At 65.3% G+C, this 461373-nt stretch carries 398 protein-coding genes, 5 tRNA genes, 8 pseudogenes and 3 riboswitches (1 of these 414 only partly in view); of the genes and pseudogenes, 169 read left to right on the top strand and 242 right to left on the bottom strand.

The window, feature by feature from the left end:
- The 3 genes from pyrH to rpsB form a co-directional block, all read right to left on the bottom strand.
- On the bottom strand, nt 1-265 hold the start of the coding sequence (gene pyrH, locus FBY31_RS20750) for a UMP kinase (protein ID WP_142044741.1). It extends 473 nt beyond the left edge of the window; the window shows 265 of its 738 coding nt (coding positions 1-265); the start codon lies at nt 263-265; the stop codon falls past the left edge of the window.
- Nucleotides 266-382: 117 nt separating this feature from the next.
- The gene (gene tsf, locus FBY31_RS20745) at nt 383-1219 is read right to left on the bottom strand and encodes a translation elongation factor Ts (RefSeq protein ID WP_142044739.1); all 837 of its coding nucleotides are present in this window, start codon (nt 1217-1219) and stop codon (nt 383-385) included.
- 129 nt (nt 1220-1348) lie between these two features.
- Nucleotides 1349-2260 (bottom strand): 30S ribosomal protein S2, encoded by a 912-nt coding sequence (rpsB, locus tag FBY31_RS20740; protein ID WP_142044737.1) that lies wholly within the window; start codon nt 2258-2260, stop codon nt 1349-1351.
- Between the two features lie 489 nt (nt 2261-2749).
- Between rpsB and FBY31_RS20735 the strand changes: the two genes are divergently transcribed.
- Nucleotides 2750-3283 carry a murein hydrolase activator EnvC family protein gene (locus FBY31_RS20735; protein WP_142044735.1) on the top strand — a complete coding sequence of 178 codons (534 nt, stop codon included), beginning with the start codon at nt 2750-2752 and terminating at the stop codon, nt 3281-3283.
- 38 nt (nt 3284-3321) lie between these two features.
- Here the strand turns inward: FBY31_RS20735 and FBY31_RS20730 are convergent, their stop codons facing one another.
- The 6 genes from FBY31_RS20730 to FBY31_RS20705 all read right to left on the bottom strand — a co-directional run bounded on the left by FBY31_RS20730 (nt 3322) and on the right by FBY31_RS20705 (nt 9059).
- Complete coding sequence (locus FBY31_RS20730) at nt 3322-4509, bottom strand: acyl-CoA dehydrogenase family protein (RefSeq protein ID WP_142044733.1); 1188 nt, start codon at nt 4507-4509, stop codon at nt 3322-3324.
- Nucleotides 4510-5109: 600 nt separating this feature from the next.
- Nucleotides 5110-5183: transfer RNA gene (locus FBY31_RS20725), tRNA-Ile, on the bottom strand.
- Nucleotides 5184-5251: 68 nt separating this feature from the next.
- Nucleotides 5252-6448: a glycosyltransferase gene (locus FBY31_RS20720; protein WP_142044731.1), complete on the bottom strand. Its 1197-nt coding sequence runs from the start codon at nt 6446-6448 to the stop codon at nt 5252-5254.
- Nucleotides 6449-6576: 128 nt separating this feature from the next.
- Nucleotides 6577-7485 (bottom strand): DMT family transporter, encoded by a 909-nt coding sequence (locus tag FBY31_RS20715; RefSeq protein WP_142044729.1) that lies wholly within the window; start codon nt 7483-7485, stop codon nt 6577-6579.
- Complete coding sequence (locus tag FBY31_RS20710; protein WP_142044727.1) at nt 7485-8105, bottom strand: CDP-alcohol phosphatidyltransferase family protein; 621 nt, start codon at nt 8103-8105, stop codon at nt 7485-7487. Before FBY31_RS20710 ends, FBY31_RS20715 begins: the two co-directional genes overlap by 1 nt.
- 99 nt (nt 8106-8204) lie before the next feature.
- A complete protein-coding gene (locus tag FBY31_RS20705) occupies nt 8205-9059 on the bottom strand; it encodes a phage holin family protein (protein WP_142044725.1) in 855 nt (284 codons plus the stop codon).
- A 177-nt stretch (nt 9060-9236) separates the two neighbouring features.
- On the opposite strand from FBY31_RS20705, the gene FBY31_RS20700 reads away from it, so the two are divergent.
- From FBY31_RS20700 to FBY31_RS20690, 3 genes are all read left to right on the top strand, one after another.
- Nucleotides 9237-10460 (top strand): multidrug effflux MFS transporter, encoded by a 1224-nt coding sequence (locus FBY31_RS20700; protein WP_200833422.1) that lies wholly within the window; start codon nt 9237-9239, stop codon nt 10458-10460.
- 19 nt (nt 10461-10479) lie between these two features.
- Nucleotides 10480-10674 (top strand): hypothetical protein, encoded by a 195-nt coding sequence (locus FBY31_RS20695; RefSeq protein WP_142044722.1) that lies wholly within the window; start codon nt 10480-10482, stop codon nt 10672-10674.
- A gap of 74 nt (nt 10675-10748) precedes the next feature.
- The gene (locus FBY31_RS20690; RefSeq protein WP_142044720.1) at nt 10749-11156 is read left to right on the top strand and encodes a hypothetical protein; all 408 of its coding nucleotides are present in this window, start codon (nt 10749-10751) and stop codon (nt 11154-11156) included.
- A 42-nt stretch (nt 11157-11198) separates the two neighbouring features.
- Here the strand turns inward: FBY31_RS20690 and FBY31_RS20685 are convergent, their stop codons facing one another.
- From FBY31_RS20685 to dusB, 6 genes are all read right to left on the bottom strand, one after another.
- Entirely contained in the window at nt 11199-12395 is a 1197-nt protein-coding gene (locus FBY31_RS20685) for an FAD-dependent monooxygenase (RefSeq protein WP_160142491.1), read from the bottom strand.
- A gap of 151 nt (nt 12396-12546) precedes the next feature.
- A tRNA-Asn gene (locus tag FBY31_RS20680) sits at nt 12547-12619 on the bottom strand.
- Between the two features lie 124 nt (nt 12620-12743).
- Nucleotides 12744-12816 (bottom strand) — tRNA-Asn (locus FBY31_RS20675).
- Between the two features lie 91 nt (nt 12817-12907).
- Complete coding sequence (gene dnaG / locus FBY31_RS20670; RefSeq protein ID WP_142044716.1) at nt 12908-14836, bottom strand: DNA primase; 1929 nt, start codon at nt 14834-14836, stop codon at nt 12908-12910.
- 73 nt (nt 14837-14909) lie between these two features.
- Nucleotides 14910-16199 (bottom strand): deoxyguanosinetriphosphate triphosphohydrolase, encoded by a 1290-nt coding sequence (locus FBY31_RS20665; RefSeq protein WP_142044714.1) that lies wholly within the window; start codon nt 16197-16199, stop codon nt 14910-14912.
- Entirely contained in the window at nt 16192-17370 is a 1179-nt protein-coding gene (dusB, locus tag FBY31_RS20660) for a tRNA dihydrouridine synthase DusB (RefSeq protein WP_142044712.1), read from the bottom strand. Before dusB ends, FBY31_RS20665 begins: the two co-directional genes overlap by 8 nt.
- Before the next feature lie 135 nt (nt 17371-17505).
- Here dusB and FBY31_RS20655 point away from each other — a divergent pair, with 135 nt between their 5' ends.
- Nucleotides 17506-18714, top strand: a complete 1209-nt coding sequence (locus FBY31_RS20655; RefSeq protein ID WP_142044710.1) for a globin domain-containing protein — start codon at nt 17506-17508, stop codon at nt 18712-18714.
- Between the two features lie 31 nt (nt 18715-18745).
- On the opposite strand, the gene FBY31_RS20650 is transcribed toward FBY31_RS20655, so the two are convergent.
- Nucleotides 18746-20206, bottom strand: coding sequence for a YibE/F family protein (locus tag FBY31_RS20650; protein WP_235013151.1), 1461 nt, complete (start codon nt 20204-20206; stop codon nt 18746-18748).
- An 84-nt stretch (nt 20207-20290) separates the two neighbouring features.
- Here FBY31_RS20650 and FBY31_RS20645 point away from each other — a divergent pair, with 84 nt between their 5' ends.
- Both FBY31_RS20645 and FBY31_RS20640 read left to right on the top strand, forming a co-directional pair.
- The gene (locus FBY31_RS20645; protein ID WP_142044708.1) at nt 20291-21049 is read left to right on the top strand and encodes an alpha/beta hydrolase; all 759 of its coding nucleotides are present in this window, start codon (nt 20291-20293) and stop codon (nt 21047-21049) included.
- Nucleotides 21046-21846, top strand: coding sequence for a DUF1295 domain-containing protein (locus FBY31_RS20640; RefSeq protein WP_142044706.1), 801 nt, complete (start codon nt 21046-21048; stop codon nt 21844-21846). Before FBY31_RS20645 ends, FBY31_RS20640 begins: the two co-directional genes overlap by 4 nt.
- A gap of 115 nt (nt 21847-21961) precedes the next feature.
- On the opposite strand, the gene FBY31_RS20635 is transcribed toward FBY31_RS20640, so the two are convergent.
- The 3 genes from FBY31_RS20635 to FBY31_RS20625 form a co-directional block, all read right to left on the bottom strand.
- A complete protein-coding gene (locus tag FBY31_RS20635; RefSeq protein ID WP_142044704.1) occupies nt 21962-22993 on the bottom strand; it encodes a GNAT family N-acetyltransferase in 1032 nt (343 codons plus the stop codon).
- A gap of 2 nt (nt 22994-22995) precedes the next feature.
- Nucleotides 22996-24381: a glycine--tRNA ligase gene (locus FBY31_RS20630; protein WP_142044702.1), complete on the bottom strand. Its 1386-nt coding sequence runs from the start codon at nt 24379-24381 to the stop codon at nt 22996-22998.
- A gap of 146 nt (nt 24382-24527) precedes the next feature.
- On the bottom strand, nt 24528-25532 hold the full coding sequence (locus FBY31_RS20625; RefSeq protein ID WP_142044700.1) for a DMT family transporter: 1005 nt from the start codon (nt 25530-25532) through the stop codon (nt 24528-24530).
- A 32-nt stretch (nt 25533-25564) separates the two neighbouring features.
- Here FBY31_RS20625 and FBY31_RS20620 point away from each other — a divergent pair, with 32 nt between their 5' ends.
- A complete protein-coding gene (locus FBY31_RS20620) occupies nt 25565-25792 on the top strand; it encodes an RNA-binding S4 domain-containing protein (RefSeq protein WP_142044698.1) in 228 nt (75 codons plus the stop codon).
- A 107-nt stretch (nt 25793-25899) separates the two neighbouring features.
- Here the strand turns inward: FBY31_RS20620 and FBY31_RS20615 are convergent, their stop codons facing one another.
- On the bottom strand, nt 25900-26550 hold the full coding sequence (locus FBY31_RS20615; RefSeq protein WP_142044696.1) for an alpha/beta hydrolase: 651 nt from the start codon (nt 26548-26550) through the stop codon (nt 25900-25902).
- Nucleotides 26551-26699: 149 nt separating this feature from the next.
- Between FBY31_RS20615 and FBY31_RS20610 the strand changes: the two genes are divergently transcribed.
- Genes FBY31_RS20610 through FBY31_RS20600 form a run of 3 tightly spaced genes read left to right on the top strand, consistent with a single transcriptional unit; the run spans nt 26700 to nt 29309 of the window.
- The gene (locus FBY31_RS20610) at nt 26700-27497 is read left to right on the top strand and encodes an SGNH/GDSL hydrolase family protein (protein WP_442858221.1); all 798 of its coding nucleotides are present in this window, start codon (nt 26700-26702) and stop codon (nt 27495-27497) included.
- Between the two features lie 4 nt (nt 27498-27501).
- Nucleotides 27502-28713, top strand: coding sequence for a winged helix DNA-binding domain-containing protein (locus FBY31_RS20605; RefSeq protein WP_142044692.1), 1212 nt, complete (start codon nt 27502-27504; stop codon nt 28711-28713).
- Between the two features lie 32 nt (nt 28714-28745).
- Complete coding sequence (locus FBY31_RS20600) at nt 28746-29309, top strand: hypothetical protein (protein ID WP_142044690.1); 564 nt, start codon at nt 28746-28748, stop codon at nt 29307-29309.
- Between the two features lie 39 nt (nt 29310-29348).
- Here the strand turns inward: FBY31_RS20600 and metX are convergent, their stop codons facing one another.
- On the bottom strand, nt 29349-30464 hold the full coding sequence (gene metX / locus FBY31_RS20595) for a homoserine O-acetyltransferase MetX (RefSeq protein WP_142044688.1): 1116 nt from the start codon (nt 30462-30464) through the stop codon (nt 29349-29351).
- 12 nt (nt 30465-30476) lie between these two features.
- Nucleotides 30477-30592, bottom strand: a riboswitch (SAM riboswitch).
- Nucleotides 30593-30701: 109 nt separating this feature from the next.
- A complete protein-coding gene (locus tag FBY31_RS20590; RefSeq protein WP_142044686.1) occupies nt 30702-32027 on the bottom strand; it encodes a bifunctional o-acetylhomoserine/o-acetylserine sulfhydrylase in 1326 nt (441 codons plus the stop codon).
- Between the two features lie 46 nt (nt 32028-32073).
- Nucleotides 32074-32189, bottom strand: a riboswitch (SAM riboswitch).
- 160 nt (nt 32190-32349) lie between these two features.
- Here FBY31_RS20590 and FBY31_RS20585 point away from each other — a divergent pair.
- Nucleotides 32350-32988, top strand: coding sequence for a VOC family protein (locus FBY31_RS20585; RefSeq protein ID WP_142044684.1), 639 nt, complete (start codon nt 32350-32352; stop codon nt 32986-32988).
- 563 nt (nt 32989-33551) lie between these two features.
- On the top strand, nt 33552-35387 hold the full coding sequence (locus FBY31_RS20580; RefSeq protein WP_142044682.1) for an HNH endonuclease signature motif containing protein: 1836 nt from the start codon (nt 33552-33554) through the stop codon (nt 35385-35387).
- A gap of 91 nt (nt 35388-35478) precedes the next feature.
- Here the strand turns inward: FBY31_RS20580 and FBY31_RS20575 are convergent, their stop codons facing one another.
- From FBY31_RS20575 to tdh, 6 genes are all read right to left on the bottom strand, one after another.
- Nucleotides 35479-36258, bottom strand: coding sequence for a CPBP family intramembrane glutamic endopeptidase (locus FBY31_RS20575; RefSeq protein WP_142044680.1), 780 nt, complete (start codon nt 36256-36258; stop codon nt 35479-35481).
- Nucleotides 36259-36329: 71 nt separating this feature from the next.
- Nucleotides 36330-37118 carry a DeoR/GlpR family DNA-binding transcription regulator gene (locus tag FBY31_RS20570; RefSeq protein WP_142044678.1) on the bottom strand — a complete coding sequence of 263 codons (789 nt, stop codon included), beginning with the start codon at nt 37116-37118 and terminating at the stop codon, nt 36330-36332.
- A gap of 97 nt (nt 37119-37215) precedes the next feature.
- Entirely contained in the window at nt 37216-38427 is a 1212-nt protein-coding gene (hutI, locus tag FBY31_RS20565) for an imidazolonepropionase (RefSeq protein WP_142044676.1), read from the bottom strand.
- Between the two features lie 11 nt (nt 38428-38438).
- Nucleotides 38439-39566 (bottom strand): NAD(P)/FAD-dependent oxidoreductase, encoded by a 1128-nt coding sequence (locus tag FBY31_RS20560; protein WP_142044674.1) that lies wholly within the window; start codon nt 39564-39566, stop codon nt 38439-38441.
- Nucleotides 39567-39606: 40 nt separating this feature from the next.
- Nucleotides 39607-40803, bottom strand: a complete 1197-nt coding sequence (locus FBY31_RS20555; protein WP_142044672.1) for a glycine C-acetyltransferase — start codon at nt 40801-40803, stop codon at nt 39607-39609.
- Nucleotides 40804-40811: 8 nt separating this feature from the next.
- Entirely contained in the window at nt 40812-41858 is a 1047-nt protein-coding gene (tdh, locus tag FBY31_RS20550; RefSeq protein WP_142044670.1) for an L-threonine 3-dehydrogenase, read from the bottom strand.
- A 144-nt stretch (nt 41859-42002) separates the two neighbouring features.
- On the opposite strand from tdh, the gene FBY31_RS20545 reads away from it, so the two are divergent.
- Nucleotides 42003-42914: a LysR family transcriptional regulator gene (locus FBY31_RS20545; RefSeq protein WP_142044668.1), complete on the top strand. Its 912-nt coding sequence runs from the start codon at nt 42003-42005 to the stop codon at nt 42912-42914.
- Nucleotides 42915-42928: 14 nt separating this feature from the next.
- Here FBY31_RS20545 and FBY31_RS20540 read toward each other — a convergent pair whose 3' ends face one another.
- The 5 genes from FBY31_RS20540 to FBY31_RS20520 form a co-directional block, all read right to left on the bottom strand.
- The gene (locus tag FBY31_RS20540) at nt 42929-43519 is read right to left on the bottom strand and encodes a DUF5666 domain-containing protein (protein ID WP_142044666.1); all 591 of its coding nucleotides are present in this window, start codon (nt 43517-43519) and stop codon (nt 42929-42931) included.
- 210 nt (nt 43520-43729) lie between these two features.
- Nucleotides 43730-45238 carry an Asp-tRNA(Asn)/Glu-tRNA(Gln) amidotransferase subunit GatB gene (gene gatB / locus FBY31_RS20535; RefSeq protein WP_142044664.1) on the bottom strand — a complete coding sequence of 503 codons (1509 nt, stop codon included), beginning with the start codon at nt 45236-45238 and terminating at the stop codon, nt 43730-43732.
- Nucleotides 45238-46818: an Asp-tRNA(Asn)/Glu-tRNA(Gln) amidotransferase subunit GatA gene (gatA, locus tag FBY31_RS20530; protein ID WP_142044662.1), complete on the bottom strand. Its 1581-nt coding sequence runs from the start codon at nt 46816-46818 to the stop codon at nt 45238-45240. The genes gatB and gatA overlap by 1 nt, the downstream gene beginning before the upstream one ends.
- Before the next feature lie 2 nt (nt 46819-46820).
- Entirely contained in the window at nt 46821-47117 is a 297-nt protein-coding gene (gatC, locus tag FBY31_RS20525) for an Asp-tRNA(Asn)/Glu-tRNA(Gln) amidotransferase subunit GatC (RefSeq protein ID WP_013600429.1), read from the bottom strand.
- A gap of 146 nt (nt 47118-47263) precedes the next feature.
- Nucleotides 47264-48724 (bottom strand): CitMHS family transporter, encoded by a 1461-nt coding sequence (locus tag FBY31_RS20520; RefSeq protein ID WP_142044660.1) that lies wholly within the window; start codon nt 48722-48724, stop codon nt 47264-47266.
- A gap of 183 nt (nt 48725-48907) precedes the next feature.
- On the opposite strand from FBY31_RS20520, the gene FBY31_RS20515 reads away from it, so the two are divergent.
- Together FBY31_RS20515 and FBY31_RS20510 are read left to right on the top strand one after the other, a co-directional pair.
- Entirely contained in the window at nt 48908-50656 is a 1749-nt protein-coding gene (locus FBY31_RS20515) for a sensor histidine kinase (RefSeq protein ID WP_200833421.1), read from the top strand.
- The gene (locus FBY31_RS20510; protein WP_142044658.1) at nt 50649-51311 is read left to right on the top strand and encodes a response regulator; all 663 of its coding nucleotides are present in this window, start codon (nt 50649-50651) and stop codon (nt 51309-51311) included. Before FBY31_RS20515 ends, FBY31_RS20510 begins: the two co-directional genes overlap by 8 nt.
- A 22-nt stretch (nt 51312-51333) precedes the next feature.
- On the opposite strand, the gene FBY31_RS20505 is transcribed toward FBY31_RS20510, so the two are convergent.
- The 20 genes from FBY31_RS20505 to FBY31_RS20410 form a co-directional block, all read right to left on the bottom strand.
- The gene (locus FBY31_RS20505) at nt 51334-51717 is read right to left on the bottom strand and encodes a RidA family protein (RefSeq protein WP_142044656.1); all 384 of its coding nucleotides are present in this window, start codon (nt 51715-51717) and stop codon (nt 51334-51336) included.
- A 46-nt stretch (nt 51718-51763) separates the two neighbouring features.
- A complete protein-coding gene (locus tag FBY31_RS20500) occupies nt 51764-52267 on the bottom strand; it encodes a GNAT family N-acetyltransferase (protein WP_142044654.1) in 504 nt (167 codons plus the stop codon).
- Between the two features lie 105 nt (nt 52268-52372).
- Entirely contained in the window at nt 52373-53182 is an 810-nt protein-coding gene (locus FBY31_RS20495) for an inositol monophosphatase family protein (protein ID WP_142044652.1), read from the bottom strand.
- Complete coding sequence (gene ligA, locus FBY31_RS20490) at nt 53179-55452, bottom strand: NAD-dependent DNA ligase LigA (protein ID WP_142044650.1); 2274 nt, start codon at nt 55450-55452, stop codon at nt 53179-53181. The genes FBY31_RS20495 and ligA overlap by 4 nt, the downstream gene beginning before the upstream one ends.
- A 25-nt stretch (nt 55453-55477) precedes the next feature.
- Entirely contained in the window at nt 55478-55780 is a 303-nt protein-coding gene (locus FBY31_RS20485) for a hypothetical protein (RefSeq protein ID WP_142044648.1), read from the bottom strand.
- A gap of 425 nt (nt 55781-56205) precedes the next feature.
- Entirely contained in the window at nt 56206-60654 is a 4449-nt protein-coding gene (locus tag FBY31_RS20480; protein WP_142044646.1) for an FtsK/SpoIIIE domain-containing protein, read from the bottom strand.
- Complete coding sequence (locus FBY31_RS20475; RefSeq protein WP_142044644.1) at nt 60651-61355, bottom strand: hypothetical protein; 705 nt, start codon at nt 61353-61355, stop codon at nt 60651-60653. Before FBY31_RS20475 ends, FBY31_RS20480 begins: the two co-directional genes overlap by 4 nt.
- Before the next feature lie 70 nt (nt 61356-61425).
- Nucleotides 61426-63117: a serine/threonine-protein kinase gene (locus FBY31_RS20470; protein ID WP_142044642.1), complete on the bottom strand. Its 1692-nt coding sequence runs from the start codon at nt 63115-63117 to the stop codon at nt 61426-61428.
- Nucleotides 63114-65129, bottom strand: a complete 2016-nt coding sequence (locus FBY31_RS20465) for an FHA domain-containing protein (RefSeq protein ID WP_142044640.1) — start codon at nt 65127-65129, stop codon at nt 63114-63116. Before FBY31_RS20465 ends, FBY31_RS20470 begins: the two co-directional genes overlap by 4 nt.
- Nucleotides 65116-66078: a PP2C family protein-serine/threonine phosphatase gene (locus FBY31_RS20460; protein ID WP_142044638.1), complete on the bottom strand. Its 963-nt coding sequence runs from the start codon at nt 66076-66078 to the stop codon at nt 65116-65118. Before FBY31_RS20460 ends, FBY31_RS20465 begins: the two co-directional genes overlap by 14 nt.
- A complete protein-coding gene (locus FBY31_RS20455) occupies nt 66075-67616 on the bottom strand; it encodes an RDD family protein (protein ID WP_235013150.1) in 1542 nt (513 codons plus the stop codon). The genes FBY31_RS20460 and FBY31_RS20455 overlap by 4 nt, the downstream gene beginning before the upstream one ends.
- Nucleotides 67613-70201, bottom strand: a complete 2589-nt coding sequence (locus FBY31_RS20450) for a transglutaminase family protein (RefSeq protein ID WP_142044635.1) — start codon at nt 70199-70201, stop codon at nt 67613-67615. The genes FBY31_RS20455 and FBY31_RS20450 overlap by 4 nt, the downstream gene beginning before the upstream one ends.
- Nucleotides 70198-71529 (bottom strand): DUF58 domain-containing protein, encoded by a 1332-nt coding sequence (locus FBY31_RS20445; RefSeq protein WP_142044633.1) that lies wholly within the window; start codon nt 71527-71529, stop codon nt 70198-70200. Before FBY31_RS20445 ends, FBY31_RS20450 begins: the two co-directional genes overlap by 4 nt.
- Before the next feature lie 54 nt (nt 71530-71583).
- Nucleotides 71584-72555: an AAA family ATPase gene (locus FBY31_RS20440; RefSeq protein ID WP_142044631.1), complete on the bottom strand. Its 972-nt coding sequence runs from the start codon at nt 72553-72555 to the stop codon at nt 71584-71586.
- Nucleotides 72556-72612: 57 nt separating this feature from the next.
- On the bottom strand, nt 72613-78732 hold the full coding sequence (locus tag FBY31_RS20435) for an Ig-like domain-containing protein (RefSeq protein WP_142044629.1): 6120 nt from the start codon (nt 78730-78732) through the stop codon (nt 72613-72615).
- A gap of 165 nt (nt 78733-78897) precedes the next feature.
- Entirely contained in the window at nt 78898-84561 is a 5664-nt protein-coding gene (locus tag FBY31_RS20430; RefSeq protein WP_142045607.1) for an Ig-like domain-containing protein, read from the bottom strand.
- 632 nt (nt 84562-85193) lie between these two features.
- Nucleotides 85194-86318, bottom strand: coding sequence for an adenylate/guanylate cyclase domain-containing protein (locus FBY31_RS20425; RefSeq protein WP_142044627.1), 1125 nt, complete (start codon nt 86316-86318; stop codon nt 85194-85196).
- Nucleotides 86308-86907, bottom strand: coding sequence for a PH domain-containing protein (locus tag FBY31_RS20420; protein ID WP_142044625.1), 600 nt, complete (start codon nt 86905-86907; stop codon nt 86308-86310). The genes FBY31_RS20425 and FBY31_RS20420 overlap by 11 nt, the downstream gene beginning before the upstream one ends.
- Nucleotides 86900-87808, bottom strand: a complete 909-nt coding sequence (locus FBY31_RS20415) for a biotin--[acetyl-CoA-carboxylase] ligase (protein ID WP_142044623.1) — start codon at nt 87806-87808, stop codon at nt 86900-86902. Before FBY31_RS20415 ends, FBY31_RS20420 begins: the two co-directional genes overlap by 8 nt.
- Nucleotides 87809-87881: 73 nt before the next feature.
- Nucleotides 87882-88769, bottom strand: a complete 888-nt coding sequence (locus tag FBY31_RS20410; protein WP_142044621.1) for an SDR family oxidoreductase — start codon at nt 88767-88769, stop codon at nt 87882-87884.
- A gap of 221 nt (nt 88770-88990) precedes the next feature.
- On the opposite strand from FBY31_RS20410, the gene FBY31_RS20405 reads away from it, so the two are divergent.
- The 4 genes from FBY31_RS20405 to FBY31_RS20390 all read left to right on the top strand — a co-directional run bounded on the left by FBY31_RS20405 (nt 88991) and on the right by FBY31_RS20390 (nt 94277).
- Nucleotides 88991-90574, top strand: coding sequence for an acyl-CoA carboxylase subunit beta (locus FBY31_RS20405; protein ID WP_142044619.1), 1584 nt, complete (start codon nt 88991-88993; stop codon nt 90572-90574).
- Entirely contained in the window at nt 90571-90840 is a 270-nt protein-coding gene (locus FBY31_RS20400; RefSeq protein WP_442858201.1) for an acyl-CoA carboxylase subunit epsilon, read from the top strand. Before FBY31_RS20405 ends, FBY31_RS20400 begins: the two co-directional genes overlap by 4 nt.
- 53 nt (nt 90841-90893) lie before the next feature.
- Nucleotides 90894-92576, top strand: coding sequence for a DUF885 domain-containing protein (locus FBY31_RS20395; protein WP_142044617.1), 1683 nt, complete (start codon nt 90894-90896; stop codon nt 92574-92576).
- Between the two features lie 252 nt (nt 92577-92828).
- Nucleotides 92829-94277, top strand: a complete 1449-nt coding sequence (locus FBY31_RS20390; protein ID WP_142044615.1) for a dicarboxylate/amino acid:cation symporter — start codon at nt 92829-92831, stop codon at nt 94275-94277.
- Between the two features lie 92 nt (nt 94278-94369).
- Here the strand turns inward: FBY31_RS20390 and FBY31_RS20385 are convergent, their stop codons facing one another.
- Nucleotides 94370-94930 carry a hypothetical protein gene (locus FBY31_RS20385; RefSeq protein ID WP_142044613.1) on the bottom strand — a complete coding sequence of 187 codons (561 nt, stop codon included), beginning with the start codon at nt 94928-94930 and terminating at the stop codon, nt 94370-94372.
- Between the two features lie 169 nt (nt 94931-95099).
- Between FBY31_RS20385 and FBY31_RS20380 the strand changes: the two genes are divergently transcribed.
- From FBY31_RS20380 to FBY31_RS20355, 6 genes are all read left to right on the top strand, one after another.
- The gene (locus tag FBY31_RS20380; protein WP_235013149.1) at nt 95100-95804 is read left to right on the top strand and encodes a TetR/AcrR family transcriptional regulator; all 705 of its coding nucleotides are present in this window, start codon (nt 95100-95102) and stop codon (nt 95802-95804) included.
- A 17-nt stretch (nt 95805-95821) separates the two neighbouring features.
- A complete protein-coding gene (locus tag FBY31_RS20375; protein WP_142044611.1) occupies nt 95822-98344 on the top strand; it encodes an MMPL family transporter in 2523 nt (840 codons plus the stop codon).
- 28 nt (nt 98345-98372) lie between these two features.
- A complete protein-coding gene (locus tag FBY31_RS20370; protein ID WP_142044609.1) occupies nt 98373-99017 on the top strand; it encodes a Maf family protein in 645 nt (214 codons plus the stop codon).
- Nucleotides 99018-99146: 129 nt separating this feature from the next.
- Nucleotides 99147-100961, top strand: coding sequence for an acetyl/propionyl/methylcrotonyl-CoA carboxylase subunit alpha (locus tag FBY31_RS20365; protein ID WP_142044607.1), 1815 nt, complete (start codon nt 99147-99149; stop codon nt 100959-100961).
- Between the two features lie 16 nt (nt 100962-100977).
- Entirely contained in the window at nt 100978-101418 is a 441-nt protein-coding gene (locus FBY31_RS20360) for a YybH family protein (RefSeq protein ID WP_142044605.1), read from the top strand.
- A gap of 79 nt (nt 101419-101497) precedes the next feature.
- Complete coding sequence (locus FBY31_RS20355) at nt 101498-102229, top strand: glutamine amidotransferase (protein ID WP_142044603.1); 732 nt, start codon at nt 101498-101500, stop codon at nt 102227-102229.
- A gap of 139 nt (nt 102230-102368) precedes the next feature.
- Here the strand turns inward: FBY31_RS20355 and FBY31_RS20350 are convergent, their stop codons facing one another.
- The gene (locus tag FBY31_RS20350) at nt 102369-103781 is read right to left on the bottom strand and encodes an MFS transporter (protein WP_142044601.1); all 1413 of its coding nucleotides are present in this window, start codon (nt 103779-103781) and stop codon (nt 102369-102371) included.
- Nucleotides 103782-104057: 276 nt separating this feature from the next.
- Here FBY31_RS20350 and FBY31_RS20345 point away from each other — a divergent pair, with 276 nt between their 5' ends.
- The 3 genes from FBY31_RS20345 to FBY31_RS20335 are packed head-to-tail and all read left to right on the top strand — an operon-like array spanning nt 104058 to nt 109301.
- Nucleotides 104058-105533 carry an MFS transporter gene (locus FBY31_RS20345; protein WP_142044599.1) on the top strand — a complete coding sequence of 492 codons (1476 nt, stop codon included), beginning with the start codon at nt 104058-104060 and terminating at the stop codon, nt 105531-105533.
- Nucleotide 105534: 1 nt separating this feature from the next.
- The gene (locus tag FBY31_RS20340) at nt 105535-107748 is read left to right on the top strand and encodes a molybdopterin oxidoreductase family protein (protein WP_142044597.1); all 2214 of its coding nucleotides are present in this window, start codon (nt 105535-105537) and stop codon (nt 107746-107748) included.
- Nucleotides 107745-109301, top strand: coding sequence for an FAD-dependent oxidoreductase (locus tag FBY31_RS20335; RefSeq protein ID WP_142044595.1), 1557 nt, complete (start codon nt 107745-107747; stop codon nt 109299-109301). The genes FBY31_RS20340 and FBY31_RS20335 overlap by 4 nt, the downstream gene beginning before the upstream one ends.
- A 194-nt stretch (nt 109302-109495) precedes the next feature.
- On the opposite strand, the gene FBY31_RS20330 is transcribed toward FBY31_RS20335, so the two are convergent.
- The gene (locus FBY31_RS20330) at nt 109496-110488 is read right to left on the bottom strand and encodes a hypothetical protein (protein WP_235013148.1); all 993 of its coding nucleotides are present in this window, start codon (nt 110486-110488) and stop codon (nt 109496-109498) included.
- Nucleotides 110489-110593: 105 nt separating this feature from the next.
- Between FBY31_RS20330 and FBY31_RS20325 the strand changes: the two genes are divergently transcribed.
- Nucleotides 110594-111289 carry a hypothetical protein gene (locus FBY31_RS20325; protein ID WP_142044593.1) on the top strand — a complete coding sequence of 232 codons (696 nt, stop codon included), beginning with the start codon at nt 110594-110596 and terminating at the stop codon, nt 111287-111289.
- Between the two features lie 90 nt (nt 111290-111379).
- Here the strand turns inward: FBY31_RS20325 and FBY31_RS20320 are convergent, their stop codons facing one another.
- The 3 genes from FBY31_RS20320 to FBY31_RS20310 all read right to left on the bottom strand — a co-directional run bounded on the left by FBY31_RS20320 (nt 111380) and on the right by FBY31_RS20310 (nt 113395).
- Nucleotides 111380-111565, bottom strand: a complete 186-nt coding sequence (locus FBY31_RS20320; RefSeq protein ID WP_200833419.1) for a PspC domain-containing protein — start codon at nt 111563-111565, stop codon at nt 111380-111382.
- Between the two features lie 9 nt (nt 111566-111574).
- Nucleotides 111575-111853: a hypothetical protein gene (locus tag FBY31_RS20315; protein WP_142044591.1), complete on the bottom strand. Its 279-nt coding sequence runs from the start codon at nt 111851-111853 to the stop codon at nt 111575-111577.
- Between the two features lie 126 nt (nt 111854-111979).
- The gene (locus FBY31_RS20310; protein ID WP_142044589.1) at nt 111980-113395 is read right to left on the bottom strand and encodes an NAD(P)H-quinone dehydrogenase; all 1416 of its coding nucleotides are present in this window, start codon (nt 113393-113395) and stop codon (nt 111980-111982) included.
- Between the two features lie 107 nt (nt 113396-113502).
- On the opposite strand from FBY31_RS20310, the gene FBY31_RS20305 reads away from it, so the two are divergent.
- Nucleotides 113503-114321 carry a purine-nucleoside phosphorylase gene (locus FBY31_RS20305; protein WP_142044587.1) on the top strand — a complete coding sequence of 273 codons (819 nt, stop codon included), beginning with the start codon at nt 113503-113505 and terminating at the stop codon, nt 114319-114321.
- A gap of 55 nt (nt 114322-114376) precedes the next feature.
- Nucleotides 114377-116143 carry a phospho-sugar mutase gene (locus FBY31_RS20300; protein WP_200833418.1) on the top strand — a complete coding sequence of 589 codons (1767 nt, stop codon included), beginning with the start codon at nt 114377-114379 and terminating at the stop codon, nt 116141-116143.
- Nucleotides 116144-116213: 70 nt separating this feature from the next.
- Here the strand turns inward: FBY31_RS20300 and nirD are convergent, their stop codons facing one another.
- Nucleotides 116214-116600, bottom strand: a complete 387-nt coding sequence (nirD, locus tag FBY31_RS20295; protein WP_142044583.1) for a nitrite reductase small subunit NirD — start codon at nt 116598-116600, stop codon at nt 116214-116216.
- Nucleotides 116601-116874: 274 nt separating this feature from the next.
- On the opposite strand from nirD, the gene nirB reads away from it, so the two are divergent.
- From nirB to FBY31_RS20265, 6 genes are all read left to right on the top strand, one after another.
- Nucleotides 116875-119517 (top strand): nitrite reductase large subunit NirB, encoded by a 2643-nt coding sequence (gene nirB / locus FBY31_RS20290; RefSeq protein ID WP_142044581.1) that lies wholly within the window; start codon nt 116875-116877, stop codon nt 119515-119517.
- 2 nt (nt 119518-119519) lie between these two features.
- Entirely contained in the window at nt 119520-120554 is a 1035-nt protein-coding gene (gene cobA / locus FBY31_RS20285) for a uroporphyrinogen-III C-methyltransferase (RefSeq protein WP_142044579.1), read from the top strand.
- 14 nt (nt 120555-120568) lie between these two features.
- Nucleotides 120569-121717 (top strand): uroporphyrinogen-III synthase, encoded by a 1149-nt coding sequence (locus FBY31_RS20280; RefSeq protein WP_142044577.1) that lies wholly within the window; start codon nt 120569-120571, stop codon nt 121715-121717.
- A 204-nt stretch (nt 121718-121921) separates the two neighbouring features.
- Nucleotides 121922-122791 (top strand): FAD-dependent oxidoreductase, encoded by an 870-nt coding sequence (locus tag FBY31_RS20275; RefSeq protein ID WP_142044575.1) that lies wholly within the window; start codon nt 121922-121924, stop codon nt 122789-122791.
- Between the two features lie 188 nt (nt 122792-122979).
- Nucleotides 122980-123705: a deoxyribose-phosphate aldolase gene (gene deoC, locus FBY31_RS20270; RefSeq protein ID WP_142044573.1), complete on the top strand. Its 726-nt coding sequence runs from the start codon at nt 122980-122982 to the stop codon at nt 123703-123705.
- Nucleotides 123706-123756: 51 nt separating this feature from the next.
- A complete protein-coding gene (locus tag FBY31_RS20265; RefSeq protein ID WP_142044571.1) occupies nt 123757-124020 on the top strand; it encodes a hypothetical protein in 264 nt (87 codons plus the stop codon).
- 162 nt (nt 124021-124182) lie between these two features.
- On the opposite strand, the gene FBY31_RS20260 is transcribed toward FBY31_RS20265, so the two are convergent.
- On the bottom strand, nt 124183-124995 hold the full coding sequence (locus FBY31_RS20260) for a metal-dependent hydrolase (RefSeq protein WP_142044569.1): 813 nt from the start codon (nt 124993-124995) through the stop codon (nt 124183-124185).
- A 6-nt stretch (nt 124996-125001) separates the two neighbouring features.
- On the bottom strand, nt 125002-128730 hold the full coding sequence (gene mfd, locus FBY31_RS20255; protein ID WP_235013147.1) for a transcription-repair coupling factor: 3729 nt from the start codon (nt 128728-128730) through the stop codon (nt 125002-125004).
- Nucleotides 128731-128941: 211 nt separating this feature from the next.
- Between mfd and FBY31_RS20250 the strand changes: the two genes are divergently transcribed.
- From FBY31_RS20250 to FBY31_RS20240, 3 genes are read left to right on the top strand one after another with little or no spacing between them, the layout of a single operon-like run.
- The gene (locus tag FBY31_RS20250; protein WP_142044567.1) at nt 128942-130450 is read left to right on the top strand and encodes an SDR family oxidoreductase; all 1509 of its coding nucleotides are present in this window, start codon (nt 128942-128944) and stop codon (nt 130448-130450) included.
- A 44-nt stretch (nt 130451-130494) separates the two neighbouring features.
- Complete coding sequence (locus FBY31_RS20245) at nt 130495-130992, top strand: DUF2505 domain-containing protein (protein ID WP_142044565.1); 498 nt, start codon at nt 130495-130497, stop codon at nt 130990-130992.
- A gap of 4 nt (nt 130993-130996) precedes the next feature.
- A complete protein-coding gene (locus FBY31_RS20240; RefSeq protein WP_142044563.1) occupies nt 130997-131218 on the top strand; it encodes an SCO4848 family membrane protein in 222 nt (73 codons plus the stop codon).
- 98 nt (nt 131219-131316) lie between these two features.
- Here the strand turns inward: FBY31_RS20240 and sufU are convergent, their stop codons facing one another.
- The 9 genes from sufU to FBY31_RS20195 form a co-directional block, all read right to left on the bottom strand.
- The gene (sufU, locus tag FBY31_RS20235; RefSeq protein ID WP_142044561.1) at nt 131317-131766 is read right to left on the bottom strand and encodes a Fe-S cluster assembly sulfur transfer protein SufU; all 450 of its coding nucleotides are present in this window, start codon (nt 131764-131766) and stop codon (nt 131317-131319) included.
- A gap of 27 nt (nt 131767-131793) precedes the next feature.
- Entirely contained in the window at nt 131794-133119 is a 1326-nt protein-coding gene (locus tag FBY31_RS20230) for a cysteine desulfurase (protein WP_142044559.1), read from the bottom strand.
- A gap of 476 nt (nt 133120-133595) precedes the next feature.
- Entirely contained in the window at nt 133596-136208 is a 2613-nt protein-coding gene (locus tag FBY31_RS20225; RefSeq protein ID WP_442858220.1) for a LuxR C-terminal-related transcriptional regulator, read from the bottom strand.
- A 52-nt stretch (nt 136209-136260) separates the two neighbouring features.
- Nucleotides 136261-138996, bottom strand: a complete 2736-nt coding sequence (locus tag FBY31_RS20220) for a helix-turn-helix transcriptional regulator (protein ID WP_142044555.1) — start codon at nt 138994-138996, stop codon at nt 136261-136263.
- Between the two features lie 122 nt (nt 138997-139118).
- The gene (gene pth, locus FBY31_RS20215) at nt 139119-139709 is read right to left on the bottom strand and encodes an aminoacyl-tRNA hydrolase (protein WP_142044552.1); all 591 of its coding nucleotides are present in this window, start codon (nt 139707-139709) and stop codon (nt 139119-139121) included.
- Nucleotides 139710-139819: 110 nt separating this feature from the next.
- Nucleotides 139820-140416 carry a 50S ribosomal protein L25/general stress protein Ctc gene (locus tag FBY31_RS20210; protein ID WP_142044551.1) on the bottom strand — a complete coding sequence of 199 codons (597 nt, stop codon included), beginning with the start codon at nt 140414-140416 and terminating at the stop codon, nt 139820-139822.
- A 282-nt stretch (nt 140417-140698) separates the two neighbouring features.
- A complete protein-coding gene (locus FBY31_RS20205; protein WP_050055844.1) occupies nt 140699-141679 on the bottom strand; it encodes a ribose-phosphate diphosphokinase in 981 nt (326 codons plus the stop codon).
- A 2-nt stretch (nt 141680-141681) separates the two neighbouring features.
- Nucleotides 141682-143160: a bifunctional UDP-N-acetylglucosamine diphosphorylase/glucosamine-1-phosphate N-acetyltransferase GlmU gene (gene glmU, locus FBY31_RS20200; RefSeq protein ID WP_142044549.1), complete on the bottom strand. Its 1479-nt coding sequence runs from the start codon at nt 143158-143160 to the stop codon at nt 141682-141684.
- A gap of 106 nt (nt 143161-143266) precedes the next feature.
- A tRNA-Gln gene (locus tag FBY31_RS20195) sits at nt 143267-143338 on the bottom strand.
- 162 nt (nt 143339-143500) lie between these two features.
- Between FBY31_RS20195 and FBY31_RS20190 the strand changes: the two genes are divergently transcribed.
- A complete protein-coding gene (locus FBY31_RS20190; protein WP_142044547.1) occupies nt 143501-144127 on the top strand; it encodes a TetR/AcrR family transcriptional regulator in 627 nt (208 codons plus the stop codon).
- Between the two features lie 384 nt (nt 144128-144511).
- On the opposite strand, the gene FBY31_RS20185 is transcribed toward FBY31_RS20190, so the two are convergent.
- The 5 genes from FBY31_RS20185 to FBY31_RS20165 all read right to left on the bottom strand — a co-directional run bounded on the left by FBY31_RS20185 (nt 144512) and on the right by FBY31_RS20165 (nt 150734).
- Nucleotides 144512-146341 (bottom strand): ABC-F family ATP-binding cassette domain-containing protein, encoded by a 1830-nt coding sequence (locus FBY31_RS20185; RefSeq protein ID WP_142044545.1) that lies wholly within the window; start codon nt 146339-146341, stop codon nt 144512-144514.
- Nucleotides 146342-146376: 35 nt separating this feature from the next.
- Nucleotides 146377-147339, bottom strand: coding sequence for a 4-(cytidine 5'-diphospho)-2-C-methyl-D-erythritol kinase (locus FBY31_RS20180; RefSeq protein ID WP_142044543.1), 963 nt, complete (start codon nt 147337-147339; stop codon nt 146377-146379).
- A complete protein-coding gene (gene rsmA, locus FBY31_RS20175) occupies nt 147336-148208 on the bottom strand; it encodes a 16S rRNA (adenine(1518)-N(6)/adenine(1519)-N(6))-dimethyltransferase RsmA (protein ID WP_142044541.1) in 873 nt (290 codons plus the stop codon). The genes FBY31_RS20180 and rsmA overlap by 4 nt, the downstream gene beginning before the upstream one ends.
- A gap of 168 nt (nt 148209-148376) precedes the next feature.
- Nucleotides 148377-149546 carry a resuscitation-promoting factor gene (locus FBY31_RS20170; protein ID WP_142045596.1) on the bottom strand — a complete coding sequence of 390 codons (1170 nt, stop codon included), beginning with the start codon at nt 149544-149546 and terminating at the stop codon, nt 148377-148379.
- Nucleotides 149547-149828: 282 nt separating this feature from the next.
- Entirely contained in the window at nt 149829-150734 is a 906-nt protein-coding gene (locus tag FBY31_RS20165; protein WP_142044539.1) for a TatD family hydrolase, read from the bottom strand.
- A gap of 164 nt (nt 150735-150898) precedes the next feature.
- On the opposite strand from FBY31_RS20165, the gene FBY31_RS20160 reads away from it, so the two are divergent.
- Genes FBY31_RS20160 through FBY31_RS20150 form a run of 3 tightly spaced genes read left to right on the top strand, consistent with a single transcriptional unit; the run spans nt 150899 to nt 155964 of the window.
- Entirely contained in the window at nt 150899-152023 is a 1125-nt protein-coding gene (locus FBY31_RS20160) for an AAA family ATPase (protein WP_142044537.1), read from the top strand.
- A gap of 9 nt (nt 152024-152032) precedes the next feature.
- On the top strand, nt 152033-153472 hold the full coding sequence (locus FBY31_RS20155; RefSeq protein WP_142044535.1) for a DUF58 domain-containing protein: 1440 nt from the start codon (nt 152033-152035) through the stop codon (nt 153470-153472).
- Nucleotides 153469-155964 (top strand): transglutaminase TgpA family protein, encoded by a 2496-nt coding sequence (locus FBY31_RS20150; protein ID WP_142044533.1) that lies wholly within the window; start codon nt 153469-153471, stop codon nt 155962-155964. Before FBY31_RS20155 ends, FBY31_RS20150 begins: the two co-directional genes overlap by 4 nt.
- A 64-nt stretch (nt 155965-156028) precedes the next feature.
- Here the strand turns inward: FBY31_RS20150 and FBY31_RS20145 are convergent, their stop codons facing one another.
- Both FBY31_RS20145 and rsmI read right to left on the bottom strand, forming a co-directional pair.
- Nucleotides 156029-157531, bottom strand: coding sequence for an NAD-dependent succinate-semialdehyde dehydrogenase (locus FBY31_RS20145; protein ID WP_142044531.1), 1503 nt, complete (start codon nt 157529-157531; stop codon nt 156029-156031).
- A 184-nt stretch (nt 157532-157715) separates the two neighbouring features.
- Nucleotides 157716-158654, bottom strand: a complete 939-nt coding sequence (gene rsmI / locus FBY31_RS20140; protein ID WP_142044529.1) for a 16S rRNA (cytidine(1402)-2'-O)-methyltransferase — start codon at nt 158652-158654, stop codon at nt 157716-157718.
- A 45-nt stretch (nt 158655-158699) separates the two neighbouring features.
- Between rsmI and FBY31_RS20135 the strand changes: the two genes are divergently transcribed.
- A complete protein-coding gene (locus FBY31_RS20135; protein WP_142044527.1) occupies nt 158700-160427 on the top strand; it encodes a dolichyl-phosphate-mannose--protein mannosyltransferase in 1728 nt (575 codons plus the stop codon).
- A 70-nt stretch (nt 160428-160497) separates the two neighbouring features.
- A complete protein-coding gene (locus tag FBY31_RS20130; RefSeq protein ID WP_142044525.1) occupies nt 160498-162327 on the top strand; it encodes an AMP-dependent synthetase/ligase in 1830 nt (609 codons plus the stop codon).
- Here FBY31_RS20130 and FBY31_RS20125 read toward each other — a convergent pair.
- Both FBY31_RS20125 and FBY31_RS20120 read right to left on the bottom strand, forming a co-directional pair.
- Entirely contained in the window at nt 162318-163616 is a 1299-nt protein-coding gene (locus FBY31_RS20125) for a TIGR01906 family membrane protein (RefSeq protein WP_142044524.1), read from the bottom strand. The two genes, FBY31_RS20130 and FBY31_RS20125, sit on opposite strands and share 10 nt — an antisense overlap.
- A gap of 127 nt (nt 163617-163743) precedes the next feature.
- On the bottom strand, nt 163744-164736 hold the full coding sequence (locus FBY31_RS20120; protein WP_200833417.1) for a stage II sporulation protein M: 993 nt from the start codon (nt 164734-164736) through the stop codon (nt 163744-163746).
- 67 nt (nt 164737-164803) lie between these two features.
- On the opposite strand from FBY31_RS20120, the gene FBY31_RS20115 reads away from it, so the two are divergent.
- Nucleotides 164804-165604 carry an RDD family protein gene (locus tag FBY31_RS20115; protein WP_142044522.1) on the top strand — a complete coding sequence of 267 codons (801 nt, stop codon included), beginning with the start codon at nt 164804-164806 and terminating at the stop codon, nt 165602-165604.
- 15 nt (nt 165605-165619) lie between these two features.
- Here FBY31_RS20115 and FBY31_RS20110 read toward each other — a convergent pair whose 3' ends face one another.
- From FBY31_RS20110 to FBY31_RS20095, 4 genes are all read right to left on the bottom strand, one after another.
- Nucleotides 165620-166858 (bottom strand): L,D-transpeptidase, encoded by a 1239-nt coding sequence (locus FBY31_RS20110; RefSeq protein ID WP_142044520.1) that lies wholly within the window; start codon nt 166856-166858, stop codon nt 165620-165622.
- A gap of 63 nt (nt 166859-166921) precedes the next feature.
- On the bottom strand, nt 166922-168400 hold the full coding sequence (gene ahcY, locus FBY31_RS20105; protein WP_142044518.1) for an adenosylhomocysteinase: 1479 nt from the start codon (nt 168398-168400) through the stop codon (nt 166922-166924).
- A 118-nt stretch (nt 168401-168518) separates the two neighbouring features.
- Nucleotides 168519-168755 carry a Trm112 family protein gene (locus FBY31_RS20100; RefSeq protein WP_142044516.1) on the bottom strand — a complete coding sequence of 79 codons (237 nt, stop codon included), beginning with the start codon at nt 168753-168755 and terminating at the stop codon, nt 168519-168521.
- Between the two features lie 77 nt (nt 168756-168832).
- Nucleotides 168833-169222, bottom strand: a complete 390-nt coding sequence (locus FBY31_RS20095) for a DUF3499 domain-containing protein (protein WP_142044514.1) — start codon at nt 169220-169222, stop codon at nt 168833-168835.
- Between the two features lie 119 nt (nt 169223-169341).
- On the opposite strand from FBY31_RS20095, the gene FBY31_RS20090 reads away from it, so the two are divergent.
- Entirely contained in the window at nt 169342-169854 is a 513-nt protein-coding gene (locus FBY31_RS20090) for a metallopeptidase family protein (protein WP_142044512.1), read from the top strand.
- A 6-nt stretch (nt 169855-169860) separates the two neighbouring features.
- Here FBY31_RS20090 and FBY31_RS20085 read toward each other — a convergent pair whose 3' ends face one another.
- The 3 genes from FBY31_RS20085 to FBY31_RS20075 are packed head-to-tail and all read right to left on the bottom strand — an operon-like array spanning nt 169861 to nt 175404.
- Nucleotides 169861-171519: a DUF5719 family protein gene (locus FBY31_RS20085; protein WP_142044510.1), complete on the bottom strand. Its 1659-nt coding sequence runs from the start codon at nt 171517-171519 to the stop codon at nt 169861-169863.
- A complete protein-coding gene (locus FBY31_RS20080; RefSeq protein WP_142044508.1) occupies nt 171512-174841 on the bottom strand; it encodes a glycosyltransferase family 2 protein in 3330 nt (1109 codons plus the stop codon). Before FBY31_RS20080 ends, FBY31_RS20085 begins: the two co-directional genes overlap by 8 nt.
- Before the next feature lie 29 nt (nt 174842-174870).
- On the bottom strand, nt 174871-175404 hold the full coding sequence (locus tag FBY31_RS20075) for a WhiB family transcriptional regulator (protein WP_142044506.1): 534 nt from the start codon (nt 175402-175404) through the stop codon (nt 174871-174873).
- A 390-nt stretch (nt 175405-175794) separates the two neighbouring features.
- Between FBY31_RS20075 and FBY31_RS20070 the strand changes: the two genes are divergently transcribed.
- Nucleotides 175795-176493 carry a TIGR03089 family protein gene (locus FBY31_RS20070; protein ID WP_142044504.1) on the top strand — a complete coding sequence of 233 codons (699 nt, stop codon included), beginning with the start codon at nt 175795-175797 and terminating at the stop codon, nt 176491-176493.
- 88 nt (nt 176494-176581) lie between these two features.
- On the opposite strand, the gene FBY31_RS20065 is transcribed toward FBY31_RS20070, so the two are convergent.
- Nucleotides 176582-177151, bottom strand: a complete 570-nt coding sequence (locus tag FBY31_RS20065) for a GtrA family protein (RefSeq protein ID WP_235013146.1) — start codon at nt 177149-177151, stop codon at nt 176582-176584.
- A 175-nt stretch (nt 177152-177326) separates the two neighbouring features.
- Between FBY31_RS20065 and FBY31_RS20060 the strand changes: the two genes are divergently transcribed.
- From FBY31_RS20060 to manA, 4 genes are read left to right on the top strand one after another with little or no spacing between them, the layout of a single operon-like run.
- Nucleotides 177327-178523 carry a 5-(carboxyamino)imidazole ribonucleotide synthase gene (locus tag FBY31_RS20060; RefSeq protein ID WP_142044502.1) on the top strand — a complete coding sequence of 399 codons (1197 nt, stop codon included), beginning with the start codon at nt 177327-177329 and terminating at the stop codon, nt 178521-178523.
- Nucleotides 178520-179104: a 5-(carboxyamino)imidazole ribonucleotide mutase gene (purE, locus tag FBY31_RS20055; RefSeq protein WP_142044500.1), complete on the top strand. Its 585-nt coding sequence runs from the start codon at nt 178520-178522 to the stop codon at nt 179102-179104. Before FBY31_RS20060 ends, purE begins: the two co-directional genes overlap by 4 nt.
- A gap of 10 nt (nt 179105-179114) precedes the next feature.
- On the top strand, nt 179115-180767 hold the full coding sequence (locus FBY31_RS20050) for an LCP family protein (RefSeq protein WP_142044498.1): 1653 nt from the start codon (nt 179115-179117) through the stop codon (nt 180765-180767).
- A 38-nt stretch (nt 180768-180805) separates the two neighbouring features.
- On the top strand, nt 180806-182077 hold the full coding sequence (gene manA / locus FBY31_RS20045) for a mannose-6-phosphate isomerase, class I (protein WP_142044496.1): 1272 nt from the start codon (nt 180806-180808) through the stop codon (nt 182075-182077).
- Between the two features lie 58 nt (nt 182078-182135).
- On the opposite strand, the gene FBY31_RS20040 is transcribed toward manA, so the two are convergent.
- Entirely contained in the window at nt 182136-183191 is a 1056-nt protein-coding gene (locus FBY31_RS20040; protein WP_142044494.1) for a lipid II:glycine glycyltransferase FemX, read from the bottom strand.
- Between the two features lie 86 nt (nt 183192-183277).
- Nucleotides 183278-184300: a class II fructose-bisphosphatase gene (gene glpX / locus FBY31_RS20035; RefSeq protein ID WP_200833416.1), complete on the bottom strand. Its 1023-nt coding sequence runs from the start codon at nt 184298-184300 to the stop codon at nt 183278-183280.
- Between the two features lie 225 nt (nt 184301-184525).
- On the opposite strand from glpX, the gene FBY31_RS20030 reads away from it, so the two are divergent.
- The 5 genes from FBY31_RS20030 to FBY31_RS20010 all read left to right on the top strand — a co-directional run bounded on the left by FBY31_RS20030 (nt 184526) and on the right by FBY31_RS20010 (nt 189822).
- On the top strand, nt 184526-185206 hold the full coding sequence (locus tag FBY31_RS20030) for a DUF4245 domain-containing protein (protein ID WP_142045592.1): 681 nt from the start codon (nt 184526-184528) through the stop codon (nt 185204-185206).
- Between the two features lie 10 nt (nt 185207-185216).
- On the top strand, nt 185217-185831 hold the full coding sequence (locus FBY31_RS20025; RefSeq protein WP_142044490.1) for a carbonic anhydrase: 615 nt from the start codon (nt 185217-185219) through the stop codon (nt 185829-185831).
- Nucleotides 185832-185907: 76 nt separating this feature from the next.
- Nucleotides 185908-187329, top strand: a complete 1422-nt coding sequence (locus FBY31_RS20020; RefSeq protein WP_142044488.1) for a class II fumarate hydratase — start codon at nt 185908-185910, stop codon at nt 187327-187329.
- 130 nt (nt 187330-187459) lie between these two features.
- The gene (locus FBY31_RS20015; RefSeq protein ID WP_142044486.1) at nt 187460-188131 is read left to right on the top strand and encodes a TetR/AcrR family transcriptional regulator; all 672 of its coding nucleotides are present in this window, start codon (nt 187460-187462) and stop codon (nt 188129-188131) included.
- Nucleotides 188128-189822, top strand: coding sequence for an MDR family MFS transporter (locus FBY31_RS20010; RefSeq protein ID WP_142044484.1), 1695 nt, complete (start codon nt 188128-188130; stop codon nt 189820-189822). The genes FBY31_RS20015 and FBY31_RS20010 overlap by 4 nt, the downstream gene beginning before the upstream one ends.
- 119 nt (nt 189823-189941) lie before the next feature.
- Here the strand turns inward: FBY31_RS20010 and FBY31_RS20005 are convergent, their stop codons facing one another.
- Both FBY31_RS20005 and FBY31_RS20000 read right to left on the bottom strand, forming a co-directional pair.
- The gene (locus tag FBY31_RS20005; protein ID WP_142044482.1) at nt 189942-190412 is read right to left on the bottom strand and encodes an NUDIX hydrolase; all 471 of its coding nucleotides are present in this window, start codon (nt 190410-190412) and stop codon (nt 189942-189944) included.
- Between the two features lie 46 nt (nt 190413-190458).
- A complete protein-coding gene (locus FBY31_RS20000; protein ID WP_142044480.1) occupies nt 190459-191013 on the bottom strand; it encodes a prepilin peptidase in 555 nt (184 codons plus the stop codon).
- A gap of 58 nt (nt 191014-191071) precedes the next feature.
- Between FBY31_RS20000 and FBY31_RS19995 the strand changes: the two genes are divergently transcribed.
- Entirely contained in the window at nt 191072-191863 is a 792-nt protein-coding gene (locus FBY31_RS19995) for a hypothetical protein (protein ID WP_200833415.1), read from the top strand.
- 56 nt (nt 191864-191919) lie between these two features.
- Nucleotides 191920-192567: a GNAT family N-acetyltransferase gene (locus FBY31_RS19990; RefSeq protein WP_142044478.1), complete on the top strand. Its 648-nt coding sequence runs from the start codon at nt 191920-191922 to the stop codon at nt 192565-192567.
- Between the two features lie 288 nt (nt 192568-192855).
- Here the strand turns inward: FBY31_RS19990 and FBY31_RS19985 are convergent, their stop codons facing one another.
- Both FBY31_RS19985 and FBY31_RS19980 read right to left on the bottom strand, forming a co-directional pair.
- Entirely contained in the window at nt 192856-194274 is a 1419-nt protein-coding gene (locus FBY31_RS19985; protein ID WP_142044476.1) for a PhoH family protein, read from the bottom strand.
- A gap of 239 nt (nt 194275-194513) precedes the next feature.
- Nucleotides 194514-195275, bottom strand: a complete 762-nt coding sequence (locus FBY31_RS19980) for an isoprenyl transferase (protein ID WP_142045588.1) — start codon at nt 195273-195275, stop codon at nt 194514-194516.
- A gap of 155 nt (nt 195276-195430) precedes the next feature.
- On the opposite strand from FBY31_RS19980, the gene trhA reads away from it, so the two are divergent.
- Entirely contained in the window at nt 195431-196177 is a 747-nt protein-coding gene (gene trhA / locus FBY31_RS19975; protein WP_235013145.1) for a PAQR family membrane homeostasis protein TrhA, read from the top strand.
- A gap of 4 nt (nt 196178-196181) precedes the next feature.
- Here the strand turns inward: trhA and FBY31_RS19970 are convergent, their stop codons facing one another.
- Nucleotides 196182-196559, bottom strand: coding sequence for a hypothetical protein (locus tag FBY31_RS19970; RefSeq protein ID WP_142044474.1), 378 nt, complete (start codon nt 196557-196559; stop codon nt 196182-196184).
- Nucleotides 196560-196657: 98 nt separating this feature from the next.
- Nucleotides 196658-197575, bottom strand: coding sequence for a mycothiol conjugate amidase Mca (gene mca, locus FBY31_RS19965; RefSeq protein ID WP_142044472.1), 918 nt, complete (start codon nt 197573-197575; stop codon nt 196658-196660).
- Nucleotides 197576-197702: 127 nt separating this feature from the next.
- Here mca and FBY31_RS19960 point away from each other — a divergent pair, with 127 nt between their 5' ends.
- Together FBY31_RS19960 and greA are read left to right on the top strand one after the other, a co-directional pair.
- Complete coding sequence (locus tag FBY31_RS19960; protein ID WP_142044470.1) at nt 197703-198161, top strand: DUF4307 domain-containing protein; 459 nt, start codon at nt 197703-197705, stop codon at nt 198159-198161.
- 151 nt (nt 198162-198312) lie between these two features.
- Entirely contained in the window at nt 198313-198807 is a 495-nt protein-coding gene (greA, locus tag FBY31_RS19955; protein ID WP_142044468.1) for a transcription elongation factor GreA, read from the top strand.
- An 86-nt stretch (nt 198808-198893) separates the two neighbouring features.
- On the opposite strand, the gene FBY31_RS19950 is transcribed toward greA, so the two are convergent.
- Genes FBY31_RS19950 through FBY31_RS19935 form a run of 4 tightly spaced genes read right to left on the bottom strand, consistent with a single transcriptional unit; the run spans nt 198894 to nt 203104 of the window.
- Entirely contained in the window at nt 198894-199514 is a 621-nt protein-coding gene (locus FBY31_RS19950; RefSeq protein ID WP_142044466.1) for a rhomboid family intramembrane serine protease, read from the bottom strand.
- Between the two features lie 8 nt (nt 199515-199522).
- The gene (gene ilvA / locus FBY31_RS19945; protein WP_142044464.1) at nt 199523-200761 is read right to left on the bottom strand and encodes a threonine ammonia-lyase; all 1239 of its coding nucleotides are present in this window, start codon (nt 200759-200761) and stop codon (nt 199523-199525) included.
- A 3-nt stretch (nt 200762-200764) separates the two neighbouring features.
- Nucleotides 200765-202105: an AI-2E family transporter gene (locus FBY31_RS19940; RefSeq protein WP_142044462.1), complete on the bottom strand. Its 1341-nt coding sequence runs from the start codon at nt 202103-202105 to the stop codon at nt 200765-200767.
- 39 nt (nt 202106-202144) lie between these two features.
- Nucleotides 202145-203104 (bottom strand): aldose 1-epimerase family protein, encoded by a 960-nt coding sequence (locus FBY31_RS19935; protein ID WP_200833414.1) that lies wholly within the window; start codon nt 203102-203104, stop codon nt 202145-202147.
- A gap of 128 nt (nt 203105-203232) precedes the next feature.
- On the opposite strand from FBY31_RS19935, the gene galT reads away from it, so the two are divergent.
- Together galT and galK are read left to right on the top strand one after the other, a co-directional pair.
- Nucleotides 203233-204393, top strand: a complete 1161-nt coding sequence (gene galT / locus FBY31_RS19930) for a galactose-1-phosphate uridylyltransferase (RefSeq protein WP_142044458.1) — start codon at nt 203233-203235, stop codon at nt 204391-204393.
- Nucleotides 204390-205577: a galactokinase gene (gene galK, locus FBY31_RS19925; protein ID WP_235013144.1), complete on the top strand. Its 1188-nt coding sequence runs from the start codon at nt 204390-204392 to the stop codon at nt 205575-205577. Before galT ends, galK begins: the two co-directional genes overlap by 4 nt.
- A 99-nt stretch (nt 205578-205676) precedes the next feature.
- Here the strand turns inward: galK and FBY31_RS19920 are convergent, their stop codons facing one another.
- The 29 genes from FBY31_RS19920 to FBY31_RS19780 all read right to left on the bottom strand — a co-directional run bounded on the left by FBY31_RS19920 (nt 205677) and on the right by FBY31_RS19780 (nt 235765).
- Complete coding sequence (locus tag FBY31_RS19920) at nt 205677-206600, bottom strand: Bax inhibitor-1/YccA family protein (RefSeq protein ID WP_142045581.1); 924 nt, start codon at nt 206598-206600, stop codon at nt 205677-205679.
- Between the two features lie 131 nt (nt 206601-206731).
- Nucleotides 206732-207445: an ABC transporter ATP-binding protein gene (locus FBY31_RS19915; protein WP_142044456.1), complete on the bottom strand. Its 714-nt coding sequence runs from the start codon at nt 207443-207445 to the stop codon at nt 206732-206734.
- Nucleotides 207432-208382, bottom strand: coding sequence for an ABC transporter ATP-binding protein (locus FBY31_RS19910; RefSeq protein WP_142044454.1), 951 nt, complete (start codon nt 208380-208382; stop codon nt 207432-207434). Before FBY31_RS19910 ends, FBY31_RS19915 begins: the two co-directional genes overlap by 14 nt.
- Complete coding sequence (locus FBY31_RS19905) at nt 208379-209629, bottom strand: branched-chain amino acid ABC transporter permease (RefSeq protein ID WP_235013143.1); 1251 nt, start codon at nt 209627-209629, stop codon at nt 208379-208381. The genes FBY31_RS19910 and FBY31_RS19905 overlap by 4 nt, the downstream gene beginning before the upstream one ends.
- The gene (locus tag FBY31_RS19900; protein ID WP_142044452.1) at nt 209626-210633 is read right to left on the bottom strand and encodes a branched-chain amino acid ABC transporter permease; all 1008 of its coding nucleotides are present in this window, start codon (nt 210631-210633) and stop codon (nt 209626-209628) included. Before FBY31_RS19900 ends, FBY31_RS19905 begins: the two co-directional genes overlap by 4 nt.
- Nucleotides 210634-210760: 127 nt before the next feature.
- Nucleotides 210761-211993, bottom strand: coding sequence for a branched-chain amino acid ABC transporter substrate-binding protein (locus FBY31_RS19895; protein WP_142044450.1), 1233 nt, complete (start codon nt 211991-211993; stop codon nt 210761-210763).
- Between the two features lie 235 nt (nt 211994-212228).
- Nucleotides 212229-212302, bottom strand: a tRNA-Leu gene (locus tag FBY31_RS19890).
- Between the two features lie 20 nt (nt 212303-212322).
- Nucleotides 212323-213321, bottom strand: a complete 999-nt coding sequence (locus tag FBY31_RS19885) for an N-acetyltransferase (protein WP_142044448.1) — start codon at nt 213319-213321, stop codon at nt 212323-212325.
- Nucleotides 213322-213487: 166 nt separating this feature from the next.
- Complete coding sequence (locus FBY31_RS19880; RefSeq protein ID WP_142044446.1) at nt 213488-214969, bottom strand: NAD(P)/FAD-dependent oxidoreductase; 1482 nt, start codon at nt 214967-214969, stop codon at nt 213488-213490.
- Between the two features lie 59 nt (nt 214970-215028).
- Nucleotides 215029-216414, bottom strand: coding sequence for a S8 family serine peptidase (locus tag FBY31_RS19875; protein ID WP_142044444.1), 1386 nt, complete (start codon nt 216412-216414; stop codon nt 215029-215031).
- A 6-nt stretch (nt 216415-216420) separates the two neighbouring features.
- Nucleotides 216421-217368, bottom strand: coding sequence for a Ppx/GppA phosphatase family protein (locus tag FBY31_RS19870; RefSeq protein WP_142044442.1), 948 nt, complete (start codon nt 217366-217368; stop codon nt 216421-216423).
- Nucleotides 217365-218036 carry a DUF501 domain-containing protein gene (locus tag FBY31_RS19865; RefSeq protein ID WP_142044440.1) on the bottom strand — a complete coding sequence of 224 codons (672 nt, stop codon included), beginning with the start codon at nt 218034-218036 and terminating at the stop codon, nt 217365-217367. The genes FBY31_RS19870 and FBY31_RS19865 overlap by 4 nt, the downstream gene beginning before the upstream one ends.
- A 28-nt stretch (nt 218037-218064) precedes the next feature.
- Nucleotides 218065-218793: an FtsB family cell division protein gene (locus FBY31_RS19860; protein ID WP_142044438.1), complete on the bottom strand. Its 729-nt coding sequence runs from the start codon at nt 218791-218793 to the stop codon at nt 218065-218067.
- Between the two features lie 121 nt (nt 218794-218914).
- On the bottom strand, nt 218915-220195 hold the full coding sequence (gene eno, locus FBY31_RS19855) for a phosphopyruvate hydratase (RefSeq protein WP_079595716.1): 1281 nt from the start codon (nt 220193-220195) through the stop codon (nt 218915-218917).
- A 132-nt stretch (nt 220196-220327) separates the two neighbouring features.
- Nucleotides 220328-221020, bottom strand: a complete 693-nt coding sequence (locus FBY31_RS19850; RefSeq protein ID WP_142045579.1) for a MazG nucleotide pyrophosphohydrolase domain-containing protein — start codon at nt 221018-221020, stop codon at nt 220328-220330.
- Between the two features lie 64 nt (nt 221021-221084).
- On the bottom strand, nt 221085-222221 hold the full coding sequence (locus FBY31_RS19845; RefSeq protein ID WP_142044436.1) for an adenosine deaminase: 1137 nt from the start codon (nt 222219-222221) through the stop codon (nt 221085-221087).
- A 40-nt stretch (nt 222222-222261) separates the two neighbouring features.
- Entirely contained in the window at nt 222262-222990 is a 729-nt protein-coding gene (locus FBY31_RS19840) for a DedA family protein (RefSeq protein ID WP_142044434.1), read from the bottom strand.
- 125 nt (nt 222991-223115) lie between these two features.
- Nucleotides 223116-223745, bottom strand: a complete 630-nt coding sequence (locus tag FBY31_RS19835; protein WP_142044432.1) for a DedA family protein — start codon at nt 223743-223745, stop codon at nt 223116-223118.
- A gap of 7 nt (nt 223746-223752) precedes the next feature.
- Nucleotides 223753-225084, bottom strand: a complete 1332-nt coding sequence (locus FBY31_RS19830; protein ID WP_142044430.1) for a thymidine phosphorylase — start codon at nt 225082-225084, stop codon at nt 223753-223755.
- The gene (locus tag FBY31_RS19825; RefSeq protein WP_442858200.1) at nt 225081-225488 is read right to left on the bottom strand and encodes a cytidine deaminase; all 408 of its coding nucleotides are present in this window, start codon (nt 225486-225488) and stop codon (nt 225081-225083) included. Before FBY31_RS19825 ends, FBY31_RS19830 begins: the two co-directional genes overlap by 4 nt.
- A 4-nt stretch (nt 225489-225492) precedes the next feature.
- Nucleotides 225493-226818, bottom strand: coding sequence for an ABC transporter permease (locus FBY31_RS19820; protein ID WP_142044426.1), 1326 nt, complete (start codon nt 226816-226818; stop codon nt 225493-225495).
- On the bottom strand, nt 226815-228188 hold the full coding sequence (locus tag FBY31_RS19815; RefSeq protein WP_142044424.1) for an ABC transporter permease: 1374 nt from the start codon (nt 228186-228188) through the stop codon (nt 226815-226817). The genes FBY31_RS19820 and FBY31_RS19815 overlap by 4 nt, the downstream gene beginning before the upstream one ends.
- Nucleotides 228181-229776 carry an ABC transporter ATP-binding protein gene (locus tag FBY31_RS19810; RefSeq protein WP_142044422.1) on the bottom strand — a complete coding sequence of 532 codons (1596 nt, stop codon included), beginning with the start codon at nt 229774-229776 and terminating at the stop codon, nt 228181-228183. The genes FBY31_RS19815 and FBY31_RS19810 overlap by 8 nt, the downstream gene beginning before the upstream one ends.
- 178 nt (nt 229777-229954) lie before the next feature.
- Complete coding sequence (locus FBY31_RS19805) at nt 229955-231064, bottom strand: BMP family lipoprotein (RefSeq protein WP_142044420.1); 1110 nt, start codon at nt 231062-231064, stop codon at nt 229955-229957.
- Between the two features lie 255 nt (nt 231065-231319).
- On the bottom strand, nt 231320-232339 hold the full coding sequence (locus FBY31_RS19800; protein ID WP_142044418.1) for an NADP-dependent oxidoreductase: 1020 nt from the start codon (nt 232337-232339) through the stop codon (nt 231320-231322).
- Complete coding sequence (locus FBY31_RS19795; RefSeq protein WP_142044416.1) at nt 232336-232764, bottom strand: organic hydroperoxide resistance protein; 429 nt, start codon at nt 232762-232764, stop codon at nt 232336-232338. The genes FBY31_RS19800 and FBY31_RS19795 overlap by 4 nt, the downstream gene beginning before the upstream one ends.
- Nucleotides 232765-232820: 56 nt before the next feature.
- A complete protein-coding gene (locus FBY31_RS19790) occupies nt 232821-233255 on the bottom strand; it encodes a MarR family winged helix-turn-helix transcriptional regulator (RefSeq protein WP_142044414.1) in 435 nt (144 codons plus the stop codon).
- Between the two features lie 102 nt (nt 233256-233357).
- On the bottom strand, nt 233358-234557 hold the full coding sequence (locus tag FBY31_RS19785) for an amidohydrolase (RefSeq protein ID WP_142044412.1): 1200 nt from the start codon (nt 234555-234557) through the stop codon (nt 233358-233360).
- Nucleotides 234558-234631: 74 nt separating this feature from the next.
- A complete protein-coding gene (locus tag FBY31_RS19780; RefSeq protein ID WP_142044410.1) occupies nt 234632-235765 on the bottom strand; it encodes a mannose-1-phosphate guanylyltransferase in 1134 nt (377 codons plus the stop codon).
- 264 nt (nt 235766-236029) lie between these two features.
- On the opposite strand from FBY31_RS19780, the gene sdhC reads away from it, so the two are divergent.
- The 5 genes from sdhC (at nt 236030) to FBY31_RS19755 (ending at nt 240497) form a co-directional block, all read left to right on the top strand.
- Nucleotides 236030-236410: a succinate dehydrogenase, cytochrome b556 subunit gene (sdhC, locus tag FBY31_RS19775; RefSeq protein WP_142044408.1), complete on the top strand. Its 381-nt coding sequence runs from the start codon at nt 236030-236032 to the stop codon at nt 236408-236410.
- Nucleotides 236411-236413: 3 nt separating this feature from the next.
- The gene (locus FBY31_RS19770; protein ID WP_142044406.1) at nt 236414-236875 is read left to right on the top strand and encodes a succinate dehydrogenase hydrophobic membrane anchor subunit; all 462 of its coding nucleotides are present in this window, start codon (nt 236414-236416) and stop codon (nt 236873-236875) included.
- Nucleotides 236876-236983: 108 nt separating this feature from the next.
- Nucleotides 236984-238783, top strand: a complete 1800-nt coding sequence (gene sdhA / locus FBY31_RS19765; protein WP_142044404.1) for a succinate dehydrogenase flavoprotein subunit — start codon at nt 236984-236986, stop codon at nt 238781-238783.
- Between the two features lies 1 nt (nt 238784).
- Complete coding sequence (locus FBY31_RS19760) at nt 238785-239567, top strand: succinate dehydrogenase iron-sulfur subunit (RefSeq protein WP_142044402.1); 783 nt, start codon at nt 238785-238787, stop codon at nt 239565-239567.
- 159 nt (nt 239568-239726) lie between these two features.
- Nucleotides 239727-240497 (top strand): alpha/beta hydrolase family protein, encoded by a 771-nt coding sequence (locus FBY31_RS19755; RefSeq protein WP_142044400.1) that lies wholly within the window; start codon nt 239727-239729, stop codon nt 240495-240497.
- 40 nt (nt 240498-240537) lie between these two features.
- Here the strand turns inward: FBY31_RS19755 and FBY31_RS19750 are convergent, their stop codons facing one another.
- Nucleotides 240538-241839, bottom strand: coding sequence for an ABC transporter substrate-binding protein (locus FBY31_RS19750; RefSeq protein ID WP_142044398.1), 1302 nt, complete (start codon nt 241837-241839; stop codon nt 240538-240540).
- A gap of 121 nt (nt 241840-241960) precedes the next feature.
- Here FBY31_RS19750 and FBY31_RS19745 point away from each other — a divergent pair, with 121 nt between their 5' ends.
- Nucleotides 241961-242902, top strand: a complete 942-nt coding sequence (locus FBY31_RS19745) for a glycoside hydrolase family 43 protein (protein WP_142044396.1) — start codon at nt 241961-241963, stop codon at nt 242900-242902.
- Nucleotides 242902-245178 carry a hypothetical protein gene (locus tag FBY31_RS19740; protein ID WP_442858199.1) on the top strand — a complete coding sequence of 759 codons (2277 nt, stop codon included), beginning with the start codon at nt 242902-242904 and terminating at the stop codon, nt 245176-245178. The genes FBY31_RS19745 and FBY31_RS19740 overlap by 1 nt, the downstream gene beginning before the upstream one ends.
- Nucleotides 245179-245204: 26 nt before the next feature.
- Here the strand turns inward: FBY31_RS19740 and FBY31_RS19735 are convergent, their stop codons facing one another.
- The 10 genes from FBY31_RS19735 to glyA all read right to left on the bottom strand — a co-directional run bounded on the left by FBY31_RS19735 (nt 245205) and on the right by glyA (nt 254581).
- Nucleotides 245205-246269: a YihY/virulence factor BrkB family protein gene (locus FBY31_RS19735; RefSeq protein ID WP_142044394.1), complete on the bottom strand. Its 1065-nt coding sequence runs from the start codon at nt 246267-246269 to the stop codon at nt 245205-245207.
- Nucleotides 246270-246327: 58 nt separating this feature from the next.
- Entirely contained in the window at nt 246328-247029 is a 702-nt protein-coding gene (locus tag FBY31_RS19730; protein ID WP_142044392.1) for a 2'-5' RNA ligase family protein, read from the bottom strand.
- A 4-nt stretch (nt 247030-247033) separates the two neighbouring features.
- Complete coding sequence (gene trpS / locus FBY31_RS19725) at nt 247034-248077, bottom strand: tryptophan--tRNA ligase (protein WP_142044390.1); 1044 nt, start codon at nt 248075-248077, stop codon at nt 247034-247036.
- 19 nt (nt 248078-248096) lie between these two features.
- Entirely contained in the window at nt 248097-248930 is an 834-nt protein-coding gene (locus FBY31_RS19720; protein WP_142044388.1) for an exodeoxyribonuclease III, read from the bottom strand.
- Nucleotides 248931-248940: 10 nt separating this feature from the next.
- A complete protein-coding gene (locus tag FBY31_RS19715) occupies nt 248941-249498 on the bottom strand; it encodes a hypothetical protein (RefSeq protein ID WP_142044386.1) in 558 nt (185 codons plus the stop codon).
- A 63-nt stretch (nt 249499-249561) separates the two neighbouring features.
- Entirely contained in the window at nt 249562-250395 is an 834-nt protein-coding gene (locus FBY31_RS19710) for an ABC transporter permease (protein ID WP_142044384.1), read from the bottom strand.
- Nucleotides 250392-251261, bottom strand: a complete 870-nt coding sequence (locus tag FBY31_RS19705) for an ABC transporter permease (protein ID WP_142045575.1) — start codon at nt 251259-251261, stop codon at nt 250392-250394. Before FBY31_RS19705 ends, FBY31_RS19710 begins: the two co-directional genes overlap by 4 nt.
- 10 nt (nt 251262-251271) lie before the next feature.
- Complete coding sequence (locus tag FBY31_RS19700; RefSeq protein WP_200833476.1) at nt 251272-252189, bottom strand: ABC transporter ATP-binding protein; 918 nt, start codon at nt 252187-252189, stop codon at nt 251272-251274.
- Between the two features lie 187 nt (nt 252190-252376).
- Entirely contained in the window at nt 252377-253279 is a 903-nt protein-coding gene (locus FBY31_RS19695; protein WP_142044380.1) for a bifunctional methylenetetrahydrofolate dehydrogenase/methenyltetrahydrofolate cyclohydrolase, read from the bottom strand.
- A 3-nt stretch (nt 253280-253282) separates the two neighbouring features.
- Nucleotides 253283-254581, bottom strand: a complete 1299-nt coding sequence (glyA, locus tag FBY31_RS19690) for a serine hydroxymethyltransferase (RefSeq protein ID WP_142044378.1) — start codon at nt 254579-254581, stop codon at nt 253283-253285.
- Nucleotides 254582-254728: 147 nt separating this feature from the next.
- Nucleotides 254729-254814, bottom strand: a riboswitch (ZMP/ZTP riboswitch).
- 43 nt (nt 254815-254857) lie between these two features.
- On the opposite strand from glyA, the gene purU reads away from it, so the two are divergent.
- From purU to FBY31_RS19675, 3 genes are all read left to right on the top strand, one after another.
- Nucleotides 254858-255718: a formyltetrahydrofolate deformylase gene (purU, locus tag FBY31_RS19685; protein WP_142044376.1), complete on the top strand. Its 861-nt coding sequence runs from the start codon at nt 254858-254860 to the stop codon at nt 255716-255718.
- A 32-nt stretch (nt 255719-255750) separates the two neighbouring features.
- Nucleotides 255751-256428 carry a class I SAM-dependent methyltransferase gene (locus tag FBY31_RS19680; RefSeq protein ID WP_142044374.1) on the top strand — a complete coding sequence of 226 codons (678 nt, stop codon included), beginning with the start codon at nt 255751-255753 and terminating at the stop codon, nt 256426-256428.
- Nucleotides 256429-256509: 81 nt separating this feature from the next.
- Nucleotides 256510-257028 carry a gamma carbonic anhydrase family protein gene (locus tag FBY31_RS19675; RefSeq protein ID WP_142044372.1) on the top strand — a complete coding sequence of 173 codons (519 nt, stop codon included), beginning with the start codon at nt 256510-256512 and terminating at the stop codon, nt 257026-257028.
- On the opposite strand, the gene FBY31_RS19670 is transcribed toward FBY31_RS19675, so the two are convergent.
- Both FBY31_RS19670 and FBY31_RS19665 read right to left on the bottom strand, forming a co-directional pair.
- The gene (locus tag FBY31_RS19670) at nt 257025-258758 is read right to left on the bottom strand and encodes a flavin monoamine oxidase family protein (RefSeq protein WP_200833413.1); all 1734 of its coding nucleotides are present in this window, start codon (nt 258756-258758) and stop codon (nt 257025-257027) included. The two genes, FBY31_RS19675 and FBY31_RS19670, sit on opposite strands and share 4 nt — an antisense overlap.
- Entirely contained in the window at nt 258755-260293 is a 1539-nt protein-coding gene (locus tag FBY31_RS19665; RefSeq protein WP_142044370.1) for an amino acid permease, read from the bottom strand. The genes FBY31_RS19670 and FBY31_RS19665 overlap by 4 nt, the downstream gene beginning before the upstream one ends.
- A gap of 108 nt (nt 260294-260401) precedes the next feature.
- On the opposite strand from FBY31_RS19665, the gene FBY31_RS19660 reads away from it, so the two are divergent.
- Nucleotides 260402-262057, top strand: coding sequence for a PucR family transcriptional regulator (locus tag FBY31_RS19660; protein WP_142044368.1), 1656 nt, complete (start codon nt 260402-260404; stop codon nt 262055-262057).
- On the opposite strand, the gene FBY31_RS19655 is transcribed toward FBY31_RS19660, so the two are convergent.
- Entirely contained in the window at nt 262036-262830 is a 795-nt protein-coding gene (locus tag FBY31_RS19655) for a nitrilase-related carbon-nitrogen hydrolase (RefSeq protein WP_142044366.1), read from the bottom strand. The two genes, FBY31_RS19660 and FBY31_RS19655, sit on opposite strands and share 22 nt — an antisense overlap.
- Before the next feature lie 205 nt (nt 262831-263035).
- On the opposite strand from FBY31_RS19655, the gene FBY31_RS19650 reads away from it, so the two are divergent.
- From FBY31_RS19650 to FBY31_RS19635, 4 genes are all read left to right on the top strand, one after another.
- On the top strand, nt 263036-264226 hold the full coding sequence (locus FBY31_RS19650) for an ROK family transcriptional regulator (RefSeq protein WP_142044364.1): 1191 nt from the start codon (nt 263036-263038) through the stop codon (nt 264224-264226).
- 132 nt (nt 264227-264358) lie between these two features.
- Nucleotides 264359-265918, top strand: a complete 1560-nt coding sequence (mmsA, locus tag FBY31_RS19645; RefSeq protein WP_142044359.1) for a multiple monosaccharide ABC transporter ATP-binding protein — start codon at nt 264359-264361, stop codon at nt 265916-265918.
- 47 nt (nt 265919-265965) lie between these two features.
- Nucleotides 265966-267249: a multiple monosaccharide ABC transporter permease gene (gene mmsB, locus FBY31_RS19640; RefSeq protein WP_142044357.1), complete on the top strand. Its 1284-nt coding sequence runs from the start codon at nt 265966-265968 to the stop codon at nt 267247-267249.
- Between the two features lie 46 nt (nt 267250-267295).
- Complete coding sequence (locus FBY31_RS19635) at nt 267296-268399, top strand: substrate-binding domain-containing protein (protein ID WP_142044354.1); 1104 nt, start codon at nt 267296-267298, stop codon at nt 268397-268399.
- Between the two features lie 258 nt (nt 268400-268657).
- Here the strand turns inward: FBY31_RS19635 and FBY31_RS19630 are convergent, their stop codons facing one another.
- Nucleotides 268658-269239, bottom strand: a complete 582-nt coding sequence (locus tag FBY31_RS19630; protein ID WP_142044352.1) for a TetR/AcrR family transcriptional regulator — start codon at nt 269237-269239, stop codon at nt 268658-268660.
- Nucleotides 269240-269326: 87 nt separating this feature from the next.
- Between FBY31_RS19630 and FBY31_RS19625 the strand changes: the two genes are divergently transcribed.
- A complete protein-coding gene (locus tag FBY31_RS19625; RefSeq protein ID WP_235013142.1) occupies nt 269327-270502 on the top strand; it encodes an MFS transporter in 1176 nt (391 codons plus the stop codon).
- A gap of 73 nt (nt 270503-270575) precedes the next feature.
- On the opposite strand, the gene FBY31_RS22885 is transcribed toward FBY31_RS19625, so the two are convergent.
- Nucleotides 270576-270749, bottom strand: a complete 174-nt coding sequence (locus FBY31_RS22885; protein ID WP_160142490.1) for a hypothetical protein — start codon at nt 270747-270749, stop codon at nt 270576-270578.
- A gap of 25 nt (nt 270750-270774) precedes the next feature.
- Nucleotides 270775-271809: an AAA family ATPase gene (locus FBY31_RS19620; RefSeq protein ID WP_142044351.1), complete on the bottom strand. Its 1035-nt coding sequence runs from the start codon at nt 271807-271809 to the stop codon at nt 270775-270777.
- A 375-nt stretch (nt 271810-272184) separates the two neighbouring features.
- Here FBY31_RS19620 and FBY31_RS19615 point away from each other — a divergent pair, with 375 nt between their 5' ends.
- From FBY31_RS19615 to FBY31_RS19585, 7 genes are all read left to right on the top strand, one after another.
- Nucleotides 272185-273654 carry an ABC transporter permease gene (locus tag FBY31_RS19615; protein ID WP_142044349.1) on the top strand — a complete coding sequence of 490 codons (1470 nt, stop codon included), beginning with the start codon at nt 272185-272187 and terminating at the stop codon, nt 273652-273654.
- Nucleotides 273655-273656: 2 nt separating this feature from the next.
- The gene (locus FBY31_RS19610) at nt 273657-274361 is read left to right on the top strand and encodes an ABC transporter ATP-binding protein (RefSeq protein ID WP_142044347.1); all 705 of its coding nucleotides are present in this window, start codon (nt 273657-273659) and stop codon (nt 274359-274361) included.
- A gap of 214 nt (nt 274362-274575) precedes the next feature.
- A complete protein-coding gene (locus FBY31_RS19605; RefSeq protein ID WP_142044345.1) occupies nt 274576-275646 on the top strand; it encodes a Gfo/Idh/MocA family protein in 1071 nt (356 codons plus the stop codon).
- A gap of 416 nt (nt 275647-276062) precedes the next feature.
- A complete protein-coding gene (locus FBY31_RS19600; protein WP_235013141.1) occupies nt 276063-276752 on the top strand; it encodes a hypothetical protein in 690 nt (229 codons plus the stop codon).
- A gap of 87 nt (nt 276753-276839) precedes the next feature.
- The gene (locus tag FBY31_RS19595; RefSeq protein WP_142044341.1) at nt 276840-278165 is read left to right on the top strand and encodes a hypothetical protein; all 1326 of its coding nucleotides are present in this window, start codon (nt 276840-276842) and stop codon (nt 278163-278165) included.
- Between the two features lie 290 nt (nt 278166-278455).
- Complete coding sequence (locus FBY31_RS19590) at nt 278456-279679, top strand: serine/threonine-protein kinase (RefSeq protein ID WP_142044339.1); 1224 nt, start codon at nt 278456-278458, stop codon at nt 279677-279679.
- Nucleotides 279676-280167 (top strand): hypothetical protein, encoded by a 492-nt coding sequence (locus FBY31_RS19585; RefSeq protein WP_142044337.1) that lies wholly within the window; start codon nt 279676-279678, stop codon nt 280165-280167. The genes FBY31_RS19590 and FBY31_RS19585 overlap by 4 nt, the downstream gene beginning before the upstream one ends.
- Nucleotides 280168-280315: 148 nt before the next feature.
- Here FBY31_RS19585 and FBY31_RS19580 read toward each other — a convergent pair whose 3' ends face one another.
- The gene (locus FBY31_RS19580) at nt 280316-282535 is read right to left on the bottom strand and encodes an NADP-dependent isocitrate dehydrogenase (protein WP_142044336.1); all 2220 of its coding nucleotides are present in this window, start codon (nt 282533-282535) and stop codon (nt 280316-280318) included.
- A gap of 332 nt (nt 282536-282867) precedes the next feature.
- On the opposite strand from FBY31_RS19580, the gene FBY31_RS19575 reads away from it, so the two are divergent.
- Nucleotides 282868-283827: a trypsin-like serine peptidase gene (locus tag FBY31_RS19575; protein ID WP_142044334.1), complete on the top strand. Its 960-nt coding sequence runs from the start codon at nt 282868-282870 to the stop codon at nt 283825-283827.
- The gene (locus FBY31_RS23125; RefSeq protein WP_200833412.1) at nt 283811-283984 is read left to right on the top strand and encodes a hypothetical protein; all 174 of its coding nucleotides are present in this window, start codon (nt 283811-283813) and stop codon (nt 283982-283984) included. The genes FBY31_RS19575 and FBY31_RS23125 overlap by 17 nt, the downstream gene beginning before the upstream one ends.
- 285 nt (nt 283985-284269) lie before the next feature.
- On the opposite strand, the gene purH is transcribed toward FBY31_RS23125, so the two are convergent.
- Nucleotides 284270-285955, bottom strand: a complete 1686-nt coding sequence (purH, locus tag FBY31_RS19570) for a bifunctional phosphoribosylaminoimidazolecarboxamide formyltransferase/IMP cyclohydrolase (RefSeq protein ID WP_142044332.1) — start codon at nt 285953-285955, stop codon at nt 284270-284272.
- Nucleotides 285956-286096: 141 nt separating this feature from the next.
- On the opposite strand from purH, the gene FBY31_RS19565 reads away from it, so the two are divergent.
- Nucleotides 286097-287449, top strand: a complete 1353-nt coding sequence (locus FBY31_RS19565; protein ID WP_142044330.1) for an MFS transporter — start codon at nt 286097-286099, stop codon at nt 287447-287449.
- A gap of 151 nt (nt 287450-287600) precedes the next feature.
- Here the strand turns inward: FBY31_RS19565 and purN are convergent, their stop codons facing one another.
- A complete protein-coding gene (purN, locus tag FBY31_RS19560; RefSeq protein ID WP_142044328.1) occupies nt 287601-288185 on the bottom strand; it encodes a phosphoribosylglycinamide formyltransferase in 585 nt (194 codons plus the stop codon).
- A 39-nt stretch (nt 288186-288224) separates the two neighbouring features.
- On the opposite strand from purN, the gene FBY31_RS19555 reads away from it, so the two are divergent.
- On the top strand, nt 288225-288656 hold the full coding sequence (locus tag FBY31_RS19555; RefSeq protein ID WP_142044326.1) for a hypothetical protein: 432 nt from the start codon (nt 288225-288227) through the stop codon (nt 288654-288656).
- 15 nt (nt 288657-288671) lie between these two features.
- Here FBY31_RS19555 and FBY31_RS19550 read toward each other — a convergent pair whose 3' ends face one another.
- Nucleotides 288672-289985: a cell division protein PerM gene (locus FBY31_RS19550; RefSeq protein WP_142044324.1), complete on the bottom strand. Its 1314-nt coding sequence runs from the start codon at nt 289983-289985 to the stop codon at nt 288672-288674.
- 149 nt (nt 289986-290134) lie between these two features.
- Between FBY31_RS19550 and FBY31_RS19545 the strand changes: the two genes are divergently transcribed.
- The gene (locus tag FBY31_RS19545) at nt 290135-290596 is read left to right on the top strand and encodes a DUF4383 domain-containing protein (protein WP_142044322.1); all 462 of its coding nucleotides are present in this window, start codon (nt 290135-290137) and stop codon (nt 290594-290596) included.
- 296 nt (nt 290597-290892) lie between these two features.
- Here FBY31_RS19545 and FBY31_RS19540 read toward each other — a convergent pair whose 3' ends face one another.
- From FBY31_RS19540 to FBY31_RS19515, 6 genes are all read right to left on the bottom strand, one after another.
- Nucleotides 290893-291726, bottom strand: coding sequence for a DUF2382 domain-containing protein (locus tag FBY31_RS19540; RefSeq protein WP_142044320.1), 834 nt, complete (start codon nt 291724-291726; stop codon nt 290893-290895).
- 238 nt (nt 291727-291964) lie between these two features.
- Entirely contained in the window at nt 291965-293416 is a 1452-nt protein-coding gene (locus FBY31_RS19535) for an L-fucose/L-arabinose isomerase family protein (protein WP_142044318.1), read from the bottom strand.
- Nucleotides 293417-293495: 79 nt separating this feature from the next.
- Nucleotides 293496-294554 carry a rhamnose ABC transporter substrate-binding protein gene (gene rhaS, locus FBY31_RS19530; protein WP_142044316.1) on the bottom strand — a complete coding sequence of 353 codons (1059 nt, stop codon included), beginning with the start codon at nt 294552-294554 and terminating at the stop codon, nt 293496-293498.
- Nucleotides 294555-294607: 53 nt separating this feature from the next.
- Nucleotides 294608-295720 carry an ABC transporter permease gene (locus FBY31_RS19525; protein WP_142044314.1) on the bottom strand — a complete coding sequence of 371 codons (1113 nt, stop codon included), beginning with the start codon at nt 295718-295720 and terminating at the stop codon, nt 294608-294610.
- Complete coding sequence (locus FBY31_RS19520) at nt 295713-296762, bottom strand: ABC transporter permease (protein WP_142044312.1); 1050 nt, start codon at nt 296760-296762, stop codon at nt 295713-295715. The genes FBY31_RS19525 and FBY31_RS19520 overlap by 8 nt, the downstream gene beginning before the upstream one ends.
- The gene (locus FBY31_RS19515; RefSeq protein ID WP_142044310.1) at nt 296759-298309 is read right to left on the bottom strand and encodes a sugar ABC transporter ATP-binding protein; all 1551 of its coding nucleotides are present in this window, start codon (nt 298307-298309) and stop codon (nt 296759-296761) included. Before FBY31_RS19515 ends, FBY31_RS19520 begins: the two co-directional genes overlap by 4 nt.
- 235 nt (nt 298310-298544) lie before the next feature.
- Between FBY31_RS19515 and FBY31_RS19510 the strand changes: the two are divergent.
- Nucleotides 298545-298874 (top strand): annotated as a pseudogene (locus FBY31_RS19510) (glycosyltransferase); the annotation flags it as partial.
- Between the two features lie 184 nt (nt 298875-299058).
- Here FBY31_RS19510 and FBY31_RS19500 read toward each other — a convergent pair.
- The gene (locus FBY31_RS19500; protein ID WP_142044308.1) at nt 299059-299925 is read right to left on the bottom strand and encodes an HAD family hydrolase; all 867 of its coding nucleotides are present in this window, start codon (nt 299923-299925) and stop codon (nt 299059-299061) included.
- A gap of 230 nt (nt 299926-300155) precedes the next feature.
- Here FBY31_RS19500 and FBY31_RS19495 point away from each other — a divergent pair, with 230 nt between their 5' ends.
- Nucleotides 300156-300425 carry a GlsB/YeaQ/YmgE family stress response membrane protein gene (locus FBY31_RS19495; RefSeq protein ID WP_142044306.1) on the top strand — a complete coding sequence of 90 codons (270 nt, stop codon included), beginning with the start codon at nt 300156-300158 and terminating at the stop codon, nt 300423-300425.
- A 175-nt stretch (nt 300426-300600) separates the two neighbouring features.
- Nucleotides 300601-302754, top strand: coding sequence for a putative bifunctional diguanylate cyclase/phosphodiesterase (locus FBY31_RS19490; RefSeq protein ID WP_142044304.1), 2154 nt, complete (start codon nt 300601-300603; stop codon nt 302752-302754).
- A 9-nt stretch (nt 302755-302763) separates the two neighbouring features.
- Here the strand turns inward: FBY31_RS19490 and FBY31_RS19485 are convergent, their stop codons facing one another.
- Nucleotides 302764-303210 (bottom strand): hypothetical protein, encoded by a 447-nt coding sequence (locus FBY31_RS19485; RefSeq protein ID WP_142044302.1) that lies wholly within the window; start codon nt 303208-303210, stop codon nt 302764-302766.
- 230 nt (nt 303211-303440) lie between these two features.
- Between FBY31_RS19485 and FBY31_RS19480 the strand changes: the two genes are divergently transcribed.
- Nucleotides 303441-303992, top strand: a complete 552-nt coding sequence (locus tag FBY31_RS19480; RefSeq protein WP_142044300.1) for a dihydrofolate reductase family protein — start codon at nt 303441-303443, stop codon at nt 303990-303992.
- A 56-nt stretch (nt 303993-304048) separates the two neighbouring features.
- Here FBY31_RS19480 and FBY31_RS19475 read toward each other — a convergent pair whose 3' ends face one another.
- A complete protein-coding gene (locus tag FBY31_RS19475; RefSeq protein ID WP_142044298.1) occupies nt 304049-305461 on the bottom strand; it encodes an aminotransferase-like domain-containing protein in 1413 nt (470 codons plus the stop codon).
- Between FBY31_RS19475 and FBY31_RS19470 the strand changes: the two genes are divergently transcribed.
- Together FBY31_RS19470 and FBY31_RS19465 are read left to right on the top strand one after the other, a co-directional pair.
- Nucleotides 305460-306437 (top strand): DMT family transporter, encoded by a 978-nt coding sequence (locus tag FBY31_RS19470; RefSeq protein ID WP_142044296.1) that lies wholly within the window; start codon nt 305460-305462, stop codon nt 306435-306437. The two genes, FBY31_RS19475 and FBY31_RS19470, sit on opposite strands and share 2 nt — an antisense overlap.
- A gap of 3 nt (nt 306438-306440) precedes the next feature.
- Nucleotides 306441-307073 carry an FMN-binding negative transcriptional regulator gene (locus FBY31_RS19465; protein WP_142044294.1) on the top strand — a complete coding sequence of 211 codons (633 nt, stop codon included), beginning with the start codon at nt 306441-306443 and terminating at the stop codon, nt 307071-307073.
- Here the strand turns inward: FBY31_RS19465 and FBY31_RS19460 are convergent.
- Nucleotides 307070-307894 (bottom strand): SDR family NAD(P)-dependent oxidoreductase, encoded by an 825-nt coding sequence (locus tag FBY31_RS19460; protein WP_142044292.1) that lies wholly within the window; start codon nt 307892-307894, stop codon nt 307070-307072. The two genes, FBY31_RS19465 and FBY31_RS19460, sit on opposite strands and share 4 nt — an antisense overlap.
- Nucleotides 307895-308040: 146 nt before the next feature.
- Between FBY31_RS19460 and FBY31_RS19455 the strand changes: the two genes are divergently transcribed.
- Nucleotides 308041-308427 (top strand): TfoX/Sxy family protein, encoded by a 387-nt coding sequence (locus tag FBY31_RS19455; RefSeq protein ID WP_142044290.1) that lies wholly within the window; start codon nt 308041-308043, stop codon nt 308425-308427.
- A 151-nt stretch (nt 308428-308578) separates the two neighbouring features.
- Here the strand turns inward: FBY31_RS19455 and FBY31_RS19450 are convergent, their stop codons facing one another.
- Together FBY31_RS19450 and FBY31_RS19445 are read right to left on the bottom strand one after the other, a co-directional pair.
- Nucleotides 308579-309982 carry a GntP family permease gene (locus tag FBY31_RS19450; protein WP_142044288.1) on the bottom strand — a complete coding sequence of 468 codons (1404 nt, stop codon included), beginning with the start codon at nt 309980-309982 and terminating at the stop codon, nt 308579-308581.
- A 44-nt stretch (nt 309983-310026) separates the two neighbouring features.
- The gene (locus FBY31_RS19445; protein ID WP_142044286.1) at nt 310027-310563 is read right to left on the bottom strand and encodes a gluconokinase; all 537 of its coding nucleotides are present in this window, start codon (nt 310561-310563) and stop codon (nt 310027-310029) included.
- 190 nt (nt 310564-310753) lie between these two features.
- Here FBY31_RS19445 and FBY31_RS19440 point away from each other — a divergent pair, with 190 nt between their 5' ends.
- On the top strand, nt 310754-311488 hold the full coding sequence (locus FBY31_RS19440; protein WP_142044284.1) for a FadR/GntR family transcriptional regulator: 735 nt from the start codon (nt 310754-310756) through the stop codon (nt 311486-311488).
- Nucleotides 311489-311730: 242 nt separating this feature from the next.
- Here FBY31_RS19440 and FBY31_RS19435 read toward each other — a convergent pair whose 3' ends face one another.
- A complete protein-coding gene (locus FBY31_RS19435) occupies nt 311731-311934 on the bottom strand; it encodes a cold-shock protein (protein ID WP_050056011.1) in 204 nt (67 codons plus the stop codon).
- Nucleotides 311935-312179: 245 nt separating this feature from the next.
- Here FBY31_RS19435 and FBY31_RS19430 point away from each other — a divergent pair, with 245 nt between their 5' ends.
- A complete protein-coding gene (locus FBY31_RS19430) occupies nt 312180-313478 on the top strand; it encodes a flavin-containing monooxygenase (protein WP_442858198.1) in 1299 nt (432 codons plus the stop codon).
- Nucleotides 313479-313558: 80 nt separating this feature from the next.
- Here the strand turns inward: FBY31_RS19430 and FBY31_RS19425 are convergent, their stop codons facing one another.
- Both FBY31_RS19425 and FBY31_RS19420 read right to left on the bottom strand, forming a co-directional pair.
- A complete protein-coding gene (locus FBY31_RS19425; RefSeq protein WP_142044282.1) occupies nt 313559-315004 on the bottom strand; it encodes an SLC13 family permease in 1446 nt (481 codons plus the stop codon).
- A gap of 12 nt (nt 315005-315016) precedes the next feature.
- Nucleotides 315017-316135, bottom strand: a complete 1119-nt coding sequence (locus FBY31_RS19420) for a PrpF domain-containing protein (RefSeq protein WP_142044280.1) — start codon at nt 316133-316135, stop codon at nt 315017-315019.
- A gap of 238 nt (nt 316136-316373) precedes the next feature.
- Between FBY31_RS19420 and FBY31_RS19415 the strand changes: the two genes are divergently transcribed.
- The 8 genes from FBY31_RS19415 (at nt 316374) to FBY31_RS19380 (ending at nt 326279) form a co-directional block, all read left to right on the top strand.
- On the top strand, nt 316374-317312 hold the full coding sequence (locus tag FBY31_RS19415) for a LysR family transcriptional regulator (RefSeq protein ID WP_142044278.1): 939 nt from the start codon (nt 316374-316376) through the stop codon (nt 317310-317312).
- A 57-nt stretch (nt 317313-317369) separates the two neighbouring features.
- Nucleotides 317370-317636 (top strand): type II toxin-antitoxin system Phd/YefM family antitoxin, encoded by a 267-nt coding sequence (locus tag FBY31_RS19410; protein ID WP_142044276.1) that lies wholly within the window; start codon nt 317370-317372, stop codon nt 317634-317636.
- Nucleotides 317633-318037, top strand: a complete 405-nt coding sequence (locus FBY31_RS19405; protein ID WP_142044275.1) for a type II toxin-antitoxin system VapC family toxin — start codon at nt 317633-317635, stop codon at nt 318035-318037. The genes FBY31_RS19410 and FBY31_RS19405 overlap by 4 nt, the downstream gene beginning before the upstream one ends.
- 102 nt (nt 318038-318139) lie before the next feature.
- Nucleotides 318140-319582, top strand: a complete 1443-nt coding sequence (locus tag FBY31_RS19400) for a DUF3375 domain-containing protein (RefSeq protein WP_142044273.1) — start codon at nt 318140-318142, stop codon at nt 319580-319582.
- Nucleotides 319579-320244, top strand: coding sequence for a DUF4194 domain-containing protein (locus FBY31_RS19395; RefSeq protein ID WP_142044271.1), 666 nt, complete (start codon nt 319579-319581; stop codon nt 320242-320244). The genes FBY31_RS19400 and FBY31_RS19395 overlap by 4 nt, the downstream gene beginning before the upstream one ends.
- Complete coding sequence (locus FBY31_RS19390) at nt 320241-323657, top strand: ATP-binding protein (protein WP_142044270.1); 3417 nt, start codon at nt 320241-320243, stop codon at nt 323655-323657. Before FBY31_RS19395 ends, FBY31_RS19390 begins: the two co-directional genes overlap by 4 nt.
- A complete protein-coding gene (locus tag FBY31_RS19385) occupies nt 323650-324945 on the top strand; it encodes a Wadjet anti-phage system protein JetD domain-containing protein (protein WP_142044268.1) in 1296 nt (431 codons plus the stop codon). Before FBY31_RS19390 ends, FBY31_RS19385 begins: the two co-directional genes overlap by 8 nt.
- 203 nt (nt 324946-325148) lie before the next feature.
- Nucleotides 325149-326279, top strand: a complete 1131-nt coding sequence (locus FBY31_RS19380) for a hypothetical protein (RefSeq protein WP_142044266.1) — start codon at nt 325149-325151, stop codon at nt 326277-326279.
- Nucleotides 326280-326294: 15 nt separating this feature from the next.
- On the opposite strand, the gene FBY31_RS19375 is transcribed toward FBY31_RS19380, so the two are convergent.
- The 4 genes from FBY31_RS19375 to FBY31_RS19360 are packed head-to-tail and all read right to left on the bottom strand — an operon-like array spanning nt 326295 to nt 328747.
- Nucleotides 326295-326642: a PRC-barrel domain-containing protein gene (locus FBY31_RS19375; protein ID WP_142044264.1), complete on the bottom strand. Its 348-nt coding sequence runs from the start codon at nt 326640-326642 to the stop codon at nt 326295-326297.
- Complete coding sequence (locus tag FBY31_RS19370; protein WP_142044262.1) at nt 326629-327036, bottom strand: hypothetical protein; 408 nt, start codon at nt 327034-327036, stop codon at nt 326629-326631. Before FBY31_RS19370 ends, FBY31_RS19375 begins: the two co-directional genes overlap by 14 nt.
- A complete protein-coding gene (locus FBY31_RS19365; RefSeq protein ID WP_142044260.1) occupies nt 327033-328262 on the bottom strand; it encodes an Nramp family divalent metal transporter in 1230 nt (409 codons plus the stop codon). The genes FBY31_RS19370 and FBY31_RS19365 overlap by 4 nt, the downstream gene beginning before the upstream one ends.
- Nucleotides 328259-328747: a hypothetical protein gene (locus tag FBY31_RS19360; RefSeq protein ID WP_142044258.1), complete on the bottom strand. Its 489-nt coding sequence runs from the start codon at nt 328745-328747 to the stop codon at nt 328259-328261. Before FBY31_RS19360 ends, FBY31_RS19365 begins: the two co-directional genes overlap by 4 nt.
- Before the next feature lie 175 nt (nt 328748-328922).
- Here FBY31_RS19360 and FBY31_RS19355 point away from each other — a divergent pair, with 175 nt between their 5' ends.
- On the top strand, nt 328923-329678 hold the full coding sequence (locus FBY31_RS19355; RefSeq protein WP_142044256.1) for an alpha/beta fold hydrolase: 756 nt from the start codon (nt 328923-328925) through the stop codon (nt 329676-329678).
- Between the two features lie 12 nt (nt 329679-329690).
- Here the strand turns inward: FBY31_RS19355 and FBY31_RS19350 are convergent, their stop codons facing one another.
- Nucleotides 329691-330968: a S8 family serine peptidase gene (locus tag FBY31_RS19350; protein WP_142044254.1), complete on the bottom strand. Its 1278-nt coding sequence runs from the start codon at nt 330966-330968 to the stop codon at nt 329691-329693.
- 147 nt (nt 330969-331115) lie between these two features.
- Between FBY31_RS19350 and FBY31_RS19345 the strand changes: the two genes are divergently transcribed.
- Both FBY31_RS19345 and FBY31_RS19340 read left to right on the top strand, forming a co-directional pair.
- The gene (locus FBY31_RS19345) at nt 331116-331529 is read left to right on the top strand and encodes a hypothetical protein (protein ID WP_235013140.1); all 414 of its coding nucleotides are present in this window, start codon (nt 331116-331118) and stop codon (nt 331527-331529) included.
- Nucleotides 331530-331572: 43 nt separating this feature from the next.
- Nucleotides 331573-332355, top strand: coding sequence for a GntR family transcriptional regulator (locus tag FBY31_RS19340; protein ID WP_142044252.1), 783 nt, complete (start codon nt 331573-331575; stop codon nt 332353-332355).
- Between the two features lie 16 nt (nt 332356-332371).
- Here the strand turns inward: FBY31_RS19340 and FBY31_RS19335 are convergent, their stop codons facing one another.
- The 3 genes from FBY31_RS19335 to FBY31_RS19325 all read right to left on the bottom strand — a co-directional run bounded on the left by FBY31_RS19335 (nt 332372) and on the right by FBY31_RS19325 (nt 336218).
- Nucleotides 332372-333640 (bottom strand): S8 family serine peptidase, encoded by a 1269-nt coding sequence (locus FBY31_RS19335; protein WP_142044250.1) that lies wholly within the window; start codon nt 333638-333640, stop codon nt 332372-332374.
- A gap of 125 nt (nt 333641-333765) precedes the next feature.
- The gene (locus FBY31_RS19330; protein ID WP_142044248.1) at nt 333766-334749 is read right to left on the bottom strand and encodes a nucleoside hydrolase; all 984 of its coding nucleotides are present in this window, start codon (nt 334747-334749) and stop codon (nt 333766-333768) included.
- Nucleotides 334750-334778: 29 nt separating this feature from the next.
- Nucleotides 334779-336218, bottom strand: coding sequence for an MFS transporter (locus FBY31_RS19325; RefSeq protein WP_142044246.1), 1440 nt, complete (start codon nt 336216-336218; stop codon nt 334779-334781).
- A 141-nt stretch (nt 336219-336359) separates the two neighbouring features.
- Between FBY31_RS19325 and FBY31_RS19320 the strand changes: the two genes are divergently transcribed.
- The 3 genes from FBY31_RS19320 (at nt 336360) to FBY31_RS19310 (ending at nt 338412) form a co-directional block, all read left to right on the top strand.
- Nucleotides 336360-337226 carry a ribokinase gene (locus FBY31_RS19320; protein ID WP_142044244.1) on the top strand — a complete coding sequence of 289 codons (867 nt, stop codon included), beginning with the start codon at nt 336360-336362 and terminating at the stop codon, nt 337224-337226.
- On the top strand, nt 337223-337723 hold the full coding sequence (locus tag FBY31_RS19315) for a GNAT family N-acetyltransferase (protein WP_142044242.1): 501 nt from the start codon (nt 337223-337225) through the stop codon (nt 337721-337723). Before FBY31_RS19320 ends, FBY31_RS19315 begins: the two co-directional genes overlap by 4 nt.
- 239 nt (nt 337724-337962) lie before the next feature.
- Nucleotides 337963-338412 carry a DUF4383 domain-containing protein gene (locus FBY31_RS19310; RefSeq protein WP_142044240.1) on the top strand — a complete coding sequence of 150 codons (450 nt, stop codon included), beginning with the start codon at nt 337963-337965 and terminating at the stop codon, nt 338410-338412.
- Nucleotides 338413-338576: 164 nt separating this feature from the next.
- Here FBY31_RS19310 and FBY31_RS19305 read toward each other — a convergent pair whose 3' ends face one another.
- The 6 genes from FBY31_RS19305 to FBY31_RS19280 all read right to left on the bottom strand — a co-directional run bounded on the left by FBY31_RS19305 (nt 338577) and on the right by FBY31_RS19280 (nt 343288).
- Nucleotides 338577-339287 carry a LiaF transmembrane domain-containing protein gene (locus FBY31_RS19305; protein ID WP_142044238.1) on the bottom strand — a complete coding sequence of 237 codons (711 nt, stop codon included), beginning with the start codon at nt 339285-339287 and terminating at the stop codon, nt 338577-338579.
- 163 nt (nt 339288-339450) lie between these two features.
- Nucleotides 339451-340116, bottom strand: coding sequence for a CPBP family intramembrane glutamic endopeptidase (locus FBY31_RS19300; RefSeq protein WP_142044236.1), 666 nt, complete (start codon nt 340114-340116; stop codon nt 339451-339453).
- A 64-nt stretch (nt 340117-340180) separates the two neighbouring features.
- Nucleotides 340181-340510, bottom strand: a complete 330-nt coding sequence (locus FBY31_RS19295) for a hypothetical protein (protein WP_142044234.1) — start codon at nt 340508-340510, stop codon at nt 340181-340183.
- A gap of 48 nt (nt 340511-340558) precedes the next feature.
- Nucleotides 340559-341263, bottom strand: coding sequence for a hypothetical protein (locus FBY31_RS23460; protein WP_235013139.1), 705 nt, complete (start codon nt 341261-341263; stop codon nt 340559-340561).
- A 123-nt stretch (nt 341264-341386) separates the two neighbouring features.
- On the bottom strand, nt 341387-342169 hold the full coding sequence (locus FBY31_RS19285; protein ID WP_142044232.1) for an SDR family oxidoreductase: 783 nt from the start codon (nt 342167-342169) through the stop codon (nt 341387-341389).
- 183 nt (nt 342170-342352) lie between these two features.
- Nucleotides 342353-343288 carry a hypothetical protein gene (locus tag FBY31_RS19280; RefSeq protein WP_235013138.1) on the bottom strand — a complete coding sequence of 312 codons (936 nt, stop codon included), beginning with the start codon at nt 343286-343288 and terminating at the stop codon, nt 342353-342355.
- Nucleotides 343289-343623: 335 nt separating this feature from the next.
- Here FBY31_RS19280 and FBY31_RS19275 point away from each other — a divergent pair, with 335 nt between their 5' ends.
- Nucleotides 343624-344031: a hypothetical protein gene (locus FBY31_RS19275; RefSeq protein WP_142044228.1), complete on the top strand. Its 408-nt coding sequence runs from the start codon at nt 343624-343626 to the stop codon at nt 344029-344031.
- Between the two features lie 120 nt (nt 344032-344151).
- Here the strand turns inward: FBY31_RS19275 and FBY31_RS19270 are convergent, their stop codons facing one another.
- The 7 genes from FBY31_RS19270 to FBY31_RS19240 all read right to left on the bottom strand — a co-directional run bounded on the left by FBY31_RS19270 (nt 344152) and on the right by FBY31_RS19240 (nt 351188).
- A complete protein-coding gene (locus tag FBY31_RS19270; RefSeq protein WP_142044226.1) occupies nt 344152-344916 on the bottom strand; it encodes an HpcH/HpaI aldolase family protein in 765 nt (254 codons plus the stop codon).
- Between the two features lie 72 nt (nt 344917-344988).
- A complete protein-coding gene (locus tag FBY31_RS19265) occupies nt 344989-345966 on the bottom strand; it encodes an aldo/keto reductase (protein ID WP_142044224.1) in 978 nt (325 codons plus the stop codon).
- On the bottom strand, nt 345966-346859 hold the full coding sequence (locus FBY31_RS19260; RefSeq protein WP_142044222.1) for an ATP-binding cassette domain-containing protein: 894 nt from the start codon (nt 346857-346859) through the stop codon (nt 345966-345968). Before FBY31_RS19260 ends, FBY31_RS19265 begins: the two co-directional genes overlap by 1 nt.
- A complete protein-coding gene (locus FBY31_RS19255) occupies nt 346856-347704 on the bottom strand; it encodes an ABC transporter ATP-binding protein (RefSeq protein ID WP_142044220.1) in 849 nt (282 codons plus the stop codon). Before FBY31_RS19255 ends, FBY31_RS19260 begins: the two co-directional genes overlap by 4 nt.
- A complete protein-coding gene (locus FBY31_RS19250) occupies nt 347701-348621 on the bottom strand; it encodes an ABC transporter permease (protein WP_142044219.1) in 921 nt (306 codons plus the stop codon). The genes FBY31_RS19255 and FBY31_RS19250 overlap by 4 nt, the downstream gene beginning before the upstream one ends.
- Nucleotides 348618-349553 carry an ABC transporter permease gene (locus tag FBY31_RS19245; protein WP_142044217.1) on the bottom strand — a complete coding sequence of 312 codons (936 nt, stop codon included), beginning with the start codon at nt 349551-349553 and terminating at the stop codon, nt 348618-348620. The genes FBY31_RS19250 and FBY31_RS19245 overlap by 4 nt, the downstream gene beginning before the upstream one ends.
- A gap of 3 nt (nt 349554-349556) precedes the next feature.
- The gene (locus tag FBY31_RS19240; protein WP_142044215.1) at nt 349557-351188 is read right to left on the bottom strand and encodes an ABC transporter substrate-binding protein; all 1632 of its coding nucleotides are present in this window, start codon (nt 351186-351188) and stop codon (nt 349557-349559) included.
- Between the two features lie 193 nt (nt 351189-351381).
- On the opposite strand from FBY31_RS19240, the gene pdxA reads away from it, so the two are divergent.
- The 3 genes from pdxA to FBY31_RS19225 all read left to right on the top strand — a co-directional run bounded on the left by pdxA (nt 351382) and on the right by FBY31_RS19225 (nt 355559).
- On the top strand, nt 351382-353781 hold the full coding sequence (pdxA, locus tag FBY31_RS19235) for a 4-hydroxythreonine-4-phosphate dehydrogenase PdxA (RefSeq protein ID WP_142044213.1): 2400 nt from the start codon (nt 351382-351384) through the stop codon (nt 353779-353781).
- A gap of 121 nt (nt 353782-353902) precedes the next feature.
- On the top strand, nt 353903-354676 hold the full coding sequence (locus FBY31_RS19230; RefSeq protein ID WP_142044211.1) for a DeoR/GlpR family DNA-binding transcription regulator: 774 nt from the start codon (nt 353903-353905) through the stop codon (nt 354674-354676).
- Nucleotides 354677-354869: 193 nt separating this feature from the next.
- Nucleotides 354870-355559, top strand: coding sequence for a response regulator transcription factor (locus FBY31_RS19225; protein WP_142044209.1), 690 nt, complete (start codon nt 354870-354872; stop codon nt 355557-355559).
- On the opposite strand, the gene FBY31_RS19220 is transcribed toward FBY31_RS19225, so the two are convergent.
- Nucleotides 355545-357029 (bottom strand): sensor histidine kinase, encoded by a 1485-nt coding sequence (locus tag FBY31_RS19220; protein ID WP_142044207.1) that lies wholly within the window; start codon nt 357027-357029, stop codon nt 355545-355547. The two genes, FBY31_RS19225 and FBY31_RS19220, sit on opposite strands and share 15 nt — an antisense overlap.
- 132 nt (nt 357030-357161) lie before the next feature.
- On the opposite strand from FBY31_RS19220, the gene FBY31_RS19215 reads away from it, so the two are divergent.
- From FBY31_RS19215 to FBY31_RS19180, 7 genes and pseudogenes are all read left to right on the top strand, one after another.
- Nucleotides 357162-357890, top strand: coding sequence for an ABC transporter ATP-binding protein (locus tag FBY31_RS19215; RefSeq protein WP_235013137.1), 729 nt, complete (start codon nt 357162-357164; stop codon nt 357888-357890).
- The gene (locus FBY31_RS19210) at nt 357887-358789 is read left to right on the top strand and encodes an ABC transporter permease subunit (protein ID WP_142044204.1); all 903 of its coding nucleotides are present in this window, start codon (nt 357887-357889) and stop codon (nt 358787-358789) included. The genes FBY31_RS19215 and FBY31_RS19210 overlap by 4 nt, the downstream gene beginning before the upstream one ends.
- A complete protein-coding gene (locus FBY31_RS19205) occupies nt 358782-359750 on the top strand; it encodes an ABC transporter permease (RefSeq protein WP_142044202.1) in 969 nt (322 codons plus the stop codon). The genes FBY31_RS19210 and FBY31_RS19205 overlap by 8 nt, the downstream gene beginning before the upstream one ends.
- A 1-nt stretch (nt 359751) precedes the next feature.
- Nucleotides 359752-360327 (top strand): hypothetical protein, encoded by a 576-nt coding sequence (locus FBY31_RS19200; protein WP_142044200.1) that lies wholly within the window; start codon nt 359752-359754, stop codon nt 360325-360327.
- A gap of 560 nt (nt 360328-360887) precedes the next feature.
- On the top strand, nt 360888-361709 hold the full coding sequence (locus tag FBY31_RS19190) for an EcsC family protein (RefSeq protein WP_142044198.1): 822 nt from the start codon (nt 360888-360890) through the stop codon (nt 361707-361709).
- 217 nt (nt 361710-361926) lie between these two features.
- Nucleotides 361927-362163 (top strand): annotated as a pseudogene (locus FBY31_RS19185) (DeoR/GlpR family DNA-binding transcription regulator); the annotation flags it as partial.
- A 91-nt stretch (nt 362164-362254) separates the two neighbouring features.
- The gene (locus FBY31_RS19180) at nt 362255-362605 is read left to right on the top strand and encodes a hypothetical protein (RefSeq protein ID WP_142044196.1); all 351 of its coding nucleotides are present in this window, start codon (nt 362255-362257) and stop codon (nt 362603-362605) included.
- A 67-nt stretch (nt 362606-362672) separates the two neighbouring features.
- On the opposite strand, the gene FBY31_RS19175 is transcribed toward FBY31_RS19180, so the two are convergent.
- Nucleotides 362673-363152, bottom strand: a complete 480-nt coding sequence (locus tag FBY31_RS19175; protein WP_142044194.1) for a nucleoside deaminase — start codon at nt 363150-363152, stop codon at nt 362673-362675.
- A gap of 188 nt (nt 363153-363340) precedes the next feature.
- Here FBY31_RS19175 and FBY31_RS19170 point away from each other — a divergent pair, with 188 nt between their 5' ends.
- Nucleotides 363341-363916, top strand: coding sequence for an HNH endonuclease (locus tag FBY31_RS19170; RefSeq protein WP_142044192.1), 576 nt, complete (start codon nt 363341-363343; stop codon nt 363914-363916).
- 81 nt (nt 363917-363997) lie between these two features.
- Here FBY31_RS19170 and FBY31_RS19165 read toward each other — a convergent pair whose 3' ends face one another.
- From FBY31_RS19165 to FBY31_RS19155, 3 genes are all read right to left on the bottom strand, one after another.
- Nucleotides 363998-364885, bottom strand: a complete 888-nt coding sequence (locus tag FBY31_RS19165) for a class I SAM-dependent methyltransferase (RefSeq protein WP_142044190.1) — start codon at nt 364883-364885, stop codon at nt 363998-364000.
- Nucleotides 364886-364894: 9 nt separating this feature from the next.
- Nucleotides 364895-365473: a hypothetical protein gene (locus FBY31_RS19160; RefSeq protein WP_200833411.1), complete on the bottom strand. Its 579-nt coding sequence runs from the start codon at nt 365471-365473 to the stop codon at nt 364895-364897.
- 301 nt (nt 365474-365774) lie between these two features.
- Nucleotides 365775-366830, bottom strand: coding sequence for a 2,3-butanediol dehydrogenase (locus tag FBY31_RS19155; protein ID WP_142044188.1), 1056 nt, complete (start codon nt 366828-366830; stop codon nt 365775-365777).
- Between the two features lie 226 nt (nt 366831-367056).
- Here FBY31_RS19155 and FBY31_RS19150 point away from each other — a divergent pair, with 226 nt between their 5' ends.
- Nucleotides 367057-367695 (top strand): hypothetical protein, encoded by a 639-nt coding sequence (locus FBY31_RS19150; RefSeq protein WP_142044186.1) that lies wholly within the window; start codon nt 367057-367059, stop codon nt 367693-367695.
- Between the two features lie 160 nt (nt 367696-367855).
- On the opposite strand, the gene FBY31_RS19145 is transcribed toward FBY31_RS19150, so the two are convergent.
- Nucleotides 367856-369655 (bottom strand): NAD(P)/FAD-dependent oxidoreductase, encoded by a 1800-nt coding sequence (locus FBY31_RS19145; RefSeq protein WP_142044184.1) that lies wholly within the window; start codon nt 369653-369655, stop codon nt 367856-367858.
- A 174-nt stretch (nt 369656-369829) separates the two neighbouring features.
- Here FBY31_RS19145 and FBY31_RS19140 point away from each other — a divergent pair, with 174 nt between their 5' ends.
- Nucleotides 369830-371116: a GAF domain-containing protein gene (locus tag FBY31_RS19140; protein WP_142044182.1), complete on the top strand. Its 1287-nt coding sequence runs from the start codon at nt 369830-369832 to the stop codon at nt 371114-371116.
- A 395-nt stretch (nt 371117-371511) separates the two neighbouring features.
- On the opposite strand, the pseudogene FBY31_RS19135 reads toward FBY31_RS19140, so the two are convergent.
- Nucleotides 371512-372080 (bottom strand): annotated as a pseudogene (locus FBY31_RS19135) (nucleoside hydrolase).
- A gap of 166 nt (nt 372081-372246) precedes the next feature.
- Nucleotides 372247-374292, bottom strand: coding sequence for a hypothetical protein (locus FBY31_RS19130; RefSeq protein WP_142044180.1), 2046 nt, complete (start codon nt 374290-374292; stop codon nt 372247-372249).
- A 591-nt stretch (nt 374293-374883) separates the two neighbouring features.
- On the opposite strand from FBY31_RS19130, the gene FBY31_RS19125 reads away from it, so the two are divergent.
- Nucleotides 374884-375303, top strand: a complete 420-nt coding sequence (locus tag FBY31_RS19125; RefSeq protein WP_142044178.1) for a very short patch repair endonuclease — start codon at nt 374884-374886, stop codon at nt 375301-375303.
- A 32-nt stretch (nt 375304-375335) separates the two neighbouring features.
- On the opposite strand, the gene FBY31_RS19120 is transcribed toward FBY31_RS19125, so the two are convergent.
- The 4 genes and pseudogenes from FBY31_RS19120 to FBY31_RS19105 all read right to left on the bottom strand — a co-directional run.
- Nucleotides 375336-376502 (bottom strand): MvaI/BcnI family restriction endonuclease, encoded by a 1167-nt coding sequence (locus tag FBY31_RS19120; protein WP_160142489.1) that lies wholly within the window; start codon nt 376500-376502, stop codon nt 375336-375338.
- The gene (locus FBY31_RS19115) at nt 376474-377922 is read right to left on the bottom strand and encodes a DNA cytosine methyltransferase (protein WP_235013135.1); all 1449 of its coding nucleotides are present in this window, start codon (nt 377920-377922) and stop codon (nt 376474-376476) included. Before FBY31_RS19115 ends, FBY31_RS19120 begins: the two co-directional genes overlap by 29 nt.
- Before the next feature lie 594 nt (nt 377923-378516).
- Nucleotides 378517-379554: pseudogene (locus FBY31_RS19110) on the bottom strand (amino acid permease); the annotation flags it as partial.
- Between the two features lie 43 nt (nt 379555-379597).
- Nucleotides 379598-380285 (bottom strand): annotated as a pseudogene (locus FBY31_RS19105) (aminotransferase class I/II-fold pyridoxal phosphate-dependent enzyme); the annotation flags it as partial.
- A 156-nt stretch (nt 380286-380441) separates the two neighbouring features.
- Between FBY31_RS19105 and FBY31_RS19100 the strand changes: the two are divergent.
- From FBY31_RS19100 to FBY31_RS19090, 4 genes are all read left to right on the top strand, one after another.
- On the top strand, nt 380442-382304 hold the full coding sequence (locus tag FBY31_RS19100; RefSeq protein ID WP_200833410.1) for a GmrSD restriction endonuclease domain-containing protein: 1863 nt from the start codon (nt 380442-380444) through the stop codon (nt 382302-382304).
- A 324-nt stretch (nt 382305-382628) separates the two neighbouring features.
- Nucleotides 382629-383036, top strand: a complete 408-nt coding sequence (locus FBY31_RS23860; protein WP_442858197.1) for a GIY-YIG nuclease family protein — start codon at nt 382629-382631, stop codon at nt 383034-383036.
- Nucleotides 383023-383361 (top strand): hypothetical protein, encoded by a 339-nt coding sequence (locus FBY31_RS19095; RefSeq protein WP_142044174.1) that lies wholly within the window; start codon nt 383023-383025, stop codon nt 383359-383361. Before FBY31_RS23860 ends, FBY31_RS19095 begins: the two co-directional genes overlap by 14 nt.
- A 252-nt stretch (nt 383362-383613) precedes the next feature.
- Nucleotides 383614-384249, top strand: a complete 636-nt coding sequence (locus tag FBY31_RS19090; RefSeq protein WP_200833409.1) for an SHOCT domain-containing protein — start codon at nt 383614-383616, stop codon at nt 384247-384249.
- 47 nt (nt 384250-384296) lie between these two features.
- Here the strand turns inward: FBY31_RS19090 and FBY31_RS19085 are convergent, their stop codons facing one another.
- From FBY31_RS19085 to FBY31_RS22880, 13 genes are all read right to left on the bottom strand, one after another.
- Complete coding sequence (locus FBY31_RS19085) at nt 384297-385121, bottom strand: carbon-nitrogen hydrolase family protein (RefSeq protein WP_235013134.1); 825 nt, start codon at nt 385119-385121, stop codon at nt 384297-384299.
- Nucleotides 385122-385171: 50 nt separating this feature from the next.
- Nucleotides 385172-385795 (bottom strand): APC family permease, encoded by a 624-nt coding sequence (locus FBY31_RS19080; RefSeq protein WP_235013133.1) that lies wholly within the window; start codon nt 385793-385795, stop codon nt 385172-385174.
- 361 nt (nt 385796-386156) lie between these two features.
- The gene (locus FBY31_RS19075; RefSeq protein WP_142044172.1) at nt 386157-386732 is read right to left on the bottom strand and encodes a hypothetical protein; all 576 of its coding nucleotides are present in this window, start codon (nt 386730-386732) and stop codon (nt 386157-386159) included.
- Nucleotides 386733-387247: 515 nt separating this feature from the next.
- Nucleotides 387248-387808 carry a heavy metal-binding domain-containing protein gene (locus tag FBY31_RS19070; RefSeq protein ID WP_142044170.1) on the bottom strand — a complete coding sequence of 187 codons (561 nt, stop codon included), beginning with the start codon at nt 387806-387808 and terminating at the stop codon, nt 387248-387250.
- 95 nt (nt 387809-387903) lie between these two features.
- On the bottom strand, nt 387904-388683 hold the full coding sequence (locus tag FBY31_RS19065) for a VWA domain-containing protein (RefSeq protein WP_142044168.1): 780 nt from the start codon (nt 388681-388683) through the stop codon (nt 387904-387906).
- An 88-nt stretch (nt 388684-388771) separates the two neighbouring features.
- Nucleotides 388772-389638, bottom strand: coding sequence for a hypothetical protein (locus FBY31_RS19060; protein ID WP_235013132.1), 867 nt, complete (start codon nt 389636-389638; stop codon nt 388772-388774).
- A 296-nt stretch (nt 389639-389934) separates the two neighbouring features.
- Entirely contained in the window at nt 389935-390984 is a 1050-nt protein-coding gene (locus FBY31_RS19055) for a hypothetical protein (RefSeq protein ID WP_142044166.1), read from the bottom strand.
- A complete protein-coding gene (locus tag FBY31_RS19050) occupies nt 390984-393761 on the bottom strand; it encodes a GAP1-N2 domain-containing protein (RefSeq protein WP_142044164.1) in 2778 nt (925 codons plus the stop codon). Before FBY31_RS19050 ends, FBY31_RS19055 begins: the two co-directional genes overlap by 1 nt.
- Entirely contained in the window at nt 393751-396201 is a 2451-nt protein-coding gene (locus FBY31_RS19045) for a hypothetical protein (RefSeq protein WP_142044152.1), read from the bottom strand. Before FBY31_RS19045 ends, FBY31_RS19050 begins: the two co-directional genes overlap by 11 nt.
- An 84-nt stretch (nt 396202-396285) precedes the next feature.
- Nucleotides 396286-398958: a hypothetical protein gene (locus tag FBY31_RS19040; protein ID WP_142044150.1), complete on the bottom strand. Its 2673-nt coding sequence runs from the start codon at nt 398956-398958 to the stop codon at nt 396286-396288.
- Between the two features lies 1 nt (nt 398959).
- Entirely contained in the window at nt 398960-402514 is a 3555-nt protein-coding gene (locus FBY31_RS19035; protein ID WP_160142488.1) for a tubulin-like doman-containing protein, read from the bottom strand.
- Between the two features lie 58 nt (nt 402515-402572).
- Nucleotides 402573-405329: a vWA domain-containing protein gene (locus FBY31_RS19030; RefSeq protein WP_160142487.1), complete on the bottom strand. Its 2757-nt coding sequence runs from the start codon at nt 405327-405329 to the stop codon at nt 402573-402575.
- Complete coding sequence (locus FBY31_RS22880) at nt 405329-405865, bottom strand: hypothetical protein (RefSeq protein WP_160142486.1); 537 nt, start codon at nt 405863-405865, stop codon at nt 405329-405331. The genes FBY31_RS19030 and FBY31_RS22880 overlap by 1 nt, the downstream gene beginning before the upstream one ends.
- 893 nt (nt 405866-406758) lie before the next feature.
- On the opposite strand from FBY31_RS22880, the gene FBY31_RS19025 reads away from it, so the two are divergent.
- The 11 genes from FBY31_RS19025 (at nt 406759) to FBY31_RS18975 (ending at nt 417474) form a co-directional block, all read left to right on the top strand.
- Nucleotides 406759-407874 carry a DUF475 domain-containing protein gene (locus FBY31_RS19025; protein WP_142044144.1) on the top strand — a complete coding sequence of 372 codons (1116 nt, stop codon included), beginning with the start codon at nt 406759-406761 and terminating at the stop codon, nt 407872-407874.
- 21 nt (nt 407875-407895) lie between these two features.
- A complete protein-coding gene (locus tag FBY31_RS19020; protein ID WP_142044142.1) occupies nt 407896-408486 on the top strand; it encodes a TerD family protein in 591 nt (196 codons plus the stop codon).
- Between the two features lie 22 nt (nt 408487-408508).
- Nucleotides 408509-409090, top strand: a complete 582-nt coding sequence (locus FBY31_RS19015; protein ID WP_142044140.1) for a TerD family protein — start codon at nt 408509-408511, stop codon at nt 409088-409090.
- Nucleotides 409091-409164: 74 nt separating this feature from the next.
- Complete coding sequence (locus FBY31_RS19010; protein ID WP_142044138.1) at nt 409165-409746, top strand: TerD family protein; 582 nt, start codon at nt 409165-409167, stop codon at nt 409744-409746.
- Nucleotides 409712-410965 (top strand): toxic anion resistance protein, encoded by a 1254-nt coding sequence (locus FBY31_RS19005; RefSeq protein WP_235013130.1) that lies wholly within the window; start codon nt 409712-409714, stop codon nt 410963-410965. The genes FBY31_RS19010 and FBY31_RS19005 overlap by 35 nt, the downstream gene beginning before the upstream one ends.
- Nucleotides 410966-410995: 30 nt before the next feature.
- Nucleotides 410996-411511: a hypothetical protein gene (locus FBY31_RS19000; RefSeq protein WP_142044137.1), complete on the top strand. Its 516-nt coding sequence runs from the start codon at nt 410996-410998 to the stop codon at nt 411509-411511.
- A gap of 8 nt (nt 411512-411519) precedes the next feature.
- Nucleotides 411520-412062 carry a TerD family protein gene (locus FBY31_RS18995; protein ID WP_142044135.1) on the top strand — a complete coding sequence of 181 codons (543 nt, stop codon included), beginning with the start codon at nt 411520-411522 and terminating at the stop codon, nt 412060-412062.
- A 310-nt stretch (nt 412063-412372) separates the two neighbouring features.
- On the top strand, nt 412373-412822 hold the full coding sequence (locus tag FBY31_RS18990; protein ID WP_142044133.1) for a hypothetical protein: 450 nt from the start codon (nt 412373-412375) through the stop codon (nt 412820-412822).
- Between the two features lie 46 nt (nt 412823-412868).
- The gene (locus tag FBY31_RS18985; RefSeq protein ID WP_235013129.1) at nt 412869-414038 is read left to right on the top strand and encodes an HpcH/HpaI aldolase/citrate lyase family protein; all 1170 of its coding nucleotides are present in this window, start codon (nt 412869-412871) and stop codon (nt 414036-414038) included.
- Nucleotides 414035-416599 (top strand): phosphoribosyltransferase domain-containing protein, encoded by a 2565-nt coding sequence (locus tag FBY31_RS18980; protein ID WP_142044129.1) that lies wholly within the window; start codon nt 414035-414037, stop codon nt 416597-416599. Before FBY31_RS18985 ends, FBY31_RS18980 begins: the two co-directional genes overlap by 4 nt.
- Nucleotides 416600-417084: 485 nt before the next feature.
- Entirely contained in the window at nt 417085-417474 is a 390-nt protein-coding gene (locus tag FBY31_RS18975) for a hypothetical protein (RefSeq protein WP_142044127.1), read from the top strand.
- A 240-nt stretch (nt 417475-417714) separates the two neighbouring features.
- Here the strand turns inward: FBY31_RS18975 and FBY31_RS18970 are convergent, their stop codons facing one another.
- The 8 genes from FBY31_RS18970 to FBY31_RS18930 form a co-directional block, all read right to left on the bottom strand.
- Nucleotides 417715-418002, bottom strand: a complete 288-nt coding sequence (locus FBY31_RS18970; RefSeq protein WP_142044125.1) for a hypothetical protein — start codon at nt 418000-418002, stop codon at nt 417715-417717.
- Between the two features lie 511 nt (nt 418003-418513).
- Nucleotides 418514-419617, bottom strand: a complete 1104-nt coding sequence (locus FBY31_RS18960; protein ID WP_142044123.1) for an oxidoreductase — start codon at nt 419615-419617, stop codon at nt 418514-418516.
- Complete coding sequence (locus tag FBY31_RS18955) at nt 419614-419988, bottom strand: hypothetical protein (RefSeq protein ID WP_142044121.1); 375 nt, start codon at nt 419986-419988, stop codon at nt 419614-419616. The genes FBY31_RS18960 and FBY31_RS18955 overlap by 4 nt, the downstream gene beginning before the upstream one ends.
- Before the next feature lie 13 nt (nt 419989-420001).
- Nucleotides 420002-420748 (bottom strand): SDR family NAD(P)-dependent oxidoreductase, encoded by a 747-nt coding sequence (locus FBY31_RS18950; RefSeq protein ID WP_142044119.1) that lies wholly within the window; start codon nt 420746-420748, stop codon nt 420002-420004.
- A 26-nt stretch (nt 420749-420774) separates the two neighbouring features.
- Entirely contained in the window at nt 420775-421542 is a 768-nt protein-coding gene (locus tag FBY31_RS18945; RefSeq protein ID WP_142044117.1) for an SDR family NAD(P)-dependent oxidoreductase, read from the bottom strand.
- Nucleotides 421529-422920 (bottom strand): MFS transporter, encoded by a 1392-nt coding sequence (locus tag FBY31_RS18940; RefSeq protein WP_142044115.1) that lies wholly within the window; start codon nt 422918-422920, stop codon nt 421529-421531. The genes FBY31_RS18945 and FBY31_RS18940 overlap by 14 nt, the downstream gene beginning before the upstream one ends.
- Entirely contained in the window at nt 422917-423807 is an 891-nt protein-coding gene (locus tag FBY31_RS18935; protein ID WP_142044113.1) for a polysaccharide deacetylase family protein, read from the bottom strand. Before FBY31_RS18935 ends, FBY31_RS18940 begins: the two co-directional genes overlap by 4 nt.
- Before the next feature lie 45 nt (nt 423808-423852).
- Nucleotides 423853-424872 carry an asparaginase gene (locus FBY31_RS18930; protein ID WP_142044111.1) on the bottom strand — a complete coding sequence of 340 codons (1020 nt, stop codon included), beginning with the start codon at nt 424870-424872 and terminating at the stop codon, nt 423853-423855.
- A gap of 267 nt (nt 424873-425139) precedes the next feature.
- Here FBY31_RS18930 and FBY31_RS18925 point away from each other — a divergent pair, with 267 nt between their 5' ends.
- A complete protein-coding gene (locus FBY31_RS18925) occupies nt 425140-426195 on the top strand; it encodes a LacI family DNA-binding transcriptional regulator (RefSeq protein ID WP_142044109.1) in 1056 nt (351 codons plus the stop codon).
- Here FBY31_RS18925 and FBY31_RS18920 read toward each other — a convergent pair.
- Nucleotides 426192-427637: a PucR family transcriptional regulator gene (locus FBY31_RS18920; RefSeq protein WP_142044107.1), complete on the bottom strand. Its 1446-nt coding sequence runs from the start codon at nt 427635-427637 to the stop codon at nt 426192-426194. The two genes, FBY31_RS18925 and FBY31_RS18920, sit on opposite strands and share 4 nt — an antisense overlap.
- Before the next feature lie 100 nt (nt 427638-427737).
- Between FBY31_RS18920 and pxpA the strand changes: the two genes are divergently transcribed.
- The 5 genes from pxpA to FBY31_RS18895 are packed head-to-tail and all read left to right on the top strand — an operon-like array spanning nt 427738 to nt 431992.
- Complete coding sequence (gene pxpA / locus FBY31_RS18915) at nt 427738-428502, top strand: 5-oxoprolinase subunit PxpA (protein ID WP_142044105.1); 765 nt, start codon at nt 427738-427740, stop codon at nt 428500-428502.
- A gap of 13 nt (nt 428503-428515) precedes the next feature.
- Nucleotides 428516-428755, top strand: coding sequence for an acetyl-CoA carboxylase (locus tag FBY31_RS18910; RefSeq protein WP_018770516.1), 240 nt, complete (start codon nt 428516-428518; stop codon nt 428753-428755).
- Nucleotides 428756-428764: 9 nt separating this feature from the next.
- Nucleotides 428765-430114, top strand: a complete 1350-nt coding sequence (locus FBY31_RS18905) for an acetyl-CoA carboxylase biotin carboxylase subunit (protein WP_142044103.1) — start codon at nt 428765-428767, stop codon at nt 430112-430114.
- The gene (locus FBY31_RS18900) at nt 430111-431016 is read left to right on the top strand and encodes a 5-oxoprolinase subunit B family protein (RefSeq protein WP_142044101.1); all 906 of its coding nucleotides are present in this window, start codon (nt 430111-430113) and stop codon (nt 431014-431016) included. Before FBY31_RS18905 ends, FBY31_RS18900 begins: the two co-directional genes overlap by 4 nt.
- A complete protein-coding gene (locus FBY31_RS18895; protein WP_142044099.1) occupies nt 431006-431992 on the top strand; it encodes a biotin-dependent carboxyltransferase family protein in 987 nt (328 codons plus the stop codon). The genes FBY31_RS18900 and FBY31_RS18895 overlap by 11 nt, the downstream gene beginning before the upstream one ends.
- A gap of 135 nt (nt 431993-432127) precedes the next feature.
- On the opposite strand, the pseudogene FBY31_RS23455 reads toward FBY31_RS18895, so the two are convergent.
- From FBY31_RS23455 to hisC, 3 genes and pseudogenes are all read right to left on the bottom strand, one after another.
- Nucleotides 432128-433207 (bottom strand): annotated as a pseudogene (locus tag FBY31_RS23455) (pyridoxal phosphate-dependent aminotransferase).
- A gap of 292 nt (nt 433208-433499) precedes the next feature.
- Entirely contained in the window at nt 433500-434912 is a 1413-nt protein-coding gene (locus FBY31_RS18885; RefSeq protein ID WP_142044097.1) for an amino acid permease, read from the bottom strand.
- Nucleotides 434913-434965: 53 nt separating this feature from the next.
- The gene (gene hisC, locus FBY31_RS18880) at nt 434966-436063 is read right to left on the bottom strand and encodes a histidinol-phosphate transaminase (protein ID WP_142044095.1); all 1098 of its coding nucleotides are present in this window, start codon (nt 436061-436063) and stop codon (nt 434966-434968) included.
- A 93-nt stretch (nt 436064-436156) separates the two neighbouring features.
- On the opposite strand from hisC, the gene FBY31_RS18875 reads away from it, so the two are divergent.
- Together FBY31_RS18875 and FBY31_RS18870 are read left to right on the top strand one after the other, a co-directional pair.
- The gene (locus FBY31_RS18875; RefSeq protein WP_142044093.1) at nt 436157-436687 is read left to right on the top strand and encodes an Lrp/AsnC family transcriptional regulator; all 531 of its coding nucleotides are present in this window, start codon (nt 436157-436159) and stop codon (nt 436685-436687) included.
- Nucleotides 436688-436781: 94 nt separating this feature from the next.
- Nucleotides 436782-438440 carry a thiamine pyrophosphate-binding protein gene (locus FBY31_RS18870; protein ID WP_142044091.1) on the top strand — a complete coding sequence of 553 codons (1659 nt, stop codon included), beginning with the start codon at nt 436782-436784 and terminating at the stop codon, nt 438438-438440.
- A gap of 313 nt (nt 438441-438753) precedes the next feature.
- On the opposite strand, the gene FBY31_RS18865 is transcribed toward FBY31_RS18870, so the two are convergent.
- Complete coding sequence (locus tag FBY31_RS18865) at nt 438754-440073, bottom strand: hypothetical protein (RefSeq protein ID WP_142044089.1); 1320 nt, start codon at nt 440071-440073, stop codon at nt 438754-438756.
- Between the two features lie 333 nt (nt 440074-440406).
- Here FBY31_RS18865 and FBY31_RS23855 point away from each other — a divergent pair, with 333 nt between their 5' ends.
- The gene (locus tag FBY31_RS23855; RefSeq protein ID WP_442858196.1) at nt 440407-440670 is read left to right on the top strand and encodes a DUF6994 family protein; all 264 of its coding nucleotides are present in this window, start codon (nt 440407-440409) and stop codon (nt 440668-440670) included.
- Here the strand turns inward: FBY31_RS23855 and FBY31_RS18860 are convergent.
- Nucleotides 440597-440938, bottom strand: coding sequence for a DUF1295 domain-containing protein (locus tag FBY31_RS18860; RefSeq protein WP_235013128.1), 342 nt, complete (start codon nt 440936-440938; stop codon nt 440597-440599). The genes FBY31_RS23855 and FBY31_RS18860 overlap by 74 nt on opposite strands.
- Before the next feature lie 287 nt (nt 440939-441225).
- On the opposite strand from FBY31_RS18860, the gene FBY31_RS18855 reads away from it, so the two are divergent.
- From FBY31_RS18855 to FBY31_RS18845, 3 genes are all read left to right on the top strand, one after another.
- Complete coding sequence (locus tag FBY31_RS18855; RefSeq protein ID WP_142044087.1) at nt 441226-441432, top strand: hypothetical protein; 207 nt, start codon at nt 441226-441228, stop codon at nt 441430-441432.
- A gap of 724 nt (nt 441433-442156) precedes the next feature.
- The gene (locus FBY31_RS18850) at nt 442157-443086 is read left to right on the top strand and encodes an NADP-dependent oxidoreductase (protein ID WP_200833406.1); all 930 of its coding nucleotides are present in this window, start codon (nt 442157-442159) and stop codon (nt 443084-443086) included.
- Nucleotides 443087-443265: 179 nt separating this feature from the next.
- Nucleotides 443266-443676 carry a glycerophosphodiester phosphodiesterase family protein gene (locus tag FBY31_RS18845; RefSeq protein ID WP_235013127.1) on the top strand — a complete coding sequence of 137 codons (411 nt, stop codon included), beginning with the start codon at nt 443266-443268 and terminating at the stop codon, nt 443674-443676.
- 140 nt (nt 443677-443816) lie between these two features.
- Here the strand turns inward: FBY31_RS18845 and FBY31_RS22875 are convergent, their stop codons facing one another.
- The 7 genes and pseudogenes from FBY31_RS22875 to FBY31_RS18815 form a co-directional block, all read right to left on the bottom strand.
- Entirely contained in the window at nt 443817-443963 is a 147-nt protein-coding gene (locus FBY31_RS22875) for a hypothetical protein (RefSeq protein ID WP_160142485.1), read from the bottom strand.
- 167 nt (nt 443964-444130) lie between these two features.
- Nucleotides 444131-444436 (bottom strand): hypothetical protein, encoded by a 306-nt coding sequence (locus tag FBY31_RS18835; protein ID WP_142044083.1) that lies wholly within the window; start codon nt 444434-444436, stop codon nt 444131-444133.
- 43 nt (nt 444437-444479) lie between these two features.
- A complete protein-coding gene (locus FBY31_RS18830; protein ID WP_142044081.1) occupies nt 444480-445445 on the bottom strand; it encodes a M12 family metallopeptidase in 966 nt (321 codons plus the stop codon).
- Nucleotides 445446-445683: 238 nt separating this feature from the next.
- Entirely contained in the window at nt 445684-446061 is a 378-nt protein-coding gene (locus tag FBY31_RS23450) for a tyrosinase family protein (RefSeq protein WP_442858219.1), read from the bottom strand.
- Nucleotides 445959-446531, bottom strand: a pseudogene (locus FBY31_RS23850) (tyrosinase family protein); the annotation flags it as partial. The gene FBY31_RS23450 and the pseudogene FBY31_RS23850, both read right to left, overlap by 103 nt.
- A 115-nt stretch (nt 446532-446646) precedes the next feature.
- Complete coding sequence (locus tag FBY31_RS18820) at nt 446647-447054, bottom strand: hypothetical protein (protein WP_142044079.1); 408 nt, start codon at nt 447052-447054, stop codon at nt 446647-446649.
- A gap of 23 nt (nt 447055-447077) precedes the next feature.
- The gene (locus FBY31_RS18815) at nt 447078-447848 is read right to left on the bottom strand and encodes a hypothetical protein (protein ID WP_142044077.1); all 771 of its coding nucleotides are present in this window, start codon (nt 447846-447848) and stop codon (nt 447078-447080) included.
- A gap of 356 nt (nt 447849-448204) precedes the next feature.
- Between FBY31_RS18815 and FBY31_RS23570 the strand changes: the two genes are divergently transcribed.
- Entirely contained in the window at nt 448205-448336 is a 132-nt protein-coding gene (locus FBY31_RS23570; RefSeq protein WP_268815651.1) for a hypothetical protein, read from the top strand.
- A gap of 196 nt (nt 448337-448532) precedes the next feature.
- Here FBY31_RS23570 and FBY31_RS23100 read toward each other — a convergent pair whose 3' ends face one another.
- The 6 genes from FBY31_RS23100 to FBY31_RS23845 are packed head-to-tail and all read right to left on the bottom strand — an operon-like array spanning nt 448533 to nt 450533.
- On the bottom strand, nt 448533-448961 hold the full coding sequence (locus tag FBY31_RS23100) for an aminotransferase class I/II-fold pyridoxal phosphate-dependent enzyme (protein WP_200833404.1): 429 nt from the start codon (nt 448959-448961) through the stop codon (nt 448533-448535).
- A complete protein-coding gene (locus tag FBY31_RS23565) occupies nt 448943-449197 on the bottom strand; it encodes an aminotransferase class I/II-fold pyridoxal phosphate-dependent enzyme (protein WP_200833403.1) in 255 nt (84 codons plus the stop codon). The genes FBY31_RS23100 and FBY31_RS23565 overlap by 19 nt, the downstream gene beginning before the upstream one ends.
- Nucleotides 449197-449706 carry an aminotransferase class I/II-fold pyridoxal phosphate-dependent enzyme gene (locus tag FBY31_RS23090; RefSeq protein WP_200833402.1) on the bottom strand — a complete coding sequence of 170 codons (510 nt, stop codon included), beginning with the start codon at nt 449704-449706 and terminating at the stop codon, nt 449197-449199. Before FBY31_RS23090 ends, FBY31_RS23565 begins: the two co-directional genes overlap by 1 nt.
- Before the next feature lie 54 nt (nt 449707-449760).
- Nucleotides 449761-449853 (bottom strand): excalibur calcium-binding domain-containing protein, encoded by a 93-nt coding sequence (locus FBY31_RS18800; protein ID WP_235013222.1) that lies wholly within the window; start codon nt 449851-449853, stop codon nt 449761-449763.
- Nucleotides 449854-449866: 13 nt separating this feature from the next.
- Entirely contained in the window at nt 449867-450322 is a 456-nt protein-coding gene (locus FBY31_RS18795) for an HNH endonuclease family protein (protein ID WP_235013125.1), read from the bottom strand.
- Nucleotides 450288-450533 carry a hypothetical protein gene (locus FBY31_RS23845; protein WP_235013124.1) on the bottom strand — a complete coding sequence of 82 codons (246 nt, stop codon included), beginning with the start codon at nt 450531-450533 and terminating at the stop codon, nt 450288-450290. Before FBY31_RS23845 ends, FBY31_RS18795 begins: the two co-directional genes overlap by 35 nt.
- Nucleotides 450534-450536: 3 nt before the next feature.
- Between FBY31_RS23845 and FBY31_RS18790 the strand changes: the two genes are divergently transcribed.
- Entirely contained in the window at nt 450537-451052 is a 516-nt protein-coding gene (locus tag FBY31_RS18790) for a thiamine pyrophosphate-dependent enzyme (RefSeq protein WP_235013123.1), read from the top strand.
- 370 nt (nt 451053-451422) lie between these two features.
- Here the strand turns inward: FBY31_RS18790 and FBY31_RS18785 are convergent, their stop codons facing one another.
- On the bottom strand, nt 451423-451908 hold the full coding sequence (locus FBY31_RS18785; protein WP_142045552.1) for a hypothetical protein: 486 nt from the start codon (nt 451906-451908) through the stop codon (nt 451423-451425).
- Between the two features lie 101 nt (nt 451909-452009).
- Here FBY31_RS18785 and FBY31_RS18780 point away from each other — a divergent pair, with 101 nt between their 5' ends.
- Entirely contained in the window at nt 452010-452678 is a 669-nt protein-coding gene (locus FBY31_RS18780) for an ArsR/SmtB family transcription factor (protein WP_142044073.1), read from the top strand.
- Nucleotides 452679-453144: 466 nt separating this feature from the next.
- Here FBY31_RS18780 and FBY31_RS18775 read toward each other — a convergent pair whose 3' ends face one another.
- Both FBY31_RS18775 and FBY31_RS18770 read right to left on the bottom strand, forming a co-directional pair.
- Nucleotides 453145-453687: a hypothetical protein gene (locus FBY31_RS18775; RefSeq protein WP_142044071.1), complete on the bottom strand. Its 543-nt coding sequence runs from the start codon at nt 453685-453687 to the stop codon at nt 453145-453147.
- Between the two features lie 10 nt (nt 453688-453697).
- Nucleotides 453698-454351, bottom strand: coding sequence for a hypothetical protein (locus FBY31_RS18770; RefSeq protein ID WP_142044069.1), 654 nt, complete (start codon nt 454349-454351; stop codon nt 453698-453700).
- A 668-nt stretch (nt 454352-455019) separates the two neighbouring features.
- Here FBY31_RS18770 and FBY31_RS18765 point away from each other — a divergent pair.
- The 5 genes and pseudogenes from FBY31_RS18765 to FBY31_RS23685 all read left to right on the top strand — a co-directional run.
- Nucleotides 455020-455769, top strand: a complete 750-nt coding sequence (locus FBY31_RS18765; RefSeq protein WP_142044067.1) for a response regulator transcription factor — start codon at nt 455020-455022, stop codon at nt 455767-455769.
- A gap of 174 nt (nt 455770-455943) precedes the next feature.
- Nucleotides 455944-457146, top strand: a complete 1203-nt coding sequence (locus FBY31_RS18760; RefSeq protein ID WP_142044065.1) for a sensor histidine kinase — start codon at nt 455944-455946, stop codon at nt 457144-457146.
- A gap of 39 nt (nt 457147-457185) precedes the next feature.
- Complete coding sequence (locus FBY31_RS18755; RefSeq protein WP_142044063.1) at nt 457186-457380, top strand: hypothetical protein; 195 nt, start codon at nt 457186-457188, stop codon at nt 457378-457380.
- Complete coding sequence (locus FBY31_RS23840; protein ID WP_442858195.1) at nt 457373-457597, top strand: hypothetical protein; 225 nt, start codon at nt 457373-457375, stop codon at nt 457595-457597. Before FBY31_RS18755 ends, FBY31_RS23840 begins: the two co-directional genes overlap by 8 nt.
- 9 nt (nt 457598-457606) lie before the next feature.
- A pseudogene (locus FBY31_RS23685) lies at nt 457607-458050 on the top strand (methyltransferase family protein); the annotation flags it as partial.
- Between the two features lie 112 nt (nt 458051-458162).
- On the opposite strand, the gene FBY31_RS18745 reads toward FBY31_RS23685, so the two are convergent.
- Complete coding sequence (locus tag FBY31_RS18745) at nt 458163-459677, bottom strand: MFS transporter (RefSeq protein ID WP_142044061.1); 1515 nt, start codon at nt 459675-459677, stop codon at nt 458163-458165.
- A gap of 546 nt (nt 459678-460223) precedes the next feature.
- Between FBY31_RS18745 and FBY31_RS18740 the strand changes: the two genes are divergently transcribed.
- Nucleotides 460224-460790: a hypothetical protein gene (locus FBY31_RS18740; RefSeq protein ID WP_142044059.1), complete on the top strand. Its 567-nt coding sequence runs from the start codon at nt 460224-460226 to the stop codon at nt 460788-460790.
- Between the two features lie 5 nt (nt 460791-460795).
- Nucleotides 460796-461353, top strand: coding sequence for a hypothetical protein (locus FBY31_RS18735; protein ID WP_142044057.1), 558 nt, complete (start codon nt 460796-460798; stop codon nt 461351-461353).
- Nucleotides 461354-461373: the final 20 nt, after the last annotated feature.

Below are 461373 nucleotides of genomic sequence, written 5' to 3'. Positions count from 1 at the left end.
TCACAGTTCCGAGCATGCCCATGTAGTCAGCCCGGGAGCGGTCCATGCCGCTCTGGGAGAGTTCGGCGCCGCGGAAGAAGTTTCCGCCGCCGACCACGATGGCCACTTCCACCGCAGGGACTGCTGCGGCGATCTGCTTGGCGACGTCGCGGACAGTCTCCGGGTCAACGCCCAGCTTCCCACCGCCGAAAACCTCGCCGGAAAGCTTCAGGAGGACCCGGCGTCGACTTTTCTCTGGCTGCATTACAGTGTTGACGGCTTCCATGATGCCTTCCGGTTGGGGGTCTGAAAAAAGATTATCCTGCTCGGGCGGATGCTCGGAACCGGCCCGTTGCATGCAAAAGGGGCGGCCACCGAAGTGGCCACCCCCTTGCAGTACCGGCTAGGAGCCGACGCGGAAACGCGTGAACGCGGTTCCCTTGACACCGGCCTCTTCGAGGACCTGCGCCACGGACTTCTTGGCGTCCTTGGCAAATGCCTGGTCAACCAGCACCTCACCCTTGTAGAAGCCGGTCACGCGGCCTTCCACAATCTTGGTGAGTGCGGCTTCGGGCTTGCCCTCGGCCTTTGCGGTCTCTTCGGCGATGCGGCGCTCGGACTCAACCAGCTCGGACGGAACGTCGTCGCGGGTCAGGTAGTTCGGGGCCATGGCAGCGATGTGGACTGCAACATCGTGGGCGGCGGTGGCAGCGGCTTCGCCTTCACCGTCAACAGCGAACAGCACGCCAACCTGGGCCGGAAGGTCCTTGGAAGTCTTGTGCAGGTAAGCGTCAACCGTTGCGCCCTCGACGCGGGAGATGCGGCGGACAACAACCTTTTCGCCCAGGACAGCGCCTTCTTCGACGACGACCTCGGAGAGCGGCTTGCCGTCAACTTCGGTGGCGAGCAGGGTCTCGAGGTCAGCTGCGCCGGACTCGACGGCAACTGCCAGGACCTTGTCGGCCAGCTGGATGAACTTGTCAGCCTTGGCCACGAAGTCGGTCTCGCAGTTGACTTCGATCATCACGCCGACGCCGTTGCTGACCTTTGCGGCCACCAGGCCCTCAGCGGTGGAGCGGCCCTCGCGCTTGGTAGCGCCCTTGAGGCCCTTGATGCGGATGATCTCGATGGCCTTCTCGGCGTCACCGTTGGCTTCGTCAAGAGCCTTCTTGACGTCCATCATGCCGGCGCCGGTGCGCTCGCGCAGGGCCTTGATGTCCGCGGCAGTGTAGTTCGCCATGTGAACCCCTCTGTCTAGAAATGTGTTGTGGTGTACGGACCGACAGGACGGCGCCCCACCTGGTGGGCCGCCATCCTGTCAGCAGCTCCGGCGCCGCGGGCGGCACCGGAGAATCCGGTTGTACTTGTGTTACTTGGCGTCTTCAGCCGGAGCTTCAGCGGCAGGAGCCTCGGCAGCTGCCGGTGCTTCCTCAGCGGCCGGAGCTGCAGCTTCTTCTGCCTGTGCGGCGGGAGCTGCAGCTTCTTCTGCCTGTGCGGCGGGAGCTGCTTCGGCCTTGCTGCCTTCGAGGAGTTCGCGCTCCCACTCGGCCAGCGGCTCTTCCGGAGCTTCGGTGGTGCCGGTGGCGCGGTTGTTGCGGGCGATGAGGCCCTCAGCAACGGCGTCGGCAACAACGCGGGTCAGGAGGTTCACGGAGCGGATGGCGTCGTCGTTGCCCGGGATCGGGAAGTCGACCTCGTCCGGATCGCAGTTGGTGTCCAGGATGGCCACAACCGGGATGTTCAGCTTCTTGGCCTCATCAACGGCGAGGTGTTCCTTCTTGGTGTCCACGATCCAGAGCACGGACGGTGCCTTGGTCAGGTTGCGGATACCGCCGAGGTTGGACTCGAGCTTGGTGAGTTCACGCTTGAGGAGCAGGAGCTCCTTCTTGGTGTAAGCGGAGCCGGCGACGTCGTCGAAGTCGATCTCTTCGAGTTCCTTCATGCGCTGGATGCGCTTGGCGACGGTCTGGAAGTTGGTCAGCATACCGCCGAGCCAACGCTGGTTCACGTACGGCTGGCCCACGCGGGTTGCCTGCTCGGCAATTGCTTCCTGGGCCTGCTTCTTGGTACCGACGAAGAGGACGGTGCCGCCGTGTGCAACGGTGGCCTTCACGAACTCGTAGGCGCGGTCGATGTAGGACAGCGACTGCTGAAGGTCGATGATGTAGATGCCGTTGCGCTCCGTGAAGATGAAGCGCTTCATCTTCGGGTTCCAACGGCGGGTCTGGTGTCCAAAGTGGACGCCGCTGTCAAGCAGCTGGCGCATGGTTACGACGGGCATGCCGACGCTCCTTCCGGCAGGTCATTCATGAGAAACCCCTGGGGCTTCTTACCCTGCCAATAGTTGACGGTTGATTAGCGTGGCCCGGGCGGGCCGTGCTCCTGGCGTCCATCGCGCTTCTCATCAGGACCGTGGTCCTGACCGCAAGAAGCCCGATCCTCCATGGAGGGCTGGACGCGCGTAGTCAGCCGCCGCTCCCCCACACTCCTGAATGAGATGTGCCGACGCAAGCCGGACAGGGGCATATACCGTTGGAAAAAACCTTTGGGATAGCCGCTGGGCGGAAAGCATTGAGGGCGCAGCAAACTGCTCCATCAAGTGTACTACAGGCACCTGCAGGCGGAGGACAGGGAGCGGGACAAGGAAGGGGGCAAGGACGACGGCGGCGCGGGGCTCTAGCTGCGTTCCCACCATCGAGAGCACCGCACCTTATCCACATAGGGGAACCTGCCCCTGCCGGCAGCTTTTCAACCGGCGCAGGCTGGACACATGAAACCACCCGCACTGCTGGCGGCCCTGCTCCTGCTGCCGGCATCTTTGGCCCCCACCGGGGAAGTACTGGCGCCCGGGACCATAACTTCCGCTGCAGCCCCTTCCACTGCAGCAGTGGCCGAACCCTCGTGGCGGTGGCCGCTCACCCCGCGCCCGGCCGTGCTGCGGGATTTTGATCCGCCGCCCAAGCCCTGGCTCAGCGGCCACCGGGGCGTGGACCTGGGAGCAGCGGCCGGCGCAAAGGTCACCTCGCCGGCCGCGGGCACCGTCAGCTTTGTGGGCGTGGTGGTGGACCGGCCGGTGATCACCATCGACCATGGCAATGGCCTCCGCAGCAGCTTCGAACCGGTGGAGAGTACTTTGGCCGCTGGAAGCGCAGTGGCCGCGGGGCAGCCGATCGGGACGCTCCTTGCGGGCCACTGCACTGCCACATCCTGCGTCCACTGGGGCGTCCGGCGCGGTGACGAATACGTCAATCCGCTGCAGTTTGTGATGGACCTGCGGCCATCCATCCTGCTGCCGCTGGGCTGACAGACAGCAATAAATCAGCCGGATGCCGGCGACCCGGCTCAGACGATTGCGGAGATACCGGTGATCGCCCGGCCGGTCACCAGGGTGTTGATCTCGTGGGTTCCCTCGTAGGAGTAGATGGCTTCGGCGTCGGCGAAGATCTTTGCCATTTCGAAGTCGGTCACGATGCCGTTGCCGCCCAAAAGGTTCCGGCCGATGGCCACGCTCTCGCGCATCCTGGCCGTAGTGAAGGCCTTGGCCAGCGCGGACTGCTCGTCCTTCGCCTCACCGGCGTCCTCCAGCTGCGACAGCCGCACCATCATCCCCATGGAGCTGACGGAGTTACCCAGCATCTGCACTAGCTGGCTCTGGACCAGCTGGAAGGAGGCCAGCGGCCGGCCGAACTGCCGGCGCTCCACGGCGTAGCGGCGTGCTACGTCGAAGGCGGCAAGCTGCTGGCCCACCGCCTGCCAGGCGACGCCGAGGCGGGTGACTTTAAGGACCTTGTTGACGTCGCGGAAGCTGTTGGCGTGGGCGAGCTTGTAGAAGTCAGGTACCACCACGTTCTCCAGGGTGATGTCGGCGTTCTGGACTGTCCGGAGGGCGATCTTGTTCTCGATCTTCGCCGCATTGAAGCCCTCAAGCGTGGTGTCCACCAGGAAGCCTTTGACCTGGTTGTCTTCGACGTCGCGTGCATAGACGACCACCCAGTCGGAGAAGGTGGCGTTTCCAATCCAGCGCTTGGCCCCGTTGAGGATCCACGAGTCACCCTCGCGCCGGGCAGTGGTGCGCGTCCCTCCGGCAACGTCCGATCCGCCGAGGGGTTCCGTCAGGCCGAACGCCCCGATTTTCTTTAGCGCGTAGATGTCCGGAAGCCAGGCGTCCTTTTGTTCCTGGGAGGCCAGCGCTTCAATGGAACCAGTGAAGAGTCCGTCGTGCACGCCCATGAAGGTGGAGATGGACGCGTCGGCGCGTGTCACCTCGGCGTGCATCAGGCCGGCGAAGAGGTTGGAGTGGCCTTGCCGCCGGACCGGGCTGATGAGGTCGATCTCCGCAAGCTTGGGAATCAGATCCATGGGGAATTCGCCCCGGTTCCACCAATCCACGGCGATGGGCTTCACCTCGCGGGCCAGGAACTCCCGGATCTCCGCCAGCCGGTCCTGCTCCTTGGAACTGAGCATCTGCTCGAAGGCATAGAAGTCGCCGTCGGGGTAGGGCAGGTCGAGGTCGGCAGCGGAAGTGGACATGGGTACCTCGCAAGTGATCAGCGGTGACGGGCTCGCGGAATGAGCACGGTAAGTTACTGCTGAGTAACATACCGCAAATCGGCACCTTAGGAAAGGAAGGGTTGAAGGACAAGAAGTGTGTATGGCAGGGCCTGCTTCCGACTCACGCCCCATCACCTCCTGCAGCATTCAGAACATCGCTCTATCAGCTCCTGCAGCTTTCAGAACATCGCTCTATCAGTTCGCGTGCGGTTTGACGGCGGCGCTGCCGCCGCGGGCAGCGTGCGGGAGAGCAACCCCGGGAGGCTGCCAAGAGGGATGGAGCGTTCCCCGGTATGCGGCGGGAAGTGATAGAGCGTCCCCGGTATGCGGCGGGAAGTGATAGAGCGTCCCCGGTATGCGGCGGGAGCTGATAGAGCGTCCCCGGTATGTTGCGGGAGCTGATAGAGCGTCCCCGGTATGTTGCGGGAGCTGATGGACCGTTCCCCGGTATGTTGCGGGAGCTGATGGAGCGTTCCCCGATTTGGTGCAGCAGGTGATGGAGCGTCCACATTTTGACTTATAACCAAAAGGAAACCGCGGCCGGCGATGCACACCGGCAGGGATGCCGGAAGCAGAAAGTAGGGCTACTCGGACTTGAACCGAGGACCTTAGGATTATGAGTCCCGCGCTCTAACCAGCTGAGCTATAGCCCCTTGATGCCCGAACCTCCCACGCGTGGCGGCGGCAGGGCAAAAACACTCTAGCAAACCCCGGAACCCGTTCAGACCACTTTGTCCTCGAAACGTGCGCCCCGGTACAGGTCCTCGAAGGTCTGCAGGGTGCCTTGGATGCTGTGCGGTTCCACCATCTGCCGGCTGGCCTGGCCCATGGCGGCGCGCTGGTCGGCGGGCAACTCCAGGATCAGCGTGATCTTTTTGGCCAGGTCATCGCTGTCGCCAGGGGTGAACAGGTACCCGTTCTCGCCGTCGCGCACCAGGTGCGGCAAGGCCATGGCGTCTGCGAGTACAACCGGGGTGGACGCCGACATCGCTTCCAGGGTCACCAGTGACTGGAGCTCCGCGGTGCCGGGCATGCAGAACAGATCAGCCCGGATGTAGGCCTTCCGCAGTTCCTCGTCGCTGGCCAGGCCCAGGAACTTCACCCTGTCCCCCAGCCCGAGCCGCTGGACGAGGTTTTCGAGGTTGGACCGGACCTCGCCGCCGCCCACGATCTCAAGCTGCACTTTCATTTCGGGGGGCGTCTTGCTGACGGCCTCGATCAGCACGTCCACGTGCTTTTCCTCTGCCAGGCGGCCCACGAACAACACTGTGGGGTGGGGGTGCGGCTCGATGTCTTCGCCGGGCTGCGGTTCGTAGGCGGCGGAGTCAATGCCGTTGGAGAGCGGAAGGACTTTGCGCAGGAAGGCATGCTGGTGCATGGCTTTGGCCGCCAGCGGGGTGGGCGTGGTGACCACGTCCGCCTGGCCCATGACCTTGCCCATGTCCTTCCAGGAGATGCGCCCGATGATGTTCTTGAACCACTGGGGAAACGGAAGGAAAGGGTTGAGGTTTTCCGGCATGAAGTGGTTGGTGGCAACAATGCGGATGCCGCGCCGGACAGCCTCGTACAGAACGTGCTCGCCGATCATGTAGTGGCTCTGGATGTGCACCACGTCGGGCTGGACGCGGTCGAAGAGGAGGCTGATTTCCTTCTTGATTTCCCAGGGTAAGCAGATCCGGAAGTATTCATGCGTGGGGACGCCGTGCGAGCGGAGCCGGTGGACGGTTGCTTCCGACCGGAACTCGGTAAAGCTCTTCCCGTTGTCTGCACGGCAGGCCAGCACGTGCACGTTGTGCCCGCGGCCGGTCATTCCCTTCGCCAGGCGGTAGCCGAACTGGGCTGCACCGTTGATGTGCGGCGGGTAGGTGTCGGCGGCTATCAGGATGGTCAGGGGTTGCTGGTCTGCGGGCGTGGTCACGTGGAGGGCTCCTGATGGTCACGGTGCGGACAGCGGGTACTGACAGCACGGCTGGCCGCGGCTGGGGCCGGGGCCTCGTGTATTTGCTTGCTGGAAGGGACGGGTTGGAAGGGACTGGCTGACAAGAACTAAAGGGACGGCTTGCCCGCGGCCCGTCGCGCGTCCTTCTTGCGCTTGGTGACCTCGGGGTGGTGCCGGGAAAGGGCGATTACCCCCACGATAGCAAGGGATGCGGCAGTTCCCATGGCAATGGCCATCACGGCGTGCACATCCGGTCGGAGTTCTCCAAGGATGACAATCCCGATGGCGATTCCCACCAAGGGATCAATCACCGTGAGTCCTGCAATGACCAGGTCGGGCGGCCCTGAGGAGTAGGCGTTTTGGACAAACCATGACCCCAGTCCTCCTGCAGCGATGAGCGCAACCACTGAATACCACTGCACGTTCAGCAGGAAGAGCCCGTTCGGATCGAGCAGGTGCTTGCCGATAATCCGGGTGAGTACGGCCACGAATCCAAAGAGCACCCCGGCCCCCAGAATGTAGACGAAGGCGTTTATCCGGTGCTTGAACATGACTGCCAAAGTGCCGAAGAGTCCGACGGCGAGGGCCAGCAGCAGCACGATCGTCAGTTCGTCCGCGACGCTTACGTGGTGGTTTTCCTGGGTGACGTTGACCGCGAGGATGACAAAGAGTGCCGACCCTGTCACGCAGGCTGAGATGGCAACCACCGTTGCCCGGTTGATCGTAAGGTCTTGGTCCTTAGCATTGATGATGGTGGTGATGACGAGCGCGATGGCGCCGATGGGCTGGACTACGGTAAGCGGGGCTGACACAAGGGCCACTGCGTTCATGGCCATTCCGGCACCCAGCAGGAGGAGGCCGAACACCCAGCGCGGGTTCCTCAGCAGGCGGAGGAACCCGTTCGAGCTCAGGGCCAATCCCCCGGTGTCGGCCTTGACGGCACTTCCCTGACGCTGGGCACCAAGGGCGAGGCAGAAAGCCCCAAAAAGCGCCAGCACAACGGCCACCCACACCATCAGGCGGTCCCGCCGTCGTGATGCAGCTTTCTGCCTTTGCGTAGGATGGCCCAGAAGTAGTTGTAGGCGGCGATCCAATGGCCGATCAGGCCAAGCCCCAGCACAATCCACGCTGCGACAAACAGCTCATCGGACAGTCCTGTGTCCAGGCGCGAGAGGACCAGCAACGGGGTGCCGAGAAGCAGCAGGCCGGTACGGACCTTGCCCACGACGCTGACCGGAAGATCCGGGTGGCCGCCGAAGAAGGACAGTGTCAGTACCAGCAGTATGGCGTCCGGGATGACCAGGGCGGCAAGGTACAGCCAGTGCACGACGCCGGCAATCACCAGTGTGACGGCGACGGCGATCAGCGCCAGGCGGTCAGCGATGGGATCCAGGACGCGGCCGAGCTTGGAGGCCTGGTCGAAGCGGCGGGCCACGTACCCGTCAATCCAGTCGGTGCCGGCCATCACCGCGAGGACCACCACGCCTGCGGCATACTGCTTCTGCCCGAGGACAAGCCAAATGAACAGCGGTACGCCCATGAACCGCACAACGGTGAGCAGGTTGGGGATGGTGAAGACGCGGTCATGGTCCACCTGGGGGCGGCCGGGACGGGAGCCGGCACCGATGAATTTCATCCCGTCCCCTTCCCTCCTGCTGCCCGCCGGCGCGGACTAACGATTCTATGCCTGTGCATTGCCTCTGGCTGCCGGGGGGCAGACCCGGTGTGGCAGGTGCTAGTACGTCCGAAGGAGCTTGCGGACCAGCACTACGAACATGGTGCCGGCGGCCGCGAAGGCAGCCAGCGGTTTCCACCGGTTGTCCAATCCGCCGGTGGACTCTGAGAGAGCGGCCAGCCGGCGTGCGGCAAGGTCTTTGCCCCGGCCGGCAAGAACCTGGCCCTCGCGCAGCTTGCCTTGCGCGGCAACCAACAGGAATCGGGCCTGGGTCTTGACGTCGAGCTCGTCACCGAGGTTGTCGCGGGCCTCGCTGATGTGGTGGCGGCGCTGGCTCAGCCGGTGGACGAGTTCCGGCTCGGAGGCCTGCGGGAATTCCTTGTTGTGTTCCGCGGCCTTGGCTTCTTTTTCTGCCTTGGCCTTGGCGGCCGCCTCCGCTTTGGCGGCCTTGGCAGCTTTTGCCTCGGGGCTCTGGGGATCCAGGACCGCAGGGTTGAAGGCCGATCCCTCCTTGGCAACGCCGACGTCGTACCTGATACCGCGGATGGTCTCCTCCGGCAGCAGTGGCATGGCCTTCTTGAACCTGTTGACACCGATCAGCCCGCCAATGAGTGCAATCAGCAGGAACGCCGCAGAAACGAGCAGCGCGGCCAGCCATGCGGGCATGATGGCGGCGAGGCCCATGATGGCGGCAACGATCAGACCCACCAAGAGGAAGAGGCCGAAGATCAGGGCAACAGCGAGGAAAGCGGCGGCAACTCCGACCTGGACGCCTTTGCGCTTAAGCTCGATCTTTGCGAAAGCGATCTCGTCGTTCAGCTGGCGGGGTGCCAGCCGGAAAAGGAGTTTAAGCGTCCCGGGCAGCGCAGCGATGCGCAGTCCCTGACTGGTCCGCCCGCTGTGACGTCCGCTCATCGGTCCCGCCTTACTGTTTCATGTGGATTCGGCTTCCATCTGCTGCGGGAGAGTGCAGCTGCACCGTCCCCGCCCCCAAAACTATCATTCAGGGTCAGGGCCAACTTCGGGGCTTGCCGGACGGCGTGGCCTACAACGCTGCAAAAATCCGTTGTCCCGGGCCTAGGATTGATTCCCGTGACCATTCCGAGCAATCCAGGCGATCTGTTGAGCCGCCGCCGCAAACTTCTGTACATCCTCCTTCTCGGCGCCCTGACTGCCCTGGGTCCGTTCACGATCGACCTTTACCTTCCTGCGTTCCCCGCCCTGGAAGCGAGCCTGGGCGTCACCGAAGCCCAGGTCCAGCTGACCCTGGCCGGGACCACGGTGGGTTTTGCCTTTGGCCAGCTGGTGGTGGGGCCGTTCAGCGACAAAGTGGGCCGGCGGATGCCGCTGATCCTGGCAACGGCGCTGCACATTGCAGCCTCGCTGGGCGCAGCCCTGTCCACCGACATCACCACCCTGGGCATTTTCCGTGTCCTGATGGGCGTGGGCGCGGCGGGCGGAGGCGTGGTGGCCATGGCCATGGTGCGGGACCTGTTCTCCGGTTACGCCATGGTCAAGATGTTTTCGCGGATGTCCCTGGTCAACGGGCTGGCACCCATTCTTGCCCCGGTAATCGGTTCACAGCTGCTCCTGGTGATGCCGTGGCCGGGGATCTTTGTGTTCCTTGCCAGCTACGGCACCGTGGTCATCGTCGCCGCCCTGTTCCTGGTGCGCGAAACGCTGCCGCCGGAAAAGCGCCGGCAGAGCGGCATGACTGCCAGCCAGCGCTACCGGATCCTTTTCAGTGACAGGATTTTTGTTGGCCTGTTGATGGTGGCCGGCCTGAACTTCGGCGGCCTGTTCACCTACCTTTCGGCCTCCCCTTTCCTGTTCCAGGATGTGTTCGGCTTTTCCGCCCAGGAATACGGCCTGCTCTTCGGCATCAATTCCCTGGGCATCGTTGCCGGGATCCAGACCAGTGCCCGCCTGATCCGGCGGGTGCCACCGCAGTGGATCCTTGCCGGAGCCACGGCCTGGACCTTCCTGATGGCAATGCTGATCGTGGTGTTCGACCAGCTGGGGTTCGAACTCTGGGGGGTGATGGTCCCCTTGTGGTTCTACATCATGGGCACGGGCTTCATGTTCCCCTGCGTGCAGGTGCTCGCCCTGGCCGGCCATGCAGGACAGGCGGGCACCGCAGCCTCCCTGCTGGGTTTCGCGACCTTCATGACGGCCGGGCTCATCTCCCCGGTGGTCGGGTGGCTGGGCATCACCAGCGCCACCCCGATGGGTGCCGTCCAGGCCGCCTGCATCCTGCTGGCCATCGCCGCCCTGTGGCTCGTGGTCCGGCCCCGGACTGTTCCCTCCATCCACTGACGCCGATCTGCTGACCCGGATGCCTCAGAACCCAGCCAGGCGCAAGCCGCACCGGAACCCCCGGGGACTCTTCCTCGGGGCGGTGCTGGGCGCCGTCGTGGGCTATTTCGCCGGACGGGCCCTGGGTAATCCGGCCATGGGCATTGTGCTGGGCATGCTGGCCGGCTCCGCGCTGCTGTACCGGGTCAACCCGGGCCCCTGGAACCGCCCGTAAACCTTCTTTGCCCCATGGTGCCGGCTGCCGCAGCGTCTGCCGCTGGACGCCCCTCCCGCGATAAAATGTTGTTCGTGCCCAGCTGGCAGGATCAACCCCAGCTCCCGGCCACGTGGCAACGGTGCGATACCCGGATCCTGCCACTGTGGTGGGAGCGGTTGTGTGCCCAAAGCGGCGAGCAGTCCGCGGCCCTCTACGCGGCAGGGCTGTTCACCGAGGACCGCCGCCGGCCGATCGCCCAGTGGTACAACCCCGCCTTCGAAGCAGCGCTCCTGGTGGCTCCTGAAACCTCTCCCGAGTGGCCCGTGCAGCGGTTCGGCATCTTCTATGCGCCGCCGGAAACAGGATTCGTCCGCATCCATTCGGCGCCGCACGAGTGGAACCCGCGCCAGCCGCGGAAGTCACCCACCGAAAAGGAGGCGTTCCTGGCCGCCATTGCGGAGGCAGAGCGCTTCCTGCAAGTGGAGATGGACTTCGTGTGATGCGCCGGCGATACCGGCGCCGGCCGTTGTTCCACACCCCTTTCAGCGATGGAGAGGAGCCGTCACAGCCGGATGGTCCCAGTGCATGACGAAATCCGCCTGGCGGAGTGCAGCCGAACTGCCGAGCAGTCCCATGGCCCGCAGCATGCCATTCCGCAGCACTTGCCCGGCCGGGTTCCGCATCGTGGCGAACCGGGCAACCTGCTCGGACCTGCGGACGATGAGCGTGGCCCTTGGCATGCGGGCCGCGGTGTAGCCCGCGAGGCCTTCCGGGATGCTGCTGGACTTGTCGAGGACGTACGCGAGGGTGACGGCATCCTCAATGGCCTGGCACGCCCCCTGGCCCAGGTTCGGAGCCATGGCGTGCGCCGCGTCTCCCAGAATTGCTGCCCTGCCACGGTGGAAGGCCGGCAGCGGGACCTGCATTGAGTGGATGTCGGCGCGCAGGACCGCCTCTTCGTCGATCCGCTCGATGACTTCGGGAATAGGGGGACGCAGTCCGCCAAACCGGCGCATCAGTTCGGCTTTCTCTTCCGCTCCGGACCGCCGCGGCATCGGCTGGTCCACGGCGGCCTCGGCAAAGACGTACAGCCGCCCGTCCTTCATTGGCAGCATGCCGAACTCCCCGCCGCGGCTCCACGTCGTGCCCACCTGGTAGTCAATGCCGTCCGACGGCACCAGTGCCTGCCAGGCGGTTAGCCCTGCGAACACAGGTCCAGGATGCCCCGGGAAGAGTGTTTCCCTGGCTGCCGACCGGATGCCGTCCGCGGCGACCAGGAGGTCGGCGCGCAGCATTTCGCCGCCGTCAAGAGTGACCCTGCCGGCTTCTTCATCCACCCGGGTAACCGTCGTGCCGACCCGCAACGAGCCGGGCGGAAGGTTTGCGGCAAGCATCTCGACGAGATCCGCACGTCGTAACACTACTGCGGGATGGCCGTACCGCGCTTCCGCCAAGGCGGCGTCGTTCCGGGACAACCACCCGCCCCGCGCGGTCCGGATGCCTCCCTCCCCCTGCAAGGTGGCGAGGGCATGGATCTGTTCTACGATGCCGCCAGGGATGGTGTCGAGGGCCCGCTGCGCGTTCGGGGCCATGATCAGGGCGTAACCCACCGGCCGCAGTGCCCGCGTACGCTCCAGGACATGAACGTCCCAGCCCCTGCCCGCAAGTGCAAGCCCGGCGGTGAGTCCGCCGATACCTGCCCCGATGATGATCGCCTGGCGCGTCGCTGTGCCCCTCATAGTCCGCTCCTGGTCGGCGGCGCGGCACCAGCATCCGCCCTCCCCCATCATGCACCCGGGCACGGGGCATGAAAAGAGCGTTGCCGGGCGTATGGCAGGAAAGAAAAATCCCCGTTCCTGCCCAAGGGAGGAACGGGGATTTTTTGTCTTGCTCCTCCTGCTGGACTTGAACCAGCAACCCTTCGATTAACAGTCGAATGCTCTGCCAATTGAGCTAAGGAGGAATGAAGCAGGTATGACATTAGCAAAGGATCAGGGCCAAAGTGAAATCGGCGGTTTTGCGGGCCGGATGACCACGAGAGGGCATAAAAAATCCCCGTTCCGGTGACCCGGAACGGGGATTGCGCGCTCCTCCTGCTGGACTTGAACCAGCAACCCTTCGATTAACAGTCGAATGCTCTGCCAATTGAGCTAAGGAGGAATGAAGCGGGTATTAGCCTAGCAAACACCTGGATGGGAAGTGAAATCGGGAACCGAAACCGGAGCCAGCAGGCGCAGTATGCGGGAACGGGTCAGGCATCCGCGCGCAGGGCGCGGCGTTCCATTTCGAGCATCATGAGCTCCCGATTGAGCCGCTGATAGGTTTCCGGGTCTGCCGCAGGGTCAAGCCGCTGCAGCTGGCCCATCTTGTCGGCCTTGACCCGGGTGATCTGCAGCTCAAACAGCCTCGCCAGGATGTCCCGGCAATACTTCTGCACCGCTTCCTCCGTGCTGGCAGGCAGCGGCACCACGGCCAGCTCGGAGACCAGTGGCCGCAGCGGTTCCGGAACTTCGTGCATCACGTGCTCCACCCAGCGGACGGGGTCGGCGGTGAGGGCCGGGCCGGTGGCACGCATCGCGTCGTGGACAGCCTGGAAGGCCGGGGTGGCGAAACGGGCGGCGGCGAAGCGGTCCCACACGCCGCCGGCCAGCAGTGCAGGTTCCTGCAGGGCCACTTCGAGCGCCTGCCGCTCCATGGAAGCCACCGGGTCCCGGGGGTCCGGCCGGTGGAAGGAGGGTACAGCGCCCGACGGCGGCCCGGCAGCTACGCCGGGTCCGCCCGGTTGGGCGGCGCGGGAGGGAGTCCCGGGACCGGATCCGGCTGGCCCGCCCTGGTCGCCGCGCTTCACCGCGGCAGTGACCAGGCGGAGCACCTCGTTGGGGTCCGGCATGCCCAGCCACCCCGTGAGGGCCTGGCAGTAGCCGGTACGGGTGGAGGCGTCGCGGATGGCCGCAACCACTGGCACGGACGCTTTCAGGCCCTGCACGCGGCCTTCCACGGTGTCCAGGTTGAACTGCTTCAGTGTGGTGCGGATGGCGAACTCAAACAGCGGCCGCCGGGACTGCACCAGGGCGTGCACTGCCTCGTCGCCCTTGCTTTGGCGCAGGTCGCAGGGGTCCGCTCCTGTTGGTTCCACAGCCACATACGTCTGGGCGGTAAACCTTTGGTCCTCCTCGAAGGCGCGCAGGGCCGCCTTCTGGCCTGCGGCGTCGCCGTCGAAGGTGAAGATGACCTCTCCCCCGGTGCCGTCGTCGGAGAGCAGCCTGCGGGCGATCTTGATGTGCTCGGTGCCGAACGCCGTTCCGCAGGTGGCCACCGCCGTCGGAATTCCCGCCAGGTGGCAGGCCATGACGTCCGTGTAGCCCTCCACCACTACAAGCTGCCGGTCCTTGGCGATGTGGCGCTTGGCGAGGTCGATCCCGTAGAGCACCTGGGATTTCTTGTACAAGGTGGTTTCGGGGGTGTTGAGGTACTTCGGGCCTTGGTCGTCCTCGTAGAGCTTCCTGGCGCCGAAGCCGATGGTGTCGCCCGCGATATCCCGGATGGGCCAGATCAGGCGGCCCCGGAAACGGTCGTAAATTCTCTGCTGGTTTCCGGGTCCCCCGGCAGAGAACATGCCCGTGAGTTTGAGCTCTGCGTCCGTAAAGCCTCGGTTGCGAAGGTGCTTGAGCAGCCCGTCCCAGCCCTGCGGCGCGTAGCCCACGCCGAACTGCTCGGCCGCGGCACGATCGAATCCGCGGCCGTGCAGGAACGTCCTCGCCTCCGCGGCGCCGGGCGTCAGCAGTTGAGACTGAAAGAACTCGTCGGCGATTTTGTGGGCGTCCAGCAGGCGCTGCCGGCGCCCCACTTCCTCACGGTTGGGGCCGCTGCCGCCGTCCTCGTACCGCAGCTCATATCCGATCCTGGCAGCCAGCTTCTCCACGGCTTCCTGGAAGGAGCTGTGGTCCTGCTTCTGCACGAACGCAATAACATCGCCGTCCTCGCCGCAGCCGAAGCAGTGGTAGCGGCCTACCTGCGGGCGGACGGTAAACGAAGGCGAGCGCTCGTCGTGGAAGGGGCACAGTCCCTTGAATGTCCCGAGCCCGGCGCCCTTGAGCGTGACGTAGCCGTCAACCACTTCCTTAATGTCCGTGCGCTGGCGTACTTCGTCGATATCTTCACGTTTGATCAGCCCTGGCACAGAGCAATCCTAGCCCGGGGTACTGACCTTCCGGCCCCGGCGTACGACGACGGCCGGCACCTTGTGCCGTTCCTCACCACAGCGACGGGAGGCTCCCCACCAGCCGTTCGTACATGGCCAGCGCCGAACCGTCGGTCAGTGACGCCACCTGGTCGATGACCACCCGAAGGCGCGCTCCGTCGTCGGGCGCGTCACGCCAGTCAGCGGCGAACATCGGCTCGAGGTGCCGGTCTCCGGTGGCACTCAGGGCCGTGACCAGGGCGTGGAGCACCTCGCGCTGGCGCTCATAGATGGGCTGGCGGTGCTCCGTGGTCATCACAAAGGTGGTGGCCAGGCCCTTCATGACGGCGATTTCCATGACCGTCTCGTCCGGCACCATGAGCTGGGCGTTATAGCGGGTCAGGTTCTCCGGGCCGTAGACGGAGCGGGTGGTTTCGAGGGCGCTCTGGCAGAACCGGCCGATCAGCTGGCTGGTCATGTTCTTGAGGGCGGCCATGGATTTGCGGCTGCCATCGGCTTCCCGCACCCAGACGTCGGTGGCCTCCAGCCGGGCCAGGGCGGCATCGATGGCGGCGGGGTCGTTGTGCGGCAGGTACCACTGCTTGGCATACCCCACCACGCGGGCCCGGTGGTCCGGGTTGTCCATCCAGCGGAGCTGGAAATGGCCGGCGACAATCGCGTCCTCGACGTCATGCACGGAATAGGAGATGTCATCCGCGAGGTCCATCACCTGGGCCTCGAGGCAGGACCGGCGCTCCGGGGCACCTTCCCGGAGCCAGGTGAAGATGGGGAGATCGTCCTCGTAGGCGCCGAACTTGCTGGTCCGCTGGCCATGGATCACCGGGGCCTCCAGCGCAGACCACGGGTATTTCGACGCCGCGTCCAGGCTGGCCCGGGTGAGGTTCAGTCCGGCCGGCTGGCCGTCCGCCGTCAGCACCTTGGGTTCGAGCCGGGTCAGGAGGCGCAGCGTCTGGGCGTTGCCTTCGAATCCGCCGATGGCGTGGGCGACTTCGTTCAGGGCCGACTCCCCGTTGTGCCCGAACGGCGGGTGGCCGAGGTCGTGGCTAAGGCAGGCAGTATCCACGACATCGGGGTCGCAACCCAGGGCCCGGCCCAGTTCGCGGCCCACCTGGGCCACCTCAAGGCTGTGGGTCAGGCGGGTCCGGACGAAATCGTCGGTGTCCGGCGCCACCACCTGGGTCTTGGCACCGAGCCTGCGCAGCGCGGAGGAATGCAGCACCCTGGCGCGGTCACGCTCAAAGTCCGAACGGTAGACGTTCTTGGTTGGCTCCTCCACCCAGCGGGTGGAATCGTGGCTGTCATAGCCCGGCAGTACGGGCGCAGCGGTCCGCGTCTCAGCCACCGGAGACGTCCAGCTCTGCAGCGGAGATGTCACGGGACTGGTCCGCGTTCAGGGCCCGGGATTCCAGCCAGTCCTTGGGCAGGGCCGGCTTCTTGGGAGAGCCGGCGCGGCCGCGGGGACCCTCGGCGTCGTTGCCCGGGTAGGGCGATTCGAGGTCCAGTCCCGCGAGCGTGTCGCGCAGGACCTGGAGGCTGGTCACCAGCGCCAGGCGGGTGCGAAGTTCACCGCCCACCACGTAGCCCTTGAAATACCAGGCCATGTGCTTACGGATCTCGCGCAGCGCCTTGCCCTCGTCGCCGAAGGTCTCCACCATGAGTTCCGCGTGCCGGTAGACGCCCTCGGCCACCTGGCGCAGGTTGGGCTTGTGCCTGGTATCGCTGCCCTCAAACGCCGCCTGCAGGTCACCGAACAGCCAGGGCCGGCCCTGGCAGCCGCGGCCCACCACCACACCGTCAACACCCGTTTCGCGGACCATCCGGACGGCGTCCTCGGCGGACCAGATGTCGCCGTTGCCCAGCACCGGGATGTCCGGCAGGGCCTCGCGCAGGCGCGCGATCGCGGACCAGTCGGCCTGTCCGGAGTAGAACTGGGCGGCGGTCCTGCCGTGAAGGGCGACGGCGGCGACGCCGGCATCGCGGGCAATGCGGCCGGCGTCGAGGTACGTGAGGTGGTCCTCGTCAATGCCCTTGCGCATCTTGATGGTCAGCGGGATGTTGCCTTTGGATGCCTCCTTGACGGCGGTCTGCACGATGGAGGTGAAGAGGTCGATCTTCCAGGGCAGGGCGGAGCCGCCGCCGCGCCGGGTCACCTTGGGTACCGGGCAGCCGAAGTTCAGGTCGATGTGGTCTGCCCGGTTTTCCTCCACGAGCATGCGCACGGCGGCGCCCACGGTCACCGGGTCCACGCCGTACAGCTGGACGGAGCGGACCTTTTCGTCGTCGTCGTGCGAGATGATCCGCAGGGATTCGGGGGTCCGCTCCACGAGGGCGCGGGAGGTAACCATTTCGGCCACATACATGCCCCCGCCGTATTCACGGCACAAACGGCGAAAAGCCGAGTTGGTGATACCCGCCATGGGCGCCAGGATCACCGGCGTGTCCACGGTAATGGGGCCCAGCTTCAGGGGCGGGAGTTCCAGCTTGGGGGCGGGAGGCGTTGCTGTAACAGTCACCTGTCCATTGTCGCAAAGCCGGGCAAATCGTGTACCGGGAGCGGAACTTGGGCCCCTTTTGCGGAGGCGGGACGGGTGTTAACGTAGCGGGCAGCGGACCCAGCCCGGGGCCTGGCTATCAAAGGAGATACCAGCATGCTGTCAGAAACCGCACTTCCAGTGATCAAAGCCACCCTGCCCGTGGTGGGCGAAAACATCCGGGAGATCGCTTCCCGCTTCTATGACCACATGTTCCAGGAGCACCCTGAGCTGCTCGATGGCCTGTTCAACCGCGGCAACCAGGCCGACGGCCGCCAGCAGCAGGCTCTTGCCGGTTCCATTGCGGCTTTTGCCGGCTTCCTGGTGAACGATCCAACCCACCTGCCCGACCACCTGCTGTCCCGTATCTCGCATAAACACGTCTCGCTGGGGCTGAGCCCCGGGCAGTACCAGGTGGTCCACGACAATCTGATGTGGGCCATCGTGGACGTACTGGGTGACGCCGTCACCCCGGACGTGGCAGCAGCCTGGGACGAGGTGTACTGGCTGATGGCCAACATGCTCATCAAGAAGGAGCGCGGACTGTACGACGCCGTCGGGCTAAATCCGGATACGATCTGGCGCACGTGGCGGGTAGCCGAAAAGATCCAGGAGACGGACGACGTGGTCACGTTCGTTGTGGAGCGGACCGACGAACGCGAGGTGAAGCCGTCCCTGCCGGGACAGTACGTGACCCTTCGGATGAAGATGCCGGACGGCGTGCTGCAGCCGCGCCAATACAGTCTGACGCGGGCCGACGACGGCCGGCACCGGCAGTTCGCGGTGAAGCGGGTCCGGACGGAAGGAGCGCCCGACGGCGAGATGTCCAACTTCCTGCATGACCACGTGGGCGTGGGCGACGAGCTGACCTTGTCTGCCCCCTTCGGGGACGTGGTGCTTGAGTACACGGACCGTCCACTCGTGCTCGCGAGCGCCGGGATCGGCATCACGCCCATGGCGGGCATGCTGTCCCACCTGGTGAAGACCGGCTCGCAGCGAAGGATCCGGTTCCTCCATGCCAACGATTCCTGGGGCTCCTTCGCCCTCCGCGACCAGGTCGCGGCGGACCTTGCCGCGTTGCCCGACGCCTCGATGGCCACGTGGCTCCTCGACCCGGAAGCTGCCGGCGGCGCGGAGGGGACGGTCCATACAGGCTTCATGGACGTCAGGTCCGTTGACCTGCCTTCCGACGCCGAGTACTACCTGTGCGGGCCCGTGGTCTTCATGCAGACGGTGCGGACTGCCCTCATTGCGGCCGGAGTACCGGCCAAGGACATCCAGTACGAAGTGTTTGGTCCGGATCTGTGGCTGGCTGACTACCAGTAACCTTCTCCATCCCCGTGGGGCTACGGGGCTGTCAGCTCCTGTCCGCGGCCCTGCGGCCCCGCCGGGTCTGGAGGGCTGCGGCTGCGAGCGCACCCGTGTCCGTCACATCGTCCGGATCGACCACGGCCTGGGCTGTTGCCCCGGTGGCAACGCGTCCTTTCGAAGGTGCCCCCTCGGCGTCGTCCGTTTCCTGGATGCCGGACCCCGGACCCTCTGCCGTCCCTGAACCCGTGGCCTTAACCACCAGCACGGCAATCAAGGTGGTGACCGGGATCGCCAGGACCAGGCCGACGGAACCGACCAGGGTGCGGATGACTTCTTCCGAGAGTTCCGCGCTGGTGAGGGTGTCCGCGAGCGGACGGTCGTAGAGCATCACGATGATGAGGATCGGCAGGGCGGCGCCGGCGTAGGCGAACGCAATGGTGTAGACGGTGGAGGCGATGTGGTCGCGGCCGATCCGCATGGCTGAGGTGAAGAGCTTCCGTGCACTGCTCTGCGGCGCGAGTTCATACAGCTCCCACACCGCGGAGGACTGCGTGATGGTCACGTCGTTGAGGACACCCAGCCCGGAGATGATGAGCCCGCACAGGATCACGCCGGAAATGGAGATGTTGGCCGAGGTGTTCATGAGGGTGGTGGCATCGTGGCTGCCCACCCCCGCGAGGTTGGCCGCGTCGGTGGCCCAGGCTGCCAGGAGGGCTGTGATTGCCAGGCCGAAGATGGTGCCCAGGAGGGCGGTGGAGGTCCTGGCCGAGAAGCCGTGGGCGAAGTACAGGACCCCGATCATGATCACCGTGGATCCCACCAGGGCCAGCAGCAGCGGCGGCTTCCCCTCCACCAGGCCCGGAAGCATAAAGCTGGCCAGCACGAAGTAGGCGCCAACGAGTCCGATCAGCGCACGGAAGCCTCGCCAGCGGGCGACGGCGATCACCACCGCCGCGTACAGCAACGCGAGCAGGACGATCGGCAGGGTCCGGACAAAATCCACAAAGATGTAGGCGGGCGAACCCTGTGAGGCCGAAGCCCCCTGCGCGTTGGACAGGTTCAGGTAACGGATCTGGTCGCCGGGTTTAACCCCGTGGGACTTGGCAACGTCCGGATTGATGACCACCTTCACCGGGTTTCCGCCCTTGTCCGGTTCGGTGAAGGCAAATGTGCAGTCGGACCCCTGGCCCTGCTGTGTTTGGCCCTGCTGTGTTTGGCCCTGTCCACCGGAGTTCTGCTGGCTGGCGCCCTGCATGCAGTTTTCCGTAACCACACTCTGGATGGTGCCCGTATCGAAGGTGACCCCGGGGGCCGCCGAGTACGGGTTGGCCAAGGAAATGCCTTCCTTGCTTCCCGAGGGCCAGAGCATCGCCATGCCGGCCAGCGTCAGCAGGGTGAGCGGGATCAGCACTGCGGCCAGGATGCGGTTTGCCCTCCGGCGGGCGGCAATCGCCTGCGGTGTCGGCTCCGAATGATCTGTAGACGCGTGGGAGTGACCGGACCCCATCAGCAGTAGAACCTCATAGGTTGAACTCTACGTCCGGCACCGTAGGGTTGATAAATGGATCGGCAGAACTGGGAGGAACCGGGCATGGCCAATCGCAGTACTGAGGAAAATGGCAGTCTGGACGCGGGCGGAGCAGCCGTGGAGGGGCGCCACCGGCCAGTACTCAGCGTGCTGCCGTCGTCGGGGCCCACCCTGGGCATTGCCCTGGTGCTGCACGGCGGGAAGTCCCGGAGCCGTGAGCCGGTGGAGGCCCGGCACCTGAGCCCGGCGCGGATGGTGCCTTTTGCCAGGCATCTCCACCATGCAGGCCGGCAGCACGGGCTCGCAGTGTGGTCCCTCCGAAACAGCGTACGGGGCTGGAACGGGGAGGACATGACGCCACTGCAGGACGCCCGCTGGGCCCTCCAGCAGATCAGCAGCAAGCACCCGGACGTCCCGGTCTTCCTGGTGGGCCATTCGATGGGCGGCCTGACCGCCGTCTGCGCCGCGGACCACCCGCAGGTGCAAGCGGTAGTGGCCCTGGCGCCGTGGCTCAGCCCGGGGACGCCGGAGTCAGGTGTGACGGGCAGCAAGGTGCTGATTGTCCACGGCACCTTGGACCGGTGGACCAGCCCGTCGGCGTCGCTCGCGTTTGCCCGGCGCGCGGCCGCCGGTGCCGCCTCGGTGCAATACGTGGCATTAAAGGGCGCCGGACACTTTATGCTCCGCAAGATCCGGCTGTGGCACACGCTCTCCACCGGCTTTGTCCTGAAGGCCTTCAATGAATCGGCGGGAGTGGTCGTGGCCCTGCCGCGGGGGTTTGACCAGCTGCTGCCGGAATCGTCCGTCCAGGTGACCCTGTGACCCGTTTCCCCTGGGCGGACTTTGCCGCCGCCCTGCCCTGGACCGCATTCACCGTCGTCGTGGTCCTGGCCGCCACCTTCGCCGTGGCCGTCCGGCAGGGGCGGCACTCGGTGATGGACGTGGCCTGGGGGCCGGGATTCGTGGCGGTTGCCGTAGTGTCCTGGTTCCTGTCCGCCGGGGAAGGCGATGGGACCCGGCGCCTGCTGCTCCTCCTGCTGACCGCGGTATGGGGCGTGCGGCTGGGCGCACATATTGGGTTGCGCGCCAGGGGCAGCCACGAGGATCCGCGGTACCAGGCCATGCTCGGCGACGCCCCCGGTAACCGGAATGCGTACGCACTCAAACGGGTCTACCTGCCGCAGGGTGTGGTGATGTTCTTCGTCTCACTGACCGTCCAGATGGGGATGTTCGCCACGCGTGGCCTTGGATGGCTGGCGCTGCTGGGCGTCCTGCTCTGGCTCATCGGGTTCTTATTCGAGACCGTGGGCGACTGGCAGCTGCAGCAGTTCAAACAGGACCCGGGCCGGCGTGGAACGGTCCTTGATACCGGCCTCTGGCGCTATACCCGCCACCCCAACTACTTCGGTGACGCCGCCGTCTGGACCGGATTATTCCTTATCGCCGCTGATTCGTGGCCCGGAATCCTGACGGTGCTCTCGCCGGCTTTGATGGTATGGACCCTTGTGGCCAAGACGGGCAAGCCCCTGGCCGAGAAGGCGATGTCCGGGCGCCCCGGATACCGCGACTATGCCCAGGCCACGAGCGGTTTCATCCCCTGGCCGCCCAAGCGAACCTGACCCAGTCCATCCACCCACCCAGCACGAACAAAAGGAACCGTATGGCGTGGCGCCCCCGGCCCAGTCCCGTTTCTACCGGTTGGTTGTCCGCCTTGGCCTTTCGCGCGGCGGCAGCTTAGTCCGAGACCACCAGGGTCTCGGGGCCGGCAAGGCGGGCCTTGCCGGTCTCCAGCAGTGGCTCGACGGCGGCGCGGAGGGCCGTCATCGAGTCGTCCAGTTCCAGCATGACCGGGTGCTGGTACGCAATGAGCGCCAGCATGTCGCGGACAGCCTCGGCGGCATCGTCCGCGTCAAGCGCCGGTTCGTGGCCGACGAAGACGTCAGTAGGCGCTTCGGCGCGGTCCGGCTCCGGGCCCTGGGCGGGATCCGGGGTGGCGGGCGCGGCGTAGCTGACGGCAAAGGCGCGGATCCGGCCCTTTTTGCTCGGCGCCACCCCGGCTCCGAAGGCCGACTCGGGTTGTGCGCGCAGCACGATGGCGCCGTGCGCTCCGGTGAGGTCGTCCAGGAACAGCTTCTGCACCTGGCCAACGGACAGCACGCCCGGAGAGTCCCAATCGTGGATGGCGGTGTAGTAGCGGCCCACCACGTCCGTCAGCTCCACCGAGCCGGTGGCCAGGTCCATCACCACGTCCGAACCGGCATTTTCATCGTTGGCCGGTCCGCCGCCGTCGTCCTTGGCCGGGAAGACGGGAAGCCGCAGGGCGCCCGGTTCAACCACCACCAGGCGGGAACGCTGGATGGGCGACAATCCGAAGTGTTCGGCGAAGGCGGCCCCCGGCGTGCCCGGCTCCACCTTTGCACGGAGCCTGGAAACGCCCGACGGCGACTGTTCAGTTTCGCGGCGCAGCATCGTCAGGAGCGTGGCACCGATGCCGGAGCGCCGGTGGTCCCGCGCCACTTCAATATAGGTCCAGAGCCGCTCCGGGTGCAGGGACGCCTCGTACACTACGCCGGCTGCAACGGGAATGCCTACGCCGTCGATGACGTCCTCGGCCACGATGCAGCGGCGCCACGGGGTGCCGCCCCCGTCGGAGGACACCGCCAGGGCGCCACGGAACTGCCCGGCCTGGTGGGTCTCGGGGCCGCCCCAGATTTCCAGGAGGGCGAGGTCGTCACCCTCGCGCCATTCGCGATATTCGATGGCCATGGCTAGGCGCCGACCAGGCGTGCGGCCAGGTAGCCCTCCACCTTGTCCAGGGAAACGCGTTCCTGGCTCATGGTGTCCCGCTCACGGATGGTCACGGCCTGGTCCTCGAGGGTGTCGAAGTCCACAGTGATGCAGAACGGGGTGCCGATTTCGTCCTGGCGGCGGTAGCGGCGGCCGATGGCGCCGGCGTCGTCGAAGTCGATGTTCCAGTTCTTCCGCAGCTGCGCGCCGAGGTCCTTGGCCTTCGGCGACAGGTCCTCGTTGCGGCTCAGCGGCAGGACGGCGGCCTTGACCGGGGCCAGGCGCGGGTCCAGCTTCAGGACAGTGCGGACGTCGACGCCGCCCTTGGCGTTGGGGGCCTGGTCTTCGGTGTACGCGTCCACCAGGAACGCCATAAAGGAACGGGTAAGGCCGGCGGCGGGCTCGATCACATACGGGGTGTAGCGCTCATTGGTGGCCTGGTTGAAGTAGCTCAGGTCCGTGCCGGAGGCCTTCGCATGGGTGGAGAGGTCAAAGTCTGTGCGGTTGGCGATGCCTTCCAGCTCGCCCCACTCGGAGCCCTGGAAGCCGAAGCGGTACTCGATGTCCGTGGTGCCCTTGGAGTAGTGGCTCAGCTTTTCCTGCGGGTGCTCGAAGAAGCGCAGGTTCTCCTCGCGGATGCCCAGGTTCGTGTACCAGGCCATGCGCTCCTTCATCCAGTACTGGTGCCATTCCTCATCGGTGCCGGGCTCGACGAAGAACTCCATTTCCATCTGCTCGAACTCCCGGGTGCGGAAGATGAAGTTGCCCGGGGTGATCTCGTTGCGGAAGGACTTGCCGATCTGGCCGATGCCGAACGGCGGCTTCTTGCGGGAGGTGGTGAGGACGTTGTTGAAGTTCACGAAGATGCCCTGGGCCGTTTCGGGGCGCAGGTAGTGCATGCCTTCCTCGCTGGCCACGGGCCCCAGGAAGGTCTTGAGCAGGCCGGAGAATTCCTGCGGCTCGGTCCATTCACCGCGGGTGCCGCAGTTGGCGCAGGCAATATCCTTCAGGCCGTTCTCGGCAGGGCGGCCCTTCTTTTCCTCATACTCTTCCTCAAGGTGGTCCGCCCGGTAGCGCTTGTGACAGGAGAGGCACTCCACCAGGGGGTCGGAGAAGACCTCAACGTGGCCGGAGGCTTCCCATACCTGGCGGGGCAGGATCACGGAGGAATCCAGGCCCACCACGTCCTCGCGGCCGCGGACCATGGACTGCCACCACTGGCGCTTGATGTTTTCCTTCAGCTCGGCGCCGAGGGGCCCGTAGTCCCAGGCAGAACGCGAACCTCCGTAGATCTCACCGGCCTGGAACACAAAGCCCCTCCGCTTGGAGAGGGAAATGACCTGGTCGAGAACGGATTTTGCTGCCATGGGGGTAACTCCAATTTCTACAGGGCCGCTGGGTGCGGTCCGCGGTTTTCAGGCCCCGGTTTTGCGTCAACGGTGTGCACCGCTGGCTGCCGGGAGGGGCGGATGAAGGAAAGATGCGAAAGCTGCGTGTCCTAGCCTACCGGTGCCTACCTTCGGAACGCTCCCCGCGGCCAGGGAAGGGTCGCCAGGACGATGGCGGCCAGTGTCAGGACGGTGCCAAGCACGGTGGCTGGCGCCACCACTGTTCCCGGCGCGGGCAGGATCACATCCAGTGCCAGCGAGCCCAGCAGTTGGCCGGCAATCATGCCCAGCCCGGTGACCAGCACACCCAGGGTGCGGACCAGCAGCGCGCCCAGGCCGATGAACACACACCCCATGGGGCCGCCCGCGTAGTACCACCACTCCCCCGGCAGCGGGTTGCCCGCCCCGGCCACGGCCAGCTTGATGCCGTAGGCGCTCCAGAGCACGAGGCAGCCGGCAACAAAATTGACCAGGGTGGCAGCGATGGGAGTGCCGTAGTGGACAGTGGCCGTTCCGTTCATGGCCTGCTGGAAGCTCATCAGGAAGCCTGCCAGCACGGGCAGCAGGAGCGGAAGCAGCAGAGCGGTGGCACCGCCGTCGGAAGGTGTACCGGGCCCGGCTCCAGTGCCGGCCGCTGCCGCGCTGAACCGCGGAGATACAGCCCAGGCGACGGCGGCGATGGTCAACACGCAGCCGATAATCCGGATCCCCGTGACTGATTTCTTGCCGGCCGGCCCGATTCCCAGCCGGTCAACCAGCAGTCCGCTGACGGTCTGGCCGGTGACGGTGGCCACGGTGAAGAGGGCCACGCCCAGGATGCCCACGGTGAAGGACTGGGCGAACACGAACAGTGCGCCGATGCCGCCGGCGAGGACGTAGACCCGGGGAAAGGCCCTGCTCCGGACAGCGGGGAGGATGCTGGCCAGCCCGGCGCGGCCGCGCGGCAGGACCAGCGAGATGAGGATCATCACCAGCAGGCCTGTGCTGAAACTCACCACGGAAGCGGCGATGCCGTCGTCCAGCCGCACGCCCAGCGCACCGTTGATCCGGCCTTGGACCGGAATGGCAAGGCCCGAGCCCACCGCCAGCGGCAGGCCTGCAAGCAGGGGCAGGCGGTGGGTGGAGGTCATTGAATCCACATTACGTCAGGCATTATTGCTTCATGAGCAACGTTGAAGAGGTCCCCATCCGCGACAGCATGATCCGCCTTGGCCAGCTCCTCAAGCTCGCCAACCTCGTGGAGGACGGTGTGGAGGCGGCGGACCTGATCAAGAACGGGCTCGTCAAGGTTAACGGGGAGATTGACGACCGCCGCGGCCGCCAGCTGCACAATGGGGACACCGTCACCGTGAACGGCCATACGGTGAAAGTGGTGGCGCCGGAGGCCTGACCGGCTGCCGCACCCCCCCGCCGTTGACCGGAGGGCTGACAGCGCACTGCCGGGCTGACAACGCACGGAAGGGCTGACAGCGCACGTCGCCGCCCGCCGTCGTACTCCTACTTCTTCAGCACCTCGTGCGTGAGGAACTCGGACACGTGCCCGATCTCCTGCTGGTTGATGCCGTGCCACATGCCCGTATACAGCACCTTGGTGAGCTTGACGTGCTTGCGCACCCAGCCCATGGTGTATTCGATCTTGTCCGGGGTGATCACGGGGTCCTGCTGGTCGCGGCCCCAGAACAGGGGGACGGTGCCGTCCAGTTCAGAGTCGCTGAAGCTGGGATCGTCCTTGGCGTCCACCACAAAACCTGACAGTCCGACGACGGCTGCGAAGTCGGTGGGCCGCTGCCGCAGGAGCGTGGTGGCCATGGCCATGCCCATCGAGAAGCCGAGCAGGGTGACCGACGGGTGCCCCACCCGGATTGCGTCGATCCAGTCGAGTACATAGGACGAAGCCGCCTTCACCCGATCCAGGGAGTAATCGATGGAGGCCGTAAGCGGGAACCACGTGAAGCCGGGGCCCATGGCGATCGGAGCCCGGACCGAAGCAACCGCGAAGTCATCCGGCAGCAGGTCGGCCAGGGTGTGCAGGTCCTGTTCGTTGGCGCCGTAGCCATGCAGGAGTACCAGCAGCGGCTTGCCGTCGCGCTGGTCCTCAGGATGGGACCAGAGAACAACAGGGGCAGGAAATACTTCGGCTTCAGTCATGGTTTCCATTCTTACAGTTACCCAAAGGTAACAACCTACGTTCGCGTAGCCCGCGAAACGGAAGGCAGGATAGGACCGTGACTGACGCGAGTACCTTTCAGACGTCCGCTGCCCTTGCCGGATCCCACCCCTGGACCCGGTATGTGGCAATGGGTGATTCCTTTACCGAGGGCATCGGCGATCCCGAGCCCTCAAGCCCCGGCGGCTACCGCGGCTGGGCCGACAGGGTGGCGGAGGAACTGAGCCGCACCAAGCCCGGTTTCGCCTATGCGAACCTTGCAGTGCGTGGCCGGTTGCTGCAACAAGTCGTGGACCAGCAACTCGCCCCGTGCCTGGCGCTGAAGCCGGACCTGGTGACCCTCTCCGCGGGAGGCAACGACCTGCTGCGCCCGGGCGGCGACCCCGACGCGCTGGCCGAGAAACTCGATTCCGTGGTCCAGCTCCTGGCACTGGGCGGCGCCACCGTGGTCCTCTTCAACGGCCCGGACACGGGTTCCTCGGTGCTGGGCAGGATCCGCAGCAAAGTGGCCATCTACAACGAGAACCTGCGGACGGTGGCTGCGCGGCACGACGCGGTCATTGCCGATATGTGGTCCCTGCGCCAGCTCAGCGACCCGCAAATGTGGGACCTGGACCGGCTTCATTTCTCGTCGCTGGGCCACCACACCATCGCGGCCATGGTCCTGGATGCACTGAACGTGGAGCACACGCTGAAGCCGCTGGAGCCCAAGCCGTTGCCGCTGCAGACCTGGCGCGAGGCACGCTCCGGTGATCTCGTGTGGGCACGTGAGTACTTTGTGCCCTGGGTGCTGCGCCGGCTGCGGCGCCAATCCTCCGGTGACGGGATCAGCGCAAAGCGTCCGACGGCGGGACCTGTCTTCGGCCCGGGTGTTCCGTTGGGTTCCGGCGAGGGTCCGCTCGGGACCACCGAGGCTGCCCGGCGCTAGCGGCATGGAAGCCGCTGAGGTGGTGCGGCGGCGGCTGCGGTCCCAGCTGCTCCGCGGGCCCGGCGCCGCCTCACCGGAGGCCGCCCTGCGGACGCTGCTGGCCGTGCAGGCGCAGGAGTTCGCCTATGCCAGGTGGAGTTTGGCCCAGCGCGTGTCAGCCACTGTTGCACCAGCTGTTGCCGCGGCGGACATCGGGCAGGCTGTGGCAGACGGCCGGATCCTGCGGACCCACATCCTCCGGCCCACCTGGCATTTTGTCCACCGGGACGATCTCCGCTGGCTTCTGGCGCTCTCCGCGCCGCGGCTCGAGCAAGCCAACGCCGCCACATACCGCCGCACAGGCATCGACGCAGCCGTCGCCGCCCGAAGCGCCGAGATCCTGGCCCGCGCCGTCGCGGGCGGGAACCACCTTCCCAGGGAAGGCCTCGCCGCAAGCCTTCACGACGCCGGGTTCCCGGCCACGGGCCTGCAGCTTGCCTACCTGATCATGCACGCCGAAATCAGTGGCGTCCTGGTGAGCGGCACGCCCGTGCGCAGCGCCAGTGGAGCGTTGAAGCAGACGCACGCGCTTTTTGACGAGCGGGTCCCCGCCGGACCGGAACCTGCGCCCCGCCGGTCTGAAGCGCTGGCCGAACTGACCCGCCGCTATTTCACCAGCCGCGGCCCGGCGGCGGTCAAGGACTGCGCCGACTGGTCCGGGCTGACCATGACCGACGTCCGGAAGGGCCTGCAGCTCACTTTCGAGGCACATCCCGAAGCCCTGGCCGAAGCGGTGATCGACGGCGTCGTACTCTATTTCGCCTCTGGAAGTCCCGAGACCGGAAGTCCCGACGCCGCCGGGGCAGGTGCCGGCGTTGGCGGTGCTGGCGTTGAGGGTGCCGGCGTTGGCGGTGCTTCGGAATCCCGGCCGCGGATAGACCTGATCCAGTGCTACGACGAGTACGTGATGGGCTATTCCGCCACGCGGCATTACCTGGGAGGCGGCGCGCCGGCTTTCCCGTTCCGGGGCGAGCCCATGCATGTGGTGCTGCTGGACGGGCGGATGGCCGGTTCGTGGCGGCACACGCTGGTTCCCGGCCGGTGTGAACTGGACATCCGTCTGACTCCCTCAGCTGAAACTCCCGGTTCTCCTTTGGCTGCGGCGGTTCAGGCGGCTGTGGACCGTTACGGCGCCTTTGTGGGGCTCCCCGCCGTCCGCGTGCAACCGGGGGCTTAAACTGGAAGGACACCAATGAGAGGCACGGCACCGTGAGCAACTTGTTTTTCTGGATCATCGTTTTGTCGTTCCTGATCCCGATGGCCATGCGGATGTACCGGAAGTCCGTGGCCCGCAGGAACCATGAGCAGAGCTTTTCGGGGCGCTACCCGGACCAGTTTCCGGGCGGCGGGATGTACCCCGGCTCCAACGGCCCGCAAAGCAAACAGCCCCGGGACGGTTTCACCCAGCAGGACTACTTCGGCGGCGGATTCCGGCAGCTTGACCGGCCCCAGCCCCTCCCGGGAGAGCCGCTGCCGCCCGTTCAGCCGGTCCCGCCCGTCCCGCCGATGGGCCAGCAGTTCCCGCCCTATGGGCAGCCGACGTTTGGACAACCGGGGTACGGACAGCCAGGGTACGGACAACCGGGGCAGCCGCAGCCAGGACAGCGCGAAGAAGCCCCGCAACAGCCCGCTGCCCCGGCAACTCCCCCGCCGCCGTCGGCCCCGCAGGGCTACCGCGCGCGCAAGCTTGCGGAACTGGATGCGCAGTACAGCAACGGTGAGCTCGCCATGGAGGAGTACATGACCCGCCGCAACGAGATCATGAACGGCTAGGAAGCCGCCTCATTAGGAAATATCCAGGCCGCGAAGCAGTCAGACCAGGAAACTTCTCCGAAGCTGGTGGCCCAGCTGGCCTATTTCGGTGAGGAATCCGTCGTGGCCGATGGGCGCCTCGATGAGGTGGACGTCCACGTCTCCGGGGAGGGCCCGGGCCAGTTCCCAGGACTGGGACGGGAAGTAGAGCCGGTCCGAATCCACGGCGGCCACGAAGAAGCGCGCCTCGGTACGGGACAGGGCCTGTTCGAGGACTCCGCGTCCACGGCAGATGTCGTGGCTCATCAGCGCCTCGGTGATGGCGATGTAGCTGTTGGCGTCGAACCGCTGGACCAGCTTCGTGCCCTGATGGTCCAGGTAGCTCTCCACCTGGTAGCGGCCGCGCGCCGCGAGCTGCCCGCCTTGGAGGGGCGATTCGGGGGCCTGCGGTGCCCGGCCGAAGCGTCCGTCCAGCTCCAGCGGCGAACGGTACGTGATATGGGCAATGCGCCGGGCCAGGGCAAGGCCATCCTCCGGGGACGGCCCGCCGTAGTAGTCACCGCCGTTGAAGTTGGCGTCCTGGCGGATGGCGAGCGTCTGTGCCTGCGCGAAGGCGATCTGCTCGGCGGTGCTCGCAGCCCCCACGGAAATCACGGCGCAGCGCTGCACCCGTTCCGGATACGTCACCGCCCATTCCAACGCCCGTGCGCCGCCCATGGACCCGCCCAGGACCGCAAACCAACTGCTGATGCCCAACTGGTCCGCCAGGCGGGCCTCCGCCTCGGTAGTGTCCCGGAGCGTCACCAAGGGGAAACGGGAGCCCCAGGGCTTGCCGTCGGGTGCGGGCGACGACGGCCCGGTGGAGCCGTAACAGCCGCCCACAATGTTGATTGATACGACGAAGAACCGGTTGGTGTCCACCGGTGCACCCGGTCCGGCGAGCTGTTCCCACCAACCGGGCTCATCACTGTCGCCCCTGGTCACGTGGGTACTGCCGGTGAGCGCGTGCTCGATCAGGACTGCGTTGCTGCCGTCCTCGTTGAGCGTGCCCCACGTCTCGTAGGCCAGGGTGACATCCGGCAGGAATCCGCCGGCCTCCAGCTTCAGCCCACCGATGGAGGCATAGCGGACAATCCCATGCTCGGGAACGGTGGTACGGGTGACGGTAACCGTCATGGCAAGACCTCTTCTACGCGCTTGCCCGCCGTCGTCTGACCGGCAGGCCAGGTCTTCACCCGGGGCACCCCACCGCGGTAGGAGGGTTGCCGGCCAGCAAGCCGGGGCTGTCACTGGCACTCATGACCTGCATCGAGTGTACGAAACAGCCCCCGCCTGCCGCCAAGAGTGTGACCGGTTGTGACATCGCGGCTTGCCACCGCGCTTGGGTGCCTTCGGTTCGTGCCTGGGTTTCGATCAGGCGCCGCTGGCCTCCTTGGCCGCCCTGAAACCGGCTTCGAGGTCAGCCAGGATGTCATCGATGTGCTCGATGCCCACGGAAAGGCGCACAAGCCCGGGGGTCACGCCGGCAACTTGCTGCTGGTCCGGCGAGAGCTGGCTGTGCGTGGTCGACGCCGGATGGATCACCAGGGAGCGGACGTCGCCGATGTTTGCCACGTGGGAGTGCAGCTCCAGGGCGTCAACGAAGCGCTTGCCCGCATCGGCCCCGCCGGCCAGGTTGAACGAGACAATGGCCCCCGTACCCTTCGGGCCGTACTTGCGGCCCCGCTCGTACCAGGGGCTCGAGGGCAGCCCGGCGTAGGCGACGGATTCGACGTCGCCACGGGCTTCCAGCCACTGGGCAACTTCCACGGCGTTGGCCACGTGCCGTTCCACCCTCAGGCTTAGCGTCTCCAGTCCCTGGGCGATCAGGAAGGCGTTGAAGGGCGACACGGCCGAACCGAGGTCGCGCAGCAACTGGACCCGGGCCTTGAGGATGTAGGACAGGTTGGCGCCCAGGGCGCCGTCGGCGCCGAGGTCACGGGCGTACACCAGCCCGTTGTAGGTGGGGTCCGGGGTGTTGAAACCGGGGAACTTCTGCGGGTCCTTGCCGAAATCGAACTTTCCGGAGTCCACTATCACGCCGGCGATGGCGGCACCGTGGCCGCCCAGGTACTTGGTGGCCGAGTGCAGCACAATGTCCGCTCCCCACTCCAGCGGCCGGATCAGGTACGGGGTGGACAGGGTGTTGTCCACGATCAGGGGCACCCCTGCGTCATGGGCAACCTGGGACACGCCTTCGATGTCCAGGACGTCCTGCCGCGGGTTGGAAACTACCTCGCCGAAGAAGAGTTTGGTGTTGGGCTGGACAGCGTCACGCCACTGGTCCAGGTTGTCCGGGTCCGCCACAAAGGTGACCGAGATACCGAACTTCTTCAGCGTGTGCGCGAAGAGGTTGTAGGTGCCGCCGTATAGGCTCGGGCTGGCGACGATGTGGTCCCCCGCCTCGGCAATGTTCAGGACGGCGAAAGTTTCGGCGGCCTGCCCGGAGCTGAGCAGCAGCGCGCCCAGGCCGCCTTCAAGGCTCGCGATCCGCTGCTCAACCGCCTCCTGCGTGGGGTTGCCGATCCTCGTGTAGATGGGCGCCAGCTCGGCCAGGGCGAAGCGGTTGGCAGCGCTTTCCGCGCTGGGGAACACAAAGGACGTGGACTGGTAGATGGGGAGGGCACGGGCGCCGGTGGCGCTGTCCGGCACTTGCCCGGCGTGGATCTGGCGGGTTTCGAAGGACCATCCGTTGGACAATTCAAGGCTCCTTTGACAGGGGCCCCCGGCATGCTCGAAGCACCGCGGGCCGCGCTTGCCATCCGGCCCTTGCCGGACAGCCAGGTCCTCACCCGGGGCACCCCACCGCGGTTGGAGGGTTGCCGGCCAGCGAGCCGGGGCTTGATGCTGGCACTCATGACCTGAGCTCAGTGTAGGAACACAAACACGGCGCCGGACAGGATTGTGACGAACATGGTCCTGAAGATTTCGGCAGACCCTGGTTTGTGGGGGTTCACCAGCCAAAATCCCAGTAAGGCTACCCTTAGCTGAGAGCCTGATCACAAAGTGCCAAGATGATGGCATGCGCATGGATCACGTCTCTTACGCCTGTGAACACGATGGCCTGGCGGCCACTACCGAACGAATTTCCTCTGCCCTCGGCGTTGAGGCAGTGAAGGGTGGGGTACACCCCCGGTTCGGCACCCGGAACATGATTATCCCGCTCGCCGGCCACAAGTACCTCGAAGTCGTGGAGGTCCTGGACCACCCCGCTTCAGACAAGGCCCCCTTCGGACAGGCTGTCCGTGCCCGCTCTGCTGCGGGCGGCGGCTGGATGGGCTGGTGCGTCGAAGTGGACGACCTGGTCCCCTTTGAAGAGCGGCTGGGACGTTCCGCAGTGAACGGCAACCGGAAATTTCCGGACGGCCGCGAACTCGTCTGGAAGCAGATCGGCATCCTCGGTTTGATCGCCGACCCCCAGGTTCCCTACATGCTTAAGTGGGAGGGCGATCCGTCCCTGCACCCGTCCAATGCCTACGACAGCAACGTCAAGATGAGCTGCCTGACCATTGCCGGATCGGCGGCGCGCGTCACCGAGTGGCTGGGCGAGCCGGTAGAGAAGCCGCTCGAAGACGTGGCCGTTGACTGGGTGGCACCGCACGGGACGCCCGGAATCCTGTCCGTCACCTTCGAAACCGCCACCGGAGCAGTCACAATCTGACTTTCCTTCCGATGCCCGGGCCGCCGCGCCCGGGCATCGCTGTGGTGCGCCCGGGTTACCGCTTGGGCACCCTGTCCCCCCAAACTTCGGCCGCCATCAGCCGGTGACAACGGCGTCACCAGCTGATGGCGGCCGAATCCATTTCCTGCCGAACCCGGCCCCCTTAGCTCAAACAAGCTTCTGCTGGAGCCCCTGCTCGCGGAGCCCGCCAAAGTGTCATACCCTCCGGCGATGATTTTGGTATGGAAACGAATCCGGCGGTGTTGCAGGTGGAGGAAGCCACTTGTGCTGCCGCTGCGCTCTCGGAGGCGCCCGGTTTTGTCAGACCCCCACACGATGATGGAGGTATGGAAACCAATCCGTTGGTGGTGCAGGCTGAGGAAGCCTCTTGTGCCTCGATCGCTGCCCGTTCGGAGGCGGCCGGTTTTGTCAGACCTCCACACGATGATGGAGCTATGGTGGCGAATCCGGTGGTGGTGCAGGCGGAGGAAGCGGTTGATGCTTCGGTCGCTGCCCGTTCGGAGGCGCCCGGTTTTGTCAGACCTCCACACGATGATGGAGGTATGGAATTGAACCCGGCAGTGGTGCAGGCGGAGGAAGCGGTTGAGGCTGCTGTCGCTGCGTTCATGGCTGCACTGGGCGGCGAAAGTTCTGCCGCTTCCGAGGGCGCTGTCCCTGGCGGGCCCGACGATGATCCGTTGCAGCGCTTGGTTGATGCGGCGTTGGATGTTTTAGCCGAGGTGGCGAGGTCGGAGGCGAAAATCGCGGCGGTGAAGGCGCTGGCGGTGGCGGTCCTGGCCGGGGCCACGAAGGCGTTGAACGGCCCTGCGTCGTCTCCGCAGGAAGCGACGGCGCAGGACCGGTCCCTGGTGGCCGAGGTCGGGTGCGCGCTGGCGATTGGTGACCGGGCCGCGGGGGCGTTGCTGGCTGAATCCCATGCTTTGACCACGTCCTTGCCCCGGTCGTTGGCGGCGTTGCAGTCCGGGACGATGTCCTGGGCCCATGCCCGGACCATGGTGGACCAGACCTCCTGCCTGGACCGCGCCGCGGCGGGCGCGCTGGAGGCGCACTTCCTGGACCCGGACGCGCCGGGCGCGGCCCGTGGGTGCCCGGCCGGGGAGATGCCGGCATACCGATTCAAGGCCAGGGCCCGGGGCTGGCGGGAACGCCACCACCCCGAAAGCCTGGAGAAACGGCACGCCAAGAGTGTGGCGGACCGGCGGGTCGAGTACTGGCCGGACAACGACGGGATGGCCTGGGTCGCCGCGATGCTGCCCGCGGACCAGGCTTCGGCGATCCGCAACAGGCTCACAGCTATCGCACGGGGGATGCAGGGCCCGAACGAGCCCCGCACCATGCCGGAGTTGTGCGCTGACATCTTCTCCGACGGACTCCTCAACACCGGGGCCGGGATCAGGGCTGGAAACAGTCCCCGGGGTACCGGTACCGGTACCCCCGGCGGCGATACTGGCGGCGAAAACAGTATCGGCAACCGCGAGGGCAACAGTTCCGAAAACGGCGAGGGCAGCAGTTCCGAAAACGGCGAGGGCAACAGTTCCGAAAGCGGCGAGGCACACAGTTCCGGCGGCGGGGAGGGAACAGCAGCCGACGGATCGTCGTCGTCGGGGATTCGTGCGCAGGTGCTGGTCACCGTGCCCGTGTTCTCGCTGATGGGCCTGACCGATGAACCGGCGGTGCTGGACGGGTACGGACCCATCCCGCCCTCCATGGCACGCAAGCTCGTCTCTGAAGGCGCCGGCTCGTTCTACCGGGTCCTGGTGGACCCGCGCGACGGGGCGCCGCTGGAAATCGGACGCGCCAGCTACCGGGTGGGCAAGGCGATGAGGAACTGGCTCAGGTTGCGGGACGGCAAATGCCCGTTCCCCGGCTGCAACAACCCTTCTTTGGACAACGAAGCCGACCACATCCTCGCCTGGCACAAAGGCGGCACCACCGGGGTATCGAACCTGGGACAGCCCTGCCCGAAGCACCACAGGATGCGGCACACCGGCGGCTGGAAACCCACCCCGGCCACCAAAACCGCACCACCGGGCTGGACCTCACCCAACGGCCGGCACTACAAAAGCGAACACCAGGACTGGGAACCACCCCACTGGCCAGAACAAGCCGTGCCGGAAAGCATCCGCGCCTTTGATGACCTCCTGGAACTATGGGAGCCACCCGACGACCCGTCACAACTGTGGCCCCCACCCGACGACGTTCCTGATGGCTGGGCTCCGCCGGACGACTCGTCTCTTCAGGATCTATTTCCCCACGACGACGTTCCCGAAGACACCTTTGCTGGCTGTTTCCTGCCCGGATACCGCCCGCCCAAGGACCCACTTCCAGAAGAGCTCTGGCGGGAGATACCGTTCGACGCAAACGCCGGCGTTACGTGAAGCATCTTAGGGAGCGTCCTGTACGGAATACGGCATTTTGGTGCGGATCGACTGTCCCAACCGGGGTCTGGGCGTCTTAGCCCTGCTCGCCTTAGCCCAGCCCCACTGCCTTGCCAAAGAGGCTGAAGCCAACGAACGCCACGATGTCCAGCAGGGCGTGGGCAATCACCAGGGGCATCACCCGCCTCGTCCGGGTGTACAGCCAGGCGAAGACGACTCCCATCGCCATGTTGCCAATGAACGGCCCAAAGCCCTGGTAGAGGTGGTAACTGCCACGCAGCAGCGAGCTCACCGCGATGGACAGCGGCACGCTCCAGCCGAACTTTCCGAACCGGTCCAGCAGGTAGCCCACCACAATGACTTCCTCCACCACGGCATGGCGCATCGCGGACAGGATCAGCACGGGCACCGTCCACCAGTAGGCGTCCAGCGCGCTGGGAATGATGGCGGTGGTGATTCCCAGCGCCCTGCCCGCCGCATAGAGACCCAGGGACGGGATACCGATCAGCGCAGCCAGCCCCAGCCCCTGGAGCAGGTCCCGGCCCGGGCGCGCGAAGTTGAACCCGAGTTTTCGGAAAGCGGAACCCGAATAGCCGCCGTCGCCCACCGCTGACTGCCGCTGGTCGGTGAGGAAGTAGATCACCAGCAGCACCGGCACCAACGCGAAGAGGATGTCCAGCAACTGGTAGGTCAGGTCAAAATACTCGCGGGTGCTCTGCGAGCGGTTAAGCGTGGACGTGCCTTCCGCCAGCGGAGCCCTGGTTATCTTGTCCAGGAGTTGCACCACGGAGTAGACGGCAGACTGCCCCAGGGACAGGCCTAAGACAATCCAGACTTCAATCCGCAGACGACGGCGCGATGGAACCAGCATGTACCCATCTTGCCTTCCGTTTCTGGATCCGGGCTGATTGGCCAAGCGGACTCCCGGTCCGGCTTCAGCCTTCAGCTGCCGGCGACGATCACTTCCGTGCCGTTGGCCTCGAACGCGGCCTTGTCCTGCGCCGAGATGCCTGAATCAGTGATCAGCCGGGTGAAGTTGTAACCGTCCATGGTGGCAAAGGCGCGCACCCCTACCTTGGAGGAGTCCGCCAGCACATACGAGACACGCGCCCTGCTGGCCAGCAGGGCGTTGACCGAGGCTTCGCCCTCCCCCGTGTTGGTCGGCCCCACCTCGGGATCAATGCCGTTGACTCCGATAAAAGCAATGTCCAGCACCACCTTCTGCATAATGATGTCCGTGTAAGGGCCTACCAGTTCGTAGGACCGCGGATTCAGGATGCCGCCGGTGACCATGACCTTGATGTTGGGCCGCACAGCCAACTGCCCGGCAATGTTGATGGCGTTGGTGACCACCGTAAGGGTGGGCTGGTTGGACGGCGCGTTCAGGTCTTCGCGGGTGGCCAGGATCTGTGCCAGCACGGTGCTGGTGGTGCCGCCGCAGAGTCCGATGACGGCGCCGGGGGCAATGAGGCCGGAAGCGGCCTGCGCGATCTGTTGCTTGGCCTCGGCGTGATCGTCCCTGTTGTACCGGCCGGGCAGATCATAGGCCAGTGCCCCTGTAGTCGCTCCGCCCCGGGTCCTGGTGAGCAGCCGGCGTTTGGCCAGGCTGTCCAGGTCCCGCCGTGCCGTGGCCGGCGAGACATGGAGGGTGCTGACGATCTCTTCGACCTCCACCTGGCCGGTTCTGGCGAGGAGGTCAAGGATGGCCGTCAATCGGTCGGTGCGGGTCATTCCAAGGCCTCCAAATACTCCCGCCACCAGCTCCGATGACGCTTTCTGATCATAACAGAACCCAAATGATCATCTAACGTCACTTTAGTGGAAGTGGCTAGCGCGCCCGCTCTCCGGCCCGCCATACAGCGTATGTCAGCGGCATGCCCGGACGGTAGGCAAGGTGCGTGGCCGAGGGAGCGTTAAGCAGGTGGAGATCCGCCCGGTGTCCGACGGCGATGGAACCCACCGCCCGTTCACCGTCGGCGTCGTTCCCCGTGTCCTTGTGCAGTGCAAGGGCGCCGCCGTACGTCGCTGCCCGGACCGCCTCATGGACGCTCAAGTGCATCTGCAGCACCGCGGTCGTCACACAGAAGGCCATGGAGCTCGTGTAGGACGTGCCCGGATTGCAGTTGGAGGCGAGCGCCACCTGGACGCCGGCATCCAGGAGCTCCCGTGCGGGGGCGAGCGGCTGGCGCGTTGAGAGGTCGCAGGCAGGCAGGCAGGTGGCCACCGTTCCCCGGGTACCGGTCCCGGTGGTGGCATCCCAGCCCGCCCAGGTCCCGGCCAGCGCTTCCATGTCCTTGTCCACGAGGTAGTTCACGTGGTCCACGCTGGCCGCTTCGAGTTCCACCGCCAGTTGGACGCCAGGACCCTCGCCGAGCTGGTTTCCATGGACGCGCAGTCCCAGTCCGGCGTCGCGGCACGCCACCAGGACGCGGCGGGACTGGTCAGCGTCGAAGGCCCCGTGCTCACAAAAGACGTCGGCCCACTGCACGTAAGGCCCAACAGCAGCGAGCATGGGGCCGCACACGAGGTTGGTGTAGGTTTCCGGGTCCTGCCCGGCGGGAACCAGGTGCGCTCCTAGGTACGTCACCTGGTCTGCGATGGTGGAGGCAATGCGGGCGCACCGGGCTTCGTGCTCCACGTCCAGGCCGTAGCCGGTTTTCGTCTCGAGGTAGGTGGTCCCCTGGGACACAGCTTCGGCCACCCGGCCAAGTGCCAGGCGCGTGAGGTCGAAGTCGGACGTTGCCCGGGTGGCATTCATGGTCACTGCAATACCGCCGGCGGAGTAGGACTCCCCCGCCATCCGCGCCTCGAATTCGGCCGTCCGGTCACCGGCAAACAGCAGGTGGGTGTGGGAGTCCACCCAACCGGGGAGCATGGCACGGCCACCGGCGTCGACGGCGTCATCCGCGGCGGGAGCATCCGCAGCAGCGCCGATCCACGAGATCCGTTCACCTTCGATCACCACCGCGGCATCCTTCAGGACCCGGTGTTCCAGGTCCTGGGTCATCAGCTCGGCGATATTGGTGATCAGGGTACTCATACAGCCATTCTTCAGCGCCGGACGGACCAGCGGGTGGCTGCGAGCGCCTGGGCTGTCCGGGATGCCGGACTCGTGCCTGTTTCACTGGCACGTTGCTGACCGGCACTTTGCTGGCCGGCCAGGATGTGGGCCGCCGCCAGTTCTGCCATCGCCGATGAGGTCTGGAAGCCATAGCCCCCCTGGCCCGCGAGCCAGTAGAAACCAGGCGCTTCGGCGTCAAAGCCGGCCACCGGAACGCCGTCGGCCGCTTCCGTCCGCAGTCCCGTCCACGCCCTGCGGACCTCCGTGATGCCCAGCGTGGTCACCTGGTTCAGCTTGGCCACCAGCCGCTCCACGTCCCCGGGCCGCGGCTTGGCGTCTTCGGGTCCGCTCGGCACCGTTTCGGACGGGGAGATCAGCACGTCGTCGCCTTCACGGCGGAAGTAGAACGTATTGTCCGCTGCCGCCACCATGGGGCTGTGTTCAGGAAGGGGGCGTTCGACGGCGGCAATCGCCGCAGTGCGCCGGTACGGCTGCAGCCCGAGCTTCTCCACCCCGCTGATGACTGCGAGTTCGTCCGCCCAGGCGCCGGCAGCGTTGACCAGGACGCCCGCTTCGAAGGCCTCCATTCCGGCGCCGACCTGCCAACCCGAGCCAAGGCGCTGCGCGGAGTGGACCCGCGCACCCGTAATGATGTCCACGCCGGAGGCCAGCGCCCGCTGGCGGTGGTCCGCCAGCAAAAGGGGCGCGTTGCAGCCAAAGGATCCAGTATCCAGTCCCGCGGCGGAGAACGATTCCGGGACCAGTGCCGGGCAGAGCTCCAGCGCCTCGGCGTGCGTGATGGTGCGCATGTGGCCGCTGGCTTCCGCGCGCACCGCTTCCTCAGTGCCGATCAGCATGAAGCTTCGCGGCGTCAGGACCGGTTCGGGCAGTTCGGCATCCCTGGCGGCCATGAGTTCCAGTGTCCGGACCGTCAGCTCCTGCACCACGGGCGGGCCGTAGCTGGGAATCAGGTTCCGGGCGGAGCGGGAGGACGTGTGGTACGCCAGTTCCTGCTCCGCCTCCACCAGAGCCACGGTACAGTGGCCCGCCAACGCGGAGGCCAGGGACAATCCGGCTATGCCGCCGCCGGCTATCAGGACGTCGTAATGTGCTGCCATGCCTTCATCCTTGCAGAGTTAAGCCGGGCTGGGACTGCCGTCAGCCTGCCACCTCGGCGCGGCTGGCGACGAAGGCACTGACGCACGCTTCGACGTCGTCCGTTGAGTGCGCGGCCGAAAGCTGCACCCGGATCCTTGCTGCCCCCCGCGGAACCACCGGGAAGCTGAAGGCGGTAACGAAGACGCCGTGCTGCAGCATCCGGTCAGCCACTTGGGCGGCCAGGACGGCGTCGCCGAACATCACCGGGACTATGGCGTGCTCACCGGGCAGCAGGTCAAAGCCCTCCTCGGCCATGCGGCGGCGGAACAACGCAGCGTTTTCGAAGAGCGTGCGCCGAAGGCCGCCCGAGTTCTCCACCAGGTCCAGGGCTTTGATGGTGGCGGCCACGATGGCCGGAGCCAGCGAGTTCGAGAAGAGGTAGGGACGCGCCTTCTGCCGGAGCATGGCCACCACTTCGCTGCGGCCGGAGACGTATCCGCCGGAGGCTCCGCCCAGCGCCTTGCCGAATGTTCCAGTGTAGATGTCCACGCGGTGCGAAACTCCTGCATGCTCCGGCGTACCGGCACCGGTTGCCCCCATGAAACCGACGGCGTGCGAATCGTCCACCATCACGAGGGCGTCGTGCTTCTCGGCGAGGTCGCAGATGGCCTCCAGCGGAGCCAGGAATCCATCCATGGAAAAGACGCCGTCGGTGACAACGATCTTGCGGCGGGCATCTTTTGCCTCCACCAGCTTTGACTCCAGGTCCGCCATGTCCTGGTTGGCGTACCGGTACCGCTGGGCCTTGCACAGTCGGATGCCGTCGATGATGGAGGCATGGTTGAGGGCGTCCGAGATGATGGCGTCCTCCGGGCCGAAGAGCGACTCGAAGACGCCGCCGTTGGCGTCGAAGCAGCTGGAGAACAGGATGGTGTCCTCTGTCCCGAGGAACCGGGAGACGCGGGCTTCGAGTTCCAGGTGCAGGTCCTGGGTGCCGCAAATGAACCGGACGCTGGCCATGCCAAAGCCGCGTTCGTCCATGGCCGCCTTGGCTGTCGTGATGATGTCCGGGTGGTCAGCCAGGCCCAGGTAGTTGTTGGCGCAGAAGTTCAGCACGTCCGCGCCGGGCTGGCCGATGATGCCGGCGTTGATGTGGCTTGACTGGGGCGAGTTGATGCTGCGTTCGGTCTTGAACAATCCCGCGCTGCGGATGTCCTCCAGCTCGGTGCTCAGCTGGTCCTTAATCGAGGTGTACATGGTGTTCCTTAGAGTCGGGTCCAGTCGAGGACAACTTTTCCGCCGGCGGCGCTGCGGGCAAGTTCGAAGCCCTTTTCCCAGTCGGTGGCTGGGAGCGTATCAGTGACGACGGCCGAGATGCCTGCGTGCAGCACGGGGTTGGAGGACAGCATGGCGCTCATGGCGTACCAGGTCTCGTACATCTCGCGGCCGTAGATGCCCTTGAGCGTGAGCATGTGGGTCACCACCTTGCCCCAGTCAATGGTGATGTCCTGGCTGGGCAGCCCCAGCATGGCAATCCGGCCGCCGTGGTTCATGTTGTCGATCATCTCCGGCAGGGCGGTGGGGTGCCCGGACATCTCCATGCCGATGTCAAAACCTTCCCGCATCCCCAGCTCGCGCTGGGCATCCCGCACCCTGGTGGTGGCGACGTTGATGGCGAGGTCTGCGCCGAGCCGGCGGGCGAGGTCCAGCCGGTGCGGTGACACATCAGTGATGGCGATCTTGCGGGCACCGGCGTGACGTGCGACTGCGATGGCCATCAGCCCGATGGGTCCGGCACCGGTGATGAGCACGTCTTCGCCTACCAGCGGAAAGCTCAGGGCAGTGTGCACAGCATTGCCGAAGGGGTCGAAGATGGCGCCCAGCGCCGGAGTGACAGAGGGATCGTGATGGACCCAGGCGTTGGTTTCCGGGATCACCACGTACTCTGCGAACGCGCCGTCCCGCTGCACGCCCACGCTCACCGAGTGGATGCACATTTGCCGCCGGCCTGCCCGGCAGTTCCGGCAAATGCCACAGACCACATGGCCTTCTCCGGATACCCGGTCACCGACCTTGACGTCGCGGACATCCTCGCCGACTTCCACCACCTCGCCATAGAACTCGTGGCCCGGGATGAGGGGGGCTTCTATGATCCCCTGCGCCCAGGAGTCCCACGACTGGATGTGGAGGTCGGTGCCGCAGATGCCCGTAGTCATAACCCGGATCTTCACGTCGGCAGGACCGGCCTCCGGTTCAGGGCGGTCCACGAACTCGAAACCGGCCTGCGGGCCGGCCTTGTACAAAGCCTTCATCGGCTTCCTTACTCTTTGTCTGCGTCACTTTGTCTACGTCGTCGGCAGGTGCTGACCCCCTCATTACAGCGAGGAAGAAGCTTTAGCACAACCGCTAATTTCTCAATCAACGATGTAGCAAAAGCTAACGCATAGACTGGGCTGGTGGAGATACACCAGCTCGAAATCCTGCGCGAACTCGGCGCCCTGGGCAGCGTCAAGGCTGTCGCGGAGACCCTGATGGTCACGCCGTCGGCCGTCTCCCAACAACTGGCCCTGCTGCAGCGCACCGTGGACGTGCCCCTGACCCGCAAAGAGGGCCGGAACCTGGTGCTCACCGAGGCAGGCCAGGTGCTGGCGGACGCCGGTGCCGCCGTCGTCAGCGCCATGGCCGAGGCCCGCGGTGCCATCGGGAATTATCACGGCACAGCGGCGGGCAGGGTCACACTGTCCGGTTTCCACAGCGTGGGGCAGGCCGTGTTTGCGCCCCTGGCAAGGATCCTCGACGCTCCGGACCAGCCGCGGATTGAGCTGTCCGATGAGGACGTGGCGCAGCAGGACTTCCCCGCCCTGACCGCGCGGTACGACCTGGTGCTGGCCCACCGGATGGACCACAGCCCCCGCTGGCCCGCCGACCGGGTCACGGTAATACCCCTCGCCCATGAACCGCTGGATGTTGCCTTGCCTGCCGCCCACCCTTTGGCGGGGAAGCCTGCCCTAACCGCGGACGACGTCGGCGGTGAGGCCTGGGTGACCAGCCACACCGGCTACTCCCCCGCCGATGTCCTGGCTGCCGTCGCGGCCGTTTCCAGCCGGGAACTCAACATCGTCCACCGGATCAACGACTACTCCACGGTGGCGGCCCTGGTGGCCGCCGGCGGGGTGGTGGGACTGCTGCCGAGGTACACCGCGGGCCCCGTGCTCAACCCCGACATTGTGCTGCGGCCGCTCGAGGGAATCAGCACGCGCCGCCGGATCGACCTGCTGGCCCGGCCCGAAAACCTGAAGCGCCGTTCGGTCATGATTGTCTCTGAGGCACTGCAGGGCATCATGGCCGGGCTGGTGGAACAGGGCTGACCCCTGGTTGGCCGCTACTTGAAGCGTCCCTTACTGTGACCGTGGCCGTTGCCGCGGCCCAATCCAAGCCCGGGGCCGTCGCCACCGCCCTCCGCGATCCGCTCAGCCGTGGCCTGGTCCCCGTTCTTCACCCCGGAGATCCGGACGGCGTCGCCGGTGGCGATATCCGCAATGGTTCCATCGGACGGCTTAACCCGCTTGCCGCCGTCGTCCGTTCCCGGGGAGCTTTCCGGCGCTGCGGCCGGAGCCTTGTGGATTTTTGTGTCCGCGTTAACGGCGTACGTCTGGGAGTAGCCGTCCTCGCTCTTGACCGTGATCGAGGTATCGCTGACGGCCTCCACGGTGCCGCGCTGCTCGAGGACGGCTTGGTAGGTGCCGTCCGCCTTCTTCACCACGCTCTCGCCGTGAAGGTGCTGCGGGCGCTGGGCCTTGTCCGGCTTGTTGTGTCCCGGGCCCTTCTCTGAATTCCCCGGCGCCGATGATGACGGGGACGGCGAGGGCGGGTCAGCGGCCCAGGCGATGGCCACGCCGGTGCCCGTCAGCGCGAGTGCCACCGCCCCGGCGAGCATGGTCTTGCGGATCTTGAACGGGTCCCTAACCAACATGAAACCTACCTCCCACAGCAACAGCAGGGCCTGCTTGTCCCTGTGACCGGCGCCCTGGAGCTTCAGTGTAGGGCCGGGATGCACGGCTGCACACGAGTAGTTCGCGCCATGTGGGAACCGAGTACTACTTAAACCGCAACCGGGTCGCAGCAGGTGCCGTTATGAACGCTCAGAACGACGCTAACTGCGACCCAGTCGCCGGTGGGAGGGCTAGACGGTGACGCCCAGTTTCTCCAGGATCAGCTCCCGGACCCGGCCGGCGTCGGCCTGGCCGCGGGTGGCCTTCATGACTCCGCCCACGATGGCACCGACGGCCTGGACCTTGCCGCCGCGGATCTTGTCCGCGACGCCCGGCTGCGCGGCCAGGGCGGCATCGATGGCTTCGAGCAGGGGCCCGTCGTCAGAGACCACAGCCAAGCCGCGCTTCTCCACGATCTCCGCGGGGCTGCCTTCGCCGGCGAGGACGCCGTCCAGCACCTCAGAGGCCATCTTGTTGTTGATCTTGCCTTCCTCCACCATGCGGGCGAGCTCCACGATGGTGGCCGGCTGGACACCGAGCTGGCCGGGATCCACATCGGCATTCTTGGCCCGGCCCACGATCTCACCCATCCACCACTTGCGCGCGACAGAAGCCGAAGCGCCGGCGGCGATGGTTTCCTCGATCTCATCCATAACGCCGGCGTTGACTACGTCGCGGAATTCGAGGTCCGAGTAGCCCCAGTCAGCCTGGAGGCGCTTGCGGCGGGCGGCCGGCGGTTCGGGCAGCGTGGCGCGGAGCTCCTCCACCCATTCGCGGGCCGGCACCACGGGGACCAGGTCCGGCTCGGGGAAGTAGCGGTAGTCGTCGGCGTCCGACTTGGCCCGGCCGGACGTGGTGGTGCGGGTGTCCTCATGCCAGTGGCGGGTTTCCTGGGTGACGGGCGCACCGGAGTCCAGCACGGCAGCATGCCGCTGGATTTCGTAACGGACCGCGTGTTCGACGGCGCGCAGCGAGTTCACGTTCTTGGTCTCGGACCGGATGCCGAACCGTTCCCGGCCGTGCGGGCGGAGCGAGACGTTGGCGTCGCAGCGGACGTTGCCTCGCTCCATCTTCGCGTCGGACACGCCTAAGTTCTTCACGATTTCCCTGACCGCCGCCACGTAGGCCTTGGCCAGTTCAGGCGCGCGGGAACCGGCACCCTCGATGGGCTTGGTGACGATCTCCACCAGCGGCACGCCTGCGCGGTTGTAGTCCACGAGCGAGAAGTCGGCGCCCTGGATGCGGCCGGTGGCACCGCCCATGTGGGTCAGCTTTCCGGCGTCCTCCTCCATGTGCGCGCGCTCGATCTCCACCCGGAACACGGTGCCGTCGGACAGTTCGATGTCCAGGTAGCCGTCGTAGGCAATGGGTTCGTCGTACTGGGACGTCTGGAAGTTCTTGGGGGTGTCCGGGTAGAAGTAGTTCTTCCGGGCGAAGCGGCAGGACTCGGCGATCTTGCAGTTAAGCGCAAGGCCGATCTTGATCGATGACTCGATCGCAGCCTTGTTCACCACGGGCAGGACGCCGGGCATCCCCAGGTCCACTTCGTTGACGTTGGTGTTCGGCTCATCACCGAAGACGTTCGGGGCGGAGGAGAACATCTTGGTCTTGGTGTTGAGCTCCACGTGGACCTCGAACCCCAGGACGGGATCGTACTTCTCCATGGCCTCTTCGAAGCTCAGGATTGCGTCAGTGTTCATTATTTTGCCTCCTGGCTTCCAACAAGGGTTTCGACAGGCTCAACCACCGAGGTGGCCAGCGCCGGGGCCTGGGCCAGCAGCGGCCCGCCCCACTTCGCCTCGAGCAGGGACTCCAGCACGGCGCCCACGCGGTACAGGCGGGCGTCCTCGCGGGCCGGGGCCAGCAGCTGGATGCCCACGGGGAGACCGTCCTCGTCGGCAAGGCCGCCCGGCAGGGACAGGCCCGGCACGCCGGCCAGGTTTGCCGGGATGGTGGCGACGTCGTTCAGGTACATCGCGAGAGGATCGTCCAGCTTCTCGCCGAGGCGGAAAGCGGTGGTGGGGGCCGTGGGCGAAATCAGGACGTCCGCCACGGTGAAGGCGGCCTCGAAGTCGCGCTGGACCAGGGTGCGGACCTTCTGGGCGGAGCCATAGTAAGCGTCGTAGTAACCGGCGGACAGTGCGTAGGTGCCCAGGATGATGCGCCGTTTGACCTCATCGCCGAAGCCGGCGGCACGGGTGGCACCCATAACGCGTTCGATGGTCATGGGGCCCTCTTCGGGGAGGACCCGCAGGCCGTACCGGACGCCGTCGAACTTGGCGAGGTTGGAGGAAGCCTCGGAGGGCATGATCAGGTAGTAGGCGCCCAGGGCGTACTGGAAGTTGGGGCAGGAGACCTCGACGATTTCCGCTCCGGCTTCCTTGAGGAGCTCCAGGGCATCGTTGAAGCGGTTTTCGACGCCGGCCTGGTAGCCCTCGCCGTGGAGTTCCCTGATGATGCCGATCCGCAGGCCTTCAACGTTGCCGGTTTTCGCCGCGGCGACGAGGTCGGCGAGCGGGTCCGGCAGCGAGGTGGAGTCGCGGGGATCGTGCCCGCCGATGACCTGGTGCAGGAGGGCCGAGTCCAGGACGGTCCGCGACACGGGACCGATCTGGTCCAGGGAGGACGCCATGGCAATCGCGCCGTAGCGGGAGACGCTGCCGTAGGTGGGTTTTACCCCCACGGTGCCGGTGACGGCGCCGGGCTGGCGGATGGACCCGCCGGTGTCGGTGCCGAGGGCGAGCGGGGCCTCAAACGCGGCGACGGCGGCAGCGGACCCGCCGCCCGAGCCGCCCGGAATCCGGTCCAGGTCCCAGGGGTTGCGGGTGGGCCCGTAGGCGGAGTGCTCGGTGGAGGAGCCCATGGCGAACTCGTCCAGGTTGGTCTTGCCCAGGATGGGCATTTTGGCGGCGCGCAGCCGCTCCACGACGGTGGCGTCGTAGGGGCTGTGCCAGCCCTCGAGGATCTTCGATCCCGCGGTGGTGGGCTGGCCCACCGTGACGATGAGGTCCTTCACCGCGATGGGCACCCCGGCCAGCACATGCAGGGCTTCAGCTTCGGCGCCGCCGGCGGCGCGGATGGCGTCCACCTCGGCGGCGACAGCGAGCGCTTCTTCGGCGTTAACGTGCAGGAAGGCGTTGACGCCGCGTTCGCCGCCGTCAACTGCGGCGATCCGGTCCAGGTACGCCTGCGTGACCTCGACGGAGGTCACCTCGCCCGCGGCCAGCTTTTCGGCCAGCTCAGCGGCGGAGAGGCGGATGAGTTCGTTATTGTCAGTCATGATTATGCCTCATCCAGGATTGCCGGGACCTTGAAACGGTTGTCATCGGAGTCCGGTGCACCGGAGAGTGCCTGTTCGGCCGTAAAGGTGTGCCCCACAACGTCCTCGCGGAAGACGTTGGTGAGCGGGATGGGGTGGGACGTGGCCGGGACGTCGTCGCCGGCGGCTTCACTGACTGATTTGACCGAATCAACGATGACGGCGAGTTCTCCGGCCATCCTGTCCAGCTCTTGGGCACTCATCTCGATGTGAGCGAGCCGCGCGAGGTGCGCAACGTCGTCACGGTTGATCGCAGCCATGGATCTCCCCTGCAAAGTTTGAATTGATTTCCGGTCCATTCTAGTGGGGAAACGGAGATGCCCGTCTGACGGCCCCCAGCGGGCGTCAGACGGGCACCTTCATGCCGTGGTACAGCCCATCAGGGGCAACACGCGGCAGGTACAGACTAACCGATTCCAATGGCTCCAGTCAGCATGCCAATTCCCAGCATGACCAGCGAAACCACTGCTGCGCGCCACAGCACTTTCTTGTGGTGGTCGCCGAGGTCGACCTTGGCCAGCGATACCAGGAGCAGGATGGCGGGAACCAGCGGGCTCTGCATGTGGAACGGCTGCCCGGTGATGGAAGCGCGCGCCATCTCGGCGCCGCTGATGCCGTAGTGCGCAGCAGTCTCGCTCAGGACGGGAAGCACCCCGAAGTAGAAGGCGTCGTTGCTCATGAAGAACGTCATGGGGATGCTCAGGAGGCCGGTGATGACCGCCATCAGCGGACCCATGTTGGACGGGATGATCTGCACCAGCCATGCCGACATCGCTTCCACCATGCCCGTGCCCTTCAGGACGCCCGTCAGGACTGCGGCAGCCATAACCATGCTGACCACCGCAACGATCGACGGCGCGTGGGCCACGATCTGTGTGGCCTGGTCCTTGACGTGGGGGAAGTTCACCAGCAGGGCGATGGCCGAACCGACCATAAAGACATACGGCAGGGGCACGAGGTCGGCGATGAGCATGCCCATCACGGCCACGGTGAGGGCCAGGTTGAACCACTGCAGCTTGGGGCGCAGGGTCTTGCGGTTGGGATCCAGCGCGGTGTCCGCCATGGCGGTGTCATTCTCATCCACCAGGGCTTCCGTGCGCTCCAGCACAGCTACGCCGGAACCTCCGACGGCGGGGGCTGCTCCGGCGGGGCCGGTCCCCTTGCGTCCGCGGCCGGTTCCGGAACCGCCGGCGGGAGTGCCGCCGTCGAACCCTTCGGCAGTATCGGGGACGCCCCAGATTTCAGGCTGTGTGGCACGGAGGCGGTTGCGCTCCTGCAGTCCGAGGACCCAGGCGAAGACCAGGACGACGGCCAGGCCGGCGGCCAGGGACGGGATCATGGGGACGAAGACCTCGTTGACGTCGATCTTCAGGGCACTGGCGGCGCGGGCGGTGGGGCCGCCCCAGGGGACGATGTTCATGGTGCCGTTGGCCAGGCCGGCCACGCAGGTGAGGACCACTGGGCTCATCTTCAGCCGGAGGTAGATCGGCAGCATGGCAGCAGTGGTGAGGATAAAGGTGGTGGAGCCGTCGCCGTCGAGGGAGACTGCTGCGGCCAGCAGGGCGGTGCCCAGGACCACCTTGGCGGGGTCATTGCCGAGCTTGCGCAGGATGAACCGGACCAGCGGGTCGAACAGTCCGACGTCGATCATCAGGCCGAAGTAGATGATGGCGAACATCAGCAGGGCGGCGGTGGAGGTCATCGACTTCATCGAGTCCATCACCATGTCGCCAATGCCCAGGCCGGCGCCGGCGAAAAGACCAAAAACTGTTGGGACGATGATCAACGCCAGCACTGGCGTCAACTTCTTCGTCATGATCAGCACCATGAATACCGCGATCATGGCGAATCCAAGTAATACCAGCACGGCTGGGCTCCTTCTTTGTGAACAGCGGCACAGCGGTGTGACGCGTGCTACAGACTTTAGGGTGGCCGGCGTCACGGCAGTGCCTTTGGCTCAATTGATTGGCATACTGCTTATTGCGAGCATTTAGCTCATTGTGCTCACGGGCTTAGCGGGCCCCGTTACCCATCTGGATCGAGGAGGATCATGCTGCGTTCCGATCCCCGCGCGCCGCTGCGGTTCTCCACCCAGACGCTGCTTCTGCAGCTGGCGGTGGTGCTTTTGGTGGTTCTGCTCAGCGCCGCAGTGCATGCCTGGCTGACCTATGACCGGGTGGGCCGCGAGGCGGAGAACCAGGCACTGACCCTGGCCCGGACGGTGGCCTCGGATCCGTCCGTGCGGGCCGACGTGCTGGCCATCAGTGAACAACCCGGCACTCCTCCGGCCTCCGAACTCGCTGCCGGGCCGCTGATGGCATCGGCGGAAGCAGTACGGGCCCGGACGGGTGCCCTGTTTGTGGTCATTACCGACGAAACCGGCCTGCGGCTGGCCCATCCGGATCCGCAGCGGCTCGGGGAAAGGGTGAGCACCGATCCGTCCGAGGCCCTTGCCGGCCAGGAGGTCACCACGCGGAACACGGGAACCCTTGGCCCGTCGGCAGGCGCGAAAGTGCCCATCTACGCCCCCGGCAGCAGCACCGTGGTGGGCGAGGTCAGCGTGGGCTATTCAATGGAGACCGTGGGCCAGAGCGTGGAACGGGACATCGGCCCGGTTGCCCTGACGGCCACCGGCGCGCTGCTTGCCGGCATCCTGGGGTCCTTCCTGCTGCGCCGCCGCCTGCAGCGCCTCACCTGGGGACTGGAGCCGGAAGAGATCAGCTCCCTGGTCCATGACCAGGTGGCGGTCCTGCAGGGTGTGGACGACGGCGTGATCGGCGTTTCCGCCGACGGCCGGATCACCGTCTTCAACGCCGCGGCGCAGCGCCTGCTGGGGCTGGGCGACCTCGCCGGAACACACTGGGAGGGCGCACCCGTACCGGACCTGCTGAAATCCCTGACCCGGCCCGGCTCCGGCGACGCTTCCGCCATTGAACTGGTGGCGGGCGGCCGGGTGCTGGTGGCCAATGCGCGCAAGGCCCTTCACCGGCGGGAGGACCTGGGCTGGGTGGTGATGCTCCGTGACCGCACAGAGCTGCAGCAGCTCACCCGGCAGCTGGACGCCGTGGGCACCATGTCCACGGCATTGCGGGCGCAGCGGCACGAGTTCGCCAACCAGCTGCACACCATCGCGGGGTTCATGAGCATGGGGCAGCACCAGCAGGCCCGCGAGTACCTGGCCCGGTTGGCCGCGACCGGGCCGCTGAAGTTTCCGGTGGACCAGGCCGAGCTGCTGCAGGACCCCTACCTGCAGGCCTTTGTTGGCGCCAAGGGCGTGGAGGCCGACGAGCGCGGGGTCGCCTTGCGGATCGGGCCCGAAACACTGGTCCACGGGCAGGTCACCGATGCCCAGGACGTCACCACCGTGCTGGGCAATTTGATCGACAATGCCGTCAACGCCGCGGTGGCCGGAACAGCTGCGGACCGGTGGGTTGAGGTGGAGGTGCTGGATGAGCCGGGTGACGACGGCGGTACCCTCCATGTGGTGGTGGCCGACTCCGGAGACGGGCTGGCGGAGGGAACGGCCGCGGAGGCGGTTTTTGCCGAAGGCTTCACCACGGCTTCCGGCGCGCTTTCCAGAAACAACCGTGCCGGCGGGGGCCAGGGGCTCGGGCTGGCGCTGGCCCGTCAGCTGGCCAGGCGCCGCGGCGGTGACGTCAAGGTGCTGGATGCCGGCACGCCTGGAGGTCCCGGGGCTGTTTTTATGGCAACGCTCCCCGGCACCACTGCGGGAGCCAAGGATTCCCAGCTCAATGATGCAGCGTCTCAAGATGCAGCTGGAAAGGACCACCATGGCTGATGATTTTCGGGTGCTGATCGTGGATGACGACTTCCACGTGGCCAAGCTGCACGCCGCCTATGTGGATTCCGTGGCGGGGTTCCTGGCGCTGGCCCCGGTGGGGACGGCGTCGCTCGCGCTGCAGGCCATCCACAGCCTGCGGCCGGACCTGGTACTGCTGGACGTCTACCTGCCTGATGCGTCCGGGCTGGACCTGCTCCAGCAGCTGGATGTGGACACCGTGATCCTCAGCGCCGCTTCCGACGCCGCCTCCCTCCGGGTGGCGTTCCGCCGCGGTGCGCTGGGCTACCTGCTGAAGCCGTTTACGGCCGATTCCCTGTCGCAGCAGCTTCGGTCGTACGCGCGGTACCGGCGCCTGCTGTCCCAAGCGGGCGCGCTGGACCAGGACGCGGTGGAGCGGGCCAAGCGGGCGCTGATACCCGGCGATGTCACGCCGTCGTCCAGGCCGCGCTCGGCCACGGAGGCGGCTGTCCTGGAGTCCCTGGTTCCCGGCGAGCAGTATTCGGCGGCGGAGGTGGCAAGCCGGGTGGGGGTATCCCGGGCGACGGCGCAACGGTACCTGTCCTCACTGGCTGACGACGGCGCAGTGGACATCCAGCTGCGGTACGGGACCACCGGCAGGCCGGAGCACCGCTACGGCCTGCCGGCTACCTGACCTCAGGAACCCGGAACGGAAACTAGCTGGCGCTCTTCTGGGCCACGAGCTCGATTTCAACGAGCATTTCCGGGTCCAGGAACGGCAGCACGTGCACCAGGGACAGGGTGGGCCGGATCTCGCCGAATACCTCACCGTGGGCACGTCCGGCTTCTTCCCACTGGCTGATGTCCGTCAGGTACAGCTTGGACTGGACCACATCCTCGAAGCTGAAGCCGGCGTCGGCGAGGACCTTCCCGAGCTTCTGCAGGATGAACTGGGTCTGGGAGTAGAAGTCGTTCCCCACGATGCCGTCCTCGCCGCTGGCCGCGGTGGCGGAAATGTACAGGGTGTTGTCCACCTGGACGGCCCGCGAGTAGCCGAGGGTCTGTTCCCAGACGGAGCCGGTTCCGAAGGTTTTGCGCATGGTGGGCCTTTCAAAGCTGGAATGAGTCGGCACCACTTTAGGGCGGCTACAGGTCGAGCCGGTAAACCAGCAGTTTTATGTCAGTTCCGGGGACGAACCAGTCCCTGTCCGGCACCCGCGCGAAGCCGGTTTTGTTGTACAGTCCGCGGGCGCTTTTCCAGGTGCTTCCGGTGGTCAGCGACACGGCATTGACCCCGGCCAGTGCCCTGGCGTGGTCCACGATGGCGGCCATCATGGCTTTGCCTGCGCCGCTGCGCTGCACGGCCGGGTCCACCACCAGCATGCGGAACTCCAGCTCGTCCCGCAGTGCGATGTCCGCGTAGGGCTCGCCGGCCAAAGCCAGGGTGACCGAACCCACCACGTTTCCGGCCCGCTCCGCCACCCAGACGGTGGCCTGGCCGGCGCGCTGCGCAACGTCCTGGACCTTGCGCATGTAGGGGTGGTCGGCGTCGTCGAAGTACCCGGCGGCCAGGTAGGAATCCCTGGTGATGCGGGCAACGGCGTCGAAATCGGATTCGACGGCGGGACGGACGGTTATCTGCTGATGCACCCATCAATGGTAGTGGTACCAGCCGGTAACACCGGCTGATTGTGCGCTTTTCGTGACTGAACTATCAGTCAGGGTGGGACGGGCAGTCACGGCGAAAACTTGCAGTCAGAGCGGAAATTTGCCGGACAGCTCCAGGCTGGCTGCGCAGGTCCAGGCGTCCAGGCGCTCCTGGTCGGTGGGTCCGCCATCCAGCGGGCTGGTCAGCCGGGGGCGGCGGACCCAGCAGCCGGCTTCCTCCGCGATCAGGGCACCGGCGGAGAAGTCATGCTCGTTGAGCCCGCGCTCCCCAAAGGCGTCGTGCGTCCCGTCCGCCACCATGCACAGGTCCAGCGCGGCGGACCCCAGCCGGCGGACGTCGGCGAATCCCTCCAGCAGCCCGGCGAACTGTGCGGCCTGCTCGGTGCGGACCAGCGGATCGTAGTTGAAGCCGGTGGCAAGGATCTGCCCCTTGCGGCCCGGCACAGGCCCTTCCAGCCGGGTCAGGGTGCCGGCTTCTTCCAGCCAGGCACCCTGGCCGCGGGCAGCATAGTAGATGCGGCCCAGCGCAGGGGCGTTAACGACGCCGGCCAGCCAGGCGCCGCTGGCGTCCGCCACCGCCACGGAGGTGCCGTAGTAGACGATGTTGCGGATGAAATTGGTGGTGCCGTCCAGCGGGTCAATGGACCAGCGGTAGCCGGTAGGGTCGGCCGGCCTGGTGGTGCCGTGCTCCTCGCCGGTGATGCTGTCCCCGGGCCGCGCGGCCGCGATGACATCCCGGACCGCGTTCTCCGCGGCCACGTCGAAGGCGGTGACCCAATCGCCGGCGTCGCCCTTGTTGCTGGCCTGGAGCGCGTCAGCGTTCCGGCCGGCGAGGACCCTGGCGCCGGCGGCCGCGGCCTGCCTGGCCACATCCAGCAATTCAGTCACGGCGGTCACCGGCTTGCCTCCGCTTCTGCCGGTTCTGTCGCAGAACCAGCGCCGTCTTCCAGTGCTGCGGGGCCGCCGGCCAGCAACTGCCGGAAGCCGTCCTCGTCCAGCACGGGTACGCCCAGCTGTTCGGCCTTGTCCAGCTTGGTTCCGGCGTTTTCGCCGGCCACCACGTAGCTGGTGTTTTTGGAGACGGAACCTGCTGCCTTGCCGCCGCGGAGCAGGATGGCTTCCTTCGCCTCGTCCCGGCTAAAGTTCGGCAGTGAGCCCGTCACCACCACAGTCAGTCCTTCGAGGGTCCGCGGCATGGACTCATCCCGCTCGTCTTCCATGCGGACCCCGGCCGCGGCCCAGCGGTTGACGATGTCGACGTGCCAGTCCTCGGCAAACCACTCCTTGAGGGCGGCTGCGATGGTGGGGCCCACCCCGTCCACGTGGGCGAGGTCATCCTCGGAAGCCTTGCGGATGGCGTCCATGCTGCCAAAGGCGGTGGCCAGGGCGCGGGAAGCCCGCGGGCCCACGTGCCGGATGGACAGCGCCACCAGCACCCGCCACAGCGGCTGGGTCTTCGCCTTCTCCAGCTCCCGGAACAGCTTCTCCGTGCTGGCCGTGGGTTTGGAAGGGGACTTCGCCGTGCCCTTGCTGTAGAAGTAAGGCACCAGTTCAAACTCCCCGGCGGGCACACCCTTGGTGCGCTTTTCACGCCTGATGCGGACATCGGCGAGCATTTCCGGGGTGAGGTCGAACAGGGCCGCTTCCGTGGTCAACGGCGGAACGTCAGGTTCTGCCGGCTGGGTCAGGGCGATGGCTGCTTCCCAGCCGAGGGCCTCGATGTCGAAGGCACCACGCCCGGCAAGGTGGAACACCCGCTCCCGCAACTGTGAAGGGCAGGATTTTGAGTTGGGGCAGCGGATATCCACGTCGCCCTCCTTGGCCGGGGCCAGGGGCGTGCCGCAGGAAGGGCAATCGGTGGGCATCACGAAGTCGCGGACCGGCGGATCCTGCTGGTCGCGCAGGGCCAGGACCGGCCCCACGATTTCCGGGATGACGTCGCCGGCCTTGCGCAGGATGACGATGTCGCCGATCTTCACGCCCTTGGCCTTCACCACGTCCTGGTTGTGCAGGGTAGCCATTTCCACAGTGGACCCGGCCACCTTGACGGGCTCCATCATCCCGAAGGGCGTGACACGTCCGGTGCGGCCCACGTTGACCTGGATGTCCAGGAGCTTGGTGTGGACCTCCTCGGGCGGGTATTTGTAGGCGACGGCCCACCGCGGCACTCGGGTGGTGTAGCCAAGGGCCCGCTGGGTGGCGAAGTCGTCCACCTTGACCACGATGCCGTCAATTTCGTGCAGCAGTTTGTGGCGTTTGTCCCCGTACCGCTTGATGAAGTCAAGGACATCGTCCAGGCTGTCCAGCACTTCGGAATAGGGGCTGACCGGCAGCCCCCAGTCCTTCAGCAAGGCGTAGGTTTCGGACTGGCTGCGCGCCTGGAGCCCCTCCCGGGCACCGATGCCGTGGACAAACATCTTCAAGGGCCGCTTGGCTGTTTCCGCCGGGTCCTTCTGGCGCAGTGAGCCCGCTGCCGCGTTGCGGGGGTTGGCCAGGGGCGCTTTTCCTGCTTCAATCAGCGCTTCGTTGAACTCGGCGAAGGCCTGCGAGGGGATGAACACCTCACCCCGGATCTCCATCTCCGCCGGAAACCCCTCCCCGCTCAGTTCCTGCGGGATTTCCTTGATCGTGAGGACGTTGTGCGTAATGTCCTCGCCCGTAGTGCCGTCACCGCGGGTGGCTGCCCGCACCAGTTTGCCATCCCGGTACAGCAGGTTGACGGCGAGTCCATCAATCTTCAGTTCAGTCAGCCAGCCCGGCTGATGCGTTCCGTCACCCAACTTCTCGATGCCGGCTGACGCTTTGGTGAGCCAGGCTTCGAGTTCCTCGAGGGAAAAAACATCCTCGAGGCTGTACATCCGCTGCAGGTGCTCCACGGCGGCGAAGGCGGCGGAGACTTCCCCGCCCACTTCCTGGGTTGGCGAATCGTTGGCCACCAGTTCCGGGTGGAGTGCCTCGATTTCCTCCAGCCGACGGAACAGTTCATCGAATTCGGCGTCGGAGACCAGGGGCGTGTCTTCCTGGTAATAGGCAAACCTGTATTTCCGGACGAGGTCCACGAGGTTCTCGTATTCCTCGCGCACTGATTCAGTGGGGGTTGCTTCCGGCTCGACGGATTCGGTGGTGCGGGTGGCGGCCTGTTCTGCGGGGCCTGGTCCTCTACTCACAGACCTATCTTGCCATCAAGGCAGGTCAGTGGGCTCCGGCCCGGAACCGGTTCCTGCCCCACCAGATGAAGGAAGCACCCGCGGCGCCCAGCAGCAGGACACCGCCGATGATGGGCAGGAGGCCAGAATTGCTGGAACCTGAATCACGGCCCGGGGTGACAGCGGCCACCCGGCTGGCTTGGGCGGACCTGGTGACGGGCGTGTTCCAGTCCTGTCCGCTTGAGGTGCCGGTGGGCGGCGGGGAACCAGCGTATCCGGTGGCCGAAGCGGTAGGACCGGCTGAATCTTCGGGTTCGGCGGACAGGGCGCCGGGTACGGGCTCCGTCATGGCAGGAGGCGCAACCGAAGGTGCGGACTGCTCCGGAGGCGCCGGCGCAGGGTCCGCGGGCGGAGTAGTCGGGCTTTCGATTTCCTTGGGCTTCCGGGTCCGTGAAGGCTCGGCAGATTGCGGGTCGTCTGCCGGGCCGGACCAACAAACCACAAGGCACCCGTCAGGAGATGTTGTGGACACGGGCGTGGGTTCCGAGGAATCCGCGGTTGCCGGGCCGCCCGGGAAGAGGCCCAAGGTGATGGCCAGGACTGCCGCTGATACCGTCGTCCAAGCAACGCGGAAGACCGGTGAAGACGGGGTCATTGCTACCTTTCGATGCGCGCAGTCCCCCACCGCGGCTTTCTGGTGTCCCCGGTAGTCTTCTACACAGCACAGCAGGGCCGCAAATCCCACCGGGCCCGCGGCCTGCCGTCATTCGCGTGTCAGTCCCTGTTTTCCGGCGGCAGCGCAACCTGGATTTTGCGCGCCTTTCCGCGCCCCACCACGTACCCGCGGCCGGGAATGAAGTCCGGGCTGATCCGGCCGAGCGATGTGTTCAGCAGGCTGTCACCTTCGATGTCTCCGGGGTTCAGCAGCAGGCCCCGCCGGCCGGACTTGAAAGGCTGGGCCAGGGACCAGGCCGAGGACCAGGTGGAAGTCTCGGATTCACCGATCACCCACTGATCCGCCTTGATGGACGCTGTCACCAGCTGGCCCACACCGGACTCCGCCAGGGTGTCGGTGAACTCGGTGAGCCCCTCGATGAAGATGGCCAGCGCGCCTGGGTTACCCGAAGAGTGCTCCACCAGGTCTTCCACTACCTCGGCCAGATCGTCCGCGCCCACCACCGAGCGGTTCCAGATGGGTAACGAGGCGACGGCGGACCGGCGGGCCCCGATATAGACGAGCTCAGTGGCCGGGTTGGAACGGCGAAGGGCGTAGGCCAGTGTCACGAGCGCCACGGTCCGGCCGGCGCCGGGCGGGCCGGCGAGCAGGAGCGGGCCCCGTGCCATGACCTCGGCCGGCTGGAGGGTTTCGTCGTCGACGCCGATCACGGGCAGGTCGGGTAGGCCGGCGGGCAGGACGTCCAGGTCCACCTGCTCCGGCAGCCTCTCGATGCCTGGGGCGGCCGCCAGGCCCTGGCGCAGCATTGCTTCGCTGAGCTTGTGCACCTCACGCGCCTGCAGGGCCAGGTTGGAGTTTCCGCCCAGAACGGCGAGCTGGACTTCGAGCCCGTCCAGCAGCCCGCGGCCCGGCGGGGAGCTTGCACCGAGCACGTCCCGCGGAACATCCATCGAGATGTAGTCGTCCTCCGAGGAGAGCCGGAGGACCAGGCGCCGCTGGATGGAAGCGAGCAGTGACGCGGGGACAGAGTTGGGGCGGTCCCCGGTGACCACCAGGTGGATGCCGAGGGTACGGCCGTCGGTGGCCAGCTGCAGGAAGATATCCCACAGCCCGGACAACCTGCTGTGTTCGTACGCCTCGCGGAATGCCGACATTCCGTCCACCAGGACAAAGATCCGTTTTTCGTGGGGCCGGTTGGCGAGCTTCCGGTACTCAACGATGGTGGAGGCACGCACCTCGGCGAACGCGGCGGAACGCTGCTCCGCGATGTCCCGCAGCAGGCGCAGCAGGCGCCCCACCCGTTCCACGTCGTCGCCGTTAATGATCTCACCCACATGCGGAAGCTCTTCCAGCATCCGCAGCCCCGAGGACCCGCAGTCGATCCCGTAGACATGGACGGGCCCGCCGCGGGGAGTCACGGCGGCAGCTATCGCAATGCCGCGCAAAGCAGCCGACTTTCCTGAACCGCCCGTGCCGTAGATGGCCATGTTGCCGTCTTTGTCCGGCTGGTAGAACACGGTTGGCTGGCCCTGGCGGACGGGGTCGTCGGCAACGCCGAGGAGGAGTTGCTCGTCAGTGCGGGGGTTGGGCAGCTTGGAGAAATCGTAGGTCTTGGCCAGTTCGTCCAGCCACGGTTTGCGCGGGGGCCGGATGGCGAGCGTGCCGGCGGCCCGGACAATGGTCGTGGTCATCCTCGCTATGTCGTTCGGGCCCGCCGGCGCCTCCAGGACGGGCTTTTCCGGGGCTGGAGCTTCCCAGCTGGGGCCGGAGCCGAAAGCCATTTCCACGACGTCGATCTGCGGCCGCTGGGGTTTGTCGGTGGTCCAGCCGCCGGCGTAGCCGGTTTGGAAGCCCTGGACCCGGCCGGGACCGGTCTTGGCCGCGCCCCGTCCCGGGATGGCGGGGTCGAAGTAGGCGGCGTCCGGGACGCCCAGGATATCGGTGGCGTCGTCCTCGTCGGCCATCCGCAGGGCGACCCTCAGGTTGGTGTTGGCCCGCAGGCTGTCCTTGATCACGCCGGCCGGGCGCTGGGTGGCCAGGATGAGGTGCAGGCCCAGGGACCGTCCGCGCGCCGCGACGTCCACCACGCCGTCCACGAACTCGGGAACTTCGTTGGCGAGCGCCGCGAATTCGTCCACGATGATGACCAGGTAGGGCGGCGCCTCCGGATCGGCCTCGCGCTGGAGCGCCAGCAGGTCCTTGGCCTTCTTCCGGTTCAGCAGCTGCTCGCGGTAGTGCAGTTCGGCGCGGAGCGAGGTCAGCGCACGCCGGACCAGGTGCGGCGAAAGGTCCGTCACCAGTCCTACCGTGTGCGGGAGGTTGATGCAGTCCGCGAACGCGGCCCCGCCCTTGTAATCGACGAACAGGAAGCTGACCCGGTCCGGGCTGTACGCCGCGGCCATGCCCATCACCCAGGACTGCAGGAACTCGGACTTGCCGGCACCGGTGGTTCCGCCCACCAGGGCGTGCGGGCCCTCGTTCTTCAGGTCCAGGTACAACGGTTCGATGCCTTTGGAACCCACCAGGGCACGCAGCGTGCCGTTGTCCTTGCGGTTGGCCACGGCGCTGCTGTGCACGGAGTTGTTTTCCGTCCACCGTTCAGCGACGGCCTGCGGGTTATCCAGGAAGTCCTTGCCGATCAGGGCGGCGTAGGAGACGGCGCGTGGGAGGTCGGAATCATCGGTGACCGGTTTGCCGACGTCCACCACCGGGGTGAGCATCCTGGCCAGCTGGGCGGCGAGCGCAGCGTCAACGCTTTCGCAGCTGACGGGGTAAGTGTGGCGGCCCAGCCGGACCTGTCCAGTGGTGGTGCCGTGGTCGCCGTCCACCACCATGAAGTCCCGGCAGGCAGCGGGCAGCGCCTGGACGTCCGTGGCGATCCAAAGTACGTGGACGCCTGCGTCCGGGCCGCGTTCGGCGAGCCGGGTGAGGCGTCCCCGGTCCACGGGGGCGTCGTCCTCCACGATCAGCACCACGGCCGGTACCACCGGTGCTTCCACTTCATGCCTGGCCGGATCCAGCAGCCCAGGGCGGAGGTCCGGGCCGGAACGCTTGGCGGCCGCTTCCCTGGCCTCCACCAGGTCTTCGAGGCGGGCTACCAGGGATGCGCCGCCTGCCGAACCGGCTGCCAGGTGGTCACCGGAAAGGGGGCTGTGCCCGGAACCGACGTGCGGCAGCCACTGGAGCCAGTTCCAGCGTTCCCGGGACTGGGCGGAGGTGATGGCCGTGAGGACCGCTTCGGCCGGCGAGTGCAGCCCTGCGAGCTGGAGCACCATGCCGCGCGCTACGTCATCCACCAGCCCGCGCGCGCCGGCGATGCCCAGCGAGCCCGCAGTCCGGAACTGGGATACCACCGGAACCCCTTCGATGTCCCGGAACTGCTTGATGCAGTCCTGGATTTCGCGGGCGTACGCCACCTCGGTGTCGTTGCTGGCCGGTTCCTCCAGGAGCACGCGCGAAGGCACGGTGCCCAGGCCGAACCGCAGGCCCAGGAAGCCGCCGTGCTCGGGGCGGTGGGTCCACAGCAGCGGGCCCAGTTTGTAGATGGCATCAACTGTGTCGCTGACGGAGGGCGCCTCCTGCAGCCGGACGGCACGCTCCACATGCTGGAGTTCGGTGATGTCCTCACGGAATGCGGCCATGGAAGCACGGAAATGCTTGAGCTGTTCCTTTTGCTGGCGCCGGGTCCGCATCTTCTGGTCCACATAGTGGCCCACGACGAACAGCGGCATCATCAGCATAAACAGCGCCGAGAGCGGGTTGTTGCTGACCGCAAAAATCACCGTACCCATCAGCAGCGGAACCATCAGCATGATGTACGGGAAGGGATGGTCCTCGGGGCGTTTGGGCCCGGCAGGCAGGACGCGTTTGGGTTCCTCAAACCGCGGAACCACCCGCGGTGACCGGTTGAATTCCACCAGGGGCGAGGTGGGCGCGGCCGCCTGGTTGTGTCCCAAGGGAACCACCGTGATGGTCGTGTCGCCCAAGGTGACGGTGTCCGAGGAGTTCAGCGTGGCCCGGGTGACCGGCAGGCCGTCCATCAGGAGCCCGTTGGCCGAATTGGTGTCCACGATTTCAACGCCCTCGCCCACGGTGATGCGGGCATGGCGTTTGGAAGTCAGCGGGTCGGAGAGCCTGATGTCCACGTCCCGGTCCCGGCCGATGTAGCTGGTGCCGGACGGCAGCGAAAATTCGCGGCCGACGTCGGGCCCTGACAGCACGCGGAGGGTGGCAGCCGCGGGACCCCGGCCGGCCCCGGCGTCACCGAACTGCGCGCTGACCTGGGCCAGCGACACCACGGAGCCGGGCCGGAGTCCGGATTCCAGGAGGTTGTCCTCGCGGGCCAGGACATTGCCGCGCATGCCCCCGCCCACAAAGGCCTCGTCGATCTTCAGCGAGAGGTTGTCCGGGGCGGGCGTGCCCTTGCGGGCAGCGTCTGCGGCCCACAGCGTTGTTGCCACATCGGCCACGGTGGCGAGGCCGTCCACGGTGATGGCGAGGTCCTTGGCCTCGGCAGGATCCCGGCGGAGTGTCAGCCGGATCCTCATCCTTCGTCCACGCCCCTCATCTTCTCGAGCAGGTACAGGTCATCGGCTGTGACAAGGTGCGATGTGACGGCGTGCTCCACCAGCCGGGCGCGGCGGTTGGTGGCGAGTTTACCGCCGCCTCCGCGAAGGCCCACAACACCCACCCGGTCCAGTTTGTCGCACACATTGTCCAGTTTCCGGTTGAAGCGGGTGAGTGCCCAGCCCAGCGTTTTGGCGGCCGCAGCGGAGGACGGGATGGCGCTGAATCCGGTCCCTTCACGCCGGAGCATCGGCTCGGCGAGCGCTACGATGAGTGCCTTCTGCGCGTCCGTGAACACCACCGGACCGATGGTGGTGTCCCCGTTGCTGTCCTCCTCCCGCGCTCCCTGCCGGAAGGCGGGCGTCTTCAGGTGGACAGCGAATTCGTAGGTGGTGGGTCCGGCCGTAAAGATGATGTTCGTGTGGCTGAACACCAGCGGGATCCGGGCCCCGGGCGAGAGCCAGGCCTGCATGCCGCCGGAGGCGTCTGCCACCGTGGCGGAGAGCATGCTGCCCACGTTGCTGAGCCACCAGATCCCGTCGTAGCGGGCCACCTGCAGGAACTGCCGGTGCAGGTACGGGTTGTCATCCACCTCAAGGTCGCCTTCGCGGCCGATGTTGAAGACGTCCTCGTCCAAAGGCTCGTACCATTCACCACAGAAATCTATTGCTAGATCCCCCATTTTCTGTGCCTCCTCGTCGGGCAAAGCTCTGTAAACCGTCGTTGTGCAAGTGCTTGGAATGCGGCGCCGCTCATGGGCCGGTGCAGCCGATGGAGGCTTCTTCCAGCGGAGAAAAGGCACCGTCCGAGCGGACGATCATCACCTGGAGGCAGGTCTGCCCGGACGGGTTCGGCGTCACCTGGACGGGGGGCTGCGCCACGGACTGGTATTCGCCGCCGCCCCCTATCGTGTAGACCCGCCATTTGTAGGTGTCTCCGGGCTTGGGCTGGGGGTTGTTCCAGGTGAAGGAGGCCTCGCCGCCGGGCGTCAGGGTTCCGGCGAGCCCTTCGACATCGGGCACGGTGCCGTTGTCGAGGGCATCGGCCGGCGGCTTGCTGGCTTGTTGGCTTTGGGGGGCCTTCGGTTCCTCCGCTGTGGCATTGGCGATCACGATGCCCACCACCGCGGCGAGGGCCAGCAGGGTACCGCCGGAGAGGGCGAGCCAGAGGTTGCGTTTCCCGTGGTCTGCGCCGGAAACAGGCGCCTGGGCAGGTTCCGCTACCCGGGCGGGCCGGTGGACGGTGGTGTCAGCGGCGTCGCCGCCGTCGGCAGGCCTGCTGTCCTGCAGGCTGCTGTCCTGGGGCAGGCCGGGGCTGAGCGCCGCACTGCCCCCGTTGCCGCGGAGGACCGTGGCCTGGGCCCAGTCCTGGGGCTGGGACGCCTGCACCGGCGGTGTTACTGCTGCCGCCGGGGTGAAGCGCGACGGCGGGGCCTCCGTTGTGGGGACCTGCGCCCGGGTGCGTGCCGGGAAAGTGGGTGCGCTGCCGGTCCGCTCCGGGTCGATGGCCGCGATGCTCCGTACGCGGGTTTCCTCGCCGCCGTCGTCCGGGTGGCCGTCCTCCTGGTGCGGCTCCTCCAGGACTTCGAAGGGCGTGACCGAGAGGTTCAGTTCTGCCTGGATGCGCTGCAGGGCAAGGGCGAAGGCGTGGGCGGAGGAGTACCGGGACTGCGGAGACTTGGCCATGGCCGTGGACAATGCCAGCTCCAGGGATTCCGGGACGTCGGCACGGCCGAGCCGCGGCAACGGCATGTTGCTGATGCGGTTGATCAGCTCGCGCTGGGAGTTGTCAACGCCCGGCATCACAAAGGGCGACCGGCCGGCCAGCAGCGTGTAGAGCGTTGCGCCGAGCGCCCACACGTCCACCATCACACCGTCCACGCTGCCGTCGGAGAACTGTTCCGGCGGGGACCACGGGATGGACATGCCGGAGTCCTCGTCGGTGTCGCCGGACAGGGTCCCGGAGATGCCGAAGTCCGTCAGGGCAGGGCGGTTGTAGTCGGTCACCAGGATGTTGGCGGGCTTGATGTCGCGGTGGGCGATGCCGGCGCGGTGGGCCGTCTCGACGGCGGATGCCACCTGGATTCCGACGGCCAGCACCTCGTCAACGCTGAACCGCTGCCGGCGGTACCGTACGTCGAGGCTGGGACGGGAACAGTACTCCATGGCCAGGTAGGAATGCCCGTCGTCGGTGACCTCTGCCTCGAAGATGGTGACGATGTACGGGTGGGAGGACAGCTGGGCCATCAGGTTGGCTTCGGACTCAAACCGGCGGCGGGCACCTTCGGTTTTCAGGTCCGAGAGCAGCACCTTGACGGCAACCTTCCGCCGCGGCCTGTCCTGTTCATAGAGGTAGACGTCGGAGAACCCGCCGGACCCGAGCAGGCTGACATAGGTGAACCCCGGGATGTGGGGTGGCGGCGCGGGCGGCCGTTTGGAACTCAAGGAATCTCCTCAAAACGCAGAGAGATGTTGTCGCCCAGTTCTGCGATGTCCCCGTCAAGCAGGATCGCCATCTCGTTCTGGGCCAGGCGGCGCGGCGGCTGGCCTTCGCGCACCAGGACGGTGCCGTTGGTGGCTTTGAGGTCGCAGAGCATCACGTGCCAGCCTTCCAGCCGGACCTCGACGTGCGAGCGGGAAATATCCCCGCCCGGACTGGCCACCTGGACCAGGCGGGGCATCACCCCGCTTTGGACCCGGGACACCGAAGGTTGCCTCCCGATCACCAGCGACTGGTCGAGGCCAACGAGTTCTCCGGTGGACATGCGCATCCGCCCCAGGCGCGGACGGGCCACCTGGACTGCGTCGGGCAGCAAACCGGCGCCGCAGGTGGCGCAGGCGGCACTGGTGGGCGGGTTGGCGTGGTCCTGGGGGCAGAGCCTTGCAAGCACCAACGGTCCGGCCTCCCCGGAACCGTTTTTCACCGTGTGGACTGGGCGGGCGGCCATCCCTGCCAGGCTGCCCTTCATGACTGTCTGGCCGTCGTGGTCGCCGTCATATTCCGCATGGCCCGTTTCCAGCGCGGGCGTAACCGGGGCGCCGGAAGCTGCGGATGGAAGCGCCGACAGCATGGGTGAGGGCATGGGTGAGGGCCTGACGGGAGGCGGTGCCGGCGCGCTGGCCGCGTCCGCCGTCCGCCAGGGTACGGAGTCGATAAGGCCGCCGGGTGCGGGCCGGACGCGTGCCGGGCCGGGTGCACCGGCGGAAGGCGCGTCCGGGACGACGGCGGGCCGTGCATCCGCCGTTGCCTGGGACGTTTCAGAATTGCCGGGCTTCGCGGGTGGGGCTGCTCCTTCCCGCTGGTCTGTTGTTTCCTGGCCTGTTGTTTCCTGCCCTGTTGTTTCCTGCCCTGTTGTTTCCTGGTTGGCGGCGTCCTGGTTGCCGGCCTCCGGGTTGCCGGCCTCCTGGTTGCCGGCCTCCTGGTTGCCGGCTTCCGGGCCGGCTGCTTCCGGGTCTTCGCGCATGGCCGCGTCTTCAATCCTGCGGACCACCGTCCGCTCCCACAGATGGTCGTAGGAGCTGGTCATCTCGCTGTCCGGCGCCAGTTCGGCAGCACTGGGGGCGGGGTCCTCCCGGGCTGCAGCGTCAGTCCCCGGGGCAGCGTCGGTTCCTGGGGCAGTGTCAGTACCTGGGGCAGCGTCAGTTTCTGGATCAGCATCAGTACTTGGGGCAGCGTCAGTTTCCGCGACTCCATCAACGCCGAAGTCCTCATCGATGACCGCGTAAACAGTCTCGGCAGACGCCCCATGCTCGGGGGCAACAGTGATCTCCGGGAGGTCTGTTGCCTGCTGCGACTCTTGGACGACCGGCGCTGGAGCCGGCACAGACAGGGCCGGGGCGGCTGGTGCCCCGGAAGAGGTTGCAAGGACCGGCGCGGCTGCGGCCGTTGCCGGATGTGGAGAAACGGCGGCCCGGTCTGCGGGGTCAGGCCCGGTATCGGCTTTGGTCCCGGCCTCAAGGGTGAGTACCAGGGTCTGCAGCAGCACCACGCCTTCCCCGAGCGGCAGTTCCGGCAGGTCAACATCCAGCTGCTCGGGCGATGGCAGGTCAACCTCCGGCTGGGGTGTCGCCTGGCGGTGCAGGCCGACGGCCGCCGTGGGGATGGTCAGCCGGCACAGCCCGGGATTATTGAGCCGCCGCTCCGTCCACGTAGTCACGTCCCGCCCGTTCAGCTCCCCCAGGCCGTCTGCCGACTGGACAGTTACGTCCAGGTCCCCCCGCAGGAACACACGGAGTGGGCCCTGGAAGTCGAGGATGCCGAAAGACGGGATGTTGGCCAGCGATCCGCCGGAGCTGCTGGTCACCGCGTGGAGGACCTCGTGCACTTCCGGCCGGCCTTCCAGCAGGTCCCAGAGTGCGGCTACGAGGGCGGGCTGGGTGCCCGGTCCCAGGAGGACGGCCGTGTGCGAGCGGACAATGCCCAGCCAGGTCCCGGGGATATAACTAACGGCCGTCATCGCCCGGTACCTCGCTCTCGTCCGCAGTGCCTGGTTCCGCACTGCCTGGTTCCGCACTGCCTGGTTCCGCAGTGCCTGGTTCCGGGGTGCCTGGTTCCGGGGAAACAGTGCGGGGCAGTGTTACTTCCTCTTCAGCCGGTTCCGGGCGTGGGGCGGTGGTGGCTGCACCGGCGTCATTCAGGACGTTCCGGGCGTCCACGACAATGACCGTGACGTTGTCCCGGCCGCCGCTGCGGAGCGCGGCCTGGATCAGGGCGTCCGCTGCGTCCTGGGGATGGCCCACGGTGCTGAGGATCCGGTAGATGTGTTCGTCCGTCAGCTCGCCGGTGAGCCCGTCGGAGCAAACGAGGACCCGGTCTCCCTCCTCTACCGGCAGCAACCAGTAGTCGGCCTCCGTCTCGTCGCCCGTGCCCAAGGCGCGCGTGACCACGTGCCGGCGCGGATGGATAGTGGCCTGTTCCGCCGTGATCTCCCCGGCGTCAACGAGTTCCTGGACCTCGGAGTGGTCCACGCTGATCTGCTCGAACCTGCCCTGGCTGAGTCGGTAGGTCCGGGAGTCGCCAATGTTCATGACCAGCCAGTAGGGCATGCCCATCTGTTCCACAATGACGGCGCCCGTCAGGGTAGTGCCGGCCCGCGCGCCGGTGGCCTCGCGGATGGAATCGTCGGCTTTCACCAGGTACTGCTGGAGGACGGCCGCCGTGACGCTCCGCTCCCCCGTGGTGAGCTGGGGTATCCCGGCCAGGGCCCGGACGCACATACCGCTGGCAATCTCGCCGGCTTCGTGGCCGCCCATCCCGTCCGCCACGGCGAAGACGGGATCGGAGGCAATGTACGAATCCTCATTCAACTCCCGGCGGAGTCCCCGGTCCGTCCCGTGGCCGACGCCCAGGCTGAGCCCTGCCCCCGGTTCAGTGCGGGAGGGAACGTTTGCGGGCTGTTGGTTCATGCCTGTCCTAGGTAAAAGGTGCGGTCTCCAAAATGGACACTGGATCCCGGAGTAACAAATGCGGGCACTCCCGGCTGAAGCGGCGTGCGGTTGCCGTCGGGGGTGGTCACGGCGCTGCCGTTGGTGGAGTTCCGGTCCGTCACCCAGATACCGGCCCCGTCAGTCAGCAGGTGCAGATGGGTCTTGGAAATGGACCGGCCGGGATCGTCGACGGCGAGCAGCTGGGCCTGCTGTTCGCCCGCCTGGCCCACCGGGTTCCTGCCAACCAGCACGCTGCGGTCCAGCTGGAAATCGCGGCCGTCGTCCAGCCTGATCCGCAGGACCGCGGCGGGTGCGGGTGCGGCTGATCCCGGGCGCACCTGGGTTCGGTCCACGTCGTCGTCCGGATGCCGGCTCTGCGCCGCGGCCGGTGCGGGGGCCCGAACTGCAGGTGCCTCGGATGCCGGGGCTTGGAATACAGGGGCTTGGAATACAGGGGCTTGAAATGCAGGGGCCTGCGGACCCGGCGCCTGGTACGGGGCAACCGGAGGCTCCGGCAGGGTGCGCTGGGTGGCTGCCGGCGCGGGCAGGAGGGGAGCGGCGCCAGCCACCGGCGACAACACCTGCTGCACCGGGGGCAGGTCCAGCGGGGCGAAGCTGTACGGCCCCTGGATGCCGCCGGTAGTGATGGGATTGCGGCCCGCCTTGACGTCGAAGGCGAGGGTCTTCGCGGCAGCATCGTGCCAGCCCCGAAGCCTGCCGTTCTTGTCCCAGCTGTTGGACACCACCACCAGCACGGCCCAGGCCGCGCCGGCCAGCACCAGCGGGGTGAGGACAAAAAGTGCGGCCCCGAACCACTGGAAAACCACCACAAGGACCGCAGCGAGCAGTGCCAGCAGGATGCCTGCGCCGGTGATCAGGCCGCGCAGGAAGACAGGCCCGGCACCAGGCGCGTAGCCGTCGTTGTCCGCACCGCGGATCCCCATCAGCAGGTTGCCGGGAGTCTTGCCCGTCCGGGCTTCCCACCCCATCACCACGGACAGGTAAACGAGGGTCAGTCCCAGCCCGATGCCGCCGAAGAGCACCAGGGAGGCGGTGTCGTAGATGATGAAGCCGCCGCTGCGGGTCCGCGTGACGCCGGCGAAACCGAGGGCAAACGCGACCACCAGTACTGCCAGGGGCGGAAGCCAGTCAATCACGGCAGCACCAAGGCGCTTGCCCGGCGCGGCCGGAACAAGCTGAAGATTCACTGCCATTCCCGTTCCTCCCCCTGGACCGGCACCCACCTGCAGGGTGGACCCGCCAGCGCTCCCCCGGCCCGTGCCCGCGTTCATGCCCGCGGCTGGAAGTGCCTGGGGCCTTTCTACTACCGGGATAGTACCGGGAATCCCGGACCGGCGCGCGCCGGAGGAACCCGCGTGGGGCTCAACAGCCGGGTAAGGCCGGCGGATGCTGCGCGCTGACCGGTTGGGCAATGGCGCCCCGCAGGCTGTACAAAAAGCAGCCCCGGTGCGGATCAGTTGCCGGCAGTGGGGGCAGCGCCCGGAGTCGTCTGTCACTGGATACTGGGTCCTTGCCTGGTTGTATCGGGCACTGTTGTATCCGGAGCTGTCGTGTCGGGCGTCGGTGGGCCGGCCGTCCCGGCGTCCGGCCTGGCCGGCGCTTGAGCCGCTTCCGGCGCAGGACGACGGCGGCCGGGCACCTTGAGGGACGGCAGCACGGGGAGTGCCGGCCTGGCGCCGCGGCGGCCGAGGAGGGTGCGCGCGTCCGCGAGCAGGGAACGGGGCGAGAACCTCGCCTGCTGCCGGCGCCAGAATCCCACGGTGGAGGTCATCTCTTTCAGCGAGCCGTCAACAATGCTCCAGTACTCCCGGACCTCGTCCTCACTGGGCTGGCCGGCGCCAAAGATGGATGCGTCCGCCCGCCTGGCCAGCATGGTGGTGGTACCGCCGCTGGCGGGGAACGCCTCGGCCAGTAACGCTGCGCTTTCGCGGCGCGTCGAACGGGTGTCGACGGCGGCCCCCATGTCGGTGGCAAGGCTCACCACCTCGCTCCAGCCCCCGCCGACCCGTTGTGCAGGGTCACCGTCGCGGAAACGGGACTTCCGCCGTCGTGATTTCAGCAAAGCAATCAGCAACAGCGGCAACGCGAGGATGGACAGCGGGACCAGCGCGACGCCCAGGGCGCCCAGCAGGGCTCCCCAGAACAGCCAGGGGTTGTTCTTTTTCTGGTCCGCGTCCAGGGCGTCCGGCGACGAGTCCGGCGGCAGGTCCGCGGGTTCCTGCGGCGGGGGCGGCGGCTGCAGGACCTGGGGCTTGGGCTTGGACTTGTTCTCCGGATCCGGCGGGATGGGGACGTTATCCTTGGGCGGGGTGGGGTCGAAGCTCACCCAGCCCACCCGCTCGAACGCAACCTCCACCCAGGCGTGGACATCCTTGCCGGTGATCTTCACTTCCCCTGCCCCGTTTTCCGGGCTCGTCGGCTCAGGGTAGAAACCCATCACCACGCGTGACGGGATGCCGAGGTGGCGCAGCATCAGGGACATCGCCACGGCGTACTGCTCGTCGTCACCGAGCATCTGCTTGGCCGTGAGCAGGTTCCTGATACGTGCGGACCCGTGGCCGGAGACGCTGGGCAGCTGCCCTTCACTGACCAGGCCGTTGCTGAAGGCCCCCGTTTTTTGGAAATGCGCTTCGATCTGGCGTACCCGGTCGATGGCCGTGGGGGCATCAGCCAGGCCGTTCGCCTGCGATCCCACCACCGGCGGCACCTCCATCGGGTCCGGCAGGGACACCTTGGCGAAGTCGTACTGCGTCAGCTGCCCGTGCTCCAGTTTCACGGGGTCCGATACCTGGACGCTGTAGGAGTCGCCTTTGGACAGCCCGTTGGTGGTGACTGCGGTATCCGTGCCCGAGTTGAAGTAAAGGCCCGACGCCGCGGCGGAGGCGCTTTGGCCAAAGCTGATGCCGGTGGTCTTGCGGCCGCCGGGAACAAAGAATCCCTGGTAGTCCTCGATGGTGATATCGATGGAGTAGTCATTGGTGGGGACCACACCCGATGTATCGGCCAAGGTGTTGATGGACTCGGTATCACCTACCTTGCTGAAGTTGCCCGAACCGTTGGGATCCATGGTGTAGTTGGTGCCGTTGAAGGCGTCGAGGGCGCCCAGCCGCACCCGGCCGTCGCGCGGCAGCCCCTGGACCACAAACAGGGTGTCGTCCTTTTTGTCCCTGACGAACGTGCGGAAACTCGCGAGCGGTGTGATGTAGTCCTTGGGATCGAACGGCGGGACCACAACGTTGCGGAGGACCTTCCGGTCTCCCCCGGCGGTCACCAGCGGGGCGGACAGCGCAGTAACGGCCACGCTGGCGGCGATAACTCCCGCTGCCATGCCCAGCCTGCGCAGCCTGGCCCGCTGCGCTGTGGCGGAGTCGATCTGCGGGTTGTTGACTGCCACCTTCCGGCTGCTGCTCCTGCGGAGGGCGTCCCGGCGGAACGTTGCCCAGGCAATGCCGAGCACCGTCAGGCCGATGCCGCGTTCGAGGGTGAGGAAAGCGGCGTTGGTGCTGAAGGCGATACCCGTGACGAAGAGGACCAGTACGGGGATCAGCGGCAGGTAAGGCGTCCTGGCCCGCCAGGTCAGGACTGCTGCCACCAGTGCCGTGATCATGGAGCTCAGGAACGGGACGATGAGCACGCCGCCGGCAGTTCCCACCGGGACCCCGACGGTCAGCATGTCCTTCCAGGCGAACACGATGCCCAGGAGGAGGATCCGGAGCGAGTCCAGGGTCGGCACGAAGCCGGCGACGGCCGAGTCAGGCACCGCCAGCAGCGTTCCGAACACGAGGTAGGCCCCCAGTGCCAGGGCCGAGGTAATGAGCAGCCCCAGGCGGAGGTGGGCGTTGAGGACGCCGAGGGCCAGGCCCAGCAGGATCCCGCCGAAGCCGGACAGGAGGTAATACGGATCTCCGCCGAAGCTGAGTCCGAAGCCGAGCAGGCCCAGTCCCAGGAGTACGGTCAGGGCGCCGGCGTCGAGCAGGAAATGCCAAAGCGGCTGGCCGTCTGCGAAGGCTGACCCGCCGGCGTTGCGGAATGGCTGGCGCGCTGACGGGGTGCGCGGGCGCAGGCCTGGTGCGGAGGTCATGCTGCCGCCTTTCGGAGAACGATGCCGAGGTCGGCGAGGTCGCCCAGGGTGAGCACTGTCAGGTCGGCGATGTTCGCCCTGCTGGAGGCGGCGCCGGCCTCCACGCGCACGGCGAGGCTGCGCACCCCTGGCGGAACGGAAGCGGCGGCGGACCTGAGCTGGGTGGCGGTGACGTTGCTGCCCACCACAAAGAACACGACGGAGGCGTTGGGCACGGTATCGGCCAGCGTCCTGGCGAGGTCGACGGCGGTGCGGCGCATGGGTGCCCCCACGATCCTGGTCATGTCATCGAGCATGTTCCGGCCGGTTTCGCACCTCAGCGGGCCTCTTTGCGTGAGGACGTCCAGCTCGCGCTGCTCGCGGATGGCCTGGCGGCCGATGGAGGCGGCAGCGGAAATGGCCATCTCGAATTCCTCTTCCGAGCCGTATTCGTCCGTGTTGATGGACAGGGACACGGCGAGGTGGGCGCGCCGGGTCTCTTCGAACTGGCGGACCATGAGCTTGTTGGTCCGCGCCGTTGTTTTCCAGTGGATGTGCCGCCGGTCATCGCCCGGGACATAGTCCCGGAGGGCGTGGAAGGACACGTCTGCGCTGGACAGCTCCGTGGTGGGCATGCCTTCCAGGTCACGGATGAACCCGGCAGCCGATCCGGCCAGAGCCACCGTGCGGGGATGCACGAAGAGATCCTGGGGCACGGTCCACTGGACCTGCCGGCGCAACAGGTGCAGGGGGTCGGCGCGGACCGAGCGTACCGGTCCGACCACGATCACGGCACGCCGTGCGGTGGGGATGGTGAAGAGGTCCTCGTGGACCTGCTGGGGTTTCATCCGGGGCAGGTGGAAGACCGCGGTGACACCGCCCACGGGCAGTTCGACGGCGGCGGGCAGCAGGGGCCGGCTGGAGGTGTTGGTGACGGCGATGCTGCCCACGGCGCTGTCCCCCACCGCGACGCGGGTCCGGGCAAGGTCCAGGACCACTCCGTACGTGGAGCGGCCGAGGATGAAGCCCACGGCGATCACGAACATCACAAAAGCGGCCACCGCGGCGGCCTTTGCCTCCTGCCAGCCGTAGGCTTGCCCCGCGGTCCAGAGCAGGATGGCGGCGGCCAGTACGGACCAGCCCAGCACGCTGACCACCGAGAGGACGGGCCAGGCGTGCCTGAGCCACGCCTCCCTGGCTGCACGCCAGGCAGGGGCCAGGACAAGCCCGGCAGTGCTGCTGGCCTCAGCCCAGACGGCGGACGGGTGCAGGCGCGTGGGCTGGCCGTTCCGGTGGAAAGGTTGCCTGAGGCGCGCGGCGATCCGGGTCAACGGGGTGCCGGTGGACATATGTGAACCTTCGTGGGTTGCGATGGGTGGAGTAGTTGCCGCCGGGTGCGGCGGTCAGGCGTTGGTGCGCTGCTGCGGCGCGGCCACGTCCGCCAGGATGCGGGCCAGGACGGCCTCGGGGGTAGCACCCGAGAACTCCGCTTCGGGATCCATCACGAAGCGGTGGGTCCACACCACGGGGGCGAGTTCCTTGACGTCGTCCGGAAGGACGAAGTTCCGGCCCTGGGAGGCGGCCCAGACCTTCGCCGCACGCACCATGGCCAAGGCACCGCGCACGGAGACCCCCAGCCGGGTTTCCGGTGCACTGCGGGTTTCCTCGCAGAGCCGGGAGATGTATTCCAGGACTGCAGTGTCCACATGGGCGGTGGCGGCGAGGTCGGCCATGTCCGCCACTGCCTGGGTGGTGATGACGGCGGAGAGTTCCAGCGAGCGGTCCTTCAGGTTCGAGCCGCCTAGGAGCCGGACTGTGGACGCGTGGTCCGGGTATCCGATGGACGTCTTGATCAGGAAGCGGTCGAGTTGTGCTTCCGGCAGCCGGTAGGTACCGGCCTGTTCGATGGGGTTCTGCGTTGCCATCACCATGAACGGCCGGCCGGCCTCGTAGGTGACGCCGTCCACCGTCACACGGGATTCCTCCATGACCTCCAGCAGAGCCGACTGGGTCTTCGGCGAGGCCCGGTTGATTTCGTCAGCCAGGACGATGTTGTTGAAGATCGGGCCCTTGTGGAACTCGAACTTCTGCGTCTTCTGGTCGTAGATGGTCACGCCGGTGACGTCTGAGGGCAGGAGGTCCGGGGTGAACTGGATGCGGTTGTTGGACCCCTGCACGGTGGCAGCCAGGGCACGCGCCAGCGAGGTCTTGCCGGTGCCGGGGGCGTCTTCAAACAGGACGTGCCCCTCGGCCAGCATGGCCGTGAAGGTCAGCCGGATAACGTGTTCTTTGCCCAGGACTGCCTGCCCCACGTTGGCGACGAGCTTGTCGAAGGTGTCTGCAAACCAGGCGGCCTGCTCGGTGGTCATGGTCATGGTTGGTCCTTTTCTTTGGAAACGGTACGGGTCAGCTGGTACGACGCCGGCGGGCGCCTATCGCTGTGGCATTCCCGCGGGCGGGTTGCCGGGGCGGTTGGTGGTGTCGCTGCGGACGTAGTTGCCGGCAGCCGCACCGCTGGTGAGGTGGTACCAGATCCCGGAGGGATTCTCGTTGGTCTTGTACCAGACCACATAGAAGTCAGAGTCAGCCGGCTGGTTTTCCGGCATCCACTTGCCTGGACTCTGGCAGCTGGAGGGGTTGCCGGCGCGGAAGCTGTCGACGCCGTAACCGGGCTCGGTGCAGCTGCGCACCGGCGTGGCGGTGATGCTCCATGCGGTGGGCTGCGGGGGCGGCGGCGCCGCGCCGCTCCGGGACGTGTCGCTGCCGATCCGGCCCGGCTGCCCTGCACTGATGGCCCGTACCCTCAAGGTGTGCGTCTCGCCGTAACCCGCGCCAGTGGAGAACGAGCGGGCGTCGGTGTTGGTCCAGGCGCCGCCGTCGAGGCTGTACTGGTAACCGGTGACGGGCCGGCCGTTTCCGTTGGGCTGGGTCCACGTCCAGGAAACCGACCTTTCTCCGACGGGCTTGTTGGCACCTGTCACCACCGGGGCATCTGCCAGGCCGTAGGGGTTGACCGAGTTGGAGGGGGCGCTGGCATCCCCTGCAGCGGTGCTGCGGGACGATACAGCCCACACCACCACAGCCGTGTTGGTCCCGTTCGATGCCGCAACAACGCCTCCGCCGGCAGGGATGCTTCCGCTTCCTCCTCCGGATGTGAGGCTGTACCGGTACGTGATTTCCCCGGGGGCGGAACCATTTCGCTGCGCGTCAGTCAGCACGGTGAAGCGCACGTCGATCTTGCCGCCGTTTCCGTCGGTCTCCACAAGGGATGCCGTGGGAGCGGCCACGGTTCCCGGCTTGCCCACTGCCCGGATGGCTGCCGACTGGGGGCTTGTCCCGCTGGTTCCTGCCTTGTTGGTGGCCGAGACCGTGAAGGTGTAGTTGGTTTCGGAGTTGTCCACCGTGACGTTCTGCGAAGTGCCGGCAACCTGCTGGCTGGATACCACTGCCCCACCCCGGAGGGTGGTCAGGGTGTAGGCGGATACGGCATCGCCGTTGTTGTTGGGCGCAGCCCAGCTGACCTTCAGCTGGCTTTGCGAACCGAGCGAACCCGCCTGGGCAGCAGTGGGCGCGGTGGGCGTCGCCGGGACGCCGGCGGGAACCTCGGCGGCCGAATAGGGGCTCCACTCCGACGGTTCCTTGGCGTCATTGCGCGCCAGGACCCGTATTTTGTAGGAGACGCCGTTCTGCAGGCCTTTCCAGACGTAGCTGACAGCGGTCAGGTTCTGGATCTGGGCGTTCTGTCCCGGCGGCGGCGGTGAAATCTCCAGGTCGTAGGACTTCACCGGCGAGCCCTTGCTGGCCGGTGCGGTCCAGTTGATGGACAGCTCCTTGTCGCCGAACTTCAGCGAGGGCGCCAGAGGGGTCTCGGGCTTGACGTCCGGGCGCACCTCCGCGGAAGCGGGCGACCGGTCCGACTCACCGAACTCGTTGGTGGCCGTCACCTGGAAGTGGTACGTGGTGTTGTTGACCAGCCCGTTGAGCGTGCACGTGTTGGCCGCGCAGTCCTGCTGGAACCCGCCCTCGCCGTACACGGTGTACTTGGTGATGGGCGAGCCGCGGTCCGCGGGCGCCGTCCAGTTCAGCAGCGCCGTCCTGTCCCCCACGCTCTGGGCCTGGGGGGTGGCGGGCGCCTGGGGCTTGTCCTTGACGGTCAGCCGGATGCGGGCTGTGGCCTGCCGGGTAGAATCCCCCGTCTTGTCGGCCACCATATAGGACACCACCATGGTTCCGGTGAAGCCAGGGGCGGGTGTCACGGTCACCGAGTCTCCGTTGACTTCCACGTTGCCGCTGCCGGTTTCGGTCCCGGCCGCGATGATCTTCAGCGCAGTTTCCGGGAAGGGGTTGGCATCGTTGGCCAGGACGTTGACGGTCACCGGCTTTCCCGCCGCGGCGTTGGGTTCGAGATCGTCATTCGCCACCGGCTTGGGCCGGTTCGAGGCCGTCACGGCCAACTGGTAGGTGGCAGTGGCTTCGAGTCCGCGGGGATCCCGGGCCTTGACCTGGACGGCCGCGGTGGTTCCGGTGCCGCTGGAGTCCGCCGCGGAAACCTTAAGATTCTTTCCGTCAATGCTGGCGTTGAAGCCTGCAGTTGAACCGCCCACCAGCTCGTACTTCATCTTGTCGACGTCATCCCGGTCCGGGTCCGAGGTGAGCTTGCCCAGGTCGGTGCTGGCGGAGTCACCCTTCGGGACGTCCACGGTGGCGCCCAGGAGCTCGGGCGGATTGTTCTTGTTCGGATCGGGCAGCACCTTGGTGCGGATGCTGAGCGTGGACTTCAGGCCCGCCGGATCATCCGGGCCGGTTCCGTCCGTCACTTCGAAGGTCAGCGACCCGGGGCCCACGTAATCCAGACCGGCCGCGTACTTCAGGCCGGTGCCGTCCCCGGTCACGGGATCGCCGCCGTCGGCGCCGATCAGTTTGATCCGGTCCGCCTGGGTCAGCCGCGGCGAGCGGCCCTCGCGGACCTTCACCCACTCGTCCAGGTCAACGTTCACGGCCTGGCCCGCGATGACCTCGATGACCTCATCCTTGGCCAGGGTAGGCACCTGCTGTCCCAGGCCGGGGACCCAGATCACCGCCGTCGACTGCTGGCCATCCACGTCCTCCACGGTGTACGGGATGAGCTGCGGCTGCCCGGTAAGGTCCACCACCATGTTGCCCTCCGCGCCGGGCCGTGCCGTGGTGGCCTCCGTGCTGATCTGGAGGTTTTCGCCCACGCCGTCGGGGTCCTCGTCGTTTTTCAGGACGGGGACATCTACAGCGGTCTTTCCCAGGGTCTGGGCGGACGTCACCCTGTCGTCCCGGGCGATGGGCGCCTTGAGGGGCACCTCGTTGTCCACCACCACACGGATGGCCGCCTGCGCCGAGGCGTCCCTGTCGTCGGCGATGGTGTAGCGCACGTTGACGGTTCCGGCTTCGCCCGGCGCCAGCAGGATGATCCTGCCGCTGGCCTTGCTCACCGTGGCCTGAAGTGCCGGATCAGCTTCGATGCCGTCCGTCAGGATGCGGATGAGGTCGCCGTCGGGGTCCGTATCATTTCCGGTGGCGTCGACGGCGATCTGCCGGCCGGGCCGGACCCTTACCTCGTCGTCGACAGGAGTCGGTTTCTGGTTGACCTCGCCGCGCGGGGCGACCCCAACAGTCACCGTGCCGGTGTTGGCTGCGCCCTGCCGGTCCACCACCTTATAGCGGAACGTGTCGGTGCCGGCGCCGTCCCCGGCCGCCGTGAAGTCGATGAAGTTGCTGCCGACGGTGGCGGTGCCCATGGCCGGGGTGCTGTCGATGCCGGTCAGCTGGACCGAATCGCCGTCCGGATCGATGCCGTCCAGCGGGACAGGAATCCTGACCCTACCGCCGGCAACCACCCGTGCGGTCAGGTTCCGCGGCTGCGGACGCGAGTTCGCTGCGCCTTCCAGCGGCAGGATATGGATGGTCACGGCGGCGGCCCTTTTTTGGCCCTGCGGGTCCACGGCGTTGTAGATGGCCCGGACCGTCTTGGGCTGGCTGCCGGCAATGAAACGGACGGCGTTCTCCGAGACGAAGCTTTTCCCGTCCGCCGGGTCCACCCCCTGCGGCAGGACTGGATCCACGGTCAGTTCCTGGCCCTGCGGGTGGGTGTCGTTGTCGAGCACAGGGATAGTGACGACGTCGCTCACCCGGACATTCACTTCGTCCGGCTTGGGCTGGGGTGCTTCCACGACGGCGGGGGCCGGGACCGGGACCACCGAGACGCTGCCGGTGGCCGACTTCTTCCCGTTGGACATGGTGTATTCGAAAAGGATGGGATCCTTGGTCCCCAGGATGTCCGTGATGCGCAGGACGCTGTGGTTGATCACACTGACCGAGGCAGTGGAACTCTCGGGGAGCTTCACGGACTGCAACACCAGGACGCCGCCGGACGGATCAGAATCGTTGGCGAGCGGGTCCAGCAGCACGCTTCCGCCCGTTGGCATCAGCGCGACGTCGTGGACGGCCACGGGGTTGCCGGTGTCGTCGCCGGATTCCACATCCACCCGGATGAGGCCCTGGCTGCTTTGCGGCCCGTTGCTGGCGATGTAGGTGAGGTAGACCGGACCTGGGGTGGTGCTGCGGAACGTGAACGTGCCGCCGTCGGTGACGGGGCCCAGCTCGACGGGGGCGTTGGCTTCCACCTGGGCCAGCCGGAGGGCACCTCCGTTGGGATCAACGTCGTTCTTCAGCGGGGCAATGACAAGGTCCTGGCCCAACACGGCCGTGACGTGGTCGGCGTTGACCACAGGGGCCAAGGCACCCGGGGGCTGGACGTTCACCACCACTTTTCCGGTGACCGTGGCGCGGCCGTCCCAGATGGTGACCTCCACGTTCTTTTTCCCGGCGGTCGCGCCGGAATCCTGGAACGTCAGCAGGCCGTCGCGCCGGACCTTGACTTGGTCCTGGTCATTGTCTGCCTTGGCGTCCAGGAGGACCAGGTCGTCGCCGTCGGGATCAATCCAGTCGGTGAGGATGTTCTGGCTGACGGTTTTGCCCTGTTCCACCAGCATGGTGGTGTTGTCGCCGCGCTTGAACTGGGGTGGTTTGTTCTCCTTCGGGCCAACCACGCTCAGGGTCACCTGGCCGGTGGCGGAGAGGCCGCGGCCGTCCGAGGCGTTGTAGCTGAACGCCTCCGTCCCCGGTTTCGCGTCCGCCGGAACCGAGACCTGGAAGGCGGTGCCGCCGTAAATGTTCTCCAGGGTGCCGGCCTTGGGGCCGGAGTCAGTCACGGCCGCGGTGAGAACGTCGCCGTCGGGATCGGAGTCATTGTCAAGGACGCTGAGGATGGTAGTCCGGCCCGGGCGGACGCCGACGGCGTCGGGCTTGGTTTCCGGCGGACGGTTGGGTTTGGTGCGGTCCGGCAGGACGTTGATGGTGTTGTTGTCCGCCGATTCCTGGTCCTGCTCGTCTGATTCATTTTTGGGCGGAACAACGTCGTCCCAGTTGTTGACCAGCTGCATGTTCTGGTTCACCAGCCACACATTGCCCGAGTTCACATCGTTCAGGACCACCAGGTCCCGGTTCACCCGGAAAACATACGACGGCGACGCACTCGCCTTCGGCACATCCACGTTCTTATCATCAGCATCGTTGACACAGTCCCGGACATACTTGTTCGCCCCCGACCACGCCGCGTGTACACACCCGCCCAACTGCACCGGGGCCGCCGGGACGCCCTCGCCGCCGAACCCCACCGTTTTCGCCGTACCGCCATCCAGCGGCTGCTTCAACAGCGCCTTCGGCGTGGAAACCGCCACAAAATCACTGGCAGGACCACCCTGCTGCAGCCTCGCCTCCCGCGCATTCTCCAACACCAGCCGCTTACCGCCCGGCAGGAACAACGCCCCCGCCGCCGCATCCAGCAACACCGGCTTATCCCCCACCACCGTGATCTGCAGATCCCCCGAACCCTTCAACCCACCCCAGGTCTCAGACTCCGACGACGTGTCCTCACCATTGGCGTCCACACTGGTCACCGTCACCACACCCGACTTCGGATCCGCCGAATAAATCCGGTCATCCGCCCCCACCGCCGACACAGTCCCCGCCGAACCCACCAGCACCGGCTCGGACGCCTCCTCATCAAAACCATTCACCGTGGACGGCGATACTGCCCACACCTTGCCCGAAGCCGCGTCAGTCACCGAAATCACCGAGGACCCAAAACTCACATCAGCAGCACCAGGCAACTGCTTATCCCCGCCCAGGCGCATGTTCGCCGGCGACACCTGGTTCAACGTTGAGCCGGACTCATCATCAACAAACACCTCCCCGGCATCCTGCAAAATATCAAACGTCGTCGACGCCGGAGTCACCGCACCATCCAAAACCCGCGAAGGATAATTCAACCGCCCCACCGCGTTCCTGGACTTCGACACCACCCACACGCCACCATCGTTCAACTCCACCTCAGTGGCCTTAAACCCCGGATACAACACAGCACCCGTCACCACCACAGCAACAACAGCACCAAACGCAGTACCACCCACGAGCTTCTTGTGTCGCCTTTTCAGCCCAAGCTTCCCCAGCAGACTTGTCACAGCGTTACTTTTCCCCCAGATTGTGTGGCCGTACGGCAGCCCGTTCGCGGGATTGGCACGAGACTCTTTTTTCCCCGGCGCAAGCCTACCCAACCCCTTCCAGCCCCGCGATGGGGAGCTCTGCCCAACGGCGGCGGCGTGCAGCACGTACCCCGCCCAGCCCGGCTATGGCGTGGCTCCTACCGGGAAGGTGCACAGCGGGACGCCGCTCTGAGCGGGCGCACCAATTGAGGTGTGCGTGGAATTGATCCAGCGTGTCTCGTTCGGTGATCCCCGCATGATGTAGTACCACTGGCCGTCGCCACCGTAGGTGGTGCCGTGCGGCTTCCAGCACATGACGGTGAAAGAGTCCATGTAAGACATCCACGGCCGGTTGTAGCCGCTCTGGCCGTCGCAGGTACGGGCCACCGGGTCGTAGGACGTGGGTCCGGGCAGATCGGTACAGCTGCGGTCCATACCGGCGTTCAGGCGCGTGGCCCAGCTGGTCTTCTGCGCGCCGGACTGCGCCGAGGCGGACGCCACTGGACCGCCGGTGCCGCGGGAGTTGACTGTCTGGACCTGAATCGAATGCGGTTCGCTGAAACCACCCGTGTTGACCGTCCGGCTGCCGGAGGCGGCCACCCGCTCCCAGCCCCCGCCGTCGATGTTGATCTGCGTGTAGGCCACATCGTTCGTCGAGGTGGAAGGCGAATTCCAACTGAAGCTGAGGCTTTTCTGGTTCTCCGCCCCGTTCTGCCCGGAGGCCGACGGTGTGCCGGGCGAGCCGTAGGGGTTTGCGGTTGCCGGGGCGCTGGCATCCGAGCTCGGGGCCACGGCGGAATTGGCTATCACCGTGATGGCGGTGGTATCGCCGTTGGTGAAGCCCCCGACGGTTTGCCCGGGCTTGATGGGCCCGGCCTGGCCGGTGCTGGCACGGTAGGTGTAGCTGACCTCGGCGTACGATGAGCCGTTGCGTTCCGCGTCGGTGAGCTCCCGGAAGTTGATGGTGACGGAACGGCCCGCACCTCCGGTGTTGGCCTCGGTTGCGGACACGCCAGTGGGCTGGGCGAGCTTTCCTGTGGCCCTTCGGGGAGCCGATGCCGCACTGACTGCACCTTTGCCGGCTTTGTTCTCGGCCTGGACGGTAAAGGTGTACGACGCCTCCGAGTTGTTGGCGGTGAAGTTGGCCGTCCGGACGGTGCCCGCCACCACCTGCGTCTGGTCCGCGCCGCCGCCGCCGCTCATGGTGACGTAGTAGTTCCTGATGGCGTCGCCGTTGGTGTTCGGCTCGTTCCAGTCAACCTTGAGCTGGTTTGAGGTTCCCACCGAGGATGCCACGGACGACGTCGGCGCAGCCGGAGCAGCCGGGATGCCGGCCGGGTTGTCCTCGGCAGAGTACTGGCCCCAGTCGGAAGGGCCGAGCTCGTTGACGGCCTGGGCGCGGACTTTGTAGCGGACGCCGTTGGTCAGTCCCGGCCAGGTATAGCTCAGGCCGGTGACGCCGTTCTTGACTGCTATCCCGTTGGCCGGCGGAGGGGAGATTTCCAGGTTGTAGTTCTTTACTGGGGAGCCTTCGGTTTTGGCTGCGGGCCAGGCGATCTCCATGTTTTTGTCGCCGGCCTTAACCGTCGGGGCGTCCGGAGGAGACGGTTTTTCGTCCGGCCGGATCTCATTGGAAACCGGCGACGGATCGGATTCGCCGACTTCGTTGGTTGCCGTGACGGTGAAGACGTACTTGACGTCATTGGCCAGCCCGGTCAACGTGCAGGTGGTGGTGGCGCAGTCCTGGCTGAAGCCGTTGCCGGAGCGCACGGTGTACTTGGTGATGGCCGCGCCGTTGTCCGACGGCGGGGTCCACTTGAGCACGGCGGTCCGGCTCCGGACATCCGTTGCCGTGGGGGCGGACGGCGCGTCGGGCCGGTCGCGGACGGTGATGCGGACCCGGCCGTCGGTCTGCCGGGAGATGTCCCCGGTCTTGTCCATCACGGTGTAGCGCACCACCATCACGCCCTTGAAACCGCTGGCGGGGGTAACGGTAATGGAATCGTCCGAGACGGCCGGCTGCCCGGCGGCGGACCCGGTTTCCACTGTCGCGGAAGTGATCCGCAACGGCGTCTCCGGGAACGGGTTGAAGTCGTTGCCGAGCACGTTGACGGTCTCGGAGGTGCCGGCGTTGGCTTTGTCCACCACGTCCTCGTTGGCCACGGGCAACGGCCGGTTCGAGGCAACAACGGTGGCGGCCACCGTGGCGCGGACGGGTTCGGAGCGGCCGTCGGTGACTTTGAGCGGGATGTTTCCCTTCCAGCCGGCGTCCTTGGCCGGTTCCGGGGTCACCTTCAGGGTTCCGTTGTCCACGCTGGCAGTGAAACCCTCGGGAAGGGCGCCGTCGAGTTCGAACTTGAGCTTTTCCTGGTCGCCGGAATCCACGTCCTTGGCAAGGTTTCCCAGCTCCAGGGTGGCGGATTCGCCCTTTGGCACGTCGAGGGTGGCACCGCTGAAGGTGGGCTGGTGGTTGGCGTTCGGGTCCGGGATGACCTTGGTGATGATGCTGAGGGTGGACTTGAAGCCCGCCGGATCGTCCGGTCCGGTCCCGTCAGTCACTTCGAAGGTGACCGAACCGGGACCCACGTAATCCTTGAGGGCGGCGTACCGCAGGGCGCCGCCGTTCCCGGCCACCACGTTGTCCGGCTCCGCGCCCTGGACGCGGACCTTGTCCACCTGGGTAATGAGGGGTGCGCGGCCGTCCCGGACCCGGACGTATTCCGCCAGGTCAAGGGTTACCTCCTTGCCGGACATCACCTCGACGACGTCGGTCCTTGCCAGGGTGGGGTGCTGTTCACCCTGGCCCGGGACCCAGATGACCGCCGTCGCGGCTTGGCCATCAACGTCGGTGACGCTGTAGGGCACGAGCTGGTCCTCCGGCGCGAGCGTGACCTGGACCGTGCCATCACTGGTGACGCGGGCGTTGGGGTTGCCGTCAGGCAGGCTGATCTTCAGTTCGGAGGCCACGCCGTCCGGATCGGCATCATTCTTCAGCACGGGAACGTCGACAGCGGACTTGCCCAGCGTCTCCGCCTGGTTGACCACGTCATCCTTGGCAAGCGGGATCTTGAGTGCAGCGTCAGGGCTCACCCGGATCCGGATCACGGCGCCGGCCTGGGCTTTCTTGTCGTCCTGGATCTTGTAGCTGACGCTTTCATTGCCGGCACCGGCGGGCGCCGTGAGCAGTACCTTGCCGCCGTCAGCCGCTTCGACGGCGAGCTCGGGGCGGGCTTCGAAGCCGTTGGATACCAGGCTGACCGGGTCACCGTCCGGGTCCGAATCGTTGGTGAGCGCGTCGACGGCGATCTTCCTGCCGGGGCGGACGTCCACGGCGTCGTCGATGGCGATCGGTTTCTGGTTGTTGGTCTCCTGCGGCGCGATGCCGACGATCACCGTGCCCGTGTTCTCGGCGCCGATTCGGTCCCGGACCCGGTAGGTGAAAGTGTCCGTGCCGGCGGCGTTGCCTGCAGCGGTGAATTCGAGGTACCCGTCCTTGACCACCGCCGTTCCCATCGCCGGGGCTTTGTCCACGCCGGTCAACTGGACGGAGTCACCGTCTGTGTCCACGCCGTCCAGCGGCACGGGGATGCGGACTGTCATGCCTGCCACAACGCGGGCTGTCAGGTTTCGAGGCTCGGGCCGGCTGTTGAGTTGGTCGTCCCGGGCCCGGATCCGGATGGTCACCTGCTGGGAGTCGGATTGCCCGGAGTCGTTGGTGACCTTGTAGATTGCGTACACCGTTTTGGGTACGCCGCCGGCGATGAAACGCACGGACTGGCCGGAGGTGAAGATTCGCCCGTCCGCGGCGTCCGGTGTTTGCGCCAACCCGGGTTCCAGGGTGAGCTTGCCGCCGTTGGGGTCGGTGTCATTGTCAAGCACCGGGATGGTGACCACGTCCCCGGCGCGGACGGTGGCCTCGTCCGGTTTGGCCTGGGGCGCCTGCAATTTCGCGGGGGCGGGGACAACCAGTACGGAAATTTCGCCGGTGGCGGAGGACTTGCCGTTGGAGATCGTGTACTTGACGGCCAGCTGGCCCTGGGCGCGGAGGTCGGTAATCCGCACAACGGAGTGGTCCAGGACAGCGACGCTGAGGGGCAGCCCGTCCGCGGCTGTCACGGACTGGACCACCAGCACGCCGCCGGAGGGGTCGGAGTCGTTGCCGAGGACGTCCACCAGCACGCTGCCGCCGCTGGGCAGCAGGGCGGTGTCGCGGACGGCCACGGGGGCGGCGTCCCCGCCACCGGGCACGACGTCGACGCGCACCAGCTGCTGGGCGCTGGCAGGTCCGTTGGTGGCGAGGTAGGTGACGTAGTGGGCGCCCGGGGCGGTGGAGTTGAACGTGAACGTTTGCTGGTCGGCGCCCATGACGGCTGTGGAGTTGCCGTCCGGCGTGACCTGGGCGAGCCGCAGCGCGCCGCCTTGCGGGTCCGAGTCGTTCTTCAGCGGGGCGATCACCGTGTCCACCCCGGCGACGGCCACCAGGTGGTCCGCGTTGGCAATCGGCGGGAGGGCCCCCGCCGGCCGCACGTCGACGGTGACTGTGCCCTCCGTGGTGGAGCGGCCGTCTGAAACTGTGACCGTGACGGTCTTGCGTCCGGGTTCTGACCCGGAGTCCTGGAAGCTGAGCAGCCCGTCGGGGCGGATCTTGACCTGGTCACGGGGGTCGCTGCCGGATGCGCCGACAACGAAGAGGTCGTCGCCGTCGGGATCGATCCAGTCGGGAAGGATGTTCTGGCTGACCACTTTGCCCGCCTGCACCACCAGCGTGGTGTTCCGGTTGGGTTTCTGCCGCGGGGCAGAGTTCTCCCCCGCGGGGATGATGTTGAGCGTGACGTCGGCGGAGCCGGAGAGGCCGCGGCCGTCGTCCACCGTGTACTTGAATCCCTCCGAGCCGGTCTTGTCAGCGCCGATGCTGACCTGGAAACCGGTGGCGCCGTAGATGGGTGAGAGCAGGCCGGACTGGAGCGGCTCAGGGGTTCGGACGGTAAGGATGTCGCCGTCCGGGTCGGAATCGTTATCCAGCACGGGGAGGATGGTGGTCTTGCCGGCGCGCACCCCGAAGGTGTCCGGTTTGGCCACGGGCGCGCTGTTGGGTTTGGTGCGGTCCGGCAGAACCGTCTGCTGCACTTCGTCAGCGGAGTCCTTGTCGGCGTCCTCAGAGGTCTGCTGCGGGGGGATGACGTCGTCCCAGTTGTTGACCAGCTGCATGTTCTGGTTCACCAGCCACACATTGCCCGAGTTCACATCGTTCAGGACCACCAGGTCCCGGTTCACCCGGAAAACATACGACGGCGACGCACTCGCCTTCGGCACATCCACGTTCTTATCATCAGCATCGTTGACACAGTCCCGGACATACTTGTTCGCCCCCGACCACGCCGCGTGTACACACCCGCCCAACTGCACCGGGGCCGCCGGGACGCCCTCGCCGCCGAACCCCACCGTTTTCGCCGTACCGCCATCCAGCGGCTGCTTCAGCAGCGCCTTCGGCGTGGAAACCGCCACAAAATCACTGGCAGGACCACCCTGCTGCAGCCTCGCCTCCCGCGCATTCTCCAACACCAGCCGCTTACCGCCCGGCAGGAACAACGCCCCCGCCGCCGCATCCAGCAACACCGGCTTATCCCCCACCACCGTGATCTGCAGATCCCCCGAACCCTTCAACCCACCCCAGGTCTCAGACTCCGACGACGTGTCCTCACCATTGGCGTCCACACTGGTCACCGTCACCACACCCGACTTCGGATCCGCCGAATAAATCCGGTCATCCGCCCCCACCGCCGACACAGTCCCCGCCGAACCCACCAGCACCGGCTCGGACGCCTCCTCATCAAAACCATTCACCGTGGACGGCGATACTGCCCACACCTTGCCCGAGGCCGCGTCAGTCACCGAAATCACCGAGGACCCAAAACTCACATCAGCAGCACCAGGCAACTGCTTATCCCCGCCCAGGCGCATGTTCGCCGGCGACACCTGGTTCAACGTTGAGCCGGACTCATCATCAACAAACACCTCCCCGGCATCCTGCAAAATATCAAACGTCGTCGACGCCGGAGTCACCGCACCATCCAAAACCCGCGAAGGATAATTCAACCGCCCCACCGCGTTCCTGGACTTCGACACCACCCACACGCCACCATCGTTCAACTCCACCTCAGTGGCCTTAAACCCCGGATACAACACAGCACCCGTCACCACCACAGCAACAACAGCACCAAACGCAGTACCACCCACGAGACGGCGCGAACGGAAGCGTCCGCCAGAGGTTCCGGGCGTGTTTGAGCGCGCAGGTCTGCGAAATTTCACGGTGCTATTCCCCCAGTAAGGCTCCGGCACGGCCGGTTCCCGGCATGCGGCGGCCAGGTGTATTCCGACTATATCGGTATTCACTATCAAATGGATAAATTCATTGACGGGCCTTTTGCAGCCGCCGCCGGTCAATCCAGGACAAGCCCCTTGCCCAGGCCGCGGGTGAGGCGCACGGGCAGGATCTCCCCGAAGCCGCGGACGTTCTCGGGAGGCTGGGGCACCATCACAAAACGCTCATCATGCTCCAGGGCCGAGGCCGTCATGGAGTCCACCAGCACGGTTCCCGGCTCCGCGAGCGACGTCAGCCGCGCCGCGAGGTTGACGGTGGGCCCGTAGATGTCCCCAAGCCGGGACAGGATCCTGCCCCACACCATGGCCACCCTGGCTTCCGGCAGGATCTCGTCCTCGGTGAAGGCCTGGGCCAGCGCCAACGAAATTTCCGCTCCAGCGGCGGGAGTTTCGGCGATGTAGAGGACTTCGTCGCCCACTGTCTTGACCAGCCGGCCGCCGCCTACGGAAATGATCTCCGCGCACTTGTTCTCGAACCGCTGCACCATCCGGGCCAGTGTTTTCTCGTTCATCCGGCGGGACAGGCTCGTGTAGGAGACCAGGTCCGCGAAGCCGACGGCGCGCGCCAACGGCAGCGGGGCGTCGTCCTCGTCACCGTCGCGGCCTTCTTCGCTTGCCTGCAGCCCGGCCTCGGCGCGGACCGCCAGCCGCTGGACGCCGGCGTTGAGCTGGCGCCGCCAGGAGTAGACAAGCACTTCCTCCAGGGCGTCCACCAAGGCGGGCAGTTCGTTGACCAGGCGCTTGCGGGCCACGGCGTCGGTGACGCCCTGCTCGTGCACCATGTCCTCCACCAATGCCTCGATCTGCCACACCACCATCCGGTCCGTCATCTGCCCAATGGAGCGCGTGACGGAGATGGCTGCTTCCTCGGTCAGTTTGCCGGAACGCACCAGGTCCACCACGGTGGAGAGGGCTGCCTGGTCGCGTTCGGTGAAGGCGACATCCTCGTCCCCGAAGTTGGGAAAGCCCAGGGCACGCCACAGCTTGCGCGCCGACAACAGGGACAGTCCTGCGCCGGCAGCGACTTCGCGGCGGCGGAGCTTGCGTTCCCCGCCCAGCAGCCGGGACTCCAGGGCTTTCATGGCGAGCCGCTCGGCGGACATGGTGCCGGTGGGTGGGTGGGCCTCTGCCGCCGGGGCGGGCGCGATGGATCCGACGCGTTCCTGCTGGTCCTCATCGTTCATCCCGTCCACCTTCTCTCATTTCCCCCGGCAAAGCTCCGGCGGGGCCATCCGTTGACCCACCTGGCTGGACATCCTGCTCATCCGGCAGGTCATCAATGGCGTCGAGGATGAAGTCCCGGAACCTGGCTGCCTCCGGCACGTCCGGGAACGTCACCACTGACTGATATCCGGTTTCCAAGGATATATTCCCGGAGCGGAAGAGGCGTTGCAGGACCGATTCATGGACAGTCAGGTTGCGGACCGACGCCAGGTTCACCTGCTGGTCGCGCCGCTTCCACATCCCGGACCTGGCCACCAGCCTCCTGCTGGTCAGCGTGTACCGGGTGCCGTGCCAGCGCAGCAGCCGGGGCAGGCAGAAGCCCAGCCATACGGCGGCAGCGGCAAGGACGCAACCGCCCACCAGCCATGGGGTCCAGCGGCCGGAGAGCGCGGGAACGGCCCGCGTAGCCCCGCCGCGGATCAGCCAGGCGGAACAAAAGGCAGCAACCGCCGGCGCGAGAATAAACGCAACTGCGGCGCCGGCAAGCTGCCTCGGCTGCGGGCGGGTGGTCACAATGACCTGCTCGCCCGGGAGGAGGTCTTTACGCATAACCGCCTTGGCCGGAAGCGTCCGGGGAAGTCCACGGGCGAAGATGCACAACATCCCCGGCGGTGACCACATGTTCGCGGGAGTCCCGGTCCACCACCAGCAGTGAACCGTATTCGTCAAGCCGCGAAGCGTGGCCGATGATCTCGTGGTCCCCCGGGAGCTGGGCCCGCACCTGCTTGCCCAAGGTGACCATCACTGCCTCCACCCGCTTATGCAGGGAGGGCCCGCCCGCCATCCCTGCCGCCGGGTCGCCGTCGGCGTTGCAGAAGCTGCGGTACAGCACGGAAAAGTTTGAAAGGTAGCTCTTCAGGAGCACTGTCCGGTCCACCATTCGGGCGCCCTCCAGCACCGCCGATGTGGCAGTGGGAACAGGCAGCTCATTGGCGGTGAGTGTGACATTGAGCCCGGTGCCCAGGATGACCGGCGGCACCGAGCCGTCCACCATGGGGCCCAGCTGCGCCAGGATGCCGGCGATCTTCTTCCCCCGGACCAGGACATCGTTGGGCCACTTCAGTTCGGCGGGGATGCCGGCTGTTTCGAGGAGGGTTTCGCGGAGCGCCAGTGCCGCGATCAGCGACAACCAGGAGTAGCTTTGCGTGGGCAGCGGCCGTCCCTCGGCGTTGGCAGGGCGCAGGACAACCGATACCGAGATGGAGCTCAGCGGCGGGGCTTCCCAGTGCCTGTCCAGCCGCCCCCGTGCTGCTGTCTGGTACTCGGCAGTGAGCACGGACAGATCCGGCCAGGCGGCGGGCTCCACGGTCACTGACCGGAGGAGGTCGGCGTTGGTGGATCCGGTGGACTCCACTACGTCAAGCCGCGGGATGCCGGTGGCGGACAGGAAGCGCTCGTCCGCCAGGTCCCTCCGGCTCAGGGGCGTACCGGGGGTCTGTGCGTCATCCATAGCTAAATCCTACCGAGCTAAATCTGCGCGTACGCGACTGTCCCCAGCGGAACTCGCCGGCAGGAAGATGTCCCTACAGGAAAATGTCCGGAACCAGCCGGTCCTCTGCAGCGGCCAGGCTGTAGGGACGGAAGTCCATCACTCCCGCCGCTGCCAGGACTTCTTCGTCTGTGTAGAAATTCCCGCTGGCCGCACCGCCGGCTGCAAGGTTGGCGCCGGTGAGGACGGCGTGGGCGGCATCAGCCATGATCTGCGGCCCGCGCGCCGCCTGGACCATCTGCTCTCCGTGCGGCATGTTCCGGATGGCTGCGGTGTCGATCAGGGTGCAGGGCCAGAGCGAGTTGACGCGGATCCCGTCCGCTTTCAACTCCTCCGCAAGCCCCAGCGTGGTCAGGCTCATCCCGTATTTGGCCATGGTGTAGGCCAGGTGCTTACCGGCCCAGCGCGGGTCAAGGTTCAGCGGCGGCGAGAGGGTCAGGATCTGCCCGGCCCCGGACGCGCGCAGGGCGGGCAGTGCCAGCTTCGACAGCAGGAACGTCCCCCGGACATTGATGTCCTGCATGAGGTCGTACTTTTTCATGTCCACAGCGTCGGTACGGGACAGGTCGATGGCGGAGGCGTTGTTGATAACGACGTCGATGCCTCCAAAACGGTCCACGGCCGCGGAGACAGCGCGCGCCACGTCGTCGTCATTCCGGACGTCACCCACCAGGGGAAGTGCCTGGCCGCCGGCCGCCACTAACTGCTCTGCCGCCGTGTAGACGGTGCCGGCAAGTTTGGGGTGCGGCTCGCCGGTTTTGGCCATCAGTACGATGTTGGCACCGTCCCGCGCCGCACGAGCCGCGATGGCCAGCCCGATTCCGCGGCTTCCACCGGAGATCAAAAGGGTGCGTCCCCGAAGGGAACCCGTTGCCTGGTAGGGGCTCGCGGGTGAGTCCCAAGCGTCGTTGCTCAAAGTCATGGAGCCACTCTAACCCAGTTATGTTACCGACGAGTAACTTGTTCCGCCGGGCTGCGGCACGGCAGAAAATTGTAGGTTTTCTACAGCAGCCGGCGCCAGAAGCGTCACTAGACTAGCCAGCAGGGGTCGGTTTTTGTGTGGATGCTACTTAACTCCCGCATCAGACCTGCCAGCAATAACAGCGCCACTGGACCAATCTGCTACAGAGCCGGAGATATTTGATGAGCCACGATCTGACAACGACAGCGGGAAAGATCGCCGATTTCCGCGACCGCCAGGCCCGTGCCGAACAGCCCTCCGGCCCCGAAGCGATCGAAAAGCAGCATGCCCGCGGCAAGAACACCGCCCGCGAGCGCATCAACCTCCTGCTCGATGTTGACTCCTTTGTTGAGTTCGACGCCCTGGCAGTTCACCGCTCCACCGCGTTCGGCATGGACAAGAAGAAGCCGCTGGGTGATGGCCTGGTCTCCGGTTACGGCACCGTGGACGGCCGCCCCGTAGCGGTCTACAGCCAGGACTTCTCCGTCTACGGCGGCTCTCTGAGCCAGGTCAACGGCGAGAAGATCGTCAAGGTGCAGGAGTTCGCACTCCGGACCGGCTGCCCGGTGGTGGGCATCCTGGACGGCGGCGGAGCGCGCATCCAGGAAGGTGTCGCTTCCCTGGCCATGTTTGCCGATATCTTCCGCAACAACGTCCACGCCTCAGGAGTGGTGCCGCAGATTTCCCTCATCATGGGACCCTCCGCGGGCGGCGCGGCCTACTCCCCCGCGCTCACCGACTATGTGGTGATGGTGGACAAGACCTCGCACATGTTCATCACCGGCCCGGACGTGATTAAAACGGTCACCGGCGAGGACGTGGACATGGAAACGCTTGGCGGTGCCCGCCAGCACAACGCCACTACCGGCACGTCCACGTACCTGGCCCAGGACGAAACCGATGCCATCGAGTTCGTCCGCGAGCTGCTGGACTTCCTGCCGTCGAACAATCTTTCCGAGGCACCTGTCCTCGAGCACCAGCAGGCGCTGGAGGTCGACGACGACGACCTCGCCCTGGACACGCTCATCCCGGACTCGGCCAACCAGCCCTACGACATGCGCACCGTGGTTGAGCAGATCGTGGACGACGGCCATTTCCTGGAAATGCAGGCCCTGTACGCCCCCAACGTGATGATCGGCTACGGCCGGGTGGAAGGCCACACGGTGGGCATCGTGGCCAACCAGCCCCTGCAGTTCGCCGGCACGCTGGACATCGCCGCGTCGGAAAAGGCTGCACGCTTTGTCCGCCACTGCGACGCCTTCAACATCCCCATCATCACCCTGGTGGACGTTCCCGGCTTCCTGCCGGGCAAGGACCAGGAATTCCAGGGCATCATCCGCCGTGGCGCCAAGCTCCTGTACGCCTACGCCGAGGCCACCGTTCCCAAGCTCACCGTGATCACCCGCAAGGCCTATGGCGGCGCCTACATCGTGATGGGCTCCAAGAAGCTGGGCGCCGACCTCAACCTCGCCTGGCCCACCGCGCAGATCGGCGTCATGGGTGCACAAGGGGCCGTCAACATCCTCTACCGCCGTGATCTTGCCGCAGTGGCCGAGGCCGGCGGAGACGTCGAAGCGCGCCGGGCCGAGGTCATCCGCCAGTACGAGGAAGAGTTGCTGAACCCGTACCAGGCAGCCCAGCTTGGCTACGTTGATGCCGTCATCGCCCCCGCCGAAACCAGGACCAAAATCATCAAGGGTCTGCGGGCGCTCCGCGATAAACGCGCCAGCCTGCCCACAAAGAAGCATGGGAACATCCCGCTGTGATCCCCACCCAGCCCGAACAGGCGGCGCTTGAGCCTGCCGAAACCCCGGTGGTTGAGCCCGTCGAAACCTCCGCACCGCTGCTGTCTGTTGTCAAAGGCCACCCCACGGCCGAGGAGCTGGCGGCACTGACCGCCGTCGTCCTTTCACTGGGCGGCGACGAACCGGCCGGTGCGGACAAGCCGTCGGTCCGGCACTGGGTCCGCCGCCAGCAGCTGCGGCTGGCGCCCACCCCGGGACCCGGCGCGTGGAAGCGAAGCGGCGGCTAGAAGGCGGGCCCCGCCTCCTTTCGGAACCTTCGGGGCACAGTTAGTGTCGTGGGGTGACTACAGACACTGCACCTGCCGCCCGCCCGAAAACCCGCATCGATGCCGTCGCGGACAACTACACGGACACGCTGATCAGGCTTAATCCGTCCTTCGCCACCACCCTTGGCGTTCCCGGACACGAGACCGGATACCAGGACTTCTCCCCCGCCGGCATCGCGGAATTCGCCGAGGCTGCGCGCAAAACCCTGGCAGAACTTGAGGGCCTCGAGCCGGAGGACGACGTGGACGCCGTCACCCTTGATGCCATGCGGGAGCGGCTGGGCCTGCAGCTGCTGATCCACGCGTCCGGCTGGGAGTACGCGGACCTGAACAACATCGCCTCACCCGCCCAGGACATCCGCGCCATCTTCGACCTGATGCCCACAGAGACGGAACAGCACTGGCAGCACATCGCCGGCCGGGCACGCAACGTCCCTGCAGCCATCGCCGGCTACAGCGAGTCACTCCGGCAGGCCCGGGACGCCGGCCGGGTGTCCGCCGCGCGCCAGGTCAAGATCGTTATTGAGCAGGTCACCAAGTACGCGGCGGAGGACGGCTTCTTCGCGAAACTGGCGGCGGGAGCGTCCACCGCCGCCGGCCGCCTGCCTGCCGCCATCCAGGAAGAGCTCGACGCCGGTGCTGCCGCCGCCCGCAGCGCCTACGCCGGGTTGGCCGATTTCCTCCGCCTGGAACTGCTGCCCGCCGCGCCCGAAAAGGACGCCGTGGGAAGGTCCCGCTACGCCCTGGCCTCGCGCTCATTCCTGGGTGCCACCGTGGACCTGGAGGAGACCTACGCCTGGGGCGTGGAAGAACTGGACCGGCTGATTGCCCAGCAGGAACAAGTGGCGAACAGCATCAAGGCCGGTGCCACCATCGACGAAGCCAAGGACATCCTCAACAACGATCCCGCCCGCCAGCTGAAGGGCAAGGAGGCCCTGCGGGAGTGGATGCAGGAACTCTCGGACAAGGCCGTGGCCGAGCTCGCCGGAGTCCACTTCGAGATCCCGGACGTCATGAAGAAACTCGAGTGCCTCATCGCCCCCACCGACGAAGGCGGCATCTACTACACCGGCCCCTCCGACGACTTCAGCCGCCCCGGCCGCATGTGGCGGTCCGTGCCCGCCGGCGAGGACACGTTTACCACCTGGGCGGAAACCACCACCGTTTTCCACGAAGGCGTCCCCGGCCACCACCTCCAGGTGGCCACTGCAACCTACCGCCGCGAACTGCTGAACAAATGGCGCCGGAATGTCTGCTGGACCTCGGGCCACGGCGAAGGCTGGGCCCTCTACGCCGAGAAACTGATGCAGGAACTCGGCTACCTCAACGATCCTGGCGACCAGATGGGCATGCTGGACATGCAGCGGATGCGGGCAGCCCGCGTAGTGTTCGACATCGGCGTCCACCTCGAACTGCAGGTCCCCGAACGCTGGGGCTCCGGCACCTGGACTGCGGAAAAAGGCTACGAATTCCTGAAAAAGAACCTGCCCATCAGCGAAGGCCAGCTCAACTTCGAGTTCACCCGCTACCTCGGCTGGCCGGGGCAGGCACCCTCCTACAAAGTGGGCCAGCGCCTCTGGGAACAGATCCGCGCAGAACTGGAAGCCCGGCCCGGTTTCGACCTGAAGGAGTTCCACACCCGGGCTTTGAACATCGGCTCCGTGGGACTGGATACCCTCAGGCGGGCACTCTTGTAGTCGCCCCTTCGGAGCGGGAGGGCAACATCCTCGGCGCGCTGCTCGTACCTCGCTTTGACGCGCGCTGCCGGATGCCGCCCACCCACCCCTTCCAGTACGAGACGTTTGCCACACTCCGGCCGGGAATAAGTAACATAACGCCTCGAGACCCTTGATTTCACGCGGATTTGTCCTAGGTGACGCAATCTTGCGCACGTAATATTTCTCAACATGCGTTCGTCGTGATATGGGACGCGGGCCTAACGTATTCGGGTGAGCACTCAAACCCGTTCCCCCGAATCCGCAAAGACCGGCTTCCAGCTCCCCAAGTGGGCTGGCTCGTTCGGTTTCCAGATCATCGCAGCCCTTATGGTCGGGCTGGGCCTCGGCCTGCTGGCCAAGTACACCGGCAGCACCAAAGCGAGCCCCAACGGGCTCGGCGCCACGCTGCAGACCATTGGCTCCAGCTACGTCTCCCTGCTGCAGACCGCAGTGGTGCCCCTGATTTTCACCGCCGTCGTCAGCTCCATCTCCAACCTGCGCCAGGTATCCAACGCCGCCAAGCTGGCCTGGAACACCCTGCTGTGGTTCGCGATCACCTCGCTGATCGCCGTGCTGATCGGCATCGGCCTGGGCGTCCTGTTGCAGCCGGGCGCCAACACCGGCATCACCGGCGAAGCCAAATACTCCGGCAAGTCCGGTGACTGGTGGTCCTTCCTCATCGGCCTGTTCCCCAAGAACTTCCTCGGCCTGGGCGCCAGCTCCACCGTTGCCGAATCGGGCGCCGTCACCACCTCCGTAAGCTTCAACGTGCTCCAGATCCTGGTGATCGCCATCGCCGTCGGCGTCGCCGCCCTCAAGGTGGGCAAGGCTGCCGAGCCGTTCCTGAACCTGAACGCCTCCGCGCTGGCCGTCATCCAGAAGGTGCTGTGGTGGATCATCCGCATCGCACCGCTGGGCACCGTGGGACTCATCGGCAATGCCGTTGCAGTCTACGGCTGGGACACCATCGGTTCCCTGGGCAAGTTCACCTTCGCCATCTACGTGGGCCTGGCCCTGGTTCTCTTCGCGGTCTACCCCATCCTGGTCCGCACCCACGGCCTGTCCGTCAAGCAGTACTTCTCCGGCGTGTGGCCGGCCGTCCAGCTGGCATTCGTCTCCCGCTCCTCGGTGGGTACCCTGCCGCTGACCCAGCGCGTCACCGAACGCAGCTTGGGTGTCCCCCGCGCCTACGCCTCCTTCGCCGTCCCGCTGGGCGCCACCACCAAGATGGACGGCTGCGCGGCCATCTACCCCGCCATCTCGGCAATCTTCGTGGCCCAGTTCTTCGGCATCCAGCTGGACTTCAGCCAGTACCTGCTGATCGCCCTGGTCTCCGTCCTGGGCTCCGCGGCAACCGCCGGAACCACCGGCGCCGTCGTCATGCTGACGCTGACGCTCTCCACGCTGGGACTGCCGCTGGCCGGCGTCGGCCTCCTGCTGGCGATCGATCCCATCCTGGACATGGGCCGCACCGCGGTGAACGTCGCCGGCCAGGCGCTGGTCCCCACCATCGTGGCCAAGCGCCAGGGCATCCTGGACGAGCGGCTGTACAACGCACCCCGCAACGGCACTCCTTTTGTTGACGATTCTGCTGACAGTGCGGAGACTGCCGCTGCCGCCCCGTCCGACGGAACCTCCACCGACACCGCGTCGCGTGAACTGGCGGACGCGAAGGCCTAACGGGTCTCTGCTCACCCCTGTCAGTAAGAACTGCCAGTAAGAAGAAGTCCCCGGGAAATTCCCGGGGACTTCTTCTGCTTTAATCCGCCGGCTCAGTGGCCGCCGCCGATGACACCGTTCTGCACGGCCTTGGTGACGGCGTCGGCTTCCGCCTGCGTCAGCTTTCCGTCCGTCACGGCCTGGTCGAGCCGCGTCTTCAGGGCCGAGGCCTTCTCCGCCTGCTTCTCGGTGCGGAGCTCCTCCAGCGCGGCCGTGACCTTGGACTCCTCGATCCCGAGGGACCCGGCCAGGGACTTCGCCAAAGCAGCATCGCGGGCGGCCTGGTCCGGCTTTTCACCCTCGGCGGGCGGGGCGGCGGGCTTGTTGGCCTCGCGGAAGGCCTGAAGCGCCTCCGTCACCCTGGCCTCCTCCACGCCAAGCTTCTCCGCAAGCGCCGAAGCGTGGGCCACGCCCCGCTCGCCACCTCGGCCGCCGTGCCTGCCCATGCCCCCGGGCGTGGTGGTGGTGTTTCCGTCGGCCGAGGCGCTGGAGCTCGCGCTGGGAGTGGGCGTTGGCACGTTGGTGGCGGAGGCCATGCCGGCAACGCCGATTCCGGCACCCAGGGCCAGCGCCGTGGCTGACAAGCCGAGGGTCATTTTCTTTGTGCGTGACATTTTTTGTCTCCTGGATCTGCCGTCAGTAACGGCTCCTGATGGTTCATCCCTCCCGGGACACTCCAAGCATCGGAGAACAGGATCTGCAACAGCTGTCGGGAACCTTTCATCTTCCTGTGAATGATGAAGGCGAAAAACTTGCCCATCGTGCAAACTTGCACATAGTGTAATGACTATGGGCACCGACAGCGGCAGCGGAGAAACACGGGCAACCACCCCTTCACGGCGCGAGCTGAACAAGGCCGCCACCCGCCAGGCCATCACGGACGCCGCGCTGGCCCTGCTGCGCAGCCGTGGCCCGGGCAGCTTTACGGTGGAGGACATCGCGGACGCCGCGGGAATTTCACGGCGAACCTTCTTCAACTACTTCAGCAGCACGGATGCTGCCCTCGCGTCCGTCACCCACGGCTTCCTGGACAACGCCATCCAGCAGTTCCGGCTGCGGCCGGCCGACGAACCGATCCTGCAGTCGGCACAGGCAGCCCTGATGGCCCTGGCAGACCCTATGACCGTGGCACCGCTGGCCGAACTGTTTACGCTCACCCAGCAAAGCGCGCTGATGTCGCATTCCGAGCTGGAGGCCTGGGAGCACTGCACCGAACAAATCATCGCCGTGGCCCGTGAACGGGTGGCGGGGGCTGAAACAGGCGTGGACGAGCTCTATGTCCGCGCGCTGGCCGGTGCCGTGATCTCCTGCGGCAAAGCCGCCCTGGAGGTCTGGTTCACGCGCCGCGGTGCCGACCTTTCCGCCGGTTCCCTTGCCGAACTGCGCCAACTGCTCATCGACGCCATGGCGCTGCTGGGCTCCGGTTTCACCGCAGGCAGCAGGCCTGCCCCCTCACGTTCCGCCTCTTCCGCCTCGGTTTCCTCCTGATCAGATCGGTTTCCTTCATGGCACTGTTCCTTTACCGCCTGGGCAAGTTCTCCTACCGCCGGCGCTGGCTGGTCATCTCCCTGTGGCTGGCTGTCCTGCTTGCTGTCGGCGGTTCAGCTGCCGCCTTCCACGGCACGCTGTCCAACAACTTCCAGATTCCCGGTACGGAAACCCAGCGGATCGCGGACAAACTGAAGGAAGAGCTTCCCGCTGCGTCCGGAGGAACGGCAACGATCGTTTTTGAAGCGCCCGACGGCGGCTTCACCGCCGGGAGCCGCGCCGCCGTCACGGATGCACTGAAAAAGCTTGAGACCGTGCCCAATGTCCGTGGCACCGTGGATCCCTTCGCCACCCAGGCGCAGGTGGACCAGGCCGGGCAGGCCATCATCGACGGCGAGCAGCAACTGGCCGCGGGCCAGGCACAGCTGGACGCCTCCCGCGCCCAGCTTGAGGCAGGGTCGGCACAGCTGGCCGCAGCAGAGCAGCAGCTCGCCGCGGCCGGAGCGCCCGCGGCCCTCATTGAGGCACAGCTTGGCCAGCAGAAGGCCGCCCTGGCAGAAGGACAGGAAAAGCTCGACGCCGGGACCCGGGAACTCGAAGCCGGCAAGGCCAAGCTGGAGCTGGGCAAGCGCCAGGCCGAAGCGTCCTCGGCCATCCGTTTTGTTTCCGAGGACGGGCGCGCCGCCGTGGCACAGGTGCGCTTCAACACCTCCATCAACGGCCTGGGCCCGGAGGTCCGCAAGCAGGTCCAGGACATTGCCCATGAAACGTCGGCGGCCGGCGTCTCCGCCTACGCCAGCAAGGAGATCACTGAGGACATTTCCGAGCTCTTCGGCGCCGCCGAGATCATCGGCATCGCCGTGGCTGCCCTGGTCCTGATCATCATGCTGGGCACCCTTGTTGCCGCCGGGCTGCCGCTGCTGATGGCCATCGTGGGCGTTGGGGTTGGCGTCGGAATTACCTTCGCCCTCTCCGGGCTGTTCGACATGAGCTCCATCTCCCCCATGCTGGCCCTGATGCTGGGCCTCGCCGTCGGAATCGACTACTCGCTGTTCATCGTCAACCGGCACCGGACGCAGCTGCTGGCCGGAATGGGCCTGGAGGAATCGGTGGCCCGCGCCACCGGCACCTCCGGCAACGCCGTGGTTTTCGCAGGCCTCACCGTCATTATCGCCCTCGCAGCCCTGGTGGTGCCGGGCCTGCCCTTCCTCGCCGTGATGGGCCTGGCCGCGGCCGGCACCGTGGCGGTAGCCGTGCTGGTGGCCATCACCCTGACCCCGGCCATGCTGTCCCTGATCGGCCGCCGCATCATCTCGAAGCGTGCCTGGGCCAAGGCCACGGCACACAATGCCGAACCAGGCCATGAAGCAGCCGATGAAGCCCAGGACCGCGAGCGGAGCACCCGCGGCTGGGGCGGCCTGGTCACCCGTCATCCGGTGCTGGCACTCCTGGCCGGCGTACTGCTGCTGGGCACCCTCGCGCTCCCCGCCACCCAGCTGCAGCTGGCACTCCCCGACGGCGGTTCCGAGCCAGTGGAGTCAGAGGCCTACCAGGCGTACGACCTCACCGCGCGAAGCTTCGGCGAAGGCGTCACGGGCCCCATCGTTGCCGTCGGCGAGTTCCCGGCAAACCTTGACGAGGCAGAGGCCCAGGCCCTGCAGTACGACGTCGCGGACAAGCTCCGCGCCGTGGACAACGTGGTGGCAGCCGTGCCCGTTGCCCTCAGTGAGGACCGCCGCACCGCCGTCTTCCAGGTCATTCCCAAGGAGGGCCCGGCCAGCGCCAGCACCGTCCAGGTGGTCGCCGAACTCCGCGGCCTCAACGACGACATCCAGTCCGAATACGGCGTGGCGATGGGCCTCACGGGGCAGACCGCCGGCAACGTGGACGTCTCCACGAAGCTGGGCGACGCCCTGCCTCCCTACCTGGCCATCGTCGTCGGACTTTCCCTGATCCTGCTGCTGCTGGTCTTCCGCTCCATCGTGGTGCCGCTGCTCGCCACCGGCGGCTTCCTGCTCTCCCTCGCCGCGGCGTTCGGCGCCGTGGTGGCGGTGTACCAGTGGGGCTGGCTGGGCGGCGTGTTCGACGTCGCCAACCCTGGCGCCGTCCTGAGCTTCCTGCCCATCATCCTCATCGGTGTGCTCTTCGGGCTGGCTATGGACTACCAGGTGTTCATCGCCTCCGGAATGCGCGAGGCGTACATGCACGGCTCCACCGCGAAGCAGGCCGTCCGGGTGGGCTTCCGCCACGCCGCCGCCGTCGTGACTGCCGCCGCGATCATCATGGTCAGCGTCTTCGCCGGCTTCATCTTCAGCCACCTCACCATGGTGCGGCCGCTGGGCTTCGCCATGGCGTTCGGTGTACTGCTTGATGCCTTTGTGGTCCGCATGACCATCGTTCCGGCCGTGATGTACCTGCTGGGCGAAAAGTCCTGGTGGCTGCCGCGCTGGCTGGACCGGATCCTGCCGGACGTCGACGTGGAAGGCGCCCAGCTGAACCGGCCCGAGACTGCACCGGCATCGGAGGTGCTGGTCCACTAGGCCGGAGCCGGTCAATTAGGCTGGAGCCGTGGTCCGCCTGATTCTTGCCTCCCAGTCCCCCGCCCGCACCAAGCTCCTCACCGAGGCCGGCATCCGCCATACCGTCCTTGTATCGGACGTTGACGAGGACGCCGTCCAGGCGCGGTACGGCGTCACCGACCCGCATGACACCGCCCTGCTGCTGGCACGCGCCAAGGCCGAGGCAGTCGCGGCCCTGCCGGAAGCCGAGGGTGCGCTGGTGCTCGGATGCGACTCCGTCTTCGAGTTCGACGGCGAGGCGCACGGGAAGCCGTACACTGCCGCCGTCGCCCGGGAACGCATGCTGCGGATGAGCGGCAACACCGGTGTGCTGCATACCGGCCACTGGCTGGTGGATTGCCGCGATACCGACCCCGACGGCGATGCGGCGCCGGGCACGGGCGCCACCCTGGGGACGGTGGCCTCGGCAGAGGTTTCCTTCCTGGAGATGGACGCGGCGGAGATCGACGCGTACATTGCCACGGGTGAGCCGCTGCACTGCGCCGGCTCCTTCACCATCGACGGCCTGGGCGGCGCCTTCATCCGCAAGATCGACGGCGACCCGCACACCGTCGTCGGACTTTCCGTGTCCGCGCTGCGGGGTCTGCTGGCCCACGCGCAGGTCCGGATCACCGAACTCTGGGGAGCCTCCTAAAGGACCCGATTTCGGTGGGTCTTGTAGCTTCCCTACAAAGCCTTGGCGCTTTACACGCGGAATCCGCAAGTAATATCGGCGGAACCCTCAAAACCGCGCTAGGCTCCCTGAAGGAAAGAAGGAGACGCCTTGTCAGCAAATTTGGAGCAGTCCGCACATCCCCCGCAGTCGACCCTCACAAAGGTGCTGATCGCCAACCGCGGTGAAATCGCCGTGCGCATCATCCGCGCCGCCCGTGACGAAGGCATCGCCTCGGTGGCCGTCTACGCTGACGCTGACCGGGATGCCCTCCACGTCCGCCTTGCTGACGAGGCCTTCGCGCTGGGCGGGAACACCGCCGCCGAGTCCTACCTGGTGATGGACAAGATCATCGACGCCGCCCGCCAGTCAGGCGCCGACGCCATCCACCCCGGTTACGGGTTCCTGGCCGAGAACGCCCAGTTCGCGGCCCGCGTGATTGAAGCCGGCATCACATGGATCGGCCCCTCACCCGAAGCCATCTCGGCCCTTGGCGACAAAGTCCAGGCCAGGCACATCGCCGAAAAAGTCGGCGCACCCCTCGTTCCCGGCACCGCCGACCCGGTTGAATCCGCCGAGGAAATCCTCGACTTCGTGGACCGGCACGGACTGCCCGTGGCCATCAAGGCCGCCTTCGGCGGCGGTGGCCGCGGCATCAAGGTCGCCCGCACCCGCGACGAAATTCCCGAACTCTTCGAATCCGCCGTCCGTGAAGCTACCGCTGCTTTTGGGCGCGGCGAATGCTTCATCGAGCGGTTCCTGGATGCGCCCCGCCACGTGGAGACCCAGTGCTTGGCGGATGCCCACGGCAACGTTGTGGTGGTCTCCACCCGGGACTGCTCACTGCAGCGCCGCAACCAGAAACTGGTGGAAGAAGCCCCCGCCCCCTTCCTCACGGAAGACCAGAACCGCCGCCTCTACGAGTCCTCCAAGGCCATCCTGAAAGAGGCCGGCTACCTCGGCGCCGGCACCTGCGAATTCCTCGTCGGCCAGGACGGCACTATCTCCTTCCTCGAGGTCAACACCCGCCTGCAGGTGGAGCACTGTGTCTCCGAGGAAGTCACCGGCATCGACCTGGTCCGCGAACAGTTCCGGCTGGCACGCGGCGAGGAACTCGGCTACGACGACCCCGAAGTACGCGGGCACTCCATCGAATTCCGCATCACCGGCGAAGACCCGGGCCGGAACTTCCTGCCCGCCCCCGGCACTCTCCGGGTGCTGAAAAACCCCACCGGCCCCGGCGTCCGCATCGACTCGGGCGTGGAGCAGGGTGACGTCATCAGCGGCAACTTCGATTCCATGCTCTCCAAACTCATCGTCACCGGAGCCAGCCGCCGGCAAGCCCTGCAGCGGGCCCGCCGCGCCCTCGAGGAAATGGTGGTCGAGGGCATACCCACCGTGATCCCGTTCGATCTCGCAGTGGTTTCGGATCCCGCATTCGCGCCGGCCGAAGGCCCGTTCCGGGTCCACACCCGCTGGATCGAGACCGAGTTCGTCAACAACCTCCCGGCCTGGACCCCCGACGGCGGTGCCGGCACCGACAGCTTTGCCGAGGACCGGCAGCGCGTAGTAGTTGAGGTGGGCGGCAAACGTCTCGAGGTGGTACTCCCCGCATCGCTCGGTTCCGTGGGAACCACCGGCGCGGGCGCTCCGGCCAAACCGGGCAAGTCGAAGAAGCGCTCCCGCTTGGGCGGGACGGCCGCGGCCACCGGCAACGCTCTGGCCTCACCCATGCAGGGCACCATCGTCAAGGTCGCCGTTACCGACGGCGACGTGGTGGCGGAGGGCGACCTCGTGGTGGTCCTCGAAGCGATGAAGATGGAGCAGCCGCTGACCGCTCACCGCTCCGGAACCATCACCGGCCTCACCGCAGCAGCCGGCGAAACGGTGTCCGCGGGCGCCGTCATCGCCACCATCGAAGACTAGCGCCCGGAGGCCCCTCGTGCTCGCACCGAGTTTTGAAGAAGAAGTGGACCGCTACCACCTTGCCGTCCCCGAAATCACCCGGGGCAACCCGGAACCCGTCAAGGAGCTGTACTCCCGGCTCGACGACGTGACCCTCGCCAATCCTTTTGGCGGCATCGCCCGCGGGTGGGCGCAGGTGGAAGCCCGGCTGGACCAGGCGGCACGGCAGTTCCAGGACGGCCAGATGCTGGGGTTTGACACGGTCACCTCCTACACGGCCCGTGACACCGCCTATCTGGTGGAAACGGAACATTTTCGCGCGCGCCTGGACGATGCCGCCGTCCCCGAGGAATTTGCCCTTCGGGTCACCAGCGTCTTCCGCCGCGAGGAAGGGTACTGGAAACTGGTGCACCGGCACGCAGACCCTGCTGCCCGTCCCCAGTCGCGCCGTTCGCTGAGCCAGCCCGCCGCTCCCTGAGCCAGCCCGCCAGCAGCTGACAGGCTGACAGGCTCAGCTGGAGGCTGACAGGCCGGGGCGGAAAAGGCACACTTAGCACATGCTGCCTTTCCTGCTCCTGGCGTCCAGGGCCGAAGACGCCGCAGCCGAGGACGAATATGCCGCCTACCTGAGGTACGGCGGCCTGGAACCTTCCGGACTGCGGCGCGTCAGGCTGGAAGCCGCTCCCCTGCCCGAACTCGATCTGTCCGGGTATTCGGGGGTCATCGTCGGCGGCAGCCCGTTCACGTCCAGCGACCCGCCGGAGCACAAGACTCCTGCACAGCACCGCGTGGAACGTGAGCTGTCCGGGCTCCTGGACGAGCTGGTGGCCCGGGACTTCCCGTTCCTGGGCGCCTGCTACGGGGTGGGGACGCTGGGCACGCATCAGGGCGCCGTGATCGACAGGACCTACGGCGAGCCGCTGGGCGCCGCGGAGATTGAGCTGACGGACGCCGGCCTGGAGGATCCGGTACTCGCCGGGATGCCACGGCGGTTCACCGCCTTCACGGGCCACAAGGAAGCCTGTACGGCGCTGCCGCGGCATGCCGTGCTGCTGGCCCGGTCAGCGGCCTGCCCCGTCCAGATGTTCCGCATCCGGCAAAACCTGTATGCCACCCAGTTCCACCCCGAGCTGGACGCCGAAGGCCTCTGCACCCGCATCGACATTTACCGGCACGCGGGCTACTTCCCACCCGAGTCCGCCGAAGAGCTGATGGCGAACGCCCGCCAGTTCGCGGTCACGGAACCGATGAACATCCTCAAGAACTTCGTGGCCCGCTACGCCACGTAGCCGCGGCAGCCCGCCGTCGAACGTTCCTGCCCGGTTGCTGCTGCCCGGACAACGAAATGCCCGGCACAGTCCCCGCAGGTACGGGGATCGTGCCGGGCACCGCAGCCACAAACCGGGCTGGAACGCGCAGGATGCAGTGTCAGGCCACGTTGTTCTCGTAGTCCAGGTCGCGGGTTTCCTTGCTGACGAACAGTGCGATGAGGGTCAGCACGGACATGGCGGTCAGGTACACACCCACCAGCACCGGACTGCCGTCAGCGAGCTCCCACAGCGCCACGGCAATGAATGGTGCCACCGCAGCACCCAGGATGCTGGAGAAGTTGTAGCTCACGGCAGACCCGGTGTAGCGGACGTTGGTGGGGAACAGCTCAGGCAGCAGCGCGCCCATGGGCCCGAACGTCAGGCCCATCAGGGAGAAGCCGATGACGAGCAGGGCCATGGTGCCGACGAATCCGCCGCTGAACAGCGGAACGAACAGCAGGCCGAAGACGAAGATGCCGGCGGTAACGGCGATGAGCATCTTGCGCCGGCCGTACTTCTCGGCCAGCGGTCCGGAGACCAGCGTGAAGATGCCGAAGAAGACGACGCCGGCAATCAACATCCAGAGGAAGTCGTTGCGGGTGTAGCCCAGGCCGGGAACAAAGCCTGCTGCGGCTGCCTCGGTCATCGGCTTCCCGGCCTTTTCGGCCGCGGCCTTCGCAGCGTCCAGGCTGGAGGCGCGGGTGCCGTAGGTCAGGGTGAAGGTGGTCATCAGGTAGAAGAGCACGTAGGTGGCGAGCATGATGAACGTGCCCAAGATCAGCTGGCGCCAGCTGGTCTTGAACACCCGGCCCAGGGGCAGCTTGGCCACTTCGTTGGACTCGAGCACCTTGGTGAACGCGGGGGTCTCAATCAGCTTGAGGCGGACGTAAAGGCCAATGATGACCATGACTGCACTGAGCAGGAACGGCACGCGCCAGCCCCAGGCCTGGAAGTCAGCCGGGGACAGGGTGTAGTTGGCCACCAGGAAGATCACGTTGGCGATGATGAAGCCGATCGGTGCACCCAGCTGCGGGAACGTGCCATAGATGGCGCGCTTGTTGGCCGGTGCGTTCTCGGTGGCCAGCAGGGCGGCACCGCTCCATTCACCACCCAGCGCCAGGCCCTGGGCAAAGCGCATCACCACGAGCAGGGCCGGAGCCCAGAACCCCCAGCCGGGCACCAGGGCGGTGGGCAGGCAGCCGATGAGGAAGGTGGCGATTCCCATGGTCAGCAGCGAAGCCACCAGGGTGCCCTTGCGGCCGAACTTGTCGCCGAAGTGGCCAAAAACGATGGACCCCAGCGGGCGGGCGATAAACGCTACGCCGAAGACGGCGAAGGAGCTCAGGAGCTGCGTGGTTTCGTTGGCGCTGGGGAAGAACAGCTGCGGGAATACCAGCACCGCCGCAGTGGCATAAACATAGAAGTCGTAGAACTCAACCGTGGTGCCGATCAGGCTGGCAACAATCACGCGGCCGCGCGAGTTCACCGGCCGCGGGGATCCGGGCACCGTGGAGGTATCGGTGGAAGACATAGGTAAACGCTTTCATGAGAACCTGGCGGACCGCGCACAGGGGGTCCGGCTCGAAATAGTTAGAGTTCAATCTTAGTTCCCGCAGTCCAGTCAATGGACGAAAGGTCCACTATCCGGACCTGTGCCATGCGTCTCATTTTTGACGGCTCCACCAAGCCTAACGGTCCCCAAGAGGCTCCGATAGGCAAATGTCACAGCCCGTTAACACACGGCGTCGGTCCGTGAAACGCGCCTTACCTACCTTGGAGGAACAACATCCCCCGAAGGAGGTACCCCGTGACTGTTGACCGCACCGCTGATGCCGGCCCCGGCAATTCCCTTGATCTTGACCCCACTGCAAGGCCCGGAACCGCCGCCGCATCCGCCAGCGCACAGCCCGGCTCTACCCGCACCACCGATGCCCCCGCCCTTGACTTCCGCCCCGGCCGCTGGATCGCCAATTGGGATGCCGAGAACAAGGAGCAGTGGGAATCCGGCGGCCGCACCATCGCCCGCCGCAACCTCAACTGGTCAATCTTCGCCGAATTCCTCGGTTTCGTTGTGTGGCAGCTCTGGTCCATTGTGGTGGTCCAGCTGCCCGCGGCAGGCTTCACCTTCTCCACCTCTGAAATCTTCTGGCTGATCTCCATGCCCAGCCTGGTGGGTGCCACCCTGCGCATCCCCTACACCTTTATGGTTCCCCGCTTCGGCGGCCGGAACTGGACCATCGTGTCCGCGCTGCTGCTCCTGATCCCCACCACCGGACTGGCGCTCTGCGTCTCCAACCCGGAAACGCCGTTCGGCGTCATGCTCCTCGTCGCTGCCCTCGCAGGCTTCGGCGGCGGCAACTTCGCCAGCTCCATGGCGAACATCACGTTCTTCTACCCTGCCCGTGAAAAGGGCTGGGCCCTGGGCCTGAACGCCGCCGGTGGAAACATGGGCGCCGCCGTCGCACAGCTCGCCGTGCCCATTGCCATCACCCTGCTCGCCGCGGGCACCGTCAACCTTCCGCTGGCGGGCTGGATGTGGGTCCCGTTCATCCTGCTGGCAGCCTTTGGCGCCTTCAAGTACATGGACAACCTCACCAGTGCCAAAGGTGACATCGCCGGTTCAGTGGCAGCGCTGAAGGAACCGCACCTGTGGATCATGGCCCTGCTGTACATCGGCACGTTCGGCTCCTTCATCGGCTTCGCCGGCGTGTTCCCGAAGCTGATCAAGGACTACTTCCCCGCCTTCTCCTCCATCGGAGTGGGCACCGTGGCGCTGTCCCTGGCCTTCCTCGGCCCGCTGGTGGGCTCCCTGGCCCGGCCCTACGGCGGACGCATGGCGGACCGCATGGGCGGCGCCCGGATGACCGTGACCGCTTTCGCTTCCATGGCCGTCATCACCCTCACCATGATCTGGACCCTGCCGCTGAAGAACTTCTGGCTCTTCCTGGTCCTCTTCCTGATGCTTTTCACTGCCAGCGGCTTCGGAAACGGCGCCACGTACCGCATGATCCCGGTCATCTTTGCCACCTCCAGCCGCGCGGCACGCAAGGGGGCAAACTCGGTGGCCACCCAGCGCCTGGCTTCCTCGGCGCTCGGCCTGATCTCGGCCATCGGCGCCTACGGCGGGTTCGTGATCCCGCAGGTACTGAACGCCTCCAACACTGCCAGCGGCTCCTACACCCCGGCCTTCTACGGCTTCGTCGGAGCGTACGTCCTGATGCTGGCCGTCTGCTGGTTCTGCTACATCCGCAACGCCAACCGAAACGCGATGGGACACGTCTAACATGACCAAAAGCGCCGACACGCACTGCCCTTACTGCGCTTTGCAGTGCGCCATGACGCTCACGTCTCCAGCGGAACTGACCCCGGCCGTCCAGCCGGGGTCAGTCCCCGTGTCCGCAGCGGCCGCCGGGGAACGGCCCGCCCTCAAGGCACCCCTCGAGGTCAGCGGACGGGACTTCCCCACCAACCGCGGCGGCCTGTGCCGCAAAGGCTGGACCTCCGCCACGCTGTTGAACCACCCGGGCAGGATCACCGAGCCCCTGCTGAAGGGCCCCGACGGCGTCCACCGCCCCATCGGGTGGGACCAGGCCCTGGACCTCGCTGCGCGTGCAGTGAAGGATGCCCGGGCCCGTTACGGACGCGATTCAGTGGGCGTTTTCGGCGGCGGCGGCCTCACCAACGAAAAGGCCTACATGCTGGGCAAATTCGCCCGGCTCGCCCTGGGAACCTCCCGCATCGACTACAACGGACGCTTCTGCATGTCCTCCGCTGCGGCGGCCGGAATGCGCGCCTTCGGGCTGGACCGCGGCCTGCCGTTCCCGCTCGAAGCCCTGGACACCGCCAGCACCATCCTGATGCTGGGCTCCAATGTTGCCGAAACCATGCCGCCCTTCGTCCAGCACCTGAAGGGAACGCGCGACGCCGGCGGGCTGGTTGTGGTGGACCCCCGCCGGTCAGCCACGGCGGCTTTTACCGCCGACGGCGGCGGCCTCCACCTCCAGCCCCTGCCGGGCACCGACCTCGCCCTCCTCCTGGGCATCTCCCACGTCGTCATCCACGAAAACCTGGCGGACACCGCCTACCTGCAGGAACGTACGTCGGGCTACAGCGCCGTGGTCCGCAGCGTGAACTCCTTCTGGCCGGAACGCGTCCAGTCCATCACCGGCGTGCCCGCCGACCTCATCCGGGAGACCGCCCACCGGCTCGCCGCCGGCGCCCGCAAAGGCGGCAGCTACATCCTCACCGGGCGCGGCGTGGAGCAGCACGTGGACGGCACCGACACCGCCACGGCAGCCATCAACCTCAGCCTCCTGCTGGGCCTGCCGGGTTCGGCCCGCAGCGGCTACGGCACGCTCACCGGGCAGGGCAACGGCCAGGGCGGCCGCGAGCACGGCCAGAAAGCCGACCAACTCCCCGGCTACCGCAAGATCACCGACCCCGCCGCGCGCGAGCACGTCGCCAGGGTGTGGGGCGTCCCGGAGGACCTGATTCCCGGCCCGGGACTGCCGGCCGTCCAGCTCCTTCAGTCGCTGGGAAAGCCCGACGGCGTGCGCTGCCTTTTCGTCCACGCCTCCAACATTGCCGTGGCCGCGCCCGACGCCAACGCCGTGATCAGCGGCCTGCGCAGCCTGGATTTCCTGGTGGTCTGCGATTTCTTTATGTCCGAGACCGCGGCTGAGGCAGACCTTATTCTTCCCGTGCTCCAGTGGGCCGAGGAGGAAGGCACGCTCACCAACCTCGAAGGCCGGGTACTGCGCCGCCGCCCCGCCCTGACGCCTCCGGCCGGAGCCCGGAGCGAACTGTGGATCATGGCACGGCTGGCCGAAGCCCTCGATGCCCCGTCCACCTACAGCGAGGACCCGGAAACGGTCTTCGAGGAACTCCGGCTGGCCTCGGCCGGTGGCCTGGCCGACTACTCCGGCATCGACTATGCCATGCTGGACCGCGGCGAGGCCGCCTACTGGCCCTACCCCCAAGGCGGCACGGGAACGCCGCGCCTGTTCCGGGACAGGTTCGCGCACGCAGACGGCAAGGCTGTGATGGTCCCGGTGGCGCCGCGCCGCCGTCGTACTCCGGCCGCTAACCCGGATGCGGCCGCGACGACCATGACGCTCATCACCGGCCGCCTCCTGGAGCACTACCAGTCCGGAGCCCAGACCCGCCGGGTGGCAGAGCTGCTCGAATCCCGGCGGGAGGCGAAGCTGCAAGTCCACCCCGCCGCCGCAGCGTCGATGGGCATCACCGAAGGAGCACTTGTCTCGGTGGCGAACGAGCGCGGCGAAGTGCTGTGCCGGGCCGAGCTCAGCACGGCAATCCGGCCGGACACGGTGTTCCTGCCCTTCCACTTTCCCGAACTCGAAAGCGCCAACCGCCTCACCGAGGCGGCCACGGACCCTACGTCCGGGATGCCCGAGTTCAAGTTCAACAAAGTGTGGGTGCGGCCGGCTGCCACCCCCGTTTCAACCCACGTGCTTCAAACGACGGAGGCCTCATGAGCGAGCAGATTGTCATTGTGGGATTCGGCCCGGTGGCCGCCCGGCTGGTTGATGAGCTCCTGCCTGCCGTCCGGAACGGCCATGTGAACCTGACGGTGGTGGGCGCGGAAGCGGAAGCGGCCTACAACCGGGTGCTTGTCGCCGATCTGGGCGTAGGGCGGACCACCGCCGATGCCCTGGCGCTCTCCGATGCTGACGCCCTGGCCGCGGAAAGCGTGGACGTCCGGCTGGGCGTCCGCGTCCGCCGCGTGGACCGGGCCAGGCAGCAGGTCCTCCTCTCCGACGGCTCCGTGGCCCGCTACGACCGCCTGGTGTTCGCCACCGGATCGCGTCCCGTGATTCCCAACCTGACCGGCATCAACCCGGACCCTACGTCGCCGGTCCTCCCGGCCGGCGTCACAGCCCTTCGGGACCTGCGTGACGCGGACGTGCTGCGCAGCGCTGTGGAGGGCGGCAAGCGGGTGGTGGTCCTGGGCGGCGGTGTCCTGGGCCTGGAGGCGGCCCTGGCCGCAGCGGAAGAAGGCGCAACCGTCACGGTGGTCCACAACGGGCCGCACCCCCTGGGCCGCAACATCGACCGCGGCGGCGGCGCCGTCCTCGCCGCCAGCCTGCGCCGCTGTGGCGTCCGGATGGCCGGCAACGCGCGCTCCACCGGGGTGGAGCACAACGCGGCCGACGGCGGGTTCTCGGCATTGCTGCTCGACGACGGATCAGCGATTGACGGCGACCTCCTGGTCATCTCGTGTGGTGTCCGCCCGCGCACCGAACTGGCCGAAGGCTGCGGGCTCTCCACGTCCAGCGGGATCCTGGTGGACCACCGGCTGCGGGCGCACCATGAACCGCATATCTTCGCCATCGGCGACTGCGCCGAAGTTCGCTGCCCCGAACCGGATTGCGCCCGGTGCCGGAACGCCAAGGGTCCGTCCGGGCTGGTGGGGCCGGGCTGGCGCCAGGCCGAATGGCTGGCCGAATACCTGACCCTGCTCGCGGCCGGCGCCGAGGAGGACGCCGGCCTGCTGCCTGAGCTGCCCGCCGAGCAGGCCGGCGTCATCGTCCTGAAGGCACGCGGCATGAACATGGCAGTGGCCGGAAACAACGCTGCCGAGCCATGGGACGAGGAGATCCTCACGGCCGGCGCAGTGAACGGGCGGCCACGCCTGCAGATTGCGCAGTGGGCGGATCCGGAGCACGGCCGCTATGTGAAGATGACAACCCGGGGCGGGGTCCTGGAAGGCCTGGTAGCCGTGGGTATGCCACGCACTGCCGCCGAACTGGTGGGCCTTTTCGAGCGCGGCGCCGAGCTGCCCGCGGACAGGTCGCTGCTGTTGAGGCTGGATGGGCCCGACCAACTTCCCGGCGTGGCGGCCGATCCGCAGGGCACCGTCTGCCGCTGCGCCGGAGTCAGCGGGGCAACAATCCGGGGCGCTGTGGAAGAAGGCTGCTCCACCGTGGGCGAAGTTTCCAAGGCCACCCGCGCCGGCACCGGCTGCGGCGGCTGCCACGAGGACATCAAAGGGCTCATCGAAAAACACTTCCAGGCGGCTGCTGCCTGACCGCTCCGTCCGTTTCCCCGGCACGTCCCCGCTGTGAGGTTGAGCCCAGTCAGAGCCACCGGCGCGGCATCAGAATTCGATGCCGCGCACCAGGGCGATGAGCTGCTCCTTCGTTTGCTCGGCCGTCGGCCCCGTCGGGGAGATCAGGACCTGGGCGGTGAAGGTCGCCAGGTCCTGGCCCCTCACGGCGGATATCAACACATGGTGATCGGCACGTCACCGGCCGGACGGAGGGACTTCGGGCCCGCGGGTTCAGTTGTCTCGGAGTAGGACGCCCTGTCCCCGATGCCGTCCAGCGGCTCGCCGCGAGCGCCAGGGCCGACAAGTGCTGACGCTGCGCCCCTCAGGACTTCGATCGAGAAAATCAGGGAGTCCGGACCCGGCGTGCCCAGCTCACCAAACGTGTAACGGCAACTGACCTCGTACGGGAGGATCTGCGGTGGGGCCTTGGCACCGAACGCCCGCTGCACCTCCTCGGGACTGACCAGGGCGCACACCGGGTTGTTGGTCGTGGCCGGAGCACCGACGGCCGGGGCCGCGGGGACGCTGAGTGGGCCGCCGTTGCCCCAGCCGGCATCCACTGCTGCCTGCGAGAGCGCCCGGGCCATCGCATCGCCGTCGGGGACTCCGCCGCCCGCCATCGGCGGTCCGGTCACGTAGGGCATCTCGAGGGTCTCGTTGCCCCGGACTGCCGTCAGCACGACATTCGCGGACGCGCCGCCGGCCTCACCGCGGAAGTAGCCCGTCCACTGCAGGCAGGCGAAGTCGCCGATGCCCGTAACGGGTGAACAGTCGGACGTCGACTTCGCTTTCGAGATGTCTGCGGCTGATGCCGGGGACGTGAGCGCCACCGACAGGGCCGTCATCCCTCCCTCCTTGGACTTGCTGGAATAGGTGCACTGGTAAGCCTTGCTTCCCGGCGGCCTGGCTGAACTGTTCTCGCCCACAGGCACGAGCCCGGGTTCGACCTTCGCGGCGATTTCCGGGGTGATGAGGCCGCAGGCCGGGCTGCCGGTGCTGGAGGAGGACCCGTCTGGCGATGCTGGCCCGTTTTGGCCCGCTGGCGGGGAGCATGCGGCGAGGAACAGTGCGAGCACTGCGGCCATAGCAGGCCGGGACGGATGCACCGGCCCGATCCAGGCAAGGCTGCGTTTGGCCCCGGGGATCAGAATCAGCAGGCTATTCATGGCATCAGTGTGGCGCCGCAACGGTGCCGGGCCCCAGAGTCTAAAGTACCGTTCGGCGCGTAACAGGAATCGGGCAGCCGGCCGCTGGCCGGTAGCATCGGGGCCATGAGCGCCGACGACGACGACATCACTGATGAACTGCTGGCCGACGCCGGGAAGCTGACCGGGCTGGGCCTGGAACTGCTGGGCCTTGATCCCCACCCGGACGACATGACCCCGGAGCAGCGGCTCCAGTTCGACCCGGAAGACCTGGAAGAAATGGCCGCGGTCCCGCGGGAAGAGCGGCAGAAGGCTGTTCGTCAGACGCATCTGCTGGCTGGCCTGCTGTGGAACTCCTCAAGCGTCCTCATCGACCAGCTTTTCCGCGATCTCGAGACGCTCAGCACGCTGGATGCCGCCACCCCCTCCGCCATAGCCAAGACGTCGGTGCTGTCCTCGCTGCCGCCCCGGTTCGCGTCCAGCTACGATGCCAGGTTCACCCAAAAGTTTATTGTGGTGGCCGCGGATGTCACCGCTTCCCTGGTCCGCGGCTGGATAGCCCCGGGCTGCCTCGCCGCCGAACTGGCGGTCCGGTGCCTGCTCGATCAGGCGGAAATCACCGAGGACATCTACGAACTGGACCTCCCGGAGGACTGGCGCGCACAGGTTGAGGAAGTCCTGTTGGAGGATGCCGACAGTGAGTCGCTGTACGCGGAAAGCCCGGACACTGCGGCCCACGATACCCCCGCCGAACCGGGCATCGGGCACTGGTTCAAGCCCTTCAGAGCCGGGGACGCCGTCCCGCCCTACGCCTGTTCCTAACCGGCCGGGGGCAGTCGGCCCCTGCAGGAACCGGGGCGCCGGCCCGGCTCCATGCATGCGGCGTTCGTGCCCGCATGTTGCCCGGCGGCGCTACGCCGGCGCCTTCGGGATCAGGATCCACAGCGCGATGTACACGAGCTCGCCAACTCCCACCAATCCGAAGATGACGAACCCAAGCCGTACCAGGAATTTCGGGAGCCCGAACCTGGCCGAGAGCGCGGCGCAGACTCCACCGATCATTTTTCCGCGGCGTGGCCGCACCAGGGCCATAGACATGGCCTGGCCCTAGCCTTCGGCCTCTGCCGCGGTGCTGCCCGGACCGGTGGCAGCGCCGTTGAACTCCCCGTTGGCCACGGCCTCGGCGTACTTGGTGAGATCCGGTCCGGGCTGGAAGTCGACGAACTGGTCCTTCAGCTTTTCAAACAGGAACTTGTACACCTCGTCCTTGTTTGCATTCGCCAGGGAGGAGGCTGCCTCACGGACTGCTTCCTGCAGGGCCCGGTCCGCGTCCAGGAGGATCTTCTCGCGCGCCTGCCCGTTCCATTTGACGTCCTGCAATTCCATGGGAGTCTCCTTGCGTTGGCGGCTGATGCAGGGACGGCCGGGAAATTCGCTGATGAAATTCCCGGCCGGTCCTTGAAGGAGTTTATGCAGTAGGCGCGGGAGGGGTCCAGACCTTCCGCACCGCGCCTAAAGGTGAACGTGCAGGCGCCGTGCGGCCTCCGAAATGGATCCGGTCAGCGACGGGTACACCGTGAAGGTGCTGGCGACGTCGTCCACGTGCAGTTTCTGCTTCACGGCGATGGAGATGGGGAAAATCAGTTCGGACGCGTTGGGACCCACTACCACCCCGCCGATCACCGTTCCGGAGCCCTTCCGCGCAAAGATCTTCACGAACCCGTCCTTGGCGTTCCGCATCTTGGCGCGGGCGTTGCTGCGCAGTGAAAGCTTCACCACGTCGCCCTGGTATTTGCCGGAATCGATCTCCGCCTCGGAAACCCCCACGTTGGCGATCTCCGGTGAGGTGAAGATGTTGGAGGCGACTTGGTGCAGCTTGAGCGGGGTGACCACGTCGCCCATGAAGTGGGCAACGGCGATGCGGCCCTGCATGGCCGCGACGGAAGCCAGCGGCAGCACCCCCGTGCAGTCGCCGGCGGCGTAGATGTTGGGGGCGGTGGTGCGGGAGACGCCGTCGACCTTAACGTGTCCGCTCTCGCTGACCGCCACACCCGCTTCTTCAAGCCCAATGCCCGCAGTGTTGGGGATGGAGCCCAGGCAGAGCAGGCAGTGGCTTCCGGTGACCTTGGACCCGTCGCTGAGGGTGACCACCACGCCGTCGTCCGTCCGCTCCACCGCCTCGGCGCGTGAACGGGACAGGACGCGGACACCGCGGCGCTCGAACACTTCCTCCAGCACCACAGCGGCGTCCACATCAGAGCCCGGAAGCACCCGGTCACGGCTGGAAATCAGGGTCACCTTGGAGCCAAGGCCGTTGTAGGCGGAGGCGAATTCGGCTCCGGTCACACCGGAGCCCACCACGATCAGGTCCTCGGGAAGTTCGTCCAGGTTGTAGATCTGGGTCCAGTTCAGGATCCGCTCGCCGTCAGGACGGGCGGTGGCCAGCTCACGCGGGTGGGCGCCCACGGCCAGCAAAATCGTGTCCGCTTCCACGGTCTCGGTGCCCTCCGCCGTCAGCACCTCGATGGTGTGGTTATCCGTTAGCCGGCCCGAACCGGTCAGGATCCGCACGCCCTGGGCGGCCAGGCCGTCGTGGATGTCCTTTGACTGGCTGCGGGCCAGGTTCAGGAGGCGGTCGTTGATGTGCTTGAGGTCCGCGCGCATCACCGGCACAAAGTCGCCGCCGTCGACGTCGAACTTAACTCCCAGCTCGCCCGCCTCAGCAACGCGGGTCATCAGGTCCGCGGTGGCGATCAGGGTCTTGGACGGGACGACGTCGGTCAGCACGGCGGATCCGCCGAGCCCGGCCCGCTCGATGATGGTGACCTGCGCTCCGAGCGAGGCGGCCACCATGGCGGCCTCATATCCGCCCGGACCACCTCCCAGGATTGCGATCCGGGGTGAACTGAAATCTGGATGCGTAGTCACAAAAACCCATTCTCCTGCATCCTCCCCGGACCACCAAAGAAAGCGTTCTCTGGGGCCAAACCCGCGAAAGGGTGGGCCCGACAGGAGCGGCGGGATACCTTGTACCAGTGAGTACAACAGACTTCCTGAACACGGATCCCTTCGCTGCCGCGCGTGCCGCCGCCGACTACATTGCCGAGGAAACCGGCGTTGACAGCCACGATGTTGCCCTGGTGCTCGGCTCCGGCTGGGCAGAAGCCGCCGACCTCATCGGTGAAACCACCGCTACCTTGTCTGCCGAGGAAGTCCCGGGTTTCCACGCCCCGGCAGTGCCAGGGCATGTGGGCACCATCCGCTCCGTTCTGACCAACGAGGGCAAGCGGGCGCTGGTCCTGGGCGCCCGGACCCACTACTACGAAGGCAAGGGCGTGCGCGCCGTAGTCCACGGCATCAGGACGGCGGCGGCGGCAGGCTGCAGCACCCTGGTCCTCACCAATGGCTGCGGCGGGCTGAATGAAAACTGGGCGCCGGGCACTCCGGTGCTGATCAGTGATCACATAAACCTCACCGCGGCCTCACCGCTGGAGGGCGCCACGTTCGTTGACCTGACAGATCTGTACTCTGCCCGGATCCGCGGAATCGCCCGCGAAGTGGATGCAACGCTGGACGAAGGCATCTACGTGCAGTTCCCCGGCCCGCACTACGAGACCCCCGCAGAGGTGCAGTACGCCAGGCGCATTGGCGCCGACCTGGTGGGAATGTCCACTGCCCTGGAGGCCATCGCGGGACGGCACGCAGGCATGGAAGTGTTCGGCATCTCGCTGGTCACCAACCTCGCCGCAGGCATCAGCCCGCAGCCGCTCAGCCACCAGGAAGTCCTCGAGTCAGGGCAGGCGGCGGGCCCGCGGATCTCCAAGCTGCTCGCCGAAATCATCGCCCGGCTCTAAGGCACACGCAGTAGACGGCGGGAGTTCGAGGGCCAATGACGATAGCGTTGTGCCCATGACGTCCTCCGATGCCGATTTCCGCCTGCTCAATGAAGCCCGTGCATGGGCTGCCCAAGACCCGGATCCCGAAACATCGGCATCCCTCCTTGAGCTGGTCCGGCTGGTGGAAGACGGCTCACCGGCAGCCCGCCAGGAACTCGAAGACAGCTTCCGCGGACCGCTGCAGTTCGGTACCGCAGGACTCCGCGCGGCATTGGGGCCCGGGCCGAACCGGATGAACCGTGTGGTGGTGAGGCGCGCCGCTGCCGGGCTGGCGGACTTTCTGCTCCGCGCGGTGGGCGAGGCGTCACCGGGAACGCGGGCACGCGCCGTCGTCGGCTATGATGCGCGGTATAACTCGGACATCTTCGCGGCGGAAACCGCGGCGATCTTCACGGCGGCGGGCATCGAGACTTTCCTGATGCCGTCGGCGCTGCCCACTCCCCTGCTGGCGTACGCCGTGCGGGCTTTGGAATGCGACGGCGGCGTGATGGTCACAGCCAGCCACAACCCCCCGCAGGACAACGGCTACAAGGTCTATCTGGGCCGCCATGCCGTGACGGACAGCGGCAACGGCGCCCAGATCGTGGCACCCTATGACGCCGGGATCGCGGCGAGGATCAACGCCGTAGGCCCGCTCGAATCCATTGCCCTTGCCCCCGGCGGCTGGACCGTGCTCGACGGGTCCGTGGCCTCCGCATACCAACAGGCAACTGCTGCGCTCGCCCTCCCCGAATACTTTCCTGCCCGGAATTTGCGCATCGTCCTCACCCCGATGCACGGCGTCGGCGGTGAAACCGCGCTGGCCGTGCTGGATGCGGCCGGTTTCACCGACGTCACCCTGGTGGCGGAACAGGCCAAGCCGGACCCGGACTTCCCCACCGTCAGTTTCCCGAATCCCGAGGAACCCGGGGCACTGGACCTGGCCCTGGAAACGGCTGAGCGGCTGGATGCCGACATCGTTATTGCCAATGATCCCGACGCCGACCGGGCGGCAGTTGCGGCGAAGGACCCGGATACGGGTGCTTGGCGCATGCTCCGGGGGGATGAAGTGGGCGCCCTGCTGGGCGCCCACATAGCGGCGCGGCTGTCCGCGGCCGGTGGAAGCACAGGCGGCGGAAGCACAGGCGGCGGAGGCAGGCAAGGCGTGTTCGCGAACTCGATCGTGTCCTCGCGGCTGCTGGCGCGGATCGCGGCCTCTGCAGGCTATGCGCATGAGGAAACGCTGACCGGGTTTAAGTGGATTTCCCGCGTGCCCGGGCTGCTGTACGGCTACGAGGAGGCGCTGGGCTACTGCGTCGCGCCGGAACTGGTAAAGGACAAGGACGGCATCTCGGCGGCGCTGCTGATCGCGGAACTCGCTGCCGCCGCGAAGGCTGACGGGAAGACCGTCTTTGACACCCTGGACGACCTTTACCTGCAGCATGGCCTGCACGCCAGCGACCAGCTCAGCATCAGGGTCGCGGACCTGGGACTGCTGGACGCGATGATGAACCGGCTCCGCGTCAGCCCGCCGGAATCCTTCGGGTCATCGGCAGTGGAGGTTTTCACGGACCTGGCAGAGGGGACTGCGCAGCTTCCGCCGACGGACGGGCTCCTGTACATTACCCGCGACCTCACCCGGGTGATCATTCGGCCCAGCGGCACAGAGCCCAAGCTCAAGTGCTACCTCGAGGTGATCCACCACGTGGGGTCCGCGGCCGAACTGCCGGAAGCCAGGCAGGCCGTGCGGGCCGCGCTGGACGAAGTACTGCGGGACGTCAGAGAGGCGCTGGGGCTTTAGCGGGGTTTCCAAAACCAGAAAAGGGCGCCCGTTCGGGCACCCTTTTTTCCTGGGTTTTGGCTGCGCGTTCCTACAGCTCGATTTCGACGAAGCCGTCCACCACGCGGGTGTTAAACGCTGCGATGCTCAGGCCCGGGGTGCTGAAGCATTCGCCGGTTTCGAGGTCGTAGACCTCTTTGTGCAGCGGCGAGGCAACGGTGGGACGCGTCCCGCGTGATCCCAGGATTCCCCGGGCCATAACGTGCGCTCCGGTCGCCGGGTCCTCGTGGGCCACCGCGAAAACCTCAGCGGGGCCGGTGCGGAAGAGGGCAATCTGGCGTCCTGCCACGAGGGCCGCTTCGCCCCAGGCGGGTTCCAGGTCGTCCACCAGGCAGACGCGGTGCCAACCGGTGGTGATGCCCGGTGCGGCCTCGTCGGTGGCTGCTGCGAGTGCCCCAAGTTCCAGTGTTGCCGTCATGTTGGCTCCTCATCCTGTGCGTGTTTTCTTTTGCCTTCGGCTGCCTCTGCGGCCGTGTTCCACGCTAGGCCGCGGGTGTTTCAGAGGGGTGCAGTGAATGTGTCCAGTGCGTAAAAGACACCTCACGCCGCCGGAAACGTGCCCGTGATGCAGAAGTTAAGTTGACGAAACAATTGGGAAACTGAAGCGAAACTGCGTCTCCCTAGTCTGGATGGACAGCTCGTCAGAGAAGGCTGCGGGAAAACTGCCTGCGGCCCATGCGAAAGGCCCATCAGTGACCGAACAGACTTCAAGCACAGAGACTCCGCGCCGCATCGTCGTCGCCGGCGGCGGCCCGGCGGCCCACCGTTTTGCGGACGCGATGCATGCCCGCGGCCTCGATGGCTGGCATGTCACGGTCCTCACCGAGGAAGCCCACCTCCCTTACGACCGCGTCGCGCTGTCCAAGGCCCTCACCGAGAAAGACGTGGACCTCACCTTGGGGACCGCTTCGATGTGGGACCACCCTTCCCTGGAGCTGAAGACCGGTGAGCGGGTTGCCAGGATCAATGCCGAAGCCAAGACGGTGGAAACCGCTGCCGGCAACGTCTTCGAATACGACGAACTGGTGGTGGCCACCGGCTCGAACGCGGCCCGCCTGCCCATCCCCGGCGCCGAGCACACCCATGTCTACCGCACGCTCGAAGACGTGTGGGCCATCAATGAGGCCATCACGGGCCTGACTGAGAAGCTGGGCCGCAAGGTTAACGCCGTCACCATCGGTGGTGGCCTTCTCGGGCTCGAATCGGCCGCCGGCACCGAGCAGCTGGGCGCCAACCCGATTGTTATTGACGGTTCGCAGTGGCTGATGGCCACGCAGCTCGACGAGGGCGCAGGCCAGGCAATGGGCAGGCTTATCAAGTCCAAGGGCTTCCAGGTCCACGGCGGCGTCTTCCCGTCGGAAGTATTGTCCGACGACGACGGCCAGGTCACCGGCGTCCTCATGGCCGACGGCCGGGTCATCGACGCCGACATCGTGATTGTCGCCATTGGCGTCCGGCCGCGCGATGAGCTCTTCCGTGCTGCCGAAGGCGAGGAGCAGGTGTTCAGCCTGGGCCAGCGCGGCGGTGTGGTCATCAACGACTACTGCGCCACGGAGGTAGCCGGAATCTGGGCCATCGGTGAAGTGGCCAACTATGGCGGCATGTGCCTGGGCCTGGTAGCCCCCGCAAACACCATGGCTGAAATCGTGGCCGACCGCCTCCACGGCGGGGATGCCACCTTCCCCGGCTTCGACACCGCCACCAAACTGAAGCTTTCCGGCGTCGACGTCGCCAGCTTCGGCGACGCCTTCGCCAAGACCGAGCACGCCCTCGAGATCGTCTACGCCGACCCCGCCCGCGGCGTCTACCAGAAGATCGTTACCACCGACGATGCCAAGACCCTGCTGGGCGGCATCTTCGTGGGCGACGCCTCACCGTACATGAGCCTGCGTCCGCTCCTGGGCCGGGAACTTCCCGCAGAGCCCGGCGCCTTCCTCAGCGCGGCAGGCGGCGGCGACGCCCCTGAAACCGAACTGCCGGACGACGCCACGCTGTGCTCCTGCAACAACGTCACCGCCGGAAGCATCCGCGATGCCATCAACGGCTGCGGCGCCTGCGAAGGCAATGCCCCCGTCCAGGAACTGGGTGAGCTGAAGGGCTGCACCCGCGCCGGCACCCAGTGCGGTTCCTGCGTGCCGATGCTGAAGAAACTGCTGGAAACCGAACTGACCAAGTCCGGCGTCGAGGTTTCCAAGGCCCTCTGCGAGCACATCGAACTGTCCCGCCAGGAACTGTTCGACGCCATCCGGGTCCTGGAGCTCTCCTCCTTCGAAGAGATCATGGCCAAGTACGGCACCGGCGCCGGCTGCGACATCTGCAAGCCCACCATCGCCAACATCCTGGCCAGCCAGAACAGCGCCTACGTCCTGGACGCCGGCCGCGGCACCCTGCAGGACACCAACGACCGCGCCCTGGCCAACATGCAGAAGGACGGCACCTACTCCGTGGTCCCCCGCATCGCCGGCGGCGAGATCACCCCGAAGAAGCTCGGCGTCATCGCGGCCGTGGCCGAAAAGTACAACCTGTACACGAAGATCACCGGCGGCCAGCGGATCGACATGTTCGGCGCCCGCCTGGAACAGCTCCCGGAGATCTGGAAGGAACTGGTGGACGCCGGCTTCGAGTCCGGCCAGGCCTACGGCAAGAGCCTGCGCACGGTGAAGTCCTGCGTCGGTTCCACCTGGTGCCGGTTCGGCGTCCAGGATTCGGTGGCCATGGCCATCCAGCTGGAACTGCGGTACCGCGGCCTGCGCAGCCCGCACAAGCTCAAGATGGGCGTTTCCGGTTGTGCCCGTGAATGCGCCGAAGCCCGCGGCAAGGACGTGGGCGTTATCGCCACCGCCGACGGCTGGAACCTGTACGTCGGCGGCAACGGCGGCGCCACCCCGGCCCACGCCCAGCTGCTGGCCAAGGACCTCGACGACGAAACGCTGATCAAGTACATCGACCGCTACTTCATGTACTACATCCGCACCGCCGACCGCCTCCAGCGCACCGCACGCTGGCAGGAAGAGCTCGACGGCGGCATCAAGCACGTTGAGGACGTGGTGGTCAAGGACACCCTGGGCATTGCCGAGGACCTCGAAGCCGCGATGGCCAAGCACGTTGACACCTACATCGACGAATGGGCAGACACCCTCAAGGACCCCGAGCGCCTGCGCCGGTTCCGCTCCTTCGTGAACGCCCCGGACCAGAAGGACGACTCCATCACCTTCGTCCCGGACGAGCGCGGCCAGATGCGCCCGGCCACCCCGGAAGAGAAGGGGAAGGTCCTGATCGGGGCTTCCATCCCGGTCCGGCCCGGCACGTCGGAACCCATCAGGAACGAGGCATAAGCATGCAGCTCACCATCGACCTCACCGGCCGCGACGTCCTGGTCGCCGGTTCGGACCACGCAGCCCGGCAGGCAGTACGCCGCTACGAGGCCGCCGGCGCCGTCGTCTACCGCCTCAGCACCCCCCAGGGTGCTGGCCACGACGGCCCCCTCCCCGAGCGCCCCTTCCTGGTCGCCGCGGTGGACGACGGCCAGGCCGGCTGGGAGGCGCTTCTGGACCGGTGCCGCGCAGCGGGCATCCCCGTGGCCGCGGAACCGGCCGCCGGGCCCGTCGGCCACGTCACGCTGGTAGGCGGCGGCCCCGGAACCACCGAACTGCTCACCGTCGGCGCCGTCAAGGCGCTGCGCGATGCCGACGTCGTCTTTTATGACCGCCTGGCCCCCTGCCAGGACCTGCCGTCCCTGACCTCCGCCGAACTCGTGGATGTGGGCAAGAAGCCCGGGCACCACAAGGTCAGCCAGGGCGACATCGAAAAGCTGATGGTGGAAAGCGCCCTCGCCGGCAACAACGTGGTCCGGCTCAAAGGCGGCGATCCCTACGTCTTTGGCCGCGGCGGGGAAGAAGTTGCCTCCTGCGTGGCGGCAGGCGTCCCGGTCCGCGTCATCTCCGGCGTCACGAGCGCCATCTCCGTCCCCGCAGCCGCCGGGATCCCGGTTACGCACCGTGAAGTGAGCCACATGTTCACCGTGGTCTCCGGGCACGCCCCGCTGACCGAAAAGGAGCACCAGCACCTGGCCGGCCTGGGCGGAACCATCGTTGTGCTGATGGGCATCGGTACCCTCCACCAGCTCGCCGCTGGCCTTCGCCGGGCAGGAATGCGCGCCGACATGCCGATGGCCGTTGTTGAACGCGGCTACCGGCCCGGGCAGCGCACCACCATCGCGGACCTGGGCACCATCACCACTGCAGCCGCAGGCTGCAGCAACCCGGCTGTGCTGGTCATTGGTGAGGTGGTCCGGGTGGCGGAAGCCAACCGCGGGCATGCTGAGGCCGCCGCCGACCTGGACAGGCTGGCGGCCTCGCTGCTGGGCTCGTGAAAGGATTGACCTCCATGAATGCACTTGCACCGGCCGAATCACCGCAGGTCGAAGAAACGCCGGACGCGGCAGAAGCGCCGCTGGAGGGTTTCCGCATCGGTGTCACCTCTGACCGGCGGTCCCAGGACCTGATCGAGGCCCTCGAACGCCGCGGCGCTGAAGTGCTGCACGCACCCGCCCTGAAGATCGCCCCGGTACAGGAGGACATGCGCCTCATCGACGACACCCGGGCCATCATCGCTGCCAAGCCGGACCTCTGCATCGCCACCACCGCCTACGGCATGCGCCGCTGGTGTGAAGCGGCGGATTCCTTCGGGATCGGCGACGAGCTGCTGGAAACCCTCGGCGCCTGCCGGATGTTCGTACGTGGGCCCAAAGCCCGCGGTGCCGTGCGCGCGGCGGGCCTTGCCGACGTCGGAATCAGCAGCGACGAAACCACGGCAACACTGGTGGACATGCTGCTCGCCGAGGGCGTCCGGGGCAAAACCGTCGCCGTGCAACTGCACGGCTACACGGACGTCCGGCAGCTGGAGCGCCTGCGCATGTCCGGCGCCACCGTCCTGACGGTCACCCCGTACCGCTGGGTGAAGCCCGACGGCGAGGACAGGCTTCCCCGCCTCATAGAGGCGGTGTGCAGCGGAAACCTGGACGTCCTCACCTTCACGAGTGCACCCGCCGTCGACGCCCTGTGGAGCACCGCCCACGAAATGGGCGTCTACAAGCAGCTGATCGAGAGCCTGAAGACGAACGTCACCACGGCTGTGGTGGGTCCGGTCACCGCGCAGCCCCTGCTGGACGCGGGCATAACACCCCTGATTCCGGAACGCTTCCGGATGGGTGCCCTTATCAGGCTGGTGTGCGAGCACCTTGCCCTGAACCACGTCCGGCGGCTGGACACCAGGTCCGGCAACATCGAGCTGCGCGGCCGCAGCCTTCGCATCAACGGCCAGCCCGTGGAACTGGCACCGGCCCCGCTGTTGCTGCTCCGCGCCTTGCTGGGGGCGGGCGGCGCGGTCCTGTCCCGCGAATCGCTGTCCGACCTGCTGGAACTGCGCGGTTCCGTCCACGCGCTGGATATGACCGTGAGCCGGCTCCGTTCCTCGCTGCCGGACGGCCGCCTGGTGGAGACAGTGGTGAAGCGCGGCTACCGCATCCGCGTCTAGCTCAACCTTCAGGGCCCGCAATGTGTCGGTGGGCGAATGGATGAGAGTTGCGTCACGGGTTCTGTTACCGGCCGGTAAAAACTGGCGAACACGGCCTGGTTAAACGGCAACTGCGGGGAAACACTACGGAAAAAGCAGGGCCCTACGCTGGGTTGCATCACGAACTTCCGGCCGGTCACCGGCCGCCAGCGAAAGGGCCAGCACATGTCCGCTCCGGCACCCTCCACCTCCACCGCCCCCGCCACCCGCATCGTCATCGCGGGGGCGGGCCCCGCTGCCCAGGCCCTCGTCAGCCAGCTTCACCGTGCCAGGTTCTCCGGCACCATCACCGTGCTGAGCAACCGGGACGATACCCCCGAGGAACTCCTCGAACTTGCGCTTCTCCCCCAGGTCTCTGTCCGGTTCGGCCAGCCGGCCAGCCACATCGACCCCGAGAACCAGACCATCGCAACGGCGGACGGCATGGAATTCAGCTACGACCAGCTGGTCATCGCCACCGGATCAGCACCGGTGGCGAGCCCCGTGGAGGGTGCCAACCGCTGCTTGAGCTACTCCACGATCGATGACGCTGCCCGCATCGGCGAGGCCGTCAGCGAAGTCACCAAGGAACTGGGCAGGCGCCCGCTGGGGATCCTGGTGGGCACAGGTGCTGCCGCGGGCCAGGCAGAAGCGGTGCTCCGCGCCAGGGGCGTCCGGCCCATCCGCACCACCGCCCGGCCGGCCGCCGTCGTTCCCGGTACCTCAGCCACAGGCCTCACGGCCTCCGGCGTTGTTTTTGAAGATGGCAGCAGCATGAACGGAGACCTGGTGGTCCTGGCCGAAGAACGGGTGTCCCGGGACGGCCTCGCCGCCAGCGCGGGCCTGCAGACCGCGGCTACCGGCGGGATCGTCGTCAGCAGGGACTTCCGCACGTCCATCCCCGGCATTTGGGCGATCGGTGACGCGGCGGCATTCGACGGCGTCCGCCTGGGCCTGCTGGTGGCCGCGGCTTCCGCGGCGGGCGCCTGCGCCACCCAGCTCCTGGGCGCGGCATCCGCTCCGGCCGCTCCGCCCGCACTGCCGGCCGCCGCCTGAGCAGCAACGCGGGGTCACGTCGCGCCCGATGCGGGGCCCAGGATGGGCCGGAGGTGACCCCGCGTTGCTCCGATAGTGCCCAGGTCGTTGCGGAATTCTTGGGGCACACCGCTGTGGCAAGATGGTTCCCGAAACGAGTCACGGGCGTTACAACGCCACGGCCCACCGGCCCCTCCGAGAGGACCATCATGAGCAACGAAGCCACCCCTTCCGTTCAAACAGCCGCCGCCGGCGCCCCGGGTCCGGGCAGCATAGCGTCCTTCATCGACCACACATTGCTGAAGCCCGAGGCCGGTGAGGCTGACGTCCTGAAGGTCTGTGCGGAAGCGGCCGAATACCACTTCAAGTCAGTGTGCGTGAATCCCCTCTGGGTCAAGACCGTAAAGAAGGCTCTCAGGGGTTCCGGCGTCCTGACCTGCTCGGTGGTGGGCTTTCCGCTCGGTGCCACGCCCACTGACGTCAAGACGTTCGAGGCCCGCGGCGCGGTGCTGGACGGCGCGGACGAGGTGGACATGGTCATCAACATCGCGGCCGCCCGCGCGGGGGACAAGGGCGCGCTGGTTGAGGACATTGCTTCAGTGGCGGAGGCTGTGCATGCCAGCGGCGCCGTCCTTAAAGTCATTATCGAAACGGCGCTGCTCAACGACAGCCAGAAGGTCCTGGCCTGTGAAGCCGCCCTGGAGGCAGGCGCCGACTTCGTGAAGACCTCAACCGGCTTCAACGGCGGCGGCGCCACGGCGGAGGATGTGGCCTTGATGCGCCGCACGGTGGGCCCCGGCCTTGGCGTCAAGGCCTCCGGCGGCGTGCGGTCCCTCGAGGATGCGCAGGCTATGATTGCTGCAGGTGCAACACGTATTGGCGCCAGCTCCGGCATCGCCATCGTCAAGGGTGAACAGGGTTCGTCCTCCTACTGACGGCAACCGGAGCCGCCACAGATCGAGGCCCGCGGGGCCAAGGAGGAACGAATGTCCAGCAAGATCACGGCTTCCAGCCAGGGCCCGGCGTCTCACGAAGGGGCTCTCCGGACCCCCCAGAACGAGAACAAGCTCGGCACAAGCATCCTTCTCTTCGTGGTCTGCATGGCACTGTTCCTGGGCGCCATCTACTCGCTGTCCTTCCTCACGCTCGGCAACCCCTGGCCCATGGCCGCCTGCCTGGGGCTGTTCGCCCTCGCGTACTGGATCCCGCAGACCATCCTCGGACGCTCCGACTCCGCAGGCGAGCACTAATCCCACGTAAGTAGCACCAAGTGCCGTTTTGACACTCCAGAACGACACTAAGCGCTGCACAGTTGGGATTCCCGATCCCATAGACAAGAGACCCCCTGGACGATGTCCAGGGGGTCTCTCGCGTTTGGTGCCTGCGCAGGCCTGGCACCAGGCGCCCCAGGCTCAGAACCAGATGCGGGTCCAGGCTTCGGCCGCGGCCGCCACCCTGGTCCAGTGAGTGTGGGCTATTGACCAGCCCGCCACACACAACCCCACCATGGCGTAAGCACTGACGGGGATCAGCAGCAGCCATTCACGCTTCGACCCTGCACGCCCCAGCAGCGGCAGCGACAGGGCGCCGTTGGGCCGCCAGACCGTGCGCAGCAGCGGCATCCGGCGCAGCACCTTGGGCGGACGGATCACCAGCGGCCAGAGCAGGGGCACCCCGCCGGTAGTCACCAGGTCACCGATGATGTGGACGGCCACACCGGTAAGCATCGAGACCGGAAGCCAGGTCCACTGGTCCGGGGCATACCAGGTGACGAGTCCGGCCATCACCAGCCCGAAAATCCAGTTGGTGAGGAACCCGGACTTCGGGAAAAGCTTGAGCGCCTTCGCCGCGATGTTGATCATGAACATGCACAGCAGCCCGGCCCCCACGGACAGCAGGCCCCAGTCGGTCTGGAGCTGGACCTGGCCGGCCAACGTCGCCAGCAGCACAAAGAAGGCAGCCCCGAGCACGGAGTGGGTGCCCTGCCGGTGCCCCCCGCTGGCATTTTCAATGCCCACCGCAATGACGTTGGACAGCGGCGGCAGGGAATTGGCCACGGTGCTGTGCCGGTGGTCCCAGTCGCACACCAGGGCGGTGCCCGCCGTCGCCATCCCGCCGATCAGGATGCCGGTGGCGTCCAGCGGATACCAGCCCAGGGTGTACGGCCCCGTTGAAGCAATAGCTACCCACGCCGCGGCTCCCGATGCGGCGTGATGTCCTCCCATCACGTCCTAACCGCTGACTGCCGGAGCGGCGAGAGGCTGGTCGGAGAAGATGTTGCGGATGACGCCGTTGGCCCATTCCAGGATTTCGGCGTCCTGCAGGTCGCGGCCGCCGATCTTCGCCGTTTTCGGTTTGGGAATCAGCACGGCGTCCAGGGCCGGCTTGGACTGGGATCCCGGGTACATCCGGTTCAGGCGCATGACTTTGGATTCCGGAAGGGTGGCAGGTGAGAACTTGATGAAGTTGCCCTGCAGCGCGACGTCGGAGAGGCCGGCTTCCCGGGCACCCACCCGGAAGCGGGCCACGGCCACCAGGTTCTGCGCCGGGAGCGGCGGCTCGCCGTACCTGTCCACGAGCTCAGCGAGGACTTCGTCGATGGCCTCGTTGGTGAGGGCGGCTGCGAGTTTGCGGTACGCCTCCAGGCGGAGCCTCTCCCCCGGCACGTAGTCGTGCGGGAGGTGCGCGTTGACGGGCAATTCAATCTTCATCTCGGCGGCCTTCTCCTCGGCCTCGCCGCGGAAGTCCGCCACCGCCTCGCCCACCAGACGGATATACAGGTCGAAGCCCACGCCCTGGATATGCCCGGACTGTTCGCCGCCCAGCAGGTTGCCGGCACCGCGGATTTCGAGGTCCTTCATGGCCAGCTGCATGCCCGCGCCCAGTTCGTTGTGGGTTGCCACGGCCTTCAGCCGCTCCAGCGCCACTTCGCCCAGCGGTTTCTCGGAGGGGTACAGGAAGTACGCGTAGGCGCGCTCCCGGCCACGGCCCACGCGCCCGCGGAGCTGGTGCAGCTGGGACAGGCCGTACTTGTCCGCCCCGTCCACGATCAGCGTGTTGGCGTTGGAGATGTCCAGGCCGGTTTCAATGATGGTGGTGCACACCAGCACGTCGAAGCGCTTCTCCCAGAAATCCACGATGATCTGCTCCAGGCGGCTCTCGGACATCTGCCCGTGGGCCACCTCCACCCGGGCCTCCGGGACCAGTTCGCGGATCTTGGCGGCGGTCCGCTCAATGGTGGACACCCGGTTATGGACCAGGAACACCTGCCCTTCGCGCATCAGCTCACGTCGGATGGCAGCGGAGGTCTGCTTGTCCGTATAGGGTCCCACGTAGGTCAGGACAGGGTGCCGTTCCTCCGGCGGGGTGGCCAGGGTGGACGTTTCCCGGATCCCGGTCAGGGACATCTCCAAGGTACGCGGAATGGGGGTGGCGCTCATGGCCAGCACGTCCACGTTGGTGCGCATCTTCTTCAGGGCTTCCTTGTGCTCCACCCCGAAGCGCTGTTCCTCGTCCACGATCACCAGGCCGAGGTCCTTGAACTCGAAGTCCTTGGACAGCAGCCGGTGGGTGCCGATCACCACGTCCACGGTGCCGCTCTTGACGCCCTCCACCGTTTCCTTGGTTTCCTTGGTCCCCTGGAACCGGGACAGGGCCTTGACCCGCAGCGGGAACCCGGAGAACCGCTCGGTGAACGTTTCGTAGTGCTGCTGGGCCAGCAGGGTGGTGGGCACCAGCACGGCCACCTGTTTGCTGTCCTGGACGGCCTTGAACGCGGCACGCACAGCGATCTCCGTCTTGCCGTAACCCACGTCGCCGGAAACCAGCCGGTCCATGGGGATCTCGCGTTCCATGTCCGCCTTGACCTCGTTGATAGTGGTCAGCTGGTCCGGCGTCTCAACGTAGGGGAAGGCTTCCTCGAGCTCGCGCTGCCACGGGGTGTCCGGGGCAAAGGCGTGCCCGCGGGAGGCCATTCTGGCCGAATACAGCCGGATCAGCTCGCCCGCGATCTCCTTGACGGCCTTCCGGGCCTTGGACTTGGTGCTGGCCCAGTCCGCGCCGCCCATTTTGCTGAGCACCGGGGTGTCGCCACCGACGTAGCGCGTCACCTGGTCCAGCTGGTCCGTGGGAACAAACAGCCGGTCGCCCGGGGCGCCGCGTTTGGATGGGGCGTATTCCAGCACGAGGTACTCGCGCACGCCGTCGCCGCCGCCAGCCACCTTGCGCTGGATCAGCTCCACGAACTTGCCGATTCCGTGCTGTTCGTGCACCACATGGTCGCCTGCGACAAGCTGCAGGGGGTCTACCGCATTGCGCCGCTTGGAGGGCATGCGCCGCATGTCCTTGGTGGACCCCGCGGAGGTCCGGCCCAGGAGGTCTGCTTCGGTGAGCAGGCCGAGCTTCAGCCCGTCCAGGACAAAACCGCGTCCGACGGCGGCAGTGGTCACCTCGATGATGCCCGCCTGGGGTTCGTGGTCCAGGCTGTCCACCCGGGCGCAGGGGATGTCCGCGTCGTGGAACAGTTCGGCCAGCCGCTGGGCGGGGCCGGGGCCCTCGGTGGCCACCACGATCCGCCATTGGTCCCGCACGTGCGACCCGATAAAGTCCATCATTTCCGCGACGTCGCCCTGGTAGCCGCGCGGTTCGCGGGCGTGCAGGTTCAGGACGTCGATCTCGGGCAGCAGTTCCTCGTCCTGGGCCAGCGAGGTGATGGACCACCACGAAACGCCGTGTTCAAGGGACGAGGTCCTGGTTTCGGTCAATGAACGGAAACTGGCCGAATGGAGCGCGGCGCTTGCCTGCGAGCTGAGGTCCAGCGGCGCGGTCCCGCCGTCGGAGGCCGTGGACCAGGCAGCTTCGAGGAATTCCTCGTTCGTGGCGGCGAGGTCGTGGGCGCGGGTGCGGACCTTTTCCGGTTCAATGATCACCGAGATGGAACCGGCGGGCAGCTGCTCCACAAACGGGACCATGGCGTCCACCAGCACCGGGGCCAGGGATTCCATGCCCTCCACGGCAATCCCGCCGGCAATCTTTTCGAGCATGTCGGCCGCGGCCGGAAGCTGGGACTTGAGGGTTGCGGCCCGGGACATCACGGACGGAGTGATCAGGATTTCCCGGCAGGGCGGTGCGTGCAGTTCGGTGGGGTGGTGCAGCCCGGGTGAGGACAGCGAGCGCTGGTCGGCGACGGCGAACCAGCGCATCTGGTCCACTTCGTCACCGAAAAATTCGACCCGGACGGGGTGGTCCTCGGTGGGCGGGAAAACATCGATGATCCCGCCGCGCACGGCGAACTCGCCGCGGTGGGTCACCATGTCCACCCGGGCATAAGCGGCGTCAGCCAGGCTGCGGACCACTTCGGTGAACGGCTTCTCCTGGCCCACCCTCAGGGTGACGGGGACCAGCTCACCCAGGCCGGCCACCACGGGCTGGACCACGGCACGGACCGGCGCCACCACCACCCGGAGGGGCCCCGCCGTCGAACTTTCCGGGTGCGCCAGGCGGCGCAGGACGGACAGTCGCCGCCCTACCGTGTCCGAGCGCGGCGAGAGCCGCTCGTGCGGGAGTGTTTCCCAGCTGGGGAATTCAGCTACCGAAGCAGCAGGCAGGTAGGCGCGCAGCGCCGCGGTAAGATCCTCCGCTTCGCGCCCGGTTGCGGTGACGGCCAGTACCACGCCCGGCCCGGCGCCGTTCCCTCCCCCGGCGGCGGCAATGCCGTCGGCCATCTCGGCCAGCAGCACCGGCCGCAGCCCGGCCGGCGCACTGATCTGGTAGTCCTGGCCGCGGACGGCGAAGCCCCGGGCAGCCTCGGCGCGGACCCGGGCGAAAGTCTGGTCCGCGGCGAGGGCGCGGCGCAGTCCCTCCAGCGAAGGGCCTACGCTGGGTTTGCCGGTGCTGGATTTGCCGGTGCTGGATGTGCCCGTGCTGGGTTTGCCGGCGGTGGACGGGCCGGGAAGGCTCATGGCAGAAGCTCCTGTGGTGTTACGTAAAAAGCAGGCAACGCGAAAACCCGAAATTCGCTGCGAATCCCGGGTGATCCCAGCCTACCCCCAGCCAGCGACATGCCAGCCGTCCAAAGCCGCCGCGGCTCCGAACTGCTAAAGGTGAAAGACGCAGGACAAGAGACACAGGACAAGAGACCCCGGACAAGGGACACCGACGAAAGGGAACAGCATGAGCGGAACCAGCAGGACCCGGGATTCAGCCAAAACTGTCCTGGTGACCGGCGCCACCGGCTACATCGGTGGCCGCCTGGTGCCCAGGCTCCTGGATGAGGGGCACAGCGTCAAAGTCCTGGTGCGCTCTCCCGGCAAGATCGCGGGCGTCCCCTGGCGGGACCAGGTGGAGGTGGTGGAAAGCAGCCTGGACGACGGCGGGGCGTTGCAGGCGGCGCTGGCCGGCGTCGAGGTTTTCTACTACCTGGTGCACTCCATGGCCGCCGGGGCCGGCTTTGAAGCCAAGGAGCGGGCCATGGCCCGGACGGCTGCCGACGCCGCGGCCGCCGCCGGCGTGGCCAGGATCGTCTACCTGGGCGGGCTCCACCCCCAGGGCGTGGCGCTTTCCACCCACATGCGCTCCCGCGAGGCTGTCGGCCAGGTGTTCCTCGACAGCCCGGTGGATGCCATCGTCTTCCAGGCCGGGGTGGTCATTGGCTCGGGTTCGGCGTCCTTCGAGATGATCCGCCACCTCGCCGAAACGCTGCCGCTGATGCCGGCGCCCAGTTGGGTCCGGAACCGCATCGAGGCCATCGCGGTGCGCGATGTCCTGTACTACCTCGTCGCCGCGGCGTCACTGGACGGCCCGCTCAACCGTACCTTCGACGTCGGCTGCCGCCAGGTCCTCACGTACGCCGGCATGATGCAGGAGTACGCCGCGGAAGCCGGCCTGCCGTACCGGCCGGTGCTGGCACTGCCCGTTCCGGCACCCAAGCTGGCCGGGCTATGGGTTGCCCTGACCACCCCCATCCCGCTGTCCATGGCTGTGCCGCTGGTCCAGTCCCTGCAGCACGATGCCGTGTCCAACGAGCAAGACATCGACCAGTACATCCCGCAGCCCGACGGCGGCCTGACCCCCTACCGCACCGCCGTCGCCCTGGCCCTCGGGAAGGAACGCGAGGGCCAGGTGGAGACCACGTGGGCCAGCGCCGGTGCTGCCGCCGATCCCCTGCCGAGTGACCCGGACTGGGCGGGGCACAAGGTGTACATCGACGAACGCACCTTTCATGGCGACGTCGATCCGGCCCGGGTGTGGACGGTCATCGAGGGCATCGGCGGGCGGAACGGCTGGTACTCGCTGCCGCTGGCCTGGCAGGTGCGGGGCTGGCTGGACAAGCTGACGGGCGGGGCGGGGCTGCTGCGGGGACGCCGGCATCCGCACACGCTGGCCACTGGTGAAGTGGTGGACTGGTGGCGGGTGGAACGGATCGAGCACGGAAAACTGCTGCGGCTGCGCGCCGAGATGCGGGCCCCGGGACGTGCCTGGCTGGAGCTGTCCGTTGAGCCGGACGGGACCGGCAGCCGGTACCGGCAGCGGGCCATTTTCTTCCCCAAAGGGCTGAGCGGGCGGCTGTACTGGCTGGGGGTCCTGCCGTTCCACAGCCTGATCTTCCCGGCCATGGCCAGGAACATCACCGGGGCGGCGCGGAAGCTGGTGGATGCGGAGCCCGGCGCCCGGACCCCGTAGGATGTTTGGAGCCTAATCCGACCCCCACGTCCCAGGAGGACCCATTGGCCCTGAGCGCAACCACCACCCTTCCGCACTCCGTCCCCAGCGTTGCAGCTGTCCTGGTGAACGAGGATTTCCAGCGCCACGTCAGCCAGCTCGTAGGCGGCAGCCTTGAATCCTTCACCGTCGACGGCGATGTTGCCGGCGCCTTCAGCGCCACCTCCGTGCGGACCCTGCCCACCACCCGCCTGCCGGAAATCGCACGCAAGTTCGTGGGCGAGCACCTGAAAGTGACCCAGGTGGAGAACTGGGATGCCCCCGCCGCGGACGGTTCCCGGCAGAGCAGCATTTCGCTGAAGATTGCCGGCGCCCCCGTCGACGTCACCGCGGTACAGCGGCTCGTTGCTGCCGACGGCGGCACCCGCGTTGAGCTTGAAGGTGCCGTGAAGTCTTCGGTGCCGTTCCTGGGCGGGAAAATCGCCGACGCCGCCGAGCCGATGGTTGCCAAGGCCCTGAACCTGCAGGCCAAGCAGGCACAGGCCTGGCTGGAAAGCCACTAGCCGCGTGGAACTGCCTGTCTTTGCCGCGCTCGTCCTGATTGTTGCCGGTATCTGGTCGCTGGTGGTCTGGCCGCAGTTCCTGCGCCGGGTCATGAAGGATCCGCGCGCCCGGGACGCCGCCGGCAAGGCCACCAGGTTCCTCACCGTCCACGTGGTGCTGGTCAGCATCTCGATGGTGCTCGGCGCAGCCACGGCGGTGATTGGTATTCTGGGGCTGGCCGGCTAGGCCCCCTGCTCAAAAAGGCTCCGGCCCTCGTCCCGCTGGGGAGGAGGGCCGGAGCCTTTTATGCCGCCAGGCAGGCTGGCGCCCAGGCGGTTTGGTTGCTAGGCAGCCTGGTTGAGCGCGTCCTCGGCGGCAACCCAGGAAATCATGGCGCACTTGACCCGTGCCGCGTACCGGGCCACTCCCTCAAAGGCTGCTGCGTCGCCCAGCAGTTCAGGGTCCGCGTGGATCTTTCCCCGCGACCTCAGGACCTCGCGGAAGCTGTCAATCACCTCGTGAAGTTCGGTTACTGTCATGCCCTCTGCCAGGTCTGTCAGGACTGAGGCGGACGCCATGGAAATGGAGCAGCCCGCGCCGTCCCAGGCAACCTGTGCCACTTTTCCGTCAGTGACTGCCAGGCGCAGGGTCACTTCGTCGCCGCAGACCGGGTTGAGCTGGTGCGATTGGCCGGTCGTGGCGCCGCCGGGTGCCTCGGTGGCGGCCAGGCCGCTGCCGTGGCGGGCTTTGGAGTGGTCGAGGATGATCTGCTGGTACAGCTGGTCGAGGCTCATGGTTTTACCTTCAGGGTGTGTGGTGGCTTAGGCGCGGAAGTAGGCGCGCACGCCGGCGACGGCATCCAGGAACTGGTCCACGTCGTCGGTGGTGTTGTAAAGGTAGGCGCTTGCCCTGGTGGTGGCCGTCAGCCCCAGCCGGCGGTGCAGCGGCTGGGCGCAGTGGTGGCCGACGCGCACGGCAATCCCCCGCGAGTCAAGGAACTGCCCCACGTCATGGGCGTGCACGCCGTCAACGTCGAATGCGGCGAGCCCTATGCGGTCCTGCCCCGCCGCAGGCCCCAGGACCCGGATGCCGGGAAGGGACTCCAGGCCGGTGACCATCCGCTGGCCGAGCTCAGCCTCCCACTGGTGGATCCGGTCCAGCCCCGTTTCCGTCAGGTAGTTCACTGCCGCGGCCAGCGCCACCGCCTGGGAGATCCGCTGGGTTCCGGCTTCGAAGCGCTGGGGTGCCGGGAGGTACTCGGCCCGCTCCATGGTCACCGTAGTGATCATGGAACCGCCCGTCAGGAATGGCGGCAGGATATCCAGGATGTCCTGCTTCCCGTAGAGCACCCCGATTCCGGTGGGTGCGAGCATTTTGTGCCCGGAGAACACCGCAAAGTCCACATCCAGCTCTTTGACGTTCAGCGGCATGTGCGGGGCGGACTGGCAGGCGTCAAGTACCACCAGGGCTCCGGCTTGCCGGCCCAGGGCTGCGAGTTCACGGACGGGGTTGATGGTGCCCAGGACGTTGGAGGCGTGCGTGAAGGCCAGGACTTTTGTCCGGCTGTTCACGGTGTCGCGGGCCACGTCCATGCGGAGGCTGCCGTCGTCGTCGACGGGGATGTACCGCAGGGTTGCCCCGGTGCGGAAGGCGAGTTCCTGCCAGGGTATGAGGTTGGCGTGGTGTTCCATCTCGGTCACCACGATTTCGTCACCCGGATTCAGGGCGAGCTCCTTGAGCCGGCCGTCGCCCCGGCCCTGCGCAGCCCACAACCCGGCATTGGACAGGGCGTAACTGAGGAGGTTCAAGCCTTCGGTGGCGTTGGAAGTCCAGATGAGCTCGGAGTAGTCGGCGCCAACGAAGCCGGCCAGCGTCTGCCGGGCGTCCTCGAAAGCTTCGGTGGCCTCGACTGCAAGGTGGTGGGCGCCGCGGTGCACCGCCGCGTTGCGCTGCTCGTAGAATTCCTGCTCGGCTTCGATGACGCTGAGCGGATTCTGCGACGTCGCTCCGGAATCCAGGTAGATCAGCGGGCGTCCGTTGACCAGTTGGTCCAGGACCGGGAAGTCGTTGCGGATGCGCTGCACTTCGGCGTTGTCCATGACCGGCAAGGCGCGTTCCAGTGTGGCTGGCGTTGATACTACGGCCAAAACAAACTCCTTGAAATGCCAACGGATGACACTCAATTGTCCCACAGCACGACTGTGGCGGCCGCCCGGAGGGGCAGCCGCCACAGTCGCTCCGGGCTTCAGCCCGCGGAATGGAGGGCCGGCGACGGCTGGGGGGAGAGTCTCGGTCTCAGAAGACTCTGACGTCGCCGGCCCCGTCCACGCCCGGCCCCGAGGGACCGGAAGTTTGTTGGATACAAGGCCTTGATTTTGTTCTCGCAGCTGCGGCTTCTTTCGTGCCGTTTGCTTTGCTTCCATAAGTAAATACTCCGGCGCCATCCTGCACACGAGTAGGGTGTACTCGAATTCCCCTGCGTGGGACTACCTGTGGGGCCCTGATTCCCGGAAGGCTTCGGGAATCACGTCGAGAGCGCCGCGGGGCATGCGGACAGAGATCACGGGCAGGCCACACCGGCCCCTGCAGGGAAGCCAACCGGGGCGGTTTCCATGGTGAAGGCCTACTTGGGCAGGGCTGACTCCAGCTCATCCCGGCTCCGCACGCCGAGCTTGACGTACGTGCGGTACAGGTGGCCCTCCACCGTTCGCACAGACACCATGAGCCGCTGGGCGATTTCACGGTCCGTGAGGCCCTGTACGGCCAGTCCCACAATGTCCTGTTCACGCCGGGTGAGGTGGACGGCGGGAGCCGCGGCAATAAAACGGCCTTCCCGGAACCTTTCTCCCAGTTCGTGGTCGCATTTTTCGCGCAGGGCCACGGCCTGCCGGGAGCGCCGGCGTTCCCCGGCCTGCTCCAGGAGGGTGCTGGCGCGGGCGTAGGCCTCCCGTGCCAGGTTCACGAACCCCGCTTCCTCCAGTGCGGAGGCCGTTTCCATCAAGGCATCCCCGTCAGCCTCTTCCCACCGGGTGGCCAGGGTCAGCATCGCCTCCGCCCACCGGCCCTCCACCGTCCGGGCGACCGTCTGCACCATCGGAATGACCGAAGGGTCGCCCAGATCCCAGCAGATGGCCAGGAGTTCGAGCAGTGTTCCGGCCCTCGCAGTGGCCTCGGCCGTAGTGGCGAGCGTATGCAGCGCGGCGAGGTTCTTGCCGTCCCGGGACAGGTATTCGGCGGCAGCGGCTTTGTAGGACGCGGCGAGCAGTTCGTGGGCGGGGCCCCCTGCCGCAGCGTCGCTGTAGTCCTGTTCCAGGCGCTGCGCCTGGGCCGTGTCCCCCAGCCTTGCCGCAACATAAAAACCCAGGGCTGAACCCAAGCGGAACAGCTGCAGCGGGTCGTTCAGCCGGAGTGCCTCCACGGCCGGCAGCAGCACCTGGTACGCACGCTCCATCCGGCCCTGCCGCAGGAGTGAGTACCCGCGCAGTACTTGGAGGCTGCCGTTGAAGGTGGCGGCCCCCGGAGAGTGCCTGGCGGCGTAATTGTTGAGTTCGCGCTCGGCCGATTCCCATTCCCCCATGGCAAGGTAGTCGGTCACCAGCCGGCCCAGCACAAACTCCGTGTAGAAGAACAGGCTGTCTTCCAGCGGAGGCAACTCGGAAGCGGCCAGGAGCGCCGAGTCCAGGCCCTCGGAGGCACGGCCGGCAGCAGCCAGGGCGTGTGCCAGGAGCGCCTCCCCCAAGGCCCTGACCGGTTCGCCTCCCGCATCCGCCGAGGTGGTGCTCCTGATCTCCCTGACCTCCGCGGCCAGCGCTTCGGCGTCCACTTCCGCGCCCAGCTCCAGGAGGCGCAGGACGCGCAGGACGCGCAGGAGCTGATCCGGCGCGAACGGGTCCCCGTCAACCGGCTGTTGGACGTGTTCGCGCATGTCCTCGGCCAAGGCCCTGAGCGGTGCTCCCTTCGCCTGGTGGGCGGCCGTCCGGAGCAGGACGACGGCGGGACCCTCGGGAGTATCGGACAGCTTCCGCCAGCAGGCGTCAAGCAGGTCGGCAGCCGGCCCGTACACGCCCTCGTTATAGAGGGCCCGGGCCTGGAGGGCTTGGGCCAGGGGCACCAGTGCGGGATCCCGTACTTTGGCTGCTAGGGTGCGGGCGCTGTCGTTGCGGAACCGCCGCAACGCTTCGCGGGCGGCATGAAGCATCTCGTGGTCAGGGATCCGCAGGCCAACCTCAAAGGCCCACTCAACGGAGCGAAGCATGCCCTCGCCGCGCAGGGCAGCGGCGTCCTGATGGGCGCGGATCCTTTCCAGCAGTTGCAGGCTCCGGGACACTGACAGGGTGTTCCTGATTGCTTTGGCGAAGAGAGCGTTCCATATGGAGAGCTCGGCGGGAACACCGGAGCTCTCGGAAACCATCTGCTGGTCAAGGAGGGACCGGACCACGGAGGCCCCGCTGATGTCCTCGATCACCTTTCGGCCCACCGGCCCCGCCAGGGCGATGAGCTTCAGGGCCTCCTGTTCCTCCGGTCCCCTCCGGAGGTGGTCCTTGGTCACCACGGCCGTAAGCTGGGGGCCGTCGGCCGGCAGGGGGCCAAGCAGTACCCAGATGCCGTTCCGCTTGGCCAGGACTCCTGTTTCGGCAGCATCGTGCAGCAGTGCGTCCAGGATCCGCGGGTTACCGCCGGATGCGTGCCAGATGGAGTCAACCGTAACCGGCGGGACCGTCCCGTCAAGGACATGGGCCAGGACCTCTTCGATCTGTTCCCGGTTCAGCGGCCGCAGGTCCACCCGTTCGGCAAGGCCGTCGTACCAGAGCTGGTCCAGCGGCTGTGGGAGGCCGGGCCGGGGCCTGGCTGCAGCCACCACCGTTGCCCAACCGGCAGAGATGAGGTCCGCCACTACGCCGGCGGAGGCTTCGTCCAGATGATGCGCGTCATCCACCACCAGCAGGACTGGGGCGCCGCTGCCTGCCTTGAGCTTTTCGAAGTAGGTCCACATTGAACGCAGAACCGCTACCGGCGAGACCGACTCTTCAGCGGTGAGGTCTCCCGTATAGGGGGTAAGGACGCCGAAGGGCACGGCCGCGAGGGCGGAGCTGCCGTGAATCTGCAGGATGTTCAGCTGCCCGGCGAGACGCTCGGCGATCGCCTCCGTCAGGGACGTTTTTCCGATGCCGGGCCCTGCCATGAGGAAAATGGCGTGGCTGGTGCCGTTCCGGACAATATTGCAGATCCGTTCCAGGGGCTCCCGCCGCCCCGTGAGGGCGCGGTGGGGCGTGGCAGGTTTGTGGCCATTAGACGAGTCCAGTCAGATCACCCCTGGAAGTTACGCCGAGCTTCGTGAAGACCTGGTACAAATGGCCTTCAACTGTGCGGACTGATACACCCATTTCCAGGGCGATATCACGGTTTGAGGCTCCCCGGCCGGCGAGCCGCGCGATCTGGCGCTCCCGCGCGGTGAGCAGCGGGCTGCCGCTGCTGGGCACGATGGGAAGATTTTCCACGGTTGCCGCCAGGATGTCCAGCCGGGCCTGGGCGGTCCGGGCTGAAACCGCATCCCCGTCCTGCCTGGCGAAGTCCACGGCCAACGCCATGCAGCGGGCCTCTACCGCGTCCAGCTCCAGCGTGGCCGCCAGTTCGCCGGCTGCGAGGAGGGTTTTGGCATCCTTGGTCCTGCTGCCTACGGCAATGAGGCGGGAGACCTCTGCCAAAGGGCCCTGCCGGTGCCCGGCGATGTCCTCCAGGAGGCGGAAGTCCGAGTCGCTGCCATTGACCGTGCCGGCGAGCAGGCTGATCCCGGCCATGGTGTAAATCCCTGCGTTGACGTTCCGTTGGGCTGACTGCTTCAGCCCGGCAACGGATTCGGAGTCACCCAGCCAACGTCCGGCAACCTGGGCGCAGAATTCAATGATGTTCTCGGCGGAAAAACCGGATGTGCCGGAAGTCCTTTGCAGTTTGCCAAGATACTTGCGCGCCTGGGGGGCGTTCCCCGTCTGGGCATACGCCAGGGCCGTTGCGGCATACGCCGAGCGAAGGGCGCTCTGGCCGGGCTGGAGCTCGAGCTGGGCCACAGCCGAAATCAACGGGTCCAGGGCAGCGCCACCACGGCCGGAATAGACGTAGGCCAGACCGGCGGCCAGTTCAGACGCGGCGCTCCGGTAAGACATGCGGTCTGATTCCCCGCCGATGTGAGGTCCCACAAGGTCAATACAGCGCCGCCACTGTCCCGCCGTTAGCAGCACCACGAAGGCCTCCCGGGTGAACTGCTCGCGCAGGCCCACCACGTGCGATGCGTCCGTGATCTGTCCGCCAAGCCGCCGCATCAGGCTCAGCGCGTCCATTTCCCGCCCAGTCAGGGACAGTGCCGTCATCAGGATGACGGAAGCCTGCATCCGGTAGGAGGTGTCCGGATTGAGGGCGGGATCCGCTGCTGCTTTAAGCTCCGGAATCATGGCGGCATAGTCACCGGCGAAGGCACGGTATTCGAACCCGCTCAGTGCTACCCGATTTGCGGCGGCTGCAGCCGGGTGCGGCCAGGCGGCCTCGCTCCGCGCCGCATCCAGCCTTTCCCGGGCCTCGGCAAGAAGGGCCGGAACCTTGCCTGCCTGCTCCGGCAGGCACAGCATCACCCGCGCCTTGGCCGCCATGACGTGTGCGTACTCTTCGACTCCCACGCTGTCCAGTTCGGGCTGCGAGATGTCATCCAGGGCAGCCAAGGCCTGGACGGGCAGGTCCAGCTGAAGGTATGCGGCGGCCTTGTGCCGCTGGGCCGGAACCCACTCCGGGTCTGTCCTCTTGAGCATGTCCGCGTAGGCCAGGGCGGAGCGGGGGTCAAAGAGCTGCACTGCAGCTTCGGCGGCAGCGAGGGCCAGTGCGGGGCTGAGCTCGGCCTCGCATTCATGGGTCCAGGCGGCGAAGGCCATCAGCTCCTCGACCGTCATCTCGGCCGGCTCCGGTTCCGTCCCTCCGAGGAGGACGCTCCGTAACTCACGCCTCCGGGCAATGCTCAGCCAGGAGCGCACAACATCGCCGATGTATTTCTCCCGCAAGGACACCCAGCGGTGGTCGGAGTCGTCGATCTCCAGCAGGCCCCCGTCCTCCATGTCCGCCACGACGTCGGCACTGTAGATGGCTGTAAGCCGCGACAGTTCCACCCGCCGCGCGCAGGAGATCATTTCGATGACGTCCCGGGTTTCCGGCGTCTCCCTGGACCAGCGGGAGCGGACAATGTCATCAAGGCTGGCAGCGCCGTCGAGCACCACCTTGTCGCGAAGGGTCCAGACGGAGTCGGACAGGACGAGGTTACCCGAGAGCTTCTGTTCGGTTACCAGAGCCTTCAGCAGCAGCGGGTTGCCGCCCACCATGTTGTGGTAGGTGTTGACCAAAGAGGCGGAGACCCGGTGGCCCAGCAGGGACAACAGCACCTGGCGTGTTTGCAGCTCATTGAGGTTGCTGAGCCGGACCTCGGTCAGGCGCCGGTCCGTGAGCAGCCAGTGGAAGTCGGCGGGAAGGTCGCTGATCTTTGGTGCGATCGCGATGATCCTGGCGGTGCCCGTCAGGAGCACGTTCAGGAGCACCCCGGCGCTCATGTCGTCGATGGTCCCGGACGTATCAAGGGTGATGATGCAGGGCCGTCCGGCGGCGTCGCTCCGGATCAGCGAGGTGATCCCCCGCAGGATGGCTGTAGGTGAACCCATGTACGCCTGCGGCAGGCGGGCCAGCAGGAAGGAGAGGCAACCGTAGGGTGTGTTGGCGCCGGTGGAGCCGCTCCGCAGTTGAAGCGACCACGCGTCGGGGCCAAGATCCGCCACTGCAGCCCGGGCAAGTGATGATTTCCCCACCCCGCGGCCGCCGGTGATAACAACGCCCAGGGAATCGTCGGTGGTCAGCGCCGCCCGGACGGCCTCAAGGTTTGCGCTGCGGGCAGGAGCAGACCACCGTTGCCCCCCTGGTGTCCCGGAGGTTTCGGTCTGCAGCCCAGCGCCCTGAGGTGTTGACCCACGTCCCCAGCTGAGTGGCTCGATTGACATGAACTTATCCCCTACGTCCCCTGGTAGCGGGATGTAGCCCCATTGCTCCCCCGCCTTGGAGACAGAGTACATCGTCGTGCAGACAAGGAAACAGATTCGGGCGACTTTAAGTTTTTATGTTGCTATCGCTCAGACTTCGCAGGATGGAACTTCTGCTGCGCCGCCAGCAGCCCGTCCCGCACCAGCAACTCCACTGCATCGGCCGCCTCATCCAGCAGGAAGGGCAGCTCCTTGAGCTCGGCGGTACCGAAATCACGCAGCACGAAGTCTGCCGTGTCCATCCGTCCCGGCGGCCGCCCAACGCCCACCCGGACACGGAGGTAGTCCTTGGTGCCGAGCGCCTTGGAAATATCCCGCAGCCCGTTGTGGCCGCCTTCTCCCCCGCCCAGCTTGAGCTTTACGGTGTTGAAGGGGATGTCGATTTCATCGTGTACGGCCACCACCTGGTCCGGTACGATGCCGTAGAAGTTGGCCAGGGCCGAGACGGGGCCGCCGGAGACGTTCATGTAGCTCATGGGTTTGGCCAGCACCACCCGGGGGCCACCGATGCCAAGCCGCCCTTCGACCACCTGGGCACGCGCCTTGTGTGTCTTGAATCCCGCTCCCATTCGGCCAGCCAGTTCGTCGAGGACCATTTGCCCGACGTTATGCCTGTTTCCGTGGTACTGCGGTCCGGGGTTTCCGAGGCCAACAATCAGCCAGGTGTCAGTCATGAGTCAATCCTAAGGTGGGCGGTTTCCGGTGGCGGCGCGGCTGCGGGCGGCACACATGCCAGTGGCCGGACCCCATGGGGATCCGGCCACTGGCACTATGTGAAGCGAAATTACTCGGCTGCAGCCTCGGAAGCGGCGCCGGCAGCTTCTTCTGCGCCTTCTTCGCCGGCTTCGGTGGCCTCGGAGATGTTCACCACGAGCGCGTCAGCGTCGGCCAGCAGGACGGCACCCTTGGGCAGGACCAGGTCCGAAGCGTGGATGTGCTGGCCGGCGGTGCGGCCCTCGATGTTTACCTCGACGGCGGTGGGCAGGTGGGTTGCCTCTGCCTCAAGCGAGATGACGGTCAGTTCCTGGTTGAAGACGTTGCCGGGAGCAAGTTCGCCAACAATGTGAACCGGAATGTCAACGGTGACCTTTTCGCCCTGGCGGACCGTCAGCAGGTCGATGTGCTCGATGATCTGCTTGATGGGGTCGCGCTGGACGTCCTTTACGAGTGCCAGGTGGCCTTCACCGTTGATGTCCAGGGACAGCAGGGCGTTGGCGGTGCGGACGGCCAGGGTGGTTGCCTTGGCGGGCAGCGTGATGTGGATGGGCTCTGCGCCGTGGCCGTAGATGACCGCGGGGATCTGGTTGTTCATCCGGGCGCGGCGGGCGTAGCCCTTGCCGAATTCGGTGCGTACTTCTGCTGCAAGCTTCTGCTCAGACATGGATATCTCCTTGAAAACTAAACGGTGTTCAGCAAGGGCGGAGGTCTGTTGCGACCTTCACCGCCAGGCCGCCCGGAGACGGCCCACTTCGAAGGGAGATTCAGACCCAGTCGATAACGGAGACTGCAGTCCGGTGCCCGCGCCTGGCGGTTACCGGGGCTCTCCCTCGCCAAGGTATCGCTGAAGAGTCTACCAGCGCCGGACCCGATTCCTGAAAACGGCTCCGGTGGTTGAGCTTGTCGAAACCATAGATGGGGCCGGCAAGCTCAACCACCGGACCCGCTAGGCTTTGCCGTCGAAAAGGCTGGTGACGGAGCCGTCGTCGAACACTTCGCGGACGGCGCGTGCGATCAGCGGCGCGATGGACAGCACCGTCAGTTGCGGGAAGCGCTGCGCCGAGGAGAGCGGGAGGGTGTTTGTTACCACTACCTCACGGGCGCCGGACTCCGAGAGCCGCTGGGCCGCCGGCTCGGAGAAGACTGCGTGCGTGGCCGCGATGATGACATCCTTGGCCCCGGCGTTCTTCAGCACGTTAACGGCGCCGGAGATGGTTCCGCCGGTGTCAATCATGTCGTCGATCAGGACGCAGGTGCGGCCTTCGATCTGGCCCACCACAGTCTTGGAAACGGCCTGGTTGGGAACGGTCAGGTCACGGCTCTTGTGCACGAACGCCAGCGGGGCGCCGCCGAGGCGTTCCGCCCATTGTTCGGCGACGCGGACCCGGCCGGTGTCCGGCGAAACCACCGTGATGTTCTCCGCATCAACGCGGGTCCGGATGTAGTCGGCCAGCAGCGGGATGGCCATCAGGTGGTCCACGGGGCCGTCGAAGAAGCCCTGGATCTGGGAGGTGTGCAGGTCCACGCTCATGATGCGGTCCGCACCGGCGGTCTTGTAAAGGTCTGCCACCAGGCGGGCCGAGATGGGCTCGCGGCCACGGCCCTTTTTGTCCTGGCGGGCGTAAGGGTAGAAGGGCGAAACAACGGTGATGCGCTTGGCGGAGGCCCGCTTCAGCGAGTCGATCATGATCAGCTGTTCCATCAGCCAGTTGTTCAACGGGGCCGGGTGCGCCTGGATGACGAAGGCGTCGGTTCCGCGGACGCTCTCGCCGGCGCGCACGTAGATCTCACCGTTGGCGAAGTCGTAAGCGTCCACCGGGAGCAGCTCAGTACCCAGTTCCTTGGCGATCTCCCGGGCCAGCTCCGGGTGGGCACGGCCGGTGGCCAGCACCAGCTTCTTTTCGCCGCGCGCCGTAATTTCGCTCATTATTACTTGCCCTCTTCTGTAGATGCCGGGGTACTTGAGGAATCTGTGGTGGCTGCCTGGGCCAGTTCGGCCGAGCGCGTTCCGGGGCGGTTTGCCGCCACCCAGCCCTCGGTGTTGCGCTGCGCTGCAACCGTCACCACGAGCGCACCCGCCGGGACGTTCTTACGGATCACCGCGCCGGCGCCGCTGTAGGCGCCGTCCCCCACGGTGACCGGGGCAACGAAGACTGTATTGGAGCCTGTCCTGACGCCGGAGCCGATGACCGTGCGGTGCTTCTTCTCGCCGTCGTAATTGGCCGTGATGTTTCCGCAGCCGATGTTGGTGTCCTCGCCGATTTCGGCGTCACCGGCATAGCCGAGGTGGGACAGCTTGGAACCGCGGCCGATGGTGACGTTCTTTGTTTCGTAGAACGCGCCGATCTTGCCGCTTTCGCCCAGGACGGTGCCAGGCCGCAGGTACGTATAGGGCCCGACGGCGGCGTCCGGACCGATGACCGCACCGGAACCATGGGTCCGGACCACCTTGGCACCCTCACCCACCGTGACGTCGGTCAGGGTGGTATCGGGACCCACGACGGCGTCCCGCGCCACGCTCGTGGCGCCGTGCAACTGCGTGTTGGGCAGGAGCCGAACGTCCTCGTCGAGGGTCACGGACGCATCGATCCACGTGGTGGACGGGTCCACCACCGTGACGCCGGCACGCATCCACGCTTCCACGATGCGGCGGTTCAGTTCAGCGCCGAGGGCGGCGAGCTGGACGCGGTCATTCGCGCCCTCCACCTGCCAGCGGTCGGCGGTGACGACGGCGGCCACGCGGCCGCCTGCCCGCCGGGCCAGTGACAGCACGTCGGTAAGGTACTTTTCGCCCTGCGAGTTGTCGGTGGTGACGTGGGCCAGCGCGTCGCGGAGAACGGCCGCGTCGAAGGCGTAGATGCCGGAGTTGACTTCGCGGATGAGGCGCTCGGCGTCGGAGGCGTCCTTGTGTTCGCGGATGGCGGTGACGGTGCCGTCGTCGCCGCGGAGGATCCGGCCGTAGCCGGTGGCGTCGTCGAGGACCGCCGTGAGGACGGTGACTGCGTTGGCGTCCCGTTCGTGGGTGGCCACGAGCTCGGCCAACAGGCCGCCGGAGAGGAGCGGCACGTCGCCGTAGGTCACCACAACGGTTCCGGTGAGGTTCTGCTCCGCGTCGAGGGCCTGGAGGGCCACCTCCACTGCACGCCCGGTGCCGGGGATGTCGTCCTGGTCCACAATCACCGCGGCCGGATCGACGTCCGCGAGGTGGCGTGCCACCAAGTCGCGTTCGTGGCGGACCACCACGGCGAGCTGGCGGGGGCTGATGCTGCGGGCGGCCAGGAGGGCGTGGCCCACCATGGACCTGCCGCCGATCTCATGCAGGATCTTGGGGGTACGCGATTTCATCCGGGTACCGGCGCCTGCCGCCAGAACGATGACTGCGGCCGGGCCGGTTTTCTCGGGGATCACGTACGGGCTCTCCTTGCTTTGGTTTCGCTGGCACATGCGGTGCCCGCCAGGCTCCAGGCCGGCGGGGCACCGATTGTCACGCTACTGAACGCTCCTGGCACAGCAGTTCCGCCCATAGGATTCGAACCTATACTCCACGGCTCCAAAGGCCGGGGTGCTGCCATTACACCAGAGCGGACCGTGCCGACGGCGTAAGCCCCGGGCACAAGTCCCTATTTTGCCACGGGTTCGGGGCGCCGCGCGACACGGGGCTTTGCTCCCGGACTGATGCCCCGTTCCCGGGCCACTCCTCTGCCTTCCCCGCGCAATTCCGCCGGGAAGGGTAGGGCATGATGGAAATGTGAGCAGCAACCCTCCGCGGACACGGATGACCGGCCTTCAGCGTCGGAGCCAGCTGATCGGCGTCGGACGTGGTCTTTTCGCAGTCCGCGGACTTGACGGCACCACCATCGAGGAAATCGCAGCGTGCGCCGGCGTGTCGAAACCAGTGATTTACGAACACTTCGGATCCAAGGAGGGGCTGTACACCCAGGTGGTGGACTTCGAGTTCCGGATCCTCCTGGATGCCATCAATGCCGCCCTCACCGAGGAGGCGAAGCCGCGCGTCCTCGTGGAGCGTGCCGCCCTTGCCCTGCTCACCTACATCGAGGACCGCACTGAGGGGTTCCGGATCCTCATGCGGGACGCCCCGCCGTCCCAACCCGAAGGCGCCTTCTCCACCCTGCTGTCCCACGTCACCGCCAAGGTGGAGCACATCCTCTCCGACGAGTTCGACCGCCGCGGCTTCAGCGCCCAGGACGGCGCCATGTACGCGCAGATGCTTGTCGGCATGGTGGCCATGACCGGCCAATGGTGGCAGGACGCCCGCCAGCCCGACAAACACACTGTCGCGGCACACCTGGTAAACCTCGCCTGGAACGGCCTGACCGGCCTGAAGAAGGACCCGGAACTCAAGTCCGAGGGCTAGTGGTCCGGTCGCGAGCGGGACACCTGTCCTCTGCTCACCTTCGCGGCGCAAGTGGTTACCTTCGCGGCACAGGAGACCTTCGCCGTCGCTTAGCGCGTAAGTCCCTTCCCAACACTCGCAAGCTCGCGTCGGGGCCCTCGGGACGACGCTTACGACGCATCGGGGCTCCAACGGTCGCTGGGCGACCTTATGGGCCCGATGGCCCGCGATGCGCTCCTACGCGAAGGCCCCCCGCACCGCTCTTGCCGAGCTTCCGTTGGTGGAGTTGCGGGGGCCCCCGACTGCCGAAGGTTCCGGTCGGCCATGCCCGCTGGTCCACGGCGTGAGGCGACGTTGCTCGCCGGAGCGGCATCCAAGCCGCACTCAGGCCGCACTCGAAGAGAGCTATTCGCCGAGGACTTCGGAGGCTTCCAGCCACTCAAGTTCGAGGGCGTCCTTTTCGTCGGCCAGGTCCTTGAGCTGCTTGTTTTGTCCGGCGAGCGCGTCGAAGTCGGACTTCTCCGTGCTCTTGACCATGTCGTCGTGGAGTTTCTTCTCCTGTTGATCGAGCTTCTTGAGCTGGCGCTCGATGCGGTTCTTGGCCTTGCGGGCGTCCCGTTTCTCGGCTTCGGAGGGGCCGGCGGGAGCCGTGGCTGCGGCGCCGGAGCCACCACTGGTGACCGGGTTGCCGCCGCCCGTGATGGTTGATCCGGCCAGGGCGGACTCGCGCAGTTCGAGGTACTGGTCCACGCCGCCGGGCAGGCCGCGGATCTTGCCGTCGCCGAGCAGTGCCATCTGGTGGTCCGTGACGCGCTCCAGCAGGTACCGGTCGTGGCTGACGACCACCAGCGTGCCGGGCCAGCCGTCCAGCACATCCTCCACGGCTGCGAGGGTATCTGTGTCCAGGTCATTGGTGGGCTCGTCGAGCATCAGCACGTTGGGCTCCCCCACGAGCAGCCGCAGCAGCTGGAGGCGGCGCCGCTCACCGCCGGAGAGGTCCCTGACCGGGGTCCACTGTTTTTCGTTGGTGAACCCAAGCTGCTCCACCAGCTGGCCCGCGCTGAATTCCTTGCCGCCGACGTTGAAGGACCGCTTCTCCCGCTCGATGACCTCGATGACGCGCAGGTCGGAGACGTCGTCGAGCTCCTTGACCTCCTGGGTGAGCACCGCGGTCACCACCGTTTTGCCGCGTTTGACCTTGCCGGCGTCGGGGGTGATTTCACCGTTGAGGAGCTTCAGGAGGGTGGTCTTGCCGGCACCATTGACGCCCACCAGCCCCAGCCGTTCGCCCGGGGCCAGCCGGAGGGTGATGTTGTCGAAGAGCTTCCGGCCGTCGTCGCTGCCTTGGAAGTCCAGGGAAACGTTCTCCAGGTCCAGCACGTCCTTGCCCTGGCGGGCCGTGGCCATCTTGCTCAGGGCCATGGAATCCCGGGGCTCGGGAACGTCGGCGATGAGGGCGTTCGCCGCCTCGATCCGGAACTTCGGCTTCGCGGTGCGGGCGGGGGCGCCGCGGCGCAGCCAGGCGAGTTCCTTTTTGACCAGCTGCTGGCGCTTGCCTTCCACCACGGACGCCATCCGGTCCCGCTCAGCGCGGGCCAGGACATAGGCCGCGTAGCCGCCTTCGAAGGGATCCACGATGCCGTCGTGGACTTCCCAGGTTTTGTTGCAGACTTCATCAAGGAACCAGCGGTCGTGGGTGACCACCAGGAAGGCGCCCTGGTTGGCACGCCAACGGGTTTTCAAGTGCCGGGACAGCCAGGCCACACCCTCCACGTCCAGGTGGTTGGTGGGCTCGTCCAGCATGATGACGTCGTGGTCCTCAATCAGGAGCTTGGCCAGTGCCACACGCCGCTTCTGCCCGCCCGACAGGGCGTGGACGTTCGCGTGCCAATCGACGTCGGACACTAGCCCGCCCATGATCTCGCGGATCTGCGGGTTCCGCGCCCATTCGTAATCCGCCTGGTCCCCCACGATCGCGGCACCCACTGTCAAGTCGCCGTCGAGCACGTCGCTTTGGTCCAGGTACCCCACATTCACATCGCCGCGCTTGGTGACCCTGCCGGAGTCGGGTGTGGAACGCAGCGCCAGCAGGCGCATCAGGGTGGACTTTCCGTCGCCGTTCCGGCCCACCATGCCAATCCGGTCACCCTCCTCAAGCCCGAGGGTAATGCCGTCCAGGACGGTGCGGGTTGCGTAGGAGACGGTGAGGTTTTCGCCGCCAAGAAGGTGTGCCAAAGGGAACTGCTTTCTGCTGCTGGGAAATGTACGTCTTACAGGAGGGTGTCGGAGATGATGCGCGCCCCGGGAACGGGGCCGTGGACGGCGAGGGCCGTCAGGCCGTAGCGCCGCATTTTCTCCGCCAGGCCTTCTGCGGCAACGGGATCATCGGCCAACAGCGCCACAGTGGGGCCGGAGCCTGAGACGATCCCTGCAACGGCACCATGCGATTCACCGATTCCCAGCGTATCGCGCAATGAAGGCGCCAGCTCGATGGCTGCCCGCTGGAGGTCGTTGACCAGGACGCGGCTGAGCGCTTCTGCCTCCCCGCTGCGGAGGGCGGTAAGGATCTGCGGGTCCACGCCGGTGGGCTCGGCACCTTCGATGCCTTCCGCGGCCCGCAACCTGTCCAACGTCCTGTACACCTCCGGCGTGGGAAGGCCGTAGTCCGCCGTGACCAGGACCCAGTCGGTCTGCGCCTTGGCAAGGGCCGGGGAAAGTTCGTCGCCCAGCCCCAGGCCGACGGCGGTTCCGCCCAGCAGGGAGAAAGGGACGTCGGCGCCGAGCTCGGCAGCCAGGTGGGCGAGTTCCTCCCGCGAGAGGCCGCTGTTCCAGAGTGCGTCGCAGGCCAGTAGCGTTGCGGCGGCGTCCGCCGACCCGCCGCCCATGCCGCCTGCTACGGGCACACGCTTGGTGATCTCCAGGTGGACACCTGTTGTGCGCTCGGAGACGTCCGCCATGATGGCTGCCGCCTTGTAGGCCAGGTTGTTTTGGTCCAGGGGAATGTCGACGGCGTCCAGATCCAGCGTGCTGTCCGGGCTGAGGCTGACGGTGATCCCCGGCGTTTCGGTGCTTGTAGCCGCCACCTCCTCGTATAGGGACACAGCGAGGTAGACGCTGGCCACCGAATGGTAGCCATCGGCCCGGAGCGGTCCGACGTCCAGGGAGACGTTGACCTTGCCCGGCGCCTTGGCCCGTACGGTCCTGGCGGCGAACCGTCCCGGGAGGGCGTTCACGGGCGGGCCTCGCGTGCTTCGGCGATCCTCGCAAAGGCCGCAATGTCAATCACTTCACCACGCGCCGTGGGGTCCACGCCGGCAGCCACCAGGCATCGTTCCGCCTCCGGGGCGCTGCCCGCCCAGCCGGCAAGGGCTGCCCGCAGGGTCTTGCGGCGCTGCGCGAAGGCGGCGTCCACCACGGCGAAAACCTGCTCGCGGGTGGCGGTGGTGGCCGGCGGCTCATGGCGGGTGAAGGACACAAGCCCGGAGTGGATCTTGGGTGCCGGCCAGAAGACATTCATGCCGACTACGCCGGCTTTGCGCATACTGCTGTACCAAGCGGCCTTCACTGAGGGCACGCCGTAAATTTTGGACCCCGGTGCAGCCGCCAGCCGGTCAGCTACCTCATCCTGAACCATCACCAGACCGTGTTGAAGGCTGGGGAAATGCTGGAGGAGGTGCAGCACAACGGGCACGGCCACGTTGTAGGGCAGGTTGGCCACCAACGCGGTGGGCCGGACGGGGAGTGCTGTGACCTTCATGGCGTCGGCCTGGACCAGGTGGAAGCCTCCGACGGCGGCGGGGCGCCATTCCTTGACCGTTTCCGGGAGCTTCGCGGCCAGTACGGGGTCGATTTCCACTGCCACCACCGCGGCCGCGGCGTCCAGCAGGCCGAGGGTGAGCGACCCGAGGCCGGGGCCCACCTCAAGCACTGTTTCGTCCGGTCCAACACCGGCCGCCGCCACGATCCTGCGAATGGTGTTGCCGTCGATCACGAAGTTCTGGCCCAGGGTCTTGGTGGGCCGGATACCGATCTCTTCCGCCAGCCGGCGTATGTCGGAGGCACCAAACAGCGGTGCGGGCGCGGCGGGGATGGGTTCAGTCACCTAGGTATCCTATCCCGCGCGCCAAGGCCGGCCCGCCGGACGATTCGGCGTTTAAATGCCGGGGCCGGGCCCGGAAGATCCGGACCCGGCCGCCGTGCGGTCCGGCGCAGTTGTGCCGTGCGCTGTGGTGCCTTTGCGCCGTGCGCTGTGGTGCAGTTGCGCCTGGCGTCAGCTGCTGGCAGCCCAGCCGCAGCCCCAGGGCTGCAGGCCGCGCTGGGCGTAGACTCGGTTGGCGATGTCGATCTGCTGGGCCTTGGTGGCGAGGCTGGCGTTCGGGGCGTACGCGCCGCCGCCTGATCCGATCCAGGTCTGGATGTCGAACTGGAGGCCGCCGTAGTAGCCGTTGCCGCTGTTGATGGACCAGTTTCCGGTTGATTCACACTGGGCGATCTTGTCCCACATGGCCTCGTTCATCATGGCTGGAGCCGCGGCACCGCTGTTGGCACCGGCACTGGCTGCGGGAGCGGCCTGGGCCACCGGCTTGGCTTTGGTTCCCACCGTGATCTTCTCGGTCACGGGCTGCGCGGTAACGGATTCGGTGACCAGGGTGCGGGACGCTTCGCGGCCGTCGACGAGTACCAGCTTGAAGGTCCGCTCCACCTTGCCTGCGGAACCGGCCTGGGTGACTTCTTTTTCACCCTTCAAAAGCTCAGCGCTTTCGACCGTTTCAGTCTTGAAGGGGACTTCCTCGGTGGTCACCGCGGTCTGGCCGGTGTCAACACGGGAGATCTTGATCACCATGTTGTTGACCACGTTGGCATTGGCGGGCTGGGAGGACCTGTCATTGGCTCCGAGGGTCAGATTGGCATCTTCCAGGACCTTGCCCACGGTGGCGGCAGTGGTGGTGGCCGTCTGCACCTTGCCGTCGGCAACGATGCTCACGGACTTGGGGGTGGAAATGGAAACGAAGGATCCTGCCACTGAGAGCTGGGCGTCCTTGGGGACGGAAACCGACGACGCGCTTGCGACACCGAGTTCGGTCACCAGACCTTCAACGTCCTGGGCGGTGGTGTTCACCGTTTTTTCGGAGCCGTCAAGGCTGACTTTGACTTCCTTGGCCTGGTTCACGTTGATGACCGTGCCGTTCCGGACGGTGGAGTCGATGGCCGGGGAGACCCGGTCCGCCGGCTTCAGTTCGAGATTGGCGCTTTTGACGACCTCCCCCACTGTGCCACCGAAGGTTTGAACGGAAGTTACCTTGCCATCAACGTTCAGCGTGATGGTTTTGTTATTGCCCACGAAGGCCACGAGCCCCACCACCAGCGCGCAAAGCACCAGAAGCTGGGTTCCCACCTTGATAAAGCTGAACTTGCCGTCCGTTGTGAAGAACTTGACCACGATTGCCCGTAACTTTAGCTCCGTCCGGGCACGGGGAGAGCGCAGTGAAATGCCCGGCACTTTCCTCCATGAGGGGTAGTCCGGGCATCGTCGCGCCGCCACACTTCCTTGCCGCGGGCAGGCCGGAACAAGCCGGCAGATCCTGCTGCAAAAGGAGTGAACTTACCCGGTGGCCTTCCCCGACCCCGGCTAATAGTTTTCCACTGTAACCGTAGCGTTATAAACCCGCCAACAAATCCGCATACCAGGTATGTGTTTTGCCAGTGAGCACGCTATATGTTCTTAATCCCATTTCCCGTAGGCACGCACGGTGTTTTGGCTGATTCCAGCACAAAGCGCGGCCAGGTCGCGGTTTGTCAATTCAGCCATGGCGCGGACGGTGTAAGGAACCATGTAGCTCGCGTTGGGCCGTCCCCGGTGGGGATGCGGAGTCAGGAAGGGAGCATCCGTTTCCACCAGGAGGAGCCCGGGGTCCGCGACGGCGAGCGCAGCCCGGAGGTTGGCCGCGTTCCTGAACGTCAACGTGCCGGCAAAGGACATCCACCAGCCTTCCCGGTTGCACGTCGCCGCCAGTTCCTCGTCCCCGGAAAAGCAGTGGAAAACCACCCGGTCCGGGGCCCCTTCCTCCTTCAGTACCTGCACCACGTCACTGTGCGCATCACGGTCGTGAATCTGCAGCGTCAGGTCCAGCCGCTTGGCGATGTCAATATGGCGGCGGAAGGAGTACCGCTGGTGGGCCAGGCCTTCCCCCTCGGTCCGGAAGAAATCAAGCCCTGTTTCGCCGATGGCACGGATCCGGGGATGGGCAGCCAGTTGCTCGATTTCTGCCAGCGCCTCTTCCAGCTGGCCGCGTGCGGCGTAACGCGGAGCATCGTTGGGGTGAAGCGCCACTGCCCCCAGCAGCCGTTCATCCAGGTCCACCGCCTGGACCGTGAACCGGGATGATTCCAGGTCGCAGCCCACCTGCACGGCACCCTGGACACCCACCGCCGCAGCAGCGTCCAGCGCGTCCTTGATCCCCACTGGCGCCTCCCCATCCGGAAAATCAAGGTGGGTGTGGTTGTCCATGACAGGCACCGGCAAGGGCTCAGGAGCCGGGGGGAAATCCCGCTGCCGGGAACCACCGGATTCCGGGGTACCGCCGGCAACAGGAGCACGGTAAGCGGCGGGGATCAGCGGATTGAACATCCATCAAGCCTAAACCGACAGTGTGGCCCCCTATTTGTTGGAACTCTCTGTCTGCTGCGGCAGTTGAGTCAGTAGTCTGGTATGAACACATGCGGACGCCCACCGACGGGCGAAGGCAGGGCCAGCTGTCCCGTCCGGGAGAACCCCGGGCTGAAAGGTTGCCGATGGAATCCCACCGACGCACTGCCAGCGATGTGAGCGCTGTGAACCGCAATCTTGCCGGAGTCGCAGAGCCCTTGAGCCACCTGAACGGCCACCGGCCCGCTGCCATGGATGCCATCTCCTTCCACGAGGCAAGCCAGCGGATCCTGACAACGGTTAATACGGTGATTGACGGGAAATCGGACGCCGCGAAGCTCGCATTGACGGTCCTGCTCGCCCAGGGCCACCTGCTCCTGGAGGATGTCCCGGGCGTGGGCAAGACGCTCCTGGCAAAGACGCTCGCCCGGACCATCGACTGTACTGTCAACCGGATCCAGTTCACCCCGGACCTGCTCCCCTCCGATGTCACGGGGGTGTCCATCTACAACCAGTCCTCCAGGCTTTTCGAGTTCCGGCCCGGCGCGGTCTTCGCGAACATCGTCATCGGCGACGAGATCAACCGGGCGTCAGCGAAGACCCAGTCGGCGCTGCTTGAGTGCATGGAGGAGCACCAGGTGACGGTGGACGGCCGTTCCTACCGGCTGGACGAGCCGTTCATGGTGGTGGCAACGCAGAATCCCATCGAGATGGAGGGAACGTATCCCTTGCCTGAGGCCCAGCGGGACCGCTTCATGGCGCGGATCTCCATGGGCTACCCGGACAAGGAGTCCGAGATCGAAATGCTGGAGACCCACCAGTCGGCCTCACCGCTGGCCAACGTCACCCCGGTGGTGACCACAGCTGACGTGGCCGCCATGATCGCCACCGTCCAGCAGGTCTATGTCTCGCAGGCGGTCAAGGAATACACCGTATCGGTGGGCCGGGCCACCCGGGAAAGCCCGCTGCTTCGCCTTGGTGCCAGCCCACGGTCGATGCTGCAGCTGCTGCGCGCCGCGAAGGCCGCTGCGGCGTTGGACGGCCGCGACTTTGTCCTGCCGGACGATGTCGTGGACGTTGCCGAAGCTGTCCTGGCGCACCGGATCATCCTTGAGCGGAAAGCGGCGGGCGCAGGGGAAAACGCGCACAGCGTCCTCCGCGGCATCCTGTCCCGGTTGCCTGTCACGCAGACGCCGACCGATACCGGGGCCAGGGCTTCGGCCGGCACCGGCCGGAACGCTCCCGTGGCAGGCTTGAGCAGGAACCACTAGGCGGCTTCCATGGCGCTGCTGGACCGACTGCCCCGAAACCTCTTCACCCGGCGCGGCTGGGGAATGCTGGCCGCAGCGGCAGCAGCACTTGGGGCCGCGCACGTAATGGGCCGCAGGGACCTGCTAAGCCTGGCCGTGCTCCTCTTCGCACTCCCGCTGGTTTCGCTCGCCGGGATCCGGTTGGTCAAACCCCGCTTCCAGGTTTACCGCGAATTCAATCCCTCCCCGGTGGAGACGTCCGCACCCAGCACTGTGAGGCTTGCCGTGGCACGGACCGGAGCAGCAAGCGGCCGCGCCACCATGGAGGAACGGTTGCCGCCGAGGTTCGGCGAGTCGCCCGCCTTCCGGTTCCCTTCCCGGTCCGCCACCGGCGGCACCAGCAGGTACGAGTACCACCTTCGCTCCGCCCAGCGCGGCCAGTTCCTGATCGGACCGGTGACGGCGGAGTTCACCGACCCGTTCGGCCTTTCCCTGCACAGGCAGGCAATTGACGACGGCGACACACTCACCGTGACGCCCGCCGCCGTCGTCCTTCCATTGACGGGGCTGGCCGGCGCCCGGGGCAACGACGGCGTCACGGCCACAAGGATCCGGGCCAATCCCAGCGACGACGACGTGATGACCCGCGAATACCGGCATGGCGACCCGATGCGCCGGGTCCACTGGGCGGCCACGGCACGCCATGGTGAGCTGATGGTGCGGCAGGAGGAATCGGTCACCACGCCCGAGGCCACCATCATCCTGGACCACCGGTTCGGGACGTTTTCCGGCAGCTCCGGCGCCGCTCCGGCAGGAAATGCGGCCCAGGACGGCCACACGATGATCAGCAGCGAAACCTTCGAGTGGGCCGTCGTTGCGGCCATGTCCATCAGCGCCCATCTTGCCGAGCGCAATTACGGCCTGCGCCTCCTGGATGTGCGCGGGGAACCGGCATTCCTGCATTCGCCGTCGGCTCCGGAGCCCGAACTGGAGGAGTACAGCGGGGCTTCCGGGCTCCAGTCCATCGCCGAGAGCCTTGCTGCCATCCAGTTGACGGGGCACCACCACTTGCGCGGCGACGCCGCAAGCAGGGAGTTCTTCGGTCTTAAGGAATCCCACGGCCACCAGGAGGCGGGGCCCCCGCCTTTTGATGACCACCTCATGGACAAGCTCTCTGCCCACCGGATGCGGGGACCGGTCATTGCCGTCCTGGGCAGGATCTCACCATTGGAGGCCTTGTCCCTTGCCCCCGCAGCAGGCTACGGCACCAACGCCTTCGCCATCGTGGTGGCGGAGCGGCCGGCGGAGTTCGAAGACGCCCTGGAGAAGCTCCGCCAAGGAGGCTGGCGGGCGGGGGCAGTGGCTCCGGGCGTCTCTGTGGCGGCCGCATGGAACCTGTTCGACCAGGACCTTGCCGTGCCGGAGCCACCGGCTACGGAGATCCGGCGCGGAGCGGGGGTGGCGCGATGACCATTGCACCGGCCAGGAACCCCGGAACCGGCCGGCAACAGCCGCCAGCAGGAACCCCGGCCGCACGCACCCGGGTCGGCCCTTACCCGTGGGTGATGGCAGGCTCCATCGCCTTTTCGATAGCCGGGGCCGCCTTGTCGCTGAACGGAGTGTTGCGGGGCTGGGCCTGGTACTGGCCGGTTTTCACTACAGTGCTGGTGGTCAGCCTCACCCTCGCTGCCTTGCGATCGGTCAGGGCGCAGCCGCTGCTGGTGACTGCCGGCGGATTCCTTTCCCTGGGCGCCATCCTGACGCTGACGTTCTTCCGCAGCACCAGTTTCGCGGGCATCGTTCCCACCGGGGCCAGCCTGGCGGAGCTCGACCGGCTGATCCGCCGCGCCAGCGAAACGGTGCTCTCCGAAACCGCCCCCGTGGCGCCCAACGTAGGCATCGTGATGGTGATCTGCGCAGTCCTGGGCCTTGCCGTGATCCTGGTGGACGCGCTGGCCGTACCGCTCGGCATGCCTGCCGCCACCGGAGTGGGGCTGCTGGCCATCCTGGTGGTGCCGGCGATGATCAAGCCGCAGAGCGTGGGCTTTTGGGGATTCGCTGCCGCTGTTACCGGGTACCTGATGATCCTGGCGTGCAGCCAGTGGTATGTCCCGGACGCGCGGACACCGGCGGATTCGGCGCGCAGCCCCGGCCAAGGGCGGAGGGCAGTCCTGACCGGAGCTGTGGCGGTGGCCGCGGCCGTGGTGCTGCCGCTGGCCGTCCCCGGATTCGACCAGGGCACCTTTCCGCAAGGCTCGCGCATCAATCCATGGGGCACTTCCACCGGCTTGAATCCCATGATCACGCTGGGCAACAGCCTGCGCACCCCTGCCGGGAGCGGCCGCATCAGCTATGCCACCAACTCCCCTGCGCCGCTGTACCTGCGCTCTGTCACCGTGGACAATTTCGACGGCGACTCCTGGGGCCCCGATGACCGCAACGCCTCCCGGCGCCCGCTGGGCAACCGGATCGACCCGGGCTATGCGGTGGCCGAAGAGCAGCAACTGGTCACCGCAATAGATACCGGAACCTTCACCAGCCCTTACCTGCCGGTTCCGTACGCCCCCGAATCCGTGCGGGGATTGGAGGGCCGGTGGACCTGGGACCCTGCCACGTTGAGCATCAAGGGGACCGACACCACCTCACGCCGCCAGGAGTACCTTGTCACCACCACCGTTCCGAAGCTGACGGCGGGACTGCTGGCCAGGTCTTCCGCGCCCGTGCAGGGCATCGCGGACGACTTCACCCGGGTTCCGGGCAACGTTCCGGACATCGTCCGGAACGTTGCCGACACCGTGGCCGGTTCAGGCTCCACGCCCTATGACAAGGCGATGGCTATCCAGAAGTACTTGCGGTCCGCGCAATTCACGTACTCGCTGCAGTCCCCCGTGCAGGGCGGTTACGACGGAAACGGGCTCTCGGTCCTTGCCGACTTCCTGGAGCAGAAGAGCGGGTACTGCATCCACTACGCCTCCGCCATGGCGGTGATGGCCAGGCTCGAAGGGATCCCCAGCCGGATCGCGGTGGGATACGCCCCAGGCAGGCTGACTGGTGCCACAGTATCCGTGGCCGGCCAAGGCGCACTGCCCGAATTTGAAGTGGATGCCCGGGATGCCCACGCTTGGCCGGAGCTCTACTTCGAGGGCCTGGGGTGGGTCCCGTTCGAGCCGACGCCATCCCGTGGCGTGGTGCCCGACTACGCTACCGAAAGCTCCGGTACTTCGGCCCCGGGCTCACCGGAAAACAACGACGACCTCGTCCCGGACGCCACACCGGCTCCCGCTCCGGCACCCAGCACCGCCCCGCTTCCCGTGCCGGGTGCGGGCGGAAGCACGGACACCGGAAACCAGCTCCTGCCATGGCTGCTCGGTACCGGAGCGCTCCTGGGGGCCGCGCTGCTCGCCGCGTCCCCCCGGCTGGCCAGGGCAGGCATCCGGGCACGGCGGCTCAGGGCTGATCCGGCCGCTGCCGTGCCGCTGGCATGGAGCGAAATGGTGGACCTGGGGACCGACTATGGCCTGCCGCCGCAGCCGAGCGAGACCCCGCGGGCCTACTCGGCCCGGCTCCGCAGCTCAGCTTTGCTGGGGGAACCGGGCGGAATGGACGAGGCCGCCCACCAGGCCGTGGCTGCATTGACTGCAGACTTCGAACGCGAAAAATACGGCCCGCCAATAGTGGAGGGGGTGCCTGAACCGGGCCAGGCCGGAACCGCGCTGAACGCGTCCCGGCCCAATGGGTTGGCCGGCACCCGCCTCGACGCTCTTGAGACAACGTTCCGGGGCAACGCCCCCACCCTGCGGCGGCTGCACGCCGTCTGGCTGCCGCCGTCCGTTATTGGACGGCTGGGGCGCCTGCTCGCAACACCCTTCAGGATTGTGTTCGGGGCTGCCGGAGCAGCGGCGGGCAAAGCCGCGAAAGCCGCCGCGCGCACCTGGTCAGCGCGCTGGTCCGGACATTCCTGATACAGGCGTTCCGGATCCAGGCGTTCCCGCTCCAGGGCAGGCGGCGGCTTTCGGCCAGGGGACACTACTGGCCGGCGTAGGGATCGGCGATGCCGATGTACTGGGTGTAGAGGTATTCTTCAATGCCTTCCAGGCCGCCTTCGCGGCCCAGGCCGGACTGCTTGACGCCGCCGAAGGGTGCGGCGGCGTTGGAGATAACGCCGGCGTTCAGGCCCAGCATGCCGGTCTCCAGCCGTTCACCCATCCGGATGCCGCGGTTCAGGTCCTTGGTGAAGACGTAGGCGACGAGGCCGTATTCGGTGTTGTTGGCCAGGCGCACAGCGTCGTCTTCACTGCTGAAGGTGGTGATCGGGGCTACGGGGCCGAAGATCTCCTCGGAGAGGATGCGGGTGCCTTCGGTGACGCCGGAGAGGATGGTGGGCTGGTAGAAGTAGCCGGGGCCCTCCACCGGCCCGCCGCCCAGGACGGCCTTGGCGCCGGAGGCGACGGCGTCGGACACCAGTTCGTGGACCTTGTCCCGGCTCTTGGCATCGATCAGCGGGCCCACCTTGGACTCCGGCTCGGTGCCCCGGGCGGTGGTCATTTCCCTCATCTTCGCGGCGAACTTTTCCGCGAACTCAGCGGCGACGGATTCATGGACAATGAACCGGTTGGCCGCGGTGCAGGCCTCGCCCATGTTGCGCAGCTTGGCGAGCATGGCGCCGGTGACTGCGGCGTCGAGATCGGCGTCCTCGAAGACGAGGAACGGGGCGTTGCCGCCGAGCTCCATGGAGGTGCGCAGCACCGTTTCGGAGGCGTCGGCGAGCAGGCGCCGGCCCACCTCAGTGGAGCCGGTGAAGGAGAGCTTGCGCAGCCGGGAGTCCTTGATCAGCGGCCCGGTCGTGGCACCTGCCGTTGACGTGGGGATGACATTCAGGACACCTGCAGGCAGGCCGGCTTCCATCATGACGGCGGCGAACAGCTGGGATGTCAGCGGTGTGAGGTTCGCGGACTTCAGCACCATGGTGCAGCCGGCGGCGACGGCCGGGGCGATCTTGCGGGTGGCCATGGCCAGCGGGAAGTTCCACGGGGTGATCAGCAGGCAGGGGCCCACCGGCTTTTTGGTCACCAGCAGCCGGGACTTGCCGTCCGGGGAAACGGAGTAGCGGCCGAAGGCGCGGACAGCTTCTTCGGAGAACCAGCGCAGGAACTCGGCGCCGTAGGTGACCTCGCCCCGGGCTTCCGCCAACGGCTTGCCCATTTCCATGGTCATCAGCAGCGCGAAGTCCTCGGCCCGCTCGGTGACCAGGTCAAAGGCGCGGCGCAGGATCTCGCCGCGCTCCCGCGGCGGGACTTTCACCCAGGACTCCTGCGCCGCCGCGGCCGCGTCCAAGGCGGCGGCACCATCCTCCGGGCCGGCGTCGGCAATGCTCAACAGCACCTTCCCCGTAGCCGGGTCCTCGACGTCGAACGTCTTGCCTGAGGCGGCGCTCCGCCACTCACCGTTGATAAGCAGGCCGGTGGGAACAGAGGCCAAAAGGGCGCTTTCGCGTTCTGCGGAAACGGCCGGCTGTGCAGTGACAGTCACGATGACTCCCTCGTCAGTAGGGTTATTGCAGCCCGCCGGCAGGCGGCCGGGACGGCCGCAGTGGTACGGGCTGGTTGTTGCCAGACTACTGCCGGGCCGGCACCCGGTCTACGCCTTTACGCACTACCGAAACAGGAAAGGGCTGTGCACCTGCACAGCCCTTTCCTGTAGAGCGCCAGCGTGCTCAGCGGGCAGCCAAAACCGCTGAATAGAGCTCCCGTTTGCTCACGCGGACGTCTTCCGCGACGGCGGCCACAGCTTCCTTGAGGCGGATGCCTTGCGCCATGAGTTCGTTGACGGCGGCCACGTGGTCCTCCGGCGACCCGGCGGCCTGCTCGGGTGCGCCCGCCAGGACAACGGCGATCTCACCACGCACCTCGGTGCCCTCAGCCCACTGCAGGAGTTCGCCCAGGGATCCGCGAACCACTTCTTCGTAGGTCTTGGTCAGTTCGCGGCACACGGCAATACGGCGGTCGGGGCCGAACCGTTCCCGCAGGGCCCGCAGCATCGCTTCGAGCCGGTGCGGTGCCTCGAAGAACACCATGGTCCGCCGCTCTCCGGCAAGGTCCGCGAGGCGCGAGGCCCTTTCACCGGCCTTCCGCGGCAGGAATCCTTCGAAGCAGAAGCGGTCGGTGGGCAGGCCGGACAGCGCCAGGGCCGTCAGGACTGCCGATGGCCCAGGGACGGCAGTGACGGTCAGGCCGGCGGCCACAGCGCCTTCCACCAGCCGAAAGCCGGGATCGGAGACTGCGGGCATTCCCGCGTCGGTGACCATCACAAGGGTCTTACCCGCCCTGACCTGATCGAGGAGCTCAGCTGTCCTGGCTGCCTCGTTGTGCTCGTGATAGCTGATGACCCGGCCGGCCACCGTGACCCCCAGGCTCTGCACCAGGCGGTGCAGCCGGCGTGTGTCCTCAGCGGCAACAATGTCCGCCGTCCCCAGCAGTTCCACCAGGCGGGCCGAGGCATCGCCGGTGTTGCCGATCGGCGTGGCGGCCAGCACGATCCGTCCGGGCCCCTGCCCTGGTGCCGCCACCGCTCCGGCATCCACCGCAGGTTCTCCACCGGCCTCGTTGGGGGTTGCAGTGCCGGAATCAGGGAGGAGGCTGGGGTTAGGGTCCACGCCACCAGCCTACTGCTGCGGGCGCCGCCAGCCGCAAAAGGTAGCATGGGGCTCGTGACGCAGACCTCGACGCGGCCAGCCGGGGCCGGACACGCCACACCTGCGGCGTCCAGCAGAAGCTCGCCGGGATCCGGAGGCCAGCCCGGGACCGTACCGGCCAGGCCGTGGATCAGCCGGCCGGCCGAAGCTTTTACTGCTGAATCCCTGCGGGCCCGGCTTCTGGGCCATCGGCAGCAATGGCGGGATTACCCGCCGTCGCTGCGGCTGTGGTTCCTGCTGGTTCCCGTCCTGACGGCCGTGGCGGGCGGAGCCCTCCGGTTCGTCCGGCTGGAGACCCCGCACAAGCTGGTTTTCGATGAGACCTACTACGTCAAGGATGCCTACTCGTTCCTGCTGAGCGGTTACGAACGGGCCTGGCCGGACAAAGCCAACGATTCCTTCAACGCCGGCAACCCCGGCGTGCTCCTGGGCACCCCCGAATATGTGGTCCATCCCCCGGTGGGAAAGTGGATGATAGCCGCCGGCATGGGGATCTTCGGCGCGGACAATTCCTTCGGCTGGCGCTTCTCGGCGGCCCTGGCGGGCACCCTGTCCATCCTGCTCCTGTCGCTCATCGCGCTGAAGCTCTTCGGGTCCCTGCCACTGGCGGGAGCCGCCGGCCTCCTGCTGGCCGTGGACGGCCACCACCTGGTGATGTCCCGGACGTCGCTGCTGGACATCTTCCTGATGTTCTGGGTCCTCGCGGCGTTCGGCGCCCTGCTGCTGGACCGGGATGACGGACGACGGCGGCTGGCCGCTCGGCTTGCCAAGGCAGCGGACGCGAGCGGGGGACTTCCTGCTCAAGCGCAGCTCCTGTCCGGGCCTTGGCTGGGGATCCGCTGGTGGCGGATCGCGGCGGGCGTCTGCCTGGGGCTCGCCGTGGGAACCAAGTGGTCCGGGCTGTTCTTCCTGGCCGGATTTGGCGTCCTTACCGTGTTGTGGGACCTCAGCGCACGCCGGGTTGCGGGCATCGGCGGCTGGATCAGCGGCGGCGTCATCAAGGACGGTGTTCCGGCGTTCCTCGGCCTGGTTCCGGTTGCCGCGGTGGTCTACGCCGCAAGCTGGACGGGCTGGTTCCGTTCGGAGGACGCCTACTTCCGCCGCTGGGCGCAAAGCAATCCTTCCGCGGAATGGGGATGGCTGCCGGATTCGGTCCGGTCCCTCGCGCACTACCACCTGGAGGCGTACAACTTCCATCAGGGCCTGGGTTCGGAACACCCCTACGAGGCCAGTGCCTGGAGCTGGCTGGTGATGGGCCGGCCGACGTCGTTCTTCTATGAATCCCCCGAGCGCGGCACCCCGGGCTGCGACTTTGACCGGTGTACGTCCGCCATCCTGTCCGTAGGGAATCCGTTGATCTGGTGGGCCGGCGCCATTTCGCTGGTGGTGCTCCTGTTCTGGTGGGCTGGACGCCGGGACTGGCGGGCCGGGGCCGTGCTGGCCGGCATGGCCGCGGGATACCTGCCCTGGTTCATGTACCCCGAACGGACCATGTTCTACTTCTACGCGGTGTCCTTCGAGCCGTTCCTGCTGTTGGCGCTGGTCTACTGCCTGGGGCTGGTCCTGGGGAAAACGACGGATCCGCCGTGGCGCCGCCGGTCCGGGCTGTACCTGCTGGTCGTGTTTGTCGCGGCGGCAATGCTGTTGTCGGCCTTCTTCTATCCGGTCTGGGCCGGCGAGATCGTCCCGTACCAGGAGTGGAGGCTTCGCATGTGGATGCCGTCTTGGATCTAGGGCAGGATGTCAGAAGACCCCCAAGAAGGAACCGCTGCCCGCGTCCGTGGCAGCGGAACGGAGACCTGCTGTGAGAGAAGCGAGCACGGAACTGCTGGTTGAGGTTGACGCTGCCAGCAACGTCACCGACCTGTTGCTGGAACAGCAGGCGGCCAATCCTGCCCATGCCCTGTACCGGCGCAAGGGGCCCAACGGCTGGGTGGACGTGCCGGCGCAGAAATTCCTGCAGGATGTCAGCGCCCTCGCCAAGGGCCTCATTGCCGGCGGACTCGAGCCTGGTGACACCGTGGCCGTTATGTCGGCCACATCCTATGAGTGGACGCTGGTGGATTTCGCCATCTGGTTTGCCGGCGGCGTGACCGTTCCCATCTACGAAACGTCCTCCGCCAGCCAGGTGGAGTGGATCCTCCACGACGCCGGCGTCCGGCGCGTGTTCGCCCAGGACCGAGACAAGGCGGGGCTTGTAACGGCTGTCCTGGCCGGCTCGCCCCTGCTGCGGGACCGCCTGGTCAACGTGGTCCGGATGGATTTCGAGGGCGACGCCCCCAATCTCGCAAGCCTTGCCGCCGCGGGGATGGGCGTTACGGATGCGGAGCTGGAACGGCACCGGGGCAAGGCGGTGCTGGACGACGTCGCCTCCCTGGTCTACACCTCCGGGACCACGGGCAAGCCCAAGGGGTGCGAAATCACGCACGGCAACTTCGCCCTGGTGGCCAAGAACATCGTTGCCTTCCTTCCCGAGCTGCTGCTCCAGGAGCGGGCCCGGACGTTGATGTTCCTGCCGCTCGCCCATGTGCTGGCCCGCGCGGTGCAGGTGGTCTGCCTGGCAGCGGGAGCGACGCTGGGACACTCGCCCGGCGCCGCGGGGCTCCTGGAGGACCTGGGCTCATTCCGGCCCACCTTCCTGCTGGTGGTTCCGCGGATCTTCGAAAAGGTACGTGCCAGCGCGGCGCACAAGGCTGCAGCAGGGGGCAAAGCCCGGCTGTTCAGCGCAGCGTCTGCCACTGCCATTGAGTACTCGAAGGCGGAGGACAGGCGAAGCCGCGGTGAGGGCAGCGGCCCCGGCTTGTTGTGCCGGGTCCGCCACGGAATCTTCGACAGGTTGCTCTACCCACGGCTTCGCCAGGCCATGGGCGGCCAGGTGGGGTATACCGTTTCCGGCGCCAGCCCACTGAGCCCGGAGGACGCCCATTTCTTCCGTGGCGCCGGGATCCCGGTGCTGGAAGGGTACGGCCTGACAGAAACGACGGCCCCGTGCACGGCGAATACCCCGACGCGTACCAGGGTGGGATCAGTGGGGATTCCGATTCCCGGCACTACCATCCGGGTGGCCGAAGACGGGGAGATCCTGGTGAAGGGGATCGGCGTCTTCCGGGGTTATCACGCCAACCAGGCCGCGAACGCCGAGGCTTTTGTTGACGGTTTCTTCCGCACCGGCGATCTCGGGGAACTGGACCGGCAGGGCTTCCTCACCATTACGGGACGGAAGAAGGACCTGCTGGTCACGGCCGGCGGCAAAAACGTGGCGCCAGGACCGCTCGAGGAGAAAATCCGCGCACACCGGCTCGTGGGCCACGCCGTGGTCGTGGGTGACGGCAAGCCGTTTATCTCAGCCCTGGTGACCCTCGATCCCGAGGGCCTGGAGAACTGGCGTTCGGAGCGGGGCCTGCCTTCCCTGTCCATCCGCGAGGCGGCCGGGGATCGGCAGGTGGTGGCCGCTGTCCAGGACGCGGTGGACCAGGCGAACCTGCTGGTGTCCAAGGCGGAGTCCATCCGCAGGTTCGCCGTGCTGGACACTGAATTTACGGTCGAATCGGGTCACCTCACGCCGTCGCTCAAGGTGAAGCGCCACGCCGTGCTGCGGGATTTCGAAGCCGAGCTCGGCAAGCTTTACGCCTGATCGGCGGAGTGATCCCCTGCCGCGCCGGCACTGTCCTTCACAAGGCCACGCCGCCGGCGTGTAGGCCAAGTGAGGACCAGCGTCACGAGCGCAGTCACCAGTACCAGGCCGGCAATCACCATTCCGGCGTCAATCCAGAACTGGCCCGGGAACAACCGGATCAGTGTGTCATCCATGCTGAACGTCCAGGAGCCCTCGGCGAAGAAGATCCGGTGGAACTCGGTGAAGAACTGCTGCCATCCCAGCACTGCCAGGGTCCCCAGGCCCAGGATCAGCACCAGCGTGATGATAGCGCCGGCGAACAGGCCCCTCCTGACGCCCCCGGAGCTGCGCCTGCGCAGGTAAAGGATAGCGATGAGGCTCACCAGGACCAGCAGCACGCCCGCGCCGAAGGCGGACAGGATCACCAGCTTGACGTCCGCCATGTGGCTGACTTCGCCGTCCTTGAACAGCTTGTCGCCGCTGCGGTACACCAGGTCACCCAGGTAGCGCGGCCCCGCCCAGTTGTTGAGGTAATCCACCGCGTAGGAGCCATAAGTCATCCTGTCGTCGGTGCTGAACCCGTAGCCGTCACCGGGAAATCCGGGGCGGTTGTACTCCACCCAGAGGAACAGCGGACTCGTCACCGCCCGGACGGCGAGGATCAGCAATACCAGCGGGAAGAAGATGGCGAGCAGGACCTGCATCACCCGTGGAGCCACGGGCTTGGCGTTTGCCGCGCTCTCCCGCTGGGCGTTGCGGCGCTCCACCTCCTCCTCGGGCGGGCGGACCTGCAGGGCCGAGGTGGGCAGCTGCTCCCGGAAAACGGCTGAACTTCCGTCGCTGGCAGCCGGCTCCGGCTCTTCGACGGCGGCCTCGGCGGCTTTGCGGTCCGCCCGGCTTTCGGGCTGGTCAACCTTGCGTGCACGTGGGGCAGCCGCGCCGGCCGCGGCTGCCGCGGCTGCCGCGGCTGCTGTTGCGGCTGCGGCCGAAGACCCGGCAGTACCTGCGTGGACCGGCATCGCGGCGTCTTCATCCGTGATTGGTCTGCGGGGGCCGCCAGGAAGACCGGGGCGGCCGGATTCGGTGCCGCCGGATTCGGTGCCGGCGGCTTCGGCGCTCCCGGCTTCACGGGTGCCGTCCGCCGCTGAGCTTCCGGCTTCACGGGTGCCGTCCGCGGCTGAGCTTCCGGCGCCTGCGCCGCCGGTCATCCAGGAGAACGCGGGCTCTTCAGAGTCCCCGGAGGTGTCCAGGATCGGGTCCGGCTGCGGCTCGGTACGCCGGGCGCGGGCAGGAGTTTCGTCTTTCACAGCAGCGTCCACTTCCGTTGGGTCTTCGCGCCAGGTTCCGGGTCCACCGGCGCGCTTTCTCTGTTCACGAGCCTACCGTCCGGGATTCCGGCTGGGCGAGGAACCACCCCGGACGGATTACAACGATTCAGGCAGCGATTTCGGAATAGCCGGCATCCTCGCGGCGCAGGTCACCGCGCTCCCCCGCCAGGTAGGCAGGCCGGCCGCATGCCACAACATAGAACCAGTACGCCGCCAGTACCGAGGCTCCGATACCGATCTTTGCCCACACCGGCAGCGCACTGGGGGTCACGAACCCTTCCACCAGTCCAGAGACGAAAAGCACCAGGACCAGTCCCAAGGCCACGGTGATCAGTGACCTGCCTTCCTCGGCCACGGCCCTGCCCCGGGTACGCGGGCCGGGCGAAACCATGGCCCAGAAGATCCGCAGGCCGGCGGCGCAGGCAATGAACACTGCCGTGAGTTCCATCAGGCCGTGCGGCAGGATGTAACTGAAGAAGACATCCGATTTGCCGGCCGCGGCGAAGATGCCGGCGGCAATGCCTACCCCCTGCGCGTTGGCGAACAGGATCATGGGCACCCACACGCCGGTGATCCCCAGGGCCACGGCTTGCGCGCTGATCCAGGCGTTGTTGGTCCAGACGGCGCCGGCAAAGGAGGCGGCAGGATTTTCGGAGTAATAGTTGATGAAGTCGTCCTCGACGTACTGCCGGGCCGCCGCTTCGGAGGCCACTGCCCGCAATGCCTCCGGCTCCCCGGCAATCCACACCGCATAGGCGCTGCCGATGAGGATAAACGCGGTACCGCACGCCAGGGTGAGCCAGGTGAGCCGGTACAACGCGGCAGGCAGGGCCACCACAAAGAACCGCGCCAAGTCCACCATCACGTTCGAGCGCGCTCCGGTGAATCGGGTCCGGGCTTGCGCCAGCGTGGCCGAAAGGGACGCTGAGAGGCCGCTTTCCGGAGCCAGGGACCGGATAAGGGACAGATGTGCGGACGTGGACTGGTACAGGGCCAGCAGCTCGTCTGCTTCTGACCCGGTCAGCCTGGCCTTGTAGGCGAGTTCGTGCAGCCGGGACCACTTGTCCGCATTAACGGCGGAGAACGCGTCCATATCCACGGCATCAGCCTAGCGCCCGGCACTAGACTTGCGTCTGCAACATCAGCCGTTAGAAACAGGAACCAGTGTGAGTTCGATCGTCACGGGCGAAGCCGTTGTACTGGAATTGCGTCCGGCCTCCTTCGCGGCGCGCGCCCTGGGCCTGCTCCTGGACATGGCGTTGAGCATCGTGCTGCTGGTGGTGATCCTGCTGGGGGTATCAGCCGCCGGTGAGGACCTGGACGCGGCCGCGATGCAGGCGTTGGTCCTTGCCAGCGTGGTCTTTTGCCTGGTGATCGTTCCGGTGGCGGTCGAGACCCTGAGCCGCGGGCTCTCGCTGGGCAAGCTTGCGGCAGGCCTGCGGGTGGTCCGGGAGGACGGCGGCGCCATCCGCTTCCGCCACGCCCTCATCCGCGGCCTGACCGGATTCCTGGAAATCTACCTGACCTTGGGCGGGCTTGCCATCGCCGTGGCCCTCTTCAATGCGAGGTCACGCCGGCTGGGCGACCTGATGGCCGGGACTTACGCCATCCGCACCCGGGTACCGGTGGAACACTCCGCGCCGGTGTTCGTTCCGCCCCGCCTCCAGGCCTGGGCGGCTGCGGCTGACATCGGAAGGATTCCCGATGCCACAGCGCGGCGGGCGTCCCAGTTCATCCGGCAGGCCGGCCGCATGGCACCCCTGTCCAGGGCCGGACTCGCTGAGTCAATCGCCACTGAGCTGGCGGCCCACGTGGCTCCTCCCCCGCCTCCCGGAACCAGCCCCGATGACTACCTTGCCGCCGTCGTTGCTGAGCGGCGGAGCAGGGAGCTGGCCAGGCTGGGCGAGGCACGACGGCGGAATGCCGAGACCGCTGAGCGGCTGCACCGGCTGCCTTTCAGCAGTTAGGCGCCGGCAGTTGCGCTAGTTGTCGTATTCGCCCCAGGGGATGTTCCAGTCACCGAAGCCGTCAGTGTGGGCCGCATAGTCACCCTCGGTGTTGACGATCTGGACCACGTCGCCCGTGCCCATGTTGTCGAAGACCCAGGCGGCGCCGTCGGGAGCGAAACCGATGCAGCCATGCGAGACGTTCGTGTTGCCGATGAACGGGAACGCGGACGGCAATGCCTGGTGGATGTAGGCGCCGCTGAGGGTGAGCCGGATGGTGTACTCCACGTCCACGTCGCCGTAGTAGGCGGGGTCGTCCGGCTTCAGCCCAATGCTGGAGGCGCGGAAGTGGTCATAGCGTTTCTTTTCCATCAGAACGCCGTAGCCCCGGGCTGACGGGAAGCGCTGGTCCCCCATGCTGACGGGCAGTGTCTTGACCACCTGGTCATTGACGCTCAGCGTGAAGGTGTGCGCTGCAGCATCCGCCACCGCCACCTTCTTGTCACCAATGGAGACGTTCACCTTTTTGTTGAAGTTGGCAATCTGGCCGTTCCCCAAGTCCACGCCGAACAGCTTCATGTCCATGGTGATGGTCGAATTCGCCGCCCAGAAGTTTTCGGCCCGGTACCGCACCATGGTGTCGCTGTACCAGTGGAAAGCGCCTGTCTGGCCGGCGCTGCTGGAAACGGTGATGGCCTTCTCCACGGCCTCCCGGTTGGTGACAGGCTCACTGAAGATGACCTGCAGGGGCTGCCCCACGCCCACCTTCATGCCGTCCAGGGGGTAGATGGCGGCGTCCGCTTCATGGGTACTGGAGACTGTGCTGAACGTCTGCGTGGTACTTGTCTCGCGTCCGGCGGTGTCCTTGACCACGTAGGTGTAGCTGTAGTCCGTGTTGAACTTCAACGCTCCGGCCGCGGTCCAGCCGGTACCCTCGGCGTCGATGCTGCCTTCCACGGTTTCGCCTGCAGTGCTGGTGAGGGTGACCCGTTCGATGGTGCCATTGGCCACGTTCAGCGACACGGGCGCAGCAGGGTTGACCTGCTTGGCACCGTCGGCGGGTGCGGCGTCCAGCTTCACGGGAGCGATCACCGGCAAAGCGACGCCGGGGGATGTCCTGACGGCGGAGCCTGCCTCGGATTCGATGGCACCGCGGGCAACTCCGGGGGCCACAGCGCCGAACACGCCGCCCGCGGCGGCGAGGAGGCACACGGCCGCCACCAAAAGAATCTTCTTGGCCCCGCCGGTCCGGCGGGGCTTAACGTCAAGCTCCATATTTTGATCCTAGGTGCAAAAAGTAACAGCCCGGGTGCGGTGGGCACCCGGGCGCTTTACTTCTTAGTAACGGTAATGCGTGGGCTTGTAGGGGCCGGCCACGTCGAGGTCGAGGTACTCCGCCTGGTCCTTGGTCAGCTCGGTGAGCTCCACGCCCAGGGCGTCCAGGTGCAGGCGTGCCACCTTTTCGTCCAGGACCTTGGGCAGGACGTAGACCTGGTTTTCGTACTCGCGCTGGCCCGCCGGCTGGTCCTTCTTGGTCCACAGCTCGATCTGGGCAATAGTCTGGTTGGCGAAGGAGTTGCTCATCACAAAGGACGGGTGGCCCGTGGCGTTGCCCAGGTTCAGCAGGCGGCCTTCGGACAGGACAATGATGGAACGCTCTGCGGCCGTTCCGGCGTCGAAAACCCACTCGTGGACCTGGGGCTTGATCTCCACTTTACGGATGCCGGGGATCTTCGCGAGCCCGGCGATGTCGATCTCGTTGTCGAAGTGGCCGATGTTGCCCACGATGGCTTTATTCTTCATCCCCGCCATGTGCTCAGCCATGATGACGTCTTTGTTGCCCGTGGTGGTGATGAAAATGTCACCCTGGGCCAGGACGGATTCGAGCTTGGCCACCTGGTAGCCGTCCATGGCTGCCTGCAGCGCGCAGATGGGGTCGATTTCGGTGACAATGACGCGGGCGCCCTGGCCACGCAGCGCCTCAGCGGCGCCCTTGCCCACGTCGCCGTAACCGCAGACGACGCCGACCTTGCCGCCGATGAGCACGTCGGTGGCGCGGTTGATGCCGTCGGGCAGTGAGTGCCGGATCCCGTACTTGTTGTCGAATTTGCTCTTGGTGACCGAGTCGTTGACGTTGATCGCGGGGAACAGCAGCCTGCCCTGTTCGGCCAGCTGGTAGAGGCGGTGTACGCCGGTGGTGGTTTCCTCGCTGACGCCCTTGATGGTGCCCGCCGTCCGGGTCCACTTCTTCGGGTCCGCCTCGAGGGAGCGGCGGAGTACCTCCAGGAAGATTCCGTATTCTTCGGAGTCGGTGGGGTCGGCGGAGGGAACGTTGCCCACTGCTTCGAACTCCACACCCTTGTGCACCAGCATGGTGGCGTCGCCGCCATCGTCCAGGATCATGTTGGGGCCGAGCTCCGGATCGGACCCGGCGCCCGGCCAGGTGAGGATCTGCTCGGCAGTCCACCAGTATTCCTCGAGGGTTTCACCCTTCCACGCGAATACCGGCACGCCCTGCGGATCCGCCACGGTGCCCTTGCCCACCACAACGGCAGCCGCAGCCTCGTCCTGCGTGGAGAAGATGTTGCAGGAAGCCCAGCGGACCTCTGCGCCGAGGGCCGTCAGCGTTTCGATCAGCACGGCGGTCTGCACGGTCATGTGCAGTGATCCGGCGATCCGGGCGCCCTTGAGCGGCTGGCTGGGGCCAAACTCCTCGCGCAGGGACATCAGGCCCGGCATCTCGTGCTCGGCAAGGCGGATCTGGTGCCGGCCGGCTTCAGCCAGCGAGATGTCGGCAACCTTGTAATCAAAAGCCATGGGTAAATCCTTTACTTGGTCCGGCGGTGTAGCCCGTGCTGTATCCGGGAACTGCGGCAACGGGGCCACGCCGGTGGCCGGGTAGGCCTGTGGTCGAATGGACGTGGGGGGTGAAGGGCTACTCTGCCGGCCGCGCAGCCATGGATGCGCCATGCTGGCCTGAACCGGCGGATGCGGCGGCTGCCAGCAGTTCGGGCGGAAGCAGCAGCGGAATGCCGTCCTCAATGGCGTAACGGGGCTTCACTCCGGACTCGTCAGCGGCGGTTGAAACAAGTTCCTCGCCCTCCTGCACCAAAGGCGCTCCTGTCACGGGGCAACGCAGGACGGACAGCAGTTCGGGACTGATCTTTGGCATTGATACATGCTCCCTGACGGGCGCGCTGGCGCCGGTAGCGGACGGAATTGCAGCTTCCAGCGTACCGCCAGATCGGTTCAGGACGGTTCCCGGAGGACGCGCAGGTGGCCCCTTCGGGTGCCCTCCGCTCCAGCCGGAGCTTCCAGGGCTGAGTGCGGGCCGCGCTTGGCAGGGCCCGGCTGCGGCTGGGCCGGCAACGCAGCGGCGTCCCGCACAGCATTAGCCAAGGCCAACAGGTCATCGGGGCCCGGCTGCTGCGGGGTGGTGGGCATGGCGAGGCGCAGGACTTCCCAGCCCCGCGGGACGGTAAGGGAGTCTGCGTGCTGCTCGCACAGATCGTAACAATGGGGCTCGGCGTAGGTGGCCAGCGGACCGAGGACTGCGGTGGAGTCGGCATAGACGTACGTCAGGGTAGCCACCGCTGACTGGCGGCACGCAGATCTTGAACACTGACGGATAGCTCCCACGACATCCCAGACTACCCGCTGTCCACCGCAAAACGCCGCATTGCAGCTTCGGGTCGACGCGCCCGTGAAGCTGGAGGCAATGTGTCGCGTAATTGTTCCCCCGGGTTTACAGTCGATATATGCAGTCATCGAACCATGAATCAGGTTTTACGGTCCGGTTGGCTGACCCGGATGCCCGCAAGGACCCGGGCACGGCATTGCCCGGCAAGAGCTTCATGGCCCGCCGCCGTAACCGGCACGGACGCGGCCTCCGTGGCGAAGTGATGCTCCCCACCCATCCCGGTTACCGCACGCGTTCGGACCGGTTCGATGACATGGTGCTGGACTCCGCGCAGCGGCTCCACGATATCTGGGGCAAGACCCTTGATGGCGTCCGGTTCGGTGTGGATGAAATTCCTCCTGACCTCGAACAGCTCGCCGCGAATTCGGCCCCGGCCCCCATGGGCGCCTACATCCCTGCCACGGACGGGGACGGCCCGATGATCACGGTGTACCGCCGCGTGGTGGAGCAGGCCAGCGGCGGCCTCGACGACCTCCAGGACCTGGTTCATGACGTGGTGGTGGAGCACACCGCCGAAATGCTCGGTGTTGCCCCCGAAACCCTTGACCCCGTTTACCGGCGCCGGTACTGACCCGCGTCAGTAGCTGAGTGTCACGGGTACGGTTTCCTGTCCGGCAGCTGCCGGCAGGAAAGCCAGTGACGAGACGTCATCCCTGCCGTCCTGCTGCAGCAGCAAGGCACCATAGGCGGCGTCCCCCGCCGCCGAGACCACGTAGCCGACGACGTCGGAATCGTCAGCCTTTTCCGGAACGGTGATGGATGCCGTCGTTCCGCCGGCGATGTCCGCCGTGGACGGCGCCCGGACTTTTCCGTCGGCGGTGATGGCCGAATACGTGATGGTGGCCCGGTTCTCCAAGGCACCAAAAACCAGGTTCCGCTGCCCGCCCTGCGGAACCGGGACCACGTGCTGGCTGCCCAGCCTGACCCCGGACGCGGCCCACGCAACATCCACCGCCTTGCTGTCCTGGAGTCCACGCGTGACCCGGGCGGCTGCCACGAACGTGACATCAGATGATGCCGCCACTGTGTAGTGGCCGGCCGGGACCCCTGCCAGGGGAACCTCCGTGACTGCACCCGCCTTGGCGGTGATGACCCCGCCGGAAGGGAGGGCCTTCTGGCCGTCGCTTCCGTAGAGCTTGACCTCCACCACAGCATCCGAGGCGCCGGGCACAGTGAGCTGCAGGGCCGGCCCGGCGTCCTCGTACCCGGACTTTTCCGTGAGCGACGCGACCTGCCCGGCGTCCTGGACGTCGACGCCGGTCATCACCTGACGGACGGCCGGCGCCGCGCCGGGGGCGATGAAGTCAACACCTCCCGGGGTGAGTCCCCGGAGGACACTTTGTTGGATGACGGCGGCCACGGGACCGCCCGCGCTGCGCACGTGAACGCTCAGCTGTGGTTCAGCCGGGGCGAGGCCGGCGAGTACCACCGGCCGGGAAGTACCGGGGGCAACGAGCAGTCCGCGGCTTCCGGGCGCCTGGATCTGTCCGTTGGACCCGAACAGCTCCAGGCTCACGGTGGCCGGGGTGGTGGAAGCGTTGGCGAGCATGAGCACAGATGTACGGCCCACCGTGGTACTGGCACCGGCAAGCCATTGGTCGTTGGAGGGCTGCTGGCAGTTGGCGGCGGCCGTCCCCTGCAGGTCGCCGTCGGTTGCGGTGAACTTCATGGCTGCCGCAGCGGAGGCCTTCTGGTTGGCTGCGGCATCGGCGCTGAGCACACTCACCTGGTTCACCGGCCGGCCCGCCACAACCCCTGCCAGGAGCTCCTGGGGAGCACTGGTGGCAGCAGGCTGGCCAGGCTCTTTTGCGATTTCGAGGGCCGTCGTGCCGTTGAGTTCCGAAACGCGGCTTGCCGGCAGGGCACCGCCGGCGCTGAGTACGGCCGCGGTGACTGAACTGGCAGCCGTCTCTGACTCCGGGCTGAACTGCGGGTCCGTGCCCGCTTCCGTGCCTTCCAGCAGACGGGCGGGCCCTGGACAGACCCCCACGCTGCTTCCGGCCGGAACCGCCGATACCCCGGCAGGTACGCTGCGGCTGGATTCGGTTTGCGGAAGGAGGGACCCGGCCGCAACCACTGCTCCCGTACCGGCCATAATGACTGCCGCGGACACCAGGCCTGCCACGAGCGCTTTCCGGCCGCTCCCAAGGCGCTTCGGGACGTGGCTCCCCTGGGTTTCCTCCTCGTTGGCGGGCACCGCCTGCGCTGCTGCCGGGGAGACGGAGTCGTTATGCATTCTGGTGTTCCTTACGCAGGGAGCCTTCATCCCGTGAAAGGCCGGTTCGTTGGCGCCGCGCCGGCATGGGGATGGCCAGCATCACAGTGAGCCCGATGACCGCGGCCTGGCCAATTCCAGCCCACAACGCCCCCGGGTTTTCGTACCGCACCGTCAGGTGGCCGGCCGAGGGCGGAAGGGTGAAGGCCTGGGACCACCCGGACGTGGTTGCAGTCAGCTTCCGGCCGTCCAGCCACGCAGTCCAGCCGGGATCTGCCCGTTCTGCCAGCACCACGAGGCGGCCCTCAGGACCTTCGGGAATTGAAGCATCGACGTCGTCGTAGTCCGAAGGAACCAGGCCAATCGCTGAGCCATTGCTGTCGACGATCCGCACCCGGTGCGTGATGTCCGCCGGCTGCAGCGCCGGCTGGTTCAGCGGAGTGATGCGCCAGAGCCAGCCGACGTCGGTCTGCCCCACTGCAATGAGTCCGGGCACCGCGTCCATCCTGCTGGCAGTCAGCTGCGCGGCGGTGTCGGCCGCCCGCAGCACCACAAAGCCGGCGCCCAGCTGCTCCAGGTCCGTCCTGGGATCCACGCCCTGGCCGGCAACCAGGGTGGCGACCACCCGGCGGACCGCGGCCCTCGCCGCGTCGTCCTCGCGGACCGTTTCGGAGCCCGGCGCGCCCAGGATGTTCCGCGCCGAGGCGATGGCCGAGAGGCTGTCGAGTGTGGTCCCCGCACCGCGCATCAACGAGGCGTCGTAGGTGCCGTCATCACGGGTGCTGATCAACAGGGTGCGTGTCTGTTCGGGCCCGGTCCCCCGGTCGATGGCCGTGGCCGGCAGGATGCGCTGGCCGGCGGATTCCACCAGGCGCGGCGTGCCCAGCGGAGCATCGGAGCGCGCAGGCGCTTGCGCCGCCACCGGGGACGTACGAAGAAGGTTCTGCGCCGACCAGGCTGCCATCCCGGCCAACGGTCCAACCATAAGGAGCACCATGCCCAATGCTGTGGCGGACCGCAGTGCCAGTTTGTGCTTCGCCCCACCTTCTGCTGCCCGGTCCGCACGGCCAAGGAGCTGTTCCGCCCCAAGCAGGCCGGCGCCAAGAAGTGCAAAGGCTGCGGCAGAAACAGCCGGGCCGGGAAAGGGGGTGACCATGATGTTGGCGTTGATGCCGGCAGCCACCTGCCCCGCGAGCCAGCCTCCGGCCAGGGCGATGGTGGCGACAACCCAGAGCGACCTGGCAATTGCGGTCCGGCGGCCCGGCAGCCAAATTCCGGCCACGGCCAGGAGCAGGACCGGGCCGGCTGCCAGGAAAGCCAGCAGCGCTGCCCAGGGCAGGGTGCCTTCGGCGAAATACGGAAGTCCGGAAAGGCCGCCGCCCTGGCCGAACTCAAGAGGCTGGCCCAGCAGCTGCTGCCACAACGGAGCGGCGTCGAAGGCCAGCGGCACGCCGGGATCAGCCAGCACGGCCCGGGGCCTGTCGAGGGTGGATAGTCCGAAGGGAATGAACAGGGCGGCCGTAGGCAGCAGGGCCCACCACACGGTGCGCCCGCGGCGGCGCAGGAGGACCCCGCAGAGCACTATCACCACGGTGGCCGGAATCAGCAGGGAAGGCGCGGAAGCTGTCACTACCGCCATCGCCAGGCCTGCCGCCGCCGCCGCAGTCCAGGACGGCATCCCGTTAATACCCGGTTTGACCGCTGGCTTGTCCGTAAAGCGGCGGTCGCCGGGAGCGGGCGCCTCGAACCGGCCTTGGCCCACGGCCGAGCCGGTAGCCCGCAGCAGGGCAAGAGCCAGCAGGGGAATCATGATGTGGGCGATGAGGGCCCCGGCGCGGCCTTGATTCAGGGCCACCTGCAGGGCGGGGGCAGCGGCCCAGAAAAGCGCTGCCGCCAGGCGCAGGCGGCGGCGAACGGTCAGTCCGCCGGCAGCAAACCAGGCTGTCAGGCCGGACAGCGGCGTGCTGAGCAGGAGCAGCCAGGCCATGGCCGCATTGGCGTCACCGCCGCCCAGCACCCCCAGGATCCAGAGGACATAGCCGAAGGGGTCCCCGCGGCCGGGGAGTCCGGCGCCCAGGGATATCCACCAGCTTGACGCATGGTGCCAGATGTCGCCCAGCCCGGCGGCAACGGGAATCAGTGCACCGCCGGATACTGCCGGGGCTCCGAAGATTCCGGTCAGTCCCAGCAGCGACGTGACCGACGCGATGATGACGGCGCCCAGCGCCCCGTTACCTATCCAGCCGCGTTTACTGGTGGCCAGCGCCGCAAAGTCGTCCGAAGCGTCACCGCTGGGCTGATGTGCCAGGGGGTCATGCTCGAGGTCGTCAACCGCGTTGGTGTCCGAACCCAGGGCTTCCATGAGCGAACGCCGGTGGCTCCAGACCTCCCGCCTCGGTGTCTGCAGTTTGCGGATGACGGAGCGCCTGATCCGGCGCGTCTTCCGGGCTGTCCGCCTGGCCTTGATGACTGCGCTGGGCCTGCCCAGCGCAGCGAAGGTCGCTACGAGCTGCGTGATGCCGTGCCCGGGATCCTTGACGGCAATGCTGAGCACGAATTTGAAGATGCTTCCCAGCAGGGCAGCTGCCGCGTGGACCGGCACCATCCACAGCGGTGCATGCTTCAGGCGCAGATGGACCTGGGCCTTTCGGGCTGCAGCAGCGTTCCCCAGGGCGTTCGGCCGGTGCGCCACGTGGAACATCCTGGCTGCGGGGACAACCACCACCCGGTGTCCGGCCAGCCGGTTGCGCCAGCAGAAGTCAACGTCGTCGCCGCTGCCCGGCAGGGCGGGGTCGAAGCCGCCCAGCTGCTCCCAGACGTCCCGCCGGACCAGCATGCCTGCTGAATTCACCGCAAAGGTATCGGTGCGGCCGTCGTATTGCCCCTGGTCCAGTTCATCGGCGTCAATCAGGGTCAGCCGTTCCGCCCAACGGCTCGTTGAAAGGCCGACATCGATCAACTGGCGTTCGGCGTGCCAATCCAACTGCTTGCAGCCGGCGACGGTGACAGAGGGGGCACGTTCAACGGCCGTGAGAAGTTCAGCCAGGGCTTCCGGGCCGGGCGCGGCATCGTCGTGAAGCAGCCAGATCCACTCCGAACTGCCAGTGGCTGCCTCGCGCCGCGAGGGTGCGAGCTGGGCGAGGCCTGCGTTTACCGCAGCGCCCATGCCGTGCTTCCCGCGGTGGCTTACAACGTGTGCCACACCCAAAGCCCGCTGAAGGAGGACCTCCGAATCGTCGCGTGAACCGGCGTCGACTCCGATGACGTAGTCTGCCGGCCGGCTCTGGTCCGCCAGTGCTGCCAAGGTTCTGGGGAGATAGGCACTGCCGTTGTGGGCAACCACAACGGCAGTGACGTGGACATCCTGATGAATTAGATTGCTCGCTTCCTTAGCCGCCGGCGCTCGCGCTCGGAAAGGCCTCCCCAGATGCCGAACCGCTCGTCGTTCGCCAGGGCGTACTCAAGGCATTGCGACCGCACGTTGCAGGCACCGCACACCTTTTTCGCATCGCGGGTGGATCCGCCCTTTTCGGGGAAGAATGCCTCGGGGTCTGTTTGGGCGCACAAGGCGTCCGACTGCCAGCCAAGTTCGCCTTCGTCGCCAAAGTCCTGTTGGAAGGGCAGACCGATCCAGACCGGCTGGGAAGTTCCGGGCGCCGCCAGTTCCATGGGTGGGTCAAGCTCGTCCTCGGGGTCCTCACCGCCGTCCAGGAGGGCTTCATGCGCGGCGAGGAATGCCGTGGCCTGGTCCTGGAGTAAGTCCTTGTTGTTTGTGTTGTACCGTTCTGCCGCATCAGGATCGGCCGGGTCAACGTACCAATCGCTTGGCACCCCCCGTGCACGATATTTCGCCGACGCCTGACCGGCCACGACGGCATCTTCCTGGATACGCTCTGCTTGCCCCATGGCGACCCTCCTGATGTTGCAGCTACTGCCTGGATACGTGGACACTCGGTTGTGTGCCGGTATTTACGCAGTTGCCTTTAGTTATCTAATTACACGCGTGTAACTAGGGTGAGTCAAGCCGCTGCCCGGATAATAATCAGTAAAACCTAGGAAGTTTCGAACGCCACGCCCGAGTTTTTCACCGACTCCGGCTCGCCGCCGGCCCCCAGGAAGCGAAATGGGGGCGCGGGAACATCAAAAGGCGCATACTTTCGCGGAAAATAGCCGCTCCGCCCGCAAATAGCAAGTAGGCTTAGTACCACAAGTGACAAATATCACACGTTCCGCGAACCGAAGAAGCGGTGCGAAGCAACGGGTGACCCGCGGATCAGCGGATGGCAGGATTGAGCCATGACGACCCCCGCAATCGACTTGATGACCAGTCTTCGTTCCGGCAACTCCACAGCCCCGCGGCTCACTTGGTACGGCCCTGACGCCGAGCGGGTGGAATTGTCCGGAAAGGTCCTGGACAACTGGGTGGCCAAGACCAGCAACCTCCTCCAGGACGAGCTGGACGCCGGGCCCGGCATGCGGCTGGCGCTGGACCTTCCGGTCCACTGGAAAGCCATGGTCTGGGCGTTGGCCGCCTGGCAACTCGGCCTGGAGACTGTGCTCAACGGGGACGGGGCCGACTTCCTGGCCACCGCCGCGCCGGAGTCAGTTACCGGAAATTACGACGCCGTAGTGGCAGTTGCGCTGCCGGCCCTCGCCATGCGGTGGGACGGCGGACTTCCGGCCGGCTTCCTGGATTACGCTGCGGAGGTGCGCTCCCACGCGGATTTTTTTATGCAGCATGCCGACCCCGATCCGTCGGCCTGCGCCATCGTCGCATCCGACGGGCGCCGGCATCTCCACGAGGATCTTTTGAACAGCTTCGCAGTGAGCCATGAAGACGGGGTCCGGCTGCACGTCCCGGGCAGCGACGGGCTCGAGGCCGCCTTGGCCAATGCGCTGGGCGCCTGGCGCGGCGGAGGTTCAGTGGTGCTCACGCACCCGGATGTGGCGGACACCGGGAAGCTGCTTGCCGCGGAACGCATCCACGGCAGCTGAACAGACGGCTCCCACTCGGCGCCCCTGCTGCTTGGGGCTGCCACCCTTGATTGTTGGGGCTGCCACCCTGCTTTTGGGGCTGCCACCCCTACTTTTTGGGCTGGGCAGGGTCCCCGGCAAAGGATTCGGGCTCCGCCACATCGGCGGCTGTACCTGAACCCTTGCCATGGTGGATTTCGATGAGCTCGTGGTCGTGCGAGAATTCGGGTTCCTGATCCAGTTCCTGGTTGAACACGAGGAACCGGTAGGCGAAGAACCGGACCACTGTAGCTACCAGGATGCCTGCAACTCCGGCGAAGAACAGCAGGTTCTTGTCCGTGACGCCAAGTCCGTACTTGGCAAGGGCGGTGAACCCGGTGGAGATCCCGATGCCGATGCCGTTGATGAGGATGAACATCAGGAACTCGCGCAGCACGTTCGCCTGCCGGCGGTGCCGGAAGGTCCAGAGGCGGTTCGCAATCCAGGAAAAGATGGTGGCCACCGAGGCACCCACAAACCGGGCCTTGGCCTCGCTGTCTGACATCGGCCCGTGCATGAGGTAATACGTGAGGCCATTATCGATGACGAATGCCACACCGCCCACGGCACCGAACTTGGCCACCTCACGCCAGAAAAGCGAGGCGAGTCCCCGGATACGTTCTGCAAGTGCGCTAAACATGACCCTCCATGGCCGTTGAAACAATGGGCCACACGGCCAAAGCCCTATTTTAGCCCCCGAAGCTGCATGGCAGCTCCCCTAACTTGCTTCACCTGAGGGCCCGCGCACCGAAAAACTCAGCCGCTCCCGCGTCCCGAAGGCGGGATACGGGGCGGTTTTCGGTAGGCTGGCCCATGTGACTTTTCCAGTAATAGGTGTGGTTGGCGGCGGCCAGCTCGCGCGAATGATGGCCCCAGCGGCAACAGCACTCGGCTTCGAACTCCGCGTCCTTGCCGAAAGTGACGACGTTTCCGCCGTCCCGGCAGTGTCCTCCTCGCCGGTGGGCGACTACAAGGACTTCCAGGCCCTGCTGGAATTCTCCAAGGGCTTGGATGTGATGACGTTCGACCACGAGCACGTTCCCACAGCCCATCTCCGGGCCCTGCAGGAAGCCGGCGTCAATGTCCAGCCCGGGCCGGATGCCCTCGTCCATGCCCAGGACAAACTCGTAATGCGCGCCGCCATCGACCGCCTGGAACTGCCGAATCCCGCCTGGGCTTCCGTTTCCGACGTGGCCGCGCTCGTCAGCTTTGGTGAGCAAACCGGCTGGCCCGTGGTGCTGAAGATGCCGCGCGGCGGCTACGACGGCAAGGGCGTACGGATCATCTCCTCCCCGGAAGAGGCCGCCGAAACCAGCAGCTGGTTCGAGGCCATGAGCCCCCTCCTCGCAGAAGCAAAAGTGGAATTCACCCGCGAACTGTCCGCGCTGGTTGCACGGACGCCTGACGGCGAAGCCCGGGCGTGGCCCGTAGTTCACACTGTCCAGGTGGACGGCGTCTGCGACGAAGTCATTGCCCCTGCCCTCGATATCCCGGTGGAGGTTGCTGCCGCAGCGGAGGACGCCGCACTGCGGATCGCCAACGAACTTGGAGTCACTGGCGTCCTGGCCGTGGAACTCTTCGAGACGCCTGGAACTGGGGCGGGCTTCCTGATCAATGAACTCGCGATGCGGCCGCACAACACGGGGCACTGGACGCAGGACGGGTCGGTAACAAGCCAGTTTGAGCAGCACCTTCGGGCTGTACTGAATCTGCCCCTGGGTGCCACCGATGCCCTGGCACCGGTGGTGGTGATGAAGAACTTCCTGGGCGGCGACAACCAGGACCTCTTCTCCGCTTTCCCGCTGGCTCTTGCCAGCGAACCTGCGGCCAAGGTGCACTGCTACGGCAAATCCGTGCGCCCGGGCCGCAAGATCGGCCACGTCAACCTGGCGGGTACGTCGACGGCGGAGGTTGAGTCTGTTCGACGCCGTGCCGCAGTGGTGGCAGGCATCATCCGCGACGGGCGGGTGCCGGCCGAAGAACCGCCAGCAATTTTTGAGGAGAACGCATGAGTGCCGAAGCCGCCCGGGTCCAAGGTTCCGCAGCCAGCCCCCTGGTGGGCCTGGTCATGGGTTCCGACTCCGACTGGCCCGTGATGGAAGCAGCAGCGGAAGCCCTCGCGGAGTTCGGGATACCGTTCGAAGCCGATGTTGTGTCCGCACACCGCATGCCCACGGAGATGATCCGCTACGGCCAGACGGCGCACGAGCGCGGGCTGAGGGTCATCATCGCGGGCGCCGGTGGTGCCGCCCACCTGCCCGGAATGCTGGCCAGCGTCACGCCCCTTCCCGTGATCGGGGTGCCCGTACCGCTCAAGACCCTGGACGGGATGGATTCCCTGCTCTCCATCGTGCAGATGCCGGCCGGCGTTCCCGTGGCCACGGTTTCCATCGCGGGCGCCCGCAATGCCGGACTCCTTGCGGTCCGGATGCTGGCAGCAGGCACTGATGAGCTCGCCGCCTCGCTGCGCGCGGACCTTATCGAATTCGCCGCAGACCTCAACGCGGTGGCTAGCCGCAAGGGGGCGAACCTCCGGCAGAAGGTCAGCGAGGTCTTCGCAGAAGGCAACGGGCCGCTCCGGGGCAGCCGTTAGGAAGGCGGCCATGTCCAGCAGCAAGATCCAGAAGTCGCCCTCGGACACTGCGCTGACCGACCCCGTCCGCTATCCGGTCAGCGCCTCCCCCCAGGTCCGGACCAAGCGCGCCTTTGTGCTTGTCCTGATGACCCTCCTGGTTCCCGGAAGCGCCCAGCTCGTAGCCGGCGACCGAAAACTTGGCCGCGCCGCGCTGCGGGTGACGCTCTGCGTCTGGGCGGCACTGGTGCTGGCCCTACTCCTGCTGCTGGTCAACCGGACCGTGCTCATCAACACCATTACCAATCCTTTTGCCTCACTCGCCATCATCATCGTGTTGGCGGTACTGGCTGCCGGCTGGGCGGTCCTGTTCATCAACACCCTGCGGCTCATCCGCCCGGTGCTGCTGGCGCCGCCGGCCCGGCCCGCCGTCGTTATAGCCCTGGTGCTGGCGATGGTCCTGGGCAGCGGCTCGCTCGGCTACGCCGCGTACCTGCTCAACGTAGGACGCAATGCCATCGGCAGCATCTTCTCCGCGGGCCCCGCCATTGACCCGGTGGACGGCCGCTACAACTTCCTGATGATGGGCGGAGACGCCGGTGACGACCGTACCGGCAGGCGCACGGACAGCCTCTCGGTCCTGAGCGTCGACGCCAAGACCGGCCAAACCGCCATCATCTCCGTTCCCCGGAACCTCCAGAACGCCCAGTTCAGCGAGGACTCCCCCATGCGGGCCATCTACCCGGACGGCTACGACTGCGGTGACGAGTGCCTCATCAATGCCATCAACACCGAAGTGACCAACGAGCACGCCGACCTCTACCCCGGCGTCGCAGATCCCGGCGCGCAGGCCACCCTCGAGGCCGTCTCCGGGACGCTGGGCATCACGGTCCAGGCATACGTGCTGGTGGATATGGAGGGGTTCTCCAAATTGATCGACGCCATGGGCGGCATCAGAATCAAGGCGGGAGGCTGGGTGCCCATCAGCGGCGAGACGATTGATGAGGCCAACGGCATCCACGGTATGCCCCTGGGCTGGATCCCGGCAGGCGACCAGACCCTGGATGGTTATCACGCGCTCTGGTACGGGCGGTCGCGTGAATTCGTGGACGACTACGCCCGCATCCAGCGCCAGCAGTGCGTGCAGCAGGCAATGCTCAAGCAGCTGGACCCCGCCACGCTGCTGGCCAAGTTCGAGGACATCGCCAACGCGGGCACCAAGGTGGTGGACTCCAATATATCCGCCTCCCAGCTGGGCAGTTTCGTGGACCTGGCGATCAAGGCCAAGGGCCAGGACGTCAAGCGGCTCACCATCGGCCCGCCGGACTTCGACGCGTCCTTCTCCACTGTTCCCGACTTCGACGTGATCCACGAGCGGGTCGACCAGCTGCTGGCGTCGGCGTCGAAAGCCCAGTCCGCGGGTTCCCCTGATGACACCCTGGTGGTCCCGGCCGCCGCCACAGGACACCTGCAGGCTGCACCGGCCCTCTCCCCCGCTGCTGGGCTGCTGGCCGGCGGCACCCGGACGCAGCAGTCTCCCCCGCCGTCGGACTTCACGCCGGTGACCACCACCCCTGACGGTGAGCCAATCACGGAGGCCATGCTCAACGAGCTCAAGCGCCAGGGCGACGAACAAGCCATCCGGGAACTGGTGGCGACCAACGGCCAGTGCGCCCCCCTGTAGGCCCACTTTCCCTTCAGACCTAGGAAACGGACACCGACTTGTACGAGATTGAAAACGTCCTTCGGGATTATGCCTGGGGATCAACGACCGCGATCGCCGCCCTGCTGGGGCGCGCCGAGTCCGGCCGTCCCGAAGCGGAGCTGTGGATCGGCGCGCACCCCGACTCCCCCTCCGTGGCCCGCGTTCCGGAGGACGGCTCGGCCACTGCGCTGGACGCTTTGATCTCGCGCGATCCCGAGCATTTCCTCGGCGCGGAGTCGGTGGCTCGTTTCGGCCCCCGACTGCCGTTCCTGGCCAAGATCCTCGCTGCCGCCCAGCCGCTGTCCCTGCAGGTCCATCCGAGCCTGGAACAGGCGCGGGCCGGCTTTGCCCGGGAGAATGCCGAGGGCCTCGCCGCGCAAGCCCCCAACCGGAATTACCGGGACGACAACCACAAACCCGAGATGATTTTCGCCCTGACACCGTTTGAGGCGCTGTGCGGTTTCCGCCCCGCAGCACAGACCCGGGAAATCCTGCAGCAGGTGGCGGCAGCCTTTGATGCGGTGGAAGGCCAGGTGCCCGCGTTGATCGGTGCCCTGCTTGAGGATCTCGCGGCGGGCGAAGAGAGCACGGGCCTCCAGGCAGCCTTCGAGCGGCTGATCACGGGCGGCCAGTCAGTGGCTGACGACACGGCCCTGGTGGTTGCCGCGCTTCTGTCCGGAGCCCCGCTGGCACCTTTCGAAACTGAGCTGGCCACGGTCATCAGCCTCAACGAGAAGTACCCGGGTGACCCCGGAGTCCTGATCTCGCTGCTGCTCAACCGCATCTCGCTGGAGCCGGGTGAGGCGGTCTACCTGCCGGCGGGAAACGTTCATGCCTACCTGCACGGGCTTGGCGTTGAGGTCATGGCGTCCTCGGACAACGTGCTGCGCGGCGGGCTCACGCCCAAATTCGTCGACGTCCCGGAACTGCTGCGGACCATCGACTTCCAGCCCGTCGCCGTGCCGATGCTTCAAGCCGAGCGGACCATGATGGACCAGGAGCTGTTCCGGCCGCCCTTCGAGGAATTCCAGCTCCAGCGGATCGAGCTCGCCCCGGACGCGGGCCCCGTGCCGCTGGCACAGTCCGGCGCCGCAGTGGTGATTGTGGTGGCCGGGGACATCTACCTTGATTCCCCCAAGGGCGACCTTCAGCTCTCGCGCGGCGGCAGCGCCTTCCTGGCTGCGGCCGAGGCGCCCGTCAACGTTCATCCAGTGGCGGGCAGCACCGAACCGGCGCTCGCGTTCGCCGTGACCACCGGCTTGCCCCAGGGCGCAACCCGCGGCCAGTAACAGCAAAGGGCGACGACGGCACCGCGGCGGGTGCCGTCGTCGCCCTTTGCCGACGCGGCTAGTTGCCCGGGCGCAGCCTCTGGACGAGTGGCCGGACGCGGCCGGACGCGGTCTTCAGGAGCCGCCGCCCCTGCTGGAGTCCGCGGCGGGCCAAGGGCATTGCCTGGGCGTACGCGGGGTAGAACGGTGAGAGCGGTTTTTCCCACGTACCCAGGAGCATATTTTCGTGCTTGGCGAACTGCTTCTTGAAGTCGGAGATGCCGTCGTTGAGGAGGCCATTGAAGTCGTAGCGGGAGCAGCCGTCTTCACGCATGGCCTGCAGGGCGGCCCATTTCACGCCATAGTTCACCCGCTGCTTCTGTCCAACAGCCGAGACGCCGCCGTACAGTTCGAAGGCCGTGGACCCGCTCCGGGCCAGCCAGACGAAGGCCAGCATCTGCTCGCCGTCGAACGCTGCGATGATCGGTGACCCGTCCCCCATGTTGTGGAAGATGTCGCGGTAGTACTGGTCTTCATGGATGCCGAAGCCGGCGCGCCCGGCTGTCTCGTGGTAGATCGCGAGGACCTGTTCAAGCTCGGCGTCATTCTTGACCTTGCGGAACTCGACGTCGCTGCGCATTGCCTTGCGGATGTTCGCCCGGGTGGACTTGGACATTTCCGCCATCAGTTCCTCGTCCGTCCTGGTGAGGTCCAGGATCAGCGTCCGCGGGATCAGCACAGTGTTGGTGGTGGCCCGGAAGCCGGCGGATGCGACGGCACCGGCGAAGGCCGATTCCTCGTCCCAGTCCGGTTCGATGCTCAGCGCCACTGCGCGGTGGCGGACGGCAGCATGGCCGGCCAGGCAGGCCAGGACGGCCGGGGCGTCCTCCACCGAACACATCGGGCCGCGGGGGACGTATACCAGGGCGCGGAAGGGGAACGGGAGCCGGCGGACCAGCAACTGGGCACAGCCCACAGTCTTGTCGCCGTCGTTGACCAGTACCCGGTCCACGGACCAGCCGTGCATTGCTTTGGTCTCGCCCCAGCCCCACAGCTGCTGCGGGTGTCCCTGAAACCGGTCAACGTATTCGTCCCAGAGGGCGCGGTCAGTACAGGGCACAACAGCAGGAATCATGGCTTCAACCCTATACCAAGGCCTGAAACGGCAGATCCCCGGAGCACGCTGCGGCGCTCCGGGGATCCGTGTCGGGCAGGAGGGGATCAGCTCTTGCGGGCGTACCCTTCCCATTTGCTGGCCTGGTGCTCGCCGTCCACGAAACGGATGGTGCCGGACTTGGAACGCATCACGATGGACTGGGTGAGGACCTTGTCCTTGGAGTACCGGACACCCTTGAGCAGGTCGCCGTCCGTGATGCCGGTGGCGGCAAAGTAGCAGTTGTCGCTGGAGACGAGGTCGTTGGTCGACAGGACGCGTTCGAGGTCGTGGCCGGCGTCGATGGCCTTTTGCTTTTCCTCGTCGCTGGTGGGCCAGAGACGTCCCTGGATCACGCCGCCCAGCGACTTGATGGCGCAGGCCGCGACGATGCCTTCGGGCGTGCCGCCGATGCCCATCAGCGCGTCAACGCCGGTGCCGGAACGTGCCGCGGCGATGGCCCCGGCAACGTCACCGTCCATGATGAACTTGGTGCGCGCTCCGGCTTCACGGATTTCCTCCACGAGGGGGCGGTGCCGGTCGCGGTCAAGGATCATCACGTTGAGCTGGTTGACCTTGACGCCCTTGGCCTTCGCGATCAGGTGCAGGTTCTGCTTCACGGGCAGGCGGAGGTCCACCATGTCCGCGGCTTCCGGGCCGGTGACGAGCTTCTCCATGTAGAAAACTGCGGAGGGGTCGAACATGGAGCCGCGTTCGGCCACTGCCAGCACGGCAAGGGCGTTGTTGATGCCGAGGGCGGTCAGCCTGGTTCCGTCGATGGGGTCGACGGCGACGTCACACTCGGGGCCGGTGCCGTCACCTACGCGCTCGCCGTTGAAGAGCATGGGGGCTTCGTCTTTTTCGCCTTCGCCGATAACCACTACGCCATTGAAGTGGACCGTCTGGAGGAAGGAGCGCATGGCGTCAACGGCGGCGCCGTCGGCCGTGTTTTTATCGCCGAAGCCAACCCAGTGCCCGCCGGCGATGGCTGCGGCCTCGGTGACGCGGACAAGCTCGAGGGCAAGGTTGCGGTCCGGCTCATCATGTCCCACCGCCAGGGATGGGGAGATCGTGGAGTATTTCTGGGTCATGGACGCTGGTGACACGTGAACCTCTTCTTCGAGTGGCGATCATTGAACCCGCCCCGCCGGTGCAGCAGCGCGGTGATTCCTCTGATATTGATCATAGTCGCGGTACTCCGTTCGGGCAGCGGCATGACGCCGCGGCGCAATGTGCCCGCCGGGCGCGACGTCCGCCGCGGCTTCGGCGAATGTGAGTTGTGCACCGGCATGGGGGACTATTGAGGGGTGAGCGAAATGCAGGAAAGAACCAGCCCCACCCCCGAACCAGCCGGATCCGGAAGCAACAGCGGCGCCGGCGCACCCGGAGGATCGGCCCCGGTTAAGCCTGTAATTCCGGCCGCTGCTGCCAAGCGGGCCAACGCCTCCGTGATCGGCATGATCATTGCACTGGCGGTCAGCATCGCGGCGTTCCTGCCCATTGTCCTGATGAACCCTTCCCCCAAAACCGACGGCTACCGGCCTGACATCGACGTCAGTGCCGCAGCCCGGAACGCAACAGATGTGGCCGGATTCACACCGGTAGCGCCGGACACCGGCAACACCTTCCGGCCGAACTACGCCAGGTGGGAAGCCGGCACGGCAAGCGGCGTACCTGCGTGGGAGGTCGGCTACATCACGCCCAAGGAGTCCTTCATTGGACTCATCCAGACCCGCACCGCCAATCCCACCTGGCTCCTCCAGCAGACACAGAACGCACCGGTCACCGGATCCCGCAATGCCGGCGGGCAGGAATGGGAACTCCGCGACACGGGCAAAGGCGAAAAATCGATGGTGCTCGAGTACCGCGGAACCACCGTCATCCTCTCCGGCGCAGCCCCACTGGACGAATTCGCCACCCTGGCGGACGCCGTCGTGAAGTCCCTGGACAGCAGCCCCGCCGTCACAGTTTCACCTGCGGCCAGCCCTGCCCCATAAGGTAAGGAGGGTGACTACCTACCTGACTCCTGCCCTTGCCTGGCGCCGGATGCGCGAAGGAAACGAACGCTTCGTGGCCGGCCAATCCTCCCACCCGAACCAGGACTCCTCGCGCAGGTCCTCGCTGGTGGAGAACCAGCACCCCTTCGCCGTGATTTTCGGCTGCTCGGACTCACGGCTCGCCGCGGAAATCATTTTCGACGTCGGACTCGGTGATGTCTTTGTGGTGCGCACGGCAGGACAGGTTATCGACGACGCCGTCCTGGGCTCGCTGGAGTACAGCGTCAGCGTGCTCGGGGTGCCGCTGATTGCCATCCTGGGCCACGACAGCTGCGGCGCCGTCAGCGCCACCAAGGCCGCCGTGGACACCGGCGACATGCCCCCGGGCTTCATCCGCGACCTGGTGGAGCGCATCACGCCGTCGGTGCTGACCTCAATGCGCGAGGACAAGCACGAGGTCAACGACATGGTGGTGGAGCACGTCAAGCAGACCTCCCAGCGGCTGGCGGACAGCTCGCGTGTGATCTCGGACGCAATTGAAAGCGGACGCACCGCCGTTATCGGCCTCTCGTACAGCCTGGCCGAGGGCCGCGCCAACGTTGTTTCCGGGATCGGCGAGCTCTAGCGCGGAGGCAAAAGTCCGCCCGTAGCATGCTCTTCACGGTTTTCGATGGGATGCCGGACCGCCCTAAGCTAGCCCCATGACTTCCACTGAAGAGTTCCGCATTGAACATGACACGATGGGCGAAGTCCGCGTCCCCGTGAACGCACTGTACCGCGCGCAGACGCAGCGTGCAGTGGAGAACTTCCCCATTTCCGGCAAGACTTTGGAACGGGCGCACATTGAAGCACTGGCCCGGGTCAAGAAGGCTGCCGCCCAGGCCAACGCTGAACTGGGTGTGCTCGACGGAGAGCTTGCCAAGGCCATCGCAGACGCGGCGGATGAGGTGGCCGCCGGAAAGTACGACGGCGACTTCCCCATCGACGTCTTCCAGACGGGCTCCGGCACGTCCTCGAACATGAACACCAACGAGGTCATCGCCGAGCTCGCCTCCCGTGCCCTGAAGGCCGCCGGCAGCGACAAGGTTGTCCACCCGAACGACCACGTCAACGCCTCGCAGTCCTCCAACGACGTCTTCCCCACGTCGGTTCACGTTGCAGCGACGTCGGCCCTGATCAACGACCTCATTCCGGCCCTCGGCTACCTGGCCGAGTCGCTGGAGCGCAAGGCCGTGGAGTTCAAGGACGTCGTTAAGTCCGGCCGCACCCACCTCATGGATGCCACCCCGGTGACGCTCGGCCAGGAGTTCGGCGGCTACGCCGCGCAGGTCCGGTACGGCATCGAGCGCATCAACGCCTCCCTCCCCCGCGTTGCCGAAGTTCCGCTCGGCGGCACGGCCGTGGGTACCGGCATCAACACCCCGGCCGGTTTCCCCGAACGCGTGATCGAACTGCTCGCCACGGACACCGGGCTCCCGCTCACCGAGGCCCGCGACCACTTCGAGGCCCAGGCCAACCGCGACGGCCTGATTGAGGCGTCCAGCCAGCTGCGCAACATCGCCATCTCGTTCATGAAGATCAACAACGATCTCCGCTGGATGGGCTCAGGGCCCAACACCGGACTTGGCGAGATCGCCATCCCCGACCTGCAGCCCGGCTCCTCGATCATGCCCGGCAAGGTCAACCCGGTCATCTGCGAGGCGTCCATCATGGTGGCCGCCCAGGTCATCGGCAATGACACCGCCATCGCCTGGTCCGGCACCAACGGCGCCTTCGAGCTGAACGTCGGCATCCCGGTGATGGCAGCAAACCTGCTCGAATCCGTGCGCCTGCTGGCCAACACCAGCCGCGTCATGGCGGACAAGATGATCGACGGCATCACCGCCAACGTGGAGCGCGCCCGTTTCCTGGCAGAGGCATCTCCGTCCATCGTGACGCCGCTGAACAAGTACATCGGCTACGAGAACGCGGCGAAGATCGCCAAGAAGGCCGTGGCCGAGGGCCTCACCATCCGCGAGACAGTTGTCGCCATGGGCTTCCTGGAGCGCGGCGAGGTCACCGAGGAGCAGCTGGATACCGCACTGGACGTTATGTCCATGACGCGTCCGCCGCACAAGGCCTAGTTCCCCACCGGTCCACAAGAGAAGTACGACGTCGGCCGCCCACCTTCCAGCGAAGGTGGGCGGCCGCCGTCGTTCCTTATGCCTTTCGCAAAATTTGCACTAGGACCGTGTTAGTGCAAAACTTCACTTTGTGAATGATAGTGCACTAATTGAGGGCGGACTGCGTGAGCGGAAGCGCGCCGCCACCCGTGCGGCCATCACCTCCGCTGCCCGTGCCCTGACCGCCGAGCGTGGCCTGAACGGCTACACCGTGGAGGAAGTCTGCGAGCGCGCCGGGATTTCCCGCCGCACGTTCTTCAACTACTTCCCGGCCAAGGAAGACGCCGTCATCGGCCACGCCGACGATGACCTGCCCGCCGATGTCCTGCAGGAGTTCATCGAGGGTGGCGCAGCATCACCAGCGGGTGCCTTGTCCCCCACCCTGTTCCGGGACCTCGTCCGGCTGTCCCTGCGGCTGTCCGAGGATATGGAGGCCTCGGAAGAGGAAACCCGCGAGCTGATCGCCGTCGTCAAAAAAGAGCCCCAGCTGATCCTCCGCCTCATTGGGGTGACCGAGCGGCGGGAAGCACAGTTCGCCCGCGACGTGGCCCGGCGCGAAGGGGTGGCTATTGACCACCCTGTGGTCCAGATGGCCGTTGCGCTGCTCAGCACCATCGCCAGGAAGAGCAGCATGGCCTACTTTGCCGACGGCAACACCCGCCCCTACAAAGAGCTGCTGATGGAGAACATCTCCGCCGCAAGCCTGCTCTTCTCCCAGCCATTCGAACAGCCGGACACCACCGCCGCAGAAGGACAACCATGAGTATCGCCGTCAATAAGAGGGCAACAGCAGCGGGCCCCCTGCTGCTGACGCAGAAACGCATCTGGATCATCTTCTCGGCGCTGATCGCCGGGATGCTGCTTTCGAGCCTGGACCAGACCATCGTCTCCACCGCCATGCCCACGATCGTGGGCAAGCTGGGCGGGGTGGAACACCAGGCCTGGATCACCACCGCCTACCTGCTCGCCACCACTATCGTGATGCCCATCTACGGCAAGTTCGGCGACGTCCTGGGCCGGCGGAACCTGTTCCTGGTGGCCATCGCCCTGTTCACGCTGGCGTCGGTGGCCTGCGCCTTTGCCACCGACTTCTGGGGCTTGGTGATCTTCCGCGCCATCCAGGGCCTGGGCGGCGGCGGCCTCATGATCCTGTCGCAGGCCATCATTGCCGATATTGTGCCGGCCAAGGACCGCGGCAAGTATATGGGTCCCCTCGGCGCAATCTTTGGCCTTTCCGCCGTGGCCGGTCCCCTGCTGGGCGGTTTCTTCGTGGACCACCTGACCTGGGAGTGGGCCTTCTACATCAACATCCCCATCGGCATCGCCGCGTTCGCCATCGCCTGGTTCACCCTGACGCTGCCCAACAAGAAGGCCGAAAAGCGGATCGACATCCTGGGCGTGGTATTGCTTTCGGCCGCCACCGCCTGCCTGATTTTCTTCACCGATTTCGGCGGAAAGAAGGACGAAGGCTGGGATTCCCCGCTCACCTGGGCTTTCGGCGCCGGCATGGTGTTGTCCGCTGCCGCCTTTGTGATGGTGGAGCGCCGGGCCGACGACCCCATCATTCCGCTGAGCCTGTTCCGCAACCGGATCTTCGTCAACGCCACGGCCATCGGCTTCACCCTTGGCCTGGGCATGTTCTCCGCGATCGCCTTCGTCCCTACCTTCCTGCAGATGTCCTCCGGCACCTCGGCCGCCGAGTCCGGCCTGCTGATGCTGCCGATGATGGCCGGCCTGATGGGAACGTCCATCTACTCCGGCATCCGCATTTCCAAAACGGGCAAGTACAAGATGTTCCCCATCCTGGGCGCGGCCCTCACCATGGCTGCCATGTTCTGGATGACTGCCCTCGCCGCCAGCACCCCGATCTGGGTCATCTGCGTCCAGCTGTTCATCTTCGGCGCCGGCCTGGGGCTGATCATGCAGGTGGTGGTCCTCGTGGTGCAGAACTCCGTCCCGGCCGACCAGATCGGCACGGCCACCAGCACCAACAACTATTTCCGCGAGGTGGGCGCGGCCATGGGCGTGGCCATCTTCGGCTCGATCTTCACCAACCGGCTCTCCGAGTCCCTTACCGGGGCCTTTACCGGCGCCGGTGCCTCCGCCGAGCAGGCTGCACAGTCCACCAGCACCCTTGATCCGCAGGCGCTGAACCAGCTTCCGGAGCAGCTGCGCGATGCCATCGTCAACGCCTACGCCGAGTCGCTGGCCCCGGTCTTCTGGTACCTCATCCCGTTTATTGCCGTGGCGCTGGTCCTGGCACTCACGCTGAAGCAGATCCCGCTCTCGGACACCGCCGGCATGGTGGCCCGCGGCGAAGCCGTCGGTGGTGAGGAGGCTGAGCGCCTCGCCGCGGGTCTGCCCATTGAGGCATCCGGCGCCGTGGCGGAAGCCGCCGGCGTTCAGGACAGCGTTAAGGACGACGACGGCGGGCTGGTCTCCCAGCGCAACTGACCACCGTCGTACTCCTGCCGGCAGTGGCGCAGGAGTGCGGGACTGGCTGGGACGCCGCAGTCTTGGGGGTTGCGGCGCCCCTGTTGTGTCCGCCGGGCCTTTGGCCCGGCGGCGTGCGGTCAGGGTTCGAAATGGGCTGCCTCGGCCGGAGCCAGGGCACGGTGAATGCTGGTGAGGTGCCCGGCCATGAGGTCGGGGAGTTCATCCAGGCCGAACCAGCCGACGGCAATCGATTCGTCGTCATTCACCCGGGCTGTCCCCGAGACGTAGCGGCACAGGAACACCACGTCCAGGAACTCGCAGACGTCGCCGTTTGGATAGGTGATGGGACCCACCGCACCGACGGAGACAACGCGCTCGGGTTCGGCCACCACCGCCGTCTCCTCAAAAATTTCCCGCACCAGGCCCCGCGCCGGCTGCTCCCCCGGATCGAGCATTCCGCTGATCAGGGCCCACTGCCTGTTGTCGGCCCGCCGGGCCAGCAGGACGCGGCCCGAGTCATCAACCACGACGCCCCGGACGCCGGGGACCCAGAGGGGGTCGTTGCCGATTTTCTTGCGGAGTTTCAGGACGTAGTCAGGCGCAGGCATTAAGCCAGCGTACCGAACTGCCTGCACCCCGGGCTGGTCCAGCCCGTCAGGCGGGCAGCAGCATCGCCGCGGCGGCGCCGGCGAGCATAAACGGCCCGAACGGAATGGACGATTTCAGCGTCCCCCTGCGCGCGGCCAGCAGCGCAATGGACCACAGGCCGCCCAGCAGGAACGCCAGGAAGGTGCCGGCGAACAGGTGGCCCCATCCAAGGTAGCCAAGATACATGCCAAGGACTCCGGCCAGTTTCACGTCGCCGAACCCCATCCCTGGCGGGTACGCAAACCGGAGAAGGAAGTAGAAAAGCCACAGGATGGTTGCACCGGCCACTATCCGGAGGGCCGGCACGGCCATCAGGCCTGCGAGCGGACCGGCAGGACTTTGGGCCGCGCCAATTCCCGCCCCGGCAAAAACTGCTGCCGCGAGCAGGAGGGCCCCTGCCACGGCGTAGGACGGGAAAACGATCCGGTTGGGCAGGAGGTGATGCCGGACGTCGATGACGGTGAGCCGGACAGCCATCACCACGAAGTAGGCGCAGGCAGCAAGCACCAGCCAGAAGGCCGGCGGGGTGTGCTGCCAGAGTTCGCCCAGTCGTTGGATCACCCTCGGATGCTACTGGATTCCCGCTGCCCCACGCACCGCCCGCGCGTAAACTGTGGATATGGCGACCTGGGACTCCCGGCACCGGACGGATCCGGACAGCAGTTCAGCCGCCGCGGATCCTGCCCTCTTCCGGAACCTCTGCAGGTCCTCCCCATGGAAGTGGCAGTCCCTGCGCTTTGAATACTGGGACGAGCCCTTCGCCGAGGCCCCCAGCCCGGGAGCACCCCTGGTCCGGGCATGGCTGCGCCGCCCGGGCGCACTCCGGCTCGAAACCGCGGACGGACTTGTCCTGCACAGCACCACCGGAATCAATGATTCCAGGGACGGCCTGTACGTCAGCGCCACCCGGAAGTCCTGGCTCCTGCCGCCGCATCTGGTCACTCCCGTCTACGACGACCAGGGCCTGGTGCGGCGCCGCCCGGAAGCCGCCTACGGCGAGCCGGGATTCGGCAACGGACGGTTTTCCGCGGCCCTGGACCCTGTGGAACTGGCTGGCAACGCCCCCGTGCCCATCGAATTCCCCGGCAGCAACGCTGTCGAAGTGCACGGTGTCAGCCGCCGGGAGCATGAGGGCCGCCCGGTCCTGGAAGCGGTGGTGAGCCCCACGGCCGCGTACCACCCGGCCCATCCCGCGGCGCCGCTGTGCCTGCCGGGAAAGTCCCGGATCCGGGTGGACCTGGGCACGGGTGTGTGCGTCGCCAGCCAGTCCCTGGAACCCGGGGCGGAAGAATACGGCCATTGGCTGCGCATCATCGCTGTGGACGAGTACATGCTGGACGACCTGTTCGTGGCGCAATCAATGAGCCTCACGGATGTCCGGCAGCACATCACCTGGGATGTCTCCGCCTGACTGTGACAAGCCTCGGCCCGGGAACACAGCCCCTACTTTCGTATTATGATTCGCCGATGACCACACTGAGCGACATCTGGCCACTTTCTGGTCTTCGACTGGCGACGCCCCGCCTTGAACTCCGCCCCATCCTGGATGAAGACATCGCGGCGGCAGTGGAGGCGGCCCGCAGCGGGATCCACGAGCGTGGCAGGAATCCGTTCAGCATGCCGTGGGCGGAGTTGCCTGACGAGGAGCTGGGCCCCAACATGGCCCGCTGGTACTGGCGGTGCCGTGCCGAATGCACCCCCGAGTCCTGGACACTGCTCCTGGGCATTTGGCACGACGGCGGGTTCATCGGCTGCCAGGACGTCGCGGCCAAGGACTTCGCCACACTCAAAACCGTCACCACTGGCTCCTGGCTCAAGCAGTCGGTGCAGGGCCGCGGCCTGGGCAAGGAGATGCGCGCCGCCGTCGCCCTCTACGCCTTCGACTGGCTGGGCGCAGAAGTAGCCGAGTCCGAAGCAGCCGGCTGGAACGAAGCCTCCCTCGGCGTCTCCCGTTCCCTCGGCTACGAACTGAACGGCACCACCCGGAAAGCGTGGGGCACCAAGGTCGAAACAGTCCAGCACGTGCGGCTCACCCCGGAAACGTTCAAACGCCCCGACTGGACCCTCCAGGTGAGCGGTCACGAGGCAGCGGCGAAGTTTCTCGGCGCAATATGAGTGCATGCCAGCGGCTGGGTTCTTCCGGCCCAGCGCTTCGCCGTCGCTTAGCGCGGAGGTCCCTTCCCAAGGCTCGCAAGCTCGCCTCGGGCCCCTCGGGACGCCGCTTACACCGCATAAGGGCGCCTGCGGTCGCTGGGCGACCTACAGCGCCCGATGCGCCGCGACGCGCTCCTACGCGAAGCACTCGGACCGGCCATGTCGCGGGTGCCCCTTCCGGCAGCGTGCGTCAGAGGCGAGGAACGAGCCAGCACGCCGAGGAAGGGGCACCCGCGCACCTCTGTCTGGCTAGCCCTCGAGCAGTTCCGTGACCAGGGCTGCGATCGGTGAGCGTTCCGAGCGGGTCAGGGTGATGTGGCCGAAGAGGGGGTGTCCTTTCAGGGTTTCGACGACGGCGGCGATTCCGTCGTGGCGTCCGACGCGGAGGTTATCGCGCTGGGCGACGTCGTGGGTGAGGACGATCTTGGAGTTCTGGCCGATGCGGCTCATGACCGTGAGCAGGACGTTCTTTTCGAGCGACTGGGCCTCGTCCACGATCACGAAAGCGTCGTGGAGGGAGCGGCCGCGGATGTGGGTGAGGGGCATGACCTCGAGCATGCCGCGGTCCATGACCTCTTCCACCACCTCCTGGCTGACCAGCGCGCCGAGGGTGTCAAAAACAGCCTGCGCCCAGGGGTTCATTTTCTCGGACTCGGAGCCGGGGAGGTAGCCGAGTTCCTGCCCGCCCACCGCGTAGAGCGGCCGGAACACGATCACCTTGCGGTGTTCGCGGCGCTCCAGCACCGCCTCCAGGCCGGCGCACAGGGCAAGTGCCGACTTGCCGGTTCCGGCCCGGCCGCCGATGGAAACGATCCCGACGGCCGGATCCATCAGCATGTCGATGGCCAGCCGCTGTTCCGCGGACCGCCCGTGCAGGCCGAAAACGTCTCGGTCACCTTTCACCAGGCGGACCTGCTTGTCGGCGCCGACACGGCCAAGGGCCGAGCCCCGGTTGGACAGCAGGACCAGTCCGGTGTTGACAGGGAGTTCAGCAGCCGCCGGAATAAAGACGGGCTCGTGCCCGTAGAGCGTGTTGATCTCCTGTTCGCCGGCTTCCACCTCGGCCACCCCGGTCCAGCCCGAGTCCTTCACCAGCTCGTTGCGGTACTCGTCGGCGGTTAGCCCCATCGCTGAGGCTTTAACCCGCATGGGCAGGTCCTTGGACACAACCGTCACGTTCCGGCCCTCATTCGCGAGGTTCTTCGCGACGGCGAGGATGCGGCTGTCGTTGTCTCCGCTGCGGAAACCCAGCGGAAGCACCTCCGCGGAAATGTGGTTCAGTTCCACCACGAGGCTGCCGCCGTCGTCACCAATGGGAATGGGCTGGTTCAGGCCGCCGTGTTTGACCCGCAGGTCGTCGAGGAGCCGGAGTGCCTTACGGGCGAAGTAGCCAAGTTCGGGGTCGTGGCGCTTGGCTTCAAGCTCGGTGATGACCACAACCGGCACGACGACCTCATGTTCGGCAAAGCGCAGCAGCGCGCGGGGGTCGGAGAGCAGGACGGAGGTGTCGATCACAAAGGTGTGGATGGCAGCTTCCCTTCCAGGAACAGCAAAACCGGCCGCGGCGTCTTCCGCTGCACCGGTTTCTAAGGCGGCTCGCATGGCGCGAGAGGTAGCTTTCTCTCCCTGGTCGGAAAGGACCGCGGGCAGTTGTTCAGAAGTAGCCACATCGACTCCAGCCCCGGGCGCAAGCCCGGATGTGTTAGTGGTGAGCCGGCTCGGCCATGAGGCCGGGTCCGGCCTCCCATACAACCGGCGCGATGTCTCGCTCCATGTACTGGCCTCCCCGATCAGCCGGCGGTTTTGCCTGCTGATGGATATAACGTAAATCCATCGGAAGTAATTTCCGCAACCATTACGCGGCGATTCCTGTTGCGCCGGTGTGAACTCGAGGTAAACCGGGCATGTCAGGCTCCGAAGCGCCGCTGCCTGCCGGCGTAATCACGGAGGGCGCGCAGGAAATCCACCTTGCGGAAGGCCGGCCACAGCGCCTCGCAGAAGTAGAACTCGCTGTAGGCGCTCTGCCACATCAGGAACCCGGAGAGGCGCTGTTCGCCGGACGTGCGGATCACCAGGTCCGGATCGGGCTGGCCCCGTGTGTAGAGGAACCGGGAGATATCGTCTACGCAGAGTTCGTCGGCCAGCTTGCTGATGTCCTTGCCCTTGGCCACGGCGTCGTGCAGCAGCTCGCGTACCGCATCAACAATTTCCCGGCGGCCGCCGTACCCCACGGCCACGTTGACATGGATTTTTTCCCGGACCGGGGTGCGCGCCGTCAGCTTGTTGAGCCGCTGCGCCAGGTAGTCCGGCAACAGTTCAGGGGCACCCATGGCATGCACAGAGATGTTGGCGTCCTCGTCCAGCCTGTCCAGGGTATTGGCGATGATGCCCATCAGCAGGTCGAGTTCTTCGCTGGACCTGTTCATGTTGTCCGTGGACAGCATGTACAGCGTGACCACCTTGATCCCAAGTTCCTGGCACCAGCCAAGGAACTCGTGGATCTTGTCCGCGCCCGCCTGGTGGCCCTGGCTGGTCGGGGCATTGAACTGCCTGGCCCAGCGGCGGTTGCCGTCCACCATGACGCCGATATGCCGGGGAATGCGGTCACGTGCCAGGTCCTTGAGCAGCCTGCGCTCATAAAAGCCGTAGAGGAAGCCGGGCAACTCCACGCGCTCTCTCACCTGACTTCCTTGCTGTACGTTCCGCTTTGCACATCCTAGGCTACCGTCCACAGCAGCACCGGCGGTCCCGGCCGGAACCGAATCCAACATCACTCCACTGTTACTCGCCGGTAACTTACTGAAGCGTAAGTTATTCTGGAGCAATGAACAGCGACACCCCGGACGCTCCCCGGACGCCGCAACCGGACGGCAACACACGCGCCGGAACCGGCCCGGAGACGAACGCCGCGGACGAGGCCGCCGTCCGGCTGGCCGAGCTCCTGATGATCAAGCCCAAGTGGCGGGGCTGGATCCATACAGTCGCCGCTCCGCTGGCCCTGGTGGCGGGCACAATCCTCGTAGCGCTGGCCCCAACCGCGGACCGCAAGGTCACGTCAGCCATCTACGCGGCCACCGGCGTGCTGTTGTTCGGCATCAGCGCCGTCTACCATCGCGGCAACTGGTCCCCGAAGGTCAAGATGGTCCTCAAGCGGCTGGACCACACCAACATCATGCTGGTGATCGCAGGGACCTACACACCGCTGGCCTGGACCCTCCTGCAACGGCCCCAGGCTGTCCTGCTGCTCTGGGTCATCTGGTCCGGCGCCATTTTGGGCGTCCTGTTCCGGCTGCTATGGACGAACGCGCCGCGCTGGCTTTATGTTCCGATCTACATCGCCCTGGGCTGCGGATCGCTGTTCTATCTCCCGCAGTTCTTCCAGGCGAATATTCCTGCCGCCGTCCTCATCTGCGTTGGCGGGGTGCTCTACATCACGGGCGCGGTCTTTTACGCGATGAGGAAGCCGAACTTCAGTTACCGCCACTTTGGCTTTCACGAACTGTTCCATGCCCTGACCGTGGTTGCCTTCGCCGCGCACTTCGCGGCGATAGCCCTGGCCGTGCTCAGCTAGCCAGCTACTGGCGGCGGCTGCCGGGACCGGTGTCCGCGCCGCCGTCGGCCGGTCCCTGGAAGGAATCGCCGGCCGGTGAACCTGCCGCTGGATCAGCCGCCGGCCCCGCCGCGGCGGATCCCGCCTCGGCAGCCTCTGCCGCTTCGATGTCAGCCGCGGAAGCCGCTGCGATCCGCTCCTCCTCCACCTGGGCGCGGTAGCGGACGCGCCGGATCCGCCGGACCATATCCATGATGAGCAATGCCGTGGCCAGCACAAAGAACGCCGTCATGATAAAGCCCAGGAGGCCCGGGGTCACCTGGTCCTGCGTAATTCCCTCGCGCAGCGAGGGCGTGGGCTGGGGCGTGGGGGTGGTGGCCAGGCTGAGGAGCAGACGTTGCACGTTGAATACCTTCTATGGAACGGGTGTCAGCAGGCAGCAGATACTGCAGCCCTGGTCCGGGCACTTCTTCTACGCGGCATAGAAATTGCCTGCCGGTTCTATCTTAGCCCCGCGAACAGGTCCTTCTCCGGTAGCTCCGAGGGCACCCGGGAGCTGATCAGCGAATAATCCTCCCAAGGCCACGCCCGGCGCTGCATCTCCGGGGAAACAGCGAAGAAGAACCCCAGCGGGTCCACCTGTGTGCTGTGCGCCCGCAAGGCGTCGTCGCGCACTTCAAAGAAGTCGCCGCAGTCCACCTGGGTGGTGGTGGGGTGGGAGGCCGGCGGCGGAGTGTGGCCCTCGGCGTCGGACTCCAGCCACGCCGCGAGCCGCTCCGCATACGGCGACTGAAGGCCCGCCTCCTCCAGGGCGAAATGCAGGGCCCGGAAACGCTCGGGGCTGAAGGCCCGGTCGTAGTACAGCTTGCCTGGCTCCCAGGCTTCGCCCGCCCCGGGGTAGCGGGCCGGATCACCGGCGGCGTCGAAGGCCTCAACGGCCACCCGGTGAGCCATGATGTGGTCCGGGTGGGGGTAGCCGCCGTTTTCGTCATAGCTCAGGATCACGTGCGGCTTGAAGGACCGGACCAGGCGCACCAACGGGGCGGCAGCATGGTGCAGCGGCAGCGTGGCGAACGATCCCGCCGGCAAGGGCGGCAACGGATCGCCCTCGGGCAGGCCCGAGTCCACAAAGCCAAGCCACCGCTGCTTGATGCCCAGGATCCCGGCCGCCCGCTGCATTTCCAGGCGCCGCGCACCCGCCATGTCCCGCTTCGGATGCGGCTCGCCTTCCACTGCCGGGTTCTGGATGTCCCCGCGTGACCCGTCGGTACAGGTGGCCACCATGACTTCCACGCCTGAAGCAGCGTACTTCGCCATGGTGGCGGCACCCTTGCTGGACTCGTCGTCCGGGTGGGCGTGGACGGCGAGCAGCCGGAGCGGGCCGTGCTCCCCCTTCGGGGTGTTGCTGGACGCTGTCATGGAAGGACTGCTCCTTTATTCTTCATATTTCGGCTTGCGGCGGCGGTTCATAGGGCTGAACGGGGGCCATTGACCCGGTGCGCCGCCGGACGGGAAGGCCCCTGCGGAAGGGCACTAAACTGGTCTGGTGACTTCCCCGGACCAGCCGGCCCCATCCGAGCCCGCGAACACTAGCCTAGCCAATCGTTACGGCGCTAAAAAGCGCAGGCTCTCCCCTGCTGCCAGGCGGGCCATCGGCGGTGCTGCGCTGGCCGCAGGCATCGGATTCATGGCCTGGGTCTCCACATCGAATTCCCTCTCCAATGTGAGCTTCAAAGACATCGGCTACGTCACCGCAGACGCCACACTGGCAGAGGTGGACTTCCAGGTGACCCGGGAACCGGGAACGGCCGTCCAGTGCGCCATTAAGGCGCTGGACTCCAAGTTCGCCGTGGTGGGCTGGAAAGTCGTGGACATCCCGCCGTCGGAGGCAGAGGACACAGCCGACGGCGGCCGGACAGTTTCGCAGCGGGTTTCGGTCCGTACGGAGTCCCTTTCCGTGTCCGGTGTGGTGGACAGCTGCTGGATTCCGGGCAACCGAGGCTAAAAAATGTGATCGGCACCGCTCCCAGGTTCGGTTAAATCCACAGGATTGACTACAATGGAGCAATACCTTTACCCCGCTGAGCTGGTTACTGTTCCACAAGTGGCCACCGTGGCGGGGTCTTTTGCATGTAGGACCATTAGAGGAGAAGTCCGTGTCTACCACCAACAGCGCAGCTGCAGCCTGGCTTACCCAGGAAGCTTTTGACCGCCTGAAGGCAGAGCTGGACCACCTTTCCGGCCCTGGCCGGGCAGATATCGTCCAGAAGATTGAAGCAGCCCGGCAAGAGGGCGACCTGAAGGAAAACGGCGGCTACCATGCAGCCAAGGAGGAACAGGGCAAGATCGAAGCCCGTATCCGCCAGCTGACGGTGCTGCTCCGCGACGCCCACGTGGGTGAGGCTCCGGCCGATGACGGAATCGTGGAGCCCGGCATGATCGTGGTTGCCAGGATCGCCGGTGACGAAGAAACCTTCCTGCTTGGCTCCCGCGAAATCGCCGGCGATTCCGATATCGACGTCTTCAGCGAGAAGTCGCCGCTGGGCGCTGCCATCCTTGGCCACAAAGAAGGCGAGACGCTCAGCTACACGGCGCCCAACGGCAAGGACATCAAAGTGGAGATCCTTTCCGCCAAGCCGTACGCCGCGTAGCGGTAAGAGCAGGCAATAAACGCCGGCCGCCCCTCGGGGCGGCCGGCGTTTTTTGCTTTTGCCCCGGAAAAGGGCCAGGACGGCCGTCAGAAGTCGTTCTCCGTCCCGGCCTTGCGGGGGCGAAGGAGCAGCGCCGCCACCACTCCCCCGGCAGCACCTCCCAGGTGGGCCTGCCAGGAGACGTAGCCGGCAAAAAGGGGCAGCACGCCCAGCAGGATGCTCCCGTAGCCCATGAACAGCACAACCGCCAGGAGGATCTGCCGCCAGCTGCGGTTGAAAAAGCCGCGGACCAGCAGGAAGGCGAACAGTCCGAAAACCAGGCCGGAGGAACCCACGGTGATGCCGCCGTCCCCGATGAACCAGACTGTCAGTCCCGATCCGAGCCAGCTGAAGGCAAGGGCCGTCAGGAAGACCCTTAGTCCGGACAGGAAAACCAGGAAGCCGAAAATTATCAGCGGCACGCTGTTGGACAACAGATGGTTCAGGTTGGCGTGCAGGAGCGGGAAGGTAAAGATGTCCAGCAGCCCGTCGGCGCTTCTGGGACGCAGGCCGAACGTCCGGTTGAGTGAGCGGAGCATCAGCGCATTGAACAGTTCGATGGCAAAGAGGAGCGCCACAAAGCTTCCCAGCACCAGCAGCCCGCCCTTTGCCCGGGCGGCAATGGTGCGCCGGTCTCCAAAACCCCTGTTTTCCGTCAGTCCGGCCATCAAGCCTCCTAGTGCACCACGATGGGCTGGAAACCCTCGGCCCGGAGCGCGCTAAGGACCTGCTCGCCGTGCTCGTGGCCCTTGGTTTCCAGGTTGACGGTGATGGAGACATCGCCCATGCTGATTGACCCGCCCACGCGTGTGTGGTCCAGGCCGGTGACGTTCGCGTCGTTCTCGGCAATGATCCTGGCGATGGTGGCAAGCGAACCCGGGCGGTCGTCAAGCATCATGCGGACAGTCATGTAGCGCCCTGCGGCGGAGAGGCCACGCTGGATGACCTTCAGCATCAGCATGGGATCGATGTTGCCGCCGGAAAGGACCACTGCCGTGGTTCCGGGGTTTTCGATCTTGCCGTCCATAAGGGCGGCAACACCTACGGCACCGGCAGGCTCAACCACCATCTTTGCCCGCTCCAGCAGGAAAATCAGGGCGCGTGCCAGCGAGTCTTCGCTGACCGTCACCACGTCGTCCACCAACTCACGGATGATGCTGAAGGGCAGCTGGCCGGGCCGGCCCACGGCAATGCCGTCGGCCATGGTGGATACCTTCTTCAAGGGCACCAGTGCATCAGCAGCGAGTGAAGGCGGGTAGGCCGCGGCATTCTCCGCCTGCACGCCGATGATGCGGATCTCCCGGCCCAGTTCCTTGGCACGTGCTTTGATGGCGACGGCGACACCCGCCAGGAGCCCGCCGCCCCCCACGCCCATGAGGACGGTGTCCACATTGGGCACCTGCTCCAATATTTCCAGTCCCAATGTTCCCTGCCCGGCAACGACGTCCACGTTGTCGAACGGGTGGACAAAGACCGTCCCGGTCTCGTTGCTGTAGCGCTGGGCTTCGGCCAGCGCCTCGTCCACATTGTGTCCGTGCAGGATCACCTCGGCGCCGTGGCTGCGGGTGGCGGCCAGCTTGGGCAGGGCCACTCCGAGCGGCATGTAGATGCGGGCTTTGATCCCCAGGCTCTTGGCGGCAACTGCGACGCCTTGGGCGTGGTTGCCTGCAGAAGCGGCCACCACACCGCGCTTCTTTTCTTCCGGGGACAGGCGGGCCATCCGGACGTAGGCGCCACGGACCTTGAAAGATCCTGCGCGCTGCAGGTTCTCGCACTTGAAGTAGACATCTCCGCCCACAAGCTTTCCCAGGGCGCGTGATGATTCCACCGGGGTCCGCGCAATAATCCCGTCGAGCAGCTTCTGCGCCTCCAGGACATCGTCCAGCGTGACGGGAAGGGTTTCAAGGATGTTCACGGACTAATCTCCTCTGGATTTCGGCCCCGGCGCCGCGTCGGTACGGGCCCCGGGATGTTCTGCGTTTTTGCCGGCTGCGGCGTCGTTGCCGTCCTTGAGTGCATGCGGCGGGTCAACATGCGTCATGGTGTTGCCCGGGCCGGCGCCGGCCACCAAAGGGCCGCCAGGCGCTGCCAGCACCTGTTCATGTTCCCACGTTCTGGCGGCGATGTAGCGAATGGCCGAATTTGCGACGGCGAGGATGGGCACCGAGAACAGCGCTCCGGGGATCCCGGCCAGGTAGGAGCCGGCCGCAACAGAAAGGATCACCGCCACCGGGTGGAGGGATACGGCTTTGCCCATGACCAGCGGCTGGAGGATGTGGCCTTCCAGTTGCTGGACCAGCAGCACGATGGCCAGCATGATCAGTGCGTTGACGGGGCCGTTGGCAACAAGTGCCAGCAGCACAGCAATGATGCCGGTCAGCAGTGCACCGACTACCGGGATAAACGAACCCAGGAACACCAGCACGCCCAGGGGAAGAGCCAGCGGAACACCGATAATGGCCGCGCCGACACCGATGCCGATGGCGTCGACGGCGGCGACGAACATCTGGATGCGGGCGTAGCTGACCATCGATGACCAGCCCTTCCGGCCTGCGCCAAACGTCGCTGCCCGGGCCTTTCGAGGCAGCAGCCGGACCAGGAACGCCCAGATGCGGTCGCCTTCGAGAAGGAAGAAAATCAGGATAAACAGCGCCAGGAGCATTCCTGCGGCAAAGTGGCCGGCGGTGCTGCCAAAGGACAGGGCGCCGCTGAGGATGCTGCTGCTGTTGTTCTGCAGCGCATCGGTGGCTTCCTTGACGTACTGGTCAATCTGGGCGGCGGTCAGGTGGAGGGGCCCGGCCGAAAGCCAGTCCTGGACCTGCTTGACGCCTTCCAGCGCCTGGGACCAGAGCTCGCCGAATCCGATGAGGAGCTGCCTGCCCACCAGTGCCAGCGCTCCGGCGATGAGTCCGATAAAACCGAGGACAGTCACGGCCACGGCCAGGCCCCCGGGAAGTCCCCGGCGCCGCAGCCAGGAGGTTATCGGGCTGAGGAGGCCTGCGAGGAGCGCGGCGACCATTACGGGGATGATCAGGAAACTGACTTGGCGCAGCAGCCAGACGAGCCCGCCGGCCACCAGGAGGATGAGTCCCAGCCGCCAGGCCCAGGACGCGGCGATGCGCACCCCGTACGGAATGTCCTTATCCAGTTCACGGTCTGTGAGGACCCGCAGCGGCGGACCTGCATGAGCCGTCGGGGCGGCTGGTTGCCGTGCTGGCGGTTGAGGGTCGGACCTAACGGGATCCTCGGCTGGCGTCATAGCCTTATACTTCCGCAGCCGTGGCCTAATGGGAAACTGCTATCCCGCAACGCCTGGGCTGTAGTCAATTCCCCACGACACGGTGAACGATTCCCCGGGCGGCAGCCAGCGGAGGCCGTCCCCGGAGTTGAAGGCGTTGGCCGGCCCCGTCATAGGTTCAACTGCCACCGCACGGTTCCGGCCGGGGTACTGCGTACTGACATAGACATGGACGTACTGGCAGGATTCGTCCTGCCAGAGGCTGACCTGCCCGCCGTCAGGCGCTGCCAGGGTGTGGCGTGCCTTGCCCCCTTCGAACTGCAGTCCGGTCAAGGCAACATCCACGCTCAGCGGCGCAACGTGCAGCCCGGCCCGGAAGTCGCTATCCCCCTGGACCGGAGCACTGCTGCGCGGGATGAGGCGCTCATCGGCGAGCAACCGGGTGTCAGCGGAAACCGTCAGCACCAGATCTTCAACAGGAGTGTCACCAAGCCGCAGGTACGGGTGGGCCCCCAGGACAAAGGGCGCCGGAGACTTGGCGTCGTTGGCCAGCGTCTGGCGGACAACAAGCCCGAGATCTTCCGCGAGGAGGTACTGCACCCGGTGGCGGGCCAGGAAAGGGTAGCCGTGCTGGGGAAAGATGGTGGCCTCCAGCGTGACCGAGTATTGCGACTCGTCAACCAGGGCATAGGAGGCGTTCCGGAGGAGGCCGTGGCTGGCGTTGCTGCGTGCCACCTCGGTAATGTCCAGCTGCTGCTTCTTGCCGTCCAGGAACCACTGTCCGTCTTCAATCCTGTTGGCCCAGGGAGCCAGGGTAATGCCGCACCCGCCCGGCGGAATCTGGTCATCGCCGTAACTCTCCGTCAGCTGCACTCCTCCCCTGCTGTACAGGCGGAGTCCGGCCGCCAGCTCGGTGACAACAGCAAAGGCATCCCCGCGGCGGAGCTCATACTGCCGGCCAGTGGCATACGCCCGATAGCCTGAAGAGACGCTGGTTTCAAGGGGTGATTCGGAACTCATGAGCAATACGCTACCGCCCAACCCTGGCTCCGTCTCCAGCCGGTGTTACTTTTTGTTTGATTCTATTCTTTTTTGATCGGAGTGTGGCACAATATTGTTAAGTTGCTACACCACAGAGGACGGGATTCATGACGGGAATCACCAGCACCAGGCTCTCCGACGGCCGGGAATTGATCTATTTCGACGACGCCCACGCCCCCAAGGCGCGGACCGCGGAGACCACCACCGACCACCGCGGCCTGCCGCCGCGGGGTGAACCTGGAGAAGTCCGTTTTGATGCCCTGACAGGTGAGTGGGTTGCTGTTGCTGCCCACCGCCAGAGCCGTACGCATCTTCCCCCGGCGGACCAGTGCCCCATCTGCCCCACTACGGCCAGCAACCCCTCAGAGATTCCGGCGGACGACTACGATGTGGTGGTGTTCGAGAACCGCTTCCCGTCGCTGGGTCCGGCCCTCGGGACGGTCACGGCTGACGCTGTCTGGGGAACAAAGGGGCCCGCCTACGGCCGCTGTGAGGTGGTGGCTTTCACTCCTGCCCACACCGGCTCCTTTAGCGGCTTGACGGAGGAGCGTTCCCGTACCGTCATCGAGGCGTGGGCGCAGCGCACCGAAGCGCTGAGTGCGCTTCCGGGGATCAAGCAGGTGTTTCCGTTCGAAAACCGCGGCGCGGACATTGGTGTGACGCTGCACCACCCGCATGGCCAGATTTATGCCTACCCCTATGTGACCCCGCGGGCCGGAGTCCTTGGTGCGGCGGCGCGGAAGTTTTACGACGGGACGGACGGCAGGGAAACCCTCACCGGCTCACTGCTGCGCTCCGAACGCGAGGACGGCAGCCGGATGGTCCTGGAGGGAGAGAACTTCAGCGCCTATGTCCCGTTCGCTGCCCGCTGGCCCCTCGAGATCCACTTGGTTCCCCACCGCCAGGTCCCGGACCTGGCAGCGCTGGGCGGCGAGGAGAGGGACGAACTGGCGCACATCTACCTTGACCTCCTTAAGCGCCTGGACGCCCTCTACCCCACCCCCACGCCGTACATCTCGGCGTGGCACCAGGCACCGGTTGACGCCCTGCTGCGCCCGGCCAGTTACCTGCACCTCCAGCTGACCTCGCCGCGCCGGGCTGCCGACAAGCTGAAGTTCCTCGCCGGGTCGGAGGCCGCCATGGGTGCCTTCATTAACGACACCACCCCGGAGAGTGTGGCCAAGCGGCTGCGCAGCGTCACCGTTCCGGCATCCACCCCATCCCCCGCTGCCCTTCAGGCAGCCCTGCCTGAAGGAGCAACCGCGTGAGCGCCGTTCACGATTCTTTGACCACGCCCGGACCGGCAGGTTCCGCCGATCTCGCCGCCCGGTTCACCCGGGAGTTCGGCGGCGTTCCCGCCGGCATCTGGCAGGCGCCGGGCCGCGTCAACCTGATCGGCGAGCACACCGACTACAACGAGGGGTTTGTGCTGCCCTTCGCCATTGAGCGGACTGCCCGGGTGGCCGTAGCCGTCCGTCGCGATTCCAAGATGCGGCTGCTTTCCACCTACGGCGACCAGGGAGTGGTGGCCACTGCATTGGATTCCCTGGAGCCCGGCTCAGCCAGGGGCTGGACGAAGTACCCCCTGGGAGTCATATGGGCACTCCGCCAAAGGGGCATCGACGTTCCCGGCATTGACCTGCTGCTGGACTCAAATGTTCCGCTCGGCGCAGGGCTCTCCTCGTCCCATGCCATCGAGTGCGCGGTCATCTCAGCACTGAATGACCTGACGGGCGCCGGGCTGAAGGCGGAGGAAATGGTCCTGGCCACCCAGCAGGCCGAGAACGCTTTTGTGGGGGCGCCCACCGGAATTATGGACCAGTCGGCTTCATTGCGCGGATCAAAAGGCCACGCCGTGTTCCTGGACTGCCGGAACCAGGAGGTCCGCCTGGTTCCCTTCGAAACGGAACCGGCGGACCTGGTGATGCTGGTGATCGACACCAAGGTCTCGCACTCCCACGCCGACGGCGGTTACGCGTCCCGGCGCGCCTCCTGTGAACTGGGCGCCAAGGTCCTCGGAGTCAAGGCCCTGCGGGATGTCAAGGTAGGCGACCTCGAGGAGGCGGCCGGCCTCCTGGACGAAGTAACGTTCCGGCGGGTTCGGCATGTAGTCACAGAGAACGACCGGGTCCTCCAGACCGTGGAGTGCCTCGCGGCCGAGGGGCCAGCGTCGATCGGCGCCCTGTTGGACGCAAGCCACGTGTCGATGCGCGATGACTTTGAGATCTCCTGCCCGGAACTGGACCTCGCCGTGGAGGCGTCCCGCGCCAACGGTGCCATCGGCGCCCGCATGACCGGTGGCGGTTTCGGCGGCGCCGCCATCGCCCTCACGCCGGTCAGCTCCGAGCACAAGGTGCGTGACGCCGTCGTGAAGGCCTTTGCCGGTGCCGGTTTCACCGCACCGGACATCTTCACCGTGACACCGGCGGCCGGCGCCATGCGTATCGCTTAGATCCCTGCCAGACGACTGTGGGCCCCACCTTCCGGTGGGGCCCACAGTTGTTTATGGACCTGCTTCAAAAAGTCCGACGGCGAGTGACTCGCTCAGCGGTTAGTCGTCCCCGCGCAGGATGGCCAGCAGCCGGATGATTTCCACGTACAGCCAGACGAGGGTGACGGTGAGGCCGAAGGCAGCCGTCCAGGAGAAGCGCTGCGGCGCTCCGCTGCGGACGCCGGCCTCGATGCTGGTGAAGTCCATGACCAACGAGAAGGCCGCGAGACCGATGGCCAGGATGCCGATGGCGATGCCGATGATGCCGCTTCGCAGCCCGAACGGCTCCGTGGTGAGACCCGTTACCATCATGACGAGGTTCACCACCGAGAACAGCGCGTAGCCAACAATGGCGATCATAAAGAACTTCATGGCCTTCGGCGTGGCGCGTACCTTGCCGCTCTTGAAGAGGAGGAGCGTCACGGTGAAGACGGACAGCGTGCCGAGGACAGCCTGAAGCCCCACTCCCGGGTACATGGTGTCCAGGACCCGGGTGAGGCCACCGAGGAAGAGGCCTTCCAGGCCTGCATAAGCAAGGATCAGTGCCGGCGAGGGCTGCTTCTTGAACGTGTTGACGAGCGCCAGCACGAAACCGCCCAAGGCGCCGACGATCATCAGGAGTGACGCGAGGCCCATGCTGACGAACATTGTCACCGCGGCACCGACGAGCAGCACTCCGAGGCAGGCCGCGGTCTTGACGATGACGTCGTCGAAGGTCATCCGGCCGGTGTCAGCCGGGCCCGCAGCAGGCTGGTTGTACATCTGCTGCAGCTGTTCGCTGGTCATGGGCTGCTGGCCATAGCCCTGCTGGCCGTAGGGAGCCTGGCCATACGGCTGCTGCCCATAGCCCTGCTGGCCAAAAGGCTGGCCATAGGGCTGCTGGCCGTAAGGAGCCTGGCCATAAGGAGCCTGCGGGACAGGCGGTGCCTGGGTGGCTCCACGGAAGCTCTTTCCGTTGAAGATCGGGTTGCCGCCAAGTGCCATTGCGGGATTCCTCCATTTGATGGGTGTGTTGTGAACTTCAAGGTTCACGCTACCAACTTCCACGTGGGGGCACCGCTAAAAGTTCCCGCTGCGCCCCGGTGCAACCGAACTGTGACGTGGCAGCGTTCCGGCTATGCCACCCCGAGATAGGCCTCCTTGATCGATGGATCTGCCATCAGCTCCTTGCCAGTCCCGCGATGGGTGATTTGGCCCGTTTCAAGGACGAATGCACGATGGGCTCCGGCGAGGGCCTGATTTGCGTTCTGCTCCACCATCAGGACGGTGGTGCCCTGGTTGTTGATTTCCCTGATGATTTTGAAGATCTGCCGGATGAATTGCGGCGCCAGCCCCATGGAGGGTTCATCCAGCAGCAACAGCTTTGGGCTGGACATCAATGCCCTGCCGATGGCCAGCATCTGTTGTTCGCCGCCGGACATGGTGCCGCCAAACTGCTTTTCCCGCTCTTTCAGCCGCGGGAACAAATCAAAGACACGGTCCAGGTCTTTCGATACCCCGCTCCTGTCCTTCCGACCGAACGTGCCCATATCCAGGTTTTCCCTGACGGTCATGCCAGGGAAGATGCCGCGTCCCTCCGGTGCTTGGGAGATGCCCTGGACCACCCGCAGGTGCGCCTTCATTTTCGTGATGTCCTCACCGGCGAACCTGATTTTTCCGCCGGTGCAGTTGAGCAGGCCCGAGATCGTCCTCATGGTCGTGGTCTTACCGGCACCGTTCGCGCCGATGAGTGCGACCACTTCGCCTTCGTTGACGGTAAAGGACATGTCGCGGATCGCCTGGATCCGTCCGTAGTGGACAGAAACACCTTCGACTTCAAGCAAGGTCATCTTCAGGCTCTCCCAGGTAAGCCGCAATCACTCGCGGGTCTTCGCGGATTTCGTGCGGCAATCCGTCAGCGATCTTTTTGCCGAATTCCAGGACTACAATCCTGTCCGTCACTCCCATGACCAGTTTCATGTCATGTTCGATCAGGAGGACGGTATATCCCTCGTCCCTGATGGTCCGGATGAGCGCCATCAAGTCTTCTTTTTCCGCCGGGTTGAACCCTGCTGCGGGTTCGTCCAGGCATAACACTTTCGGGTCGGTGGCCAGCGCCCTGGCGATTTCGAGCCGGCGCTGGTAACCGTAGGGCAGGTGGCGGGACAGGAAGTGGGCGTGGTCGGCGATGCCGACGAAGTCCAGGAGCGCCATCCCCCGTTCGATGGCGGACTTTTCCTCCCTGATGTGGGTGGGCAGGCGCAGCAACGCTCCACCCACACTGGTCCGGTGGCGGGCGTCCAGGCCCACCACCACGTTTTCGAGCGCCGTCATCTCGCCAAACAGCCTGATGTTCTGGAACGTGCGTGAGAGGCCCAGCCGCGTGATTTTGTGTTGCTTGAGGCCATTCAGAGACTGGCCTTCAAGCATCACGCTTCCGCTGGAGGGCCGGTAGACGCCCGTCATTGCATTGAAGCAGGTGGTCTTTCCCGCCCCGTTCGGACCGATCAGTCCGAGGATCTCTCCGCGTTTGATATTGAAACTGATATTGTCCAGCGCAACCAGGCCGCCGAATTTGATAGTGAGGTTCTGAACCTCAACGATGTTGTCGCCGACGTCCACCGCTATCTCACGGTCCGGGGCAACCTTCTCCGCCAGATCCTGGTCCACGCCAGCCTCTGCCAGCGCTTCTATATCCATTCCGTGGACAACGGAAACGGACTGGTCCCCAGCCGGATGTTCCGGGACAGCGCCACTGGAACCGGTAGTCGCTTTTTCCGGACTCATGCTTCCGCTTCTCTCTGTGCGCCCGTGGGTGTGGCGGTGCTGGAAGGGCGGCTGCCGCCCGCCGTCGGACCCTTACCGTCTTTCCCCGAAGCCTTGTTCAAGGCAGTTCTACCGTACGCGAGCAACCGTTGACGGGCAGGCAGCAGGCCCTGCGACCGGAAGATCATGATGAGCACCAGCGCGATGCCGAAGATCAGGTACTTATACTCGGCGATGGCCGTGAACCTCAACGGGATATAGCTCACCAGTGCCCCGCCCAGGATGGCGCCCACCTTGTTGCCTGCCCCGCCCAGTACAACGGCGGCAAGGAAAAGGATGGAAGTGGTGACATCGAATTTTTGGTTGTTCACAAATCCGACCTGGCCCGCAAACAAAGCGCCGGAAAGGCCGCCCACGGCGGCGCCGATAGCGAAGGCCCACACCTTGTATTTGAAGGTCGGCACGCCCATTATTTCAGCCGCGTCCTCGTCCTCCCGGATGGCAATCCAGGCCCGTCCCACGCGGCTCCGCTCGAGGTTGCCCACCAGGAGCGTGATGATGATGATGATGGTCAGGGTCAGCCAATACCAGGGCACACCATTGGAATTGGAAAAGATTGGAGACCCGTCCGCCGCTGTCCCCGGCGGATGCCCCACGTTCTGGAACCCCACCTGGCCCTTCATTGCGGGGATAATTGTGGCAAGGATCCGCACGATTTCGCCGAAACCGAGGGTCACGATGGCAAGGTAATCACCGCGCAGCCGGAGTGTCGGCACGCCGAGCACCACGCCGAAAAACATCGTCACCGCCATGGCCACAGGGATGGTCCAGAGGTACGGAATGTGCAGGAACGGCGAGTCCGGGCTGGTGAGCATCGCCGCACAGTACGAGCCCACTGCAAAGAAGGCCACATACCCCAGGTCCAGCAGGCCTGCGTATCCAACCACCACGTTCAGTCCAACAGCGACCAGCGCGAACCGCGCCATGTCGAAGCAGGCCAGGGCAAAGTTGTTGCCTGGTTCGGTGGTGATGATAGGCGGATTCAACAATGGCAAAAGGTAAGCCAGCACCACAACCACGATGAGGAAAGCCCACTGTTGCTGGCGCGAGAGCGCATTCCAGCGCTCAGACAGCGCTCCAGCCTTGCCTCCGCGGCGGCCCCGCGGTGTGACACTTCTCCCCGGGCTCGATACCGAGGCCTCACGGTCCACGGCAGCCTGCTTGGCCGCCGCCGTTTCAAGAGGCGTGGGCCCGTCAGTCATGCTCATGCTTTGCTCCTTCCAAGGGAAGTCCCCAGGATGCCCTGCGGTCGCAGTAGCAGCACCAGGACCAGGACCACGAATGCCACCACGTCAGTCCATTGGGAATTACCCAGCAGGATCTGCCCGTAGTTGCCGATGAGTCCCAGCAGAAGACCGCCGAGGAGTGCGCCCCGGACGTTGCCGATACCGCCCAGGACTGCAGCCGCAAAGGCCTTAATGCCGAGGATGAAACCGCCGCTGTACTGGACACCGGATGGAATTTTCATGACGTAAAACAACGCGGCGGCTCCCGCCAACAGACCCCCGATAATGAAGGTGGTAATAATGATCCGCTCTTTGTTCACACCCATCAACGTGGCCGTATCCGGGTCCTGGGCCACGGCCCGGATCCCGCGGCCTGTGCGGGACTTGCTGATAAACCGCTCAATGCCCACCATCATGATGATGGCGGCAATGATGATGAGCACCTGCTGCGAGTCCACGATCGTTCCGAAGACGTCGAAGATGGGAGTAGGCCGGAACATGGTCAGCGCAAGCTCGGGGCTCGGTCCACGCCACAAGTAGATCAGGTACTGGATGGTGAATGAAGCGCCGATTGCGGTGATCAGGAACACCAGTCGTGGGGCGTTGCGCTTCCGCAGCGGTTTATAGGCAATCCTTTCCAGCAGGAAGGCCGTCACCGCTGAGGCGGCCATTGCGACCACCAGCGCCAGCAGCAGGTTAAGAACGATCGCCAGGAAGCCCAGGCGTGGAACCGAAGGCCCGAAGCCCAGGTTGCTGAGGGTGAAGAAAACGGCGTAACAGCCGACGATGAATACTTCCGAGTGGGCGAAATTGATCAGGTTCAAGACGCCGTACACCAGCGTGTAGCCCAGCGCCACGAGCGCGTAGATAGCTCCGAACGTCAAACCGTCGAACGTCGCACTCCAGAAATTTTGCTGAAGAGACGGAATATCAAAAGTTATCCAGTCATTTTCGATGGGGGGTAAATGGACAAGCAGGGGAAGCATGGGAACGTCCTGATCCAGTAGCCCGCGGCCGTCGGCCCGGCAATGATGGGTGTGGTCTCTTTGTCGCCGAATCAAGAAAAGGCTGTGGGGCCGCGTCTGCTGGCCCCACAGCCGAATTCATGAGTTGCTACTCGCCGATGGGGCCAACAGGAACAATCTTGGCGTTCTCGACCTTGTAGCCGTAAACCGTAGGCGCCTGCAGTTCTCCCTTGGCATCCCACTTGTAGTGCTTGCTCAGCCCGTCTTTGTCGTAGGACTTGACCCAGGCCAGCAGATCCTGCCGTGACTGCTTACCGGCATCGATTCCGGACAGGAGTACCGTGGCTGCATCGTAGCCCTCAATGGAGTACGTTCCGGGGTCAACGCCCTTGGAAACTTCTTTATACGCTGAGGCGAAGTCAGGGATCAGCTCGCCCGGGATGCAGGGGCAGGTGAAGAAGGCGCCGTTGGAAGCGTCGCCCGCCTGCTTGATGAACTGATCGTCCTTGACACCGTCGGGGGCAACGAAGGTACCGGTGAAGCCCTTGCCGGAGAGCTGCTGGATGAACGGAGCGCCCTCGGCGTAGTAGCCGGAGTAAAAGACGGCGTCGGCCTTGGCGTTCATGATCTTTGAGATAACCGCCGAGAAGTCCTTCTGCCCGGTGGTCACCTTGTCCGAGCCAGCCAAGGCGTCGCCGAGTCCCTTGGTGGTGGACGTGGCCAGCCCGATGCCGTAGTCCGAGTCATCCTGGACCAGGTAGACCTTCTTGGCCCCCAGTTTCCCGGTTAGGAACTTGGCTGCCGCCGGCCCCTGCACGGCGTCATTACCCAGGCCGCGGAAGAAAGTGCTCCAACCGTTCTCGGTCAGGGACGGATTCGTCGCGGACGGGGTGATGTGGACCAGTCCGCGCTGTTCAAAAATATTGCCGGTCGCCTTGGATTCGCCGGAGAACGGGAGACCGATGACTCCGACGATGGCGTCTTCGCTGACCAGCTGGGTTACAGGTCCCGTGGCCTTGTTCGGGTCACCTTCCGTGTCGAACTTCTTGAACTGCACCTGGCAGCCCGGATTCGCCTGGTTGTGCTGGTTAATGGCCAACTGGATGCCGTTGAAGATGTTCACCCCCAATTGGGCGTTGGGGCCTGTTTGCGCACCCGCATAAGCCAGCGTGGTGGTCGCCGGGCAGGTTGCCTTTCCATCTCCGGCAGGAAGGACGGCTGCGGATGGAACGTCAACCTTGGAAATGGCAGGAACGTCAACCTTGCCTCCGGCTGACGAAGTCTCGTCTGTGCTGGGGCCTGCTTGATTGGCGCAGGAGGTCAGCAGCAGGCTGAGTGCAGCCGCTGTGGCAAACGAGGTGACGACTTTCTTTCGGTACATAAAATTGCCTTCCGAAACAGGCCCATGGATGACGGGATACGAACGTGCCGGCGCCGCTGCGCCGAGGATCAGGTGTTCCTGAGTTAGCTTCAAGCTAATGCATATCCCAGTCGAAGATAAGTGACTGAGGTCACAGCCTTATAACAGTCGTTGCATATGCGAAATTAAACGAAGGAAGCCGCCCGCACAGGCAGACGGCTTCCTTCTTCGCGGCCTCCAGGGCCGGCTCCGTTTGTACCCCAGGTGGGACTCGAACCCACAACACGCGGATTTTAAGTCCGCTGCCTCTGCCAATTGGGCTACTGGGGCAACGGGTCCATGGTATCCCGTCAGAGACGGGTGAACGGTTCGGCATACCGGAAGACACCGTGAACGCCGCCGGGCCACAGCGCGAGCGGCAGGAGCTGGAAATGATCGCCCCAGGCATCCTCGGGCGGGAGGACGCCCAGCGAGGCGGCAGGAACGAAGCCAAACCGCGGATAATAGTCGGGGCTGCCAAGGAGTACTATGCCGCTCTCCCCTGCCGCGTTGGCCCGGGCGATGGTCTCCTTCATTAACACAGAGCCGATGCCCTTTCTCTGGAGCCGCGGTGTGACGCCGATAGGACCGAGGCCAAGGAGTTCCCGATCGCCCACCCAGCCGCGCGTGCTGATGACATGGCCGACCACCTCACCGTCGATCACGGCCACCACGCTGAAGCCGGGAAGATACTCCTTAGCCTCGAACAGCTCGCGGAGCACCTTAACTTCCACAGGCTCCCCCTCGGCGGGAAGGCCGGTAGCGGGGGAAATGGCAAACGCATCAGCCGCCAGGGCGAGGATCGCGTCACGGTCGGCTGGGGTTTCGTCCCGCAGTTGCAGCCCGGGCACTAGTGGCCGGGCATTATCCTGCGGCCGTCCGTCTTCCTGCGGCTGTCCCGGCCCCCGCTGCTGCCGGCTGCCGGTGGAGAGTTCAGCCAGCACCTCAAGGGCTCGAGGCGCGTCGGCGACCGGTACCAGCAGGTGGTCGTGGTGGAAGCCTGCGAATACGTTACAGCTGATCCTGGCGTCGGTGAGGGCTTTGCTGACTGCGGCAGTCAGCCCCACGGCTTCCAGTGCGGAATGGATCTGCAAGGTGATCCAGGCGCCCACAAAGTCGTAGGACAGCCCTTCCTGGTCCGCCTCGGCTCGGGTCATCACCACCGTAAGGCCTTCGGCTTCGCGGACCGCCGCTTCGATGCCGGGTGCCAGGGGCCGCCCGTGCGGCCATAGGACGTAGACGTATTCACCCGTGCGCTGCACCGGGTGCATTCCTGCGAGCAGGGCCTGGAGGTTTGTCTCGCCAGTCATGCTGCCAGTCTAGGAGGCCGCAGGGCACGACGGCGGCAGGGCGGCGGCCGGGCGGCGGGCGGCGGCATGGGGCACCGGGTGAGGCACTGGCTCAGCCGCGCAGACGCAAACGGCGGCCGTCCCCGGAAGGGGACAGCCGCCGTCGTGCGCTAAGGCAGAACCGGTTCTACTTGGCGTTGGCCGTAACCGATTCCTTGGGATCGACCTTCGTCTTTTCCGCCGAGCCTGGGCCGCCTGCCGGCGGTGCGGCGTCCGCAGCTGGCGCGGCGGCCGGCTTGGGAGCCGGGGTAGCTGCTGCCACGAAGGCACCGCGCGGGTTGTCCAGATCCAGCAGGTGCGTGGTGTCGCGGCCGGCGAAGAAGCTGAGGATCCAGTTGAAGATCACCCGGAACTTGCGCTCAAACGTGGGCATGGCCAGGCCGTGGTAGCCGCGGTGGGCCAGCCAGGCGAGTCCGCCCTTGAGGCCGATGCTGCCCAGGAGGTTGATGTTGGCAACACCCTTCCACTCGCCGAAGCCTGCAACAGCGCCAAGGTTCTTGTGCTTGTAGTCCTTGAGCGGCTTCTCCCAGCGGGAGGCCCACAGGTTCTTGGCGAGGCGCTTGGCCTGGCGGAGCGCGTGCTGGGCGTTGGGTACGCACGTGCCGTCCGGGAGGCCCTTGCCGGTGAGGTCCGGAACAGCGGCGACGTCGCCCGCAGCCCAGGCGTTGTCGACGATGCCTTCATCCCCGGCGATGCGCAGGTCCGGCAGGACGCGGACGCGGCCGCGCGGCTCGAGCGGGAAGTCGGTGGAACGGACCATGGGGTTGGCCTGTACGCCGGCGGTCCACACGAGGGTGTCAGCTTCGAATTCCTGCGCCGGGGTCTTGTCCGGAAGGTTGATGAGCTTGAGGGCGCCTTCAGCGCTGTCCAGCGAGGTGTTCAGGAGTACCTCGATGCCGCGGCTGCGGAGGTGCTCCACAACCCATTCGGCCTGCTTCGCGGTTACTTCCGGCATGATCCGGCCCATCGCTTCCACCAGGACGAAGCGGACTTCCTCCTGCTTGATGCGGGGGTTGTTGCGGACGGCGGCGCGGGCGAGGTCCTCCATCTCGGTGATGCACTCGATACCGGCAAAACCGCCACCCACCACCACGAAGGTGAGGGCTTTGGCGCGGGCAGCGGGATCGGTCATGGTGGAGGCCAGTTCAATGCGCTCCAGGAGCTTGTTGCGGAGGGCAACAGCTTCCTCGATGGTCTTCAGGCCGATGCCCTTGTCCGCGAGGCCCTTGATGGGGAAGGTGCGGGTAATGGCGCCGGCGGCCAGGACGACGTCGAAGTAGGGAACCTCGAAAGGCGTTCCGCCGTCGGCCGGTGCCACCACCGCGGTGCGGTTGGCGTGGTCGATCGCAGTGACGCGGCCCTGGATCAGCTCAGTCTGCTGGAGGTGCTTGCGGTGGGAGACCACGGCATGGCGGGCCTCGATGTTGCCGCCGGCCACCTCGGGCAGGAAGGGCTGGTAGGTCATGTAGGGCAGTGGATCCACGAGGGTGACGATGCCACCGGCATTCGCGATCTTCTTCTGCAGTTTGAGTGCTACGTACAGGCCGACGTACCCGCCGCCGACGACGAGTACCCTGGGACGGTCCTGGAGCTCTGGGGTGGTTGCCATAGGTTCAAGGATACCGCAGTTTGTGAAAATCTTCACTAACTGTCCGGAAGGCTAGGGAACTAGGTTTTCCGCCCGGAATCAATCCGGTTCACCACCCCGGTATCCGGCTGTTCCGGCAGCTCGGCGGGGTTCCTGGCAGCGCGCCTCAGTTGGATGGCCGCTGCCGCAATAATGGCTGCAAACAGCAGGCCGAAACCGACCACGACGGCGGCAGCGAGCGCACTGTCCCGCCGGGACGGCGGCTTCGCTGCAGGCACGGTCGCCTCGGGCAACGCGGGCAGTTCGCTGGGAACCTCGGCGGTGGGAAGTGGAGCGGGCGTGGCCAGGTTGCCGCGGCGGTGGACGCGGATCCATTCCGCAATGGAGCCAAGCGGATTGGCCGAAACTTCAGGAACGCTGTCCTTGAGCGCAGCCTCCGCATTGAGCACACCAAAGCCGTACAGGGGGTCCTTGCCGGGCGCGCCCGCGTCCTTGGCCGTGGCAACGATCCTGTTGATAACCTGCTTTGCGGTCATGTCCGGCCACTTGGAGCGGATCAGTGCGGCGACCCCGGCAACAATGGGCGTGGAGCCGGAGGTTCCTGCCCATTCCGCATAGCTGCCGCCGGGAACGCCGCCCAGCAGGTTCTCGGCGGGCGCCGCGACACCGATGCTGATTCCCTGCGACGACGCATCAACACTCGCGGTTCCCTTGCGGTCCAGGCCGGCGACGGTAAGGACGCCCGGAATGGTGGCCGGGGCGCCCACCTGGATGTTGCCACCCACCCGGTTGCCGGCGGCGGCCACAATCACCACGTCTTTTTGCTCGGCATACAGGAAGGCCGCGTCCCAGCTTTGCGGCCACTGCGGGGTGGTGCTGCCGAGGGAGATGTTGATGACCTTGGCGCCGTTGTCCACCGCCCAGCGGACGGCTTCGGGGATCTGGTCCTGGTCGCTCTTGCCCGAGGGGTTGGTCGAGCCCAGCCAGGTGGAGACGGAGAGGATCTGCGCTTCCGGAGCCACGCCCACGATTCCGTCAGGCGGAAGGGCTGCCGGTCCGGGCGACGGACTGGCTGTGGCGTCGGCAGGCTGGTGGCCGCGTCCGGCGAGCATGGTGGCCACCAGTGTGCCGTGTTCGGTCTTGGAGCCCACCACTTTCTGGCCGTCAGGCTGCCCGGAGCCGGAGGCGTCGTAGCCTCCCACTACGGCGCCCTTGAGGTCTGGATGCTTGGCGTCCACACCGCTGTCGATCACGGCCACCTTCACGCCGGCACCTTTGGAGACCTCCCAGGCCTTGGTGATTCCGGATTCAGCCAGCCAGTACTGTTTGTCGCGCCACTCGTCCGCGTGCGCGGCGGGTGCGGCGAACAAGCCTGTTCCGAGGCAGCAGGCGGCGAGGAGCAGGGCCAGCAGGGCTGCGCCGGCCCGCCCGGGCGATGGTGTTTTGCCGGGTTCATGTTTCTGCATGGGCCCTCAGCCGATGCTCAGGGCGATGCCGTCGAGAATGTCGTGTTCGCTGGCCGTGGCCGTAGAGATGCGCCCGCCGGTGAGCTCCGCCAGCCGTTCGAGGATCCGGCCCCACACCAATCCGCCCGCGCCGATGACATCCACCCGCCCCGGGTGCATGTAGGGCAGCGCGGCGCGGTGGGCGCGGTCCATGGCCAGGAGATCGTTGGCGGCGGCACGGATCGTGTCCAGGGGCAATCCGGTGCCGTGGATTTCGTCCGGCGAATACTTGGGCAGCCGGAGGGCGTGCGCGGTGATGGTGGTGATGGACCCCGCAACGCCGACGACGGCGGTGGCGCGTTCCAGCGGAACGTCCTGCCGTGCGCGGGCGATGGCGTCGTCCACGTCAGCTTGGGCGGCCGCGATCTGTTCCGCGGTGGGCGGGTCCTGGCGCAAGTGGCGTTCGGTGAGGCGGACGCATCCGATGTCTACCGATTTGGCCGCTGTCACCCCGGCTGCGGTGCCGAGGACGAACTCGGTGCTTCCGCCGCCGAGATCCACCACCAGTACCTCCTGGCCGTCCAGGATGGGCAGGACACTGCTGGCGCCGGAAAAGGACAGGGCGGCTTCCTCATCGCCGGAGATGACCTCCGGTTCCACGCCCAGCAGGGCCCGGATTCCGTCCACGAAGACGTCCCGGTTCCGGGCATCACGGCTGGCCGATGTGGCCACGAAGCGCACCTCGACCGCTTCGTGCTCCCTGATCAGCCGGGCATAATCGGCGGTGGCCGCGAAGGTGCGCTCCAGCGCTTCCGGAGCGAGTTCACCCGTAGCATCCACGCCCTGGCCCAGCCGGACCACCCGCATTTCGCGCACAACATCCGTGAGGGTGGTGGTTCCGTTGCTGTGGCCGATGTCCGCGATCAGGAGGCGGATGGAGTTGGTACCGCAGTCGATGGCGGCGACGCGCGTCATGTCGCAGCCCCTGTTGTCCCGGAGGTCTTCCGGACGGGTGCGGGCCGGCCTACGATGTCCGGCAGCCCCTGCGGACCGTGGCGGCTCAGGTCCCTGGAGGGCGCTTCCCCGGAGGTGTCCCAGGCGCCGTCGCAGTAGCACCTGTCCGCAGTCCACCAGTCGCTGATGGCGGCGATGGCCTGGTCCCCGAGGGGATTGACACCTGGACCGGCTGCCAGCGAGTGGCCCACCAGGACGTGGAGGCATTTGACGCGGGTGGGCATGCCGCCGGCGGAGATCCCGTCGATTTCGGGAACGGCTCCGATGCCCGAACGCTCGCCGATGGCGGCGCGGGCTGCAAGGTACGCCTCATGCGCGGAGAGGTAGGCGGCGGCCAGTTCCTCATCGCCGGAAAGCTGCTCATTCATCTCGTTCATAACCCCTGCCGCTTCCAGCCTGGAGACTGCCGAGGTGATGACGGGGTGTGTCAGGTAGAAGGTGGTGGGGAATGGCGTTCCGTTGCCGAGCCGCGGAGCGGTGGCGGCGACCAGGGGATTGCCGCAGACGCAGCGTGCAGGAATTTCCACCACGTCACGCACCGGCCGTCCGAGTTGGCGGCTTAGTACTTCAAGGTCGTGTGCTGATGGTTGGCGGGATTCGTCCCGGGCGGCTGCCGTGTGGGGTTCCACTGTCGCTGGCCGTCCTTCCTGTTGCGGTTCAGTCTGTGGCCGCGCGCGTAATGGACTCCCACAGGGAATCCACCCACGGCAGATCGGCGGGGTCTTGTGCTGCTGCGCCGGTCGGGCTACTGCTTTCCCCGGCGGGCAAATCGCTGCCGAAGACCCAGTAGCCGGTTTCGCCCGGCATAACCATGTTAATGCGGTCGCGGGCCTGCTGTTTCACGTAATTGGGGTCCTGCCAGCGGGAGACCTGCTGCCGCAGGCTGTTGCCTTCGGCCTCACGGGCAGCGATGTCCGCGTTCAGGGCTGCTATTTCGGCCCGCTTGTCGAAGAAGATCTTGACCGTGGGTGCCAGCATGATGGTGATGGCAATCATCACCACGGCAAGTGCGAGCATGCGCCCGGAGAACGCCTTGGCGGGTACGGGCTGCTGCTGCTCCTCGGCCGCGCCTGTGCCGGCCGCCGGGGAGGTGCCTTCGGCGCCGCTCCCCTTCCTGCCGGCGTCGAACCCCTTCACCTGGTGTGACCCCTTGGCCGGGTGTGGCCCCGGGGCCTTGTCCGCTAACGCTGTCCGGCGGTTGTCCCGCGCGGCGCCCGCTATCGGCGCAGAGGCTTCGTGGCCAGCTGGGCCGGCGCCCGGCTTCCCCTTTCCCGAACCAAAATCAGCGCGGATAACGTCCGCGCCGTCGGTGGTCTCATGGGTTGCCTGCGGTGGGCCCGAACGGGGTGAGGCAACCTTGGGAACTTTGGGACGGCGGGTAGCCATGACACTCCTGAAACGCGCAGCCTGCCTGGGGCCGCCACTAGCTGGGCTGGAACGATGCCGAAACAACAACGGTGGCTATGGTCTTTCAACCATAGCCACCGTTGATTGGTTTACGCGGCTACTAGCCCTTGAAACGCGGGAACGCGCTGCGGCCTGCGTAGCGTGCCGCATCGTCGAGTTCCTCTTCGATGCGCAGCAGCTGGTTGTACTTGGCAACACGCTCCGAGCGGGCCGGGGCACCGGTCTTGATCTGGCCGGCGTTGGTGGCCACCGAGATGTCGGCGATGGTGGTGTCCTCGGTTTCGCCGGAGCGGTGCGAGGTGATGGTGGTGTAACCGGCCCGCTGGGCCAGGCTGACGGCGTCGAGCGTCTCGGTGAGGGAGCCGATCTGGTTGACCTTGACCAGCAGGGAGTTGGCGGTCTTGGTGTCGATGCCGCGCTGCAGGATGGAGGGGTTGGTCACGAACAGGTCGTCACCCACCAGCTGGACTTTGTCGCCGATGGAGTCGGTGAGGGTCTTCCAGCCGTCCCAGTCGTTTTCGTCCAGCGGGTCCTCGATGGACACCAGAGGGTAGTCGGCCACGAGTTCCGTGTAGTAGGCGCTCATTTCGGCGGAGGTCAGGGACTTGCCTTCAAACTGGTAGGCGCCGTCCGTGAAGAACTCGGAGGAGGCCACGTCCAGGGCCAGGGCGATGTCCTTGCCGGGGGTGTAGCCGGCGTTCTTGATGGCTTCCTGGATCAGGTCCAGTGCTGCGCGGTTGGACGGCAGGTTGGGTGCGAACCCGCCTTCGTCGCCCAGGCCGGTGGCGAGGCCCTTTTCCTTGAGCACGGACTTGAGGGCGTGGTAGACCTCAACGCCCCAGCGCAGGCCCTCGGAGAAGGTCTCGGCACCCAGCGGGACAACCATGAATTCCTGGATGTCGACGTCGGAATCCGCGTGCGAGCCGCCGTTGAGGATGTTCATCAGCGGGACGGGCAGGACGTGGGCGTTCGGGCCGCCCAGGTACTTGTACAGGGGCAGGTCCGCGGAGGCGGCGGCTGCGTTGGCGACGGCCAGGGAGACGCCCAGGATGGCGTTGGCGCCCAGCTTGCCCTTGTTCGGCGTGCCGTCCAGGTCCAGCATGGCCTGGTCGATGCTGCGCTGGTCCGTGGCGTCGAAGCCGGTCAGGGCCGGAGCGATCTGGTCGATGATCGCGTCAACGGCCTTCTGGACGCCCTTGCCGAGGTAACGGCCCTTGTCGCCGTCACGCAGCTCTACGGCCTCGTGCTCACCGGTGGAAGCACCGGAGGGAACTGCAGCGCGGCCGATCTGGCCGTCGGAAAGGAGGACTTCAACTTCTACGGTCGGGTTGCCGCGGGAATCGAGGATCTCGCGGGCGTGGATGGCATCGATAAGCGCCATGAATTTGCTCCTTATGGGCGATTAACGGGGGAAATACAGCTGAAAACTCGACGTACTCGTCAGGGACCAGCGTAGTCGAGAGTGGCCCGGGTTACGGAAACCTATCCAGTCCCGGGCGTCATGATGGTGCGGTCAGCCCTGTTGACGGTGCTGCGGGACGTGCTGCTGGTAGCCCCGGACGGCGCCGCGGAGGGCACGCTCGGCGTCGAATCCGCTGGCGTGGGCGGAATGGACGACGGCGAGCAGCAGCTCGCCGAGTTCTTCTTCCGACGTGAAGGGGGCAACTTGCACCGGCGGTTGAGCTTCCCGGTTTTCGGCAGGCTCAACCACCGGATTGGCCCTTGCCCCGCGGTCGATGGACTTTTGCGCCCTCGCCAGTGCCGGCAGGGCCAGCGGGATTCCAACGAACGGATCCTGCCGCTCCGGCCGCTCGGCCCGCTTCACCGCGTCCCACTTCTGCACGATGTCCTCAACCGTGGCCGGAAAGCTGTCCTGCAGTGAGCCGTCCGGGCGGAACACGTGGGGGTTGCGCCGCACCATCTTGGCACTCAGGCCGCGCGCCACGTCGTCGAACGTGAAAGCGCCGCGCTCCTCCGCGAGGCGGGCATGCAGCACCACCTGGAGCAGGATGTCGCCCAGCTCGCCCTGCAGTTCGGCGTCGAAGTGTTCCTCCCCAGCAGTTCCGCCCGCAGTTCCAGCCTCGACGGTTTCGGCCACCTCGTAAGCCTCCTCGAGGAGATACTCCACCAGGGACTCATGCGTCAGCGCGCCCGTCCAGGGGCAGTGCTCCCTGAGCTGGCGAATTATCCCCAGCAGCTCCCCCAGCTCGCAAGCTCGCCCGGGGGCCCCTGCTGCCGTGGGCCCAGTAAGCAGCGGGTCAACGGGAGTTTCAGCCAAGATTCGCGTAGGCGTCGTTGATGTACTCGACGAGCGCTTCCTTCTCTTCCAGCGGCAGGAAGGATGCCTCGGCGGCGTTCAGGGTCAGCTCCAGGAGGTCGTCGAGGTCGTAGTCGAAGGTTTCCACCAGCAGCTCGAACTCGTCGGTCAGCGTGACGCCGCTCATCAGCCGGTTGTCGGTATTGATGGTGACGTTGAAGCCCAGCTGGTACAGCATGTCCAGGGGGTGGCTTTCGATGCCCTCGCCGAAGCCGGCGATCGCACCCGTCTGGAGGTTCGAGGACGGGCAGACTTCAAGGGCGATGCCGCGGTCCCGGACCCAGCTGGAGAGATCGCCCAGGGTCACCAGGCCGATGGTGTCCTCGGTGTCCTCGTCGTCGTCGAACTCCACCAGGATGTCTTCGGCGATCCGGACGCCGTGTCCCAACCGCAATGCGCGGCCGTCCACCAGGGCGGACTGGATGCTTTCCAGCCCGGCAGCCTCGCCGGCGTGCACGGTGGCCGGGAAGTTGTGCTGGGCCAGGTAGGTGAAGGCGTCCCGGAAGCGGGAGGGCAGGAAGCCGTCTTCGGCTCCGGCGATGTCAAAGCCGACGGCACCCTTGTTGCGGTGGCGGACGGCGAGTTCGGCGATCTCCTGGCCGCGGTCGGCGTGGCGCATGGCGGTGATGAGCTGGCCCACCTGGATTTCCCGTCCGGTCTCCCCCACGGCCTCGACGCCGGCCTCAAGGCCTTCCTGCACCGCTTCCACGGCTTCGTCCAGGGTGAGGCCCTTCTGGAGGTGCTGCTCCGGCGCCCACCGGACTTCGCCATACACCACGCCGTCATCAGCAAGGTCCTCAACGAATTCCTTGGCGACCCGGTAAAGTCCTTCGGCGGTCTGCATCACGGCGACGGTGTGGTCAAAGGTCTCAAGGTAGCGGACCAGGGAGCCGGAGTCCGCGGATTCGCGGAACCACTGGCCCAGCGCTACCGGGTCGCTTGACGGAAGGGTGTGGCCCGCGGCCTCGGCCAGCTCGATGATGGTGGCCGGACGGAGTCCCCCGTCCAGGTGGTCGTGAAGTGACACCTTGGGCAGGCTCTTCAGGTCAAAATCGATGGCAGGGGCAGCGTCAACAATAGGCTCAGTCACGTATCCCACCTTAGGGTGGGCAGCAGTTCAATGCCAGCGGCTACATGGCGGCAGGCTTGCCGTCCCCTGCTGCAGGAGCCAGCATGGCTGTGCTGCCGGAATCCGGGTCCGCTGCGCCGGACGCGCCGCCGTCGAGCCACTCGTCCGCTTTGTCCGCGTCGTTGCGGGCCAGGTGCTTGTGCCACAACCGGAGCAGGTGGTCGATAAGGATCCCCAAAACGATGGCGAATACCACCGCGATGCCCGCGCTGAGCAGCGGATTGTGGTGGAGCCACGGGAAGGAGCTTGCCAGCATGCCGATGCCGATGGAGTACCCCACCCAGGTGGTGCAGGCGAAGCCGTCCAGCACGAAGAAGCGGCGGTGGGAGAATCCGGTGCTTCCGGCGACGTAGTTCACGGCCACCCTGCCCCAGGGAATGTAGCGGGCAGTGAAAATCAGGACGGCGCCCCGCTTGTCCAATTCGTAGCGTGCCCAGCCGAACGCCTTTTGGACCTTGGGCCGGCGCATCCATTTCCACCGGTGCAACCCGATCCTGCGTCCGAGCATGAAGGCCATGTTGTCTCCGGCCATGGCTCCCACCAGGGCTGTGAGTCCGAGGATCCACAGGTTCGGTTCACCGCTGTGCCGCGCGAACGCAGCCAGGGCCACGATGAGGGTCTCACTGGGGACCACCATGGCGAAGCCGTCCACGAAGAAAAACAACAGCAGGACCGGGTAGATCCACCACTGGCCCGCTGCATGGAGCACGGCCTCATTAATAAACTCCACGCGGGTCTTGCTCCTATGCAAAATGGCGCGGGCCTAAGCGGCGCAGCCAAAGCGGAAATCGTTCCTAAGTGTCCCATGGCAAGGCGCAATTCGCTACGCCCCCGCCTGCCCGAACAACGGTTCAACTACGCTTCTGGTTCCTTTATCCGCTCCGCTCTGGGAGGCCTGTTCCGGACCCGGTTGATGACAAGGTCCACCATTATCCCCAGAGCCACTGCACAAACGATCGCGATGACCGCGCCCAGGAGGTGGTTGTCCTCAAACCATTGCCCGAAAAACAGTCCTATTCCCACGGAATAGCCTGCCCACAGCGACGCCGAAAGGACGGTCAGGCCCACGAAGCGCAGATGTGGATAGTGCGTGACGCCGGCTGTGAGGTTGACGGCCACCCGGCCGATCGGAACAAACCTCGCCACGAGGATGAGCGAGGCCGGGCGCTTGCGCAGTTCCCGGCCCGCCCAATGGAAGGCGCTTTGCATGCGCCGTCCCCGCATCCACGCCCAGCGCCGGGTTCCCACTTTGCGCCCGATGAGGTAAGCAATGTTGTCCCCGGAGAAGGCCCCGAGCGCTGCCACCAGCATCAGGAGCCACGGGTTGGGAACCCCGGCGGTGGCAGCGACGGCGGAGAGGCCCACCACCACCGACTCACTGGGGATGGGGGGGAAAAAGCCATCAATGACGCAGCACGCCAAGACCAGGAACAGCACCCAGGGCTGTCCGGCTGCGGCGAGGATGAAGTCATTGATGGCCTGCATAGGACCCCTATGCTATTCGGTCGATGATCAGCCGCTGCGCCGGCCGCGCTCCCTCGGGTGCAATAACCACCGCGTGCTCCAGCGCTTCCTTTGCCCGCGCAAAACGCTCCGGGGTGTCGGTCAGCAGGGTCATCAGCGGTTCGCCCGCGCGGACCAAAGCGCCTGGCTTAGCGTGCAACCGCACGCCTGCGCCTGCCTGGACAACGTCCTCCTTGCGGGCCCGTCCGGCGCCCAGCCGCCATGCAGCCACGCCCACGGCCAAGGCGTCCAGTTCCACCAGTACCCCGTCCGCCGGCGCGTAGACCACCTCGGATTCCCGGGCTAGCGGCAGCTTGGCCCGCGGGTCTCCGCCCTGCGACTCGATCATGCGGTTCCAGACGTCCATGGCGCGGCCGTCCTTGAGGGCGGCTGCCGGATCGGCGTCATGCACCCCTGCGCAGGCGAGCATTTCCTCGGCCAGCCTGACGGTCAGCTCCACTACGTCTTCAGGACCGCCGCCGGCGAGTACCTCCACGGATTCCTCCACCTCAATGGCATTGCCCGCAGTGAGCCCCAGCGGCGTGTCCATGTTCGTAAGGAGGGCCACGGTGTTGACCCCGGCGTCCTTGCCCAGGGCCACCATGGTCTCGGCAAGCTCGCGGGCCCTGGGTTCATCCTTCATGAACGCACCACTGCCCACCTTGACGTCCAGGACCAGCGAGCCGGTCCCTTCGGCAATCTTTTTGCTCATGATCGAGGAGGCAATGAGCGGAATCGCCTCCACGGTGCCGGTGACGTCGCGCAGTGCATAGAGCTTTTTGTCGGCGGGGGCCAGGCCGGCACCCGCGGCGCAGATGACGGCGCCAACGTCCTGGAGCTGGGCCAGTATTTGCTCGTTGCTGAGGTTGGCCCGCCAGCCGGGAATGGCTTCCAGCTTGTCCAGGGTGCCGCCGGTGTGGCCCAGTCCCCGGCCGGAGAGTTGGGGAACGGCAACACCGAAGACCGCCACCAGCGGCGCCAGCGGCAGGGTGATCTTGTCCCCAACGCCTCCGGTGGAGTGTTTGTCCGAGGTGTACTTCAGGCCCCCGTCCGGCCGGCGCAGGCTGGAGAAGTCCATCCGCTCCCCGGACGCGATCATGGCGGCCGTCCAACGGGCGATTTCGATCCGGTTCATGCCGTTGAGCAGGATGGCCATGTTCAGGGCAGCCATCTGCTCGTCGGCGATGACCCCCCGGGTGTAGGCATCGATGGTCCAGTCGATCTGTTCGGGGCTGAGGGTGCCTTTGTCCCGCTTGATGCGGATGATGTCGACGGCGTCGAACGCCTCGGCTTTGTTGTTCGCTGCGCGGGTGTCTGTCACCGGGTTTCCTCCAGGTGTTCGGGACCGAAGGCGTCGGGCAGCACCTGGTCCATGGTCTTGATGCCTTGGGTGGTCATGAGTTCCATGCCCGGCGCCCGGAATTCGTAGAGCAGCTGGCGGCAGCGTCCGCAGGGCATCAGGACCCCGCCGTTGCCGTCCACACAGTAGAACGCCCGGAGCAGTCCGCCGCCGGTCATGTGCAGGTTGCCCACCAGTGCGCATTCGGCGCACAGGGTCAACCCGTAACTGGCGTTTTCCACGTTGCAGCCGCTGACGATCCGCCCGTCCTCGGTGAGTGCTGCCGCCCCCACCGGGAACTTCGAGTACGGAACGTAGGCGTGCTGCATCGCTGCGACGGCCGCAGCCTCCAGCGCGGCCCAGTCCAGGTCCTTTGCATCGGCCACGGTGTCAGCCCTTGACATAGGGAATGCCGCTGGCAGCCGGGCCCCGGGACCTGCCTACCAGCCCGGCCACGGCCAGGACCGTCACCAGGTACGGCAGCATGGCCATGAACTGGCTGGGTACCGGGGTGCCGATGATGGTCACGATGCTCTGCAGGTTGTCCGCGAACCCGAACAATAGCGCGGCGAAGAAGGCGCCGATCGGGTTCCAGCGGCCGAAGATCAGGGCGGCCAGCGCAATGAAGCCGCGTCCGCCGGAGATTTCCTTGGTGAAGCTGTCGATCGCCACCAGGGTGAAGAAGGACCCGCCGATGCCGGCCACGGCCCCGCCCAGGGTGACGTTCCAGAACCGGGTGGCGTTGACGTTGATGCCGAGCGTATCCGCTGCCTGCGGGTGCTCACCCACGGCCCGCACCCGCAGGCCCCATCGGGTCTTGAACAGGCCTACCCAGACCACCAGGACGGCGATGTACATCAGGTATCCCACCAAAGACTGGCGGAACAGGATGGGCCCGATGACCGGGATGCTGGACAGGACGGGAATCTCGATGATGTCCAGCCCGGGAGGCGAATTGAACTGGGCCTTGTTGGCCTGCATCACGGTGCTGAAGAGGAAGCCCGTGACCCCGGAGACCAGGACGTTCAGCACGACGCCCACGATGATCTGGTTGACGAGGTATTTGATGCTGAACAGCGCCAGCACCATGGACACCACGGCTCCCGCCACTGCGGCGGCCGCCAGCCCGATGAAGGGGTTCTGCGTCATGCTGGCCACGATGGCGGCGGTGAAGGCGCCGCCCAGGAGCTGGCCCTCAATGGCGATGTTCACCACGCCCACCCGCTCACACAGGACGCCGGACAAAGAACCGAAGACCAGCGGGACGGCGAGGGTGACGGACCCGGCGACGAGGCCGGCCAGGGAAATGTTCGGGGTACGGGCTCCGCCCACAACCCAGATGAGGAACGCGGTCACGAACAGGACGATGAAGGCCACCGTCAGCCAGCCCGGAGCCGGCCTGCCCTTGGTCTTGAGGTACACGGCATAGCCGGCGAGTCCCAGGAGCAGGACGGAGAGGACGATGCCGCCGGCAAAGGCGTTCACCTGCAGGGCCGGGAGCTGGAAGAAGTCCTCGCTGGTGGAGATCCCGAAGCTGGCGGTCTGGTTGGGCGCCATCAGGCCGAAAAGGACCAGGGCGATCAGTCCGAAGGCGGTGAGCAGGATCGGGGTCCGCCAGGTCACCGGTTTGACGGAGACTGTTGCTGGACCGGTGTCCGCCGATGCGTTATTCGGCTGCGGTGTTCCCGGGCGGGGCGACGAAACTGTTGTGCTCATGCTGCACCTCCGGTAGTTGCTGCCTTACGGGATTTGGCGGTGCGGGCCGGCTTCTTGCGCCGCGGGTTCAGGCCGAAAACGGCCCGGACCAGGGGGGGCGCCGCGATAAAGAGCACGATCAGGGCCTGGACCACCAGGACGATGTCGATGGGGGTTCCGGTCTGGATCTGCATCTGGACGGCTCCCGCGCGGAAGGCGCCGAACAGGAGGCCGGCAGCGAAGGTGCCCCACGGCGTCGAACGTCCCAGCAGGGCGACGGTGATGGCGTCGAAGCCGTAGGTGGCCGCCACGCCGTCGGTCAGGACTTTCTCGGTGCCCGCCACCTGGGCCACGCCGGACATACCGGCCAGCCCGCCGGCGATGGCCATCACGAGGATGGTGGAGCGGGAGACGTTGATGCCGGCGGTCTGGGCGGCCTTGGGGTTGGCGCCGACGGCCCGGAACTCGAAGCCCACGGTGGAGCGGTTCAGCAGCCACCAGACCAGGACGGTGGCTGCGATGGCCAGCAGGAAACCGAGGTGCAGGCGGTACTGGGTGCCGAAGATCTGCGGGTAGACGGCGCTGGGGTCCAGGATGGGCGAGATGGGGTTGGTCTCCCCCGGCCGCTGGAAGGCCGGCGTGTTCAGCAGGAACCGCAGGAAGTACAGCGCGATGTAGTTGAACATGATGGTGAGGATGACCTCGTGGGCGCCGGTCCGTGCCTTGAGGACGCCCACGAGTCCGCCCCAGAAGGCGCCGCCGATGATGCCGGCCAGCAGGACCAGCAGCAGGTGCAGGCCCAGGGGCAGGTGGAGCGCGAAGCCTATCCAGGCGGCCAGGATGCCGGCCACGATGATCTGCCCCTGGGCGCCGATGTTGAACAGTCCCGCACGGAAGGCCAGCGCGACGCCGAGGCCGGCCGTAATGAGCGGTGTGGCGATGGTGAGCGTCTCCATAAACGGCGCGAACTGTGCGGCAAGGCTGTTGCCCCGGGGGTTGAAGACCGAGCCCTGGAACAAGGCGATGTAGGACCGGGTGGCAGCGTTCCACACTGCTGAGAGGAAGTCAGTAGGGCGGGCGAAGAGGTAGGTGGAGGTGGTGGCCACCTGTTTGTCGGTGCTGGCAATCAGGAGCCCGCCGATAATGAGGGCAAGCAGTACGGCGAGAACCGAGACCATGCCGCCGCCAGTGAAGATCCTGCGGAGCACGGTGTCCGGGCCGCCCGGCAGCTGCCCGCTCTGGGCAGTGGCAGGGACGGCTGAAGGCTCCATGGCGCCGCCGGCGGTATCAACGGAGACGACGGCGGCAGTCAGGTCCTCCGCGGGGGCTGCTTCGCGGGCTTCGGGGGCGGGTTCGCCGGCCGCGTGCCTGGGGGGATGCTTGTCAGACATTCTCGCCTCCTTCGGCGTCGGAAGTGGAGGCCGTGGCAGAAGCTGTGGAGGCCTGGCCCGAGCCCTGGGCCGACGTGCGGGCGTGTTCCTCCGGCGGGATTCCCGCCATCATGAGGCCCAGGACGTCACGGCCGGTGCCGGCCGGCACAATGCCCACCAGCTTGCCTTTGTAAAGCACTGCAATGCGGTCGGCCAGTTCCATCACCTCGTCCAGCTCCGTCGAGATGATCATTACCGGCGTCCCCTGGTCGCGCTCGGCCACGATCCGGCGGTGCAGGAACTCAATGGAGCCCACGTCCACGCCGCGGGTGGGCTGGGAGGCGATGAACAGGCGCAGCGGGCGGGACAGCTCGCGCGCCATCACCACTTTCTGCTGGTTGCCGCCGGAGAGGGTACCGGCGGCGGCAACCGCCGACGGCGTCCGCACGTCGAATTCGCCGATGCGCTCCTTGGCGTTCTCCAGAATCTTCGCCGGGCTCATGCTGATGCCCTTCGCGAACGGGGGCTTGTCATAGAGGTCCAGGACCAGGTTCTCGGCCACCGAGAAAGTGCCCACCAGCCCGTCCACCTTGCGGTCTTCCGGCACGAATCCGACGCCGGCCTTCAGGACTTCCTTGACCGACCGGCCGAGCAGCTCCTTGCCGTCGAGCCTGATGGAACCCGAAACACGGTCCTGGAGGCCGAGGATCGCCTCGGTGAGTTCGGTCTGGCCGTTGCCCTGCACACCGGCCACTGCCAGGATTTCGCCGCGGGCAATGTCAAAGCTGAGGCCGTTTACCACGTGGTGGCCGTTGGGGGCGATGACGGTCAGGTCGCGGACTTCGAAGGTCTTTTCCTTCGGCTGGGCGGGCGCCTTGTCCAGGTTCAGGCTGACGGCGCGGCCCACCATCATGGAGGCGAGCTCTGCGATGGGGGTGCCGGAATCGGCCGTGCCCACCACCTTTCCGTGCCGGATCACCGTGATGGTATCCGAGACTTCCTTCACTTCCCGCAGCTTGTGCGAAATAAAGACAATGGACGTCCCGCCGGCCTTAAGCTGGCGCATGATGTCCAGCAGTTCGTCCGTTTCCTGGGGCGTCAGCACAGCAGTGGGTTCGTCCAGGATCAGGACCTTGGCGTTCCGGACCAGCGCCTTGATGATTTCCACGCGCTGCTGGACGCCCACCGGCAGGTCCTCCACCAGGGCGTCGGGATCGACATCGAAGCCGTACTGGTCCGAGATCTCCTTGATCCGGCGCCGTGTCTCATCCAGGTTGAGGAAACCGCCGGCCTTGGTGGGTTCGGCCCCGAGGGCCACGTTCTCGGCAACGGTGAAGACGGGGACCAGCATAAAGTGCTGGTGCACCATGCCGATTCCGGAGGCCATGGCGTCACCGGGGCCGCGGAAGGAAACAGCCTTGCCATCAACGAGGATTTCACCCCCGGACGGCTCATAAAGGCCGTACAGCACATTCATGAGGGTGGATTTTCCGGCCCCGTTCTCCCCCAGCAGGCAGTGGATCTGCCCGGGTTCAACCACCACATCGATGTGATCGTTGGCGAGCAGGGTCCCGAAGCGTTTAGTGATCCCTCTGAGTTCAAGTTTCAACTCTGACCAATCTCGAAGCGTCCGGTGATCGACCGGACGGGATATGTGGCTGCAGCACCAGCCTAGTGGTTGCAGTCCTGGGATTAACGGGCGGTGGCCCAAAAGTGGCAGGCAGCAGCAAAAAGCGCCACCGCCCGGCCGGTCATCGACCAGCCGGGCGGTGGCGCTCTATGCAGGGTCAGTACTTCGGGCTTGCCTTGGACTCGACTTTCAGCTTGCCGTCCACAATGTCCTTCTTGATCTGCTCCAGCTCGGACTTGAGCTCGGCAGGGACCTGCGAATCGAGATCGTGGAAGGGGGCCAACTGCACACCGTCGTTGGCCAGGGTGCCAACGTAGGGCGTGTTGCTGAACTTTCCTTCCGTGTCATCCTTGACCACGGCCTCCACGGCCTCGTCCATCGTCTTTATGACGGACGACAGCATAATGTCCTTGTAGTCAGGGGCGGTCAGGTAGCCGTCGGAGTCGACCCAGATCAGCTTGACGTCCTTGCCGGCGGCCTTGGCATCCTTCAGCGCCGCCCCCGCGCCCTTGCTGGTCGACCCGGCGACGGGCAGCACGATATCGGCGCCCTGGTCCAGGAAGTTCTGGGTGACCTGCTTGCCCACGTCCTGCTTTTCGAAGTCGCCGGTGAACGTCCCGTCCTGGGCCTCCTTGTTCCAGCCAAGGAGTTGGACGTCCTTGCCCTTCTGCTTGTTGTAGTACTTCACGCCGTCAGCGAAGCCATCCATGAAGATGGTGACCGTGGGGATGTTCTTGCCACCGAAGGTGGCCACTTTCCCGGTTTTGGTGGTGCCTGCCGCGAGGTAGCCGGCTAGGAAGGCTGCCTGCGCGGTGTCGTAGATGATCGGCTTGACGTTCGCGACCGGGGTGTCGTATGCGAAGTCGATGATGGCGAAATGTTTGTCGGGGTTGGCTTCTGCCTGCTGCTTGGTGGCGTCGCCGAGAAGGAAGCCCACCGTGAGGGTGAGGTCGCAGCCCGCGGTGACCATGGCGCGCAGGTTCGGTTCGAAGTCGTTGTTGGTTTTGGACTCCGCCTGGTTGACTTTGATCCCCAGGTCCTTCTCATTCTTCTTCAGCCCTTCGTAGGAGGACTGGTTGAAGGACTGGTCATCGAATCCGCCGGAGTCGGAGACGATGCAGCCGGTGTAGTCGCTGGCCCCGGCTGACGAGGTGCTTCCGGCTTCAGGGGCTGCGCCGCAGGCGGTCAACAGAAGGGCGGAGGCGCTGACGGTAGCCAGGCCGGCCGTTGAACCGCGCTTGATGTGTGCACGCAGTGATTTCTTCAATTTTCCTCCAGGATGAAGAGAGTGGCGCTACGGTTCGAATTCAATGAGTGTCCGTTTCTGCATTGAAATTCTGTTTTCACTGACAGCCCGCAGCACTGCGCCGGAGCGCACTGATGGCACCTACTTTAGTGGCCTGCGACACGTCTCCCTAGCACACCCGGACCGCTTTTCAGAGATCGTTTACAAGTTGTTACCAACGAGTAAGGGGCCGCACCTTGGGTGCGGCCCCTTACTGGTTCAGCTGCCGGAGAACGGTCAGAGGCGGACCAGCATCTTGCCGGTGTTGGCGCCGTCGAGCAGGTCCATAAAGGCCCGCGGGGCTTTCTCGAGCCCGTCCACGATGGTCTCGTCGTAGCGGACCGTGCCGTCAGCGAGCCAGCCGGCCATCTTCTCGGCGAACTCCGCAGCGTGCTGCCGCTGGCCGCCCACCAGGAAGCCCTTGAGGGTGAGCTGCTTGCCGATGGCGAGCATCAGGTTGTGTGGTGCGGGTGTTGGCTCGGTGGAGTTGTATTGGGCAATGGCGCCGCACATCGCCACTCGGCCGCCGACGTTGAGCGTGGCCAGGGCGGCCTCAAGGTGTTCGCCGCCCACATTGTCGAAGTAGACATCGATGCCGGCTGGCCCGGCTGCCTTCTGCAGCTGCTCCAGGACAGGCCCGTCGTGGTAGTCGAAGGCAGCGTCAAAGCCGAGTTCCAGCAGCCTGGCCACCTTGGCAGGGGTGCCCGCTGAACCAATCACGCGGGACGCACCCATGGCCTTGGCGATCTGGCCCACCAGTGAGCCCACGGCGCCGGCCGCGCCCGAGACGAACACGGCGTCGCCGGCTTTGAACTCTGCGACCTTGAGCAGGCCGGCGTATGCCGTCAGCCCCGTCATGCCCAACGCACCGAGGAAAGCGGACGCGGGGGCGAGGTCGGTGCGTGCGGGCGTGGCTGCGGCAGCGTCCACCACTGCGTATTCGCGCCAGCCCAGGGGGTGCACCACAACGTCACCTTCCTGATGGCGCTCCGAACGGGAGGCAAGCACCTCCCCCACGGCACCGCCGTCGAGCGCTTTATCCAAAGCGAAGGGTGCGGAGTAGGACTTGACGTCATTCATGCGCCCCCGCATGTAGGGATCGACGGACATAAAGAGGTTGCGGACCAGGATCTGGCCGTCCTGGAGTTCCGGCAGCCGGGACTCGGCAAGCCGGAAGTTCTCCGGGACCGGGCGGCCCTTCGGTCGGGAAGCCAGCTGGATTTCGCGGGTGGTGACGGGAAGAGGTGCATGGCTCATGCGGCGTACTCCAGGATTTTGATGTCCACGGTGATGTTGCCGCGGGTGGCGTTGGAGTAGGGGCAGATTTCATGGGCCTTGGCCACCAACGCCTCCGCGGTGGCCAGGTCCAGTGCCGGCAGGGCGATCTCAAGTTCGGCGGCCAGCCCGAAACCGGCGGTGTCCAGCTGTCCGAGGTGCACCTTGGCGGCCACTGCCGAATCGGTCAGGTCCGCGCGTTCCTTGCGGCCCACCAAGCGGAGGGCGGAGTGGAAGCAGGCGGCGTAGCCGGCAGCGAAAAGCTGTTCGGGGTTGGTGCCTTCGCCGGTTCCGCCAAGCTCAAGGGGGCTGGCGAGGGTGACGTCCAGTTTACCGTCGTTGGTCCGTGCATTGCCGTCGCGGCCTTCGCCCGAGGCAAGCGCCTCGGCAGTGTAAAGGGATTTCACGGTGTTTCCGTCCTGTTGTGGGGTTGAAATCTGCGGTGTCAGAGCGTGTTGTGGTGTCAGAGCGTGTTGTGCAGGGCTGCGGTCAGGCGGCCCAGGGTGTCGCGCAGCTGGTCAAGTTCTTGGGCTGTCAGCCCCGCGGCGTCCGCGAGCCGCTGCGGGATGGCGCCGGCCTTCCCGCTCAGCTCCCGGCCGGCCGGCGCCAGGTGGATGGCGACCCGGCGCTCGTCCTCTCCGGACCGCCGGCGCTCCACCAGCCCCATCGATTCCAGGCGCTTGAGCAGGGGCGACAGGGTGCCCGAGTCCAGTCCGAGCTCTTCGCCCAGTTCTTTCACGCCGCGCGGCTCGCTTTCCCACAGCACCAGCATCACCAGGTACTGCGGATAGGTGAGGCCCAGCCCTTCGAGGACCGGTCGGTAGACCGCAGTGGCGGCACGGGATGCGGAGTAGAGCGCAAAGCACACCTGGCGGTTCAGCCGCGGAGCATCTGTCATGCCAAAACCATAACGTGCAACTAAATTGTGCACAACTTATGGCAGGGACAGGAAACAGGGTCGTCTTTTCAGAAAGTACGACGGCGGCATCCGCCGCCGCGGCTAAAGGTCGCGGATGGTGCGCAGGGCCGCAGCAGTGAGGACCCGGACGCCAAGGCCCAGGGCCCGTTCGTCCAGGATGTAGTCGCCCCGGTGGAGATCGTATTCCTCGCCGCCGGGAGTTTTGGTGCCAAGCCTCATCATGGCGCCCGGTAGCTCCGCGAGGAACCAGGCGAAGTCCTCCCCGCCCATCGACTGCGGGGTCAGCACCACGGCGCTTTCGCCGATCTCCGCCCGTGCGGAGGCCTCGATGATCGCCGTCTCGTGTTCAGAGTTCACCACCGGCGGCACTCCCCGGGTGTGCTCCAAACGCACATCCACGCCGTAGGGGGCTGCCACCTGGTGCACCACTTCATCCAGCAGTTCGCCCGCGGCGTGCCACGCTTCGCGGTCCAGGCACCGCATGGTTCCGGCCATGTAGCCGGTTCCGGGAATCGCGTTCGGAGCCGAGCCGGCCGAGATCTGGCCCCACACCACCGAAACCCCGCTCCGGACATCCACCCGGCGGGACAGGACGGCAGGCACATTCACGGCAATCTGGGCCAGGGCGAACACCAGGTCCTCGGTCAGGTGCGGGCGTGAGGTGTGGCCGCCGCGGCCCGAAAGCTCGATCCGGATGGTGTCCGAGGCCGACGTGATGGCGCCGATCCGGGTACCGATCTTGCCCACTTCGATGCGCGGATCACAGTGCAGGGCCAGGATGCGGGGAACCCCGTCCAGGACACCCTGCTCGATGCAGGAGTGGGCCCCGCCGGGCATCGTTTCCTCGGCGGGCTGGAAGATGATGCGGACGGTGGCCCCAAGCGGTTCCTCCTGGTGCATACGGTGCAGCACCAGGGCGATGCCCAGCATGGTAGTGGTGTGGACGTCGTGGCCGCAGGCGTGCGTCACGCCGTGGTTCTTCGAGGCGAAAGGCAGGCCCGTCTCCTCAATGATGGGCAGCGCATCAATGTCTCCGCGCAGGGCCGTGGCGATGGGCCCCTCCCCCACATCCACCGTGAGCCCCGTGCCCTCCAGCCGCCGGGGGCTGAGGCCTGCGGCTTCGAGCCGCTCGGCCAGCTTGTCCGTAGTGCGGAATTCCTTGAAGGACAGTTCCGGATGCGCATGCAGGTCCCGGCGGAAATCGATCAGTTCCGGCAGGAGCGGCTCAAGCCAGGGTGCCACCAGTGCGGTGGGCTCGGCTTCCGTAGTGTAATTGCGCACGGTTTCACTCTAGCGAGGGTCACCCGATTACGGGCCATCGCGGTCCCCGCGTTACATCCGCAGGGCCGCGCGGCCTACAGAACGTCCGTGTCCCCGCTCGCTTTCAAGGCGTCGACGGCGGCTTTGACACGCTGCGAATTGGCCATGGTGGTCACCAGCAGGGCATCCGGGGTATCCACAATGACAACGTCCTGGATCCCGATCAGGGCAATCACGCGCTTGGTGTCGGTCACCACCACGCCGCTGGAGTTCTCGGTGAACACGCGCGCACCCTCGCCGAGTACGGTGACGTCATCCACTTCCTTGGCGCTGTTGAGCCGGCCCACGGAAGCGAAGTCGCCCACGTCGTCCCAGCGGAAGGAGCCGGGCACGACGGCGACGTCCCCGGCTTCGGCGGCAGGTTCAGCGACTGCATAGTCGATGGCGATCTTGGGCAGGGTGGGCCAGACACGGGCAGTGACCTCGTCGCGGGCGGGGGTGTCCCAGGCGCGCGCGATTTCCTGCAGGCCCTGGAACAGCACGGGCTGGTTGGCCTCAAGGTGCTTGAGCAGGAGGGCAACCGGGGCGACGAACATGCCGGCGTTCCACACGTAGTTGCCGCTGTCAACGTACTGCTGGGCCACTTCCTCGTCCGGCTTTTCGACGAACTCCACCACGTCCTGGGCGCTGGGAGCGCCGTCGATGTGCAGGTCCTGCCCGGATCGGATGTAGCCGAACCCTGTGGAGGGGTGGGTGGGCTTAATGCCTATGGTGACAATCTTGCCGGCGGCGGCGGTGTGGATCGCTTCGCGGACGGCCTGCTGGAAGAGGCTGTCCGGGCTGATCACCTGGTCCGCAGCGAAGGAACCCATGATGGTGTCCGGATCGCGTTCGTGCAGGATGGCGGCGGCAAGGCCGATGGCCGCGCCGGAATCCTTGGGCTCGGACTCCAGGACCAGGTCCGCGTCCTGGAGTTCCGGAAGCTGGCGGCACACCGCATCACGGTGTGCCTTCCCGGTAACTACCAGCACCCGGGTGCCGGCCAGCGGGTGCAGCCGGTCATAGGTGGCGCGCAGCAATGTACTGCCCGAGCCGGTGAGGTCGTGAAGGAACTTAGGAGCTGCGGCTCGCGACAGGGGCCAAAGGCGGGTCCCTACGCCGCCGGCCGGGATCACCGCAATGAAGCGGTCAAGGGGTGAAACGGGGCTTGTCACTTTGTCTGTACTCATCAAGGCCTACTTTAGCCGACCGCCTGCCGTGGCCCCTTCCGGCCCCCGTTCGGAGCCACCGGGACCTCATGAGGACGCGTCTTTGTGGCGTTTGTCTCATTAATCCGCAAAATCCTTGCTACTGCTGGGCACCAAGGAGTTCCTAAATTGAATAAGCTGTGAGCGGAGCCTAGATTTAGGCCTGAGCTACGAGTGCTCTCGCAGCAGGCGTTCCCCCCGCGTGGATCTCATGCCAGCGCCGCTGTGTTGCAGGGAGGTTTATCAGTGCCGACAAAACCAGCTGGCACCTTGTACCGCGGCCGTGAAGGCATGTGGTCCTGGGTAGGACACCGTATTACCGGTGTAGTGATCTTTTTCTTCTTGTTGGTCCACGTTCTGGACACCTCCTTGGTGCGTGTCTCTCCCGAGGCCTACACCGCGGTGATCGGTGCCTATAAGAACCCGCTCATGGCCCTGGGCGAGACCGGCCTTGTTGCGGCCATCGTCTTCCACGCCTTCAACGGCCTGCGCATCATCGCCGTGGACTTCTGGAAGAAGGGTCCCAAGTACCAGCGCCAGATGCTCTGGGCAGTCCTTGGCCTGTGGCTGGTCACCATGGTTGCCTTCTCCATCCGCCACCTGTCCCTCGCGCTCGGAGGTCTCTAAGCCATGTCTGCAACCATTGAGAGCCCGCGCAGCGGACGGATTGCACCCCAGTACCGCCGCACCGGCGGAAGCCGTGGCAACTTTGAAATGATCGCCTGGCTGTTCATGCGCCTCTCCGGCGTGGTTCTGGTGGTCCTGATCTTCGGCCACCTTTTTGTGAACCTCATGGTGGGCGAGGGCATCCACGCCATCGACTTCGGTTTCGTGGCCGGCAAGTGGGCCGACCCGTTCTGGCAGTTCTGGGACCTCACCATGCTGTGGCTGGCCATGCTGCACGGCACCAACGGCGTCCGCACCATCATCAACGACTACGCCGAGAAGGACTCAACCCGCCGCTGGCTGAAGACGGTGCTCTACTCAGCCACCGTCGTCATCATCGTCCTGGGCACCCTGGTGATCTTCACCTTCAACCCTTGCCCCGTGGTGAACGGCGTTCCCCTGCCTGGCGGCTTCTGCCCTGCCTAGCACCGGCAACATCCCGGGCCCGCGGGTACAACCGCGGGCCTTGTTTTGCGGAGCAGGCAACGCCCGCCCGTTGTTTTATTGCGAATTTTGAGAGAAAGAGCGTCTGGTATGCAGGTCCATAAGTACGACGTCGTCATCGTCGGTGCCGGTGGCGCTGGCATGCGCGCGGCGATCGAGTCCGGTCAACGCGCCCGCACAGCAGTACTGACCAAGCTCTACCCCACCCGCTCGCACACCGGTGCGGCGCAGGGTGGCATGTGTGCAGCCCTTGCCAATGTCGAGGAAGACAACTGGGAGTGGCACACGTTCGACACCGTCAAGGGCGGTGACTACCTGGTGGACCAGGATGCCGCAGAGGTCATGGCCAAGGAAGCCATCGACGCCGTGCTCGACCTGGAGAAGATGGGCCTGCCGTTCAACCGCACGCCCGAAGGCCGGATTGACCAGCGCCGGTTCGGCGGCCACACCCGCGACCACGGCAAGGCCCCCGTCCGCCGCGCCTGCTACGCCGCGGACCGCACCGGCCACATGATCCTGCAGACGCTGTACCAAAACTGCGTCAAGCACAACGTTGAGTTCTACAACGAGTACTACGTCCTGGACCTGCTGACGGTCGAAGAGGACGCAGTGCGCGAAGACGGCACGCCGTACAAGCAGAAGCGCGTGGCCGGCGTGGTCTCCTACGACCTCGCTTCGGGCGAACTGCACGTCTTCCAGGCAAAGTCCGTGGTGTTCGCCTCCGGCGGTGCAGGCAAGGTCTTCAAGACCACTTCCAACGCCCACACCCTCACCGGTGACGGCATGGGCATCGCCTTCCGCCGCGGAATCCCGCTGGAGGACATGGAGTTCTTCCAGTTCCACCCGACGGGCCTCGCCGGCCTGGGCATCCTCCTCTCCGAGGCCGCCCGCGGCGAAGGCGCGATCCTGCGCAACTCCGAGGGTGAGCGCTTCATGGAGCGTTACGCCCCCACCATCAAGGACCTCGCGCCCCGTGACATCGTGGCCCGCTCCATGGCCAACGAGGTCCGCGAAGGCCGCGGCTGCGGCCCGAACAAGGACTACGTCCTCCTGGACCTCACCCACCTGGAGCCGGCGCACATCGACGCCAAACTGCCGGACATCACCGAGTTCGCGCGCACCTACCTGGGTGTGGAGCCCTACACGGAGCCGGTTCCGGTGTTCCCCACGGCGCACTACGCCATGGGCGGCATCCCCACCAACATCACCACCGAGGTCCTGCAGGACAACGACACCGTTATCCCCGGTCTTTACGCCGCCGGTGAGGTGGCCTGCGTTTCCGTCCACGGATCCAACCGCCTGGGCACCAACTCGTTGCTGGACATCAATGTGTTCGGCAAGCGCGCCGGTATTGCGGCCGCCGAGTATTCCAAGACCGCCGAGTTCGTGGAGCTGCCGGAGAACCCCCTGGCGTACACCACCGAACTGCTCGACATTGCCCGCAACGGCACCGGCGACGAAAAGGTGGCCCAGATCCGCAAGGAACTGCAGGACACCATGGACGCCAACATGCAGGTGTTCCGCACCGCGGATACCCTGAACCAGGTCCTGCGCGACATCGCCTCCTTCGAGGAGCGGTACAAGCGCATCAACGTCCAGGACAAGGGAAAGCGCTTCAACCTTGACCTGCTCGAGGCCGTTGAACTGGGCTTCCTGCTGGAGCTGGCCAAGGTGATGACCGTGGCAGCCCTGCACCGTGAGGAATCCCGCGGCGGACACTTCCGCGAGGACTTCCCGGAACGTGACGACGAGAAATTCATGAAGCACTCCATGGCGTACAAGGATGACCACGCGCCGGCTGACGGATCGGCAGAAGCAATTGCCGGCATCCGCCTGGCCACGAAGCCGGTTGTCTTTACCCGCTACGAGCCGATGGTGAGGAAGTACTAAGATGACCGCTGAAATCGCTGAGCCAGCCTCAAAGATTGAACTGCCTGCCGGCGTCGGCGGTGGCGGCGAAATCCCCACGTTCGATGTGCACATGCGCGTCCGCCGGTACAACCCGGAGGTTTCCGGCGAGGCTAGCTGGGACGACTACCACCTGACCATGTACGGCACGGACCGTGTCCTGGATGCCCTGCACAAGGTCAAGTGGGAAATCGACGGCAGCCTCTCCTTCCGCCGCTCCTGCGCCCACGGCGTCTGCGGGTCCGATGCCATGCGCATCAACGGCCGCAATCGCCTTGCCTGCAAGACCCTCCTGAAGGACCTGGACACGTCCAAGCCCATCACGGTGGAACCCATCAAGGGCCTGCCGGTGGAGAAGGACCTCATCGTGGACATGGAACCGTTCTTCCAGTCCTACCGCGAAGTGATGCCGTTCCTCATCAACAAGGGCCACGAGCCCACCCGGGAACGCCTGCAGTCCGCCGAGGACCGTGAGCGCTTTGATGACACCACCAAGTGCATCCTGTGCGCTGCCTGCACATCCTCCTGCCCCGTGTTCTGGACCGACGGCCAGTACTTCGGACCGGCGGCGATCGTCAACGCGCACCGCTTCATCTTCGATTCACGTGATGACGCCGGCGACATGCGCCTGGAGATCCTCAACGACAAGGAAGGTGTGTGGCGCTGCCGCACCACCTTCAACTGCTCCGAAGCATGCCCCCGCGGCATCCAGGTGACCCAGGCTATCCAAGAGGTCAAGCAGGCCATCCTCTCCCGCAAGATCTGACAAAGGATCAAGCGAACGACGGCGCCGTCCCCACTTCAGGGGGATTGGCGCCGTCGTTGTTTCACAGCACCGGTGATTGAGCTTGTCGAAATCCCGGTTTCGACAAGCTCAACCACCGGGCCCCGAGTTTAACCAGGAACAGATAAGAAAGGGGACGTTGTGTCCCGCTCTGAAAAAGTCTCCTTTGCCGGTTCCACCGGCGAGATGCTCTCCGGCATCATCGACATTCCGGAAGGCCCGGTCAAGGGCTGGGGAGTCTTCTCCCACGGGTTCACGCTGGGCAAGGACGCGCCCTCCGCGTCGAGGATGTGCAAGGCGCTGGCGGACAGCGGCGTGGGTATGCTCCGGTTCGACAACCTGGGCCTGGGCGGCTCCGCCGGCGAGTGGTCCGCGGGTTCCTTCAGCCACAAGGTGGCGGACACCGTGAAGGCCGCCGAGTTCATGCGCGGCGAAGGGAAACAGATTTCGCTGCTGGTGGGCCATTCCTTCGGCGGTGCAGCCGTGCTCGCGGCCGCGCGGGAGATCCCCGAGCTCGACGCCGTCGCCACCGTTGGTGCGCCTTTCTCACCCAAGCACGTGGCACATGTCTTCGATGCCGCCCTGGACAAGATCCTGAGCGAAGGCAGCGCGGAGGTGGATCTGGGCGGGAAGCGGGTGGAGATCCGGAAGCATTTTGTTGAGGATCTGGAAAACGCCGACCTGACAGACTGCATCAAACAGCTGCACAAGCCGCTGATGGTGCTTCACTCCCCCACGGACAACACCGTGGGAATCGAAAATGCCAGCACCATTTTCCAGACCGCCCGGCATCCGCGGAACTTCGTCTCCCTCGAAGGCAGCGACCATCTCCTGACCGGCAAGGGCCAGGCGGCACGGGCTGGCCGGATCATCGCTGCCTGGGCTGACCAGTACCTCGACGCGGCCGAGTAGCCTGTCAGCGGGCAGCGGCCGACAGGCTACTGGTACCTGGCTATTTGCCGATGGCGGCCTTGCTTTCGCTGATCCACTGCTCCGCTGCCTTCTCAGGCGTCAGCCGCTTGAAGAGGACTTCTGTGTTGATGCGCGCAGTGATCTCGGAGACCGCTGTTGATCCCGTAGGCCCGATGAACGTTGGGGCGAAGTCCATCTTGCCGATCTGGTCGATGTACGAGGCCTCCACTTTGCCCTGCGGCGTCAGCAGATCCTTGACCGCGTTCCGCATGTCGGAGTTGCTGGGGACTCCGCGGTCACTCTGGATGATCTTGGCGGCGGCCTCATTGTTCACCAGGAAGCTGACCAGCTTGGCTGCAGCATCGGTGTGCTTGCTCCTGGCCGAGATGGTGTAGAACTGTGAGGACTGCAGCCAGATTCCCGGAGTGGGCGTTTCGCCGGGCAGCTTGAGCAGCTTCAGCTCAGCGCCCGAAGCCTTGCTGAGGGCGGACAGTGAGTTGCTCCAGGTGAGCATCATGGCTGCCTTGCCCATACCCATCAGGGTTTGCTCAGTACTCACGTTCAGTTTCTCCACGGTCTCGGAGGCGCTTGGTGCCGCTCCCGACCCGCTCAGCTTCAACGAGTAGTCGAAGTAATCCTGTACCGTTTCCTGGCCCAGGCCGAGCTGGCCGTCCTGGGTATACAGCGACTCGCCCTGCTGCCGGGCGAATGCGTCCAGGGAATCATGGGTGAGGACCGTTGCCGTTCCATAGGTGCCTTGGGGACTCTTGTCCGTCACCTCTGCGGCGATCCTCGCGAAGTCCTCCCAACTCCACTTGCTGTCATCCGGGACTGCAACGCCCGCTGCCTCGAAGACCGCGGGGTTTACGACGATTGAGAGTGCATTGGCTCCGGTGGACACGCCGTACTGCTTGCCTTGGACCTGGCCGTTTTCCAGCGCACCCTGGTCCGTCTTTGTCAGGTCCAGCGAGCCACTGACCTTGGAGAGATCCAGCAGTGCGCCGCGGTTGGCATATTCGGCAGGGTAAGCCCCGCCCATGGTGATGACATCAGGAGCATCGTTGGCCGCTACCTGCGTGGCCAGTTTGTCGAAGTACCCGCTGATGTCACCGTATTCGGGCTTGACCTTGATGTTGGGGTTGGCGGCCTCGAATTCGGCGATGGCCTTGTTGGTCAGCTCAGCGCGCCCCGCGTTTCCCCACCAGGAGAAGCGGATTTCAACGGGGCCTTCCGCTGGCTCGCTGGACGAGGGGCTGGAACATGCGGCGGTGAGCCCAAGTGTGCTCACCGCAGTAAGGACAGCGATGGTCTTGCGGAAGTTCTGGAACACTTTACGCGCCATTGTGTAAGCTTCTTTCCAACGTGAGAAAACGGTTCCTGAAACGTATCAAGGCCTTGCGGCGAAGGTCAACAGCCCCGCCGAGCCAAATACCGGAACCCCGGCGCACGACAGAACGGACATCATGAACCTGCCACTTGGTGATATCCAGATCCGGGACCCCTTTGTCCTGACGCTTCCGGATTCCGGTGAATACCTGCTGTTCGGAAGCACCGACAAGAACACCTGGTCTGGGCCCGCCACAGGATTTGACTGCTACCGCAGCCCGGACCTGGTCCGCTGGGAGGGACCACTGCCCGCTTTCCGGCCGTCAGCAGGCTTCTGGAGCCAGGAGCAATACTGGGCGCCCGAAGTGCACCTCTTCGAGGGGCGGTATTTTATGTTCGCCACCTTCACAGCCCCGGGCCGTTTCCGTGGAACCCAGGTACTCTCCGCCGACCGGCCGGAGGGACCCTATACACCGTGGAGCAGCGGCCCGGTCACCCCATCGAACTGGCAGTGCCTGGACGGGACCCTTCACGTGGACGCCGAGAGGACGCCCTGGATGGTCTTCTGCCATGAATGGAAGCAAGTGCACGACGGCGCCATGATGGCCCAGCGCCTCAGTCCGGACCTGCGCAGCGCCGTAGGAACACCTCTCTTCCTGTTCAATGCGTCGGAGGCAGCGTGGGCGCGGCCATTGTCCGTTCCGTCAACCAGGGACCTGGACTTTCCCGTCTACGTCACCGACGGGCCCTATCTGTTCAGGCTCAGCAGCGGCAAACTGGTCTTGTTGTGGTCAAGTTTTGGCGATCACGGGTATGCCATGGGAATCGCGCGCAGCGAATCAGGAACGGTGCTCGGGCCCTGGACCCAGGAACCCGAGCCGCTGTGGAGCACGGATGGCGGTCATGGCATGATCGCCCGCACCCTGGACGGCCGGCTTTTCCTGACCCTGCATCAGCCAAACAACAGCCCCCATGAACGGGCAGCCTTCTATCCGCTGCGGGAACTGGAGGACACCATAGTCCTTGATCTTGCAGCCGACAACATGTTCACCGGAAAAATGTCAGGAGGGCGTGCATAGTGCACAGCCAGACCACCACCCCACGTTCGGACCGTCCCTCCCCAGGGTCCGCCCGCAGCGGAACCATCAAAAGGAAAGCGCTCGTCCGGCGCCACAACGTCTGCCAACGCACACTCGACCCCCGAAGCCCTGTCTCCGTGGGAAACGGCGAGTTCGCCTTCACCATGGACCTCACCGGCCTCCAGTCCTTTCCCAGGGCCTACCCGGTTGGTGCCAGGGACGAACTGCCGCCGGGAACGCTTCTTGGTACCCAGGCGCAATGGGGATGGCACGCCATACCGCCCGCGCAGCCATACGAACTCACCGGCTCCACCGTCGTCTACGACTCACCGCGAGGGCCCGTTCCATACGTTGACATGGTGGGCGATATCGTCAATGACCGCGAGACCGACGCCTCCCGGGCCGAGACGTGGCTGCGGGCCAACCCCCACCGCCTGGATCTGGGACGCATCGGATTCCGGCTGGTGGAGGCCGGCGTGGAGCGCGGGATCACCGAAGCCGACATTTCCGGCGCCGAGCAGACCCTGGACCTGTGGACGGGACTGGTAACGAGCACCTTCACGCTGGGCGGCCACCCGGTCAGCGTCACGACGGCGTGCCACCCCCACCGCGACGAGCTCGGCCTTCGCGTGGAGTCATCCGCTCTCGGTGACGGTCTGGTGATTGGCATCGATTTTCCCTACGGCTCGGAGGCCTGGCACGATGCTGCCGATTGGCACAGCCCCGGCTCCCACACCACCACGCTCAAGGAGGCTGCGCCTTCCGCGGCTCACGCCGGCTCCACCAGCTGGGCTGTCCAGCGCGAGTTGGACAACTCCCGCTACCAGGTGGTGATCACGGGCAAAAAACTTGCCGTCGAACAGACAGGGCAGCACCACCTTCGGGTCTCTCCCCCGGCAGCTGGCCAGGACAGCCCGGCCGTCATTGACATGACGATTGCTTTCATTCCCGCCGCAGACGGCGACTGTGCTGCACCGGCTGGCAGAAAGCTAACAGGCGCGGCAGCCCGGCCAGGCGAGGGCACAGAGGCCCGAACCGCCGTCGTGCTTCCAGAGGGTAGCGCCCTTTCCGCGGGCAGTGCCGTTGCCGCCGCCTCCGCCAGGTATTGGCCCCGGTTCTGGTCCTCAGGCGGTGCCATCGAACTCGATGCGACGGACGATCCCCGGGCGAAGGAGCTGGAGCGCCGGATCGTCCTGTCGCAGTACCTGACCGCGGTCAACTGCTCAGGCTCATTGCCCCCGCAGGAAACCGGCCTGGTATGCAATTCCTGGCGGGGCCGCTTCCATCTGGAAATGCACTGGTGGCATGCCGCCCATTTTGCCCACTGGAACCGGGCGGAACTCCTGCTGCCCTCGTTGAAGTGGTACTCCACAGTGTTGGAACGGTCGAGGGCAACTGCCAGGGAGCAGGGTTTCGATGGCGTCCGCTGGCCCAAGCAGGTAGGCCCTGACGGCAGGGAGAGCCCCAGCCCCATCGGGACATTCCTCATCTGGCAGCAGCCGCACCCCATCCACCTGGCCGAGCTGGCGTACCGCGCCAGCCCTGGCCCTGAAGTGCTGGAGGAGTTCGCGGAGATCGTATTCGAAACGGCCGCGTTTATGGCCAGCTTCGCACATCGAACCTCGCGGGGATTTGAGCTGGGACCACCTTTGATTCCTGCCCAGGAGAGCTACGGCAGCATTCGAGGCGCCGTCACGAACCCCACCTTCGAGCTCGCGTATTGGCAGTGGGCCCTTCGGGTCGCAGCTGCCTGGCGGGAGCGGTTGGGACTCGAGCCCGTCCAGGCGTGGCGCGAAGTGGCCGAGGGCCTGGTGAAGCCGAGGATGATCGATGGCGTCTACGCTGCCATCGACGTGGAACCCTTCACCATTCGGACGGATCATCCCTCGATGCTTTGCGCGCTCGGTGTGCTGCCGGAGACTGACCTGATCGACAGGGAGATCATGAGGGCAACACTGGCGGACGTGCTTGCTGACTGGGACTGGGACACCACGTGGGGCTGGGACTATCCCGTGATGGCCATGACTGCGGCCCGCCTCGACGACCCGGAGGCTGCCGTTAACGCACTCCTGATGGGCGCGGGGAAGAACACCGTGCTACCCAACGGACACAACCGCCAGACGGACTCACTGCCTCTGTATCTGCCCGGCAACGGCGGGCTCCTCGCCGCCGTCGCACTCATGGCCGCCGGGTGGGACAACGGACCGGACCGGAATGCCCCCGGTTTCCCGCCCGGTTGGACCGTCGTGTGGGAAGGGCTGGTGGCTGCGCCGTAAGGTCCAGGCGGACGGGCAGGTCCGGACTATCGCTGCCGGAACCGGCCAATACCCCGGCGCCGGCCAGTAGCACCGTTTTCCTTGTAGACCGGGGCCTTGCCCGGCTGGACTGGCACCTTTCCCGGCTGTACTTGGCGGGCGCCCCAGGTCCCTTTGTCATGTCCCGAGGCGGCGCTCCGCAAGTCGGCCTCCCGGACGGCCGCCCAGCCGGCTGAGACGAGGTAGACCTGGCTGACGAGGTTGAACCAGATCAGCAGTCCGATGATGATGGCGAACGGCGCCAGGAGCGGGTTACGGCTTGCCCCGGCCAGCAGTTCCGTACTGAAGATTTGCAGTACCGTAGAGCCCAAAGCCGCCAGGATGGTGCCCTCCAGCAGGGCCCTGCGGGACAATTTCAGGCCCCCGGCCAACCGGAACATGATCAGTGCCGTAACCCAGTTCAGCACCAGGGGCACCCCGATCTTGATGGACGTGGTCAGCGGGCCGGCCAGGACCTTATCCAGTTGCAGGAACTCCGAGACCCAGCCTGCCGCCGTCCCGAAGACCAGGGAAGCGCCGGCGCTGATCACCAGCGCCACACCCAGGAGCAACAGGATGCCCGCATCCCGCAGCTTCAGGAGGATGGGGTTGAGCAGCGGCGGCGGCAGTTCCATAACGCCGCGCAGCCCGTCCCTCAGGCTGGCAATCCAACGCAGCGAGGTAAAAACAGTCACTGCGGCCGCAATGGCTGCCGTCCAGCCGAGCCCATCCGGATTCAGCAGCTCCTCCGGGTCAACCAGGCCGTCGCCGCCGTTCACCTTCAGGAGACCGGGCGCGCTTGAGGCCACGCTGCTGATGATCGTGTCCAGCAGCGTGGGCTGCCCCCGCAGGACCAGGCCTGCGACGGAGAACCCGGTCGCGAGCAGACCTGTGACGGAGAAGAACATGTTGAAGCCGATGCCGGCACTCATCAGGGGGCCATGCTGGAGGTTGTAATGCCGAAAGGCGCGCATGGGACGGAAGACGTTCAGGCGCGCCAGAAGCCACTGGAGCATGGCGATGGCGGCTGCGAATGGACCCCCGCCTGCCCTGCGGGCTTTGCCCCACTGCATCCGTTTCTGGATGACGGCAAGCTTTAACCGGGCCTGTTCAGTGGGAAGTGGCTGTTGTTCAGCCTGCTTCGGCTGCTGTGTCCGGGGCGGCGTCCGTGAATCGGGTGCCGGCGTCGTTGTCAGTTTCGGTCCCAAAGTCCAGCTCTTCCCGTAGCTGCCAGATGCCGTCCGCATCGTGCTCGTAGAGTCCCATGCTAACCACGGGAAAGGTGGCTCTGTAGTTTTTCAATACCGTTTCAGCTTCGTCGAGGCTTTCCGGGGCGACGTCGTGGGCGATCGTGACGTGCGGGTGGTAGGCGAAGGGCAGTTCCCGCTGGAGGGGGCCCTGCTGCAGCTTTTCGTGCAGGTCCACGCAGGCCTCGAAGCCTTCCTCCACGGTGATGAAGACTACCGGCGAGACCGGGCGGAACGTTCCGGTGCCGGCGATGGTGACCATAAAGGGGCTTTGCCGGCGGGCCACGTCCCGCACGTGCTTCCGCGTGGCTTCCCAGTTCCGGGTAGGCGTGGTGGTCACCAGGGTGATGTGTGCCGGGACCACGTCGGCAAGGGGATCCCCGAAGGATGCCCGCCAGCGCTGCAGCTCCTCAGCCACCTCGGGCGGGAAGCCCAGGATGACCCCTACGCTGATGTCTTCCGTCCGCGATGGCCCATGTCCGGCCGCACCGGTGTCCTCCGCTGGGTCGCCTTGGGGGTTACCGGGCCTTCCCGCTGCCTGAGTGGAGCGGGAGCCTTCCCTTGCGGTGACTTTGCTGGCTGGCATGGCGCTAGCGGACTCCTGCGAGGGAGAAGGACGGAAGGAAGCCCATGCGCTCATACACCTGGCCAAGGGTAACGGATGCGATTTCCCTGGCCCGCTCGGCGCCGTGGGCCAGCAGCCGGTCAAGTTCCGCGGGGTCTGCCATCAGCTCGTTGGTGCGGTCGCGCAGCGGCGTGACGAACTCGACCACCACCTCGGCCAGGTCAACTTTGAGGTGGCCGTACATCTTGCCCTGGTACTCGGCTTCGAGCTCCGCCACGGACTTGCCGGTGAGGGAGGAATAGATGGTCAGCAGGTTCGAGATACCTGGCTTTCCCTCCTGGTCGAACCGGATTTCGGTGCCGGCATCGGTCACGGCGGACTTAATGCGCTTGGCCGCAACTTTGGGGTCCTCGAGCAGTTGGATGGCCCCGTTGGGCGATTCCCCGGTCTTGGACATTTTGGCGCTGGGATTCTGGAGGTCGTAGATCTTGGCGCGTTCCTTCACGATGGTGGCCTCCGGGACCGTGAAGGTGGCTCCGAACTTCGTGTTGAACCGCTGGGCCAGGTTCCGGGTCAGTTCCAGGTGCTGGCGCTGGTCCTCTCCCACCGGCACGAGGTCGGTATGGTACAGCAGGATGTCCGCTGCCATCAGGGTGGGGTACGCAAACAGTCCCAGGGTGGCGGCGTCGGCGCCGGACTTCTGGGTCTTGTCCTTGAACTGGGTCATCCGGGAAGCTTCACCGAAGCCGGTGATGCAATTCAGCGCCCAGGCCAGCTGCGCGTGTTCGGGCACGTGGGACTGGACGAAGAAGATGCTCTTGTCCGGGTCGATACCTGCTGCGATGTACTGGGCCGCCACTATACGCGTGCGTGTGGCCAGTTCAGCGGGGTCGAAGTCCACGGTGATGGCGTGCAGGTCCGGAATAAAGAACACGGCGTCGTACTCGGCCTGCATGTCCACCCAGTTGCGGACGGCGCCGATGTAGTTGCCCAGGTGCAGGGAGTCCGCGGTGGGCTTCGCGCCGGAGAGGATGCGCTTCTTGGGGGCAGGGGAAGTCTGGCTAGTCATGGGGATGAAACCTTCGGGCTTAGAGCTGGTAGTCCACTACGAGCGGGGCGTGATCGGAGAAGCGGGTGTCCCACGAGACTGCCCTGTCAACAACCGCCCCGATGGCGGCGGAAGCGAGTTCCGGGGTGGCCAGGTGGTAGTCGATGCGCCAGCCGGTATCGTTGTCGAACGCCTTCCCGCGCTGGGACCACCAGGTGTAAGGCCCGTCAACGTCGCCGGCAAGGCTGCGGTGGACGTCCTGCCAGCCGACCTCCCCGCCCAGGAAGTGGTCGAAGTACGCCCGTTCCTCCGGCAGGTGGCCTGCCTTCTTGATGTTGGCCTTCGAGTTCCGGATGTCCCGGGGCGTGTGGGCCACGTTGAGGTCGCCGACCACCAGGGCATGGTCGCTGTGCTTGGTCAATTCAGGCAGGCGCGTGCTCATCGCATCCAGGAACCGGAACTTGTCATCCTGCTTGGGGGTGCCTACCTCGCCCGAGTGGACGTAGGCGCTGGCCACAGTGAGCTGGACAGGGCGCCCGGCTGCATCGGCAAAGCGGAAATCGGCTTCCACCCAGCGGCCCGCCGTGGCGAAGTAGTCGTCACCGATGCCGTTCCGGGTTTCCAGCGGTTCCTCACGTGAAGCGATGGCGACGCCGGCGCGGCCCTTGGCCTCTGCCTCTGCGTGCAGGATATGCCAGCCTTCGCCCAGCAGCTGCCGGACGATGGCGTCAGGAGCGCGGACTTCCTGGAGGCAGAGGATGTCCACTTCGCGCGGCTCCAGCCACGCCGCCATGCCGTTCTTGAAGGCAGCCCGAAGGCCGTTGACGTTAACGGATGCGATGCGAAGGTGGTCCTTCTTCAATGCCGAGCTCACCCGCTCCACTCTAGTCGATGATGGTTCCGGTGACCGGCTCTCCGCTGCCGGAGGACTTGATCATGTCCCTGGCATTCGTGGCGGTGATCTCGATGGTTTCCAGGGCCCGGTTGATGGTGTCCTGGTTGGCGGCAGCGCCCTTGGCGCGCTCTTCTTCCACCACCCGGATCTGCACCTGGACGATCTTGAAGGAGTGGTCCAGCTTGAGGTCGCGGATATCGTCCCCGTGGCTGCGCTCGGCAACAATCCGGGTTCCGCCCTGGTCGGCCCCGGCGTACGGGCCGCGCCCCGCGGCCGTGGTGAAGGCGTTCTGGGCTTCCGTCAGCTTTGCTCCGGCTTTCTTGGCGGCCTTCTGGATGCTGAACACCACGAAGGACGCAAGGGCGAGCCAGAAGAAGGCGATGATGGCAACCACCCAGCCTACGACGTCGTTCTGATTGGCCGCGAAGATCACAGCCACAACAAACGCGGTGACGAGGACCATGAGTCCGGGCCCGCTGATACGGAACATGGAGAATCCGCCCCTGGCGGGTTTGGAGGTTGACTTGGAGCTGCCCAGAGATTGCATGCACCCATTCTCTCAAACGCCCGGGCATGCTCCCGCCGCCTTCCACCCCCCGGGGAACAGTGGCTACTTGAGGAAGAGCCGGCGCAGCCGCATGGTGGTGAGCAGCATGCCTGCGGCGGTCATCAGCAGGTAGTAGCCAATGTGGATGGACGTCGCCGCCGTGAAGGTCCCGACGCTGATCTGCCGCAGCAGTTCCACCCCGTGCCACAGCGGCATGGCCTGGATGAGCCACTGGATGGCCTGCGGATAGACGCTCAGCGGGTAGAACGTGGCGCTGAACAGGAACATGGGCAGCATGATGAAGTTGATCCAGTCCATCTGCTGGAAGGTCTTCAGGAAGCTCGTGATACCCATCCCGATGCTGGCAAATCCGAACGCGATCAGCACGGCGGCGGGGATCATGAGGAGAGCCCATGGTGTGGTGATCAGGCCCATAACACCCATCACTGCAGTGAAGCCCAGGGCGTAGAGGAGGCCGCGCAGCAGGGCCAGGAAGATCTCGCCCAATGCCACGTCGAGCGGCCCGAGCGAGGTGTACAGCATGCCCTGGTAAAGCTTGGCGAAGTTCATCTTGAAAAACACGTTCCAGGTGGAGTCGTAGACAGCACCGTTCATGGCGGAGACGGCCAACAGGGCCGGGGCAATGTACGCCGCATAGCTGATGTCCCCGCCGCCCGGACCCTGTACCGGACCCACGATCGCGCCCAGACCCACACCCATGGAGATTAAGAACAGGACGGGTTCAAAGAATCCTGAGAGCATCACCAGCCAGTTGGTGCTCTTCGTAGCCAGGAGTCCGCGCGAAATCACAGCCCTGGCGTTGTGCGAATACAGTGGCCCGAAAGTCCTGGTGCGGGCCTCGTCCGCGGCGCTCTTCACCGGCACGGCGGCACTCACCGGCCCATCCTCACGGCAAACTGGCGCCGGGTCAGGAACCAGCCCGCCACTGCCAGGCCCGCCAGCACCACGGCGTGCAGGACCGTCAGCAGCGGTGGTTCCTGGTAGCCGTAGCTGAAGACGCGGCCCAGTTCGGTGCCGTGCCAGATCGGGGAAATCCAGCCGATCCACCGGATCGCCAGCGGCAGGGAGTCCAGCGGAAAGAACGTCCCCGAGAACAGGAACAGTGGCATCACGATGAAGCGCATCACCAGGGCGAACTGCCCCTTGTCCTCGGTGATCGACGCCGAATAGGCCATCAGCGGCAAGCCAAAGGAAAGCGCCGCCAGCGTGGCCACCAGGATGGTCACCCACCCCCACCCGCCGGGCGCTGCACCGAAAAGAGCCACAGCGGCGAAATAGGCGGCGGACTGCAGCAGGAACCGCAGGGTCACCGCCATAACGTGGCCGGCCGCGATCTGTTGGGGCGTCAGCGGCGAGGCGTGCGGGCCGTAGTAGGTCCGGCGCCACTTGAAGCCGCCCATCACCGGGAACGTGAATTCGTTGGCTGCCGTCATCACGGCGGCGGAGACCAGCAGGGCGGGCGCCACGAACGTCACGTACCCCACTCCCCCGAAAGCTGCCGTGCCCTGCGCATCAACCAGGGTGGCCAGGCCCACGCCCATGGCGAACAGGTACGCCACCGGGTGTCCCACGCTGTACATCACGAGCGACCAGCTGTATCCCTTCATCACCCGGAGCACATGCTCCGCGTAGTAGAAAGCACCCCAGCGCCGTGCCTTCGCCGCTGCCACGGCAGGGCCATGAGCGACGGGAAGTTTGTCCCCGCGGGCAGGCGCCGCCGGCAACCCCGCCTCCTTAGTCAACCCCGCCTTCTTAGTCAACGAGGCTCCTGCCCGTCAACCGGAGGAATACGTCTTCCAGCGAGGACCTGCGGACCAGCGATGTCAGCGGCCGCAGGCCGCGGGACGCCACCTGCTCAAGGGCGGACTCGCCGTCGTGCGCGTAAATCAGCACCCGGTCCGGCAGGACTTCCAGCCGCTCCCCGATGCCGTCCAGCTCGGCGGCGATGGTGGTGTTCCGCTCGGAACCAAAGCGCAGCTCCACCACCTCCCGGGTGGAGTGCTCGCGGATCAGCTGCGCCGGCGCGCCTTCGGCCATGATGCGGCCTTTGTCCACCACGATGAGCCGGTCGCAGAGCTGCTCGGCCTCGTCCATGTAGTGGGTGGTCAGGATCAGCGTGACGCCTTGTTCCTTGAGCCGGAAGAGCCGGTCCCAGAGGATGTGCCGGGCCTGCGGATCCAGGCCTGTGGTGGGTTCGTCCAGCAGCAGGATCCGCGGTTCGTTGATCAGCGAGCGGGCGATGGTGAGCCGCCGTTTCATGCCGCCGGACAACGCGTCCACTTTGGACTTGGCTTTATCGGTCAGCTGCGCGAACTCGAGGAGTTCGTCGGCTTTTGGCTTGAGGTAGCTCATGGGCAGGCCGAAGTACCGGCCGTACACCAGGAGGTTGTCGCGGACGCGGAGTTCCTCGTCGAGGTTGTCCTGCTGCGGCACCACGCCCAGGTGGGCACGCACTTCCGGACCGTGTGAGTCCGGGTCAAGGCCCATGATCCGGAGGCTGCCCGCGGTGCGCCCGGTGACGCCGCCGATCATCTTCATGGTCGTGGACTTGCCGGCCCCGTTGGGACCGAGCAGGCCAAAGGATTCCCCTGCCGTGACGCTGAAGGAGATACCGTCGACGGCGGCCACATCGCCGTACTTTTTGGTCAGGTTTTCGGCTGTGATGACCATTTCGGGCCCCTGCCGCCCGCCCTTCCGGGCAGCGGAGGGGAGGATGGCTTCGTTGTGCACCCTCCGCAGACTAGTGGAGCTTTTGGCTCTGTGGAAGTGCCCTGGTTAATACAGCTGTGTTAAGTACGACGGCGGCAAGCACCTACTGGAAAAGGTGCTTGCCGCCGTCGGGCTGCTTGCTGCGCGGCTAGGCGGTTCCCGCCTTGCGCTCCGCGGCTTCGACCACATTGGTCATCAGCAGGGCCACGGTCATAGGGCCAACGCCGCCGGGGTTCGGCGAAATCCAGCCGGCAACCTCCGCGGCAGCCGGGTCAATGTCGCCATGGACCTTGCTCTTGCCCGTCTCGGGGTCGGTCTCCCGTGTGACGCCGACGTCGAGCAAGGCGGCACCCGGCTTCACGTCCGCAGCCTTGACGATGTGCTTCACACCGGCCGCGCCAACAATGACGTCCGCCTGGCGCAGCAGCTCCGACATGTTCGTGGTGCCGGTGTGGGTCAGCGTCACCGTGGCGTTGATTTCGCGCCGGGTCAGCAGCAATCCGATGGACCGGCCGATGGTCACACCGCGGCCAACCACCACCACGTGCTTGCCCTTGAGGTCGTAGCCGTTGCGCAGGAGCAGCTCGATGACGCCGCGGGGCGTGCACGGCAGCGGCGAGGTGATCTTGCCGTTGACGTTGAGCACCAGCCGGCCAAGGTTGGTCGGGTGCAGGCCGTCAGCGTCCTTCGCGGGGTCGATGCGCTCCAGGATGGCATCGGTGTCCAGGTGCTTGGGCAGCGGCAGCTGCACGATGTACCCGTGGCAGGCCGGGTCCGCATTGAGTTCGTCAATGAGGGCCTCAACCTGTGCCTGGGTGGCATCCGCCGGAAGCTCACGCTGGATCGAGTTCATCCCGATCTCCTCGGACTGCCTGTGCTTCATGGACACATACAGCTGGGAGGCGGGGTCCGCACCCACCAACACGGTGGCAATGCCGGGAGTGACGCCGCGGGCCTTCAGGGCCGCGACCCGCTCCGTCAGCTCGGCCTTGATGGCTGCAGCGGCTGCCTTGCCGTCAAGGATCCGGGCGGTCTTGGTTGCTTCAGTCATGGGTCACCACTGCTCGTGCTGCGGGTACAGCGGGAAGTCGGCGGCGAGCTTGTCCACGCGCGCCTGGAGGGCCTCGACGTCGGCGCTGTTGCCGGCCTTCAGCGCGGTGGCGATGATCTCGGCCACCTCGGTGAACTCGGCAGCGCCGAAGCCGCGGGTGGCCAGGGCCGGAGTGCCGATGCGCAGGCCGGAAGTGACCATCGGCGGACGGGGGTCAAACGGAACGGCGTTGCGGTTGACGGTGATGCCCACGGAGTGCAGGAGGTCTTCTGCCTGCTGGCCGTCCAGCTGGGAGTTGCGCAGGTCAACGAGGACCAGGTGCACATCGGTGCCGCCGGTGAGGACGGAGACGCCGGCTTCGGCGACGTCGGCCTGGTTGAGGCGGTCGGCAATGATCCGTGCGCCTTCCAGGACGCGCTCCTGGCGCTCCTTGAATTCCTCGGTGCCGGCAATCTTGAAGGCCACTGCCTTGGCGGCGATGACGTGCATGAGCGGGCCGCCCTGCTGGCCCGGGAAGACCGCGGAGTTCAGTTTCTTGGCCCACTGCTCCTTGGCCAGGATCACACCCGAGCGGGGGCCTGCCAGGGTCTTGTGCACCGTGGAGGTGACGACGTCGGAGTGCGGCACCGGGCTGGGGTGCAGGCCGGCGGCCACCAGGCCGGCGAAGTGTGCCATGTCAGTCCAGAGCAGCGCGCCCACCTCGTCCGCAATGGAGCGGAAGGCGGCGAAGTCCAGGTGGCGCGGGTAGGCAGACCAGCCGGCGATGATGACCTGGGGCTTTTCGGCGATGGCCTGCTCGCGGAGCTTGTCCATGTCGATGCGGAAGTTGCCTTCCTCCACCTGGTAGGCAGCCACGTTGTACAGCTTGCCGGAGAAGTTCAGCTTCATGCCGTGGGTCAGGTGGCCGCCGTGGGCCAGTGACAGGCCAAGGATCTTGTCGCCGGGGGTGATCATGGCGGACAGTGCAGCGGCGTTGGCCTGGGCACCGGAGTGCGGCTGGACGTTGGCGAACTCGGCGCCGAAGAGGGCCTTGACCCGGTCGATCGCCAGTTGCTCGGCAATGTCCACGTATTCGCAGCCGCCATAGTAGCGGCGGCCCGGATAACCCTCGGCGTACTTGTTGGTGAGGACCGAGCCCTGGGCTTCCATGACCGCGCGGGGTGCGAAGTTCTCGGAGGCGATCATTTCCAGCGTGCCGCGCTGGCGGCCAAGCTCCTGGTCCAGGACTGCGGCGATTTCGGGGTCGAGCTCAGCCAGCGGCTGATTGCTGACGGCGGTGGTTGAGGTGGCTGTAGTAGTCACGAAGAACTCCTGGCTAGGGATACGGGCACTGCTTAGGTCAGGCTACCGGCTGGCGCACTCGCACACTGCCTTATGACAGGGCGTGAAAGCGCGGGCATGGCGCTGCAGTACTGACGCAGGTGCAGCCCCAATTTCCGGCAAGACATGACCCTCGGCCCAGGCGTACGATCCGTGGTCTTCGTGATTGCCGCTCCCTGGTGGTTAGCCACCCAACGCCAGTTGCGACCTTCCCAGCGTACCAAATCCCGGCCCTGCTGCACGGGTAGGCTTGTACGCGTGAGTGAAGAGCAGCCGAACCAAGCGTACGTAGTAACCCTGTCCTGCCCGGACCGCCCGGGAATCGTCCATGCGGTGGCCGGCGCCCTGCTGGCGGCGGGGTGCAATATTACGGATTCGCAGCAGTACGGCAGCCCCGCCACGGGCAACTTCTTTATGCGGGTAGAGGTTACGACGGCGGCCCCCGTGTCAGAGCTTCGGGCCGCCCTGGAGCCGGTGGCCGGCGCGTTCGGCATGCAGTGGAGCCTCAACGCGGTGGGACAAAAGGTCCGCACCCTGGTGATGGCCAGCACCTCCGCCCACTGCCTCAACGACCTGCTGTTCCAGCAGCGCTCCGGCACCCTCCCCATCGAGATCCCTGCCATCGTGTCCAACCACCAGGACCTTGCCGGGCTCGCGGAGTTCTACGGCATCCCGTTCCACCACATCCCGGTCACCAAGGACACCAAGGTCCAGGCGGAGGACAAGCTCCGGGCCATCATCGCCGAGCACGATATCGAACTGACCGTCCTGGCCCGCTACATGCAGGTCCTCTCCGATGACCTCTGCACCGAGCTCACCGGCAAGGCCATCAACATCCACCACTCCTTCCTGCCTTCCTTTAAGGGCGCCAAGCCGTACCACCAGGCCCATGCCCGCGGCGTGAAGCTGATCGGTGCCACCGCGCATTACGTGACGGCTGCCCTGGATGAAGGGCCGATCATCGAGCAGGAAGTCATCCGTGTGGACCACGCACGCACCCCTGAACAGTTCGTCCAGATGGGCCGGGACGTGGAAGGCCGCACACTGGTCCAGGCCGTGCAATGGCACGCGGAGCACCGGGTGCTGCTGGACGGCAACCGGACAGTGGTCTTTAACTAGCGTTTCGTCCGCCGGGCAGGGGGCACGAAAGCATGCAGGGCAGTCCAGAGCACGCCGACCACGAAGCCGACCTTGCTGTGTTCTACGACCGGGAGGCAGCCGCCGGCAGCACCCGCGCCATGACACCGCCCCGCGTTCAGTGCCGGGAGTGGTTCATCCGTCTGCTCAAGGACGAACACCGCCACTCGCTGTTCGAGCTCGGGTGCGGCACGGGCGTCGAAGGCCTTCAGTTCGTGCGGGCGGGCCTGCATTACTGCGGCGTGGACCTGTCCGGCGAAAGCGTCCGACTGGCGCGGGCCAAAGGCCTTGACGTCAGTGTGGCCAGCGGCCGGAGGCTGCCCTTCCCGGACAACTCTTTTTCGGCTGCCTGGACCATGAGCACGCTGCTGCACGTTCCCAACAGCCGGATCCACGACGTTGTCAGCGAGCTGGTGCGGGTCAGTGCACCGGGAGCGCCTATCGCCGTCGGACTCTGGTCCGGGAACGATGAGGAAGTCCGGAACCCTGAAGACCGCGAAGAGCCCCGCCGGTTCTTCAGCAGGCGCAGCGACGAAACCCTCCAGCGGATTTTCGGCCGGCACGGCCAAGTCGAGCACTTCCAGACGTGGCCGGAGGGGACCGGCGCCGAGTCAGGCCCCGGAGCCGGGCACTGGACCCAGCACTACCAGTTCCTGGTCCTGCGCACCCCTGCGGTTCCTGAACCCGAGTAGCTCCCAGTTAAACATCGCCCGCGTTTTGACGACGTGAACTGCGACCTACTTGGGTCCGGGCGGATGTCCTAGGCTTGGGCCATGGCTCCTCTCTACCCTTTCGCCGGTAACACCCCGGCCGTCCACCCCTCGGCTTTCGTTGCACCCACGGCGTCGATCATCGGCAACGCCACCCTGGCTGAAGACGCCAGCGCGTTCTACGGTGTCTCGGTCCGCGCTGATACCGCCACGATCACGGTGGGCGCCGGCAGCAACCTGCAGGACAACGTGGTGCTGCACGCGGACCCCGGTTTCCCCTGCACGGTGGGCGCACGGGTCAGCGTGGGGCACGCCGCCGTCGTGCATGGATGCACTGTGGAGGACGACTGCCTGATCGGCATGGGCGCAACAGTACTTAACGGCGCGGTGATCGGCGCCGGCTCGCTAGTGGCTGCCGGCGCTGTGGTGCTGGAGGGCACCATCGTCCCGCCCCGCTCGCTGGTGGCGGGCGTCCCGGGCAAGGTGCGCCGCGAACTCACCGATGAGGAGTACGACGGCGTCCGGGCCAACGCGGCACGCTACGTTGAGCTGGCCCGGGCGCACCGCCAAATCCACACCTAATCGAGGCTGATAGGCCCCATCTCGTCCAAGAGCTCACCGGGCCCGGGGTTGCCCGGAGCCGAGGCCCCGCCCAAGTGGTTGAGCACTCCCCACACTGCATTCAGCCCGGTGGTCACCGCGCCTTCGGCCCAGCCGGCGGTGAAGGAAACGTCGTCGCCTGCCAGGAAGATGCCGCGCTGGGATTCGGGCAGCCTGTCCTGCTTGAAGTGCGTGAACAGCCGCTGCTGGTAGCGGTAGTGCCCCGGAAGGTTGGCCTTGAAGGCGCCCATGAAGTTGGGGTCCGCCTCCCAGGAGACAGTGATGGGCTGGCCCACGATGTGGCCGGCGATGTCCACTCCGGGATAGATCTGCTCGAGCGAATGCAGCATCAGTTCCACGCGCTCGTCCGCGTCCAGCGCCAGCCACTTCAGCGCGTCGTCGTTCCATGTGTAAGAGAGCAGGATGACGGCGGGCTGGTCCGGGCCGTTGTCCAGCAGGTACGTGGCGCGGTTGAGGCGGTCCGTGAGGGTCATCGAGAGCACCTCGTTGCCGGTGTCCGGGTCGATGTCCTTCCAGAACGGCCGGTCCACCATCACAAACGTCTTGGACGACTGCATGTAGTGCGAGCGCTCGATGGCCGTCCAGAGCTCCGCCGGGAACAGGGCCTCCTCTGTATGGATCCGGGTGGACAGGAGCCAGGACTGGCAGGTCGTGACCACTGCCGGGTAACTGGCTTCGCGGCCCCATCGTTCGCGGATCCGCAGGTTTCCGTTCGGGTCGCGGCTGATCCTGCCCACCGCGCCGCGGGGCGAGCCGGAGTGCAGTGACGACAGTGAGGTCCCTTCCGGCCAGTGGGCCATGCCCGACGGCGCGTGCTGCCACAGTGCCTCGGGCAGGCGCTGCGCTCCCCCGCGGATGAGCCGGTGCTGGTCATCAGCGTCCGTGTACACCACGCGGAGGATCTCCAGGATGGAGTTGGGGAAATCAGTGTCCCAGCCGCCGGTGCCGAAGCCCACCTGGCCGAAGGCTTCCCGGTGCGCGAACCCCGCTTCCTTGAAGGACTCACTGGCGGCGATAAAGCCGTAGAAGGTCTGCTCGTCCATCAGCGGCAGCAGTTCGTTCCACAGTTCCTTGATCCGGGCAGTGTCCCTGGCACGGATGGCCTGCTGCATCTCGGCAAACTTGGCCCCGTCATTGACCGCCGCTTTCCACGCGTCCGCCACTTCCCGGAAGAACGGCGGCAGGTCACTGGGCTTCTCCGCGTAGTGTTTCTTGCCCGCGAGCTCAATCACGGTGCTGGATGCTGCCGGGGACAGCGGGTTGGGAAACTCCTCCGTTTCCAGGCCCAACAAATCCACATAGTGGTAGAACGCCTTGCCGGATTCCGGGAAGCGCATGCCGCCGAGGTCCGCCACCACGCCCGGTGCCGCAGGGAACGAGGCCGTGCGCAGCCGTCCGCCGATCCGGTCGGCTTCGAACACCACCGGACGCAGCCCCAGCTTCATCAGCTCATAAGCGGTCACCAGGCCCGAAAGACCTGCCCCGATCACGGCCACCTCAGTACCCAGCAGTTCGGGCGGCACGGATCCCAGTCCGTCGGGGTGGGCGAGGTAGTGGTCGTAGCTGAACGGGAAGTCGGGGTTAAGCATGGTGATGGGGCCCGCGGCGACTCCCCCGGCAACCGGAGCCGCGGCCGGGGCGGCTGAGGTGCTCGACGGATCGGAAGCCGGCAGTTCGGTGGCGATGGTCATGGAAGTTCTGCCTTCATCGGTTCGGGGATTTGCTGGGTTGAAAGTTTCGGTCCGGACAGCTCGCGGTATTCGTCGTTGCTCAGGGCCGCCACCCGGGAGTTGCGGCGTCCGTAGCCAAAGTACGCCGCAACGCCCGCCAGCATCCAGAGGGCAAAGACTACCCAGGTATCAGCACCAAGGTTGGCCATCAGGTAAGCGCACATCACAGCGCCGAGGATAGGGGTCAGCGGGAACAGGGGCACCCGGAAGGTCCGTTCCAGCTCAGGCCGGGTGCGGCGGAGGTAGATCACGGCGAGGTTCACCAGGGCGAACGCAAAGAGTGTTCCGATGCTGGTGGCGTCCGCGAGGGCGCCCAGCGGCACCAGCCCGGCGGTGAGGGCGACGGCGGTTCCCACCAGGAGCGTGCCGGCCACGGGGGTGCCGGTCCGGCGGGAGACGCGCCCAAAGACCCTGGGAATGAGCCCGTCACGGGACATTGACAGCAGGATGCGGGTCTGGCCGTAGAGCACGGTGAGGACGATGCTGGCGATGGCCAGCACGGCACCCACCGCGAAGACCAGGGCGATCCAGGGCTGGCCGGTGGTTTCCTCGAGGATCTTCACGAGGGCGGCCTCGGTACCGTCGAACCAGCCCCACGGCCGGGCGCCGATGGCGGCGACGGCGACCAGGACGTAGATAGTGGTGACGATCAGCATGGACAGCAGGATGGCCTTGGGAAGGTCGCGCTTGGGGTTGCGGGCTTCTTCGCCCGCGGTGGAGGCGGCATCGAAACCGATGTAGGAGAAGAACACCCGGGAGGCGGCGGCCGAGACACCGGCGGCACCCATGGGCAGCAGCGGTTCAAAATTCCCGGCATTGAAGGCGGTGAATGCCACGGCGCAGAAGAACAACAGGATGCCCACCTTCACCACCACGATGGCGGTGTTGATCCACGCGCTCTCCTTGGCGCCGCGGACCAGGAGGATGGTGGCGAGTACCACGATGACCATGGCCGGAACGTTGACTACGCCGCCGTCGCCAGGCGGTTGCGACACGGCGTCGGGAAGGACGGCCCCGAACACCGCGAGGGCTTCGTTCACGTACTGCCCCGCCCCTACCGCAACTGCGGCCACGGACACCGCATACTCCAGCACCAGGCACCAGCCGCAGATCCAGGCCATTCCTTCGCCCATGGTGGCGTACGTGTAGGAGTAGCTGGAACCGGCCACGGGCACCAGCCCCGCCATTTCCGCGTAGGACACTGCGGACAGGAGTGCGGCCAGGCCGGCGATGGCGAAGGAAATCCAGATGGCCGGCCCGGCCAGCGGAACAGATTCGCCCAGGATCACCAGGATGCCGGTGCCCAGGGTGGCGCCCACGGAAATCATGGTCAGCTGGAGGACACCGAAGCTGCGGACCAGCCGCGGGCCGCCGCCGGCGTTCTCCGCCTCGCTGACCATTTGAGCGATGGGCTTCCGGCGCAGGAGTTGGGCGCCCAGAGCGGGACGGGCGGCCGGCCCGGCCGCGGTCCGGCCGGAGAGTGTAGGCACAGTCATCGTTGACGTCCGTTCTTTTTGTTGGCTGCTTGAACTGGTTTCCCCTCATTCACAGTAGGGCTGTGAGCCGCATCTCAAGCAGTGCAAAGTGACCTATAGTGATCATCCATGAGACGTAATGCACCAGCCGGAGACGGCAGGACGGATCAGTTTGACGCCGTCACGCTGGGACAGTTCCTCGAAGCGCTGCCGGCAGCGGTGGCAGTGGTCCACGACGCCGGCAACCGCCATGTGCCCCTGCGCTGGGTGGAACCCAGCGAGTTGGAGGACCCCACCCCCTACCTGCTCGACGGCGAGTTTGTCCTCACGGCGGGCCTGCCGTTCCGTGGCGGGGATGGGAACGGCGGTGGCAATGGAGGCAGGTCCATCAGAGGCGCTGCCTCACGGGCTGAGGAGTACGTCCGCCGGCTCGTGGACGCAGGAGTGGCCGCGCTGGGCTTCGGCCTGCAGCCGTATTACGACGCCGTGCCGGAGCACGTGCTGGCAGCCTGCCGGCAGCAGGGACTTACCTTGGTGCAGGTGCCGGCCAGTGTGCCCTTTGCCGCGTTGGGACTGGAGTTCTCCAAACTGCTGGAGTCAGGAAATGCGCAGGTCTTCCGGCAACTCGCCGAGACCAACCGCCACCTGATGAGCGCCGTCCTTTCGGCCCGGCCGGAGCATGAACTCCTGGCGGCACTGGCACAGCGCGTGCCGGTGTGGGCGGTCCTTTTCGGCACGGACGGGCGCGTGCGCGCCCGGGCGGGTGCCGCCGTCGAACCCGCCCAACTTCAGCCCCTCCTGAAGAAACTCCTTAGCGGCAGCGGACCCCGGGTGGAAACCGAAACGTTCGATGCTCCCGGCTCGGCGCTGGTGTTCGGCCACCCCCTAAGGAGCAACAAGGACGCAACCCTGGGCAGCCTGGTGCTTGGCGCGGACAAGCCACTGACCCCGGCCCAGAACAATGTGGTGTCTTCCGTCGTGGGACTCCTGGAGCTGCTGGTCCGCCAACGCACCAGCGGCTCCCTTGCCCCGAGCCAGCTCGCCACCGCCCTGTTGCTCCACCCCGAAACACTGGCAGGGGGCAACAGCCGGCAGCTGAACGGGCTGAAGGATCTGCTGGCCCAAAGCGTCGCGGGAACCCGTTCCGGCCAGGTCCGCGTGGTGCAGGGGATGCGGGCAGCGGCTGCCCCGGCTGCCGCAGACGGGCCGGTCCGGGAACTGCTGCAATGGCGGCGGCTGTTCGACAGCAAGATGGTGGAACTGACCGATTACGGCTTCGCGGCCGTGACACGGCTGAAGGTGGACGACCAGCTGGTGGCCGAGGTGGAACAGCTGGGGTGGCGCCTTGTGGTGGGTGAGCCGGCAGAACTCCCAGGCCTGCCGGGGGCCTACCGCCGCGCCTCGTCGCTGCGGCCCCGGGTGATTGCCACCGGCAAAAGCGCACGCGTCGAGGAGGTGACGTGGTCGGTCACCGGCCTGCTCGGCAGGGAAGCCGGCACCATGCTGGCAGCCAGGCTCCTGGCGCCGGTCCTTGAGCTGGAGCCCGAACGCCGCGACGGACAGCTCCGGGTTCTCCAGTCCTGGCTGGCCGCCAACGGAAGCTGGGACGCCACGGCGAAGGAGCTTGGCATGCACCGGAACAGCGTCCGCCGCCAGATCAACGCCATCGCTGAATTGCTGGATATGGACCTTGGCCAGGCCCAGTCCCGTGCCGAGTTGTGGATTGCGCTGCAGTACGAAGAGGTTCTGCTGCCCGGGGACGCTCAGGAGTTCCAGGAACGGTAGATCTCCGGACGCCGTTCGGCGAGGTAGGGCACTTCCTCGCGGGCCCGGGCAGCAGACCCTTCGTCCACCTCGGCGTAGAGAAGCTGAGGTTCTTCCCCGGCTGCCGCCAGCAGTTTGCCATCCGGCCCCGCGATAACGCTGCCGCCAAGGAACCGGCATCCCTCTTCAACGCCGGAGTGGTTGGCGTAGGCAATCGTGACCTGGCTTTCCAGTGCCCGCGCCCGCAGCAACACCTGAGGAACGTCATCGAACCCGTGTCCCAGCGCGGTGGGAACCAGGAGCAGTTCGGCACCGGCCACGGCAGCGGCACGGACCGCCTCAGGGAATTCGACGTCGTAGCAGATCACCATCGAAGTGGGGACCCCTTTGAAATTTACGACGGCGGGAGGCTGGGCGGCGGGGCTGAAGGCGGCCCGTTCATCGGCCCCGAAGAGGTGCACCTTGTCATAGGTGAGCAGGCTGGTCCCCTCGGCATCAAGAAGGGTGGCACTGATATGCCACTCCCCCTGCGGGGTGACCCGGGGAAGGCTGTACACCAGGCCAATGCGGTGGCGGCGGGCGATGCCGGCGAGCTTCGCGTGAAGCGCCGGCAGGCCAGCGGGGTCCAGTTCCGCACGGACGCGGCGGGGGGCGTAGCCAGCGGGGAAGAGCTCCGGTGTCAGCAGGACTGCCGCCCCGGCTGCGGCAGCCGCCTCTGCGGCTGCATCGATGGCAGCACAGTTGGCAGCCGCATCCATCACAACAGCGTTTGCCTGCAGGAGTGCCAGCAACACCGGGGCCACCTTTCATCGTCGAAGCGGCCAACATGAGGAAGGCCTGACTTCAGACTAACCACCAGGACCGGCGGTCCCCGAGGCCCATTTGCACCGCTTCGTCCCCTCCAAGGGGCAGATCATCCTGTTCTATTCCTTGTTGCCACTGAACTTCATTGCGTTAACTTCTTGACTACAAGAGTGCGGATGGGGCAATCTTCTAAGCATGCCCGCAACTTCGCGCTCAACGAGGAGCAAGCCCAAAAATCCCGGCTCCCAGTCGGCCCTACGGCAACTGAACCAGCAACGCATCATCGAGTCGCTGATGGTGGGCCCTTCCACGCAGGCGGAACTGGCCCGGCAGACCGGGCTGTCCACTGCAACCGTTTCGAACATCGTCAAAATTATGCTCGATTCAGGCTTGGCGTCCGCCGAGCCCATCACGAGTTCGGGCCGGCGGGCACTGAATGTCAGGCTCAACAGCAACGGGGCCGTGGCCGTTGGAATCGACTTCGGCCGCAGGCATCTCCGAGTGGTCCTGGCCTCGCTCAGCTACCACGTCATCGCGGAGGAATCAGTTGCCCTGCCCCTCGGACACCAGGCCGAGGAAGGCATCCAGGCCGCAGTGGTCCTGCTCGAGAAACTCCTGCGCGAAAGTGGCATCGCCCGCACAGCAGTGGTGGGTGCCGGCGTCGGAATTCCCGGCCCCATCGACCGCCGTACAGGCACCGTTGCCCAAGGGGCAATCCTGCCTGAATGGGTAGGTATCAACATCCTCCAGCACCTGGAGGAACGGCTCAAAATTCCCGCGTTCATTGACAACGACGCGAATCTTGGGGCCTGGTCAGAGGTGACCTGGGGCCAGCACACCGGCGTCAGCAACTTGATGTTCCTCAAGATCGGCTCCGGCATCGGAGCAGGCCTCATCCTCAACGGCGCACCCTATTACGGCAACGTGGGGATCACTGGTGAGATCGGTCATGCCACCATCCACGAACAAGGGCTGGTGTGCCGCTGCGGAAACCGCGGCTGCCTTGAAACGATCGCTTCCACCACAACAATGATCGAGCTGCTAAGCCGCGGCGAAGACCGGCCACTCACCCCTGCAGACATCGTCCGGAAGGCCCTGGCCCGCGACTCGGCCACCCTCCGGGTGCTCGATGATGCGGGGCTCGCTGTGGGCCGCGCGCTGGGCAACGTCGCCAACCTGATCAACCCCGAAGTCATCGTGGTCGGCGGGCCGCTGGCCGGCCTCGGCGACCTCCTCCTGGAGCCCATCAAGAGGGGACTGGTGCGGCATGCCGTTCCCGTCATTGGGGAGACCACCACCATCACGATGTCCTCGCTGGGCGACCGCGCCGAGGCGTTGGGAGCAGCCGCCCTGGTGTTCCAGCACGCCGGTATCCGCAAAACCTAGACCGTTTCGTTACCCCCGATATGCGTTAAAGACTTGACGACAACGGGAGTGATCCAGTTTACTTTTTCATCAGACGGCCCTGCGCTTTGCCGGCCGGACAAAGAAGTCATTGCATTGGAGGGTTAGGGCAATATGACGTCCCAGACCAGTCAGACCGACCCGATCATTCTCGAGATGCGGTCCATCACCAAGGAATTCCCCGGCGTTAAAGCGTTGGATAAGGTAAGCCTGCGGGTCAAGGCCGGTGAGATCCACGCCATCTGCGGCGAGAACGGCGCCGGCAAGTCCACCCTGATGAAGGTCCTCTCGGGCGTTTACCCGTACGGAAGCTACGACGGGGACATCGTCTACCAGGGCCAGGTCCAGCAGTTCAGGGATATCCGGGCCAGCGAACACGCCGGCATTGTGATCATCCACCAGGAACTGGCGCTGATCCCGGAGCTCTCCATCACGGAGAACATCTTCCTGGGCAACGAGCCCACCAAGCGCGGCGTCATTGATTGGGCTGAGGCCCGGCTGCGTTCCCTGGACCTGCTGGCCCGAGTGGGCCTGCGTGACGACCCGGACACGCCTATCAAGGAAATCGGCGTCGGCAAGCAGCAGCTGGTGGAAATCGCCAAGGCCCTGAACAAGTCCGTGAAGATCCTTATCCTGGACGAACCGACGGCCGCCCTGAACGAATCCGATTCCCAGCACCTGCTGGACCTGATGCTCGGCCTGAAAGCCAAGGGCATTACCTGCATCATCATTTCGCACAAGCTCAACGAGATCGAGCAGATCGCCGACTCCATCACCATCATCCGTGACGGCAAGTCCATTGAGACCCTGGACGTCAAGGCCGACGGTGTGGACGAAGACCGGATCATCAAGGGCATGGTGGGCCGTACGCTGGAATCCCGGTTCCCGGACCACACCCCGAAGATTGGCGAGGTGTTCTTCGAGGTCAAGAACTGGACCGTCGCACACCCGCAGATACAGGACCGGCTGGTCTGCAAGAACTCCAGCTTTTTTGTCCGGCGCGGAGAGATCGTCGGCTTCGCCGGGCTGATGGGCGCCGGCCGCACCGAACTGGCCCGTTCCGTCTTTGGCCGGTCCTACGGTCATTTCGTCTCCGGCCAGATCTATATGCATGGCAAGGAAGTCGCCCTCAAGAGCGTCCACCAGGCTATCGACGCCGGCCTCGGCTACGTCACCGAAGACCGGAAATCCCTCGGACTGAACCTGCTCGATGACATCAAGACCACTACGGTTTCAGCCAACCTCGAGAAGATCAGCAAACGCAGTGTGGTGGACACCAACCAGGAGTTCGCTGTCGCGGAGCAGTACCGCAAGTCGCTGCGCACCAAGGCCCCTACGGTGCAGGAAGGCGTTGCCAAGCTGTCCGGCGGGAACCAGCAGAAGGTGGTGCTGGCCAAGTGGATGTTTACGGACCCGGAACTGCTGATCCTGGACGAACCTACCCGCGGCATCGACGTCGGAGCCAAGTACGAGATTTACGGGATCATCCAGCAGCTCGCCAACCAGGGCAAGGGCGTAATTGTGATTTCCTCTGAACTGCCTGAACTTCTCGGGCTCTCGGACCGCATCTACACCATCTTCGAGGGCGCCATCACGGGCGTGCTCAACAAAGAGGAAGCGAGCCAGGAAAGCCTGATGAAGCTCATGACCTCCTCCGCTCGAAAAGCTGCTTAATCCTCTGGAGCTTTCCAGAACCTTCCAGATACGAGGACCGAAAACAAATGAACGCGCTCAAGAAACTCTTCGGTGGCGACACCCGCCAGTTCGGGATGATCTTTGCCCTGGTGGCTCTGATAGTTCTCTTCCAGTGGCTCACAGGCGGCATCACGCTCACCCCGGGCAACGTCATCAACCTCTTTAATGGCAACTCCTACATCCTGATCCTCGCCATTGGCATGGTTTTGGTGATCATCGCCGGCCACATCGATTTGTCGGTGGGCTCGGTGGCGGCGTTCGTCGGGATGGTAGTGGCCATCGCCATGAGGGACTGGAATATCCCTTGGTACCTGGCCATCCTCCTCGGCCTCGGCCTGGGTGCCGCCATCGGGGCCTGGCATGGCTGGTGGACAGCCTACGTCGGCATCCCGGCCTTCATCGTCACCCTGGCGGGCATGCTGATCTTCCGCGGGGCGCAGCAGTTTGTTGGCCAGTCCAACTCCATTCCAGTCCCCAGGGGGTTCCAGTACATCGGCGCCGGCTACCTCCCCGAAGTCGGGCCCGACACCGGGTTCAACAACCTGACCCTCCTCCTTGGGCTTGCGGCGGTCGCGTTCGTAATCTTCAGTGAAGTCCGGCGCCGGCGTATGGCCAAAGCGCTCGGGGCAGAGGTTTCGGAAACCTGGGTCAGCGTCCTCAGGCTCGTCCTGATTTGCGGCGCCATCCTTTATGCGACCTACCTGTTCGCCACCGGCCGGCCCGGCACGTCCTTCCCCATCCCCGGCCTCATCCTCGCCGTCCTGGTTTTGATCTACGGCTTCATTTCCTCGAAGACCGTGGTGGGCCGCCACGTTTACGCGGTCGGTGGAAACCGCCACGCCGCAGAACTCTCCGGTGTGAAGTCGAAGAAGATCAACTTCCTGGTCATGATGAACATGTCCATCATCGCCGGACTGGCTGGAATGATCTTTGTGGCCCGTTCCACATCAGCGGGACCTTCTGACGGCACGGGCTGGGAACTGGACGCCATCGCGGCTGTGTTCATCGGCGGTGCTGCAGTGACCGGCGGCGTGGGTACGGTGATCGGATCCATCGTCGGTGGCCTGGTCATGGCTGTCCTGAACAACGGTCTGCAACTCCTTAGCGTCGGCGCTGACTGGCAGTCCATGATCAAGGGCCTGGTGCTGCTGGTGGCCGTGGCCATCGACGTCTACAACAAGTCACAAGGACGGGCCTCGATCATCGGGCTGATGATGAAGAACTTCAGCCGCCCGTCCGGCGGACCCGGCACACCTCTGCAGCCGGATGAAGTCACCTCTACCCGGGAAACCATTTCCAGGGAAGCCTGAGCACGGCTTCCTGACCCAACACCCCAAAAAGAAAGTGGACTAAGAAATGCGAATGTTTGGCAAAGCAGGGAAGGCAGCAGCGGTAGCTGCGATCGCAGCATTGGCGTTGACGGGTTGCGGACGTTCCGAACCAAGCACCCCTGGCGGCGGCGCCAGCGAGGGAGCCGGAGGCTTCGCCCAGGACTCCGCGATAGGCGTAGCCCTTCCCAAGAAGACCAGCGAGAACTGGGTACTGGCGGAAAAGCTGTTCAATGACGGCCTGTCCAGCGCCGGTTTCAAGCCCACTGTCCAGTTCGCCAACAACGGTGTGGCCGAACAGCAGAACCAGATCAGCGCCATGATCGCCAAGGGCGCCAAGGTGGTTATCGTGGGCGCACTGGACGGTTCGCAGCTGGGTACCCAGCTCCAGCAGGCCAAGGACTCCGGCGCGACCATCATTGCCTATGACCGCCTGCTGCTGAACACCGAGAACGTGGACTACTACGTGGCCTACGACAACTTCAAGGTCGGTGAGCTCCAGGGCCAGGCCCTGCTGGACGGGATGAAGGCCAAAAAGCCCGCCGGTCCGTACAACATTGAACTTCTGGCAGGTTCCCCGGACGACGCCAACGCGAAGGTCTTCTTTGACGGTGCAATGAAGGTCCTGAAGCCGAAGATCGAGGACGGTACACTCAAGGTGCTGTCCGGACAGACGACTTTCGAAAAGGCCGTAACCCAGGACTGGAAGGCTGAGAACGCCCAGCGCCGGATGGATACGCTCCTGACGGGGTCCTATGGGACTGAGTCCCTGGACGGCGTCCTCTCACCGAACGACACCCTCGCCCGGGCTGTCATTACGTCGGTCAAGGCGGCCGGCAAGCCCCTGCCTGTCATCACGGGCCAGGATTCCGAGGAGGAGTCGGTCAAGTCCATCCTTGCCGGCGAGCAGTACTCCACCATTAACAAGGACACCCGGAAACTGGTTGAGCACGCGATTGTGATGGTCAAGGACCTTCAGGCCGGCAAGACGCCTGAGATCAATGACGACAAGTCATACAACAACTCGGTGAAGACCGTGCCGGCATACCTCCTGGAGCCGGTCATCGTCACCGCCGCCAATGTGAAGACGGCTTACACGGACGATCCGGTACTCGGCCCGATCACCAAGTAGCTGATCACCAAGTAAGCAATCTGGTCCGGAAAAACCCGGTCCCCCATTGAACTGCTCCCCGCAAGTTGGACTGAAAATTCGGTTCTGACTTTCGGGGAGCAGTTTCATGTTTAAGGGTGTGACTGTCAGCGTTGGATGGCGGCTTCACAGCGCTATTTGGCGCACGGTGCAGAAAGAAAGAAGAAGACCGGCAGACAGCGCGCCAGCCGGCAGGGCCTTGTGTTTGTCCTGCCTGGGGTGCGTGCTGCTGGTGGGGAGTCAGTTGCGGCTGTGGGCTTCAGCCGCTGAGCGGGCTAGGCGGCGGCCGACGTCGATGGGTGAGTGGGGGTAGCCGCGCAGGAAGCCGGCCAAGGTTCCGCTGTAGGCCAGGAGCACCTCATCGGCCAGGTCTTGCGCGTGCGGGCCGGCGATCGGCTGCGAGAAGTGCAGGAGGCGGGTGACGAGCAGGGCGGTATCCGCGGCCAGGACGTCGCTGATCTCGTCCGCTGCTGCGGGAAGCTCCGTGGCGGCGGCCAGAAAGGCGCACCAGCGTGAGGGGTGGTTCTGGTCGCGCCGGTAGGCCGCAAGGGCGTCGAACACCGAGAGCAGCCGCGCCATGTCATTGTCGGCCGCGACAATGTGTTGGTCCCACACTGCCTGCCAGTCCGCCATCCGAACTCTCAAGGCTTCTGCTACCAGGGCGTCTTTGCTGCCGAAATGCGTGTACAACGTGGCGTTGGAGACATCCGCTTGGCGCAGCAGGTCATCAACAGGCGTGGCGCGGATGCCACGGTCGAACAGCGCTTGATCGGCTGCCTGAAGCAGCCGCGCGCGGGCGGGAAGGCGCTGGCCGGTGCTCATCACACCACTGTAACGGCCACTATCGCAGAACGGTAGTTCTGCTGTAGCGTAACGATCGTTCTACTTTGATGGTTCCAGGAGGATACGGTGCGGGCTTTGGTGGTCAGCGGCATGGCATTGATCGCGGCGACCTACGGGCTGGCACGCTTCGGTTACGGGCTTTTCCTGCCCCGGTTCACCGAGACCTTCCAGATGGACTCGGCCATTGCCGGGTTCATCCAGGCCGGGAGCTTCCTCTCTTTCTGTTTCGCGGCAGTTCTCGCTTCGCGCCTTGCTGCCCGCCCTAGCCTGGTCGTGATGTGCGCGGGGGCGACGGCTGCCCTGGGATCAGTGGGTGTCGCGGCTGCGCCTAATGTCGTCGTCCTCGCGATGAGTGTCGTCTTGGCCGGTGCCGGCGCCGGATTCGCGACCCCCGGCCTGGTCGCGCTCATCGAACGCAACATTGCCCCGGCACGCCAGGAAAACGCGCAGACTATTGTCAATGCCGGCACCGGAGCAGGCATCGTCGTCGCGGGCATCCTCATGCTCCTCACAATGAATCAATGGCGCTTGGGCTGGGTCGCCATCGCAGCCCTGGTGTCCATCGCTGCCGTCGCCACCCTCCGTACCGATCAGTCTTCCCACCGGGATCGGGCCGCTGAGCCGCCGCCACGGGTGCGGGCCCGTGACCTCGCTCCGCTGGCCCGGCCCATCGCCGCGGCGGCTCTGGCCGGGGCCTCCAGTGTTGCGATCTGGACTTTCGGCCGCACGGTCATGGACGCTTCCCGTGCGGGTGAGGAGTTCTACTCCATCGTTGCCTGGATGGTCCTGGGAGCCTTTGGCGTGCTCGGCGCCAGCGCCGCGAAGATCGTTGAGGTATGGAGCCTGCGTACGGCTTGGATCCTGACCTCGCTGACCATGGCGGGCGCGACCATAGTCCTGGGTGCGGTACCGGGTGCACCCTTCGCCGCCTATATCTCGGTGGCGCTGTTCGCGGCCAGCTACACCGCATTGTGCGGTGTTCTCATCATTTGGGCCGTCCGCCTGGTTCCTCATCGCGCGGCTGAAGGCACAGCGGCGTTGTTCATCGCCCTCGCCATAGGTCAGGCGGTTGGCTCGGCAACACTGGGAGTTCTGTTCACCTCCGATTCTCCGGCTTTGGCCTTCACCGTTGCCGGGATACTCGGAATCCTGGCAGTGCTGCCGGCGATGAACTGCGGCCGGACACATCGCCCTCCTGCAGCACCACGGCCCGACGCGAGGCACAAGCGGATCGGCGCATAACGGCCGTTCGTGAAACGACCCAACTTTGGACTCCAACGTGGACTTTAGAGCTTTTTGGCGTGGTCTGTTGCCGCTATGTGTCGCTGACCTGCATCCATTGTGCGGCATCGTTCGGGCTGCCGGGTTCGGCTATTTTATTCAGGTCCATGGCGGTAGCGAGCAGGCTTGGGTGGGCAGGAAAGCTGTCCTCCAGTTGCGCGGCAGTGGAATAGTTATGCTTTTCCCGCTCGGGGGGCAGGACGGGCATTCGCCTGACAGCCGCGCAGATCCGGTCAGGCCAGCCAGCGCCACCAGCGTGGCTGCTCCGGTTCCGGCGTCGGTTCCGGCTCCGGCTCCTCGCCCAAGGCCAGCGCTGCCTCGGCGATGTCGTCCGCGGTGAGCGTCATGACGGCCTCACGATCGAGCGCGTCGAGACTTTGTTCCTCGTCGAGCGACAGCCGCAGCGCCTGGCGGTTGAGCGCCTGCTCGAACAGCGTGCGGGCGAACCGTGCGTTGCCGGAGTCCTCGCCCGCATGGAGCCCGGTGAGGATGCGGCGCAGCATCTGGTCCGCACCCGGCTCCAGCGTGTACTCGTGCTGGGCCAGCATCTGGTGGAAGATCGTCTGGAGTGCGTCGACAGAGTAGTCGGGGAACGTGATCTCGCGGGCGAACCGGGAGCGCAGTCCGGGGTTCGAGAGCAAGAAGGACTCCATCAGCCGCGGGTACCCGGCCACGATCACGACCAGGCGGTGGCGGTGGTCCTCCATCCGCTTGAGCAGGACCTCGATCGCCTCGGGGCCGAAGTCCATCCGGCCGTCCTCCGGGGCCAGCGCGTAGGCCTCGTCGATGAACAGGACGCCGTCCAGCGCACGCCGGATCACCCGGTCCGTCTTGATGGCGGTCGCGCCGACGTACTGCCCCACCAGGCCCGAACGGTCGACCTCGACCAGGTGGCCTTTCTGCAGCAGACCGACCGCGCGGTACATCTCGGCCAGGAGCCGCGCCACGGTGGTCTTGCCCGTGCCCGGGTTTCCGAGGAACACCAGATGCTGTGATGTGGCCACCTCCGGCAGGCCGTGCGTCTTACGGCGGGCCTGGACCTGGAGCAGTGCGACGAGGGCCCGCACCTGTTCCTTCACGGTCTCGAGTCCGACCAGCGCGTCGAGCTCGGCCTGCACCTCGGACAGGGGCCGGGCCGGCCCGGGCCTCGCACCGATGAGGTCGCCGACCAGATCGTCGACGCGCTCCGAGCCGGGCAGCTTGAGCTGATCGGCCATATGGCCGATCATTTCGCGCAGGTCATCGAGCGGATTGCGGCTGGCAGCCATGCATCCACTGTAGTCCTGGATTCCCGACCGGGGTGGGGGTGGCCTCACCAGTATCGACTTCCTTTGGGTCGTAGAATTCACGCGGTCAGGCAGTCGCCGTTGGATGATGCGGGCACTGGCCGTGCTTTCTGCTCCCGGGCCGATCCGGCAGTTTCCTCCGTTAAAGACGACACGGTCGTTGCTAGAACCCGCCTTGTGAGCCCGCCCTTCGCGGTTTCTCCTCGGCAAAGTTCATCACGGGGACCGGGTTTTTTTCGTGCCCGTTGACCCTTCACAGCTCAAACACAGCTTCGCACCGCTGCCTGCACAGGAGGCCGCACAAGAGTGGACCCGAAGCTAGCCTTCCAGGGCCGGCACCGGAACCACAGGAGTAACGTGAGCGTCCTTGCCCGCAGTGTAGGCAATGCCTTCAGAAACAAAGTCCGCACGGCAGCGGTGGTTGCCGTGCTGGCTGTTGCGATCGGCCTGGCTTTGGCCATGCTGGTGGCCAACCAGGCTGTCGCAGCCAAAGTCCAGGAACTCAACGCCTCCGTGGGGACCGTCCTGACCGTCAACCCCGCCGGCGCACAGGGCTTTGAAGGCGGCGGCGAACCTCTCACAGCCGAGCAGGCAGCAACTGCCGCGGCCGTTCCCAACGTCAGTGCCGTCGTCGGGGCCCAGACCCTCCGCCTCCGCAACGCCACCGAAGCTGCCGCCCAGGCCGCCTCCGGAGCTGGAGCAGGTGCGGGCGGCGGCCAGGGCGGTCCCGGCGGCCAGCTCTCGGCCACCCTCACCACCAGCCTCACCGCCGCCATCGACGCCGGAACGCTGGGCGGACGCAACCAGACCGCGAACGGCACCACCACCGGAACCACCGGGACCACCACCCAGCCCGTCCGGTCGCTGCCGATCACCGCGACCGGGACCGGCGCTGAGGTGGACACCGCCGGCAAGGCACTGAGCATCACCGAAGGCACTGGGCTTGGTGACTACACCGCCGAGTCCACCAGCGCCCTGCTCGGAACCACGCTCGCCGAGAAAAACAACCTCAAGGTGGGGTCCACCTTCACCGTCAATGGCCAGACCTACACCGTGGCCGGGCTGTTCGACGCCGGCACCACCTTCGGCAACAACGCCGTCTACGTCACGCTCCCCACAGCCCAGGCCCTCGCCGGACTTCCGGGCGAGCTCGCCAGCATGATCGTTACCGTGGACTCGCTGGAGAACGTCGCCTCCGCCAAGACTGCCCTGGAGGCGGCACTTGGTACCAACAAGGCCGATGTCACCCAGGGGCAGAACCTGGAAACCGCGCTGAGATCGCTGGGCAGCGTCAAGAACATCTCCTTCATCGCCTTCATCGCAGCCCTCGGTACCGCCGGCCTGATCATCCTCCTGATCATGGTAATGCTGGTCCGCGAACGCCGCCGGGAAATCGGTGTACTGAAAGCCATCGGCGCACCCAACCGCACCATCGGTCTGCAGTTTGTCCTTGAAGCCCTGGTCTTGGCGGCCCTGGGGAGTGCCGCGGGCGCCGCCATCGCTTCCTTCGCCAGCGGCGGGATCGCTTCGGCGCTGATCAGCACCAACAGCACCAGCACGACGGCGGCTCCCACCACCGGCCGCGGGGCCGCCATGGCCGGGGCTGCCGGAGGTGCCGGCATGCCGGGCGGCGCTGGGTTCCCCGGCGGCCAGGGAGGACCATTCGGCGGGGCAGCGCAGCTGATGACCTCCGTCACGGCCAGTGCATCCCCCGGCGTTATCGTCGCGGGCATCGGCGCTGTCTTCGGCGTCGCCATCATCGGCGCGCTTGTCCCGGCGCTGCTCACGGCACGCATCCGTCCCATCGAAGTCCTGCGAGGAGAATAGCCATGATTGAAGTCAAGAACCTGGTCCGCACCTTCAACTCCGGTGACCGCACCACTAAACCCGTCAACGACGTCAGCTTCGAGCTGGAGCAGGGAACCCTCGCCTCCATCGTCGGTAAGAGCGGCAGTGGAAAGAGCACCCTGTTGTCGCTCCTGGGCGCCCTGGACAAGCCCACCAGCGGTGACGTCGTCGTCAACGGCGTGAGCCTTGCCAGCATGCCCGACGGGAAGCTGACCGAATACCGCCGGCGGGACATCGGCTTTGTCTTCCAGCAGTTCAACCTGATCCCCAACCTCTCGGCAGTGGACAACGTGATGCTGCCCATGGAGTTTGCCGGAATGCGCAAGGCCGCCCGGATGCAGCGCGCCAAAGAGCTGCTGGAGCAGGTCCAGCTGGATCCGGAGAAGCATGACCGGCGCATCAACAGGCTTTCCGGCGGTGAGCAGCAGCGGGTTGCCATCGCCCGGGCTCTCGGCAACGCCCCCAAGCTGATCCTCGCGGACGAACCAACGGGAAACCTCGACGAGCAGACCGGTGACCACATCATCGAGCTCCTCAGCTCGCTCAGCCGGGACCACAACACCACCATCCTCGTGGTCACGCACGACCGCGCCCTTGCCAACAAGACGGACCGCCGCTTCCGCCTGCAGCAGGGCAAGCTGACGGAGGAACCGGTGCGCAGCCGTGTGGCGGCCGCCTCGGCCTAGCCGGAGACGCACGAGCGGACACCTAAGAATTGACCGGTTGGGGGAGGGCCCGCCAGTGCGGCCCTCCCCCATCCTCCCTCACTTCAACCCTCCATCACTTCCCGTCCGGTTTCCTTCAACCCTCCATCAGTTTTCGTCCTGTTTCCTTCGACCCTCTATCACTTCCCGCGAGTAATACCCGGCACTCCCGCATCCCGGTGAGAGGATGGTCACCATGAGTGCGCCTATCGCCAAGCCGTGGTTGTCCAGCCAATCCGACCAGGATCCCCACTCCGCCACCGGAGCTCCCCTTCGGTGGGGAGTCATCGCTACCGGAGGAATCGCCCGCTCGGTGTCCCAGGACCTGGCCCTACTGGTCGACGCCGAGCTTTATGCCGTCAGCTCGCGCGGGCAGGAAACTGCGGACGCCTTTGCCGTGGCCTACGACTTCGCCAAGGCCTACGGAGACGACGGCGGAGTAGCCGGCTACCAGCGGCTGCTCGCCGATGACGCGGTGGACGTTGTCTATGTGGCCACGCCCCACGCGCAGCACCATGAGATAGTGCTCGCGGCCCTCAACGCGGGCAAACATGTTCTCTGCGAGAAGGCCTTCACCATCAACGCCCGGGAAGCAGCCGAGCTGATCGACCTGGCCCGGAGCCGGAAACTGTTCCTGATGGAGGCAGTCTGGAGCCGTTTCCTGCCCAGCATGCAACGAGCCTTCGAGATTGCTGCTTCCGGCGAGATCGGTGACGTCCACTGGGTCACCGCCGATCTCGGTTTTCCGGCTCCGTATGCACCGACCGCCAGGCTTTGGGCCCGGCAGGATGGCGGCGGCGCCCTGTTGGATCTTTCGGTCTACCCGCTGCTGTGGGCACTGGGCACCCTCGGATTCCCGCAAACGGTCAGCGCCACGGGGTTTGTAAATGACGACGGTGTCGACGCGCAGAATGCCATGACGCTCGGGTACAACCACGGTGCCCAGGCCCAACTGACGTCCTCCTTGCTCGCGCACGGTCCACGTACGGCCAGCGTTGCCGGCAGCAAAGGCTTCCTGCAGAGCATCGGCTCTATCAATAATCCACGTGAACTGGTTGTCGCGTTTGGATGGGACGAACGACGTGTTGAGTCCTTCGATGTTGTGGGCCGCGGATACACCTATGAGCTCCGTGAGGTGACACGGTGTATCCAGCAGGGCCTCACGGAGAGCCCGGTGATGCCGCTGGAGGACTCTTTGAAAACGATGCGACTCTTCGACGGGGTGCGGGCGCAGCTGGGAGTCAGTTATCCCAACGACAGCCACTAAAAGCCCCCATCGCCGCGGTCAATGTAATGACTTTCAAAAAGCGTCTTGTCATGCGCCCGGCACAAAAGTTTCCGCTTTTGTCGATTTGTTTTAGAAGGCCCTAGACTTCCCGCAACATCCAGTCTTACGCTGTAAGCATTGTCGAATCAACGGTACTGGGGGTGGTACGCATGGCTGGCGCTGTTTCTCCATGGCGTGCCCTGCGGCCTGTGCTCCTCGCGGGCGCTGCAACCCTTACCTGGCTGACTTTTTCAACTCCGGCAGCTTCTGCTGACACACTTTCGGACACATCGTCGCTGCTTGGCGGCGTAACCAGCTCGGTGTCCTCAGTAACAGACAAGCTTGCCGGCCCCGCACCGACTGTTCCTGCCCCACCTCCTCCTGCCGTGCCGGCTGCAGGCCTGCTTCAGCCCGTTGTGGCTCAAGCTTCTGGCATCGCTGACACCATCGTTTCGGTCGTCCCGGTGGTGAACCAGGTGGTTCCCGGCGATACCATCACGGCTGTCGCTGCTCCGATCGCTTACGTTGCGGATGGAGCAACCGCAGCAGTTGTGGAAGCTGTTGTTCCACCCGTTGCCGAGTCCCTTCCGGTGCTCGAACCCGTCCTCCAACCTGTTTCCGATGTGGTGACAGGCAGGGCACCGCTGCCAGTTGAGCTCCCCGAACTGCCTCTCGCGGCGGTCGACGAGGAAGTTCCTGCGGCTGCCGCCGCTGTCCCCACGGGGGCTTCCGCTGCCGTGGAATCGGCACTGGCGAACATACCGGAACCTTCGGAATCATTCTTCGCTGCTGCCCCGGATACCGCCACTTTCCCTGATGGTGCGGCAGCCCTCGCTGGAACTTCTGCGGCCCTTTGGGCAGCCACCAGCGCATCTGGCTTAGGCAATGAGCAGCCAAGCACGGCGGACCCGTCGCCCGCCCATGCTCCCGCTGTCCCTGGCTCCGGCACAGGAAGTGGAGCGGCTTCTGGCGGTTCGCCTGGTTCGGCCGCATTCCTGAGTTCCTTCAGCTTTGACCTTCCCCTCTCCGGTGCTGTCTGCGCCGGTGAGTCCCCTGAGCATGCCCCTGCACCGGTGTCATTCGACCCCGGTTCTTCTCCTGACTAGTTGAGGCACCTCTGCCTTTTGCGGCAGAACGCGGCCATTCGGGTTGCTGGTAAGCACCCCTACTCAACTTTTTCAGGAGATATCACCATGAGTTCCAACCTTCGCAGAGGGCTGCTCGGCACCCTCTTTGCCGGCGGGCTTTTAGCCTTGGGCTGCACCGCGGCAAACGCCGCGGACACCAGCAGCGGATCGGACCTATCCGTATCCGCCCTCATCTCGGCGGCGGCGTCCGCTGATTCGGCGTCGTTGGGCCTGCTGGGGGACCCAACGCCGTCCGATTCAACGGCCGTCGCCGCTGTAGTGGATGCTGCGGTGAACCTCGGCACCGTGACAGGGACCGGTGAAACCACCAGCCCCGACCTCGCCGCAGCAGCCCTTGTTGACCTCGGCCTCGGCAACACCGCCACCGACGCAACCGGCACCTCAGCGGCCGACCTGGCCGTCGCAGCAGACATAGCTGTGGACCTCGGCACCGCCACAGGGACCGGTCAAACCACCAGCCCCGACCTCACCGCAGCAGCCCTTGTTGACCTCGGCCTCGGCAACACCACCACCGACGCAACCGACACCTCAGCGCCCGACCAGGCCGTCGCAGCAGACATAGCTGTGGACCTGGGCACCGCCACAGGGACCGGTCAAACCACCAGCCCCGACCTCACCGCAGCAGCCGTCATTAACCTCGGCCTCGGCAACACCACCACCGACGCAACCGACACCTCAGCGGCCGACCTGGCCGTCGCAGCAGACATAGCTGTGGACCTCGGCACCGCCACAGGGACCGGTCAAACCACCAGCCCCGACCTCACCGCAGCAGCCGTGATTAACCTCGGCCTCGGCAACACCGCCACCGACGCAACCGACACCTCAGCGGCCGACCTGGCCGTCGCAGCAGACATAGCTGTGGACCTCGGCAGCAATGCAACCAACGGCACCACCGACGGACTCACCTCCGGCGTCGACCTGGGCATTGACCTCGGCCTCGGCCTGAGCGGCGACGGCAATGGCACGGAGAACCCGGGCACCGAGACGCCGGGCACTGAAAACCCCGGCACGGTTGACCCGGGTGACGGCAACACCGGGGGCACCGGCACCGTTGACACCGATACCACCACTCCAGGTACGAGCACTCCCGGCACCCCCGGCAGCAACACCGGCACCACCGGCGGCGACAACGGTACTGACGCTGACACGGCCGGTAGCGGCGGCTTCTCGGCAGCACCGGCAGGTTCCACCGCAGTGAGCGGCGCTATCGGCGTCGACACCAGCGCGCGCAGCACCGCTAACCAGGGCCCGACTGCAAAAGGCAGCACCGGCCTGGCCAACACGGGCATGGATGCTTCGCTGGTCCCGCTCGCCCTGCTGCTTCTGGTGGCGGGACTCCTGGTCCTCCTCCGCAAGCGCAAGGTGTCCTAGGCGCCCGACGCTTGTTGACCGTGCCTGCACCAAGCGCCTGAAGCGGCAGCTGCAAGCAGGCTGAGGGAAAGGAGGACCCCGCAAAACACAAGACAAAAACACTGCAATTTCACGCAAACATGTCATCAGCACACATGTCCTTGTGGCCGGTGGTCCGGCGGCGAAAGCTAGAGGTTCGCCGCCGGGCCGTCGGCATGTCCCCCAATGCTAGAACAAAGCCCGACCTCGTACTGCTCCACCCCCGTATAATTTGAGGTACGACAGTGCCGCAGCGCACCGGGAGGAACGGTATGGTGGCGGAATCGCCTAGCTCCATCAAGAATGAAGTGGTCGGCGGACGTTATCGGTTGGGTGAGGTTATTGGCCGCGGCGGGATGTCATCGGTCTATTGTGCCCGGGACGAGAAACTGGGCCGCGATGTCGCCCTGAAGCTCTTCGCCCCGCAGGCACCGGACGCAGATGAACTGAAGCGCCAGGAAGCGGAAATCCAGCTTCTGGCCACCCTTAACCACCCCGGTCTGGTGACACTCTTTGACGCCGGCATCGACAACCGGATTCCCGACGAGCCCAGGCCCTTCCTCACCATGGAATTGGTGGAGGGCCAGGACCTCCGGACCCGGATCCGGCACAGCCGCGTCCCCCTGGAGGAACTCTCGGTGATCGGGGCCGGCGTCGCCGATGCCCTGGCCTACGTCCACGGACTGGGCATCATCCACCGGGACATCAAGCCTGCCAACATCCTGCTGGTACAGATCCGGCCGGGCGAGCCGCTGCGCCCCAAACTCACGGACTTCGGCATCGCCAGGATCGCGGACGCAACCCGGCTGACCGCCACGGGAACCATGGTGGGCACGGCCGCTTATCTCAGCCCTGAGCAGGCCCTGGGCAAGCCGCTCTCCCCCGCCTCGGACGTCTATTCGCTGGGACTCGTGCTGCTGGAGTGCATCAAGGGCACCGTTGAATACCCGGGCGGCGCCGTGGAGTCGGCAGTGGCCCGTCTGCACCGTGCACCCGAGATTCCCGAGGATCTGCCCCAGGAGTGGACCGATTTGATCCACTCCATGACGGCGATTGAGCCGCTGGAACGTCCCGCCGCAGCGGACATCGAGACTGCCCTGCGGCAGGCACTGGTTTCGCCCGCGTCCACGCCGGGAGAGCTCGTTCCCGAAACCACGCGGGTCCTGCCGGCCATGCCGTTCCACCCTCCTTCGATCACTGCCGAGGAATCGGTGGAGGAACTCCGTGAAGCAGCGGAGCCAAGCGACGAATCCTCTTCTGCGCTCCCGGGACCGGAGTACAAAGGCAAACAGTCCAGAAAGAAGATGTCCGCCAGGTCCCCACGCAAGCGGATCTGGCTGTTGGTGCTTCTGGGGATCGTGGTGTTGGCGGCTGCTGTAGCGGCCGTGCTGGTGAGCCTCTCCGCCCAGTCCACCCCCGACGTCGTGCCTTACCCAACGGTGACAGGCCTCTTGGGCGACCATCTGGAGGAACTGCAGAAAAGCGTGGAGCCATGAGCCTGACGAACACCCGGGGTTCGCGGCAGTCGCGGGCAGTGGCCTGGACGGCGTCTGTGCTGGCCGCCGGGGTGCTGGCCGGCTGCGGCACCACCGACGCCGGGCTGCAGCCCGGCGCTGCCCGGCAACTTCAGGCACGCGTCCTTGAGGTGAGCGAAGCCTCCTCAAGGAACGATCCCGCCGCGGCACTGAAAGGCCTGGAAAACCTTGAGGCTGATCTGGCGGCTGCGCAAAGCAAGGGCGAGGTTTCCGAGGAACGGCGGCAAACCATCACTACCATCGCCGCGGCCGTCCGCGCCGACCTTAACGAGGCGGCGGCGGCGGCGGCCAAGGCAGCGGAAGAGGCGCGGATCGCTGAGGAGACCGCTACTGCCCAGGTCGCCCAAGAGGCTGCACAGGGTGCTGCTCAGACGCCTGCCCCGGCACCAGCTCCGGCCACCGGCAACAGTGACACCAAGAAGGGCAACGAGGGCAAAGGCAAGGACTAGGATGGGGCGCTGCAGAAAGGCGCACGACGGCGGGTCGGCAGCAGCGTAGGCACGCGGAGTCCCAGCCAAACGACGAAGAGGCGGTGCCCCGGACATCCGGGGCACCGCCTCTTGGCGTTGCCTATTCAGAAGGCAGGCTGCCCCAGCCCTAGCTCAGGGTGGAGAGCACCTTGTTCAGCGTGGCGGACGGACGCATCACGGAGGAAGCCTTCGCGTCGTCCGGGTGGTAGTAGCCTCCGATGTCCACCGGTGAGCCCTGCACCTCGGCGAGCTCGCCCACGATCGTCTCTTCCTTGGAGGACAGCTCATTGGCGACGGAGCTGAACGCGGCGGCCAGCTCGGCGTCGTCCGTCTGCTTGGCCAGCTCTTCGGCCCAGTAGCGGGCCAGGAAGTAGTGGCTGCCGCGGTTGTCCAGTTCACCGGCACGGCGGCTCGGGGACTTGTTCTCCAGCAGGAAGGTGCCGGTGGCGCGGTCCAGGGTGTCGGCCAGGACCTGGGCGCGGGCGTTGCCCGTGGTGGTGGCCAGGTGTTCGAAGCTGACGGCCAGGGCCAGGAATTCACCCAGGCTGTCCCAGCGCAGGTGGTTTTCCTTGAGCAGCTGCTGGACGTGCTTCGGGGCGGATCCGCCGGCGCCGGTTTCGAAGAGCCCGCCGCCATTCATCAGCGGAACGACGGACAGCATCTTGGCGCTGGTGCCCAGCTCGAGGATGGGGAACAGGTCCGTGAGGTAGTCGCGCAGGACGTTGCCGGATACCGAGATGGTGTCCTCACCCTTGCGGATGCGCTCCAGGGTGAACGCGATTGCCTTGACCGGGGACATGATGCGGATGTCCAGGCCCTCGGTGTCGTGGTCCTTGAGGTACTCGTTGACCTTGGCGATGAGGTTGGCGTCGTGCGCGCGTTCCTCGTCCAGCCAGAACACGGCCGGGGTCTGGGAGGCGCGGGCGCGGGTGACAGCCAGCTTGACCCAGTCGCGGATGGGCAGGTCCTTGGTCTGGCAGGCGCGCCAGATATCGCCCTCGGAAACCTGGTGTTCGATCAGGACGTTTCCTGAGCCGTCCACGATCTGCACCGTGCCGGCTTCCTGGATTTCGAACGTCTTGTCGTGGCTGCCGTATTCTTCGGCGGCCTGGGCCATGAGGCCCACGTTCGGCACGGTGCCCATGGTGGTGGGGTCGTAGGCGCCGTTGGCGCGGCAGTCATCGAGGACCACCTGGTAGATACCGGCGTAGGAGCTGTCCGGCAGCACGGCGAGGGTGTCCGCTTCCTTGCCGTCCGGGCCCCACATGTGGCCGGAGCTGCGGATCATGGCGGGCATGGACGCGTCGACGATGACGTCGCTGGGGACGTTCAGGGTGGTGATGCCCTTGTCGGAGTCCACCATGGCCAGGGCGGGGCCCTCTTCGAGGCCCTTCTTGATGAGGTTCTGGACGCCTTCGCGGACGTCCTCCGGCAGGTCCTCGAGGCTGCTCAGAATGGCTGCCAGCCCGTTGTTGGGGCTGATGCCGGCGGCTGCGAGCTGCTTGCCGTAAGTCTCAAAGAGTTCGGAGAAGTAGGCCTTGACCACGTGGCCGAAGATGATGGGGTCCGAAACCTTCATCATGGTGGCCTTGAGGTGGGCGGAGAACAGCACGCCCTCTTCCTTGGCGCGGGCCACCTGGGCCGCCAGGAATTCATCCAGGGCGGCGGCGCGCATCACGGTGCCGTCGATGACCTCGCCGGCCAGGACCGGGAAGGCCTTCTTCAGGACCTTCACGGAACCGTCTTCGCGGACCAGCTGGATGGCGATGGTGCCCTCGGACTCGATAACCACGGACTTCTCGTTCGAGCGGAAGTCGTCCTTGCCCATAGTGGCCACGTTGGTCTTGGACTCCGGGGTCCAGGCGCCCATGGAGTGCGGGTTCTGGCGTGCGTAATTCTTCACGGACAGGGGTGCGCGGCGGTCCGAGTTGCCCTCACGCAGGACGGGGTTCACGGCGGAGCCCTTGATCTTGTCGTAGCGGGAGCGGATGGCCGTTTCCTCGTCGGAGGAGGGGTTGTCCGGGTAGTCCGGCAGCGCGTAGCCCTGGGCCTGCAGCTCTGCGATGGCGGCCTTCAGCTGCGGAATGGAGGCGCTGATGTTGGGCAGCTTGATGATGTTGGCTTCCGGCGTCTTCGCCAGTTCACCGAGTTCAGCAAGGGCGTCACCGATCTGCTGCTCGGGGGTCAGGTAGTCACCGAAAACGGCGATGATGCGGCCGGCGAGCGAGATGTCGCGGGTCTCCACCTCCACACCTGCTGTCGAGGCGAACGCCTCGATGATGGGCAGGAACGAATAGGTAGCCAGCATCGGCGCTTCGTCGGTGTGGGTGTAGATAATCTTGGACATGCGCGGGCGTCTCCCTGTGGGTCGGCTTGGTTATGAAATCCGGTCTATTTCACCATGTACAACTTACCCGAGGACACCGGTTTGAGCCCTACCGGAGCCCTTCGGTTACCCGCCGGCACGCAGGATTACAGCGATGGAAAAAGGACGACGCCGGCACGCGCCCGGGCGCCCGGCGGCCCTCGCACTTTTGCCCGTCAAGCTGCACCGCCCTCACTCCGGAGGCCATACATTACAGGTCACTACTATTTACATACTTGTCATGTGAGGATAAATTCGCTAGATCACACTCCGGCCCATGCCGGGGCCGATACCCCGTTTCAGACAGGACGACAATGACACGCACCAGGTCTCTGGCCACGGGCCTCCTGAGCCTCTCAGCAGCTGCCGTTCTGGCACTCGGCGCAGCCGGCGGAGCCACCGCCGCGCCGGCGGCTGCCGAGGACAAGAAGGACCCTTCTGTCGCCAGCATTACCGTTGACGGCACCGGCGCGGCCGATTACTGGACGGCAGATAAGATGCGCAGCGCGATCCCCGGCGATATCCTGGCCGGCAAGGCCCTGGAACGCGGCAACCGGTCCAGCGCCACTGTGGAAAAGGGCAAGGAGACCCAGGTGAAGCCCACCAGGGGCAAGCAGACCATCGCCGCCAGCGAAGCCCCGGTCAAGCACATCGGCAAGGTGTTCTTCACCCTTGGCGGTTCAAATTACGTCTGCTCCGGCAACGCCGTGTCATCGGCCAACGAGAGCACTGTCGCTACGGCCGGACACTGCCTCAACGAAGGCCCGGGCGCCTTCGCCACCAACTTTGTGTTTATTCCGGCATATGAGAACGGCACCGCACCCTACGGCAAGTGGACTGCCTCGTCCCTCCACGCACCCACCCAATGGAGCGCCGAAGGGAACATGGCCTACGACACCGGTTTCGCCGTCATGAACCGGCTCAACAAGCAGACCCTGACCGACGTCGTGGGCGGTTCGGGCGTGGCCTTTAACCAGGCACGCGGCCTGACCTACAAGATCTTCGGCTACCCCGCTGCCTCGCCGTTCAACGGGCAGACCCTCAAGAGCTGCACCGGAACGGCCACCGATGATACCAGGAACCAGTTCGGAACCCAGGGCATCCCCTGCGACATGAACGGCGGTTCTTCCGGCGGGCCCTGGTTCATCGGCACCAGTGCCACGGGCCTTCAGAACTCGATCAACAGCTACGGCTACAACGGCTCGGTCGTAATGTACGGCCCGTACTGGGGCGACGTCATACAGCAGACCTACGCCAGTGCAGCAAAGTCCTAGCGAAAAACCGTCCGGCGAGGATGCTGTCAGCCACGCTGAACTGAGCCAGACGCACGAGGAGATCCTCGAGTACTGGACAGAGGAGCGAATGGCAGAGGCCAGGCCCCGGGAGCTTCGGCTTCCGGAGAACGGCCCGCCTCCAGCTGACCAGGACTAAACCAGCACATCACGACGGCGCCTGTCCCCTGTGAAGGGGACAGGCGCCGTCGTTTGTGGGCCCACGCCGGCAGGGAGCCGGTGGGGGCCTGCGCGGTTAGGGAGCCGCTGGGTGGGCCCACGCCGGCAGGGTTCCCTGGCCGAGCTTGCGCGGTTAGGGAGCCGCTGGGTGGGCCCACGCCGGCAGGGTTCCCTGGCCGAGCTTGCGAGGTTAGGGAGCCGCTGGGTGGGCCCACGCCGGCAGGGTTCCCTGGCCGAGCTTGCGAGGTTAGGGAGCCGCTGGGGACTAGTGGAAGAAGTGGCGTGCACCTGTGAAGTACATGGTGATGCCGGCCGCGTTGGCTGCCGCGATGACTTCCTCATCCCGGACCGAGCCGCCGGGCTGGACGACGGCGCGGACACCGGCGTCGATCAGGATCTGCAGGCCGTCGGCGAACGGGAAGAACGCGTCGGAAGCCGCCACGGCGCCCCGGGCCCGCTGGGGTGCCCCGCTCGCATCGGTGTTGCCGGCACCGCCGGCACCTTCGACGTCGGACTCTACCTTCACGCCAAGCGTGTTGGCGCGCTCAACGGCCAGGCGGCAGGAATCCAGGCGGTTGACCTGCCCCATGCCGATGCCCACGGCAGCGCCGTCCTGGGCAAGCAGGATGGCGTTGGACTTGGCGGCGCGGCAGGCGGTCCAGGCGAAGGCCAGGTCCGCGAGGGTCTTTTCGTCGGCGGCCTCGCCAGCGGCCAGGGTCCAGTTGGCGGGGTTGTCGCCGTCGGCATCAACCTTGTCGCTGGCCTGGACCAGGACGCCGCCGGAAACCTGGCGGATCTCCGTGGGGTAGCGGCCGTAGCCGTCCGGAAGGGCGAGCAGGCGGATGTTCTTCTTCTTGGACAGGATCTCCACTGCCTCGGGTTCGAAGCCCGGAGCGATGACAACCTCTGTGAAGATGTCCTTCACCGTGTTGGCCATGCCGGCGGTCACGGTGCGGTTCGCGGCGATGACACCGCCGAAAGCCGAGACGGGATCGCAGGCGTGCGCCTTGGCGTGGGCGTCGGCGATGGGGTCGGCAGCATCTGCAGCGCCCACGGCTACGCCGCAGGGGTTGGCGTGCTTGATGATCGCGACGGCAGGCCCGCTGAAGTCGTAGGCGGCCCGCAGTGCCGCGTCGGCGTCCACAAAGTTGTTGTAGCTCATGGCCTTGCCGTGCAGCTGATCGGCCTGCGCGATGCCCGCCGGTGCAGCCTTGTCAACGTAGAGGGCCGCCTGCTGGTGCGGGTTCTCGCCGTAGCGCAGCACCTCGGAGCGCTCGAGCGAAAGGCCGGCGTAGGCGGGCCAGTCGATGATGCCGTCCCCGTCTTCATCCAGGAACTGGCTCGCGGTCCAGGTGGCCACGGCATTGTCGTAGGACGCGGTGTGGGCGAACGCCTTGGCAGCCAGCCGGCGTCGGGTCTTCAGGTCAAAGCCGCCCTCAGCGGCAGCGGTAACCACCTCGCTGTAGAAGGAGGGGTCCACCACAATGGCGACGGCGGCGTGGTTCTTCGCTGCGGAGCGCACCATGGCGGGGCCTCCGATGTCGATCTGCTCCACAACATCATCCTGGGCAGCGCCGGACTTCACGGTCTCGACGAACGGGTAGAGGTTCACCACCACCAGGTCGAAAGGCTCGATCTGCATGTTGGTGAGCGTTTCCATATGCGCCGCGACACGGCGGTCAGCGAGAATGCCGCCGTGCACGCGCGGGTGCAGCGTCTTCACGCGGCCGTCCAGCATCTCGGGTGAGCCGGTGACTTCCTCGACCTCCTGGACGGGAATGCCGGCGGCGGCGATCTTCTTGGCCGTGGATCCGGTGGATACCAGCTTCACACCCGCTGCATGCAGGCCCTGGGCGAGCTCCTCCAGACCGGACTTGTCGTAAACCGAGATCAGGGCCCGGCGGATGGGAACACGGTCAATGGATATGCGCTCATGCTGCGTGAAGCTCACAAATGTCTCCGTCTTATCTCGCGGAACAGTGCCGCGGTTGGTGGGGATACGGCCAGTTTATCGCGAAGTGCAGTTTGCCCCCCGTGCAGGCGGAAGTGTGAACGCCAGCGGGCCGGGCTAAAGTTCTTCCAGGAGGCTGCGATGAATACTTACACCACTGTGCCGAGCGGCGAACAGGTGGTCCAGGAACTGCCATGGCGATGGAGAGTCCAGGGCAGGATTTTTGTGATCGGCGGCCTCGGTTTTATGTTCGACGCCTGGGATGTCACCCTCAACGGCATCCTCATTCCGTTGCTCTCCACGCACTGGGCCCTGGCCCCGGGTGAGGTTGCCTGGGTGGGAACCGCCAACCTGATCGGCATGGCCCTGGGCGCCTTTGTATGGGGCACCATCGCGGACACCATCGGGCGCAAGAAGGCCTTCACGGCCACCCTGCTGATCTTCTCCCTCTTCACCGTGCTGGGCGCCTTCTCCCCCGACTTCATTTGGTTCTGCATGTTCCGGTTCCTGGCCGGCTTCGGGCTGGGCGGCTGTATTCCCGTGGACTACGCCCTGGTGGGTGAGTTCACGCCACGCAAGCAGCGCGGCAAGGTCCTCACGGCAATGGACGGCTGGTGGCCGGTGGGAGCCGCCCTGGCCGGCTTTGTCTCCGCCGGGCTCGTGGCCCTGTACGGCGACTGGCGGCTGACCATGCTGGTGATGGTGCTGCCTGCACTGCTGGTGTTCTGGGTCCGCAGGAGCGTTCCGGAGTCGCCGCTGTTCCTGATCCGCAAGGGCCGGCGCGAGGAAGCAGCCAGGGTCATTGACGATCTGGTGGCGGCAACCGGGGCGGAACCCCGCGCCTACAGCCTGCCCGATGCCAAGGAAGTGCCCCGGCTTTCGGCTGGCAGTGCCTGGCACCAGCTGCGCCTCGTGTGGCAGTTCAACTGGAAGATCACCACCGCCGCCTGGTCCCTGTTCTTCACCATCCTGCTGGTCTACTACCTGTCGCTCACGTGGATGCCGCGGATCCTGATCGGCGCCGGCTTCGCGGAGTACAAGGCGTTTGTCACCACGGCGTCCATGGCCGCCGTCGGGCTTCTGGGCGTTATTGTCGCGGCCCTGCTGGTGGAGCGGGTGGGCCGCAAATGGATCCTCGCCATCACCGGTCCGTTGTCAGCGCTGACCCTGGTGATCGTGGCCATCGTGGTTGACATCCCCACGGCTGCGGTGTTCTGGCTTCTGGTGTTCGGCTTCGTGGTGCAGGTGGCCATCCCGGTTCTTTACGCCTACGTCTCCGAGCTCTACCCCACCGAGCTGCGCGGCACCGGTTTCGGCTGGGCGTCAACGTTCTCCCGGCTGGGCGCCGGCTTCGGTCCTCTCATCTTCGCGAACTACTTCTGGCCGGAGCTGGGCCTGGCCACGTCCTTTGCCCTGGCCGGAGGGCTGGTGCTCCTTGCTGTGCTGTGGATGGCGTTCTTCTCCCCCGAGACCAGGCAGCGCCGCCTCGAATAGGAGGCCAGCGACACGCTCATTCAATTTCGACGCGGACGTTCCGTGGCGCACACCAAATTTCCGGTGCGCCACGGCGTTTGCGCCTCGAAGAGGAACATGCGCGTCGATGGCGCCGCGGTAAGGGCGAAGATCAGGCGTGTAAGGGGTGGGGTTAGGTGGGGAGGCCGGCGCGGTGGGCGGCGGCCAGGGATGCCAGGGTGGACACCAGCAGCCTGCGCTCCACCACCTTGATGCGCTCGTGCAGCGTTTCCTCGGTGTCGGACTCCTCGATGGCCACGGCTTCCTGCGCAATGATGGGCCCGGTGTCCACGCCGGCGTCGGCCCAATGGACGGTGCAGCCGGTGACCTTCACGCCGTACGCCATCGCGTCGCGGACGCCGTGGGCACCCGGGAAAGCCGGAAGCAAGGCGGGGTGGGTGTTCAGGTACCTGCCGTTAAAAGCATCGATGAACCCCGGGCTCACGATCCGCATGAAACCTGATGAGACCACCACCTCCGGCTCAAACGCGGCAACCGCCTCGGTCAGGGCGGCGTTCCAGTCAGCCCGGTCAGCGTAGGCCTTGAAGTCCACAACAAAAGTGGGGATGCCGGCAGCCGCGGAGCGTTCCACGCCATAGGTGCCCGGTCGGTCAGCTCCCACCGCGGCGATTTCAACGTCGAGGTCCCCTGCCTTCACCGCGTCAATGACTGCCTGGAGGTTGGACCCGGTTCCGGAAACGAGGACTACGATGCGCATGGCTCTAGCTTATGGGCAGCCTCGCGTAGGCTGGAAAACATGAACACCGCACCCCAACCGGCTGGGCAGCAGCGCACAAAACCGCCGCTGAGCGAGGCAGCCAAGGCCTCGCTCGCCAAGACCCACACCCTGTTCCGGATCTTTGTGGTTTCTGTGCTCGGCGCCTTCTTTGTGTACCAGCTCGATGTCAGCTATCTCTGGCTGACGGCGCTGCTGACGGTGGCCAGCCTGGCCCTCGGCGTGGTGCTCCTGATCAGGGCGGTGCGGTTGAAGGAGTCCAGGCTTGTCCTCATCGGGACAATTTCGGGATTGGTGGTGTCCGCGATCATGGTGCTGCTGATCCTGGTGACAGCCCTGTTCTTTGATGAAGTGCGTGAGTACCAGGCCTGCGTTGGGCGGGCCTTGACCGACCAGGCACAGTCGGCGTGCAGGGTGCAGTTGCAGGGCTCGCTGCCCACGCAACTCCCGTAGGCACACCCCAAGGTCCTACCGGACCAGCTCCGCGTCCTCTTCCTTCGCCGCCTGCTCACGTTCCAGCCACGGCCCTGCCGCGTAGCCAATCACGACGCCGGCAGCAACTTCCGCCGCCACCCAGACTCCCGTCCACAACGGGTCAGGACCAATCGCAGTCAGGCGTCCGATCCCCGCTGATCCGCGTGCCAGCCAGGCCAGGCCGGCGGTGAGCAGCCCGGCGGCCAGCCCGCACAGGACCCCGAGCACCAGGGTGGAAACGGTGGCGGTGAACCAGCGGGCGCGGACCTTGATGGAGAGCCACTCGTCGAAGTGGTTTTCGCCTTCCCGCAGGAACCACCAGCCGGCCAGGACACCCGCGAGGACCGGGACGATCAGCGCAACGAAGGCGTAATCCAGGGGGCCTGCGGGGATGGCGGCCAGCGCCGGGACGGAAGGGAGCGGGCCCACCGCGGTTCCCAGCGGGCCCACCTGGGAACCGACGCCCATGGCAAAACCTGAACCGGACGCCCATGCCAAGGCAAACACCACGAGGTTGGGCAGGAAGCCCAGCTGCGCAATGGTGAGGGCGGCACCTCCCACCGCGCCGGCGTCGAGCGCCTCATAGACCGCAACCACCAGGTTCCAGTGAATGAACAGGTCAACGGCCAGCAGCAGCGCTGCCAGCGCCAGGGCGGAGAGCACCGCCACAAAACCGGCCTTCGCCGCGGAGCCGAGGTAGGACCCCGCCCAGCGCGAATGCTGGCTGGTGCGGGAAATCCAGTCCACGGCGTCGACGCCGATGAGCCGGCTCCAGGAGCCTGCCTCGCGGTGTGCGCCGATCACCATGCCCAGGGCATAGGGAATCAGGGGGATGAACATGGCGTGCCAGGGGTTGACGCCGACGTCGGGCGTGCGGCAGACGAACCCGGTTGCCGTCCCGAAGGCCGCGTACACCACCCAGGAACCGAGGAGTGCCTGCCACAGCTGGTCCGTATAGGATGCCCGGGCCAGCCGGCGTCCTGCCCGCCAGGCGAGCAGGAAGGGGATCAGGGTGAGGCCAAGGGGAATCAGCGTGAGCAGCCCGGACCCGGAGTTGGCCCCGGCCGTGGAGCCTGCGGCCGTGAGTTCCAGCGGCACCCCATGGACCAGCAGCCAGGACTGGCCGGCCAGGCGGGCCAGAAACTCGACGGCGCCGTCATGGAACCCGGCCGTAGCCCACACGGCCAGGACCGGGGCGATCACCACCAATGCCGAGATGATGGCTGCCTGGGCCGTTTCGAGGGCGCCCTGCAGCCACAAGGGCATGGGAAGGCCACGGTCTCCGGTCTGATCAGCACGCAGTTTCATCGTTTTCCATGGTGTCACGGCGGCCGCGCCCGGTCCGTGACCGACAGGCACAACCTCTGTGGCACCGGCCCAATGCACCTCGTGCCGGCGCTTTTCACAAGGGTCAGCCGTAAAATTGAATTGTCCACATAAGTGGCAGGAGGCAAAGAATGACTACCGCATCCCCACATGCACACGGCGTTCACTTTGGCCGGGCAGACGTCCAAAACGTTGGCATGGGAGTGGGAATTGTTTTGATGCTGGTGGGTGTCCTGGGCTTTATCCCGGGCGTCACCACCCAATACAGCGAACTGATGTTCCTCGGACCGGCTTCGCATGCCGTGTTCCTTGGTTTGTTCCAGGTATCCATGCTGCTCAACATTGTGCAGCTGGCTATCGGCGCAACGGGTCTGGCCATGTCCCGCACCGAGCATGGCGCCCGTAATTTCCTTCTCGGAGCAGGCGCACTGTATATCGTCCTGGCCATCTTCGGGCTTATTGTCGGTGTTGATTCGGCGGCGAATTTCCTGTCGCTGAACATGATGGACAACTGGACCCACCTGGCACTGGGCGTCGTGATGATTGTTGCTGGCTGGCTGTTCTCCAGGAACATGGCGTCCGACAGGGCATAGCCCGGTATCCGTAACCCGGGGAAACAGGAGCCGCGAATGGGAGAAGAACATTAAGTTCTGAAGATATTCGTCCTACTGGCTGGTGCAGTCGCCGCTCCGGCACGGCTGCACCGGCATTCCGCGGCAATCCCGCCACCAGCGGGAACCCGCCGCGGCGTGAAAAAAGTTCCGTATGCACACCGACGCCGGGAGCCCCAAGTGGACTCCCGGCGTCGTTCGCTGCGTGGATACCTTAGCGGTGGTCACCGTCGCGCCGGTCCGTTCAGCGGCGCGACGGCTTTACCTCAGCGGAAGGATCAGCGGCGCCGGTCACGATCGACGCCGTCGGCGTCGATGTGCTCCTTGCGGACTTCCTCGTTGACTGTGACGTCGTCCTGGACCACGTCCTTGTCGAGGCGGACACGCTCCACGGGAACGGTCTCCTTCTCCACGACCGGGCGCTCCTCGTGCAATGTGACCTCGTGCTCCTCTTCACTGATGTCCGGGCCGCTGAGTGCCTGGCCGCGGTTCGCATCCGTGATGGGCTCCCGCTCCAGGCGGACCTCTTCGCGCTGCACCGGAACCGTCTTGGTGACGTTTTCGGTGGTGACGTACTTGCGGAGCCTGGCGCGGCCGGCGGTCTCGCGTTCGGTGCCGACGTGCAGCCGCTCCTCCGAGCGGGTCATGGCGTCGTCCGTGGTGGGGCCGGAGGTGTCGCGGCCAACCGTTTCGCGGTCGGAGGCGTAGCCGGCTGTACCGGCATGCGGCGTGCCGGCGTTGAGGTCGGCGTCGCCCTGCAGGTCCACGTCGTGCCGGGCATCGGAGTAGGTCCGGGCGCCGCGCTCGTAATAGGTGTACAGCCGGTCTTCTTCCTCAGGAGTGAGGTGTCCGTCCACATCCACGCGGGGTGCGTCCTTGACGTGATCCTTGCTGAAGGGAACCACCAGGTCCTCGCCCTGGGTGTGTGCCCCTTCCACCGGAATAAAGGACTGGGAGGTGCCGAAGAGACCGGTCTTGACCGTAACCCAGGTGGGCTCGCCGGTATCGTCGTCTGCGTAGAGCTGGCCGATTGAGCCGATCTTCTCGCCGTCGGAACCGATGACGTTGCCGCTCTTGTTGAGCAGGCCTTCAAGGTTTTCCCTGTTGAGCATGACGTCTCCTTGGATTGTCGTTGCGCTGGGTCTAGCTAGCCATGGATGTCGCGGCACCGGAATGTTCCCCGGCGCACGGGCTCCGCCCCCTCTGCTAAAGGCATCGCGCTAGCTGCCCGTCTACAGTAAGCAGGCTTAGCATCAAAAGGGAAGTCTACTTAGTAATTTTTTCGTCCCGGGTGTCCCAACCCCAACCTGACGAGCCATTTTGTCCTGAATTAGTTTCAGGCTTCCTAAACTAAACGAGTGAAACGTGCCGGTGTTCGATGCCTAAAAGCGATGCCGCGGCCTTGATGTCGGCCGCCCGGTGCCCCAGGCACAGCGCCCAGTGGTGGCCGGTTCCGGTCTGGCTCCACCGGTCCACCCAGAGGCCCGGATCGCCGCCGAAATCCACGCGTGAGGTAGTGTTGCCGATGGCCAGGAGCGGGCCAGGTACCACCGCTCCTTCAGAGGTGACAAAAACGTAGCTGCCGTCCGGGTCCTGGCCCAGGGCGAGGGTGGTGACCGGTCCGGGCCGGACGTCGAATTCCACGGATACTCCCCAACCCCGCTTGCCGTGATAGATACCCAGTCCACGCAAGAGCGGGTCCTTTGAGGAGACCGCGAGATGCGCCGGCCCGTCGTGGCCCATCTCCACCACGTTGTCAAAAAAGTTCAGGGCCTGGATTTCGGTGAAGGAACCTCCGGCGCCGATGGCCTGGGCAGCCAGCATGGCAATGGAGGTCCGCAGCTCATACTCCCCCGCCATCGGAATTCCACGCGCCGTGAGGATGGAGGAGCCCAGGATCATCCCGGCGCCCAGCCGCTCGTGCTGTTCTCCCGCCAGGCCGCGGTGGTAGTAGGCCACCGAGTCCAGGTCGAAGTCCTTCACGAGGCGGTCCAGGCCCACCGAGACCCTGGCACCCCAGGCGAAGTCGTCGTCGTTCACGGACTCGTCGAGCACAAACAGTTCCCTGGCCAGGGCGAGCCGCTCGGAGACCTCACCCTCGGTGACGGCGTTGACGCGCTCGCGCAGGTCATCGAACTCAAGCACCTCCACATGCGATCCGAACGTGGTGGACACCGTGGTCAGGTCGGTGGCAACGTCGAGCATGCCCGGGTAAAGGTGGCCCATGAGGCCATGGCGCGCATTGCGGAGCCGGGCGCGGACGCCGGCGGCATGCACCCACTGGCTGATCCGTTCCCAGGCGGAGTCCTGCTTCAGGTGCCCGGAAACGGACCGGAACTGGATGCCCGCCCGGCGGAAGACATTGGCCACCTCGGGCACCGGGCATTGGCCGCAGTAGGCCAGCCAGGCTCCGGTATCGAAGTTCGCATGGTCCATCGCCTCGGTGGGCTGGAGATCGATGACCAGCACCGGGCTGCCGGAGCGCTGGGCCACCGGCAGGACCATGGATGACGTCAGGTAGGTGGCCAAAAAGATGACGATGAGGTCGCAGTCGGCCTGCCGCAGCTTTTCGCCGGCAGTCAGGGCCTGAGTGGCATCGGAGATGAAGCCGGCATCGATGACCTCCGCGTCCATCTCCTGGAAGCGTGATGTGACGTAGCGGGCCGATTCTTCAAGCTGGGGCAGGAGGCCCGGAAATTGGGGCCAGTACGCTCCCAGTCCCCCGGACACGAGCCCAATCCGGGTGGGCCGGCGCTTATGGGGTTCCAGCAAGGCGGCAGCAGACTTCTTAGTGGGGAGCATGGGCAGCCTTTCCGGGAATTGATCCAGCGCATGGCACCGCCGGGCGGGCTGAAGCTGCCCGCCCGGCTGAAGTTGGGAGCTAGAAGTTGTACTTGTCGATGTTGCCCGTGTTGAAGACCGTCGGCGGGCCCACGATGACCTTTCCGCCTTCCTCAACAGTCCGGTCGCCCAGGTTGCCGGCGGTGAATTTGTCGCCGGCTTTTCCGGTGATCTTTCCCTCAACGAGCGCCTTCCCGGCGAACGCGGCAACGTAGCCAAGCTGGGCGGGATCCCAGAGGGCGAACTCCTTGACTGTTCCGTCCTTGACGAACGGCCGCATCTCGTTCGGCAGGCCAAGCCCGGTCAGCGCAACCTTGCCCTTGTAGGCAGACGTGGAGAGGTACCTGGCCGTTGCGGCAATACCCACGGTGGTGGGCGAGATGATGCCCTTCAGGTTGGGGTGGGCCTGCAGCAGGCCCTGGGCTTCCTGGAAGGATTTGGTGTCGTCGTCGTCGCCGTACACCTTGGCCACCAGCTTGATGTCCTTGTATGCCGGGTTGGAGGCCAGGTCCTCCTCCATGAACTTGATCCACTCGTTCTGGTTGGTGGCGTTTGCCGTGGCAGAGAGGATGGCGATCTCGCCGGATCCGCCGATCTGGTCGGCGATCAGCTTGGTCTGGATCAGTGCCACGTCCTTGGCCACCACCTGGCTGATGAACACGTCACGGCAGTCGGGGTTGGCGTCGGAATCGAAGGCCACGATCTTCGCGCCTGCGGAGCGGGCCTCGCCCAGGGCCGTGCAAACGGCGTCGGGATCGTTCGCGGCGATGACAATGACATTTGTTCCTGCCTGGGTTTCAGCGTTGATGAACGAAACCTGGCTGGACGCCGATGCCTCGAGGGGGCCGACCACCTGGGAGGACGCGAAGCCCGCCTCCTGGGCACCGGTTTTGCCGCCACCCAGGACGACGTCAGTGTAGGGGTTATTAAGCTGCTTGGGAATGAACGTGATCTTCTGCTCCTGCACTGCGGCGGAGGTCTCCCCCGATGTTCCCGAGCCACCGCTGCATGCCGTCAGGGCCAGCGCTGCGGCGGCCGTGATGGCGACGAGCGGGGCCAGGTGCGGGGGCCGGCCGGCGCTTTTTCGGTTCAACATCATTGTTTTCCTTCTCCCTTGTTGTGGTCCGTTTTGATTGGTCCTGTATGGCCGGTTCAGTGGGCCCGGCCAGTCGAGGCGCTGGCGGCTGCGTCCCGGCTGAAGCTCTGGCGTACCCGGCGGGTGTGCCGCCATTCGCGTACCGCCGAGCCGACGCTCGGTGCCACCACCGAGAAGATGAGCAGCAGGCCGGTAACGGTGATGAGGACAACGTCCGACACCCTCCCCAGGCGCAGGGCATAGTTCAGGCTGCCGATCAGCAGGACGCCGGCCACTGCACCGGGAATGGTGCCCTTGCCGCCGAAGATCGAAACGCCGCCAAGCAGCACGGCAGCGATGACGGCCAGTTCCAGCCCCGAGGCGTTGTCGCTGCGGGCGCTGGTGTAGCGCAGCGTCCAATAGATGCCTGCCAGGGAGGATACCGTGCCGGAGGCCGCATAGAGCCAGAACTTGCTGCGGGCTACCTTGATGCCCACGAAGTTGGCCGCTTCCTTGCTGTAGCCCATCGCGTACAGCCCCCGCCCGAAGGGCGTGAAATGGAGCAGGATTCCGAAAAACAGCACAATAAGGACGACGCCGATCATCACCGTGGGGATGCCGGTGGCGCCGAGCTTTGAGGTAAAGAAGGCAGTCAGCGGCTTGGGGAAATTGGCTACGGCATTGTCCCCGATCACCACCAATGCCAGTCCGCGGAACAGGGCCAGCGTACCGATGGTGACGGCCAGGGACGGCAAGCCCAGCACAGCGATCAGGAAGCCGTTGAACATCCCGGCCGCTACTCCTGCCAGCAGGCTGATGGCCAGTACCAGCCAGATGTCCATGCCGCTGGCCCAGAGGACGCCCATGAGGGCGCTGGTGAGGCCCGCGGTGCTCGCCACCGAGAGGTCAATCTCGCCGGTGACGATGATGAGCGTCATGGGCATGGCGATGAGCAGGACGGGGATGACGTCCAGCAGCAGGAAGCCGGTGGTCACCGGCGAGGCGAACCGGGGGATGGAAATTGCAGCGAAGATCAGGAAAGCCAGGAGCGCATAGATGGTGATGGCGTCGCGGCTGGCCAGGATGCGGGCGGCACCGGTCCGCCCCTTTGGCTCGGTGGCCAGCGGCTTGGTGCTGTCCGCGACTGGCGCGGCGGCGGGGCTGCTGCCGGGAGTGGTGGTCTCAGACATTCCGTGCCTCACTTATCCGCAGTTTCCTGGCCGTGCGAAGGCTGGCCAGGCGGTCGATCACGATTGCCGTGAGGATCAGGATGCCCACAATGGCCTGCTGCCAGAATTTGTCCACCCGAAGGGCGGTCAGCGAACTGGTGATGGTGGTCAGCAGCAAGGCACCCAGGGCTGCACCTGCGACCGTCCCGCTCCCGCCGAAGATCGCCACCCCGCCCACTACTGCGGCGGCCACCACGTCCAGCTCCATCCCGCTCCCGGTGGTTGCGCCCACGGAGTTGAAGCGGCTCGCGTAGAGGACTCCGGCGAGCCCGGCGAGGGCTCCGTTGGCCAGGAAGGCCAGGAACACCCGCTGGGACACCTTGATGCCCAGGACTTTCGCCGCTTCCGGGTCCGAGCCAATGGCGTACAGGTCCCGGCCGGGCCGGGTTCCGGCCATGTAGACGGCGACGGCGGCCACCACGGCGATAGCCAGCAGGGTGATGATCGGGAAACCCAGCACGGTGTCCACGGACAGCGCCCCGAAGGCTTCCGGCCGGTCCCCGGCGAAGTACTGTTTTCCGCCAGCCCAGGCATTGTTCAGCCCGCGGAACACGTAAAGGCTGCCGAGGGTGATCACCAGCGCCGGTACCTTGGCCACGGTGACCAGGAACCCGTTGAACATGCCGAGCAGGGCGCCGAAGGCCATTCCGAGGAGCAGCACCACGATGATGGGCAGGCCGGGCATGGCAACGAAGATGGAGCCGGTGCCGAAGGCGACCAGCCCCAGCATGGAGCCGACGGACAGGTCGATGTTGCGCGTGATGATCAGCAGGGTCTGTCCGGCCGCCAGGATGACGATGATGGTGGCGTTGAGGAGCAGGTCCTTGACTCCCTGCGGGGACAGGAACAGCGGGTTGTTGATGTAGGTGATCAGCACCAGCAGCGCCAACGCAACCAGCACAGGAAGTTCACGCAGGCGCAGCAGCGCACCAAGGCCGCCGCTGCCGCCGCGGGCAAGTACCGCCGTCGTACCTTTTTCCTCGTGTTTGACCGTGGAACTCATTCCATCACTCCTGCCGGGGAGGTTGCCGCGTGCATGACTGACTCGGGGTTGGCGTCCGCTCTGTCCAGCTGCGCGGTAATCCGCCCCTCGCGCATCACGAGGACCCGGTCCGCCATCCCCAGGACTTCGGGCAGCTCGGAGGAGATCATCAGGATGGCAATGCCGCGGCCGGCGAGGTCGGAGATGAGCCTGTGCACTTCGCTCTTGGTACCCACGTCGATGCCGCGGGTCGGTTCGTCGATGATGAGCAGCCTGGGATCAGTGGCCAGCCACTTGGCCAGCACCACCTTCTGCTGGTTGCCGCCGGAAAGCGTAGAAACGGCGTGCTCCTGCGAGCCTGCCTTGACCTGCAGGCGTTTACTCCACTCCTCCGCGGCCGCGCGTTCCTTGCCGCCATTGATCAGCCCGGCCGTCACAAACTTGTTCCGCAGGGTGAGCGTCACGTTCCGTGCCACCGACAGGTTCATCACCAGGCCCTGCTTGCGGCGGTCCTCGGGCACAAAGCCGAGGCCGGCGGTGATGGCGGCCTGCGGGTCGCGGGCTTTCAGCGGTTTTCCTTCCACCTGGATCTGCCCCGAGTCGTAGGCATCGATGCCGAACACTGCCCGGGCCACCTCGGTCCTGCCGGCACCCACCAGGCCGGCGAGCGCAACGATTTCGCCGGCCCGGACTTCGAAGCTGATGTCCCGGAAAACCCCGGACCTGCTCAGCCCGTCCACCTTCAGCACCGAATGCCCGATCTCCGCCGCAGCCTTGGGGAACAGCGTTCCGATGTCCCTGCCCACCATTTCCCGGACAATCTGTTCAACAGTGACGTCGGCGGTCCGGTGGGTGGCGATGTAGCGGCCATCGCGCATCACCGTGATCCGGTCGCAGAGATCAAACACTTCATCAAAGCGGTGCGAGATAAACAGGATGCCGGTGCCTTTGTCCCGCAAAGAGCGGGCCACGGCAAAGAGCCGGTCAACTTCCACGCCGCTGAGCGCGGCCGTGGGCTCGTCCATCACCAGCACCTTCGCATCCAGCGAAATGGCCTTGGCGATCTCGATGATCTGCTGGTCGGCGATGGAAAGCCCCTCCGCCACGCGGGACGGATCGATGGGCACTCCCAGCCGCCCGAACAGCTCAGCTGCCTGCCGCCGCATCCCGGCACGGCTGATCAGCCCGGACCGCCCCTTGGGCTGCCGGCCGATGAAAATGTTTTCGGCCACGGTAAGGTCCGGGAACAGGGTGGGCTCCTGGTAGATCACGGAAATTCCGGCGGCCTTGCTTTCTGCCACATTCTTGAAGTGGACGGGCTCGCCGCTGAGCCGGAAGTCGCCGGAGTCCGGATGGTGCAGGCCGGCGAGAATTTTCACCAGGGTGGATTTGCCGGCGCCGTTCTCGCCCACCAGGGCATGGATTTCGCCGGCCCGGATCTCCACGGTGCCGTCCGCCAGGGCCACGACGGGGCCGAAGGTCTTGGCGGCACCGGCCAGCGACAGCACGGGCTCGGCGTACGCGCTCCCTTGTCCGGGATCCTGAATTTCATTGCGTTCTTGCTGCATAAATGAACCGCACCTTTGGGGTCTATGCGAGAAATAATGAATCGTTTCACAACACTTGAGTGCCTTGATCATAAGTCCGCTGACCAGCACGGTCAATAGAATTGGCGGCCCGCGGGGTATTCGTGATTGATCCGTGTTCAAGGCGTTCCGGCGCGGCCCTGATGTTTTCCTAACCTTTCCCCCGGCGTCACATCAGGTCCCCCACCCGGCAACGGCACGCGCCCACCGTGGAGGAGTGAGGATCGCAATTGTTGCTGGATCATTCCTGCCCCTGATGAACGGCGTCACGCAGTCCATCCTGCGGGTGCTGGACCACCTGCAGGACCGGGGCGACGACGTCCTGGTCATTGCACCGTCCACGCAGGGCGGCGAAGCGCCGGACCGGGTCAAGGGCGCGGAGATCCACCGGCTGCCTGCGGTGCCGCTGGCCGGCCATACGAACGTTCGAGTGGCCATGGGCGGTGTGTACCGGGTCAAGCGAATCCTTGCCGACTACGCACCGGACATGGACCACGTCCACTCTGCGGGCGCTGGAGGGTGCCGAGCTGGTGCTGCTCCTCACGAGTGGGACGAGTACGGCCGGCTTTCGCCTGCCGTTGCGGGGGCGCTGGTACGACGGCGTGTGGTGCTGGGTGCGCGCAACGCGCTGGATGCGGCTGGGTGGCAGGCCGAAGGCTGGGTGGTACGTGGCCTCGGGACCCCTGCCGGGACGGTGCCTGCGGTAGAAACGGTGCCTGCAGCAGAAGGGGTCAGTTCAGGAGGCCGAGCTCGGCGAAAGCCAGCGCCACGCCATTGCCGGCCGGGCCGGGCGTCACCCTGTCGGCGACGGCCAGCACCTTGGGGTGGCCGTCCTCCACTGCGATGCCAATGCTTGCGTACTCAAGCATCTCGATGTCATTTGCGCTGTCGCCGATGGCCACAATGTCCTTGCGCTCCAGGCCGAAATGCTTCTCTACCACCTGGATTCCCACCGCCTTGTGGGTTCCGGCCATGAAAATCTCCCCTGCGGTGTCGCCGAGTGCAGATAGCGAACTGGGGATGATTCCTACGCCCGGGCCGAGCCCTTCCATCAGACGGGTCAGCGGAACCGGGGAGTCAAAGCACGAGATCTTCGCGTAAGCCACAGAGCGAAGGTCGTCGCTGTACTGCACCGGGCCCAGGATGTCCTCGACCGGATCAACGTCAGTGCTGAGGACGCCGTCGTGCCGGGACCTGCCGGCAAAGACAGGGCCGAGCACGCGCCTCAGCCGCTCGTCCACCCCCGTTCGGCCATGCAGGGATTCGGGAGCTTCCAGGATGTACGCCACATTGTTCGCATCCAGGACGTCCACAATGCGGCTGGCGAGGTGGGGTTCGAAACGTGTGTCTTTGAGGACCTCTTCCCCGATCTCCACCCGCGCACCTGCACCGGTGATGGTTCCATCAAACCCTGCGCCGAGGATGTGTTCCGGCACCATGGACAGCGGCCGGCCGGTGCACACGAAGACGAGGTGACCCTGGCGCCGCGCGGTCCGCACAGCTTCCACATGCGCGTCCGGGACCACCCCGTGGTCAGCATAGGTGCCGTCGATATCGAGGAAGATGGCACGGGGCCGGACGGTTTGCTGGCTGAACATGCCGAAGCTCCTTGGTTTTTTGGGCGGGGACAATTAACTCTATCGAAGGGGCTGAAAACCGCTGATTTTCCTGCCGCATCCGCCAGCGGTTGCAGGAGCGCCGCATTCCGCCGGCCAAACTGACAGTCATCCCGTGATATTCAGGGTCTTGAAGTGTAGTAAGCACACTGATTGAATTAGGGAACCGGATATGGGGGCACGGCACAACTTACTGATTAAGGAGTGACAACATGGGTATTCTCGGATTTCTCATTTTGGGCCTGATCGCTGGTGCTATTGCCAAGGCCATCCTGCCGGGACGCCAGGGCGGAGGCTGGGTGATCACTATGGTCCTCGGCGTCGTCGGCGCTATCCTGGGCGGCTGGATCGGCTCGCTGATCTTCGGTGGCGGACTGGCTGAATTCTTCGATATCCGCACTTGGCTGCTGGCCATTCTCGGAGCGATTATCGTACTGCTGGTCTACGGCGCAGTCACCAATCGGAGCAGCCGCCGCGTATAGCTGCCGCTCACGTTTCCTCACGAAAAGCGCCGTTCTCCATACGCGGAGGGCGGCGCTTTTGCATGCCCTGCGCCCTGTCCTTCTGCGGCATTTACCCCATCCGGGGGCAAAACCATATCCCCGGACCCATCGATTTCCCGCTCAGGCACTTTATGATGTGCGAGGGGGTGGTGTAATGGCTGATTCTCAAAGCCACAGCAACGGTTTGACGGCGCCGGCATTCGGCGCGGGCCTGGACGCCAGCCCCGACGCACTCCTCGCAGTGGGCCCGGACGGCAGCATCACCATGGCCAACGCCGCCGCCGAGAGGCTTTTCGGGTTCAGCAGGAACGAGTTGGCAGGCCGGAGCCATTACTCGCTGTTCACCGCTGGCTTCCGCGCAGAAGTGGAACGGCTTATCCAGCAGCTGCACGCGGAGCACGGGGAACACCCTCAGCCGCGGGAGGTGTTCGGCGTGAACAGCAACGGGACAGAGTTTTCTGCGGAGGTGGCTGCGTCACTGCTCCCCAGCCCGGTCCCGGACGGCCAACCCGCAGTCGGGGCTGCACCCCAGCTGCTGCTCTCGGTCCGCGGCACGTTGCACCGGGCCGCTGCCCAGGAGGATCTGCGAGAAGCAATGTCGCTGCTGACGGCCACCCTGGAATCCACGGCGGACGGCATCCTGGTGATGAGCAACCAAGGGCACGTTGCCGGTTTCAACGACCAGTTCCTGACCATGTGGGGCATCCCGCCGGAACTGCTCGAGGGTGACAGCGAAGAACCGGTCATGCGGCTCGTCGTTTCCCAGGTCGCGGACCCGGTGTCATTCATGAGCCGGATCTCGGAACTGGAGGACAATCCGGCAGCGGAAAGCCACGACGTCCTGGATTTCAAGGACGGCCGCACCTTCGAGCGGTATTCCCGCCCGCAGTGCGTGGATGACAAGATCGTGGGCAGGGTATGGAGCTTCCGGGACGTCACCCCGCGGCGCAAGGCCCAGGAACAGGCCCACCAGGCCATGTTGGACCTCGCGGCGCAGGCGGAAAAACTGCGGGCCATGGCCTTCCAGGATCCACTGACGGGCCTGGCCAACAGGGCCGTGTTCAACGACGGACTGGCGGACGCCCTCAAGGAGCCGCGGCTGAAGGCCGTAGACGTTCTCCTCCTCGACCTGGACGATTTCAAGGAAGTCAACGACATCCTGGGGCACCAGGCCGGCGACGACATGCTCATCGAGGTGGCGCGCCGGCTCCGCGGCTGCGTCCCCACCGCTGATGTGGTGGCCAGGCTCGGGGGCGATGAATTCGTAGTGCTGCTGACTGCCTGCCCTGATGCTGATGCAATCGCCGCCTGCATCGTCCGCTGCCTGCACGTTCCCGTCACCATCAACGGCAGGGTGCTGCGGCCCAGCCTCAGCATGGGACTCGCGTCCCTCGGGCAGGACAACGTGGGCGCCTCCGAACTGCTGCGGCATGCGGACATCGCTATGTACGCAGCCAAGGCCGCGGGAAAGAACCGCTTCCTCCGGTTCCACGACGACATGATGACCGCCTTGGTGCAGCGGACCGACATGGAGAGCCGGCTGCAACTGGCGGTGTCCCGGGGCGAGATCTCGGTGGACTTCCAGCCGATCGTGTCGCACCGGATGGGCCAGGTGGTGAAGTTCGAGGCGCTGGCACGGTGGGACAGGGACGGCGGGCGCGTGCCGCCGTCGGTCTTTATCCCGCTGGCCGAACGCACCGGACTGATCAACGAAATCGGCGCCGAAGTGATGGCCCTCGGCATGGTGCAGCTGGCCTCGTGGCTGAGCGAAGACCCGTCCCGGTCCCTGTCCGTGAACGTTTCCGGCGTCCAGCTGCAGGATCCGGATTTCGCCGATGAAGTCCTTCGCCTCGCCGAGGCCAGCGGCGTGGCACCCTACCAGCTGGTGCTGGAGGTGACGGAGTCCGTATTTTTCGACGCCGACTGCAGCCTGATCAAACAGCTCAGCACCCTGCGGGACACCGGCGCCCGGGTTGCCCTGGACGATTTTGGCACGGGTTATTCGTCCCTCGGAAGGCTGCAGGACCTGCCGGTGGACACGGTAAAGATCGACAAAAGCTTTGTGTCCATGGTGCGCACCGGCACCGAGCGGTTGCCCATCCTCAGTTCCATGATCAACATGGCCCACAGCCTTGGTTTGACGGTCACTGCCGAGGGTGTGGAGACGGTGGCCCAGGCGGACTACCTCACCGCCCTGGACTGCGACTCACTGCAGGGGTACCTTTTCTCGCTGCCGGAGCCGGGCGCGCGGCTGGAGTATGCCCTGCACCACGCCGAAGAAGCCCTCAACGCACTCAAAGCGCGGTAAGGAAGCGCGCTATGCGGCTTGGTTGCGTCCTGGCTGCTTCGAGTTCTTCGTCGCCTGAGGGGCTTTGGACAGTGCGGGGCCGGGCTGGGCTGCTGCCGCTTCGGGAGCCGACGACGCCGCCACAGCTGAAGCGGGATGGACCACCATGTCCCGGGCCGGCTCAGCCTCAAAGACTGCCGTTTCCTGCGCGGCCTCGTTGACGGGCCCGGCCACGGCCACGCGGTTGCGCTTCCAGCGGCGGACCAGGTCGACGGCGGCCAGGATGCCGGCGAGCGGCGTCAGCACGGCCGCCAGGTAGACGAAGAGCATCCAGGTCAGGGTGGTGAGCGGGGGCTGGTTGTTGTTCAGGAGGGAGAGTCCGCCCAGGAGGCCAACGGCCCAGAAGAGGACCACTGCGGTGAGTACCGCGGCGGCCGGGAAATACTGGTTGGACACGATTTTTTTCAGGGCTTCCATGCACTTCCTCCTGCCTGGCCGGGGCACGGCAACAGCCGTTCAAGACCAGTATGGGGCTGCCGGGGCTCGAATCCCGGCAACACGCAGGCGGTGGTGACGAACCTAACGCCTAAGCCCAAAACCGGTTTATGTTTTCCCTCTTCCCTGCCGGAGCTTCAACTAATAGCGTGGACCTGGCCGGCGCCGATGCCGGATTGCCCGAACCGTTGGCGCCACCCTGGAGGTCCCTCATGCGAAAAGTCACTGCCGGTCTGTTCCATTCGGTGGACGGTGTGGTGTCAGAACCGTTCAAGTTCCAGTTCGACAGCTTCGACGACGAGCTCGGTGCGGGCCTGACCAAGATGATGGAAACGGTGGACACCGTGGTGCTGGGCCGGGTCACCTACCAGGAATGGGCCGGATACTGGCCCACCGCTACAGCGGACCAGGACTTCGCGGCCTTCATCAATTCGGTGGAAAAGTTTGTGGCCTCCCGGTCGTTGAAGGAACCGCTGGAATGGCAGAACTCGCGCCTCATGGATGCCCCGCTGGAAGAGTTCGTGGGCAAGCTGAAGGAGCGCGACGGCGGAGAGATCGCCGTGTGCGGCAGCATCTCCGTGACCCGGCAGCTGCTGTTCGCGGGGCTGCTGGATTCACTCACGCTGATGACCCACCCCGTCATCGCCGGCACAGGCCGCCGCCTGTTCGAAGATGGGGACCCCACCACCAGGCTCGAGCTGCAGGACCAGTACCGGACCAGCAAGGGCAACGTGGTCACCGTTTACGGACGCCGGGGCGACTAGGAGCGCGCAGGCGGCGGATGATTGTGGACGTCTGCACCGTATGCGCCCTCTGACCCTTAGCCCCCGTTCCGTTCCAGCATCTCCCCGACGATCCGGGCGCCCTCGGGAAAGGCACCCGGATTCGTCCCTGAGTAGTTGAGCCGGATGAACGGGCCCGCCGGTTCGGCCGGGAACCACTCGTTGCCGGGAGCAATAACCACGCCGGCGGATTCGCAGTCCCGGGCCAGCCGCGCCAGGTCAGTCCCGTCCGGCAGCCGCACCCAAACGTTCAGGCCGCCTTTGGGCACCTGCTCAATGTGGCCCTGCGGCGCGTGCTCATGCAGGCTGGCGACCAGCAGGTCGCGGCGGGATTCAAGCTGGTGGCGAAGGCTGCGCAGGTGCGTCTGCCACCCTGGCTGCGTGACGACGTCGAGCGCGGCCGCCTGCAGCAGCCCGCTGACGTACATCGACTCGGCTGCGCGGTCCGCAAGGATGCGTTCCCGCGCAGGACCGCGGGCGATCACCGCGGCCACCCGGATCGACGTGGACACACTCTTGGTGAGCGAGCGCAGGTAGACAACATGGCCCGAGTCGTCGCGGGAAGCGACCGGCACGGGGCTGGTGGTGATGCCAAAATCGTGCGCCCAGTCGTCCTCCACCAGGAACGCGCCCTGCGCACGCACCACATCCAGCACCTGGTCACGCCGCTCCGCCGTCCACTGGGCGCCGGTGGGGTTCGCGTAATTGGGTTGCGCGTAAAAGACCCTGGCCCCGGACTCCTCGAAGGCCCGGGTCAGTTCCACGGCGTCGGGACCGTCCGGTCCGGTGGGCACCGGGACCACACGGACTCCCGCCTGCGCGGCAGCCAGGATGGCGCCCCAGTACGTGGGCGACTCCAGCAGCAGCGGCTGCCCCCTGCCCACCAGCGCGCTGAAGATTGAGCTCAGTCCGCTCTGGCTTCCAGGAAGCACGACGACGTCGCTTGGGTTGGGCGGGGTGGTCCCGGCCGGCGTCAACGCACCCAGCTCGTGCGCGAACCACGACTGCAGCTCCGGGAGGCCAGCCGCAGGAGGACGGGACAGGGCGGCGTCGCCGCGGGCAGCCCGGGTGAGGGCGGCCCGCACCAGCCGTTCGGGCAGCAGTTCGCGGGCCGGGTAGCCGGAGTGGAAGGAAATGACGCCGAGCGGCAGGTCGCGCATGGTGGACGATGCCGGGGGCAGCGCCGCGCGAGGTGAGCGCAGGGCCGCCGTCTGCCAGCCGTAGTCAGAAGGCTTCGCGGTCCGGGCAGCGCGCACAAATGTCCCCACGCCGGGCCTGCTCTCGATAAGGCCCTGCGCTGTCAGTGTTTGCAGCGCCTTCTGCACCGTCACCGGGCTGGCCTGGTACTCGGCCACCAGCGAACGGGTGGACGGCAGTTTGGCGCCGGGCGCGGCTCCAGCCATCCAGGTTTTCAGGTGCGCCGCGATCCGCGAACTGCTATCGTTGTTCATGAGAGACAATAGTAGCGCTACTCTTATCCAGCGCACAGTGATACTGCCACTGCAGGCCTCCGGAGTCTGGCTGGGCTTCATTGGAGTGGCGGCGTTCTCGTTCACCGTCCCGTTCACCAAAGTGGCGGTGGCCAGCCTGTCGCCGCTCTTCATCGGCTCCGGACGCGCAGTGGTGGCAGCCGTGCTGGCAGGTTCAGCCTTGGCACTTACCCGGCAGCGGCTCCCCCGCGGAATGCAATGGGCACGTCTGTCCGTAGTGGCGGCCGGCGTCGTCGTCGGCTTCCCGCTACTGACTTCCTTTGCCTTGACCGCCACCCCCGCCAGCCACGGGGCTGTGGTGATCGCTTTGCTGCCGGCCGCTACTGCAACGGCCGCAGTCCTCCGCGGGCGGGAACGGCCGCCGCCGGCATTCTGGCTGGTCACCACGGCTGGCGCCGTCGCAGCCGTCGTCTTCGCCTCCCTTCACTCCGGCGGCTTCGGGCAGCTGCACTGGGCGGACGGCCTGCTCCTCGGTTCGGTGGCTGCCGCTGCTGTCGGCTACGCGGAGGGTGGCCTGCTGGCCCGCGAGCTTGGCGCCTGGCAGACCGTTTCCTGGGCACTGGTGCTGGCGGCGCCGCTGATGGTGCTGCTGACCGGTGTGTCCATCGCCCAGCAACCGCCGTCGGCCGGGCCGATGGAGTGGCTCGCGTTCGCCTACGTCGGCGTGGTCAGTATGTTCCTGGCGTTCTTCGCCTGGTACCGCGGCCTGGCCATCGGCCCCATCGCCTCGGTCAGCCAGATCCAGCTCATCCAGCCGGTCCTGACCATCTGCTGGGCGGCCCTCCTGCTGGGCGAGAGCCTGACATGGCCCACAGCCCTCGGCGCACTCGCGGTCATCCTCTGCGCTGGCGCCGCCGTCCGGGTCCGGCTCCAACCTGCACCGGCTCCGCCCAGAGTTGCCCGTCCTGCCCGAACCCTCCAGCCAGCAAAGGACTAGACCATGTACACCCCAGCCCATTTCACCGCCAGTCCCGAGACGGTCCAGCACCTCCTTGACCGCCCCGGCGCGGCCAACCTGGTCACCATGACGCCGCAGGGCCTCCTCGCTACGCTCCTGCCGGTTGTCTATGATCCCGACGTCGGAGAGCGCGGAGCGCTGCAGGGGCACGTTGCCCGGAACAACATGCAGTGGTCCGAACCCGCGGCCGCGGAATCGCTGGCCATCATCCAGGGAGCGGACGCCTACGTCTCGCCGTCCTGGTACGCCTCCAAGGCTGAACATGGACGGGTTGTTCCCACCTGGAACTACACAACCGCCCACGTCTACGGGCGGCTGGTGGTCCATGACGATCCGGAATGGATTTCCCGCCAGGTCCGGCGGCTCACCGGGGTGCACGAGGCTGGGTTCGACCAGCCGTGGAGCGTGGACGACGCGCCTGAGCGCTTCATCACCGGCCAACTGCGGGCCATCGTGGGCGTGGAACTGGTGATCACCCGGATCGAGGCGAAGGCCAAGCTGAGCCAGAACCGGCCCGATGCCGACATTGACGGCGTGGTGGCCGGGCTTACCGCCAGAGGGCAGACGGGGATTGCCGCGGAGGTGGAGCAGGCGCGGGGTACGGCACGAACCTAGGAAGCGGGCGCAACCAGCTCTTCGCTCTTCTCCCACAGCCCCCGGGCAAGTTCGGCGTCATAGGCCTGCGGGTTGGCCTTGGCCAGGGCGCGCTTGGCGTAGTAGGCGCCGGAGATCCAGTCCTTGCCCGCGGTGCCGTTGATGAGCCACAACAGGGTGTCGGCGCCCTGGTCCGGGGTGAGCATGAACCGGTTGAGGAGGGTCTTGTACGCATGCCGGAACGGGCTGGTGGACTCCGCCGCGAAGTTGGTGCGGACCACGCCCGGGTGGAATGCCGCCGTCGTAATGCCCTGGCTTGCGTAGCGCCGGTCCAGCTCGGAGGTGAACAGGATATTGGCGAGCTTGCCGGTGCCGTAGGCGCGGTTGGTGGAGTAGCCGTGCTCGGCCGTGAGGTCGAAGAGGTCCAGCTTGCCGAAGCCGTTGGCGGCGCTGGCGGTGTTGATCACCTTGGCGTTGCTGGCGGTAAGGGTGTCCATCAGCAGCGTGGTGAGCAGGAACGGCGCCAGGTGGTTGATCTGGAAGGTGGACTCGTTGCCGTCCACGGTGAGGGCGCGCCTGCCCATGATGCCGCCGGCGTTGTTGGCCAGGACGTCGATGCGCGGGTAGTCGGACATCAGCTGCGCGGCGAGGGTGCGCACCTGCGCGAGTTCGGCGAAGTCACTGACGAAGTAGTCCGCGTCCAGCTCCTTGGCAATGGCGCGGGTCTTCTCGTCGGACCGGCCGACGACGACCACCTGCTCCCCTGCCTTCGCCAGGGTCCGGGCGGCTGCTGCGCCAATGCCGTCGCTGGCGCCGGTGATCACGATAGTGCGAGGAGTCAAGGGTAAGTCCTTTGGTCGGTCCGGTCTCAACGCCTGCTTGAGTGCGTTGCCTTTTGGCACAACGACGGCGGGCGTGCGGGTGTTCCCCGGTGCACCTGGCAGGGCATATCCTGCACACACAGCCGAGGTCCGGGAAAGGGAAACACATGGAGATGCCGAAAGCGTCAGACGAGGACAAGGATCGGTTCAGGTCCTTGGTCCCGGACCACCCGGACGTGGTGGTCAAGCCCATGTTCGGCAACCTGGGTGCCTTCGTGAACGGCAACATGTTCGCCGGGCTGTTTGGACCCACTATCGGCATCAAGCTCTCCCCGGCGGACCGGGACGAACTCGAAAGCGCGGAACGGACTGTCCCCTTCGGGCCGGCCGAGCGGCCGATGGGCGGCTACACGGGACTGCCGGCGATGTGGAACGAGGAAGGCGACGGCGACGACGCACGGGCGAAAGCCTGGATCCGCAAGGCCTTCGAGTACATTTCCACGCTCCCGCCGAAAGAGCCAAAGGCCACCAAAGCCCGGGCAGCCGGCCAGTAGTCAGCGGGCGGGTGCGACCGCGGGCTTGAGCCCGAACCCCATTTCCGGTGGTTGAGCCTGCCGAAACCCCGGGTACTACGACGGCGGGGCGCCCAGCATTTCTGCTGGGCGCCCCGCCGCTGTTGTTCGTCAGCCGTGGCTGGGAGGGAAGTCAGCCCGCCAGGCCGGCCACCAGGAAAATCGCGGCTGCGATGGCGAAGCCCATCACGCCGATGAAGGTTTCCATCACGGTCCAGGTCTTCAACGTGGTCTTGACGTCCATGCCGAAGAACCGGCCCACCAGCCAGAAGCCGGAGTCGTTGACGTGGGAGACCACGACGGAGCCGGCGGCCACTGCGATAACCAGGGCGGCCACCTGCATGCCGTTCAGTCCGGCCAGCGCCACGGCCGGTGCGATGAGGCCTGCCGTGGTGGTCAGGGCCACAGTGGCAGAACCCTGGGCGATGCGCAGGATGGCCGAGACCAGGAAGCCGGCCAGGATGAGCGGAATGCCCAGGTTGCCCAGGACGTCGGCCAGTGCGGCGCCGATGCCGGAGGTGCGCAGGACGCCGCCGAACATGCCGCCGGCGCCGGTGATCAGGATGACGGAGCAAACCGGCCCCAGGGAGGATTCGAGCAGCTTCTCGATTGCGCCGGCATCCTTGCCGCGCTTGGCGCCAAGAACGAACATGGCCACGATCACGGCGATCAGCAGCGCAACCGGGGTTTCACCGATGGTGCGCAGGACCTGGAACCACTGCTCGTTCTTGACTTCCTTGGCCAGCACTCCGGAGGTGGCCAGCGTGTTCAGTCCGGTGTTCAGGAAGATCAGGACCAGCGGCAGGAGCAGCAGTCCCACGATGGTGCGGAAGCGTGGCGGGTGGGATTCGGCTTCGGCGCTGGCGTGGCCGAGGAGCTCCGGCACGGGCAGGACCAGCTTCTTGCCGGTGTAGAGGCCGTACAGGTAGGCGGTGACGTACCAGGTGGGAATGGCAGTGATGAGGCCCGCAATCAGGACCAGGCCGATGTTGGCGTCAAAGAAGGCGGCGGCGGAGACCGGGCCCGGGTGCGGCGGCAGGAAGATGTGCATCACCGAGAACGCGCCGGCTGCGGGCAGGCCGTAGCGGAGCACTCCCCCGCCCAGGCGGTGGGCCACGGCGAAGACGACGGGCAGCATCACTACCAGGCCGGCGTCGAAGAAGATGGGGAAGCCGAAGATCAGTGAGGCCAGGCCCAGGGCGAACGGCGCGCGCTTCTCACCGAAGACGCCGATGAGGTAGTCGGCCAGCACCTTGGCGCCGCCACTGGTCTCCACGATCCGGCCGAGCATCGCGCCGAGGCCCACGAGGAGTGCCACGGTGCCCAGCGTTGTGCCGAAGCCGTTGATCAGGACGGGCACCACCTGGTTGGCGGGGATGCCGGTGGCGAAGGCCGTGGCAAGGCTGATGAGGATCAGGGCGATCAGCGCGTGCATCCGCAGCTTGATGATCAGGAACAGCAGGGCGACGATCGCGGCCGCGGCGATGAGCAGCAGCGGGCCTGCGCCCAGCGTCTGGGTCCATCCTTCGATGGTCATGATTCTCCTTTGAAACAGGATTGTTGGGGGGATTGGGGGAAGGCTTAGGATGCCTGGTCTGCGGGAAGCTGCAGCGCGGCGATGATGGTTTTGACCAGCTCTTCCGGCGACTTGGAAATGTCCAGCCGGAGACTTCCGGCAGCGATCTCCTCGTCGCTCAGCGGCTCAAGGGTGGCCAGCTGGCTGGGCAGGAGCGTGGGCGGCATGAAGTGGCCCTCGCGGCCCTGCATGCGCTGGCCGATCAGGTCCGCTTCACCGTGAAGGTGCAGGAAAAGGACGCGGCCCTCCGCCTGGGCCAGCAGCCGGCGGTAGCTCTGCTTGAGGGCGGAGCAGGTCAGCACCGTGCTTGTACCCGCTTGGGCCTTGACTGTCATCCAGTTCTGGATTTCCTGCAGCCAGGGCCAGCGGTCCTCATCCTGTAACGGAATGCCCTGGCTCATCTTCTCGATGTTGGACTGCGGGTGGAACTCGTCCGCTTCGGCGCAGACCCACCCGAGCTGCTGGGAGAGAGCTGCCGCGAGGGTGGATTTGCCGGAACCGGCAACGCCCATCACCACCAGGTGCGTGGCTGGATACTGCATGTTTTACCTCCGAAGAAGACGCCGTTGGCTTAGGGAAGAAAGCTCTTTGCGCATCCTTGGAGGAAACGCGCTGGAGATAAGGTATCACCTTTTTCGTGCACAGATACTATCTTTGCGTGTCACAAGTCATACCTTTCAGCCATCTTTGGGTAGGCTGGTACCGCGCAGGCGCGCAGAGGAAGGCAGGAAGATGTCGACGGCGACACCACAGGACCCGGACAACGCGGACGACGGCGGACCCTCCCCCGCCATGCAGGGGCGCGTTGTTGAGGCGCTTGGCGTAGCGATCGCCTCCGGCGACCTGCCGCCCGGAAGCCGGCTCACCCTGGAGGGGTTGCAGCAGGAATACGGGATTTCGCGCACCGTGGCCCGGGACACCATGAAGGTCCTCGAATCAATGAACCTGGTGTACTCGCGTCGCCGGGTGGGCATCGTGGTGCAGGAACGCCGGTTCTGGAATGTCTTCGACCCCAAACTGGTGCGTTGGCGGCTTGCCTCGGACCGGCGGGAAATCCAGTACAGCAGTCTCACGGAGCTGCGCATCGCCGTCGAGCCCATTGCCGCAGCCGGGGCGGCCCGCAGGGCGAGCGCCGCCGAACGGGCCAAGCTGACTTCCCTTGCCGCCGACCTGCGCCGCCTGGGCGAGGCCGGAGAGCTGGAGGCGTTCCTGGCGGCGGACATCGAGTTTCACTGCCTGCTGCTGGAGAGCTGCGGCAACGAAATGTTCCTTGCCCTGGAAGGCATGGTGGCCGAGGTGCTGACCAGCCGGACCAAGCAGGGGCTCATGCCGTTCAAGCCGCGGAACGAAGCGCTCCAGGCACACGAGGATGTGGCCGCCGCCGTGGCCGGAGGAGACGCCGGTGCCGCCGAGACGGCGATGCACCACATTCTGGATGAGGTCCGCAACGCGATGGGGCTGCGCTGAACAGGCGGGTTGAGCCGCCGGTGGTTGCTTCCCGGATGGGCGGCCCTGGCCCGCATGAGCGGTGCTGGCCAGGACCGTCCCTGCGGATCACGGCCGCGAATGCCGCAGGGACCGCTGCCGCGCTGCCCGTAACATCGTGGCCGAAGCCGTTGGTAGCACTACCGGGTTAAGCAAAAGCAGGGCCGGTCAGTGACCGGCCCTGCTAAAAATTGAAACCCTGAGGCCCCAGTTTCCCTAAAAAATTAGAGAGCCTGGATGTTGGTGGCCTGGGGACCCTTGGGGCCCTGCTCGGTTTCGAAGGAAACCTTCTGGTTCTCTTCGAGGGAGCGGAAGCCGTTGGAGTTGATCGCAGAGTAGTGTGCGAAAACATCCTGTGAGGAGTCATCGGGGGAAATGAAGCCGAAGCCCTTTTCAGCGTTAAACCATTTGACGGTACCAGTAGCCATTATTTTTGTCCTTCGTGAAGGTGGAGGAAAAGTCCCGACTTTCGGGTCCTCCGGTGTGGGGTGTTCAAAACCGCTACTTCAGAAGAACGCGGACTTTCGACCGCGCGTACTGCCTGAACTACCAACTGCATAAACACAACAACAGGATCAACACTACATGAGTTTTGGGACACGGATTACCACAGCGGCGGTCCGGGCGTATCCTGCCATCAGATCCACTCCCTCCTGAGCACCGGGAGAAAATTATGGAGACACCCAAGGCGTCCAGCGGTGAAGGGGCGAGCGCCGGCCGCGAGCTGCCGCGAATGATCAACACCCTGGTCATTGGTGCCGGCCAAGCGGGGCTGGCCGCCAGTTACTGGCTCACCCGGCATGGTGTGGAGCACCTGCTGCTGGAGCGGCGGAGCGGGCTCGGCGGTGCGTGGCAGGACCGGTGGGACTCCTTTTACCTGAACACGCCCAACTTTTTCTGCAGGCTTCCGGGACTCGCCTACGAGGGCCGGGAGCCTGACGCCTTCATCCCCCGGGATGCCGTCATAGACCTTTTCCGCGACTACGCCCAGTGGATCGCCGCACCGGTGCAGCTGGGAACGGAGGTCACCCGAATAAGCAGGGCAGACGGCGCGTTCAGGGCCGAAACCACCAGCGGCACGCTGGCCGCGGCGAACGTCGTCCTCGCAAACGGCGCCTTCCAGCGCCCGCGCATCCCTCCGGCGTCGGCGTTCATCCCCGCTCACGTGCACCAGCTGCACAGCCACGACTACCGCAACCCGCGCCAGCTGCCTGACGGCGCCGTCCTGGTGGTGGGCACCGGCCAGTCCGGCGGCCAGATTACCGAGGACCTGCTGGACGCCGGCCGCGAGGTGCACCTGTCCGTTTCAACGTGCCCGGAAGCGCCCCGCCGGTACCGCGGCCAGGACGTCCTCCACTGGATCCTCCAGCTCAACCTGCATGGTCCGGAGTATGGCTTCAACGGCCTTCAGGTGGAGAACCTCCCCTCCCCCGCCGCCCGTTTTCTGTGCAATCCCCTAATCTCGGGCAACGACGGCGGCCACAGCATCCACGTGCGGGAGCTGGGGCGCCGCGGCGTCCGCCTGCACGGCCGGTTCGAGGGAGCGGACGACGGCGTACTCGCCTTCAGCGACGACCTTCCCGAACGTCTGGCGCTGGTGGAGGCGGGCTTCAGCCAGCGCCTGAGGCTGGCGGATGCCTACATTGAGGCCGCCGGCATCGATGCGCCGCCCGCCGAGCCGGTCCCGGACGATCCGTGGCTTCCCCAGGAGTCCGGCGGACGGCTGGACCTGGATGCGGAGAACATCAGGTCCATCATCTGGGCCACTGGCTACAGCCTGGACTTCAGCTTCCTGGACATCCCGCTGCTGGACGAGTGGAACTATCCGCGGCACAGCCAGGGTGTCACTGAGGTCCCCGGCCTCTACGCCGTCGGACTTCCCTGGCTGACGAGGCACGCCTCCGCGACGCTTGGACTGGTGGGTGACGACGCCCAGCACGTGGTGGAGCACCTCGCGGGCCGGAGCCCCTGAACCCGCCTTCTTAACGACAACGGCCCGTCAGCCGAAGCACTGACGGGCCGTTGCCGGTAAGTCCAGACAGAGGGTACGGGCTACATGATGCCGGTGGGTACCAGCAGGGCCCAGGCCAAAGCGGGAGCAACCAGCACCACGCCGCCGGCGTACATCATCAGCTGCTTGTAGACGCGCTGCCGGTCATTGTCGCGGGCATTGGCAACCACCAGGGCGCCGTCGGTGGAGAAGGGCGAAACATCCACCACGGTGGCGGCAATGGCCAGAGCCGCGACCGTACCGGAGGCGCTCAGGGCGCTGGTGGCCAGCAGCGGACCGGCGAGCGGGATGAACGCGGTCAACAGGGCGGTGGAAGAGGCGAAGGCCGAGCCGACGCCGATCACGTAGCACAGGACCAGCGCGACGAGCAGGGGTGCACCGAGTGCCAGGGCCTGTTCGGCGAGGGTGTCGATGACGCCCACGTGCTGCAGGAGTGAGACGTAGGTGATCATGCCGGCCACCAGCAGGACCGTGGACCAGGAGACGCCGCCGATAAACGTCTGGTGTTCCTTGATGTTCACGAAGGCGAGCAGGAGCCCGGCGGACAGGGCGACGAAGCCGATAGGCATGTGGAAGCCCAAGGTGCAGACAAGCATCGCGGCGATCAGGACCAGGGTAAGGATCTGCTGGCCATGGGGGCGGCCGGTGCTGGTGGTGTCCACGTCGGCGAGCTGGCCGCCTTCGCCGTCGCGCAGCTTGCCCAGGAGGCCGAACAGCACGATGGTCAGCACTGAGAGGATGAGGTTCAGGGCGAAGCTGGCGATGAACAGTGCACCCTGGGAAATGGGGAACCCGTTTTCAACCGCAATGTTGTGGACCAGCACGCCGGCCACGGACAGCGGGGAAAAACCGCCGGCGTGGGCACCGTTGATGATGAACGCGCCCATAACAACGGGGTGGATGCGGGATTCGTAAGCGAAGCCCAGGGCTGCCGGTGCCAACAGCGCGACGGCGGCCGGCGAGAAAGTGCCCAGCGACGTCAGCGCGGCAGCGATCAGGAAGAAGACCCAGGGCAGCAGCATCGTCTTGCCCCTGACCAGGCGGACGCAGGTCTGGACGATGATGTTGATGGTGCCGTTCCGCTGGGCCATGCTGAAGAAGTAGGTGACGCCGATGATGGTCAGGACGATGCTGGCGGGGAATTCCTCGAGGATCTGCTTGTCCGTCATCCCGAGCATGAAGTAGCCGACGCCGAAGGAGGCTACTAGCCCCATCACGCCGATGTTCAGCGGCCACTTGGTGGCGACGACGAACATCACCACAAGGATGACGAGCGGGATGATCTGTACGGCTGTCATGGTGTGCTCCGGTTCCGAGGTGGCAGCCGGGTTGAGGATGCCACCCCCCAGCACGAGGGCAGCCAGTCCCAGGATCGTCAGGCCGGCCACCACCATCAGTAGGATACGGCGGCGGCGGTTGGGGCGCTCGGGACCGTTATCTTGAAGGTCGCCCTTGGGTGCAGCGGTACGGTTCGCAGTACTAGTCATGATGCTTACTCCTCATTGAGTGGCTCCCACGAGGGCGGCAGCAGCTGGGCTGCCCGAAACCTCGGGGAGATGGATGATGGCGGTGGCGATAGTGCGGGCAGTGCGGTCCACGCCGACGAGCAGGCTTCCGTTGTGCTCCTCGCTCCAGGTTTCAATCACCCCGGCGGGGCTCCGCAGCCGCAGGGTGGTCCCTACATTTCCGCCTGTGATGGCGTGCAATATGGTGCCCGGGGTGCGGGCGGCCAGGGTCAGGGCGATGCTGCCGGTGATGGCCAGGGCGGGGTGGGGCTTGCCCATGGAGAGCATCATGACGTTGACATCGGAGCCCAGTGCGGCTTCGGCGGGGGCGGCCACAATGGCGAGTTTGGGGATGGCCCGGGCAGCTTCGGCGGTAGTGGGGGCCAGCCCCATCCGCACGGCCGCCTGCCGCCGGATCTGCTCCAGGGTGTCCAACTGCAGCTCCACCCCTGCCCGCCAACTCTGGTAACAGGCCGGGTTCAGGCCCATCTCCTCGGCGCGGACCATCACGACCGGCGCTCCGGCGTCGACCATTGACACGGTCCACCGGGTTCCGCCGGCCGTGATGATGTCCGTCGCCGCGCCCGTAGGAAGCAGGTCCCCGGTAGTCTTGCCGGCGGGGTCCCGGAAGCCGAGCCCCACCGGGTAGCCGGGGAACGGCACGCCGGGCATTTGTCCCTCCGGAATGTCGGGCAGGACGCCTGCAGGTGTTGGTACGCGCTGGACGATGACCTGGTTGGTGTTGGTGTTGCGTGTGACGATCCGGGTGACGTCTCCGGTGGGGACCACCCAGCCCTTTTCGATCGCGTACAGGCCCACGACGGCGGAGCCGTTCCCGCAGTTGCTGCCCCAGTCCACACGGGCTTCTTCGATGCCCACCTGGGCGAAGGTGTATTCGACGTCGATGTCCCCGTCGGCGGGCCGGTGCAGGATTATGGCTTTGCTGGTGGTCGAGGTCGCGCCTCCCACGCCGTCAATTTGGCGTGGGTCGGGACTGCCGAAGAGCCTCGGCAGCAGCACATCGAGGCTGGCGCCACCCTCCCGGAGGTGCTCTGCTTCGAACACCCAGCACTTGCTGGTGCCTCCACGCATCCATTCCGCTTCGATCTTCATCGACTTCCACCTCTCCTTTGCCCCAATAACTTTTGGGGGCCTGAGAAAAGATTGAGCCAGATCACACTTTAGGACAATGTTGGATTTGTGAAGAGGAATGTAGAGTTACTTCATTCACTGAGGGCTAGCGACGATTTCGTAGGGCTACGCACCTAGGAACGAACGCGAAGCGCCGCACCGTGCGCGGCTTCACGGGTTTCATGCAGCAAATGAACGAAAAGCAGAGAGAGGAAAAGGAATGCTTAAGGAAGAGGAGCAGCCTCTGTTCGATATCCGGCGGCTTGCCCTTCTCCTGGAGGTGGTCGAGCAGGGATCGATCACGGCCGCCGCCGAGCTGATGATGTACACGCCGTCCGCCGTCTCCCAGCAGTTGCGAAAGCTCGAGCAGGAAGTGGGCCAGCCCCTGCTCAACCGCCGCTCACGCGGGGTGGTGCCCACCGAAGCCGGCCAGGTCCTCGCCGGACACGCCCGTAAAATCGTCCGGCAGATGAAGGCGGCCCAGTCCGACCTGGGCCAGATCGCCGGCCTGAAGCGCGGATCGCTGACGGTGGGCACCTTCCCCACCCTGGCCGGGTCCTTCCTGCCCATCGTCATCCGGACCTTCAAGAAGCGCTACCCCGCCATCGGCCTTTCACTGCGCAGCGCCCGCTTCGACGAGCTGGTGGCGGACCTGGAGTCGGGCGTCACCGGGCTCTGCCTGCTCTGGGACTACCCCTGGAATCGCTTTGAGGACGAGGCCATCCGGGTCACCGAGGTCTTTCAGGAGAGCACGGTGATCCTCGTGGCCCGCGGCCATAAGCTGGCAGGACGGGACCAGGTCAGCATGGAGGACCTGCGCAACGAGTCGTGGATCGTCCGGGCGGAGGCCCACCCGGTGGTGGAGGTCCTGCAGCGCTCGGCCCACGACGCCGGCTTCGAACCAACCATTGGCTTCCTGGCCAACGACTACCAGGAAGCCCAGGCCATGGTGAGCGTCGGCATGGGCGTGGCCATGGTGCCGAAAACTGCAGTGTCACTCCAGCATCCCGACGTGAGGGTACTTAGCCTCGGGCCCAGCGCACCGCTGCGGCGGATACTTTTGGCACAGCGCCAGGACAAGGTCTATGCCCCTGCTGAAGTTGCCTTCCATTCAACGTTGTTGGAGATCGCACGTGAGCGGGCCGCCGACTACCTCTAAAGGAGCATATGCTGCAGTGAACTGCTTCGCTTGCTACAATTGCTACGGAGGTGGCCCATGACAACAATTCCCCATCGCGAGCTACGCAACCAAAGCAGCAAAATCCTTGAGCGGGTGAAGAACGGCGAAACCATTGATGTCACCAACAACGGCGAAATCACGGCTACGCTGATCCCACCGTCGGCTTCACCCTTCGAACGCCTTCTCCTGGCGGGTCAGGTCCGGCCTGCAATCACAGGCCCCGTTGACTTCCGGAGCCTCCCCCGGGTCGCCTCGAAAACAAGCACTGGTGAAATCTTGGATGACCTTCGCGGGGACCGTTGATCATTCATGTCGACACCTCAGCGGTTCTGAAGCTCGTGGTGGCGGAACCGGAATCAGTGGGGGTTGCCGAATACCTTTCAAAGGCAGCATCCCTCGGAGACCAACTGGTCTCGTCAATGCTCCTCTACACCGAACTCCATTGCGCGGGGCACCGTCGCGATATCCCTTCCGAATTGGTAAATGGAGTCTTGGCTGGCATCAACCTTGTTGATGTGGCGAGATCAGACCTTATGTATGCAGCGGCAATGCCGGGCCGGTTGCGCAGTGCAGACGCAATCCATCTGGCCACCGCGATCCGGCTGCAAGCCGATGTCCTTGTTGCGTATGACGTCAAACTCGTAGCGGCTGCTGTTGAGGCTGGCCTGAACGTCCAATCGCCTGCCAAGGCCAGCGGCCCGTAATGCAATGGGACATCCACGCCGCTCCGCGGAAATTGTCCGAGGCAACGTGTAGCTTAGGCCTAATCCGTCATCGACACGCCTATTTCCGTCCAGAGGACTTCCATGGACTACTACGCCATCAATTCCCTCCGGGAGAACCACGCGGGATGGTCCCTGCTCCGCGCCCAGAACGCCCCACTGGCCCTGACCTTCTTCATGGCCGCCTTCACAGAACCCAATCAGCGGAACCTGGGCCGGCAAGAGCTTATCGATGTGCTGGATGACGTGCTGTTCGGGCTGCGGGACACTGAAGGCCAGGACAGGTTTCCGCGCCCCGCGGGCGAATACCTGGACGACTGGGCCGCGCCCGAGAGGGCCTGGCTGCGGAAATACTACGTCCCGGGCGCGGACGAACCGCACTACGACCTGACGCCGGCGGCCGAGGATGTGATCCGCTGGGTGGAGAACCTGCGCGGACGGGACTTTGTGGCCACCCAATCCAGGCTCACCAGCATCTTTGCGGTCCTGAAACAGCTGGTGCAGCAGTCCGAGACGGACCCGGAAGTACGGCTCGCCGAGCTGCAGCGGCAGCGGGACGGGATCGACGCCGAGATGCAGCGGATCCGAGACGGCAACATCCGCGTGATGACCGGCCCGGAAGCGCTGGACCACCTCCAGCAGCTGACCGCCCTGGCCAGGGACCTGCTGTCGGATTTCCGCGAAGTCGAACAGAACTTCCGCAAGCTGGACCGCCAGGTCCGGGAGCAGATCGCCACCTGGGACGGAACCCAGGGCGAACTCCTCGAATCGATCTTCAACAACCAGCAGGACATCAGCAGCTCCCTGCAGGGCCGCACGTTCCAGGGTTTCTGGGACTACCTGATGTCCCCGCAGCTGCGCAGCGAACTGCAGGACCTGCTCCAGCGGGCCACCCGGATCGAGGCGCTGGCAAGAACCGACAGCCTGGACGCCGTGGCGAACCTGCACCAGGACTGGCTTCCGGCTGTGGAGCAGACGCAGGCCACTGTCCGCCAGCTGTCCCAGCAGATGCGCAGGCTTCTCGATGACAAGGTGTTCCTGGAAAACAAGCGCATCATGCAGCTGATCCGCAGCGTCGAATCCGGCACCCTTGCCACCAGGGAGGCACCGCCGTCGGGCGTCTTCATGGAGATTGACGCGCCGTCCGTGGACGTGGTGCTGCCGCTTGAGCGGCCGCTGTACGAGCCCAGCCGGAAGGTGATGGTGGACGACTTGATTGAAACAGCCGACGACGGCGATGTTGACGCGGCCGCCCTGTTCAACCAGTTCCACGTGGACAAGGAACGCCTGAAGGCCAATATCGACGCCATCCTCGCCGAGGCGGACCAGGCCACCCTTGCCGACGTCACGGCAGCATACCCGCTCTCCCAGGGCCTCGCGGAAATCGTCGGCTACTTCCAGCTGGCCACCGAATCCGACTGGGCCACCATCAATCCCGCGCGCTCCCAGCACCTCTCGTGGCAGCTGGCGGACGGAAGCGTCCGCGAAGCCACTGTTGAACAGATCATCTTCGGAAGGCCGGCATGAACCCCCTTAACCCCACCAGCCCAGATACCGAAGCCCGCACGTCCGAGGAGCTTCCCGCCGTCGTCACCCACCTCTTCAAAGGCGTGCTCTACGCAGAGGACAACGAGAAAGTCTGGCAGTCCCTGCTCGGCCTGACCTCCCACGTGCGCGATTATGTTTCCGTGCTGGGCCTTGACCTGATCCTGGACGAATCGGAGGGCTACGCGTTCCTCCGGTCGCGTGAAGATCCGGACCGCAGCCTGCCGCGGCTCATCGCCCGCCGGACCCTGACGTTCAACGTCAGCCTGCTGCTGGCCCTGCTGCGCGGCCGCATGCTGGAGTTCGACACCAACAGCAGCGAAGTCCGGCTCATCATGACCGGGCAGGACATCGCGGACATGGTTTCGGTGTTCCTGCCGGAATCCAGCAACGAAGCGAAGATCCTGGACAGGCTGGGCGCGGATATCAAGAAAGTCCAGGAGCTCGGTTTCCTGCGCAAACTCAATGGGCAGGCGGACACCTATGAGGTGGTGCGAATCCTCAAAGCGTACGTGGATGCGCAGTGGCTGGAAGAGTTCGACGCGCGGCTGGCCGACTACCGGGCGACGCTCGCCGGAGAGCCGCCCGCCGCGGAACGGGCCGCCGCAGAGCGCCGGGCTGAGGCGCAGGAGGAGGGGAAATGACAGCGGACCTTGAAACGGACTTCCAGGAGAGCCTGTTCAGCCTCGATGACGCGGCGGAGAGCGGCGGTACTGTCCCAGGCTTCCGGCTGCAGCGCCTGGAGCTGCTTAACTGGGGAACATTCCACCAGGGGGTGCGGACGTTCCTGCTGGACGGGGCGAACAGCCTGCTCACCGGTGACATCGGTTCGGGCAAATCCACGGTGGTGGACGCGATCACCACGCTGTTGCTGCCCGCACATAAGATCGAGTACAACAAAGCCGCCGGGGCGCAGAAGAAAGAACGCTCCCTGATGTCCTACGTCAGGGGTTTTCACAAGAGCGCCCGAAGCACCGGAGGCGAGTACTCCAGGCCGGTGGCCCTCCGCGGTACAGGGCAGCTGACCGTGGTGCTCGGGGTCTTCCACAATGCTGTCCTGGGCAAGTCCGTCACGCTGGCCATCACGCTCTGGGCCACGCAGGAGGCTGGGACGCCCAACCGGTTCTACTCGCTGGCGGAAGCGGACCAGTCCATTGCCGCAGACTTCGCCAACTTCGGCCAGGACCCGATGAAGCTGAAGAAGAAGCTCCGGGCCGCCGGTGTGTCGGTCCATGACACCTTCGATCCCTACGCGGCGGCCTTCAAACGGCAATTCGGCATCAGCGGCAACCAGGCAATGGAGCTGTTCCACCGTACGGTGTCCATGAAGCAGGTCGAGAACATCACTTCCTTCGTGCGCACCAACATGCTGGAGGATGACGACGTCGCCGAGCGCATCGCCAAGCTGATCAGCCACTTCGACGACCTGAAGAAAGCCCACGACGCCGTCCTCCGCGCCAAGGACCAGATCAACCTCCTCACACCCATCAAGGCGGGCGCGGACCAGCATGCGAAGCTCAGCGCCGACGACGAACTGGCTCGCCGGCAACGCGACCAGCTGCATCCCTGGTTCACGGACCGGAAGCTGCAGCTCAGCCTGGAGCACAAGGCCGAGCTGGAGCGGACGGGCCTGCGGTTGCAGGAGGATTCCGCCCGGCTCGGCGGCGGAATCAAGCAGTTGCGCCGGGACCTCGCCGGATTGGAAGAGGACATCCGCACCAACGGGGGCGGCCGGCTGACGGCGATCGACGCCGAACTGTCCGCCCTCGAGGCCAAGTCCGCCGAACAGCGGCAGCGGTTCGAGGCGTACTCCTCCGCCGCGGCGGACCTGGGCCTGCAGATTCCCGAGGACCGCGTCCTGTTCGATGCCAACCGGGCAAGGCTCACCGAGGTGGAGCACGACCTGGCGCGCCGGTCCGAAGCTCTCCAGGAGGACCGAACAGCAGTGTCCATCCAGCAGTCCGGGCGCAAGGCCAAAGCTGCGGACATCGCCGCCGAGCTCAGCAGCCTGCAGGCCCGGCGCAACCTGATTCCGCTCCCCCAACTGGACATCCGCCGCCGTCTGGGCGAGGGAACAGGGATCAAGGAAACCGAGCTGCCCTATGTGGGCGAGCTGCTCAAGGTACGCGACGGCGAATCGGCGTGGGAGGGTGCCGCCGAACGCACCTTGCACGGTTTCGCCCTCTCCCTCCTGGTTCCCGCGGAGCACTACGCTGCCGTCAGCGCCTGGGTGGATGCCAACAACCTGCGCGGCAGGCTGGTGTACCTGCGGATCGGGGATTCGGGTTTCGACGGGCTCAACCACCGGCAACCTGAGCCGGGGACGCTGGCAGCAAAGATCGCCATCAAGCAGGGCACGCCTTTCAGGGACTTCTTGCAGGACGAACTCAGCAGCCGGTTCGACTACTTCTGCTGCGACAACCTGGCGGACTTCCGCCGCTACCCTAAGGCACTGACTGCGAACGGCCAGCTCAAGGGCGGGCGGGGCAGGCACGAGAAGGACGACCGCAAGGATCTGGCGGACCGGCGCAACTATGTGCTGGGCTGGGACAACCACGACAAAATCGCCCGGTTCCGCGCCGAACAGGACGAGGTTCAGGGCCAGCTCAAGGTGCTGGCCGGCCAGCTGGACAAGGTCAACGCGGAACTGGGCGCGCTGGGCCGGTATAACCAGCAATTGGGAACTGTCCGCTCAGTGGCAGAATTCGGCGGGATCAGCTGGCAAGCCACTGCCCGCGGCATCGAGGACCTGAAAGCGGAGAAGCGCGCGCTGGAGACCACCAGCGATGTCCTGCAGCAGCTCATGGCGAAGAAGGCCGAGGTGGCCGCCCAGCTGGAACGGCTGGAGGACAAAGCCGGGAAGCTGCAGCAGCGGCTGGGCGCCAACGAGAAGGATGCCGGGGACATCGCCGAGGCCATCGAGGAGTGCCGGGGCATCCTGGCCGGGAACCCGGTGACGGACGACGGCGCGGTGCTGGCCGCCGTCGCACGCCTCACCGATGCGGCGCTCGGGGACAAACCGCTGACGTACCGGAACACCGGCACCGTGGAGAGCACCGTCCGTTCCGGGCTGACGGACACCATCGATGCCCTGTCCAAGCGGATCGCCCGGGCGGCGGAGGGCACCATCCGGCAGATGGCCGACTTCCGCAACAAGTACCCGAACGAGACCACTGACTTCGACGCCTCATTGGAGGCCGCCGCGGACTACAACAGGCTCCTGGAGCAGTTGGTGGGCAATGATCTGCCCCGGTTCGAGGACCAGTTCAAGAACCTGCTGAACCAGAACACCATCCGCGAGGTGGTGGCGTTCAACGCCTTCCTGGACAGCCGGCGGCAGAACATCGTGGCCCGGATCGGCGAGATCAACGAGTCGCTGGCGGGAATTCCGTACAACACCGGCCGGCACATCCAGCTCGAGCACCAGGCCACCTCCGACCAGGACGTGCGCGAGTTCGGCAGCGACCTCCGCGCCTGCTCGGAGGGGACCATTGGCGATGAGGACCAGTACTCAGAGCAGAAGTACCTGCAGGTGGAGCGGCTGATCGACCGGTTCCGGGGCCGCGAAGGGCTCACCGACCTCGACCGGAAGTGGACAGCCAAGGTCACCGATGTGCGGAACTGGTTCACGTTTTCTGCCTCCGAGAAATGGACCGAAACCGGCGAGGAGTACGAGCACTTCACGGACTCCGGCGGCAAGTCCGGTGGCCAGAAGGAGAAGCTCGCGTACACCATCCTCGCCGCGGCCCTGGCCTTCCAGTTCGGGCTTGGATCAGGCAAGGCGTCGGGCAGGAATGCCGGCAGCGGCCGGAGTTTCCGGTTCGTGGTGATTGACGAGGCGTTCGGCCGTGGCTCAGACGAATCGGCACGGTACGGGCTGGAGCTGTTCCAGCGGATGAAGCTGCAGCTGCTGATCGTCACACCCCTGCAGAAGATCCACGTGATCGAGCCGTTCGTTTCGCATGTGGGGTTTGTAGCCAACACCAACGGTGACGATTCGCAGCTGCGCAACATGACCATCCAGGAATACCGCGACGAGAAGGACCGGCGTGCCTAAGCGGCGTCCCGCGGGCCCCGAACCGGGCTTGCGAGGTTTGGGAAGGGACCACCGCGCTGAGTCCTGGACCGCGCTGGCTGACCTGCGGGCGCTTTCGCTGAAAGCCTGGAACAGCGGCTCACTCCTCCGCGAACTGGTGAATCCCAGCGGCGCGTACCCCCGCCGTCGTGCCTTGAAGCGTCCGACGGCGGCGGCGCTCTTGGCTGATTATGCGGCGGCCCGTGCGTGGGCGGCCGAGTTGTTTGCCGCAGTCGGGCCGTTCACTTTGGAGACGGCCGAGGTGGGCCGCACCACGATCGGTTCCAACCAATTGCCTGCGGCGGCTGTATTTGCATCCGCCGGGGATGAAATCGCCTTTGCGGGCAGGACCAGGGACGCCGCCCGGTTCGTGGAGCTGGCCGAAGGATTGTCGGGGCTGGACCCTGCCTTCCGCACATGGGCGCTGCGGCGGCCGCTGCAGCTGGTGGAACTCGGTGCCGATGCTTTGGCTGCGGCCCGTATTGTCTTGTGGCTGCGGGATAACCCTGAGCCCGGGGTTTACGTCCGGCAACTCAGCCTGCCGGGGGTGCACACCAAGTTCGTCGAGAACCACCGGCGGGTGATCGACGAGCTGGCGGAGGCGCTCTCTGCACGGTCAGCAGGTAACAACTCCAGCGGTGATGAACAGTTGGACGATGTTCCGGTTGATCCTGGCTCGCTGCTGGGGCAGCCAGGACGCACTCCTGCCGCCCGTTTCGCAACAAGGCACGGGTTCCTGCATCCGCCCGAACTCGTCAGGTTCCGTTCGCTGGATCCAGGCCTGCCCCTGCTGGGCCAGGTGCGGGACCTGACCGTCACTGCCGAGGCGTTCGGCACCCTGGAACTGCCGGTCAGTAGGGTGGTGATCACCGAGAACCTGGTCAATTTCCTGGCCCTCCCGGAGCACGCGGACACGCTGGCGGTCTACGGTGCAGGTTACGGCTTCTCCTCGCTGCGGGATGCCGGGTGGCTGCGGAACTGCGAGGTCTTGTACTGGGGCGATCTGGACACCCACGGTTTCCAGATTCTTGACCAGCTTCGGGCGGTACACCCGCATGTGGCGAGCGTACTCATGGATGAGGCAACACTGCTGGCGCATCGTGATGTGTGGGGCAGGGAGCCGTCGCCGTCCAAGGCGGTGCTGAGCCGGTTGACGGCGCATGAGTCGGCAGTTTACGAAGGACTCGCGAACGACGGGTACGGCCCCGCGGTCCGCCTGGAGCAGGAGCTGATCCGGTGGGACTGGGCGCTCAAGCAGCTCTGCGGTTGAGCCTTACGGAACTTACTAACGGCCAAGCCCGAGAAAGACAGCAAGGGACTGCTCCACAGCAACCATGGTGTGGGCATCTACCCTTCCCAGCCCTGTACTTGCGGTGCGCCTGCCTCGCCGGTGATGATGGCGTAGCGCACGAGGCGCGACTGGCCAAGGGGTGGGGTTCCCTTCGCTGGCACAAGCGCCCCAGAAGGCTTTCATTGCTGCATTTTCCTTCCACCAATTCGGCTGCCCACCGGCCGTCCGCCCGCGATGTTGCCAGGCTCGGTGAACTGCTCGACGACGACGTATGGGCTTTCAGCAACTGCCGGGTGGACGCACCCGGGCGGCCAGTCGCGGAGGTTGACTGGTTCTTCTACAACGCCCGGCGCGGGACGATCATGGTCAGCGAGTGGAAGGGCTTTCCCCAGCGCGTCGTCTCAGCGACCGATACGGGCACGCGATGGCTGCTCGAAGGCGGGCTGATGGTTGCCAACCCCCTTGAGCAGGTTTCCAAGCAGCTCGATTCTGTGCGGGCAGTCCTCCGCGCCGGCATCCTTCCGCAGCACTTTCCTGGCTTTGATCCGCAGGAACTACGACTGATGCAGAGCGTTTACTCCCCGCAGGTGGATGAGCGGACGGCCATAGAACGGATCCGGTGGGGCAAGGTGTACGGGGGCCTTAGGGAACTGGCGGCCGTCATCTCAAATTCCGCAAGCCCGGCACCCCTTCTCCTGCCAGGTCACGGCGCACGTCTTGACCTGGCAAACGCGCTCTGCGGACTGTTCCGCACCACTTGCCTCCCCCATGTGAAGGCCCACCTCGGCGCACCGCAGAACGACGCGGGCATCGACGTCGCGCGGCGGATCAGCGAAATCCACCGGCAGATCGCCGCGCTTCATGGGGAACTCGCCGACTTGACGGAGCTGGCAGCAAGCAGCAATGGCCACCCCGCCGAGGCGAACCAACCGGCACACACGCAGCCGCCAATCACGAAGCCCGCACCACCCAAAGCAACGGGCAGGACCACCGCAGCGATGACCGAGCACCAGCGGATGCAAGCCCACGTTTCACGGAGTTTCCTGGGCGTCAACGGCAGCGCCGACGCCGCAGCCAAAGCACTGCAACAGGCGTGGGCCGCCGTAGTAAGCGATCCGCAGCTTAACGGCAAAGCGGGAATCAGCGTCACCCTGTTCGGGTCTGTGGGAACGCCCTTAATTAAGGAGAAACACGGTTCGCTGTCCAAGGTTCTCGGGATGCAGCTGCGTCAATGGTGCATCCTTCAGGCGGAAGCGGCAGGTATGAAGCCTTCGGACGTTCCCGGGAAGCCTTCCAACATACGCGTGCGGTGACGGTCACCGCCCTGATTACTCCTGCGCGCTACGCTCCAGCGCGGGCGAGTACGCGGTGAACCCCTCCCTCAGCCGGACACCCTGCACACCGATCATCGCGACGTCTTCCCACAGCACCAGGAATGAGCCGCGGTGCCGCCACCGCAGCATCGCCGGCAGCGGCCACGGCTGCCGGAGTTCGGTCCGCTCGTACCCCAGGAACGAGGAGGCACTGTGCGGGCTGACCACCAGCCCGAGCAGGCGCGCCTCGGCCAGAAGCTGCCGCGGGGCACCGTCCACCACGAACCGCGCGTCGGCCACCCTGCCCAGGCGCGTGCCGCCGTCGTCATAAACAGAAACGCCCACCTGGTCACCGAGGATCATGGCGGCCTCCCGGGATCCGCGTGATGATCTTGTCCCGGATCCAGCGCTCCACCCACGTCGCGTCGAGGTTCCCGCCGCGGACACCGAGCCTGATCACCACGTCCACACCGGCAACGTCTTTCCACGGAATGCGGATCAGCCGGGACGACGGCGGCCTGCCACCAAAGATGCGGGTCCCCAGCACCGCCCCGGTCAGCAGGGCGGTAATCACCGGAGCCGGCGTCCCCGGCGCCAGCTCCACATCCAGAGCGGGCCCGCTCAGCTCGAGGTCGTCCACCGTGGTGACAGGGACGCCGTCGTTATCCAGGACCTGCCGGTCCAGCAGGTGGAGCTGCGCGTCCAGGACGCGCCCCACCACGGCAGGCGGCGGCGCCAACGCCCGGAACGCGTTCATGATCCGGCTCCCGTCACGATCATCAGCGGTATGGCTGCCAGCGAAGCCACCAGGATGATCACCAGGTAGACCATGGCCAGCACGTTGACCGGGCGGCCGTTGACGTGCTGGCCCATGTACTGCGGATCGTTGGCCACAATGAGGATGGGCAGGTACGTCAGCGGAAGGGCGATCGCGGAGAACACCACCGAGTATTCGGTCACCAGCACGGGGTCCACGCCGGTGGCCAGGACCGCCAGTCCGATGAACAGGCAGATGATCATGGCCAGGTGGAAGCGGGCGGCCTCGGCCGGGCGGCGGAACTTGCCCCAGGACCAGCCGAAGAACTGGGCCAGCGTGTAGCCGCTGGAAAGGGTCGTCTCCAGGGCCGCGCCGAAGGTGGCCGCCACGAGGCCCACCAGCACAAACGCCAGCCCCACCTTGCCCACGCCTTCCGCCACTGGAAGAATCACCTGCGAGAGTGACGTCACGGCAATCCCGGCTGGCAGAAGCACCACCGCGGCGCAGCCGGCAATCGCCACGGACAGCAGCCCGCCGAGCGGGAAGCCGACCAGCACGTTGATCCGGGACTGGACCAGGTCCTTGATGGACCAGCCTTCCTCCACGGCTCCGGAGGAGAAGAAGAACACTTCGTAGGGTGTCATGGCCGCGCCGAACAGGGCGATGGCGTAATACCAGTAGGTGGACGCGGTTTCCTCGGCCGGCACCGCAGGGGCCAGGGCCTGCCCGGCGAGGTTTCCCCAATCCGGTTTGAGCAGGAACAGCGCCACGGCGAACACGATCAGGGTCAGTCCCAGCAGCCCGGTGACGTTCTCCATGATCGAGAACTTGACCCGCCACACCACCAGCCACACCGCGAGCGCGGCCACCGGGATCCACAACAGGTAATGGACGCTGCTGGCCAGCTGGAGCGCCAGGGCCACGCCGCCGATTTCCGCCGTCACCGTCATCAGGTTGATGAGGAAGGACGCGGACAGGTTCGCCAGGCCGGCCCGCGGCCCGAGGCGTTCGCGGATCACCTCGAAGGTCGCCCGGCCGGACGCGGCGGCCACCCGCCCGGACATGTTGGCGAACAGGCAGATGCCCACCACGCCCACGGCCACCACCCACACCAGCGAGAGACCAAAGCGGGAACCGACGACGGCGTTGGTCACCAGGTCGCCGATGTCCACGAATCCGCCGATCGCCGTCAGGACGCCAAGCGCGACGCCGAGGAGCCGCTTCACTTTCCGCCGTCCTTTGCGATCAGCCGGGACAGGCGGTCCGCCGCTTCGGACAGCTGCTGGCCACCGTCCGAAATGGACGGGGCGCCGTCGCCGCTGGCTACCGCGTTCCGGGCGGTTGTCATCGCTGCGGCGCAAAGGTCCAGGACGATGAGTGCCTCGTGGACGGACTCCCGGTCCTCTTCGCTTGCGGTAGGCAGTTTCAGCACTGAATCCCGGCTGGTCTCCAGCTCCTTGAGTGCGTCGTCCAGTGCGGTGGAGGTGGCCGCCTTGGTCAGCTTGCCCGCGGAATCGAGGCTAAGGGCAAGCCGGGCGGTGGCGATGGCTGATGCACTATCCTCAACGGCCGTCGAGATGGTGCTGCCGGTGCCGCTGCAGCCGGTGAGGAGAGCGAACGCGGCGAAGCCGGCGGCCAGCACTTGGCGGCGGCGCCGCTTTATGCCGGGCAGCTCTCTGGCTGGCCCGATCCGCGCCGCTCTGCTCAGCACTGCGCCTCCAGCCTCCGGAGCTCACCCGGGTGGTCCTGAACGCCCCTCAGCAGACCGCCGCAAATTTGGTTGCCTTAGGTCAGGTATAGCACCCAGGCGCCGGTTTGTGGATGGCCGGGACTGGGCGTTTCCGCAGGTGGTAGCGGGGTTGGCCGTCCCGGCGTAGCATTCCGCCATGGAACGGGTTCGGGTCATCCTTCTTCCCGGGAGCGTGCTCCCGGCCCAGCCCGCTTACGGTGCGCTTCTCGAGTCGCTGGGGCCGGATGTCCAGGCCGTCGCCAAGGACCTGGAACTCTATGAAGGCGACGCTCCCCCGCCCGGCTGGAGCCTGGACACCGAGATCGACGGCATCCTGCGGGAAGCGGACGCCCGCGGCTGGGAGGCGTTCCACCTCGTGGGGTATTCGGGCGGCGGATCGGCGGCGCTGGCCTTCACCGCCAAGCATGGCGACCGCCTGCTCAGCCTGGCCCTGCTGGAACCGGCGTGGGCCGGAAGCTGGGACTGGAGCCCGGCGCACGCCAACCTGTGGAAGCAGTACGACCAGCTGAACGACCTGCCGCCCCAGCAGTTCATGCCAGCCTTCATGCGGCTGGGAGTAAGGCCCGACGTCGTCCTTCCGCCACCGCCGCCGGGTCCCCCGCCGCCGTGGATGGCAAAGCGGCCGGCCGGCATCAGGGCGTTCGTGGAAACCTTCAAGTCCTATGACCTGGACCGGGCCCGGCTGGCCGCCTTCACCAAGCCCGTGCTCTTTATCCTCGGCGGCAGAAGCAACCCTGACGACTACGCGGATAATGCGGAGCGCCTCGTCCGCGTTTTCCCGGACTTCCGGCTGGAGGTGTTTCCGGAGCGCCACCACTTCGATCCCCCGCACCGGATCGAGCCGGACCGGGTGGCCGCCATGCTGCGGGAACACTGGCAGCGCGCTGCATGACTACAACGGTGCCTAGACTCCAGGGTCTGTACCGCCCACTGCCCGGTAGGCGTTCACGCGGCCATATGCCCAGGAACTTCCGGTGCCCGTAATCTTTTCGGCCGTGGACTCCACCTTTGCGCGGACGGCTGCGTTTGAGGTGCCGGCAGCTGTGCTCCAGGTGAGTGCAGCAACAGCAGCGACGATGGGCGAGGCCATTGAGGTGCCGCTTTCGATGTCATAACCAGGGGACCGGCCGTTTTGGCTCACGAGGACCGAGCCGCCGACCGGGAACGTCGAGTACACGTTGACACCCGGAGCCGCCACGTCCACCCACTTGCCGTAACTGGAGAAGGATGCTTTGACGTCCTTGTTGTCTGTGGCCGCCACCGCAATCACCTTGGAGTATGCGCCAGGGTAGACCTGTGCCTGGGTGCCGGCGTTCCCGGCGGCGGCAACGATCACCACCCCTGCGGCCCACGCCTTGTTGACGGCAGCTTCGAGGGTTCTGGATGAAACGCGCTGGCCCAGGCTCATGTTGATCACTTTCGCACCATGGTCCACCGCCCAGTCGATGCCATTGGCAATGCCCGAGCTCGAGCCGGACCCGTTGTCGTTGAGCACTTTGACATCCAGGATGTCGCAGTCCGGGCAGACGCCGGCCACGCCCATGGAGTTGTTGTCAATGGCGGCGACGATACCGGCGACGTGCGTGCCGTGGCCGTATTTGTCGTAGTCCTCGGGATGACCTGGACGGATTTCGGTGCCACTTAAGTTGACCCGATCCACAACCTGCGGCGAGATGTCGTCGTGGTCGACGGCAACACCTGAATCAATGATGGCAACCCTGGTGCTGTTTCCTCTGGTGAGGTTCCATGCTTCGACGGCGTCGACGTCGGCGTCCTCTTTGCCCACGGACACAGTTACTGTTGCGGCGGCGTTCGTGAATGACTGGCCATGGTTCTCCAGGGCGTACTGGCGGTCAAAGTACGGGTCCGTGTCAGCGGCAGTAACCACCTCGTCCGGCTCCGCGTATTCAACGGCCCGGTTCCGGCTCAGCGCTTCGATGAGCTGCAGTTCCTTGCCCGCCGGCACTTTGATGAGTCGGGCGCCGGTGCGGCCAATGCCGTCCCCCTCGCTGAGGCCATGCTGGCGCAGTATGCCTGCCGCGGCGCCGTTGTCGCGGAATTTCACCATGATTTGCCCCTTTATGTGGGCTGGCTGGGCGGCTGCGTTGCCCGGGAGCGCAAAGGTCACGGCACCGAATGCCATCATGATGGCTGCGAAACCAGCCATAACAATATTTGTCATGGCGTTATCTTGCTTTAACCTGCACTACGCGGCTAGGGGTAAAAGCCCCAAAGGATGCACTACGTAGCTAGGGGTAAAGGCCCCAAAGAATGCGCGCCACGCGCAGATGAAGGACCTGGCACCAGCCTGCGCATTGCACATGGGCAAATGCTTGAGCAGCACCGGCAGGTGACACAACGCCTCGCGAACATCGAGCCGGTCCGCCTGCGCTGGATGCAGACGGCAGATGTTGAAGTTGGCCGGGAACTCGCGGAGCGTTACGAGGACCTGAAGGCTGTCCTCAACATTCACCTGCGCCGCGAAGTCACCGAGGTCATGCCCGTCGTGGACAGGGTGCTGACCGAGAAGGAAATGCAGGAGGCAGCCCAGCACGGGATTGATCAGCTCGACAAGAAGTTCCTGGTGGGCTACCTCGGGATGATGCTGGCCACGAATCCGTCCCAAGACCGGAAAGAGATGTTCAAGGAGATCCCCGCCCCGGTCCGCCTTGCCTACCGTCTCCACCGGGCGGGACGGGTTTCGACAGGCTCAACCACCGCTGCTTGTCCAACAAACATGTAGCACTTGTTAGGCTGGGAATCCCCAGACTAAAGCGAGGCATAACGTGCATCAGGACGCGGCCCGGTTCCTGTCCCAGCCGGTGGTGGCCCAGCCCGGCTCCCCCCTCCGCGTCGCGGTGTACTCCCGGATTGCTGAGGCCATCCGCAACGGCTTCCTCACGCCCGGCTCCATGATCCCCACTGAAACGGAGCTCGGCGCGGACATGAAAGTCAGCCGCACCGTGGTCCGCGAAGCCCTCATGCTGCTGGAAGAGGACGGACTCATCCGAGCGCGGCGCGGCGTCGGACGCTTCGTTTCGGATACACTGCCCCGCATCGGCATCGAACGCATCCGCCCCTTCGAGGAAGTCCTCGCCGGTCCCGGCCAGCAGCTCGAAGTCAAGCGCACGCAGGTGGTCCGGCAGGCCGCCTCCGAGTTCGTCGCCCCCGGCATCGGCGTCGAGCCAGGCACCGACTGCTGGCTCTGGGAATCCGTCCTGATCAGGGACGGCGAGGCCATCGCCCACCTCCAGGAGAACGTCTCCGCCCAGCCCGTCAGCGTCGGTAGCAGCCCCGCCGCGCCCTTGGAGATACAGGACGACGGCGGCACCAGCCTGCTTGCCGCGCTCAACAACCAGTTGGGCCGGCTGCCAGGCCCGGGCGAGTGCCAGATCAGCCTCAGCCAGGTGGGCCCCAGCCGTGCCAAGCTGCTGGACCTCCGCCCGTCCGACCCCGTACTGGTCCTCACCCAGTTCGTTCGGTACGGCAACCAGCCGTTCTACCTGGCCAAGTGCCTGATCGCGGCCCGGGCCGGGCACCTGTCCGTAATGCAGTCCCTCCAGTCCTGACTGGCCGCGTCCAGCGCTATTTGCAGCCACCAACAGCTTTGCAGGCGTTCACACGGCCATACGCCCAGTAGGATTCCTGGCCGGACTTCTTCTCGGAGGTAAATTCCACCCTTTCCCGCACTGTCTTCGGGCTTGCATCAAGATCGGTGCTCCAGACAAGCGCAGCAGTGGCAGCAACGATCGCTGAGGACATCGATGTCCCGTTGCCGACGTCGTACCCAAGCGAGCGGTTGTACTGCGTTCTAAGGACGAAGTCGTGGTTCGGGAATGTTGAGTAGACGTTGGCTCCGGGCGCCGCGACGTCCACCCAGCTGGATCCGTAGGTTGAGAATGATGCCTTGGAATCCGTGTTCTCGGTGGCGCCAACCGCGATGACATTAGGGTATGCGCCCGGGTAGATCTTGGCCTGGTTGCCGCCATTGCCTGCTGCAGCAACAAGCACCGCTCCCTTCGTCCATGCGTTGTTCACGGCGGCTTCGAGGGTGCGTGACGCCCGCACTCCAAGGCTCATGTTGATCACCTTGGCGCCGTTGTTGACGGCCCAGTTGATCCCCTCCGCAAGGCCTGAACTCGACCCAACGCCACTGTCGTTCAGAACCTTCCCGGCCAAAACCGTGCAGCCCGGGCACGTACCAGCCACGCCCCTTGTATTGTTCGCCGTCGCGGCAACGATGCCAGCCACATGGGTGCCGTGGCCGTAGTAGTCATTGGCGACCACGTCCCCGGTCTTTGTTGCCGAACTGCTGAAGTTCCCCCGAAGTACAACATTCGGGTTGATGTCAGGGTTGTCACTTGCCACACCGGAATCGAGTACGGCAACTACGGTGCCGCTAACCGTGGGGACGTTCCACGCTTCGACGGCGTCCACATCCGCGTCAGGTTTACCCGCAGCCATGACGAGCTTATTGACGGTGTTATTAATAGCCTGGCCCGTATTTTGCAGCGCGTACTGGCGAGGGAAATACTCGTCAGAGGTGGCGGCAGTAACCACATTGTCGGGTTCGGCGTAGTCCACTGCCGGGTTCCTGCCCAGCGCGTCCGCAAGCTGGAGTTCCTTGCCGGCCGGAACTTTAACGAGGTGTGCTCCCGTGTCCCCGATCCCTGGGCCATCAGTCAGCCCGTGCTGGCGCAGGACGCCCGCCGCGGCTCCGTTGTCCCGGAACTTCACCATGATCTGCCCGGCGACATGGGACGGATCAGGTGCGGCACTCCCCTGGCCTGCGAAAGTAATGGTGCCGAACCCCATAATTGCCGCCGTGAGACCGGCGATGAAGAGTTTTCTCATGCGGGCAATTGTTCCGCCATCCTGCAAGCACTGGATAGGGGCAAAGCCCCTAAACCTCCGGCACATTCCACAGGCTCAGCTGGTTTCGGCAGGCCCAACCACCGGCTCAGCTGGTTTCGGCAGGCTCAACCACCAACAGGCTCAACCACCGGTTGCAGCGTCAGCAGCGTCTCCACCAGATGCGGGGCGAAGTCCTCCTCCAGCGACAGCACCACGCGGCACCGCGCTCCGGACTGCTGAGGGTAGCCCGCATACAGCCCGCGCATGTCGCACACGGTTTGCCCGCGGCCGGGCCCGGAGGAGGTGTCGACGGCGGCGCGCACCACCGGTGCGACGGCCGCCTTGACAGCACCAACAGCGAGCGCGGCCGCCAGTGGATCGTGCATGGCGGAGCACGGCCGGCCGTAGATGTCCTCGTAGAACCGGAAGTAGTAGCCGAGCATCTCCCCCAGCGCCCGCGGCACCGGACCCGAAGACAACAGCAGCTGCTGCCGGTGCGGCTCCTCGAGAACGGACGCCATGGTCACGTCCAGCGGCACCAGGGTCACTTCCCAGCCGGCGGCCAGGACCAGGGCGGCGGCCTCGGGGTCGTTGAAGATGTTGGCCTCGGCCACCGGGGAGATGTTGCCGGGGGCGAGTGCGGCTCCGCCCATGATGGTGATCGAATCCACCAGGGACGGCAAGGAAGGCTCCAGCCGGAGCGCCTCGGCGATGTTGGTCAGCGGGCCGATGGCGAGCACCTTCAGCGCGCCGGCATGGGCGTGGGCCAAACGAACCAGCATCTCCGCGGCGGTTTCCGGTACCAGGGAGGCAGAGGCCGCGTCCAGCACAACCTCGCCGATTCCGTTTTCGCCATGCACCCACGGCGCCCCTCCGGCGAAGGAACCGGCGAGCGGGTCATGGGCGCCGAGGGCCACGGGGATGTGGGCGTGGCCGGCGAGCTGGAGCAGGTCCAGGGTGTTGCGGGCGCCGACGGCGGCACTGACGTTGCCGCTGACGGTCCCGATGCCCATTACCTCGGCGGTGGGGGCGGCCAGCAGGTAGGCCAGGGCGAGGGCGTCGTCGATTCCGGTGTCGCAGTCCAGGTAGAACGGGTTGGTGGCGGTCATGGCGGTGGTTCTCTTTCGGTTGAAGCGGGTTAGACGGTCTGGCCCTTGGGGGCGGCGACGAAGAGGCTGACGATGAACGCGGCGGCGGTGATGGCTACCGAGATCCAGAGGGCTGTTGCGTACCCGGCTGCCGTGGCCTGCGCGGCGAACGGTGCCACGAGGACGACGCCGAGGCTCGCCCCGATGCCGAAGGAGGCACCGTTGATGCCGGGCAGGGCGGCCGGGGCCTCCTTGGGTGAGAGGAGCACCGAGAGTCCGTTGATGGCGGTGAGGAAGAAGCCGTTGTAGAAGATGCCCAGGGCCGCGACGGCGATCAGCACTGCGGCCTGGTTGTCGGAGAAGGTGGCGGCAACGATGGCGCAGGCCAGGCTGAGTCCTGTGCCAAACCGGAGGGTCTTGATCCAGCCGCGGCGGTCCGCCAGCCAGCCGGCCAGCGGGGCGGCGAAGACGCCGATGAGTGCTGCCGGGGTGAGGAACAGCAGCGCCGAGACGGACGCGCTCAGTCCGAAGCCGCCGTCGGGGTCCTGGCTGAGCAGCACCACCGTGAAGTTGATGATCGCGAAGATGCCGGCGAGCGTCAAAACGGTGGTGGCGATGACCGGCCACACCTGGCGGGAACGCAGGTGGTGGACGGCGATCAGCGGGTGGCTGCGGCGTTTCTCGATCATCCAGAAGGCGGCGAAGGACGCCACCGTGCCGGCCAGCAGGGCGAGGGTGGAGGGCGCGGTCCAGCCGACTGCCGAACCGTCGGAGACGAAGTAGGTGATGAACACCAGGAAGAGCGAGAGGGATCCGGCGCCCCACCAGTCCATGGCGCCGCCGACGCCGTGCGGACGGCCCTTCGGTACCATGCGGATGATGCACGTGGCCGCAATGGCGGTGAGGACCAGGACGACGACGAAGATGGACCGGAAGCCGAGCGTTTCGGCCATCAGCCCGCCCACGTAGCCGTCAACGCCGCCGATCCCGCCGTTGATGGCGGCGATGATGCCCACGGACGTGCCGAAGACCTTGGCCTGGAGGTTCTCGCTGAGCACAATGTAGGCGAGCGCGAAGACGGCGCTGGAGACGCCCTGCAGGAACCTGCCGGTGACGAGCAGCGGCAGCGTAGGGGCTGTAATGCAGAGGATGGTTCCGGCTGCCATGATGCCGAGGACCAGGAGCAGCGCGGCGCGGCGGCCGATGAAGTCGCTCCACCGGCCGATCACGGGCCCGGCGATGGCACCGGCCAGGAAGAACATTGACTGGACGGGCGCGGCACTGTCCGCACCCTGGCCGAACTCTGCGGCGATCTGCGGCAGTGCAGGGGTAACCATGCTGGCGTTGAGCTGGAAGGACAGCACGCCGAGCAGCAGCGTGCTGATCAGCAGGGCCGCGCGGCGGCCGGTAAATTTCGCGGCGTCGGCGGCAGGGACGGTGCCGGCGGGCGAGGCTTGTGCCGGGGGCGCGGCGGGGGTTGGGGTGTTCACATCAAACTCCTTTGTTTCTGCAGGCCGTCCTGCGCTTGGGATGTGAGTTGTTATACAACCATGTATGACGGACAAGTACAACCGTGCCGTAAACTATTTCCTAATCCGGCCGCTTCCGGCTCCACCCCTCTAAGGAATCTCATGAGCAACCAACTTCCTGCCCTCACCGTTGTCGGCAGTATCAACCTGGACCTGATCGCCACCGCCGAACGGCTCCCCACCGCGGGCGAAACCATCGGCGATGCAGTCCTTTCGGAGCAGCCGGGCGGCAAGGGCGCCAATCAGGCCGCGGCAGCAGCCCGGCTGGGAGGAAGCGCCCGGATGGTGGGTGCCGTGGGCGGCGACGCCCAGGGGCGGAGGATGCTGGACGCCTTGGCAAGTGCCGGCGTCGACACTGCCGACGTGGCGGTCCTGCCGGAATCGACGGGGACCGCACTGATCGTGGTGGACCGCGACGGCGAGAACCAGATCGTGGTGTGCCCGGGCGCCAACTCCCACCTGTCCCTTGAGGGCGTGGACTTCGGCCCGGGCGGGACGGTGCTGTGCCAGCTGGAGGTGGGCCTGCCTGTGGTGCTCGAGGCAGCCCGGCGGTCCAAGGGCTACTTCGTCCTGAACGCGGCGCCCGCCATGGACCTGCCGGCGGAGCTGCTGGAGCGCTGCGACCTGGTGATCGTGAACGAGAGCGAGTATGCCCTGATCCCGGCGCTCGCGTCGGCCAGGCTGGTGGCGGTGACGTATGGCGGCGACGGCTCGGCGATGTTTGAGCACGGGCGGAAAGTGGCCGAGGCTCCGTCGGCCTCGGTGGCGGTGGCGAACACCATCGGCGCCGGGGATGCCTTCTGCGCCGCCTTGGTACTGGCCCTGCAGCAGGGACTGGACTATGCACGGGCGCTGGCAGTGGCCAATGCCGTGGGTGGGGACGCGGTGGGCGATCCCTCCTCCCAGCCGCAGTTGGCACCGCTGGGCAACTACGTTGAGCGGGCCGCCGCAACCGTGGGCGCGAGGTGAGCCTTGCGTTCAGGCGGGCAACGCCGTCGGACTTTCCGGACGTCCGCCGCATCACCCGCGAAGCCTACCTGCACGCCGGGCACTTCGCAGCGGACCACCCTTACATGGGCGTTCTTGAGGATGTGGAGCACCGGGCCGAGCATGCGCAGGTTTGGGTGGCGGAAACGGCCGGGAAAGTAGTGGCCGCGGTGACGCTGACGTTCGCCGGCCAGCCGTACAGCGAGATCGCCAGGGACATGGAGTTGGAGTTCCGCATGCTGGCCGTGGATCCGGCGTGCCAGGGCGGCGGGCTGGGACGGGCGGTGGTGGGAAAGGTGATGGAGCACGCCCGGCAGCTCCCCGGCATCGAGGCAATCAGCATCACCAGCGCCACATTTATGAAACGCGCCCATGGCCTTTATGAGTCGCTCGGCTTCCGCCGCGTCCCCGAGCGGGACTGGTACGTCCCGGGCGGGGACGTGCTGCTGTGGGTGTTCACGCTCGAACTCAGTGGTTGAGCCTGGGCCCACGCCCGCAGGGTTCCCTGGCCGAGCTTGCGCGGTTAGGGTGCGGGTGGGGAGCGAAACCCGCCGGCACGCGCCATTTAGTGCGGCCGGCACCGAAAGAGTTCAAAAAACTTTTCCCAACCGAGCCATCCGAAACGCGGTAGGGCCCGAATAGCTGGCATAACCCTTTGGGTTAGCAGGTAAAGGCCTGCTCTTCCATAAATCCCGTATATCGCATTCAGGAGATCACCATGGCAACTCACACCGGCACGGGCACGGCGGCCCGCACCAACGTCCAGAAGGCATCGATGGCTGTCGGCGCCGTGTTCCTGCTGGTCGGCGTCCTGGGCTTCGTTCCGGGCATCACCAGCAACTACGACCAGCTGGCCTTCGCCGGCCACGACTCCGAGGCCCTGCTGCTGGGCCTCTTCCAGGTCTCGGTCCTGCATAACATCGTCCACCTGCTGTTCGGGGCAGCCGGCATTGCCTTCGCAAGGACCGCCACCGGCGCCCGTTCCTACCTGCTCTACGGCGGCATCATCTACCTGGTGCTCTTCGTCTACGGCCTGGTCATCCCCCAGGATTCCGACGGAAATTTCGTGCCGCTGAACAGCTTCGACAATATCCTGCACCTGCTGCTCGGCGTCGGGATGGTGGCCCTGGCCCTGGTCCTCACCAAGGGCCACAAGGCACGCGCCTAAGCCACTCGCCAGGCGGCAGACCCCGCGCAGACCCGCATCAATACAGGTCCATGGCCCCGGCCGCAGCTCCGGCTGTTGCCGGGGCCACGGACGTTTTCGGCAACAAACACTGCAGGCTTGTTGGGTAACACGTGGCGGCCCGGGCCTGGCCGGGCCGGGTAGCCTTAGCCAACGGTGGGGCCAGGGCTGTGCGTCTTGCGCCGTCCGTCGCGGTGGGTAAGGTAGGCGTAAACCATCAGGGTGATCCCCGCCAGGATCATGACGGCCGGGACCACCAACTCCAGGGATATGAGCAGCGCCGTGGCCTGGAGCGCGAAGATCACTCCCAGCACAGCAAGAACGGCGGCCGGAATCAGCGGCCACGTCATCCGCCCGGCGTGAACGGAAGTGCCCCCGTGACCGGAGGCCCGGATCGGGACAAAGGCAATCACGCCGAAGGTGGCCGCCAGGCCCAGGAACAGGATCGCCGCAACGGGCATGCCCTGGAGCTCGCGCGGGAGGGCCACGATAAGTGCCAGCGTGAACATCACCCCAGAGGGGATCAGGGCCCACCAGTTGGCCTCTTCGCGGAGGTAGGTGGCGGCAAATCCGGCACCCATGAAGACGAACAGGAACGCGGCACCCCATTCACCCTGCGTAAGTTGCGTGGTGGTGACCACCGCGGCCAGGCCCAGGAACACCGAGCCGGGGATTGCCGCCCACCAGTTCTCCCGGCGGCGGGCGAACAGGGACAGGAACAAGACCCCCACCGCCGCGAAGATCAGCGGCGCCACAACGGATACGGTGTCCATCACGCCGAGCCGGTCCAGCAGCAACAGCACACCCGACGCAATGAGGACGGTGCCTGCGATGATGCTTGCGTTTGCCGATTTCACCCTGTGCCTCCCGGGATCCGGCAGGCGGCCGTGCGCCACCCTGCTTATCTCAGGCTAGGCCGGGGCCGGTACCCGAAGTAGGGCACAAAGCCCCCGCCGCCAGGGAATTTGGCAGGCTCATCCACCGGCAACGGATGCGGCGCGTCCGCCTCGGCAGGACCTGTCAGGTGGGCTCCGGTGCAGGAAGCCAGACATCCCGGGCGACGCGGACGCCGCAGGAATCCGTGGCGGCGTGGGCAATGGACACTGCCAGGAGCGAGCCGCTGCCTTGGGCCGACCATCCGTAGCCGAGGCCGATCAGGCCCGCGCCGAGCAGCACCGGCCAGCGTCCGCGCGGATGGGGACGCACGGACAGCGGGACCAGATGCCACACGGTGAAACACAGGGAGGGCCAGAGCCAGCCACGGACCTTCCGGCCAGGGAAGACCGCCAGGGGCACACCCCGCCACAGCGCCTCCTCGGCGAGGGCGTTGGTGACCCCGATGCCGACGGCGGCCAGCGCCGCCGGCAGTCCGGCCTTCCTGGCATTCGGGATCAGTTCGGTGGCGACGGCGCCGGCCGGCGGGATGAGCAGGACACTCCACAGCAGCACCTTGGACCCCGGCGAGGGGCTGCCGGCTGACTTCCACAGTTCGGCGAGCCGACGGCGGCCGGCAACTGCAGTGGCCAGGCTCCAGCAGAGTGCCCAATAGACGGCGAATCCTGCCTGGTAGCCGCGCCGCTGCCCGAACCTTCGCACGCTGTAGGTGAAAACCGGGAGCATCGCTGCAGGTACTGCTGCCGGCAGCACTGTCGCCGCCACCCGGCGCCACCTGTCTGTTTGCCGCATTCTGTGCCCTTCAGAAAAACCGGGTGCGGACCCATGCAAGGATCCTGCCAACAGGCGCACATCCTCAGCCGGAGGGTTTCTGCGCCCGTCCCTCGGTCCGCGCGCGCCTTCGGACCACGTACCGCGCCACAAGGGCGGCAACGAGGCCGGCGAGAGTCACCAGCTGCACTTCGTCGAAGGACAACCCGTCAATGTTCGGCTGCAACTCCCGCTCGGTCGCCCAGCCAAAAAAGACTTCGCTAACCAGGATCCCGGCGCAGAAATACAGGATTGCCGAGAAGAGCCACAACCATCGGGTCAACCCTTTGCCCACGATCAGGTGGGCAACAAGGCCGAATCCCAGCGACATGGCCGCGAGCAATCCCAACCCTGCGAATCCCAGGTCCCAGTTCATTACGGTCTCCTTGCGCCGCTTTCCAGTCCGCCGGCTCCCTCGGGTTCGCTACTTAAGGCTGAGTACCTCGTCAATGGGGCGGCCGTTGACGAACACCTGGGCGCTTGTGGCACCGGCAGCGGCCATGGCGGTGTACTCCAGCTGCGCCTTCGCGCGCGGGATGTCGCAGACACCTCCGAGCATGAACTGCCCGGTGAGCCAGATGGTGATGGTGCTGCCGTTCAGTTCCCCGCCCACATACGTGAGGTTCGACTGGTACAGGACGTTCACGAGCCCCGAAAGGCCCACGTCGCGGCTCTTGTTCGCGAGCAAGGTCCCGATGCTGGGGCCCACCTGGTCCGTGAAGCGGACCGGCGCCGTGGTGGTGGCGACCAGGCTGTCGCCGCAGCCGATCCTGGGTCCGGAGATCCCGTTGTCATCGATGGCGACGTAGTAGACGGTCAGCGGGGCGACCTGCTCCGGGAGCCCCGGGGCAGTAGGTTCCTCTGTCGCCGGCGGGCTCGCGGCTTCGGACGACGGCGGGGCGGCCGTTGTGGAGGCAGGGGCGGCCGACGTCGTGCTCGGCGCGGTGGGGCCCGCCGTCGTGGTGGTTGGGCTCGCCGTCGTGGTCGCCGTGGCGGTGGAAGTGGCCGCGCTGGTCGGGGCGGCAGAGCTGCTCGTGGGGGCTGGGGCGGGAGGGCCGAAACAGCCTGTGAGCACGATCAGGCCGGAGAGCCCGAGAATGCCGAATGCCGAAAGCCTGGCTCTGGTCATGATGCCCCCTTGCGTGCGGGCCCCGCCGTTGCGGCACCCACTTTCAAGCTACGCCTGAGGGTTCATCCGGAACAGGGACTTAAGTCCGCTGTTGAGGGAGGGCCGACGCGCCGGGTGCGGTGCTCACCAGACGGAGTCTCCCCGCAGGACCGCGTCGCTGCCGCCGTCGACGTAGATGATCTGCCCGCACAGGTGCGTGTTCTCCTCACTGTTCAGCCAGGCCAGCAGGCGGGCGACGACGATAGGCTCGGCGATGCCGTTCAGCGGCATCGGGACGATTCCCAGCAGCGCTCTGCGCCGTGCTGGAGTGGAGATCAGCTCAGCTGTCATGGGGGTGACGATGATGCCCGGCGCTACTGCGTTCAGCGGGATCCCGGCCCCGGCCCATGCTGTTGTGGCGGCTTGACGTCGGACCCACCGCGAGAGCGCCAGCTTGGTCGAAGCGTAAATGAGCTGGCCGGTGGTGGTCGGCTCCTTGGCCAGGACCTGGGCGCGGGCCAGGGCTGCCGTCTCGTCCCCGGCGGCAAGCAGGGCGACGAGTTCGTCGTCGCTTGCCATGAGGGCTGCCATCGATGAGACGAGGACGGCCCGCGGGGACTCTGACCCGGCCAGAAGGGGCCGGAGCCCTTCAAGCGTGGCGACGCTGCCGAAAAAATTCACGGCTACAGTGGCGGGGGCCATGACGGCCACACCAGCGATCGCGTAAATCGCGTCGATCGAGCCGCCGCTGAGCCTGCCCGCCTCCTCGACCAGGGCCCTGCGCCCTTCTGTTGTGGAAAGATCCACCAGCACGTCGGCGTCGTGGATGTCGGCTCCGATAACGCGTTCACCCCGGTGCTCGAGCAGCTCCTTTGTCGCCTTGCCGATGCCCGAGGCAGCGCCTGTGACAACACATATGCGAGGCATGATGCCTTCTTTCCCTGGCCCGACAACGTCCGGCTCCATCTTGCCCGGCGAGCCCTCCGCCCGGGCAGAGTCCAAAGACCCGCAGATGAGTGCCGAACCAACGGTGCAGGAATGCGGGCCGGGCCGCAGGCCGACTTTGGACGAGTCCGCCAGCAGGTCGGCAGTTGACTGCGGCGCAGGCTTTTACTGCGGTGCCGAACGCGTGCCTTCGTCCGTACTCGAGCCTGACGTTGCAACGAAGTTCCAGTCGAAAGACCCGTCGTGCCGCAGTGTCAGCCGAAGGAAGCCGTGCGTGTCACTGAACCGCTTCTCGATGTACGGCGGGCTGGTGAGGAAGGAGCGGAGAGCCGTACCTCCAGTGGAAACCTGGAACGCAGTCATCCCGTCACTGACGCACTCATCATCGTTGTTCACCGGACAGGACCGTTCGTAGTTGTGCTGCGATCCAGACAGGGTCAGCCGGACCCGGTGCTTCCACATCACGTCGATCCAGGGTTTGTGATCGGCAGCCCGCTCATGTTCGTCCGTGTTCGATGTGAAGTACGGCTCGTGGTACACCACTGCCAGATGCTTACCCGCCGCCTTGGCAGCAGCCAGGTCGTTGTCCAGCCACGCCGTTAGATTCTGGGCCTCTGCAGGGTTGTACCGCCAGAGCGCGGACGACAGGAAGGCAAAGTGCCAGTCCCCAAAGTCCTTCGAGTAGGGTTTCCCGTTCCTGATGAATCCCCGCTCCTGGTTGATCGCAGCCTTTGCTGTAGACCCGGGGCACTGGCCATTCATGAAGTTGTCGAGGTCTTCGTTGCGGCCGGGTTCCCAGTCGTGGTTTGGGGCGGACACCCAGTACAACTTTGGTTTCGTGCCACCCCACAGCTGATCCCAGTACTGCACGTAGTCTTCGCAGTACGCCGTGGAGTACTGGAAGTCCCCGAGCCCCAGGAACGCGTCAATCTCATCGTTCTCCACGAGCTGGGTGATCGCAGCACCGTTCCTGCCGGACGGGCTATCAGGCGAATAGTTCTTGTAGTCGTTCATGTCACCCACAGCAGCGATCCGGACCTCCGGAGGGCTGGTGCAACCTGCGGCAGAGACCGCCAGGAGGGCCGCAGCGGTTGCGGCCAAAATGCGGAAGGCTCTAAGAGGAGGGAGGGCTGGCTGCACCCGGCACCCCCTTCAAGTAGCCGGACCACTTGTCGGCCTGCGATAGACAGCGAGGCGCGCCGGCACCTTGATAATGCTCAGCGCTGGACCGGCTGTCAAGGGGTGCGCGATGCCCATGAAGGCAGCCACCACCGCTGACGTCCGTGGATGTCCTGGCGGAACCCGTTCGAATTCGGCGCGCGCGTTTGAGCAGCGGCGGCAGCAACGGCTAACGCGTTGACGGCGATTTACGCAATCGTTATGATTTATTCACTGCGTGCTGGGGAGCCCGACCAAGAAGCGGAAGGACCCCCACGATGAACCGTTTGGCCCGATTGGTCGTCGCCTCTGGCGCTGGCCTGGCCCTCGCCCTCACTGCCGCGCCCGCCCAGGCGGCGCCGCCGTCCGACCCGGGCAGCAACGGCGCTTATGTGGAACGCACCAAATACAGCAGCCCTTACGGGTCATTTGACTACCGCACCGTGACTCAACAGCATGGCGAAAACCACTACGTGATCAACAACCGCGAGCAGCAGACTTTGGACAATGGCTCCAACCAGTACTCGTCCGACTGGAAAACGCACGAGATAGCGAACGAAAAGGTGTCAAAGTTTAGTAGCCACAACACGTTAACCGAGAATGGCGAGACCTGCCGCATGAACTCCTTGTCGGTCGTCACCAACGACGTGATTCGCAGGGACACGTCGGACTTCTGCGGCCTTTGACGTGGCGGCAGCCGGCGGTTGAGCCTGTCGGAACCTCGGTTGCGGGTTTCGACAGGCTCAACCACCGGGGCGGGTTGCGGGTTTCGACAGGCTCAACCACCAGAGCGGGTTTCGGCAGGCTCAACCACCGGAGCGGGCAGTGGCCAGATGGTTCGCGGCCGCGATCTCCAGGTGCGTGAGGTCTGAGGCCACGGTGACGAACGTGAAGCCCTCCGAGATCCGCTGGGCGGCAATCTCGCCGCTCGCCGTATGGATGGCGGCGATGACGCCGGCGTCCTGTGCTGCCTCGCGGATGGTCACCAGGGCTGCGTTGAACTCCTCGGCCACGTCGGGATCGTTCGGGAACTTGCCGCCCACCGCCAGGCACAGGTCGGACGGGCCGATATACACGCCGTCGATCCCCGGTACCGCGCAGATCTCCTTGACGTTTTCCAGACCTTCGGGTGTTTCAATCATGGCCAGGCACAGCACGGTCGCGTCGGCCTCGGCGGGTACGGGTCCGATCCGTAGCGCCGACCGCATGGGGCCGTAGGACCGCATTCCGTGCGGCGGATAGCGCACGGCCCGGACGGCGGCGGCAGCTTCCTCGGCGTTGTTGACCAGCGGCACGATCACCCCGGCGGCCCCGGCGTCGAGCGCCTGCCCGATGAACGCCGCGTTGTTGGACGGAACCCGGACAATCCCCGCAGCCCCGGCGGCGTCAATTGCCATCAGGCCGTGCAGCCACCCGGAGTACCCCATCAGCCCGTGCTGGGCATCCAGCGCCACGTAGTCATAGCCCAGCCGCGCCACCCGCTCGGTGGACACCGGCGAGTCCAGCACCACCCAGTATCCGATGACGGGCTCATTGGCTCGGGCTTTGGCTGCGAACGATGCGGCAGTCATGGCAGTTTCCTCTTCAGTCGGTAACGAGAGTTGGTAACGAAAGTTCAGCCGGGCAGTAAAGGCAGGCAAAGGTCAGCGGTTGTACTTGGGCATGGGCCCGCGGATTTCTGCGGCCACGGCATCGCACGCCGCCACCACGTCCTCCGGCAGCGGGCCCTTCGCGGCCGCGGCGATGTTCGCCTGCAGCTGTTCCAGCTTGGAGCCGCCCAGCAGGACGGAGCCCACGCCGGGCTTGCTCAGCAGCCAGCGGAAGGACAGCTCCGGCAGCGGCAGGCCTGCGCCGTCCGCGATCTCGGCGAGCTGGCGCACGGCGTCAAAAAGCCGGGGGTCCCAGTACCGCTGCTTGTACATCTCGGCCAGCCGCGAGGTGCCGAACCGGCCTTCGGCGGGCGACTCCGTGAACGAGTGCTTGCCGGTGAGGAGTCCGCCGCCCAGCGGGTTGTAGACCATGGTCAGCAGCCCGCTGTGTTGGGCGAACTCCAGGTACTCGTCCTCGATGCGCGTGGCCAGCAGGTTGTACAGCTGCTGGGCCACCACCGGCCGCGGCACCCCGGCGGCGTCGGCGGCGGTGTTCAGCTCGCTGATCTGCCAGGCGGCGAAGTTGGACACGCCCCACGCGCCCACCTTGCCGTCGCGGATCAGCTGCCCGACGGCGTCGAGCGTTTCTTCCAGCGGCGCCTTCCGGTCCGGCTGGTGGAGGTAGAAAAGGTCCAGCCGGTCCGTGGCGAGCCGGCGGAGGCTGCCATCGACGGAGCGGCGGATCCCCTCGGCTGACAGCGGCGAGTTGTCCCCCGCGTCCGGGTGCGGCATCCCGGCTTTGGAAGCCAGCACGACGGCGTCCCGGTGCGCCGGGAGGAGCTTCGCCAGGATTTCCTCGCTGGCTCCGCCCGCGTAGCCGTTGGCGGTATCCACCACCGTAATCCCGGCCTCGAGCGCGGCGGCCAGCATGCCCGCCGCCACCTCCTCCGATGCGGTGTCGCCGAAGGTCATGGTACCCAGCGCCAGTTGAGAGATGGGAAGCTCCAGGCCTGCCACCGTGGTTCCCTGCATCAGCTTGCTTCCTCCATCAGTACGGGTTCGCCCTGCAGCGCTACCTTGTTCAGCCTTGATACCACTTCACGGGGCTTGCGTCCCGTCATGGTCAGCGGATCCAAAGCCGCTGCCCGCAGCGCCCGCGTGTAGGGATCCTGCGGGCGGGTGAGGACCTGTTCGGTGGGCCCCTGCTCCACGATCTTCCCCTTGGACATCACCAGCACATGGCTGCTGCTTTCCCGCACCACGCCCAGGTTGTGGCTGATCATCAGGTACGTGAGCCCGCTGTCCCGCTGGATGTCCGCGAGGAGTTCCAGCACCTGCGCCTGGACCGAAACGTCCAGCGCGCTGGTGGCCTCATCACACACCAGCAGTTCCGGCTTTGAGGCCAGGGCCCGGGCGATGCCGATGCGCTGCCGCTGCCCGCCGGAAAACTCGGCCGGCCGCCGGCCCAAGGCGGACGCGGGCAATCCCACCTGGTCGATGAGCTTGGCCGCTTCCGCCCGGCGTTCCTTGCCGGACCGGATTCCGCGCAGGGTCAGCGGCTCGGCCACGATGTCCTCGGCCGTCAGGTGCGGGTCCAGCGACCCGTAGGGATCCTGGAAGACCATCTGCACCTTGGCCCGGAGCGGCCGCAGCTGCCGTGCCGGCATCCGCGCGATGTCCTGGCCGTTGACCAGGATCTCCCCCGAAGTGGGCGTGAGCAGGCGGACGATCGCCTTGGCGATGGTGGACTTGCCGCAGCCGGACTCCCCCACGATGGCCACGGTGCTGCCGCGTGGAACGTCGAAGCTGACATCCTCGACGGCCCGGAAGCTGGTGCGGTGCACGGCGTAGTCCACCGTGAGGTTCCGAACCGACAGCACCAGGTCCGTCCCGGCAGCCGCAGGCGTATTCAACTGGGAACTCATGATCGTGCTCCATCCAGGCTTGCGGGGCTTGACTCAACCCCGGGGTGCGGTTCGCCGTCCCAGTGGCCCAGTTTGGGCACCGCGGCCAGGAGTTTTTTGGTGTATTCGGTCTGCGGGTGCTCCACGATCTGCTCCACCTCGCCGCTTTCCACGAACCTGCCATCCTTCATCACGTGGATCCGGTCAGAGACCAGCCGGGCCACGCCCAAATCGTGCGTGATCATCAGGATGGCCACGTGCGTCCGTTCCTGCAGTTCCATCAACAGGTCCAGGATGCCGGCCTGCACGGTGACGTCCAGGGCACTGGTGGGTTCGTCGGCCACCAGCAGCACGGGGTCGACGGCGAGCGCCATGGCAATGAGGACGCGCTGGAGCATGCCGCCGGAGAGCTGGTGCGGGTACTTCTTCAGCTGAGCCTCCGGTTGCGGGATGCGCACCTGCCCCAGCAGCTCCACGGAGCGGCGGTTCAGGTCGGCCTTGGACGCGGGGCCTTTCCGCAGGATCGCCTGCCCCAACTGCTTGCCGATGGTGTGCACCGGGGACAGCGCCGTCATGGCGTCCTGCGGGATAAGCGCCACGGACCGGCCGCGCAGCTTCGCGAACTTCTTCGGCTCGGTCACCACGTCCACCCCGTCCAGCACGGCGTGGCCGGAGATGACGGCGAGGTCGTCCGGCAGGAGCCTCAGGAGGCCCATCGCCGTCGTACTCTTGCCGGAACCTGACTCACCGATGATGGTGACGGTCTGCCCGGCGTCGATGGAGAAGGAGATGCCGTCCACGGCGCGGATCACGCCGGCGGTGGTCATCAGTTCAACGGAAAGGTCCCTGACCTCCAGCACGCTCATGCGGTTGCTCCCTTCCGGCGGCGCACGCGGTCCCGCAGGCCGTCGGCCAGCAGGTTGACCCCCACCACCAGGGTGGCGATCACGGCACCGGGGAGGGTGACGATCCACCAGGAGGTGGTGATGAAGTCCTGCCCGTCGGAGATGATCCGGCCCCACGTGGCGAAGGGCCGCTGCGGGCCGGCGCCGAGGAAGCTCAGCGCGCTTTCCATCAGCACGGCCGTGGCCAGGAGCAGCAGGACCACCACAATGACCTGGTTGATGACGTTGGGGATGATGTGCTTCACCAGCGTGGTGATCTGCGGCAGGCCCAGGACTTTCGCGGCCTGCACGTAGGGCTTTTCGCGTTCCACCAGCACCAGCGAGCGGGTGAGGCGGGCCGGTTCCGGCCATTGGGCGATGGCGATGACGAACGTGATCACGGGGACGGAGGGGCCGAACAGCGCCACCACCAGCAGGAGCATCATCAGCAGGGGCAGCGAGAGCTGGGCCTCGATCAGGCGGGAGACCACCGCGTCCACCCAGCCGCCGAAGAACCCGGCCAGCGCGCCGAGCACCACGCCCACGATGCCGGAAATGACGACGGCGAGCACCCCGATGGTCAGCGACACCTGGCCGCCGTGCAGCACGCGGGAGAGGATGTCCCGGCCCAGCTGGTCGGTGCCGAACAGGTGGCCACCGCTCAGCGGCGGCAGGAAGCGGGAGGTGATGGCCTGGGCATCGACGTCGGGCAGCGGCAGGACCTGCGCCAGGATGATGGGCAGGACCACGACGGCGGTGAGGAAGCCTCCCAGCACCATCTTCACCTTGGCCGAGCGCTCCCGCCGCGCCGCGGAGGAACGCCGGAGCAGCTGCCTGGTGACCGCCGTCGGCCGTTTCATGGCCTGGGCGGCGAGCGGGATTTCGTTGACGGTACTCATGCCACGGACACCTTTCCAAGCCGGACGCGGGGGTCCAGCAGCGGGTAGCACAGATCGATCAGCAGCTGGACGCCGACGGCGAGGACCGAGGTCACCAGTACCGTGGCCTGGATCAGGGGGTAGTCGCGGGTTTCCAGCGCCCGGACCACCAGCGAGCCGAGGCCTGGCCAGTTGAACACCACTTCCACCACCACCACGCCGTTGAGCATGCCGGCGAACCTGGTCCCCAGGGCCGTGAGGATGGGGATGGAGGAGTTGCGCATGGCGTAGGCCCAGGTGAGCTTCTGCTCGCCGGTGCCGCGGGCCCTGGCCACCGTGAGGTACGGGGCTGCCATGTTGGTGCCCACCTCCCGGCGGACCATCCGGGACACCAGGGCGATCTGCAGGATGGCCACCGTGGTGACCGGCAGGACCACCCCGGACCAGCTGGTGAAACCGGAGGACGGGAAGATGGGGAACACCACGGCGAACAGGGTCAGCAGCATGATGCCGATCCAGAAGTCCGGCATGGACTGCCCGGCGATGGTGAGGACGTTGACGCCAAGTTCGCGCTTGGTGTCCGCGCGCTTGGCCATCCAGACCCCCAGCGGGATGGCTACCACGATGGCCAGCAGGATCGCGAGCACCGCCAGGAAAATGGTGTTCGGGAGCCGGGACAGCACCACTTCCAGGGCCGGGGCCTGGAACGAGTAGGACTTGCCGATGTTTCCGGCGCCGAGCTCCTTGAGGAAGATGCCGTACTGGGTGATCAGGGGTTCGCTGAGCCCCATGGAGGTGCGGATTTTTTCGAGGTCCCCGGTGGTGGCCAGCGGCCCGGCCAGGGCGTAGGCCGGGTCGCCGGGTGCCATGCGGATCAGGACAAAGACTGTGGACACGGTCAGGAAGATCGTGAGCAGGCTCTGGCCCAAGCGCTTGGCGACATATGGAAGCATGGGCTAGCCGTTCACCGAGACGTTTGAGAGCTGGTAGGAGTTGATGGGCCGCAGCTTGATGCCTTCCACCCGGGTGCGGCGGGCCAGGACGGCGTTGGGGATGAACGCCCACATGCAGGGCCATTTGGCCCAGATGTCCTTCTGGACCTGGGTGAGCAGCTGGGTGCTCTTGGCCTGGTCCGTCTCGGAGGTGGCGGTGATGATCTGGCTGCTGATCTCGGGGAAAACGAAGCCGTGGTACGTGTCGCGGGTGGCTTCCTTTTCGGCGGTGCCGGCGTACATGCCCTGCAGGTTGGTCAGGGCCAGGCCTGTCTGGTTGCCGTAGCCGTTGCCCAGGATGTCCCAGTCCCCTGCCTTGCCCTGGCGCCAGGTGGAGATGTCCCCGCCGGGCTGGAACTGCTGCAGCTCGGCGGTCACGCCGATCTGCTTCATCATTTCCACCAGGGCTTCCATGATGGACACGTCGCCGGCGAATTCGCCGGTTTCCCAGATGACTTTGACCTTGAGGTTGGAGACGCCCAGGTCCGCGAGCATGGACTTGGCCTTGGCGGGATCGTACTTGTACTCGCCGGTTTCCACGGCGCCGGCCAGGGTCTGCGGGACAACGCCCTTGGCGGAGGTGACGGTGCCGCCGAGGATGCCGTCCACCACGGACTTGCTGTCGAACCCGTAGGAGAGCGCCTCGCGGACCTTGGGATCGGACATGGGGCTGTCCGCGGGCTTGCGGAAGTTGTAGAAGAGCTGGTTGTAGCGGGTGCCGGTGACGGACTCGACCGTGATGCCGTCCACGGACTTCAGCTGGGCCACGGAGTCCGGGGTGATGGAGTCGATGACGTCCACCTCGCCGGACCGGAGGGCCACCACGCGGCTGGATTCCTCGGACATGAAGCGGACATTCACCTCGGCCACTTTGGGCTTGTCTCCCCAGTAGTTCTCGTTGACCACCAGCTTGTAGGTGCCGGTGCCGCGGTCCGCGGAGGCCACCTTGTAGGGGCCGGTGCCCACGCCCTCCTGCAGTTCCTCCGGCTTGTTGGCGGCGGCGGGGGTGATGAGGATGTTGGACATCAGGGTGTTGAGCACGGGCAGCGGGGCCTTGGTGTCCAGGGTGAAGGTCAGTTCGTCCTTCTTGGTGACCTTGGGCCATTCCGGGAACTGCGGGGCCAGGAAGGAGCCGTTGACCTGGCTGTACATTTCCAGCGCCTTGGCCACGTCCTCCACGGCCACCTGGGTGCCGTCCGAGTACTTGATGTCGTTGCGGAGCTTCACGGTCCACTGGGTGGGGCTGGTGAGTTCGAAGCTTTCGGCCAGGACGTTGCGGGGCTTGAGGTCGTCACCGATTTCCGTCAGTGCCTGACGGACCGCGCGCTGGACGGTGACGGCGGCGTCGAACTGGTTGAGCTTGTTGTCCAGGCTGACCAGCGAGCGGTTGAGTCCCAAGGTGAGCGTGCTGGTGCCGGTGGCTCCGCCTCCGCCGTTCGGAGCGCTGGGGCCCACGCATGCGGTGACGGCGGGGGCCAGCACTGCGCCGGCTCCGGCCAGGGCGCCCCACCGCAGGATTGAACGCCGGGACAGCGAACGCTGCGCTACCTCGCCGAGGAAATTGCTGCCGCCGTCAACGCTGTTGGAACGAGTCATCTTTGACCTCCAAGTAAGGGCCGGCACCTGCCGGCCGAGGCGTTTGCATCCTGCTGATACGCGCCCCGCTGCTGTTACTCCGATCACAATGCCACCATTGCGCATAGTGCGCAAGTGGTTTAGCGTGTTTTGTGCAACCCCAAGTTCTCATGGGTCAAGCACCGGATCCAGCCACTCGCCAAAGGAGGCAGCAATGCAGCGGATTATCGCTATTGCTGATGATCTTTCCGGCGCGGCTGAGACGGCTGCCGGCCTCCTGGCACCTGCGCAAATCTTGATTAACCCTTGTGCACAGAGTGCGCAAGGCGGGCGTCCCGGACAGTTCACAGCGGACGATGGCGGCCCGCAGGTCCGGCTCCTGCCGCACCTTCCGGAGGAGCTGGCGTCAGACCTGCGGCACCTTCCGCCGGACGCGGCCCTCCTGGTCCTGGACACGGACAACCGGAGGTTCCCCGCCGAAGCGGCGGCCGCACGGCTGCGCCAGGTCCTGGACGCGCAGCCCCCGGCCGATGGCCCGGCCGTTGTGTTCCTCAAGATCGATTCCCTGCTCCGCGGACCGGTGGCATCACAGCTCTCGGTCCTGGCGGAGGGAGGTCCCGTCATCCTGGCCCCGGCCCTGCCGCCGCTGGGCCGGAGCACGGTCAACGGCACCATTCATCACCAGGGTATTCCGCTGCATCAAACCGCTCTGTGGAACGCCGAATCGTCCCCTCCCCCGGAGACGATCGCCGAGGCGCTGCATCCGCTGGCCACGGTGGTGGTTGACCTGGCCACCGTCCGCTCCGGGATGGAGACGCTCACTGCGGCACTCACGGCGGCCTTCGCCACGCGTCCCGTCCCGGTGGTCATCTGCGACGCCGAAACCCCAGAGGATCTGGACGCCATCGCGTGCTCAGGCCGCAGCATCCCGGGCCTCCGGTTCGCAGGCGCTTCCGCCCTCGGAGCCGCGCTGGCACGGACCGCCGGCCAGGCACCCAAGGCCAGTCCCGCCGTCGTGCGTTCCCTGGGCGCCCGGAAGCCGGGAAACTTTCCCCTCCTTGTGGTGGGCTCCGCATCCGGGGCGGCGCGGGATCAGCTGCACAACCTGGCCGGCGACGCCGTTCCCGTGATCACGCTCCTGCCGGCCGACCTGCTGGCCGGAACCCCGGACCTCGCGCCGCTCGAAGAGGCACTTCAAGCAGGTCCTGCGGCGGTGACGGTGGATGCTTCCACGGTGGATTCGGCGTCGTCGTCCCGTATTGCCGCCGCGCTGGCCAGGGCAGTGGCTCCCCTGGCGGAGGACCGCCCGCTGATGCTTACGGGCGGGGAAACGGCCCGTTCGGTGCTGGATGCCCTGGGCGTGCAGCGGCTGGACGTGCTGGGCGAGATTGAGCACGGGGCCGTCCTGGCCCTCACACCGGCCGGAATGCCGGTGGTGACCCGCCCCGGAAGCTTCGGCGGCCCGGACAGCCTCCGCACCATCGTGGCCGCACTCTCCGGCTACCCATACTCCCTTGCAGCGGAATCCTCCCCGCCGTACACCCTCCCGACGGCGCCCCAGCCGTTCCTGCCCCGAAAAGGACCCTCCATGAACAACACTGATCGCGCGCAACTCCCCAACGTGGCCGTCACCATGGGCGACGGCGCCGGCGTGGGGCCGGAGGTAGTGGTGGCCGCCGTGCTGGATCCGCAGAGCAATGCCGAATGCCGGCCGGTGGTGGTCGGCGACGCACTGCGGCTGCGCCAGGCCGCGGACGTCCTGGGTATCGAGGCGGACATCCAGAGCATTGAGAACGTTGAGGATGCCGTGTTCACCCCGGGCCGGGTGAACGTGATCGACCTGGCGCTGCTGCCCGAGGACCTGCCGTGGGGGCAGCTCTCCCCCGTGGCCGGCCACGCCGCGTACGAGTACATCCGGGTGGCCAGCGAACTGGCGATGGCCGGGAAGGTGCAGGCGATCTGCACCGCGCCGCTGAACAAAGAGGCGCTGCATGCCGCCGGGCACATCTTCCCCGGGCACACCGAGCTGCTGGCCCACCTGACCGGCACCGAGGAAGTGTCCATGATGCTCTCCACGCCCAAGATCCGGGTGATCCACGTGACCACTCACATCGGGCTGATGGATGCGATCCGCAAGATCAACCCGGATCTGGTGGAGCGCACCATCCGCCGGGGCCACGAGGCGCTGGTCCGCGCGGGCATCCCGAACCCGAAGATCGGCGTCTGCGCCATCAACCCGCACGCCGGCGAGAACGGCTTGTTCGGCCAGGGCGAGGAAGCGGAAAAGATCGAGCCGGGCGTGAAGGCCGCGCAGGCTGCAGGGATCAACGCGGTGGGCCCGCTGCCCGCGGACACGCTGTTCTTCCTGGCCGGCCGGGGTGATTACGACCTGGTGGTGGCCATGTACCACGACCAGGGGCACGGGCCGGTGAAGGTGCTGGGCATCGAGGCCGGCGTGAACATCACGGTGGGCCTGCCGGTGATCCGCACGTCCGTGGACCACGGCACCGCCTTCGACATCGCCGGCAAGGCGATCGCGGATCCGCGGTCCATGGTGGAGGCGCTGCACCAGGCGGCGGAGATGGCCACCCGGCCGTCCGTCGTCGGTGGTTGAGCGGTCCCCCGGTGGTTGAGCCTGATCTCCCGGTGGTTGAGCGGTCCCCCGGTGGTTGAGCCTAGCGAAACCCGAGGCCGGAACTAGCATGGGTACCACTGCCACGGGAAGGAGGCCGGGAATGCTCAGCGCAAACGCGCGGCGCGAGGAGATCTACCACCTTGCCGTGACCACCGGCCTGGCGTCCGTGGAGGAACTGTCCGCCCGGTTCGAGGTGACTGCGTCCACCATCCGCCGTGACCTGGCGCTCCTGAACGGGCAGGGCCGGCTGGCCCGCACTTACGGCGGTGCCATGGCCCTGGGCGCCCACCCGGAGGCGTCGCTGCGGCAGCGCACCGGGGAAGCGTTCGAGCAGAAGCACGCCATCGCCCGGTGGGCCGCATCCGTTATCCGGCCCGGGGAGAACATCCTGCTCGACGCCGGCTCCACCGCAGGTGCCCTGGCCCACGAACTGCGGGGGTTCGAGAAGCTGTCCGTGACCACGCCGGGCATCAACACCCTGCAGGAGCTGGCCGAGTCCGAGGGCATCGAGGTGGATTGCCTGGGCGGCCGGCTGCGCAACGTTTCGCAGAGTTTTGTGGGACCGCTGGCCGAGGCGGCGCTGGAGCGGATGAGCTTCGACCGGGTCTTCCTCGGCGCCGACGCCGTCACGGCCGAGGACGGCATCTGCGAGGCCGACCACGCCCAGACCCGGCTCAAGGAGCTCATGGCCCGCCGCGGCCGGGAGGTGTACGTGCTGGCCGATTCATCCAAGCTCGGACTGCGGCCGTTCCATGCGTGGGCCCGGTTGGCTTTGCCTTGGACGCTGGTGACGGACGACGGCGCCGACCCGGCGCAGGTGGCTAAGTTTCGCGAGGCGGGGGTTGCGGTTGAGGTGGCGAAGGTCGGTGGTTGAGGCAAGTAACCCCAACAGAAGCCCTGGCGGAGAGGGTCCCCCGCCAGATCCCGCCTCCCACTTCGCAGCCCAATCCAACAGCGCCATCCGCAGCCAGCAGAATCCACAACCCGGGACCCCAAGGTTTTTGCAGGGGTGCGGGCCTACCCTGTAGATAGCGTGTATTTCGTCTCCAATGAAGAAGGCGGGGCCCATGCGGGTGCTGATGGTCGAGGATGAACGGATGCTGGGTGAAACCGTGCGCCGAGGCCTGTCCAATGAGGGATTCGTCGTGGAGGTCACCCATGACGGCGTCAGCGGGTTGTGGGCGGCGACCGAGAACATCTATGACGTCATCCTCCTGGACGTCATGCTGCCGCTGAAGAACGGCTATGAAGTCTTGAAGGAAATCCGGGAACGGAGAATCTGGACGCCGGTGCTGATGCTGACGGCGAAGGACGGGGAATACGACCAGGCCGATGCCTTCAACCTCGGGGCCGATGACTACCTTACCAAGCCGTTCAGTTTCCTGATCCTGATTGCCCGCATCCGCGCCCTGGTTCGCCGCGGCGCCCCCGAACGGCCTGTTGTGCTGTCGCTGGGGACGCTGGTCCTGGACCCTGCCCGGCGTACGGTCTGCCGGGGTGACCGCGCGATCGTTCTGACCGCACGTGAATACGGACTGCTGCAATACCTGATGCGGCGCCATGACCAGGTGGTGTCCAAGGCGGAGATCCTGGACAACGTGTGGGATCCCGCTTTCGAAGGCGGCGACAACGTGGTGGAGGTGTACATCGGCTACCTCCGGAGGAAGATCGACATTCCGTTCAATCTCCATACCCTGACTACTGTTCGGGGAATGGGCTACGTCCTCTCCGCGGACGCAGCTTCACGGCGGACTTAGCTTTGGGAACGGAGACAGCAGCCGGTCACCGCGATTATGGTCCGGAAGCTCGACCGGACCGGCGCACGGGAAGACGAGCTCGAACCGGCACTCGCCGGCCGGGCTTTCGGCAGCACTGATGGTGCCGTGATGCGCTGCCACAATGCTTTCCGCGATGGCCAGGCCCAGGCCGCTGCCCCCGCTTCCCCGCGTCCGGCTTTCATCCAGCCGGACAAAGCGGCCGAAAATCCGGAGACGGTCGCCTTCAGGCACGGGGTCGCCGTCGTTGTCGACGGCGAGGACGGCCTCGCCGGGGCGCGTGTCCAGGGTGATCCTGATGCGGGAGCGGGCATGCTTGTCCGCGTTGTCCAGCACGTTGCGCAGCACCTGCCCCAGCCGCATCGGGTCACCCGTGATCCGCACGGGCCGGAGGTCCGCTTCAATGCGGTGCGGGCTCGTGGCGCGCAGGCGGCGGATCTCATCCTGCACCACATGGTCCAAGTCCACGTCGGTCATGTCGATGCGTAGCCCGCCGTCGTCGGATTTGGCCAGGGTCAGCAGGTTTTCGACGAGATAACGCATCCGGGCTGTTTCACCGGCGAGGACATCCTTCAACTCGTTCCATGTTGCGCCGGTGGGGTCCGCGGAAGCCACCTCAACCGCAGCACTGAGGGTTGCCAGCGGGCTCCGGAGCTCATGGCTGGCATCGGAGACGAACCGCCGCTGTTCCTGTTCGGAAGCCTGGAGCCTGTCCAGCATGCTGTTCATCGTCAAGGCCAGGGCAGTGATCTCGTCAGCAGTCGGCGGCACGTCCACCCGTCCGCCCAGCCTATGAACGTTGATACCCGATACCTGCCGCCGGATCCGCTGCACCTGGCGCAGGGAACGCCCCACCAGCTCCCACACCAGCAGGCCAACAGCCAGCAGCAGCACCGGCGCCAAACCCAGCATGAGCCATGCGACGGTTGAGACGGCATCCGCCTGGACCTGAACTGTGGACGCAACCGCCACCGTGTAGGTCTCCCCGCGTACCGGGACCCCCTTGGCGACTACAAGGAAATCATCGATGTCGCCCACCTCGGGCAGTCCGGACGCTTTCTGTGTCAGGATCTCTCCGGCTGATGGCCGCAAGGCAGTCAAGGGCTGTGCAGCTCCGGCGGAATCAGAGGACGCGAAAACAGTTCCGGCAGGCGTCAGGATCTGCACGTATTGGCCGGCATGAGCGGTGTTCATGATGTATTCGGCGGCTTCTTCCACGTCATGATCTGCCATCTGGGCAATCACGTCGTCAGCCTTGCGCCGGGCTGCGGTCTCAGTGGATGCGCTGAGATATGTCTGCAACAGGATCAGCAGGACGGACCCGGCGACGAGGAGCGCACCTGCCACCACCACCACCGCGCTGGCCGTGGCACGCTTGCGGACGCCCCAGCGTGTCCTGCCGGGACGGAAGCGCGCCGCAAGGCGGCGGGGACCCGTGCTTTGGGGATCCATGCCTTAAGGATGGTCCGTTCGGGGGCGAGGGACAAACCCCTTCTGTAGGCTGCGGAGAAAGCCCGGTTTCGCGGAGGTGAATTCTCAGCTTCCTCTTATCCAGCATGGCGTACCGTCCTCTTCATGACGGACATGGCGATTCAAACCACAGGCCTGGTCAAGAAGTACGGTGAGAAAACAGCACTCGACCACCTCACGCTCTCCGTCCCCCGGGGTGAAATCTTCGGGCTGCTCGGACACAACGGGGCAGGCAAAACGACGGCGGTGAACGTCCTGACCACGCTGCTGCCCCCGACGTCGGGAACGGCATCGGTGGCCGGGCGGGACATTCGGGCGCAGCCCGCAGAGGTCCGCCGGGTCATCGGATACCTTCCGGAAAACGTCCAGTTCTATGACAACCTCACGCTGGATGAGAATTTGATGTTCTTCGCCCAGCTTTCCGGTGTGCAGCATCCAGCCGCCAGGATCCGCCTGGTGCTGGACATCGTCGATTTCCCCGGCCACGAACGTGAGCGCATGGGCACCTTCAGCAAAGGCATGCGCCAGCGGGCCGGCATAGCCCAGGCCATCCTGCATGAACCGGAGGTCCTGTTCCTCGATGAACCGACTTCCGGCCTGGACCCCCAGGGCGTGGCCACACTTAGGAACATCATCATCCGGCTCAACCGGGAACTGGGGATGACAGTCTTCATGAACACCCATCTCCTGGGGGAAGTCACGCGCACCTGCACGAGCATCGGCATCCTTAGTGCAGGCCAGCTCATTTACCAGGACTCCATCGCCGCGACCCTGAATTCCTTCCCTGGGCAGGACTCCCTGGAGGAGATCTACCTCTGGATTGCAGCCGGAACCCCATCATGAGCGTCTGGGTTGCCACCATCAGGCAGGAGACCGTCGCGGCCAGGCGGGAACGGCTTCCCCAGTTCCTGCTGGTGGTTTTCATGGCGATGGTCGCCGCGTCGGCATTCATCAGTTCCGCAGCGAAAGGCACTGTCACAGAGGTGTACCAGGAGGCCGTGAGGGAGGGGCTGACGTCGGCTCCGAATCCCTTCACAACAATCTCGCCGTTGTACTACGCCAGGAACACGGTGATCTACATCATCCTGATCGCTGCCCTGCTGGCCATCGTCATGGGCGCCCAGTCCACCCTGCGCGACCGGCGGGCACGCACCATGGACCTGGTGCTGTCCCGGGACGTGCACCCCGCCAAATACCTTGCGGCCAAGCTGGCCGGAACCGGCTTGCTGCTCCTGTTCATCCTTGCCGTTGCCGCCCTTGTGACCGTTGCCTGCATTGCAGTCGCCACGGGCTCCTTTCCCACGCCAGCCCAAGGCGCTCGCATCCTGGCCCTGTTCGGGGTCGCGTGGCTGTTCCTGATTCCCTTCGTCACGCTTGGAATGCTCAACGGCATCCGCTGCGCGACCGCAACCTCCGGGCTCCTGGTCCCGATCGTGGTCTGGAGCATCGTCATCTTTATCCTGCCCCTGCTGGGCACCGCGGCCCATCCCGTCTCGCTGCTGAACCCGATATCCAAAACTGCGCCCGCGGAGTCCGGTTTTTTCGAGCTGACCAGTGCACTGACCGGGCCGTTGTCCCTGGGCGAACAGTTCAAGAGCACCACAGCGCTGATCCTCGAAGATCCCCATGCAGCGGGCACTGCGGAAGGCGGTTTGCTGGTCATTCTCGGTTTTTTCTTCGCAGCCTGCCTTGCCCTGCTGATGGCGGGTCCGAGCCACATGAGGAGGGAACTCCATGGCTGAGGTCGGAGTCCTTTGCCGGAAGGAACTGAAGGACCTTTCCCGCAGCAGGGCAATTGCGATGCTCCTCGTTTTCCTGAGCGCGGTCATCCTCCTCTCCGTGCTGGTCGCGGCCGCGGACTACCGCGTGAAACTGGCGGAGTACACCGCCTATGCTGACGCGCTGAAGGCCGCAGGTGGCTCTCCCACCCCTCCCCCCAACCTCTTCCCCCTGCAGATGCTTCGGGGAGGCATTGAATATCTGGAAATCGTTGGCAGCCTTTTCGCTGTAATCCTCGGCTACGGGCTCGTGGCAAAGGAAAAAGGCAGCAACACGCTCCAGCTGCTCTTTACCCGGCCGCTTGGCAGGCATGCCTTTGCGGGAGGGAAGATTCTCGCGGTAGCCATTGTCTGGCTGGTGGTAGTGGTGGCGCTGTTTGCCGTGATCGCACTGGCAGTCCTGCTGGCCGGCCAGGCACAGCTGGGGGGCCAGGACTTCCTCCGCCTGGCCATCGCCGCGGCACACACCTGCGTCTACTTCATCATGTGGTCGCTTTTGGCCCTTACCCTGGCTTCGCTCACCCGGCAGCCAGCCAGCGGGCTTGTCCTTGCCCTCGTGCTCTGGCTCGTTATCGTCCTGGTCATCCCGCAGATCGGTGACACCATGGACCCGGACAACCAGATCCCCGGCGGCCTCTTCGCCAGCCTGCACATCGACAGGACCAACGAGAAGGCACTCCTCACCCACTTTGCCAGCTATGAAACCGGGCGCGATTTCGTGGAGCAGACGTCCACCACCAAGCAGTACGAGCGTGCCGTCTTTGCCTACCTGGGAGTCAAAACCCAGTACAACCAAGTGCCTCTCGGCGCCGTCTGGGACGCCACCTCCCACAACAGCCTCTGGCTGTTGGCCACCTCCGTCTTTACGGTGGCCGCAGCTTTCCTTGCCACCACCCGCGAGACCCTACTGAGAAAGCTCCCCTGATATGAAAAAGCTCCTTGCCCTGGTATTCATCGCTGCGGCAGCACTCATCGGCCTCGTAGCCTGTGAGGCGTCGCAGGGCACCGGCACCGGCAGCGCGCCGCGGACGAACTCTCCCGCCGCCGGCTCCACATCCGGCCCGGCTGTTCTGCCCGTCACGAAGAACCCGATCACCAATACCGGCACAAAAACGGGCCTGGCCATCAGGGAGACCATGGTGGAGAACAATGTGGACAAAGCGTCAGGCAAGGAGGTCAGCGACAGGCTGCAGTTCACCATCAAGAACTCCTCTGCTGAACAGATCACCGGGGTGGAGGTCTACTACACGATGACCGAGACGCCGACCGGAAAGACGGAGTCTTACTACCAGAAGCTCGAGGGCCTGGCCATCGCCCCCAGCAAGGAAGCAACGGTCTATTTCGACAACGAATCGGGAGAAGGCCACTACCCGGAGAACAAGTTCAGCATCTACCGGACTTCACCCAACGAAGTGAAGTTCGATATTGAGGCCAGCGCACCGGGTTTCGCGGCGGCACGGGCAACAGTCGCCAAGGAAGAAGGCCTCGAGGAAGCGGACTAGCTTTCTCGGACTAGAACCGTGCAAGCCTCCGCCGCGAGCCCCTCCGTTCTAACCCTTCAGCCCCGCCCTGCCTGACCGTGCCGGCCCAAACCCAGGGCCGGCGGGGCCAAACGCAGAATCGAAGACTTCCAGGGCTGCCTGCTGATTTCTGGCCCTTCGCAAATAAGCATATTGACCATCACTCCACCGGGCCGGACAGCCTGCAGCATGGTGTCCAGGACCACGTTCACTCCAGCACCCGCGCGGGGGACGTCCTCCTGGCTGGGTCCAGAACGTGGTCGGCCACGCCGCTGGAGGTGGCCTATTCCTTCCGCGCCTGAATGAGCTCCTGCGCGCCACCGCGTGATGCGCCACGGACAGCGCCTCGATCAGCGCCGCCTCGTCCGGCACATGTCGCAGTCGCCGTGTTGGGAAAAGCGGACAGCACAGTTAGAACTGGCATTTTGGACGTCGCGCTCGGGAGGTCCTTCGGCGCGGACACGCCGAGCCACCGAGCTGTCCTGTCGCACGCTTCTTCCCACCCTCGGTACACTCACGCAAAAGCTTAGAGAGGAACCACGATGACCAACACGACCGCGATCGAGCCCGAGGAGACGGAGACTGCAACCGTCCTCGATCCCGACGAGACCCCGTCTGCTACCGCGCCCGAGGCCGACGAGACGCCAACAGCTACCGTGCCCGAACCCGACGAGACGCCGACGACGACCGCTGAGAAGGCGGCCCACCAGCTCCAGAAGTTGGTGGCCACAGTAGTGGACACCGGTGTCGGTCCGCTGACAGGATCGATTGCCTGGGCGGAGGATCGTTTGGCCCGAGTCCAAGGAAGCCGGTACGAGCCCAACGGTGACCAGACACGGAAAGCCAGGCCGGACGAGGGTGACGATATCGAGAAGGCGATCTCAAGGCTGATCCTCGAGTCGGTCGAAGCGGCCAGCGTTAACGGTTTCGTGACCGGGCTCGGTGGGTTCATCGCCATGCCACTAACCGTTCCCGCGAACATGGCTGGCGCACTTGTCATCAATGCACGTCTTGCCGCGGCCATCGCCTATTTGCGCGGGTACGATCCCAAGGATCCGCACGTCCGGACGGTGGTCACACTCATCGCGGTGGGCTCCAATGCACAGCAAATTGCGAAGACAATCGGCATCAAGGTTGGCCAGAAGGTGGCCATGGAGGCGATCAAGAAGGTCCCGATCGCGCTGATTCGTGAGATCAACAAGAAGGTCGGTTTCATGCTGCTGGCCAAGTACGGCACGAAGCGTGGGCTCGTTGTCTTGGCCAAAGGTATACCTCTTGTCGGTGGAGTGGTCGGCGGCGCGGTGGACGCGACCATGACCAGCGTTATCGGCCGTACCGCGAGGGCGATGTTCCGCGCGGACTGATCGGCTGGCGTTCTGGCCGTCACATCGGTCTCAGCGCCTGGTGATCCCGACTCAAAAGTCTTGAGCCAATTAGCCTCGGCACTGGCCGCTGCCCTCGCTGCTTGAGCTTGCCTTCGATGCTTGAGCTGGGCGCGCACCGGCGAGGCGTTTGAGCAGAAGCACGTCGCCCGTTGGGCGGCGGGCGTCAGTGATCGTGCCCGGGGAGAGCATCCCGCTCGACGCCGTCACCACCGAGGACCACGCCCAGACGCGCCTCAAGGAACTCATCGCCCGCCGGGGCCGCGACGTGTATGTGCTGGCGGATTCGTCGAAACTCGGGCTGCGGCCCTTCCACGCCTGGGCGCGTCTGGCCCTGCCGTGGGCCCTCGTGACGGACTACGGCGCCGACCCCGAGCAGGTGCAGAGGTTCCGGGACGCGGGGGTTCAGGCTGAGGTCAGCCGGGAGCAACGATAGGCCCCTGTACCAACCCAGTTCCCCCTCTATTACTGGCGGCCCCGCAGTCCTACACTGTGAACCTCAGTGGTTGCGGCATGAAGGAGAAGCCATGGCGGTCATCGAACAGGTGCGTGAAGGAATGCACGTCGTAGCGTCCAATGGGAAAAAGGTCGGCAAGGTCGAGGACCTGAAAATGGGTGACCCGGAGGCCGTTACCGCGGAAGGGCAGACCGACCCGGAAACAGGGGGCCTCGTTAACACCGGGATTGACGCTTTTGCTGCCACCTCAAAATTGCCCCACCATACCGCGGAGAGGTTGCTGCGGATCGGTTATGTGAAAGTGGACAGGTCCGGCCTGTTGACGGGTCACGCCTACTTTGCGTCGGATGAACTGGACCGGGTCCAGGACGACACACTATGGCTCAAAGAAGGTCTATCCGTGGACAAGCAATCCAAGTAGAAGGCTCCCCCACCGATCGTTATGCAGTGAAGGCGCAGCTGGTTGCAGGCCCGGAAATCATTCGGGCCTACTCGGCGATGTCCTCCGCCCACAGCTCCGGGTTGTCAGACTGGAACGTGCGCATCATGTCCACGCAGCGCTGATCATCCAGGACCAGGACCTCTACCCCACGTGACCGCAGAAGCTCCAACTCGCCGTCGAACGTATGTGCTTCCCCCACCACCACGCGGGGGATTTTGAACTGGATGATGGTTCCGGCGCACATCGCGCACGGGGCCAGGGTGGTGTAGAGCGTGGTGTCCCGGTAACTCTTCTGCCGGCCGGCGGCGCGGAGCGCGGACATTTCCCCATGCGCGATCGGATCGGCGTTCTGGACCCGTTCGTTATGCCCGCTGGCAATGACCACGCCGTCCCGGGCGAGCGCTGCGCCGATGGGGACGCCGCCTTCGGCCAGGCTCTTTTGGGCGGCCCGATGGGCGGCTTCGAATGCGGGGTGGGAGGTGCGGTCCAGTTCCGGCGCGGCGGAGGAATGCTGCTCGTAGGTCATGGCGCCATTGTCGCACGGGCTGATCCTCATGTCCGGAGCCGCGTGCGCCACATCCGGCCACCCGTGGGACGCGGAAGCTCAGCAAAAACTGAGCTAAACCTGGGACACCGGCCGGCGTCCGGCCTATACGATTCCCTAGGGATCCGGGGCGACGGCCTTCCGGCGAACGGAAATTTGGGGGGGAATCAATGCCGGAACTCAGCCGCATCTATTGGACACGACAGGGCCTTCGCCTCGCGTACTCGACGGTGATGGTGTGGCTCGCCGTTGCGCTGATGTCGGCGCTCATCGCTAACGCAACACCGGGTGCCGGAGTGCGGCCATCCTCCGCCGCGGAGGTTCTGCGCGGGATGGTCGAGGGCGTCTTCGCCGCGGTTGCGCTCCCCGGCGTGGCCGCCGCCGTGCTGGGCATTGCCGCCGCCGTCGTCACCAGCCTGGACGTCCGGCGCAGGGACCCGTTGCGCCGTTTCACCCGCCAGCAGCGCCGCGAAGGGATGGCCCGGGCCGGCGGCCGGTGCGAGTTGGAAGCCGGATTCGGCCGGCGCTGCGGCCGCCCCGCCGAACACGGCGACCACTTTTATCCATGGTCCAAGGGCGGGTCCACCAGTCTGCAGAACTTCGTGGCGGCCTGCGCCGGGTGCAACCGTGCCAAGCGGGCCAGGGTCCCGTCACCGGGCCAGCAGCGCCGGATGGAACGACGACGGCGTGACTACCTGCCGCCGTCGTCCTCCCTCAGCGTGGGCGAACGGCAGCCGCTCCCCTGAGGGCAGTGCGCCGCCGCCGGATGTGCCTTGCGGCCGGACCGTTGCTCCGGCAAGCCTAAGGCGTTTGAGCGGTGCCTGCGATCAGGCCGGCTTCTGCTGCGCTGGTTTGCCGGACTCGCGTAGCTCCCCGTTCTCCCCGGCCTTCGACAGCGTGAATATCCCGTAGCGCATCGCACCGGTGCGGTAGGCCAGGATCAGGCGGGGAATGCTGAGAACGGAGATGCGATTGCGTCCACCAAGGGCGAGGCGACGCGTCTCGGGATCGACGAGCAAGGCCTTCACGAGCCGGCCGGCGCAGATCGGCCAGGTGCGGGCGACGCGGCGGCTGACATCCTCATAGCCGGTGATCGCAAAGCCCGCCGCCATGGCCATCGCCTCATACTCCTCGCGCGTGCCCATCGAGGGCAGGCGCCCTTCGCGGCAGATCGGCTCGAGCAGGTGGCGAACCTTCCAACCGCTGGCATCGGTCTCGGCGAGCCACGCACAGACGACGAATCGGCCGCCGGGCGACAGCACGCGATGCGCCTCGACGAAGAACCTGGGCTTATCGACCATGTGCTCGCTGGACTCGATCGCCCATGCCGCATTGGCCGAGGCATCGGGCAGCCCGTTGGCGAGCCAGTCGCGGACATGGATGTCCACGTCGGGTACGGGATGCGCGGCGGCGTAGTGGGCCTGCTCGGCGGAAAGCGTGAAGCCGGTGACGCTGACGCTGCACGTCACCGCGAGCCGCCTTGCGGTGGAGCCGTAGCCGCAGCCAACGTCGACGCACGCCTCGCCGGGCATCAGGCCCAGCCGATCGCCCACCATGTCCACCAGCGCCTCGACGGCCTCGGCGGGTGTCTCGCGGCCCGTCGCCCAGAGCCCGTGATGGACATGCTCGCCCCACACCCGACGATAAATCGGATCGAGCTCGTCATAGTGATCCGCAACCGCCACGGCGTTCTGGGGAATATCGGGGACGATCACGCCATGACACTACAACGGCGCTCCAGCACGAAGGAAGGGAAGGACGACGGCGGAACTTGCCTCCCGCCGTTGGGCTCCGCCCCGGTACCGCCAGTGAGTTCCAGCACCTGCCGGGACGTTGAGCTGCACACTGACCCCATGACGACGGCGAGTGGTCTGCTTTTGTTGCCGGCCACCCGTTGCCTCATACGTCTTACCCCGTGAGCGCCTCTTCTGGACAGGAGGTACGTCTAATTCGGGTACCGCTCGGAGCATGAAGCGGTCAAAGTGAGGCACTGTGAATCCCGCGTAGCCATGGGAGGGCGTGTAAAGCAGCCCCATGTTGATGAGCTCGGACCTGGTAGGAGCCAACTGCGTGGACTCGCGCCCCATGACAGCGGCCACATCCGCGGCTTTTTGTGACTCCGGACCAAGCTGTGCCATGGCGCGCATGCATGCAATCTGTAACTGTGTGGCCCTGTCCAAACGGACCCGGAAGAAGGACGAGTCGAGCTTCGCCTCGTAAGCGTCTTTTGCATCGTCTACGTCCTCAAGCGTGATGACCTCGCCCTCGGCCACTGCCCACACCTGGTACCCAAGCTCTTGCACGAAATATGGGTAGCCTTCGGTCAGCTCGAAAGCCCGGTCCAGCGCATCATCGTTGAACTTTACGCCCTCAAGATGAGCTGGCTCGGCGAGCGCCTTTCTTGCGTCTGCCTCGTCCAGCGAACTGATTTTTGGGAACTTGAAAAGCCCCAGAACTGGCGGGGGACGCAAAGTCTTATGCTCAACTCTTACAAGCTTTAGGGAGCTTTATTAGCTTCAGATAAAGCCGGCAAAAATGAATATACTTCTGCAGATTGCAGCGACTGAACCCCCGCTTCCATGACCTGCGGCTGGCCTCCATCCCCTACGGGTGCACCAGCACCTTCACCGCCGTGTCCTTGTGGTTGATGAGGGTGTCGAAGCCCTGCTCCACCAGGTCCTCCAGCGCGATCCGGCCGGTGATGAACGGCTTCAGGTCCACCTTGCCCTCCTGCACCATTTTGATCACGGCGGGGTGGTCGCGGACGTAGGCGATGGTGCCGCGCAGGTCGATCTCCTTGAGCACCAGCTTCTGCATGTCCACGGTGGCCGGGGCGCCCCAGATGGACACGTTAACCACCACGGCGCCGGGCCGGACGGCGTCGAGCATGGTGTCCAGCACCGCATTCACGCCGGCGCATTCGAACGCAACGTCGGCCCCCGTCCCGCCGGTGAGTTCCCGCACCCGCGCAGGGACATCCTCCTTGCTCGGGTCCAGCACATGGTCCGCCACACCGCTCGAGGTGGCCTTCTCCTTCCGCGCCTGGGTGAGCTCGCTGATGATCGTGGTCACCCCCATCCCCTTGAGGACCGCGGCGGTGAGCAGCCCGATCGGTCCGGACCCGCCCACCAGCGCCGTGTCGCCCGCCTTCACGCCGCTGCGCGCCACCGCGTGGTGCGCCACGGACAGCGGCTCGATCAGCGCCGCCTCATCCAGCGGAATGTCCCCGATGGGATGCACCCACCGCGCGTCCACCACGATCTTCTCGCTCAGCCCTCCCCCGCCGCCGGACAGCCCGATGAAGCCCATCTGCCGGCACAGGTGGTAGCTGCCCGCCTGGCACATGTCGCAGTCGCCGTCCACAAAATAGGGTTCGACGACGACGTTGTCCCCCTTCGCCAGGCCTGCCACCCCTTCGCCCACTTCAGACACAGTCCCGGAGAATTCGTGCCCCAGGGTCACCGGGGATTCCTCGTGCGAGAGCGGGTGCGGATGGCCCGGTGCGGGGCAGAAGATGGGCCCTTCCAGGTACTCGTGCAGGTCCGTGCCGCAGATGCCGCACCACGCGACGTCTATCTTCACCGCCCCGGCACGGAGTTCCGGCTCCGGGATGTCATCGATGCGGATGTCCTTGCGGGCGTGGAAACGTGCTGCCTTCATGATGGATTCTTCCTTTCTGTGTACGTGATGTTTTGCCAAGTCCCGGGTCTCCACGCTCCACCCGGCCGCACGCGAGCATCCTCGCACCGGACCCGTACGTCCGGTAGGGACTTTTGACCACCGGACGCTAGGACTCCGGTCATACAAGCCAACTCTTGACCGCCACGCGGGCCAGGTCCAGCATGAGAGGACTTACCGGCGGTCTCCCGAGAGTTAGGAGTCCGTGATGGCCCAGGAAAGTTTCGACCACGCGTTCTGGACAGGGCAGTTCCCCAAGTGGGCCGGCGCGGCAGCCATGCTCGGCGGAGCGCTTGGTGCCTTCGCTTCCTTCCTGCATAACCTGCAGCCCATTGGCTGTATCGGCATGGACTGCCCGACGGCGGCGCTGCGTTCAGCCATCGGTATCGTGCCTGTGGCTGGCTCTGCCGCTTCCCTCCTCACACTGGTAGGTATCGCCGGAATGACGCTGCTTGCAAGGCGGTCCGGCCAACACCGGAAGCTCGCGAACGCCGGCCTGATCACAGCCGCGGCCGGCTTCATCCTGCTGTTTGCCGGCGAGATCATCCAAAGCGGATTCTTCGCCGGCGACTTCCCCGGGATGCCCTTCTTCGTCATTCCCGGACTGCTGGGCGTCATCGCAGGCTTCCTGATGATCGGACTCCTTATTCTCCGTTCGGGCATTTTTCCGCGTTGGCTCGGGATCTTCTTCGTGGTCAGCGCTGTCGCCTTACTGGCCGCCAATGAGCAAACCCCCGCAGTCCTGCTGGCCATGCCCTTTGGGCTCGCCATGGTGACGGCGGGCTACTTCATGCTGTCAGGCGGCGGCCGCAGGCTTGCAGCCCTTCCTGCCCCAAGCGCCAGCTGAAGGAATGGGGCAGGAAAGTGAGAGAGCGTCTGAGGAAAAGGCGCATTAACTGAGAGAGCGTCGGAAGGGACGACGGCGGCCTGCCGGCGGTTGAGCCCGTCGGGTTCCGGCAGGCTCAACCACCGTGGTTCGCGGGCTCCGACAGGCTCAACCACCAGGCTCAGCGGGTGTAGTGGCTGGGCTGCAGTTCGTACACCGGCGTCTCCAGCCCCTCCATCCGGGCCTTGAGCTGCAGCGCCAGGTAGGAGGAGTAGTGCCGGCTCTGGTGCAGGTTGCCGCCATGGATCCAGAGGTTGGGGACGTTGGTTGGTTTCCACATATTGCGCAGCTCCCCCTCCCACGGGCCAGGGTCTTTTGGCGTGTCTGAGCCGTAGCCCCAGCACTTGCCCACGCGGTCCGCGATTTCGGGAGACACCAGGTCCGCAAGCCACCCGTTCATGGACCCGTACCCGGTGGCGTAGACAATCAGGTCGGCCTCCAGCTCGCTGCCGTCGTCCATCACCACGGCGTTGCCGGTGATCTTGGCGACCTGCCCGGACTTCAGCTTCACCCGGCCGTCGATAATCAGCTGGGACGCGCCGACGTCGATGTAGTAGCCGGAGCCGCGCCGCAGGTACTTCAGGAACAATCCGGACCCGTCCACGCCGAAGTCCAGCTCGAACCCGGCGGCCTCCAGCTGCGAGTAAAACTCGGCGTCCCGCTTCGCCATCTCCTGGTACACGGGCACCTGCGCCTCAGGCAGGATCCGGTACGGCAGGGACGCGAAGAGCAGGTCGGCCTTCTCCGTGGTGACGCCGTTGGCCAGCGCCTTCTCCGAGTACAGGTCCCCCAGCGCCAGGTCCATCAGCGACTCGCTGCGGGCGATGTGGGTGGAGGAGCGCTGCACCATGGTGACGTCGGCGCCGTGCTCCCAGAGGTCGGCGCAGATATCGTGCGCGGAGTTGTTGGAGCCGATCACCACGGCCTTCTTCCCGGTCCAGTCCCCGCCGCCGGGGTGCTGGGAGGAGTGCCGCTGCTCCCCCAGGAAGGACTGCGCGCCGTCGAACGCGGGGATGTTGGGGTAGCCGGAGACGCCCAAAGCGAAGACGAGCTGCTTGGGCCGGAGGGTCACCGGTTCGCCGTTGCGGAGCACGTTGACCGCCCATTCCTGCGTGCCGTCGTCGTACTCTGCTCCCACGCACTCGGTGCCGCCCCAGTAGTTCAGCTCCATGATCCGGGTGTAGTGCTCCAGCCAGTCGCCGATCTTGTCCTTGGCGGCGAAGACGGGCCAGTCGTCCGGGAACTTCAGGTAGGGCAGGTGGTCGTACCAGACGGGGTCGTGCAGGTGCAGGGACTTGTAGCGGTTCCGCCAGGAGTCGCCCGGCTTCTCATTCTTCTCGATCACGAGGGTGGGGACGCCCAGGCGCCGCAGCCGGGCCGCGAGGCCGATGCCGCCCTGCCCGCCGCCGATGATCACCGTGTAGGGCTGCTCCTCGTAGCCGAGCCGCGCCTCGCGCTCCTCCTTCTGTTCCAGCCAGGAGCGCCGGCCCTTGATGATCTCGTGCGCCACGCTCTTCTCGCGGCGCACGCCCTTCTTCTCCTCGAAGCCTTTCAGCTCCTGCATGGTGGTGAGCAGCGTCCAGCATTTGCCGTTCCGCAGCCGGAGGTGGCCGTAGCCGCGGGCGGCGCCGGTCTCGAACGTGATCCACGCTTCCACAGTTCCGTCTGCGGCGGCGCTGCCGGTGGCGTCCTCCGCGAGCGCCCAGTTTGTGGGCTGCACGTGGTCCAGTGTGGCCTGGAGCATCCCGTGGATGTCCGCCTTGCCTTCCAGCGTTTTCAGGTTCCAGGTGAACGCCACGAAGTCCCGCCAGTAGCTGTCGTCCTCGAAGAGGTCCAGCGCGGCGTCCACGTCGCGCCGCTGCAGCGCGCTGTCCAGCCTGGCGAGCCAGGCCTGCGCGTCAGCGGTGGGTGTTTCGATCATCTCCACTCCTTTGTGTGCGGTCCCTCAGGTGGTCCGGGCGGCTCCGTCCCGCGGGGGTCCCTGCGGTATGCTGGGGCGGGCGTGAGCTGCATCACTATTGGAACCCCGTGGGGGTAACAAGGGCGTTACACGGGCACTGCCGGCAAGGACGCCGGCGGTGAGGAGGACTCTGTTTTGGACTACGGCCTGAGGTTTTCGGACCCGGCGAAGTACTCGCGTGCCCTGCGCCGCGCGCACGAGCTGGTCATCTCCGGTGTTCCGCGCCCGGAGATCCCCACCGGTCTGGCGGAGTCGTGGCGCCGGTCCATGGCGCTGGGCGTCAGCCCGGACCAGCACAGCCCGCGGCACCTGCACGATCCGTCCGATGTGCTGCAGCTGCGGCGCGAGCACCGGCTGCAGCGGGTAATGCCGGCGCTGCAGGACCTGCTGGCCGACGATTCCAATTCCGGCCGGCACCTTCTGGTGCTCACCGACGCCAACGGCGAGATTCTGTGGCGGGTGGGCAGCCGGGAGGTGCTGCGGCGGGCCGACCGGCTGGAGTTCTCCGAGGGAGCGGACTGGTCCGAGGCCGGGATCGGCACCAACGCCATCAGCGAGGCGCTGGTCACCGGTGGGCCGGTGCAGCTGTTCTCCGCCGAGCACCTGGTCCGCACCCACCACGAGTGGGCCTGCACCGCGGCGCCCATCACGGACCCGGCCACCGGCAAGCTGCTGGGCGTGCTCGATGTTTCGGGACCGCTGGACACCATCAGCGCGGACACGCTACGAATGGTGCGGTGCGCGGTGCGGGTGGCGGAGTCGCTGCTGGGAACGTCCGACGGCGGCGCCTCCTTGAGTGCGTCTTCTTCCGTGGGTGCGTCCAGGCGGAGTGTCCGCCCGCTTGGTGTTGCGGTCTCCTCGTTGGAGCTGCTCGGCGACCGGCCCGCCGCGGTGTTCGCGGACGGGAGCAGGGTGCCGCTGACGCTGCGCCGGGCGGAGATCCTGGCGCTGCTGGACTCCCGGTCGCAGGGATGGAGCGCCGACGAGCTGGCCTATGAGCTGCACGGGGATGCGGGCACGCCGCAGGCCATCCGGACCGAGATGTTCCGGGTCCGCTCCATGCTGGGCGACGCCGTGGAGTCGAACCCCTACCGGCTGGCAGCAGGCTTGGCCGGGTGCTCTGACTCGGGGCGGGTGCTGCGGCTGCTGCGTGAAGGCCGCGTGGCCGAGGTGCTCGAGGCGTACACCGCTCCCCTGCTCAGCCGCTCCGGCGTCCTGGCCGTGCAGCTGCTGCGGGACCAGCTGGAGCTGGCGGTTGGCTCGGCGGTGAGGTCGAGCGGGGATGCCAACCTCCTGGTCCGATGGTTGTCCACGGATATGGGGTGCGCGGACGCGGAGGGTGTGAAAGCCCTGGGACAGCTGGTGGGACGTGATGATCCCCGGTATTCGGCGTTCCGCGCTTCCTCTGCGCTCTGCGGGTGAGCGTGGCCCGGCAAAATTGATCTCGACGCCGTGATCGCATACTCGGTGATCGGCTCGCAAAACTAGAGGCCCTCAGGAACGGAAGCGGCGGGACGACAGCACTCCGGTGCTGTCGTCCCGCGTTTTCTGTGTCTGGTCAGGTCACCCGCCTGTCGGCCCGACCCAGGCGCTGAAGTCGCCCCTTCTTCCTTCGCCGGGCTGGTCGTCGTCCTTGCCACACCGGCGACAGCGTCTATAGACGCTTCCGTCCTCGGCATGTTCAAGATGCCATTCGTGCCGCATGTTCAGCTTGCACAGCAGGGCCTGGATCATGGCAGCCTCCGATCCAAATCGCAGCGCTCTGTACTTCCAATCATGGCCCTGGCGCGGTCCCGGCGGAACTGGCAGTTTTGGACTTATCCAACAGGTGCGGGCACGGGCTCAACCGCCGGGGACGGGGCCAGCAGCGTCTTCATCAGGTGCGGGGCGAAGTCCTCCTCCAGCGAGAGCACCACGCGGCAGCGCGCGCCGGACACCGGAGGGTACCCCGCATACAGCCCGCGCATGTCACATACAGTTTGGCCGCGGCCGGGCCCGGAGGAGGTGTCGACGACGGCACGCACCACGGGTGCCAGCGCAGGCTTAACGGCACCAACGGCGAGCGCCGCCGCCAGAGGGTCGTGCATGGCTGAGCAGGGCCAGAAGCAGCAGAAGGAGCCAACACAACTTCGCCAACACCGTTCTCCCCGTGCACCCAGGGCGACCCGCCGCCAAAGGACCCAACAAGGGGGTTATGGGCGCCAACAGCCACCGGCACAGAAGCGGCCCCGGCCAACGAAAGCAGGTCGAGGGTATTCCGGACCCCAACAGCGGCACTCACATTCCCGCTCACCGTCCCAATCCCCACCACGGAAGGAAGAGGCGAGGCGAGCAGGTAGGCCAGGGCGAGGGCGTCGTCGATGCCAGTGTCGCAGTTCGTCGGCACCTCCCTGCTGGAAAGTCCATTCCAGAATCGCTCGCTGTAGGACTAAACCAGCAGGCTGTGAAGCTGGTGGGGCACGACTGATGCTCCTGCCCCACCAGCTAGGACGACGCAGCGAGGCAGCCTGAATTGGCGACTCATTGCCTCACATGGTTCGCTCGCAGTTCCCCTACGCCGACTGACCTAAATCATCATCCAAGTCATCGTCTTCACTGTCATCAAAAAGGAGGGGGTTTCGCCGCTCTGCTATTCCATTCCAGAATGTCAAATGGCTTGACGAACGGTTTAGCGTGACCATTTCCTCGCTGATCGAAAGCCCAACTTTTTCGACCAAGATGTCACCACCATCATCCTTGACTCGTCGAACTCCCGCGACGAGAGTCTCAAGTTCTTTGACGCAATCACGGATCTTGTTCTCGTAGACTTGCCGCGCGGTCTCGGGGTCATCTGTCTGTACCGCAGTACTACGACTAGCCTGTTCGACATACGCATACAGGTGCTCTTTGCTGAGTGGGCTGGCATCGGGCCTATACCTATCCTCTGCGTCTTCCCCAGGGTTGAGGAGTCTGGGCTCACGCCCAGCACGCACGTCCAAGATAATTTGCCCTAACTGCTTCACCCCGTTTGTAGTGGTGACCAGCTTCTCCATTATCTGAGGTGGCTCGGCCCGATAGACTCCGTCGACCCGCTCGCCAGACCTAACGAGCAAGGGTTGGCTTGCGCCCTCTACAAGACAATACAGAGCAAGGACCCCGAGTTCAGCTGCTTCCGGCGATATCGTCCGACTAGTTTCCGACATGTCCCGGCGCTGGAGTGCCAGTTTTTCAACTGCTGCTTCCACCAAATCGCATATTGGTTTGCGACTAAGTTGAGCCCCTTTAAGAGGAGCAGCAGCGAGTACACGTTGAATAGTTGATCGTCGACCCTTGAAGCCCGCGTCTTCAGGCCTTCCCGCTGCAATACGGTTGACCCGCAAGGCAGTGTCGGCAGCCAAGGCGGCACGGTCAAGACGCGATGGCTTCTTCCCCGTCAGCGCATAAATGGAGGAAATTACAACCCGACCACGGGGCGGGTTCTTAAAGGAGTCCAGATTTTCATAGGCCACCGCCAATACCTCGTCCGGAAACATATCCTGAACGCCTTTCAAGTCCGGCGAGAACTCGGAGCCTTGCTCCGATTCGGCGAGAAGGATCCGCAGCAGCTGGTCGGTGGAAAAACCGTCAACGGCGGCCAACATACCTTTGGCTGCTACCTCCGCCAATGCGATTCTGGCCTTCAGAGCAAACTCTGTGGTGTCTTCAAATTTCAACGGAGGTTCAAGGTGGATATGACCGACAATGGATCGCCTGACAGAATCGAAGGGCGGAAGCTGGTTCGATTCGGCGGGGTCGACAGTTCCGTACCCGACAATCACTTGGGCGCGTGGCATTATGCTCGAGCGAAGACGAGCGGCTGCCCTTTCACCCTCCGGAGACTTAAGGTCACCGGTGAAATTGTCCCGAAGAGCAATCAGATCCAACCTAAGACGGTTTTCCATGGCCTCGTCCTGGAGCGCAAAAAGGACATCGTCTATGTCTACGCCAGAACCTTTGTGCGCACCAACGGTCCGGCTGAACCCATCAGTTGCGTCGAGTATGCCTATCAGCTGGTTGTCACCGAGCGATAGGCGGGAAACAGAAAGCAAACCTGAATTTTCAATCCCTCGCAGGGGAATGGACTTCGAGTGAGAATTCTTTGCCCAGATCACGCGTGTCTGCTTCTTGAGAGCCGTTGTAAGTGCCTCAACATCATCATAATCGAGAGTCAGGACAGGATCACCAGTCGAAAGAGCTCCATACCTAGCGGCTTTCCCTGGGGACCATGCTCGTTCCCCTTCAAATCTGATGTTTTCGATCGACGGCAGAATCCTCCACGTCACAACGTCAAACTCTATATAGCGCACGATGTACTTGCCATATCGGCGCTGGCGAGGGTTCCGAATTGCTTCTTTAAGCTGTGTAAGATCGGCGGCTGATCGCGCTATCGTAAGCGCATCAAAGGTGTGAAGCCCAAAAGCTTCCGTTACTAGTTCTGCAGCCGCGCTTCTCGCACGAGAGTTTTGTGTTCTGAGGTTCTCGACTATTGGCCCATACGGCGTGACGTATGTGGCCTCCTCGTCATCGACACGAAGGTCTTCCAGAGCACGCGATACAGCTGCGTCATAGTTTTTAGACAAAAAAATTCGCCTCCAAGGCTCCAATCGCATCACTTTGATACGAAGATGCGGGTAGCCCACCAGAGGCGAGTCCACCCATTATGCCCCCGAGCTTCATCTGGAAGCTATAAGGGGTGAATGGCTGACAGTGTCGGTACTCGCGTTAGGTACTCTATGGTCTGCAATGAGCGAAAGTCACAACTAACTTTGGATCAAACAGAACACGCATGAACCGGGTTAACCCCGCGATCAGGACCCTGAAAGGATTCTTACTGGAGAATACATATAAAAGCCCCAAGCGTCAACCGTCTGAAGAAATGCAAATTTCTGCGTGGCCGGGTTTCATCAACTCACCCCACATCGTCGCTACGACGCGGGCCGGAAGGTCCTGGTCAATGCCCGGCGTGTTTGGCTGACCGGAATGGTCGAAGGCTGTTGGAGGCAAGACGTGCTCGCAGTGGCAGCTTTGCCGCAGCCCACCGGCTGCAGCTTGAAACTTCTGGCCCACCAAGTCGACAGTTGCGCTAAGCGGCGGCATGTTGACCTAACGGTCGGGAGGCCGGTCGGGGCCCAACCAGATTGAGGGACAACTGTCGAAGTAGAATCGCCCGCATGGCTGACTTCATGACTCCTGAGCAGCGCAGCGCTCACATGTCGAAGATCCGATCGAAAGACACGAAGCCCGAACTAAAGCTCCGGCAGGTCTTACATGCAGCTGGCTATAGGTACCGTCTCCACGACCGTCGACTCCCTGGTCGGCCCGACTTGGTCTTTCCAAGTCGGAAGAAAGTGATATTCGTTCACGGTTGCTTCTGGCATGGTCACGCTTGCCCTATTGGTACGCGCCTACCCAAGACGAATAGAGACTTCTGGGCGGAGAAGCGCCAGAAAAATCAAGATCGCGACCGACGACAAAAGGAAGAGCTGAACAACTTAGGCTGGGACGTATTTACTCTCTGGGAATGCGAAATTACGGAATCGGGAGATTTTATAGAGGAAGTGACGCGGTTTCTAGGCACGCGGCGAGTGTGATCAGGCGATATCAATGAACAGTGAGATCGTGATCAATGAACAGTGAGATCGTGGAAGATTGGTGCGGGAAAGAGCTCGTTAATATGCTTCTTGTGAACCTTAAATTCTGGACCTTTATCCCCACTCGAAGTAAGCATGTGGTCCATGGTAATAGCGCCAGACCGAAGCATGGGTGAGAGCTGCTGAACTATCGGTTTTGACGTCTGCGTTGCGGATTGAAAATGGATGTATTCAACTGGCCCAACGAAATGTGACTCTCCGGTGACCCAAAAAGTATCAGCGTGTTTTGCTGTCAGCTTGTCACGAAGCCCCTGCAGCCTCCAGGTCTCTGGCTTGGGGATATCAATCCTCTGAGAAACGACATGCAACAGATCGCTTTCCTCGTCCACTTCGAATTTGAGGCCCTGGGCGTTCCAAGCCGCTGCAGAAATGGTGCAGTTGAGCTTGCGCTCCCGCCCTCGGCGGTAGCCGAACTCACGAAGCATGTCCTGCGCATCGATCACCTGGCTTAGCTCCCAGTCAGGAACTTTAACGAATAGGTTCGACCTTGCCAATCTAGGTGCACGTGTTGATTTGAGTTCAATTCCTTTATAATCAGGATTTTCACTTGAGTTCTGACGAATGCCCAACTCAGTTTCCAAGAGATGGCCGCCACCTGCATCTGCCTGCTTGTAGACGGGGATTGGCCCGCGGGCCGAAAGCTCACGCAGCTTTTCCAGAAGCTCCTCGAAAATAGATTCACGGCCCTCAGTGAATGCATGAAGCAGCTTTCGATAATGCTCGCTTAGGGACGCCGATGTGGCAAATCGTACCCTCGTTGCATTGAGAATCCACAGGCCTTCTTTAGACCAAAGACTCACCAAGATGTCATGGGGCTGACAGTAATTTCGCATCCGGGAAAACCAAACTCGAGCGTCTCCCATTTTAGTATCCGGACGATAGAGGGACGCCCTTGCCGATACTACTTCTCCAGTCGGAAGCAGAAAGTGAGCTGGAACATATAGTTTGTGGTCTTGTCCCTGCTCCTGCGAACTGTAGTTGTGGATGGCGTTACGCAACAAGAACTTGCGGTATTCATTTGTAGCATCCAGGATGCCTTTTCGAAGCCCATTTTCGGTAGGCTCGAGTAGACCGAAATCTAGATCGTAGCGTGTGAGGAAGGCGATATTCTCAACTTCGAGGGGATTCAGTTTCCTCACAGCATGCATCTCCAAGAATCTCGGCGAGTCGATTTCCTACTGCCAAGGATAACCATGGCGAAACTGCATTACCTACCTGCGAGTACTGAGGAACCTCGACCCGTCGTCGATGGGCGCCAGTCGTCTCCTTTCCCAAAAACTCGAATCCGCTTGGGAACCCTTGAAAACGCGCCATTTCCCTAACGGTAAAGATCCGAGGCTCAGCAGGATGCACGTAGTCATCCGGGAGCGTAACGACGGTCCGGGCAGGCTCTTTCCACCCCAGGACACGCTGAGAGTGCTTTTTAGTGGCAAGTCTCATAACCAAGTCGCACAACTCATCCAGATTGGAGGCCAGCTCAGTTCCGTCCGGCGCCAGCGCTGGCAGGGGTGCGTCTTCGAGTTGGGTCTTCAGATAGAGCAGGGCATCAGACTCCGGCATTCCTGCTGCGCGACTAACTAGGCGTTGGTCCAAGCCCGCGACGGAAAGAAACTGATAAAGCCGAAAGCGCTGTTTCGTTCGCTGAGCATGGTTACGGGGAACATGGTTGTGTTCATGTTTCCCCGGCCTGGTTCGAAGCTTCCATTCTTTACTCTGCATCTGCCTAACATATCCGGCGCTGGCGACGCGGCTGCTACTCGGAGCATGCGGAGACAAGTCAGCGACAGCATGGGCGACCGTGAGCACTTGATCGCTCGAAACGGTAGGAACTGGCACTAGATCTGGTAAGGGGTGAGACACCTTGTCACTAAAGTCTGACTTCCAAAGCATGTCGGTGGCGTTTATGCCTCGCGTTTTGGCAACATCAGCTCTCACAGCCAAAATCATCAATCGCGGACGATGTTGTGGTGCACCATAGTGCATGGCGTTTACACGGACTCCTTGAACGACATAACCAGGTTCCGTTTCCGCCAAAGCTTGTTGAAGTTGCGAGAAAGACGACTCCTCCTGTGAGCTGAAGCGTTGATTCATGCCCACGACATTTTCTATGACAACGGCTCTAGGGCGAGTGCGCGCAACGAACTGCAGGTATTCCCACGGAAGTTTGTTGCGGATATCGTCCGGGTTTCTTAGTCCTGCAAGAGAAAACCCCTGACAGGGCGGCCCACCAACGACCAGATCAAGAGACGCGCCTGCCAGCTTCTCCATGGCCAGTTCGTCTTTCAGAAGTACGGAAAGTTCCCGGACGAGAACCTTACCCGCTACTTGCACTTCGACAGGCGACTCTACGTACTTGTTCCACTGCCGGGGATCAGACGCGTCGTCAACGAGATTGTGGTAGAACGTGCGTGCTGCCATGTCTGACTTCTCAACTGCAACAACCAGCTCACCGCCTGCCCTTTCTATACCGAGGGACAGCCCACCGCAGCCAGCAAACAGATCTACGTATTTCATCACGAAGACATTCTGCCTTACTGCCCTGACATTTTCCAGGAACACTACGTTCCTGCTGGTCGATCGGGCGCGCCGGTCCCCTGAAATCAGCTAAGCCACCGTCATGGGCTTGCGGCACTTACCGTACGCAGTAGAACTTGCCGAGCCCACCCACTGATCAAAGCGCTCGAGGCTCAGTTACACGACCTAACCTGCATCCGACGTTCGAGGTCGGCCGCTGACCTGCAGTAGTACCACCATCGTCCGGCACGTTGAAGCCTCTGGTAGCCGCGAGCGCACGGTAGGAGTTACTAGTGTTGCTACCTGTGCTCACTGCAGGCCCGGGCGCCTATGACGCCCAGCGCGCACCTCGGCATAATATGGCGAAGAACACCTCAACGATTCCCTTTAAGTAAGTTCACCCATCCCGAATCGCAATGGACACCGAAGTAAGCAGGCGCGGTGCTTCACGGCGTTCGACCGGGACAACGCCATCCAGGAAGCACCTTGCAGCTTGGCGTCGAGCGCCGACAGCAGCGCCGCCACGGCCACCGGGAAAATTGGGGTAGCAGCTCCCGGCGGCCCGGCGGCGTCCGCAACCGCTACGAACGGGCTGCCGCACTTCTAACACTTTGCACAGGTGATCCGGGCGGACTTGTTGACAACGCCGAAGGCAACGCTGGCCAGGACCGCAACCACCGGAACGCGGGCCTTGGACACGGAAGCGAGCAGGCGCGGCGCTTCACCGCGCTCGGCCAGGGAGAACGCCATCCGGGAGGCACCATACAGGTTGGCGTTAAGGGCGGACAGCAGTGCCGCGACGGCCACCAAGGTGATGGCGGTGGCCGCGCCGGGCATGCCGGCGGCGTCCAGGACCGCGGCGAACGGGCTCTTCAGCCCCGCCGACCCCACGGGAACCACTGCGGCGATCACGAAGATCGCGCCGATGTAGAACACCAGGATGCGCCACAGCACGGTCCGGACGGCTTTCTTCACGCTGCGGGCCGGTTCGGCCGTCTCGGCTGCGGCCACGGAGACAATCTCGGTGCCGCCGAACGCGAACGCCACCACGAACAGCGCCGTAGCAATCCCGGCGAAGCCACTGGGCGCGAAGCCGGAACCGGTGAAGTTAGACAGGCCCGGCGACTGGACGCCCGGCAGCCAGCCGAAGAGCAGGGCGGCGCCCACCAGGAGGAACCCGACGATCGCCGCCACCTTGAGCAGGGCGAACCAGAACTCGAATTCACCGAAGTTCTTCACGCTGGTCAGGTTCACGGCGGTGAGCACCACGATGAACACAAAGGCCATCAGCCACACCGGCAGGGCGGGGAAGATGGTGGCCAGTAGGCCCGCCGCGCCGAGCGCCTCGGCCGCGATCACCACCACGAGCTGCAGCCACCAGAGCCAACCCACCGTGGCGCCGGCCACCGGCCCGTAGGCCTTGGCCGTGTAGACGGAGAAGGCGCCGCTGTTCGGGTTCGCGGCAGCCATTTCACCGAGGGCCCACATCACCAGGATGATGAGCGTGCCGGCCACGAGGTAGGAGATCAGCACCGCGGGGCCGGCGGCCTGGATGCCTGCTCCGGAGCCGATGAACAGGCCTGCGCCGATGGCGCTGCCCAGGCCCATCATGGTGAGCTGCCGGGGTTTGAGGGTCGCGCCGAGGGCGCGGAAAGACGTCGTTGTCTCGTGTTCCATGGGGATTCCTCTTACTTGTTAGGTGGAACGGAAGGAGAAAAGGTCAGGAAGTTGTCAGGGGCGCGTAGGCTGCGAGGAGCCGGAGCACGCGGTCGTTGGCGGCGGGATCGGCAACGGTGATCCGCACGCCGTCACCCTGGTACGCGCGGACCAGGATCCCAGCGGCATCGAACCCATCCACGAGCAAGGCCAGAAGCCGGGCGTCGGCGCGGATCCACAGGAAGTTGCCCTGGCTCGGCTGCAGTTTCCAGCCCTGGGCCTCCAGCTCCGCGGCCATCCGGGCGCGCTCCTGCTTCACAGCGGAGACCCGCGCTTCCATCTCCTCCCCCGCGTCCAGCGACGCGATGGCCGCCTTCTGCGCCAGCGCGCTCACGGCGAACGGCAGGGCGGTGCGCCGCAATCCTTCGGCGATGGCCGCCGTCGTAATGGCGTACCCGACCCGCAGGCCGGCAGGCCGTAGGCCTTGGAAAAGGTGCGCAGGATGCAGACGTTCGGGTGCCGTCGGTAGAGCGCCAGGGAATCGGGGCCGCTGCCGGCGTCGGCGTACTCCACGTAGGCCTCGTCGATCACCACCAGGACGTCGGGGCGGACGGACTGCAGGAAGGCCTCGAGGCGGTGGTGGCTGATCGGGACGCCGGTGGGGTTGTTGGGGTGCAGAGCAGGATAACTTTGGTGCGGTGGGTGACGGCGGCGGCCATGGCGTCGAGGTCGTGGCCCTCCGGCGCATTGAGCAAAGTCCACCGACAGGTTCTGTAAAACGTTGTGGAACTAAGTAAGTCCTCGCCCGTTTATGGACAGTCGGACCGGATGAGGAACGCCAGCGGAAGTCCCTTTCGGTCGGGATGTCCCGGAGCGTCGTAAGCTGGGGCGCCCGCAACACGATAGTAATGTCTTCACGTATGGGATACCTGCCACCGACTACGATCGCAGACGCGCTGCGAAGCATTCAGAAGGGCGAACTGATTCTGCCCGCAATCCAGCGGGAGTACGTTTGGAGGCCTTCCCAGGTTATTGGCCTGTTCGACTCGATCATGCGAGGGTACCCGATCGGCAGTTTCTTGTCTTGGAAGGTTGATCCCGAGACGGTCAAGAAGTTCCGTTTCTACGGGTTTCTTAAGGATTACCACCAGTTCAACGCACGCCATAACCCCATGCTCGACATCGCGCCTGGCCAGGCCGTGACTGCGATGCTCGATGGCCAGCAACGATTGACCTCGCTGAACATCGGTCTCCGCGGCTCTTATGCCTACAAGAACAAGCATGCTTGGGCCAACAACCCAGAAAACTATCCCCTACGTAGGCTCTACTTGAACGCGCTCGGCGAGGCCGAACAGAACGAGGCCGGCCTGCGCTATGACTTTCGCTTCCTCACTGACGGTCAGCTCGCCGCGGCGGACCCGGAGGAATCGCGCTACTGGTTCCCCGTGCACCGCGTATACGAGACCGATGACCTTGGCGACCTGTGGGACCTCGCCGGGGAAGCAGGTCTCGCCAATGATCGATCCGCACGCAACACGCTCAGCCAATTGTGGAAGGCAATTCACAGTGCCCCGGGAGTCCACTTCTACGAAGAGACTGAGCAGGATGTCGAGCGAGTGCTGGACATCTTCATCCGTGTGAACTCTGCGGGAACCATACTCTCCTACAGCGACTTGCTACTGTCGATCGCCACCGCACAGTGGAAGGATCGCGACGCCCGGTACGCTATCCACGGACTAGTGGATGCACTCAACTCCACCGGGCAAGGATTCGGTTTCACCCAGGACGTCGTGCTGAAATCGGGGCTCGTGCTCGCGGGCATCGGAGACATCGGTTTTAAGGTCAAGAATTTCACTGCGGAGAACATGGCCACCCTGGACCGCAACTGGGATGCGATTAGCGACTCGCTCAAAGTCGCCGCCGGCTTGCTGAGCGACTTTGGCCTGTCGAACGGCACGCTCACCGCGGGCAGCGTGCTCATCCCGATCGCTCACTACGTCCACCGGCGCGGTCTTACCCAGAAGTACCGGGAGTCGGTCGCTGCCAGCGCCGACCGTGAAGTGTTGCGCTCGTGGACGCTGCGCTCACTGATCGTTCAAGGCGTCTGGGGCTCCGGCCTCGATTCGCTGCTGCGCGACCTGCGCCAGGCGATTGACGACCACGGTGCGGATGGGTTCCCGATCGCCGAGATCGAGCGACGGATGGCTGCGCGGGGCAAATCTCTGGCCATCAGCGCCGAGCAGGTTGAAGACATCCTTAACCTGTCGTACGGTGCGGCCCGCACCTTTGCCGTGCTGGCGATTCTGTTCCCGCATGTCAACACGCGCAATATCCACCACGTCGACCATGTGTTCCCACAAGCATTGCTGTCTCGGTCGAAGCTGAAACAGGCGGGTTTCGATCGTGGCGCCGCCGACGATCTTCAGTCCAAGCGAGACCAGCTTGCCAACCTCCAATTGATCGAAGGCCCGGAAAACATTGCAAAGTCAGATACACCTCCGGCACTGTGGGCGTCCGCAGCCTTCAAGACACCCGATGCCTACGAGGCATACCTCGGCCGCAACGATCTCCCGTGGCTGCCAAAGGACGTGACGGAGTTCGCTGCCTTTTTCGCTGAACGTCGTTCAGCCCTCGGGCGGCGGATCGCCGCAGTCTTGGGAGGAACCTCAAGAGCGACCCCCGGCATTGCGGATGCGCATACTGATACCAGTGAGCCAACTCTTCGCGCGAGCATCGAGGAGGAACTGGCCGAATCGGCCTACGCCGAATAGCGGACGATCGAACTTAGCGAGCGAACGCGCATCATGTTTTTGCGGCCGGCGACGTGGGGCACCACTTGGAGGTTTTCCCAGAATGGATTTGGCCTCGACCCTTTACTGCGAGGCCGCAGGCAAGAACCGCGCATGTCGTTCCGGGATGGGGCTCAGGTCCGATGGCTGCGGACGCTCGGCGGTGACCTGCGTAGCGGCAGGCCGAAGTACAGCAGGTGGGCCAGGGAACATCGGCGAAGGTTGACCGCCGCAAGCCGTCGCCTCCATTGACGCCGCCTCAGAGCCGTCATTCAGATCTCTTGCAGCTTTGGCTAACATTCGACAATGGAGGCATCACCGGGCGGTCACAAGTGGACGGACATCGAGTCATGTGAAAAGGCCTGGGCCGCCACCCAAACGTCATCCGGAGTGTATAAATGGTTCCTCCAAGGAGATCTCCCAAAGGATTTCAATTGGCCTCCTGCGCTGGCTCCTATTCGACAGGGTGGCCTGATCTACATCGGACGGGCGAAATCCCTACGTACTCGCGCCAAGCATCATAGACTCCCCTCATCCCAGTCAACACTCCGGCGAGCGCTTGCGTCACTGATGGGACTCCAAGCTGAGTGGCGGGGGAATTCCGCGCATCCTGGCCTAATCCGGGAACACGAGCTGCAGTTATCGAGCTGGATGACGAATAACCTTGCGATGTCCTTTGACAGTTGTTCCGGCTTCACTAGTGGAAACCACTGAAAAGAATCTACGCACAGCGCTGAAGCCGCCGCTAAACCGTGATGGTCTAACCCCAGAGCAGCGGCACACCAGTGCCACTGCGGCTGAGATGCAAAAGAAGGCGTTAGGAGCACGAGGCTCGCGCAAGGATCGCTCCCTCACCGAGGTGACAGATGGTCGCAGTCTGGCACGCGCTTTGCCCGCAACTTCACAGATAAACACCATTGACGAGCGACTGGCGTTAACGAAGACGCTTTACGAGCAAAGGTGGACGCGGGCTCAGATTGCTGCGCAAGTTGAGGTGCACATGAGTACCGTCGGAGACTACATCGCCAAGCTGCGTTAGCTAGGAGCAATAGACCCGGGTGGGTCTCGTATCCGCAGACCTAGGCCTATCGAGGAAGACGCGGCGAAGCCTGACTAACGGGTGGTGGCGACAGCCCCACTCTTGAGGCAGCGGTGGAGTTTGCAGTCACATATCGCGCAATTTGCATCCTGCTTAGTTTGCACGGCTCCAGCGCGCCCCCTACGCGCCACCCTGTCTACACTTGCGCATCAAATGCGGCCTCTTATCTCCGGCTGTAGTTAGACTACGGCCATGGTGGCTAACGGGAGCGTCGTAGGTGGAGATTACAAGGGTGCAATTGTGTCCACCCCAATGGGCAGCACACTCGTTGTGCAGGCAGGGCTCAGGTTCCGAAAGTTAACTCCTGAGAACGTGACCGAGTGGGACGAAGTCATCACCGACGGAAAGAAAAACCCCGTAGGCGACGTAAGCAAGGCAGTAGCGGGAGCCATACTTCCCGGGCGGCTTGGAAAGGCAGCTTCAGCGGCCGTGGCCGCGACGTTCGATGCCATGGGATCTTCGCATACCGTTCGCGTTGATTGGGCGGACGGCAAGCGCTCGCTGATCAAGTTGCCTGACGGGATGTTCAAGCATTTTGAACTCGTACTTGAGAATCAGCGTGCGCTCGCAGCGGAAGCATTGCCGGGTGAGGCCATTCCTCGTGCCGTAGAGAACCAGACTGTAACGGAGCAGGCATTCTCGCTCGTTTCGGGAATCATCAAGGATCGACTCCCTGCCCCAGCCAAGACTCCTCCTGCGGATCCCGCATCAATCACCACACCAGACGTCACGGAGGTACTTTCCAAGCTCGCTTCGCTGCGGGACGCGGGCATTCTCACCGAAGTGGAGTTCAACGCAAAGAAGGCAGAGCTACTGGGCCGGCTGTAACACGCCAGGATTGGAAATTGGTTTGTGGGCGCGTAAACACGTCTGAACTAAGGGTTCAACAGTTGTAACTTACGAAACTGCCTATTCCCGCTCCTATAACCGCCGCTGTCGGAACATGGGAAACGACTCCCGCACCCGGTCCACAGTCTCCAGCGACACGTCCACCGTCCGAACCCCAGGCTCCAGCCCAAGGTCGGCCTCGACAACCCCATCGGGTCCACCAGCACGCTCGGCCCCACGGACACCGGCGGCGCCTGGCACACCCCCGCCACGTAGACGCTGTTCTCGATCGCCCGGGCCGCGTTCAGCGCCCGCCACTGCTCCGTCTTATGCTTCCCTGGCACCCAGGACGAGCAGACCAGCAGGACCTGGGCGCCGGCGTCGGCCGGCGACCTTGCCAGCTCCGGAAACCGCAGGTCGTAGCAGGTCATCAGTCCGAACCGCACTCCCCCATGCTCGAACGCCACCGGCGCGGTGGACGGCCCCGGCTTGATGAACGTCGACTCCCCGAAGCCCTGCGCGTCAAAAAGGTGGATCTTCCGGTAGGAAGCCAGCTGGCCGCCGTCGGGCCAGAAAGCCACCAGCGTGTTGTACGCCCGGCCCGGCTCGTCCGAGGTCTCCACCACGCCCGCCACCAGCGCGATGCGGTGGCGGCGGGCGATAGTGGCGAGCTCCCGGCAGACGGGACCGTCCAGCGGCTCAGCCACCTCGGGGAACGTCGCGTCCACCTTCTTCTTCTCGTAGGTGGCGTACTCCGGGAAGGCGACCAGTACGGCGCCGTCGCGCGCTGCCTCGGCGGCGAACCGTTCGATCACGGCGAGGTTGGCCCGGATGTCGGCGCCCGACTCCAGCTGCCCCAGCGCAATCCTCATCAGAGTTCCTTCCCTCGGCCCAACGGGCCCAACTGCAAACTGCCCAGAACTCAGGCGGCCGCCTCGACCGTCGCCTTCTCGGTGGCCGTCATCTCCGGGGGCGCCGCCTTGAAGCCCCGCGTGATCAGGGCCAGGACCACGACGCCCAGCACCAGCCAGGACACTCCCAGCGTAATGGCGTTGCTGTCCAGCTGGGAGAGCAGGTAGGCGCAGATGATGGCGCCGATTACCGGGACCACCACGTAGGACACCGGGTTCAGCTGCTGCCTGGCCCGGCGCTGGCGCACATAGTGGAACACCACCGAGGCGTTCACCAGCGTGAAGGCGGTGAAGGCACCGAAGTTGATGAACGACGTCGACGTGGCCACGTCCAGGAAGATCGCGATCAGGCCGATGATGCCGGTGATCACCAGGTTCACCACCGGGGTGTGGAACTTCTCGCTGAGCCGGCCGAAGACCGCCTTAGGCAGCACGGAGTCGCGGCCCATGGCGTACATCAGCCGGGACGCGCTGGCCTGCGCGGCGAGGCCGGAGGCGAACTGCGCCACCACCAGGCCGGCCAGGAACACGGCGCCGAACAGCTGCCCGCCGATCTGCAGGGCGATGGAGCTGGCCGCGGACGCCGAGTCTTCAAACACGCCGCAGGGGTGGACCAGCTGGGTCACGTAGGACACCGCTGAGGGTGGTGACGGCGTCGAACCCCAGGAAGGAGTAGGCGGCGATGGGGCCAGGGGCGATTCGATCTGAACTGTTAAGTTCCCCGAGTAGACGATTGACCAGTCCCACCCTGTCTCCGTGCTTCGTCGTCGCGAGGGCTTGGTGGACGGCACCGGCGACCTGACGCGCGGATGACGGTTCGCAGAGGCCTCCCACCCGTATGGCTTTTGACTAACTGGAGCTGAGACTCAATGCCCGACAATGAAAGACGCTCGGCCAATGCCCAGGCCGAGCGTCTTTCATTATTAATGCTAAGCACCAAATTTAAAGGTGATCCACCTAGAACTCACGGGAACTTGCTTCCCAAATTAACTAGGACTACTGCTTCTCTTCGATTGTGATGGTCCAAGCCTCGAAGTTGCCTGCAGTCACGTCGAGGTAGTATTTACCTGCCGACTTGTGGATTGCCGTTTCACTCGACTCATCCTTGTTAAGCATCTTGAGCGGTATGGCGCCGTCCTTCGCTTTATCTTTGCCGTCTTCCATCAGGTAGATCGCGCCGATAGCCGCAGACTGTCCGTTGAGCATCTTTCCGCCCGTGAACGAGTAAACAAGACGGGTTTCCTTGCCTGACAATTGGAATGACTGACTTGCCATGTCGGCTGAGCCAGATAGCTCAGCGACCTTTGTCCATGTGGCAGCGGCAGCAGGAGCGGCTGGGGCGACGGCTTCGGCACTAGCCGCCGTCGTCGTTGCCGGAGCGCTCGTAGCTGCAGTGTCCTTTTTCCCCGAGTTGGCGGCGGTCGTAATAATAATAACGATCACGATAATCAGGGGGAGAAGGAAGCGCTTCTTCTTGAACCAAGGACGTGATGCCTTGCGGTAGGCCTTGTCAGCCGCTGCTTGGGCTTTGGCGTTGCCCTTAACGTCAGTTTGTGTACTATTCTCGGTCACTTGCGGATCCTGTCTAGAGCTGCTCTTGGGTGCGAGCTGAAGTTTTTGCCTCTAAACAACGACGCGGGTTATCCCCAGATCAGTCCGAATGACGCAATTCCCCCAACTAGGTGTGACAGTAGTGCCAGACTGGGTAATCTGGCAAATGCTACGCGAGATTTATTTTTCATGCCGAAAACGCCCCCTCTTTCGGCTGCCACTACAGACACACCCGAGCCACCGTCTCCGGAGGAATTGCCCGTAGCCAGGACAGCGCTTCGAGTCCGAAGTCAGTTTCATCCGTCCCTTAAAGGCCCGCCAGCACATTCTCCCGCCGAAACCGCTTGCGCTTCACGCTCCCACCACTTAACGCTGCTTCCATGGCGCGCGCAGCATTCCACCAGCCGCTCCTCCGACTTCGGGGTGCCCGGCAATCATGACGAAAAGATTGTCCCACCGCCTTTAGATACTGTTCATGCGATTTGCGCATAACGGTCTAATCCGCTCCCACTGACCTTGTGTGCGAGAAACAGCAGCTACGCCAACCCAGCGGGTTCGTTCTTCTCGATCACGACAGCGTTGCCATTCGCCGTTACTGCAAACAGGAATGGCAGATAGAGCGTCCCACCCGAACTACTCGCTGTCTCGGGATCCATGGTCAGGTAGTCGAAATCCACGCCGATCACGGCGTTGCATCCGAGTGCGTAGGCTGCTTCTTTTAACTCCGTTAGAGCGTTTCGCCTGATTTGCGACAGCCCTGACAGTAGATCTGCGCCGACATCCTTGCTCCCGCCGTTAAACCAGCCGTGGGTTGGGCGGTCCATCGATACCGCGCTGTCGCCAGAGATATAGTCGCAGTACTTGGTGATGCTGTAGCCGTCAAAGTTGAAGCCGGAGGTGATGAGCATGCTCGCCACGGCTTGCTGCTTCGCTAGCTCAGCTTGCTGCGCGTTAGCCTGCTCCAACGCGAGACGTTCTTGCTCTTCAGCTGTCCGTGCTTTCTCCTGGGCTCGGTACTGGTTGTAATGGCCGACCATCTCGTCCACGTTGACACCGTCGTCGACGCTCAGGCCAGCAAACCCAGGCTTGTACTGCAAACCGGACTGCTTTAACCACACATCAAAAGCGGCGGGTCGAGTTGATATTTCTTGGCAATGTCTCTGGTTTTCACGTAGCTCTCTCTCGTATCGCGCTATTTGATGAGGCCCAAGGAGCGGACCTGGGTTATCCAGTCTGGGAATTCCTGCAGCATTTTCTCGAAGAGCGCCGAGTCGCCAATTGCGTCCACGTCGCCGATGGGCTCGTAGTTGGCGTTATCCACGAAACGCTCCTCGAGGGTGTCCAGTTGCTCAAGAAATTCCATCGGCTGCTTGCCGATGGAAAGGAACTTCCAAAAAATGGGGGCGGTGGATACCTCGGTCAGGGCCTGAATGGCAGCCTTCTTGTTGTCCGGACTGCCATCAGTAAGGAACAGGGCGTAAACGGGCATCTCCGCAGGCTTGGACGCCTCTGACCCACCCTGGGCAGGCTGTGCTTTGCGGAGTCCGAAGAATCCCTTTTTGGGCGGCACTGGCGGGACCGGCGGCGCGAACCCGAAATAGTTCCGAATGGTCAGAAAGGCATCGGAGTAGTTGGTGCTGCCCATCCGTCGTCCCTTGGTCAGTCGATCCACGGAACCGGCAAAGTCGTTGATGCTGATTTCGCCCAGATAGGCGGCTGTGGAGTCGAAGACGAAGAAATCGATGGACCCGTCGTCATCGAACTGCGTCGCCAGGGCGAGAACCTTTTCGACCAGGCGCTGCATGGCACCGGCCCTGTAGACGTCCTGCATAGACCCGGAGTAGTCCAGGGCTACGGCGACCTTGGCCTTCTGGCCGTTTAGCCCGGAGAGGTCAATGACCTCAATTGCGGTCTTGGCCAGTGAGAGAAGCCCCGGCGCTTGAGCGCTGATCTTGTCTAGAGAAAGTCCCATTGCGAGTCCTTGTCGTTGATTTGTGGTGTCATGGGCTGACGGGCAAAAGATGACCCTGCCATGTCTTCTTCGTGGCGCCTCAGGAAATTCAGATTGCTCCCGTGAGGCTCAAGACCCATTTGGCGGGATCCAAGGAGCGGAATGGGGCAATCCCGCGCGGGTGGACGGATTCTCCACGAGGGGCTTCCCCGAGTGCGGAGACGGCGAAGAAACGGTAAGGGATCGGCTTGCCGCTGTGGGGATTCTCAAGGCTACGGACGAGTCGGCCCGCGTTGAGCTTGTGCAGCAGGCTCCGGACTTCCTCGTGCAGGAGCTCGCCGTCGTCTTCCTGATACTGGGCACTGTCAAGGCTTGGGTCCCGGAGGAAGGCAGCGCCGGAGTTGGACATGATGGACTGCCAGTCGATGTCCTCGACTTTCCGCAGCTCCTGCATGGCATCGAATTTGGAAAGGATGACCGCCAACCGAGGTGTGGCACCGCCAATGATGTTCATCAGGTTGTCCAAAACCGCATGCGGATCACCGCCCAATTGGCTCTGGGTGGGAACCAGGTCCTGCAACTTGGCCCGGATCTCAGGAACCGCCATCGGGTCAAACATGAAAAAGACGGCGTCGGCGTTGGCCAGGAAATTCAAAGGTGCTGTATCCGCCGGGGGTCTCTCCATGTCTTCGCCAGCGACATCACGGATCACAAGAAACCTGCGAACCCCATTGATGATGCCTAGACTGAAGATCAAAGGTTCCCGCTGATACGAACTGTCAGTGATGGCACTCGGCGTCGGGGGCATAAGGCCGCGCGACTCGTATAGGGGTTTCTCGTAAATCTCCGTGTAGTTCTCGCGCGTGCGGGCGTCCGCGAATTGAACGGTGCTGCTCAGCTTGGCCATTAGCTGATCCAGCTGCTTGACCAGGACGGCAATATAGAGGGACTTGCCGGTGGCACGGGACCCGTTCATTGCCACACAGGTGGCATGACCGTCCCGCCAGCCCGGAAGCAACCCGTGATGGCACCGTACACATGCCTCCTGGACCGCCGCTTGCTTACACTCGGGGCAGCCCGTGGGTACTTCGGGTATCCAGTTTTTGCCAGCGTTGGCAGGCCGAAGCTGGTAAATCAGCGGTCCGTTTTCAACATTTTTACCGGCATAGCGCCCCGCAACATCATCCGGCTGGGTGGGGCACCGTCCGGACCGGCAGATCCACAGGTAGCCATCCTCCGGCAGATGCTGGAAACAACCAGGGCAACGGGTAGTCACGGCGTAACTCCTTCCAAGAGCTCTGAGCGCGTGCTGAGGCAAGGCTGGAGCAACGAATTCACCAGAGCACGCAAGGCGTGCGGGTCGCCCAACAGGCGGCTTTCAAGACCATTTCCCCCAAGAACCGGTTCCACTACCGTATGTGAAACCGAGGTACCGCCGAGAAGCTGCCAGGCCGCCTTCGGCATCACCGAAATGATATGCCGCACTTCACCCGGCTCCACCAGCCTTTCCAGATCAAGGATGTCTGCGGGCATGGAGTCCGTCAGCAGATACACGATGGTGGGCGCCCCAGGGCGGAGGTCCTCAGGCCGGCGAAAGGTGGAACGGAAACTGCTGGAAGGGAGCAACACCTGATGTGTGGCGACGATATCCGCGGGAAGGGACGCCAAATCGCGCGTCGGGACAGGGTTGACGGAGCTGCTGACGACGGCGGCGCGCATCGGATTGCCGCCCGCTATCACTTGAGCTATCCCGGTCAGCACTTGCGCCATGGCGCTCACGGTACCTTCCTGCACAAGGTTCACTGCGGATCCTGATCCATCCACGGCCAACAGCATGTTGAAGGCAGCGGCGTCATCCAACCACTGGAGCCCCAGAACTTCGCGCGTTGCCACGCGCGCGGCATTGCCGAGCTGACCCAGATCCGCGTCCTCCTGGTGATGTGCCACCCGGAGGCTTAGGCTCTCCCCGATGCGTTCCACGGAGATCAAGTCTTTCCGGTCCAGCCCGGACACATCAATCGGCACCAGCACGGCTCGCTGAGGGTCCAAGGACGCCCTCTCCTCTACGGACACGGCCAAATGCAGGACGGTGGGTGACGGAAACCGGTTCTGGCCCACGGGGACCACTGAAACCACCGTCAGCTCCTCAACCGCCGGCAGGATGACCCCGTCCGGCGGACGGACCACTGATTCCTGCAGGCGGCCCTTCAGGGAAACTTCAAGCCGTGCTTGGGACGATCCACCCTCAACAAGCAAGGTCACACGAAGCGGACGGACGCGAAGCTGAACTTCGCTCGTGCCCTCCAAGATGTATGTGGGCATCATCGATCCTTTCTAATTGCGGACATAAACCCGCCGAAACGTGCCGGTTTCGCAGGATCCAGATCAGTGAATCCCGCTTCCTGGCGGAGCTTTTTCCACCATTCCCGGGAGAATTTCTGGCGCTCCTCGTAAACCTTTTCCACAAGGCGTTCGGAGGCAGTATTGAAGGTCTGGTTCCAGTTTTTCGTTAGGATCGAGTCGCACATTGATTGCGGATCTGTCCGGCCCGTTCTGACGGCATGGCGGATGGGCACTTCCAGCAGCCGGACGCGCTCGGACCCTGCAAGTACCATCACGTCGGACAGGAAGTCGCCCAGGACGTCCTCCCGGCCCGGATAGCCGGGCGTCGTCACGATCGCCAAGCGAGTCAATTCCTCAATTTCCGCTTGGCCCAGCACTCGGGAATCCACGCAGGCGTGAAGAAAATCTGAAACCCCATCTTCCTGAACGGCAACATGGCCGGCGACCAGGTTCCGCACTTCACGGGGCAGCTCGAGGCGGTTCCGCGGGTTGGCGACGGCGATCACTGCAGCTTCGAGCACCAGCGCGGTCAGTTCCACCTGTTCCAGGCGGCCTTGCACGGCCGTCACAGCATGCACGGCCGTGTTCAGGATCCAGTCGGCTTGGACCTGTACCTCGCCAGGATGACCCACTGCCCACGGTTGCCTGGCCATGAGCCGCAGTCTGGCAAATGGCAGATCCGGGGAGTCCGGGCAGTCCGGGGCAGTGATTTTGCGGTCCAAGACAGCACCGATCAGCTCAGCCAGCGACTCGGACCATTCCTCCTTCAACAATGCCTTGGAGAAGAATCGGGGAAGCAGCTCGCCGGGGAATCTCTGTTCCAGAAATAGCAGTTCCGACGCACGCCACGGCGGTTCGGTCACGAATATCTGGGTCAGAACCGAATCGGCCACGACCTCGATTTGTCCTGGTTCCATGACTCCGGCCGCTGCCACAGCCCGGGCTCCACCAATCTGGCCCCGGCCGTTTCGGCAGAGCCAGATTGCGTGCTCCACAGCCATAGGAGGTACTACGGCATTGCGGTCCGAGGGTACATTGGGGATCCCCGAGGCCGGGAGTGCACCAAACAACCAGTCACAAAAAGCCGGGGGAACCCGGTTACCGGCCGGCTGAGTACGGAACCTCACACAGTTTTCGACGGCCGCCAGGACTTTCCGTCGCAGCGAGTCGTCCACAAGAGCCCCCGTGTCGGACACAAGTGCTTTTGCCCTGTCATCATCATCGACAACATCGAAGAGAATTCGCTCGAGGATTTCTGCGATGGAATCTTCGAGGGATTCGCCGGAACGGTCCTCCGCGTCAACGAGTCCGGCGCGATGGATGAAATCCAATGTCCTGATGGCCGTAGTGGGGAGCTTTGGGGAATCGTCATCGGTGAACTTCCGCTGCAGCGTCAGGATCGCCGACCGTGCCGCCTGCCGCGCTTCCGGTGTGCTGTACTCCACGCGGTAATCTGGCGGTAGCGGAATCGCCCCCGTTTGCGCCAACCACTCATCGTCCTCAAGCGAGCGCTGCAGATAGGCCTGCATTAAGACCTGCCGCATCAGTCTGGACGCACTGTCCTGATCAAGCTCCGCCCATGTTTCACCGGCGGAGCCGCCGTTGCCCCGCTGCATGGTGTTCCGGGCAAGCTGCATCAGCTCTTCATCGCCGCCCAAGGAATCTGGTGAGTGGCGCGCGACGACTGCCGCTGCCTCGGCATCGTAGTCTCCGAAGATGTCCGGCAGCCGCAGGGCAACCATCGCCAGAGCCCAACTGGGCTCCGGGCCCGTATCGCCGACACGGTCCGCGACGTCGTCCATCATGGAGGTGGCTGCAGAAAAAGTTGCCCGGTCCACCAACGCCGCTTGGGCGAGCGCTGACCAGTGGGTCGGCGTAATAAGGGAACCTGATTGGGTTCGATGTTGCCGGCCGCCCACTTCGCCAAGGTCCGGTACTTCGTGTTCGTCCAGAACGGTGAACACTGACTGCTGTCGGAGGGCGCCTGCGTCGGCACGTGGGACACCGACCAGGTGCACGCCCCGGTCGAAAACGGTGTCGAGCCCTGCAGCCCGCTCATAGACTGAAAAATTCATACGCCGGACCCAGTCAGCGGGCGCCAACCTGCTGACGGCCGCGATCCACAGGGCGGCGTTCTCCGCGGAGTCCGTAACCAATACGACGCCGGGGCCGCCGTTCATCGCGGCAGACACTGCGTCCAGCAGGGCACTGAGTAAGCCCACCCGCCATTCGCTCTGGTCGAAGAGGAAGTCGAGAACGTCCTCCCGGCCCAAGCCTGCCCCGAACGTTGGACTGGTGTCGTCGCTCAGCACCGCCTCGCGCACTTGCTCCGGTCCAAAGGGACACAGCAAACCGGGGGAACGCCAGATTTCGATCGGCCGGATGGCCGGCGTCAGCTGCGCCGTGGACCGATCCAGGAGAACGTGGCTAAAGACGTTGCCGGGCCTTCCTGTGGAGTCCCGCCCCGCCATCGTGCTGTGCCAGTAGGCGCCACAGCCTTGGCCATCATTGATGTACGTTAGCCGGCGGGGCATGGCCTGAAGCTCAACCGCATTGGGAAATGCACCCAGCTGAATGTCCGAGTCGAACCTCGTGACTATCCGCTGCCGCAGCGCCTCGATCTCGCCGTCGCTGAGGCCTCCGGCCGTGCTGGTTACCTGCCAACCGCCTGCCCCGTTGTCCGGATCAAAGGATGCATAGGTCAGTTGACCCCACCGGAGCGCGCCCTCTGGCGGACTTGCCCAATTATCGGCCACCAAAGAACCTCGCACCCATACTCGGCGTACCGGAGAAGCGAAGGGATGCGACCGGCGGGTCAAGAAGCGCCACATGCCGCAATACTTCCACTGGAAGATCGGCAAACAGACGTAGGAACCCACCTTCAGGATTGACCTCCGATGCCCAGGACCCGGGGTCGGTCTTCCACGGAACAGGCCCGTCGGGTCCGGAACCGCCGGGGGTGAACCGGCGCGCAGGAGCCGCGGCCACATCAATGGCCGGCACCATATTCAGCGCCCTCCCGTCCCGGCTGGTCAGCGGCAGCCGGTCGGGGTTGTAAACCAGAACGAAGGCCGGCATGGACTGAACTGCTTCCGACGTCTGCACAATGACGGACACACCCGTCACCTTGCCTAGGAAGCTCTTTGCTTCCACGACCTGGTAGGTCAGCCGAAGAATATGCGGGTAATTGACGGTAGTGATTGCTCCGGACACCCTCGCGCCAGCTTCAAAACTCACCGGCACCAGATGCAGGTCACACCCAGTGGAGGGCAGCGGCTGCGTGAATTGAAGTCCACCGCGGCGCCGGTAGTCGGGTTGAGAAATTTCCATCCCCTGGCTGTTGAGTGACAGCTCCGGGTCCTGGCCGGCAGGGCCCATATAAACCATGACGGAATCCGCGCCGTCGGGCCACTCAAAACTGAGGGTCTGGCTATTGACCCGCTCCACGATCCTCGGGTTCCGGACCTTGTCATTACGGGACTTGAAAATGGCAGTCCCCACATGCGCCATTCCCTCCAGCAGCGTCACCGGAGTGAAGTAGGCACGCGTCCAGCCGGAAGGCCACGGGACGCTGAGCATGGTCGCGGTTCCGTCGACGACCTCCACAGGGTTGGGCAGCCGGGATTCAGGCATCAGCCCGCTGATCCGCAGCGAATCCTCAGAGAGCGGTTCCAGCTCCAGGCCGGCCTGTGGAGGCTGCTCGGTGCGGTAGACCACTACGCTGCCCCCGGCTGGACTGCTCCAGCGCAGGTCGAAGAGGGAGGATCCATTGTCCCCTGTCATCTCAATGCGCATGTCGCTGACTGGTTCCAGCACTGCGCTTACCCGGACGGTGCAAGCCGTGGGGCTGGAAAGCCGGACGTCACCACCCAGGGCAGCTTCTGCACACACCTGGTAGAGATAGGCCTTGCCCCGCTCTGCATTGGCATCGACAAAGCCACCGAGGTTCGCTGAGTCCTGCAGTATCCGGTATCGCTGATCGCCACCACCGGTGGCAGCGCGTTCGATCGGGATCCGGAAAATCTGGACTTTCTGCGTTCCCGGCAGGGCAGTCCACCTGCCAACGACGCGACCCTCATCCTCGCGGATTTCGACATTCCCGAGTTCCCCCACGTAACCGCCTGCGGCGTACAACGTCGGCTGGGCTGCCATGGCCTCGGCTATGCTCGGCCCATGGTTCAGCCACACCTGCAGGTAGCGCGTCGCAGTGGTAAATGAGCGATCGTCAATAGCCTCAGCATCGGTTGTTGCCGCCACCAGGTCCGCCTGATCCGGCGCATAGGGCTCATGCTCGTCGCCGGCGACCAGCCGATAGATCGTCACCAGGCTGGTTGACTGCGCCGGCGTCCACGAGTACTTCCGGTGGCCTTGCGAATCCTTACGCGCCTCCACGCTGACCTGAGCCGGTGCCTGGGGGGCATAGTCGTAAGCCGCGAAGCCGGCCGGATCAAGTTCCACGGCGGCAGGTGGGGCAGGGCTGGGGGCTTTGTCAGCAACCGGGGCTTTGGTTGGCACTGGCGGGGCGGCTCGCAACGGTGCTGTTTGAGCTCCGGCCGGTGGCACTGATGCGGCTCGTGGTGGGGCGCTTGGGGCGGGATTCCCGGGAGTGGGCTTCGGCGAACCTGCGGTTTCGACCGCCTCACCGGAGGAGTGAAGCGCGGTCAGGACTTCGGCCATCTCGCCTGCATACTTCGCGACGGCGGGCGGGAAGGCGGACCGGATCTCCACCTCCGTCGTCTGCCCTGAATTGACCAACAAACGAAGCTGGGCTTCCTTGAGGTTGCTGGGAGACAGACGCTTCTCTGCGATGGCTTTGTTGCGCCAGGTTTTCAAAGCCAGGAAGGCGGGATCCGCTGCAGGAGACCCTGGCGGGAGGGCCGGACCGCCCGTCACCGGCCCCTGATTCGCGGTCCTTGCCGCCGCAACCCTGATGGCACCCGGTCCGGGTTCATCGAATTCCGGGCCCAGTTGTAAATGGGGATCGGCAATATTGAAAGCAAGCTGCTTGAGAAGTTCCTTGAGTGCGTCCCGCCATGGGCCCACCAAGGCCTGGTCGAGGCCCGCGGTGTCGGTTTTCTTGTGCTCCGCGATGAGGGACAGATCCTCCTCTGCCGGCGGAACATACCCCCTGGCGGACACCATGTCCGCCCACAGCTTCAACGCCGAGAGCCGGGTCTGGTACTTCTGGTCTCTCATCTTTGCCTCTTCGTTCACTGTCTTTGACTTACGATCCGACCCCGGCGTTCGGCCAAGGAAGGGCATGCGGCTTTGCCCCGGGTATCAGAACGTGGGGCCCTCGGGCATTATGAAGCTGTCGCGGCTATCACCTTCCGCGGCCGGAGGTTCGAGCCCCAGCCACGAATTCCGATCGTCCGGGCGGGCAACCAGAAACTCGTGCTGCGGGATCCCGCCGCTGAGCTGGATCAGCCCGGCGTGCCGGGCCAATCCGGAATGAGAGCCGAAGGGCACGCTGTACTCCACGACGGCACGTCCTGCATTCCGGGCAACGTCGGTCAGCACAGCGCCATCAAAATGATCCAGCCGTCCCGTGTCAGGAGCGCGGTCCACACCGGACATGAAAGCCTCCAATGACGTCTGCACGACCGCCGAATCGCGAACCTCACTCACAGTCGACACTAAACCTGAGGATATGCCGGACCGTGGACCTGTGATGTCCTTGAGGACTCCTGCCCAGATTTCCCTGCCCGGGGAGGAATCGGTGCCGGCCGCGTCAAGCGCGTCACTCCAGAGGCGCAGCAGTGACAGCTCACCATCCCCGGACTGGCGGTAGATTGCCTCGGGGTGGGCCGTCAGCTCATACCCGCGCGGCCCAATGAGGCCTCCGGCCGTGGCCTTTGCACGTTCCCACGGTCTGGTCAGCCATCCTACGGCGAAGATTTCGTGCCGCAGTTGGGCGGCGGCGGCGGCGACGGCCGGGGGCTGCACCAATGCCGTACCAACTTTGACGTTCAGTGGCAGGCCCTGGACGAACTTTGCCTTGGCCTGGGCTTCATCATCGCTCCGGCCGAATGGCTCAGCCAGGAGGGTGCCAATGATGCGGGACCAAGCCAGGAACTGGCTGTAGGCGCTGCTCAGCCTGTGCAGGTCACGCAGTGCGTGCCGAAGATTCCTGCGCGAAATCTCGTCATCACTGAGTAGCTGGCTTCGTGCATTCATCAGTTGGAAGAGTTCCCGCTGCCCGTTCATGAAAACCACCAGCGTGACAATCAACCAGACCACGGCGAGGCCTGCCCAGATGCCGAGGCCATCCAAAGGTTGCAAATCCTCCCGGGCCACCAATACCCCGGTGATCAGGAGCCCGAGCAGCAGCCCGCCCAGCAGAATCTTCATCCACAAGGCCAATTTCTTCTGGCGCGTTAACACGCCGGCAAGCATGTCGTCGGCACTGGCGGCCCTTCGGATCTGGTTAAGCAGTTGCTGAACCTCGCCTCTGACGGAGTTCAGGCTCTGGCCAATCTGGGTTCCCACCCGAACCGCATAGCTTTCCTCTGCGACACGCTTCCAGCGTCGCAGTGCATCCAGTGCCGTGCTGGCGGGTATCCCCAGGTTGGGATCGCCCGCTGCGCGCTGCAGGCGCTCCTCCATACTGAGAATGCCCAAAACATCGTATGGCTCCACCGAATCGAGCTCGATGACGGCCGAAAGGGTCGAGGGGATTTCCGAGAATCCGGATCCGGGCCCCGGAACGGAAGCACTGGCGTGCCGGAGTACTGCACGCTGGGTCCCAACCTGAACCGGTGGCAGTGCGGTGACACGTTCACCGGCATCGACGAGCGTCAGCGCGCCGTCCGCAAAATCCTGCCAGAACGAGGCCAGATCGGCAGGGGCACGATGCTCCCGAGCCATCCCGGCGTCGTCCAGTAGTTTGTCAAGAGTGGCAGCAGCGTCCCGGACGTCCAACCAGGAGACCGGCAAGCCATCCCGGCCGACGCCGTCCACAATCACGGAATACTGCGAAGGTGCGGAGCCGAAGACAAGTCCATGGACAGCGGCCGCAGCTTCCGACTTCACCCGGGTAGCCACGCGCTGAGCCCAACTACGGGGCGCGTTTTTCAACGCTGCCCAAATAAACCCGAACATCATCGTAAAAGCAGCCCAGGGACCGATGGCGGTGACCGGTTGCGGGGCCGAGTGTTCCCGATCTCCGAGCAGTGCGCGTCCGTGTTTTTCCCACAACTGGTCCGCCATGACTCTTGCGGCCAGTCCGGAGTCTTCGATGTAGATGGCTGACGTGCCGAAGTACGTGGGCAACGGCACGCCGTTATCGAGCGAGAGCACGTCGTTGCGAAGCGCGGTCCCAACCGTCGTTGCATCCAAGGTCCGGTAAAAGGCGCGGACTAGCCTGGCACTCTCGCCGGGCAGCGCGGCCTCCCCATCCAGCAATGATCCAGTGCTGCCGGCCCAGAGACCGAGGATCCCGGCGCAGGTGGCGGCAGCATGTAGACCCCATTCAATGGGATCCTTCGTGGCGTGAAGCTGATGGTGGCCCAGCCCCGGGCCAGCAGCTTCCTCAGGACCCAGCACGAGGTTGTGCCAGCCTCCTTGGGCCAGCCCGTCCAGAACGGCCGTTTCACCGCTTCGCGCCACAACGGCACGAACCCTGACCACTGGGCGGCCACCGAACGAGGATTCCAGCATCTCGGCAATGCGCTGGCTGACAGCCGAGTCGACCTGCTCGTGCCCGGCAATCCCGGGCACGAGCACGCATAGCCGGAGCACGTCGAAACTGCCGGTCCCTGCCAGGCTTTGGAGGCTGATGGCCTGGAGGTTTCCGTCCGCCACGAGGAGACCATTGACGCTGCCAGGAGAAACCATGCCCGGCTCAATCCAGATAAAGCTGCCAACCAGACCCAGCCCGGACCAATCGGTGAGAGCCTCGCGAACACCTGCGGTTATTCCGCGAGGGGCCACAAAGACTGTCAACGCTGCCATCTCAGAAGGCTCCCATCGCAGGGAGGGCCAACGGGTCGTCATCGTCATCCGGCTCCGGCGCGGGAGCAGAATGCTTTCCAGGTTGGAGCGCCCGCTGGTGGGCGGTCTCCAAGTGGGCCAGCAAGTCGCCCAGCACCACGTAAATGTCCTCGGCTACATCCCTAAAGAGAGGCGTCGCACTTGCCGCCCGACGGGTGTTGATCTGCGAAAAGGACCCACCGCCGGCCGCCTTGAGGCGTCCCGGCGGCATGAAATGCTCGCTGGCAAGTAATTTGATGGTTTTGAGCCACTCCTTGGTGAGCTCATGGCGTTCAGTCATGGTGCTGCCTGCAACGACGCCCGGCACCCGGCTGGGACTCCCGGACCCGGTCTGCCCGGAGCCGAGCCATCGCGTCAGGGTCTGAAGTGCCGTCACTTCGAACAGGCCAGCCGCAGGTTCTTCGGGGCTCGCGTCGTAGAGTTCCCGGAGGAGGCGGTACGGGCGCAGCGAAGAAAGGACGGGTGCCTGATGTGCCCGTGCCACTGCGAGGAGAATTGACTCCAGAACTGCCGGCAGCCAGTCGAAGGACTTGGCCAGGAACTGCCTTGGCGGCGTCAGCAGCGGGTTGGGAAACTGGATCCAACGGGTGTCGGTTGGGTCCCAGATCTCCACGGCTTCGTCGTAGGGCGGCTCCGGCAGGCGGAGCTGACCGGTGATCTGGCCAACGAACCAGCCTCCTACCATCGCCCGGCGCTCACCCTCCCCCATAGGCAACGAAGCAGTTAGTGGGCGTGACCGCCGCTGGCTCCAGAAGCCCTTGCGCTCGGGCAGCGACGTTCCATCCCACTGCTGCGCCACGGGTGACAGGACAGAATCGAAGACCAGGGGTGAGTAGTTGCGGTAGGACCCGAAGATGTCGATTCGCTGCACGCGGGTATCTGCAGTGAGGGAGCGCTGCAAGATGGCGGCGGTTTCAGCGGCTATGTTCGGATTTGCCTCAATTGCTGACAGGAGCGCTTGACTTACGTCGTCGAGTTCGCCGAACGGGATGGAAGAGAACTTGAATCTGTAGGCTACCGACGTCCCGTGCAGCTGCTGGACCACATCCGGATTGACGCTGATCAGGGGAACAGCACGGTTGACCGCTTCAGTGAATTTTGCGATGACATCCGCTTGCCGCTGCGGTATGTCGGACTGGCTGGCATCCACTCCGCGCACGTAATCGCGCAGCGACAGGGAGCAGAACTTGTCGAATGCCTCGCCTGGCCGTCCTACAAAGGCACGCGAGCGGCCAAGCAGCTCTTTCGGCGAGGTGTGAAGCATGAAGCGTGCCCGCGACGGGGTCAGCGGTGCCTGGCTGTATGGATCCCGGTTGAACTCGCCCGGCTGCCAACCGACGGTGACTTCCAGGAGACCTCCAGGCGCCTGGTGCCCACCTCCCACGGGCCACAGGCCGCGGATGACCTGGCCAGCCAGAAGCTGCCGTGCATCGTTGAATCCCTTTATGCCCGGAGCTCCACCGCCCGTCTGCGCCACGTCCGACTCGTATTGGACAGCAAAAGTCTTGGATTCGGTGATCAGGATTTCGTTGTCCGCTACATCAAAACGTTGCGGAACCGAGAGATTCTCGTCGGAGGGCCAGGCTGAATACTGGTTCGTGGCCACATTGGCAAGTCCCACAGCAGTCGGCCGGGCGGCCGCCGCCTGATCGAGGATGTTAAGCCCTTCCGAGAGCGCTTCCCGCATCGGCCGCAATACGTCCGAAATGAAAGCGGTCAGGACTGTTGCGGCGGATCCCGCGGCCTGCGAGTACAGCAGGTCTGTTGTCTGGCCACGGAGTGCGCCCATCAGCCGGTCCACGATCGACTGCCCATTCTCGATGACCTTCATTCGGGCAATCTCGGCCTCGAAGTTCTGGGGAACAGCACCGACGTTGGGCTGGGCCAGGGCGGCCATTCCCTTCAACGTCACGATGAGCTGTTCCCGCAGCAGGGCCTCGAGGCGCTCCACGACGGCCCGGGCGTAGGGCAAACCAAACTGCTCCACGGCGTTCTCGATCAGCCTGGTGAAGCGCGCCAGCAGGACGTCTTTGTATGAGTAGCCCCACTGGTAGGCCGATTCCACGGTCCCATTGGTAAGGGCGGGTTTGCGTTCCAGGAGCCTCTGACGGAGGGCAGGCAGCCACTGTGCCGCTTGGATTCCGGCGGGCGGAGGAATGAAGGGGACGATCTGCTCGTCTGTGATGGCCGATGCTAGCTGGCCCACGTCTGCACGGCTGAAAGCCGTCCCCGTGAACCATGCCATGACTTCCTGATGCGTGAGCGGACCGTCGGCTGCTACCGGCAGGCCCATCGCCGTCGATATGTTGCTCCACTGGCTGGACACCAAGGCGGTGACCTGCGCCACCGATGAGGCGCTGTTGCCGGCTTGGATATGTCCTGTCCGCAGCCGGTCCACGGCAGTCCGGGCAAGGCGCTGTGCCGCGTATTCACGGTACCGGTCACGGCCCATGCTAAGGGTGGCGAAGCCGAACGCGCCCCAGGGGAGTTCGTTGGGTTCGACGCCCCACCCGAAGTAGTCCCGTACAGCAGCCTTGTCTCCCGAGTTGTTGCCCAGATCGAAGGACACGAATTCGGCAGCAGCCTTGCCGCTGAGCATCAGGGCGGCAAGGCCTCGTCCGAGCCCCCGATAAACGGCATCCTGTGTGCCGTCACCGAACATCGTCCGGTTGACGCCGGCGAAACGTCCCACCGGGAACACGCGTGCAAAGGGCTTTTCACCCGTCACCCCGTTCCCATGTCCCAGCGCCGCGAGCGTGGCCAGGTCATGGTCCTGGGCGGCTTTGGTCTGGGCCGCCACGATTTCGCCCAACATTGCCAGCGCGTTGGCGCGGACTCCCCCGCGGGCGTCGGAGGGCAATCCATCAAAGACATCCGCGGCAAGCATGAAGACACCCACCAAGGAAGGGGAAACGCCTGGCACCAAGGACAGCAGCCGGCAAACATCAAGGGCCATGGATGCTCCGGCGCCGCCGGCCATCGATGAGACCACCAGGATGATCGGCGGTTCGGCGGCATTGAACTTACCTAGTCCGGGGACGGACAGCTGAGCCATTTCGCTGTTTGTTTCCACCATGTTGAGCCTCTGGAAAGCGCGCTCCAAGCCTTGCCGGACCTCACCCGCCCTGCTGAGGGTGATCATGCGTCCGACCGCCCGCATTTGACCAGCTCCGCTATGAATGGGAACGGTGATCTGAGCCGGGTCCCGCGGAGCCCACGTGCCGATTTGGCCCAAGGCCTTGGCATTGCCCAGTGTCTGGGTCAGCGCATTGTCCATAACGGTGTAGCTTCCGCCGGAGGGGCCTGTCGCAATGTATCCGCCGCCCTGTTGGGAGACGTTGCCGACGCCGGCAATTCGCGTATCGGGTGCAATCGGTACGTCGATGTGAACAAACTGCCACCCCGCCGGGATGCTGCTGACCCCGTGGGCTGACAGCTCGGAACTGAGTTGATCCATCATGAAGGCGAGAGTGGAACCACCGGAACCACCGCAGCCAACTACTAGGAATTTCCGCATTGTTACTGCCTGCCTCTTCTGGTCGTGGTGGCTGTGGTGAGTTGAGTGTCCGGCAATATCACGAGTGCGGAGTCCCCCAGGGGCTGAACCCGCTGGGTTCTCCGCCTGCGGCAGGGGCGTGCGTGGCCTCGCCCGGTCGCCCCGGTTGTATCCGGCCGTCGGCGGGCTCCCATGGCGATGGAAAAGTGGATGAGGGAGACAGCGCCGGCTGACCGGAGGCCGGACGTTCACGCCGGTCATCTTCCAGCTTCGAGGCCTTGTCGTTCAAACGCGCCAGTACATCGGGCAGTCGTCGATTTATGTCACCTTCGATGTCCCTTTTCTGGGCAGCCGCCGCCGTTCCACTAACCAGCACGAGGACGTAACAGCTGCGCGGGTCGCCTCCCACGTCGCGGAGCACTGCCCAGTGGTTATGCACGGCCAGCGGGAGCCGGGCGTTGACACCGCTGTTGTCAGTTCCGGGAGCCACTGATCCCGCCGCAAAACGGCCTGGCGCCAGGATGCTGACAAAGCCGCTCCCGAATGGCGACCAACCGGAGCGCGCCTTGAGTTCCAGCCCGTTGATCATTAATGAGCGGGTGCCCGAGGGCTTCATTGGCACGAGGTCGGTGAGGTCTGTTGGCCGCAGTGAAAAGAGCTGGCCGTCCCGCTGCACTTGCTCGTTTAGTACTGTGACGGGGATAAGTTCCGCAGACAGTGCAATACCGGGGATCTTGGACACATACCATTTGGCAGCGTAAAGAAACAGGAGCGGGATTCCCGGTCCAAGGATCAGTGCCACCAGGAGCGCCAGAAGAAAATTGGCGCTATTGAGCGGCTTGGCCATGCTGGCGGTGAAATCCACATTTACGGGCATTGCTTTGCCCGGCTCCCCGTCAGGCGCGATCATCAGAGCGACGCGACCGTTGACTGAACCGTTCCCCGCCTGATCGGCTTTAAACGTCAAGGGAAGCGAGGTGAGGTCCTTCACGTGGAGACAGTTCTCGGCGGAGTTCGCCGTGCCCAAAGTGACTGCGATGGCACCGACATCGGCCGGTCCGGCGAGGATCTCGGGCGGCTGGTCAGCGACCTGCCAAACGCAGCCAACGCCAGAGACTGGCAGTGACGCGGAAAGCTCTTTGTTACCCTCGCTTTGACCGAAATCGACTTTGCTGGCCAGCACAGGGAATTCGGCTGGTGGCAGCAGCGCCAATGGCACTGATACCAGTGCCGGCTCCAGAGGCGTGCCTGGCACGGGCGTGCCGTCCGCCGTCGTAGTCGCTGCGGTGGTGATGGAAAGCTCCAGGACCAATTCGGCGGCTCCCACCGGATATCCGGCAAGGTCCAGTGACACGGGGTTGGCAACCGCATCCTTGCCCAAGGCGGCAGCGACCACGGAAGACCTGCCTTGGCCGCTAACGAGCGTCGCAGACAGCTGCACCTCTCCGAGCAGGGAGGCTGCGTCAACATTCTTGCCCGCTGCATCCACGAGACCGAGGCGTACATCTGGAATCGTCTCCCCCACGTGCAGGGATGTTGCGGCGGGGTTCAACCATGCCGGCTTGAGGCTCCCGGCGATATGGATGCTGGACTTTGAGGTCCTTCCCCCGGACTGGCCAATGGGATCTGTAAAGGCGAGCTGCCAAAGTCCGCTCCAGCCAGCCTTGGACGAACCCTCCGTCATCGAAACGGTCAGCGATTTGTCAGACAGCCACGTGTACGTCAGCTTGTTGTCATCAGACAACAGCGATTGTGGGCTGCCGATGGTGCTCTTGGGCAGACTGATGACTTGCCCGGCTGGATTCAGCAAGGATGCCGCGAGATTGGTGCCGTCGGCGGTCGCAAGCACCCGGACACCTGGCGTCGACTGATCCAGGACGAAACGGTGGGCCTTGTCGATGCAGACCGAAACCTGGCAGATGCCGGCGTCCTGGGTGATGGGACGGCTGCCAGGTGAGGAGATGCCGTCGAATGCGAGCAGGAGGCTGTCAATGTCCGTGGCGAGGTGGAATTCGCCGGGCACTGGATCAATTAACTTGCCGCAGGGTGCTGCGTCGGTGCGGGCTGCTCCGGTGGCCACGGATTCCATGAATAAGAAGTCTCCGGAACTCTCGGCATTGCCCTGCAACCCGATGCCAAAAAGGGCCACCTGCGAGGAGCGGAGCTGATCAGCCACGCCGCCAGGGCGGCAGATGTCCGTCATGGCTGCTGTTCGGACACTCTCCGCCGCCTCGGCGCTAGTTAACTCGGTATCAGGGGCGAACGGCTTGGCGGCACCGTAGGCGGCCTTGTCGGCGTCGTTCGCCCGGATGGTGTAGTTGATGCCGCCATCGGTGAACCAGACGAGAGCCTGGCAGCTCTCCTTTTCCGTCCTGGCCGCCGCCCTGGCCGCAAGGTCCTTGCGTGCACCGTCCAGTGCTGTCCAGTAGTCCGTCTCCATGCCGTTCACTCGGTCCTTGAGGGAACTGACAGTGGACTGCAGCTGCGGCAGTGTCCCGGCATTGAGCGGCGTCCAGGGCTGGATCTGTGTATAGCTGTTGGCGAAGACGCTGACGGCGACGTTGACTTCGGCACTGGATTCAGAGGCGAAGCCGCCGAGCTGTGTCACCAGATAGGACGCCGAAGTGACACGCGCGAAGTCCGGGTCGGTCCGGTTTAGGCTGGAGGACTCATCGACCAGCAACAACATGTCCGTCACGCCCCCGCCTGAAATGCAGGCCCGGAAACCGTCCACTTGGGTCAGCGGCGTTTCGGCTGCGACGCTTACGCCGGCGCTAATGGCTGCCAGAGGGATGCTCAGTGCGAGGCCGACGAGTACTGCCACTAATCGCCGCATCAGAGCCGTCCTACCCAGTTGGCAATGTTCAAGGCGCTCATCACTACCGCTGCGAGGCTCAAGACAAGTGCCAGCCGGTAAATCCAAGGCACCATCGCGTCCGCGGAATACAGCGTATGAGTCCGGGCACGGGTATCTCGAAGCGAGAAGAAGGCAATCAGCGCAATGGCGACCGGGCCGCCCACCAGCCATGCCGAGATTGCGAGCGCTGGTGTTGCACCGAAGCCAGCGGCCACTAATAGCGACACAACTGCGCAGGCAATGGCACTGGCCAGCCAGATCACGGGTGCCTTGGCTGGCGCATCCAGGTGGGGAGCCAAATTCACCACAGCCTGGTGACTGCCGAAGGCGAATGAGACATCTGCCGCGTTGCCTGCGGCCGGAGACTGCGGCTGCCCCTCTGTCAGAGAACGCGAAGATACAGGCTCCGGTCCCGACGAGTTGTATTTGCTGAAATCAAATGGATTACTGCCGTTAGACAAAATTCTTACACCCCAATAATCCATCGACGAACACAACCAGAAGAACTTCAACATGCCGCGACTTTGCGGACAACGTCGATGCAGCAGGGCAACGATTTCGCCCGCTAGCGCTAATACTAGGGGCTCACATGCCAGTATCACAACGACGTCAAAAGGCCTCGGATGCTGTCTTTGCCAGTGAGAGGAGACCCGGCGTCTGGGTGCTGATCTTGTCGTGGCACTAAGGCGCCATTACTGGTTCTATTCGCGGCTGTCAAATTCTGCGTCACTTAGGTTAAGTTAGGCAACTAGACGCGAGTTACTGGGACCTCGGGCTATGGCTCTCTCGTCGGACGTGCGCGTATATAAGCGCACCAGCCTCGCTGTCCGCCCTCGAATAGCGGATAAGCGCGCGGATGGAGCCGTACAGACCGAATACGATCGCGCCCCAAAATACAAAGTAACTACTGCCTGACTTGGCTGCAGCAGAGAGTGTTCCAAAGGTCACTACCAGCCCCGCCGCGAAGATGGCTCCGTTAATCAGGGCCGATTTTCGTGCTTTCCTCCTTATCAGGTCACCCGTGTCTTGTACCATCCGTTCGAGTTCCGGCATCTCATTCCCCCTGTTTGCGTGTGACGTTTTCAGTACCTGGCGCAACTCGGGCACGCCGTCCGGGTCCCAGTGATAAGTGGGCGTCCTGGGATCACATATTGCGGCATCCCAGATAACGAAAGACGGCGAAGGCCATGTTGACTGCTAATGAGTAAATGAGTTCATCCTCAAGATTCGGTCAAGATGAGGCGAGTTTCTGCGAAGTATGGCTTCAGCCGCCTTTCTGGGGACTGTTCAAATGACGAGGTGCGGCTAAGATGATCGAACAAGTCAGGGGGAGACTTACTCCTGGTAGCACGCTGAGGTAAAGCCGTTTACTTGTGGCCGAACCCGCTTTACAGGAGTTGGATGCACAGTGTTCTTAAAAACTTTCGGGTGGTCCTTTGGCATCACCGCTGCCGCGTTGGTGATTGCATTTCTATACGGAGGACCCCAAGCCCTCATCTTGTGCCTCATTCTCGGCGTCCTTGAAATTAGCCTCAGCTTCGATAATGCGGTGGTCAACGCCCGCATCCTCGAGCGGATGAATCCGTTCTGGCAAAAAATGTTCCTCACCGTTGGCATCGTGATCGCCGTGTTCGGAATGCGCATCCTTTTCCCGCTTCTGATTGTCGGTGTGACCGCCAAGTTGAATCCAATCGAGGCCGTTAACCTGGCACTCCAAAAGGGGGATCCACACACACCGGGAACGTACGGCTATTTGCTGCATGAAGCCCACCCACAAATCGCCGCCTTCGGCGGACTCTTCCTTCTGATGCTCTTCTTGGATTTCATTTTCGAGGACCGAGACATTAAATGGATTAAAGCCCTGGAGATTCCACTCGCCAAGTTCGGCAGGCTGGAAGGATCGTCGATGGTTGTAGGCCTCGTGGTCCTCGCAGTCGCAGGATTCCTGTCCGGAGAAAAGCAGGGCATCGTACTGTTGTCGGGTCTCATGGGGATGATTACCTACCTCCTGGTCAACGGGCTCGGAAACCTATTCGATGTAGACGGAGACGGGGACGTTGATTTCGAGGACGCCGCTGCAGCCGTCCACTCTGGCCCGAGCGGCCCTGCAAAGCTCGCTGGAAAAGCTGCCTTCATGCTGTTCCTGTACCTGGAAGTCATTGACGCCTCCTTCTCCTTCGACGGCGTCATCGGCGCGTTCGCCATCACGTCAGACCCGATCATCATTGCCCTTGGTTTAGGTCTTATTGGGGCAATGTTTGTCCGCTCGCTGACGGTTTACCTCGTCCGCGAAGGAACGCTTGACGAATTCGAATATCTCGATCATGGCGCCCACTGGGCAATCGGCGCCCTCGCCATTATTCTTCTCGTGACCATTTCCGTGCCAGTCAATGAAGTCATCACCGGACTAATCGGGGTTGTCTTCATTGGGGCAGCGTTCGCGGGTTCAGTCATTCGCAACAAGAAGAAGACCAAACTCGCGGTGGGAACAGAACCGGCCGAACTTTCCACAGTTGCCAAGTAAATAAAGAACAGGAGCACGACAATGGGGTTAACTCTTACTAAGGGCCAGTCGCTGTCGCTGACCAAGCAAAACGGGGAGTCGCTAACGAAGATCCGGCTGGGACTGGGCTGGGACTCGGCGGTTCCCGTCAAACGGGGCTTCTTCGGCGGGTCGAAAGCGGTTGAAATTGATCTCGACGCCTCGGCCATCCTGTTCGACAGCAACAAACAACTGCTGGATGCCGTGTTCTTCGGCAACCTGAAGAGCAAGGACAGTTCCATCAAACACACCGGTGACAACCTCACCGGAGCCGGCGACGGCGACGACGAATCCATCACCGTCGATCTGGGCTCCGTCGCCCCGAACGTGGCGCACATCGTCTTCGTCATTACCAGTTACAGCCAACAGACCTTCGACATGGTGGAAAACGCCTTCTGCCGCGTCATCGATGAGTCCCTGTCCACTTCCCCGGAGGTCGCTAAATACCAGCTCACCGAATCCGGCCGCCATACCGCAATGATCATGGCGAAACTCTCTCGTGGGGCTAGCGGCTGGACCTTCCAAGCCATCGGTGCCCCGGCGAACGGAAAAACAGTCCACGACGTCGTACAGCCCGCAGCTTCCGCCCTCTAGTACAAACACCTAAGGAGATCAATTGGCAAGCCTGACCCTCAGCAAGGGAAGCAACCTCTCCCTGAGCAAAGCCGACCCCGGACTGCGGAAGGCCATGATCGGCCTCGGCTGGGACCCGCGCACGACGGCGGGACAACAGTTCGATCTGGACGCTTCGGCACTGCTTCTCACCGCAGCCGGAAAAGTCCGCTCGAATGACGACTTCATCTTCTATAACCAACTGGCCTCCAAAGACGGCGCCGTTGTCCACCAAGGCGACAACCGCACAGGTGAGGGCGAGGGCGACGACGAGCAGGTGCTGATTGATCTGGCCTCGGTTTCACCCGAAATTGAGAAGGTTGTCATCGTCGTTTCCATCGACCAGGCAGAAGCCCGAGGCCAGAATTTTGGCCAGGTGCGGGACGCCTTCTGCCGGGTGGTGAACGAGGACACCGATAACGAGATTGTTCGCTATGACCTCACCGAAGACGCTGCCTCGGAGACCTGCATGATCTTCGCGGAAATCTATCGGCACAACGGAGACTGGAAGTTCCGTGCCGTGGGACAGGGCTACGCCACAGGCCTCCAAGGCATTGCATCTGACTACGGCATCGTTCTCGACTAGATAATTGCGGTCCGCTGCAGCCAAGGCTGCAGCGGACCGCTTCTAAGCAATAAGCAACTCGAAGGAGCAGGATAATGGCCGGACTCACCCTGACCAAGGGCGCTAATCTGTCGCTGACAAAGGCAGCCCCGGGGCTGACAAAAGTACATGTCGGACTCGGCTGGGACCCCCGCACGACGACAGGTGACGCTTTTGACCTCGATGCATCTGCACTGCTGCTAGGCGAGGACGGAAAGGTTCGTTCTTCGGCGGACTTTATCTTCTACAACCAGGCTTCAACGCCGGACGGCACCGTCGTTCACAAGGGTGATAACCGCTCCGGCGACGGCGACGGAGACGACGAGACCGTCGCCGTCGACCTTTCCACTCTGGCAACCGACGTTTCCCGAATTGTCTTCGTAGTGTCCATCGACCAGGCAGAGGAACGGCGTCAGAATTTCGGCCAAGTACGGGCAGCCTACTGCCGGATCGTGAATCAGGAAACCGACGTTGAAGTGGCCCGCTACGACCTCAGCGAAGATGCCGCCCCGGAAACCTGCATGATCTTCTCAGAGTTGTACCGCCACAATGGCGAGTGGAAGTTCAAGGCTGTGGGACAGGGATACGCATCAGGCCTCGCCGGTGTTGCCGCTGACTACGGCGTTCAGCTTAGCTAATACGCTTGACGACAGGGATCCACACATGAGTATTCAACTGACACCGCCGGACGCTTCCGACTCAGCCTTGCTATTGAAGGCGCCGGATGCCCCGGAAATCGTAAACGAAGACGCAGCTCCGGGTATGGTACCGGTTCCAGCCGAACGCCAGACCGAAATCAACGCCCAGGCCAAAGCCTTCATCGCGGAGATCGCCGAGATGAATCCCCATAGCCCCGAGTACTCGAGCAAGATCGACGGCATCAACCGCCTGGCCGGCGAACAGCTCGTGGCGTCCTCGAATACCTCAAGTCGCCTGCTTGAGCGATCCTCGACGTCACTTGCCGGCGCCAAGAAATCGGGGAACAACGCACAGATTCAGGTGGCTTCCACGCTGGGCGAGTTGCGTACAACTGTCGAGGATCTCACTCCCAATGGTGCAGACCTGAGTGTGGGCCGCAAAATCCTGGGTATCATTCCCGGCGGTAACAAGCTAACCAAGTACTTTCAAAAGTACGAGTCGGCGCAAACACAGCTGAACAAGATCATCAAGTCCCTGATGTCCGGGCAGGACGAGCTTCTCAAGGACAACGCCAGCCTCGCCCAGGAGAAGACCAATCTTTGGGAAACGATGCAGGGCCTGAGCGAGTACGCCGTTTTTGCCAAAGCTTTGGACGCGGCCACTTCCGACAAAATCAGCTCCATGAAGATGGCCGGCCAGATCGAGGAAGCGAACAAGCTCGACTCTGACGTGCTGTTCCCCATCCGCCAGCGCCACCAAGACATCCTGACCCAGCTGGCCGTGTCGGTTCAGGGGTACCTGGCCATCGACATGATCCGCAAGAACAACACCGAGCTCATCAAGGGCGTGGAACGGGCCAGGACCACCACCATCTCGGCTCTGCGCACCGCCGTGATCGTGGCACAGGCGTTGGCCAATCAAAAGATGGTCCTCGACCAGATCGACGCCATCAACACCACAACCAACAACATGATTCTCAATACCAGTCAGATGTTGAAGGATCAGACCGGCCGGATTCACCAACAGGCTGCGACCTCCGGGGTGAGTGTTGAGACGCTCCAGAAGGCGTTCGACAATGTCTTCGAGACCATGGATGCCATCGATACCTTCCGCTCGCAGGCCAACAAGAACATGGAGGGCACCGTCCGTGCCCTTGAGTCCGGCCTTGAGCGCGCCAAACCCTACTTGGAGCGCGTCCGCCAGCAAGAGGGCAACTAAAGTTGCTGTCACGAAAAATCCAGCAGAAAAATGGTCGGTAAGTTCATAGGGTCCCTGTTCAGCGCCGCTGCTTCACGCAACTCCGACGCTGAACAGGGGCCCGCGCCCGTGCTCGACCAGAACGTCATAGATCTGGGTACCAACCGAGCCTCACTAGACGCCCTCCGCACCGAAATCCGGCGCGCAGGCGGCGAGCTGCCCACTCTTATCTACTCGCAGTTCCGACAAATCGATGACCTTCTCGCGCCTTTGGTGGCCCACATGCAACAGACCGATGCCTCCACGGAGCAGGTGGTTCTCGCGGGTGCAATCATCAGCGATTACCTGCCCACGTCACTGAGGACGTACCTGATGCTTCCCAAATCGTCCCGCGTGGGCGGTTCAGGCGAGACGACTACACTGCTTGCGCAGCTGGCAACTTTGCATTCCACAGTCCTCAATCTGAATCAGCAAGTCCGCAGCGGTGCAGCTACCGAACTGGCCATTCACGGGAGATTCCTCCAGGACAAGTTCGATTTGGGCAGCCTCCATTTGGAAGGACAGTAGTGGCGTCAATGATCCCTGGCGGCAATGCTGCATTGACAGGCGAGAACCCTGGTCTTCGCAAAGTACTGGTGGCATTCGGGTGGACCATAACGCAAAGTCTCGGACCCCAGGCCGAGCTTGTCCCGATGGCCATCATGTGCGGGCAAGACGGGCTGGCCCTCTCCGACGACCATCTAGTGTTCTTCAACCAGCTCGCGACTCCCGAGGGGAGCATGGAATTCGTCGGCGCTGACGACCAGGAACAAATCGACGTGGACCTGGCCAATGTTCCTGAGGCTGTGCGGAAAATAGCCTTTGTCGTCTATGTGGATCCCGATCTTCGTGGTCCAGGGAACTTCGGCCCCGTGAAAAACTCCTACGTGCGGTTGGCGGACGAAACCAACCGCGAACTTCTTCGGTTTGATATTCCGTTGGGAAATCAGATGCAGGTCAAGGCCATGTTGTTCGGGGAACTCTACCGACACAGCGGCGGCTGGAAGTTCCGGGCCATTGGCCAGGGCTACCAGAACGGGCTTTCCGGTGTGGCTGCCGACTACAAGCTAGCGCTCTGACATGGACCATCAAGCGCGACGCCCACGTCCCGATATCACCTACATTTCCCGCCGTATCAGGCCGACAAGTACCCACAGTGTGACGGCCCGGAACCGCGTTCAGGAAGCACCCCTCGCAAACCACACGGATCGCCCACTCAGCGCTGCGTCGTCGTCGGGCCTCAGCCTGGAACGCCCCCGATCAGGCAGCGGACCTTCCGCAGAGAGGGGGGCGCGCCCACCCTTGCTGGCACCTGTCCGCGACTCCGCACGCCTTTTCAGTGCACCGAGTTTCACGGAGAGCCGCCAACTGGCTGAGGGCGCTCCCGTCGTGCGCCTGAATGCACGGCAGTCCGGCATCGGGACGCTCTTGGTCCACGGCCCGCGGTCAACCGCCTGGGAGGATATCGACCAGCTGACAGGCGCTGAAAATGCGCGGGGTGAGAGGGCCGGTGTCGCCAGCCCCACTGTCGGAAACAGAAACCTGGTGGCATTCCATGACGGCTCCGCCGCGATCGCCCTCAGACACGTCAAACGTCTCCGGCGCGCGATATTCATAGCACAGGAGGAGCCTCTGGTCGTCAGCCTTTTTGGGGAATCGGCATTGGCGGTTTCCCCCAAAGCCTCTGACGGCAAACGCGCGGTGTTGTACATCGCCCGCATTGACAGCCTCCTTGAGCTTCGTGCGGAGTACGTCGAGGCCGTAAACGACGAAGCCATCTGGGCTGCCTTCGGCTTCACCATGACCACTCCCACCAGCGTGCACACTGGCCGCCGCTAACATTTTTTGAGCCAAATTTTGGGGATGAATGCGACACTTCAAATCTTTGAGCCAGTCCGAACGCGGGCGGCTGTTTCTCTCGCCACCCGAAGAACTGACACGCAATTCCGACCCCGGCCTCCTCGCCGTCGCCCTCGGTGCCACCCTCTACTCTCCCGCGAACCGGCCGGGTCTGGCGAAGGGGGTGCTCAAGCAGACCGAACACGGCTGCATCAGCTTCGTCCTCTGCCTGGAAGACTCCGTCGCTGATGACGATGTCGCCCGCGCTGAAACAATCCTCCTCGAAGCGCTGGCTGAACTTGCCAGCCAGCAAGACAGCACAGCACTCCCGCTCCTGTTCATCAGGTGCCGGACCCCGGAGCAACTGCTCGACGTCGGCCGGCGGGCGGGGTCCTCGCTCGGCGTTGTGGCGGGTTTCGTGCTGCCCAAATTTGAGGACGAAACAGGCCGGGGGCGGTCTTTTTTCGAGGCGCTGCGCCGGCTGAACCGCGAGGCCGGCCGAATCGAGGCGGACGGCGGACTTTCGCCACTCTTGGCTATGCCTATCATCGAAGACCCCGTCACCACTTATGTGGAGACACGGACGGCAGCCCTGCAGAACGCACTGGCCGTGATCAACGCGAACCAGGACCTGGTCCTGTGCATCCGGATCGGAGCCACGGACATGTCTGGCGCTTTTGGGCTCCGCCGTTCACGGGACCTGACCATCTACCACGTCAATGTAGTGGCCAACGTCATCGGCGACGTCGTGAACGTCTTCGGCCGGACAGGGAACAGCTGGGTCATCACCGGACCCGTCTGGGAGCACTTCTCCAATAAGGAGCGGGTCCTGCGCCCCCTCCTGCGGGCGACGCCGTTCATTAACCTCGATGAGGAGGCCCTGCGCCAGCGCCTGCTGCTGGCTAACCTCGACGGCTTAATTCGTGAGATCGAGCTCGATCAGGCCAACGGGTTGCTGGGCAAGACCGTAATCCATCCAAGCCATGTCCCAGTGGTGCACTCGATGTCAGTTGTCAGCCATGAGGAATACCTGGATGCGACCGATATCGCTGCTGGTCATTCCGGCGGGGTCCAAGCCTCTTCCTACCGAAACAAAATGAACGAACACAAGCCGCACCGTTCGTGGGCTGAACGGATCCTGCTGCGGGCCAGAGCCTTCGGGGTGGCAAACCCCGGAATCAGTTTCGCGGAGCTCTTAGAAGCGAGTATGAAATGACAGTCGCAGAATCCCTCTATCCCGATCCCGCCGGAAGCTTCGCTGAGTGGGGATTGGCGGTCTCCCCCGGCTCGGTGCCCAGTCTCTTGCCGGTCACGTCGCTGGTTGGCCTGGCCTTGCGCCGCAACCCCAAGCGGGCCCACCTGTTGGTCTCGCGGGTTCTGGCAAAACACGTACCCACAGAGCCGGGAATCGCAACGGCAGCAGGCCTGTTGCTGGGGTTGCTGGTGCGCGACGCCCTTAGCCCGCTTACGAATACCCTCGTTCAGGACGCTGCGTCCCGGTTCGAAGACCTTCTGGCGGGGGAACCAACAGCAGCACGCGCTGGCCGGAGCGCGGCAATCGCTGAACTCTGCCGGGACCTTCGCGGCCAGCCGGCCCTTCCGGACGTTGCCACCATGGGCTACGCAGAGACCGCCACAGGGCTGGGTCAGCTGGTGGCCGATTCTCTGGGTTCCTACTACATCCACTCCACCCGCCATGCGGTGGACGGTGCCGACTCGGTGCGCCCCTACGTGGCCTTCGAGGAATCCCACTCCCATGCCACGTCGCATCAGCTTTTCCCCACCCGGCATGCAGCCCTCAGCGGCGCAGGCACCATCGTTCTGGTCGACGACGAACTCACCACCGGTGCAACCATTATCAATACAATCTGCGCTCTCCATCAGGCAGCCCCGCACCAGCATTACGTTGTTGCTTCACTAATCGATTTGCGATTAGCAGCCGACCGGATCCGGCTGGACGACTTGGCTGTCGAGCTGGACTGCAGGATCACCGTTGTGAGCCTTGCGAACGGCGACATTGCTTTGCCCGACGACCTGCCGGCCAAGGCAGCCCTGCTGGTGAGTCAGTCGGGGGTAGGGCCTGTCGGTGCGCCCAGCAGCGGGGACGTGTCAGTCCTGGACCTCACCCGCCGGGTAAACCCCGTCCGGAGCGCCCGGTTCGGAATCAACTCGCGGCCCGAATCGGCCGCCGTCGCCGAACGCATTGCAGAGGAACTGGCCGCGGTGACGCCGGCCGCCGGCAGCCTTCTGGTGCTGGCCACCGAGGAGTTTATGGCCCTGCCGTTGGCCACGGCTGCCGCCCTGCAGGACAGGCTGCCCGGGGTGGCGGTCCGCTACTCCACCAGCACCCGCTCCCCCATCGCCGTGATTGACGGACCAGGGTATCCGGTCCGCTCGGTGGTGACCTTCAACAGCCACGACGTCACCGCGGATGGTCCCGGAAGGCGCTTTGCCTACAACTTCAATCACCCCGGGCAGCGGTTTGACCAAGTGGTCGTGATGGCCGAACCAGGAACGCCAGAAACTGCCTTGATCGGCTCTGAGAGCATCGCAGAGGCTGCGTCCAGAACGGGCGCCAGCGTGCAGGTGGTACTCCTGAGCTCGGAGCGGCCTTTCCCGACACCAGGTCAGGGGCCCTCCTTTGGTTCGTACCAGGCAGGCGAAGTGCAGTGGCTGATCAAGGACCTCAGCTTCGCCGAACTGGAAGCCCCTACCGCTGAACGGGAGGCTGCCATCCAGTCAGGCCGAGCCAATTACGCAGAATCGCTGCCCGAGGAATATGAACCCTCACGTGAGTACGAGGAACTGTACAAGGAAGCCCTGTCCAGGTCAGCGGCACGGGTGGCGCACGCCGTCGGCACCGTAACCGAACAGGTAATAGCGCTCCGGGATGGCACTCCCGTTCTCGTATCCCTGGCACGGGCGGGCACACCGGTCGGAATTCTGATGAAGCGCTGGGCCAAGCAAATTCACGGCCTCGAACTCCCCCATTACACGGCGAGCATCGTGCGGGGTGTTGGCATTGACCAGACGGCACTGAGCTACCTGGCCAGCCACTACCGGCCAGAACAAGTTATGTTCGTGGACGGATGGACCGGCAAAGGCGCGATCGCCCGTGAGCTTGCGACCGCCGTCGAATCCTTTGCGCGCACGGACGGAGCACGCTTCAGCCCGGAACTTGCGGTGCTCGCCGATCCTGGGCACTGCACGGAAATATTCGGCACCCGGGACGATTTCCTGATTCCGTCGGCCTGCCTGAACTCGACTGTATCCGGCCTTGTCTCACGCACTGTCTTCAACCGAAACCTCATCTTCCCCAATGACTTCCATGGGGCAAAGTACTACCGCCAGCTGGCAGCCAAGGACGTCTCCGGCGCCTTCCTCGACATTGTGTCCGAGCGGTTCACCGAGGTCCAACACTCCGTTCTTACGACCGCGGCAAGAGCCTCAGGGGAAGATGCCGGCCCTCGGCCAGCGGACTGGTCAGGATTGGCGGCCGTGGAGCGAATCAGTAAGGAATTCGGGCTTAACAACACAAACCTCGTGAAACCGGGGGTGGGCGAAACCACACGCGTGCTCCTGCGCCGCGTCCCCTGGAAGATCCTGGTGCGGTCAGCCTCGAGTGAAGACGTGCAGCACGTCCTCCTGCTGGCCAGACTCAGGGGCGTGGAGGTTGTCTACGTGGAAGACCTCCCGTATACGTGTGTGGGTCTGATCCATCCCCTGCATGGTACGGCTCCAACGGCCGGGACTGAGAAGAAGGCGGCAGCACTGTGACCACACTGGCCAACGGAATTGACCTCGCACAGTCCTCCACCGGCAAGTCCTCGATGATGGTGGCATGTGATCTTGACCGAACGCTCATCTACTCGTCCAATTCCATGGCTCTCCAGTCTTCTGACAGCTCTACACCTTCGCTGGTCGTAGCTGAAGTTTATGAGGGAGCGCCGTTATCTTTCATGACGCGCACAGCTTGGGATGTGCTCGAACGGCTCGTACACGATGCCATCTTCGTTCCGGTCACGACGCGAACAGTGCAGCAATTTGGCCGCGTGAATATACCCGGGAGGGACCGAGGCTACGCGGTAACGACGAACGGGGCAGTCCTCCTACACCACGGAGTCCCGGATCCTGCATGGACCGATCTCATCCGAGCCTCCGTCCATGCTAATTGCGCCCCCTTGCAGGAGGTACACGACTACGTCCTGGGCGCCACCAGGCCCCCGGCGATCCTGCGGGGCCGAGTTGCCGAGGACGTCTTCGTGTACTCCATCGTGAACCGCGACGAACTGTCAGCCAACTATCTGGAGGACCTATCGGGATGGTGCCAGGAACGCGGATGGACCACTTCTCTGCAGGGCAGAAAGCTTTACTGCGTGCCGTCTCCGGTCAGCAAAGAGGCGGCCCTGGCGGAAATTCGACGCCGGCACCCCGTCGACATGTTGGTGGCGGCCGGCGATTCACTGCTGGACGCCGGCATGCTGCATCTCGCCGATTCCGCAATCAGGCCCCGTCATGGCGAACTGGACATGGCCGCCTTCCACCTTCCGCATCTCGACGTGACTTCTTCTTCAGGAATTATGGCCGGCCAGGAGATCCTCATGTTCGCAGCGGCACAGATCCCTGCACGACGCAAAGCTCTGACTAGCTGAGCGCCCCGGCATCTAATCCAGAATCCAGGCTGCAGCTTCCAACCTAAGGATGCTCTCTCACTCTCTCGAGAGAAGTGAGAGAGGGATTGCGCTGGCCTAAGGCGGCTCTTCGTGGTCGGTGGGGGACGGAGCTCGTATCGTTGAAGGCACGAAAAAAGGAGGCCGATGACGACACCCGGTGTCGTCGTCGGCCTCCTTTTAGGCCCGTGGTGGTGCTATCCCACGCAGGGCGCTGGGACTCTAGGCCGCCGTTGGAAGTGTTACGTAGCTGCCCTCGATGACGCTGGCAGCAACAACGGGAGTGCCGTCTACTGTGACATAGCTGCCACGGGTGACGGGGGGCAGGTTTCGGCCGCCAGCGACGGTGACATAGCTGCCCTCGACGCCGACGGGGACGCTGCCGGCGCGGAGAGTCACGTAGCTGCCGCCGCGCACCGCGGTGTCAGCGAGAGTGATCCCGGTACCGTTCTTGAGGGTGGTTTCGGTGGTGGATGAGGAGGTTGCGGGGCGTTCGGTCAGCAAAGTCATGGGTTCTCCGTGGTTTCGGGATGAGGGCCATACAGGTTCTTGTGCCGCTCAAGCAGGAGGGCGGTTGGGCGTCGCGTCGCTTGCCCCGCTGGCCCGGGTATGTTCACCGGTGCGGTACTCAAGGGCTACGCCGGCCTGTACCTAAGGTTACGGCTTATCCCGAGCCACTCAAAATAACGTGGGAAGGCTCACGTTTACGTCAGGCACATATGGTGGGCTACGTCATCCCCTACCTCGGCGCCAGCATCACGTAGCCGCCCAACGAGCGCATTTCTCCCGCGCCCGGTCCACCGTCTCCAGCGACACCTCCACCGTCCGCACACAGGGCTCCAGCCCAAGGTCAGCCTCAACAACCCCCATCGGATCCACCTAAGGTGGACCTTCCGGTAGACAGCCAGCGGGCCGCCGTCGGGCCCAAAGGCAACCAGCGTGTTGGAGGCCCTGCCCGGCTCCCCGGAGGTTTCCACCCCGCCACCAGCCCAATGCGGTGGCGGGGTGATGGCAACTCTGGTTAGGCCGGATCCTCCAGTTCCCAGTCCTTGACATCTGCAAAAGGAGCGAAAACGGAAGGGTCGAGTTCGTCGAATTCCAGATTGTTGCGGACAAGGTGCGGCCAGTTCCGGTTGGCCAGCGCGGCTTTGCCCAGCGCAACGACGTCCGCTGAGCCCTCCGCCAGCATGGACACGGCGGTGTCCGGATCGTCGAGCTTGCCGTTCGCGATCACGGGCACGCCCGAGTACTGCTTGGCCAGCGCAGCGAGGGTTTCCTCAGCGTCCGCGAACGCGGGCTCGGTGGCGCGGTATTCGGTGGTGTGGACAAAATCAATTCCCGTAGCGCCCAGGGTGGTGAAAATGACTTCGGCTTCTTCCACTCCTCCGCTCCACTTGTGGTCATTGTCGCTGACCTTGGACTGGGAGATACGGATCCCCACCGTCATGCCCGGGCCAACCGCCTCGCGGACGTCGCGGCAGATCTCAGCGGCGAAGCGCACCCTGTTTTCCGGTGAGCCGCCGTAGTGGTCGTCGCGCTGGTTCAGGTAGTCCGTGAGGAACTGGTCCAGCAGGTACCCGTTGGCACCATGGATCTCGACGCCGTCGAAGCCGGCCTGCTGGGCGTGCAGCGCGGCCGTGACGAAGCCATCCCGGACCTCTCTCATTTGGGACTCGGTGATCTCCGAAGGAACGGGATACGGGCCTTCTCCGCGGTAGAACCCCAGCTGCTCCCCCTTCGGTGCCACCGCCGATGGTCCCACTGAGGAAGTCACAAACCTGTTCCCCTGGCTCTGCGCCCCCGCATGCATCAGCTGGGCGAAGATCTTAGAGCCCGCCGCGTGGACGCCGTCGACGACTTTCGCCCAGGACCGGGCCTGCTCCTCTGTAGCGATGCCCGGCTGGTAGTGGTAGCCCTGGCTGTGGGCGGTGTCCGGATAGATGCCTTCCGTGATCAGCAGCCCGAAACCTCCGCGCGCGAACGTCCGGTAGTAGGAGGCCATTCTTTCCGTGGCATGCCCGTCCTCCGTTGCGCTGATCCTTGTCATGGGAGCCAGGGCTACCCGGTTGTCCAGCTGCGTGGAACCAATCCGGATGGGTGACCAGAGCGGGGTGTAATCAGTCATTCAAAGTCTCCTTGGAAGTAATTGGATGCCGCCGGGTCCGGCGGCATCCCAGCCGCGCGCGCCGGCAGGCCCGCATTGGCTGGATCAGCCGCGTACGCCTGCCGGCGTCTGCGCAGGCGGTCCAAAACCGACGCGTCGGTGAAGCACCCGAGCACAGCAACCCACAGTTCTTCGAGAGTCTGGCACTGCGCGGAGAACCCCGCGGGGCCGGTCATCATCCAGCCGTCCTTGAGTGCAGTCACCTTCGGGGCACCCGGGAGGCCGGTGCAGACCGCGTTGACCGTGCCTGCCACGATCAGGTGTTGCCGCAAGGTCCGCACCGGTCCCAGGGCAGGGTCGTCGACGGTAGTCCTTCCACAGGCCCCGCACATGTCGTCCCCTTCCTTACGGCATGACGTCGCCGGAGTTGGGCCCCAACGTCTGTCCCACAAACAGGTTTCCGCCCGGGTCGCTGGCCAGCAGCACTGCGGCAGGGGCCACTTCCGCCGGCGTCCCAAAGCGCCGCAGCGGCAGCTCGGCACGTTTCGCGGCCTTCCAGCTTTCCGAGATGCCCTCCACCAGGGGCGTCTCAATCGGCCCCGGGGCGATGCAGTTGACCAGGACATTGTCCGCCGCCGTTTCCAGGGCAAGAGCCTTGGAAAGCCCCACCACGCCGGCCTTGGCCGCACTGTAATGGGTCAGCCCCATGCCGCCCTTTATGGCCAGCTGGGAGGCGATGTTGATGATGCGGCCCCATTTCTTTTGCCGCATCTCCGCCACCACCTCCCGGCAGCACAGGAACACACCGGTCAGGTCCACCGTGAGGGTCTCATTCCACATGGCCAGGGACATGTCCTCCAGCGGAGACTCCGTCAGCAGGCCCGCGCTGTTGACGAGGACGTCGATGCCGCCCAGCCTGTCCCGGGCTTCAGCGAAGGCCGCCCGCACGCTGGCTTCATCTGCAACATCCACGCGGATGGCGCCGTCCCCTCCGGCCCGGTCCAGCACAGCCACCCGGTCCCCGTTGGCCAGGAAGGCATCGGCGATGGCTTTGCCGATCCCGCTGGAACCGCCGGTGACAACCACCCCGCGGCCGTTCCCGGCTTGAGCGTTTCCGGAGGCCTGGTCAGCAACATGAGTCGATGTGTTCATGGTGTCCTTTCCTTCTCGGCGCGCTGTCAGGCGCGCATCTTCACGGTGAGGCCGCCGTCGACCACCAGCGCCTGCCCCGTGATGTAGCGGGACTCGTCGGAAGTGAGGAACCCAATCACGCTGGCCACTTCCTCCGGTGTTCCCACCCGGCCCCAGGGGATGTCCTTCCCGGCCCGCTGCAGCCCCTCGGGCCCCAGTGAATTCACCGGATCCAGGGACTGCGGGGTTTCGATCAGGCCGGGGATCACCGCGTTGGCGCGGATCTGCCGCGGGCCGAGTTCCACGGCCACGCTGCGGATCAGGCCCAGGACGCCTGCCTTGGCGGCGGCATAGTGGGCGTGTTCCTCCCACCCGTACACCCCGCCGGCGATGGACGAGACCGCAACCAGCGCGCCGCCGTCGGTCATTCTCTCCGCCCCGGCGCGCAGCGTGCGCAGCACGCCGGTGAGGTCCACGTTGAGCATGTCGTGCCAGCGCTCGTCCGTCATCTCCCCCAGCGGGGAATTGCGGAGGATCCCGGCGTTGGCGATGGCGTAGTCCAGCCGGCCGTACTCGTCCACGGCCCGCTGGGCCAGGGCGTCCACGGACGCGGTGGTGCGGACGTCCACTTCGTGGATCACCGCCTCACCGCTGGCCTCCTTGACCAGGCGGAGGGTTTCCTCCGGGTCGTGGGGGTCGCCGGGGAAGGTGCCGATGACTGACACCACTCCCTGGCGGGCGTAGTGGACTGCGAGGGCGCGGCCGATTCCGCTGGCGGCACCGGTGATGATGGCTACTTTGTTACGGGACGTCATGGGGGTGGTCCTCCAGGAGGGCTTCAACGGGGGGCTTGGCGGCGATCATCAGGAGTCCGGAGACCAAGGTGCCGAGGGCACCGACCCAGAGGGCAGCGGCGCCGGTACCGGCCCCGGCAGCTATGGCCGTGAAGATGGCGCCGCCGAGGATGGTTCCCGGCTGGCTCATGGCACCGATGAAAGCAGTTCCGGTTGCCCGGCAGCTCACCGGGTAGCACTCGGCCATGAAGTACTGGATGGCAGCATAGGGTCCAACCAGGAAGAACAGTCCGGCACCGTAGGTGAGGATGATCATGAACGCGTCGGTAGCGATCGGGCTGAGCATGATCGCGAAGGAGATGCCGGAGAGAATCCAGCCGCCGATAATGGTCCGCTTGCGGCCGATCTTGTCACCGAGCCAGCCGTGGAAGACGTAGCCGAAGTACGCGAGCAGGTTGATGATGATCAGCATCCAGAAGGCGTCGGAGAGTTCCACGCCCTTGGCGTTCTTCAGCACCGAGCTGCCCAGGACGCTGAAGATGGTGATGCCGAAGAAGTTCACGATCCATGCGAACGAGAACACGATGGTGTTCCGGCGCAGGTGTGGCTCCCAGATGCGCTTGAGCGGTGCTGCCGAGGAGTGCTCGACGCCGTACGCGTGGGCCAATGAGTGCGCGTCCGCCGTCTTGCCGCTCTTTTCAAGCTCGGTCAGCTTGTGGTGCAGTTCGAACTGGGGCGTTTCCTTGAGCTTGCGGGCGATGACCCAGACGATGACAGCGGCAGGAATGGTGGCCATCAGGTACAGGGCGCGCCAGCCGAGGGAGGGCAGGAAGGCCAGTGCGAGGGCGCTGGCCAGCAGGAACCCCAGCGGCCATCCGCCCTGGATGAAGGAGTAGTGGAAGCCGGGGCGCTTACGCTTGTCGGCCACTTCGGTGACCTGGTAAACCTCGTTCATGTAGGTGGCGTTCACGGCCTGCTCGGAGAATCCGAGCCCGCCGAAGGAACGGACCACCACCAGCATGGCGTTGCTTAAGAACGGGATGCCCGTGGGAATGAGCGCCGTGAGGCCGGAAACGATCGCGGTTCCACCAATGGTGGTCATCATGCCCTTGCGGCGGCCCAGCCTGTCGATGACGGGCCCGATGCCAAAGCAGACGATGGCGGTGCCGACGGCGATCCACGTATTGATTGCGTACGCTTCCGTGGCGGACCAGCCGAACTCCTCCTGCATGGCTGGCAGCAGGGTGCCGAACAAGCCGTAGTCGAAGACGGCCACGGTCCAGGCCAGGAGGGCAAGGACGGTAGCGGTGGTGGTGTTGCGCTTGGAAAAGACCGGGAAGCGGCGCTTCTCGTCAGGGCGGGGCTGCGACAGGTCTACAGCCGGTTCTTGTACGGTCATGACTTGTTGTCCTTACGGGGGCTGCGGGAAAGGAAGGAGTCAGCGATCTCGTCGAAAGTCAGCCAGCTGACACCCTCGTGGGAGTTGATGTGTTCGATGAGGCGCTCGAGCATGAGCAGCACCTGGGGGCGGCCCGAGACGTCCGGGTGGATGGTCATGGTGAAGACGGCCTGGTCCATTTCGCGGTAGACCCAGTCGAACTGGTCCCGCCACATCTGTTCGATGTCGCGGGGATTGACGAATCCGTGTGAGTTCGGCGCTGCCTTGATGAACATCATGGGAGGCAGGTCATCGAGGTACCAGTTGGCCGGTATCTCCACCAGGTCCGTTTCCTGCCCGCGCACCAGCGGCTCCATCCATGTTTCGGCGTCCTTGGTGTAGTCGATCTTTTTCCATGAGTCGCCTACCCGGACGTAGTACGGTTCGAAATCCCGGTGCATGAGGGAGTGGTCGTACTTGATGCCCCGTTCAAGGAGGATTTCGTTGGTGACAGGCGAGAATTCCCACCACGGCGCCACATAACCCGTGGGCCTGCGCCCGGAAACCTTCTCGATCAGTTCGATCGAGCGGTCCAGGATGGCGGTCTCCTGTTCCCGGGTCATGGCGATCGGGTTTTCGTGCGAGTACCCGTGGACGCCGATTTCGTGTCCGGCATCCACAATCATCTGCGTCAGTTCGGGGAAGGTCTCGATCGAGTGGCCCGGTACGAACCAGGTTGCCGGGAGGTTGTATTTCTGGAACAACCGGATCAGCCGGGGTCCCCCGACTTCGCCGCTGAAAAGGCCCCGGGAGATGTCACAGGGGGAGTCCTCGCCTCCATAGGAGCCGAGCATGCCCGCCACTGCGTCAACGTCCACGCCGAAGGCGACTTGAATGTCCTTAGCCATGAAATTTTCCTTTCAATTACGTATAACCGGGGGTGTTCTTGGGTGTCAGGTGGAAGGTTCAGGAGGCCTCCCTCGTTGGGCGAAGATCTCGGTGATCTGCTCCCGGTTGAGGTTGAGCCTGAGCAGGAGGTTGAGCAGGATCAGCGACTGTGACGGCCGCAGATGGCCCGATCCGATGGCCCCGGCCGCGCGCAGGTCCTCGCCGCCGCCTCCGGCCCCATAGATCGGGACCACGGGTCCGGCGTCCACGCGGGTGCTGGTGACCACCACGACGCCGGACGCCACCGCGGCGGCGACCTCGGAGCAGAGGCTGGGGTTGGCATTGCCGCTTCCGGTACCTTGCAGGACGATGCCGGCCGCTCCCGCTGCAAGGGCGGCGTGCATCAAGGTGGAATCGGCGCCGGGATAGGCGGCAACGAGGTCCACCCGCAGGGAGCCGCTGTCCGGCCGGGGCAAGGACAGGGCCTCCGGCCTGCTGCCACTGCCCGCCATTGCAACTTCTCCCTGGGCTGATACTTGGCCAAGTACCCCGAAATCGGGGTTCGCAAAGGCATTGAGCCGAAGAGTCTGGCTCTTCCGGACGCCGGCGGCCGGGAAGACGGTGCCCGCAAAGTGCACCATGACACCTTTTCCCTTTCCGTCTTTCGAACCCGCGACGGCGATGGCGCGGGCCAGGTTGTCCGGCCCGTCGGGAGTTTCGGAGTCGGCGGCGCGTTGCGAGCCGGTAAAAACAACCGGCCGCTGGTCGCTATGGGTCAGGTCGGCGAGGTAGGCGGTCTCCTCCATGGTGTCCGTCCCGTGGGTCACCACCACACCCAGGACCTTGGGGTCCTTGAGCACTTCTTTGATGGTGGTGCAGATCCTGAGCATGTCTTCGAAGGTCAGGAGGTAGGACCCCTTCTGGAACACGTCCAGCACACGGACGGGATGGGACACGCGCGAACCGAGGGCGTTGAACACCTGCTCGCCGGTATCGGAGGCGACTGCGCCCCCGCCGAGGGAAGAACGCGACGAAATGGTGCCTCCAGTGGCCAGCAGCACGACGTGGGAGTCGGTAACGCTCATTTCAGCTCCGGTTGTTCGCTTGGGGATCCGAAACCCAATCGATTGGGTAACGTTCCGCGGGAAAGGGTGTTCGGATAAGAAAAGGGGTTCGGCACCAGGGGTGGTGGTGCCGGGAGGGTTTTTGGCCCATCTACCCAAACGATTGGGTACCGATGAAGAAAGACTATAGGATGTGAAGCGGATCACGTCAAGGGCTACCCCTTTAGTCCCCTGGCGGACCTGGGTGGCAGGCTGGGCTACAGTGACCCCGGTGGGCAGGAGAGGGACATGAAAGAGAAGGCCGACGGCGGCGGAACGGTCACGCTGAAGGATTTGGCGCGGGAGTTGGGGGTCCATCCTTCGACAGTCTCCAGGGTCCTGCATTCCGGCTCTGACGTGGCCAAGGGGGCCGCCTCGGCTGCCACCGCTGAACGCGTCCGTGAACTGGCCCGCAAGCTCGGCTACTCCCCCGACCCGCAGGCCGCCAGCCTTCGCACCCGGCGGACCAAATTGCTCGGCGTCATCGTCCCCCGGCTTTCGGACCTGGTCCTGGCCATCATGTACGAGGGCATCGACGAAGCCTCAGCCGAGGTGGGCTACTCAGCCTTCGTGATGAACTCCCGCGATGATCCCGAAGAACAACGGCGGAAGATCGACCTCATGCTGGCGCGCCGGGTGGACGGCCTGATCATTGGCGACGCCCATCTTGACGGGGGCCTCCTGCAGGAACTGACCGACCGGAAGGTCCCGTTCGTGCTGATGAACCGCCGGGTGCCCGGCTACCCGTCTGCTACCTGCGACGACGTCGTCGGTGGTGAACTCGTGGCCAGTCACCTCTGGGAGATGGGCCACCGGCAGGTGGCGGTGATTGCCGGCGAACCATACGCAAGCACCGCTATCGATCGCACTGCCGGCTTCCTGGACTGCTGGCGTTCGCTGGGCGGCACCATCTCCGACGATGACGTGGTGTGGTCCAAGTTCGATACGGCAGGCGGCCGGGAGGCCGGGGAAAAGATCCTCGCAAGTGGCAAGCCGCGGCCCACCGCCATCTTCGCCGTCAACGATTTCGCCGCCATCGGAGCGATGGGAGCCTTGCGGTCCCACGGCCTCACAGTAGGTCAGGACGTGGCCGTGGTGGGCTACAACGACACCTCCCTCGCGGCCGAACTTCCGATTCCGCTGACCTCGGTCCACTCCCCGATGGCGGACATTGGACGGACGGCAGTGCAACTTATCCAGGCTGTCCTCAAGGGCGAAAAGCCCGAACCTGCACAGCTAAAACCCACGCTGCGCGTGCGGGAAAGCAGCGCTGCCAGGGCACCGGCGGAAGTCGACGCCAACTAGGTCTCAAGGGCCACGACCCGCAATGCCAGCAGGCAAGTGGCGCGGACTTCGCCGTCATTCAGGTCAACACGCAGGAGCTCCTCGATCTTGCGCAGCCTGTACGTCAGGGTGTTGCGGTGGATGAAGAGCGCCTTGCAGGTCTCGCGGGTATTCCCGCTGTGCCGCAGGTACGCCTCAAGCGTTTCGCGCAAGGCCGTTCCGCCGTCGGAAATCAACGGGGCCAGAAGGCGCCGGGACATCGCCACCAGTCCCCGCCCGGGCAGGCCCTCCACCACGCCGGCAAGGTCGGCCACGGGCGCCTGATGGAGCCCCGGCTCACCCACCCGGCGGCGGGCCAGCTGCAGCACCAGCGGCAGTTCGTCCAGGTTCCCGCACTCGGCGACGACGGCGGACAGTTCCGGCGCGTCCTGGAAAGACTTCCGGACGGCTTCCATCAGCTCCATCGCCGCTTCCCCGCGCTGCACCAGCAGGGTTGTGAGGCCGGCCCCCTCCATGAACCGCACGATCCTGTATTCAGCCTGCAGGCCCACCCGCACACGCCAGGCGATGGTCCTCAGCTTAACCGGTGCAACCTCCCCCGCGCCGCCGATCAGCACCGCGCCCCACTCTCCGCCCGGCTCGAACCCGGCCTCCACGGCGTAGCGTTCCAAGGCCGCCGTCGGCGTTCCCCTGGCCTCATAGAGCGCCTCCATGAACCGTGCGGCTTCCCGCGAATGCAGTGGCGATCGGGAACCAAGGGTGTAGCTCAGCTGCATGGCGATGACCGCAGCCACCGGGCCTAACAGCGGCTGCAGCACGAGGGTGCTCTTAATTCCCTCGATGGCCAGCTTGAACCGGACGATTCCGCCGCTGGGCAGGCTCAGTGTGGTCCGGGCCGTTCCGCCCTCGGCTGTTCCTGCGGACATGAGTTCAAAACCGTTGTGGTCAAGGACCGCCACCCGTGCACGGATGGCCGTGGCCACCCGCTCCAATACCTGCGCCAGGGAATGGCCCCCCGCCGCCAGCCTGGTGCACTCATCCGCCAGCTCCCAGCCGGCGCGTAGCTCGGCGTAGCGTTCGGCCGCGATGAGCTGGTCCACGTGCCTCATCACCAGGACGAACGGCACCTCGGGAGGGAGCTCGAGCAACGGAAGGCCATGGGCTTCGCAGGCCTGCACCAGGCCTGCCGGCAGTTCGCGGTGCGCTGCACCCAGGCCGAAAATCAGCCCTGACACGGGCACGGACATCAGGCGCTCCACGTAGGCATCCCAGATGCGGTAGTCCTTGACGTTGAGGCCCATCCCGTTGGTCAGCAGCAGCGCGTTGACGCTAAGGAAGGGCGTGGGGTCCATGTGCTCGGTGGGCGCACACCAGGCGATGGGGCGGGCAAGACGCCCTGGGCTGCCGGGCACGGCAAGGCGGATCTTCAGCTCGGGATCCGGTACGAGATCAGCAACACGCATGGTAGGGCCTCCTGGCTTGTGCAAGCATCATAATTCACCTGCTCAGATTCGGCGATCTGCCCAATTCCCGCGCGATCATCACCTCTGTAGCGTTGCCTACATGCAAAAAAACGTGACGGAAACCACGCCGGCCCAGGTGCTCCTGAATTCGGACATGGGTGAAGGCTTCGGATTACACGAGTTCGGAAACGACGTTGCCCTGATGGAGATCATCGACGTCGCCAACGTCGCCTGCGGCTACCACGCCGGGGACCCGGATGTCATGAACCGGACGGTGGCCCTTGCCGCTGAACATGGCGTGGCTGTCGGAGCCCATCCCGGGCTTCCTGATCCCATGGGTTTCGGCCGCCGCCGCATGGTCCTTACCCCCGAGGAGGTTGAGTCGATCATCCTGTACCAGACGGGGGCCTTGACCGCCTTCCTGGCGAAGAACGGGCTGTCCCTCAACCACATCAAACCCCATGGCGCCCTCTATGGCATGCTCGCCGGGGACGAAGACCTGATGCAGGCGGCGGCGGGAACAGCGAAGCAGTTCGGTGTCCCGTTCTACGGCCTCGCAGGCACTGCCCATGAATCGGTATGCCGTGCCATGGGCGTGGACTTCGTTGCGGAACTGTACGTTGACCTCAACTACGGCCCCGCCGGCGAACTCCTCATCCAGCGCCGGCCCGCGCCCACAGACCCGGCCGCCGCGGCAGAACGCGTCAGCCGGGCAGTGGCAGGCGAGCCCGTGCCCGCCGTCGACGGCACTCCATTGAACATCACGTTCCAGAGCATCTGCGTCCATTCCGATGCTCCCAACGCGGTCGCCGTCGCCTCCGCCGTACGCAACGCACTCAACTCATCCCGATCCACCCACTCCTGAAAGCGAGCAGCACATGGCCACGATCGTTTCACCCCTTCCCGGAGTCTTCTACCGGAAGCCCGGACCGGGCAAACCCCCCTTCGCCAATGAAGGCGACACCATCGAAGTCGGGCAGACCATCGGGATCGTGGAAATCATGAAGCAGTTCACCGAGATCCAGTCCGACGTCGCCGGGACCCTTGAATCCTTTGAAGTCAACGAAGGCGACATGGTCAACCCGGGCGACTCCATCGTCGTCATCCGGGAAGGATAAAGGCAGCCCATGAAACTGTTCATCGCAAACCGTGGCGAGATCGCAGTGCGGATCGCCAGGACCGCCCGCGAAATGGGCATCGAAACAGTCTTGGGAGTCAGCGAGCCCGATGCAGAGTCACTGGCCGCCCGGTCAGCTGACCACTACGTGGTGGTTGGTCCAGCCCAGGCAGCCGCCAGCTACCTGAACCAGGACGCCCTGGTCACCGCGGCCCGGGAGCAGGGATGCGACGCTGTGCACCCGGGTTACGGTTTCCTCTCGGAGAATGCCGACTTCGCCCGGAAGGTGGCAGACGCCGGGCTGACCTGGGTGGGCCCGAACGCGGACACCATCGCCATGATGGGCAACAAGTCCCTGGCACGGGAGTCGGCAGCCAAGGCCGGGGTCCCCGTGCTCCGGGGCTCCGACGGCCCCCTGGACCCGCAGGCAGATGCCGTGGAAATTGCGCGCGGCATCGGCTACCCGCTGGTGGTGAAGGCTTCAGCCGGAGGCGGTGGCAGGGGCATTCGCTTCGTGCACGACGAAAGCCAGCTCCTGGAAACCATCGAAATGGCCCGGGGCGAAGCCGGTGCCGTCTTCGGTGACGCCACGGTCTACCTGGAACGGTTCGTGGAGCATGCCCGCCACGTGGAGGTGCAGGTCCTCGGTGACGGGACCAACTTCATCCACCTGGGTGACCGTGATTGTTCAATGCAGCGCCGTTCCCAGAAGGTGTTGGAGGAAGCCCCGGCTCCCGACCTTCCAGAGACCGTCCGTAACACCATCCGGGAGTCTTCCGTGGCTCTTGCCCGCGAATGCGGCTACCACGGGGCGGGGACGGTGGAGTTCCTGTACGACCCCGTCAACCACGAGGCGGCGTTCATCGAGATGAACACGCGCATCCAGGTGGAGCACCCCATCACCGAGCAGATCACCGGTGTGGACCTGGTCCGTGAGCAGCTGCTGATCGCCTCCACCGGATCCATGTCCATTTCACAGGACGACGTGCGCTTCACCGGCCACGCCATCGAATGCCGCATCAATGCAGAAGACCCCAACCACCATTTCTTCCCCAGCCCGGGCGTCATCCGGTCCCTGGAATGGCCATCAGGCGATGGAATCCGGGTGGACACCGGAGTGGAAGCTGGCTCCGTCGTGAGCCCCTACTACGACTCCCTCCTGGCAAAGCTGATTGTCCACGCCCCGGACCGGGACGCGGCAATCGCAGCCACCCTGGCGGCTTTGGGGGAAACGCACGTTGAAGGGATCAAGACCACCGTCCCCGTCCACATGGCGCTGCTGGCACGGCCTGAATTTGCCGGCGTCAGCCACCACTCCAAGTTCATCGAAACCGCAACCGACCTCTGGGGGGCGAAATGACCAGCGAAGCCGCCGTCCTTCCCGGTGCGCGCTACACCTGGGGCGGGGACGAATTCCTGTTCGTGGAAGTCTCCGAGGCTATGAGCCTGCCCGCGAACTTCAAGGTGATGTCCATCGCCGGCAGGCTCTCCGAGGCCCGGCTCCCGGGAATCGTGGACATTTGCCCCGCCAACGCGTCCCTGCTGGTGCGGTTCGATCCTGACGTCCTGCCTCCGGAACAGCTGGAAACGGCAGTGAGGGACATCGAGCGCGACCTGATGAACCACCAGGAGCGGGCGCTTGAAACCCGGATCGTTGAAGTCCCGGTTTGGTACGAGGATCCCTTCACCGCGGAAGTGGCACAGCGGTTCCGCGAAGGATTCCACCAGGATCCTGAAGGCAGCGACATCGACTATGCGGCCAAGGTCAACCACCTCAAGGACGCCGCGGAGTTCATCCAGCGGCACCACGAACAGCCGTGGCTGGTTTCCATGGTGGGCTTCGTGGCCGGGCTGCCGTTCCTGTTCCAACTGGTGGACCGCGACAAGCAACTGGAGGTCCCCAAGTACCTGAGCCCGCGGACCGACACCCCTAAACTGACCGTGGGGCACGGCGGCTGCTTCGGCTGCATCTATTCCGTTCGCGGCGCCGGTGGATACCAGATGTTCGGCGTGGCCGCCGCCCCCATCTTTGATCCCGACCAGGCCCTGGCGGACTTCAAGGATTTCATGGTGTTCTTCCGCCCCGGCGACATCGTGAAGTTCAAGCCGGTTACCGAGGCGGAATACAACGCAATCCAGGCCGAGATCTCGGGCGGCACCTTCCGCTACCGGCAAGCGCCGGTAACCTTCGAGCTGTCCCGGGCACTGGCCGACCCCGAAGGCTACAACCGTGAACTCATGGAGGCCCTCAATGGCATTTGAAATTGGAAACCCGGGCCTGGCCACCACCGTCCAGGACCAGGGACGCACGGGCCACTACAACGTGGGCATCCCGCAAAGCGGTTCCATGGACCAGTACTCCGCTGAGCTCGGGAATGCCCTGGTGGGAAACACGGCACGGGAAGCGGTGCTTGAGTGCACCTACCTCGGCCCTGTGCTGACCACTGACACCGACGCCGTCATCGCCATCACGGGCGCCCCCGTGGAGGTGAAGGTCAACGGGGAGTCACAGCCCCAATGGAGCCGGCTGCTGCTGAAGGCCGGGGACCAGCTCTCCTTCGGCGTCATCCAGGGCGGCACCCGCTACTACATCGCAGTCCAGGGCGGCATCGACGTCCCGGAGGTGCTCGGAAGCCGGTCCACGTACAGCCTCGGCGGGATCGGCGGGTTCAAGGGCCGGAAGCTCGAGGCAGGCGACGTCGTCCCTGTGGGCGCTCCCCTCAACAGTGGAAAACTCCCCCAGGCCGAAACTGTTCCGGAGGAATTCCGGCCCGTTTACGCCAAAGAGCAGGAAGTCCGGATCGTGCTGGGGTTGTACGACCACCGCCTCACCGACGAGGGCCTCGGCAATCTCCTGAATGAGGAGTGGAAGGTGACTCCGGTGGCTGACCGGATGGGCCTGCGCTACTCCGGCCCGGGCGTGAAATGGAAAGAGCGGGAACAGCCCTTCGGCGCCGGCTCGGATCCCTCCAACATCGTCGACGCAGGGTACGCCGTGGGGTCCATCCAGATCCCCGGCGGGACCCAGCCCATCATCCTGCACCGTGATGCCGTCTCCGGCGGCGGCTACGCCATGGTGGGCACCGTGATCAGCGCCGACATGGATCTGGTTGCCAGGGCGGCCCCCGGGACGGCAACCCGGTTTGTGGCTGTCAGCCTTGCTGATGCCCTGGAAGCCCGCCGGGATCTTGCTGAACACCGGACCAAGGCGCGGGCGGCACTGGGCGCCAGCCGCTGACGAGTGGAGGCGGGTCCCGAACATCCGGACCCGCCTCTGCCCGCAGAGACAACCCCGGTCGATGTCCGGTGGGTCTTGCCATTCTGATGCGAAGCGTCGCCCGAAGTGCGGGTCCGTAGCGGGCCGCCGCCAGGCTCAGTGCAGCGCTGCGCCGAACCGGTCCCCGATTCCCGTCAAGCGCTCAATCGGCTCGGTGGCAAAGACCAGGCGGACATAGTCCGGCGCCACCTGCTGCCCCCACTGGGTCATTGGGGTGGCGGCAATGCGCCCGTGCTGGAGCAGCCGTTGCGAAAGTTCGGGCGCCTTCTTTCCGAGGGCGGTCGCGTTTACCAGGAGCGACCACCCGCCGTCGGGTTTGACCACCGGCAGCCCGTCCAGTTCACGCAGAATCAGGTCCCGGCGCGCCTGCCAGTCCGCCACGGCAGCAGCAATGCCGTCGCCGGGGACGCCGTCCTTGGAAGCCGAGAGCGCGGCGGCCGCGCCAAGTTGTCCGAAGCCGCTGGCTACGGTGGTGTTGTATGTCGCCGCCAGCGCCACGTCCCGCATCACCTCTGCCGGCCCAACCGCCCAACCGACGCGCCAACCAATCATCCTGTAGTTCTTGGACACTCCGCCCAGCGTGATGGTGCGCTCCGCCAACGGCTCCAATGACGCCGGATGGCGAGACTGCAGGCCGTCGAAGAGAACCCTGTCCATGGCCGCGTCTTACAACAACCAGCAATCGGCCGCCGAACATGCTTCCCCGACGGCGTTCCATTCCGCGTCGGTGAACACATGCCCGGACGGCATGGACGGACTCATCAGAAGCAGGGCGCGCGTCTTTTTGGTCACGGCCGAAGCCAGCCTGTCGAGATCCAGCCGCCAATGGCCGTCGACCACGTTGAGCGGAACGAAGACGGGCGACGCGCCGGCAAGCCTGATCCGGTTGATGAACCCCGCGTACGTCGGATCAGTGACCACCACTTCGTCGCCGTGATCCACCGTGGCCAGAAGGGTGCTGAGAAGGCCGGCGAGCGCGCCGCCCGTGATGGCGACTTCCGTGGCGGGGTTATAGGCGCGGCCCGTTCGCGCACTGAGCTGATCGGCAACTACCTCGCGCAGCTGCCCGAGCCCGGTGAAGGGCAGCCAGCTGTTCGCATCCCGGCGGCCGACGGCCTCCCTGGTCACGGCCACGGCGGAAGGAGGCGGGGCGATGTCCGTATCCAAGTTCTCCATCCGCAGGACATCGGGATCATGGCCCGCAGCGGCCGCCGCCTTCTCGATCCCGAAAGGCTGGATGTTCAGGAATCGTGCCGTTCTCCCACGGGACATGTGTCGAGCGTCCCACCGGCCTTTGGGGCTGTCAATGGAGCGACAGCCATGAGCTGCACCACGGGCAATGACGGGCGGCGGGAAATGGCAAGGCAACGCCATGCCGGGCGGTTCCGGGGCAGTTGGGTGGGTAAAACGGAGGCGACGCCCCCGCAAAAGCCGGGGCGCCGCCGTCGTGCATGTCATTCTGCCTGAGTCAGTCGATAAGGACCGGGGGCTTGGCGGGCTCCTGTGCCTCAACGCTGCCAGCAACCTTGCCGGAACGGTGATGGAGCCAGTTCGCCACAGCCAGCAGTGCCACGAGCCCAAACGTGCTCAGGAGCTGCGGGCGGGAATCCTCGCCGATGAAGCCCACCGTGAAGATTGCCGCGAGGATAACCAAGCCAAGGGAAGTGAGCCACGGGAAGCCGGGCATCCGCAGGGGAAGCTCCGTTCCCTCGCGGTCGGCACGGAGCCGCAGCGCCAGCTGGGCCAGGAGCGCGGACGTCCACACCAGCAGGCACGTCGAACCCACGATGTTCAGCAGGACCGGGAGGACCTTCTCCGGGAAGGCCAGTTCCAGCACCACCGTGACTACGCCGAAGGCGACGCTCGCCAGGACCGCGACCACCGGCACCCGGGCCTTGGACACGGAAGCGAGCAGACGTGGTGCTTCGCCCCGCTCGGCCAGGGAGAACGCCATCCGGGAGGCACCATAGAGGTTGGCGTTGAGGGCGGACAGCAGTGCGGCGACGGCCACCAGGGTGATAGCGGTGGCCGCACCGGGCATGCCGGCGGCGTCCAGCACCGCAGCGAACGGGCTCTTCAGCCCCGCCGAACCCACGGGGACCACCGCAGCGATCACGAAGATGGCACCGATGTAGAAGATGAGGATGCGCCACAGTACAGTCCGCACTGCCTTCTTCACGCTGCGGGCCGGTTCCGCGGTCTCGGCTGCAGCCACAGAAACGATCTCAGTGCCGCCGAATGCAAACGCCACCACGAACAGCGCCGTGGCAATCCCGGCGAAACCGCTCGGAGCGAACCCGGCTCCGGTGAAGTTGGACAGGCCCGGCGACTGGACGCCCGGCAGCCAGCCGAACAGCAGGGCAGCGCCAACCAACAGGAACGCGACAATTGCCGCCACCTTGAGCAGCGCGAACCAGAACTCAAACTCGCCAAAGTTTTTCACACTGGTCAGGTTCACGGCGGTAAGCACCACGATGAACACGAAGGCCATCAGCCACACCGGCAGGGCCGGGAAGATGGTGGCCAGCAGGCCTGCCGCGCCCAGCGCCTCGGCCGCGATCACGACGACGAGCTGCAGCCACCACAGCCAGCCGACGGTGGCGCCGGCCACCGGTCCGTACGCCTTGGCGGTATAGACGGAGAAGGCACCGCTGTCCGGATTCGCGGCAGCCATCTCGCCGAGGGCCCACATCACCAGGATGATGAGCGTGCCGGCCACGAGATAGGAGATCAGCACTGCCGGGCCGGCGGCCTGGATGCCCGCGCCGGAGCCGATGAACAGGCCGGCGCCGATGGCGCTGCCCAGGCCCATCATGGTCAGCTGCCGGGGTTTGAGGGCCGCGCCGAGGGCGCGGGCAGACGTCTTTGTCTGTTGTTCCATGGGGATTCCTCTTAGTAGTAGGTGGAACGGAGTAGTAAAGGGTCAGGGAGTTGTCAGGCTGCGTGGGCTGCCAGGAGCCGGAGCACGCGGTCGTTGGAGGCGGCGTCGGCAACGGTGATCCGCACGCCGTCGTCCTGGTACGCCCGGACCATGATGCCCGCGCCGTCGAACGCCTCCACAAGCCTCGCCCGCAGGCTCTCGTCAGCCCGGATCCACACGAAATTGCCCTGGCTCGGCTGCAGTTTCCAGCCCTGGGCTTTCAGCTGCGCGGCCATGCGGTGACGCTCCTGCCGGACGGCAGCCACCCGCGCTTCCATCTCCTCCCCCGCGTCCAGCGACGCGATGGCCGCCTCTTGGCCCAGCGCGCTCACGGAGAACGGAAGGGCGGTGCGGCGCAGTCCCTCCGCAATGTCCGGCGACGCCACGGCGTATCCGACGCGCAGGCCGGCGAGTCCGTAGGCCTTCGAGAAGGTCCGCAGGACGCAGACGTTCGGGTACCGGCGGTAGAGCGCCAGGGAATCGGGGCCGTTGCCGGCTTCGGCGTATTCCACGTAGGCCTCGTCGATCACCACCAGGACGCCGGACGGCACAGCCTGCAGGAAGCCCTCGATGCGGTCGTGGCTGATCGGCACACCGGTGGGATTGTTGGGAGTGCAGAGCAGGATCACCCTGGTGCGGTCGGTGACGGCCGCTGCCATCGCGTCGAGGTCGTGGCCCTCGGCCTCGTCCAGCGGGATGCGGACCGGCCGGGCGCCTGCCAGCTCCACGAGGATGGGGTAGGCCTCGAAGGAGCGCCACGCGAAGATCACTTCATCCCCCGCGTCGCACAGTCCGGTGATGATCTGCTGGAGGACGCCCACGCTGCCGGGCCCCACTGCGATCTCCCCCGCGGTGACGCCCAGGTGCCGGGCGAGCCGTTCGCGGAGTTCGACGGCGGCCGTGTCCGGGTAGCGGTTCATGGTGCCGGCCGCGTGGGCCACCGCAGCCGCGGCAGCAGGCAGCGGCTCGTAATGGCTTTCGTTGCTGGCAAGTGCTGCGACGTCCATGCCGGCGCTGCGCCGGCCCGGGACGTAGGACGGAAGTCCGGCCACAGCGCCCCGAAGGGTGGGGAGCGCGGTGTCCGGTCTTGTCAGGAGTTGATCAGGGGTCATGAGGACCGATCATGATTGTGACCCGGGGCACATTGCAAGATACCCTCAACCCATTGGGACTTCTGCTCAACTTCTAGTACCTCTGGTGAAAATATGACCACCCCGAACTCCCGCGCCCTGGATTCCCTCGACGGCAGGATCATCCTGGCCCTCGACAAGGATCCCGAAGCCAGCGCCCTGGCACTCTCCCGGACGCTCGGCGTCGCACGAAACACCGTCCACGCCCGGCTGGCACGGCTCGAGCGCAGCGGTGCCCTCCGCTCCTTCAGCCGCAGGCTGGACCCCGCCGCCCTCGGATATGACCTGATGGCCTTCCTTTCACTGGCCATCAGCCAGACGCGGGCGGGCGCGGTGGAAAACGGACTCGCGGCTATCCCGGAGGTGATCGAGGTGCACGCCACCACCGGGGACGCGGACCTGATGGCCAAGGTGGTGGCCCGGAGCACGGCCGATCTCTATCGCATCACCAACCAGATCCTGGCCATCGACGGGATCCAGCGGACCAGCACTGCCATTTCCGTAGTTGAACTCATGCCACCCCGGTATGACGGCCTCCTGAACCGACTGTCCCAGCAGGACTCCCGCCCCTCGGACGAAACCGCGGGTGACGCAGACCACAACTAGGCATATTTTCAATGTCCACTGCTCTTAGCTGCCAATAATCCCAATCTAAACCGGCTCTATTGCTTATCTGACGACCTACTCGCAAGCTTCCTGCATGACTACTCTCACCGTCTCGGGCCGCGTGGCACAGGTTCTCAGCAGCTACCTCAGCGACGTCTTCGGCGTTATGGGCAACGGCAACGTCTACTTCCTGGACGCGGCCGAAAAGCTGGGCCTCCGCTTCTCCCCCGTCCGCCACGAAGGCGCCGCCATCGCCGCGGCCGACGCCTACTACCGCACGTCGGGACGTCTCGCAGCAGGCACCACCACCTACGGCCCCGGCTACACCAATGCGCTCACCGCCCTGGCCGAGGCGGTCCAGGCGCAGATCCCCGTCGTGCTCGTCACGGGAGATGCCCCCAGCAGCGGGGCCCGGCCGCAGGACGTGGACCAGGCGGCCATCGCCGCCGGCCTCGGCGCGGCCACCTTCACCGTCACCCGCGACGCCGCTGGCTCCATCACCCGGCAGGCGGTGGAGTACGCACTCACCCAGCGCACCGCCGTCGTCATTGCCATTCCCTACGACCTCGCGTCACTTGAGGCTGAGGATGAGGAACTTCCGGCGCCGTTGGCACCCCAGGTGACGGACGACGGCGGCACGGACCTTGTGCAGGTGGCCCGCCTGCTCGCCGGGGCAAAGCGCCCGCTGATCCTCGCCGGCCGCGGCGCACACCTCGCCGGCGCCGGCCCGGAGTTGCGCCAACTCGCCGACCGCCTGGGCGCGCTGACCGCCGGAACCGCCCTGGGGCTCAACCTTCTCGAGGGCGACGGGTACCTCGGGGTCGCCGGCGGCTTCGGCACGGACACCGCGGCCGGGCTTATGGGCGAGGCCGACGTGGTCCTGGTGGCCGGGGCGAGCCTGAGCCCCTTCACCCTGCGGTTCGGGCACCTGCTCGGCCCGGACAGCACCGTCATCCAGATCGACACCGCCGTGCAACCCACGCACCCCCGGGTAGACCTGTTCGTCAGCGCCGATGCGAAGTCCGCCGCGGGGCGTCTGCTCCAGCTGCTGAAGGGTGAGGCGGCGGCGGATGCCTGGCGCGCGGAAGCCCGCAAGCGGCTGGCCGAAGCACCGGCCCACCACCCAGGCTCCGACGACACCTCGGACGGCCGGCTGGACCCGCGCGCCCTCGCCACGGCGCTGGATGCCGTGCTGCCGGAGCGCCGCACGGTGGTCCAAGATGGAGGGCACTTCATGGGTTGGGCACCCATGTACTGGAACATCCCGCGGCCGCAGGACCTGGTGATGGTGGGGACCGCGTTCCAAGCCATTGGGCTGGGCCTCGCCAGCGCCGTCGGCGCAGCCCGCGCCGTGGGGGACGGCCGCACCCTGGTACTGGCCTCCGGCGACGGCGGCTTCCTGATGGGCCTGGCCGACCTCGAATCACTCATCGGTGCGGCGAAGAGCGCCATCGTGGTGATCTACAACGATGCCGCCTACGGAGCCGAAATCCACCAGTACGGCTCCCAGGGCCTGACCGAAAAGCCCATGCTGATCCCCGAGGTGGACTTCAGCGGGATTGCCCGGGCGCTCGGCGCCGAGTCGGCGATCATCCGGTCGCTGGCGGACCTTTCGGCGCTCACGGACTGGATCGATGGCGGCGCCAAGGGAACCTTCGTGGCCGACTGCCGGATCACCTCCAGCGTCCGGGCTCCCTGGATGAGCGAGTGGATGAACGCCAAGCAGGCCCCGAAGGCGGCAGTGGCGGGGTAGATAACCGCGGGCAGGACGGGACTCAAGCAGGTCGGGCATCATGTCCAGCCGTGGAAGCTGACACCGACAGCCTCGGCTGCGTGACGCGGTCACCCTGCTTAGCATCGCGAACATGGGCAAAGATGACGACAGCCTCGACTTCGTCAAGATCAGCTGCCCGCTTTGTGTTCCTTTCCGCCAATCTTGTCCATGTATCTGCGGAGCGGTGTCCAACGCGGACAAACCAGGGACAAAACCCCCTTGCATGAGGACCAGCCCAAGGTAGGCAGTTAGTGCCAGTTAGAAACGTCTTCACCCCAGCCGCTCACATACCTTATTGGCGCCAGCGGCGACGCCCCACGAGGAGGAGGCAGAGAATTAGTACTATTAGAATTGCGAAAATAACCACCCGCAGGGTCAGGCTCGGCAGGAGGGTCTCCTGTTCTCGCACAAAGTTGTAGCTGTCCACCATGACTGATACGAGTGTCAGAGAGGCCAGAACGACAGCTACGGAGTTGAGCAGTCTCTCCCGTCTACTCAACTCCTCCTGCTCGTTCGCCGACTGCACACTATACAAAACCTCGGTGGCGTTTGAAATCAATTCGTGCTTTCGCCCAATCTGTGCGTTCATCTCGAACCGGGAGAAATAGTTCTGGTCCTCGTCCGTCTGAGTGACCAAGCCGTACTGCGTGAGGTTGACAACAGCAAGAGCCATCGTTCGCAGCTTGTTCAGTTCCCTATGGTCGCGCACCGAATTACCTACAGCCCCCCCGTACCAGTCCGCTTGGGCCCGGATCTCGTCAAGGACCAGCTTCCCGTAAGCGTCGCACGTTCCAAGGAAGACATGCGCCTGCCTTACGTCGACAAGCATGCGTCTCAATTGCTCCAACCGTGTGGACGGGTCGCCCGTGTGCATACTTCTTGGCTCGAGCACACAGGACGCCCACGTGTAATGCAGGGTCCCGTGGAACTCAAACAGGAGCTGATCCTCCTCGCGAACCCCCAGAGACGCCAGGAGCGCAGAGATGTGTTGCTCGTCCCCTTCATCCACGCACAGGTACAGCCCGGTGAACGCCGTAAACTGTGTGAGCTCGACGTACCCCTCCGAATCCCTCGACTCGGATGGCTCTGCGCGCCGGGTCAGATTTTCTATGGGGTTGTCCGCTCGTGCAAGGGCGGCGCTGGCGTGTACACGCGCTACCTTCGCTATCTCTTGAGACACCGGTTTTGCGTAGGCAGCATATTCGAAACACGTTAGCACCCCGTCGACGTACGCCATGGGAACCCCCGGACCAAGCTGCAGATACAGATAAGCAACCCCGACTGCGAAAATGGTGATATCGCAAGAATTAACATCATGGTCTCGTATGTACGATTCGAGGATCCCATCGAAGTTCTCGCGCGATCCGAGATCCGGGCTCCAGCCTGTTTCGATTTCGGGTCGATGGACTTGCTCAAGCGCGGCATCACGCCACAACTGCATCACCTCAGGCGCTTTAAGGAGCACTGGCAAGATTGTCCCCCATCCCAGCGGGCTGTTGACGCCTACGTCGCTGATGCTGTCTGGCGGAGCTACGACCTCCGGCCGAAAGGCGGAGTCACTGATGCCATACGACTGTCCCAGGTCAAAATAGGTCGCCAACGCTGCTCGCATCTTGGGGCTCCTTCGGCCAACTCTCCACGTGAGGACCCCGTCGCTCCGGGGACAGTGCGGCTACTGTACGAGAGGAGCTGTTACTCCCGCGTTATTGCCAAGTGACGGTACAGAAGCAGTCAGGACGCGAGGCCCTTCGCAATTCGGTATCCACGGAGTTTGTTCTTCCCACAGGACGGCCATACCGGCGGCAACTAGGACTTTTTACGACGGCGGCATTCGGCTTTTGGAAGTCGTAGGCGGGGTGTGACAAAGAATTCGCGCAGGTTGCCTCAAGAACCAATCCTTCAGTGCCGTGAGCAAATAGCATCGCTTCACTAGCTGCACGATAGTTTGAGGGAAAGCCATGGACGGTCCGATGGACGATACCGTGCCGATGAACGGTCCCGAGATGCCGAATCGTTGCCGGTCTTCGATATCTCGTTTGACTACAAGACCGACAGGCCGGCGAAGACCAGGCCCGACGCGGATCGGGACAGTCCGAAACTCCGTTCGCTTCACGAGTTGCTGTGGACTAAGCGGCTCAAGTCCGGAATCCTTTTCGCTCCGAAACCGCCATTGCGTCGCCGGGACGGCTACCTGCCCACAGGCCAGTAGAAATGAATTTCCCCTTGTTCGCCGGGTTCGCGTTGAAACGGCCCTTCTGGCTGTCCGCCACAATCTCGATGCCGAAGCCGGCAGCCCACACCACAAAGCCGCAAAGCGCCCACCAGTCCAGCCCCACCCGGGTGGTGGACGTAACCGCAATCCAGGCGGCGGCCGCGGTGAGGACCACCCAGAGCCCCTGCAGCGTCCACGTGTTCAGGAAACGGAAGAACGAAGGCTTGAGCTCATCGAACCGGTCGTCCTTGCCGTGCCTGCTCACGCGGCAGAACAGGAAGCTTCCCAGCCTCGCCAAGTGGGCGGCGACGGCGGCGGTGGCGGGGTAGCTTCCTCAAACGGACACAGAGGAGATAGGCATGCCAGACGATCCTGCTTCCCCTTAAGACACGATGCGGCGGATACATATGGGTAGGGGTGCTCCGTGTATCCCGCGGATGGACAGGCAGTAACGCACAAGTAATTGTGAGGCGGCAGGCTGATGAAGGGCAGCGATCGATCCAAGAGAAGTTGGGCCTAAATGACGCCCAGAAATTGCGGAGGGAACTCCTGATGCAAAATCCGGAACTGCGACTGGACTCCGGTGCACAGCGGGAGTTCACGACGGAGCTTGCGCGGTTGGCCCTTGAAAGCACCTCGCCGGACGAGCTAATGGTCTTTGACGAGGTTGCCGATGAATTCTTTGCCGATCCAGGAGCCGTACTAAACCCGCGTAGCGAGACGATTCGATGGGCTTCGGCCTTGAGCTGGCTCTGTTAGCTCCTGCGGCGTTGGCAATCTGCGGAGAAGTGGTGCACTTCTTGGCAGACCTCATGGCCGAGACCTTTAAAGACGAGGCTAAATCAGTCCTTGGTTCCTATTTCCGCCGCATATTCGCTTCCGGTGACCAGCCGCCTGAGACAGAAGCGCCACAGTCCGCCATCCGCCTCAGCGACGAAGAAATGCAAAGGGTCCATGAAGCAGCGCTTAGGGAAGGTCGACGCCTCAAACTTCCTGAGGAGACTACCGCGTTAGTGGGGAACACCATCGTCGGAGCATTGTTAGTTAATGCACGCGGAGACCTCTCTTAGCCCAGATACCCGTAGAGGTCATTATGAGCCCGGCCAGTCCAGATGAACTGACGAAGAGTCGAGTTAGCGTCCTTGCCTACCCTGTCCCCACGACGGGTCGTTATCTGGTGTTCCTACTGGCATTGCTGACGTCGGGCCTCTTCGTTGGAACTTGGACGCATAATCAGGCGGCTGGCGACGCGTGGGCCGACAGCGTTTTAGCCTGCCAGTCTGCAGCAGGACGCGTTAGCGGGGGGAAGCGACCAGCAGGAGGTGATGCGACGAGGCGAGTTCCTGCAGGCCTGCCAAGCTCCGTAAGACAGCCCGGGTTGGAGCACGGCTGCATTCGCTGCCTGGCCTAACCTGGCCTTGCGATAGAGCACTTTGCGCCGGGGTTCGGAATAGCGAAGCACGACTGTGCCATTGTGGAAGGCATGAAGGCAATCACTTACAGCTCATACGGAAACCCTGATGTCCTCGACTTTGGCGATCAGCCAATGCCGAAAGTCGGGCCGGGAATGGTCCTGGTCAAAGTGAAGGCAGCGGCGGTGAACCCGGTGGACTGGAAGATCATGGCAGGGTACCTGGATGCCGTCATGGATCTGCAGTTTCCCGCCATCCCCGGCTGGGACGTAGCAGGGGTTGTGGAGTCGGTGGGAATCGACGCCCGGCAGTTCCAGTCCGGCGACGAGGTCATTGCCTACGGCCGCAAGGACTACGTCCACGGTGGAAGCTTTGCCGAGTACATCGCGCTGCCGGAGCGGCTCCTGGCCCGGAAGCCTGCCTCGCTCGGGTGGAACGAATCGGCAGGCCTGCCGCTTGCCGGCCTGACCGCCTACCAGGTTCTCAACCGGCTGGGCTTGAAGTCCGGCGAAACTGTCCTGATCCACGGGGGTTCCGGAGGCGTCGGCTCCCTTGGCATCCAGATCGCTTTGGTCATGGGCGCGAGTGTCATTGCCACTGCCTCGGAGAAGAATCATCAGTTCCTCCGCTCCCTGGGAGCCGAGCCGGTTGCCTACGGAGACGGGCTCGCAGAGCGCATTCGCGAGCTGCGTCCTAACGGTGTGGACGTCGTTGCCGATTTCGTGGGCGGAAACCTCGAGGCGACGCTGGCCGTGCTGGCCGAAGGAGGCCGGCATGCCTCGATCGCCGACAGTGAAGTGGAAGAGCACGGCGGCGACTGGATGTGGGTGAATCCGGTGGGAGCCAACCTGCAGGAACTCGTCGCCCTGGTGGACAGCCGGAAAATCCGCGTGGAAGTTGCCGAGGTCTTCCCGCTGGACAAAGCCGCTGATGCCTTCCGGTCCAACATGGAAGGGCATACCCGCGGCAAGATCGTGGTCGCCGTAGACCAGGATTCCTGATCCAGGCAGCTGGCTGACTAAGGCTCCGTTCCCGTTGAACGGAGCCTTAGTGGTGTAGGGCGGGCGGGTTCACACCCCAACAGCACTGAAAGCCCGGAGCCAAACTAGGGCATTTCTTCCCTTCTGCTGTAGCCGCCGCCGTCCTGACCGCCGCGGCAGCCGCCGCCCTGATCGCCACCATGGCGAGCCCCGCCGTCGCCGCCCCCAGTGACGAGGCCGGCACTCCGTCGTCGAACACTGCCGGAGCCGCCACCTCCGAGCTCAAAATGAACGAACGCAACGGCTCGTTCGACCTGCAGAGCCACCGCGGCGGCCGCGGCGAATGGACCGAGGAGTCCCTGGCCGCGTTCACGAACTCACTGGCGCTGGACGTGACCACCCTGCAACTGGACACCCACCTGACAGAGGACGGCAAGGTGATCGTCTGGCACGACGACACCATCCAGGCAGCCAAGTGCCAGGAGACCGCGCCCGCCGCCGCCGGTGACCCAGAGTTCCTGTCCGGCGGGTCGCCGCCCTGCAGGCCGTCACCGGCTTCGGGCTGCTCACCGCCACGGTGTCCTGGATCCTGCAGACCTACCCCGGCCTGAATCGCCGCCGGGCTCTTGCCCACCAGCTGAACCTGTTCCGCGAGGCGAAGGGACCCGAGGGCCTGGCCGCCATGGATCCCCGGCATGCGGCGGGGCTGCTGGAGTCACTTGCCAGCAACGTTGCCACGGTCAGCATGGACCTAGTGGCGCTCCACGAAACTTATTACTTCCGGGAAGTGGAGCAGCGCGATTCCCTCCCGGCCACGGTGGACTACGTCCAGCAGCTGGCATCCCAGGCGCAGCGGAGCGAAAGGCGGGAACTCCAGTTCGCCAGCCGCATGCTGCACGCGCCCTGGACGAGCTTGCGGACGTCCTCCGCGGTAAATTCGGCCACTCGGGGAAACCTCCTCATGTGTTCGGCAGGTACGAGCTGCATCACCGGCACCGGCGCGCGGAGGAATAAGGCACGCGAGCGCGGAAGCCGAGGTCCCGCACCTCCGGTCGCGGCCGCCGCCTACTCCACCCGCACGTTTATGCTCCACGTGACGGGTCCTTGCCAGGGGTCGCCTGTCACGACATCCAGCACCGCCGGCCCGGACGCAACGGCACGCCACAGAACCGTACCGGGCGCACCCATCGGGCTGATAACCCGCCCGTCAGTGCCCACGACACAGTCCTGCAGTATCCCAACAAGTTCGAGGGATGTTCCGGCCCTCAGGTGAGCGCCCGTGGCGGAGAACTTGAGGACGTCGCCGACGCCGATCACCAGCTCCGCGGGGAGATCCTGCAGGCCGGGCTGGATGTCAATCAGCCGGTTCACTCGCGGACCCCTCGCGTGCAAAGGTACCGGCGTCCATCACGGCTTACTCATATGAAATGTCCTTCACGTCCTCCACGGGATCCCAGTCATTTGCGCCACCCTCGATGCTGCCGCTTGACGAGTCTTCCATGCTCTCCGCTGACGCATGCAGGACTTTGGGATAAATCGTGCCGGCGAACAAATAGTCTGTCGCATTGATGTCCAGCCCGCCGCGGATCGGCTGACCGTCGTAAGTGATCTCGCCGGGAAGCTGGTAGCACATGATGGAGTCCTGGTCCGGCTCGGTACCGATGATTGAGTTGCCTCCAAGCGGGGTTAGAACCTGCTGATCAACAGTTGTCTTGTCCCAGCCCTGGGTCCTGAGGAAATAGGCGTAGGCCTTGGCCGGATCGATCCGGTCAACCAGTGCCTTGCGCATGTGCTCATGGGGGAACCCGAGCGTGTGACCCGCTTCGTGACGGATAACGCGCCGGTACTCGGATTCTGATGTGTTCATGGTGAACCCTTGGAGGTTCATTGTCTGACGGTTGGTTGGAATCAGCTTGATGTCCGTCCCGAGATAGGAGTAGTAGCCCCCGGGCCCCCGGGAGATACGGACATCGCCCGTTCCTGAGGTCCCGTGGAACGAGATGCCCGCCGACTGCGACCAGGCATTCAAATGGCTGATGATGCGCGCACGCAATTCCGCTGGCGTGGTCTCCATGAAGCTTACAGATAGCTTTTTTGGCCGCGGTCCCCAGTACTTTGACGTTGTCAGGGTGAGCCGCATCGGTTCGTCGATCGATGGGTAACTGCCCTGAGGTTCCTGCAACGGGGCATTGACGGGATTTATCCGGGCTGCGACTTCGGCCCCCTTTCCCCACAGTCGCTGGGGCAGCGGCATGATGCGGCAGCCTGCGGCTGAGCCGACTTGACCGTTGCTCTCTGACTGCTGGTCTTGGGTGAATTGACCTAAGATCCTGACGATCTCGCGAATTGCATGTTGCGTCTGAGGTTCAAGAGTGGCCATCAGTTTTCCTCCATTTTCTGTAGATGCACGGTGATTGCGATGAAGAGTTGAGGTTCTTGATCAGTCAACTTCTGCTGAGGCTTCCGTTCCCTCCTGAGGCAAAAGAACCCCCAGTCGTTAATCTCCAATCAGCCCGTTACTGCGGCGTTATTGTCGGGCAGGGGAAGGTTACCGCCGGAAGGTCGGGGTCCAGATCAATCCACCCAGAAGGGGCTCCGGCCCGGATGGACGCTCCTGGTCATGTCGGCCAGAGGTCGGCTGCTGGGCGGCTGTTCGTAGGTGTAGTCCAGCGCGGCGATGTCCAGGACCTGCCGGATGGTGTGGGCACCGGGCGGATGTCGTCATCGGCGTTGTGGCCGGTGGGTCCGTCCCGCAGCGGGGCGTAGTGCGGCGCGGCGTCCGGATTGTTGATCTTCTGTATTTCCTGCCAGTCGGCCCAGACCTTGTCGATAAAGCAATGGTGCAGGAAGAACACCGGGTCGTCGGGTGAGGTCATCAGCAGCATGTTTCCCCCTACCCAGACGTGGACCCGGTTGTGCAGCTGGGAGCCCGTGGTGGAGACCCTGCTGTCGCCACGCTGGGTAATGAAGCTCTCCAGCCGGTTCCGGAATCCGATGGTGAAGGGGCTGGGGTTGTAAGGCGGGGTGTCGTGAACGCTTCGCGCAGGGCCAGCTGCAGATCTGCTGGCGTCGGCACAGCGCCAATGAACTGCCCGAAGCTTCGTTTCAGGCCCGGGCCGGGGAGGCCTTCCTCCATGTAGTCCGGGACCGGCCAATGGCCGTTGACAAAGGCAAAGGGCCCCGTCGCCACGCGCCATTCATCGTCCTCCAGCCCGTTGCCGCCGATGAAGTCCTCATTCCAGACCGGGGACGCGGCGGGGTCGGTGCTGTCTTCCGTCCAGTCCCAGAAAGGAACAGACACCGAGGAATCGATGGCGCGCAGCGCTGTTTCAAGCTGGTACAGGAATTCCCGATGCCACGGCAGAAAGGCGGGGCCACCGTGTGCACCGTTGCGGTAGTTGGCGTCAGGCGGTTCCAACGGCAGGACCGCCGGTTGCATGACATGGTGGTGCCAGTGCACGAACTTGTCATATTCATCTCTGGCCTTTACTCGAGCAGCGCATTGACGAAGGCCTGCCGTTCCGAGGTGGACAGGGAACGGACGTTCTTACGGACAAGCATGGCTGTGACCTCCTCGTGTTTTAGGACTGTCTGACGGCGATGAATGACGCCACGTAGCCAGCCGTCGCCTGGCCTTTCGAGTGTGGGGCAGTCCGGATGACAGACCCCGTAATGGCAGGTATTTGGTCCACGCCGTGGGGCCACAGAGGCACCAGGTATCCCACGTAGTCATAGACCCACAGTTCACCGCCGATTTCGCCTAAGCCTTGGAACCGCAGGGCAAACGGGTTGCCGTAGTCGTACCCTCCGGTCAGATCCAGACGCCAGCCTTCACCCCCGAGGCTGCCCGCCACGTGGCCGACTTCCGGGGTCATCAGGTTCAGGGTGCCCGCCCCAAACCTCAGGGCATTGAACTCCGTAGACAGGTCCGGGTCGTTCCTGAAACTCCTGTAGCTCCAGAGTCCTTCGAACGGGCTGTCCTGGTTCACCTCTGCCTCCGTAACGTTCCTGCTCAGGCGGACCCAAGCTCACCTGATTCGAAGTACAGCTCCCGCTCGATCTCCACCTGGACACGGAAGCCGTGGAACCCCTTCGGCCCGACGGTCTGGAAGAAATTTGCCTCGGCAGTCTCTTTGGGAGCCAGCCGGGACTGCGGGGTGTCGGCGTGATCCCGGAATGCCACCGGCACTGCCTGGTTGAATTGCCCGCTCACGTCCTCGCCAATGGGCCGTCCAGCCTGGTCCGTCGCTGTGCCAGGGACCAGCCGCGCAACGAGGACCTGGTCGAAGTCCGGACTGGCCGTTATCCGATGGGCGAGGTGCAGTTGTCCAGCGCGTCCAAAGCAAAGATACGTCAACTCCTGGTCCGACGCGTGTTCGGCCGTCGGGTCCAACTCCTGGAAATAGACGACATTGCGGACCGCGGCCACCGCGCGGGCAAGAGCCTGGCCTCCGCGCTCGAAATGACCCTGGTGAATGACCCCTTCAACAGAGGAACGTTCCGGGCCCGCTCTCCTAGGGTCGAGCTCGGTGATGTGGAACTTGGCGGGCTCGAATGTGTACAGGCCGTCAGCGTTGGAATGGCGGTCTGCCCGAAGGACCTCGTCCGCGGCGTCATCGAACCCCACCTCGAGGATCACCTGAAAATTGTGCGGTCTCTGGAACATCGGCAGGTGTGACAGGTAAAGGGTGTCCTGTCCAAACAGCAACATGCCGTGGACACCTATCGTGCCGTTCCCGCCATGGCCGTGTCCGCCGTGCTCGTGCCCGTGCTGCTGAGGCATAGCGTTTCCCCTCCCGCTCAGCGACATACGAGGTTTTTCAGCGGCTCACGGAGTATGCCGCTACTCGTATGCAGCCCCTGTGGCCAGTACACGACAGGCTCCGTTACGGTGACGTTACCGCGACGCTCTTCGGTCGAATCACGGAACCCTCTTTCCAGCAGCGCGGGATGACTGCGCCCGTGCACCCATCCCAAGCGCCGCCGTCGTACGTCCACCGAAAGCCCTGGCACAGACCTCGTTCCAGGGCTCCCCTGCCCGCCTTTAGTTGGACAGCGTTAGCCGCAACCCAGCGACCTGGAACGTCAGGGTCTCCGCGAACGTCCGGCCTACACGTCGGTGGCGGTAATGGTGGTGGTGTGCTCATCAAGTTCACCCTGCCCGCCCCTTCCATGGGATACCTGATGCTCGCCGCAGCCCGCAGGCTGCTGCGCGGGATTGCCAAGCCGCGCGAGCTGGAGGCGGTCCTGCGGGGCTTCCGCACAACATGACCACCATCAGGGTCCTGGAACTGCGGCACTTAGCGGTGCCATTTGGCCGGGATCAGGGGCAGCCAGGGGGATGATCTTGAACTATCTGCGGGTTGAGGATCCGGAGCAGGCCCCGGCCCGACAGTTTGCCCGCGCTGCAGAGCGCCACGGTGCACGGGGCCGCGGGAACTGTTACCTGGTGATCATGCCGCTGGGCTCACCGCAGCGCCGCGCCGAAGCGGTCCCCGATTCCGCTCAGGCGCTCCAGCCGCTCAGTGGCGAAGACCAAGCGGACGTAGTCCGGTGCCACCTGCTGTCCCCACTGCGTCATCGGGGTCGCGGCAATCCGTGCGTGCTGGAACAGCCGTTGCGCAAGTTCGGGCGCTTTCAATCCGAGGGCGCTCGCGTTTACCAGGAGCGACCACCCGCCGTCGGGCTTGACCACCGGGAGCCCCTCCAGTTCCCGCAGAATCAAGTCCCGCCGTGCCTGCCAGTCCGCCACCGCAGTGGCCACGCCGTCGCCCTGGCCGCCGTCCTTGGAAGCCAACAGCGCGGCGGCGGCGCCAAGTTGTCCGAAGCCGCTGGCCACCGTGGTGTTGTACGTTGCCGCAAGCGCCACATCCCGCATCACTTCTGCCGGTCCCACCGCCCAACGACGCGCCACCCGATCATCCGGAAGTTCTTGGATACTCCGCCGAGCGTGATGGTTCGCTCCGCCAACTGCTCCAACGACGGCGGGTGGCGGGACTGCAGGCTGTCGAAGAGAATCCTGTCCATGGCCGCGTCGTACAACAACCAGCAATCGGCCGCCGAACAGGCTTCCGCGACGGCGTTCCATTCGGCATCGCTGAACACATGCCCGGACGGCATGGACGAACTCATCAGAAGCAGGGCAGGCGTCTTTTTTGTGACGGCCGGAGCCATCCTTCCAGGTCCAGCCGCCAGTGGCCGTCGACCACCATGAGCGGCAGGAAGACGGGCGCCGCGTTGGCGAGCCTGATCCGGTTGATGAACCCCGCGTACGTCGGATCGGTGACTACCACTTCGTCGCCGTGATCCACCGTGGCCAGAAGGGTGCTGAGAAGGCCGGCGAGCGCGCCGCCCGTGATGGCCACCTCCGTTGCGGGGTCATAAGCGCGGCCTGTTTGCGCGCTGAGCTGGTCCGCAACCGCTTCACGCAACTGCCCGAGTCCGGTGAAGGGCAGCCAGCTGTTCGCATCCCGGCGGCCGACAGCCTCGCGGGTCACGGCCACTGCGGAAGGCGGCGGGGCAATGTCCGTGTCCAGGTTCTCCACCCCCAGCACTTCAGGGTCATCGCCGGCAGCGGCCGCCGCCTTCTCGATGCCAAAAGGCTGGATGTTCAGGAAACGTGACGTTCTCCCGCGGGGCATGAGTCGAGCGTCCCGCCGGCCTTTGGGGCTGTCAATGGCGCCCGAGCCCGGCAATTATCCCTCGCAGGCCACCCCGTCACCGTCACCGTCCACCCGGGAGCGATAGCCGTGGGTACCGGCATACAACGGCGCAGCTCCGGCGGCCACCACTTCTGCACAGTTAGCGTAGTAGACGGGAGCGGGGGCCGCCGCCTGAACGGAGGCCGGGGCCCCGCTGGCCGGGGCAGCCTGCGAGGATGTTTGCGATCGCGTCGTGCTCAGCCTGCGTCAACCAAAGGCTGTACTTCGCCTTCACGGAAACCTGCCGCGCGACGTACTCACAGCGGACGCCCTTGCTGGGTGGCAGCCAGGTGGCCGCGTCGCCGTCGCCCTTTTGCATGTTGGTGGGACCGTCGGTCGCCTGGAGGTTCAGCGGATCGTTCGCGAACGCCGTCCGCACGTCCGCGGTCAGCTGCTGCGCGCCCTTCTGCCACGCGTCGCTGAGCGCCACCACATGGTCGATCTGCACGGCGCTGCTCGTGGTGGTGCCGCGGACAAAGTGAATGGTGGCGCCCGTGTACGGATCCGCGAGCACGCCGGTCTTAACCGTGCACGGGACGCTGCTGGTGTAGGTCAAGGCCGCCGCGGGGCGTCTGCTCCAGCTGCTGAAGGGTGAGGCGGCGGCGGATGCCTGGCGCGCGGAAGCCCGCAAGCGGCTGGCCGAAGGACCGGCCCACCACCCAGGCTCCGACGACACCTCGGACGGCCGGCTGGACCCGCGCGCCCTCGCCATGGCGCTGGATGCCGTGCTGCCGGAGCGCCGCACGGTGGTCCAAGATGGAGGGCACTTCATGGGTTGGGCACCCATGTACTGGAACATCCCGCGGCCGCAGGACCTGGTGATGGTGGGGACCCCGTTCCAAGCCATTGGGCTGGGCCTCGCCAGCGCCGTAGGGGCGGCCCTTGCGGTGGAGGACGGCCGGACTCTGGTGCTGGCATCCGGCGACGGCGGTTTCCTGATGGGTCTGGCCGACCTCGAATCACTCATCGGTGCGGCGAAGAGCGCCATCGTGGTGATCTACAACGATGCCGCCTATGGAGCCGAAATCCATCAGTACGGCTCTCAGGGCCTGACCGAAAAGCCGATGCTGATTCCCGAGGTGGACTTCAGCGGGATTGCCCGGGCGCTCGGCGCCGAGTCGGCGATCATCCGGTCGCTGGCGGACCTTTCGGCGCTCACGGACTGGATCGATGGCGGCGCCAAGGGAACCTTCGTGGCCGACTGCCGGATCACCTCCAGCGTCCGGGCTCCCTGGATGAGCGAGTGGATGAACGCCAAGCAGGCGGCGAAAGCGGGGGTGTCCTGATAAGTAGCCTCGACGGTCGCTACTCCCGCATCCCGGGATGAACCGGAACAAAATCAATCAGGCGCAGGAACTGGGGGTGTCCGTGACGATGTTGTCCGATAGACGGAGCGTGACAAACGCATCCACCGCCTTGGCAACCTCACTGTGGTCGCAGGCGGTTTGAACAGCAAAGTTTTTAATGGCCCCAATCTTCCTGCCGGCTCTCAGGACTTCTCCTGCTACTCCTGCAGGTCCAGGGAGCGTTCGGCCACTTAAGACTGAGACGACATTCTGTAGAAGGCTTTTCCACAGAACTTGGACGATGGCCTGATTCGCCCGGTGCATGACAGAACGCCTGGCTGGATTACGGGATCAGCCAGGCGCGTGAGTGTCAGTGGTCTGTCACCGCGTGGCTTCGGAGTCCGCTGTAGGCTGCCACAACCCCTACCAGGAAAATGAGGACGGCGAGGTAGATCAGGCCGAGGTGCCCCAGCGTGGCCAGACCCCACGGGTAGTGCGCGGGAAGAGCCACCGCGAGTGCGACGACCGGGACAATAACGGCAGTAACGAAAGCCCACCGTTCTCCGCGGCGCACCCCATACCAGGAAAGGCCTGCAACAGCCAGCCCGGTCGCAGCAATGAAGCCGCTGACCGCGATGTGAAGATGGCTGATGTAGTGATACAGCTGCGGGCTGAACGCCTCGATCTCCGCCTTGCCCTTGTCCACTTGATCGGGCCCGATGCCCAGTTCGAGGAAGGCGTCCGTGAAGTTCATGACCAGGAAGATCACGGCATACCCGACGAAAGCCAGGCCGGCCAGCGCCATGAGAGCTGCTCCTGTCCGGAGGTTGGACTGTTGCCGTTGGGGAGTTTGCATGGTGGGCACGACCACCACTTCCTTTCTTATTCAAGTAGATACTTGAATAAGAAACCCATGACGGTAGGCTTGTCAAGAGATCTCTTGAATAGGAGGGGCGAGTGGGCGACCAGCAGGCTAAGGATGCGCTTTACGACGCCCTCGTAGAAGCTGCCAAGGCCTTGGGGAACGGCCGGCGGGCACAGCTGATCGATGTCCTTGGCCAGGGCGAGCGGTCGGTCGAGGAGCTCGCCGGAGAGATCCACCAGAGTACCGCCAACACATCCCAGCACCTGCAGCGCTTGCTGCGGGCCGGCCTCGCCTCGTCCCGGCGTTCGGGGACGCGGATCTACTATTCCCTGGCCAGCCCGGCAGTGGAGCGGCTATGGAGGGCACTTCGCGAAACAGCCGAAGCCCACCCCGGGGAGCTGGGCGAGCTGGTGCGTGCCTACGTCGGCGATCGTGCCGAGCTGAGCATGATCACGCGCGACGAACTGCTTCTGCGGCTTCGGCAGGGCGACGTCGTAGTGCTGGACGTGCGGCCGCTGCCCGAATACGAGGCCGGACATATCCCAAATGCGATTTCCGTGCCCTTGCCGGAGGTCAAGTCCCGACTGCGCGAGGTTCCCCAGGCGAGCGAAATCGTTGCCTACTGCCGCGGACCATATTGCCTGTATGCCGATGAGGCCGTGCGGCTGCTCACGAATGAAGGGCGCGTCGCCGCAAGGCTCGAGGAAGGCTTCCCCGAATGGAAGGCGGCAGGGCTCCCGATAGAAGGCTCGGCCAGGTGAGCGGCTTCCATCCAAGACTGCGTCCTCACTTCACGACGGAGTGTCCGCGCGTCACCTCACGCTCATTACAAGTTCGGGTAGGGGGCATCGGAGGGCGATAGCTGTGATGAAGCAAAGGCAGCGCAGCCTATAAGCCCAGCTAGACCACCTGGGGTGAAAGAACCGATATCCGCAGCATCGCCCGCGGCCCGTCGGCCCATTCCTGCTCCTCCAGGCAAACGACTCACGGCTTCCCAAGTCCCGCCCCCCGGAACTAGCGGCCAAGAGCGGGAAGTTCAGCAACTTATTTACGATCTCGCCCTCCGCGGCCAGGCAGTGTCCGCAATAATTCGCACCCAAGGCAATCCTCAGCAACAAAGCCGACGGGCCGCCGTCATGACTTACGACGGCGGCCCGCTGGCCAGGTGCCAAACTTCCGTATGGTCCCGGAGCCCGTCCGGACCACATGGCCCGGTGAAATACACAGTCAGGGATGGCTATCCAGTAGGCGGATCTGTTCACGCAACTTTTCCTCCAAGGCGTCAACGTTTTTCAGCCGGGCCGTTGAGAATGCAAACACCGCAACCCCCAATGTTGCGGTGGCCACGGCGCAGCAGAGGAAAAAGAGGTCCCCTGCGGGGTCACGAAGAATACCGTAGCCATCGATGACGATGACCAACGCTGTCCCGGTCGGGAGCACCCGGAGGGCCAGCGAGTACGTCCTCCCCTGTTGAGCGAGGTCATCGCGCCAGTCACTAAACAGGCTGGCCAGCGGCAGGACGCCGGAGCGGACTGCATATTTCAACTGGTCCTGGTGTCCCTCCGGCATGGCGGCCGGCAGCGCTCCGGCTGGTAATGGTTTTAATGCCAGAACGACTCCCGCAGCGAGAAGAACCACCGCGGAGGATGCGGCATAGATGCAGGTGGTGCCTGGGTAAAGATCCAGGCACACGACCATGCAGCAAGGCAGAAGAATGACGAAACATGCGGCAGGAAGCCACGGCAGCCCGCTCTTGGCTCCCTTTGACATGTCCCTAGCCCTAGCTGACGACGGGGTTTGCCGGGCTGACAGCCGCCCGAGACCTTGAGTGGTTGCGGGCGAAGCCCCAGCGCAGGCTGATCACCAATTCCCACACCAGGATCAGTAGGTAGGACGGCGCGAAGCCGGACTCCGGGATATTGGCGCCAATTACTACCGCAGTGACGATGTTGCCCGCCCCGATGACGATGCCGGACCATGCCAGTGCCCGGCCCAACTCCTTCGTTTTGAGGGCTGCCAGCGCGACGCAGAGCACGAACAGTCCGGCTGGCAGCAGGCCGACCATGAAATCGACCTTGCCTATCTGGTTGACTAACGCGGCCTGCTCCGGCGAAATCTGGTCACGCAGGGAATATCCTGAAATAAGAGGGCCGGCGGAACCGAGTTTCACAGCAATCTGGACAACTGCACCGGCCATGCCCACCGCGGCAACCCAACCCGCATCACGCAGGCGCCAACAAACGTAACCCACGAAAGTCATCCAGGCTGCGAAGGCCAGCAGTTTCATGCTGATCGCGGCCTGGGCGGCCGGGTTTACGGCCATACGTACGAAAGAATCCAGGCTCTCCTGGCCCGTCGGCACGTCAGGCAAGTTGGGGTCTGAGCCTATGGCGATAGCGGTGTTTGCCAAGATGAAATAGGCGGTGCCGCTCAAGGCTCCGACCCTGTCCATGACGGTGACGGCTCCCCCCGGCGCCGGCTGTCCCGTGCTCCTATGGCCCTCGGATTGAATTTCGTTTGCTCGGTCTGGACGGGTTTTCATGATGATTCCTTTCCTTTGATGGTGGTGCCACAGTGGCGAGTTGTTTGGTGCGGACGTCCACGCCGGTCGGACGGAGTCCAGGATGCGGGGTGGGCGGATCTTTGCCGGCTCATCTTTGGGTGAGGCGACGAAACTTCCAGAGTTCGGGAGAGCCTTTCAGCGGCGTGGCCGGATGATCCTGCTGACTCGAGACGTCCTGCCATCCATTTGATGCTGGAGGTACTGTGCTTTCCGATGCGCTCCCGTAGGGCGCAGTCGCAATGAGGCCGAGGCTGAGGACGATTGTGGTCAGCCGTGCTGCTGGTTGTCTGGAAATCCAGCCCATCGGGGCCTCCTGGGTCTTTCAACTCCATGACCTGCTTCTTCATGGAGTTGATAGTGATCAGTGTCGGTTGCGGCAGGTGGGCGGCGCATCGACCCCCGGTAGCCATTCCGATATACATCGGCAGGGCATGCCGGGCGGTCATCAGCTACATCCCACGGCCTACCGAACGCCCGCATCCACGGGTTCATGTTGGCCGTGGCTTTTCAGCGCGAGGATGGATAGTGTCCACTCATGGATGGCACAGGAAGCGGGTGCGCCCGTGGCGGCAGGCGATGCGCCCGTGTCGGCCGGTGAAGCCGACGGCCGCCTCCGTGTGGTCCTTGTCGATGACGAAGCCCTGATCAGGGCAGGACTGGCGCTGCTGCTGGAGTCAGAGGCCGACATGGTGGTCGTCGGGGAGGCCGGTGATGGCCGCGCCGGTGTTGAAGTGGTCGCGGGGCTACAGCCCGACGTCGTGGTGATGGATATTCGCATGCCGGTCATGGACGGCGTCGCGGCCACCCGCATCCTCACCTCCGAAGAGTTCAATGGCGGCCGCAGGGAAGCGATACCCGTCCTCATCCTGACCACCTTCAATGAAGATGAGGCTGTCCATGCCGCCCTGCGTGCCGGCGCCTCCGGCTTCATCCTCAAGAACTCGGCGCCACGCATCCTGGCATCCGCCATCCGTGCCCTGGCCGAGGGAGCCGGCTGGCTTGACCCGAACGTCACCCGTAAACTCCTCGAGGAATTTTCCAACGGACCGGAGCCTTTTCTTCCCACCCCGGCGGAGTTGGATGAGCTGACGCGCCGTGAACGGGAGGTGCTCGCGGCGATTGCCCGCGGAATGAATAACGCTGAGGTCGCCGCGAAGCTATTCCTGAGCGAGGCCACAGTGAAAACGCACGTGCACCGCATCCTGATGAAACTTGGCGTGGCAGACCGGGCGCAGGCTGTGGCGGCGGCGTACCGGTTGGGCCTCGTCAAACCGGACGGGCGCAGGTGAGCATTCCAACCTGAGGCGCCCTTCCCGATTACCGCAATGGTCCACCCGCGGGTGTATGCCATCGCTCATACGGAGGGTGGATGAAGAAAGTCCTGCCCGGGCGCACACTGAGGACAGAGGCATAGCCTTCAGTAAGAACCCGTTGTGAGGTGGACAGTGGTCCAAAAATCGTCGATGTCTAAGGTGGCGCACTCCGGTCGGGCGGGGGTGAACCGGTCACCCGGCTTCACCAGGGCAGATTTCGCCGTCGTGCTGCTGGCATTTGCCGTCGAGCTCGCCAGTTTTTTTCCGGCTACGTCCGGCTCGCTCTCTGGAGCCTTGGCCGTGGCGGCTCTTGTTTACGTGGCGAGCGGATTCGTCCCACTCTTTTGGAGGCACCGCGCCCCGGTGATGGTTTTCTCCGGGCTCTTGCTGCATCAGGCGATCTTCGTAGTCTTCGTCACTCCGAACTACTTCGACTTCTCGGCCGTTTACCGCGTCCCTTACATGCCAATAACGACTGTCCTGGTGGCGCTGGCCGCAGTGGCATCCGATCGGTCGCTTCGGCAGTCCCTGACGGCCCTCATTACCGCAGTCGCCTTTCCTGTCCTGATCACTTCACGCGGCAGGCCCTTTGATGAGGATTTGTGGTTCATCGGTACCGGGGCCGTGTGGCTGGGAGGGGCGTGGGCCTTCGGCCGTTTTGTGGCGCGAAACCGTCTCCGCATCAACTCTTTGGAGGAAGAGCGGCGCAGGGCTGAAGCCGCAATCGCGCAGGAACGCGCGCACATCGCCGCCGAACTGCACGATATCGTCTCCCACGCCGTCACGGTAATGATGCTGCACGCCGCCGGCGGCCGCAGGGTTATGGACACCGATCCCAAACGTGCCGCCCAGGCCCTGGAAGTCATCGAATCCGTTGGAACGGAGGCGACGCAGGAACTTGCCCGCCTCCTGGGACTGCTGAAGCCGCCTGGTGGGACGGCGGACGAAGGACAGCAAAGCCCGCTGCCGACGCTGAGCGACATTCATGGGCTGATCGAGCCTGTTCGTTCAGCAGGAGTGAAGGTGGACGTGAAGACATCCGGGGAGGCTGGAAAGCTTGACCCCAGCGTAGGCCACGCTGCGTACCGCGTGGTGCAGGAGTCGCTGACGAACATCTCCAAGCACTCCGGATCAGGAACCAATGCGCTCATCGATCTACGGTGGGAACCCCTTACGCTGACCCTCAGCATTTCCGACGACGGTGGCGGCAGGCCCGAGGACCGTCTTGACGGTACTTCAGGCTATGGGCTCTTGGGGCTCAAGGAGAGAGTGGAAGTCGCCGGGGGGAGCATCGAATGGGGGCCAAAGAACCGGGGGTTCTTCCTGAGCGCCCGCCTTCCCTCGTCGCCTTAGCGAAACCCCTAGCCCTGGAAAATCGGCACAGAGCCCCACGTGACCTACCTCGTGCGCCACCGGAAGCAGGAGGCTCTCCGCCGGGACAGGCTACGCTTCGTCTCCCCCAGCGCTGACCGGACGCACCCGGTGAAGGCAATCACTGCGGCGGTGGACTCCCACATGTTCGATCTGATCCTCGTCACGGTTGCCCAGTCGCTAAAACGTCCCCAGCATCGACTTCTCTATGCTTGACGACATTGTCGGTGCCCTCTGGAAAAGTGGCCATTCATCGCCGCCGCGGGAATTGTCAATTGCCGATTCCCGCAACTTCAGGCGTCCCGGCACACCGGCCATAACCAAGGAGTACGTGACGTACCGTGAAGCCACACTGGACTTCATCGCCAATCGAAACCATCGGATAGACAAGTGGTGCGGGACAACGGTACCGACAGCGAGGGATGAGCGTTAGCCTGAGACCATGGCAGCCGAGCTCGGTTCCGCGGGCACCCTGACGGGACGCGTGAAGGCGGCATACGAAAATCTTCCGCTGCCGGCACCCGTCGTGGTGGGAATGGCCCTCGATCTGGTCCTTGTCAGGCTCCACCCCATGCCACTTCCCGGCCCCCGTTCCGTTCACAGGATGGCGGGGGCCGGACTGGTGTTGGCAGGCGTCGGCCTGAATGTCTGGGCTCTGGCGGAACGTCGACGGCGCTCAGCGGGCCCCTTCGAGTTGGAGCGGCCTGAGGAACTGGTGGCCACCGGACCCTATGCCATCACCCGCCATCCGATGTACGTGGGCTGGTGGCTCATCCAACTCGGCGCCGGAACCCTGGCCGGTTCAACCTGGGTTCTCGCGCTGCTGCCGGCCGGGCTGCTGGTGGAGCATCGGTCTGTCCTCGACGAAGAGGCCACGCTTTCCGAGCTGTTTCCGCAGTCGTACACGGACTACGCGGAGAAAGTTCCGCGCTACCTTGGCTCCCGCGCACGTAGGTACCTGCGGCACTCACGCAAGTGCCGACGTCGTACTCCCTGCGTTACATCACCGTCGGCTTCCCGGGCCGCCCCTTGTGTGACGCCCGTGCAATCTCAAAGCTGCTCTCGAACGGCAGCGAGTCCAGGACCAGCAACGGGTTGGTGTCCTGCGTCTCCACCAGCTTCCGGGCGGCTTCCTCCGACTCCACGCTGGGCATGGAACCGGGCAGGTGGCGCCCTGCTGATTCCGGCAGGAACCGGATGGCCACGGCGGCAACCGCCGCCACGGCCATGAGGTAGTACGCAGGCATCATGTCATTGCCGGTCAGCTCGATCAGGGCCGCGATGATGAACGGAGCCGTTCCGCCGAAAATGGCCACCGCCAGGTTGTAGGCGATGCCCATGGCGGAATAGCGGTGCTCGGTGGGAAACAGCGCCGGCAGCGCCGAGGCGAGGTTGGGCACCGAAAAGGCCACCGGGAAGGCGATGAGGGCCAGGCCCAGGAGCGTTGCCGGAACGCTGCCCACCGCTATTGCCAGAAACGCGGGAACCGCGAACACCACGGTGCTGAAGGCCCCGATCCACAGCACGCGGCGGCGGCCGATCCGGTCCGAGAGAAGCCCGGTGAAGGGGATGCACAGCGCCATGGCCACCAGGACCGGGAGGGTCAGCAGCGCCCCCTGGACCTCGTCGTACCCCTTGTTGCTGGTCAGGTACGTGGGCATGTAGGACGTGAGGGCGTAGGCCACCGTGTTTGCAGCCGCCGCCAGGATCATGGCCAGTACCAGAGGCCGCCAGTGGGCCTTCACAATGCCCACCGGGCCCACGGGGCGGAGCTCTTCTCCGGTCCCGGGACGCTTCGCCGCCACGGCTTCGGCTTCCAGCGTGGCTTTGAAGGCGGAGGACTCCTCGATCTTCATCCGGAAGTAGACGGCGACGATGCCCAGCGGACCCGCCACCAGGAACGGGATGCGCCAACCCCACTCCCCCATCTGCTCCTGGCCCAGGGTCAGCTGAAGGGCGGACACCACCGCCCCGCCCGCCGCGAAACCCAGGTAGCTGCCCATGTCCAGGAAGCTGACGTAGAAGCCGCGGCGCCGGTCCGGCGCATGTTCACACACAAAGGTGGTGGCCCCCGAGTACTCGCCCCCGGTGGAAAACCCCTGCACCAGCTTGGTGGCCACCAGCAGCACCGCCGCCCAGAGGCCCAGGACCTCGTACCCCGGAAGCAGGCCGACAACGAAGGTTGCGGCGGCCATGAGCATGAGCGTCATCGCCAGGACCTTCTGGCGGCCGATTTTGTCGCCCAGCCAGCCAAAGAAGATGCCGCCCAACGGCCGGGCGATGAACGTGGCGGCGAACGTCCCCAGCAGGAACAGGTTCTGCACTGCCTTGTCCGCTTCCGGCAGGAACACCGGCCCCATGGTGGTGATGAGGTAGCCGAACACACCGACGTCGTACCACTCCATCGTGTTGCCGACGATGGTCCCGCCCAGCGCTTTCCGCAGCGTGCGGTGGTTGACGACGTTGACATCGGATACTTTCAGCCGCCGCTGCTGCCCGCTGCGTTCTGTCATGGCCCGCTCACCGCCGCCTCACTCATCACGCTGTCACACGTCGTCGTGCTTCCGGCCCGTCTGGCCGGCAAGAGCCGAACACTTTCGATCATCCTGCCACCGAGGCACTGTGGCAACAGCGGAAGCAGGAGGTGTCCCCCAATGGAAGGACACGGTGACGCGCAATAAGCCGCCACCGGGGCAAGCTTGGCGACCCTGGGGACGAGGACAGGGCTTCCAGCGAACAAAGCGGAAAGCGTAAATCTTGCCTCTTTCCTGCGAAACTCTTGCATTTCTACAGATCAAGGGCATTTATGCTAGTTCGAAATAACGTTTAACATCAATCGAAAGTTGCATCCACAGCCGCTTTGCGGAGAGCACCTGTCTGGGTGCATTTGTTGTGAAGGGTTTGGACAAAGACTCAGCCGGCCAGTGGCATCTTGCGTTTACCCGTGGCACAGATCTCTCCAAAGAACGTCGACAGGCCTCCGCCGGCTCCGATCCAACCTCGGCTATCCGCACCATGGACACCGGACTCCGGATGTACGGAAAGGACAATCCCGCATTGTGAAACGTAACAAGCAAGAGACAGAGCTGACCGACAATTACAGGCAGTTCATCGAACAATTGGACACCGCCTCGCGGAACCTCCGCGCTCGTCAGGATTCGCTCGGCAGGACTCTCCAAATTGCGGGCATGCTGTTCAAGCAAAACGAGCTTGGACTGAAACTCTGGGAAGAACGGCGGACCAGGGTAGAGAAGCTGGTCAGCAAACAGAATCTGCCGCCGAAAAAGGCAGACTCTTTGCGAGAGCTGCATGAGGTCGCCCTCCGAATGGAATCGATGTTCCAGCTTCGCACGCAATGTATCAGAGAAAAACAATTTATGGTTGCGAGTAGCTTCGATGAGATCGATAAATCTCTTGTCGATCTAGACAGAAACAAACTCAAACTCCATTCGTCGCGGATGCTCTCGCGCGATCATGAGAACCTCAACAGAGTTGCAGCCGACCTGTCTGGAACAGCTCAGTACGCGGCTCCGCCCTCATCAGATCCAGGCCTTCGGGAAGATCTCAATGAAGCCAGGAGAGCTATTGTCCTGGCCGAAGCGCTCCTTGAGCTGAAGGGAAAGTGACCCCCATGCAACCGTCATCGGAGAGCTTGGTTATCCGAACTTTCACCTCCGGGCAGTGGGACGTTCGAGGCAACCCGAAACCCGTCAATGTCTTCGCTGCTTTCGGCGGAAAGCGCTTGTGGGTTAGCCTCATAGCCTTCGTCATACTTGCGAACCTCGGCGGTCTTTTAATCGCGCTCCTGGTTCTTGCATTCATCGGCTTATTCATATTGATGACCAGGACCGCGGCGAAACTCTCACCCCAACAGCAATTTGCAAATGATCTGCTGGCAGATGTGAATGATTGCGTTGTTGAGCTCACCGGCAATGAGGATTCCAGAATATCTGTGAAGAACTTGGTCGCCTTGAGGGAGTCTGGTGATGATATGCCGTTACCGGTCAACGGCATATCAGGACTAAGCCTGCGAGTAGTGACGGACGGGCCGCGTCAGGAACGCGTAGCCGCCATATCCCGAGTAGCTGACAGAGTCTGGACGACTCGGGTCATTATCAGCGCCAGCCCACCCGATTATGGAACCGCCAGTTTTGATCGCCTGCTTGCTGCCACGCTCGACGACGACTAACACGGTTAAGCCTCGTCCTT

Origin of the sequence: Arthrobacter sp. SLBN-100 (genome assembly GCF_006715305.1) — a bacterium.
Taxonomy (GTDB): Bacteria; Actinomycetota; Actinomycetes; order Actinomycetales; family Micrococcaceae; genus Arthrobacter.
Note: the sequence above shows the minus strand (reverse complement) of the source record. Positions and strands in the feature narration are given on the sequence as shown.

Bases quoted from the DNA above. Each gene is read 5' to 3' on its own strand.
- tsf (WP_142044739.1), bottom strand. From the start codon at position 1,219: ATGGCGAACTACACTGCCGCGGACATCAAGGCCCTGCGCGAGCGCACC.
- rpsB (WP_142044737.1), bottom strand. From the start codon at position 2,260: ATGCCCGTCGTAACCATGCGCCAGCTGCTTGACAGCGGCGTCCACTTT.
- FBY31_RS20735 (WP_142044735.1), top strand. From the start codon at position 2,750: ATGAAACCACCCGCACTGCTGGCGGCCCTGCTCCTGCTGCCGGCATCT.
- FBY31_RS20730 (WP_142044733.1), bottom strand. From the start codon at position 4,509: ATGTCCACTTCCGCTGCCGACCTCGACCTGCCCTACCCCGACGGCGAC.
- FBY31_RS20715 (WP_142044729.1), bottom strand. From the start codon at position 7,485: ATGGTGTGGGTGGCCGTTGTGCTGGCGCTTTTTGGGGCTTTCTGCCTC.
- FBY31_RS20710 (WP_142044727.1), bottom strand. From the start codon at position 8,105: ATGAAATTCATCGGTGCCGGCTCCCGTCCCGGCCGCCCCCAGGTGGAC.
- FBY31_RS20705 (WP_142044725.1), bottom strand. From the start codon at position 9,059: ATGAGCGGACGTCACAGCGGGCGGACCAGTCAGGGACTGCGCATCGCT.
- FBY31_RS20695 (WP_142044722.1), top strand. From the start codon at position 10,480: ATGCCTCAGAACCCAGCCAGGCGCAAGCCGCACCGGAACCCCCGGGGA.
- FBY31_RS20685 (WP_160142491.1), bottom strand. From the start codon at position 12,395: ATGAGGGGCACAGCGACGCGCCAGGCGATCATCATCGGGGCAGGTATC.
- FBY31_RS20655 (WP_142044710.1), top strand. From the start codon at position 17,506: ATGCTGTCAGAAACCGCACTTCCAGTGATCAAAGCCACCCTGCCCGTG.
- FBY31_RS20650 (WP_235013151.1), bottom strand. From the start codon at position 20,206: ATGGGGTCCGGTCACTCCCACGCGTCTACAGATCATTCGGAGCCGACA.
- FBY31_RS20645 (WP_142044708.1), top strand. From the start codon at position 20,291: ATGGCCAATCGCAGTACTGAGGAAAATGGCAGTCTGGACGCGGGCGGA.
- FBY31_RS20635 (WP_142044704.1), bottom strand. From the start codon at position 22,993: ATGGCCATCGAATATCGCGAATGGCGCGAGGGTGACGACCTCGCCCTC.
- FBY31_RS20630 (WP_142044702.1), bottom strand. From the start codon at position 24,381: ATGGCAGCAAAATCCGTTCTCGACCAGGTCATTTCCCTCTCCAAGCGG.
- FBY31_RS20625 (WP_142044700.1), bottom strand. From the start codon at position 25,532: ATGACCTCCACCCACCGCCTGCCCCTGCTTGCAGGCCTGCCGCTGGCG.
- FBY31_RS20620 (WP_142044698.1), top strand. From the start codon at position 25,565: ATGAGCAACGTTGAAGAGGTCCCCATCCGCGACAGCATGATCCGCCTT.
- FBY31_RS20615 (WP_142044696.1), bottom strand. From the start codon at position 26,550: ATGACTGAAGCCGAAGTATTTCCTGCCCCTGTTGTTCTCTGGTCCCAT.
- FBY31_RS20610 (WP_442858221.1), top strand. From the start codon at position 26,700: ATGGGTGATTCCTTTACCGAGGGCATCGGCGATCCCGAGCCCTCAAGC.
- FBY31_RS20605 (WP_142044692.1), top strand. From the start codon at position 27,502: ATGGAAGCCGCTGAGGTGGTGCGGCGGCGGCTGCGGTCCCAGCTGCTC.
- metX (WP_142044688.1), bottom strand. From the start codon at position 30,464: ATGACGGTTACCGTCACCCGTACCACCGTTCCCGAGCATGGGATTGTC.
- FBY31_RS20585 (WP_142044684.1), top strand. From the start codon at position 32,350: ATGCGCATGGATCACGTCTCTTACGCCTGTGAACACGATGGCCTGGCG.
- FBY31_RS20580 (WP_142044682.1), top strand. From the start codon at position 33,552: ATGGAATTGAACCCGGCAGTGGTGCAGGCGGAGGAAGCGGTTGAGGCT.
- FBY31_RS20575 (WP_142044680.1), bottom strand. From the start codon at position 36,258: ATGCTGGTTCCATCGCGCCGTCGTCTGCGGATTGAAGTCTGGATTGTC.
- FBY31_RS20570 (WP_142044678.1), bottom strand. From the start codon at position 37,118: ATGACCCGCACCGACCGATTGACGGCCATCCTTGACCTCCTCGCCAGA.
- hutI (WP_142044676.1), bottom strand. From the start codon at position 38,427: ATGAGTACCCTGATCACCAATATCGCCGAGCTGATGACCCAGGACCTG.
- FBY31_RS20560 (WP_142044674.1), bottom strand. From the start codon at position 39,566: ATGGCAGCACATTACGACGTCCTGATAGCCGGCGGCGGCATAGCCGGA.
- FBY31_RS20555 (WP_142044672.1), bottom strand. From the start codon at position 40,803: ATGTACACCTCGATTAAGGACCAGCTGAGCACCGAGCTGGAGGACATC.
- tdh (WP_142044670.1), bottom strand. From the start codon at position 41,858: ATGAAGGCTTTGTACAAGGCCGGCCCGCAGGCCGGTTTCGAGTTCGTG.
- FBY31_RS20540 (WP_142044666.1), bottom strand. From the start codon at position 43,519: ATGTTGGTTAGGGACCCGTTCAAGATCCGCAAGACCATGCTCGCCGGG.
- gatB (WP_142044664.1), bottom strand. From the start codon at position 45,238: ATGAACACTGACGCAATCCTGAGCTTCGAAGAGGCCATGGAGAAGTAC.
- gatA (WP_142044662.1), bottom strand. From the start codon at position 46,818: ATGACTGACAATAACGAACTCATCCGCCTCTCCGCCGCTGAGCTGGCC.
- gatC (WP_013600429.1), bottom strand. From the start codon at position 47,117: ATGGCTGCGATCAACCGTGACGACGTTGCGCACCTCGCGCGGCTCGCT.
- FBY31_RS20515 (WP_200833421.1), top strand. From the start codon at position 48,908: ATGCTGCGTTCCGATCCCCGCGCGCCGCTGCGGTTCTCCACCCAGACG.
- FBY31_RS20510 (WP_142044658.1), top strand. From the start codon at position 50,649: ATGGCTGATGATTTTCGGGTGCTGATCGTGGATGACGACTTCCACGTG.
- FBY31_RS20505 (WP_142044656.1), bottom strand. From the start codon at position 51,717: ATGCGCAAAACCTTCGGAACCGGCTCCGTCTGGGAACAGACCCTCGGC.
- FBY31_RS20485 (WP_142044648.1), bottom strand. From the start codon at position 55,780: ATGACGGAGCCCGTACCCGGCGCCCTGTCCGCCGAACCCGAAGATTCA.
- FBY31_RS20480 (WP_142044646.1), bottom strand. From the start codon at position 60,654: ATGAGGATCCGGCTGACACTCCGCCGGGATCCTGCCGAGGCCAAGGAC.
- FBY31_RS20475 (WP_142044644.1), bottom strand. From the start codon at position 61,355: ATGGGGGATCTAGCAATAGATTTCTGTGGTGAATGGTACGAGCCTTTG.
- FBY31_RS20465 (WP_142044640.1), bottom strand. From the start codon at position 65,129: ATGACGGCCGTTAGTTATATCCCCGGGACCTGGCTGGGCATTGTCCGC.
- FBY31_RS20460 (WP_142044638.1), bottom strand. From the start codon at position 66,078: ATGAACCAACAGCCCGCAAACGTTCCCTCCCGCACTGAACCGGGGGCA.
- FBY31_RS20450 (WP_142044635.1), bottom strand. From the start codon at position 70,201: ATGACCTCCGCACCAGGCCTGCGCCCGCGCACCCCGTCAGCGCGCCAG.
- FBY31_RS20445 (WP_142044633.1), bottom strand. From the start codon at position 71,529: ATGTCCACCGGCACCCCGTTGACCCGGATCGCCGCGCGCCTCAGGCAA.
- FBY31_RS20440 (WP_142044631.1), bottom strand. From the start codon at position 72,555: ATGACCATGACCACCGAGCAGGCCGCCTGGTTTGCAGACACCTTCGAC.
- FBY31_RS20425 (WP_142044627.1), bottom strand. From the start codon at position 86,318: ATGAACGATGAGGACCAGCAGGAACGCGTCGGATCCATCGCGCCCGCC.
- FBY31_RS20420 (WP_142044625.1), bottom strand. From the start codon at position 86,907: ATGCGTAAAGACCTCCTCCCGGGCGAGCAGGTCATTGTGACCACCCGC.
- FBY31_RS20415 (WP_142044623.1), bottom strand. From the start codon at position 87,808: ATGGATGACGCACAGACCCCCGGTACGCCCCTGAGCCGGAGGGACCTG.
- FBY31_RS20410 (WP_142044621.1), bottom strand. From the start codon at position 88,769: ATGACTTTGAGCAACGACGCTTGGGACTCACCCGCGAGCCCCTACCAG.
- FBY31_RS20405 (WP_142044619.1), top strand. From the start codon at position 88,991: ATGAGCCACGATCTGACAACGACAGCGGGAAAGATCGCCGATTTCCGC.
- FBY31_RS20385 (WP_142044613.1), bottom strand. From the start codon at position 94,930: ATGTCACGCACAAAGAAAATGACCCTCGGCTTGTCAGCCACGGCGCTG.
- FBY31_RS20380 (WP_235013149.1), top strand. From the start codon at position 95,100: ATGACTATGGGCACCGACAGCGGCAGCGGAGAAACACGGGCAACCACC.
- FBY31_RS20375 (WP_142044611.1), top strand. From the start codon at position 95,822: ATGGCACTGTTCCTTTACCGCCTGGGCAAGTTCTCCTACCGCCGGCGC.
- FBY31_RS20355 (WP_142044603.1), top strand. From the start codon at position 101,498: ATGCTGCCTTTCCTGCTCCTGGCGTCCAGGGCCGAAGACGCCGCAGCC.
- FBY31_RS20350 (WP_142044601.1), bottom strand. From the start codon at position 103,781: ATGTCTTCCACCGATACCTCCACGGTGCCCGGATCCCCGCGGCCGGTG.
- FBY31_RS20340 (WP_142044597.1), top strand. From the start codon at position 105,535: ATGACCAAAAGCGCCGACACGCACTGCCCTTACTGCGCTTTGCAGTGC.
- FBY31_RS20335 (WP_142044595.1), top strand. From the start codon at position 107,745: ATGAGCGAGCAGATTGTCATTGTGGGATTCGGCCCGGTGGCCGCCCGG.
- FBY31_RS20330 (WP_235013148.1), bottom strand. From the start codon at position 110,488: ATGAATAGCCTGCTGATTCTGATCCCCGGGGCCAAACGCAGCCTTGCC.
- FBY31_RS20325 (WP_142044593.1), top strand. From the start codon at position 110,594: ATGAGCGCCGACGACGACGACATCACTGATGAACTGCTGGCCGACGCC.
- FBY31_RS20320 (WP_200833419.1), bottom strand. From the start codon at position 111,565: ATGTCTATGGCCCTGGTGCGGCCACGCCGCGGAAAAATGATCGGTGGA.
- FBY31_RS20315 (WP_142044591.1), bottom strand. From the start codon at position 111,853: ATGGAATTGCAGGACGTCAAATGGAACGGGCAGGCGCGCGAGAAGATC.
- FBY31_RS20300 (WP_200833418.1), top strand. From the start codon at position 114,377: ATGACGTCCTCCGATGCCGATTTCCGCCTGCTCAATGAAGCCCGTGCA.
- nirD (WP_142044583.1), bottom strand. From the start codon at position 116,600: ATGACGGCAACACTGGAACTTGGGGCACTCGCAGCAGCCACCGACGAG.
- cobA (WP_142044579.1), top strand. From the start codon at position 119,520: ATGCAGCTCACCATCGACCTCACCGGCCGCGACGTCCTGGTCGCCGGT.
- FBY31_RS20280 (WP_142044577.1), top strand. From the start codon at position 120,569: ATGAATGCACTTGCACCGGCCGAATCACCGCAGGTCGAAGAAACGCCG.
- FBY31_RS20275 (WP_142044575.1), top strand. From the start codon at position 121,922: ATGTCCGCTCCGGCACCCTCCACCTCCACCGCCCCCGCCACCCGCATC.
- deoC (WP_142044573.1), top strand. From the start codon at position 122,980: ATGAGCAACGAAGCCACCCCTTCCGTTCAAACAGCCGCCGCCGGCGCC.
- FBY31_RS20265 (WP_142044571.1), top strand. From the start codon at position 123,757: ATGTCCAGCAAGATCACGGCTTCCAGCCAGGGCCCGGCGTCTCACGAA.
- FBY31_RS20260 (WP_142044569.1), bottom strand. From the start codon at position 124,995: ATGGGAGGACATCACGCCGCATCGGGAGCCGCGGCGTGGGTAGCTATT.
- mfd (WP_235013147.1), bottom strand. From the start codon at position 128,730: ATGAGCCTTCCCGGCCCGTCCACCGCCGGCAAACCCAGCACGGGCACA.
- FBY31_RS20250 (WP_142044567.1), top strand. From the start codon at position 128,942: ATGAGCGGAACCAGCAGGACCCGGGATTCAGCCAAAACTGTCCTGGTG.
- sufU (WP_142044561.1), bottom strand. From the start codon at position 131,766: ATGAGCCTCGACCAGCTGTACCAGCAGATCATCCTCGACCACTCCAAA.
- FBY31_RS20220 (WP_142044555.1), bottom strand. From the start codon at position 138,996: ATGTCAATCGAGCCACTCAGCTGGGGACGTGGGTCAACACCTCAGGGC.
- pth (WP_142044552.1), bottom strand. From the start codon at position 139,709: ATGACTGACACCTGGCTGATTGTTGGCCTCGGAAACCCCGGACCGCAG.
- FBY31_RS20210 (WP_142044551.1), bottom strand. From the start codon at position 140,416: ATGTCTGAGCAGAAGCTTGCAGCAGAAGTACGCACCGAATTCGGCAAG.
- FBY31_RS20205 (WP_050055844.1), bottom strand. From the start codon at position 141,679: ATGAGCGAAATTACGGCGCGCGGCGAAAAGAAGCTGGTGCTGGCCACC.
- FBY31_RS20165 (WP_142044539.1), bottom strand. From the start codon at position 150,734: ATGTTCAATCCGCTGATCCCCGCCGCTTACCGTGCTCCTGTTGCCGGC.
- FBY31_RS20160 (WP_142044537.1), top strand. From the start codon at position 150,899: ATGGAATCCCACCGACGCACTGCCAGCGATGTGAGCGCTGTGAACCGC.
- FBY31_RS20155 (WP_142044535.1), top strand. From the start codon at position 152,033: ATGGCGCTGCTGGACCGACTGCCCCGAAACCTCTTCACCCGGCGCGGC.
- FBY31_RS20150 (WP_142044533.1), top strand. From the start codon at position 153,469: ATGACCATTGCACCGGCCAGGAACCCCGGAACCGGCCGGCAACAGCCG.
- FBY31_RS20135 (WP_142044527.1), top strand. From the start codon at position 158,700: ATGGGGCTCGTGACGCAGACCTCGACGCGGCCAGCCGGGGCCGGACAC.
- FBY31_RS20110 (WP_142044520.1), bottom strand. From the start codon at position 166,858: ATGGAGCTTGACGTTAAGCCCCGCCGGACCGGCGGGGCCAAGAAGATT.
- ahcY (WP_142044518.1), bottom strand. From the start codon at position 168,400: ATGGCTTTTGATTACAAGGTTGCCGACATCTCGCTGGCTGAAGCCGGC.
- FBY31_RS20100 (WP_142044516.1), bottom strand. From the start codon at position 168,755: ATGCCAAAGATCAGTCCCGAACTGCTGTCCGTCCTGCGTTGCCCCGTG.
- FBY31_RS20090 (WP_142044512.1), top strand. From the start codon at position 169,342: ATGCAGTCATCGAACCATGAATCAGGTTTTACGGTCCGGTTGGCTGAC.
- FBY31_RS20085 (WP_142044510.1), bottom strand. From the start codon at position 171,519: ATGCATAACGACTCCGTCTCCCCGGCAGCAGCGCAGGCGGTGCCCGCC.
- FBY31_RS20075 (WP_142044506.1), bottom strand. From the start codon at position 175,404: ATGGGGCAAGCAGAGCGTATCCAGGAAGATGCCGTCGTGGCCGGTCAG.
- FBY31_RS20070 (WP_142044504.1), top strand. From the start codon at position 175,795: ATGACGACCCCCGCAATCGACTTGATGACCAGTCTTCGTTCCGGCAAC.
- FBY31_RS20065 (WP_235013146.1), bottom strand. From the start codon at position 177,151: ATGTTTAGCGCACTTGCAGAACGTATCCGGGGACTCGCCTCGCTTTTC.
- purE (WP_142044500.1), top strand. From the start codon at position 178,520: ATGAGTGCCGAAGCCGCCCGGGTCCAAGGTTCCGCAGCCAGCCCCCTG.
- FBY31_RS20050 (WP_142044498.1), top strand. From the start codon at position 179,115: ATGTCCAGCAGCAAGATCCAGAAGTCGCCCTCGGACACTGCGCTGACC.
- FBY31_RS20040 (WP_142044494.1), bottom strand. From the start codon at position 183,191: ATGATTCCTGCTGTTGTGCCCTGTACTGACCGCGCCCTCTGGGACGAA.
- glpX (WP_200833416.1), bottom strand. From the start codon at position 184,300: ATGACCCAGAAATACTCCACGATCTCCCCATCCCTGGCGGTGGGACAT.
- FBY31_RS20030 (WP_142045592.1), top strand. From the start codon at position 184,526: ATGCAGGAAAGAACCAGCCCCACCCCCGAACCAGCCGGATCCGGAAGC.
- FBY31_RS20020 (WP_142044488.1), top strand. From the start codon at position 185,908: ATGACTTCCACTGAAGAGTTCCGCATTGAACATGACACGATGGGCGAA.
- FBY31_RS20010 (WP_142044484.1), top strand. From the start codon at position 188,128: ATGAGTATCGCCGTCAATAAGAGGGCAACAGCAGCGGGCCCCCTGCTG.
- FBY31_RS20005 (WP_142044482.1), bottom strand. From the start codon at position 190,412: ATGCCTGCGCCTGACTACGTCCTGAAACTCCGCAAGAAAATCGGCAAC.
- FBY31_RS19995 (WP_200833415.1), top strand. From the start codon at position 191,072: ATGGCGACCTGGGACTCCCGGCACCGGACGGATCCGGACAGCAGTTCA.
- FBY31_RS19990 (WP_142044478.1), top strand. From the start codon at position 191,920: ATGACCACACTGAGCGACATCTGGCCACTTTCTGGTCTTCGACTGGCG.
- trhA (WP_235013145.1), top strand. From the start codon at position 195,431: ATGAACAGCGACACCCCGGACGCTCCCCGGACGCCGCAACCGGACGGC.
- mca (WP_142044472.1), bottom strand. From the start codon at position 197,575: ATGACAGCGTCCAGCAACACCCCGAAGGGGGAGCACGGCCCGCTCCGG.
- FBY31_RS19950 (WP_142044466.1), bottom strand. From the start codon at position 199,514: ATGGCCGGACTGACGGAAAACAGGGGTTTTGGAGACCGGCGCACCATT.
- FBY31_RS19940 (WP_142044462.1), bottom strand. From the start codon at position 202,105: ATGACGCCAGCCGAGGATCCCGTTAGGTCCGACCCTCAACCGCCAGCA.
- FBY31_RS19935 (WP_200833414.1), bottom strand. From the start codon at position 203,104: ATGAGTTCCGAATCACCCCTTGAAACCAGCGTCTCTTCAGGCTATCGG.
- galT (WP_142044458.1), top strand. From the start codon at position 203,233: ATGACGGGAATCACCAGCACCAGGCTCTCCGACGGCCGGGAATTGATC.
- FBY31_RS19920 (WP_142045581.1), bottom strand. From the start codon at position 206,600: ATGGCACTTGGCGGCAACCCGATCTTCAACGGAAAGAGCTTCCGTGGA.
- FBY31_RS19915 (WP_142044456.1), bottom strand. From the start codon at position 207,445: ATGACCTTGCTTGAAGTCGAAGGTGTTTCTGTCCACTACGGACGGATC.
- FBY31_RS19910 (WP_142044454.1), bottom strand. From the start codon at position 208,382: ATGAGTCCGGAAAAAGCGACTACCGGTTCCAGTGGCGCTGTCCCGGAA.
- FBY31_RS19905 (WP_235013143.1), bottom strand. From the start codon at position 209,629: ATGAGCATGACTGACGGGCCCACGCCTCTTGAAACGGCGGCGGCCAAG.
- FBY31_RS19900 (WP_142044452.1), bottom strand. From the start codon at position 210,633: ATGCTTCCCCTGCTTGTCCATTTACCCCCCATCGAAAATGACTGGATA.
- FBY31_RS19895 (WP_142044450.1), bottom strand. From the start codon at position 211,993: ATGTACCGAAAGAAAGTCGTCACCTCGTTTGCCACAGCGGCTGCACTC.
- FBY31_RS19885 (WP_142044448.1), bottom strand. From the start codon at position 213,321: ATGACTGGCGAGACAAACCTCCAGGCCCTGCTCGCAGGAATGCACCCG.
- FBY31_RS19880 (WP_142044446.1), bottom strand. From the start codon at position 214,969: ATGGCAACCACCCCAGAGCTCCAGGACCGTCCCAGGGTACTCGTCGTC.
- FBY31_RS19875 (WP_142044444.1), bottom strand. From the start codon at position 216,414: ATGCAGAAACATGAACCCGGCAAAACACCATCGCCCGGGCGGGCCGGC.
- FBY31_RS19870 (WP_142044442.1), bottom strand. From the start codon at position 217,368: ATGACGCGCGTCGCCGCCATCGACTGCGGTACCAACTCCATCCGCCTC.
- FBY31_RS19860 (WP_142044438.1), bottom strand. From the start codon at position 218,793: ATGGCTACCCGCCGTCCCAAAGTTCCCAAGGTTGCCTCACCCCGTTCG.
- eno (WP_079595716.1), bottom strand. From the start codon at position 220,195: ATGGCGCTTATCGATGCCATCCACGCCCGCGAGATCCTCGATTCCCGC.
- FBY31_RS19835 (WP_142044432.1), bottom strand. From the start codon at position 223,745: ATGCAGGCCATCAATGACTTCATCCTCGCCGCAGCCGGACAGCCCTGG.
- FBY31_RS19820 (WP_142044426.1), bottom strand. From the start codon at position 226,818: ATGAGCACAACAGTTTCGTCGCCCCGCCCGGGAACACCGCAGCCGAAT.
- FBY31_RS19815 (WP_142044424.1), bottom strand. From the start codon at position 228,188: ATGTCTGACAAGCATCCCCCCAGGCACGCGGCCGGCGAACCCGCCCCC.
- FBY31_RS19800 (WP_142044418.1), bottom strand. From the start codon at position 232,339: ATGAGCCATGCACCTCTTCCCGTCACCACCCGCGAAATCCAGCTGGCT.
- FBY31_RS19790 (WP_142044414.1), bottom strand. From the start codon at position 233,255: ATGACAGATGCTCCGCGGCTGAACCGCCAGGTGTGCTTTGCGCTCTAC.
- FBY31_RS19780 (WP_142044410.1), bottom strand. From the start codon at position 235,765: ATGAGTACAGACAAAGTGACAAGCCCCGTTTCACCCCTTGACCGCTTC.
- FBY31_RS19770 (WP_142044406.1), top strand. From the start codon at position 236,414: ATGTCTGCAACCATTGAGAGCCCGCGCAGCGGACGGATTGCACCCCAG.
- sdhA (WP_142044404.1), top strand. From the start codon at position 236,984: ATGCAGGTCCATAAGTACGACGTCGTCATCGTCGGTGCCGGTGGCGCT.
- FBY31_RS19760 (WP_142044402.1), top strand. From the start codon at position 238,785: ATGACCGCTGAAATCGCTGAGCCAGCCTCAAAGATTGAACTGCCTGCC.
- FBY31_RS19750 (WP_142044398.1), bottom strand. From the start codon at position 241,839: ATGGCGCGTAAAGTGTTCCAGAACTTCCGCAAGACCATCGCTGTCCTT.
- FBY31_RS19745 (WP_142044396.1), top strand. From the start codon at position 241,961: ATGAACCTGCCACTTGGTGATATCCAGATCCGGGACCCCTTTGTCCTG.
- FBY31_RS19735 (WP_142044394.1), bottom strand. From the start codon at position 246,269: ATGCAGTGGGGCAAAGCCCGCAGGGCAGGCGGGGGTCCATTCGCAGCC.
- FBY31_RS19730 (WP_142044392.1), bottom strand. From the start codon at position 247,029: ATGCCAGCCAGCAAAGTCACCGCAAGGGAAGGCTCCCGCTCCACTCAG.
- trpS (WP_142044390.1), bottom strand. From the start codon at position 248,077: ATGACTAGCCAGACTTCCCCTGCCCCCAAGAAGCGCATCCTCTCCGGC.
- FBY31_RS19715 (WP_142044386.1), bottom strand. From the start codon at position 249,498: ATGCAATCTCTGGGCAGCTCCAAGTCAACCTCCAAACCCGCCAGGGGC.
- FBY31_RS19700 (WP_200833476.1), bottom strand. From the start codon at position 252,189: ATGGTCATCACAGCCGAAAACCTGACCAAAAAGTACGGCGATGTGGCC.
- FBY31_RS19695 (WP_142044380.1), bottom strand. From the start codon at position 253,279: ATGACTGAAGCAACCAAGACCGCCCGGATCCTTGACGGCAAGGCAGCC.
- FBY31_RS19680 (WP_142044374.1), top strand. From the start codon at position 255,751: ATGCAGGGCAGTCCAGAGCACGCCGACCACGAAGCCGACCTTGCTGTG.
- FBY31_RS19675 (WP_142044372.1), top strand. From the start codon at position 256,510: ATGGCTCCTCTCTACCCTTTCGCCGGTAACACCCCGGCCGTCCACCCC.
- FBY31_RS19670 (WP_200833413.1), bottom strand. From the start codon at position 258,758: ATGACCATCGCCACCGAACTGCCGGCTTCCGATCCGTCGAGCACCTCA.
- FBY31_RS19665 (WP_142044370.1), bottom strand. From the start codon at position 260,293: ATGACTGTGCCTACACTCTCCGGCCGGACCGCGGCCGGGCCGGCCGCC.
- FBY31_RS19660 (WP_142044368.1), top strand. From the start codon at position 260,402: ATGAGACGTAATGCACCAGCCGGAGACGGCAGGACGGATCAGTTTGAC.
- FBY31_RS19650 (WP_142044364.1), top strand. From the start codon at position 263,036: ATGCCCGCAACTTCGCGCTCAACGAGGAGCAAGCCCAAAAATCCCGGC.
- mmsA (WP_142044359.1), top strand. From the start codon at position 264,359: ATGACGTCCCAGACCAGTCAGACCGACCCGATCATTCTCGAGATGCGG.
- mmsB (WP_142044357.1), top strand. From the start codon at position 265,966: ATGAACGCGCTCAAGAAACTCTTCGGTGGCGACACCCGCCAGTTCGGG.
- FBY31_RS19635 (WP_142044354.1), top strand. From the start codon at position 267,296: ATGCGAATGTTTGGCAAAGCAGGGAAGGCAGCAGCGGTAGCTGCGATC.
- FBY31_RS19630 (WP_142044352.1), bottom strand. From the start codon at position 269,239: ATGAGCACCGGCCAGCGCCTTCCCGCCCGCGCGCGGCTGCTTCAGGCA.
- FBY31_RS22885 (WP_160142490.1), bottom strand. From the start codon at position 270,749: ATGCCCGTCCTGCCCCCCGAGCGGGAAAAGCATAACTATTCCACTGCC.
- FBY31_RS19620 (WP_142044351.1), bottom strand. From the start codon at position 271,809: ATGGCTGCCAGCCGCAATCCGCTCGATGACCTGCGCGAAATGATCGGC.
- FBY31_RS19610 (WP_142044347.1), top strand. From the start codon at position 273,657: ATGATTGAAGTCAAGAACCTGGTCCGCACCTTCAACTCCGGTGACCGC.
- FBY31_RS19605 (WP_142044345.1), top strand. From the start codon at position 274,576: ATGAGTGCGCCTATCGCCAAGCCGTGGTTGTCCAGCCAATCCGACCAG.
- FBY31_RS19595 (WP_142044341.1), top strand. From the start codon at position 276,840: ATGAGTTCCAACCTTCGCAGAGGGCTGCTCGGCACCCTCTTTGCCGGC.
- FBY31_RS19590 (WP_142044339.1), top strand. From the start codon at position 278,456: ATGGTGGCGGAATCGCCTAGCTCCATCAAGAATGAAGTGGTCGGCGGA.
- FBY31_RS19585 (WP_142044337.1), top strand. From the start codon at position 279,676: ATGAGCCTGACGAACACCCGGGGTTCGCGGCAGTCGCGGGCAGTGGCC.
- FBY31_RS19580 (WP_142044336.1), bottom strand. From the start codon at position 282,535: ATGTCCAAGATTATCTACACCCACACCGACGAAGCGCCGATGCTGGCT.
- FBY31_RS19575 (WP_142044334.1), top strand. From the start codon at position 282,868: ATGACACGCACCAGGTCTCTGGCCACGGGCCTCCTGAGCCTCTCAGCA.
- FBY31_RS19565 (WP_142044330.1), top strand. From the start codon at position 286,097: ATGAATACTTACACCACTGTGCCGAGCGGCGAACAGGTGGTCCAGGAA.
- purN (WP_142044328.1), bottom strand. From the start codon at position 288,185: ATGCGCATCGTAGTCCTCGTTTCCGGAACCGGGTCCAACCTCCAGGCA.
- FBY31_RS19555 (WP_142044326.1), top strand. From the start codon at position 288,225: ATGAACACCGCACCCCAACCGGCTGGGCAGCAGCGCACAAAACCGCCG.
- FBY31_RS19550 (WP_142044324.1), bottom strand. From the start codon at position 289,985: ATGAAACTGCGTGCTGATCAGACCGGAGACCGTGGCCTTCCCATGCCC.
- FBY31_RS19545 (WP_142044322.1), top strand. From the start codon at position 290,135: ATGACTACCGCATCCCCACATGCACACGGCGTTCACTTTGGCCGGGCA.
- FBY31_RS19540 (WP_142044320.1), bottom strand. From the start codon at position 291,726: ATGCTCAACAGGGAAAACCTTGAAGGCCTGCTCAACAAGAGCGGCAAC.
- FBY31_RS19535 (WP_142044318.1), bottom strand. From the start codon at position 293,416: ATGCTCCCCACTAAGAAGTCTGCTGCCGCCTTGCTGGAACCCCATAAG.
- rhaS (WP_142044316.1), bottom strand. From the start codon at position 294,554: ATGATGTTGAACCGAAAAAGCGCCGGCCGGCCCCCGCACCTGGCCCCG.
- FBY31_RS19525 (WP_142044314.1), bottom strand. From the start codon at position 295,720: ATGTCTGAGACCACCACTCCCGGCAGCAGCCCCGCCGCCGCGCCAGTC.
- FBY31_RS19520 (WP_142044312.1), bottom strand. From the start codon at position 296,762: ATGAGTTCCACGGTCAAACACGAGGAAAAAGGTACGACGGCGGTACTT.
- FBY31_RS19515 (WP_142044310.1), bottom strand. From the start codon at position 298,309: ATGCAGCAAGAACGCAATGAAATTCAGGATCCCGGACAAGGGAGCGCG.
- FBY31_RS19500 (WP_142044308.1), bottom strand. From the start codon at position 299,925: ATGTTCAGCCAGCAAACCGTCCGGCCCCGTGCCATCTTCCTCGATATC.
- FBY31_RS19495 (WP_142044306.1), top strand. From the start codon at position 300,156: ATGGGTATTCTCGGATTTCTCATTTTGGGCCTGATCGCTGGTGCTATT.
- FBY31_RS19490 (WP_142044304.1), top strand. From the start codon at position 300,601: ATGGCTGATTCTCAAAGCCACAGCAACGGTTTGACGGCGCCGGCATTC.
- FBY31_RS19485 (WP_142044302.1), bottom strand. From the start codon at position 303,210: ATGGAAGCCCTGAAAAAAATCGTGTCCAACCAGTATTTCCCGGCCGCC.
- FBY31_RS19480 (WP_142044300.1), top strand. From the start codon at position 303,441: ATGCGAAAAGTCACTGCCGGTCTGTTCCATTCGGTGGACGGTGTGGTG.
- FBY31_RS19470 (WP_142044296.1), top strand. From the start codon at position 305,460: ATGAGAGACAATAGTAGCGCTACTCTTATCCAGCGCACAGTGATACTG.
- FBY31_RS19475 (WP_142044298.1), bottom strand. From the start codon at position 305,461: ATGAACAACGATAGCAGTTCGCGGATCGCGGCGCACCTGAAAACCTGG.
- FBY31_RS19465 (WP_142044294.1), top strand. From the start codon at position 306,441: ATGTACACCCCAGCCCATTTCACCGCCAGTCCCGAGACGGTCCAGCAC.
- FBY31_RS19455 (WP_142044290.1), top strand. From the start codon at position 308,041: ATGGAGATGCCGAAAGCGTCAGACGAGGACAAGGATCGGTTCAGGTCC.
- FBY31_RS19450 (WP_142044288.1), bottom strand. From the start codon at position 309,982: ATGACCATCGAAGGATGGACCCAGACGCTGGGCGCAGGCCCGCTGCTG.
- FBY31_RS19445 (WP_142044286.1), bottom strand. From the start codon at position 310,563: ATGCAGTATCCAGCCACGCACCTGGTGGTGATGGGCGTTGCCGGTTCC.
- FBY31_RS19440 (WP_142044284.1), top strand. From the start codon at position 310,754: ATGTCGACGGCGACACCACAGGACCCGGACAACGCGGACGACGGCGGA.
- FBY31_RS19435 (WP_050056011.1), bottom strand. From the start codon at position 311,934: ATGGCTACTGGTACCGTCAAATGGTTTAACGCTGAAAAGGGCTTCGGC.
- FBY31_RS19430 (WP_442858198.1), top strand. From the start codon at position 312,180: ATGGAGACACCCAAGGCGTCCAGCGGTGAAGGGGCGAGCGCCGGCCGC.
- FBY31_RS19425 (WP_142044282.1), bottom strand. From the start codon at position 315,004: ATGACTAGTACTGCGAACCGTACCGCTGCACCCAAGGGCGACCTTCAA.
- FBY31_RS19420 (WP_142044280.1), bottom strand. From the start codon at position 316,135: ATGAAGATCGAAGCGGAATGGATGCGTGGAGGCACCAGCAAGTGCTGG.
- FBY31_RS19415 (WP_142044278.1), top strand. From the start codon at position 316,374: ATGCTTAAGGAAGAGGAGCAGCCTCTGTTCGATATCCGGCGGCTTGCC.
- FBY31_RS19410 (WP_142044276.1), top strand. From the start codon at position 317,370: ATGACAACAATTCCCCATCGCGAGCTACGCAACCAAAGCAGCAAAATC.
- FBY31_RS19400 (WP_142044273.1), top strand. From the start codon at position 318,140: ATGGACTACTACGCCATCAATTCCCTCCGGGAGAACCACGCGGGATGG.
- FBY31_RS19395 (WP_142044271.1), top strand. From the start codon at position 319,579: ATGAACCCCCTTAACCCCACCAGCCCAGATACCGAAGCCCGCACGTCC.
- FBY31_RS19390 (WP_142044270.1), top strand. From the start codon at position 320,241: ATGACAGCGGACCTTGAAACGGACTTCCAGGAGAGCCTGTTCAGCCTC.
- FBY31_RS19375 (WP_142044264.1), bottom strand. From the start codon at position 326,642: ATGATCCTCGGTGACCAGGTGGGCGTTTCTGTTTATGACGACGGCGGC.
- FBY31_RS19370 (WP_142044262.1), bottom strand. From the start codon at position 327,036: ATGAACGCGTTCCGGGCGTTGGCGCCGCCGCCTGCCGTGGTGGGGCGC.
- FBY31_RS19355 (WP_142044256.1), top strand. From the start codon at position 328,923: ATGGAACGGGTTCGGGTCATCCTTCTTCCCGGGAGCGTGCTCCCGGCC.
- FBY31_RS19350 (WP_142044254.1), bottom strand. From the start codon at position 330,968: ATGACAAATATTGTTATGGCTGGTTTCGCAGCCATCATGATGGCATTC.
- FBY31_RS19345 (WP_235013140.1), top strand. From the start codon at position 331,116: ATGCTTGAGCAGCACCGGCAGGTGACACAACGCCTCGCGAACATCGAG.
- FBY31_RS19335 (WP_142044250.1), bottom strand. From the start codon at position 333,640: ATGAGAAAACTCTTCATCGCCGGTCTCACGGCGGCAATTATGGGGTTC.
- FBY31_RS19330 (WP_142044248.1), bottom strand. From the start codon at position 334,749: ATGACCGCCACCAACCCGTTCTACCTGGACTGCGACACCGGAATCGAC.
- FBY31_RS19320 (WP_142044244.1), top strand. From the start codon at position 336,360: ATGAGCAACCAACTTCCTGCCCTCACCGTTGTCGGCAGTATCAACCTG.
- FBY31_RS19310 (WP_142044240.1), top strand. From the start codon at position 337,963: ATGGCAACTCACACCGGCACGGGCACGGCGGCCCGCACCAACGTCCAG.
- FBY31_RS19300 (WP_142044236.1), bottom strand. From the start codon at position 340,116: ATGCGGCAAACAGACAGGTGGCGCCGGGTGGCGGCGACAGTGCTGCCG.
- FBY31_RS19295 (WP_142044234.1), bottom strand. From the start codon at position 340,510: ATGAACTGGGACCTGGGATTCGCAGGGTTGGGATTGCTCGCGGCCATG.
- FBY31_RS23460 (WP_235013139.1), bottom strand. From the start codon at position 341,263: ATGACCAGAGCCAGGCTTTCGGCATTCGGCATTCTCGGGCTCTCCGGC.
- FBY31_RS19285 (WP_142044232.1), bottom strand. From the start codon at position 342,169: ATGCCTCGCATATGTGTTGTCACAGGCGCTGCCTCGGGCATCGGCAAG.
- FBY31_RS19275 (WP_142044228.1), top strand. From the start codon at position 343,624: ATGAACCGTTTGGCCCGATTGGTCGTCGCCTCTGGCGCTGGCCTGGCC.
- FBY31_RS19270 (WP_142044226.1), bottom strand. From the start codon at position 344,916: ATGACTGCCGCATCGTTCGCAGCCAAAGCCCGAGCCAATGAGCCCGTC.
- FBY31_RS19265 (WP_142044224.1), bottom strand. From the start codon at position 345,966: ATGCAGGGAACCACGGTGGCAGGCCTGGAGCTTCCCATCTCTCAACTG.
- FBY31_RS19260 (WP_142044222.1), bottom strand. From the start codon at position 346,859: ATGAGTTCCCAGTTGAATACGCCTGCGGCTGCCGGGACGGACCTGGTG.
- FBY31_RS19255 (WP_142044220.1), bottom strand. From the start codon at position 347,704: ATGAGCGTGCTGGAGGTCAGGGACCTTTCCGTTGAACTGATGACCACC.
- FBY31_RS19250 (WP_142044219.1), bottom strand. From the start codon at position 348,621: ATGAGTACCGTCAACGAAATCCCGCTCGCCGCCCAGGCCATGAAACGG.
- FBY31_RS19245 (WP_142044217.1), bottom strand. From the start codon at position 349,553: ATGCTTCCATATGTCGCCAAGCGCTTGGGCCAGAGCCTGCTCACGATC.
- FBY31_RS19240 (WP_142044215.1), bottom strand. From the start codon at position 351,188: ATGACTCGTTCCAACAGCGTTGACGGCGGCAGCAATTTCCTCGGCGAG.
- pdxA (WP_142044213.1), top strand. From the start codon at position 351,382: ATGCAGCGGATTATCGCTATTGCTGATGATCTTTCCGGCGCGGCTGAG.
- FBY31_RS19230 (WP_142044211.1), top strand. From the start codon at position 353,903: ATGCTCAGCGCAAACGCGCGGCGCGAGGAGATCTACCACCTTGCCGTG.
- FBY31_RS19225 (WP_142044209.1), top strand. From the start codon at position 354,870: ATGCGGGTGCTGATGGTCGAGGATGAACGGATGCTGGGTGAAACCGTG.
- FBY31_RS19220 (WP_142044207.1), bottom strand. From the start codon at position 357,029: ATGGATCCCCAAAGCACGGGTCCCCGCCGCCTTGCGGCGCGCTTCCGT.
- FBY31_RS19215 (WP_235013137.1), top strand. From the start codon at position 357,162: ATGGCGATTCAAACCACAGGCCTGGTCAAGAAGTACGGTGAGAAAACA.
- FBY31_RS19210 (WP_142044204.1), top strand. From the start codon at position 357,887: ATGAGCGTCTGGGTTGCCACCATCAGGCAGGAGACCGTCGCGGCCAGG.
- FBY31_RS19205 (WP_142044202.1), top strand. From the start codon at position 358,782: ATGGCTGAGGTCGGAGTCCTTTGCCGGAAGGAACTGAAGGACCTTTCC.
- FBY31_RS19200 (WP_142044200.1), top strand. From the start codon at position 359,752: ATGAAAAAGCTCCTTGCCCTGGTATTCATCGCTGCGGCAGCACTCATC.
- FBY31_RS19190 (WP_142044198.1), top strand. From the start codon at position 360,888: ATGACCAACACGACCGCGATCGAGCCCGAGGAGACGGAGACTGCAACC.
- FBY31_RS19180 (WP_142044196.1), top strand. From the start codon at position 362,255: ATGGCGGTCATCGAACAGGTGCGTGAAGGAATGCACGTCGTAGCGTCC.
- FBY31_RS19175 (WP_142044194.1), bottom strand. From the start codon at position 363,152: ATGACCTACGAGCAGCATTCCTCCGCCGCGCCGGAACTGGACCGCACC.
- FBY31_RS19170 (WP_142044192.1), top strand. From the start codon at position 363,341: ATGCCGGAACTCAGCCGCATCTATTGGACACGACAGGGCCTTCGCCTC.
- FBY31_RS19155 (WP_142044188.1), bottom strand. From the start codon at position 366,830: ATGAAGGCAGCACGTTTCCACGCCCGCAAGGACATCCGCATCGATGAC.
- FBY31_RS19150 (WP_142044186.1), top strand. From the start codon at position 367,057: ATGGCCCAGGAAAGTTTCGACCACGCGTTCTGGACAGGGCAGTTCCCC.
- FBY31_RS19145 (WP_142044184.1), bottom strand. From the start codon at position 369,655: ATGATCGAAACACCCACCGCTGACGCGCAGGCCTGGCTCGCCAGGCTG.
- FBY31_RS19125 (WP_142044178.1), top strand. From the start codon at position 374,884: ATGGCTGACTTCATGACTCCTGAGCAGCGCAGCGCTCACATGTCGAAG.
- FBY31_RS19100 (WP_200833410.1), top strand. From the start codon at position 380,442: ATGTCTTCACGTATGGGATACCTGCCACCGACTACGATCGCAGACGCG.
- FBY31_RS23860 (WP_442858197.1), top strand. From the start codon at position 382,629: ATGGAGGCATCACCGGGCGGTCACAAGTGGACGGACATCGAGTCATGT.
- FBY31_RS19090 (WP_200833409.1), top strand. From the start codon at position 383,614: ATGGTGGCTAACGGGAGCGTCGTAGGTGGAGATTACAAGGGTGCAATT.
- FBY31_RS19085 (WP_235013134.1), bottom strand. From the start codon at position 385,121: ATGAGGATTGCGCTGGGGCAGCTGGAGTCGGGCGCCGACATCCGGGCC.
- FBY31_RS19065 (WP_142044168.1), bottom strand. From the start codon at position 388,683: ATGGGACTTTCTCTAGACAAGATCAGCGCTCAAGCGCCGGGGCTTCTC.
- FBY31_RS19060 (WP_235013132.1), bottom strand. From the start codon at position 389,638: ATGAACGGGTCCCGTGCCACCGGCAAGTCCCTCTATATTGCCGTCCTG.
- FBY31_RS19055 (WP_142044166.1), bottom strand. From the start codon at position 390,984: ATGCCCACATACATCTTGGAGGGCACGAGCGAAGTTCAGCTTCGCGTC.
- FBY31_RS19045 (WP_142044152.1), bottom strand. From the start codon at position 396,201: ATGAGAGACCAGAAGTACCAGACCCGGCTCTCGGCGTTGAAGCTGTGG.
- FBY31_RS19040 (WP_142044150.1), bottom strand. From the start codon at position 398,958: ATGGCAGCGTTGACAGTCTTTGTGGCCCCTCGCGGAATAACCGCAGGT.
- FBY31_RS19035 (WP_160142488.1), bottom strand. From the start codon at position 402,514: ATGCGGAAATTCCTAGTAGTTGGCTGCGGTGGTTCCGGTGGTTCCACT.
- FBY31_RS19030 (WP_160142487.1), bottom strand. From the start codon at position 405,329: ATGCGGCGATTAGTGGCAGTACTCGTCGGCCTCGCACTGAGCATCCCT.
- FBY31_RS22880 (WP_160142486.1), bottom strand. From the start codon at position 405,865: ATGTTGAAGTTCTTCTGGTTGTGTTCGTCGATGGATTATTGGGGTGTA.
- FBY31_RS19020 (WP_142044142.1), top strand. From the start codon at position 407,896: ATGGGGTTAACTCTTACTAAGGGCCAGTCGCTGTCGCTGACCAAGCAA.
- FBY31_RS19010 (WP_142044138.1), top strand. From the start codon at position 409,165: ATGGCCGGACTCACCCTGACCAAGGGCGCTAATCTGTCGCTGACAAAG.
- FBY31_RS19000 (WP_142044137.1), top strand. From the start codon at position 410,996: ATGGTCGGTAAGTTCATAGGGTCCCTGTTCAGCGCCGCTGCTTCACGC.
- FBY31_RS18995 (WP_142044135.1), top strand. From the start codon at position 411,520: ATGATCCCTGGCGGCAATGCTGCATTGACAGGCGAGAACCCTGGTCTT.
- FBY31_RS18980 (WP_142044129.1), top strand. From the start codon at position 414,035: ATGACAGTCGCAGAATCCCTCTATCCCGATCCCGCCGGAAGCTTCGCT.
- FBY31_RS18970 (WP_142044125.1), bottom strand. From the start codon at position 418,002: ATGACTTTGCTGACCGAACGCCCCGCAACCTCCTCATCCACCACCGAA.
- FBY31_RS18960 (WP_142044123.1), bottom strand. From the start codon at position 419,617: ATGACTGATTACACCCCGCTCTGGTCACCCATCCGGATTGGTTCCACG.
- FBY31_RS18955 (WP_142044121.1), bottom strand. From the start codon at position 419,988: ATGTGCGGGGCCTGTGGAAGGACTACCGTCGACGACCCTGCCCTGGGA.
- FBY31_RS18950 (WP_142044119.1), bottom strand. From the start codon at position 420,748: ATGAACACATCGACTCATGTTGCTGACCAGGCCTCCGGAAACGCTCAA.
- FBY31_RS18945 (WP_142044117.1), bottom strand. From the start codon at position 421,542: ATGACGTCCCGTAACAAAGTAGCCATCATCACCGGTGCCGCCAGCGGA.
- FBY31_RS18940 (WP_142044115.1), bottom strand. From the start codon at position 422,920: ATGACCGTACAAGAACCGGCTGTAGACCTGTCGCAGCCCCGCCCTGAC.
- FBY31_RS18935 (WP_142044113.1), bottom strand. From the start codon at position 423,807: ATGGCTAAGGACATTCAAGTCGCCTTCGGCGTGGACGTTGACGCAGTG.
- FBY31_RS18930 (WP_142044111.1), bottom strand. From the start codon at position 424,872: ATGAGCGTTACCGACTCCCACGTCGTGCTGCTGGCCACTGGAGGCACC.
- FBY31_RS18925 (WP_142044109.1), top strand. From the start codon at position 425,140: ATGAAAGAGAAGGCCGACGGCGGCGGAACGGTCACGCTGAAGGATTTG.
- FBY31_RS18920 (WP_142044107.1), bottom strand. From the start codon at position 427,637: ATGCGTGTTGCTGATCTCGTACCGGATCCCGAGCTGAAGATCCGCCTT.
- pxpA (WP_142044105.1), top strand. From the start codon at position 427,738: ATGCAAAAAAACGTGACGGAAACCACGCCGGCCCAGGTGCTCCTGAAT.
- FBY31_RS18910 (WP_018770516.1), top strand. From the start codon at position 428,516: ATGGCCACGATCGTTTCACCCCTTCCCGGAGTCTTCTACCGGAAGCCC.
- FBY31_RS18905 (WP_142044103.1), top strand. From the start codon at position 428,765: ATGAAACTGTTCATCGCAAACCGTGGCGAGATCGCAGTGCGGATCGCC.
- FBY31_RS18900 (WP_142044101.1), top strand. From the start codon at position 430,111: ATGACCAGCGAAGCCGCCGTCCTTCCCGGTGCGCGCTACACCTGGGGC.
- FBY31_RS18895 (WP_142044099.1), top strand. From the start codon at position 431,006: ATGGCATTTGAAATTGGAAACCCGGGCCTGGCCACCACCGTCCAGGAC.
- FBY31_RS18885 (WP_142044097.1), bottom strand. From the start codon at position 434,912: ATGGAACAACAGACAAAGACGTCTGCCCGCGCCCTCGGCGCGGCCCTC.
- hisC (WP_142044095.1), bottom strand. From the start codon at position 436,063: ATGACCCCTGATCAACTCCTGACAAGACCGGACACCGCGCTCCCCACC.
- FBY31_RS18875 (WP_142044093.1), top strand. From the start codon at position 436,157: ATGACCACCCCGAACTCCCGCGCCCTGGATTCCCTCGACGGCAGGATC.
- FBY31_RS18870 (WP_142044091.1), top strand. From the start codon at position 436,782: ATGACTACTCTCACCGTCTCGGGCCGCGTGGCACAGGTTCTCAGCAGC.
- FBY31_RS18865 (WP_142044089.1), bottom strand. From the start codon at position 440,073: ATGCGAGCAGCGTTGGCGACCTATTTTGACCTGGGACAGTCGTATGGC.
- FBY31_RS18855 (WP_142044087.1), top strand. From the start codon at position 441,226: ATGCAAAATCCGGAACTGCGACTGGACTCCGGTGCACAGCGGGAGTTC.
- FBY31_RS18850 (WP_200833406.1), top strand. From the start codon at position 442,157: ATGAAGGCAATCACTTACAGCTCATACGGAAACCCTGATGTCCTCGAC.
- FBY31_RS18845 (WP_235013127.1), top strand. From the start codon at position 443,266: ATGGCGAGCCCCGCCGTCGCCGCCCCCAGTGACGAGGCCGGCACTCCG.
- FBY31_RS18830 (WP_142044081.1), bottom strand. From the start codon at position 445,445: ATGGCCACTCTTGAACCTCAGACGCAACATGCAATTCGCGAGATCGTC.
- FBY31_RS18815 (WP_142044077.1), bottom strand. From the start codon at position 447,848: ATGCCTCAGCAGCACGGGCACGAGCACGGCGGACACGGCCATGGCGGG.
- FBY31_RS23565 (WP_200833403.1), bottom strand. From the start codon at position 449,197: ATGAGTTCGTCCATGCCGTCCGGGCATGTGTTCAGCGATGCCGAATGG.
- FBY31_RS23090 (WP_200833402.1), bottom strand. From the start codon at position 449,706: ATGCCCCGCGGGAGAACGTCACGTTTCCTGAACATCCAGCCTTTTGGC.
- FBY31_RS18790 (WP_235013123.1), top strand. From the start codon at position 450,537: ATGGGTTGGGCACCCATGTACTGGAACATCCCGCGGCCGCAGGACCTG.
- FBY31_RS18785 (WP_142045552.1), bottom strand. From the start codon at position 451,908: ATGCAAACTCCCCAACGGCAACAGTCCAACCTCCGGACAGGAGCAGCT.
- FBY31_RS18775 (WP_142044071.1), bottom strand. From the start codon at position 453,687: ATGTCAAAGGGAGCCAAGAGCGGGCTGCCGTGGCTTCCTGCCGCATGT.
- FBY31_RS18765 (WP_142044067.1), top strand. From the start codon at position 455,020: ATGGCACAGGAAGCGGGTGCGCCCGTGGCGGCAGGCGATGCGCCCGTG.
- FBY31_RS18760 (WP_142044065.1), top strand. From the start codon at position 455,944: ATGTCTAAGGTGGCGCACTCCGGTCGGGCGGGGGTGAACCGGTCACCC.
- FBY31_RS23840 (WP_442858195.1), top strand. From the start codon at position 457,373: ATGCTTGACGACATTGTCGGTGCCCTCTGGAAAAGTGGCCATTCATCG.
- FBY31_RS18745 (WP_142044061.1), bottom strand. From the start codon at position 459,677: ATGACAGAACGCAGCGGGCAGCAGCGGCGGCTGAAAGTATCCGATGTC.
- FBY31_RS18735 (WP_142044057.1), top strand. From the start codon at position 460,796: ATGCAACCGTCATCGGAGAGCTTGGTTATCCGAACTTTCACCTCCGGG.